Source organism: Sphingomonas sp. BL-S-25 (assembly GCF_055521555.1).
In genome coordinates this window covers 2,071,410-2,523,843 of sequence record NZ_CM145486.1, presented here as the reverse complement: position 1 = coordinate 2,523,843, position 452,434 = coordinate 2,071,410, and the positions used below count along the sequence as shown (strand labels likewise).

The 452,434-nt window shown below is 66.2% G+C and carries 413 protein-coding genes, 2 tRNA genes, 1 other RNA gene and 6 pseudogenes (2 of these 422 only partly in view); 169 read left to right on the top strand and 253 right to left on the bottom strand.

The window, feature by feature from the left end:
* The 3 genes from ACZ1H8_RS12130 to ACZ1H8_RS12120 all read right to left on the bottom strand — a co-directional run.
* Positions 1–345 carry the 5' portion of a nucleotidyltransferase domain-containing protein gene (locus ACZ1H8_RS12130; protein WP_465177441.1) on the bottom strand. It extends 579 nt beyond the left edge of the window, so the window shows 345 of its 924 coding nt (coding positions 1–345); its start codon is at positions 343–345; its stop codon lies off the left edge, out of view.
* 72 nt (positions 346–417) lie between these two features.
* A complete protein-coding gene (locus tag ACZ1H8_RS12125) occupies positions 418–627 on the bottom strand; it encodes a sigma factor-like helix-turn-helix DNA-binding protein (protein WP_465177440.1) in 210 nt (69 codons plus the stop codon).
* Positions 624–1,532, bottom strand: coding sequence for an ArdC family protein (locus ACZ1H8_RS12120; RefSeq protein ID WP_465177439.1), 909 nt, complete (start codon positions 1,530–1,532; stop codon positions 624–626). Before ACZ1H8_RS12120 ends, ACZ1H8_RS12125 begins: the two co-directional genes overlap by 4 nt.
* Before the next feature lie 795 nt (positions 1,533–2,327).
* Between ACZ1H8_RS12120 and ACZ1H8_RS12115 the strand changes: the two genes are divergently transcribed.
* Both ACZ1H8_RS12115 and ACZ1H8_RS12110 read left to right on the top strand, forming a co-directional pair.
* Positions 2,328–2,537: a helix-turn-helix transcriptional regulator gene (locus tag ACZ1H8_RS12115; protein WP_465177438.1), complete on the top strand. Its 210-nt coding sequence runs from the start codon at positions 2,328–2,330 to the stop codon at positions 2,535–2,537.
* A 242-nt stretch (positions 2,538–2,779) separates the two neighbouring features.
* Positions 2,780–4,783, top strand: a complete 2,004-nt coding sequence (locus ACZ1H8_RS12110) for a hypothetical protein (RefSeq protein WP_465177437.1) — start codon at positions 2,780–2,782, stop codon at positions 4,781–4,783.
* Positions 4,784–4,840: 57 nt separating this feature from the next.
* Here the strand turns inward: ACZ1H8_RS12110 and ACZ1H8_RS12105 are convergent.
* Positions 4,841–5,967 (bottom strand): IS3 family transposase gene (locus ACZ1H8_RS12105; RefSeq protein WP_465177436.1). Its coding sequence is split into 2 segments (ribosomal slippage): positions 4,841–5,718 and positions 5,718–5,967, totalling 1,128 coding nucleotides; the frame shifts between segments, so codons are not numbered across the junction.
* A gap of 101 nt (positions 5,968–6,068) precedes the next feature.
* Between ACZ1H8_RS12105 and ACZ1H8_RS12100 the strand changes: the two genes are divergently transcribed.
* On the top strand, positions 6,069–7,370 hold the full coding sequence (locus ACZ1H8_RS12100; protein WP_465177435.1) for a hypothetical protein: 1,302 nt from the start codon (positions 6,069–6,071) through the stop codon (positions 7,368–7,370).
* On the opposite strand, the pseudogene ACZ1H8_RS12095 reads toward ACZ1H8_RS12100, so the two are convergent.
* From ACZ1H8_RS12095 to ACZ1H8_RS12065, 7 genes and pseudogenes are all read right to left on the bottom strand, one after another.
* Positions 7,367–8,148 (bottom strand): annotated as a pseudogene (locus ACZ1H8_RS12095) (IS5 family transposase). The gene ACZ1H8_RS12100 and the pseudogene ACZ1H8_RS12095 sit on opposite strands and share 4 nt — an antisense overlap.
* A gap of 87 nt (positions 8,149–8,235) precedes the next feature.
* Positions 8,236–9,182 (bottom strand): IS630 family transposase gene (locus tag ACZ1H8_RS12090; protein ID WP_465177434.1). Its coding sequence is split into 2 segments (ribosomal slippage): positions 8,236–8,846 and positions 8,846–9,182, totalling 948 coding nucleotides; the frame shifts between segments, so codons are not numbered across the junction.
* 106 nt (positions 9,183–9,288) lie between these two features.
* Positions 9,289–10,175, bottom strand: a pseudogene (locus ACZ1H8_RS12085) (IS630 family transposase).
* Positions 10,176–10,348: 173 nt separating this feature from the next.
* A complete protein-coding gene (locus tag ACZ1H8_RS12080; RefSeq protein ID WP_465177433.1) occupies positions 10,349–10,759 on the bottom strand; it encodes a hypothetical protein in 411 nt (136 codons plus the stop codon).
* Positions 10,749–12,926 carry an RHS repeat domain-containing protein gene (locus ACZ1H8_RS12075; protein WP_465181391.1) on the bottom strand — a complete coding sequence of 726 codons (2,178 nt, stop codon included), beginning with the start codon at positions 12,924–12,926 and terminating at the stop codon, positions 10,749–10,751. The genes ACZ1H8_RS12080 and ACZ1H8_RS12075 overlap by 11 nt, the downstream gene beginning before the upstream one ends.
* Before the next feature lie 2,752 nt (positions 12,927–15,678).
* Positions 15,679–15,942, bottom strand: coding sequence for a hypothetical protein (locus ACZ1H8_RS12070; RefSeq protein WP_465177432.1), 264 nt, complete (start codon positions 15,940–15,942; stop codon positions 15,679–15,681).
* Positions 15,943–16,107: 165 nt separating this feature from the next.
* Positions 16,108–16,656 carry a hypothetical protein gene (locus tag ACZ1H8_RS12065; protein ID WP_465177431.1) on the bottom strand — a complete coding sequence of 183 codons (549 nt, stop codon included), beginning with the start codon at positions 16,654–16,656 and terminating at the stop codon, positions 16,108–16,110.
* 192 nt (positions 16,657–16,848) lie between these two features.
* Here ACZ1H8_RS12065 and ACZ1H8_RS12060 point away from each other — a divergent pair, with 192 nt between their 5' ends.
* Both ACZ1H8_RS12060 and ACZ1H8_RS12055 read left to right on the top strand, forming a co-directional pair.
* On the top strand, positions 16,849–17,469 hold the full coding sequence (locus tag ACZ1H8_RS12060) for an RHS repeat domain-containing protein (protein WP_465177430.1): 621 nt from the start codon (positions 16,849–16,851) through the stop codon (positions 17,467–17,469).
* Positions 17,470–17,558: 89 nt separating this feature from the next.
* Positions 17,559–17,942, top strand: coding sequence for a TrbC/VirB2 family protein (locus tag ACZ1H8_RS12055; RefSeq protein WP_465177429.1), 384 nt, complete (start codon positions 17,559–17,561; stop codon positions 17,940–17,942).
* Between the two features lie 24 nt (positions 17,943–17,966).
* Here ACZ1H8_RS12055 and virB11 read toward each other — a convergent pair whose 3' ends face one another.
* From virB11 to ACZ1H8_RS11960, 19 genes and pseudogenes are all read right to left on the bottom strand, one after another.
* Positions 17,967–18,962 (bottom strand): P-type DNA transfer ATPase VirB11, encoded by a 996-nt coding sequence (gene virB11 / locus ACZ1H8_RS12050; protein ID WP_465177428.1) that lies wholly within the window; start codon positions 18,960–18,962, stop codon positions 17,967–17,969.
* Positions 18,959–20,110: a TraB/TrbI/VirB10 family type IV secretion system protein gene (locus tag ACZ1H8_RS12045; protein ID WP_465177427.1), complete on the bottom strand. Its 1,152-nt coding sequence runs from the start codon at positions 20,108–20,110 to the stop codon at positions 18,959–18,961. The genes virB11 and ACZ1H8_RS12045 overlap by 4 nt, the downstream gene beginning before the upstream one ends.
* Positions 20,110–20,814 carry a TrbG/VirB9 family P-type conjugative transfer protein gene (locus ACZ1H8_RS12040; RefSeq protein ID WP_465177426.1) on the bottom strand — a complete coding sequence of 235 codons (705 nt, stop codon included), beginning with the start codon at positions 20,812–20,814 and terminating at the stop codon, positions 20,110–20,112. The genes ACZ1H8_RS12045 and ACZ1H8_RS12040 overlap by 1 nt, the downstream gene beginning before the upstream one ends.
* Positions 20,811–21,581, bottom strand: coding sequence for a VirB8 family type IV secretion system protein (locus ACZ1H8_RS12035; protein WP_465177425.1), 771 nt, complete (start codon positions 21,579–21,581; stop codon positions 20,811–20,813). Before ACZ1H8_RS12035 ends, ACZ1H8_RS12040 begins: the two co-directional genes overlap by 4 nt.
* A complete protein-coding gene (locus tag ACZ1H8_RS12030; RefSeq protein ID WP_465177424.1) occupies positions 21,578–22,816 on the bottom strand; it encodes a TrbL/VirB6 family protein in 1,239 nt (412 codons plus the stop codon). Before ACZ1H8_RS12030 ends, ACZ1H8_RS12035 begins: the two co-directional genes overlap by 4 nt.
* The gene (locus tag ACZ1H8_RS12025; protein ID WP_465181390.1) at positions 22,816–25,197 is read right to left on the bottom strand and encodes a VirB4 family type IV secretion/conjugal transfer ATPase; all 2,382 of its coding nucleotides are present in this window, start codon (positions 25,195–25,197) and stop codon (positions 22,816–22,818) included. Before ACZ1H8_RS12025 ends, ACZ1H8_RS12030 begins: the two co-directional genes overlap by 1 nt.
* A complete protein-coding gene (locus ACZ1H8_RS12020; RefSeq protein ID WP_465177423.1) occupies positions 25,176–25,460 on the bottom strand; it encodes a VirB3 family type IV secretion system protein in 285 nt (94 codons plus the stop codon). The genes ACZ1H8_RS12025 and ACZ1H8_RS12020 overlap by 22 nt, the downstream gene beginning before the upstream one ends.
* Positions 25,461–25,464: 4 nt before the next feature.
* On the bottom strand, positions 25,465–25,737 hold the full coding sequence (locus ACZ1H8_RS12015) for a TrbC/VirB2 family protein (RefSeq protein ID WP_465181389.1): 273 nt from the start codon (positions 25,735–25,737) through the stop codon (positions 25,465–25,467).
* A gap of 572 nt (positions 25,738–26,309) precedes the next feature.
* Positions 26,310–26,888, bottom strand: a complete 579-nt coding sequence (locus ACZ1H8_RS12010; protein WP_465177422.1) for a hypothetical protein — start codon at positions 26,886–26,888, stop codon at positions 26,310–26,312.
* Complete coding sequence (locus tag ACZ1H8_RS12005; RefSeq protein WP_465177421.1) at positions 26,878–29,493, bottom strand: RHS repeat domain-containing protein; 2,616 nt, start codon at positions 29,491–29,493, stop codon at positions 26,878–26,880. Before ACZ1H8_RS12005 ends, ACZ1H8_RS12010 begins: the two co-directional genes overlap by 11 nt.
* 24 nt (positions 29,494–29,517) lie before the next feature.
* Positions 29,518–31,764 carry a hypothetical protein gene (locus tag ACZ1H8_RS12000; RefSeq protein ID WP_465177420.1) on the bottom strand — a complete coding sequence of 749 codons (2,247 nt, stop codon included), beginning with the start codon at positions 31,762–31,764 and terminating at the stop codon, positions 29,518–29,520.
* Between the two features lie 128 nt (positions 31,765–31,892).
* Complete coding sequence (locus ACZ1H8_RS11995; RefSeq protein WP_465177419.1) at positions 31,893–32,456, bottom strand: tetratricopeptide repeat protein; 564 nt, start codon at positions 32,454–32,456, stop codon at positions 31,893–31,895.
* Positions 32,457–32,503: 47 nt separating this feature from the next.
* Entirely contained in the window at positions 32,504–34,978 is a 2,475-nt protein-coding gene (locus ACZ1H8_RS11990; RefSeq protein WP_465177418.1) for an RHS repeat domain-containing protein, read from the bottom strand.
* Positions 34,979–35,002: 24 nt separating this feature from the next.
* On the bottom strand, positions 35,003–37,012 hold the full coding sequence (locus ACZ1H8_RS11985) for a hypothetical protein (RefSeq protein WP_465177417.1): 2,010 nt from the start codon (positions 37,010–37,012) through the stop codon (positions 35,003–35,005).
* 68 nt (positions 37,013–37,080) lie between these two features.
* Positions 37,081–37,272, bottom strand: a complete 192-nt coding sequence (locus ACZ1H8_RS11980; RefSeq protein WP_465177416.1) for a hypothetical protein — start codon at positions 37,270–37,272, stop codon at positions 37,081–37,083.
* Positions 37,273–37,549: 277 nt separating this feature from the next.
* A pseudogene (locus tag ACZ1H8_RS11975) lies at positions 37,550–37,744 on the bottom strand (integrase); the annotation flags it as partial.
* A 24-nt stretch (positions 37,745–37,768) separates the two neighbouring features.
* Positions 37,769–38,894 (bottom strand): annotated as a pseudogene (locus ACZ1H8_RS11970) (IS3 family transposase).
* A gap of 58 nt (positions 38,895–38,952) precedes the next feature.
* Positions 38,953–39,561: a hypothetical protein gene (locus ACZ1H8_RS11965; RefSeq protein ID WP_465177415.1), complete on the bottom strand. Its 609-nt coding sequence runs from the start codon at positions 39,559–39,561 to the stop codon at positions 38,953–38,955.
* 5 nt (positions 39,562–39,566) lie between these two features.
* Positions 39,567–40,300, bottom strand: a pseudogene (locus ACZ1H8_RS11960) (IS5 family transposase).
* Positions 40,301–40,467: 167 nt separating this feature from the next.
* Here ACZ1H8_RS11960 and ACZ1H8_RS11955 point away from each other — a divergent pair.
* Complete coding sequence (locus tag ACZ1H8_RS11955; RefSeq protein WP_465177414.1) at positions 40,468–40,827, top strand: DUF2750 domain-containing protein; 360 nt, start codon at positions 40,468–40,470, stop codon at positions 40,825–40,827.
* 568 nt (positions 40,828–41,395) lie between these two features.
* Here ACZ1H8_RS11955 and ACZ1H8_RS11950 read toward each other — a convergent pair.
* Together ACZ1H8_RS11950 and ACZ1H8_RS11945 are read right to left on the bottom strand one after the other, a co-directional pair.
* Positions 41,396–42,613 carry a tyrosine-type recombinase/integrase gene (locus ACZ1H8_RS11950; protein WP_465177413.1) on the bottom strand — a complete coding sequence of 406 codons (1,218 nt, stop codon included), beginning with the start codon at positions 42,611–42,613 and terminating at the stop codon, positions 41,396–41,398.
* A gap of 151 nt (positions 42,614–42,764) precedes the next feature.
* Positions 42,765–42,840 (bottom strand) — tRNA-Thr (locus ACZ1H8_RS11945).
* 200 nt (positions 42,841–43,040) lie between these two features.
* Between ACZ1H8_RS11945 and ACZ1H8_RS11940 the strand changes: the two genes are divergently transcribed.
* The 6 genes from ACZ1H8_RS11940 (at position 43,041) to ACZ1H8_RS11915 (ending at position 51,605) form a co-directional block, all read left to right on the top strand.
* On the top strand, positions 43,041–43,628 hold the full coding sequence (locus tag ACZ1H8_RS11940) for a PAS domain-containing protein (RefSeq protein ID WP_465177412.1): 588 nt from the start codon (positions 43,041–43,043) through the stop codon (positions 43,626–43,628).
* Between the two features lie 152 nt (positions 43,629–43,780).
* The gene (locus tag ACZ1H8_RS11935; protein WP_465177411.1) at positions 43,781–48,409 is read left to right on the top strand and encodes an NAD-glutamate dehydrogenase domain-containing protein; all 4,629 of its coding nucleotides are present in this window, start codon (positions 43,781–43,783) and stop codon (positions 48,407–48,409) included.
* A 127-nt stretch (positions 48,410–48,536) separates the two neighbouring features.
* Complete coding sequence (locus tag ACZ1H8_RS11930) at positions 48,537–49,184, top strand: PepSY-associated TM helix domain-containing protein (protein ID WP_465177410.1); 648 nt, start codon at positions 48,537–48,539, stop codon at positions 49,182–49,184.
* Between the two features lie 23 nt (positions 49,185–49,207).
* Positions 49,208–49,735 carry a DUF2271 domain-containing protein gene (locus ACZ1H8_RS11925; protein WP_465177409.1) on the top strand — a complete coding sequence of 176 codons (528 nt, stop codon included), beginning with the start codon at positions 49,208–49,210 and terminating at the stop codon, positions 49,733–49,735.
* A gap of 14 nt (positions 49,736–49,749) precedes the next feature.
* Positions 49,750–50,631: a DUF4198 domain-containing protein gene (locus tag ACZ1H8_RS11920; RefSeq protein WP_465177408.1), complete on the top strand. Its 882-nt coding sequence runs from the start codon at positions 49,750–49,752 to the stop codon at positions 50,629–50,631.
* A 95-nt stretch (positions 50,632–50,726) separates the two neighbouring features.
* Positions 50,727–51,605 carry an FAD:protein FMN transferase gene (locus ACZ1H8_RS11915; protein WP_465181388.1) on the top strand — a complete coding sequence of 293 codons (879 nt, stop codon included), beginning with the start codon at positions 50,727–50,729 and terminating at the stop codon, positions 51,603–51,605.
* Between the two features lie 20 nt (positions 51,606–51,625).
* On the opposite strand, the gene ACZ1H8_RS11910 is transcribed toward ACZ1H8_RS11915, so the two are convergent.
* The 4 genes from ACZ1H8_RS11910 to cobT all read right to left on the bottom strand — a co-directional run bounded on the left by ACZ1H8_RS11910 (position 51,626) and on the right by cobT (position 57,136).
* Entirely contained in the window at positions 51,626–52,309 is a 684-nt protein-coding gene (locus tag ACZ1H8_RS11910; RefSeq protein WP_465177407.1) for a Fe2+-dependent dioxygenase, read from the bottom strand.
* A 92-nt stretch (positions 52,310–52,401) separates the two neighbouring features.
* Positions 52,402–54,897 (bottom strand): TonB-dependent receptor, encoded by a 2,496-nt coding sequence (locus tag ACZ1H8_RS11905; RefSeq protein ID WP_465181387.1) that lies wholly within the window; start codon positions 54,895–54,897, stop codon positions 52,402–52,404.
* A gap of 159 nt (positions 54,898–55,056) precedes the next feature.
* Positions 55,057–55,311 carry a ribbon-helix-helix domain-containing protein gene (locus ACZ1H8_RS11900; RefSeq protein WP_465177406.1) on the bottom strand — a complete coding sequence of 85 codons (255 nt, stop codon included), beginning with the start codon at positions 55,309–55,311 and terminating at the stop codon, positions 55,057–55,059.
* Entirely contained in the window at positions 55,304–57,136 is a 1,833-nt protein-coding gene (gene cobT / locus ACZ1H8_RS11895) for a cobaltochelatase subunit CobT (RefSeq protein ID WP_465177405.1), read from the bottom strand. The genes ACZ1H8_RS11900 and cobT overlap by 8 nt, the downstream gene beginning before the upstream one ends.
* 123 nt (positions 57,137–57,259) lie before the next feature.
* Here cobT and ACZ1H8_RS11890 point away from each other — a divergent pair, with 123 nt between their 5' ends.
* On the top strand, positions 57,260–57,691 hold the full coding sequence (locus ACZ1H8_RS11890; RefSeq protein ID WP_465177404.1) for a hypothetical protein: 432 nt from the start codon (positions 57,260–57,262) through the stop codon (positions 57,689–57,691).
* 21 nt (positions 57,692–57,712) lie between these two features.
* Here ACZ1H8_RS11890 and cobS read toward each other — a convergent pair whose 3' ends face one another.
* Both cobS and ACZ1H8_RS11880 read right to left on the bottom strand, forming a co-directional pair.
* The gene (gene cobS, locus ACZ1H8_RS11885; RefSeq protein ID WP_465177403.1) at positions 57,713–58,717 is read right to left on the bottom strand and encodes a cobaltochelatase subunit CobS; all 1,005 of its coding nucleotides are present in this window, start codon (positions 58,715–58,717) and stop codon (positions 57,713–57,715) included.
* A gap of 87 nt (positions 58,718–58,804) precedes the next feature.
* The gene (locus ACZ1H8_RS11880; RefSeq protein ID WP_465177402.1) at positions 58,805–59,500 is read right to left on the bottom strand and encodes a winged helix-turn-helix transcriptional regulator; all 696 of its coding nucleotides are present in this window, start codon (positions 59,498–59,500) and stop codon (positions 58,805–58,807) included.
* An 89-nt stretch (positions 59,501–59,589) separates the two neighbouring features.
* Here ACZ1H8_RS11880 and ACZ1H8_RS11875 point away from each other — a divergent pair, with 89 nt between their 5' ends.
* The 6 genes from ACZ1H8_RS11875 (at position 59,590) to ACZ1H8_RS11850 (ending at position 62,940) form a co-directional block, all read left to right on the top strand.
* Positions 59,590–60,024: a VOC family protein gene (locus ACZ1H8_RS11875; RefSeq protein WP_465177401.1), complete on the top strand. Its 435-nt coding sequence runs from the start codon at positions 59,590–59,592 to the stop codon at positions 60,022–60,024.
* Positions 60,025–60,039: 15 nt separating this feature from the next.
* Positions 60,040–60,270 carry a DUF4287 domain-containing protein gene (locus tag ACZ1H8_RS11870; RefSeq protein WP_465177400.1) on the top strand — a complete coding sequence of 77 codons (231 nt, stop codon included), beginning with the start codon at positions 60,040–60,042 and terminating at the stop codon, positions 60,268–60,270.
* Between the two features lie 25 nt (positions 60,271–60,295).
* The gene (locus ACZ1H8_RS11865; protein WP_465177399.1) at positions 60,296–60,790 is read left to right on the top strand and encodes a VOC family protein; all 495 of its coding nucleotides are present in this window, start codon (positions 60,296–60,298) and stop codon (positions 60,788–60,790) included.
* Positions 60,791–60,824: 34 nt separating this feature from the next.
* Entirely contained in the window at positions 60,825–61,541 is a 717-nt protein-coding gene (locus ACZ1H8_RS11860; RefSeq protein WP_465177398.1) for a DUF1428 domain-containing protein, read from the top strand.
* Positions 61,542–61,561: 20 nt separating this feature from the next.
* Positions 61,562–62,359 carry a VOC family protein gene (locus ACZ1H8_RS11855; protein WP_465177397.1) on the top strand — a complete coding sequence of 266 codons (798 nt, stop codon included), beginning with the start codon at positions 61,562–61,564 and terminating at the stop codon, positions 62,357–62,359.
* Positions 62,360–62,583: 224 nt separating this feature from the next.
* The gene (locus ACZ1H8_RS11850; RefSeq protein ID WP_465177396.1) at positions 62,584–62,940 is read left to right on the top strand and encodes an endonuclease domain-containing protein; all 357 of its coding nucleotides are present in this window, start codon (positions 62,584–62,586) and stop codon (positions 62,938–62,940) included.
* Between the two features lie 174 nt (positions 62,941–63,114).
* On the opposite strand, the gene ACZ1H8_RS11845 is transcribed toward ACZ1H8_RS11850, so the two are convergent.
* Entirely contained in the window at positions 63,115–63,726 is a 612-nt protein-coding gene (locus ACZ1H8_RS11845) for a J domain-containing protein (protein WP_465177395.1), read from the bottom strand.
* A 36-nt stretch (positions 63,727–63,762) separates the two neighbouring features.
* Between ACZ1H8_RS11845 and ACZ1H8_RS11840 the strand changes: the two genes are divergently transcribed.
* The 5 genes from ACZ1H8_RS11840 to ACZ1H8_RS11820 all read left to right on the top strand — a co-directional run bounded on the left by ACZ1H8_RS11840 (position 63,763) and on the right by ACZ1H8_RS11820 (position 67,143).
* On the top strand, positions 63,763–64,047 hold the full coding sequence (locus tag ACZ1H8_RS11840) for a BolA family protein (protein ID WP_110154145.1): 285 nt from the start codon (positions 63,763–63,765) through the stop codon (positions 64,045–64,047).
* Positions 64,048–64,049: 2 nt separating this feature from the next.
* Positions 64,050–64,748 carry a glutathione S-transferase gene (locus tag ACZ1H8_RS11835; RefSeq protein WP_465177394.1) on the top strand — a complete coding sequence of 233 codons (699 nt, stop codon included), beginning with the start codon at positions 64,050–64,052 and terminating at the stop codon, positions 64,746–64,748.
* The gene (locus ACZ1H8_RS11830; RefSeq protein ID WP_465177393.1) at positions 64,745–65,206 is read left to right on the top strand and encodes an NUDIX hydrolase; all 462 of its coding nucleotides are present in this window, start codon (positions 64,745–64,747) and stop codon (positions 65,204–65,206) included. Before ACZ1H8_RS11835 ends, ACZ1H8_RS11830 begins: the two co-directional genes overlap by 4 nt.
* On the top strand, positions 65,203–66,105 hold the full coding sequence (locus ACZ1H8_RS11825) for a pirin family protein (protein WP_465177392.1): 903 nt from the start codon (positions 65,203–65,205) through the stop codon (positions 66,103–66,105). The genes ACZ1H8_RS11830 and ACZ1H8_RS11825 overlap by 4 nt, the downstream gene beginning before the upstream one ends.
* 132 nt (positions 66,106–66,237) lie before the next feature.
* Positions 66,238–67,143, top strand: coding sequence for an alpha/beta fold hydrolase (locus ACZ1H8_RS11820; protein ID WP_465177391.1), 906 nt, complete (start codon positions 66,238–66,240; stop codon positions 67,141–67,143).
* Between the two features lie 18 nt (positions 67,144–67,161).
* On the opposite strand, the gene ACZ1H8_RS11815 is transcribed toward ACZ1H8_RS11820, so the two are convergent.
* The gene (locus ACZ1H8_RS11815; protein WP_465177390.1) at positions 67,162–68,217 is read right to left on the bottom strand and encodes a DUF2332 domain-containing protein; all 1,056 of its coding nucleotides are present in this window, start codon (positions 68,215–68,217) and stop codon (positions 67,162–67,164) included.
* A 62-nt stretch (positions 68,218–68,279) separates the two neighbouring features.
* On the opposite strand from ACZ1H8_RS11815, the gene hisG reads away from it, so the two are divergent.
* The 5 genes from hisG to ACZ1H8_RS11790 all read left to right on the top strand — a co-directional run bounded on the left by hisG (position 68,280) and on the right by ACZ1H8_RS11790 (position 73,920).
* The gene (gene hisG, locus ACZ1H8_RS11810; protein ID WP_465177389.1) at positions 68,280–68,930 is read left to right on the top strand and encodes an ATP phosphoribosyltransferase; all 651 of its coding nucleotides are present in this window, start codon (positions 68,280–68,282) and stop codon (positions 68,928–68,930) included.
* Entirely contained in the window at positions 68,927–70,207 is a 1,281-nt protein-coding gene (hisD, locus tag ACZ1H8_RS11805; protein WP_465177388.1) for a histidinol dehydrogenase, read from the top strand. Before hisG ends, hisD begins: the two co-directional genes overlap by 4 nt.
* Before the next feature lie 105 nt (positions 70,208–70,312).
* Complete coding sequence (gene nusB / locus ACZ1H8_RS11800) at positions 70,313–70,774, top strand: transcription antitermination factor NusB (protein ID WP_465177387.1); 462 nt, start codon at positions 70,313–70,315, stop codon at positions 70,772–70,774.
* Positions 70,771–71,655, top strand: a complete 885-nt coding sequence (gene thiL, locus ACZ1H8_RS11795; protein WP_465181386.1) for a thiamine-phosphate kinase — start codon at positions 70,771–70,773, stop codon at positions 71,653–71,655. Before nusB ends, thiL begins: the two co-directional genes overlap by 4 nt.
* A 105-nt stretch (positions 71,656–71,760) precedes the next feature.
* A complete protein-coding gene (locus ACZ1H8_RS11790; RefSeq protein WP_465177386.1) occupies positions 71,761–73,920 on the top strand; it encodes a sodium-translocating pyrophosphatase in 2,160 nt (719 codons plus the stop codon).
* Between the two features lie 63 nt (positions 73,921–73,983).
* Here the strand turns inward: ACZ1H8_RS11790 and ACZ1H8_RS11785 are convergent, their stop codons facing one another.
* From ACZ1H8_RS11785 to ACZ1H8_RS11760, 6 genes are all read right to left on the bottom strand, one after another.
* On the bottom strand, positions 73,984–74,304 hold the full coding sequence (locus ACZ1H8_RS11785) for a hypothetical protein (RefSeq protein WP_465177385.1): 321 nt from the start codon (positions 74,302–74,304) through the stop codon (positions 73,984–73,986).
* On the bottom strand, positions 74,304–74,567 hold the full coding sequence (locus ACZ1H8_RS11780) for a DksA/TraR family C4-type zinc finger protein (protein ID WP_465177384.1): 264 nt from the start codon (positions 74,565–74,567) through the stop codon (positions 74,304–74,306). Before ACZ1H8_RS11780 ends, ACZ1H8_RS11785 begins: the two co-directional genes overlap by 1 nt.
* A 51-nt stretch (positions 74,568–74,618) precedes the next feature.
* Positions 74,619–76,829, bottom strand: coding sequence for an aldehyde oxidoreductase molybdenum-binding subunit PaoC (gene paoC / locus ACZ1H8_RS11775; protein WP_465177383.1), 2,211 nt, complete (start codon positions 76,827–76,829; stop codon positions 74,619–74,621).
* Between the two features lie 3 nt (positions 76,830–76,832).
* The gene (locus ACZ1H8_RS11770) at positions 76,833–77,783 is read right to left on the bottom strand and encodes an FAD binding domain-containing protein (protein ID WP_465177382.1); all 951 of its coding nucleotides are present in this window, start codon (positions 77,781–77,783) and stop codon (positions 76,833–76,835) included.
* Complete coding sequence (paoA, locus tag ACZ1H8_RS11765) at positions 77,780–78,424, bottom strand: aldehyde dehydrogenase iron-sulfur subunit PaoA (RefSeq protein ID WP_465177381.1); 645 nt, start codon at positions 78,422–78,424, stop codon at positions 77,780–77,782. Before paoA ends, ACZ1H8_RS11770 begins: the two co-directional genes overlap by 4 nt.
* A 139-nt stretch (positions 78,425–78,563) precedes the next feature.
* Positions 78,564–79,553: an aldo/keto reductase gene (locus tag ACZ1H8_RS11760; RefSeq protein WP_465177380.1), complete on the bottom strand. Its 990-nt coding sequence runs from the start codon at positions 79,551–79,553 to the stop codon at positions 78,564–78,566.
* 90 nt (positions 79,554–79,643) lie between these two features.
* Here ACZ1H8_RS11760 and ACZ1H8_RS11755 point away from each other — a divergent pair, with 90 nt between their 5' ends.
* Together ACZ1H8_RS11755 and ACZ1H8_RS11750 are read left to right on the top strand one after the other, a co-directional pair.
* On the top strand, positions 79,644–80,537 hold the full coding sequence (locus ACZ1H8_RS11755) for a LysR family transcriptional regulator (RefSeq protein ID WP_465177379.1): 894 nt from the start codon (positions 79,644–79,646) through the stop codon (positions 80,535–80,537).
* 134 nt (positions 80,538–80,671) lie between these two features.
* On the top strand, positions 80,672–81,727 hold the full coding sequence (locus ACZ1H8_RS11750; protein WP_465177378.1) for an NAD(P)-dependent alcohol dehydrogenase: 1,056 nt from the start codon (positions 80,672–80,674) through the stop codon (positions 81,725–81,727).
* A gap of 519 nt (positions 81,728–82,246) precedes the next feature.
* On the opposite strand, the gene ACZ1H8_RS11745 is transcribed toward ACZ1H8_RS11750, so the two are convergent.
* Positions 82,247–85,162: a VIT domain-containing protein gene (locus ACZ1H8_RS11745; RefSeq protein ID WP_465177377.1), complete on the bottom strand. Its 2,916-nt coding sequence runs from the start codon at positions 85,160–85,162 to the stop codon at positions 82,247–82,249.
* Positions 85,163–85,305: 143 nt separating this feature from the next.
* Here ACZ1H8_RS11745 and infA point away from each other — a divergent pair, with 143 nt between their 5' ends.
* From infA to ACZ1H8_RS11705, 8 genes are all read left to right on the top strand, one after another.
* Positions 85,306–85,524, top strand: coding sequence for a translation initiation factor IF-1 (infA, locus tag ACZ1H8_RS11740; RefSeq protein ID WP_003049127.1), 219 nt, complete (start codon positions 85,306–85,308; stop codon positions 85,522–85,524).
* Between the two features lie 59 nt (positions 85,525–85,583).
* Positions 85,584–86,153 (top strand): Maf family protein, encoded by a 570-nt coding sequence (locus ACZ1H8_RS11735; protein ID WP_465177376.1) that lies wholly within the window; start codon positions 85,584–85,586, stop codon positions 86,151–86,153.
* The gene (locus ACZ1H8_RS11730) at positions 86,146–87,099 is read left to right on the top strand and encodes a ribonuclease (protein WP_465177375.1); all 954 of its coding nucleotides are present in this window, start codon (positions 86,146–86,148) and stop codon (positions 87,097–87,099) included. Before ACZ1H8_RS11735 ends, ACZ1H8_RS11730 begins: the two co-directional genes overlap by 8 nt.
* The gene (locus ACZ1H8_RS11725; protein ID WP_465177374.1) at positions 87,096–87,278 is read left to right on the top strand and encodes a DNA gyrase inhibitor YacG; all 183 of its coding nucleotides are present in this window, start codon (positions 87,096–87,098) and stop codon (positions 87,276–87,278) included. Before ACZ1H8_RS11730 ends, ACZ1H8_RS11725 begins: the two co-directional genes overlap by 4 nt.
* A gap of 31 nt (positions 87,279–87,309) precedes the next feature.
* Positions 87,310–87,385 (top strand) — tRNA-Phe (locus ACZ1H8_RS11720).
* Positions 87,386–87,501: 116 nt separating this feature from the next.
* Entirely contained in the window at positions 87,502–87,825 is a 324-nt protein-coding gene (locus ACZ1H8_RS11715) for a ribosomal protein L7/L12 (RefSeq protein ID WP_465177373.1), read from the top strand.
* A 252-nt stretch (positions 87,826–88,077) separates the two neighbouring features.
* Entirely contained in the window at positions 88,078–89,040 is a 963-nt protein-coding gene (locus tag ACZ1H8_RS11710; RefSeq protein WP_465177372.1) for a glycoside hydrolase family protein, read from the top strand.
* Complete coding sequence (locus tag ACZ1H8_RS11705; protein ID WP_465177371.1) at positions 89,037–89,555, top strand: hypothetical protein; 519 nt, start codon at positions 89,037–89,039, stop codon at positions 89,553–89,555. Before ACZ1H8_RS11710 ends, ACZ1H8_RS11705 begins: the two co-directional genes overlap by 4 nt.
* 38 nt (positions 89,556–89,593) lie before the next feature.
* Here the strand turns inward: ACZ1H8_RS11705 and ACZ1H8_RS11700 are convergent, their stop codons facing one another.
* The 15 genes from ACZ1H8_RS11700 to ACZ1H8_RS11630 all read right to left on the bottom strand — a co-directional run bounded on the left by ACZ1H8_RS11700 (position 89,594) and on the right by ACZ1H8_RS11630 (position 104,742).
* Positions 89,594–90,433 carry a peptidoglycan-binding domain-containing protein gene (locus ACZ1H8_RS11700; RefSeq protein ID WP_465177370.1) on the bottom strand — a complete coding sequence of 280 codons (840 nt, stop codon included), beginning with the start codon at positions 90,431–90,433 and terminating at the stop codon, positions 89,594–89,596.
* Between the two features lies 1 nt (position 90,434).
* Positions 90,435–90,722 (bottom strand): hypothetical protein, encoded by a 288-nt coding sequence (locus tag ACZ1H8_RS11695; RefSeq protein ID WP_465177369.1) that lies wholly within the window; start codon positions 90,720–90,722, stop codon positions 90,435–90,437.
* Positions 90,719–92,149: a methyltransferase domain-containing protein gene (locus tag ACZ1H8_RS11690; RefSeq protein ID WP_465177368.1), complete on the bottom strand. Its 1,431-nt coding sequence runs from the start codon at positions 92,147–92,149 to the stop codon at positions 90,719–90,721. Before ACZ1H8_RS11690 ends, ACZ1H8_RS11695 begins: the two co-directional genes overlap by 4 nt.
* A 42-nt stretch (positions 92,150–92,191) precedes the next feature.
* Positions 92,192–92,680, bottom strand: a complete 489-nt coding sequence (locus tag ACZ1H8_RS11685; RefSeq protein WP_465177367.1) for a hypothetical protein — start codon at positions 92,678–92,680, stop codon at positions 92,192–92,194.
* The gene (locus ACZ1H8_RS11680; protein ID WP_465177366.1) at positions 92,677–93,510 is read right to left on the bottom strand and encodes a M15 family metallopeptidase; all 834 of its coding nucleotides are present in this window, start codon (positions 93,508–93,510) and stop codon (positions 92,677–92,679) included. The genes ACZ1H8_RS11685 and ACZ1H8_RS11680 overlap by 4 nt, the downstream gene beginning before the upstream one ends.
* A gap of 159 nt (positions 93,511–93,669) precedes the next feature.
* The gene (gene tssH / locus ACZ1H8_RS11675; RefSeq protein ID WP_465177365.1) at positions 93,670–96,384 is read right to left on the bottom strand and encodes a type VI secretion system ATPase TssH; all 2,715 of its coding nucleotides are present in this window, start codon (positions 96,382–96,384) and stop codon (positions 93,670–93,672) included.
* On the bottom strand, positions 96,381–97,418 hold the full coding sequence (gene tssG, locus ACZ1H8_RS11670; protein WP_465177364.1) for a type VI secretion system baseplate subunit TssG: 1,038 nt from the start codon (positions 97,416–97,418) through the stop codon (positions 96,381–96,383). The genes tssH and tssG overlap by 4 nt, the downstream gene beginning before the upstream one ends.
* On the bottom strand, positions 97,382–99,244 hold the full coding sequence (tssF, locus tag ACZ1H8_RS11665) for a type VI secretion system baseplate subunit TssF (protein WP_465177363.1): 1,863 nt from the start codon (positions 99,242–99,244) through the stop codon (positions 97,382–97,384). The genes tssG and tssF overlap by 37 nt, the downstream gene beginning before the upstream one ends.
* A gap of 4 nt (positions 99,245–99,248) precedes the next feature.
* Complete coding sequence (gene tssE, locus ACZ1H8_RS11660) at positions 99,249–99,782, bottom strand: type VI secretion system baseplate subunit TssE (protein ID WP_465177362.1); 534 nt, start codon at positions 99,780–99,782, stop codon at positions 99,249–99,251.
* Between the two features lie 5 nt (positions 99,783–99,787).
* The gene (locus ACZ1H8_RS11655) at positions 99,788–100,573 is read right to left on the bottom strand and encodes a type VI secretion system accessory protein TagJ (protein ID WP_465177361.1); all 786 of its coding nucleotides are present in this window, start codon (positions 100,571–100,573) and stop codon (positions 99,788–99,790) included.
* A 21-nt stretch (positions 100,574–100,594) separates the two neighbouring features.
* Positions 100,595–101,089, bottom strand: coding sequence for an Hcp family type VI secretion system effector (locus tag ACZ1H8_RS11650; RefSeq protein ID WP_465177360.1), 495 nt, complete (start codon positions 101,087–101,089; stop codon positions 100,595–100,597).
* A 102-nt stretch (positions 101,090–101,191) separates the two neighbouring features.
* Positions 101,192–102,682, bottom strand: coding sequence for a type VI secretion system contractile sheath large subunit (gene tssC / locus ACZ1H8_RS11645; protein WP_465177359.1), 1,491 nt, complete (start codon positions 102,680–102,682; stop codon positions 101,192–101,194).
* Positions 102,683–102,698: 16 nt separating this feature from the next.
* The gene (gene tssB, locus ACZ1H8_RS11640) at positions 102,699–103,232 is read right to left on the bottom strand and encodes a type VI secretion system contractile sheath small subunit (protein ID WP_465177358.1); all 534 of its coding nucleotides are present in this window, start codon (positions 103,230–103,232) and stop codon (positions 102,699–102,701) included.
* 65 nt (positions 103,233–103,297) lie between these two features.
* Positions 103,298–104,269, bottom strand: a complete 972-nt coding sequence (locus ACZ1H8_RS11635) for a type VI secretion system protein TssA (protein ID WP_465177357.1) — start codon at positions 104,267–104,269, stop codon at positions 103,298–103,300.
* A gap of 65 nt (positions 104,270–104,334) precedes the next feature.
* Positions 104,335–104,742, bottom strand: a complete 408-nt coding sequence (locus tag ACZ1H8_RS11630) for an OmpA family protein (protein WP_465177356.1) — start codon at positions 104,740–104,742, stop codon at positions 104,335–104,337.
* A gap of 485 nt (positions 104,743–105,227) precedes the next feature.
* Here ACZ1H8_RS11630 and ACZ1H8_RS11625 point away from each other — a divergent pair, with 485 nt between their 5' ends.
* Both ACZ1H8_RS11625 and tagH read left to right on the top strand, forming a co-directional pair.
* On the top strand, positions 105,228–107,177 hold the full coding sequence (locus ACZ1H8_RS11625) for a type VI secretion system Vgr family protein (RefSeq protein ID WP_465177355.1): 1,950 nt from the start codon (positions 105,228–105,230) through the stop codon (positions 107,175–107,177).
* Between the two features lie 177 nt (positions 107,178–107,354).
* Positions 107,355–108,953, top strand: a complete 1,599-nt coding sequence (gene tagH, locus ACZ1H8_RS11620) for a type VI secretion system-associated FHA domain protein TagH (RefSeq protein WP_465177354.1) — start codon at positions 107,355–107,357, stop codon at positions 108,951–108,953.
* A 2-nt stretch (positions 108,954–108,955) separates the two neighbouring features.
* On the opposite strand, the gene ACZ1H8_RS11615 is transcribed toward tagH, so the two are convergent.
* Genes ACZ1H8_RS11615 through tssK form a run of 6 tightly spaced genes read right to left on the bottom strand, consistent with a single transcriptional unit; the run spans position 108,956 to position 118,332 of the window.
* On the bottom strand, positions 108,956–110,809 hold the full coding sequence (locus tag ACZ1H8_RS11615; RefSeq protein ID WP_110151840.1) for a serine/threonine-protein kinase: 1,854 nt from the start codon (positions 110,807–110,809) through the stop codon (positions 108,956–108,958).
* A complete protein-coding gene (locus ACZ1H8_RS11610) occupies positions 110,806–111,570 on the bottom strand; it encodes a PP2C family protein-serine/threonine phosphatase (protein ID WP_110151841.1) in 765 nt (254 codons plus the stop codon). Before ACZ1H8_RS11610 ends, ACZ1H8_RS11615 begins: the two co-directional genes overlap by 4 nt.
* Positions 111,567–112,109 (bottom strand): type VI secretion system-associated protein TagF, encoded by a 543-nt coding sequence (gene tagF / locus ACZ1H8_RS11605; protein ID WP_465177353.1) that lies wholly within the window; start codon positions 112,107–112,109, stop codon positions 111,567–111,569. The genes ACZ1H8_RS11610 and tagF overlap by 4 nt, the downstream gene beginning before the upstream one ends.
* Positions 112,091–115,555, bottom strand: coding sequence for a type VI secretion system membrane subunit TssM (tssM, locus tag ACZ1H8_RS11600; protein WP_465177352.1), 3,465 nt, complete (start codon positions 115,553–115,555; stop codon positions 112,091–112,093). Before tssM ends, tagF begins: the two co-directional genes overlap by 19 nt.
* Positions 115,556–115,567: 12 nt before the next feature.
* Complete coding sequence (icmH, locus tag ACZ1H8_RS11595; RefSeq protein ID WP_465177351.1) at positions 115,568–117,031, bottom strand: type IVB secretion system protein IcmH/DotU; 1,464 nt, start codon at positions 117,029–117,031, stop codon at positions 115,568–115,570.
* Complete coding sequence (tssK, locus tag ACZ1H8_RS11590; RefSeq protein ID WP_219997627.1) at positions 117,028–118,332, bottom strand: type VI secretion system baseplate subunit TssK; 1,305 nt, start codon at positions 118,330–118,332, stop codon at positions 117,028–117,030. Before tssK ends, icmH begins: the two co-directional genes overlap by 4 nt.
* A gap of 158 nt (positions 118,333–118,490) precedes the next feature.
* Here tssK and ACZ1H8_RS11585 point away from each other — a divergent pair, with 158 nt between their 5' ends.
* The gene (locus ACZ1H8_RS11585) at positions 118,491–119,882 is read left to right on the top strand and encodes a peptidoglycan DD-metalloendopeptidase family protein (RefSeq protein WP_465177350.1); all 1,392 of its coding nucleotides are present in this window, start codon (positions 118,491–118,493) and stop codon (positions 119,880–119,882) included.
* Here the strand turns inward: ACZ1H8_RS11585 and ACZ1H8_RS11580 are convergent.
* From ACZ1H8_RS11580 to ACZ1H8_RS11560, 5 genes are all read right to left on the bottom strand, one after another.
* The gene (locus ACZ1H8_RS11580) at positions 119,879–120,724 is read right to left on the bottom strand and encodes a CPBP family intramembrane glutamic endopeptidase (RefSeq protein WP_465177349.1); all 846 of its coding nucleotides are present in this window, start codon (positions 120,722–120,724) and stop codon (positions 119,879–119,881) included. The two genes, ACZ1H8_RS11585 and ACZ1H8_RS11580, sit on opposite strands and share 4 nt — an antisense overlap.
* Positions 120,725–120,745: 21 nt before the next feature.
* Positions 120,746–123,859: a CHAT domain-containing protein gene (locus ACZ1H8_RS11575; protein ID WP_465177348.1), complete on the bottom strand. Its 3,114-nt coding sequence runs from the start codon at positions 123,857–123,859 to the stop codon at positions 120,746–120,748.
* Positions 123,859–129,576, bottom strand: a complete 5,718-nt coding sequence (locus tag ACZ1H8_RS11570; RefSeq protein ID WP_465177347.1) for a two-partner secretion domain-containing protein — start codon at positions 129,574–129,576, stop codon at positions 123,859–123,861. The genes ACZ1H8_RS11575 and ACZ1H8_RS11570 overlap by 1 nt, the downstream gene beginning before the upstream one ends.
* 15 nt (positions 129,577–129,591) lie before the next feature.
* The gene (locus ACZ1H8_RS11565) at positions 129,592–131,289 is read right to left on the bottom strand and encodes a ShlB/FhaC/HecB family hemolysin secretion/activation protein (RefSeq protein ID WP_465177346.1); all 1,698 of its coding nucleotides are present in this window, start codon (positions 131,287–131,289) and stop codon (positions 129,592–129,594) included.
* Between the two features lie 434 nt (positions 131,290–131,723).
* Entirely contained in the window at positions 131,724–132,626 is a 903-nt protein-coding gene (locus tag ACZ1H8_RS11560) for a JmjC domain-containing protein (protein ID WP_465177345.1), read from the bottom strand.
* Positions 132,627–132,766: 140 nt separating this feature from the next.
* Between ACZ1H8_RS11560 and ACZ1H8_RS11555 the strand changes: the two genes are divergently transcribed.
* Entirely contained in the window at positions 132,767–133,078 is a 312-nt protein-coding gene (locus ACZ1H8_RS11555) for a hypothetical protein (RefSeq protein ID WP_465177344.1), read from the top strand.
* Positions 133,079–133,126: 48 nt separating this feature from the next.
* Here ACZ1H8_RS11555 and ACZ1H8_RS11550 read toward each other — a convergent pair whose 3' ends face one another.
* Entirely contained in the window at positions 133,127–133,561 is a 435-nt protein-coding gene (locus ACZ1H8_RS11550) for a hypothetical protein (protein WP_465177343.1), read from the bottom strand.
* 218 nt (positions 133,562–133,779) lie between these two features.
* Here ACZ1H8_RS11550 and ACZ1H8_RS11545 point away from each other — a divergent pair, with 218 nt between their 5' ends.
* The gene (locus ACZ1H8_RS11545; RefSeq protein WP_465177342.1) at positions 133,780–134,907 is read left to right on the top strand and encodes an extracellular catalytic domain type 1 short-chain-length polyhydroxyalkanoate depolymerase; all 1,128 of its coding nucleotides are present in this window, start codon (positions 133,780–133,782) and stop codon (positions 134,905–134,907) included.
* Between the two features lie 59 nt (positions 134,908–134,966).
* Here the strand turns inward: ACZ1H8_RS11545 and ACZ1H8_RS11540 are convergent, their stop codons facing one another.
* The 5 genes from ACZ1H8_RS11540 to ACZ1H8_RS11520 all read right to left on the bottom strand — a co-directional run bounded on the left by ACZ1H8_RS11540 (position 134,967) and on the right by ACZ1H8_RS11520 (position 137,975).
* Positions 134,967–136,178 (bottom strand): cytochrome P450, encoded by a 1,212-nt coding sequence (locus ACZ1H8_RS11540; RefSeq protein ID WP_465177341.1) that lies wholly within the window; start codon positions 136,176–136,178, stop codon positions 134,967–134,969.
* Between the two features lie 169 nt (positions 136,179–136,347).
* Positions 136,348–136,932, bottom strand: coding sequence for a TetR/AcrR family transcriptional regulator (locus ACZ1H8_RS11535; protein WP_465177340.1), 585 nt, complete (start codon positions 136,930–136,932; stop codon positions 136,348–136,350).
* Positions 136,933–137,242: 310 nt separating this feature from the next.
* Complete coding sequence (locus ACZ1H8_RS11530; protein WP_465177339.1) at positions 137,243–137,371, bottom strand: hypothetical protein; 129 nt, start codon at positions 137,369–137,371, stop codon at positions 137,243–137,245.
* On the bottom strand, positions 137,368–137,673 hold the full coding sequence (locus ACZ1H8_RS11525) for a hypothetical protein (protein WP_465177338.1): 306 nt from the start codon (positions 137,671–137,673) through the stop codon (positions 137,368–137,370). Before ACZ1H8_RS11525 ends, ACZ1H8_RS11530 begins: the two co-directional genes overlap by 4 nt.
* Positions 137,674–137,771: 98 nt before the next feature.
* Positions 137,772–137,975 carry a hypothetical protein gene (locus ACZ1H8_RS11520; RefSeq protein ID WP_465177337.1) on the bottom strand — a complete coding sequence of 68 codons (204 nt, stop codon included), beginning with the start codon at positions 137,973–137,975 and terminating at the stop codon, positions 137,772–137,774.
* 752 nt (positions 137,976–138,727) lie between these two features.
* Here ACZ1H8_RS11520 and ACZ1H8_RS11515 point away from each other — a divergent pair.
* Positions 138,728–139,099 carry a hypothetical protein gene (locus ACZ1H8_RS11515; protein WP_465177336.1) on the top strand — a complete coding sequence of 124 codons (372 nt, stop codon included), beginning with the start codon at positions 138,728–138,730 and terminating at the stop codon, positions 139,097–139,099.
* Here ACZ1H8_RS11515 and ACZ1H8_RS11510 read toward each other — a convergent pair.
* A pseudogene (locus ACZ1H8_RS11510) lies at positions 139,086–139,867 on the bottom strand (IS5 family transposase). The gene ACZ1H8_RS11515 and the pseudogene ACZ1H8_RS11510 overlap by 14 nt on opposite strands.
* Before the next feature lie 100 nt (positions 139,868–139,967).
* Between ACZ1H8_RS11510 and ACZ1H8_RS11505 the strand changes: the two are divergent.
* Positions 139,968–140,378, top strand: a complete 411-nt coding sequence (locus ACZ1H8_RS11505; protein ID WP_465177335.1) for a phytanoyl-CoA dioxygenase family protein — start codon at positions 139,968–139,970, stop codon at positions 140,376–140,378.
* Between the two features lie 250 nt (positions 140,379–140,628).
* Here ACZ1H8_RS11505 and ACZ1H8_RS11500 read toward each other — a convergent pair whose 3' ends face one another.
* Entirely contained in the window at positions 140,629–141,201 is a 573-nt protein-coding gene (locus ACZ1H8_RS11500; RefSeq protein WP_465177334.1) for a DUF3237 domain-containing protein, read from the bottom strand.
* A 169-nt stretch (positions 141,202–141,370) separates the two neighbouring features.
* On the opposite strand from ACZ1H8_RS11500, the gene ACZ1H8_RS11495 reads away from it, so the two are divergent.
* Positions 141,371–141,715, top strand: a complete 345-nt coding sequence (locus ACZ1H8_RS11495; protein ID WP_465177333.1) for a hypothetical protein — start codon at positions 141,371–141,373, stop codon at positions 141,713–141,715.
* A gap of 4 nt (positions 141,716–141,719) precedes the next feature.
* On the top strand, positions 141,720–142,133 hold the full coding sequence (locus tag ACZ1H8_RS11490) for a lysozyme inhibitor LprI family protein (RefSeq protein WP_465177332.1): 414 nt from the start codon (positions 141,720–141,722) through the stop codon (positions 142,131–142,133).
* A 59-nt stretch (positions 142,134–142,192) separates the two neighbouring features.
* Here ACZ1H8_RS11490 and ACZ1H8_RS11485 read toward each other — a convergent pair whose 3' ends face one another.
* The 3 genes from ACZ1H8_RS11485 to ACZ1H8_RS11475 are packed head-to-tail and all read right to left on the bottom strand — an operon-like array spanning position 142,193 to position 143,884.
* A complete protein-coding gene (locus ACZ1H8_RS11485) occupies positions 142,193–142,360 on the bottom strand; it encodes a hypothetical protein (protein ID WP_465177331.1) in 168 nt (55 codons plus the stop codon).
* Positions 142,361–142,369: 9 nt separating this feature from the next.
* Complete coding sequence (locus ACZ1H8_RS11480) at positions 142,370–143,383, bottom strand: FAD-dependent monooxygenase (RefSeq protein WP_465177330.1); 1,014 nt, start codon at positions 143,381–143,383, stop codon at positions 142,370–142,372.
* A 51-nt stretch (positions 143,384–143,434) separates the two neighbouring features.
* The gene (locus ACZ1H8_RS11475) at positions 143,435–143,884 is read right to left on the bottom strand and encodes a MarR family winged helix-turn-helix transcriptional regulator (RefSeq protein ID WP_465177329.1); all 450 of its coding nucleotides are present in this window, start codon (positions 143,882–143,884) and stop codon (positions 143,435–143,437) included.
* A 150-nt stretch (positions 143,885–144,034) separates the two neighbouring features.
* On the opposite strand from ACZ1H8_RS11475, the gene ACZ1H8_RS11470 reads away from it, so the two are divergent.
* On the top strand, positions 144,035–146,470 hold the full coding sequence (locus ACZ1H8_RS11470; RefSeq protein WP_465177328.1) for a protein kinase domain-containing protein: 2,436 nt from the start codon (positions 144,035–144,037) through the stop codon (positions 146,468–146,470).
* A 4-nt stretch (positions 146,471–146,474) separates the two neighbouring features.
* Here ACZ1H8_RS11470 and ACZ1H8_RS11465 read toward each other — a convergent pair whose 3' ends face one another.
* Positions 146,475–147,017: an ECF-type sigma factor gene (locus ACZ1H8_RS11465; RefSeq protein WP_465177327.1), complete on the bottom strand. Its 543-nt coding sequence runs from the start codon at positions 147,015–147,017 to the stop codon at positions 146,475–146,477.
* Positions 147,018–147,125: 108 nt separating this feature from the next.
* Positions 147,126–148,247: an NADH:flavin oxidoreductase/NADH oxidase gene (locus ACZ1H8_RS11460; protein ID WP_465177326.1), complete on the bottom strand. Its 1,122-nt coding sequence runs from the start codon at positions 148,245–148,247 to the stop codon at positions 147,126–147,128.
* A 161-nt stretch (positions 148,248–148,408) separates the two neighbouring features.
* Between ACZ1H8_RS11460 and ACZ1H8_RS11455 the strand changes: the two genes are divergently transcribed.
* Positions 148,409–149,545, top strand: coding sequence for a sterol desaturase family protein (locus ACZ1H8_RS11455; protein ID WP_465177325.1), 1,137 nt, complete (start codon positions 148,409–148,411; stop codon positions 149,543–149,545).
* A gap of 48 nt (positions 149,546–149,593) precedes the next feature.
* Here the strand turns inward: ACZ1H8_RS11455 and ACZ1H8_RS11450 are convergent, their stop codons facing one another.
* From ACZ1H8_RS11450 to ACZ1H8_RS11440, 3 genes are read right to left on the bottom strand one after another with little or no spacing between them, the layout of a single operon-like run.
* Complete coding sequence (locus ACZ1H8_RS11450; protein WP_465177324.1) at positions 149,594–150,523, bottom strand: electron transfer flavoprotein subunit alpha/FixB family protein; 930 nt, start codon at positions 150,521–150,523, stop codon at positions 149,594–149,596.
* A complete protein-coding gene (locus ACZ1H8_RS11445) occupies positions 150,520–151,272 on the bottom strand; it encodes an electron transfer flavoprotein subunit beta/FixA family protein (protein ID WP_465177323.1) in 753 nt (250 codons plus the stop codon). Before ACZ1H8_RS11445 ends, ACZ1H8_RS11450 begins: the two co-directional genes overlap by 4 nt.
* A 13-nt stretch (positions 151,273–151,285) precedes the next feature.
* Positions 151,286–151,918, bottom strand: a complete 633-nt coding sequence (locus tag ACZ1H8_RS11440; RefSeq protein ID WP_465177322.1) for a TetR/AcrR family transcriptional regulator — start codon at positions 151,916–151,918, stop codon at positions 151,286–151,288.
* Between the two features lie 27 nt (positions 151,919–151,945).
* On the opposite strand from ACZ1H8_RS11440, the gene ACZ1H8_RS11435 reads away from it, so the two are divergent.
* Positions 151,946–153,559 carry a tryptophan halogenase family protein gene (locus ACZ1H8_RS11435; protein ID WP_465177321.1) on the top strand — a complete coding sequence of 538 codons (1,614 nt, stop codon included), beginning with the start codon at positions 151,946–151,948 and terminating at the stop codon, positions 153,557–153,559.
* Positions 153,560–153,568: 9 nt separating this feature from the next.
* On the opposite strand, the gene ACZ1H8_RS11430 is transcribed toward ACZ1H8_RS11435, so the two are convergent.
* Entirely contained in the window at positions 153,569–154,270 is a 702-nt protein-coding gene (locus tag ACZ1H8_RS11430) for a FadR/GntR family transcriptional regulator (RefSeq protein WP_465177320.1), read from the bottom strand.
* A 36-nt stretch (positions 154,271–154,306) separates the two neighbouring features.
* Positions 154,307–155,248, bottom strand: coding sequence for a DUF4861 family protein (locus tag ACZ1H8_RS11425; protein WP_465177319.1), 942 nt, complete (start codon positions 155,246–155,248; stop codon positions 154,307–154,309).
* A 259-nt stretch (positions 155,249–155,507) separates the two neighbouring features.
* On the opposite strand from ACZ1H8_RS11425, the gene ACZ1H8_RS11420 reads away from it, so the two are divergent.
* The 4 genes from ACZ1H8_RS11420 (at position 155,508) to kduI (ending at position 162,833) form a co-directional block, all read left to right on the top strand.
* A complete protein-coding gene (locus tag ACZ1H8_RS11420; RefSeq protein WP_465177318.1) occupies positions 155,508–158,441 on the top strand; it encodes a TonB-dependent receptor in 2,934 nt (977 codons plus the stop codon).
* Between the two features lie 62 nt (positions 158,442–158,503).
* Entirely contained in the window at positions 158,504–160,777 is a 2,274-nt protein-coding gene (locus tag ACZ1H8_RS11415) for a GH92 family glycosyl hydrolase (RefSeq protein ID WP_465177317.1), read from the top strand.
* Positions 160,774–161,973, top strand: a complete 1,200-nt coding sequence (locus tag ACZ1H8_RS11410) for a glycoside hydrolase family 88/105 protein (RefSeq protein WP_465177316.1) — start codon at positions 160,774–160,776, stop codon at positions 161,971–161,973. The genes ACZ1H8_RS11415 and ACZ1H8_RS11410 overlap by 4 nt, the downstream gene beginning before the upstream one ends.
* A 17-nt stretch (positions 161,974–161,990) precedes the next feature.
* Positions 161,991–162,833 carry a 5-dehydro-4-deoxy-D-glucuronate isomerase gene (gene kduI / locus ACZ1H8_RS11405; RefSeq protein ID WP_465177315.1) on the top strand — a complete coding sequence of 281 codons (843 nt, stop codon included), beginning with the start codon at positions 161,991–161,993 and terminating at the stop codon, positions 162,831–162,833.
* A gap of 20 nt (positions 162,834–162,853) precedes the next feature.
* On the opposite strand, the gene ACZ1H8_RS11400 is transcribed toward kduI, so the two are convergent.
* From ACZ1H8_RS11400 to ACZ1H8_RS11370, 7 genes are all read right to left on the bottom strand, one after another.
* Positions 162,854–163,771 carry an STM4011 family radical SAM protein gene (locus ACZ1H8_RS11400; RefSeq protein ID WP_465177314.1) on the bottom strand — a complete coding sequence of 306 codons (918 nt, stop codon included), beginning with the start codon at positions 163,769–163,771 and terminating at the stop codon, positions 162,854–162,856.
* Complete coding sequence (locus ACZ1H8_RS11395; protein WP_465177313.1) at positions 163,768–165,102, bottom strand: STM4012 family radical SAM protein; 1,335 nt, start codon at positions 165,100–165,102, stop codon at positions 163,768–163,770. The genes ACZ1H8_RS11400 and ACZ1H8_RS11395 overlap by 4 nt, the downstream gene beginning before the upstream one ends.
* Positions 165,102–165,938, bottom strand: a complete 837-nt coding sequence (locus tag ACZ1H8_RS11390; protein WP_465177312.1) for an STM4013/SEN3800 family hydrolase — start codon at positions 165,936–165,938, stop codon at positions 165,102–165,104. The genes ACZ1H8_RS11395 and ACZ1H8_RS11390 overlap by 1 nt, the downstream gene beginning before the upstream one ends.
* A complete protein-coding gene (locus tag ACZ1H8_RS11385; protein WP_465177311.1) occupies positions 165,935–167,101 on the bottom strand; it encodes an STM4014 family protein in 1,167 nt (388 codons plus the stop codon). The genes ACZ1H8_RS11390 and ACZ1H8_RS11385 overlap by 4 nt, the downstream gene beginning before the upstream one ends.
* Positions 167,098–168,030 carry an STM4015 family protein gene (locus ACZ1H8_RS11380; protein ID WP_465177310.1) on the bottom strand — a complete coding sequence of 311 codons (933 nt, stop codon included), beginning with the start codon at positions 168,028–168,030 and terminating at the stop codon, positions 167,098–167,100. Before ACZ1H8_RS11380 ends, ACZ1H8_RS11385 begins: the two co-directional genes overlap by 4 nt.
* Positions 168,031–168,173: 143 nt before the next feature.
* A complete protein-coding gene (locus tag ACZ1H8_RS11375; RefSeq protein WP_465177309.1) occupies positions 168,174–169,379 on the bottom strand; it encodes an alginate export family protein in 1,206 nt (401 codons plus the stop codon).
* A gap of 64 nt (positions 169,380–169,443) precedes the next feature.
* Complete coding sequence (locus tag ACZ1H8_RS11370) at positions 169,444–170,829, bottom strand: cation:proton antiporter (protein ID WP_465177308.1); 1,386 nt, start codon at positions 170,827–170,829, stop codon at positions 169,444–169,446.
* Between the two features lie 207 nt (positions 170,830–171,036).
* On the opposite strand from ACZ1H8_RS11370, the gene ACZ1H8_RS11365 reads away from it, so the two are divergent.
* Positions 171,037–171,276: a type II toxin-antitoxin system Phd/YefM family antitoxin gene (locus ACZ1H8_RS11365; RefSeq protein ID WP_465177307.1), complete on the top strand. Its 240-nt coding sequence runs from the start codon at positions 171,037–171,039 to the stop codon at positions 171,274–171,276.
* 1 nt (position 171,277) lies between these two features.
* A complete protein-coding gene (locus ACZ1H8_RS11360; RefSeq protein WP_465177306.1) occupies positions 171,278–171,775 on the top strand; it encodes a PIN domain-containing protein in 498 nt (165 codons plus the stop codon).
* A 15-nt stretch (positions 171,776–171,790) separates the two neighbouring features.
* Here ACZ1H8_RS11360 and ACZ1H8_RS11355 read toward each other — a convergent pair whose 3' ends face one another.
* The 12 genes from ACZ1H8_RS11355 to ACZ1H8_RS11300 are packed head-to-tail and all read right to left on the bottom strand — an operon-like array spanning position 171,791 to position 180,975.
* Positions 171,791–172,255, bottom strand: a complete 465-nt coding sequence (locus tag ACZ1H8_RS11355) for a GreA/GreB family elongation factor (protein WP_465177305.1) — start codon at positions 172,253–172,255, stop codon at positions 171,791–171,793.
* On the bottom strand, positions 172,252–173,307 hold the full coding sequence (gene mgrA, locus ACZ1H8_RS11350) for an L-glyceraldehyde 3-phosphate reductase (RefSeq protein WP_465177304.1): 1,056 nt from the start codon (positions 173,305–173,307) through the stop codon (positions 172,252–172,254). The genes ACZ1H8_RS11355 and mgrA overlap by 4 nt, the downstream gene beginning before the upstream one ends.
* Before the next feature lie 48 nt (positions 173,308–173,355).
* A complete protein-coding gene (locus tag ACZ1H8_RS11345; protein ID WP_465177303.1) occupies positions 173,356–173,715 on the bottom strand; it encodes a HesB/IscA family protein in 360 nt (119 codons plus the stop codon).
* 37 nt (positions 173,716–173,752) lie between these two features.
* Complete coding sequence (locus ACZ1H8_RS11340; RefSeq protein ID WP_465177302.1) at positions 173,753–174,235, bottom strand: SUF system Fe-S cluster assembly protein; 483 nt, start codon at positions 174,233–174,235, stop codon at positions 173,753–173,755.
* Positions 174,232–175,443 (bottom strand): cysteine desulfurase, encoded by a 1,212-nt coding sequence (locus ACZ1H8_RS11335; RefSeq protein ID WP_465177301.1) that lies wholly within the window; start codon positions 175,441–175,443, stop codon positions 174,232–174,234. Before ACZ1H8_RS11335 ends, ACZ1H8_RS11340 begins: the two co-directional genes overlap by 4 nt.
* On the bottom strand, positions 175,440–176,525 hold the full coding sequence (locus ACZ1H8_RS11330) for a SufD family Fe-S cluster assembly protein (protein ID WP_465177300.1): 1,086 nt from the start codon (positions 176,523–176,525) through the stop codon (positions 175,440–175,442). The genes ACZ1H8_RS11335 and ACZ1H8_RS11330 overlap by 4 nt, the downstream gene beginning before the upstream one ends.
* Complete coding sequence (gene sufC / locus ACZ1H8_RS11325; RefSeq protein WP_465177299.1) at positions 176,522–177,265, bottom strand: Fe-S cluster assembly ATPase SufC; 744 nt, start codon at positions 177,263–177,265, stop codon at positions 176,522–176,524. The genes ACZ1H8_RS11330 and sufC overlap by 4 nt, the downstream gene beginning before the upstream one ends.
* On the bottom strand, positions 177,265–177,654 hold the full coding sequence (locus ACZ1H8_RS11320; RefSeq protein WP_465177298.1) for a hypothetical protein: 390 nt from the start codon (positions 177,652–177,654) through the stop codon (positions 177,265–177,267). The genes sufC and ACZ1H8_RS11320 overlap by 1 nt, the downstream gene beginning before the upstream one ends.
* On the bottom strand, positions 177,651–178,190 hold the full coding sequence (locus ACZ1H8_RS11315) for a hypothetical protein (RefSeq protein ID WP_465177297.1): 540 nt from the start codon (positions 178,188–178,190) through the stop codon (positions 177,651–177,653). Before ACZ1H8_RS11315 ends, ACZ1H8_RS11320 begins: the two co-directional genes overlap by 4 nt.
* Positions 178,187–179,650 (bottom strand): Fe-S cluster assembly protein SufB, encoded by a 1,464-nt coding sequence (gene sufB, locus ACZ1H8_RS11310; protein ID WP_465177296.1) that lies wholly within the window; start codon positions 179,648–179,650, stop codon positions 178,187–178,189. The genes ACZ1H8_RS11315 and sufB overlap by 4 nt, the downstream gene beginning before the upstream one ends.
* Positions 179,650–180,123: an SUF system Fe-S cluster assembly regulator gene (locus ACZ1H8_RS11305; RefSeq protein WP_465177295.1), complete on the bottom strand. Its 474-nt coding sequence runs from the start codon at positions 180,121–180,123 to the stop codon at positions 179,650–179,652. The genes sufB and ACZ1H8_RS11305 overlap by 1 nt, the downstream gene beginning before the upstream one ends.
* Positions 180,124–180,168: 45 nt before the next feature.
* Positions 180,169–180,975: a helix-turn-helix domain-containing protein gene (locus tag ACZ1H8_RS11300; protein ID WP_465177294.1), complete on the bottom strand. Its 807-nt coding sequence runs from the start codon at positions 180,973–180,975 to the stop codon at positions 180,169–180,171.
* Between the two features lie 357 nt (positions 180,976–181,332).
* Between ACZ1H8_RS11300 and ACZ1H8_RS11295 the strand changes: the two genes are divergently transcribed.
* Positions 181,333–182,325, top strand: coding sequence for a quinone-dependent dihydroorotate dehydrogenase (locus ACZ1H8_RS11295; RefSeq protein ID WP_465177293.1), 993 nt, complete (start codon positions 181,333–181,335; stop codon positions 182,323–182,325).
* Between the two features lie 6 nt (positions 182,326–182,331).
* Here the strand turns inward: ACZ1H8_RS11295 and ggt are convergent, their stop codons facing one another.
* Positions 182,332–184,077: a gamma-glutamyltransferase gene (gene ggt / locus ACZ1H8_RS11290; protein ID WP_465177292.1), complete on the bottom strand. Its 1,746-nt coding sequence runs from the start codon at positions 184,075–184,077 to the stop codon at positions 182,332–182,334.
* 179 nt (positions 184,078–184,256) lie between these two features.
* On the opposite strand from ggt, the gene ACZ1H8_RS11285 reads away from it, so the two are divergent.
* Positions 184,257–186,044, top strand: a complete 1,788-nt coding sequence (locus ACZ1H8_RS11285; protein ID WP_465177291.1) for an AMP-dependent synthetase/ligase — start codon at positions 184,257–184,259, stop codon at positions 186,042–186,044.
* Between the two features lie 38 nt (positions 186,045–186,082).
* Here the strand turns inward: ACZ1H8_RS11285 and ACZ1H8_RS11280 are convergent, their stop codons facing one another.
* Both ACZ1H8_RS11280 and ACZ1H8_RS11275 read right to left on the bottom strand, forming a co-directional pair.
* The gene (locus tag ACZ1H8_RS11280; protein ID WP_465177290.1) at positions 186,083–187,135 is read right to left on the bottom strand and encodes a glycoside hydrolase family 43 protein; all 1,053 of its coding nucleotides are present in this window, start codon (positions 187,133–187,135) and stop codon (positions 186,083–186,085) included.
* Positions 187,136–187,164: 29 nt separating this feature from the next.
* Positions 187,165–190,068, bottom strand: a complete 2,904-nt coding sequence (locus ACZ1H8_RS11275) for a M16 family metallopeptidase (RefSeq protein WP_465177289.1) — start codon at positions 190,066–190,068, stop codon at positions 187,165–187,167.
* 227 nt (positions 190,069–190,295) lie between these two features.
* Here ACZ1H8_RS11275 and ACZ1H8_RS11270 point away from each other — a divergent pair, with 227 nt between their 5' ends.
* The 3 genes from ACZ1H8_RS11270 (at position 190,296) to ACZ1H8_RS11260 (ending at position 192,163) form a co-directional block, all read left to right on the top strand.
* Positions 190,296–190,895, top strand: coding sequence for an aspartyl/asparaginyl beta-hydroxylase domain-containing protein (locus tag ACZ1H8_RS11270; RefSeq protein WP_465177288.1), 600 nt, complete (start codon positions 190,296–190,298; stop codon positions 190,893–190,895).
* A gap of 72 nt (positions 190,896–190,967) precedes the next feature.
* Positions 190,968–191,543 carry a NifU family protein gene (locus ACZ1H8_RS11265; RefSeq protein ID WP_465177287.1) on the top strand — a complete coding sequence of 192 codons (576 nt, stop codon included), beginning with the start codon at positions 190,968–190,970 and terminating at the stop codon, positions 191,541–191,543.
* 26 nt (positions 191,544–191,569) lie between these two features.
* A complete protein-coding gene (locus ACZ1H8_RS11260; RefSeq protein ID WP_465177286.1) occupies positions 191,570–192,163 on the top strand; it encodes a malonic semialdehyde reductase in 594 nt (197 codons plus the stop codon).
* 133 nt (positions 192,164–192,296) lie between these two features.
* Here ACZ1H8_RS11260 and ACZ1H8_RS11255 read toward each other — a convergent pair whose 3' ends face one another.
* The 13 genes from ACZ1H8_RS11255 to ACZ1H8_RS11195 form a co-directional block, all read right to left on the bottom strand.
* Entirely contained in the window at positions 192,297–193,688 is a 1,392-nt protein-coding gene (locus tag ACZ1H8_RS11255) for a PQQ-dependent sugar dehydrogenase (protein ID WP_465177285.1), read from the bottom strand.
* Between the two features lie 65 nt (positions 193,689–193,753).
* Positions 193,754–194,665, bottom strand: coding sequence for a hemolysin family protein (locus tag ACZ1H8_RS11250; RefSeq protein ID WP_465177284.1), 912 nt, complete (start codon positions 194,663–194,665; stop codon positions 193,754–193,756).
* Positions 194,666–194,674: 9 nt separating this feature from the next.
* Positions 194,675–195,181 carry an rRNA maturation RNase YbeY gene (ybeY, locus tag ACZ1H8_RS11245; RefSeq protein ID WP_465177283.1) on the bottom strand — a complete coding sequence of 169 codons (507 nt, stop codon included), beginning with the start codon at positions 195,179–195,181 and terminating at the stop codon, positions 194,675–194,677.
* A complete protein-coding gene (locus tag ACZ1H8_RS11240) occupies positions 195,174–196,175 on the bottom strand; it encodes a PhoH family protein (RefSeq protein ID WP_465177282.1) in 1,002 nt (333 codons plus the stop codon). The genes ybeY and ACZ1H8_RS11240 overlap by 8 nt, the downstream gene beginning before the upstream one ends.
* A 240-nt stretch (positions 196,176–196,415) precedes the next feature.
* The gene (gene miaB / locus ACZ1H8_RS11235; protein WP_465177281.1) at positions 196,416–197,735 is read right to left on the bottom strand and encodes a tRNA (N6-isopentenyl adenosine(37)-C2)-methylthiotransferase MiaB; all 1,320 of its coding nucleotides are present in this window, start codon (positions 197,733–197,735) and stop codon (positions 196,416–196,418) included.
* Positions 197,736–197,782: 47 nt separating this feature from the next.
* Positions 197,783–198,571: a lysophospholipid acyltransferase family protein gene (locus ACZ1H8_RS11230; protein ID WP_465181385.1), complete on the bottom strand. Its 789-nt coding sequence runs from the start codon at positions 198,569–198,571 to the stop codon at positions 197,783–197,785.
* 109 nt (positions 198,572–198,680) lie between these two features.
* The gene (locus ACZ1H8_RS11225; protein ID WP_346246096.1) at positions 198,681–199,103 is read right to left on the bottom strand and encodes a Fur family transcriptional regulator; all 423 of its coding nucleotides are present in this window, start codon (positions 199,101–199,103) and stop codon (positions 198,681–198,683) included.
* Between the two features lie 138 nt (positions 199,104–199,241).
* Positions 199,242–199,655 carry a Ros/MucR family transcriptional regulator gene (locus ACZ1H8_RS11220; RefSeq protein WP_465177280.1) on the bottom strand — a complete coding sequence of 138 codons (414 nt, stop codon included), beginning with the start codon at positions 199,653–199,655 and terminating at the stop codon, positions 199,242–199,244.
* A 111-nt stretch (positions 199,656–199,766) separates the two neighbouring features.
* The gene (locus ACZ1H8_RS11215; RefSeq protein ID WP_465177279.1) at positions 199,767–200,237 is read right to left on the bottom strand and encodes a GNAT family N-acetyltransferase; all 471 of its coding nucleotides are present in this window, start codon (positions 200,235–200,237) and stop codon (positions 199,767–199,769) included.
* Entirely contained in the window at positions 200,234–200,863 is a 630-nt protein-coding gene (gene tsaB, locus ACZ1H8_RS11210; RefSeq protein WP_465177278.1) for a tRNA (adenosine(37)-N6)-threonylcarbamoyltransferase complex dimerization subunit type 1 TsaB, read from the bottom strand. Before tsaB ends, ACZ1H8_RS11215 begins: the two co-directional genes overlap by 4 nt.
* 80 nt (positions 200,864–200,943) lie before the next feature.
* Positions 200,944–201,180 (bottom strand): hypothetical protein, encoded by a 237-nt coding sequence (locus tag ACZ1H8_RS11205; RefSeq protein WP_465177277.1) that lies wholly within the window; start codon positions 201,178–201,180, stop codon positions 200,944–200,946.
* 127 nt (positions 201,181–201,307) lie between these two features.
* Complete coding sequence (locus tag ACZ1H8_RS11200; RefSeq protein WP_465177276.1) at positions 201,308–201,610, bottom strand: polyhydroxyalkanoic acid system family protein; 303 nt, start codon at positions 201,608–201,610, stop codon at positions 201,308–201,310.
* A gap of 5 nt (positions 201,611–201,615) precedes the next feature.
* Positions 201,616–202,041 (bottom strand): VOC family protein, encoded by a 426-nt coding sequence (locus ACZ1H8_RS11195; protein ID WP_465177275.1) that lies wholly within the window; start codon positions 202,039–202,041, stop codon positions 201,616–201,618.
* A 58-nt stretch (positions 202,042–202,099) separates the two neighbouring features.
* Between ACZ1H8_RS11195 and lnt the strand changes: the two genes are divergently transcribed.
* The 4 genes from lnt to ACZ1H8_RS11175 all read left to right on the top strand — a co-directional run bounded on the left by lnt (position 202,100) and on the right by ACZ1H8_RS11175 (position 206,941).
* Positions 202,100–203,653, top strand: a complete 1,554-nt coding sequence (gene lnt / locus ACZ1H8_RS11190; protein WP_465177274.1) for an apolipoprotein N-acyltransferase — start codon at positions 202,100–202,102, stop codon at positions 203,651–203,653.
* An 80-nt stretch (positions 203,654–203,733) separates the two neighbouring features.
* Positions 203,734–204,948, top strand: coding sequence for a methionine adenosyltransferase (gene metK / locus ACZ1H8_RS11185; RefSeq protein WP_465177273.1), 1,215 nt, complete (start codon positions 203,734–203,736; stop codon positions 204,946–204,948).
* 147 nt (positions 204,949–205,095) lie between these two features.
* Positions 205,096–205,791: a tRNA (guanosine(46)-N7)-methyltransferase TrmB gene (gene trmB / locus ACZ1H8_RS11180; RefSeq protein ID WP_465177272.1), complete on the top strand. Its 696-nt coding sequence runs from the start codon at positions 205,096–205,098 to the stop codon at positions 205,789–205,791.
* A gap of 22 nt (positions 205,792–205,813) precedes the next feature.
* A complete protein-coding gene (locus ACZ1H8_RS11175; RefSeq protein WP_465177271.1) occupies positions 205,814–206,941 on the top strand; it encodes an AI-2E family transporter in 1,128 nt (375 codons plus the stop codon).
* Here the strand turns inward: ACZ1H8_RS11175 and ACZ1H8_RS11170 are convergent.
* Positions 206,925–207,680 carry a DUF72 domain-containing protein gene (locus ACZ1H8_RS11170; protein WP_465177270.1) on the bottom strand — a complete coding sequence of 252 codons (756 nt, stop codon included), beginning with the start codon at positions 207,678–207,680 and terminating at the stop codon, positions 206,925–206,927. The genes ACZ1H8_RS11175 and ACZ1H8_RS11170 overlap by 17 nt on opposite strands.
* 136 nt (positions 207,681–207,816) lie before the next feature.
* On the opposite strand from ACZ1H8_RS11170, the gene ACZ1H8_RS11165 reads away from it, so the two are divergent.
* A complete protein-coding gene (locus ACZ1H8_RS11165) occupies positions 207,817–209,934 on the top strand; it encodes a TonB-dependent receptor (protein ID WP_465177269.1) in 2,118 nt (705 codons plus the stop codon).
* A 67-nt stretch (positions 209,935–210,001) separates the two neighbouring features.
* Here the strand turns inward: ACZ1H8_RS11165 and galE are convergent, their stop codons facing one another.
* Positions 210,002–211,006, bottom strand: coding sequence for a UDP-glucose 4-epimerase GalE (gene galE, locus ACZ1H8_RS11160; protein WP_465181384.1), 1,005 nt, complete (start codon positions 211,004–211,006; stop codon positions 210,002–210,004).
* 66 nt (positions 211,007–211,072) lie between these two features.
* Between galE and msrA the strand changes: the two genes are divergently transcribed.
* On the top strand, positions 211,073–211,624 hold the full coding sequence (gene msrA, locus ACZ1H8_RS11155; protein ID WP_465177268.1) for a peptide-methionine (S)-S-oxide reductase MsrA: 552 nt from the start codon (positions 211,073–211,075) through the stop codon (positions 211,622–211,624).
* A 12-nt stretch (positions 211,625–211,636) separates the two neighbouring features.
* Here msrA and ACZ1H8_RS11150 read toward each other — a convergent pair whose 3' ends face one another.
* A complete protein-coding gene (locus ACZ1H8_RS11150) occupies positions 211,637–212,581 on the bottom strand; it encodes an L-threonylcarbamoyladenylate synthase (protein WP_465177267.1) in 945 nt (314 codons plus the stop codon).
* Between the two features lie 48 nt (positions 212,582–212,629).
* Here ACZ1H8_RS11150 and ACZ1H8_RS11145 point away from each other — a divergent pair, with 48 nt between their 5' ends.
* Positions 212,630–214,339, top strand: a complete 1,710-nt coding sequence (locus ACZ1H8_RS11145; protein ID WP_465177266.1) for an acyl-CoA dehydrogenase — start codon at positions 212,630–212,632, stop codon at positions 214,337–214,339.
* A gap of 17 nt (positions 214,340–214,356) precedes the next feature.
* On the opposite strand, the gene ACZ1H8_RS11140 is transcribed toward ACZ1H8_RS11145, so the two are convergent.
* The 4 genes from ACZ1H8_RS11140 to ACZ1H8_RS11125 form a co-directional block, all read right to left on the bottom strand.
* Complete coding sequence (locus ACZ1H8_RS11140; RefSeq protein WP_465177265.1) at positions 214,357–215,922, bottom strand: hypothetical protein; 1,566 nt, start codon at positions 215,920–215,922, stop codon at positions 214,357–214,359.
* A gap of 117 nt (positions 215,923–216,039) precedes the next feature.
* Positions 216,040–216,912 carry a signal peptidase I gene (lepB, locus tag ACZ1H8_RS11135; RefSeq protein WP_465177264.1) on the bottom strand — a complete coding sequence of 291 codons (873 nt, stop codon included), beginning with the start codon at positions 216,910–216,912 and terminating at the stop codon, positions 216,040–216,042.
* 4 nt (positions 216,913–216,916) lie between these two features.
* Entirely contained in the window at positions 216,917–217,273 is a 357-nt protein-coding gene (locus ACZ1H8_RS11130) for a GntR family transcriptional regulator (protein ID WP_346246114.1), read from the bottom strand.
* Between the two features lie 31 nt (positions 217,274–217,304).
* On the bottom strand, positions 217,305–217,889 hold the full coding sequence (locus ACZ1H8_RS11125; protein ID WP_465177263.1) for a nitroreductase family protein: 585 nt from the start codon (positions 217,887–217,889) through the stop codon (positions 217,305–217,307).
* Between the two features lie 135 nt (positions 217,890–218,024).
* Between ACZ1H8_RS11125 and ACZ1H8_RS11120 the strand changes: the two genes are divergently transcribed.
* Positions 218,025–219,827: a peptide MFS transporter gene (locus ACZ1H8_RS11120; RefSeq protein ID WP_465177262.1), complete on the top strand. Its 1,803-nt coding sequence runs from the start codon at positions 218,025–218,027 to the stop codon at positions 219,825–219,827.
* 425 nt (positions 219,828–220,252) lie between these two features.
* Here ACZ1H8_RS11120 and ACZ1H8_RS11115 read toward each other — a convergent pair whose 3' ends face one another.
* Together ACZ1H8_RS11115 and acs are read right to left on the bottom strand one after the other, a co-directional pair.
* Entirely contained in the window at positions 220,253–222,292 is a 2,040-nt protein-coding gene (locus ACZ1H8_RS11115) for a M13 family metallopeptidase (RefSeq protein WP_465177261.1), read from the bottom strand.
* 287 nt (positions 222,293–222,579) lie between these two features.
* The gene (gene acs / locus ACZ1H8_RS11110; protein ID WP_465177260.1) at positions 222,580–224,517 is read right to left on the bottom strand and encodes an acetate--CoA ligase; all 1,938 of its coding nucleotides are present in this window, start codon (positions 224,515–224,517) and stop codon (positions 222,580–222,582) included.
* A 179-nt stretch (positions 224,518–224,696) separates the two neighbouring features.
* On the opposite strand from acs, the gene ACZ1H8_RS11105 reads away from it, so the two are divergent.
* Genes ACZ1H8_RS11105 through ACZ1H8_RS11090 form a run of 4 tightly spaced genes read left to right on the top strand, consistent with a single transcriptional unit; the run spans position 224,697 to position 229,473 of the window.
* A complete protein-coding gene (locus tag ACZ1H8_RS11105; RefSeq protein WP_465177259.1) occupies positions 224,697–226,127 on the top strand; it encodes an efflux transporter outer membrane subunit in 1,431 nt (476 codons plus the stop codon).
* The gene (locus tag ACZ1H8_RS11100) at positions 226,120–227,556 is read left to right on the top strand and encodes an efflux RND transporter periplasmic adaptor subunit (RefSeq protein WP_465177258.1); all 1,437 of its coding nucleotides are present in this window, start codon (positions 226,120–226,122) and stop codon (positions 227,554–227,556) included. The genes ACZ1H8_RS11105 and ACZ1H8_RS11100 overlap by 8 nt, the downstream gene beginning before the upstream one ends.
* Positions 227,549–228,265 (top strand): ABC transporter ATP-binding protein, encoded by a 717-nt coding sequence (locus tag ACZ1H8_RS11095; RefSeq protein ID WP_465177257.1) that lies wholly within the window; start codon positions 227,549–227,551, stop codon positions 228,263–228,265. Before ACZ1H8_RS11100 ends, ACZ1H8_RS11095 begins: the two co-directional genes overlap by 8 nt.
* On the top strand, positions 228,265–229,473 hold the full coding sequence (locus ACZ1H8_RS11090; RefSeq protein WP_465177256.1) for an ABC transporter permease: 1,209 nt from the start codon (positions 228,265–228,267) through the stop codon (positions 229,471–229,473). The genes ACZ1H8_RS11095 and ACZ1H8_RS11090 overlap by 1 nt, the downstream gene beginning before the upstream one ends.
* A 1-nt stretch (position 229,474) precedes the next feature.
* On the opposite strand, the gene ACZ1H8_RS11085 is transcribed toward ACZ1H8_RS11090, so the two are convergent.
* Both ACZ1H8_RS11085 and ACZ1H8_RS11080 read right to left on the bottom strand, forming a co-directional pair.
* Positions 229,475–230,137 carry a nucleotidyltransferase family protein gene (locus ACZ1H8_RS11085; RefSeq protein ID WP_465177255.1) on the bottom strand — a complete coding sequence of 221 codons (663 nt, stop codon included), beginning with the start codon at positions 230,135–230,137 and terminating at the stop codon, positions 229,475–229,477.
* Positions 230,130–231,032 carry an XdhC family protein gene (locus ACZ1H8_RS11080; RefSeq protein ID WP_465177254.1) on the bottom strand — a complete coding sequence of 301 codons (903 nt, stop codon included), beginning with the start codon at positions 231,030–231,032 and terminating at the stop codon, positions 230,130–230,132. The genes ACZ1H8_RS11085 and ACZ1H8_RS11080 overlap by 8 nt, the downstream gene beginning before the upstream one ends.
* Positions 231,033–231,156: 124 nt before the next feature.
* On the opposite strand from ACZ1H8_RS11080, the gene ACZ1H8_RS11075 reads away from it, so the two are divergent.
* Together ACZ1H8_RS11075 and ACZ1H8_RS11070 are read left to right on the top strand one after the other, a co-directional pair.
* Positions 231,157–232,170 carry a glycerophosphodiester phosphodiesterase gene (locus tag ACZ1H8_RS11075; RefSeq protein WP_465177253.1) on the top strand — a complete coding sequence of 338 codons (1,014 nt, stop codon included), beginning with the start codon at positions 231,157–231,159 and terminating at the stop codon, positions 232,168–232,170.
* Positions 232,171–232,179: 9 nt separating this feature from the next.
* Positions 232,180–232,476, top strand: coding sequence for a hypothetical protein (locus ACZ1H8_RS11070; RefSeq protein ID WP_465177252.1), 297 nt, complete (start codon positions 232,180–232,182; stop codon positions 232,474–232,476).
* Here ACZ1H8_RS11070 and ACZ1H8_RS11065 read toward each other — a convergent pair.
* Positions 232,467–233,216 carry an esterase/lipase family protein gene (locus tag ACZ1H8_RS11065; protein WP_465177251.1) on the bottom strand — a complete coding sequence of 250 codons (750 nt, stop codon included), beginning with the start codon at positions 233,214–233,216 and terminating at the stop codon, positions 232,467–232,469. The genes ACZ1H8_RS11070 and ACZ1H8_RS11065 overlap by 10 nt on opposite strands.
* A 110-nt stretch (positions 233,217–233,326) precedes the next feature.
* Between ACZ1H8_RS11065 and phhA the strand changes: the two genes are divergently transcribed.
* Complete coding sequence (gene phhA, locus ACZ1H8_RS11060) at positions 233,327–234,193, top strand: phenylalanine 4-monooxygenase (protein WP_465177250.1); 867 nt, start codon at positions 233,327–233,329, stop codon at positions 234,191–234,193.
* A 108-nt stretch (positions 234,194–234,301) separates the two neighbouring features.
* Here the strand turns inward: phhA and ACZ1H8_RS11055 are convergent, their stop codons facing one another.
* The 5 genes from ACZ1H8_RS11055 to ACZ1H8_RS11035 are packed head-to-tail and all read right to left on the bottom strand — an operon-like array spanning position 234,302 to position 239,440.
* Entirely contained in the window at positions 234,302–235,279 is a 978-nt protein-coding gene (locus ACZ1H8_RS11055) for a 50S ribosomal protein L11 methyltransferase (RefSeq protein ID WP_465177249.1), read from the bottom strand.
* Positions 235,279–235,998 (bottom strand): hypothetical protein, encoded by a 720-nt coding sequence (locus ACZ1H8_RS11050; protein ID WP_465177248.1) that lies wholly within the window; start codon positions 235,996–235,998, stop codon positions 235,279–235,281. The genes ACZ1H8_RS11055 and ACZ1H8_RS11050 overlap by 1 nt, the downstream gene beginning before the upstream one ends.
* The gene (locus ACZ1H8_RS11045) at positions 235,988–236,692 is read right to left on the bottom strand and encodes an SDR family NAD(P)-dependent oxidoreductase (RefSeq protein ID WP_465177247.1); all 705 of its coding nucleotides are present in this window, start codon (positions 236,690–236,692) and stop codon (positions 235,988–235,990) included. Before ACZ1H8_RS11045 ends, ACZ1H8_RS11050 begins: the two co-directional genes overlap by 11 nt.
* Before the next feature lie 24 nt (positions 236,693–236,716).
* Positions 236,717–238,057 carry a methyl-accepting chemotaxis protein gene (locus ACZ1H8_RS11040; protein WP_465177246.1) on the bottom strand — a complete coding sequence of 447 codons (1,341 nt, stop codon included), beginning with the start codon at positions 238,055–238,057 and terminating at the stop codon, positions 236,717–236,719.
* 18 nt (positions 238,058–238,075) lie between these two features.
* Positions 238,076–239,440 carry a methyl-accepting chemotaxis protein gene (locus ACZ1H8_RS11035; RefSeq protein WP_465181383.1) on the bottom strand — a complete coding sequence of 455 codons (1,365 nt, stop codon included), beginning with the start codon at positions 239,438–239,440 and terminating at the stop codon, positions 238,076–238,078.
* Between the two features lie 179 nt (positions 239,441–239,619).
* Here ACZ1H8_RS11035 and sdhC point away from each other — a divergent pair, with 179 nt between their 5' ends.
* From sdhC to ACZ1H8_RS10990, 9 genes are all read left to right on the top strand, one after another.
* Entirely contained in the window at positions 239,620–240,039 is a 420-nt protein-coding gene (sdhC, locus tag ACZ1H8_RS11030) for a succinate dehydrogenase, cytochrome b556 subunit (protein WP_110152593.1), read from the top strand.
* The gene (sdhD, locus tag ACZ1H8_RS11025) at positions 240,036–240,422 is read left to right on the top strand and encodes a succinate dehydrogenase, hydrophobic membrane anchor protein (protein WP_110152592.1); all 387 of its coding nucleotides are present in this window, start codon (positions 240,036–240,038) and stop codon (positions 240,420–240,422) included. Before sdhC ends, sdhD begins: the two co-directional genes overlap by 4 nt.
* Positions 240,422–242,224 carry a succinate dehydrogenase flavoprotein subunit gene (sdhA, locus tag ACZ1H8_RS11020; RefSeq protein ID WP_465177245.1) on the top strand — a complete coding sequence of 601 codons (1,803 nt, stop codon included), beginning with the start codon at positions 240,422–240,424 and terminating at the stop codon, positions 242,222–242,224. Before sdhD ends, sdhA begins: the two co-directional genes overlap by 1 nt.
* A gap of 362 nt (positions 242,225–242,586) precedes the next feature.
* A complete protein-coding gene (locus ACZ1H8_RS11015) occupies positions 242,587–243,576 on the top strand; it encodes a C13 family peptidase (RefSeq protein WP_465177244.1) in 990 nt (329 codons plus the stop codon).
* Positions 243,577–243,722: 146 nt separating this feature from the next.
* Positions 243,723–244,241: a ClpP family protease gene (locus tag ACZ1H8_RS11010; protein WP_465181382.1), complete on the top strand. Its 519-nt coding sequence runs from the start codon at positions 243,723–243,725 to the stop codon at positions 244,239–244,241.
* A 108-nt stretch (positions 244,242–244,349) separates the two neighbouring features.
* A complete protein-coding gene (locus tag ACZ1H8_RS11005; protein ID WP_465177243.1) occupies positions 244,350–245,138 on the top strand; it encodes a succinate dehydrogenase iron-sulfur subunit in 789 nt (262 codons plus the stop codon).
* A gap of 43 nt (positions 245,139–245,181) precedes the next feature.
* Positions 245,182–245,637 carry a PaaI family thioesterase gene (locus ACZ1H8_RS11000; RefSeq protein WP_465177242.1) on the top strand — a complete coding sequence of 152 codons (456 nt, stop codon included), beginning with the start codon at positions 245,182–245,184 and terminating at the stop codon, positions 245,635–245,637.
* Complete coding sequence (zapE, locus tag ACZ1H8_RS10995) at positions 245,634–246,746, top strand: cell division protein ZapE (protein ID WP_465177241.1); 1,113 nt, start codon at positions 245,634–245,636, stop codon at positions 246,744–246,746. The genes ACZ1H8_RS11000 and zapE overlap by 4 nt, the downstream gene beginning before the upstream one ends.
* 90 nt (positions 246,747–246,836) lie before the next feature.
* On the top strand, positions 246,837–248,678 hold the full coding sequence (locus tag ACZ1H8_RS10990) for a glycoside hydrolase family 2 protein (protein ID WP_465177240.1): 1,842 nt from the start codon (positions 246,837–246,839) through the stop codon (positions 248,676–248,678).
* 3 nt (positions 248,679–248,681) lie between these two features.
* On the opposite strand, the gene ACZ1H8_RS10985 is transcribed toward ACZ1H8_RS10990, so the two are convergent.
* On the bottom strand, positions 248,682–249,224 hold the full coding sequence (locus tag ACZ1H8_RS10985; protein ID WP_465177239.1) for a winged helix-turn-helix transcriptional regulator: 543 nt from the start codon (positions 249,222–249,224) through the stop codon (positions 248,682–248,684).
* Between the two features lie 55 nt (positions 249,225–249,279).
* On the opposite strand from ACZ1H8_RS10985, the gene ACZ1H8_RS10980 reads away from it, so the two are divergent.
* The 8 genes from ACZ1H8_RS10980 to ACZ1H8_RS10945 all read left to right on the top strand — a co-directional run bounded on the left by ACZ1H8_RS10980 (position 249,280) and on the right by ACZ1H8_RS10945 (position 258,752).
* Positions 249,280–249,699, top strand: a complete 420-nt coding sequence (locus ACZ1H8_RS10980; RefSeq protein WP_465177238.1) for a VOC family protein — start codon at positions 249,280–249,282, stop codon at positions 249,697–249,699.
* Positions 249,700–249,919: 220 nt separating this feature from the next.
* Complete coding sequence (gene mdh / locus ACZ1H8_RS10975; protein WP_465177237.1) at positions 249,920–250,882, top strand: malate dehydrogenase; 963 nt, start codon at positions 249,920–249,922, stop codon at positions 250,880–250,882.
* Positions 250,882–251,436 carry a hypothetical protein gene (locus ACZ1H8_RS10970; RefSeq protein WP_465177236.1) on the top strand — a complete coding sequence of 185 codons (555 nt, stop codon included), beginning with the start codon at positions 250,882–250,884 and terminating at the stop codon, positions 251,434–251,436. The genes mdh and ACZ1H8_RS10970 overlap by 1 nt, the downstream gene beginning before the upstream one ends.
* Positions 251,437–251,473: 37 nt before the next feature.
* On the top strand, positions 251,474–252,364 hold the full coding sequence (gene sucD, locus ACZ1H8_RS10965) for a succinate--CoA ligase subunit alpha (RefSeq protein WP_110151169.1): 891 nt from the start codon (positions 251,474–251,476) through the stop codon (positions 252,362–252,364).
* 75 nt (positions 252,365–252,439) lie between these two features.
* Positions 252,440–255,370, top strand: a complete 2,931-nt coding sequence (locus ACZ1H8_RS10960) for a 2-oxoglutarate dehydrogenase E1 component (RefSeq protein WP_465181308.1) — start codon at positions 252,440–252,442, stop codon at positions 255,368–255,370.
* Between the two features lie 7 nt (positions 255,371–255,377).
* Complete coding sequence (gene odhB, locus ACZ1H8_RS10955; protein ID WP_465181307.1) at positions 255,378–256,613, top strand: 2-oxoglutarate dehydrogenase complex dihydrolipoyllysine-residue succinyltransferase; 1,236 nt, start codon at positions 255,378–255,380, stop codon at positions 256,611–256,613.
* 51 nt (positions 256,614–256,664) lie between these two features.
* Entirely contained in the window at positions 256,665–258,059 is a 1,395-nt protein-coding gene (gene lpdA / locus ACZ1H8_RS10950) for a dihydrolipoyl dehydrogenase (protein WP_465181306.1), read from the top strand.
* 213 nt (positions 258,060–258,272) lie between these two features.
* A complete protein-coding gene (locus ACZ1H8_RS10945; RefSeq protein ID WP_465181305.1) occupies positions 258,273–258,752 on the top strand; it encodes a DUF2314 domain-containing protein in 480 nt (159 codons plus the stop codon).
* Here the strand turns inward: ACZ1H8_RS10945 and ACZ1H8_RS10940 are convergent.
* Positions 258,740–259,393, bottom strand: coding sequence for a YoaK family protein (locus ACZ1H8_RS10940; protein WP_465181304.1), 654 nt, complete (start codon positions 259,391–259,393; stop codon positions 258,740–258,742). The two genes, ACZ1H8_RS10945 and ACZ1H8_RS10940, sit on opposite strands and share 13 nt — an antisense overlap.
* A 79-nt stretch (positions 259,394–259,472) precedes the next feature.
* On the opposite strand from ACZ1H8_RS10940, the gene ACZ1H8_RS10935 reads away from it, so the two are divergent.
* The gene (locus tag ACZ1H8_RS10935; protein ID WP_465181303.1) at positions 259,473–260,111 is read left to right on the top strand and encodes a trimeric intracellular cation channel family protein; all 639 of its coding nucleotides are present in this window, start codon (positions 259,473–259,475) and stop codon (positions 260,109–260,111) included.
* A gap of 46 nt (positions 260,112–260,157) precedes the next feature.
* On the opposite strand, the gene ACZ1H8_RS10930 is transcribed toward ACZ1H8_RS10935, so the two are convergent.
* Both ACZ1H8_RS10930 and sppA read right to left on the bottom strand, forming a co-directional pair.
* Entirely contained in the window at positions 260,158–260,715 is a 558-nt protein-coding gene (locus ACZ1H8_RS10930; protein ID WP_110151164.1) for a GNAT family N-acetyltransferase, read from the bottom strand.
* Positions 260,712–262,610 carry a signal peptide peptidase SppA gene (sppA, locus tag ACZ1H8_RS10925; protein WP_465181302.1) on the bottom strand — a complete coding sequence of 633 codons (1,899 nt, stop codon included), beginning with the start codon at positions 262,608–262,610 and terminating at the stop codon, positions 260,712–260,714. The genes ACZ1H8_RS10930 and sppA overlap by 4 nt, the downstream gene beginning before the upstream one ends.
* Before the next feature lie 268 nt (positions 262,611–262,878).
* On the opposite strand from sppA, the gene groES reads away from it, so the two are divergent.
* The 4 genes from groES (at position 262,879) to pepF (ending at position 268,320) form a co-directional block, all read left to right on the top strand.
* Positions 262,879–263,166 (top strand): co-chaperone GroES, encoded by a 288-nt coding sequence (gene groES, locus ACZ1H8_RS10920; protein WP_110151162.1) that lies wholly within the window; start codon positions 262,879–262,881, stop codon positions 263,164–263,166.
* A gap of 53 nt (positions 263,167–263,219) precedes the next feature.
* Positions 263,220–264,863 (top strand): chaperonin GroEL, encoded by a 1,644-nt coding sequence (gene groL / locus ACZ1H8_RS10915; protein WP_110151161.1) that lies wholly within the window; start codon positions 263,220–263,222, stop codon positions 264,861–264,863.
* A gap of 311 nt (positions 264,864–265,174) precedes the next feature.
* Positions 265,175–266,299 carry a T4 RnlA family RNA ligase gene (locus tag ACZ1H8_RS10910; RefSeq protein ID WP_465181301.1) on the top strand — a complete coding sequence of 375 codons (1,125 nt, stop codon included), beginning with the start codon at positions 265,175–265,177 and terminating at the stop codon, positions 266,297–266,299.
* Positions 266,300–266,451: 152 nt separating this feature from the next.
* Positions 266,452–268,320 (top strand): oligoendopeptidase F, encoded by a 1,869-nt coding sequence (gene pepF, locus ACZ1H8_RS10905; RefSeq protein WP_465181300.1) that lies wholly within the window; start codon positions 266,452–266,454, stop codon positions 268,318–268,320.
* Between the two features lie 43 nt (positions 268,321–268,363).
* On the opposite strand, the gene ACZ1H8_RS10900 is transcribed toward pepF, so the two are convergent.
* Entirely contained in the window at positions 268,364–268,960 is a 597-nt protein-coding gene (locus tag ACZ1H8_RS10900) for an aspartyl/asparaginyl beta-hydroxylase domain-containing protein (protein ID WP_465181299.1), read from the bottom strand.
* Positions 268,961–269,038: 78 nt separating this feature from the next.
* Between ACZ1H8_RS10900 and ACZ1H8_RS10895 the strand changes: the two genes are divergently transcribed.
* Positions 269,039–270,238, top strand: a complete 1,200-nt coding sequence (locus ACZ1H8_RS10895) for a sulfotransferase family protein (protein ID WP_465181298.1) — start codon at positions 269,039–269,041, stop codon at positions 270,236–270,238.
* Here the strand turns inward: ACZ1H8_RS10895 and ACZ1H8_RS10890 are convergent.
* Positions 270,213–271,274: a mannose-1-phosphate guanylyltransferase/mannose-6-phosphate isomerase gene (locus ACZ1H8_RS10890; RefSeq protein WP_465181297.1), complete on the bottom strand. Its 1,062-nt coding sequence runs from the start codon at positions 271,272–271,274 to the stop codon at positions 270,213–270,215. The two genes, ACZ1H8_RS10895 and ACZ1H8_RS10890, sit on opposite strands and share 26 nt — an antisense overlap.
* Positions 271,275–271,507: 233 nt before the next feature.
* Here ACZ1H8_RS10890 and prsK point away from each other — a divergent pair, with 233 nt between their 5' ends.
* Together prsK and prsR are read left to right on the top strand one after the other, a co-directional pair.
* Entirely contained in the window at positions 271,508–273,544 is a 2,037-nt protein-coding gene (gene prsK / locus ACZ1H8_RS10885; RefSeq protein WP_465181296.1) for an XrtA/PEP-CTERM system histidine kinase PrsK, read from the top strand.
* Positions 273,541–274,905, top strand: coding sequence for a PEP-CTERM-box response regulator transcription factor (gene prsR, locus ACZ1H8_RS10880; protein ID WP_465181295.1), 1,365 nt, complete (start codon positions 273,541–273,543; stop codon positions 274,903–274,905). The genes prsK and prsR overlap by 4 nt, the downstream gene beginning before the upstream one ends.
* A 12-nt stretch (positions 274,906–274,917) precedes the next feature.
* Here prsR and ACZ1H8_RS10875 read toward each other — a convergent pair whose 3' ends face one another.
* The 3 genes from ACZ1H8_RS10875 to ACZ1H8_RS10865 all read right to left on the bottom strand — a co-directional run bounded on the left by ACZ1H8_RS10875 (position 274,918) and on the right by ACZ1H8_RS10865 (position 277,428).
* Positions 274,918–276,234 carry a sensor histidine kinase gene (locus ACZ1H8_RS10875; protein WP_465181381.1) on the bottom strand — a complete coding sequence of 439 codons (1,317 nt, stop codon included), beginning with the start codon at positions 276,232–276,234 and terminating at the stop codon, positions 274,918–274,920.
* A gap of 171 nt (positions 276,235–276,405) precedes the next feature.
* Positions 276,406–277,077 (bottom strand): response regulator transcription factor, encoded by a 672-nt coding sequence (locus ACZ1H8_RS10870; protein ID WP_110151152.1) that lies wholly within the window; start codon positions 277,075–277,077, stop codon positions 276,406–276,408.
* Positions 277,078–277,110: 33 nt separating this feature from the next.
* Positions 277,111–277,428, bottom strand: coding sequence for a hypothetical protein (locus ACZ1H8_RS10865; protein WP_219994552.1), 318 nt, complete (start codon positions 277,426–277,428; stop codon positions 277,111–277,113).
* Between the two features lie 100 nt (positions 277,429–277,528).
* On the opposite strand from ACZ1H8_RS10865, the gene ACZ1H8_RS10860 reads away from it, so the two are divergent.
* Entirely contained in the window at positions 277,529–279,316 is a 1,788-nt protein-coding gene (locus ACZ1H8_RS10860) for an ABC-F family ATP-binding cassette domain-containing protein (RefSeq protein WP_465181294.1), read from the top strand.
* Positions 279,317–279,334: 18 nt separating this feature from the next.
* Here the strand turns inward: ACZ1H8_RS10860 and ACZ1H8_RS10855 are convergent, their stop codons facing one another.
* Together ACZ1H8_RS10855 and ACZ1H8_RS10850 are read right to left on the bottom strand one after the other, a co-directional pair.
* Positions 279,335–280,144, bottom strand: coding sequence for an ATP-binding protein (locus ACZ1H8_RS10855; RefSeq protein WP_465181293.1), 810 nt, complete (start codon positions 280,142–280,144; stop codon positions 279,335–279,337).
* Between the two features lie 28 nt (positions 280,145–280,172).
* A complete protein-coding gene (locus ACZ1H8_RS10850; RefSeq protein WP_465181292.1) occupies positions 280,173–281,162 on the bottom strand; it encodes an LLM class flavin-dependent oxidoreductase in 990 nt (329 codons plus the stop codon).
* Between the two features lie 164 nt (positions 281,163–281,326).
* On the opposite strand from ACZ1H8_RS10850, the gene ACZ1H8_RS10845 reads away from it, so the two are divergent.
* Both ACZ1H8_RS10845 and dapD read left to right on the top strand, forming a co-directional pair.
* Entirely contained in the window at positions 281,327–281,995 is a 669-nt protein-coding gene (locus ACZ1H8_RS10845; RefSeq protein ID WP_465181291.1) for a pyrimidine 5'-nucleotidase, read from the top strand.
* Positions 281,992–282,807, top strand: a complete 816-nt coding sequence (dapD, locus tag ACZ1H8_RS10840) for a 2,3,4,5-tetrahydropyridine-2,6-dicarboxylate N-succinyltransferase (protein ID WP_465181290.1) — start codon at positions 281,992–281,994, stop codon at positions 282,805–282,807. The genes ACZ1H8_RS10845 and dapD overlap by 4 nt, the downstream gene beginning before the upstream one ends.
* Before the next feature lie 47 nt (positions 282,808–282,854).
* On the opposite strand, the gene ACZ1H8_RS10835 is transcribed toward dapD, so the two are convergent.
* Entirely contained in the window at positions 282,855–283,568 is a 714-nt protein-coding gene (locus ACZ1H8_RS10835) for a hypothetical protein (RefSeq protein ID WP_465181289.1), read from the bottom strand.
* A gap of 216 nt (positions 283,569–283,784) precedes the next feature.
* Positions 283,785–284,123, bottom strand: a complete 339-nt coding sequence (locus tag ACZ1H8_RS10830; RefSeq protein WP_465181288.1) for a transposase — start codon at positions 284,121–284,123, stop codon at positions 283,785–283,787.
* A 76-nt stretch (positions 284,124–284,199) separates the two neighbouring features.
* Between ACZ1H8_RS10830 and ACZ1H8_RS10825 the strand changes: the two genes are divergently transcribed.
* From ACZ1H8_RS10825 to ACZ1H8_RS10815, 3 genes are all read left to right on the top strand, one after another.
* Complete coding sequence (locus tag ACZ1H8_RS10825; protein ID WP_465181051.1) at positions 284,200–285,399, top strand: IS256 family transposase; 1,200 nt, start codon at positions 284,200–284,202, stop codon at positions 285,397–285,399.
* A 284-nt stretch (positions 285,400–285,683) separates the two neighbouring features.
* Positions 285,684–286,448, top strand: coding sequence for a tryptophan 2,3-dioxygenase (locus ACZ1H8_RS10820; RefSeq protein WP_110151145.1), 765 nt, complete (start codon positions 285,684–285,686; stop codon positions 286,446–286,448).
* Positions 286,445–287,584: a kynureninase/PvdN C-terminal domain-containing protein gene (locus ACZ1H8_RS10815; protein WP_465181287.1), complete on the top strand. Its 1,140-nt coding sequence runs from the start codon at positions 286,445–286,447 to the stop codon at positions 287,582–287,584. The genes ACZ1H8_RS10820 and ACZ1H8_RS10815 overlap by 4 nt, the downstream gene beginning before the upstream one ends.
* A 6-nt stretch (positions 287,585–287,590) precedes the next feature.
* Here the strand turns inward: ACZ1H8_RS10815 and ACZ1H8_RS10810 are convergent, their stop codons facing one another.
* The gene (locus tag ACZ1H8_RS10810) at positions 287,591–288,022 is read right to left on the bottom strand and encodes a CoA-binding protein (RefSeq protein WP_465181286.1); all 432 of its coding nucleotides are present in this window, start codon (positions 288,020–288,022) and stop codon (positions 287,591–287,593) included.
* 2 nt (positions 288,023–288,024) lie between these two features.
* A complete protein-coding gene (locus ACZ1H8_RS10805; protein WP_465181285.1) occupies positions 288,025–288,990 on the bottom strand; it encodes an Mrp/NBP35 family ATP-binding protein in 966 nt (321 codons plus the stop codon).
* Between the two features lie 70 nt (positions 288,991–289,060).
* Here ACZ1H8_RS10805 and hflK point away from each other — a divergent pair, with 70 nt between their 5' ends.
* From hflK to ACZ1H8_RS10780, 5 genes are all read left to right on the top strand, one after another.
* The gene (hflK, locus tag ACZ1H8_RS10800; RefSeq protein WP_465181284.1) at positions 289,061–290,200 is read left to right on the top strand and encodes a protease modulator HflK; all 1,140 of its coding nucleotides are present in this window, start codon (positions 289,061–289,063) and stop codon (positions 290,198–290,200) included.
* Positions 290,197–291,054 (top strand): protease modulator HflC, encoded by an 858-nt coding sequence (hflC, locus tag ACZ1H8_RS10795; protein ID WP_465181283.1) that lies wholly within the window; start codon positions 290,197–290,199, stop codon positions 291,052–291,054. Before hflK ends, hflC begins: the two co-directional genes overlap by 4 nt.
* Before the next feature lie 95 nt (positions 291,055–291,149).
* The gene (locus ACZ1H8_RS10790) at positions 291,150–292,661 is read left to right on the top strand and encodes a Do family serine endopeptidase (RefSeq protein ID WP_110151140.1); all 1,512 of its coding nucleotides are present in this window, start codon (positions 291,150–291,152) and stop codon (positions 292,659–292,661) included.
* A gap of 184 nt (positions 292,662–292,845) precedes the next feature.
* Positions 292,846–294,507 carry a helicase HerA-like domain-containing protein gene (locus ACZ1H8_RS10785; RefSeq protein ID WP_465181282.1) on the top strand — a complete coding sequence of 554 codons (1,662 nt, stop codon included), beginning with the start codon at positions 292,846–292,848 and terminating at the stop codon, positions 294,505–294,507.
* A gap of 148 nt (positions 294,508–294,655) precedes the next feature.
* Complete coding sequence (locus tag ACZ1H8_RS10780) at positions 294,656–296,614, top strand: OPT family oligopeptide transporter (RefSeq protein ID WP_465181281.1); 1,959 nt, start codon at positions 294,656–294,658, stop codon at positions 296,612–296,614.
* A 40-nt stretch (positions 296,615–296,654) separates the two neighbouring features.
* Here ACZ1H8_RS10780 and ACZ1H8_RS10775 read toward each other — a convergent pair whose 3' ends face one another.
* The 3 genes from ACZ1H8_RS10775 to queF all read right to left on the bottom strand — a co-directional run bounded on the left by ACZ1H8_RS10775 (position 296,655) and on the right by queF (position 300,839).
* The gene (locus ACZ1H8_RS10775; RefSeq protein WP_465181280.1) at positions 296,655–297,938 is read right to left on the bottom strand and encodes a glycoside hydrolase family 130 protein; all 1,284 of its coding nucleotides are present in this window, start codon (positions 297,936–297,938) and stop codon (positions 296,655–296,657) included.
* A 45-nt stretch (positions 297,939–297,983) separates the two neighbouring features.
* Positions 297,984–300,254: a glycosyltransferase family 4 protein gene (locus ACZ1H8_RS10770; protein ID WP_465181279.1), complete on the bottom strand. Its 2,271-nt coding sequence runs from the start codon at positions 300,252–300,254 to the stop codon at positions 297,984–297,986.
* A gap of 138 nt (positions 300,255–300,392) precedes the next feature.
* A complete protein-coding gene (queF, locus tag ACZ1H8_RS10765) occupies positions 300,393–300,839 on the bottom strand; it encodes a preQ(1) synthase (RefSeq protein WP_465181278.1) in 447 nt (148 codons plus the stop codon).
* Between the two features lie 52 nt (positions 300,840–300,891).
* Here queF and ACZ1H8_RS10760 point away from each other — a divergent pair, with 52 nt between their 5' ends.
* The 4 genes from ACZ1H8_RS10760 to ACZ1H8_RS10745 are packed head-to-tail and all read left to right on the top strand — an operon-like array spanning position 300,892 to position 305,365.
* On the top strand, positions 300,892–301,719 hold the full coding sequence (locus ACZ1H8_RS10760; protein ID WP_465181277.1) for a sulfurtransferase: 828 nt from the start codon (positions 300,892–300,894) through the stop codon (positions 301,717–301,719).
* The gene (metC, locus tag ACZ1H8_RS10755; protein WP_465181276.1) at positions 301,716–302,900 is read left to right on the top strand and encodes a cystathionine beta-lyase; all 1,185 of its coding nucleotides are present in this window, start codon (positions 301,716–301,718) and stop codon (positions 302,898–302,900) included. Before ACZ1H8_RS10760 ends, metC begins: the two co-directional genes overlap by 4 nt.
* Positions 302,897–304,171: a mechanosensitive ion channel family protein gene (locus ACZ1H8_RS10750; protein WP_465181275.1), complete on the top strand. Its 1,275-nt coding sequence runs from the start codon at positions 302,897–302,899 to the stop codon at positions 304,169–304,171. The genes metC and ACZ1H8_RS10750 overlap by 4 nt, the downstream gene beginning before the upstream one ends.
* 54 nt (positions 304,172–304,225) lie before the next feature.
* Positions 304,226–305,365: a GNAT family N-acetyltransferase gene (locus ACZ1H8_RS10745; RefSeq protein ID WP_465181274.1), complete on the top strand. Its 1,140-nt coding sequence runs from the start codon at positions 304,226–304,228 to the stop codon at positions 305,363–305,365.
* Positions 305,366–305,377: 12 nt separating this feature from the next.
* Here ACZ1H8_RS10745 and ACZ1H8_RS10740 read toward each other — a convergent pair whose 3' ends face one another.
* Together ACZ1H8_RS10740 and ACZ1H8_RS10735 are read right to left on the bottom strand one after the other, a co-directional pair.
* Positions 305,378–307,072 (bottom strand): hypothetical protein, encoded by a 1,695-nt coding sequence (locus ACZ1H8_RS10740; RefSeq protein WP_465181273.1) that lies wholly within the window; start codon positions 307,070–307,072, stop codon positions 305,378–305,380.
* A gap of 9 nt (positions 307,073–307,081) precedes the next feature.
* On the bottom strand, positions 307,082–308,932 hold the full coding sequence (locus ACZ1H8_RS10735; RefSeq protein WP_465181272.1) for a hypothetical protein: 1,851 nt from the start codon (positions 308,930–308,932) through the stop codon (positions 307,082–307,084).
* A gap of 94 nt (positions 308,933–309,026) precedes the next feature.
* Between ACZ1H8_RS10735 and ACZ1H8_RS10730 the strand changes: the two genes are divergently transcribed.
* Positions 309,027–310,238: a glycosyltransferase family 2 protein gene (locus ACZ1H8_RS10730; protein WP_465181271.1), complete on the top strand. Its 1,212-nt coding sequence runs from the start codon at positions 309,027–309,029 to the stop codon at positions 310,236–310,238.
* Between the two features lie 33 nt (positions 310,239–310,271).
* On the opposite strand, the gene ACZ1H8_RS10725 is transcribed toward ACZ1H8_RS10730, so the two are convergent.
* Together ACZ1H8_RS10725 and ACZ1H8_RS10720 are read right to left on the bottom strand one after the other, a co-directional pair.
* Positions 310,272–311,489: an argininosuccinate synthase gene (locus ACZ1H8_RS10725; RefSeq protein ID WP_465181270.1), complete on the bottom strand. Its 1,218-nt coding sequence runs from the start codon at positions 311,487–311,489 to the stop codon at positions 310,272–310,274.
* 36 nt (positions 311,490–311,525) lie between these two features.
* Positions 311,526–312,878, bottom strand: a complete 1,353-nt coding sequence (locus ACZ1H8_RS10720; protein WP_465181269.1) for an MATE family efflux transporter — start codon at positions 312,876–312,878, stop codon at positions 311,526–311,528.
* Between ACZ1H8_RS10720 and ACZ1H8_RS10715 the strand changes: the two genes are divergently transcribed.
* Positions 312,859–313,386, top strand: a complete 528-nt coding sequence (locus tag ACZ1H8_RS10715; RefSeq protein ID WP_465181268.1) for a DUF1801 domain-containing protein — start codon at positions 312,859–312,861, stop codon at positions 313,384–313,386. The two genes, ACZ1H8_RS10720 and ACZ1H8_RS10715, sit on opposite strands and share 20 nt — an antisense overlap.
* On the opposite strand, the gene ACZ1H8_RS10710 is transcribed toward ACZ1H8_RS10715, so the two are convergent.
* From ACZ1H8_RS10710 to ACZ1H8_RS10680, 7 genes are all read right to left on the bottom strand, one after another.
* The gene (locus ACZ1H8_RS10710) at positions 313,374–314,630 is read right to left on the bottom strand and encodes a class I SAM-dependent methyltransferase (RefSeq protein WP_465181267.1); all 1,257 of its coding nucleotides are present in this window, start codon (positions 314,628–314,630) and stop codon (positions 313,374–313,376) included. The two genes, ACZ1H8_RS10715 and ACZ1H8_RS10710, sit on opposite strands and share 13 nt — an antisense overlap.
* 55 nt (positions 314,631–314,685) lie before the next feature.
* Positions 314,686–315,432, bottom strand: a complete 747-nt coding sequence (locus ACZ1H8_RS10705) for a molybdopterin-dependent oxidoreductase (RefSeq protein ID WP_465181266.1) — start codon at positions 315,430–315,432, stop codon at positions 314,686–314,688.
* Complete coding sequence (locus ACZ1H8_RS10700; RefSeq protein ID WP_465181265.1) at positions 315,429–316,160, bottom strand: cytochrome b/b6 domain-containing protein; 732 nt, start codon at positions 316,158–316,160, stop codon at positions 315,429–315,431. Before ACZ1H8_RS10700 ends, ACZ1H8_RS10705 begins: the two co-directional genes overlap by 4 nt.
* A 17-nt stretch (positions 316,161–316,177) precedes the next feature.
* Positions 316,178–316,942: a sulfite exporter TauE/SafE family protein gene (locus tag ACZ1H8_RS10695; RefSeq protein ID WP_465181264.1), complete on the bottom strand. Its 765-nt coding sequence runs from the start codon at positions 316,940–316,942 to the stop codon at positions 316,178–316,180.
* Between the two features lie 9 nt (positions 316,943–316,951).
* On the bottom strand, positions 316,952–317,851 hold the full coding sequence (locus tag ACZ1H8_RS10690) for a hypothetical protein (protein WP_465181263.1): 900 nt from the start codon (positions 317,849–317,851) through the stop codon (positions 316,952–316,954).
* Positions 317,848–319,032 carry a dual-specificity RNA methyltransferase RlmN gene (gene rlmN, locus ACZ1H8_RS10685; protein ID WP_465181262.1) on the bottom strand — a complete coding sequence of 395 codons (1,185 nt, stop codon included), beginning with the start codon at positions 319,030–319,032 and terminating at the stop codon, positions 317,848–317,850. Before rlmN ends, ACZ1H8_RS10690 begins: the two co-directional genes overlap by 4 nt.
* A 68-nt stretch (positions 319,033–319,100) precedes the next feature.
* Entirely contained in the window at positions 319,101–320,024 is a 924-nt protein-coding gene (locus ACZ1H8_RS10680) for an NAD(P)H-binding protein (protein ID WP_465181261.1), read from the bottom strand.
* Between the two features lie 88 nt (positions 320,025–320,112).
* Here ACZ1H8_RS10680 and ACZ1H8_RS10675 point away from each other — a divergent pair, with 88 nt between their 5' ends.
* A complete protein-coding gene (locus tag ACZ1H8_RS10675) occupies positions 320,113–321,012 on the top strand; it encodes a LysR family transcriptional regulator (protein WP_465181260.1) in 900 nt (299 codons plus the stop codon).
* Position 321,013: 1 nt separating this feature from the next.
* Here ACZ1H8_RS10675 and ACZ1H8_RS10670 read toward each other — a convergent pair whose 3' ends face one another.
* Together ACZ1H8_RS10670 and ACZ1H8_RS10665 are read right to left on the bottom strand one after the other, a co-directional pair.
* Entirely contained in the window at positions 321,014–321,496 is a 483-nt protein-coding gene (locus tag ACZ1H8_RS10670) for a hypothetical protein (RefSeq protein ID WP_465181259.1), read from the bottom strand.
* Positions 321,493–322,170 (bottom strand): histidine phosphatase family protein, encoded by a 678-nt coding sequence (locus tag ACZ1H8_RS10665; protein WP_465181258.1) that lies wholly within the window; start codon positions 322,168–322,170, stop codon positions 321,493–321,495. Before ACZ1H8_RS10665 ends, ACZ1H8_RS10670 begins: the two co-directional genes overlap by 4 nt.
* Positions 322,171–322,309: 139 nt before the next feature.
* Here ACZ1H8_RS10665 and ACZ1H8_RS10660 point away from each other — a divergent pair, with 139 nt between their 5' ends.
* Together ACZ1H8_RS10660 and dnaN are read left to right on the top strand one after the other, a co-directional pair.
* Positions 322,310–322,921 carry an outer membrane protein gene (locus ACZ1H8_RS10660; protein WP_465181257.1) on the top strand — a complete coding sequence of 204 codons (612 nt, stop codon included), beginning with the start codon at positions 322,310–322,312 and terminating at the stop codon, positions 322,919–322,921.
* A 181-nt stretch (positions 322,922–323,102) separates the two neighbouring features.
* The gene (dnaN, locus tag ACZ1H8_RS10655) at positions 323,103–324,215 is read left to right on the top strand and encodes a DNA polymerase III subunit beta (protein ID WP_110148888.1); all 1,113 of its coding nucleotides are present in this window, start codon (positions 323,103–323,105) and stop codon (positions 324,213–324,215) included.
* Here the strand turns inward: dnaN and ACZ1H8_RS10650 are convergent.
* From ACZ1H8_RS10650 to typA, 5 genes are all read right to left on the bottom strand, one after another.
* Entirely contained in the window at positions 324,212–324,826 is a 615-nt protein-coding gene (locus tag ACZ1H8_RS10650) for a hypothetical protein (RefSeq protein WP_465181256.1), read from the bottom strand. The genes dnaN and ACZ1H8_RS10650 overlap by 4 nt on opposite strands.
* Before the next feature lie 181 nt (positions 324,827–325,007).
* On the bottom strand, positions 325,008–327,521 hold the full coding sequence (gene gyrB / locus ACZ1H8_RS10645; RefSeq protein WP_465181255.1) for a DNA topoisomerase (ATP-hydrolyzing) subunit B: 2,514 nt from the start codon (positions 327,519–327,521) through the stop codon (positions 325,008–325,010).
* A 79-nt stretch (positions 327,522–327,600) separates the two neighbouring features.
* The gene (locus tag ACZ1H8_RS10640; RefSeq protein WP_465181254.1) at positions 327,601–327,969 is read right to left on the bottom strand and encodes a hypothetical protein; all 369 of its coding nucleotides are present in this window, start codon (positions 327,967–327,969) and stop codon (positions 327,601–327,603) included.
* Positions 327,970–328,866 (bottom strand): rhamnogalacturonan acetylesterase, encoded by an 897-nt coding sequence (locus ACZ1H8_RS10635; RefSeq protein ID WP_465181253.1) that lies wholly within the window; start codon positions 328,864–328,866, stop codon positions 327,970–327,972. It abuts the gene before it with no gap.
* A 96-nt stretch (positions 328,867–328,962) separates the two neighbouring features.
* A complete protein-coding gene (typA, locus tag ACZ1H8_RS10630) occupies positions 328,963–330,783 on the bottom strand; it encodes a translational GTPase TypA (RefSeq protein ID WP_110148885.1) in 1,821 nt (606 codons plus the stop codon).
* A 106-nt stretch (positions 330,784–330,889) separates the two neighbouring features.
* Between typA and ACZ1H8_RS10625 the strand changes: the two genes are divergently transcribed.
* The 4 genes from ACZ1H8_RS10625 (at position 330,890) to ACZ1H8_RS10610 (ending at position 333,874) form a co-directional block, all read left to right on the top strand.
* The gene (locus ACZ1H8_RS10625; RefSeq protein ID WP_465181252.1) at positions 330,890–331,462 is read left to right on the top strand and encodes an NADPH-dependent FMN reductase; all 573 of its coding nucleotides are present in this window, start codon (positions 330,890–330,892) and stop codon (positions 331,460–331,462) included.
* A gap of 34 nt (positions 331,463–331,496) precedes the next feature.
* A complete protein-coding gene (locus ACZ1H8_RS10620) occupies positions 331,497–331,838 on the top strand; it encodes a hypothetical protein (protein WP_465181251.1) in 342 nt (113 codons plus the stop codon).
* A gap of 113 nt (positions 331,839–331,951) precedes the next feature.
* Positions 331,952–333,157: a toxic anion resistance protein gene (locus tag ACZ1H8_RS10615; RefSeq protein ID WP_110148882.1), complete on the top strand. Its 1,206-nt coding sequence runs from the start codon at positions 331,952–331,954 to the stop codon at positions 333,155–333,157.
* A gap of 6 nt (positions 333,158–333,163) precedes the next feature.
* On the top strand, positions 333,164–333,874 hold the full coding sequence (locus tag ACZ1H8_RS10610; RefSeq protein ID WP_110148881.1) for an HAD family hydrolase: 711 nt from the start codon (positions 333,164–333,166) through the stop codon (positions 333,872–333,874).
* A gap of 22 nt (positions 333,875–333,896) precedes the next feature.
* Here the strand turns inward: ACZ1H8_RS10610 and ACZ1H8_RS10605 are convergent, their stop codons facing one another.
* Positions 333,897–334,355: an Rrf2 family transcriptional regulator gene (locus ACZ1H8_RS10605; protein WP_465181250.1), complete on the bottom strand. Its 459-nt coding sequence runs from the start codon at positions 334,353–334,355 to the stop codon at positions 333,897–333,899.
* Positions 334,356–334,489: 134 nt separating this feature from the next.
* Between ACZ1H8_RS10605 and ACZ1H8_RS10600 the strand changes: the two genes are divergently transcribed.
* Positions 334,490–335,287 (top strand): class I SAM-dependent methyltransferase, encoded by a 798-nt coding sequence (locus ACZ1H8_RS10600; RefSeq protein ID WP_465181249.1) that lies wholly within the window; start codon positions 334,490–334,492, stop codon positions 335,285–335,287.
* Here ACZ1H8_RS10600 and ACZ1H8_RS10595 read toward each other — a convergent pair.
* The 3 genes from ACZ1H8_RS10595 to ubiA are packed head-to-tail and all read right to left on the bottom strand — an operon-like array spanning position 335,284 to position 338,360.
* The gene (locus tag ACZ1H8_RS10595) at positions 335,284–336,003 is read right to left on the bottom strand and encodes a 3'(2'),5'-bisphosphate nucleotidase CysQ (protein WP_465181380.1); all 720 of its coding nucleotides are present in this window, start codon (positions 336,001–336,003) and stop codon (positions 335,284–335,286) included. The two genes, ACZ1H8_RS10600 and ACZ1H8_RS10595, sit on opposite strands and share 4 nt — an antisense overlap.
* 49 nt (positions 336,004–336,052) lie before the next feature.
* Positions 336,053–337,399, bottom strand: coding sequence for a TldD/PmbA family protein (locus tag ACZ1H8_RS10590; protein WP_465181248.1), 1,347 nt, complete (start codon positions 337,397–337,399; stop codon positions 336,053–336,055).
* A 31-nt stretch (positions 337,400–337,430) separates the two neighbouring features.
* Complete coding sequence (ubiA, locus tag ACZ1H8_RS10585; protein WP_465181247.1) at positions 337,431–338,360, bottom strand: 4-hydroxybenzoate octaprenyltransferase; 930 nt, start codon at positions 338,358–338,360, stop codon at positions 337,431–337,433.
* A 226-nt stretch (positions 338,361–338,586) separates the two neighbouring features.
* On the opposite strand from ubiA, the gene ACZ1H8_RS10580 reads away from it, so the two are divergent.
* The 6 genes from ACZ1H8_RS10580 (at position 338,587) to ACZ1H8_RS10555 (ending at position 344,798) form a co-directional block, all read left to right on the top strand.
* Positions 338,587–339,228 (top strand): EF-hand domain-containing protein, encoded by a 642-nt coding sequence (locus ACZ1H8_RS10580; protein WP_465181246.1) that lies wholly within the window; start codon positions 338,587–338,589, stop codon positions 339,226–339,228.
* 50 nt (positions 339,229–339,278) lie between these two features.
* Positions 339,279–340,022, top strand: a complete 744-nt coding sequence (locus tag ACZ1H8_RS10575; protein WP_465181245.1) for a 16S rRNA (uracil(1498)-N(3))-methyltransferase — start codon at positions 339,279–339,281, stop codon at positions 340,020–340,022.
* A 56-nt stretch (positions 340,023–340,078) separates the two neighbouring features.
* Positions 340,079–341,452: a glutamate--cysteine ligase gene (locus tag ACZ1H8_RS10570; protein ID WP_465181244.1), complete on the top strand. Its 1,374-nt coding sequence runs from the start codon at positions 340,079–340,081 to the stop codon at positions 341,450–341,452.
* 133 nt (positions 341,453–341,585) lie between these two features.
* Complete coding sequence (locus ACZ1H8_RS10565) at positions 341,586–343,493, top strand: M61 family metallopeptidase (RefSeq protein ID WP_465181243.1); 1,908 nt, start codon at positions 341,586–341,588, stop codon at positions 343,491–343,493.
* 34 nt (positions 343,494–343,527) lie between these two features.
* Positions 343,528–344,067 carry an inorganic diphosphatase gene (ppa, locus tag ACZ1H8_RS10560; RefSeq protein ID WP_110148872.1) on the top strand — a complete coding sequence of 180 codons (540 nt, stop codon included), beginning with the start codon at positions 343,528–343,530 and terminating at the stop codon, positions 344,065–344,067.
* Between the two features lie 80 nt (positions 344,068–344,147).
* Positions 344,148–344,798 carry a DUF1345 domain-containing protein gene (locus ACZ1H8_RS10555; protein WP_465181242.1) on the top strand — a complete coding sequence of 217 codons (651 nt, stop codon included), beginning with the start codon at positions 344,148–344,150 and terminating at the stop codon, positions 344,796–344,798.
* A 4-nt stretch (positions 344,799–344,802) separates the two neighbouring features.
* On the opposite strand, the gene ACZ1H8_RS10550 is transcribed toward ACZ1H8_RS10555, so the two are convergent.
* From ACZ1H8_RS10550 to ispG, 5 genes are read right to left on the bottom strand one after another with little or no spacing between them, the layout of a single operon-like run.
* Positions 344,803–345,159 carry a TfoX/Sxy family protein gene (locus tag ACZ1H8_RS10550; RefSeq protein ID WP_465181241.1) on the bottom strand — a complete coding sequence of 119 codons (357 nt, stop codon included), beginning with the start codon at positions 345,157–345,159 and terminating at the stop codon, positions 344,803–344,805.
* Positions 345,149–345,628: an N-acetyltransferase family protein gene (locus tag ACZ1H8_RS10545; RefSeq protein WP_465181240.1), complete on the bottom strand. Its 480-nt coding sequence runs from the start codon at positions 345,626–345,628 to the stop codon at positions 345,149–345,151. The genes ACZ1H8_RS10550 and ACZ1H8_RS10545 overlap by 11 nt, the downstream gene beginning before the upstream one ends.
* On the bottom strand, positions 345,625–346,524 hold the full coding sequence (locus tag ACZ1H8_RS10540; RefSeq protein WP_465181239.1) for a DMT family transporter: 900 nt from the start codon (positions 346,522–346,524) through the stop codon (positions 345,625–345,627). The genes ACZ1H8_RS10545 and ACZ1H8_RS10540 overlap by 4 nt, the downstream gene beginning before the upstream one ends.
* Positions 346,521–346,838, bottom strand: coding sequence for a hypothetical protein (locus ACZ1H8_RS10535; RefSeq protein WP_465181238.1), 318 nt, complete (start codon positions 346,836–346,838; stop codon positions 346,521–346,523). The genes ACZ1H8_RS10540 and ACZ1H8_RS10535 overlap by 4 nt, the downstream gene beginning before the upstream one ends.
* 41 nt (positions 346,839–346,879) lie before the next feature.
* On the bottom strand, positions 346,880–348,004 hold the full coding sequence (ispG, locus tag ACZ1H8_RS10530) for a flavodoxin-dependent (E)-4-hydroxy-3-methylbut-2-enyl-diphosphate synthase (protein WP_465181237.1): 1,125 nt from the start codon (positions 348,002–348,004) through the stop codon (positions 346,880–346,882).
* A 225-nt stretch (positions 348,005–348,229) separates the two neighbouring features.
* Here ispG and ACZ1H8_RS10525 point away from each other — a divergent pair, with 225 nt between their 5' ends.
* Both ACZ1H8_RS10525 and ACZ1H8_RS10520 read left to right on the top strand, forming a co-directional pair.
* Positions 348,230–349,168, top strand: a complete 939-nt coding sequence (locus ACZ1H8_RS10525) for an isoaspartyl peptidase/L-asparaginase family protein (RefSeq protein ID WP_465181236.1) — start codon at positions 348,230–348,232, stop codon at positions 349,166–349,168.
* Complete coding sequence (locus ACZ1H8_RS10520; protein WP_465181235.1) at positions 349,165–350,013, top strand: S1/P1 nuclease; 849 nt, start codon at positions 349,165–349,167, stop codon at positions 350,011–350,013. The genes ACZ1H8_RS10525 and ACZ1H8_RS10520 overlap by 4 nt, the downstream gene beginning before the upstream one ends.
* A gap of 58 nt (positions 350,014–350,071) precedes the next feature.
* Here the strand turns inward: ACZ1H8_RS10520 and ACZ1H8_RS10515 are convergent, their stop codons facing one another.
* The 9 genes from ACZ1H8_RS10515 to ACZ1H8_RS10475 all read right to left on the bottom strand — a co-directional run bounded on the left by ACZ1H8_RS10515 (position 350,072) and on the right by ACZ1H8_RS10475 (position 356,231).
* A complete protein-coding gene (locus ACZ1H8_RS10515) occupies positions 350,072–350,362 on the bottom strand; it encodes a hypothetical protein (protein ID WP_465181234.1) in 291 nt (96 codons plus the stop codon).
* A gap of 103 nt (positions 350,363–350,465) precedes the next feature.
* Positions 350,466–350,714, bottom strand: a complete 249-nt coding sequence (locus tag ACZ1H8_RS10510; RefSeq protein WP_465181233.1) for a type II toxin-antitoxin system antitoxin — start codon at positions 350,712–350,714, stop codon at positions 350,466–350,468.
* Between the two features lie 9 nt (positions 350,715–350,723).
* Positions 350,724–351,623, bottom strand: a complete 900-nt coding sequence (locus tag ACZ1H8_RS10505; RefSeq protein WP_465181232.1) for an SPFH domain-containing protein — start codon at positions 351,621–351,623, stop codon at positions 350,724–350,726.
* Positions 351,624–351,755: 132 nt separating this feature from the next.
* Positions 351,756–352,262, bottom strand: coding sequence for a peptidoglycan-associated lipoprotein Pal (gene pal, locus ACZ1H8_RS10500; RefSeq protein ID WP_465181231.1), 507 nt, complete (start codon positions 352,260–352,262; stop codon positions 351,756–351,758).
* 67 nt (positions 352,263–352,329) lie between these two features.
* Positions 352,330–353,730 carry a Tol-Pal system beta propeller repeat protein TolB gene (gene tolB / locus ACZ1H8_RS10495; RefSeq protein ID WP_465181230.1) on the bottom strand — a complete coding sequence of 467 codons (1,401 nt, stop codon included), beginning with the start codon at positions 353,728–353,730 and terminating at the stop codon, positions 352,330–352,332.
* 10 nt (positions 353,731–353,740) lie between these two features.
* On the bottom strand, positions 353,741–354,529 hold the full coding sequence (locus ACZ1H8_RS10490) for a cell envelope biogenesis protein TolA (RefSeq protein WP_465181229.1): 789 nt from the start codon (positions 354,527–354,529) through the stop codon (positions 353,741–353,743).
* Positions 354,530–354,635: 106 nt separating this feature from the next.
* Positions 354,636–355,079, bottom strand: coding sequence for an ExbD/TolR family protein (locus tag ACZ1H8_RS10485; RefSeq protein ID WP_465181228.1), 444 nt, complete (start codon positions 355,077–355,079; stop codon positions 354,636–354,638).
* Between the two features lie 5 nt (positions 355,080–355,084).
* Complete coding sequence (gene tolQ / locus ACZ1H8_RS10480) at positions 355,085–355,777, bottom strand: protein TolQ (protein ID WP_465181227.1); 693 nt, start codon at positions 355,775–355,777, stop codon at positions 355,085–355,087.
* A 7-nt stretch (positions 355,778–355,784) separates the two neighbouring features.
* Positions 355,785–356,231 (bottom strand): YbgC/FadM family acyl-CoA thioesterase, encoded by a 447-nt coding sequence (locus tag ACZ1H8_RS10475; RefSeq protein WP_465181226.1) that lies wholly within the window; start codon positions 356,229–356,231, stop codon positions 355,785–355,787.
* 84 nt (positions 356,232–356,315) lie between these two features.
* Between ACZ1H8_RS10475 and ACZ1H8_RS10470 the strand changes: the two genes are divergently transcribed.
* Positions 356,316–357,062 (top strand): ABC transporter ATP-binding protein, encoded by a 747-nt coding sequence (locus ACZ1H8_RS10470; protein WP_465181225.1) that lies wholly within the window; start codon positions 356,316–356,318, stop codon positions 357,060–357,062.
* A complete protein-coding gene (locus ACZ1H8_RS10465; RefSeq protein ID WP_465181224.1) occupies positions 357,059–358,528 on the top strand; it encodes a hypothetical protein in 1,470 nt (489 codons plus the stop codon). The genes ACZ1H8_RS10470 and ACZ1H8_RS10465 overlap by 4 nt, the downstream gene beginning before the upstream one ends.
* A gap of 13 nt (positions 358,529–358,541) precedes the next feature.
* On the opposite strand, the gene ruvB is transcribed toward ACZ1H8_RS10465, so the two are convergent.
* From ruvB to ACZ1H8_RS10425, 8 genes are all read right to left on the bottom strand, one after another.
* Entirely contained in the window at positions 358,542–359,564 is a 1,023-nt protein-coding gene (ruvB, locus tag ACZ1H8_RS10460; protein WP_110153601.1) for a Holliday junction branch migration DNA helicase RuvB, read from the bottom strand.
* Between the two features lie 115 nt (positions 359,565–359,679).
* Positions 359,680–360,279, bottom strand: coding sequence for a Holliday junction branch migration protein RuvA (gene ruvA, locus ACZ1H8_RS10455; RefSeq protein WP_465181223.1), 600 nt, complete (start codon positions 360,277–360,279; stop codon positions 359,680–359,682).
* Between the two features lie 92 nt (positions 360,280–360,371).
* A complete protein-coding gene (gene ruvC, locus ACZ1H8_RS10450; RefSeq protein WP_465181379.1) occupies positions 360,372–360,860 on the bottom strand; it encodes a crossover junction endodeoxyribonuclease RuvC in 489 nt (162 codons plus the stop codon).
* Complete coding sequence (locus ACZ1H8_RS10445) at positions 360,857–361,600, bottom strand: YebC/PmpR family DNA-binding transcriptional regulator (protein ID WP_465181222.1); 744 nt, start codon at positions 361,598–361,600, stop codon at positions 360,857–360,859. Before ACZ1H8_RS10445 ends, ruvC begins: the two co-directional genes overlap by 4 nt.
* Positions 361,601–361,625: 25 nt before the next feature.
* A complete protein-coding gene (locus ACZ1H8_RS10440) occupies positions 361,626–361,952 on the bottom strand; it encodes a heavy metal-binding domain-containing protein (protein ID WP_465181221.1) in 327 nt (108 codons plus the stop codon).
* 9 nt (positions 361,953–361,961) lie between these two features.
* Entirely contained in the window at positions 361,962–362,201 is a 240-nt protein-coding gene (locus tag ACZ1H8_RS10435) for a DUF2312 domain-containing protein (RefSeq protein ID WP_346246251.1), read from the bottom strand.
* A 66-nt stretch (positions 362,202–362,267) separates the two neighbouring features.
* Positions 362,268–363,605, bottom strand: a complete 1,338-nt coding sequence (locus ACZ1H8_RS10430) for a metal-dependent hydrolase family protein (protein ID WP_465181220.1) — start codon at positions 363,603–363,605, stop codon at positions 362,268–362,270.
* A gap of 34 nt (positions 363,606–363,639) precedes the next feature.
* Positions 363,640–364,011, bottom strand: a complete 372-nt coding sequence (locus tag ACZ1H8_RS10425) for a DUF1244 domain-containing protein (RefSeq protein ID WP_465181219.1) — start codon at positions 364,009–364,011, stop codon at positions 363,640–363,642.
* A gap of 73 nt (positions 364,012–364,084) precedes the next feature.
* Here ACZ1H8_RS10425 and pyk point away from each other — a divergent pair, with 73 nt between their 5' ends.
* Positions 364,085–365,548: a pyruvate kinase gene (pyk, locus tag ACZ1H8_RS10420; protein WP_465181218.1), complete on the top strand. Its 1,464-nt coding sequence runs from the start codon at positions 364,085–364,087 to the stop codon at positions 365,546–365,548.
* 57 nt (positions 365,549–365,605) lie between these two features.
* Here the strand turns inward: pyk and ACZ1H8_RS10415 are convergent, their stop codons facing one another.
* The gene (locus ACZ1H8_RS10415) at positions 365,606–366,217 is read right to left on the bottom strand and encodes an HAD family hydrolase (RefSeq protein WP_465181217.1); all 612 of its coding nucleotides are present in this window, start codon (positions 366,215–366,217) and stop codon (positions 365,606–365,608) included.
* A 5-nt stretch (positions 366,218–366,222) separates the two neighbouring features.
* Positions 366,223–366,348, bottom strand: coding sequence for a type B 50S ribosomal protein L36 (ykgO, locus tag ACZ1H8_RS10410; RefSeq protein ID WP_110153591.1), 126 nt, complete (start codon positions 366,346–366,348; stop codon positions 366,223–366,225).
* Positions 366,349–366,538: 190 nt separating this feature from the next.
* Here ykgO and ACZ1H8_RS10405 point away from each other — a divergent pair, with 190 nt between their 5' ends.
* From ACZ1H8_RS10405 to ACZ1H8_RS10385, 5 genes are all read left to right on the top strand, one after another.
* On the top strand, positions 366,539–367,150 hold the full coding sequence (locus ACZ1H8_RS10405; RefSeq protein WP_465181216.1) for a DUF4136 domain-containing protein: 612 nt from the start codon (positions 366,539–366,541) through the stop codon (positions 367,148–367,150).
* On the top strand, positions 367,147–368,268 hold the full coding sequence (locus ACZ1H8_RS10400; protein WP_465181215.1) for a M14 family metallopeptidase: 1,122 nt from the start codon (positions 367,147–367,149) through the stop codon (positions 368,266–368,268). Before ACZ1H8_RS10405 ends, ACZ1H8_RS10400 begins: the two co-directional genes overlap by 4 nt.
* 134 nt (positions 368,269–368,402) lie before the next feature.
* Positions 368,403–369,089, top strand: coding sequence for a 2,3-diphosphoglycerate-dependent phosphoglycerate mutase (gene gpmA, locus ACZ1H8_RS10395; protein ID WP_465181214.1), 687 nt, complete (start codon positions 368,403–368,405; stop codon positions 369,087–369,089).
* Between the two features lie 69 nt (positions 369,090–369,158).
* Positions 369,159–369,641: a 5-(carboxyamino)imidazole ribonucleotide mutase gene (gene purE, locus ACZ1H8_RS10390; RefSeq protein WP_465181213.1), complete on the top strand. Its 483-nt coding sequence runs from the start codon at positions 369,159–369,161 to the stop codon at positions 369,639–369,641.
* Positions 369,638–370,705, top strand: coding sequence for a 5-(carboxyamino)imidazole ribonucleotide synthase (locus ACZ1H8_RS10385; protein ID WP_465181212.1), 1,068 nt, complete (start codon positions 369,638–369,640; stop codon positions 370,703–370,705). Before purE ends, ACZ1H8_RS10385 begins: the two co-directional genes overlap by 4 nt.
* Positions 370,706–370,780: 75 nt before the next feature.
* Here the strand turns inward: ACZ1H8_RS10385 and ACZ1H8_RS10380 are convergent, their stop codons facing one another.
* Both ACZ1H8_RS10380 and ACZ1H8_RS10375 read right to left on the bottom strand, forming a co-directional pair.
* Positions 370,781–371,083: a hypothetical protein gene (locus ACZ1H8_RS10380; protein WP_110153586.1), complete on the bottom strand. Its 303-nt coding sequence runs from the start codon at positions 371,081–371,083 to the stop codon at positions 370,781–370,783.
* Between the two features lie 21 nt (positions 371,084–371,104).
* A complete protein-coding gene (locus ACZ1H8_RS10375; RefSeq protein ID WP_465181211.1) occupies positions 371,105–374,017 on the bottom strand; it encodes a M16 family metallopeptidase in 2,913 nt (970 codons plus the stop codon).
* Positions 374,018–374,173: 156 nt separating this feature from the next.
* Between ACZ1H8_RS10375 and ACZ1H8_RS10370 the strand changes: the two genes are divergently transcribed.
* Positions 374,174–375,811: a M20/M25/M40 family metallo-hydrolase gene (locus ACZ1H8_RS10370; protein ID WP_465181210.1), complete on the top strand. Its 1,638-nt coding sequence runs from the start codon at positions 374,174–374,176 to the stop codon at positions 375,809–375,811.
* A gap of 17 nt (positions 375,812–375,828) precedes the next feature.
* Here the strand turns inward: ACZ1H8_RS10370 and ACZ1H8_RS10365 are convergent, their stop codons facing one another.
* Both ACZ1H8_RS10365 and ACZ1H8_RS10360 read right to left on the bottom strand, forming a co-directional pair.
* Positions 375,829–378,015, bottom strand: coding sequence for a penicillin acylase family protein (locus ACZ1H8_RS10365; protein ID WP_465181209.1), 2,187 nt, complete (start codon positions 378,013–378,015; stop codon positions 375,829–375,831).
* Positions 378,016–378,060: 45 nt separating this feature from the next.
* A complete protein-coding gene (locus ACZ1H8_RS10360; RefSeq protein ID WP_110153583.1) occupies positions 378,061–378,546 on the bottom strand; it encodes a winged helix-turn-helix transcriptional regulator in 486 nt (161 codons plus the stop codon).
* 145 nt (positions 378,547–378,691) lie between these two features.
* On the opposite strand from ACZ1H8_RS10360, the gene ACZ1H8_RS10355 reads away from it, so the two are divergent.
* The 6 genes from ACZ1H8_RS10355 to ACZ1H8_RS10330 all read left to right on the top strand — a co-directional run bounded on the left by ACZ1H8_RS10355 (position 378,692) and on the right by ACZ1H8_RS10330 (position 386,501).
* Positions 378,692–379,009, top strand: coding sequence for a CC_3452 family protein (locus ACZ1H8_RS10355; RefSeq protein ID WP_465181208.1), 318 nt, complete (start codon positions 378,692–378,694; stop codon positions 379,007–379,009).
* A 139-nt stretch (positions 379,010–379,148) separates the two neighbouring features.
* On the top strand, positions 379,149–381,239 hold the full coding sequence (locus ACZ1H8_RS10350) for a RelA/SpoT family protein (protein WP_465181207.1): 2,091 nt from the start codon (positions 379,149–379,151) through the stop codon (positions 381,237–381,239).
* Between the two features lie 124 nt (positions 381,240–381,363).
* A complete protein-coding gene (locus tag ACZ1H8_RS10345) occupies positions 381,364–381,960 on the top strand; it encodes an OB-fold-containig protein (protein WP_465181206.1) in 597 nt (198 codons plus the stop codon).
* A 30-nt stretch (positions 381,961–381,990) separates the two neighbouring features.
* The gene (locus tag ACZ1H8_RS10340) at positions 381,991–383,697 is read left to right on the top strand and encodes a flotillin family protein (RefSeq protein WP_465181205.1); all 1,707 of its coding nucleotides are present in this window, start codon (positions 381,991–381,993) and stop codon (positions 383,695–383,697) included.
* A 59-nt stretch (positions 383,698–383,756) separates the two neighbouring features.
* Positions 383,757–386,204 (top strand): ATP-dependent helicase HrpB, encoded by a 2,448-nt coding sequence (gene hrpB / locus ACZ1H8_RS10335; RefSeq protein ID WP_465181204.1) that lies wholly within the window; start codon positions 383,757–383,759, stop codon positions 386,202–386,204.
* Between the two features lie 15 nt (positions 386,205–386,219).
* Entirely contained in the window at positions 386,220–386,501 is a 282-nt protein-coding gene (locus tag ACZ1H8_RS10330) for an ETC complex I subunit (RefSeq protein ID WP_465181378.1), read from the top strand.
* Positions 386,502–386,524: 23 nt separating this feature from the next.
* On the opposite strand, the gene ACZ1H8_RS10325 is transcribed toward ACZ1H8_RS10330, so the two are convergent.
* The 6 genes from ACZ1H8_RS10325 to ACZ1H8_RS10300 all read right to left on the bottom strand — a co-directional run bounded on the left by ACZ1H8_RS10325 (position 386,525) and on the right by ACZ1H8_RS10300 (position 390,214).
* Positions 386,525–387,052, bottom strand: a complete 528-nt coding sequence (locus ACZ1H8_RS10325) for an NUDIX hydrolase (RefSeq protein ID WP_465181377.1) — start codon at positions 387,050–387,052, stop codon at positions 386,525–386,527.
* Positions 387,046–387,711, bottom strand: coding sequence for a TPM domain-containing protein (locus ACZ1H8_RS10320; protein WP_465181203.1), 666 nt, complete (start codon positions 387,709–387,711; stop codon positions 387,046–387,048). The genes ACZ1H8_RS10325 and ACZ1H8_RS10320 overlap by 7 nt, the downstream gene beginning before the upstream one ends.
* Positions 387,711–388,595: a TPM domain-containing protein gene (locus ACZ1H8_RS10315; protein WP_465181202.1), complete on the bottom strand. Its 885-nt coding sequence runs from the start codon at positions 388,593–388,595 to the stop codon at positions 387,711–387,713. Before ACZ1H8_RS10315 ends, ACZ1H8_RS10320 begins: the two co-directional genes overlap by 1 nt.
* Positions 388,592–389,107 carry a TPM domain-containing protein gene (locus ACZ1H8_RS10310; protein WP_465181201.1) on the bottom strand — a complete coding sequence of 172 codons (516 nt, stop codon included), beginning with the start codon at positions 389,105–389,107 and terminating at the stop codon, positions 388,592–388,594. The genes ACZ1H8_RS10315 and ACZ1H8_RS10310 overlap by 4 nt, the downstream gene beginning before the upstream one ends.
* Positions 389,108–389,109: 2 nt before the next feature.
* Positions 389,110–389,700 carry a LemA family protein gene (locus ACZ1H8_RS10305; RefSeq protein ID WP_110154071.1) on the bottom strand — a complete coding sequence of 197 codons (591 nt, stop codon included), beginning with the start codon at positions 389,698–389,700 and terminating at the stop codon, positions 389,110–389,112.
* Between the two features lie 82 nt (positions 389,701–389,782).
* Positions 389,783–390,214, bottom strand: a complete 432-nt coding sequence (locus ACZ1H8_RS10300; protein ID WP_110154073.1) for an RrF2 family transcriptional regulator — start codon at positions 390,212–390,214, stop codon at positions 389,783–389,785.
* Between the two features lie 76 nt (positions 390,215–390,290).
* Between ACZ1H8_RS10300 and ssrA the strand changes: the two genes are divergently transcribed.
* Positions 390,291–390,631: a transfer-messenger RNA gene (gene ssrA / locus ACZ1H8_RS10295) on the top strand.
* A 65-nt stretch (positions 390,632–390,696) separates the two neighbouring features.
* On the opposite strand, the gene ACZ1H8_RS10290 is transcribed toward ssrA, so the two are convergent.
* The 7 genes from ACZ1H8_RS10290 to ACZ1H8_RS10260 form a co-directional block, all read right to left on the bottom strand.
* Positions 390,697–391,695 carry a sensor histidine kinase gene (locus ACZ1H8_RS10290; RefSeq protein WP_465181200.1) on the bottom strand — a complete coding sequence of 333 codons (999 nt, stop codon included), beginning with the start codon at positions 391,693–391,695 and terminating at the stop codon, positions 390,697–390,699.
* A gap of 143 nt (positions 391,696–391,838) precedes the next feature.
* Positions 391,839–394,181 carry a polyribonucleotide nucleotidyltransferase gene (gene pnp / locus ACZ1H8_RS10285; protein ID WP_465181199.1) on the bottom strand — a complete coding sequence of 781 codons (2,343 nt, stop codon included), beginning with the start codon at positions 394,179–394,181 and terminating at the stop codon, positions 391,839–391,841.
* A gap of 224 nt (positions 394,182–394,405) precedes the next feature.
* Positions 394,406–394,675 (bottom strand): 30S ribosomal protein S15, encoded by a 270-nt coding sequence (gene rpsO, locus ACZ1H8_RS10280; protein WP_110154068.1) that lies wholly within the window; start codon positions 394,673–394,675, stop codon positions 394,406–394,408.
* A gap of 16 nt (positions 394,676–394,691) precedes the next feature.
* Positions 394,692–395,588 (bottom strand): tRNA pseudouridine(55) synthase TruB, encoded by an 897-nt coding sequence (gene truB, locus ACZ1H8_RS10275; protein ID WP_465181198.1) that lies wholly within the window; start codon positions 395,586–395,588, stop codon positions 394,692–394,694.
* Positions 395,589–395,597: 9 nt separating this feature from the next.
* Complete coding sequence (locus tag ACZ1H8_RS10270) at positions 395,598–396,281, bottom strand: site-2 protease family protein (protein WP_465181197.1); 684 nt, start codon at positions 396,279–396,281, stop codon at positions 395,598–395,600.
* Positions 396,282–396,358: 77 nt separating this feature from the next.
* A complete protein-coding gene (locus ACZ1H8_RS10265; RefSeq protein WP_465181196.1) occupies positions 396,359–396,760 on the bottom strand; it encodes a DUF6491 family protein in 402 nt (133 codons plus the stop codon).
* A 41-nt stretch (positions 396,761–396,801) separates the two neighbouring features.
* A complete protein-coding gene (locus ACZ1H8_RS10260; protein ID WP_465181195.1) occupies positions 396,802–397,386 on the bottom strand; it encodes a thymidine kinase in 585 nt (194 codons plus the stop codon).
* A 106-nt stretch (positions 397,387–397,492) separates the two neighbouring features.
* Here ACZ1H8_RS10260 and ACZ1H8_RS10255 point away from each other — a divergent pair, with 106 nt between their 5' ends.
* The 8 genes from ACZ1H8_RS10255 (at position 397,493) to ACZ1H8_RS10220 (ending at position 409,095) form a co-directional block, all read left to right on the top strand.
* Positions 397,493–399,451: an alpha/beta hydrolase family protein gene (locus ACZ1H8_RS10255; protein WP_465181194.1), complete on the top strand. Its 1,959-nt coding sequence runs from the start codon at positions 397,493–397,495 to the stop codon at positions 399,449–399,451.
* A 116-nt stretch (positions 399,452–399,567) separates the two neighbouring features.
* Positions 399,568–401,451 carry an alpha/beta hydrolase family protein gene (locus tag ACZ1H8_RS10250; RefSeq protein WP_465181193.1) on the top strand — a complete coding sequence of 628 codons (1,884 nt, stop codon included), beginning with the start codon at positions 399,568–399,570 and terminating at the stop codon, positions 401,449–401,451.
* A 152-nt stretch (positions 401,452–401,603) separates the two neighbouring features.
* Positions 401,604–402,149, top strand: a complete 546-nt coding sequence (gene rimP / locus ACZ1H8_RS10245; RefSeq protein WP_465181192.1) for a ribosome maturation protein RimP — start codon at positions 401,604–401,606, stop codon at positions 402,147–402,149.
* 4 nt (positions 402,150–402,153) lie between these two features.
* On the top strand, positions 402,154–403,776 hold the full coding sequence (gene nusA / locus ACZ1H8_RS10240; RefSeq protein WP_465181191.1) for a transcription termination factor NusA: 1,623 nt from the start codon (positions 402,154–402,156) through the stop codon (positions 403,774–403,776).
* Positions 403,757–404,506, top strand: coding sequence for a DUF448 domain-containing protein (locus ACZ1H8_RS10235; RefSeq protein ID WP_465181190.1), 750 nt, complete (start codon positions 403,757–403,759; stop codon positions 404,504–404,506). Before nusA ends, ACZ1H8_RS10235 begins: the two co-directional genes overlap by 20 nt.
* Positions 404,507–404,514: 8 nt before the next feature.
* Positions 404,515–407,307, top strand: a complete 2,793-nt coding sequence (infB, locus tag ACZ1H8_RS10230) for a translation initiation factor IF-2 (RefSeq protein WP_465181189.1) — start codon at positions 404,515–404,517, stop codon at positions 407,305–407,307.
* Positions 407,308–407,443: 136 nt separating this feature from the next.
* Positions 407,444–407,857 (top strand): 30S ribosome-binding factor RbfA, encoded by a 414-nt coding sequence (gene rbfA / locus ACZ1H8_RS10225; RefSeq protein WP_465181188.1) that lies wholly within the window; start codon positions 407,444–407,446, stop codon positions 407,855–407,857.
* Between the two features lie 98 nt (positions 407,858–407,955).
* A complete protein-coding gene (locus ACZ1H8_RS10220) occupies positions 407,956–409,095 on the top strand; it encodes a PQQ-dependent sugar dehydrogenase (RefSeq protein WP_465181187.1) in 1,140 nt (379 codons plus the stop codon).
* Between the two features lie 35 nt (positions 409,096–409,130).
* Here the strand turns inward: ACZ1H8_RS10220 and ACZ1H8_RS10215 are convergent, their stop codons facing one another.
* Both ACZ1H8_RS10215 and ACZ1H8_RS10210 read right to left on the bottom strand, forming a co-directional pair.
* On the bottom strand, positions 409,131–409,511 hold the full coding sequence (locus tag ACZ1H8_RS10215) for a PaaI family thioesterase (RefSeq protein WP_465181186.1): 381 nt from the start codon (positions 409,509–409,511) through the stop codon (positions 409,131–409,133).
* Entirely contained in the window at positions 409,508–409,936 is a 429-nt protein-coding gene (locus ACZ1H8_RS10210; protein ID WP_465181185.1) for a PaaI family thioesterase, read from the bottom strand. Before ACZ1H8_RS10210 ends, ACZ1H8_RS10215 begins: the two co-directional genes overlap by 4 nt.
* A gap of 123 nt (positions 409,937–410,059) precedes the next feature.
* On the opposite strand from ACZ1H8_RS10210, the gene ACZ1H8_RS10205 reads away from it, so the two are divergent.
* Positions 410,060–410,839, top strand: a complete 780-nt coding sequence (locus ACZ1H8_RS10205) for a crotonase/enoyl-CoA hydratase family protein (protein ID WP_465181184.1) — start codon at positions 410,060–410,062, stop codon at positions 410,837–410,839.
* Here ACZ1H8_RS10205 and ACZ1H8_RS10200 read toward each other — a convergent pair.
* The 10 genes from ACZ1H8_RS10200 to ACZ1H8_RS10155 all read right to left on the bottom strand — a co-directional run bounded on the left by ACZ1H8_RS10200 (position 410,829) and on the right by ACZ1H8_RS10155 (position 418,847).
* Positions 410,829–411,356, bottom strand: coding sequence for an SRPBCC family protein (locus ACZ1H8_RS10200; protein ID WP_465181183.1), 528 nt, complete (start codon positions 411,354–411,356; stop codon positions 410,829–410,831). The two genes, ACZ1H8_RS10205 and ACZ1H8_RS10200, sit on opposite strands and share 11 nt — an antisense overlap.
* On the bottom strand, positions 411,353–411,823 hold the full coding sequence (locus ACZ1H8_RS10195; RefSeq protein WP_465181182.1) for an SRPBCC family protein: 471 nt from the start codon (positions 411,821–411,823) through the stop codon (positions 411,353–411,355). Before ACZ1H8_RS10195 ends, ACZ1H8_RS10200 begins: the two co-directional genes overlap by 4 nt.
* Positions 411,820–412,146 carry an ArsR/SmtB family transcription factor gene (locus ACZ1H8_RS10190; RefSeq protein ID WP_465181181.1) on the bottom strand — a complete coding sequence of 109 codons (327 nt, stop codon included), beginning with the start codon at positions 412,144–412,146 and terminating at the stop codon, positions 411,820–411,822. The genes ACZ1H8_RS10195 and ACZ1H8_RS10190 overlap by 4 nt, the downstream gene beginning before the upstream one ends.
* A 44-nt stretch (positions 412,147–412,190) precedes the next feature.
* Positions 412,191–412,502 carry a YciI-like protein gene (locus ACZ1H8_RS10185; protein ID WP_465181180.1) on the bottom strand — a complete coding sequence of 104 codons (312 nt, stop codon included), beginning with the start codon at positions 412,500–412,502 and terminating at the stop codon, positions 412,191–412,193.
* Positions 412,503–412,510: 8 nt separating this feature from the next.
* The gene (gene rarD, locus ACZ1H8_RS10180; RefSeq protein ID WP_465181179.1) at positions 412,511–413,416 is read right to left on the bottom strand and encodes an EamA family transporter RarD; all 906 of its coding nucleotides are present in this window, start codon (positions 413,414–413,416) and stop codon (positions 412,511–412,513) included.
* Positions 413,417–413,490: 74 nt separating this feature from the next.
* The gene (locus ACZ1H8_RS10175; protein ID WP_465181178.1) at positions 413,491–414,312 is read right to left on the bottom strand and encodes a protein phosphatase 2C domain-containing protein; all 822 of its coding nucleotides are present in this window, start codon (positions 414,310–414,312) and stop codon (positions 413,491–413,493) included.
* 68 nt (positions 414,313–414,380) lie between these two features.
* The gene (locus tag ACZ1H8_RS10170; RefSeq protein ID WP_465181177.1) at positions 414,381–415,670 is read right to left on the bottom strand and encodes a dihydrolipoamide acetyltransferase family protein; all 1,290 of its coding nucleotides are present in this window, start codon (positions 415,668–415,670) and stop codon (positions 414,381–414,383) included.
* Entirely contained in the window at positions 415,670–416,674 is a 1,005-nt protein-coding gene (locus ACZ1H8_RS10165) for an alpha-ketoacid dehydrogenase subunit beta (RefSeq protein ID WP_465181376.1), read from the bottom strand. Before ACZ1H8_RS10165 ends, ACZ1H8_RS10170 begins: the two co-directional genes overlap by 1 nt.
* A 35-nt stretch (positions 416,675–416,709) precedes the next feature.
* Positions 416,710–417,579 (bottom strand): serine aminopeptidase domain-containing protein, encoded by an 870-nt coding sequence (locus ACZ1H8_RS10160; protein WP_465181176.1) that lies wholly within the window; start codon positions 417,577–417,579, stop codon positions 416,710–416,712.
* Complete coding sequence (locus ACZ1H8_RS10155) at positions 417,576–418,847, bottom strand: thiamine pyrophosphate-dependent enzyme (protein ID WP_465181175.1); 1,272 nt, start codon at positions 418,845–418,847, stop codon at positions 417,576–417,578. Before ACZ1H8_RS10155 ends, ACZ1H8_RS10160 begins: the two co-directional genes overlap by 4 nt.
* A gap of 307 nt (positions 418,848–419,154) precedes the next feature.
* Here ACZ1H8_RS10155 and ACZ1H8_RS10150 point away from each other — a divergent pair, with 307 nt between their 5' ends.
* Positions 419,155–420,687: a M20/M25/M40 family metallo-hydrolase gene (locus tag ACZ1H8_RS10150; protein WP_465181174.1), complete on the top strand. Its 1,533-nt coding sequence runs from the start codon at positions 419,155–419,157 to the stop codon at positions 420,685–420,687.
* 48 nt (positions 420,688–420,735) lie between these two features.
* Here ACZ1H8_RS10150 and ACZ1H8_RS10145 read toward each other — a convergent pair whose 3' ends face one another.
* Positions 420,736–422,880, bottom strand: coding sequence for a M3 family metallopeptidase (locus ACZ1H8_RS10145; RefSeq protein ID WP_465181173.1), 2,145 nt, complete (start codon positions 422,878–422,880; stop codon positions 420,736–420,738).
* Between the two features lie 145 nt (positions 422,881–423,025).
* On the opposite strand from ACZ1H8_RS10145, the gene ACZ1H8_RS10140 reads away from it, so the two are divergent.
* From ACZ1H8_RS10140 to ACZ1H8_RS10130, 3 genes are read left to right on the top strand one after another with little or no spacing between them, the layout of a single operon-like run.
* On the top strand, positions 423,026–423,778 hold the full coding sequence (locus ACZ1H8_RS10140; protein ID WP_465181172.1) for an ImuA family protein: 753 nt from the start codon (positions 423,026–423,028) through the stop codon (positions 423,776–423,778).
* Positions 423,696–425,567 carry a Y-family DNA polymerase gene (locus ACZ1H8_RS10135; protein ID WP_465181171.1) on the top strand — a complete coding sequence of 624 codons (1,872 nt, stop codon included), beginning with the start codon at positions 423,696–423,698 and terminating at the stop codon, positions 425,565–425,567. The genes ACZ1H8_RS10140 and ACZ1H8_RS10135 overlap by 83 nt, the downstream gene beginning before the upstream one ends.
* Positions 425,564–428,953, top strand: a complete 3,390-nt coding sequence (locus ACZ1H8_RS10130) for an error-prone DNA polymerase (protein ID WP_465181170.1) — start codon at positions 425,564–425,566, stop codon at positions 428,951–428,953. The genes ACZ1H8_RS10135 and ACZ1H8_RS10130 overlap by 4 nt, the downstream gene beginning before the upstream one ends.
* 151 nt (positions 428,954–429,104) lie before the next feature.
* On the opposite strand, the gene ACZ1H8_RS10125 is transcribed toward ACZ1H8_RS10130, so the two are convergent.
* A complete protein-coding gene (locus ACZ1H8_RS10125; protein ID WP_465181169.1) occupies positions 429,105–430,112 on the bottom strand; it encodes a fumarylacetoacetate hydrolase family protein in 1,008 nt (335 codons plus the stop codon).
* A gap of 89 nt (positions 430,113–430,201) precedes the next feature.
* Between ACZ1H8_RS10125 and ACZ1H8_RS10120 the strand changes: the two genes are divergently transcribed.
* Together ACZ1H8_RS10120 and ACZ1H8_RS10115 are read left to right on the top strand one after the other, a co-directional pair.
* Complete coding sequence (locus ACZ1H8_RS10120; protein WP_465181168.1) at positions 430,202–433,564, top strand: PAS domain-containing protein; 3,363 nt, start codon at positions 430,202–430,204, stop codon at positions 433,562–433,564.
* Positions 433,565–433,603: 39 nt separating this feature from the next.
* Positions 433,604–434,893 carry an adenylosuccinate synthase gene (locus ACZ1H8_RS10115; protein ID WP_465181167.1) on the top strand — a complete coding sequence of 430 codons (1,290 nt, stop codon included), beginning with the start codon at positions 433,604–433,606 and terminating at the stop codon, positions 434,891–434,893.
* A 76-nt stretch (positions 434,894–434,969) separates the two neighbouring features.
* Here the strand turns inward: ACZ1H8_RS10115 and ACZ1H8_RS10110 are convergent, their stop codons facing one another.
* From ACZ1H8_RS10110 to argH, 15 genes are all read right to left on the bottom strand, one after another.
* Positions 434,970–435,194, bottom strand: a complete 225-nt coding sequence (locus ACZ1H8_RS10110) for a hypothetical protein (RefSeq protein WP_465181166.1) — start codon at positions 435,192–435,194, stop codon at positions 434,970–434,972.
* Between the two features lie 183 nt (positions 435,195–435,377).
* Entirely contained in the window at positions 435,378–436,448 is a 1,071-nt protein-coding gene (gene aroC / locus ACZ1H8_RS10105) for a chorismate synthase (protein WP_465181165.1), read from the bottom strand.
* The gene (locus ACZ1H8_RS10100) at positions 436,445–436,972 is read right to left on the bottom strand and encodes a GNAT family N-acetyltransferase (RefSeq protein WP_465181164.1); all 528 of its coding nucleotides are present in this window, start codon (positions 436,970–436,972) and stop codon (positions 436,445–436,447) included. The genes aroC and ACZ1H8_RS10100 overlap by 4 nt, the downstream gene beginning before the upstream one ends.
* The gene (gene fabI, locus ACZ1H8_RS10095; RefSeq protein ID WP_465181163.1) at positions 436,969–437,772 is read right to left on the bottom strand and encodes an enoyl-ACP reductase FabI; all 804 of its coding nucleotides are present in this window, start codon (positions 437,770–437,772) and stop codon (positions 436,969–436,971) included. The genes ACZ1H8_RS10100 and fabI overlap by 4 nt, the downstream gene beginning before the upstream one ends.
* Positions 437,769–438,665, bottom strand: a complete 897-nt coding sequence (locus tag ACZ1H8_RS10090; protein ID WP_465181162.1) for a YihY/virulence factor BrkB family protein — start codon at positions 438,663–438,665, stop codon at positions 437,769–437,771. The genes fabI and ACZ1H8_RS10090 overlap by 4 nt, the downstream gene beginning before the upstream one ends.
* A gap of 72 nt (positions 438,666–438,737) precedes the next feature.
* Positions 438,738–439,673, bottom strand: coding sequence for a DnaJ C-terminal domain-containing protein (locus ACZ1H8_RS10085; protein ID WP_465181161.1), 936 nt, complete (start codon positions 439,671–439,673; stop codon positions 438,738–438,740).
* 54 nt (positions 439,674–439,727) lie between these two features.
* Positions 439,728–440,618 (bottom strand): transglutaminase family protein, encoded by an 891-nt coding sequence (locus tag ACZ1H8_RS10080; RefSeq protein WP_465181160.1) that lies wholly within the window; start codon positions 440,616–440,618, stop codon positions 439,728–439,730.
* On the bottom strand, positions 440,618–443,101 hold the full coding sequence (locus tag ACZ1H8_RS10075; protein WP_465181159.1) for a circularly permuted type 2 ATP-grasp protein: 2,484 nt from the start codon (positions 443,099–443,101) through the stop codon (positions 440,618–440,620). The genes ACZ1H8_RS10080 and ACZ1H8_RS10075 overlap by 1 nt, the downstream gene beginning before the upstream one ends.
* Before the next feature lie 90 nt (positions 443,102–443,191).
* Positions 443,192–443,809, bottom strand: coding sequence for a YbhB/YbcL family Raf kinase inhibitor-like protein (locus ACZ1H8_RS10070; RefSeq protein WP_465181158.1), 618 nt, complete (start codon positions 443,807–443,809; stop codon positions 443,192–443,194).
* A 4-nt stretch (positions 443,810–443,813) separates the two neighbouring features.
* Entirely contained in the window at positions 443,814–444,485 is a 672-nt protein-coding gene (locus ACZ1H8_RS10065) for a glutathione S-transferase family protein (RefSeq protein ID WP_110153070.1), read from the bottom strand.
* A gap of 40 nt (positions 444,486–444,525) precedes the next feature.
* Positions 444,526–445,479, bottom strand: coding sequence for a CorA family divalent cation transporter (locus tag ACZ1H8_RS10060; protein ID WP_465181157.1), 954 nt, complete (start codon positions 445,477–445,479; stop codon positions 444,526–444,528).
* Positions 445,476–446,243, bottom strand: a complete 768-nt coding sequence (locus ACZ1H8_RS10055) for a precorrin-2 dehydrogenase/sirohydrochlorin ferrochelatase family protein (protein WP_465181156.1) — start codon at positions 446,241–446,243, stop codon at positions 445,476–445,478. Before ACZ1H8_RS10055 ends, ACZ1H8_RS10060 begins: the two co-directional genes overlap by 4 nt.
* A complete protein-coding gene (gene lysA, locus ACZ1H8_RS10050) occupies positions 446,243–447,499 on the bottom strand; it encodes a diaminopimelate decarboxylase (protein WP_110153073.1) in 1,257 nt (418 codons plus the stop codon). Before lysA ends, ACZ1H8_RS10055 begins: the two co-directional genes overlap by 1 nt.
* A 10-nt stretch (positions 447,500–447,509) precedes the next feature.
* Positions 447,510–447,746, bottom strand: coding sequence for a hypothetical protein (locus ACZ1H8_RS10045; RefSeq protein WP_465181155.1), 237 nt, complete (start codon positions 447,744–447,746; stop codon positions 447,510–447,512).
* On the bottom strand, positions 447,743–449,122 hold the full coding sequence (gene argH, locus ACZ1H8_RS10040) for an argininosuccinate lyase (protein WP_465181154.1): 1,380 nt from the start codon (positions 449,120–449,122) through the stop codon (positions 447,743–447,745). Before argH ends, ACZ1H8_RS10045 begins: the two co-directional genes overlap by 4 nt.
* A gap of 109 nt (positions 449,123–449,231) precedes the next feature.
* Between argH and ACZ1H8_RS10035 the strand changes: the two genes are divergently transcribed.
* The 3 genes from ACZ1H8_RS10035 to ACZ1H8_RS10025 form a co-directional block, all read left to right on the top strand.
* Complete coding sequence (locus ACZ1H8_RS10035) at positions 449,232–449,747, top strand: TlpA family protein disulfide reductase (protein WP_465181153.1); 516 nt, start codon at positions 449,232–449,234, stop codon at positions 449,745–449,747.
* Between the two features lie 249 nt (positions 449,748–449,996).
* A complete protein-coding gene (locus ACZ1H8_RS10030) occupies positions 449,997–452,105 on the top strand; it encodes a TonB-dependent receptor (protein WP_465181152.1) in 2,109 nt (702 codons plus the stop codon).
* Positions 452,106–452,198: 93 nt separating this feature from the next.
* A protein-coding gene (locus ACZ1H8_RS10025) for an SGNH/GDSL hydrolase family protein (RefSeq protein WP_465181151.1) crosses the window boundary here: on the top strand, positions 452,199–452,434 show its 5' portion. 1,012 nt of this gene lie beyond the right edge of the window; 236 of the gene's 1,248 nt are visible here — the first part of the coding sequence; its start codon is at positions 452,199–452,201; its stop codon lies off the right edge, out of view.

Below are 452,434 nucleotides of genomic sequence, written 5' to 3'. Positions count from 1 at the left end.
GACGATGAAGTTCACCGGCGTGCGTAGCGTCTTGGTGATCGCCAGTTCGCGATTAAGGCGCTCCTCGGCGTTAGCCCAGAACTCGACCCGGTCGGTGAGCCGCTCGTCATTGACGACGATCAGCAGGTCGAAGTCCGACTGATAGCCCTTGGCGGTGTGGGGCTCGTCGACCCAGCCGCCACGAGCATAGCTGCCATACAGGATGACCTTCAGAATGCGCGCCTGGCGCTTCCACTCGACCGTTGCGGTCGAGAGCACGTCGCCAAACTCCTCGAACAGGATCTGGACGACGCGTTCCAACTCGCGCTGCTTGGCAACCGGCAGATGATCGAGGCTGGTCCTCATGTGGATGATCCTAACGCTGAGACACTGCGCAGTACACCTCGCCCGGCTTCAGCGGGCGAGGTGTCTCGCTGGTCATGGGAATTGGCTTCGGTCAGCACGGTCGAGCGCAATCAGAACGCGAGCAATTGTCTGCTCGACAACCTCGACGCTGCAATCATGGAGCTCGGCTGCCTGGACATAGTCGAGATCGTCGAACCGCACCGATCCGAAGATCGCCCGCTCGCGCTCAGGCAGCGCGCGAAAAGCGCGGCGCATCCGGCGAACGCGTAGCCAGGCGATCATGACGCCGCCTCCCGGTCAGGCGCAAACGCCAGCAGATAGTCCGCTGCCTTGCTCGCCGCACTCGCGGCCCGGAAGATGGCCTTGTCATCACCCCGCAGCACCTCGAGCCAGCTGCCGATATAGTCCGCATGCCGAACGCTGGGCTGGATCGACAGGGAAGCGCAGCTGAAGGCGCTGGCCATCTCGGCAACCAGTTCCTCGCGGGCATAGTCGGCGCCTCCGAATGCCCCCGTCTGATCGCGGTCCAGCCTTGAGCCATGCCCGGTCCAGTGGCCAAGCTCGTGCAGCACGGTGCGATACCAGTTGATCCGAACCGGAAATGCCAGCTGAGGCGGCACCGCGACATAGTCGACACCCGGGCTGTAATAGGCATCGCCGCCCCCAATCCGCACATCCGCGCCACTAGCCTCGATCAGCGCATGCACCTTAGGCACGCAATCCATCGGCTCGACCGGCCCGGCCGTAACCTCCGGCGTCAGCTTATCCGGCAGCCCCTCGCACTGGTCGATGTTGAACACGGTGAAGCGCTTGAGAAACGCAAGCTGCCGCGCCTCGCGATCTTCGCTTTGCGCCCGCTCGGCCTCGTCCCTCGGCGTGAAGCGATCGGCATAGCAGATCGTCGTGCCCCGCTCGCCCTTGCGGACATTACCGCCGGCCGCCTGCGCCTGCTTGTAGGTCAGCCAACGCTGAGACGCGTACTGTCCGTCGATGACTGCTGCCCACAGGATCAGAACGTTGATCCCCGAATAGCGCCGCCCGGTTAACGCATTGGCAGGCATCGCGCACGGACACGCCGCCGCGTCCCATGGCCGCACCCAGGGCAAGCGCCCCTCTTCCAGCTCGGTAATCACCCGCGCGGTCACCTCGTCATAGAGGCTCGCTCTGTTCTCAGCTCTGGCAGTCATGCTCCTCACTCCTCAAAACCACCGCAACCGGCGCCGGAATGGCGGGAGGTGGGCGGCAGGAGCGGACCGGCAGTCTCGCCGGCAGAGGCGGGTTGCACCCCGGGGTCCGCATTGCGCCTGCGCAATGGGGTGGCTCGGAGGGCCGAAACGTGAGTGGAGGAGCTGCGCGCAGCGCAGCTTGCTGCCCGCCGCGGCGGGACTAAGGGAAGCGACGCCCACCTCACGACAGTTCGAGTGCCGGAGGCACGCACGCCGCCGCGCACCGCGCGGCGACCGCAGCAACCCCGCGCGCCAGCGCCAGGCTCGCAGCCGCGAGCCGCATCAAGGCAGCGCTCTCGCATCCGGACGGTCGTCGCCGCGGCGTGCGCTCGCAAGCCCGTGAGCCAGCCGTCGCGGCGCCCTCCAGCCGGATCGAGTGCGCTACGCGCCAGAACGAAAGGATCTGCGGCCCCTGACGGCTTCGCAGAAGGCCGTCAGCGTACGCTCAGCTGAATCCGCGTTCCGCTGCCGGCGCCAGCCAACCGCGTCAAGCGATCGCCACCCGAACGGGCCGAGACGCGCAGCGGCTCGGCGACGCGCCAGCGGCGTAGAGCGCGGTCACGCGAAGCGTGGGACGCCCTGACACGAGCCTGTCGTTTCGAACCGTCCCAGCCAATCTTCGCCAACGCTTATTTATGACGCCACGGCTCGAGATTCCCCCGGGGACACCAGAGAGAGCCTTCCCGCCAACAGCACTTCCGACCAGTCTTTCTCCGGAAGCGCCAACAACCCCCAGTTCGGGCGAGGAGACACCCAATGCATAGCGAGACCCCCGACCGCATCCTCCGGATCACGACCGTCCTCGCCCGGACCGGCCTCAGTCGCTCGACTCTTTACCGCAAGATGCAAGGCGGCACCTTCCCCCAGAATGTGCAGATCAGCACCCGTTGCGCGGGCTGGCGCGAGTCAGCCATCAACGAGTGGCTCGACAACCCGATGTCCTACGGAGCCGAAGCCCGGCGATAGCCCCTGGTGGAGCAGCTCGGGAACGGGTGCCAGGTAATCGCGCCATGTGCTCCAGAATGTAACCCGGGGCGGCAATGATCCAAGCCGGCCGTTCGCTCGCCAATCGGTCGCCATCAGGGCAAACCGAACGCCGTCTTCGTGCAAAACCGAGCCCTGTCGTCTATTTGCGCCCTAGCTCTGCGCCAACGCAGGGATCCAGCTTATCGCCAGCTCCCTGCGTGATGCATTCGCAGGAGCATTTCATGTCAGACACCCCGACTACATCCGAACTCAACCCGGCGACTGCCCCGGGCGACCCCATGCAGCTCGAGGCCGACATCCTCGGCCGGCCCATCGCGCCAATGGGCACCCTCCGTACGCGTCCGCCCGGGATCCGGATCCCGTACCACCTGCACAAGCTGCGCAATCGCATGACCGACCAAACCCGAATTCTCGTGCTGGGCGACAGCCTGGCGACCAATCAGGTCGGCCAGTTCGTGTTCCAGTCGGTACTGATGCAGCATTATCAGTCAGAGCCCGTCTACACCTTCTATCCGGGCGCGAACTTCGATTACGGAGGTTATGGCGCGCCGTCGCTGACGAGCGCGAGCTCCGTCGTCGGCCTTAGCCCTGCCCAGAGCACCGCCAGCTACCGGCAGAAGTTCGACTATAGCTACGCGTTCGATGGCTCGTTCATCGAGATCGCACCCGGGCAGCACGCCGTGATCAATTCTCAGATGCTCGGCGACTATGTGGCGCTGCCGATCATCACGGAACCCGGAGCAGGGTCGGTGAAGATCGAGCATAACAGCCTCGTGCCGGCAACCGCGGCAGGTCCCTGGAACAGCCCGACTGCCGGCGAAATCGACAGCGCTCATTCGCTCACCGGTTCCGAGCTCATTGTCAGTGCGGCCGGCGCGCGGGGCCTCACCACGGTGAAGCTCAAGTTCGGCGCGATCCTGATCCGGAACCTCAAGATCACCAACACCGGCAGCGCGACCGTTCGCATTCTCTGGCAAGGCAACCAGGTCCGTACGGCGGCATCGATCAGCTATTATCTGGTCGGCCAGTCGAGCAACGGCTGGTCGCTGACCACCGATGCATCGATACCAATCATGGCGGCCCTCATTCGCGATTATCAGCCGGACATCATCTGGACGGTCAGCGACGACCGGCTCGCGGACTACCAGGCCCTCCTTCCGCGCCTCGAAGCCGCGATCGCGCAATCCGGGATGGTTTATCCGCCAGCCGTCATTCTGGAGCGCAACCCCTTCTACCAGAACGGGCCGCTCAACGACCTGTCGATCGCGGAGGCGACCGACTATTGCTGGCAGTTCGCGCAGAGCCGGCTCGACTGGGACGTGCTCGACCACATGGCTGTCGTGGGCGGTCTCGCATCGGCGACGAAGGCTGGACTGAATGGCGACAATATTCACTGGAGCCGCCAGATTACCGAGATGAGCCTGGCCGAGTGGTCCTCAATCCGGGGATATCTCCCCAAGACGAGGGAAACCGGCGGCCCTGCGGATACAGCCGCGGTCTTCAACGGTCGATCGCGCCGGCCCCTGGCGGCGAACAATGTGGCGGCGCTGGGGCTGCAGCCTGGCGTCTATGACATGGGCCAGCAAAGCTGGAGCGGCCTGGTCACCGGATCGGGCGCGGCAGTGACCCGCTCGGCCGCAGGAGTGCTACCGCTGAGCACGGGCAGCACTGCTTCCTCGACCGTGGTTGCCTATGTGAACGACCCTGACAACCCGGTCTACAATGCAGGAGGGGCACCGACCGTTCGGCAACTCGCAGCGATTGGCGGGTTCAAGTTTCGTGCGCGCCTCCAGCAGAATGCCGCGTCGGGTACGCTTCATGTCCTGATGACGTCGGATCGTGCCTATGGAGCCGCCTATAAGGGCGATCTGACCGGCAACGGCTTCGGCTTCGTGATCCGCGGCAATGCGATCCATGGACAATGCCGGCGCCCCGGCGGCGTTCTCTTCGAGACGACCACATCTCTCGTGATGAACACCTCGAGCTGGTACGAATTCTGGGTCGTCCTTCGAAAGACGCGAGATGACCGGGCATTCGCCGACATCGTCGAATGGTATGTCGGCGGTTTCGACTTTGTCACCAAGCTCGGCGAGACCAACATCGAATATCAGGGGCCGGGCGCATCCTCGCTGCGCTTCGACTTGTCAAACAACCAGGCAGCTCAGAATTATCGGGTCAGTGTGACACCTCCCGTGGTCACTACGATGAGAACTCCACCGAACTGAATCGAGAATGGCGCCGCGGGAAGACAGCCTGTGACGTGCTCCCCAAAACTCCTCCAGTCATAACTGGAGTCCGGGGTTATCATCGTGCCCTTGCGGGCGGGGCTGCACAACCCGCCTGGCAGCATCGGCGGGCGTCAGCCCGCCTATTCCGCTATGCGGCCGCACATGGTTGTAGTCGTCGCGCCAGTTGCTCAGCACCGAGCGGGCATGGCTCAACGACGCGAACAGCGTCTCGTTCAGGCATTCGTCGCGCAAGCGACCATTAAAGCTCTCGACGTAGCCGTTCTGCTGCGGCTTGCCCGGGGCGATGTAATGCCACTCGATCTGCCGGTCCTGCGCCCAGCGCAGGATCGCCAGGCTGGTCAGCTCGGTCCCGTTGTCGCTCACGATCATCAGCGGCCTGCCGCGAGCCGCGATGATCGCATCGAGCTCACGGGCGACACGAGCGCCCGACAGCGACGTATCGACCACCAGCGCGAGGTTCTCGCGCGTGAAGTCGTCCACCACCGCAAGGATGCGGATACGCCGGCTGTACACCAGCGTATCGCTCACAAAGTCCAGGCTCCAGCGCTGGTTCGGCCCTTGCGGCAACGTCATCGGTGCCCTTGTTCCCATCGCTCGCTTGCGACCCCGTCGGCGACGCACACGCAGGTTCTCCTCGCGATACAGTCGCAGCAGCTTCTTATGGTTCATCACGATGCCCTCGCGGGCCAGCATGATCCCCAGCCGACGGTAACCGAACCGGCGACGCTCGAGCGCGATCTCGCGAAGACGCGACCGAAGGTCGCCATCATCACTACGCCGATGCGCATAGCGCATCGACGATCGATCCACGCTGAGAATGGCGCACGCCCGACGCTCGCTGATGCCGAAGGTCTGCCGGACATCCTCGACAGCCCTTCGGCGAGCGGCAGGCTTCACCAGTTTTTTGAGGCAACCTCCTTCAGTACCGCATTGTCGAGCATCGCATCGGCCAGCAGGCGCTTCAGCCGCGCATTCTCATCCTCCAGCACCTTCAGCTTGCGTGCCTGCGACACATCCATGCCACCATAGCTCGCCTTCCATTTGTAGAAGGTCGCGCTGCTCACGCCGTGCTTGCGGCACACGTCCGCCGTCGATGACCCAGCTTCCTGCTCACGCAGGATCGCTATGATCTGCTCCTCGCTAAACCTGCTGCGCTTCATCTCCGTCCTCCTCAATGAAGGACTCTAGCTCAAACTGGCGGAGTTTCCGGGGAGCACGTCACAAGGTCGCGCTTGAGGCATTTGCAGCAGGGAGCGCGGACATGGGCAGGGCTTTGGTATTTCTCTGGGCACTGCTAGCCCCGTTACTGCTCATCAGCGTCCAAGCTCGGGCACTCAACAATGATTACCCCGCACCGTTGACCGACGCCCAGGTCGCTTATTATTTGAGCCGGCCCGACGCGACGACGCACGCCAGGTACAATCTCACGGACAGTGCTGGCAACATCATGCATCACCCTTCGATCCTGCAGGTCTCGGGCCAGGCCTACAAATATGCGGCTGTCTATCATACGCCCTACCAGGTTTCAGGCGGCATTCGATACAAGGTGAACCTGGCCGGCTCGAATGACCTGGAGAACTGGACGTTTATCGGCCTCCTACTCGACAACGCGGACATGCCAAAGATCGTCCGGGTCTCGGGCTCCAGCTGGATCATGGTCGCTCACGAGCAATGGCTTGGAGCAACTGCCTATTCCTCGGGGCCCGCCCGCATCGGATACAAGCTTTTCTATAACGAAAGCGACCTCATCAATCGAACCGTGCGCGCGACCTGGACGGCGCCGTCGTTTGTCGACCCGCTGAATGGTACGCCCAGCATCTACGAGGCCCATCTCGAATATTGGAACGGATACTACAGCGTCAGTGGGCAGTTCGGATTTCACCTGTGGAACGGTACCCGCGATGTAAATGCGGTGACGACGATCCAGCGGCTTTTCGATCCGCGCAACATCACGGTGACATACCCGTCGGTAGCCGACGCATATAATAGCCTGCTGATGGCGCAGGGCGTTACCGGAAACATCGGCGACCGCGACACGCTGATAACGACGAGTGCACGGTTCAATATCCAGGAAGGGAATATTGGGCTCCCTGCCGCTAGTTGGGACAAGTGGCGTATCTGGCTGTACAAATTCGGTGACGGCAACGCCTACCCGACAGGCATCGGTACATTCTCGCTGATCTCGCCGCGGACTCATGCAGCTAACCTGCCAGGGAACACCGAAGGTAGCGTCTCTTTCGGCAACCCCACCGTCACGATCGTGGACTCGCCTTCCGGTTCGGGAAAGTCGATCGTGATCTCCTACTTTGTCTTCGGGGAAGGCGCGAAGCCTGGGGAAACAGGCAGCCTACTCTATTACTTCGACCTAGACGCTACCTTCGCTTCGCTCACGACTTCCAACGTTCCGCAAGCTGGAACAGCCTCGACGTGGTTAGAAACACCCGACCGGAGCTTCCGAAAGCATTACCTCCCGAATTGCGCATCTAAGGACGCGTTCGGCTTGCAAGCCAAGTTACTACTTTCCTGCATCTCAATTGACATGCTGGTACGAGCCGAACCCTAGGCGCTGTTGACAAAGTTAGGCAACCACCTGCGGATAGCGGCAAGATTGAGGAAACTGGCGAACGACAGCGCGGTTTTGTCGTAGCGGGTGGCGATGCGGCGTTGATGCTTGAGGTGGCCGAACATGCGCTCGATGCGGTTACGGTCTCGGTATCGACGGAAGTCGCAGGCGATGTGTTCGCGCCGGTTGGCCTTTGGCGGGATGATCGGCAGGATGCCGCGCATCAACAGGTTCGCCCGGACCGCATCGCCGTCATACCCTTTATCGGCCAGCAGCGCCTTGGGCTTGTCGACAGGCAACGCCATGAGGTCATCGACAGCGCTATAATCCGATGCCTCCCCGCCAGTCAGGATGAAGCCAAGAGGGCGTCCCTGATTGTCACAACGGGCGTGGACTTTGCACGTAAAGCCGCCGCGTGATCGACCAAAAGCCTCCTTATGAGTCCCCCTTTAGCGCCCGCTGCCGAAACATGGCCGCGAACCGTGGTGCTGTCGATCATGTGCTGCCAGTCGTCGGTCAGCCCGAACTCGACCAGCGTGGCCAGCATCGCATCCCAGACGCCTTGTTCCGCCCAACGCCGGAACCGCACATAGACCGAGTTCCACTTGCCGTAGCGCTCGTGCATGTCGCGCCAGGGGCAGCCAACCCGCAGTACATGCAGCATCCCGTTTAGAAATCGCCGATTGTCATGGGCAGGGCGCGCCTTTCGGCCTCGCTCGGACGGCAGCAGCCCTTCGAGCACCGACCATTCCTCGTCCGTCAGATCGCCACGCGCCATCGCCGCCCCCTGCAAAGAGCAGCCTTGAATCAGAGATAAGGTCGTTTGGGAATCCACTTTGTCAACACGACCTAGAGCTTTTTCCGATCATTCTGCATCGTACCCGGCATTAGCGAAGTAGTTTGCGCATTCTGCGGGCGAGTAGAGGTTGATGATGCGTCCGATGGCGTTCCAGAGGCCATGGATGGTTCGCTCTGCAGCTTTGCGCAGATGGGCCTTGAGCTTGGAGAATGCCTGTTCGATCGGATTGAAGTCGGGGCTGTAGGGCGGGAGGAAGAGGAGCGTCGCGCCGACCGCCTCGATGGCTTCGCGGACGGCAGGCGTCTTGTGGCTGGACAGATTGTCCATGATGACAATGTCGCCGGGCGCCAGGTCGGGCACGAGTAGCTGGCGCACATATGCGGTGAAGGCATCGCGGTTGATGGGCCCGTCGATTACCATCGGGGCGATCATGCCGGTGCGGCGCAATCCAGCGACGAAGGTGGTGATCTTCCAATGCCCGTGCGGCACGCCCGAGCGCAGCCGCTCGCCGCGGCGGCAGCGACCGTGCCGCCGTGCCATGTTAGTTGATGCCCAGGTCTCGTCGATGAAGATCAGCCGGTCGGGATCGAGATCGAGTTGGCCGTCGAACCATGTCTCGCGCTGCTTCAGGACGTCGGGTCGATTCTGCTCCGCGACATGGGCCGTCTTTTTTTGCGCGTGATCCGGTGACGGTCGAAGAACCGCCACAGCGTACCGATCCCGACCGGCGTGCCGCGTTCTGCCAGCAGCGCCTGCAACTCGACCAGCGTGATGTCATCCCTCGCCTCGATTGCATCCAGGATGAACGTCGCATGCACGTCGATCCTGAAGGAGCGGGGGTCGCCGCCCTGCGGCTTGGCCGCCGGCGTACCGTTCCTGACGAAAAGTTGCCGCCAGCGGATCGCGCTTGCCGCGCTCACCCCGAACCGCAAAGCCGCAGCCCGGCACGACATCCCGCCCTCGATCGCGGCGACGACCCGCTCGCGAAGATCCTGAGATAGTACTCGTGGCATCCACACCGGCCTCCTGATCCCGGCATACAGCCTGAATCACAAAATCACCGCCGAGGGAATCCTCACGATTCACAACGCCCGGAAACCGTTCTAGAGCGGTTTCCACTCATTCCGGTTCATATCCGCATGAGCTGAAGTAGTTGGCGCATTCGGCGGGCTGGAAGATGTCGACGAGCCTGCCGATCAACCCCCACAGCCCGCTGACGGTTCGTTCGCCCACCTTGCGCAGTATGGCCTTGAGGCGGGAGAAGGCCTTTTCAATGGGATTGAAGTCGGGGCTGTAGGACGGGAGGAAGCGCAGGGTTGCTCCGGCCGCTTCGATCCGCTCTTTCACGGCGGCCCGCTTGTGGCTGGAGAGGTTGTCCATGATGACGACGTCGCCGGTCCGCAACTCTGGCACCAGGACCTGCGCCACATAGGCTTCGAACCAATCGCCGTTGATCGGCCCGTCCAGCACCATAGGCGCGACCATGCCGGTCATGCGCAGGCCGGCGACCAGCGTTGTGGTCTTGCGATGGCCATGCGGGAAGCCCATCCGCAATCGCTCGCCCTTGGCGCAGCGCCCGTGGCTGCGGGTCATGTTTGTCGCGGTCCAAGTCTCGTCGATGAACACGAGGCGTTCGGGCTCGAGATCGATCTAGCCGTCGAACCACCGCTGGCATCGCCTCAGGACGTCGGGAAGGTCTTGTTCGATCGCGTGGCCAGTCTTTTTTTGCGCGTGATCCCGTGACGGTCGACGAACCGCCACAGCGTACCGATCCCGACCGGCGTGCCGCGTTCTGCCAGCAGCGCCTGCAACTCGACCAGCGTGATATCATCCCTCGCCTCGATTGCATCCAGGATGAAGGCCGCATGCGCGTCGATCCTGAAGGAGCGGCGGTCGCCGCCCTGCGGCTTGGCCGCCGGCGTACCGTTTCTGACGACAAGTTGCCGCCAGCGGATCGCGCTTGCCGCGCTCACCCCGAACCGCGACGCAGCAGCCCGGCACGACATCCCTCCCTCGATCGCGGAAACAACGCTCGCAAAGATCCTGAGGTAGCAATTGTGGGATCCACACCGACCTCCTGATCCCGGCATCCAGCCTGAATCACAATCGATGCCGCGGGCATCCTCACGATTCAAAACGCCCTGAAACCGCTCTAGCCAGCCCGCCCGGCAGAACGAACTTAAATAGGCGGACTAACATCGACCAATTTGAGCACATTACCTGAATAGCTGTACTTTTTACACTTTTCGTCTTCTTCGATCGCCCTGTAGAAAAAACCCGACTTGCGAGATTTCGAACCATAAATCACGTCAAGTCTAAAATCACAAACGTCGCCTGCCCTAGCAATCGAGAGCATACCTGGTGATCCGATGTGGCCAGGGTAATATCCTCGTAATACAATTAACTTGATTCCGTTGGTGCGTAAGCGAATTACCTCAAGATTTCCAAGACCATCCCGCCCAATCCGACCACCGCCAACCTGCAATAGTCCAAATGAAACTGCCAGCGCAACTATAGCACAGGCAGCTGCACCAACAGCGATCATGGATACCAATGACCAAACGGCCCTCCTGCTGATACTAGTTTCCATTTTCCTCCTTCTCTTCAACAGGCTCATAGATTACTACCCCATGAGGCGGCTTTGTTTCCGGGAACCGCACAAAAGTTCGCTTAACAATTCGCCAATTGAACGGTCTGCCCCCGTTTCGCTTATATATTCCGCCCGCGAGTGAATTCGGGCCATCTGTCCAGAGAGCAGTCGCGGGCGGATCGGATAGATCCTCGCCGGTCGCCCTCTTGAAGGCTTCATTCGCGAACCACGCGCAGTTATACCAATACTCCCACGCACTATCTCCGTCATTGGACATTTCAGACAGGAATTTCATCAATTCGGCCTCTTGCGAGTCCGATATCCACTTCCCGCGCCCGTAGTCGGCCTTGTACCAGCTGTCTTTGAATTCAGTATTTACTTGGAGGCCCCTTCGACCGTTTCCTGTACCCGCGTTAAAGGTTCCATACGAGGTGAAAGTCCATCCTGTTGATGTACGTTTTGCATATACAATCCACGCGTGACTGTTATTGACATTGCCTGTTCTTGAATAGACGATCAAATATCCGCGACTACCATCCGGATCTATTACGTTTATTGGATCATTCCCGGTGTAGGCGTACATATTTAGACCATCAGCGTAACCAGCGCGATCTGCCTGCACAAACCTACCCAGTGTAGGAGAGTAAAATCTCGATTTAGCTAAATATAATCCCAGCTCATTGAACCAAGGATGACCTGTATACTGAAATCTGCCTACGTTATCAGAAGACGGTATGCCAAATTCGTCGTACTTGTTACGAGCGACCACACTGCCGCTTTCGCTCGCTCGCGTTATAACGGAGCCACGCTCATCTGCGAGTAGGAATGTCCTAACGCCTGAGCTTAGACTTGATCCCGAGTACTCAACGATTGGCGCAATCTGCCCGTAACCATAGACATATCGCTTTACAAGAGAGTTGCTTGCATCAAATTCGCCAATAATCTGCTCACCGTCATATATAAACTTAGACGTAGACGATTGATTGAGTTCGATTAGCCTGTTCATCGCGTCGTACTTCAGGGACGAGTTTACCACTACACCGCTGACAGAATGAGTCATACTGGTGAGCAGGTCTTCGGAATCGTATAAGTAGTTATCTGAGATGAGCGGACCAGTTGTCGACGTATAATTCTGCAAATTACCACGACTATCATGAACAAATAAGCCCCCTGACGTTGAGCTTACTTGGTTTAAGCCATTATTTGCATATGAACGATTCGTTTGGACAGTAGGATGCCATCCATACGCATCGTTACTGCTGGATTGGTTTACTATTTGGCTTGCAGGATTATAATTGAAGCTTTTGCTAAGCTCGTCCGACCCATTCAACAATGTGTGGCGTAGTGAAGATAATCGACCGCCCCCCGCTAGATCAAAATTGGTCCCAATCCCATTCCCGCGCGAAATCTTCGTTAATCGTCCAGTATCATCGTAAGAATAACTCGCAAGCAAACCATTGTTAAATGTCGACGAATCCTCGCGGACTTGTGTTAGATTTCCAGCTACGTCATATTGATAATTGACTTTGAAGTTGTCCGGCCACCTTATAGACGTGCGGCGCCCAACGGAGTCGAACTCATAATTAACCGACCCCAAAGATCCTGTCTCGGAAATGATATTTCCAACTTGATCGTATTCTGTCGCCGTCGATAGCCCGCCTCTCGTGGAATTTACAATTCTGCCCTGTAGATCATACCCATATGACACATCTGAACCCGGCCCTGGCGTGTCTCGGAACACTAACCGATTCAAGGCGTCATACTGCTGGCTTATATACTTAGTATTGTCCAAGGCATACCCTCGAAGACGTCGCAATACGATATTGTTCCTACTATCATATTGCAGTTCTTCGTAATCTGTCGCGGAGCTCTGCCCGGCTCCCGCCGATGTCAATGGATAATACGTTCTGTATAGCCTGTCTAATCTATCATATGCATAAGTGGTAGTGTTGCCCCGGGCATCGGTAACGGACTGTACGGCTCCATTGTCCGTATATCTCCCACTCCATTCAACCGAAGCTACGCTCGTGCTATAACCGGTTGTCACGGACACCTTGCGTCCGACTTGATCATATGAAGCCACTGTAATTCTGTCAGGTCCGAACTCCCCCTCCGGACCGAGGTCACATGCGGACGTTGGATAGACAATATCAGGAGCGATATTCATTCGAACCGCAGAACATTGCATCCTGCCTTCATTATCATAGCTATATTGTTGCACACTCTCGGTATCCGTTCCCGAGAGATCCCTCACGAACTGCAGCCGTCCTGATTGGTAAAGTGCAATGCTCGAATATCTTGGGACGAATGCCTGCCAAGCAGCGTCAGTACTGTCTGCGACCGACCCGATCTCTACAGACAATCTCCGACCAACCGCATCATAGGATCGACGTTCGGCACGGCGCTTCCGTGGGCCTCCGCCGTCCGGATCCGGGGAAATAATTCCCACAAGACGGCGGCCCATATCGTAGCGATAGTGGGTTGAATCCTCGTTGCCCGGTAAGGCGCCATCCACCCTGGCGATATCGCCTGATGGCGTGTACGACATAGATAATGCCACATTTAAAGGCTGGTCGCCACGCCCCCTTGCGACACTAGTCTGGTTCCCGTTGGCATCGAATGTCGCGCTCATCCGCACTTCATCCGCACTCCCGACACATGCTGGCGCAGCATGCGTCGAGCAAAGCGAAATACCGGTCAAGCGCCATACACCTGAAACCATAGTATAACTGTATCTAATTTCCGGGCGAACCGCGCCCGCTTGCGAAGCTGGCTGTTTTATCGATGTGACAAGTCCGCTAATCTGATCGTAGGTATAATTGGTTACGGCTCCTGACGGGTCGATCTCCGTCGTCGGCTTGTTGCACGTCACGGGATTGGTGCAATTTGCCTCGTACGTAAATGCGTATCCGATCTCTCCTTGTGCAGTCCCAGTCTTTCCACCGTACCTAACGGCTGTTGCATTGCCACGTGAGTCTAGCGTATACGCCGTATAATTTCCCTCAGGCCGGGTTATTCGTTCAAGACGTCCAGATGAATCATATGAATAAGTCTCGGTCTTCCCCAGTGCGTTTGTGACAGTGTTTGGCCGTCCCGTCGCCGGATTTGAGACGACGGTAATCTGACCGCTAGGCCCGCCCGTTCGGACCATAGTGACGGCGGTCGCGTTGACTGTTCGAGCGTAGTTGAAAGTTATTCCGTCTTTAGTGACTGACGATACATTTGAAGGACTTCCGCTAACCATGAAACTTGGCGTTATCTCATCAGGGCGCCTGATGCTCGTTGACGTGACCCGCCACTGTTTGCCCGCCGTGTCAGTAATATCGGTCGTGTCTTCGGCTGGATAGACGTAGGCGACGGATGATTGAACCGTCGAGGCGCTTATCGAATCATTGTAAAATTTTGCGTTTTGCCTTTGATACCACCCCGTGCTCGGCGGCGCTGCGCCACTCCCCCCGCCCAATGTGGAATACCCAAACCCCACTCGGTAGCCGAAGTTCGTAATTATGCTTTTTAAACGCCAGGCGTAGGTTCGTGTCGTTTGACCAGCGTAGGGCACTCCAGGATAAGCATAGAGCTGGTAGTTCAAGTCGAACTTGCGCCCATCTGCATATGTAACGGATTGCGGTATCATGTCACATGTATTCTGATTAGGCGCAGCAGACCCACAGAAGTTATTATACCCTTGGTCTCCACCTGATCCATCTATAAATTGGATTCTCGTGCCATCGGACTTTGTATATACAAACGCCCCTGTCAGGCTCGATCCGTCCGATTTAGTTGGCTCGTATGCGCCGCTGCCCACTTTAACAAATATGTCGACCGATCTATTATACTGCCCGACCCTAACTGTTGTTATTGAACCGCTGACTGTCTTTGTTAAAAACAATCCATCCCACTGAAGGGGATAATTTCCGTTATTTTGACGTATAAGGGAAATTTTATTTTGTCCGGTCCCGATTGAGCCCTCTTCAAGACTGAATTCGATATCACCCCTAGCGAGATCCACCCCGTTCTCGTCTCGATTTCGGTACTCTTGAGCGGAGGCCTTACAGCACCACCCACACATCAAAATGGTAGTTGCCAGCATTAGAGCGCGTGATTTTTGAATTTTAGCGCTTGCGCATTGGTTGCTATCCGGCATCGATTCCCCCGTTTTGCCATCTCAACAGCTGAATGGAAGTCATTATGATATCGTTAGGCATTCTTGCGAATGCGCAGACTGTTTCGTGATACTTGCTTATAATCGGTAGCGGGGCACTTTCAACATAAAACAATAACCTGCAAGGTTAACATTATACTCTTCTTTCAAATGCGCCATGTTCGCACTTGCAGCACGCGCTGGCGCGGGCGCCTCCCGTAAGCCCAGCTATAAAACTACCGACTGACGGTCCCATCAGCCGAAACAGTGGGCGGATGAGCTTCAATATGTAGATTAACGCTTCGAAGTCCAAGCACCCGATTTGCTAGCGACATCCACGTTATCTCCGCCGTAGGCTCGTAGCGCGAAGCCACCGGCGCATTGATGCGATCTGGCCAGGGTCAGGGAATTTTCCGCCAACTTATCGCAGCGGATGGCGGCGCGGCGAAGATACTTAAGTCTGGAGAAGACGAGCTCGCTCAGATTCGCTCCAATCGAACCGCTAGCTGAAGCAAGGCTTCCAATTTCGCTTGGATTTGGGCGGGATGTTGGGCCTGGCGCGCTGCTCCCCGATCAGTATGCGGATACGACCAGCATTGAAAGCATTGTAAGCGAGCAGGATCATATTCGGACCGAGGTGGTTCAGCAGATCGTCCGAGACTAGCCCATCATATGCCTGCTCAGCGGTCAGGCTGAGCCGGATCGGGGAGGGCCTGCACATAGACTACCGCATGGATTTTGGTCGTGAGCCACCTCGGGAGCGACCGTAGCAATGATCTCAATCTCCCTTTTCGCCGCCGCGGATGCCGGCAGGTGTACGTCTCGCGCAAACAGCTTGTGCAACTTGAACCACGTGATGTCGTTCTTTGACTCCAATGGCATCCAGAACGAGGTACGCGTGCTTGTCGATCCTGGAGGAGCCGCGGTCGCCACCCTGCGGTTGACCGCTGTTGTGGCGCGCCGAAGCGCCAACTGAAGCCGGCGGATCGCGCTTGCCGCGCCCGCCCGAAAAGCTGCTGCAACCCCGCAGATATTCCACCATCAACCGCGGCAACTACCCCCCCCCCCCCCGATCTTGGTCGGTGCTCGTGCCGCCCAGGCCTAGTGGCACCGGCAAGGAACTTGGGTAGCAAAGCCGCAGCATAGTGATTTTTAATTATTATGCGCGTGAAAACGCCTCTATATTAAATACTTGATAAAAAAATCGTCAATGCCCGCCGGTGCCGGTTGACCAGACGATTTGCCCGGACATTTTCCTTACGAGTACATTGCCGTCATTCTCTATCGACAGAGTCGCACAGTAATTCTGCGCCGTATTCGATGACCATACCGAACCCCCAGGACGGTACAGCACCAGATTTCCATCACTCTGGAAGGCCGCCAAATTCGCGCCGGATCCAACCGTATTCGTTGACCATCCCATGGGCACCCAACCACTCCCGAGATTTCCATAGACGACTAGGTTGCCATCCGATTGCATCCGGAACATGAACTTTCCGTTTGCCGAATAGACCGATTGGTCGACTCCAATAGTGAGCTCGGTGCGCGTATGGACGTACTGAGTCCTGTTGCCTGCAGAATCATATGAGTATTTTGTCAAATCGCCCTTATCGGACTTGGCGTCACAAACTGAGCTTATCCGACCAAGTGCATCATACTCATAGTAAATGCCGGGGTTAGCACGCGTCGCAGAACTACTTAGCACCAGTGCGGATGGAACGGCGCATTTTAGCCACCAAGCCTTTTTAAACAGCATCCTCACCCCCATCGTGCCGCAAGAAAATTAAATACTATAAGAGATTGTCAGGAACGCAATACGCCAAGATCCGAACAAGCATCTTGCCTGGGATTTGGTGCACCGCCGGTCGACATAAGATGCGCCCGTACAACGAGACGCTTGCTTCACGTCCGCTTTACAGTCCATGACATACAAAGAAGGGGACGATGAATGCAACACCGTAGTAAGAATTTCGCTTGGGCGGCGACTCCGCTTGGCCTAATTGCGCTGACAGGTTTGGCCTCGAATTCAGCTACCGCGCAAACAGTCACGTCTTATCAGTATGATACCCTGGGGAGATTGACCACCGTCGAGTCGGGACAGGGCGAGAAGTCAACCTACGAGTACGATAAGGCCGGAAACCGGGCTAACCTCAAAGTACAAGTTCCGACCGCGATGTGGGAGGCTGAGACCCTTCCCCATCAGATTGGGGCGGCCGAATGGTCCGGATGGGGCGCCAGCGTCTATCACGGTCAAGGTGCGGTGACCTATGGTCCATACACCAACACTGTCGCAGCAGGTTCGAGGACGGCGGTGTGGCGCATGATGACGGATGATCACACCTATGCCGCAACGGACACGGTCGTCGTGCTCGATGTTGCAGATGCGACGACGGGTCAGGTCCTTGCCAGCCGAAGCCTCACCTGGCGTTCATTCTCCGCCTCTTTCGCTTACGAGATATTCGAGTTGCCGTTCATAGTGACGAGTGCCCAGGTCGGCCATCACCTCGAGTTTCGCACCCACTATAAGGCAAAAGCCTACATTAACGTCGATAAGGTCGGATATTACTAGAGTCAGTATGCTCATCTGCTGCCGCCTTGGTAATTTTGAGTGACGATTCATGCGCCAGAAGGGCATCCGCTTCGGGACCCATATCCACCATGGTGCGAGACCAAGTGATTAACTACGATCTCAGTAGCAGCCCGCATCCGGACAGCGTATTGCTCGGTGCAGCGAATTGGCTTCAAGGCACTCTACTGGGAACAGTAGCTCTGTCACTGGCCACCCTGGCCATTGCGTGGGTCGGCTTCCTGGCACTCGCCGGGCGAATGGAAATGCGTCGCGCAGCGACTGTCGTCTTGGGCTGTTTCATAATATTTGGCGCGCCAGTCATCGCTGGCGGCTTGCGGTCGATGCTGCTGGAAGCTCATTTGGACGGCGGACCTATGGTAGCGGCGCTACCCGAACCTTCCCCCCCGATCGTCGTGACGCGACGCGAGCCCCCCTCCGACCCTTATGCCGGCGCATCTCTGATCAGGGACTAAGGTTGTACCGCTGCGGCCGCAATTTCACTGGCGGCTCAGCGCGACTTCTTCGACGAAGCGCCTGCCGTCCCGCCGCGCGAGTTGCACGAAGACGTCCACGGTGCCGCGCACATAATGCCGCACATCGTCACGGCTGAGCTGGGTGCCAGCCTGAAGCACCAGAAGGGCGATCTGCTCGATTGCGCGGTCGCTTGAATCCGCGTGAACAGACGTCATCGATCCCGGGTGGCCGGTGTTGACCGCACGGAGGAAAGCGTAAGCTTCATCGCCGCGCAACTCTCCGAGGATGATCCTGTCAGGGCGCATCCGCAGCGAAGCGGCCAGAAGGTCGTTGGCACTCACCCGCGCCTCGCCCAACTCGCTTCGTGCCGCGAGAAGGCCCAGCGCGTTCGCATGATGCAGCCGCACCTCCGGCGTATCCTCGATGAAGATCAGCCGCTCATGGGGTGGGATTTCCTGGATCAGCGCGTTGAGGAACGTCGTCTTGCCTGTGGAAGTGCCGCCCGAGACGAGAATGTTCTTTCGGGCGCGGACTGCCAGCGACAGCATCCGGGCGACCTCGCCCCCCTCAAGCAGCTCGGCAAGGTCCACGTCGATCGACGATCGCTCCAGGACGCTGCCACGACGCGTGCTATCGAACGCACCAGCCGCAACATAATCGTCGAGCGTGAGATCCGAACTGATGTGCTTGCGGATCGCAAGCGCCATGCCGCCCCGCGTCGCGGGCGGCGCGATCATCTGGACACGCGAGCCATCTGGCAGGGTTGCGGAAAGCAAGGGGTGTTCTCGGCTTATGCCTTGGTGGGACAGCGCCGCGATCTGGCGTGCAAGGCGGCCGAGCGTTGCCTCGTCGACCTTGGGAACCTCGTGCCGCTCGATCGCCCCGCCGATCGTTTCCGCCCAGATCTCCCCCGGACGGTTCACATAAATATCGGTTACGTCGTCGCGATCGAGGATAAAGTCGAACGGCGCGAGGTAACTTCGCAGATAAACCCGGTCCTCGGCCGACGGTTCTGTCACCGGTTTGCACCGGCACCGGTGAAGTCCAGGTCACGCGCGACGAAGATGGTGATGCTCGTGCCCGGACGGACCGTCAGCGTCGGCGTATATTGCTGGTTCTGCCGGAGCGGCTGGGTCGTGTTCTGCACCGCCCCGGGGAGCGCAACGATCACCGGTGATCCCGCGGACCGCGAGGCGAGATTGACGCCTATGTCGAGGCTCGACTGCAGGATCGCACCGGCGAACCTGGCGAAGAAGTGATTGTTTACCCGAGCGGCGACGCCACCCCGCCCGACGGGATCGCTAGCCTGGGAGCCGATCGCGATCGTCACGCCGTCGGGGCGGATCAACCTCGTCCAGTTGATCAGGGCACGTTTCTGCCCCGGCTGGGTGTCGGACCGGTATTCGCCGATCAGGCGACTGCCGCGCGAGATCAGGACCCTGGAGCCGTCGAACCCGCGCACGTCACGCGTGACCATCGCACGGGCGAGGCCTGGTCGGGTCGAATCGAACCCCGTTTCGAGAACAGCCGGGATCAGCGTCCCCTGCGGCACGGTAGCGGCGCGGTTCGCAAGGACACCGGCCCGGACACGGGCACCCGCAACCGAGCCGGCAGCAGGCGCACCGGATTGCCCTTCGCTGGCGGCACCTTCCCCTGCCTTGTCCGGCGTCGTGGCGGCCCCACCCTGCTGGTTGCTGCCGGCGTCGTAGACAAGCGCCGAGCCGGTGCTGGCCCGTGCCGGTGGCGCCGGCGCTTCGATCGGTCCTGGCTGCTGCGGTGCTACAGGTTGGGGGACGTAGACGATCTGTGGCTGCGCAGGAGGCGGGGTCATTCGCGCGGGCGCTTGTTGGACGGGCGGCGCGACCTCGACGATCATCGGCTGGGGCTCAGGAGTTGGCGGTATGAAAAGTGCCGGCGGGGGCGCGGATACTGCCCCCACCGCCGCGCGGTCCGCGGAGCCCAATCGAACTGCGGGTGCCTGCAATGCGCGCCGGCGGGCATCGAGCGTCGTGAAGAGAATGACCGCGAGGATGGCCAGACCGATTGCGATCACAATCCCGGAAGGCCCGCCGCGAGGCACCGGCACCTGGGGTGCGACGCTCTGTTCACTGCCTGCGGGCGCAGTTGCCGTGCGGGGATCGCGGCCTGGAGGGCTGATGCTCGCCATCAGCGCGGCTCGATCCGCGTCGCGCGCGCGACCTGCCGGTCGAGGCGAAACACGAGCTGTGCTGCGACACTGTCGATGACATAGATGTCGTCACGCATATAGCCGTTGACCAAGGCTTCCTTGCCGTTCGCATCGATCGAATAGACCGCCGGAAGGGTCGTGCTCGGGGGCCATTCGATGAACGTCTTCGCGCCGTCATCGTCGATCCCGACAGGACGAAGCGCCCTCGCACCGGTCACCTTGTAGCGTCCGGGCGACGCAGCATCCGGGGAGCCAGCGGCCGCCGCTTCCTGAGCGTCCGTTCCGGTCGCGCCCGGATATCGAAATCGCACGGTATAGGCCATGTCCGGCTGCGGCCCGGGAAGCGGGCGAAGATCGAAGGCATAGACGCGCGTGTCGGTCATGACGGTCATATTCGTCGCAACGCCGCCCTGGACGGGCTTCAGGAACAGATAGTCGCCTCGCCGGTTCGGCGTCGCCTGCCAGGCACCGCTATCGCCCAGCGCGACGTTCTCGATCCGCTCATCCGGCGCGAACATGATCGTTACCTGATATCCGGGCGCTGCCTGGATCGTCACGACCTGCTGCTCGTGATAGTCGATCGCCTGCACGCGCGGGTCCCCGCCAGTGGCCTGAGGCATGATCTGGCACAGGCCCGGCGACGATGCGAGCAGTGCCACCGCGATCAGGCACGACCGGATCATCGCCGTACGCCCGGCTGATTGGGCGCCGGAGGAGCGCCAGTCGTTAACGGTGTCGGATTAATTACAGCCGGACTGGGCTCGGCGATCGGGAGCGCCTCCGGATTGCGCTGATAGCTCGCCACCAGGAAGCCGAGCGGGTTGACGAACCGATCCTCGACGCGCAGCGGCTCCCCCGAATAGCGATATTTGATCACCGCGACCCAAGGCTGGGCAGAATAGACCTGACCGCCCGCGTCGCGGCGAACCGTGTCGAAGCGGACCATGGCGGCACCGTTCGTCATCGGGGTCACGCTCTTGACCCGCGCCTCGACGATCGTCGTTCGCGGCAGCCGGACGAGCGGGCTGTCGGGATTCGAGGCCTGGACACCGGCGAGATACTGCCGGCGCGCCGCGCCTTCGGACCAAAGCGCGACCTTGCGGTAATTCTCCTGGATCGCGTTGATGTCGAAGCCCTCGCGGGCGATGACATATTGCACGAGGAAGCTTTGCGTCAGCGCGGTGTTGCCGGATATCTGCTGCGGGTCCAGCGGCTTGAGCGCCTGGACATATCCTGTCTGCCGGTCGACCAGCAACGTCACCGGCTCGACCGTCTTGAGCGGCGTCAGCGCGTAGAGTGCAAAGGCCTCGAGCAGCGCGATCAGGGCGAACACGCCCGCCACGATCCAGGCGACCCGGCGAGAGCCGCGCAGGGTCTCCTGCCGGTCCTGCCCCCAGCTTTCGGCGCGCTCGTAATAGGCGTCCAGCGCTTCGCGCGACTTCTTTTTCATGTTCTCATATCCCGCTTACCCGCGCTTCCGCTGACGCGGCCGCGAGTACGGCGCATGTTGGACTGGCCCAAGGGCACGGGCGATGTCGGAGGTAGATCCCGCGCCTGCCCACTGACGGTCTGGCGAATGACAGTTCTCGTGTCACCGCTGGCGTCCCGGCTCTCGCGGCGCTGACTGGCCGCTACCGCTTCAGCGACCGCGGCAGCACGCGACCGCTCTTCGGCCGGGACCTGAGGGCCGGCGAAGGCCGGCCGCGCAGCTTGTGACCCATCGCGCATCGATGCCGACAAACGCTCGCCCAACTGCAGCCAGCTATCCGGAATGCGGAAGCCCAGCGCGATGCGCGTGGTCGCGGCAAGCGTGCCCAGCATTGCCAGCGCAAACACCAGCGTCGTCACCAGCAACTCGGTTGGCGCGCCGACGATCGACAGGCGCATCGACCGGCGCGCAAGCAAATCCGTGATCCAGGGCTCGATCAGCGCAAGCTCGACGCCGAGGACGATCGTGACCGCGACTGCGCCCAGAGCCGCCGCCGCCAACCCGCGAACCCATCCCTCGAACAGACCGCGTGTGCCAGCGAACAACAGGAAGGCGATGAAAAACGGACCGATCGCGAGAAGCAGGCCCGCCGCAATGCGAACCGCAGCAAAGCCGCCGAGCACCGTTGTGAGGAAGATCACCCGTGCCCATCCCAGCGCAGTCGGCTCAAAATTGTCGGTCGTCCGTTCAGGCTCGACGATCATCTGCGGCTTGCCGTCTATGATCCGGGTGCGAGCAATTTGCGTGCGCTGCTCGATCCCCCCGACACCAGCCCGGGCGAGTTCGATCAACCCGATATCGACCCCCTGAAGTCGCGCGATCATGCCACCCCCCGCACCCGGCAGGCCGGCCGGGCCGCCGGCGCCACTCGAGAGCTCCGCCGGCCCGCGCAGCGCGACATCATAGACCAGGGTTCGATAGGCGGGCCAGCTGCTCACCAGAGCGAGGACGATGCCGATCTTGGCCAGCGCCATGACTCCGTCCCGCAACGCCGGGGTCTGGCCCGTTAGCATCCGGTAACCGTATAGCGCGATGAAGATCGTCAGCAGCGCGGTGACCAGCATCGACAGGGTCGACCCTGGTGCCGCAAGCGCCTGATAGCCGCCGGCGCCGAGGTTCTGCGCCTGGCAATCGACGAAGTTCAGGACGCCGGTGACGAAGCCGCTTTCATAGCTCAGGGGCTCGCAGGTCGCCATCACGCGACATCCAGCAGGCGCGGGATCCAGGCAGCCGGATCGTCACCCGTCTCACTGCGGATTTCGTCGAGCAGCCGAACGGTCCGCTCGCGTCCCGACAGGATCGTGAGGATCTCGCGCTCACCGGTCAGGTTCAGGCGGGCAACGACGCTGTCCGACCCATGCTTCACCAGGAAGCAATGGGCATTATCGGGCAGCGTCCGGATCAGCTCATATTCGTGCGGCGTCAGGCCGAAGCCGTCGACATAATCGGCGGCTCGCGCCTTCGGATTGGCCATGAAGATCTGGGTGGCGGCCTGTTCGATGATCGCGCTGGCGATCTTGCTCTCCAGCGCGTCCTGCGCGCTCTGCGTCGCGAAGCCGACGATGCCGTTGCGCTTGCGGATCGTCTTTTCCCAATCCTTGATCCGCCGGACGAACACCTCGTCGTCGAGCGCCTTCCAGCCCTCGTCCACCACGATGATCGCGGCGGTGCCGTCTAGCCGCTCTTCGACGCGGTGGAACAAATACATCATCGCCGGCGTGCGCAGTGCGGGATCGTCGAGGATCTGGGTCATGTCGAACCCGACCGCATCGGCCGACAGGTCGGTCAGATCCTGAGGGTTGTCGAACATCCAGGCGCGTTCGCCGTCACCCCACCAGGGACGCAGTCGCGCCCAGAGATCGGCGGAATGGGGCCGGTGACCGCCGCGAAACAATTCCGCCAAATGACGAAGTCGGCGGTGCGGCAGCGGCTGCTCGAAATTGGCGTCGATCGCGTCCTTGATGCGGGTGGTCTCATCGATATCGGCGCCACCTGCGAGCAGCGCGACCCAGTCGATCAGGAACTGGCGATTGACCGGCGTGTCGGGGAGTTGAAGCGGATTGAGCCCTGACTCCACGCCCGGCCGCAGCTGGTCATAGCGTCCGCCGATCGCGCGGATGAACAATTCCGCGCCGCGGTCCTTGTCGAAGAAGATGATCCGCGGGCTGAACTTGCGGCTCTGCGCCAGCAGGAAGTTCAGCACCACCGTTTTGCCCGACCCCGAGGGGCCGATAACGGTGAAATTCCCGAGATCGCCCTGGTGGAAGTTGAAATAATAGGGGCCAGCCGCAGTCGTCTCCAGCAGCGTGACGGCATCGCCCCAGTGATTGCCGGAGGCCTGTCCCAGCGGGAAGTTGTGTCCGCTCGCCAGACTCGCGAAGTTGCTGGTCGAAACCAGACCGCGGCGCGCGATGTAGCGAAAATTGCCCGGGAACTGCGCCCAGAAGGCAGGTTCGAGCCCGATTTCCTCACGCACTGCGAGGATGCCGAGATCAGCCAGCGCCGCCTGCACCTCGGCCACCCCCTCGTCCACGTGCGCCGGGCTGTCACCACGCACCGCGATCGTCATATGATGCTCGCCAAAGCCTGCGCGGCCGGCAGCGACCTCATCCTTCGCGCTCGCCAGGTCGCTGCGCAGCGACACTGCCTCGTCTTCCGCCGATTTCATCCGGCGCAGTGCCAGGTTCATCCGGGACAACGCCGCCTGGCGTTCGACGAAGCCGAAGCTTTGCGAGACGGTCAGCTCGAATGGCAATCGCAGCAATTCGTCGAGCATTCCCGGCGCGGTCTGACCGGGATAATCCTTGATCGACACCAGCCCCAGGAAGCTGCGCGGCGCGGCCCCGGTCGGGCCCAGCTCGACGGTCTCCTGCCCGAAGCTGACACGACGATAGGGAAGATAGCTGCCCAGGTCCTGCGCCGGCAGCAACACCGGTCGCATCTCGCCATTATACAGCGACGACAGGAATTCGAGCGGTTCGGAACACGGCCCCTGATCGGTATCGTACACGCTCAGTACCCTGGGATCATAGGCAGCCATCGCCGCCATCACCCCGTCGCGCGCAACGTCGAGCTGGCGGCGCTCATAGGCCCCCTGCCCTTCGCCCTCGCCCGACCCATTCGCCGGGCGACCAAGCAGGTCGCGGATCCGGTCGAGCACCCCGATCCGCCCCTGAAGCGGACGCCGCACCAGGGTGAGGAACAGATCGTTCACATAGAGCTGCTTGCCCGCCAGCCGCTTGCGCCAGGCTGCGTCGAGGTTGCGCGAGAAGGCGTCGGGATAGTCGGCCGCGATCTCCGCGTCGATCCGGCGGCGGACGATATGATGATAGAGCGCAAAGCGTGACGATCCGATCGCCTGCAACATCGCGTCGCGCAATCGCTTGCGATAATTGAGCTCGTCCGTATCGGCCGTCTCGAACAACAGGCCGCGCAGGTGGACGACCTGGATCAGCAGTCCGTCGCGCGTCTCGATCGTGCGATCGTCGACATGCCTGCCATAGGGCAGATGCTTGCCGGCGGGTGTCTCTCGTTCGGCGACCTTCGGATTGGGGCTCAGGCGGCGTAGGAGTTGCACTTCCACACCGAATAATTCTTCACCCGGGGACAGCGGCCCATCCGCGTCAGCCACAGGTCGAAGCAGCGCGGATCGCGCACGCACAACAGCACGCCGACGAGGTGGATGACCAGCGCGGCGAGCAAAACCCAGACCGACTTGAAGATCAGGAACAGCTCGGTCGCGACTACCGCGTTGGCAATGAAATAGCTGTAGGTGACGCCTGCGAACATCTGCGGCCGCGTGAGCGCTACGAAGAGCGTGTCGCGCTCGAGCCCGTTCATCGCCTCAATGCGCCATCTGCGCGGTCGATTGAATGCCACCGACGATCGAGGCAGCGCCAAAGAGAATGAAGCAGCCGAGGATCACGGTCGCGCCGTAACGCCAGTTGATCCGGCCGGTGAGCATCATGAAGCCGACGGCGGCGATGGCTATGACCGCCACGACGGTCGCGACGGTTCCCAGCAATGTACCCTGAAGCCATTGCACCGCCGACACAACGGCGCCGGAGCCCTGCGGGTCTGCCACCGTCGCGAGTGCCGGATGAGTCCCCGCAACCATGAAGGCGACGCTCGCGCTTCCAAACCACAAAACTGAACGCAATGACATGATTCCCTCTTCTCCCACCTCGCACCGTGCGTGGTTCGCGAGCAATTTGCAAGTCAGGAACAGCACCGCCCCGTTTACTGGTCAACAATGATATTGCGATCTATATACTACCAATATAACTACTGGCTTTTATTTAATATCACGCTGATTACGGCGGTCGCACCACCCTTCGCCAGTAGGATATTTGGCAATACCTAGTATACGCCTAGCCGCTGACAGCTTCGCTCGTATCGAGTCTTATACGGTTTAAAATTTTCTCAAGCGTGAAACTTGATACAGGTGCGCTCGCAATTGTCGACGGTTAACCATCTGGAGCGACATAAATTTGCCAAAACAGCAATTCACGCTATTAAGATGAGATTTACGGATATATCATTTGCCGTCATGCTGTTTGAATTGAATGAACTAGTATTCGCCATTCCCAAATAGCTTCGTTGTTTGCTCGATTAACAAGTTATCCCATAAGTTTTTGCACTAATCTTAATTATAGTGAGAAATAATTGCAGCATTCATCGGCTACGACCTCAAAATAATTTAGCAATCGGGCTTTCTTTGCACTGAACGCCGTCTACATCAGGAATGATTCCCATTTTACTACGCAAATTCAAATCAGTTCCCACGTATTCTCGGTTATGATTGAAACTCACTAAAGAAATAGAAGTTACACCGAAGCATCGACTATATATATAACTAAAGGGCACCAAGCGATAATCAGGACTAATGCCAGTCCTCCACTCCCCGGCAATAAGAGACGCTCGACATTTTTCATCGAAGCACTTTGTTATCTTAAATGAGGTGTCACCACATTTAAATTCTTTACCTTCTCTAGAATTTTCTGGGAAGCCTAATGCCATCAACCCATCGGAGAACATTGCACAACTTACACCGTCAACTTTTTTCGTTTGAAAAGAGTAACGATCCACCCCCACCTGATCCGAACGAATTGAAATATCGTCGGAGGCACTTGTTTTTTCTGTAAATATCCAAGCACTATCTCCTCGGCTATCTACATAGACAATGTCTCTAGATAATTCGTTTACAGCCGCCGGTCTGCACGACGCAGCCGCCATCATCACAACAATAATATGCCGTTTAGCAGTCACCGATCAGCTCACAGCTTGCTTTTGCGTACGGGTCTTGATGCCCTTTTTTGTAAGGCTCGATGCCAAGCAAAGACCGTCCCGGAGTCGCCAATCCGCCGCGATACTCCTGTCTACTTGCATGCATTGCTCCATCGTGAATTATGGTTGAAGTGGCAGCATCTCTCAAGCCGCTATCTTGCAAATGGGTTATTGGTGACCGTCCGCGGCCTAATGGGTCATAGCCCCCTGACGTATACGCCCTAGCATTTGGACCTCCAGCGGTATCGCCTGGCTTATATGAGAATGTTCTGCCAATTAGGTTCTGCGCAGCCTCGCGCCGCGTGATGCTAAAAGTGCCCAGCGGCTTGCCGTTATGACTGGTTCCCGACGGACCAACCGAAATCCGCTTATCTGGCAAACTCATAAGTCGATTCACGACCCGGGTATACTGGCGCTCGAAATTTGCAAGCTGTTGTCTCTGCGTTTTATTGAGCTTTTCGCGATCGACATTGTCAACCTTGCATGCGTAGCCTTCCCCCGAATTTTCGCAACTCGTCCCTGTTGGATCCGTTCCATTCAGCGGATCGTTCCCGACATAGGCGTAGAGGTTGATCTGATCCTTGTACCCGATGGGGTCGGTCTGGAGGAAGCGTCCGAGGGTCGGCGAGTAGATGCGGGCCTTGTAGTGGTACATGCCGAGCTCGGGGATCCAGGCCTGGCCGGTATACTGGAAGCGCCCCAGGTTCCCGCTCCTGGGGATGCCGTATTCGTCATAGGCGTTGATGTTGATGACGTTGGCCGAGACATCGCTGATCGCGACGATCGATCCCTGGTGATCGGCGTGGAGCCAGCGCGGCGTCGCCCCCTCGTACCAGACGATCGGATCGTCCTCGCCCACGCCGTGGACGTAGCGCCGCAGGATGGCGCCGCCGCTGCCGTTTCTCTCCACAGACAGCTGGTCGCCGTCATACTGGTAGACGATCGTGCCGGCAGAGCCGCCCGATGTCTGGATCAGGCGCCCCATCGGATCATAGGCAAGAGCCGCCGACATCCCGCCGCTCGCCGAAACGAGTCTGTTCTCGACGTCATAGACATAGCTGGTCGTGCCGTCGGAGGTCAGGTTGCCATTGGCATCATAGGCGAAGCTGGCAGGACCGGCGCTGGTATACTGGTTCAGGCCGTTCACCGCATAGTTGCGGGTGACCTCGCTATAGCCCGTAAAGGCGTAGCTGTCGTTCGACCGGGTCTGGCTAACGACCTGGCTCGCCGGATTATATCCGAAGGTGCGCGTGACATCGGACGCACTGCCGCCGAAATCGTTGGCAAGCGACGCCAGCCGGCCGACAGGGTCATAGCCATAGCTCGTCACGCCGCCTCGCGCGGCGCCGGCAAGGTCTCCGCCCGCATTGTAGCTGTAGGTCTTCAGGAGTGCCGCCGCCCCATCCCTGACCGCAACGAGCCGATCGAGGCCATCATATTCATAGTTGACGGCATTTCCGCTGATCGATGCCTGGGTGCGGTTGCCGTTCTTGTCATATTGGAACGTTGCCGGAGCCGACAGACCGCCCCAGCTGGTCGTCGTCGACGTCAGGCGCCCGAAACCATCATAGCCGTTGACGACCGAGTCAGAGCCCGTGTGGCTGTCGAACCGGGCGTAGAGCAGCAATCCGCGCAGGTCGTAGCCGGAATAGACGTCGCGCGTCGCACCGGCCGGCGCATTGGTGCAGGCATAGCCGGCAACGCAGGCATCCGGCACGGTCTTGACCGTATTGCGGTTGAGCGCGTCATACTGATAGCCGATGGTCCGCCCGTCGCGCCTCCTCAGGCTCGTGCGGTTCCCGTTGGCATCATAGCCATATTCCTCGTAATCGGTGGTCGAGACCTGGCCGGCAGTCGTCTTGGACGGAAAGCGCCAGTGCCACAGCCGGTCGTGCCCGTCATAGTCATACGCCGCCTTGTTGCCATTGGCGTCGATGACACTCGTCTGCTTGCCCGTGACGCTGTAGCTGTAGGTCGCATAATCGATCTGGAGCGTCTTGGGGAAACCGTTGGCGGTCGTTACGCCATAGGCCTTCTGCACCTTGATCAGCTGGCCGGCCGCGTCATAGCTGTTGCGCGTGATCCGATCGGGCCCCATCGGTCCGACATTCGCGCTGAGCTGGCAGGCATCGGCAGGCGGTGACGCGAACGTCGCGGGGTTCATGCGCTGCGCCGTGCACACCACCCGGCCGGCAAGATCATAGCTGTACTGCGTCAGCGTATAGGCGGTCGTGCCGGACGACTTCTTCTCGCTGGTCTTTCGGCCCATCGCATCATAGCCATAGTCGACGAACTCGAAGACGGTGAACCCGGCCCAGTTTTTGGGCAGGACGTCCTGTGACTGCCACTGCGCAAGCTCGCCCTTCTCCACCTTCGTCAGCCGTCCGGCGAGATCGTAGCTGTTGCGGACCGCTGCAAAGCGGATCGGCCCGGCGCCGTCAGGATCGGGAGCGATCGTGCCCACCACCCGACCTGCGACGTCGTACCGCGTGGCGTATGTATGCGGCGATGGCGAAGTCTGCGCCTGCGCCCCAGTAATAGCCAACAAGGCGATCGCCACCGCCGAACTGCCCGGAAACCAATTCATGATGCTACCCCCCCCTGGCCCCGATCACTGCGGGCACGACGTCAGATTGGCCTGCGGCTTGGTCTCGCTGATCCGGCGGCCCCACTCGTCATAACCGTAGCAGGTCCGCAGCGTTGTCCCGTCCGCCGTCACCGCCACCCCCTTGAGCAACAGGTTGCTGGGGGTCGACGCATTGCCCGCCTGGTATTCGTAGCTCGTCACCACCTCATCGGCAGCGCCGCCCGCGCACGCTCCGTTTACCGTCGCCGTCTTGCGACACGTCCGCTCCTGTGACAGCAGCCAAACCGGCGTCGCCGCCTGCACATATCCTCCGCCGGACTTCGTCCAGGCATAGAATTGCCCGTAGCTGAAGCGCTTCACCGGCTGGACATTCATCACGCTCCCATCAGCCTGCTGCACCGCCACCGCCGGCTTCGTCTCTGTAAGCACGCCACCATGCTCAGGCGCGTAGCTGTACGTCGTCACATTGCCATTGGCATCTTTGATCCATACCGGCTTCGTCGCAGCCTTCGGATTGGCACTGTCATAGGTTTGGTACGTTTGTATATCCGCCATTCCGGAACCGGGTTTGGCGACCTTCCTGGTCTGGATCACATTGCGCCTGGCGTCGCGATACAAGAACGTCTTCGACCCGTCAGGATCCGTGACTGAGACCTGCTCCCGGACAACGCACTTGAACTGATCATTGACCAGTTGGGCCATTAGATAGGGATCGCAATAATCGAAGCTGGTTTCCCTGCCCAGTTGATCAACGATCCGAACAGGCCCCGGGGTCACCTGGTATCGCTGATCATTAAAGTTGGGGGAGTAAGCACCGGTAGGATCAGGAACCGGAGGAAGCAGGGAGATCGGATACCGATAAAAACCGTACTCGACTCTTACCGTTCCGAACTGATCGCTGTACTCGCCACCCGCCATCGACGTGATCGCTCCACCCGTCTCTGCCGAGGGGTCATGGTATGAATAGCTTATTACAGCGCCATCAGCAAAATTTTGCTCAAGCACATAATCGACTCGACCGCCATCCAGGCTGTATCCTGCAAGTATCTCGTTCGTAAGCCATGGACTGGATTGACCAGGAAGAATAAATCCCATTCTAGTCATTTGAGTATTCTGACTTGGTGCATAAGTGAATCGCTCAACGCCGGCTGATTCGCTTCCTATCGATCGGGCCACGGATTCCAGAGCCGGCTCACCTAACAACGATCCATATCCGTAGACTGCTAATTGAGAAGCCATAGGGCAAAGCCCATCGCTTGGCACTTGAGTTCGCGATAAGTTGAAAATGCACGCCTTCGATACGGCGTTCCACGACGAATGACCATACTCGAATAACACGATATATCCGGTGTTGCTCACGACTGTCTTCAAGCGGGTACGATTTGCGCCAGATTGGGAATTCTCGTAGTTGAAATTAAGATATGATCCATCAGGATAACGAATACGGTCAACAAATGCACACCTATTATATTGCGAACACTCGAAGGCGCCCAGCGCCCGAAATACAACTTCAACCCCATCTGCCGTATAATATGTATAGATTGGCGCGGGTCCCGCTCGATTTCCTGCAACTGACAGGCGTGCAAGTGGACCACTTGATTTGTGATCCGATTCACTGGATCCGGAACTGAACGGAGATTCGAATGTCTCAGAAACCCCTCCGAATCGAACCGTCAGCCTGAAATCGGTACCTGCGTTGTGCGTGTAGTTCCCTTTGGCAATATCGACGCGGCTCTCCAATAGGAGAATGTCATAATTATGACTGAAATTGCCGAGCGGGCTTTTGTGACCCGGAATGCCCAGAAGGCTATTCCTGATCAGGCTGATTCTGGAGGTGGCAGCACCATCTCCCAACTCGAGATCCTTGACCGAATAGGCCATCTGCTGAGTGCGAAGATCAACATTTCCCGAAGACACCAATATCTTGTCAGGCGGCGGAGAAATATCGGTGATGTTGGAGGAGTCCTCCCCAGGACCCGGGAAGTTCTGCGCGTTCGCAGGAACGAACCAAATGACGCCACAAAATAGCGTAGCTAGCCAGGATCCACCCCCCACCGCCCACCCCTTGCGATAACTCGTGTAGGCGCTAATTTTCACCGCCCTGATCGTGAAAGTCAAACGATCGATGAGTATTTGAGGAAGGCCGATTTTCCTCGCACTGATCACAGCGGGGACGAAATCAGGTAACCCTGCAGCTTGGTCTCGCTGATCCGGCGACCCGAATCGCCATAGAAATAGTAGGTCCGCAGCGTTGCCGTCAGCTGTGATCACCGCCCCTTGAGCAACAGGTTGCGGGGATCCAACACTTAGTATGGCCAAGCTATAATTCCGGATCGAACAATTACAGACCGGACGAGTTAATGTATCATTTTTTGATTCTGGACTATGAAGAGAGCAATTTATGCTATGTTGTCTGAACTTGGATTCGACCAAGTTTGCTTAATAAATCGAAATGTAGTTGAAATAAATTTTAGAGATAGGTGAATTTTTTCAACTAAGCTTGTACTTTTGGCCCAATTTATTGATATAAGACGCCTCGTAGCAAATAAATGCCCCTGAGATGCGGCCTCTTCTAATAGCAAGACCCCCCTCCCATACTCTTCTTTGTATTCATCATATGATGTTAATATATTTCCCAAGTGAAATTTGCAGGCAACCGAGCCCTTGGAAGACCCTTCTCTAAATATTGAAACGGCATCTTGAATACTTCCTTGATTTATGACCAATCTTCCGAGCCTATTTATGGCATCCAATGAACCCATAATAGCAGCCTTTTCATAGAATGATTTAGCGACTTCTAATTTCTTCTCGCCCAGCACGCCGGACTCATGAATCCAACCTACTGCCATCAGCGCATGGACATCACCCCGCTCCGCCAACTGGGCCAATTTCGGATAAGCGAATTCATATTTGCCCTCAGCATAAGCGGAAAAGGCTCGCTCTTCGGCGGCATCCGAAGTCATATTAGCATATCCATCTAATTGATCTTACGAGTTGGGCTTAGCAGCAATCAATCCCTACGACGCAGCATGTCCTCGCTTATCGACGCGCGAGGGGTTTCCGGTACCGGCCGAGGCACCTCTGGCGGCAACTCTGGCACTGGCGGGGGACGGAACTCTGGCACTGGCGGGGGACGGAACTCTGGCACTGGCGGGGGACGGAACTCTGGCACTGGCGGGGGACGGAGCTCTGGCAACGGCGCCTGCGGGACCATTCCTTCCGCTTTCGGTTTCGGGGCCGGCTTCGCGGGTGGCTTTCCACCGGAATTTCCGCCAGGCCTTCCGCCGCCCGGCGCTGGCTTGGTCACTGAAGGCTTAGAAGGTGGGGCAGGCAGCGCTGGAGGATTTTTACCTTCGACCCAGCAAACAATCGCGAGTACGAGGTGTATACATCTCTGTACAAAGGTTTGTTGTTCGCCCGTCGGATCTTGCCGATTCAGCGGATCGTTCCCGACATAGGCGTAGAGGTTGATCTGATCCTTGTACCCGATGGGGTCGGTCTGGAGGAAGCGTCCGAGGGTCGGCGAGTAGATGCGGGCCTTGTAGTGGTACATGCCGAGCTCGGGGATCCAGGCCTGGCCGGTATACTGGAAGCGCCCCAGGTTCCCGCTCCTGGGGATGCCGTATTCGTCATAGGCGTTGATGTTGATGACGTTGGCCGAGACATCGCTGATCGCGACGATCGATCCCTGGTGATCGGCGTGGAGCCAGCGCGGCGTCGCCCCCTCGTACCAGACGATCGGATCGTCCTCGCCCACGCCGTGGACGTAGCGCCGCAGGATGGCGCCGCCGCTGCCGTTTCTCTCCACAGACAGCTGGTCGCCGTCATACTGGTAGACGATCGTGCCGGCAGAGCCGCCCGATGTCTGGATCAGGCGCCCCATCGGATCATAGGCAAGAGCCGCCGACATCCCGCCGCTCGCCGAAACGAGTCTGTTCTCGACGTCATAGACATAGCTGGTCGTGCCGTCGGAGGTCAGGTTGCCATTGGCATCATAGGCGAAGCTGGCAGGACCGGCGCTGGTATACTGGTTCAGGCCGTTCACCGCATAGTTGCGGGTGACCTCGCTATAGCCCGTAAAGGCGTAGCTGTCGTTCGACCGGGTCTGGCTAACGACCTGGCTCGCCGGATTATATCCGAAGGTGCGCGTGACATCGGACGCACTGCCGCCGAAATCGTTGGCAAGCGACGCCAGCCGGCCGACAGGGTCATAGCCATAGCTCGTCACGCCGCCTCGCGCGGCGCCGGCAAGGTCTCCGCCCGCATTGTAGCTGTAGGTCTTCAGGAGTGCCGCCGCCCCATCCCTGACCGCAACGAGCCGATCGAGGCCATCATATTCATAGTTGACGGCATTTCCGCTGATCGATGCCTGGGTGCGGTTGCCGTTCTTGTCATATTGGAACGTTGCCGGAGCCGACAGACCGCCCCAGCTGGTCGTCGTCGACGTCAGGCGCCCGAAACCATCATAGCCGTTGACGACCGAGTCAGAGCCCGTGTGGCTGTCGAACCGGGCGTAGAGCAGCAATCCGCGCAGGTCGTAGCCGGAATAGACGTCGCGCGTCGCACCGGCCGGCGCATTGGTGCAGGCATAGCCGGCAACGCAGGCATCCGGCACGGTCTTGACCGTATTGCGGTTGAGCGCGTCATACTGATAGCCGATGGTCCGCCCGTCGCGCCTCCTCAGGCTCGTGCGGTTCCCGTTGGCATCATAGCCATATTCCTCGTAATCGGTGGTCGAGACCTGGCCGGCAGTCGTCTTGGACGGAAAGCGCCAGTGCCACAGCCGGTCGTGCCCGTCATAGTCATACGCCGCCTTGTTGCCATTGGCGTCGATGACACTCGTCTGCTTGCCCGTGACGCTGTAGCTGTAGGTCGCATAATCGATCTGGAGCGTCTTGGGGAAACCGTTGGCGGTCGTTACGCCATAGGCCTTCTGCACCTTGATCAGCTGGCCGGCCGCGTCATAGCTGTTGCGCGTGATCCGATCGGGCCCCATCGGTCCGACATTCGCGCTGAGCTGGCAGGCATCGGCAGGCGGTGACGCGAACGTCGCGGGGTTCATGCGCTGCGCCGTGCACACCACCCGGCCGGCAAGATCATAGCTGTACTGCGTCAGCGTATAGGCGGTCGTGCCGGACGACTTCTTCTCGCTGGTCTTTCGGCCCATCGCATCATAGCCATAGTCGACGAACTCGAAGACGGTGAACCCGGCCCAGTTTTTGGGCAGGACGTCCTGTGACTGCCACTGCGCAAGCTCGCCCTTCTCCACCTTCGTCAGCCGTCCGGCGAGATCGTAGCTGTTGCGGACCGCTGCAAAGCGGATCGGCCCGGCGCCGTCAGGATCGGGAGCGATCGTGCCCACCACCCGACCTGCGACGTCGTACCGCGTGGCGTATGTATGCGGCGATGGCGAAGTCTGCGCCTGCGCCCCAGTAATAGCCAACAAGGCGATCGCCACCGCCGAACTGCCCGGAAACCAATTCATGATGCTACCCCCCCCTGGCCCCGATCACTGCGGGCACGACGTCAGATTGGCCTGCGGCTTGGTCTCGCTGATCCGGCGGCCCCACTCGTCATAACCGTAGCAGGTCCGCAGCGTTGTCCCGTCCGCCGTCACCGCCACCCCCTTGAGCAACAGGTTGCTGGGGGTCGACGCATTGCCCGCCTGGTATTCGTAGCTCGTCACCACCTCATCGGCAGCGCCGCCCGCGCACGCTCCGTTTACCGTCGCCGTCTTGCGGCACGTCCGCTCCTGCGACAGCAGCCAAACCGGCGTCGCCGCCTGCACATATCCTCCGCCGGACTTCGTCCAGGCATAGAATTGCCCATAGCTGAAGCGCTTCACCGGCTGGACATTCACAACGCTCCCATCAGCCTGCTGCACCGCCACCGCCGGCTTCACCTCCGTAAGCACCCCGCCATGCTCAGGCGCGTAGCTGTACGTCGTCACATTACCTCGGGCGTCGGTGACCGAAAGAGGCTTCGTCTGAAACTTGGGCTGGGACGTATTGTACGTCGCCGTCTGAACCTGGATCGGATCGCTGCTCCCCGGAGCAGGGTGCGTCGTCAGCTTCGTGACGTTTCGAGAAGAATCATACTCGAAAAGTATCTTCCGTCCAGACGGATCAATGACATGGACCGGATTGGGCAGCAGGAAGCATCGATCTAGATAGATAATGGGCAAGTTAGCCATCGCCACAGGATCACAATATTCGTATCTGGTAACACCGCCCAGCGGATCTACGACGCTGATAGGCCCAGATGTCGTTTGATAGGTAGTCCGGAACGTCATTTCCGGCATTGGCAGTTGGCAAGGTTTATTTGGACAGTTTACTAGCGCATTGATTCCAGTACCTGGCAGAATTTCGAAACCATACTCCACCGACGCCCCATTATTCTGGGCCGCGCTGTACCATCCCCCAACAATTTTCGGGATGTCTACATTTTCGGAATAGGGTGTGTACTGATACCCATAGACGTAAGTCTGGCCGCTGGAATAATCTTGGCGATCAACAACCTCATGGACCCCCTCTTCCTCGTCCGCCACATAGCTGATCGTGTTCACCAGCCAAGCAGCACTGTCACTTGGTCGCAGGTACCCCTCTCGATTGCCGCTATAGGTAAATTGCCACTGCCCGCCATCCGGGCGAGTCGCGGTCGACAATTTTGCAGTCCAGACATTGTTGGAAAGCGCATTGGCATAGGCGTAGGTCGCTGACGGAACGGCGCTGCCGCAGCTATTATCCGCAGGTGGCGTGTGCTTTGCCAGGTTAAACGCACACGCTTTGGTCACCCTGGTCCCGCTTCCCTCGAGGACGAGAGCGAAGCCCGTCGAACTGGTAACCCTGCGCAAGCGCGCCCGGTTGCCGGCAACGCCGCCATTATAGTCATAGTCGAACAGGAACCTCGTCCCATTCGGCTCGATCATCTCGGAAGCGTAGGCGCACCGACGGGCGTGAATGCCCCACATGCCAGCACCGCAATCGAAACTGCCCATCGGGCGGAATTTGATGATCGTGCCATCCGACGATTCGTAGGTCCAAATCGCATTGGCGTCAGCCTTGTTGGTCGCGCCGCTCAACGTGATCCTCTCTATCGGGCCACTCTGATTGGTAACCGTAGTCGGCGAGTTCTGGTAGGCGTCGAAAGTAAATGATCGACCGCTATGATGCACGTTCAAGCGGAAATCGCTTCCGTAGCGCTCGTTTGCCTGCAGGCCCCGCCGCATCTCGACAATGCGGATGTCCCAGTTGTGCGAGAAGTTCTCGAATGGGTTCGCATGATTTGCCGTGTAATCGGGATTGGTTCGGGTAAGCTCGATGCCTCCTTCGATTTTCTCCCCTGTCTTGATGTCAGTCTCGCTATATATGTAGCGTCCAGTGCGAAGATCAACGCCACCTTCGCCAATATGGTACTTGTCCGCAGGAAGATTTCCTGTGAGCGTAACGATCTCCTGCTGTGCGAATGCCGAGACCGGCAGCAGAATGAGTGGTAGACCTGTGAAAATGACGCGAAGCATGAGGCACTCCAAAAATGACTGGGACCACAAGCCCCTTTTAGTGAATTAAAGTGGGTCAACGCCGACAATCAGGGAGCGCTGATGACGTTTACCCATTCTCGATTGTTAGCCCTGTCGTAGGTGTAATTTGCCTGGGCCCCGTTGTTGATCGAGCCCGAATGGCGAACTTGAACCAATCGGCCGCGGGCGTCGTAACGGTAATTGATCATCTCGTTATAGGCAGCCGTGCCCGACCCCGGCGACGTGGACGCAAGGATCATGACACACGCAACTAGAACGCTTCCAGGCATGATGAATCGGCGAACAAATTGCATGAATCCCCCTGCTTGCCGCTGCGAATGCCCCGATGCAGCCAGCTAAATGGGACTATGCGTGAAACCTGCCGCGCTTTGCAATGGAAATTCCCAGAACGCACTCTTCTCAGGAGCGAGCAGCCGCGTTTACAGTGCTTATCTATGACGCGATGGGTACCTGTTCATTCAAAGCTCTATCCCAATGTGCCCGATCTGCGTTCCTTCTTGCCGCCTCCCAACAATTTCAAGCGCGCTTGCGGAACTTGCCCTTGATCACCTTTCCGCCAATCCGAAGGTGATCGAGATAATCGGACCACCACCGCGCCATGCGCACACGCTCTTCCCAATGCGCTCCGCGATGATAGGCAGCACGAACCCGGTCCCTCTCGCCATGCGAGAACGCGCGCTCGATCGCATCCGGATGCCAGAGACCTGACTGACGTGCTCCCCAAAACTCCTCCAGTCATAACTGGAGTCCGGGGTTATCATCGTGCCCTTGCGGGCGGGGCTGCACAACCCGCCTGGCAGCATCGGCGGGCGTCAGCCCGCCTATTCCGCTATGCGGCCGCACATGGTTGTAGTCGTCGCGCCAGTTGCTCAGCACCGAGCGGGCATGGCTCAACGACGCGAACAGCGTCTCGTTCAGGCATTCGTCGCGCAAGCGACCATTAAAGCTCTCGACGTAGCCGTTCTGCTGCGGCTTGCCCGGGGCGATGTAATGCCACTCGATCTGCCGGTCCTGCGCCCAGCGCAGGATCGCCAGGCTGGTCAGCTCGGTCCCGTTGTCGCTCACGATCATCAGCGGCCTGCCGCGAGCCGCGATGATCGCATCGAGCTCACGGGCGACACGAGCGCCCGACAGCGACGTGTCGACCACCAGCGCGAGATTCTCGCGCGTGAAGTCATCGACCACGGCAAGGATGCGGATACGCCGGCTGCAGACCAGCGTGTCGCTGACAAAGTCCAGGCTCCAGCGCTGGTTCGGCCCTTGCGGCAAGGTCATCGGTGCTCGCGTGCCCATCGCCCGCTTGCGACCACGCCGGCGACGCACCCGCAGGTTCTCTTCGCGATACAGTCGCAGCAGCTTCTTGTGGTTCATGACGAGACCCTCGCGCGCCAGCATGATCCCCAGCCGACGGTAACCGAACCGGCGACGCTCGAGCGCGATCTCGCGAAGACGCGACCGCAGGTCGCCATCATCACTACGCCGATGCGGATAGCGCATCGACGATCGATCCACGCTGAGGATGGCGCACGCCCGACGCTCGCTGATGCCGAAGGTCTGCCGCACATCCTCGACAGCCCTTCGGCGAGCGGCAGGCTTCACCAGTTTTTTGAGGCAACCTCCTTCAGTACCGCATTGTCGAGCATCGCATCGGCCAGCAATCGCTTCAGCCGGGCATTCTCATCCTCCAGCACTTCAGCTTGCGCGCCTGCGACACATCCATGCCGCCATAGGTCGCCTTCCATTTGTAGAACGTCGCGCTGCTCACGCCGTGCTTGCGACACACGTCCGCTGTCGATGACCCAGCTTCCTGCTCACGCAGGATCGCTATGATCTGCTCCTCGCTAAACCTGCTGCGCTTCATCTCCGTCCTCCTCAATGAAGGACTCTAGCTCAAACTGGCGGAGTTTCAGGGGAGCACGTCAGCACGTCAACAGGAACTTCGTCCCATTCGGCTCGATCATCTCGGAAGCGTAGGCGCACCGACGGGCATGAATGCCCCACATCCCAGCACCACAATCGAAACTGCCCATCGGACGGAATTTAATGATCGTGCCATCCGACGATTCGTAGGTCCAGATTGCATTGGCGTCAGCCTTGTTGGTCGCGCCGCTTAATGTGATCCTCTCTATCGGACCGCTCTGATTTGTAACCGTAGTCGGTGAGTTCTGGTAGGCGTCGAAAGTAAATGATCGACCGCTATGATGTACATTCAAGCGGAAATCGCTTCCGTAGCGCTCATTTGCCTGCAGGCCACGCCGCATCTCGACAATCCGGATATCCCAGTTATGCGAGAAGTTCTCGAACGGGTTCGCATGATTTGCCGTGTAATCGGGATTGGTTCGGTTTAGCTCGATGCCTCCTTCGATTTTCTCCCCTGTCTTGATGTCAGTCTCGCTATATATGTAGCGTCCAGTGCGGAGATCCACGCCACCTTCGCCAATATGATATTTGTCGGCAGGGAGATTACCGGTGAGCGTTACGATTTCCTGCTGCGCAAAGGCTGAGATTGGCAGCAGAACAATGGGCAAACCTGTTAGGCGGCGTGGACAAATTTGAGCCAGTATCTGGCGGTAGCGACGTGGACCATGCCGAGGAAGCTGTTGGCCAGTTGGTCATAGCGGGTGGCGATTGCTCGGTTGATCTTGAGGTGGCCGAACATGCGCTCGATGCGGTTGCGCTGCCTGTAGAGCGTCCGGTCATGCTCGATCTTCACGCGGCGGTTTGATCGGCCGGGGATGACGGCCTTGATCTTTCGGTCGGCGAGATCGGTTCGGATCGCGTCCGCATCGTAACCCTTGTCCGCCAACAAAGCGTCGGGCGCGCGCTCGGGCAGGTCGATCAAAGCGTCATAGGCTTTGCAGTCCGCCGCTTCGCCGCCCGTCAGATGGAAGGCAACTGGTCGTCCCAAGGCATCAGCCAAGCAGTGAAGCTTACTGGTGAACCCGCCCCGCGAGCGGCCAAGAGCGCGTCGATGAGTCCCCCTTTTCCGCCCGCTGCCGAGACGTGGGCACGGACTGTGGTGCTGTCGATGCTGTAGTGGCCGCTGTCCGCCATGATCTCGGCAAGCGTCACGGCAACGGTCTCCCAGACCCTGGCTTCGCTCCACCGCCGGAACCGGCGATAGATCGTGTTCCAACTGCCATATTTGGGAGGGACATCGCGCCACGGCGCACCGCACCGGAGCCGCCAGAGTATGCCGTTGATGATCGAGCGGTTCTGCTCGGGTGGTCTGCCTCGGCCACGGTTCTCAGGCTCGATCGGCAGCAAGTCCTTCAGAATGCGCCATTCTGGCTCGGTGAGATCGCCTCTGCTCAAGCTTACCTCCAAAAGGCAGCCTTGAATCAATCACTTCGCGACGCGTCAAGCTCATCAGACGAGCACATCTAAGTTCCGCTCACTTGCAGAGGTCGGAGTTTGCTGCTCATTCTTGAGCGATGAGCATTTCCTCGATCAACGCCGATGCCTTTGTTTCCGAGGTGCTTCGCGGCACGCAGGTCTGGGGAATCAAAGACAAGGGTGGCTTCCCTACGTCGACAAATGCGTCCGGTGAAACGGCTATGCCCTTTTGGTCGTCGGAGACGAGAGCAATGTCGGTCATCAAAACTGTCTCGGCATATCGCGACTTTGAACCGGTACCGATCGCTCTGTCACTGTTCGCCGAAAAATGGCTTCCAGGGCCGGCAAAGGATGGTCTCCAATGCGGGCTCAATTGGTCGGGCAAGACGGCGACGGGCTATGATTTGCCACCGGCCGACGTGCTAGCCCGGCTGAACGCGAGCCAGGCCCAACCCTAACTCAAAATTTGTCCACGCCGCCTAGAATGATCCGTATCATTAAACACTCCGGCGCATAACTGGGGTCTCAAGCCCCTCTTAGCGATTATCTTGGACTGCCAATCATAGGGCGCTGGTGACGTTTACCCATTCTCGATTGCCAGCCTTATAGCATGTGTACTTTGCGCGGACGCCGTCGTTGATCGGCCAAAATACGAGCTTGAACCAGTCGACTGCAAGCGTCGGGGGAGCAATTGATGGCCTCATTGTAAGCAGCCATGCTCCAATCTGGCGTCATAACCACGAGGATCATGACGCACGCGGCAAGCATGCTCCTAGGTATACAAATCGGTTAACAAAGCGCATAAACCCCCTGGCGCCCGCTGCAAATGCCCCGATGCAACTATCTGACTTGGACTATGCGTCAAACTGGTCGCGCTGCGCAATGGCAAATTTATAGAATGCACTCATCCCACCGCAGTAACGCCATTTACAGTGCTTTATCTGTGACTCGATGCAGACCTTCACTTCCGAAACTCCGCTCCAATATGCCCGATCCGCGCCCACCCCTCCTCGCCACTCGACAATTTCAAGCCTGCGTGCGGAACTTGCCCTTGATCACCTTCCCGCCAATTCGAAGGTGGTCGAGATAATCGGACCACCACTGCGCCATGCGTACACGCTCTTCCCAATGAGCTCCGCGATGATAGGCGGCACGAACCCGGTCCCGCTCGCCATGCGCCAAGGCGCGCTCGATCGCATCCGGGTGCCAAAGACCTGACTCGTTGAGTAGCGTGCTGGCCATCGCGCGAAACCCATGGCTCGTCATCTCGTCATGTTCGAAGCCAAGCCGCCGCAGCGCCACGTTGAGCGTATTGTCGGAGAGCGGCCGCTGCGTCGTATGAAGCGCTGGGAACAGGTACTCGCTTGCGCGAGCAAGCCCGCGCAGATCCTGCAACAGAAAAAGCACTTGCCGCGAAAGGGGCACCGCGTGCGGCTGCTTCATCTTCATCCGCTCCGCGGGAACCTGCCAGACCTTCTCGGCAAAGTCGATCTCGTTCCACTTCGCTTGTCGCAGCTCGCCAGGGCGCAGGAACACATGAGGCGCGATGCGGAGCGCGTAGAGGGTCTCGGGCCGTCCTTTATAGTCCTCGATGCTCCTGAGCAGCTCCCCGACCTTCTTCGGATCGACGATCGCGGCATGATGCTTCACCTTCGGGACCGTCAGGGCGCCGCGCAGGATGTCGGCTGGGTTTCGCTCGGTGCGCAACGTCGCAAAGCCATATCGAAACACCCGGCCAGCGAAGGACCGCAGCCTGATCGCCGTCTCATGGTGGCCGCGCCGCTCCACCCGCTTCAGCACGTCGAGCAGTTCATGAGGCGTTATCGCCGCAACCGGTCGTTTGGCGATCCCGCCCAATAGCTCAAGGAACCAACGCGCCTTCTTGATCGTCGCAGGCGAACGTCCTTCCCGCTCCATCTTCTCGATATACTCGACAGCGACGAGCTCGAAGGTTGTCTTTGCCGCCAGTTCGGCCGCCAATCGCTTTTGACGCTTTTCCTCGACCGGATCGAGCCCGTCATCCAACTCCGCCTTGGCTTCGTCACGCTTGCGGCGAGCCTGCTGGAGCGTGACGTCGGGAAAGCGGCCAAGCGACAACTTCCGCTCGATCCCGCAGCAGCGATAGCGAAATCGCCAGAGAAATGCCCCGGAGGGCTGAACCAGGAGATAGAGCCCATCCGAATCGAAGAGCTTATATGCACGCTCTTTCGGCTGAGCGGCTCGAATCTGTACCGCGTTAAGCATGGGGCCACGCCTCCTTGCATGTTCGTGGCCCCACGTTTTATGGCCCCTTTTGAGTGGGCCACGGCGGAACATAATGGGAAAATATGGGACCGCGCTGAGCCCATAATAGCTTATAAACGCGCGATTTTCTAGAGATGTTCTCTATACGTACTGGTGCCGCTTACAGGACTCGAACCTGTGACCCCCGCATTACGAATGCGATGCTCTACCAACTGAGCTAAAGCGGCCCGCCCGGCGCGAACGCGTCGGGGAGGCGGCGCGCTTACCAGCCTCTTTCGCCACTGACAAGCATTGCCGCGACCTTTGTCGCTTGGCGGGCGAGATTCCGGTGCACGGGCCGATGGCGCCGGGGTTTACGGGGCTTTTACCGCGCCCGGCGCACGAGTCCGCCATTGGAACGGCCCTGCCAGAGCGTGGAGCACGCGGAATGCATATGTCGTACGGAGCCGCCGGTCGGGGGCCGGTAGGCGACTCGGAAACAGGTCCGGACGGGGCGTATCCGCTTGGGATCGGCGGCGACGACCGCCGCATGTACCTGCGTGCCTATCGCTACTGGGTGTCCCTCCTGCGGGGGCGGGATCAGCCGTCGATCCTGGATCTCGACCCGCATGCAATCGCCAATTTCGGCCCGCATTCGATGCTGCTGGAGGTAATGCGGAGCCGAGGCGATCCGCGAATCCGTTATCTCGGCCGCACGCTCCGCGAGGGAATCGCGCCGGATCGAAGCGTGACCCGCGCCACGCGGCCCGTCCGCCGGTCGCTGCTGCCGCGACTGGCAGACCAATGCCGCCGGATCATCTCCAATCGACAGCCGATCGGCTTCGAGGGCGAGTTCGCCGGATTGCGCAGCGGCACGACGCTGTACCGCGGGGTCCTGCTGCCTTTCTCCGCAAGGGAGGATCGGGTCGATTATATTTATGGTGTGATCAACTGGATGGAGTTGGTCGATGCCGAAACGCAACGGCGGCTGGAAACGGAAATGGCCGCGGCGTGCCGGACAGGGTCCGCTGTGTAGCCCCGATCGCGCTCGAACAGGCCGTGCAAAAGCTCGCCATGTAGCGACCTTTAATTAGCCATGGCGGGAACCAAGCGCACGTTAATTGCGATTGTGAACGGCCAGCGCTGTCGGACTTGAGAAGGCCAGAGGGCAGGCGCATAGGAGCCCGCATGCCGAAGAATATAAGCGCGCTCAAGCAAGCGTTCGAAGCCCGGCTGCTCGATGGAGCACTCCCCGGCGAACTCGAGGGATTTGGAGAGGAAGAGCGGAAAGCTGCCGCGGCGTTCGTCGCCGAAGCCGCTGCCGAGCGGCCGCCCGGCACCGCGAAGGTCGTGCTCGAAAGCTATGAGGACGAGCGCCGCCGCATGCGGCTGACGGTCATCAACGATGACATGCCCTTCCTGGTCGATTCGATCTCGGGCGCGCTGGCCGCGCACGACATCGCGATCCACCGCATTCTTCACCCCGTGCTCAAGGTTACCCGAAACGAAGCCGGGCAGCTGACCGATATCGGCCCCGATGCGGCCGGCGCCCGCCCCGAATCGATGGTGTTCATCGAAACCGAGCGCGCCGACGCCAAGACCCGCCGCGCCGCCGCGACCGAGATCGAGCGGACGCTGGAGCAGGTTCGCGCCGCGGTCGAGGACTGGCGCGCGCTGCAGGCGGCGATCGGTGCCGACGCCGCGCACCTGCCGACGCCCGAGGGCGAGGCGCTGCTGCGCTGGTTCCAGGGCGGCGCGATGACGCTGCTGGCGCATGAGAAGTGGCGCACCGACGGCACCAGCAGCGACCAGCTGGGCATCATCCGCTATTCGCAGAGCGCGCCGATCCTGGCAGACGCATCGCGCAAGGCAGCCGTCGACTATTTCGCCAAGGGTGGCGAGGCACCGCTGCTGCTCAAGTCCAACTGCATCTCGACCGTGCACCGGCGCGCGCCGCTCGACATTGTCGTGCTGCCGATCCTGACCGGCGCTGAAGTGACCGGCCTGTCGATCCATGCCGGCCTGTGGACCAGCGCCGCCCTGTTCTCGCTACCCGAGGAAGTGCCGGTGCTGCGCGCACGGCTGAAGGCGCTGGAGGCCAAGTTCGGCTTCAACCCCAAGGGCCATACCGGAAAGGCGATGGCGCATGCGCTGACCGCGTTGCCGCACGACCTGACCACCGCCTTCGAGCCCGCCGCGCTGGAGCAGCTGGTGCTGACGGCGATGTCGATCGCCGACCGGCCGCGCGCGAAGCTGGTGCTGGTCGCCAGCCCGCTCAAGCGCCATTTGTTCGCCTTCGTCTGGCTGCCGCGCGACGAAGTGTCGACCGGCCGCCGCACCGCGATCGGCGAGATGCTAAGCGAGGCGGCGAACGCCAAGGTGATCAACTGGACGATCGCGCTGGAGGACGGCGTGGTCGCACTGCTGCGCTACACGCTCGACCTGCGCGGCGGCGGGCAGATGCCTGATTCGCATGCGCTCGATCAGCGGCTGAAGAAGATGGTGCGCGGCTGGGTGCCCGCGGTCGAGGCAGCGCTGCACGAGCAGGGCGATGGCGGCTCGACCCGTCTGGCGATCCGCTATGCCGCCGCCTTCCCCGCGGCCTATCGCGCCACCAGCGCGCCGGAAGAGGCCGCGCGCGACATTGCGCGCATTGCCGCACTGAAGTCGAACAGCGATCGCTCGGTGCGGATCTCGCCGGTCGAGGGCGAACCCAACGGCTTCCGCATCAAGCTCTATGCCCAGGGCGGCGCGCTCGCGCTGTCGGACGCGGTCCCGGTGTTCGAGAATTTCGGCTTCCGCGTGATCGAGGAGATCCCGACCGAGCTGAGCGGCGACCACGGCATCTTCATCCATGATTTCGAGGTTGCGCTTGCCGGCCCCGCACCCGTCCTGACGCGCGACCCGGCGCTGGTCCAGGGTGCGATCGCCGCGGTGCTGGAGGGCACGGCGGAGAATGACGCGTTCAACCGCCTGATCGTCGAGACCGGCATGCGGCCGGAATCGGTCGTGCTGCTGCGCGCCTGGTTCCGCTACCTGCGCCAGACCGGACTCAGCTATGGCATGGTCACCGTGGTCGACGCGCTGCGCCGCGCCCCTGCCGTTGCCGCTGCGCTGATCGAACGGTTCGACGCCGCGCACAATCCCGAGCGCGCCGGCAAGGACGAAGCCGCGATCGAGACGGCCGACGCTGCGATCGAGGCGGGCCTGGCCAATGTCTCGGCGATCGACGACGACCGCATCCTGCGCGCCTTGCGCGGCGTGATCCTCGCGACGCTGCGCACCAATGCTTATGCCCCGGCCGGCCGCGAGGCGCTGGCGTTCAAGCTGGACAGCGCGCGCGTACCCGGCCTGCCTCGCCCGCTGCCCTGGCGCGAAATCTGGGTGTACAGCCCTCGCGTCGAGGGCATCCACCTGCGTGCCGGCCCGGTCGCGCGCGGTGGCCTGCGCTGGTCCGATCGCCGCGACGATTTCCGCAGCGAGATCCTCGACCTGATGAAGGCGCAGCGCGTCAAGAACGCCGTCATCGTGCCGACCGGCGCCAAGGGCGGCTTCTATGCCAAGCAGCTCCCCTCGCCCGCGCTGGACCGCGACGCCTGGTTCGCGGAGGGGACCGAGAGCTATCGCATCTTCATCCGCACCTTGCTGTCGATCACCGACAATATCGTCCAGGGCGAGGTGGTGCATCCCGAGGGCGTGACGATTCTCGACGGCAACGACCCCTATTTCGTGGTCGCCGCCGACAAGGGGACCGCGACCTTCTCCGACGTCGCCAATGCGATCGCCGTCGACAAGGGCTTCTGGCTGGGCGACGCCTTTGCCTCGGGCGGCAGCCATGGCTATGACCACAAGGCGATGGGCATCACCGCCCGCGGCGGCTGGGTTTCGGTCCAGCGCCACTTCCTGGAAATGGGCATCGACGTCCAGTCGGAGCCGGTGCGCGTCGCCGGCTGCGGCGACATGTCGGGCGACGTGTTCGGCAATGGCATGCTGTTGTCGAAGGCGATCAAGCTGGTCGCCGCGTTCGACCATCGCCACATCTTCCTCGATCCCGATCCCAATCCCGACGCGAGCTGGGCGGAGCGCGCCCGCATGTTCGCGCTGCCGCGCTCCAGCTGGGCGGACTATAATCCGTCGCTGATCTCCGAAGGCGGCGGCGTCTATGCCCGGACCGAGAAGTCGATCCCGCTGTCGCCCCAGGTCCGCGAGATGCTGGGCGTCACGATCGAGTCGATCGATCCGGCGGGGCTGATCAACCTGATCCTGAAGGCGCCGGTCGACCTGATGTGGTTCGGCGGCATCGGCACCTATGTGAAGGCGGCGGCCGAGAGCCATCTCGACGCGCGTGATCCGTCGAACGATCGCCTCCGCGTCAATGCCGAGGAGATGCGGGCACGCGTCATCGGCGAGGGCGCCAATCTGGGCGTCACCCAGGCGGCGCGCATCGCCTTCGCCACCCGCGGCGGCCGGATCAATACCGACTTCATCGACAATTCGGCCGGCGTCGATTGCTCGGACAACGAGGTCAACATCAAGATCGCGCTGAACCGCGAGGTGATCGAGGGCCGGCTGGAGTTCGAGGATCGCAACAGCTTCCTGGCGGCGATGACCGACGACGTCTCGCATCTGGTGCTGGAGGATAACCGGCTGCAGACGCTGGCGCTGTCGTTCATGGAGAATGACGGCGCGGTCGCGCTGCCCTCCTATGTCCGCGTGATCGAGATCCTCGAGTCCGCCGGACGGCTGGACCGGACGGTCGAGGGGCTTGGCACCAATGACGACCTGCTGCGCCGCGCGCAGGAAGGCCGCGGGCTGACCCGTCCCGAACTCGCCGTGCTGCTGGCCAGCTGCAAGCTGGGCATCCAGGACGCGGTCGAGCATGGCGATCTGGGCAACGATCCCGAGCTCGCGCACTATCTGCACGATGCCTTCCCGTCGGCGATGCGCGAACGCTTTGGTACGGCGATCGACGAGCACCGGCTGCGCGCCGAGATCGTCGCGACGAAGCTGGCCAACCGCGTCGTCAACCGGCTGGGCGTGCTCCATCCGTTCGAGCTTGCCGAGGAAGAAGGCGCGTCGATGCGCGACATCGCGGCGATGTTCGTCGTCGCCGAAAAGCTGCTCGGCCTGCCCGACATCTGGGAAGCGATCGAGACGGCCGAAATCGGCGAGGGCGCACGCCTGGCACTGCTCGAGGAAGTCGCGGTCGCGGTGCGCGGCCAGATCGCCGACCTGCTGAGGGTCTGCCGCCCAGGCGCGAGCCCGGCCGAGGTCATCGCCAGGCTGAAGCCCGGGATCGAGAGCCTGGATCGCCAGACCAAGGCGCTGCTGCTCGACGAGGTCCGCGCCCAGTCGAACCGCATCTCCGCACGGCTGGAGGCGGCCGGCGCGCCGGGCGATCTGGTCGCCAAGGTCGTCCGCCTGTTCGAGCTGGACGGCGCGGTCGGCCTGGCCGATCTGGGCGAACGCCGCGGCATCGACGAGACGGTGCTGACCCGCGCCTTCACCGCGCTGGGCCAGGCGCTCGGCCTCGACTGGGCCCAGTCGACCGCCGCCCGGATCACCACCGGCGATGTATGGGAACGGCTGCTGATCGCCGGGCTCGCCCGCGACTTCCAGCAGCTTCGCCTGGAATTCCTGGCGCGCGTCGATGCCAAGGACCCGCAGGCGAGCGTCGACGACTGGCTGGAGGCGAATCAGGCGCGCGTCGCCCAGTTCGCGGCGCTGGTCGCGCGCGCGCGCCTTGCCCCCACGCCCAATGCGGCGATGCTGGCGCAGATCGCCGGACAAGCGCGCGTGCTGCTCGGCCGGGCCTGAAAGTCACGGCCCCCGGAGCCGGTGCTTCGGGGGCCAAAGACCTTCCGAAAATCACGCCTATCACGTTGCAATTGCGAATCGTTCGCGTTATCGCGCGGTCATCATTTCCCGAGATGACCGCCACCCGATGCATGCTCCCGCCCCACCGGCTCGACCCGCAAAGAAGCGCAGCCGGAAAGCCTTCTGGCTGAAGCAGCTTCACACCTGGCACTGGATCAGTTCGGCAATCAGCCTGATCGGCCTGCTGCTGTTCGCGATCACCGGCTTCACGCTCAATCATGCCGCCGACATCGAAGGGTCGCCGGTCACACAGGAAGCCAAGGCGCAACTGCCCAAGGCGCTGCTGCCGCGGATTGCGCCCGATGATGCGCCCGATGCGAAGAAACCGTTTCCGGACGAGGTCCGCAGCTGGCTCGAAGCGAACCTCAAAAGCCGCGCCTCGGGTGATGCCGACTGGTCCGCGGACGAGATCTACCTGGCCCTGCCCCGCCCCGGCGGCGACGGCTGGATCTCGGTCGACCGCGCCACCGGCGAGGTGACGACCGAAAACACCAGCCGCGGCTGGATCGCCTATCTCAACGACCTTCACAAGGGCCGCAACTCGGGCACCGCCTGGAAGTGGTTCATCGACATCTTCGTGCTGGCCTGCATGGTCTTCACGCTGACCGGGCTCGTCCTGCTGTGGATGCATTCGAAGCACCGCAAGAGCACTTGGCCGCTCGTCGGCGCGGGGCTCGTGATCCCGGCACTCATCGCCATTTTCCTGATCCACTGATCCTATCAAGGGGGACCGACATCATGGAGTATCGCCTGACCGGAATGACCGCCGTCGCGCTCGGCGCCGGCGCGCTGCTGCCCGGGAGCGCCGCGGCGCAGACGCTGGACCTGAACGTCGCGATCCCGCGGCTCAGCGTTGCCGAATATCACCGGCCCTATGTTGCCATCTGGCTCGAGAAAGAGGGCGGGCCGACCAAGACGATCGTCGTCTGGTATGATTTCGACATGAAGAATGGCGAGGGCACGAAATGGCTTCGCGACATCCGCATGTGGTGGCGCGCCTCGGGCCGGACGATGCAGTTTCCCGCCGACGGCGTCAGCAGCGCGACGCGGGCACCGGGATCGCACAAGCTGACCCTGGTGGGCGGGCGCGGCGGCATGCCGACGCTCAGCCCGGGCAAGTACACGCTGTCGATCGAGGCGGCGCGCGAGGTCGGCGGTCGCGAGATCCTGCGCCTCCCCTTCACCTGGAACGGCAGCACCGCCGTCTCCGCCAAGGCCGCCGGCAGTGCCGAGCTCGGCACCGTCTCGCTCACGCTCAAGCGCTGAAAGGTCCGATTCCCATGATGAAGCTGCGCACCTCGCTGATCGCCATTGCCGCCGTCGCAACGCTGGCGGTACCCGCCGCCTTCGCGCACCGCGCCTGGATGCTCCCGTCCTCGACCGTCGTGTCGGGTCAGGACAACTGGGTCACGGTCGATGCCGCCGCGTCGAACGACCTGTTCTTCTTCGACCATCGCCCCCTGTCGGCGATCCCGACCGTCACCCAGCCCGACGGCAGCGTCGGAGCGGTCGAGAACCATGCAGTCGGCCGCTTTCGCGCCACCTTCGACCTGCACCTCACGCAACAGGGCACCTACCGCGTCGCGATCATCAACGAAGGCGTGTTCGGCAGCTATCAGCTGGACGGCGAGACCAGGCAGTTGCCGCGCGGCACGACGACGGCGACATTGGCCCAGGCGATCCCCGCGGGCGCGACCAATGTCCGGACCTCGGAGAGCCTTGGCCGCAACGAGATCTTCATCACTCAGGGCGCGCCGACGACGACGATCTTCAAGCCGACCGGCAAGGGGATCGAGCTGGCCCCGGTCACCCATCCCAACGACCTGATCGCGGGCGAGGCGGCGACCTTCCAGTTCCTGCTCGACGGCAAGCCGGCAGCCGGGCTGACCGTCACCGTGATCCCGGGCGGCATTCGTTACCGCGACGCGCTGAAGCAGATCGATGCGAAGACCGACGCCCAGGGCAAGGTGACCGTGACCTGGCCCGAGGCCGGCATGTACTGGATGAGCGTCAGCCCGGCCGGTGCGCGGGGCGAAGGCGGTCCCGGCGGCCCCGGTGCGGGCGGCCAGGGCGCCGGAGCGCCCGCCGCGGGCGCCGCACCTGCCGGTCCGCCGGCGCGGCGGGTCAACTACATGACCACGCTCGAGGTGCTTGCTCCCTGACCGCGGCGCGCATCGTCCTCCCTCAGAACCTGTCGCCGGCGGCATTCCACCGCCGGCGCAGCGAGTCCGGCGTGTCGCAGCTTGGCGGCGAGACGATGGGTACAAGCTGGTCGGTGCGCATCGTCGATCCGGCACCGGAGGCAGTGGCCACGGTCGAGACGGTGCTGGATGGCGTCGTGCGGCAGATGAGCCACTGGGCTCCCGACTCCGATCTAAGCCGATTCAATCGCGCCGCGCCGGACCTCTGGCATCCGCTTCCGCCCGATCTGTCGGATGTGCTGGCGGCCGCACTTCAGGTCGCGCACGCCAGCGACGGCGCGTTCGATCCGGCGATGGGACGGATGGTCGACCTGTGGGGCTTCGGTCCGCCGGGTCCGCGCGACGACACGCCCTCGCTGGCCGAGATCCGCGCTGCGCAAGGCGGACGGGTCGAGCATGACGGCGCCGGGAAGATGGCGCGCCGCACCGCCACCGCCGCGCTCGACTTTTCGGGGATCGCCAAGGGTCATGCGGTGGACGCGGTCGCCCGGGCGCTGCGCGACGCAGGCAATGGCGATTTCCTGGTCGAGATCGGCGGCGAGCTGCTCGGCGAAGGCGTCAAGCCCGACGGCCAGCCCTGGTGGGTAGACCTCGCCCCGTTGCCTGGCATCGCTCCGGTTCGCATCGCGCTTCATGGCCTGTCCGTCGCCACCTCGGGCGCGGACCAGCGCAACTTCACCGTCGGCGGCCGTCGCTACTCGCACACGCTCGACCCGCGCACCGGCGGACCGATCGCCAATGGCGTGGTGCAGGTGAGCGTGATCCATCCGAACTGCATGCTGGCCGACGCCTGGGCAACCGCGCTGACCGTACTGGGTCCGGACGCAATGGCGGTGGCGAGACGCGAGAAGCTGGCGGTGCACCGGGTCTGGCGCGAAGGCGGTGTGCTGCGCGAGGAGATGTCGCCCGCGCTGGAGGCAATGCTGGCCGATTGATTTATCGGCAACCCCGGACCCTACGCGTCCGCCCAGCGCCGCAGCAAATTGTGATACACCCCGGTCAGCTCGATCACGCTGCGGTCGTCCCCGCCCAATTGCCCCGTCAGCCGCTGCACCGACTGGTCCAGGTCGAACAGGATGCGACGCGCGCTGTCGTCGCGGATCATTGATTGCAGCCAGAAGAAGCTCGCCACCCGCGTGCCGCGCGTCACCGGCGTCACATGGTGCAGGCTCGACGACGGATACAGCACCGCATGGCCCGCGGGCAGCTTCACCCGCTGAACTCCGAAATGATCCTCGACGATCAGCTCGCCGCCGTCATAGGCGGCTGGATCCTCCAGGAAGACGGTCATCGACAGGTCGCTGCGGATGCGGAACTCGGTCCCGCGCTGGATGCGGATCGCATTGTCGACATGCGTGCCGAAGGTCTGCCCCTCGCCATAGCGGTTGAACAGCGGTGGAAAGACCTTGAGCGGCAGCGCCGCGGCGAAGAACAAAGGCGAGGCGCCAAGCGCCTGCATCACGATGCCGCCCGCCTCGCGCGCGGCGGCGCTGGCTTCCGGCAGTTGCTCGTTCTGCTTCGCAAGCGCCGATTGATGGCCCGACGTCACATTGCCGTCGACCCATTCGGCCGCATCGATGATCGATCTCACCCGCGCCACTGCGGAAGCATCGAGCAGGTCGGGAATGGCGATCATCATCGGCGTCGGGTCCTCGAAACGGCAGCGGCAGCCGGAACGGTGTACCGTCCCGACTGCCGCAGGTCTTGTGCGGGATCAAATCCCGCCCGGCATCAGAAGCCGTGGTTGAGCGTCAGCACCGCCGCGCGGCTATCGCCGGGGGTCGCCCAGCCATTGTTGCGGATGCGGGTGTAATAGAGCTCGTCGGTGAAGTTCTTGATGTTCAGCGCCAGATTGAAATTCTCGTTCACCTTGTACGCGATATAGGCGCTGTGGATCAGATAGTCGTCCGAGCGATAGACCGGCGTCAGCGCGCTGCTGGGCGTAGTGGCGAGCGGCGTAGCCAGCGCCGGGAGGTTCAGCGCGAAATCGCCCTGATAGGTGACGCTGTATCCGATCGTCAGGCCGAACGGGAAGGCGTAGGTCGTGAACAGGCTGCCCGAGTGGCGCGGCGTGTTCTGCAGCTCGGCATTGGCCGCGGGGTCGCGCACCAGGCTGTTGTTGCCGCAGGGGTTGGTGATCGTCACCACCGGCGGCTGCCCGCTGCTGCTGGACACAGGTCCGGGATTCGCAAGGCAGCGATCCGACACCGACTGGAGCAGCTTCGGTTCGAGATAGGTGTAGTTGGCGGTGACCGACCAGTTCGGCGTGATCTTGCCGATCGCGCTCAGCGCGATGCCGTCGACGCGCGAATGGCCGTCGAGCACCTGATCGGGGATCGTTGGATCGTTCGACGGCACGCGGTAGGTATCCCGCTCGTTGCGGAACAGCGCCGCGGTCAGCAGCAGCCGGCCGTCCGCCACTTCCGCCTTGGCGCCGATTTCGTAATTCTTCGCGCCCTCGGGCTGCACGTTGCAGCTGGTGGCGACGCAGGCGCCGTTGACTGCGGTGATCGACGGCGTCTTCGAATTGCCGAACGCGGCATAGAGCGTCACTGCCTCGACCGGCTTGTACACCAGGCCCACCCGATAGGAGAACAGTTCGGCCTTGTTGTAGAAGGTCTGGCCGGGCGTCACCGCGCTCTGCGGGGTGGTCATCGTCGCGGCTGTTGCGGCGGCGTCGGTGCGGTAGTTGCCGCTGTTCGATTCCCAGCGGATGCCGCCGTTCAGCTCGAACTTGCCGAGCTTCATCGCATCGAACAGGTACAGCGCGTAGTTGGTGACCTCGCCGCGCTGGCGCCCGCTTTCGATGAAATTCTGCGGGCCGGTGTAGACGTTGCTGCCATAGGTGAAGCCGGCAGGTCCCGGCACCACCTCGTTGGGGTTGGCGATGTTGACCAGCGGGAAGGAATTATAGGCAGCGGTCCGGTTCGCATTGCGGTACAGATTCCCGGTGGAGAGGAGATATTTCTCCCACATCGCCGATCCGCCGACGACCAGCGTGTGCTCGATCGCCCCGGTATTGAACACGGCGCGCAGATCGAGCTGGTCGTACATCAGTTGATTCTGTGAATCGCGCACATTCCCGCGCGGGCCGCCGATCAGATAATAGCCCGTCGGCAGCGTAACGTTCGCGGCGCCGTTATAGGTGACGGCGCAAGCCGCGCCGGTGGGCGTACGGCCGTTCGCCAGGCAGAAGGTGCCCTGGGGCGGGCCGACAATGGTCAGCTGTTCGACATTCTGCCAGCGCGCCAGATTGCGGACCGACACCGTGTCGCTGATCTCATGCTCGAAGGTGACGGTCGCCTGATCGACCGTGATCTCCTGCGTGTCGACGTTGCGATAGCCGAAATAGTCGCTGCGATCGACGCCCGGCAGCGCGCCGTTGCTGACCGCGTTCTTGTAATAGGGCACGCCGTATTGCGGGATGTTGTCGTCTTCCTGATGGACATATTGGAAGATCAATCGGGTCGGGCTGTCGATACCGATGGTGACCGCCGGCGCGACGCCCCAGCGGCGATAATTCTCGACATCGCGACCCGGCACGTCGTTCTGATGCACCATCGCGTTCAGGCGGACGGCGATCAGATCGCTGACTCGCACATTGGCGTCCAGCGTGCCGCGATAATATTCGTCGGTCCCAACGCCGCCGCTGACCAGAACACGGGTTTCGGCCTTGGGACGCTTGGTCACGATGTTGATCGTGCCCCCGACCGAACCCGATCCGTTGCTGACCGAATTGGCGCCATTGACGATTTCGAGCTGTTCGAGGTTGAACGAGTCCGACCGGTTATAGGCCGCGCTGTCGCGCACGCCGTCCTGGGTGATGTCGCTGCCCGCCGAATAGCCGCGCAGGTTGATCGAGTCCGCCGGCGGGCTGCCGCCCTCCGCCGCGCCGAAGGTGATGCCCGGAACGGTCGACAACATGTCGCGGAGCGTCAGCAGATTCTGCTGCTCGATCGCCTCGCCCGAGATCACCGTCACCGTCTGCGGCGTGTCGCGGACGCTGCGGGTCGCCTTGGGGCTGGCTTGGCGCTTCTCATAGACATGGCCGCTGACGACGATCTGGTCGCGGTCCTGACGCGCGGCGTCCTGATCCTCGTCGCTGGCGCTTGCCGGGGGGTCTCCGACCGGCTGCGCCATGGCCGGAGCGGTGGCGATGAAACCGACACAGGCAAGCGCGAGGAACGACGCACCCTGGCGCGCCGCGGGACTGGACTTGATCAAGATTGCACCCCTTTCGAGTCGGGTTTTCCGATTTTCGTTGCGGGTGCAGCTATTGCGAGTCGTTCGCACTGTCAACGCTAATGCGAGTTGGTCGCAGCATTGTATCAAATTGTCGCCGCGATAAGCACTGCAAGGCTCCCCTTCTGGAGGAGAAGAGAAGATTCAATTGAACGCGGCGCGAGCCTCGGCCAGCAACCAGGTCCGGATCGCGCTGGCCAGATTGGGCGGGTCCTCCCCACCAATCCTTGCATGATCGATCGCGGCGACCAGCGCGCTGAGCGGCAGGTGTCGACCTTCCGCCGCGGCCTCCAAGGCCTCCCAGAACAAGGGCTCGAGGCTGATCGACGTCTGGTGCCCGGCGATCGTCACCGACCGCTTCACCGGGCCATGAAAACCGCCCGGAGGCGGATCAATCATTGCTGTCGAACAGGGCGGCCAGCTGTTCCATCATCGTGCCGGCAAGCTGCTCGGCATCCATGATCGTCACTGCCTTCTGGTAATAGCGGGTGACGTCGTGGCCGATGCCGATCGCAACCAGCTCGACCGGCGAGCGGCCCTCGATCCAGGCGATGACCTGGCGCAGATGACGCTCCAGATAGGAGCCCGAATTCACCGACAGGGTGGAATCGTCGACCGGCGCGCCGTCGGAAATGACCATCAGCACCTTGCGATCCTCGGGCCGCGCGATGATCCGGTTATGCGCCCATAGCAGCGCCTCGCCGTCGATATTTTCCTTCAGCAGCCCTTCGCGCATCATCAGGCCCAGCGACTTCTTCGCGCGGCGCCACGGCTCGTCGGCCTGTTTGTAGATGATGTGGCGGATGTCGTTCAGCCGGCCCGGCTGCGCCGGGCGGCCGTCGGCCAGCCACTTCTCGCGCGCCTGCCCGCCCTTCCATGCACGGGTGGTGAAGCCCAGGATCTCGGTCTTCACCCCGACGCGTTCCAGCGTCCGCGCCAGAATGTCGGCGCTGATCGCGGCGATCGAGATCGGCCGCCCGCGCATCGACCCCGAATTGTCGATCAGGATGGTGACGACCGTGTCCTTGAACTCGGTATCGCGCTCGACCTTGTAGCTGAGCGACAGCATCGGGTTGACCACGACGCGCGCCAGCCGCGCTGCGTCGAGGATCCCCTCGTCCTGGTCGAAGTCCCAGCTGCGATTCTGCTGCGCCATCAACCGGCGCTGCAGCCGGTTGGCCAGCTTCGTCACCACGCCCTGGAGATGAACCAGTTGCTGGTCGAGATACGAACGCAGCCGGTCGAGCTCCTCGGGGTCGCACAGGTCGGTCGCCGCGACTTCCTCGTCGAACTGGCGGGTATAGGGCTTGTATTCGAATTGCGGCGGCAGGTCGGACCAGGGACGGTTCGGGCGGTTGGGAACGATGCCGTCCTCACCCTCGTCGCCTTCCTGACCCTCGCCATCGTCCACGCTGTCGGACTGGTCTTCCTGACCCTGCTGATCGGATTCGTCGCCCTCGCGCTGTTCGCCGCGCGCCTCGACCTCGCCCTCGCCCTGCTGCGCTTCGGCCTCGCCCTGGTCGTCGCCGCTGTCGTCCTGCTCGTCGGTCCCCTCATCCTCGCCGCCGCTGTCGTCGGTTTCGTCGGGCAGCATCTCGCCCTCGGTCAGCTCCAGGTCCTGGAGCATCCGGCTGGCGAGCGAGGCGAAAGCCTGCTGGTCGTCGATCGCGAGTTGCAGCGCGTCGAGATCCTTGCCGGCGCGCTCCTCGATCCAGTCGCGCACCATCGCCAGGCCCAGCGCCGCGCTGGACGGCGCCTCCTGGCCGGTCAGCCGTTCGCGCACCATCAGCTGGATGGCGGTCGACAGCGGCACCTCGTCGCGGTTGCGCGCCCGGCTGATCGGGTCGGAGCGCAGCCGCAGGTCCAGCGCATGATCGAGATTCGCGGCGATGCCGGCATAGCCCTTCGATCCCAGCGCCTCGACCCGTGCGGTCTCGACCGCGTCGAACACGGCGCGTGCGACCGCCTCCTTGGGCGCGCCGCGATTGTGCAGCCCGGTGTCGTGCAGCCGCATGCGCAGCGCGAAGCTGTCGGCGAAGCCACGCGCCTCGGCCACCTGATCGGCCGGCAGCGCGCGCGAGGGCAGCGGCACCTTGATGCTCTTGCCGGATTGCAACGGCGTATCGGCGGTGAAGGCGAGTTCGACCTCGGCATTGTCGGACAGCGCGCGCGCCGTCCCGCCCAGCACGGAGCGCAGTCGTTCGATCGGAGAGTCGGCAGCCATGACGCGCAGATGGGGGACAGCCCCCGCCCGATGCAAGCCCAATCGGCCTTGTCACGGCCGCTGACGGGGTTGGCGAAGCGATGCGACCCGGCTTATGCAGCCGCTGGGCAATGGGGGATCGACATGAACTGGCGCGGACTGGCGGGACGAGCGCGGAGGTTTCTGGTGCTTCCCGGCTGGAGCCGGATGAGCGAGGCCGAATATCGCGCCAATCTCAACGGACTCAGCATCTTCTTCGGCGCGGTGCTCGGCTTCGTGATGGCCAGCGTCGAGACGCTGCCGCCGCGCGACTTCGCGATGACGCTGTTCTTCACTGCGACGATGGTGATCACGATCCTTTACGTGAACTCCAGCCATCACCGCTTCAGCTATGCGCTGATGGCGGCGGTGATCATCGCCGTCTATCCCTATGCGCTGGAGGTCGTGCTGACGCCGGGCGCGAAGCTTCCGCCGCAGCTCCAGCTGACGCTCGCGGTCTGGCTCGGCTTTTCGCTGCTGGTCGAGATCCTGCCGCGCGAACGCCCCGACACGAGCACCGCCCGGGCGGACGACTGACCCTCCCGCCGGCCGGCCGGATCAGCCCTTGCTGACGACGCTCTCGGGCAGGTCGGTGCCGAACACGCGCTGATAATATTCCGCCACCTGCGCGCGCTCCGCCTCATCGCACTTGTTCAGGAACGACAGGCGGAAGGCAAAGCCGACATCCTTGAAGATCAGCGCGTTCTGCGCCCAGGTGATCACCGTGCGCGGGCTCATCACGGTCGAGATGTCGCCGTTGATGAAGCCGCGGCGGGTCAGTTCGGCCACGCGGACCATGTTCTCGACCGTCGCCTTGCCGTTGGGCTGGTCATATTCGCCCGACTTGGCGAGCACGATCTGCGCCTCGACCGCGGCCGGCAGATAGTTGAGCGTCACGACCACGTTCCAGCGGTCCATCTGGCCCTGGTTGATCTGCTGCGTGCCGTGATACAGGCCGCTGGTGTCGCCCAGGCCGACCGTGTTGGCGGTCGCGAACAGGCGGAACCAGGGGTTCGGGCGGATCACCCGGTTCTGGTCGAGCAGCGTCAGCTTGCCCTCGGTCTCCAGCACGCGCTGGATCACGAACATCACGTCGGGCCGGCCGGCGTCATATTCGTCGAACACCAGGGCGGTCGGCGTCTGCAGCGCCCAGGGCAGCAGGCCTTCGCGAAACTCGGTGACCTGCTTGCCGTCCTTCAGCACGATCGCGTCGCGGCCGATCAGGTCGATGCGGCTGATATGCGCGTCGAGATTGATGCGGATGCACGGCCAGTTCAGGCGCGCTGCCACCTGCTCGATGTGCGACGACTTGCCGGTGCCGTGATAGCCCTGGATCATCACGCGGCGGTTGTGCGCAAAGCCCGCCAGGATCGCGAGCGTCGTGTCGCCGTCGAAGACATAGGCGGGGTCGAGATCCGGCACCCGCTCGTCGGCCTCGCTGAACGCCGGCACTTCCATGTCGATGTCGATGCCGAACAGGTCGCGCACGCTGACGGTCTTGTCGGGTGCCGACAGGATCGTGGTGTCGCGGCTGTCGGGCTGGGTGTTCGGGATATCGGCCATGGTCTTCTCAATTCCCGTCCGCGCGGACCGGCGGACTCGGACTGCGAGGTAGAGGCTTGGCCCCCGCATCGCAACGCCTAAGGCGACTCAGGCCCCGAACTTGTCCGGCAGGACGAACAGGGTGACGAAGCGTTCGGCCAGTGCTCGGTCGCCGCTCAGCGTCAGCGCGCCGACCGCCTCGGCATCGTCGATCGGACGACCACCATAGACGATCGAGGCCAGCGTCATCGGATCGGTCTCGAACACTACCTGTGCGGCATCGGGCTCGGCGCGGCGCACCGCGATCCCGCCGTTCGCGACATGCGCCAGGAACGGCTCGGGCCCGAACCGGAAGCCGACATGGGCGTCGAGCGCCCCCGCCCGCTCGGCCGAGATCATCGTGCGGAACGACATCATGATCGACGCCGCCGACAATGGCAGCGTGGGATCATGCAGCGGCGACCGCACTGCCCAGCGGCCCAGCGCCTTGATCGGCTCCTCGCTCTCATAGCCCCATTCGGTCAGCTCATAGATCTGTACCGACGCGGGCGGCGGTAGCTTGCGCCGGACCAGCACGCCCGATGACTCCAGCCCCTCCAGCCGCTGCGTCAGGATATTGGCGCTGATCCCGGTCAGCGCCGCCTTCAATTCGCTGAACCGCCGCCCGCCGAACATCAGTTCGCGCACGATCAGCATCGACCAGCGCTCGCCGACCAGTTCCATCGCCAGCGCCGTCCCGCACGCATCGTCATACCAGCGGCCGCGACCCGCCTTTTCCTCTTTGGTCACTTTTTTTAACTTCATGGTTGTTTTTTGTAACTCACAAGGGCATCAAAGTCAAACGCAGCGATTCGGGACCAACCCGGCCACGCGACGATCGAAGGAGATGCCAGATGCCGAAGATGATTTTCGTCAACCTGCCCACGGCCGATGTCGTGAAATCAACGGCCTTCTACGAAGCACTCGGCTTCACCAAGGATTTGCGGTTCAGCAACGAGCACGCCTCGGCGATGGTCTGGTCCGACACGATCACGCTGATGATCCTCCACCGCGACTTCTTCGCGACCTTCACGCCCAAGCCCGTCGCCGACGCCAATGCCGGGACCGAAGTGCTGCTGGCGCTGTCGTTCGACAGCCGCGAGGCGGTCGATGCGATCGTCGATGCCGCGGCGGCATCGGGCGGCAAGGCCGATATCCGCGCGGCACAGGACATGGGCTTCATGTACAGCCGCGCGTTCGAGGATCCCGACGGCCATATGTTCGAGCCGATGTTCATGGACATGGACGCGGCGATGGCGGCCTTTGCCGGCCAGCCCGAAGCGGCCTGAGGCGGAGGCGCGACCATGTCCTTCCATGCCTATCTCACCAATATCGAGGCGAAGACCGGCAAGGGCCCGGCACAGTTTCGCGACTGGGCATCGGCGCATGGCTGGATGGCCGGCGGGCTGCTGCGCCCCGAGGTGAAAGCCGGTATTCTCACCGACGCGCTGAAGCAGGAATTCGACCTCGGCCATGGCCACGCCATGGCGATCTATGCGCTGCTCAAGGGCATGAAACGGGAAGGCGACGCCTGACGCCGCCACCAGAACGGAGAGCGACATGACCCAGAAGATCACCCCCATGCTGTGGTTCGACATGGTGGCCGAGGAAGCGGCCACCTTCTACACCTCGCTGCTGCCAGACAGTCGGATCGACCGGGTCGTCCGCGCCCCGTCGGATAATCCCAGCAGCAAGGAGGGGGACGCACTGCTGGTCGAGTTCACCCTGGCCGGGCAGAAATTCTCGGGGCTGAACGGCGGTCCGAACTTCAAGCCCAATGAGGCCGTGTCCTTTCAGATCCTGACCGAGGATCAGGTCGAAACCGACCGGCTGTGGATCGCCATCCTCGATCATGGCGGCGCCGAAAGCGCGTGCGGCTGGATCAAGGATCGCTGGGGGTTCAACTGGCAGGTGACCCCGCGCCGCCTGATGGAATTGCTGGTCGATTCCGACCCGGATCGCGCCCGCCGCGCCAACCAGGCGATGATGACCATGCGGCGCATCGACATCGCGGCGATCGAGGCGGCAGCGGATGGAGCGCCCGCGACTAACTGACCCGATAGCCACATAAGACCAGGAGAGAGAGATCATGACCTTCGTCGAAGGATTCCTCACCCCCGTCCCGATCGCCAACAAGGATGAGTATCTCAAACATGCGCGGGAGGCGGTGCCGCTGTTCCGATCGCTGGGCGCGACCCGCTTCGTCGAAACCTGGGGCGACGACGTCCCCGACGGCAAGGTCAACGACCTGAAGCAGGCGGTGCAGGCGACGCCCGACGAGGCGGTTCTGTTCAGCTGGATCGAATATCCCGACCGCGAGACGCGCGACGCTGCCAACAAGCGGATGGGCGAGGACGCATCGATGATGAACATGGAGATGCCGTTCGATGCGAAGCGGATGATCTTCGCCGGCTTCCAGCCGATCCTCGACGAGGGCAGTGGCGCCACCCCCGGCTATGTCGACGGAATCGTCCTCGCGGTGCCCGAGGCTCGAAAGGACGATTATATCGCGCTCGCCCGCAAGACCGCCGCCCTGTTCCAGGAATTCGGCGCCATCCGCGTGGTCGAGACCTGGGGCGAGGACGTCCCCGACGGCAAGGTCACCGACTATAATCGCGCGGTGCTGCGCAAGGACGGCGAGCGCGTCGTCTACAGCTGGATCGAATGGCCCGACAAGGCGACCCGCGACGCCGGCTGGGGCAAGCTGATGTCGGACGAGCGGATGCAGCCCGAGGGCGACATGCCGTTCGACGGTCAGCGGATGATGTGGGGCGGCTTCGCCCCGATCATCGACGAGCGCAACTGAGCCGGACACCGGAGGACGATATGGGCAAGCAGCATGGCAGCTTCATCTGGTACGAGTTGCTCACCGCCGATGCGAAGGCCGCAAAGGCGTTCTACGACGCAGTGATCGGCTGGACGATCGATGCCGAAGCGCCGCCGGGCGGGATGGACTATCGCATGATCCACACCTCCGACGGCCATGCCGGCGGCGTGATGCAGCTCAACGCCGACATGATCGCCGGCGGGGCGAAGCCCGTCTGGCTCGGCTATATCGGTGTCGACGATGTCGATGCCAGCGTCGCCGCGATCACCGCGGCCGGCGGCCAGGTCCATCTGCCCCCGTTCGACGTGCCCGGCGCCGGCCGCATCGCGATGGTCGCCGACCCGCAAGGCGTGCCCTTCTACGTGATGCGCGGCAGCACCGAGGGTGCCGACAGCACCGCCTATCAGCGCCACGGGCTGCAGCATGTCAGCTGGAACGAATTGACCACCCCCGACGACGCTGGTGCGCTCGCCTTCTACGAAGCCCAGTTCGGCATCACCAAGGTCGGCGGCATGCCGATGGGCCCACTTGGCGAATACAGCTTCATCGCCAACACCGAGAGCGCGGGCGAAGCGATTGGCGCGATCATGCCCGTCACCCCGAACGGCCACTCCGGCTGGAACTTCTACTTCCGCGTCCCCGACATCGCCGTGGCGAAGGCCAAGGTCGAGGCAAATGGCGGCGCCATCCTGATGGGCCCCGATCAGGTGCCGGGCGGCGAATGGACCCTCCACTGCACCGACCCCGAGGGCGTCTTCTTCGGCCTGGTGGCGCCGGAGAATTCGGGAGCGGCCTGACTTTCTCCTCCCTCGCGAAGCGGGGGAGGGGGACCATGCGAAGCATGGTGGAGGGGGGGCCGGCTGTCTCCAGCGATGGCTTGGATATTGAGCGCACCGCATGCCCCCTCCACCACGACGCTGCGCGTCGCGGTCCCCCTCCCCCGGGCCTGCGGCCCGAGGGAGGAAAAGTGCTCTTGATCTTGGTGCCGCTCGGCTTGAGGTTCAGTCGCGGGAGGGGACGTATGAAACTCAAGGGCACGCGCCGCATCCGGGGCCTAGGCCGCACGCTGCGCAAGCGCATGACCCCACCTGAAATCCGCCTCTGGAAGGAACTGCGCAAATCCCCCGGCGGGTTCACCTTCCGGCGCCAGCACGAGGCCGGCGACTATGTACTCGACTTCTACTGCGCCCCGGCAAGGCTGGCGATCGAGGTGGACGGTGAAATCCACTCGCGCGGGGATCAGCCAGAGCGGGACGCGGCGCGGGATGCCTGGCTGGCCGCGAAGGGCGTGCAGGTAATCCGCGTCCCGGCGAAAGAACTGCTCCATCACCTGGAAGAAGTCATCGCCCACATCCTAGCTACCGCATCCGCCCGCTAATCTCCTCCCTCGGAACGTAGTTCCGGGGGAGGGGGACCGCGCCCGTAGGGCGTGGTGGAGGGGGCACCCCGGCCGCCTCCACCGATGGCGTGGATATGAAGCACCGCAAACCCCCTCTACCAGCCCGCGGCTGGTCCCCCTCCCCCGGAGCTTTGCTCCGAGGGAGGAAACGCGTCACGCAAACGCAGGCGAGCCCTTCAACTGCTGATACGCCTCGATCACCTGCTGCAGCCGCTGCTCGAAGCTGCGGTCGCCGCCATTGCGGTCGGGGTGATAGCGCCGCACCAGGTCCGAGTAACGCCGCCTCAACATCCCGCGATCGGCATCGACCTCCAGCTCCAGGACGCGCATCGCCTCGCGATCTCGGCCGGACAGCGGCTTTCCGTCCTTGCGCTCCTGCGGCATCCGGTCGCGAAAGCGCGCCTGGATCGCATCGAGCGGATCGGAGAAGTCGGCCCAGCGCGGCGGGCGGTCCGCGCCGCCGGCGGCGTTGAATGCGCGAGTCTCGCGCTCCCAACCTGAAAAGGGCCGCTGCGCTTCGTTGATCTCCTCGGTGCTCATGCCCTTGAAGAAATTATAGCCCGAGTTGAACGCACGCACATGGTCCAGGCACAGCCAGCGGAACGGCGCCGGGCCGTCGCGCCCCGACGTCGTACCTTCGACCAGGGGCGCGCGAAATTCCCCCGGCTCGCTGCAGCCGGGTTCGGCGCACAGCCGTCCTTCCGCCTCCACCCGGCCATGGAACCGGGTATTGGGCCGATCCTTTCTGGGGTGTCCCGACGCCACGCTTACTCCCTTGAACAAACCGCCTATATAGGCGCCATGTCCGATCCTGCTACCGGCCCGCTGGCCCCGATCATCACTGCCCGCCTCACCGACGCGCTCGCCCCGTCGCACCTCGAGGTGATCAACGACAGCCATCATCATTCGGGCCATCTCGGCGACGACGGCACCGGCGAGTCGCACTGGACGGTCGTCGTTGAAAGCGGGGCCTTTGCCGGCCAGTCGCGCGTTCAGCGCCAGCGGTTGGTGAACCGGGCGCTCGCCGACCTGCTCGAATCGCGCATCCATGCGCTTGCGATCAAGGCCCGCGCCCCGGGAGAATGACGATGGCGTACACGCTCTGGTATTGGGCGGAAATCCAGGGCCGGGGCGAATTCGTCCGCCTGGCGATGGAGGCGGCCCGGATCGACTATGTCGACGCTGCGCGCGAGCGCGGCAGCGACGCGCTGATCGCCGACATGAAGACGCGCACGACGCGCGCACCCTTCGCCCCGCCCTATCTCGACACCGGCGACCAGGTGATCGCGCAGGTCGCCAACATCCTCCAGTGGTTGGGCGGACATCACGATATCGCGCCACAGGATGAAGCCGGCCGCGCCTGGCTCAACGAGGTGCAGCTGACCGTCACCGATTTCGTGGCGGAGGTGCATCAGGTCCATCACCCGGTCGGCGTCGGCGCCTATTATGAGGATCAGAAGCTCGAGGCGGCACGGATCGCGACCGAATTTCGCGAAGAGCGCATGCCCAAATTCCTCGGCTGGTTCGAACGCGCGGTCGAGGGCGACTGGCTGCTCGGCGATCGCTGTAGCTATGGCGACACCTCGATCTTCCAGCTGGTCGAGGGGCTGCGCTACATGTTCCCGCGGCGGATGAAGACGCTGGAGCCCGACCATCCGAAGCTGATCGCGATCCGCGACCGGGTTGCCGAGCTGCCCGGCATCGCCGCCTATCTGCAAAGCGAGCGGCGCATCGCGTTCAACCAGGACGGCATCTTCCGCCATTATCCCGAACTCGACGCCGAATGAGCGAGCGCACGCCCCGCCCCGCCGCACGACTGCTGGTGACCGATCCGCAGGGGCGCGTCCTGCTGTTCCGCTTCACCCCCGATGATCGCCCGCCCTTCTGGTGCACCGTCGGCGGTGCGCTGGATCCGGGCGAAAGCTATGAGGCGGCGGCGCGGCGCGAACTGATCGAGGAAACGGGGATCGAGGCCGATCCCGGCCCGCAGATTGCCCGCCGCGTGGTCGAGTTCGTCACGATCGAAGGCGTGCCGGTGATTGCCGACGAACGCTATTTTCGCGTCCGGCTGGACCGTGCGGAGCAAGCGGAGATCGATATCGACATCAGCGGCCATACCCCGCTGGAACAACGCGTCATGCAACAGTGGCGCTGGTTCGACCGAGATGCCATTCTCGCACATGACGAGCCGATCTTTCCCGAGGACCTGCTGGTCCTGCTGGACATCATGGAGCCTGCCGCATGACCGAAGACGATCTTTTCATCCAGACGATCGAGCCGGTCACGCATGACCTGGGCGGGTTCAAGGTCCACCGCACTCTGCCCTCGCGCCCGCGCACCATGGTCGGACCGTTCATCTTCTTCGACCAGATGGGACCGGCGCATCTCGAGGTGGGCAATGGCGTCGACGTGCGCCCGCACCCGCACATCAACCTGGCGACGGTGACCTATCTCTATGCCGGCGCGCTCGACCATCGCGATTCGCTCGGCACCTACGCCACGATCGAGCCCGGCGCGGTCAATCTGATGACCGCCGGCCGCGGCATCGTCCATTCGGAACGCTCGCCATCGGGCGAGCGCGAAAAGGGCCCCGACCTGTCGGGCATCCAGACCTGGCTCGCGCTTCCCGAACGCTACGAGGAGATCGCGCCGGCGTTCGAGCATGTCGCCGCCGCGCGCCTGCCGGTGATCGACGCGCATGGCGCGAGGGCGCGGATCATCATGGGCAGCCTGTGGGGCGAATCGGCGCCGACCACCGTCTATGCCGGGACCATCTATGCCGACATCCAGCTGGAGCCCGGCGCGAGCATTCCGATCGATGCCGGCGCCGACGAGCGCGCGCTCTATCTCTCGATCGGCGAAGCCAGCGTTGATGGCATGCCGATGACACCCCAGACCCTCTATGTGCTGCGCCCCGGCACCGCGATGACGCTGCGATCGGAGACGGGCGGCCGCGTCGCCCTGTGCGGCGGCGAGGCGTTCAAGACGCCGCGCCATGTCTGGTGGAATTTCGTCTCGTCGAGCCGCGACCGGATCAACGAGGCGAAGCGCGACTGGAAGGAAGGCCGCTTCCCGACGGTCCCCGGCGACGACAAGGAATGGATCCCCATCCCCGAAGTCCCCAAGACCGTCAGCTACCCGTGACCTTTCTCCCCCTCCCGCATGCGGGAGGGGGCCGGGGGGTGGGCGCCCGCCCTCCCCGACCACCCAGCGGCGGTGACGACAGCGTCGCCCCGAAAAGAGCGCCGCAGAAGAGCGCAAAGACAGGAGAGACAGATGCCCGACGCCCTGACCCGTATCGCGCTGCCCACCGGAGTCGAGCTCGACGTCGCCACCGCTGGCGACCCGGCCCGGCCGGCGATGATCTTTCTCCATGGCTTTCCCGAATCGCACCGCACCTGGCGCCACCAGCTTGCCGATCTGTCGCGCGACCATTTCGTCGTCGCGCCCGACCAGCGCGGCTTCGCCCGCTCGTCCAAGCCCGAAGGCGTCGAGAATTACGCGCCGCAAATGGTCGTGTCCGACCTGCTGGCGCTGGCGGACCATCTCGATATCGGCAATTTCACCCTGGTCGGCCATGACTGGGGCGGCGCCATCGCCTGGATGGCGGCATTGCAGAATCCCGGCCGCGTCGAACGGCTGATCATCCTCAACGCGCCGCATCCGCTGATCTTCCAGCGCACCCTGTTCGACGATCCGGGCCAGCGCGCCGCCAGCCAGTATATGACCGCCTTCCGCAACCCGGAGATCGAGAAGCATATCGACCGGATCGGGCTGGAGACCTTCTTCGACACCAGCTTCGCCAAGCATGTCGACCCGGCACTGATCGCGCCCGAGAAATCCGCCTATCTCGACGAGTGGCGCCAGCCGGGCGCGATGACCGCGATGCTCAACTGGTACCGCGCCAGCGTGATCAAGGTGCCGGCCATGGACGAGGATCCCGAACGCCCGGCCTGGCTCGACGGCCCCTTCCCGCCGGTCACCCAGCCGACTTTGGTAATCTGGGGGATGAACGACGCCGCCCTGCTGCCCAGCCAGCTCGACGGCCTTGACGCGCAGGTGCCGAAGCTGACCGTGGTCAAGATCGATGCGGGTCACTTCGTGCCCTGGGAGAAGCCCGAAGCGGTCAACGATGCGATCCGGCAGTGGCTGACCGCCAATCCGGTTGCCGGCGAGGGATAAGCCCCGCCGCCCGCCCGTTCAGGCGAGCCAGTCGACCCACGCGCCGTGCGCATGCGACCGCGCGAGTATCTGCGGCTGCCCGTCGCCCGGCCAGTGGCGCACGACGAGTTCGTGCTGATAGGTGTCGCGGTTCGCCTCCAGCGCGATCCATGCCAGCGGACGGTCGGTATCCGACTTCGCCCCCGCCGACTCGATCGCGCGGGTGATCCGCTCCTGCCGCGCCTCGCCAAGATATTGCCAGACGACCGAATGCATCACGATGCGGGTGGTGCCTGCAGCCTGGGGCCCGGCCAGTTCGGCCTCGACGAACGCGTCGGCGTCCGCCTGGACCAGGTCGGGCGCCTTCGCCGCCGCCAGCCGGCCGGCAATCTCCAGCCGCGCGAAACGCTGGTGATGTTCGGGCCAGACATAGGCCTTCAGCCGCAGCAGCTGCGCCGGATCGCTCAAATCGACCGGAGCGACGTCGCAGCCGCGCAGACGGGCGATCTCCAGTCCCGAGGCCGGCGATGCGGGCGGCGGCGGCCCGCGCCATTCTGGCGCGAACGCCATCTCGGCATCGTCCGGCCCGATCGTCACCCCGCCCAGATCATAGCGATACCGGTCCATCATCAGGTTGATACCGGCGCTCGACCCGATCTCGATACAGTCGAACCGCGGTGGCAGGCCCTGCGCCGCCAGCCACAGCATCGCCGCGGCATAATTGCTGGACCGCCCCGCCTCGTTGGTCTGGGGCGGCCCGTCGAGCCATGGCATCAGCGCCGGCCCGTGCGCCGCGGTCGCCGCGCGCACCAGTGACTCGGCGTCCGCAATGCCCTCGGCCTCGCCGCGATAGAGCGGACCCAGCGCTGGCTCGGCGCCCGACAGGAACAGCGCATGCAGGCCGCCCGCCGCGCGCAGCGGCAGCGCATCCGACAGCGGATGGGGTCCGGGCCAGTCGCGAATGGCGTTGGTGAAGGGCGTGTCCTGATCGAGCGCCGCGGCGATGCTCTCGACCACCCGCGCGGTGATCGGGGCGTCGTTCTTGCGGCAATAGTCGATCTGGTTCTCGAACGCCGCCCGTACCGCTTCCGTCATGCGCACCTCCGGTTGCGCTGCGTGTTGCGCCTGCATCCCCCCACAAGTAAAGCCCGCCCACCATGCAAGAGCCGCTGATCCTCGCCGTACCCAAGGGCCGCATCCTCGAAGAATGCCTGCCCGTGCTCGCGCATGTCGGCATCATCCCCGAACCTGCTTTTGCCGACGAGGGTAGCCGCGCGCTGCGCTTTCGCACCAACACGCCGGGAATCGACCTGATCCGGGTGCGCGCGTTCGACGTCGCCACCTTCGTGGCGCATGGCGCGGCGCAGCTGGGCATCGTCGGGTCCGACGTCATCGCCGAGTTCGCATATTCCGAGCTCTATGCGCCGGTGGACCTCGACATCGGTCATTGCCGCCTGTCGGTTGCCGAGCCGGTCGATCTGGCAGCGAAGGACGATCCGCGCGGCTGGAGCCATGTCCGCATCGCCACCAAATATCCGCACGTCACCCAGGCGCATTTCGAGGCGCGCGGCGTGCAGGCCGAATGCGTCAAGCTGAACGGCGCGATGGAACTGGCACCGGTGCTGGGCCTGGCGCCGCGCATCGTCGACCTCGTCTCGTCGGGCCGCACGCTGAAGGAAAACGGCCTGGTCGAGGTCGAGGTGATCGCCCAGGTCACGAGCCGGCTGATCGTCAATCGCGCCGCGTTCAAGACGCGGGCCAGCGAAGTCGTGCCGCTGGTCGACGCCTTCCGGAAGGCAGTCGCATGATCCGCCTCGACGCCGCCGCCGCCGATTTCGCCGACGCCTTCACCGCGCTGGTCGATGCCCGGCGCGAAGCCGATGAGGATGTCGCGCGCGACGTGACCGCGATCGTTCGGCGTGTCCGCGACGAAGGTGATGCCGCTGTGCGCGACCTGACGCAGCGCTTCGACCGCCACAGCCTTGACTGGCGGATCGACCGCGCCGATTGCCTCGCCGCCTGGGAAGGCTTGTCGGACGAGCTGCGCGACGCGCTCGAACTCGCCGCCGAGCGGATCGCCGCCTATCACCTCAAGCAGAAGCCCGAGGATCGCGACGAGATCGACTCGGCCGGCATCCGCCTGGGCGCGCGCTGGCGACCGGTCGATGCCGCCGGCGTCTATGTCCCAGGCGGCCGCGCCGCCTATCCCAGCTCGGTGCTGATGAACGCCCTGCCCGCCAAGGCGGCCGGCGTCGGCCGGCTGGTGATGGTGACGCCGACCCCCGATGGCGAGATCAATCCGCTGGTCCTCGCCGCCGCGCACATTGCCGGCGTGGACGAAATCTGGCGGATCGGCGGCGCACAGGCGATCGCCGCGCTCGCCTATGGCACCGAGACGATCGCGCCGGTCGACGTCATCACCGGTCCCGGCAATGCCTGGGTCGCCGAGGCCAAGCGTCAGCTCTACGGCGTGGTCGGCATCGACATGGTCGCCGGTCCGTCGGAGATCGTCGTCGTCGCCGATGCGAAGAACGACCCCGAATGGATCGCCGCCGACCTGCTGAGCCAGGCCGAGCATGATCCGACCAGCCAGTCGATCCTGTTCACCGACGACGCAGCCTTTGCCGACCATGTTGCCGCGGCCGTCGATCGCCAGATCGCCGAACTGTCCACCGGCGCGACCGCGCGGACCAGCTGGGACGCCAATGGCGCGATCATCGTCGTCGCCGATCTGGTCGACGCACTCCCGCTGGTCGATCGCCTCGCGCCCGAGCATCTCGAGCTTGCCTGCGACAATGCCGAAGCGTTGTTCGACGCCGTGCGCCATGCCGGATCTGTGTTCATCGGTCGCCACACGCCCGAGGCGATCGGCGACTATGTCGCGGGTCCCAACCATGTCCTGCCGACCGGCCGCCGGGCGCGCTTCGCCTCGGGCCTGTCGGTGCTCGACTTCATGAAGCGCACCAGCTTCCTGGCACTCGACGAGGCCGGCCTCGCCGCGATCGGACCTGCGGCGGTCGCGCTCGCAGGGGCCGAGGGCCTGCCGGCGCATGCCAGATCCGTCTCCATCCGCCTGAATCAATAGCCCGTTCTGCGCCTGCCGATCGGTCGATGGCCCCCTTCGCCGGCACTGCCGCGCGGAGGCCGCGACTTCGACAAGCGGCCAGAAGGGAGTAAGGGAATTCGAATCATGCCTAGCCCGACCGCAAAATCCCGTTCCAAGGCGCGCTCCGCGTCGCGTCTCGCCGCCGTCCAGGCGCTCTATCAGCTCGAGATGGAGAAGCCCGTCCTGACGCAGCTGCTCCACGAATTCCACCAGCACCGGCTGGGCGCGACGATCGAGGATGTCGAATATGCCGAGGCCGATGTCGCCTTTTTCGACGACATCGTGAAGGGCGTCTTCGCCCGCCGCGAGGAGATTGACGGGCTGATCGCCGGCAAGCTGGCCGACGACTGGAGCTTCGACCGGCTCGACAAGCCGATGCGCCAGATCCTGCGCGCCGGTGCCTATGAACTGATCGCGCGCAAGGACGTACCGGTCGGCGCGGTGATCAACGAGTATCTGGACGTGACGGACGCCTTTTACGACCGCCGCGAAAAGGGCTTCGTCAACGGCCTGCTCGACGCGCTCGCCAAGGAAGTCCGCGCCTGAACGAGGCCGAATTCATCGCCGCGCTGCGCACCCTGCCGCTCCATGACGGCGCCGGTGCGCTGCGCGACGATACCGCCCGGCTGGGCGATCTGATCCTCACCACCGACACGATGGTCGAGGGCGTCCATTACCTCCCCACCGACCCGCCCGAGAGTGTCGGCTGGAAGCTGGCGGCGGTGAACCTGTCCGACCTGGCCGCCAAGGGCGCGACGCCGCAGGGCTGCCTGCTCAATCACGCGCTGTCGGGCGAGCCCGGCTGGGATGCCGCGTTCCTGCGTGGCCTCGGCGAAGCGCTGGCGCGCTACGCCATGCCGCTGCTGGGCGGCGACACGGTCGCGATGCCGAAGGGCGCGCCGCGCAGCTACAGCCTCACCGCGATCGGCCGTGCGGGCGCGCGGGTGCCGGTGCGCAGCGGCGCGCGCGCGGGCGACCGGCTCTGGGTCACCGGCACGATCGGCGACGCCGGCGCAGGCCTGGCATTGGCACGCGGCGATGCTGGGCCGGCGCGACTGCTGGCGCGGTATCGCCGGCCCGAGCCCCGCCTGACCGAGGGGTTGTTGCTGGCCCCTCTGGTCACCGCGATGATGGATGTGTCGGACGGCGTGCTGATCGACGCGCAGCGCATGGCCGAGGCAAGCGCGCTGGCGGTCGAGATCGATCTCGATCGTATCCCGCTCGCCCCCGACTATCCGGGATCGGCAATCGAGGCGGCGACCGCTGGCGACGATTACGAACTGCTGTTCGCGGCATCCGAAGACTTCTCCCCGCCTGTCCCGGCGACGTGCATCGGCCGGTTCGATCCGGGCGCGGGCCTGACCCTGACCTCGGCAGGAAGCCCCGTGATGCTGCCGGAATCGCTGGGCTTTTCCCACGCAAGCTGAGGCGCTTGCGCTCGGTCCACTCCCTTCTATACCTTGAAGGTCCAAGGGCGATCTCGCCGTCAACGAAGCGAGGGCCCGGCAGGACTAGGGGAAGGATCCAAGCGTATGACGATCGTCTATGCGGCCATTGCCTGCGGCGTGCTCGCCGTCTTGTACGGAATAATAACCAGCGGCCAGGTGCTCAGGGCACCCGCCGGCAACGAAAAGATGCAGGATATCGCGGCAGCCATCCAGGAGGGGGCGAAGGCCTATCTCGGCCGCCAGTATCTGACGATCGCCGTGGTCGGCGTGATCGTCGCAATCGTACTTGCGTCCACCTTGGGCTGGATCGCGACGGTCAGCTTCCTCGTCGGCGCCGTCCTGTCGGGGGTCGCGGGCTTTGTCGGCATGCACATCTCGGTCCGCGCCAATGTCCGCACCGCGGAGGCTGCGCGCGGCTCGCTCCAGGGTGGCCTCACCCTCGCGTTCCGCTCGGGCGCGATCACTGGCATGCTGGTCGCGGGCCTTGGCCTCCTCTCGATCGCCGGGCTCTTCTGGTATTTCGTCGCGGTCGCGGGCGAGGAAGCGAATTCGCGCGTCGTGATCGAGATGCTGACCGCGCTCGCGTTCGGCGCCTCGCTGATCTCGATCTTCGCGCGCCTGGGCGGCGGCATCTTCACCAAGGCAGCCGATGTCGGCGCCGACCTGGTCGGCAAGGTCGAGGCAGGCATCCCCGAGGACGATCCCCGCAACCCGGCGGTCATCGCCGATAACGTGGGCGACAATGTCGGCGACTGCGCCGGCATGGCGGCCGATCTGTTCGAGACCTATGTCGTCACCATCGGCCTGACCATGGTGTCGATCGCGCTGCTGATGCAGACCCTGGTCGGCAATGTGCTGATCGCGATGATGGCGCTGCCGCTGATCGTCGGCGGCGTGTGCATCATCACCTCGATCATCGGCACCTATATGGTCCGCCTGGGCAAGAACCAGTCGATCATGGGCGCGCTGTACAAGGGCTTCTGGACGACGGTGATCCTGTCGATCCCCGCCATCTATTTCGCGACCCAATGGGCGCTGGGCAGCGCCGGCGTCGGGATGAACGACGCGATCGGCTCGATCGGCGGCGAGACGCCGACCAATCTGACGATCACCGACATCACCGGCATGAAGTTGTTCTACTGCATGATGATCGGCCTGGCGGTCACCGGGCTGCTGGTGTGGATCACCGAATATTACACCGGCACCAATTATCGCCCGGTCAAGTCGATCGCCAGGGCCTCGGTCACCGGCCACGGCACCAACGTCATCCAGGGCCTGGCGATCAGCCTGGAATCGACCGCGCTGCCGACTTTGGTGATCGTCGTCGCGGTGATCGCCACCTATCAGATCGCGGGCATCATCGGCGTCGCCTTCGCGGCGACCGCGCTGCTGGCGCTGGCCGGCATGGTCGTCGCGCTCGACGCCTATGGCCCGGTCACCGACAATGCCGGCGGCATTGCCGAGATGGCGGGGCTCGAGGACGAAGTGCGGCACAAGACCGACGCGCTCGATGCGGTCGGCAACACCACCAAGGCGGTGACCAAGGGCTATGCGATCGGCTCCGCCGCGCTGGCGGCGCTGGTACTGTTCGGTGCCTATACCACCGATCTCGACCATTATTCGGTCGCGCTCGGCCTGACCGGTCCGGTCGATTTCTCGCTCAGCAATCCGTACGTCATCGTCGGACTGCTGCTCGGCGCATTGCTGCCCTATCTGTTCGGCGCGTTCGGCATGACTGCGGTCGGCCGTGCGGCGGGATCGGTCGTCGAGGATGTCCGCACTCAGTTCCGCGACAATCCCGGCATCATGGAAGGGACCAGCCGTCCCAATTACGGCCGCACCGTCGACATCGTGACCAAGGCGGCGATCAAGGAGATGATCATCCCCTCGCTGCTGCCGGTGCTCAGCCCGATCGCAGTCTATTTCATCATCGCCGAAGTGGGCGGCAAGTCGCAAGGCTTCGCCGCGCTGGGCGCGATGCTGCTGGGCGTGATCGTGTCGGGCCTGTTCGTCGCCATCTCGATGACCTCGGGCGGCGGGGCATGGGACAATGCCAAGAAATATATCGAGGACGGCAATCACGGCGGCAAGGGATCCGAGGCGCATAAGGCCGCGGTGACCGGCGATACCGTGGGGGATCCGTACAAAGACACCGCCGGTCCGGCAGTGAACCCGATGATCAAGATCACCAACATCGTCGCGCTTCTGCTGCTCGCCGCACTTGCGGGTGGCGGGGCGATCTGACCGACTTCGAGCCCCGCCCGGATCCACCCCGGGCGGGGCTTGTTTTACGATCGTATAACAGGCTTAATCGAGGCCGGCATACCAGTCGGCATAGACGGTCGTCCTTGCCATGTGCCGGTTGAGATCTGGCGCGCCGTCGTTCCACCAGACCGGCCCGCGCTCGCCCAGCGCCACCTTGGCGGCATCGACCGCGGCGTGCGCCGCATCCTCGGCATCGCGGTCGCCCGCCTTGCGGCTCGTCTGGACCGCGCGGCGGGCGCGCATGAGCTCGCTGACGAGTTCGGCCGCGCGGCTTTCGGAAAGCGCGGGATTCCGGCGGCGCCATAATCGGCCGCGAACGACGAAATATCGGCCGTCGGGCGTGACCGGATGCGCCTTCGCCATCAGCGAAGCTGACTGTCCTTGCTGCCGCGGCGGTTGATCAAGGAATGGGCGACGCCGGCGTCGCGTTCGCGCTGGCAGGCGATGCAGGTCCGGCTGCCCGGCTGCGCCTTGCGCCGCGCCTCGGCAATCTCGTCGCCGCAATCGTCGCAGAACCGCGCGCCCTCGCCCGCCGGCATCCGCGCCCGCGCGCCTCGAACCGCGTCCGCCACCGTGTCGTCGATCTGATCCTGCACCGCGCCATCGGGCGCCCAGCCATTCGCCATTATCACCTCCGTCGGGGATCAACCCGCCCGCAGGCCCGCCGTTCCCCCGGCTCAGGCGACCGCGGGCAGCTTGTCGATCAGCTTGTCGAGCGTAACCGGATAGTCGCGCACCCGCACGCCGCAGGCATTGTAGACCGCATTCGCCACCGCCGCGCCGACGCCGCAGATGCCGAGTTCGCCGACGCCCTTGGCCTTCATCGGCGAGGAATATTCGTCCGCCTCGTCGAGGAAGATCACGTCCTGATGCGGGATGTCGGCATGGACCGGCACTTCGTATCCGGCCAGATCGTGGTTGACGAAGAAGCCGAAGCGCTTGTCGACCGCCATGTCCTCCATCAACGCCGCGCCGACGCCCATCGTCATCGCCCCGATCACCTGGCTGCGCGCCGATTTGGGATTGAGGATCCGTCCCGCCGCACACACCGCCAGCATCCGACGCACGCGGATCTCGCCGGTATGGGCGTGCACCGCCGCCTCAACGAAGTGCGACCCGAAGGTCGACAGCTGATAGGTCTTGGTCAGGTCGCCATATTCGATGAAGTCCTCGGCCGAGAGCGGGCCGTCCTTCGCCGCATCGGCGAGCCGCACCGCGCGATTGCCCGCCCTGACCCGCCCGCCGGCAAATTCCGCGTCGCCAGCGTTGAAGCCGAGCTTTGCCGAGATTGCCTCGCGCAGCTTCACGCAGGCGGCGTAGACGCCCGCGGTCGAGTTCATCGCGCCGAACTGCCCGCCCGACCCGGCGGAAACCGGGAAGGCGGAATCGCCCAGGCGGACGGTGACCTTATCGACCGGCACGCCCAGCATCTCGGCCGCGGTCTGGGCGATGATCGTATAGCTGCCGGTGCCGATGTCGGTCATGTCGGTCTCGACCGTCACTGCGCCGCCGGTTTCCAGCCGGACGCGCGCGCCCGATTTCATCGTCGGGCTGTTGCGGAAGGCGGCGGCCATGCCCATGCCGACCCACCAGCTGCCCTCGCGCCGCTGCGCCGGTCTCGGATTGCGCCGGCTCCAGCCGAACGTCGCCGCGCCCTCCTCCAGGCATTTCACCAGCTGGCGCTCCGAAAAGCGCCGCTCAGGCTTTTCCGGATCGGTCTGGGTATCGTTGAGGATGCGCAGCGCGACCGGGTCCATGCCGAGCTTCTCGGCAAGCTCGTCCATCGCAATCTCGAGCGCCATCATCCCCGGCGCTTCGCCCGGCGCGCGCATCGAATTGCCCTCGGGCAGATCGAGCTCGGCCAGCCGCAGCGCGGTCATCCGGTTGGCACCGGCATAGAGCAGCCGGGTCTGGGCGGTCGCGCCCTCGGGACGGCCGCCGGACAGATTGCCCGACAGGCTCTCGTGCCCGATCGCGGTGAGCCGGCCATCGCGGCCGGCGCCCAGCCGGATGCGCTGGATCGTCGCGGGACGATGCACCGTGTTGTTCATCACCTGCGGCCGCGCCAGCGCCAGCTTCACCGGCCGTCCGGCAACGCGCGCCGCGACCGCGGCCAGCACCGCATCGGCGCGGATCCACAGCTTCGCGCCGAACCCGCCGCCGACATAGGGCGAGACGATCCGGATCTTGTCCGCCGGCATGTCGAGCGTCTTGGCCAGGTCGCGCACCGCCCAGGCGATCATCTGGTTCGAGGTCCACAAGGTCAGCCGGTCGCCGTCCCATGCGGCGATCGAGGCGTGCGGCTCCATCATCGCGTGGCTCTGATCGGGCGTCGAATAGGTCGCGTCGATCGTCACCGGTGCCCGGGCGAAGGCGCCGCCGAAGTCGCCGATCACATAGGGTTCAGACACCGGCCGGCCCGAGCTGCTCGTCATCGGCGCAGTCTCGCGCGTCCCGGCCAGGTCGAAACTGCCCTTGTCGCGGGCATAGTCGACCCGCACGAGCTGGGCGGCATGGCGTGCCTGCTCGAAGCTTTCGGCGACCACCACCGCGATCGCCTGATCGTAATGCTGGATTTCCGGCCCGCCGAGCAGCTTGGCGACATTGCTCTGCGACAGGCCGATCTTGCCGGCATTTTCCGAGGTGACGACCGCGATCACGCCGGGCGCGCGCCGCGCCTCGGCGATATCGAGCCGGCGGATCCTGCCTTTGGCGATGGCCGATCCGACCATATAGCCATAGGCCTGGTTCGGCACGACGTCGTGCCGTTCATAGGCATAGGGAGCGGTGCCGGTAGTCTTTCGCTTGCCGTCGATCCGGTCGATCGGCTTGCCGACCACGGCCATGCGGTCGATCGGATTGGCGCCTTCGGGCTTTTCGAACTTCATGGCTCAGCCCCTCGCTTCGGCGATGACCGCGGCGAGCGTGCGCTCGACCAGCGGAACCTTGAACGCATTGTCGCGCGTCGGCTTCGCGTCCGCCAGCAGCCCGGAGGCAACCGCCTTCGCGCCGCGCGGCAGTTCGACCTCGGCCGCCTCGACCCGCCAGGGACGAGGGGCGATCCCGCCGACCGCGACCCGCCCGCTGCCTTCGCGCTGGATGACCGCCGCGACGGAGACCAGCGCAAAGGCATAGGACGCGCGATCACGCACCTTGTGATAGACATGCCGCCCGCCGATCGGTGGCGGCAGCGTGACCGCGGTGATCAGCTCGCCGGGCTGAAGCACGGTATCGACCTGCGGCGTGTCGCCCGGCAAGCGGTGGAACTCGGCGATCGGAATGGTGCGCGTCGCACCGTCGCCCTTCACCGTCTCGACCCGCGCATCGAGCAGCCGCATCGCGACGGCCATGTCGCCGGGATAGGTGGCGATGCACGCTTCGCTCGATCCGATCACCGCAAGCTGGCGGCTATAGCCGCCGATCGCGGCGCAGCCCGAGCCCGGCTGGCGTTTGTTGCAGGGCTGGCGCGTGTCGTAGAAATAGGGACAGCGCGTCCGCTGGAGCAGATTGCCCGCGGTCGTCGCCTTGTTGCGCAACTGGCCACTGGCGCCGGCCAGCACCGCGCGCGAGAGGACCCCATAATCCTTGCGCACGCGCTTGTCGGCCGCGAGCGCTGTATTGCGCGCGAGTGCGCCGATGCGCAGTCCGCCCTCGCTGGTCGCCTCGATCGTGTCGAGGCCGGTGCCGTTGACGTCGATCAGATGGGTCGGCGTCTCGATCTCGAGCTTCATCAGGTCGAGCAGATTGGTGCCGCCTGCGATGAAGCGCGCCCCCTGGACGCGTGCGGCCGCGGCAGCGGCCTCCTGCGGCGTGGTCACGCGCTCATAGGTGAAGGGCCTCATTTGCGACCTCCGGCGACTTCGGTCATCGCATCGAGGATGTTGGAATAGGCGCCGCAGCGGCAGATATTGCCGCTCATCCGCTCGCGCATTTCGGCATTGGTCGCGCGCGGTTTCGCGTTCAGGTCCGCGGTCGCATGGCTGGGGATGCCCGCCTTGATCTCGCCCAGCACCGCGACCGCCGAGCAGATCTGGCCCGGCGTGCAATAGCCGCATTGATAGCCGTCATGCTTGACGAACGCCGCCTGCATCGGATGCAGCTTGTCGGGCGTACCCAGTCCCTCGATCGTGGTGATCCGGTCGCCCTCGTGCATCACCGCCAGGCTGAGGCAGGAATTGATCCGCTGCCCGTCGACGATCACCGTGCAGGCGCCGCATTGGCCATGGTCGCAGCCCTTCTTGCTGCCGGTCAGGTGGAGATGCTCGCGCAGCGCATCGAGCAGGGTCGTGCGCGTATCGACCTCGATCTGGCGCACCTTGCCATTGACCTCGAACGAGACCGGCATGCGCGTGGGTGCAGCCTGTTCCATGCCGGCATCCTCATCCGTTTGAGCCTGGGCACCCGGCACCGCCACAGCGGCTGCCGTCGCCGCGCTGCCGACCAGTACCCCGCGCCTCGACAGCGCCGGCGATCCGTTAGTCATTCCGCCTTGCTCCCTGTTCGGCCCGTCACAGGCAAGTTTGCCCCAGCTCGAGAGGCAGGACCAGCCCGTGCGGGCAGCATGCGGTCATATCCGATGTTCATCAAACCGCCGTGCGCCGTCTTGGTTCATTCCGGAGGCGTCAGCGTCCGGTCATGCGCTCCAGCGCCTCGGGATAGCGATCGCCCTGGACCTCGATCCGCGACGCAGCCTCGTCGATCCCGCGAAGGTCCGCATCGTCGAGGACCAGTTCGGTCGCGCCGATATTCTCGTCCAGCCGGTCGAGCCGGGTGGTGCCCGGGATCGGCACGATCCAGGGCTTGCGCGCCAGCAGCCAGGCAAGCGCAACCTGCGCCGGCGTCGCTCCTCTGCCGGCCGCGAGCCCGGCAATCAGGTCGACCAGCGCCTGGTTCGCCGCGCGTGCCTCGGCCGAGAAACGCGGCAGGCCCGCGCGGAAATCGCCCTTGGCGAATTCGGTGTCAGCACTCATCGCACCGGTCAGGAAGCCGCGGCCGAGCGGGCTGTACGGCACCAGCCCGATCCCGAGCTCCTCGATCAGCGGCAGGATCTCCGCCTCCAGCGACCGCCACCAGATCGAATATTCGCTCTGCAACGCGGTGACCGGGGTCACGCCGTGCGCGCGGCGGATCGTATCCGCGCCCGCCTCGGACAGGCCGAAATGACGCACCTTGCCCTCGCGGATCAGGTCGCCGACCGTGCCGGCGACATCCTCGATCGGCACGGCGGGATCGACGCGGTGCTGATAGAACAGGTCGATCACATCGGTGCGCAGCCGCTTCAGCGACGCCTCCGCCACGGCACGGATATGCTCGGGCCGGCTGTCGACGCCCGACCCGCGCGACGCATCGCCGATCGCGAAACCGAATTTGGTGGCGATCGTCACCCGGTCGCGCAGCGGCTGGAGCGCCTCGCCCAGCAGATCCTCATTGGTATAGGGGCCATAGACTTCGGCGGTGTCGAAGAAGCTCACGCCGCGCTCGACCGCGCCGCGCAGCACTGCGATCATCTCGCCGCGATCCTTGGGCGCGCCATAGGCATGGCTCATCCCCATGCACCCCAGCCCGATCGCCGAAACCTCCAGCCCGCTCTTTCCCAAACTGCGTGTGCGCATGCCTGTGTCTCCTTCGCGCTGGATATGGGCGCGGTGACAGTCGGCGATTAGGTTTATAGATGCGCATGTTGCGATGCTGGAGATTCATCAATGAAGCGCGAGGACCTGCTCGACCTGAACGCCTTCGCCGCGGTGGCCGAGGATCGCAGCTTCACCCGGGCGGCGGCAAAGCTGGGCACCTCGCAATCGGCGCTCAGCCATACGCTGCGCCGGCTGGAGGCGCGGCTGGGCGTGCGCCTGCTCACCCGTACCACGCGCCAGGTGATGCCGACCGAGGCGGGCGAGCGGTTGCTGGCGACGCTGCGACCCGCGCTCGACCGGATCAGCGACGAATTGTCGGCGCTGAGCGAGCTTCGCGACAAGCCGGCGGGCACGGTGCGGATCACCTGCGCGCAGCATGCGGCCGAGGCGATCCTGTGGCCGGCGATCGAGCGGTTGATGCCGCATTATCCGGACGTGTGTGTCGAGGTGAGCATCGACCTGGGCCTGATCGACATCGTCGCCGAGCGGTTCGACGCGGGCATCCGGCTGGGCGAGCATGTGGCGCGGGACATGATTGCGGTGCCGGTCAGCGGCGAGAAGCGGATGGCTGTCGTTGGCTCGCCCGACTATCTCGCGCGGCGGGGAAGGCCGCGGGCGCCGCAGGACGTCACCGCGCACAACTGCATCAACCTGCGCCTGCCGACGCTCGGCGGGCTTTACGCGTGGGAGTTCAGCAAGGGCGGCCGTGAGATCAAGGTGCGGGTCGACGGGCAGCTGGTGTTCAACAATGTCTCGATGATCCTGCGCGCGGCATGCGCCGGCTTCGGCCTGGCCTGCGTGGTCGAGGACCAGGTGCTGCCCTATATCGCCGACGGTCGGCTGGTCCGCGTACTGGAGGACTGGTGCGAACCCTTTGCCGGCTATTATCTCTACTACCCCAGCCGGCGACAGCCCTCCCCCGCCTTCGCGCTGCTGGTCGATGCGCTGCGCGTGCGCGGATAGTCGTCCAGTGATGAACCGGGTTCATCACTGCATGCCGCGCAGCCGCCCTAATCTCCGGCGACCTGGTCCCCATATTTCAATCGCAACCGTCGACAGGCGCGTTGCCTGAAATCAAACAGAATAAAGGGACATACATGGTCACTCAGGCCTATGGCGCCTATGCCGCCGACCGCATGCTGGAGCCGATCGAGATCGAGCGCCGCGAGCCGGGCCCGAACGACGTCCAGATCGACATCGCCTGGTGCGGCGTCTGTCACTCCGACCTCCACACCATCCGATCGGAATGGGCCGGCACCCGCTATCCCTGCGTCCCCGGCCACGAGATCGTCGGCACGGTCTCCGCAGTCGGCAGTGCGGTCACCAACTTCGCCCTCGGCGAGACGGTCGGCGTCGGCTGCATGGTCGACAGCTGCCAGCATTGCCATTCATGCGAGGAGGGACTCGAGCAGTTTTGCGAGAACGGCTTTACTCCGACCTATAATGGCCAGACCCCCGATGCGCCGGGCCACACGCTGGGCGGATATTCGCAGCGGATCGTCGTCAGCGACAAATTCGTGCTGAAGATCCGCCATTCCGAAGACCAGCTTGCCGCCGTCGCGCCGCTGCTGTGCGCGGGCATCACCACCTGGTCGCCGCTGCGCCACTGGAAGGCGGGGCCGGGCAAGAAGGTCGGCATCGTCGGGATCGGCGGCCTGGGCCATATGGGCGTCAAGCTGGCCCATGCCCTGGGCGCCGAGACGGTCGCCTTCACCACCTCCGAGGCCAAGCGCCAGGACGCACTCGACCTGGGCGCCGACCAGGTGATCGTGTCGCGCAACGCCGACGAGATGGCGGCGCATGCCAACAGCTTCGACCTGATCCTCAACACCGTCGCGGTCAGCCACGACCTGGACCCCTATACCGCGTTGCTCAAGCGCGACGGCGCGCTCGTGCTGGTCGGCGTGCCCGAGCACAAGCATCCCGCCCCCGACGTATCGGCGCTGATCTTCAAGCGCCGGTCGATCGCCGGATCGCTGATCGGCGGCATCGCCGAGACGCAGGAAATGCTCGATTTCTGCGCCGAGAAGGGGATCGTCGCCGAGATCGAGACCATCGCCGCCCAGGACATCGACCGCGCCTATGACCGGATGGTGAAGAGCGACGTGAAGTACCGCTTCGTCATCGACATCGCGACGATGGCGAACGGCTGAGTTCGCCAGTGGCGCGCCGGTTGAGCATCATGGCGTCATATGGCAAATTGCCGGCCGCAGATTTACTCATCTTTAGACAAGCGTTGGCCGGATAGCATTATGTCACTTATTGTTGCGATGGCCATTGCTGCTGCACAGCTTCCATCGGAGGAAGAGCTGGGCTCGGCATTGGCCACGTCCCAGGCATGCATCGATACAGATGGGTTCACCTTGTGTAACCCGCCACCGATTGGAGCGAAATTCGGCCAGTTCCTCTGCGTCGAATATGGATCTGACCTAGCCAAGAATGTTATCGTGCGTTGCGTCTACAAGGGCGCGCGACTGATGTTTCGGTCTAGCCGGGGGATTAATCTCGTTGACCATGGCGATGGCGCGATCGACGTGGCTCGCTATGGCAAGTATTGGCTTCCGTACAGGCCACAGACTTGAACGAATGCCCGCGTCCGGGCGCTTTCGAAAGGCGACAGTTGGGCACTTCCGGGCAAACCGCTCCCAGTAAGCTTCCACCCAGCTCGATGATCACCGCGGCCTTACGGTAATCGTCCCCACCTGCTTTTCCCCATCATCGTCGCCCATCAGTTCGATATCGACGCTTTGTTCGCTTTCGTCGGGGCGGCCGAAGTTGCGGATCAGGCGGACGGTGACCACCGACGCGCCGTTGGGATCGATCCGGTCACTGGCATAGGTGTCGACCTTCACGCCATATTTACCCGCCGGCGCGCGGCGCAGCAGATACTCCTCGGGTCCGTAGCCGGAGGTCATGTCGTTCGACAGCCGGCCGCCGATCGCGGTCCGCGGGTTGCTGTAGATCGCACGCTCGCCATTGGGCTCGTCGACCCAAAGGTCGAGGTCGGTGGCATTGGTGTCCCAGTCGGCGACGACGCGCAGATCGGCATCGAGGTGCTTGATCAGGCGAGGGTCCAGTGACGTGTCGCCACCCAGCGCGCGAAGTTTCGGGATCAGCGCATTCGCCTCGATCAGGGCGATCAGATCGATGCCTTCCCAGTCATCCTTCCACGGGGTCAGCGCGACCTCGCCGAGCAGCGCGACCGCGCGCGTCAGATCCGCCTTCGCAGTTTCCGGGCGCAGTTTTGCCCGGCGCGCGAGCGCAAGCGCGAGCAGGCGCTTGGGTTGCGGCCGCTCGGATTCGAGCATGGCGACACGCTCGCGCAACTCGATCGCGCGATCGATCGCGCCATAGCGTTCCAGGCGCGAGGCAACGATCGCCTGGGTCCGTTCATCTGCGCTGGGAAGGTCGAGCGCAGCCAGCACCATCTCGACCGCATCTGCGGTGCGTCCGCGCTTGGCCAGCCAAGCCGCGACATCGAAGTAGAAGGCGGGCACCCCGCCATGTTCGGCCTCGATCGCCGCGAGGCGGGTGTCGAATGCATCGGGCGCAGCGTCGAGCAGTTTGAGATAAGGGCGGTCGGGCTGCCAGGCGTCGATCGCGATATGGACGGCATTGTTGCGAGTGGAGACGATGACAATCTCCTGGTTGTCATCTGCCGACACCTGGTCCTGGCCTGAGCGCTCGTCGGCCATTGGCGGGGTTGGATCTGCCCCTGTGGGCATCGACGTTGGCGCGGACGTCGACGGCGGCGCGGGAACGGGCGCGGGCATCGGCTCGGCCAGCACACCCTCCCCGCGCTGCCCCGGTCGCCGCGACGGTTTCGCCCTGGGATCGAACCGCCGTTCCCACCATGCGACCTGTTCGGCCCACGACTCGATCACCGTTTCGAGGCGCTCGCTTCGCACCTGCGCCTTCTCGTCATCCGCCTCGCGGCGCTGCTCGTCATAGTCCTTGCGCAGCGTCGCAGGATAGCTGGCCGGGGGCGCGATATCGGCGTCGACATAATCATCAGGCGATTCGAGGACGAGAAACGACAGGCTGGGGCTCGCAATGCCATATCGCCGGCTTAGCGCAACATAGTCGGCGCGGCGCTCGGGGGCGCCCAAATCGGCCAGCGCACCTGACGCAAGCATCTCGCCCTCACCATCGAACAACGCCGGCGCGGTGCCGGCGGGCAGGTCGACCTGTAGCGCCTCGGCACCGACCCGAACCGCGACGGCGCCCCCTTCGGGTGCTCGCGCCAGCACCATCCAGCGCCCGGCCCGGCTGGGCAGTGCGAGCCACTCCAAAGGCCGGCCCGCCGCGTCGAGCACACCGGTCACGCCCGGCGTGTCGGCGGCCAGCGCCTTTTCAACGAGCGATGCATCGGCCCCCAACCGATGCGCCTCGCCGCCATGCCGGGCGGCCAGCCGGCGCAGCCAGGCGAGGTCGGCATCCGGAGCGGTGGTGACTGCATCAAGGCGGCATGCCGCATCGAGGCTCGCAGCGCGATCGATCGACGGCCGGCCGTTGCTGAACAACAGACAGCGGTCGACCGGCGCGCTTTCTCGGGTCAGCGCCGCCATGCTGCTCGCGCCGCGATAGCGCACCGCCTTCAGCGCGGCGATCGCGGCGTCGATGCTCGACACCGTACGACGCTCGGCGCCGCTGCTGTTGAAGACCACCAGCTCGATGCGCTTCGGCGCCCGCGCGATCAGGGTACGGCGCAGCAGGGCCAGTTCGTCATCGTGACGGCCGCGGGCGCGCAACCGCGAGCGATCCCAATAGATGCGGACACTGTCACTGCGCCCGGGCTGACCCGTGGGGAGCGCGCCGGACAGCTGGACATAGCGCTCACCGAGGGCATTTCGGCTCATGAGAGCGGGAGGCAGGGCGCCGCGGCCGATCGCGAGCATGCCCGACAGCGGCGCCCTGCCCTCGGCCCGTTCGCGCCAGCCGGCCGAATCGCGCGCCATCGGCCCGACCGACCGGCCGGGCCAGCTGATCGAGGGTGCCGGCCCGTCGCCTGCGACCGAAACGGAAATCGACCAGCCATCGCGCGGCGCGATATCCAGCGGGAGCAGCCAGGTCTCGTCCGATTGCGCAGCGCTTGCCAGCGGCGCGACGAAGCGCAGGCGGATCCGCCGCTCGCCGCGCGGCGGCACCGGGTAAACACGGGTGTGGAAGACGCCGTCATTGCCGACCGTCGCCAGTCCCGGATCGACCGCGCCACGTACCCGCTCTTCGTAAATTGCCTTGGCGCGCGGCCGATCGACCAGCACCCCGTCAATCATGGTGCCAGCGACATCGAGGGCATAGCCCGTGACGACCGCGCCCTCCGGCAGGGCGAAGCGGAAATCGCCCTCGAGTGCCTCCGTACCGGGGTTGGCGAAAACCGCGGTCACCTCGGTCTCGGCCAGAGCGCCGTGCACGATGACCGAGAAGTCGATCCGCCGCAGCGCGATCTTGCGCGCTGCCTGGTCGGTACGTACCCCGTCGGCAGTCGCGGTCAGGCTGGGGTTTGCGGTCTGTCCCGCGGCGATGCCGGGTACCAGCATGACGCCCGTCACGATCGCGAGCGCGGTCATTGTGCGCAAGATCATCATATCCACCCCCGTAAAGCCGCCGACATGATGCAGGATGACCACAGGGTGTGACCAGTGGCAAAGCCGCGCGGATCGCGCCTTTCCTTTTGCTTCGTGCAGGAGTAAGGGCACCCGACTTTCGGCGCCCACCCATGAGGTTATTTTTGGCCAAAGAAGAACTGCTTGAGATGCGCGGGCAGGTTGTGGAGCTTCTTCCCAACGCGATGTTCCGTGTCCGGCTCGAGAATGATCACGAGATCCTGGGCCACACCGCGGGCAAGATGCGCAAGAATCGCATCCGCGTGCTGGTCGGCGACGAAGTGCTCGTCGAGCTGACGCCGTACGACCTGACCAAGGGCCGCATCACCTACCGCTTCAAGTGATCCGCGCCGCGGGCCGCCCCGCCGCGCGTCCCGATCCGACGCGATAGCAGCCGCCCGCGATGCGCCTTGTCCTTGCCTCCACCTCCCCGCGCCGACTCGACCTGCTTCGCAGGATCGGGGTCGAGCCCGCGCGCATTGCCGCGCCCGATATCGACGAGAATCCGCTGAAGGCCGAACTGCCGCGCGACTATGTCCGGCGCATCGCCGAGGGCAAGGCGCAGGCGGTGCCGCGCGAGGCGGACGAGATCATATTGGCCGGCGACACGACGATCGCGGTGGGCCGCCGCATCCTGGGCAAGCCCGCGGACGAGGCCGATCTGCGCCGGATGCTGGGCCTGCTGTCGGGGCGCCGCCACCATTGCCTGTCCGCGGTCAGCGTGATCGGCACCGACGGGGTTCAGCGCACCCGGATTTCGGACACGGTCGTCACCTTCAAGCGGCTGAGCGATGCCGAGATCCATGGCTATGTCGCGACCGGCGAGGGCATGGGCAAGGCTGGCGGCTATGCCATCCAGGGCCGCGCCGAAGTGTTCGTGCGCTTCCTGTCGGGCAGCCATTCGGGCGTCGTCGGGCTGCCGGTGTTCGAGACGCGGGCACTGCTGGCCAGCGCCGGCTATCCGGTTGGCTGAGTGGCTGTACGAGGCCGGGATCGGTGAATCCCGAGCCGCGCTGGTCGAGCAGGGCCGGATCCTCAAGGCCCGGATCGAGCTGCCGGGGCTGCGCGCGGGCACGATCGCCGACGGCCGGCTGCGCGCCGACAATCGCGTCGAGCTGGACCAGGGCGGCGAGGTCCTGCTCGATCGCGCACCGCCGGGCGTGACGCAGGGCGGACGCTTGCGCGTCGCGATCGTGCGCGAGGTGATCCCCGAACCCGGCCGCGCCAAGCTGGCCAAGGCGATCGTCAGCGACCTGCCGCCCGCCCCCGGCCCAGACCTGGCGGCACAGATCGCGGCGTCGGGCCTGCCCGTGCGCCTGCCGCGCCCGCATGAGGCGGATGCGCTGGAGGCCGTCGGCTGGTCGGAGGTGCTGGAGGAAGCGCGCACCGGCGAGATCGCCTTTCCCGGCGGTGCGCTGCGCATGGCGGTGACGCCGGCGATGACGATCTTCGACGTCGACGGCAGCGGGCCGCTCGACGCGCTGTCATTGGCTGCCGCGCGCGCGGTGTGCGCGGCGATGGAGCGGCACGGGGTGACCGGATCGGTCGGCATCGACTTTCCGACGATGACCAACAAGGCCGCGCGCCAGGCGGTGGCCGATGCGATCGACGCGCATCTGCCCCAGCCGTTCGAGCGGACCGCGGTCAACGGCTTCGGCTTCCTCCAGATCATCCGCCAACGCACCCGCGCCTCGCTGCCCGAACTGCTGCTCGGCGATCCGGTGGGGGCCGATGCGCGCGCGGAACTGCGGCGGATGGAGCGGCTTTCACCGCCGCTGCCGGCTACCCATATGGTATCCGAAGCCGTGCGCCGGCGCATCGCCGCGCATCGCGACTGGACCCGCGACCTGGCCCGCCGAATCGGCGGCGACGTGGCGCTGGTCAGCGGCAGCGGCGAACGAGGAGCATCGAGACAGTGAAGCGTGACGACTGCCCGATCTGTGGCAAGCCGACCGATCCAGCGAACAAGCCCTTCTGCGGACGCGGGTGCAAGGACCGCGACCTGCTGCAATGGCTGGGCGAAGGCTATCGCATCCCGGGCGAGCGTGCCGAAAATCATGTGCGAAGCGGGCTGGACAGCGAAGCGGACGCCGACTAAGAGGCCCGCTCCCCGGCGGTTTCGCCGGTGTGCCCAAGTAGCTCAGTTGGTAGAGCATACGACTGAAAATCGTAGTGTCGGTGGTTCGATCCCGCCCTTGGGCACCATTTTTCTCCTTTCGTGATCGCGCAGATGTGTCTGGCCCGCGCGGCCTGGGCGGAGCGTCCCGTGCTTTCGCCTGACAGCTGCGGTATCAGCCAGCCTCCGTCGTTCAGGAGCCGCGATGTTCGTCCCCATTCCCGTCCTCGTCGCGATCGGAGTGATCCTGCTCGTGTTGCTGGCCCTGGCGCTGCGTCCGTCGCGCCGGCGCGACCCGCTCCTCGGCGCGCAGCCGCCCGCCTATCGGCCGGCGGCGCCGCATTATCAGCGGCCGGCAAGCGCGCCGGTCGGCGACGGCACAACAACGCTTTCGCCCGAGGTCGAGGCTGAGGTCGTTGCGCTGATCGCGGCAGGGCGCAAGATCGAGGCGATCAAGGTCGTGAAGGACGCGACCCGGATGGGGCTCAAGGATAGCAAGGATCTCGTAGAGGCGCTGGAGCGCCGTTAGCCGGGCGAGGCGCGCCGTTTATTCTTCGACGGCCACCATCTGAGCGGTCACGGTAATGACTTCATCTACCCTGCATTGAAGCGCGCGTTGTTGAACTGACGCGCGAGTCGACAGAGCGGGCGCCGGGCGCGGCGACATGCCGGTAACATGGATCATTTTCATGGTATCGACGTTCCGCCTGTGGCGCGATCCAGACCGTCGCTTCGCCGATGGACGGGCCGCGTCGTGTGATCGACGAAGGGAGTTGGCGTCATGGTCATGTTGCGCATCGGCAGTCGCGGGAACGAAGTGATGGCCCTGCAGCGGCTGCTGCAACGCTACGACCCCACGCTTCGCGCCGACGGCGTGTTCGGCCCGCGCACCGAGCGCGCGGTGCGGCTGAGCCAGCGTCGCAACGGACTGTATCCGCCCGACGGCATTGCCGGCCCGATGACGATGGGGGCGCTGACCGGAAGCAGCAGCGGCGCCTCGAGCGTCACGCCGACCCGGTCGGTGCCGATCCCCGCATCACGCTCGGCAGCCGTGCGCAGCGCCCAGACCGGCGGCGGATCCAGTGGTGCGACCGGTCCGCTGGGCGCCGCGGTCAACCGGTCGCGCACCCGGGCCCAGAGCGCGCCGATGCCGAGCGGCGTCGCAACCCCGGTCGGCGGCATGCACATGTCGCGGCTCGGCCGGCGGTTCATCTATGACCACGAAGCACAGGTCGGGGTCAGCCACCGGCTGCACCATCCCTCTTCGGGCAGCGGCGTCACGATCGGTCCGGGCTATGACATGAAGGACCGGACGCGCGCGGCGATCCAGCGCGACCTGGAAGCGGTACAGGTGCCGACAGCCGCGGCGCGTGCCGCGGCCGAGGGCGCGACGCTGACCGGCAGCGCCGCGACCGCGTTCGTTCGCAACAATCGCGACCTGCTGAACCTGACCCGCGCGCAGCAGGAGGCGCTGCTGGTCCATATCGTTCCGCATTACGAGGCGATGGTGAAGCGCGCGATCCGCGTGCCGCTGCACCAGCATGAATTCGATGCCCTGGTATCCTATGCCTATAATCCCGGCGGCGGATGGCGGAAGACGACCAACCTGATCAACGACGGTCAGCCGCACGATGCGATGGTCGAGATCAAGCGCCACGTCTATTCGAAGGGCGAAATGATCCGAAGCCTGGTCCGTCGGCGCGACGCCGAGGCACGCATGTTCATCTACGGAGAATATCAATGAGCCTTTCGCGCGCCTGGATTCTGGGACTTGGGCTGGCGGTCGCCGCCTGCGGGTCGCAGCCGGAGAGTATCGCCGCGACCAACAGCATCGGCAATGACGGCGGCGAATTGTCGACCGTCGCGGCCGAGGCCCCTGCCCCTGCGGCAGCGCCGGAATTAGCCGCCGCAAACGAGCAGTCGGCCGATGCGAAAAGCTATGATGCAAGCAACCAGACCGGCGCCGGCGTCCTCAACCAGATCTTCCTGAAGGCGGGCACGTTCGACGGCAAGCCAATCACGAAGTTCGAGCTGCGCGGCAAGTGCGAGACGGTGTTCACCACCGCCGACGGCACGAGCTCGATCGACTGGCGCAAGGTCGGCAATTTCGCCGGTCGCGACAATGGCGACCGCTGGGAGCTTCCGGTCGACAACCATGTGATCAGTGTGCCGGGCGGCGAGCAGCCCGAACCGCTGGGCAATGCATCGGCGCGCGTCGAGAGCGCGCTGTCGGTGATCGCGGACAGCTGCCAGGGCTGACGGCGCAAGCGTTCCGCTGACCGCGCGCGTGGCGTCGGTCAGCGGCCGTTGGCGGACCAGTGCGGCGGATCGCTGAGCAGTTTGTTGACGCCGAAGGTCGCGCCGACCGCGTGCAGGCTGGTATTGGTATTGCCCGAGCGCGGCTGATCGATGCGATGGGTGCGGCCATTGGCATCGACGATGTCGATCGGCTGGTCCCAGCTGATCGTCATGTCGATCGCGGTCCCCTCGATATGGTTCGAGGTCAGCGACGGCTTGAAGCGGATGCCGAACAAGTCAACCATCGCCTGCGCCGCGCGGCGCGAGGTGCGCAGGTCGCCATGGTCCCAGATGATGTCGACCTCCGGATTGGCGGGCACGTCGCGCGGCTGGATATCCGAATTGGCGATGCGCCAGGCATAATGCATGATCCAGGCGCGGTTTCGGTTGCGCAGCGTCGAGCTGATCCGGACCGACGCTCCCGCCCGGCGCAGCGCGGCAAGGAAGCTGTTCACCTGGGTCGCGAAGCCCGGAGCAAGATCGGCGACTCGCGCGCTATTGGGAAAGCGCGCCTCATTGGCGCGGAACCACGCCGCCCCGCTGAGCCGCGGCAGCGCCGCCTGGGCGCGCAGCCGGTCCTGCATGATCCGAGCCGGCGAGCTGTCGGACAGGGCGGTGATGGTCCGGCCACCGGCGTCGACCCGGCCATCGGCGCGCGCGCCCAGCACCATCGTCTGATAGCGCGAGATCGCGGCGATGGTCGCGTCGTCGATGACGCCGTCGGTTCGCACCTGGCCAAGCCCCATATCGCCAACGCGCAGGTTGAGCAGCCGCTGGACCTCCGCGACATCGGCGGGAGCATTGGCGCCGTTGCGCCCGACAGAGCCGGTGATCGGCATGCTATTCGATCCTCAGGTCATAGACATCGAGCGCCCGCTGGACGGCTGCGTTGCGCGCATGCTTGTGCTTAAGCCGCGCCAGCTCGCGGTCGCTGCCAGTGCACAAACGGGTCAGCTCGGCATCGATCTGGGCGCGGCGGGCGGGATCGGACGACTCCTCGCCGCGATAATGGTCGCACTCGTTTCGGCGGGTCATGAACGCGGTCACGTCCGGCGGGAGCGTCGATGCGACGGGCTGCACCGCCTGGGGCATGACCGCGAGGATGAGCGGGGCGAGCGACAGGATCATGCGACGATCAACCCTTCCTTCACCAGGGTCCGCAGCCCCCGGTCGAGTGCCTCGTCGCTGTCGAGCCCGACCTCGCGGCCGACCGGAATCAGCGCCGCGCGGTCGCGCGTACCGTCGAGATGCGCGAGCACGTGGCGCGGGCCTTCCTCGACGATCGTCATCAAGCGGTGATCGAGCGTGCAGATCGTCTCCATACCCTCGCTCAGCATAGCCCGGATGAGCGGGCTGGCGACCGGCCGGTCGCTGATATCGACCGCATGGAGCGAAGGAATGGTGGACAGGTCGACCAGCCCGGCATCGAACATTTCGAACAGCGCAATCGCGCGCGTCGGCGTGTCGACCAGGTCTCCGACCCGCAGCCGCGCCGGCCGCTCGTCTACCAGCCGGCCAAGCGCGTCGGCAAGCGGGGCGTCCTGAACCTCGAACGCACTGGTGTTGAGGCGGAACAGGCCCTCCTCGGTCCGCTGGCACCGGCTGGTTGCGTAGAGATCGAACAGGGCGGACACGTCGATGCGCCGCTTCGGCGTCACGCCGTCGCGCACCAGCAGCGTCTGGCGGAAGAAGCGGAAATCATGATGGTCGCGCGCCTGGAGCAGGCGGACCAGCTGCATCGTGGCGTCGGCCTGCGGCACGACACCGTCGGGCAGGAACGCGTCGCCCATCTGCTCGCGGTCGGCATCGCCCAGAAACTGGAGACCGACCCCGCGCGCGGCGGTGGCGACGTCGAGCAGCGACTGGGGATGGAAACAGGGCCCCAATTCGTCGTGGCACAGCACCGACCATGGCTTGTCGAGCGTCAGCCGCGCGGCGTCGCGCAGCGCCGCCTGGGGCGGGTTCTCGTGCCCCTCGGGCTCCGCCGCGAGAGCGGCAAGATAGTCGCGCGCCGCCTGGACCCGCGCCGCGCCTTCCAGATCGCCGAGTTGGAGCAGCAGCGCATCGCGCAGCGCAAGCCGCAGATAGCCGCCAGGCATCGCATTATAGCTGAGAAAGGCGACGCCGTCCGGCGAGAGCAGTCGCCCGATCAGCGCCATCGTCGCCTCGCGGACCGCATCGGGCACCCAGGCATAGATGCCATGCGCGATGATATAGTCGAACGGCCCGTCGAGCCGATCGCCCGCATCGAGAATGTCGAGCACGCGCAGTTCCGCGTTCTCGATACCGGCAAGCCGGCGCCAGCGCTCGCCCCGCTCGATCGCGGTCGATGCCAGGTCGAAACCGACGAACTGCGCATCGGGCCAGGCGGCGGCAAGCGCGAGAAGGTTCATCCCGTCGCCGCCGCCAATCTCGAGCACGCGCGCCGTCGCGATCGGTGGCGGTGTCAGCCCGGCCAGCCGGGCGATGACCGCCATCCGATCGGGTGCCGTCTGAGCGAAGATCGCACTGGGATAGGCGACCTCGTCATAGGCGGTATGCGTGGCCTCATTCATCCGAACCGTTCCACCCTGTTCCGACCATTCGGCCGGCGCGCATCACTCGATCTGCATGTCCAGCGTGCGCGCGACATCGGCATAGAGCCTGGCCGAGGCGCTGTTCTTCTGTGCCGCGAAGCGCGCGCTTACCGCCCGCGCCGCACGCGCCGCGGTCCGGAACGCGTCGAGCCGCTCATTGGGTTCGAGTTCCTTGCCGCCGATATCGCCATTGACGAAGCGTCCGACGCGGTACTGGCCGTCGAGATCGACCACACCGATCTTCGGCACGCCGGCCGCCATCTCGCCGTAAAAGGCCGGACCGCTTTTCGCGCCGTCGCGGCGGCGGAGCATGCCGATCCCCGATGCCTTGCCGCCGGGACAGGCACCGGTCCAGTAGGTCGGGCCAGCCGTCAGCGAGGCAGGCGCCACGAACCGGCATTTGCTACCCGGGTCCTGCGACCAGCTCTGACCGGCAGGCTCGCCCGCCAGCGACGGCGAGGCGAGCAGCGCGAGGGCGGCCGCGCCGCCCAGGACTCGATGGAGTTTCATGCCGACGGAAACCCCTGGATCAGCGAAGCGCTGCATTCGAAGTGCATGGCATCCTCGGTGTCGAAACCCGCGCCCCAATACCAGCCGCGTGCATTGAAATATGGAGCGATCAAGGTGAGCCCATGCTGAACCTTGTTGTTGCCGCGCGCGTCGAGCTGGCCGCTGATCGTGAGGTCGATCGCGGTGCCCCAGCTGTGGTTCGAGATCTTGGTCGATGAGTTGCGCTGCAGGCGGCACACCTTCATTCCCGCGCTGCCGAGCGCATTGTGCAAGGTGGGAAGCACGGCGTTGATGTCCGACATGACTTGGCGAAGGCTGTCGACCGCAGGCTTAAGCCCGGTCACCCGGAAGGGGCCCACCGATTCGGTGACCATCATCCGCTTCAGCTTCTCATTGGTGATCGGCAGGTCATTCTGGCTGTAATTCTGGCGCGGCGCGCCGAACTTGGCGAGCAGCAACTCGTTTCGTGCCGAGCGGAGATTGCGGTTGATCGTCGAGCGATCGGGCCGCGGGAGCAGCGTGGTGTAGGAGGTCGAGCTGCTGCGGGCGGGGGTTGGCGGCGCCGCGGGCATCGGTGCGGCCGCGACGGGTGGGCCGCCGACGCGCGTCGGGGTGCGGACTGGCGTCACTTGGCGCACCGGGGTCGGCATACCGCGTCCTCCGCCTTGGCCGGTCAGGTGCCGCCAGGTCGTCTGGTCCGGCTCGATCAACCCGTCGGGATTGCGCAGGAACGCGCGCTGATAGTTGATGATCGCCGAGATGGTTTTCGGGCCGCATCGCCCGTCGATCAGCCCGAGCCTCAGCCCGGCTCGAGTCAGAAGATTTTGCACGGTAATCGTGTCTTCTCGAATGTTCCTGCCGTTCAGGCCGACCGAACTCCTCAACGCCGCCGACATTGATACTCTCCCGTTACAATTACCAAGGACGAATCATAGTCACGATAGGTTTCGATTATGCTGCACTTTTCGCCCAAACTCTAGAACGCCCGGCTATACCTGCTCCTCGACGGGCGCCGATGCTTCCTCGACGACCGCAACATCGGGACGCGCGCCTTTCTGATCGAAGCTGTAATTGAAGCCGTCCGGACCGGCCGACACGCGGATCGCCTCGACTTCCTCGCCGCGGATCTGCCGCTCGAGCAGCGCGATCGACATTTCGGGCAGCATCGTGTTGGTCAGGATCGCGTCGATCATGCGTCCGCCCGATGCCACTTCGTTGCAGCGCGAGACGATCAGATCGGCGACCGAGTCGTCGTACACGAAGCGGATCTTGTGATTCTCCGCGATCCGCCGCTCGATCCGTTTGAGCTGAAGCCGAACGATACCGCCCAGCATGTCGGGGCTGAGCGGATAATAGGGCAGCACCAGCAGCCGCCCCAGCAGCGCCGGCGGGAACACCTTGAGCAGTTCGGGCCGCAGCGCGCCGGCCAGCGCCTCTGGCTCGGGCTTCATCTCCTCATCCTCCGACAGGCCCATCACCAGATCGGTACCGACATTCGAGGTCAGCAGGATGATCGTGTTCTTGAAGTCGATGAAGCGACCCTCGCTGTCGTTCATGAACCCCTTGTCGAACACCTGGAAGAACATCTCATGGACGTCCGGGTGCGCCTTCTCGACCTCGTCGAGCAGCACGACCGAATAGGGCCGGCGGCGAACCGCCTCGGTCAGGACGCCACCCTGCCCGTAGCCGACATAGCCGGCCGGCGCGCCTTTCAGCGTCGAGACGGTATGCGCCTCCTGAAACTCGCTCATGTTGATGACGATCAGTGAGTCATCACCCGAGAACAGCAATTCCGCCAGCGCATGTGCGGTCTCGGTCTTGCCGACGCCCGACGGGCCGCACAGCATGAAGACGCCGACCGGCTTGTTCGGATTGTCGAGCTTCGCGCGGCTGGTCTGGATACGCTTGGCGATCGCGTCCATCGCATGATCCTGGCCGACGACGCGCGCCTTGAGCTGGTCGGCGATGGTCAGCACGCTCTGGATCTCGTCCTTGACCATGCGACCGACGGGGATGCCGGTCCAGTCGCCAACAACCGAGGCGACCGCGTCCTGATCGACGACACCGAATACCATCGGCGTATCCTGCTGGACGTCGCGCAGTGCGGCAATCGCCGCCTCCAGCGCCTCGCGCAGCGGCGCTTCGTCGACCGCCTCGCCCTCGGCCGAGCGTGCGTCGCCCAGTGCGGTACGGGCGTTCGACACCTGCTCGAGCGCGGCCTTTTCACGCTCCCATTTGTCGTTGACTGCCTCCAGCCGCGCGCGCGCCTCGTCCAGCTCCTCGTCGATCCGGTCGAGCCGGTCGTCGCTGCGATACTGGCCGCTCGCCTCGCGCGCGACGACCTCGCGCTCGACCTCCAGCAGTTCGACCCTGCGACGACGATCCTCGACCGAAGCGGGGATCGCATGCTGCGACACCGCCACGCGCGCGCAGGCAGTGTCCAACAGGCTTACCGCCTTGTCGGGAAGCTGGCGCGCCGGCACGTAACGCTGCGACAGCTGCACTGCGGCGGCGACCGCCTCGTCGAGGACCACCACGTCGTGATGCCCCTCCATCAATGGCGCGACCGACCGGATCATGTCGATCGCCTTGGCGGTGTCCGGCTCGCCGACATCGATCGTCTGGAACCGGCGGGTGAGCGCCGGGTCCTTCTCGAAATACTGGCGATATTCGGCATGGGTCGTGGCGGCGATGGTGCGTAGCCGGCCCCGGGCCAGTGCCGGCTTCAGCAGATTGGCGGCATCGCCGGTCCCGGCCTGCCCGCCAGCGCCGATCAGCGTATGCGCCTCGTCGATGAACAGGATCACCGGCGACGCCGCGCCCTCGACCTCGTCGATCACCTGGCGCAGCCGCTTCTCGAACTCGCCCTTCACGCTGGCGCCGGCCTGCATCAGCCCGATGTCGAGCGCGCGCAGCGTCACACCCTCAAGCGCCGGCGGCACGTCACCATCGATGATCCGTCGGGCAAAGCCCTCGACTACTGCGGTCTTGCCGACGCCTGCCTCGCCGACCAGGATCGGATTGTTCTGACGCCGGCGCAGCAGGATATCGACCAGCTGGCGGATCTCGGCGTCGCGGCCGACGACCCGGTCGAGCGCGCCGGACCGCGCCTTCGCGGTCAGATCGACCGAGAATTTCTCCAGCGCTTCGCCCGCCCGCGCCTCGCCCCCGCCCGCACCGTCCGCCGCGCCGGCATCGACCGAGCCCGCGGGGGCCGCCTCGTTGCTTTCGGTCGATGCGTGAACGTGGCGCGCGAAGTCGCTGCCCAGCGTCTCGACCGCGACCTTGCGCCACTCGCCGCTCAGCGCGAACAGCGCGTTGCGCAGCGTCGGCGTCTTCAGCATGCCGTAGAGCAGATGGCCGGTGCGGACCTTGCCCGCGTTGAACTGCAGCGAGGCGTAGAGCCAGCCCTTCTCGATCGCTTCCTCGATCTGGGGCGAGAAGTCGGAGATGGCGGTCGCGCCGCGCGGCAGCGCATCGAGCGCAGCGACAACATCCTCGCTGAGCTTCGTATCGTCGAGGCCGAATGCGCTGCGGATCGAGGCGATGTCGTTGCTGGGGTTCTGCAGCAGGATATGCACCCAGTGGACTAGCTCGACATAGGGATTGCCGCGCATCTTGCAGAAGCTCGTCGCCGTCTCGATCGCCTTCAACGCGGTCGGGTTGAGGCGTCCGAACAGGGCGGTACGGCTGATCTCGGTCATTGCATCCCCTCAATGGCAGCAGCGTGCACCGGAACCGGCCGGCGCAGGTGAACGTCGGAACGAATGGTGTCGCCCGAACCCGGGCTCATCCAGCTGGTCCAGCCCAGCCGGGCGCGCCCGTCCAGCCTCGCGCCGGAAACATGGCGTTCGGCAATCTCGATGCGGACGTCCCATTCGAGATGGCTGGGCGAAAAGGCGTCCAGCGCCTCCGCGGCGATGGCGAAGCGGGGACCGCTGGGCAGAAGCTTGTCGAATTCGTCGCGCGACCGCGCCTTGATGACCACGCTGAACGCGTCCGACGCCATCCTCACCCGGCTGCCCAGCACGAGATCCTGGCCCAGGCCGGCGAAGCTGCGGCCCAGCTGGCTGCGGTCCTCGACCGGGATGTCGCGCCAGCGCGGCTGATATTCGATTACCTGGACCGGCTGGTTCAGCAGATGGGCCAGCGCATCCTCGATCCCGATCGCGCTGCGGCGCGAGGCGAACAGCGCGGCATAGTGGACACGCGCATGGGCGGAGAACAGCGCGCGATCCGAAACGCCTTCGGTGGCCCCCGACAGCATCGCCAGATAATGGGCGAACTTGTCGTCCTGGGGCCGGTCGGCCTGGACCACCGGCTGAGAGTCACCCCAGGCGCGGAAGAAGAATTGCAGCATCCGGTTCGCCAGCACGTCGAGCCACCCGCCGAAAGGCCGCTTCTTCGCATAGCGCCGCTCGAACGTCGCGAACTCGGTCAGATGGATCGGAAGCGCGCCATTGGGCCCGGTCAGGCCCAGCCAATAGCCGTTGAGCTGTGCCCGGTCGTTCCGGAACTCGACCGATTCAAGCGTCGGCGCGGGGAAGTGCATTGCCGGCACCTGCGCCAGATCGACTACGCTCTGGCTCGGCCGGCGAGCGCGGCCCACGCGCGGCAAGTGGTGCGCGCGCGCCTCCGCGCCGCGCACCGCCGCGAACATCCCGAAGCGCTTCGCCTGCGCCCCGACCTGCCGAAGGAAGGTCAGATATTGTGTCGACGGCCCATCCGCGGCGGCCATTGCGCCAGCTCTCCTTCGTTCGGGCTGTGGAAGCTGCATTCGGTGAATGCGTTGATGCTGGCGAACTCCGCCAGAAACCGTTCGAGGACCGCGCTGAACAGGAACATCCCGCCCTTGTTGAAGGCGGCGTCGTCCAGCTTGATGCGGATACGGTGTCCGCGCGCCAGCGCCATGCGGTCGAGCCTGGGTACCCGGCGCATCACCTTGTTCGAGCGGATCGCGAGCACGCCGTCGATCTGACGCCGAAGCACCGCATCGTCCTGCCGCCCATAGAGCGCCAGATGGTCGCGCAGCGCCGAGGGGTCGTCATGATCCTCGGGCGCAAGGGTGACATAATTGGGCGTCAGATGCGCGATCACCCGCCAGGCCGCATCGCCCAGCCCCAGCGGCGGGCGCGGGCGGGTCGGCGCGCGAAGCACCGACACTGCACGGGCGGGGACGCCGGTCACGGTGAAATGCTGGTCGCCGCGAAAGGTCAGCAATTCGGGCAGTTCGCGGTTGGTCACCAGCGCGCGCACCGACAATTCATGGACATCGTCCAGCCGCAGCGGATCGCCCGGCGAGGTCAGGCTGATCCAGGTTTCCGTGCCGACATATTCGCCGCGCCGCCGCAGACGCTGTTCGCGTGTCGACAGGCGTCGGGGCCGGAGTTGCGTCGAATAGAACAGCGCCTCGCGCCAGTCATAGAGCAGTGCGCCGAACGCATAGAGCGGGGCCACCGTCCGCGCATCGAGATTGTCGCGGGCATAGGCCTTGACGTCGAGCAGCCGGAAGACCTCGAAATCATGCCGCTTCGTCCGGTCGGGAACGACATGGAGTTCATGATCGTGCGGCCGGACCTGGACGCGGTCGAGCTGCTTTTCGAACAGGTTGATCGCTGGCGAGGCGAACAGCCGGAAATTGTTGGCGTCGACCGCGCGGGCAAGCGCCGGCGCCGACCGGCCGAACAGCAGGACGACGTCGCACGCCTTGGGCGACGCCTTGAAAGCCCGGTCGAGTTGCTTGAGCTTCGCGAACAGGAAGCGCTCGGGGCAGGCGAAATATTCGGACAGCAGCCGATAGCCGCGAAAGGCGCGCTGCTCGGCCGGCAGCAGCGCCTCGTCATCCTCGAACCCCATCTGCTCGGGCATCGGCAGCGACATCCAGCTGCCATTGACGGGCGCATCGGCCGATCGCGCGAGGACGGCCAGCGTTTCGCCGATCATCTGGCGATATAGTTCGTTCGGCACCGCCTCGGCACCGTGCAGGTATAGCGGCAGTTCCTTGGGCACCACCTGCGGCAGGTCGACGCCGGGGGTCGCGGCGAACCGCAGCCTGAGGCCCGCCTCGGCCCGCACCTGCGCCGCAGCGGCATAGGGCGCCACGGCGGCGCGGGTCGACAGATATTCCGCCTCGACGATCTTGAGCGGCCATAGCGTCACGTCGTGGCCGGTCTTGAAGAAAACCGGGGCATTGTCCTGATCGGTGGCGATCGCGGTCAACTGGGTTCCGCGGGGGACGCGGTGCCCCTTGATCAGGATCGGATCCCCCTCGGTCGGCTGGAACTCCGCGACGCAGATCGAGGGCATCGGCGCCAGATAATGCGGCTGGATCGCGTGAAGCAGGTGCGACGTGAATTCGGGATATTGATCGGCCAGCTTCAGCTGGACCCGGGCGCCCAGAAAGGCGACGCCTTCCAGCAGCCGCTCGACATAGGGATCGGGATCGGTCGGCGTCTTCAGCCCCAGCCGCCCCGCGACCGATTCATGTTCCTCGCCGAATTCGCGCGCGGACTCGCGCAGATAGGCAAGCTCGTCATTATAATAGCGCAGCAGGCGAGGATCCATCGCGCTACTCCCGCACGTCGACGGCGACGGTTTCGGGATCGACTTCGGTCCGGAACTTGACCGGCATCGCCTGAGCCGCCGCGGTGATATCGCCGCGGATCACGAAGGTGATCGTATTGGGCTTTTCCGGATTTTCCGCCGGCTCGACCGTCAGCGAGGATTCGGAGAGGCGCGGCTCGAACAGGCGGATCGCCTTGCGGATTTCCCGCGCGCGCTGGAGCACGGCGCGCCGGGTCAGCGTCTTGCCCGCCAGATCGGTCAGGCCATAGTTGATCACCGACGACTGGACGTGCGGATAGGGTTCGAGATCGTGCAGCGCCTCGATGTTCGTGGTGTTGAGCAGCCAGGCAAGCTCGCGCCGGATCGTCGAGCGCAGCGCCGCCTCGTTGAACCGATCGAGCTTGGGCACGGCGTAGTGGCGAAACTTCTCACGCGAGACTTCGGGCGCCTCGGAATGAATGTCGCGCAGTCCGGAAATCTCGATATCGGCGACCAGCTTGTCGAACAGGGTCGGCGTCAGCCGATGGCGCACCGCCATGGCGGTCAGCCGAAGCTCAGGTCGCGAAGCGTCAGCAGCCCGTGATCCTCGCCATTCGACAGGGTCCACAGCCGCTGTCCCGATCCGGCCTCGCCCCAGGGAGCCTCGGCCCATGAGGTTGCGCGGCCAAGCCGATCGGCGACGTCAGCTGCCGCTTCCGATCCCGGATAGCGTGCCGGAAGAAACGCCGCGACCGACTGGCCCGACTTGAAGAAAATCTGCACGGGGAACCAGATCAGGTCGCGCAGGTCACGCGGCCCCTCGCTGGTGATGCGCTCGACCGCCTCGAACGCCTGGAGCCCATATCGGCCGCCGATGATCGCCTCGAAACAGGGGCCGAAGCGGGAATCGGCATCGGCGATCCATTCGAACGCGTCGCCGTTGAACGTGCCGGGCGTGTCTCGGGCCGCCTCGAACGCGGCATCGCGCGCCTCGGCTCCGGCATTGGCATCGCCCTTGGCAAAATATTGAATCGCGTCGATGACGCCCTCGACCCAGTCTACCGCCTCATGCTGCCGCGCGCGCTCGCGCCCGGCGAACACCGCGGCGCGATCGGCCTCGGCATCGATCGCCTGCCCATAGGCTGCGGCGAGCATCTGCGCCTCGCCGGACAGTTGCGCCAGCGTCTGGAGCTGTCGCCGCGCCTTGTCCCATTCGCCCGCCGCGGACAGCAGCTGGAACAGGAACATGCGGGCCTGTTGGTTGGCCGGGTCCGTGCGGACGACCTCGACGAGCGCGGAACGCGCACCGTCGAGATCGCCCGAACGAAGCAGGCTGTCGGCATCTGCCATCGCTGCTGAACCGTCGTCGGATCAGGCAGCCACGTTCTGGCGGATGTCATAGCTGGCGGTGACCACGCCACCTTCCTTGCCGCCGCTCTTGCCCTGCGGCTGATAGTCGAAGGTCACCTTGGCGGTGTTGAACACGATCGTTTCCATGATCGAGTCGCCATGGCTCGCGCCCTGGTTGTCGACCGACGAGACGATCACGTCCTCGAGCTTGATCTTGTAGTAGGTCAGCGGATTCTGGTTATCGCCGGCCTTCTGCGAATAGATGATCACTTCCTTGATGTGCTTGCCCGAAGCGCACGCGCCGAACAGCTTCGGCGAGGATTTGTCGACTTCCTTCACGACCGAGATGTCGCGAATTTCGGCCTTACCCGAACCACCACCGGCGCCGCCGGTATGGAACGACCCGTGCTGGGCCGCCCCGAAGTTGAACGAGATAATATCGATTTCCTGCTCGTGGCCCTTCTTCTGGCTCTCACCGTCGATGCCATCGATTTTCAGGAACAGATCAACTGCCATCATCAACCTCCATAGTTACGCGGTACTTACGCACTTACGATTATCGGTATAGAATATGACATTGCGGAGACTATTCAGTCCGCAGGCGAAATGAAATCTGGATCAATTCGCCTTCGGAAGTCTAGACACCATGCTGAGCGCGATGTCCATGCCTTCCAGCTGGTAATGCGGCACAAACATGAACTTGCCCTGGTAATAACCGGGATTCTCCTCGTCCGGCGCCACCTCGACCTTGGCGTCCTTCAACGGAAGGCGAGCCTTGGTTTCTTCGCTGGAAGAATTGGGTGCACCGTCAACATATTGGAGAACCCAGTTATTCAGGTCGCGCTGCAACTGATCCGCCTCACGGCTTCCGCCAACCCAATCACGCACCATGCATTTGAGATAATGGGCGAAGCGGCAGCTCGCGAAGATGTACGGGAGGCGCGCCGACAGGTTGGCGTTGGCCGTCGCGTCGACATTCTCGTAATTCTTCGGGCGGTGCAGCGTCTGCGCACCGATGAACGTCGCCTGGTCGGTATTCTTGCGGTGGATCAGCGCGATCATGCCCGCGCTCGACAGCTCGGCCTCGCGGCGATCGGAGATCGCGATCTCGGTCGGGCACTTCTGGTCGACGCCACCCTCGTCCGTCGGGAAGGTCGCGGTCGGCAGGTCCTCGACGGTGCCGCCCGATTCCACGCCGCGGATGCGGGTGCACCAGCCATAGGTGTTGAATGCCTCGGTGATCCGCGTGCCCATCGCATAGGCCGCGTTCAGCCAGAGGTGATGATCATGCTCACCCCCGGTATCCTCCTCGAAATCGAACTCGTCGACCGGCTCGGTCTTCGCGCCATAGGCGGGACGGCCCAGGAAGCGCGGCATGGTCAGCGCCATGTAGCGGCTGTCCTCGGAATTCCGGAACGAACGCCATGCCATATATTCCTGCGCGTCGAACAGCTTGCCCAGGTCGCGCGGATTGGCGAGTTCGGTCCAGCTTTCCATGCCGAACAGCGGCGGCGCCGCGGCGGCGATGAACGGCGCGTGCGAGGCAGCGCCGATCTTGGCGAGGCCCTTCATGACTTCCAGGTTCGGAGCGGTGTGGTCGAAATAATAGTCGCAGACGAACGCGCCATAGGGCTGACCACCCAGCTGGCCGAATTCCGACTCGTACACCTTCTTGAACAGCGGGCTCTGGTCCCAGGCGGCATCGCGATACTGGCGGAACATCTTGCGACATTCCTCCTTCGAGATGTTCATCACCCGGACCTTCATGTCCTTACCGGTCGAGGTGTTCATCACCATATAGTGGAGACCGCGCCAGGCGGATTCGAGCTGCTGGAACTCGGGATGGTGGATGATCTGGTTGACCTGCTCGGTCAGCTTGCGGTCGATCGCCGCGCGCATCGCATCGACGGTGGTATAAACGTCGTCGCCGATGATCGCGGCATTCTGCAGCGCCTGCTGTGCCAGCGTCTGAACCGCTTCCTCGATCCGGTTCTTGCGGACATCGTCGGCGGGCTTGAATTCCTTCTGGAGGAGCGATGCGAAGTCGTCCGCCTGGGTCGTCTCGGCAAGAGGCTGTTCGGTCTGCCCCTGAAGTGCTTCCTGGCTCATGGTCCCTCCGTGGAATTCAAGCTTGCTCGGTCGGCTTTTCGGCCGCCGAAGCCTCGTCCTGCGGCTTGGCCGCGGACAGTGCGGAGAGCAGGTCCGGGTCCTTCAGCACCTTTTCGAGCAGGTCCTGCGCCCCTTCCTTGCCATCCATGTAGATCAGCAGGTCCTGAAGCTGCTGGCGCGCCTCGAGCAGCTTGGCGAGGGCGGGCACCTTCTTGACGATCTCGCCAGGCGAGAAATCGTTGATGTTGTTATAGGTGATATCGACGCCCAGCTTGCCTTCGCCGGTCAGGGTGTTCTGCACCGTAAAGGCGGTGCGCGGCGCGATCGCCTGCATGCGCTCGTCGAAATTATCCATGTCGAACTCGACGAAGTCGCGCTTCGTCAGATCCTTCTTCTCGACATGGCTCTTGCCCGACAGATCGGACAGAACACCCATCACGAACGGAAGCTCGATCTTCTGGCGCGCGCCATAGGTTTCGACTTCATATTCGATATGGACGCGCGGCGCCCTGTTTTCCTTGATGAAGCGCTGTCCGCTCTTAGCAACCATTGGATCCGCCTTTCGATGGCCATGCCGGCCTTGATACGAGAAACTTCAACGATGACTCTTTCGGTTCAGTAGGACGAACTTTCCTCTTCCGGTCGCGCCAGCAGGACGGATCCAGCTTCATTGACGCTTCCCGGCGCGATGTCGCGAAGGATGGCCATGAAATCCATGTTAATCCAACCCCGCACACGACGAAGCGCAACGGGTATCGGGCTAGTTGGCTCCCTGCGCGCATAATATTCTGCAATCGCATCGAGCGCGCGGCCGACATCTTCGCGGCTGTCGATCCGCCCGACCCCGCGCTGGACCTCTCCAGCCCCCGGCTCGCCACTCGCGTCGCCGGCCGCGTCAGCCGCCGCTTCGGGCTGCGCGATGTAGGGCGCGAGCGAGCGCTGGATGCTGTCGATCGCCTGATAGGTCGGCTTGAAGTCGGTACCGGTATCGGCGCCGGCATGCGCGGTCAGCGCCGCATCGGCGCGACCGATCGCCGCTTTCATCGCACCCAGCGCCGACAGCGAGTGGACCAGAGCCTCCTGCGGGGTTTCCGCCAGCGCATGACGGAACATGCCGAACCCGTCGGCGGAATCGCCATCACGCTCGAATCGCTCGAGATCCTCGGCAGTATAGTCGCCGAGCCGCGGATGCGAGATCAGGACGATGCGCTTCAGCGGCCCCAGAAAGGTACCAATCCGCGTCAGCGATTCGCAGGCACCCTTGCGGCCCTGAAAGCCATATTCCTCAAGCGAGGGGTGAAGCACGTCCCAATAGGTCTCAAGCAGCCCGGCCAGCATCTCGCAGCCGGCAACCACCGTATCGAGCTGACCCATCCGCGTACCGGCGCGCGCGAGATAGATGGCCAGCCAGACATCCTTGGTCCGCTGGCTCTGCGCCTCGATCAGCGAGACGATGCCGCGCCAGTCGACGGTGGCCGGATCGTCCTCGAACGCCTGCTCGATCTGGTGCCGCTCGGGGTGATCGAACAGATCCTCCCCGCCCGGCGCCTCGTCGGAAACAGGCGCAAGCAGCTGACCCACCTGCATCAACAAATCTTCGCTCCTGCTGGATACACGCGCAATTCCTTCACGCCACGACGAAGAGCTGGATTTCAGGAGATCAGTCGAGCCTCCACCCGGCGGTTGCGCGGGTCATAGGCATTGCGACCGGGAAGCGGCACGTTTGGCCCGAAGCCACGAATCTCGATCCGCGACCGTTCGACGCCCTGGCTCTCCAGGAACTGAGCGACCGCTTCCGCGCGGCGCCGCGACAGGTCCATGTTCAACGGCACACCGCCGCGGGCATCGGTATGCCCCTCGATCAGGAACCGCTTGTCGCGAAGCTCGGGACGCAGCAGCGACTGGGCAAAGATTCGCCCCTTGGCGACCCCGTCCGAGGTCAGCTGCGCGGAGTTGAGTTCGAACCCGATCATCAGGTCGGCGCGCGGCGCATCCGCCATGGCACGCGAGCCGCCGGCGGCGCCATAGCCCGACCGGGCTCGCGACCCGCGCGAAGCCACGGCACCGCGCGCCCCGGTTGAATAGCTGCGCGCTGCAGGACGCGGCGCCGGTCGTGCGGCAGCGGTGGCCGCCGGCTCAGCCTTGGCACGCGCCAGACGAAAACCCTTTGTCGCGGGGGCCGCACGGGTTGGCGTCACCTCTTCGGTTTGCGCAACACCATCACATTTGCCTGCGAAAGTGCAGAGATAGCCTTCAACACTGGGTTCGGGCTGGCTTTGGGCCGCCGCGGGAGTCACCAAAACAGCGCAGAAAACCGCCGCCGACGAAAGGATCGCTATACGCATACGCCCTCGTTTCCGATTCAATTCGACTCAACCAGAACGCTCCAGCCTTAAAATGGCTCCCTTCTCGCCACAAGGCTGAACAAACACAAATAAGGCGAGAAGCCTCATTCCTGCGCTTGAACCCGACGACGTGATAGGCGAAAAGCGCGTCAACTGTGAGGTCGGAGGCCGCGTTGTCAGGCACGTCGAGACTTTCGGAAATGTCTATCGATCTGGGCGATGAGAACGTCCTGCTCGAGCGAATCGATAGTCTGGAGTCGCTCAGCACTCCATTCAGCATCACCATCGATATCTTTGCCCCGCTGGAGATCGACCTTCAGCCGCATCTGGGAAAACCTTGCGGACTTAAGGTGCTGGAGGATGGCGAGCTGCTGCGCCATTTTCACGGGCTCGTCGTGTCGGGCGAATATATCGACGAGAGCCCCACCGGCCATCGCTATCGTCTCGTGCTCAAGCCCTGGAGCTTCTTCCTGGCGCAGAATCGCAACATGGCGATCTTCCAGGATCTGAACGCGAAGGACATCATCAATCAGGTGTTGCAGAACGCCGGAGTCTCCGACTTCGAGTTCAAATTGTCGGCAAGTCCGCGCCCGCGCAGCTACTGCGTGCAATATCAGGAAAGCGATTTCGCCTTCGTCTCGCGCCTGATGGAAGAGGAAGGAATGTATTATTTCTTCCAGCACAGCGCAGACAAGCATGTGATGGTGATTTGCGACTCCCCGGCATCGCACGTGTCGGGCAAGCCGCCCTCGCTGACATACTCGCCCACATCGGTCTCGGTCTTCTCGGCAGATTCGGTCGAGCGGGCCAGCGGCGGCAAGCACCATCTGCAGAGCTGGCATGAGCGCGTCAGCACCCAGGCGGGGTCGAAGGTCACGGTGCGCGACTGGGATTTTCGCGCACCCGATCGCTTCGTCGAGGCCAAGTTCGAGAGCGAGGGGCAGCACGAGCGCGACGACCGCGAAGTGTATATCTATCCCGGTCGCTTCTATCATGAATCGATCGGCACCGGAGAGATCGAGAAGCACGGGTCGGAGCGCAGCGAGACGCTGCTGAACGGCATGCGGTCGCAGCGACGGACCTTTCACGGCACCTCGCAGGCGGCTGGCCTCGAATGCGGGGCGAAGGTCGGGGTGACGCAGCATCCGGTCGGCCGGATGAACGGCGACTATATGATCACTTCGGCGCATCACAGCATCGTCGCCGAAAGCTATCGCAGCGGACCGCATAGCCGCGAGACCTCGTTCAATGTCGAGTTCGACGCGATCCCCGCCGAAACCCGCTTCCACCCGCCTCAGGTCACGCCGCGCCCGGTGGTGCAGGGCCTGGAGACGGCGGTCGTCTCCGGCCCCAGCGGCGAGGAAATCTACACGGACAAATATGGCCGGGTGAAAGTCCGCTTCCACTGGGATCGCGGCTCGACCCCGGGCGAGGCGGCGACCTGCTGGATCCGAGTGTCGCAGACGGGCGGCCTGGGCAACGTCATCCTGCCGCGCGTCGGGCATGAGGTGCTGGTCGATTTCCTGGGTGGCGATCCCGATCGTCCGGTCGTCGTCGGGCGTGTGTTCAACGCGAACCACATGCCGATCTACCCGCTGCCCGAGAACAAGACGCGGGCCTTGTGGCGGACCAAGCGTTACGGACCGCCGGGCGACTATGCCGGCGCCAAGTCACTCGACAGCGGTGCGCCCGGCGCCAACGAGATCCGCTTCGAGGACAAGGGCGGCGCCGAGGAAATCTATGTCCATGCCGAGCGCGACATGAACTCGCGCATCCGGTTGAACGAGAGCCACCATGTCGGGCTCGACCAGTCGGTGATGGTCGGAAACAACCGGACCGAGACCGTTCATAACGATGAATCGGTGACGATCGGCAACAACAAGGACCTGAAGGTCACCGGCCAGCGCCAGACGAAGATCGGCAAGGACGACATTCTCGACGTCGACCAGACGCTTCAGGTCACCGCCAAGACCAGTATCGTGCTGACCGTGGGCGAGTCTAAAATTCAGATGAAGCCCGACTCGATCCTGATCAAATCCCCCAACATCGTCATCACCGGGACTGAGACGATCACCGCCGGCTCTCCCGACACCTCGGTGGATGGTGCGACCACGCTGACGCTGACCGGCGGCCTGGTGAAGATCAACTAGGCGAACGAGGGCGGGGACGGTGTTCGGTCGATCACGCTTCCCCGCCGGGACCGGAAACCCTTTGGCCGGATCGACCGTTTGGCAGGGGGCATTTCGAACCGGTTCAGTCAGGTCCCGCATGCAACACGTTCTCTCCCGATCCCGGAATGGCAGCATGCGCGACCGTTCGGACGCGGCATGACCCTCACGCTCACGATCCTCAACGCAGGCTCGGGGCTCGACAATGGGCTGCCCGCAGAATTGGTGCTCAACCGGTCCGGCGCCCTGATCGGACGCTCCCCCAATTGCGACTGGTGCCTGCCCGACCCGCGCAATCATATCTCGTCGCGTCATTGCGAGATCCGATTCGAGGGCGATTCCTATCTGCTGAACGACATCAGCATGAATGGCACCTTCCTCAACGATCAGCCCGATCGTATGGCGCGGCCGCACCGGCTGGCGGACGGCGATGTGGTGACGATCGGCCAGTATCGGATTCGCGCTGGCCTGCGCCAGGATGGCGGCGTCGCGCAGGCCGCGCCACAAAATGGCGGCGCAGGCTCGCACTGGGACGGCTGGGGCCGCGCGCCCGCGGCGCCCCCATCCGCCCCCGCTTCCGGTTCCGGTTCCGCCGGCTGGGGTGCCCCGCCGGTCGCGCCGGCCAAGCGCGACAATGACAGCTGGGCGCCGGTCGGCGCGGGATCGCGCAGTGCCTCCGAATGGACGCCCGCTCCCGCCCCGGCGCCTGCCGCGGCGGCGTCGACCTGGGACACTCCGATGCCGCAGCAGCAATCGGCGTCGGGCTGGTCGAGCGCGGCTCCCGATCGCCCGCCCGCACCAGCGCCCAATGACATCTGGGGCCGCCTGGCAGAGGGCAATGTCGTCGACTGGTCGCGCGGCGGCTTTGGCCAGCCGATCGACGTCAACCCCGATCCGCTGGGGCTGCGCCAGCGCCCGACCGAGGAAAGCCTGGGCGTCGCCGCGCGCAGCTTCGCCGCGCCGTCCGCCCCGGCCCCGACCCCGATCGGTGCGACCGCCGCCGACAGCCATTTCGCAATGCCGCCGGTCGCGGGCCCCGACCCCGCCGCAGCGTCGGTCTGGCCATCGGAGACGCCCGCCCCTGCCGCCGCCCCAGCGGAATTTTTCCAGGCCGCGCCGCCCGTTCCGCAGGCCCCGCCACCGCCCCCTGCGGCGCCGCTGGTTCCGGACACCGCGCTGGTGGAAGCATTTCTGCGCGCGGCGGGCGTCGATCAGCGCGTCGCACAGCGCGATCCCGCCTTGGTCGAGCGTGCCGGACGGCTGTTCCACCGGCTGGTCGCCGGGCTGGTGCTGATGGTGGAAGCCCGGGCGCGGGCCAAGTCGCAGATGGGCGCCGAGTCGACCGCCTTCGAGATCGGCGGCAACAACCCGATCAAGTTCGCCCGCGCACCCGAAGACGCGATCGCAGCGTTGCTCGAGCCGCCCGCACCCGGCTTCATGGAGGCGGGCCAGGCGATCGAAAGCGCCTATTTCGACCTTCAGTCGCACCAGATCGCCACGCTGCGCGCGATGCAGGGGGCGCTGCGTGCAACGCTCGACCGCTTCTCGCCGACCGCGATTCGCCAGCGCGCGGAAAGTCGCGGCCTGCTCGCCCGCATCCTGCCCGCCGCGCGCGACGCCGCGCTGTGGCAGGCCTATGAAAAGGAGTTCGGCGGCGTCGCCGCCGGATCGGACGAGGCGTTCATGGACGTCTTCGCCAAGGAATTCCGCCGCGCCTATGACGAGCAGTCGCGCGCCGAAAAGCGCGGCGGCCGCTGACCCTATTCGCGGACCTCGTCGACGGTCTTGAACCACACCATCTGCGCCTGCCACCCCTTGGCCGCGGCTTCGGAAACGAACTTGTTGGTCCATTCGGGACCCCGCGCCCCGATTGCGGGCGCAATGAGCTTCGGATCGAACGGGCCCTTGCCGGTCAGCAGCAGCACGCCCGACCAACCGGGATGGTTGACGTCGAGCTGCATCTGATAGCTGTCGTCGCCGCGATCGGTCACGATGCGGCTCTGCTTGGCGATCGCCTTCAACTGGTCGCGCCCCAGCACGCCGGTACCGGGTCCGGCGAACTCGGGATCGATCACGCCTGATGGCTCGATCCCGATCAGCGCGAAGTCGATCTTGGGATTCTCGATGGCGAGCTGCAGCACGACATTTGCCGCCTTCTCGCCGGGATAGCCGGTCTGGGACGGATCATCGGGCTGGGTCCGCATCTCGAACACGCGCTGCGGCACCGACAATTGCCGTGAATCGGGCGCGCGGATCTGGCGATAGGTGTCGAGCGCCGCGCAGCCCGCCTGAGTGATCTGCGCCACCTCGCTGAAGTCGATGCTGGCGCCGCGGATGTTGCGCTGCGCGAGGACCTCCGAAATCTCGTTCTGCGCCGAGGATGGATTGCCTGCGACCCCGGTGAGCTTCACCGCCGGGCCCGCCTTGCTCTCGGTCACATCGACGATGCGCAGCCAGGTGCAACCCACCGAGGGGAGCGCGGCGTCGATCGCGCTGCGTGCCAGATCGGTCGGATCCTGCCCGGCCACCGGGGCCTTGCCCGGCTTGGTCTGCTCGACCGGGGTGCGCATCAGATAGAAGATGCCGGCTGTGACCACCGCCACTATGGCGGCGATCGCCAGGCCCCAGAACAGCCGTCGCCGCCCGGGTCGCGCGACGGGGAGATTCTCGGTCGCCTCCAGCCGCGCAAGCTCGGCCAGCACCTCGTCCATCGACCGCAGCCGCTCGGCAGGATCGGGCCGCAGCATCTTCGCCAGCAACGAGCGAAGCGGTTCCTCGACCGCCGACAGGTCGGGGCCGGCGCGGCGCTTGTCGACCGCGTCGACCAGCGACCCGCCCAGTTTCACATCACCGCCCTGCGCCAGCGCCAGCACGATCAGCGCCAGGCTGTAAACATCGGTCCATGGCCCGATCTCACGCCCGAAGTCGCCAAGCTGCTCGGGCGCGACATAGTTGAGCTTGCCGGCGAAGCCGTCGCCGACGATCGTCGCGGTGCCCGGATCCATCTCCTTCGCGATGCCGAAGTCGATGATCTTGGCGCGCAGCAGGTCGCCATCCTCCAGGATGACATTGTCGGGGGCGATGTCGCGGTGGATCGCGCCCAGCTTGTGCGCGGCATCCAGGCCAGAGGCGAGCCGGCGAAGGAACGCCGCCAACTCGCCCTGGCTCGGATGCATCTTGCCGAGGACGGTGGACAGGTTCACCCCGTCGATGAACTCGGTGACGATATAGAGGACGCCAAGCTGGGGCTCCTGCGCCAGCACGCGGTAATGGACGAGCGCGTCGTGACGCAGCCGGGTGAGCGTGCGGGCTTCCTTGCGGAACATCGAGATGACATTCTCGTCCGCGGCCAGCGCGGGCAGCATCACCTTGATCGCGACGCGTTCGTCGGCGTTGACGTTCACGCCCTCGAACACCTCGCCCATGCCGCCGCGGGCGATGAAGCGCTTCACCTCGAAAATATGATTGAGCACGTCGCCGACCTGGATGCCCTTGGCGTCGCTGCGCATCACCGGCCCGGGAAGGCCGGTCGCGGCGGGCTGGAACTCGGTCGCTGCGTCGCCGCCCGCCATGAAGATGGTTCTGGGTTCGTCGGGCTTGTCGTCGCCGTTCATTGCATCGCCGCTCCCGAACCGCTCAGCGTCAATGCCGTCGCCGCGCTGACCCCGACCAGGATCGCGGTGACATTGTCGGGCGCGCCGCGCTCCAGGGTGGTCGCGATCATCCGGTCGAGCGTCTCCTGGCTGGCACGGTCACTCAGCATCACCGCAAGATCATCGTCCGAAAGCCGCGCGGTCAAGCCGTCACTGCACAGCAGGAAGACGTCGCCCGGCTCGGCATCGTCGGCGATCACGTCGATTTCCAGCCCGGACTGCACCCCGACCGCGCGGGCGAGCACATGCCCCATCGGATGGCCGGCCGCTTCCTCGGGTGTGATCAGCCCATTGTCGACCATCGCCTGGACCTGGCTATGGTCGCGGGTCAGCTGGTGCAGCGTTCCGTCGCGCAGCACATAGCCGCGGCTGTCGCCGACCCAGAACAGCGCGAACCGGCCGTGGTTCAGATAGAGGACGACCACGGTCGACCCCATCCGCACGCCGCGCGACTGCGCCTCGGCAAAGATGGCGGCGTTGGCCTGGTGCACCGCATCGGCGATCGCGGTGCAGGCTTCGTCAAAGTCGTCGGGCACGACCAGCCGCTCGAGCGCCTCGATGATCCGCGCCGATGCCCATTCGCCATTTTCATGCCCGCCCATCCCGTCGGCCACCGCCCACAGGCAGCGCTCGGGGCGCAGGCACAGGCTGTCCTCATTATTCGTGCGCTTGCAGCCGACATGGGTGCCGCCGACGCTGTCGAGGCGAAGCGGTGCGATCATGCCTGTTCCTCCGATGCCAGCATCGCGCGGAACAGGTGCCGCGGACGCTCGCCCTGAAGTGTCGAGGGAGGAAAATCGATCCCGCCTTCGGTCCACCACCGGGCGCCGATTGGCGCAGCCTCGCCCCGGTCGGGCGCAATCGCCCCCGCCGCCCCGGTCAGTCGGTCGGCATCCCAGCCTTCATCGAATGCCTGGTACAGCAAGGCCTCGCATGCCGAGGCCGCTGCCTCGGCCGCCTCTTCCTCGATACCGGCGAGCGCCAGCCACAGCGGGAATCGTCGCCCCGCCCGATCGATCGACGGCGCCAGCGCCCCCGCGACCCAGGCGTCGCCATCGGGAAGCGCGAATCTCCAGGGCGGCGCATGATCGTACAGCGCATCGAACCGCTCCCCCAGTCGGTTGCGCGCATCGGCGATGCTGGCCGACAGCCACGCATCGAGCGCATCGCGTTCGGACATCGCCATGCCGCGCATGACGAAGTCGCCATGGCTCGGCAGCTTGCCGAACAGGCGGACCGCGCTCACAGCGCCGATGGGCACCGGAACGACCAGAGATCGCCGCGGCTGAACGGATTGCGCTGCGACGGCAGCCGCACCGCCAGCGTCACGCTGAGCGCGCCTTCGCCGAAGCGGGCGCGGATCGCCTGGGCGCCGGCATTTTCCTTGTCCGCCTTGCCCATCAGCCGGAACAGCGCCCAAGGACCCTCGGCCTCGAACCGGCGCAATTCCTTGCCGTCCGCCTGGAACAGAACGACCGATGCCTCGGGCAAGCCGCCCGACACCGACCAGAGCAGCGGACGAGGCGTGTTATTGGTCGCGTCGAACTTGTAACTCGATCCGCCGCTCGACACCTCGACCGAACTGACCCCGGGGCCGAAAGCAGCAACCGACACCTTGATCGGCAGGCCGCCGGCCAGCAGGTCGCGGATCTGCGCCGCCTTGGCCAGTTGCTCCGGCGTCGACGGGTCCAGCGTGGCGGCGACCGGATCGTCCGACTTCCAGCGCCACACCGGGCCGCTGGTGTCGATCAACGGCTTCAGCCGCTGCTGGACGAACGCATCGATCGTGCCGCCCATGCCGAACACCCGCAGCATATCAACCGCCGGCGCATCCGCGTCGGCCGCTCCGAAAAAAGGGAACCGCTCCTGGGCAACCTCCTGACAGGCAGGAAGCACGCTCTGGGCATAGGCTTCCGACACCGCGCCCTTGGCGGCGCTCAGCTGGGCTTCGGACCCGCCGCCGGTCGCGGCCTTCACGAAGCCCTGGAGCTGCGGCGGCGCCCCAGCCGCGGCTGCTTTCACCGAAGCCATGGCGGTCGCCATCTGTGCCTGGGTGGCGTCCGATCCGCCGCCCCCGCCGACCGAACGGGCTGCCATCACCGCCTGGCCCGCTTCCTTCAGCGCGGCGACGAACTCGTCGATCGGCGCGGTGCTTTTCCCGTCGCCGACATAGTCGTGGATCGGCTGGAAATAGCCCGAGATCTCGCTCCCGGCGTCCAGGCCCGCCGCGCGTCCGTCGGTGGCGTCGCGCGCATAGCGCCCGATCCGCGAGCGGTTGATCCGATCCTGAACCATGCGATTGCCGATCGCGCGCGCGCCGCCCTTGAAGCTGGTGTTCTTGCGCAGCTCCATCAGCACGCGCTTGAGCGGCGACGGGCTCTTGGTCACCGCGCCGAACGCCGCCGGATCGCGGAAATAATCGCCCGGCTTCATTGCCGCGATCACGCCCTCCCAGGCCGCGATATAATCCTTGGCATACAGCCCGGCGACGCCGGGGCGAATGTTGCTCATCTCCTCGCGGACGCCGCCGGTGTCGGCATCGCCGCCCATCACCCACAGGTCGCGCTTCAGATCCTCCTGAACCGTGGCGAGTCCCAGCGTGTAGCTTTTCTCGAACCCTTCGCGGGTGAAGAAATAGGGCACGCGGACCGACAGCACCTTGTCGCGATTGGCGAAGGCCAGCGCATCCCCCTGCGACAGGACATTCGCCGCCTCCCAGTCGGGGCCGGCGGTCGCCGCCTTCTGCTTCATCACCGCATAGGCGCGGTCGGCCAGCGACAGCGTGCCGATCGCGCCGCGGGCCGAGGCCACCAGCGCGCCGTCCAGCGGCGGCTTGCGATTGGCCCAGACGCTGGCGAGGTTGCGGTCCTCGAGCAGCGCCGCAAGATGCTGGGCCAGCCGTCCGCGTTCTGCCGCGCTGTCCGCGCCTGGGTAAACCTCGGTCGCCCAGTCGTTCGTCACCCAGCGCTGGACCAGCTTGGCATCCATCGGTCCCTGCTGCCCAAGCATCAGATAGACTTTCAGCGGGTCGTAGAGCGCCATCGCATCGCCACCATGGCCCCGCATATAATCCTCGAGCCGCAGCATCAGCCGCGGCAGCATGATCCGCCGCAATGCCTCGCGATAGCTTTCCTCCGCCTCCTGGCTGAGGCTGCTCTGATACAGGCCGAAGGTCCACATCAGCGGCGGTCCGCCCTGCTTGCGCGCGGTATAGCCGCGCGGCAGCGTGCGCAGCGTGTCGAGCGCGGGCAGTGCCGCGCGCAGGTCGCCGTCGCTGGCGCGGACCTGCTTCATGTCGATGCCGGCCTCGCGCAATTGCCCGCGCGCCACCTCGATCCGCGCGAGCAGGTCGGCCTGGAAGCTGCGGTTGTTGGCGAAGCTCACGCCCCACAGCGCGAACACCGCCAGCACCGCCAGCCCGATCGCCGCCAGCCCGCCGATCAGCCGCGTGCGCTGCCGCACCCGGGCGGCGCGATCCATCGAGACCAGTCCCGACTCGCCGAACATGACGTCGCCCAGCAGGCGATTGAGGAAATAGGCGCGACCCGACCCCGCCCGGCCGCCGGCACTTTCCACCGGCCGGTCATAGATATCGGCCATCCCGGCCAGAATGCGGTCTAGCGGTGCACCCTGCTGGACGCCGCTGGTGAAGTAGAAGCCGCGCAAGATGCCATTGGCCTCGTCGCCTGCGGTGAACGCGCCCTCGACGAACCGCACGAGGCGCGACCGCAGCGACTGGAACTGTGCCGGGAAACCCAGCAACAATGCACGGCGCAGCGGATCGACTTCCTCGAACAGCCGCTTGGCTTGGCGATCGGCCACCGCCTGCGCGCTGGCATCGAAGGCGCGGGCTGCCATTTCCGAGGTCGGCCGCCCCTCGCCATGGGTGAAGCTGTGCCCGAGCACCGCGCGACGCCCCTCGACGTCGAGATCCTCGAAATATTCGACGAAACCGGCCAGCAGATCGGCCTTGGTGAGCAGCAGATAGACCGGCGCGCTGATCTCCAGCGTCTTGCGCAGTTCGGTCAGCCGGCGACGCACCGCTGCGGCATTGGCATCGATCCGGGCGCAGTCGGAGGCGAGCAATTCGTCCACGCCGATCGCGATGATGACGCCGTTGACCGGCTGAAGCGGGCGATGCTTGCGCAGCAGCGACAGGAACGAGGCCCAGCCGCGCGAATCGACATGCTGATCCGAATCCTGCGTCGTGTAGCGACCGGCCGTATCGACCAGCACTGCTTCGTCGGCGAACCAGAAGTCCAGGTTGCGGGTACCGCCGACGCCGCGCACCGCGCTGTCGCCGAACGGGAAACGAAGTCCCGAATTGAGCAACGCGGTGGTCTTCCCTGCACCGGGCGGGCCGATGATGACGTACCAGGGTCGCGTATAGAGATAGTTGCGGCGCTTGCCCGACGCCGATTTCAGCTGCGCGACCGCGCTGCGCATCCGTTCGCCCAGCGCGCGGCTTTCCTCGTCGCCCGGATCCGGCGCGATCTCCGCCGCCAGCGCGTCCGCCGCCTTCTTCGCCTTGCGATAGCGCAGATAGGCGAACAGCCCCCAGATCGCCGCGACCACCAGCACGCAGGTGATTCGGATCCACAGCGGCCGCAGGAACGCGACGAACAGCGGCAGCCCCAGCGCCAGCAGCAGGGCCACCAGCAGCGCGCAGGTGATGGTGACGAACCACCAGTTTTTCAGCACACGCATCCCGGACCCCTGTCAGTAACGCCGTGGCACGATGATCTCGACGCGCCGGTTCTTCGACTTGCCGTCCGCCGTGCCGTTCGATGCGATCGGCACCGTCTCGCCCATGCCCTTGATCGTCACCCGGCCCGCATCGCTCAGCGTCGCGCGGATGATGTCGCCGACGGTCTTCGCCCGCGCCTCGGACAGCGCCATATTGTCGGGGAAGCTCAGCGACGCGACGCGGTCGCTATCGGCATGGCCCTCGATCAGCACGCCGCCTTTCTCGCGCTCGATCGCCTCGCCGATCCGCCGGAACAGCGCTTCGCGGCCGGGCTCCAGTTGATCCGATCCGGAGCGGAACAGCTGCCCGACGGTGGTGCGCACGCGCACGGTCTGGGCATCCTCCTCCACCGTCACCAGCCCTTCGCGAATCTCGGGCTCGAGGAATTTCTTGAGCGCCGATGCCTGCGCGCTGTCGCCGGTCGCCATCGCCGCACCCGGCCGCGACAGCGTCAGCCGGTCCTCGGGCGCGACGCCCGACAATGCGGTCGACGGCGCCTCCGCCCCCGACATCAGCACCAGCCGCAGCACGATATAGACCAGCAGCAGCAGGACCGCGGCCGCCGCCGCGCCCAGCGCCAGCAGGTTCCACATGCCCATCCGCCGCAAGGGGGCCGCCTCGCCGCGCCAATGCGGCGACAATTCGGTGCCGGAGAGGCCGCGGACATGGTCCAGCCCGCCCTGCAGCTGCGACATGATCTCGTGCAGCCGCCGCCGGCCGTCGGGCATCACCCGGAACCGCCCCTCGAACCCCGCCGCCAGGCAGGCGTGATACAGCTCGATGATGTCGCGATTGTCGGCCGGCGCGCGCAGCATGTCCTCGGTCAGCTGCCAGAACCGGTCGCCGCCGATATTCTCCTGAAAGAACTGGACGACCATCGATCGCCGCGCCCATTCGGCGCCGTCGGTCCCGACATTGGGCAGGTTCTGCGCGATGTCGTCGATCGTCGCGCACACGGCATATTTGGCGCGTTGCCGCACTTCCTCGCGGTAATGCGGCGCGATCGCCCGGTCGAAGGCAGCGATCAGCTGGGTCGCCTCGCGGTGGAATTGCGGCAACGGCGCGCGCACCCGCCCGGCGCGCATGCCGGCGGCCAGCGCCAGCACCGGCGCCGCCTCGGTCAGCATGATGTTGCGCACCTGCCGCTCGGTGGCGGGGCGCGGCACATCGTCCTCGGCGAGCCGCGAGGGATCGAAGCGCACACCCTGCTGCGCCGGGCCGACCCGCGACAGCGGCGGCGGCGCGTCATAGCCCTGGTTGCCGCCGGTCGCCGGCTGCGGCGATCCGCCGGGGATGCCGAAATCGGACGCGGGCGTCGGCGTGCCCCAACCGGCGCCACCCTGCGACTGGCCACCGCCGCCGCGGTCGCGCAGCCCCTGCAACGGCGAGGGGCGGAACACGGTGCGGTTCGCGCCGTCGTCGCCCTCGTTGCTCATCGCCCTGCCCTCTTCACGCACCAGAGTTCGAGCTGGAGCTGCGGCCAGTCGCCGGCGACATGCAGGCCCAGCGCCGGCGCGGAGGCGAAGTCGCGCCAGTCGGCGACGCCGCGATCCAGCTCGAAATAGACATAGCCCGGCAGCACGCGGATCTGCGGCGGCGGGGTCGGCGTGTGGCGGAGCGGTACGCCCTGCAGCGCGCTGTCGACGATCTGGCGCATCTTCTGGATCGCGCCGATCTTGGCGACCGACGGAAACAGGCCGCGGATCTCGTCGAGCGGCGCGGCGGCCGCGACCGCCAGATAGAAATAGCCATGCTGGTACAGGCCATGGTCGGTGATCTTCGACACATAGGCCCCGGGCCCGGCATTCTCGAGCGGCAGCTGCACTGCCGACCGGTCGAACACCGCGGCCAGCATCGACTGGAGCAGGTCGATCACCGGATCGAAACAGGTCTGCGGATTTTCGTGATCGTACAGCGGCAGCGGCGGCGGCTTGCGTTCGGGCCGGATCATCGTCGCAATCTCGCCCGCCATCCCGATCAGCGTCTCGTACAGCCGTTCGGGATGGACCATCGGCAGCCGGTCGCTGTGCTGCAGCACCGGCACCCAGCGGTTGAGCGACTGGAGCAGCAGGAAGCTGGCAAAGGTCTCCGCACCACCATCGGTCGCCTCGACCGCGCGCAGCGCCAGTTCCTCGGCGCGCTGCTCGGCGCGGCCCAGGATATCGCTTACCGCCCCGCGCAGCCGCGCCGCCGCATTCTTGTCCAGCGTCGGCGGGATATAGCGGTCGTCGAACATCAGCCGGCGATTATGCACCTCGCGCACCCGCGCGACGCCCAGAGTCACCCGGCCGTAAATCTGGTCGCGGGTGATGCCGAAGCGCAGGTTCGGCCGGCCATAGTCGATCGGCTCGGTCGTTCGGTCGTCGGAAAAGGCGTCGGCGGTCTCGCGCTCGTCGACCAGGAAACGGGCATCGGCCGCATTGCTCTCGACATCGCGAAATTCGGTCGCGCCGCTCTGCCGCGCGGGGACGGTGAGATAGAGGATCGAATCGCGCGCCTCGGCCGGCACGTCGAGCGGTTCGGGCGGCGGCATGTCGTCGGGGATCGAAAAGGGCGTGCCGTCGGGCAGTACGCCCGCCGCGCGCGTCACGCCGAACTTGCCGAGGCTTGCCAGATCCTCGTCGATGACGAGTTCGGTGAACCCCCAGGGCCAGGGACAGACGCTGTCAACCCGCGCCCGCACCAGAGCATCGATGAACCGGTCCTGCGCCTGGAAATGTTGGGGGCGCAGAAACATCCCTTCGCGCCAGGCCACTCGGTTGTTCCCGGCCATCAGCTTCCTACTCCTGAGACGCTAACCTGTTTAAGCACAGCTTCCGAATTCGATAAAGCAAGGTTACTGCGGGTCGGACGGCCGCGCAGCGGCTTTTTGTGCAAGTCTGAAGGCCACCGCGCATGAACGATCGTGACGAGACTTCGTTCGACCCGCGCACCTGGGTACCGGCACCCCCGGCCGTCCCGCAGCCGCCGCGCGCCGATCGCACCGTGGCGCCCGAGCGCACGCGGCCGCCCGCGTCGCCCGCCGCACCCGCCCGGCACGGTCCTGCCCGACGCAACCCGTTGCTGCTCGCGCTCGGCGCGGGCGCCTTGCTCTATCTGGCGGGTGCTGGCGTCGCCTATGTCGATCGCGACGCCACGCCTGCGCCGGTCGCCGCACTGCCGGAGGTCCAGCCGGCCGGCGATGCCAAGGGCTATACGAGCCGGCGCACTCTGGTTCTGGCCAGCGCTGACGAGCTTGAGGAGGCGCTGACCTCCGCGGGCATCGCCGCTGCCGAAGCCGGGGACGCCGCCGGTCAGGTACGCGCCGCACTGGGCAAGGGCGCGGGGGAGGTCCGGCTGACCTTCGACCTGCGCACCAGTGGCGATCAGGCGACACTGACCGCGCTCGAGGCGACCCGCGCCGACGGGGCGGGGCTGGTGCTTCAGCGCACAGAGGATGGCAGCTTCGACAGCCGCAAGCTCTCCGCCGAACTGAAGTCCCGCGTGACGGTCGTCCGCGGCGAGATCGACAGCAAGAGCTTCTACAGCTCGGCGGTCTCGGCCGGCGTGATCGACAGCCTGATCAGCGATTTCGCCAATGCCTTCAGCTTCGATTTCGACATGCAGCGCGAGGTCGCGCCGGGCGATATTTTCGAGGTCGCGTTCGAGCGCAGCTACAACCCGGCGGGCGAGCCGGTGGGTGTGCCGCGGCTGGTCTATGTCTCGCTGCAGACCGCGACCAAGTCGCGCGCGCTCTATCGCTTCGTGCCCCCCGGCGAGCGCGAGGCCGGTTGGTTCGACGGCAATGGCTACAGCACCGTACGTGCGCTGATGCGCACCCCGGTCGATTCGGCGCGCATCACCTCGCAATTCGGCATGCGGACGCACCCGATCCTCGGCTATCAAAAGATGCACCGCGGCACCGACTTCGCCGCGCCGACGGGCACGCCCATCTATGCCTCGGGCAGCGCGACGGTCGAGTTTGCCGGAATGAAGGGCGCCAACGGCAATTTCGTCCGGCTGCGCCACGACAATGGCTGGGAGACGCTGTACCTGCACATGAACCGCATCCTTCCCGGCGTGGAGGCCGGCGCGCATGTGTCGCAGGGACAGCAGATCGGCGAGATCGGCACGACCGGCCGCTCCACCGGTCCGCATCTCCATTATGAGGTCCATATCGATGGCCAGCCCGTCGATCCGCTCAGCATCGAGACAGGAACCGGCAAGTCGCTGACTGGATCCGCGCTGACCGCATTCCGCAAGGAACGCGACCGGATCGATGCGAAGCGGGCAGCCGGCGGAGTCTAGGCACGGGCGGACTCCGCCGTTCCCCGCGCGGCGATCAGCAGCGGCACCAGCACCACCAGCAACGCCATCGTCATGCCGATGCTGGCGTTCAGCCCCTCGCCCGATCCGCCCCAGCGCGCCGCGCCCGACAGGTCGAGGTCGAAGATCGATCCGAACGGCCCCACGCCCGGATTGGGATCCAGGCCGAAGACCAGCTGTTCGGTAGCGTTCCACGCGAAATGGGCCGCGATCGGCGCGACGATCCCGCCGGTTCTCGCCGCCAGCAGGCCGAACAGGATTCCACCCAGCAGCAGGTTGATCAGCGACACCGCCGACAGCGCCCCGCCCAGCAGGTGCAGCGCCGCGAACAGCACCGAGACGATACCGATCGCCGCCGGTGCGCCCCAGGCGCGGGCGATCACCGGCTGCAACCAGCCGCGAAAATACAGCTCCTCGCCCGTGACCTGCATCAGGACGACTAGTGCGCCGCCCAGGATCGGCAGCGTCGATGCCTGGCCGGCTCCGCTGTGGACCAGGCCGGCGATCGCGGAATAGCTGATCGCGATTCCGATGCCCGCCAGCCCGCTCGCCGCGCCGATCGCCAAGGCTCGCCCCGGCGCGCGACCCGGCGTCGCCGTGGCGATCCCGGACATCCGGCCCGCCAGCAGCGCGAGCAAACCCATGATCCCGAAGATCGCGACGACGAACAGTGCCTCGGCCGCCGCCTCGCTGGCCCCCTGTCCCAGGACCGGCAGCATATGGCGCTCGACCAGTCCCGGCCCCAGGCCGAGCAGGGCCGCCATCACGCCGCCGCCCAGGACGAGCGAGGCGCCGGCCGCGACGCCGGGATGGGTGCTGGGCATCGCGCCGGTTCCGACGACGGCTCAGCGTGCGGCCACGATCTGCGGACGCGCGGACGGCGTCAGCATCGGCTTGGTGCTGTCGCCGACGATGAAATAGGGCGCCCAGTAGAAGGGGTGCGAATATTTCGGCTCGCGCATCAGCGTGCGCTGCGCGGTCTGCAGCGACTGGCCGATCGTCTGCGTCCGCGCCGCGGCGTAGAACTCCCGCATCAGGTCGATCGATTCCTGCTCGGCCGATACGGGCCAATAGGTCGCCATCACCGATCGCGCATTCGCCGCCAGGAAGGCGCGAACCAGCCCTTCCAGCGTCGAGCCCGCTTCCTCCTGACCCGAAGCCCGCGCCAGCGCCTGGTCGCGAACGCCCGCGATCGTGTCGCAGGCCGACAGTACGACCAGATTGGCGTCGAGCCGAAGCTGCGCGATTTCGGAGAAGCTCAGCAAGCCGTCGGACTGGGCATCGCCGAAAGAGGTGACCAGTGCCGGCGGCGACTTGGCGCAACCCCACTGCCCCTCCTGCAGGCCGTGCGTTGCGAAGTGGAGGATCTGATACTGGGTCAGGTCGCCCCGCTGCTCGATCGCCGTGTCGGTGAAGTCGGCCGCGGTGATCAGCGGCGCCTGCGGATCGCCCAGCGCCTGCGCGGCGACCGTCAGCTCGCGCCGGTCGATCGGGGTGAAGGCGCGCGAGATCACCGCCAGCCGGCTATAGGGGACGGTGCAGCCGAAGCCGACATCGACCACCCGGTCGGTATTCGCCGCCGCGGGCGGGATATGCGCGCCGAAGCCGATGAACTCGCGCGGCGCATGCGACGGTGCCAGGTCGCGCGCGACCAGGAACGACCGCGGCGACAATGCCGTCGAGATGGTGCTGCGCGCTGCCAGGAACGCGGTCTGCGAGAAATCGAACGGATCCTCGCGCACGACCTTCGGATCGAATTCGGTCACCAATGCGCCGATCGGAATCGTCGTCAGCGGACCGGCCGGATCGACGATCAGCGACTTGCTCTGCATCATCGTGTCGCGCGCAGGTCCGGTGATGATGCGGAACAGCACGTGCGACCGTGCGACGTCATAGGGGACCAGCTGCCCGTCCTGCAGGCGCCCGTCGATCGATCCGCGCACCGCGGTCGAGACCTGATTGACCTGGTCGAGCTCGGCCGCGCTCTTGGCGACCGTGTAGATGAACGCCTGGCTCTGCGTGACGTAGATGCCGTACAGCCGATTGCTCAGCTGGAAGAGCTTGAGATAGCCCTCGCCCGGCTTCAGCGCCGCGCGGATATCGGCGATCGTCGCCGGGCTGTCGTCGACCGCGCGGTAGCGCGGATTGCGCGACAGCGCGGCGTTGATCGCCAGCAGCCGCGCCTCGGCACGGACCCTCTGCTGTTCCAGCGTGCGTTCGGACTCGCCGGGCGTTTCCTCATTGTCGGCCAGTGCATAGCGAAGCCGCGTCAGGTCGCGTTCGATCCCCGCCTTGTCCTGGATGAGCTGGGCAAGCGCGGGGTCGGCTGCGACCACCGTCTGCAACTGGTTCAGCTGCCGCGCCACGCCCGGCTGTCCGCCCGACTGGAGCGCGCGGAAGAACAGTTCATAGGTGTCGGCGCGCGGCGTGCGCGCCGCTTCGCCGACCAGCAGGTCGAGATAATTCTCAAGGCCGGTCGGCGTGATCGTACCGCTGGAATTGGCGGCGATCAGTGCATCGACCACACCCGCATAGTCGCGGCGGATCTGCTCCGCCGGCGCACCGCTGCGCGCCAGCACGCCGGCACGCTCCAGCCGCGCCTCGGCGATCGCCGGCTCGCTTGCGGTGCCCAGATTACCGACGGCGCTGCGCTGAAGATAGCGGATGCCCAGGTCGAACGCGGCAAGCGCGGTCGGCCAGTCCTTGCGCCGCTCGGCGATGCGGCCGCGCTGGCGCTCGATCCGCGCGCCCAGCCACAGCGACTGGGTCGGATCGATCCGCTCGCCCAGCAGCGCGCGATAGGCGCGGGTCGCGGCATCGAGCGCGGTGGTCGACCGCGCTTCGTCGCCCAGCGCGAGATAGGCGACGCTGCGCGCCCAATTGGCCTGTGCATCGAGCACGAGCTGCGACAGCTGGCGCGTATCGGGCACCGCGACCGCTTGGGCGACGCGGTCCGTCCCGCCCTGATTCAGCCGGCGCACGGTGGACACGTCCATCAGCGGCTCGGTCGCGCTGACATCGGCCGACACCAGGCGATTGAGCGCGGTGAGCGCGCCGCGGAAATCGCGGCGGTTGAGCAGGTCGAGCGCGATATAGGAATCGCGCTTGCGCTGCAGGAAGCTGGCCCGTTCGGGGCTCGACGCCGCGATCAGCGGTTCGGCCTGGGCAAAGCGCGCCTGCGAACTGTCCTCGAACCCGACATTGGAATCGGCCAGCCCCGCCTCGAGCAGCAATTCGGCGCGGGTCGAGGGATCGGCATCGGCCGACAGCCGGCTGATCGCGTCGTTCAGGATGCGCGACGCCTCGGCATGGCGGCCATTATGGTTGAGCGCGATGCCCTGGCGCAGCGCGCTGTTCTGATCGACCGAACCGGCAGTCTCCGCCGGCAGCGACGCCGGACCGGCGGGCAGCGCGGCAATGTCGATCGTCGGCTTGGGCTCGCGCTGCGGATCGCCGGTCGCCGAGGCGCGCCCGGTAAAGATCGCGACGCTTTCCTCCAGCGGGCCGATCAGCGAGGGATCGGCGCTCGCGATCACGCGGGTATCGCCCATCGGTACGTCGAGCCGGACCGTCTCCAGGCCCAGCGCCTTGTCGGTGCAGCGGCGCGCCTGGCCGGGGCGTCCGCGCACCGTCACCGCTGCAGGCTGACCACAGTCATACAGCGCGTCGATCCGGGAAAGCGTCTCGGGCTTTTCGGCGACGACGCGGACCGATCCCAGCGCGCGGCTGGCCGCCGCGTTGCGACAGGTGATGACATAGGCGCTGTCGAACATGTCGGTCGCGCCTGCATCCTTCCAGTTGCGGCTGGCGCTGCATGGCTCGCTTGCGGCGTTGCGGCCCAGGCTGACCGTGTCGATCAGCGTGCGCGGCCGGGTTTCGTTGGAACAGCCGGACAGGGCGGCCAGCATGGCCAGGCCCGTGCAGGAGAACAGTCCGGCAAAGAAAGTCCGTTCGCGCACTAGCGGTTCTCCTGGGCAGGGCGACAGCTCTGATCTTCGCTGGGAATACAGTCGGCCGGGCGATCGGCAGCGGTCGCCTCGCTGGCGAACAATGCCTCGTTGTTGCTGCCGATCACCGGATCGAAGGGGATTGTGAAATCGGGCTCGCCGCGCACCACGATCAGGCGGCCGGGATCGAACACGTTCAGCGTCGGCTGGGCGATGGTCGTGGTCAGGCACCCCGCCGCCGATCCGATGACACAGCCGTTGATCCGGGCATTGGCAAAATCGATGCCGTCCGCGGACACCACGCCCGAACCCAGGATCGCCGTCGACGTGCCGCCGATGCCGTTGATCGTCCCGAACAGCGCAAAGGCACTGGGTGCGCCGGTCCCAGGTCCGACCAGCGTCAGCGCGGGCCCGGCGGGATTGCCGCCCAGCACCACGCCGGTGTTCAGCCCGCGCGGACCGGTATTCTGGAACAGGGCGAATTCGCTGAACCGCACGGTCAGGCGCCCGGCGCTCAGCACCGTGTCGCGTCCCGGCACGAACGGCGACCCGCCGACCAGCGCGCTGTACAGCGCAGAGTTGGAGTCGGCGATCAGCGCCGCAGCCTCGGCCGCGGTCAGCCCGTCGCCCGCGAACAGCGTGTCGGTCAGCCCGCTATTGCCCAACCCGATCCGCGCGCCGCGCAGCTCGACATCGGCATCGCCGAACAACAGCCGCCCGCCGCCCTCTGCGGTCGCGACGATGCGGATCGTCTGCGCCAGATCGGTGTCCGAACCCTGGCTCCCGCCGATGCGGAAGGTGCGGCCCGCGCCGCTGCCCGACACCGTGCCGATCACCGACACGTCCCCGGTCGTCAGGATGTCGACCCGGTTTCGCCCGGTATTGGCGCCTAGGTTCAGCGTATCGATCGTCACCGTGCCGGTCCCGCCGTCGAACACCGCGGTATCGGCATTGATCCGCCCCATTTCCGCATCCGACAGGCTCAGCGTCTGGCCCGCGCCGCTGCCGGTGCCGCCCAGCTGGATCCCTGCCTGCGGCGTGCGAGCCGAGATGGTCACCGTCGGCGCGCGCAGTTCGCCGGTCAGGTCGATCTGTGCGGTGCGCACCGTCACGGCGGTGCTGCCCGCAATCGTCCCGAGCGTCGCCAGGGCGCCGCTGTCGAGCGTGATCGTGCTGCCACCGGCCTTGCGCACCGTCATCGCCCCGCTGCTGGTCAGCGCCAGCGCGCCGCCTGCGGTCAGGTCGGTCGCATCGATGATCCCGGCGGTTCCGGTGAGCGTTCCGGCAGTCACCGTGCCCAGCGTGGCGGTGCCCATCGTGTCGAACGTCAGCGCATTGGCGACCGCCAGCCGGTCGGCAGCGATCGTGCCGCCCTTCAGCGTCGCGCCCGCCGCGCTCAGGCTGTCGATGTCGATTGCGCCGTCGACGTCGATCGACGCGGCGCCCCCGACCGTGCCGTCGATGATCCGCGCCGATCCGCCGGTCACCGTCAGGCTGTTGCTGACTGCGAGCGTGTCGGCCGAGATCGGGTCACCCCTCAGCGTCGCACTCGCCGCGCTCAGCCTGTCGATGTCGATCGCGCCGTCCACGTCGATCGACGCCAGCCCCGTGACATTGCCGTCGATGATCCGTGCCGAGCCGCCAGTGACCGTCACGCTGTTGACCGTTGCCGTGCCCAGCCGCGTCTCGGCGCCGGCATCGAGCACCGCCGCTGCCGCATCCAGCCGGTCGATCGCCATGCCCGCACCGGTGCGAAGCTGAACGTCGCCGCCGGCGCTCAGCCGGGCGAGCGTCAACCCGTTGGTCACGGTCAGCCCGGCCGGACCGGTCACGATGATCGTCCCCCCCGCCACGCTGCCCGCGGTGCCGTTCAGCGACTGCGCGTTGGTCGTCCCGAACCGCGCTGGACCGTCGACATCGACCGCAAGCGCGCCGGCGGTCAGCTCGTCGATCGTCAGGTCGCCCCCCGCCACCAGCGAGGTCGCGCCGCTGCTCAACCGGTCGATCACCAGATTACCCGCCGCACTCAGCGTCGCCGCGCCCGTAACCTGGGCGTCGCCGACCTGCACGCTGCCGCCGACCACCGTCAGGCTGCTCCCGGTCACGGTACCGATGCTCGCCAGATCATCGGCCTGGACCCGAATCTCGCCCGTCGCCGTACCGTTGTCGATCGTGACCGACCCGTTCGACGATCCGAAACGCGCGGCTCCGGCCGAGGCGGTGAAGCGCTGGACGGCCACCGGTCCGCCCATCGCCACGTCCAGACCGCTGCCCGAGAGTTCGCCGATCGTCGCGCCGCCGGCTCCGCGCAGGGTAATTCCGCCGTTCGCGCTGGTCAGCCCCTCGGCCGTCAGTCCGCCATTGACGGTCAACGTGATCGCGCTGGTGGTCGTCACGTCGCCCAGCGTCAGGCTGCCGTTCAGTGGCCCGCCGCCCGCGATGCTGAGACTGCTCGCCGCGACATCGCCCAGCCGGAAATTGCCGTTCGCGCTGCCGTCGATCACGACCAGCGACTGGCGTGCCGGTCCGCCGCGCAACAGGCTGTCGCTGCCCAGATCCGCCGCACCGCGCAGGATCAGCGATTCGCCGCCGACCCCGTCGCTGTTCGAGGTCAGGACCAGCCCCGGCGCGCTGCCGATCGTGCCGCCCGTCGCGGTGATGTCGACCGCGCCAGTTGCGGACTGGGTGCCGCCCAGCACGACGCCGTTGCCCGACACCGTATAGGTCCCGGTGACCGCCACCGGCCCGGAAATTCGCGCCGATCCCGTCGCGGTGACATTGGCATTGCCGTTGGTGGTCGACAGCCCCGCGACGATCGCATTGCCGCCGGTCGCGCGGACGCTGACCGTCGTCGCACTCGCCAGGGCGCTCGTGTCGACGCTCCCGCCTTCGACCAGGATGCGGTTCGCGGTCACCACACCCAGCCGCGCCACGCCGCCGGCATCGACGGTCGCGGTTCCGCCTGCGGTGATCGCCGTGCGATTGGTGCCGCCGCCGGTCACGTCGCGCGATGCGGTCACCGTCAGGTTGGTGTCGCTGCCCAGGGTCGTCGCAATCACGTCGCGCGCGGAGGCAAGCGTTGCCGAGCTCACCGCATCAAGCCGGTTGGTGATGACGAGATCGCTGTTCGATCCCGTATTGCGCAGTGTCGCCGTGCCGGCCGCATCGACCGTGCCGAAGCGCAGCCCGCCCGATGACAGGGCGTTGAGCGGACCGCCGGAGGTGAGCGTACCGATATCGACCAGCCCGCCGTCCGATCCGATCGTCATCGCGCCGCTGGTGGTTGCCGACGTGCCGCGCAGGCGCCGCGTGCCGCTACCCCCACCGGTCGTATTGAGATTGGCGGTCGCCGCCTGGATGGTGGTGAAGTCGACCTGGCGACCCGACAGCGATGCCAGCGTCGCCGCGCTGATCGCCCCGGTGCTCAGCACCGGCGCCTGGAGCGCGACCGATCCCGCGGTCGAGGTCAGCGCGCCCGCATCGATCGAATCATTCGATCGCAGCAGCAGGTTGCCCGTCGTGGTCACGTTGCCGATGGTCAGGTCGGCGTTCAGGATCGCGCCGTTCGCGATCGAGAGCGACGCGGCCTCGACATTGCCGAGCGTGATGTCGTTCGCGACCCCGCTGTCGATGATCACGGCGGATTCGCGCGCCGGACCGCCGCGCAACAGGCTGTTGCCGCCCAGCGCCATACGGCCTTTCAGCGTCAGGCTCTCGGTCCCGACGCCGTCCGAATTGGCGGTCAGCGTCAGCGTTCCCGGATTGGTGATCTGGCCGGATGAGGCGGAGGTGATGGAAATCGCGCCGCCCGCGGACTGGACGCCGGACAGCGCCACATTGCGGCCGCGCACGCTGTAATCGCCCGACACGCTGACCGGGCCCGCCATGATCGCATCATCGTCCGCGGTGATCGACGCATTGCCTGCCTCGACGGTCAGCGCCCCGACCCGCGCATTGCCCGACTGGCTGACGAGCGACGCCTCGCTCACCGCCTGGACGCTGCTGACGTCGAAGGCACCCGCCTCCAGCACGACGCCGCCGCCGGTCGAGCGGAGCGTTCCGAGCAGCGCATCCGTGGTCACGTCCACATCGACCGTCCCCGACCCGGTCACGCTTGCCCGCGTGCCCGAATTCAGCCCGGCCAGGCTGCCCGCATCGATCGACACCGCGCCGCCGGTCGACGTGATCGTGTTGGCGCGCAGGCTGTTCGCCGTCAGTGCGATCGTTCCCGCGCCGGTCAGGCTGTCGAACGACAGGTTGCGCGCCTCGATCGTCGCGCCCTGACCCAGCTCGAACCGCGTTGCCGACACGTCGCCCGCGCCGCTTCCGCCGACACGGTCGAGCTTGCCTTCCAGCGCGCCGCCCGACAATCCGCCATCCAGCGTCCGAGCGCGGACGATGCCCAGCCGGATCGCATCCGCGCGGCTCGAGGTGAACAGGTTGAGGTCCGACGCCAGGCCGGCCCCGCCGCTCTCGAGGATCGTGGTCAGCCCGAAATCGATATCGTCATCGGCATCGATCGTCAGATTCTGTCCGCCGGTGCCGTCGGTGTCGGCGCGCAGCCGCAAATTGCCGATCCCCGACACATTGCCGTCGGTCGCGGTGATCGACACGGCACCCGCAGCGACCTGTTCCACCGTCGCGCCGGCCTTGCCCAGCGTGACCTCGGACCCGCGCACCGTGTATCGACCCGCGCTGGTCACCGCGCCCGAAACCGTCACGTCCGCGGTCCCGCCGATCGCGACGCCGCCGCTGCCAGTCGTGATCAGCGTGCCTCCGACGCTGACCTCGACCGGCCGATCCGCGAAAAACGGCGCCGAGTTGACGCTGACGGACGGGTCGACCGACGATCGTCCGCCGACAATGACGATGCCCTTGGTGCCGGCCACCGCGGTGACGTTTGCATCGATCTGCAGCAGCGAGTCGGTCAGCGAATTGCGCGTCGCCATCGCGAAATAGACGTTGCGTCCGCGGATCGTGCCGCCGACGATCTTCATCGCTTCCTCGATCGGGGTGCCGCGTTCGATCTGGATGGCAAGCGGGCTGCCGGTCGAGTAGGACAGGGTCACGTCGTCCGCCGCGACGAATGCGCTGTCCTGCGCCCCCGAGTCCACCGTGCCGTTAACTTGCACCTGCTTGCCGAGCAGGATCAAGCCGAGCCCGGTCCCGGTGGTCTTGATCGTCCCCCCGTTCAGCCGGACGCCCGCCGACCCGGTCAGGCCCGACGTGAAATGCAGGTCGCCCGACAGGAAGTCGGCGTTGCTGATCGCCAGCGTGCTTGCGACGAACGACCCGGTCGAGACATTGCCCGTCCCGCTGATCAGGATGCCATTCGGATTGACCAGGAATACGTCGATATTGGGGGTCGAGGTCAGCGCGCCCTTGATCTCGGTCGCCGAGCTGCCGATCACGCGGTTCAGCACCGCCGCCTGGGCGGTGGTCGGCGTCTTGAAATCGACCTTGCTGCCGTTCTCGATGCTGAACCGGTTCCAGTTGATGATCGTGTTCTGCGTCTGGAGGTTGATCTCCAGATTGGTCGCAGTTCCGGGCAACGACGCATTGCTGCCGTTGAAGGTCGCGGTGCCCGACACGACGGTCTGCCCCGACGGGGTGTTCTGCGCCCGGGCCATCGGCGCGGCGAGCACCATCGTGCCCGCCAGCGCGGTCGACCAGAGCAGGGATTCAAGCGTGGTGGATCGCGATGTCCGGGCGGGTCCAGCGTTCGTCACGTCCTCGACTCCTTACTACCGTACCGAGTCGCTAAACCTCAGCGACAGGGAAACCAGGACGCGGTCGGTCGGCCGCGCCTCATCGATGGTGAGCGCCCGGTCCATCGGCCGGGCATAGGTGACTTCCAGTAGTGCCTGCCCCGGCAGGCCGAGGCGCAGACCGCCGCCATAGCTGGAGAATTTCCGGTCGCGCTCGGTTGATCCGCGGTCCAGATTGTCGAGATACACGAAATCATAGAAGCCGAAGACCTGGGTGGTCAGCCAGTTGAACGCTGGCACGTCGAACTGCGCCTCGCCGCTGATCGCCGCCGCCCGGTCGCCGCTGTTCGCGCCAGGATCATAGCCACGGCCGATCGTCAGATTGCCGAGCGCGAATTCCTCGTAGTTGAGCAGCGAGTCGTTGGTCCACTGACCCTGTGCGCGCCCGACGATGCGGAAGTTGGACGTCAGGCCCACTATGCCTTCCAGGCTGGCCCGCGCCACGAAGGCGTCCGACCGGCCGTCGATCCGCGACTGGGTCCGCCCGCCGCTGAAGCCCGGCTGCGACGCGCCGAAAATGTCGAACCCCTTGCGCAGCTCCAGCGCGCCGCGCAGCGACCAGATGATGCTGCCGTCGCGGCGCAGCTCGCGCGTGTCGCCGCTGACGCTGGCATAGGCGATGCGCATCTTGTCGCCGGTCAGCGGCAGCTTGAGGTCGCCCGAATGGATATCGGTCAGCTGGTCGATATAGTCGAAGCCCGCGCCCAGGCTGATATTGCCGTTCAGCGACCGGACCAGCGGCTGGGTGAGGTCGAAGCCCAGGATCAGAGTATCGGTGCGATAGTCGAGCGCCCCCAGGTCGGGCCGCGACCAGGCATAGCTTGCCCGGATGCCCGCCGTTGTGCCGCTGGGGCCCAGTCCCATGATATGGCCGCCCTGCAGGATCCGCTGTTCCTTGAAGTCCGCGGTGCTGGAAAAGCCGAGATAGGTCAGGTCGCTCAGCCCGGTCAGGCCGTAATATTCGGCGCGGACATAGCCGGTCTCGCGCCCCAGGATGCGCGAGTTGTAGTTCTGGACATTGGCCAGCACGGTGAAGCGGCGATAGCTGATCGTCACCTCGCCGATCACATCGCCCTGCTGCCCGCCGGCCGGGCGCAGCGCCAGCTGTACGTCCAGCCCCGGCACGTCGCCCGCCAGCAGCAGCAGCCGCTCGATCACCCGTTCGTTCAGCGGATCCTGCGCCTGCAGCGTCGCCAGCCGCTCGCGCAGCAGCGCCTCATACGGCCCGGCATTGCCCCGCACCCGCGTCTCGACCATCCGCGCGGTCACGACGTGCAGCCGCAGCACGCCGTCGGCGATCTCCTGCGGCGGCACCTGCACCGATGCCACCCAGCCCTCGCGGCGCAGCGCCTCGTTGGTCTGGTCGCGCAGGTCGCACACGACGCGGATCGACTGGTCTCCGCTCGGCTGCTTCAGCTTGGCGATGATCGCCGCGATCTCGGGCGGCAGCGCGCTGCCATCGACCCGGGTGAACTCGACCCGCTGCAGGTTCAGCCGCAGTGGCGAATTGTCGAACGGACAGCTTTCGCGCTCGAACGCAGCGCGCGAATCGACCTGCACGGTCGAGGGCTGGCGTAGTTCCGGAGTCGGCGGCGTTACCTGTTCGGGCGACGGAAGACTCGGCGGCGGAACATTCTGAGCATAGGCGCTGCCGCACCAGGCAAGGGACGCCAATATAAATCCGGCGCATGACAAAACCCTGCCGTACCCACGCTGCTCACCCACCTTTCGATTCTCCCTTCGAAGGCATGCAAACGCCTGATCTGTGACGCCGCCATTACGAACCGGCGCCACCGAACAACGTCGACCCGGTCAGGGCTACTTCCCGTTTGTTACCTAAGTCAATCGACTGCGAGGCGAGTTGACCTTTGGCCTCACAACTGCTGACGTCTTGAAATCGGGGGAGAAACTCTGAAGCGGACCAGAACAGGCATTTGTCGCCGGTCACCCGGACGGCGACGAAAACTCGGCGCACCGCCTATTGTTCCGCAACCGAACCGGATCAGCCACATTTTTGCCGAGCTTTAATCGGGGGCACGGAATGGATCCGCGACACGCAGCGCCCGGACCCAGGGCAGCCGATGCGAATCGGCAAGCCGATTCGTGGATCAGTTCGAGAGAAGCGGTTTGTCCTTCTCGGTAGGCAGGCCGGCCGTCGGCACGCCTTCGCGCCCAGCTGCGAGCGCCGCGACCGCGCCCATCGGATCGCTCGCGCCGATCAGCGTCATCAGCCGCGCCTTCACGCGCTCGGCCTGTTGCGCGACCGCGTCTTCGCCGAGGAAACGCTGGAACGGCTCATTCAGCACCGGGTCGTCCCGGACCGATCGGACGAACTGCGCGAGCAGGTCGCGTCCCGACAAGTGATCGACCAGCAGCCCGAGATGCAGCGACATGCCCTGGGGTTCGCAGCGATGGCGCAGACCGGCGGGAACATACAGGATGTCCCCCGGCGCCATCACCAGCTCGTTCGTCACCGGATGATCGCGCTCGTCCGCCGGCCCGCGCGACCGCGCACTGTCGCGCGCCGCCTCGCCGTGGAAGCGCCAGCGCTTGCTGCCGGCCAGTTGCAGGACGATCAGGTCCTCGGGATCATAATGCAGCTTCAGTCCGGCCTGCCCGAACGAAGCGATCGCGCCGATCGTCACCCGGTCGCCCAGCCAGTCCTGCGCCGCGCAGGCAAGCGACCACAGCCGATCGCTATGCTGCTGAAGGTTCGTGACCACCAGCGTCGCGCCCTGCCGCGCCACCGCGCCAAGTGCCGCCGGCCGGATCCATCCCTTGTCCGCGATCCGCATCGCTTCCAGATCGACGCCGCGATCGCCAAGATACATCGCGATCTCGGACGCCGGCACCGCCCCGCGCGCGAGTACTGCGTCGAGATCTTCCATGGTCCAGACGCCGCCCGGCGCCGCCAGTACGGAAGGGAGATGCAGCGCGCGCCGCTCGGCCATCGCCACTCGCAGCCGCTCGTCGTCCAGCGCGGCGCGGATTTCAGACAGAGTGGACTGCATCGTCGGATCCGCGCTCCTGACCGCGAGCGCCCGATGCCGCCCGCGCCCGCCTTGTGCGGCCTCGCCGCCGCTACGTCCAGCACGTCGCGAGCGGAACCCCCCACAAGCCCACCGTGTTGGCGAAGGCGCAGACCAGCATCATGACCGACCGCAACACACCCGATCCCGCCAACTCCTTCGACGCGACCGACGGCTATTCCGGCCAGGATTACCATCTCAAACGCGAACAGGCCGAGGGACGCCGCCACCCCGCCGGCGAGGTCGATCCCAGGGCCGATCGCGCCCCCGCCCCGAACGACCCCAACGACCCGCCCGAGGCCGGCCGCCGCGCCTTCTTCGATCCCGCCACCGGCGAGGTCCATGGCAGCGGATCGGGCGCCGGCGGCGGCACCGAGGGAGAGGATCATGACAGCGATTCCGCCGGCGGCAGCGGCACCGGCCCAGCCACCTGAACCGGCCCCACCACCCCGTCTCTCATCGTCCCACTCCCTGCCTGCCCGTCACTTCGACCAGTCGACCGCCACCGTCCGCGCCGCGCTCATCACCACGGTGCAGTCCGTGCCCGTCAGCGTGCCGGGACACCCGCTGCGCCCCCATTGCTCGCGCGTCGGCGGCGTGCCGCGCCCCGGCGGCACCAGCGGCGACGCCGGCCGTCGCATCTCGATCAGGATCCGCGCGCCCGTCTTCACCCATGCCGAACAGCGCGTGACCGGCGCCTTCTGGTCACAGATCAGCGCCACGTCGGGTCCGGTGCGGATCGACACCCGCGCGCCGCCCGAATTGGCCGAGACGACCGTGAACAGCTGCCCCGCGCTCGAATCGGATCCGATCGTCGATTTGCCGTTCAGCACCACTACCTGCGCCGGGGCCGGCGACGCGGCGATCACGCCGCACAGGAGCACCACCATCCGCCGCATGCGCGCATCCTCACCCATATCCCGTCCCCTGCCTGCCTCTCGAAGGGGAAGACGGACCCCGCCCGCCAAAGCGGACACCCACCGCGGCCAATCGCGCCGGGTCACTCATTTTGGCCGGCACCGCCGCCGATTGCCGTTGCAATCGCGCCGAGGAAGCCTAGCTATGCTGCATTGCACAATAATTCTCATGGCAACTCCGGAAGCGCCGGCACCCATGAAGGATCAAGGGGTTAGCGATGCGTACTCTGTCCGACACCCTGTCCCGTCTGAAGGGTTTTGCGCCCGGAATCGACCCGCTGGATCCCGCCGCCGATCCCGGCAGCCTCACCCCGCTCGACCGCTTCGGATCCAACCCCGGCCAGCTTCGCGCCTGGATGCACGTCCCCGCCGACCTGCCGCCCGGCAGCCCGCTCGTCCTCGTCCTTCATGGCTGTACCCAGACCGCCGCCGGCTATGACCGCGGCTCGGGCTGGTCGCAGCTTGCCGACCGCTACGGCTTCGCCCTGCTCTATGCCGAGCAGCAGCGGGCGAACAATCCGAACCTCTGCTTCAACTGGTTCGCCCCCGCCGACATCCGCCGCGGCGGCGGAGAGGCGGAGTCGATCCACCAGATGGTCGCCACCGCCACCGAGCGCCACGCGATCGATCCCGCGCGCGTCTTCGTCACCGGCCTGTCCGCGGGCGGCGCCATGACGTCGGTGATGCTCGCCGCCTATCCGGAGCTCTTCGCCGGCGGCGCGATCATCGCCGGCCTGCCCTACGGCGTCGCCGGCACCGTGCCCGAGGCGTTCGACCGAATGCGCGGCCAGGGCTATGACCGCACCGCGCTCGCTGGCCTGGTCCGCGCCGCCTCGCCGCATCGCGGCCCCTGGCCCACCGTCGCGGTCTGGCATGGCACCGCCGATCGCACGGTGGAGGCGGTCAGCGCCGCGATGATCCTCCATCAATGGACCGAGCTGCACGGCATCGCCGCCCCCGACCGGGTCGACCGGATCGACGGCCACGCCCACCGCGCCTGGCACCACCCCGACGGCAGCCTGGCGGTCGAGGAATATGCCATCGCCGGCATGGGCCACGGCGTGCCGCTGGCCACCGGCACCGCGGAGGCCTGCGGCGTGCCCGGCCCCTATATGCTCGACATGGGCATCTCCTCGACGTGGCGCATCGCCGCCGGCTGGGGCCTCGTCCCCGCCGAGGCCGCCGCACCAGAGGCAGCGCCCGCGCCGGCCCCGAAGCCCGCCGGCCCAGCGCCGACCGCAGCGCCCGACGAAGCCCCCGAACTCGCCCCGATCGAGGGTGGCCGCCTCGATCCGCTGCGGGTGATCAACCATGCGCTGCGGGCGGCGGGGTTGTTGAAGGAGTAAGCGCACACCGCCTGCGGCACGGTATGTTGGCGCTGGAGGAATGACGCGCCTGCGTCGGACTATGCCACGATCGCGCGCATCGGCAGTGTCGAAAAACCCGCCGTCACATTGTTGAGGCTGCGGCTGGGCTCGCCGGCAAGCTCCAGCCGGCGGACCCGCCCGGCCAGCGCGGTGAAGATCGCGGTCAGTTCCATCCGGGCGAGCGCCTGCCCAAGACAGCCATGTGGGCCGTGGCCGAACCCGAGTTGCATTCGCTCCCGGCGATCGATCCTGAAGATATCGGGCGAGTCGAACGCCCGTTCATCCCGATTTGCGCTGGCGTATGACAGGATCACGCGCGCCTGTGCAGGGACAAGGCTGCCATCGGACAAGGTCGCGTCGACGCTGGTAACGCGCGCGAACCGCTGGATCGGCGGATCGATGCGCACGATCTCGTTCGCCGCCTGCACCGCCAGCGCCGGATTGGCACGAAGCTTTTCCCACTCCTCCGGATACTCGGCAAAAAGCGCCAGGCCGGAAGCGGCGGCGGCGATGGTGGTCTCGAATGCGGCGACGATGTAGCCGGCAAGCATCCCGATGGTGGTATCCCGCGTGATCTGCCCGGCTTGCGACGCCTGGATCAACTGGCTCGCGAACCCGCCGGGGATGACGCGATTTGCGTCGTAGATGTCAGCGATCAGCGTCATCATCTCCTCGAGCGTGGACAATCCCTCCTCGGTTCGCGCGTTCATCGGGCCGGCCGCGTTCCACGCCCCGTCGGCGATCGCCAGCAGCCGCGGCCGGACATCTTCCGGCCAGCCGATCAAGTCCATCACGATGTTGATGGGCAGATCGTGCGCGAAATCCCGAACGCCGTCGAACACGCCCGCCTCGGCAATCTTGAGCGCAAGGGCATCCGCCCGTGCTGCGATCGTCGCTTCCAGCGGTTTTAGCGCTGCGGGACCCAGCACCTCCGCCATCAACTTGCGGCGATATGTATGCACCGGCGGATCCTGGCAGATCAGCGCTTCGCTCCACGCTGCGTTGATAACGGGATTGAGGCCGATCCCCTGCTGTGAGGAAAAGCTGCGCCAGTCGGCCAGCGCCGCCCGCACATCCGCGAAGCGTCCGATGAACCACGCATCGACCGACGTCAGATACACCGCGCTGCCCAGGTCCCGTAATTCTCGATACCGCGTATAGGGATCCGCCAGCGCGTCGTCGCTATAGAGATCGATGTCGGAAGATGGCCCGCTCCACCTGTCGAGGACGCCATTGAGTTCCTTATCCATCACCCATCTCCCACCGGTACTGCAGCGGCGTTCCCGGAGACCAGGCCATGGTGTCCACTGGCCCGATCACCGCCGACGAGGCGTTTCGGCCTCTTGGTGCAGATTCGAATTTTACACTATGTCAGATTGTAAGATCGGGCAATCGAATCTTACGGGCTGTAAGATTCTCTTATTCGATGGCCGGCAGCGGTCGGACCGCAATCTCCCAGGCATCCGCCGCGCTGACGCCCATCGCCATCAGCGTTCCACACGCGATCCGCGCCGGATAATCCTCCTTGGTGTCCTCGCGCAGCATGGTAACCATCGCTGCAAATGCTGCGCCCATCAGCATGTCGCGGCCCAGTCTCGCATCCCCGATCGTCAGCCGGCCCGCGGCGATCCCTTCGCCGATCGTCGCCTCGGCCCGCCCGAACGTCTCGGCACCGAAGATGAAGCCGGTCGCGCTCAGGTTAACCATCGACCAGCCCCAATGCCTGTCCCGCCGAACGCGCTCCAGATAGAGGCGGGTCGCCGCGCACGCCCGCTCGCGGGGGTCGGGCAGCGTCGCGATGGCCTCCGACACCGCAGTCTGGAAACTGTGCGTCAACTCATAGGTCAACGCCTCCCGCAGTTCGGTCAGACCGGTGAAATGATCGTAGAATGTCGCGCGGGTGATCCCGGCGCGCGCCGCCACATCCTCGACGCGCGACCAAAGGCCATTTTCTTCGCCCATCAGTTCGAACGTCGCAGCGATAATCCGCGCGCGCGTTCGCATGCGGCGTTCGCGCCCGATCTCCTGCCGCCGGGCCAGATTCGAAGGGGACGCGTCCTTCTTCATGGTCTCACGCATCCCGATAGGCCGCTGTCATCGGCCGACAGGGCTCGCAACACTGGAACGCCCGGCCGGGGCCCTTGGTAGGCACGGTATCGGCAATGTCTCTCATGCCCGCGAAGCATCCACAATTCGACACGCACCGCAACGACCCTGAGGTTCGATTGCCGGCCGCCTCGATCCGGTCCCGGGCACGCCGCGACCCTTTGTGCCACGCAATTGCTGCCGCCTCGTCACGCAGCGACGGCATCAGCTACCAGTCGGCGCCCATCACCTTGCTCTTGATGCCGATCTTTCCGTCACGCCGTTCGAATGTGTAGGTGAGCTGGTCGATCCGCTCCTCCTGCGGCAGCGAGACGACATAGGTCATCGGCAAGGTCATCTTGATCCCGGAATGCCCCCCGCAAATCTCAGCGCATAATTCTCGTCGAGATCCTCAAGGATCAACTTGATCATGCAGTTCGACTCGGCCAGCGCGTCGCTCGCGCATGTCCTCCGGGTCGGAACGAACTCGACTTTCAGATATTCCGGCACGGTCTGGTTGGCCTGTTCCATGGGTGCCTTCCTGTCTGATCCGTTGCCGGCATCGTTGTTGGTGACGGATCCCGCGTCCGAGCAGCCGCTCAACAGGACCAGGCCAATCAGGGCTGTGCGCATTATGGGCGTCGAGCTCCGTTCAGACATGCGGTCCCCCTCCCGGCAGTGACGTGCGCAGGAGTTTAGCACGCTCGAATTCGCCCGTCGTTCGTGGAGAAAGCTTCTGCCTCGAACCGGAGCACGAGCTATCGTTCGGTGCCCATCACTTTGCTCTTGATGCCGATCATGTCGCCGCGCCGTTCGAACGTGTAGGTGAGCAGGTCGATCCGCTCCTCCTGCGGCAGCGAGACGACATAGGTCATCGGCAAGCCCTTCTTGATCCCCGAAATGCCGCCCGCATATCTCAGGTCATAATTCTCATCGAGATCCTCCAGGATCAGATGAATCATGCAGCTCGACTGGGCCAGCGCGTCGCTCGCGCATTTCTTCCGGGTCGGAATGAATTTTGCTTTCAGATACTCCGGCACGGTCTCATTGGCCTGTCCTACCGGCGCCTTCGTCTCTGATCGGTTGCCAGCATTCTGGTTGGTGACGGACCACGCATCCGAGCACCCGCTCAACAAAAACAGTCCAATCAGGGCAGCACGGGATACGGGTCTATAATTTCGTTCTGACGTGCGATCTACCTCCGCGGCCCGACGTGCGAACCATTTACCACCGTCGATTTCAGCCGTCGCAAAAATCTGGTGGATCCCAGGCGGTATGAAAAGCAGCGTCCATCTCGGCGCGAATGATCGGCCGCCAGTTTCTCTGCATGCTTTCGTTATGACGTTCGCGAGGTCTGCCCGCGGGAATCGACGTCGAGCAAACATCAGAAATTGGGCCGACAGCGGATTGGCGGATACAGGCGCCCGACTCAGGAAAGCTGCGATCCCGCGCCGGTCACATCCAACGGCAACTCGCGACCAGTTTCCGACGCTGGCCACTGCGCGGATTTGCGTCTGAATTGGATATCAGCTAATGTTAGAATGTCTAAAGCCTGGCGTTGCGCAGTTGCGCCCGCCACGTATCGCTTTATGAATGAACGTATGAAATTCATCGCTCTCAATCGCGCGTTCGCCTTCCCGCTGATCTGAGCGGGCCGGTTTCGGCTCCGTGGGCGGCTTTGCCGCCCGATGACCCACGCCTTGCGAGAGACTTCATGCGAAACCAATCAAATCCTGCGTTGAGCGCAGATGACATTTCCGCGTTCTTGCGCGACGGCTTCATCCGTATCGACGAGGCCTTCAGCGAAGAGACAGCGGCACAAGCGCGCGCAATCTTGTGGAAAGCCACCGGCTGCGACCCCGACGATCGTTCAACATGGACCCAGCCGGTCGTGCGACTGGGCCAATTCAATCAAGCCCCGTTCCGGGAGGCCGCAAATACGCCGAAACTGCGTGCGGCGTTTGATCGGCTTGTCGGTGCTGGCCGCTGGTGTCCTTGCGGAGGCCTTGGCACCTTTCCTGTGCGCTTTCCCTCTCAAGAGTCGGTCGGCGACGATGGCTGGCACATTGATGTTAGGCGCTGTTGACAAAGTTAGGCAACCACCTGCGGATAGCGGCAAGATTGAGGAAACTGGCGAACGACAGCGCGGTTTTGTCGTAGCGGGTGGCGATGCGGCGTTGATGCTTGAGGTGGCCGAACATGCGCTCGATGCGGTTACGGTCTCGGTATCGACGGAAGTCGCAGGCGATGTGTTCGCGCCGGTTGGCCTTTGGCGGGATGATCGGCAGGATGCCGCGCATCAACAGGTTCGCCCGGACCGCATCGCCGTCATACCCTTTATCGGCCAGCAGCGCCTTGGGCTTGTCGACAGGCAACGCCATGAGGTCATCGACAGCGCTATAATCCGATGCCTCCCCGCCAGTCAGGATGAAGCCAAGAGGGCGTCCCTGATTGTCACAACGGGCGTGGACTTTGCACGTAAAGCCGCCGCGTGATCGACCAAAAGCCTCCTTATGAGTCCCCCTTTAGCGCCCGCTGCCGAAACATGGCCGCGAACCGTGGTGCTGTCGATCATGTGCTGCCAGTCGTCGGTCAGCCCGAACTCGACCAGCGTGGCCAGCATCGCATCCCAGACGCCTTGTTCCGCCCAACGCCGGAACCGCACATAGACCGAGTTCCACTTGCCGTAGCGCTCGTGCATGTCGCGCCAGGGGCAGCCAACCCGCAGTACATGCAGCATCCCGTTTAGAAATCGCCGATTGTCATGGGCAGGGCGCGCCTTTCGGCCTCGCTCGGACGGCAGCAGCCCTTCGAGCACCGACCATTCCTCGTCCGTCAGATCGCCACGCGCCATCGCCGCCCCCTGCAAAGAGCAGCCTTGAATCAGAGATCAGGTCGTTTGGGAATCCACTTTGTCAACACGACCTAGCTTTGGGACCGAACACCCGGACTTCATGGAATGGCGCGCCAATGTCAGCAGCAAAGGGCGAGCCCTGCTCATGCTCTTCCTTTTTTCAGACGTTGGTGTCGATGATGCGCCGACGCGCATCCGCGTGGGTTCTCATGCCGATATCGCAAGGCAACTCGCTCCCGCAGGCGAAGCTGGCCTGACCCTTCGCGAGCTTGCCGCAGATGGTTTCGCCAACTCGGCGGAGAGGAGAGAGGAATTGGCCGTCGGCAATGCGGGCACGGTTTATTTATGCCATCCGCTTCTCGTGCACGCTGCGCAGCGGCATCGGGGAACCGCGCCGCGGTTCATGGCGCAACCGCCTTTGATACCGCGCGAGCCACTCGCTTTGCATCGGCGGGACGGAGGCTACTCGCCGGTCGAGCAGGCGATCGTGGATGCGATTTCCGACGCGTAGGACAATTTGAGCGGCCCGTCCGCTCGAGTGCCCGAGGTACAGACGGGCCGTATACCGTCCAACAGCGGCGCACGTGATAAGCACTTGGCATCGATCTCGAACGATGGCTCGCCGGACCGACCGCAATAGCCGAGTCTTGGCCGTTCGCGTCGGATGTGAAGGGACGGCAGCTTTCAGGATCCACTCACGGGATCGGGAAAGACCAGGATCGCGCGCAAAGCTGCCCCAGCGGCAACCGCCCCCCGAGCGCTCACTCCACCACGTAAAAATCAATCACCACATGATCCGGCATCCGGATCCCCCGCCCGACAAACGTCTTCGTCCGCAACCACGCATGCGCGCCCGGCGGCGGGTCGAACACCGGCGTTGCCCGGAAATAATAGGCCGCGGGATCGACCTTTTCGCCGCGCGCCAGGCGTTCGGTCACGTCGCTGCTCGCCACGCGCACGCCGACATTCTGCACGCCGATCACCGTGCCGTCCGCCGCCTTCAGGAAATATCGCGCCTCCAGCCGCGTCACGCCGCCGGGAAAGATCGTCTGCCAGTCGCCGCCGCCGGCCATCACCTCACCGGTCATGCGCGGCCCGGTGACCTTGCCGCCGGTGATCGGGATGAAGCGCTTGCGCCCGCCGTCGATCTCGCCCTGCTCGACCGGCGGCGCCACCTCGACCCGCGCGGAAAAGGCATAGGTCAGCGTGGGCGCCGGGGCGGACTGGGCCATCGCCACGGGCGCGCCGATCAGGATGGCCGCGGCGGCGCCGAACGCCAGGGACAGGCGGCGCAGGATACCGGGCCGCGCTGCCGTCGAACTTGCCTGTGTCATCGCCATGCCTCCCCTTTGTCATGCGACATATCCAAGTGCGCCGACGCCGATGCAAGCGCGTTCTGCCCGGGCCACCGGTGCCACCCCGCCCGCCATTGGTCGCATCCGCGCGGATAGAAACTGCGCGATAATCGTTTCGATGCCGGACTCACCACTGGCGGGAACTGACATGAAGAAAAATCCGGTACTGCTCCTCGTGATCGGGGCGGCGATGCTGATCGTCGGCATCTCTCTCCAGCTGAACGGCGGACCGCCCAAGGCCGATGCCGCGACCATCGCCCAGTGCGAGAACCGGGTGCGCGATCAGGGCGCCGACATGATCGCCAAATGTCAGGAAAGCGCCTTCGCCACCGCCATGACCGCAACCGATGCCCAGGCCGCGGCCCAGTCGATCAGCGCCGCGAACAACAGCGAGGTCGGCGGCAACATGCTGTCGCTGTTCCTGATCGGACTCAGCCTGCCGCTGCTGATCGTCGGCGGGATGGGCGTGGCCCAGCGTCGCCGGGGGTCGTGAGGCCGTGCTCACCCTCTCCCTGATCGCCGCGCTTGCCGCGGCATCGCCCGGCGCGGGTCAGAGGCCCGATCCGACCGCGGCGGCGCTGTCCGCCTGCCTGGCCAAGGAAAGCAACGCATCGACCGCTGGCCAGACCGCTTGCGAGGGCGAAGCGGCCAAGGCCTATGACCGGCGCCTCAACGCTGCCTATACCGCGCTGATGCGGCGCCTGCCCGCCGGGGCGGCGGCGCAGCTTCGCGCGGCGCAGCGCAGCTGGATCGCCTTCCGCGATGCCGAGCTGAAGAGCAGCAGCGCCTTTTACGAAACGCGACAGGGCACGATGTACGTCGCCATGCAGGCCGCCGACGCGACCGCGCTGGTCCGCGACCGCGCGATCGAGCTGGAGCGCAAGCTGAGCATCCTCGCGATCGACGACTGACGAGCCGGCGTGAGGGTCGCGGCACCGCTCGCCGCTCGCGCGCCCGACCCATGCGCATCTCATCCCTGCGGATAGCGCGACAGGTCGGGCTCCTTCTGGTCGCGCGCGAACAGCTTCGTCGCCAGATCGCGCAGCATCGGCCGGCTGGCGACGTTCAGCACGCCGTGGAGGAGGTGGATGCCCAGGCGGCTGTGCGGGTTCATCAGCCGCGGCGCGATCTTCGGCACGCCCTGCGCCTAGTCGACCATCGGCCGCATCGCCGCTTCATAGGCCGCCAGCGCCTCCGCCGGATCGGCCGTGCGTATCAGCTCGCCTGCCAGCACATAGGCGCCGGTCACCGCCAGCGTCGCGCCCACCCCGCCCAGCGGCGTGACGCACCAGGCCGCATCGCCCGTCAGCACGACCCGCCCCTTCGACCAGCGTTTCATCCGCACCTGGCGCAGCACGTCGAAATAGAAATCCTCCGTCCCCGCTATGCCCGCCAGCACGCGCGGCCCTACCCACCCGACATCGGCGAACCGCTCGCGCAGCCATGTTTTCTGCGCCTCGACGCTCAGTTCATGCTCACCCTCGGGCGGCTTCTGGATCTTCAGCATCGCCCGCGTCGTGCCGTGCCGGTCGGGGCGCAGCGACACGCTGCGACCGCCCGCCGCATGGTACCAGCGCCATTTGCGGTCATCGTCGGGCGCGCGCGGAATCGTGAAATAGGCGATCGTCATGTCCATCCAGCGCGGATCATTCTCGCCCGGGAACACGATCTCGCGGGTCGCCGATCCGACGCCCTCGGCGACGATCACCAGGTCGAACGCCTCGCGCCGCCCGCTCTCGAACACGACCTGCACCTGATCGCCCGCGTCGTGCAGTTCGGCGATCGCGTCGCCGAAGCGAATCCCGGCACGGTCGCGCGCCGCATCGTACAGCAACCGCGCCAGGTCGCCGCGCAGGATCTCCATCTCCGCAGTCGGCCCGTCGCCGGTCGTCTCGTCGGTCAGGAACTCGGCCGCTACCTCGCCCTCGTCATCGACCCAGGCGGTGCCGATCTCGCCGGTGCCGCGGTCCAGCGCCGACTGCTCCAGCCCCATCCGCTTCAGCACCTCGCGCCCGACCCCGCGCACATCGACATTCTGGCCGCCGTCGCGAAACTCGGGCGCGCGCTCGACCAGGGTGACGTCATGGCCGTGATGGCCCAGCCACCAGGCGGCGGTCGTGCCGGCAATGCTCGCGCCGGTGATCAAGATGCGTCGGGTCATGGGCATTCCTCCAGGACCCGAACAACATCACATCTGATATATTTGTTCCGCTCAGTCTTCCAGATTGGCGATCAGCCGCTGGAGCAGCTGCACCAGCTGCGCCGCCTCTGCCGCGCTCATCCCCGCCACGCCGCGCTCATTGGCATCGATCAGCGCCGCACCGCCGATCGCCGCGATCTCCGCACCGCGCTCGGTCAGCGACACCATCGCCGCGCGCCGGTCCTCGGCCAGCGCCTCGCGCGCGATCAGCCCCATCGCCTCAAGCTTGCCGAGCAAGGCGACCATCGCCGGCTGCTTCACCGCGGAATCGCGCACCAGGTCGCGCTGGAGCATCGGCCCCTTCCACGACAACAGCATGATCGGCCCGATCAGCGCCAGCGACACGCCATGCGGACGCAGCGCCGCATCGACCACGCGATTGAACACCCGCGCCGCATGGTTGGCGAGATAGCCGGGCGCGACCGCTGCGCCCGGATGGATGCTTTCGTCCTGTGCCTTCATGCCCGGACCCTGCGGCATCGCGGCCCGGCTTTCCAGTGGCCGCGTCGATCGCACCGGGCAGGATGACCCGTTCGGATCGGCGCAAACGCCTCTCCCCCCTGTCCGCATTGCGCGCTAATCTGCGTCTTCGGGAAGATGAGAAGGGGCATCATGACCGTAGATACCGCAGCACCCGGCCTGGCCGAGATCCTCGAGGCGTTCGACCGGATCGAGGCGCTGGACCCGTCCGCCCGTCCCGCCGCGCTGGCCGCGCTTTCGCCAGCCGTGGCCGAGCGCGTTGCGGCGATGCTGGCCGCCTCGACCCGGCGCGGCATCCTCGACGCACCCGCGCCCGCGCTGGAGGACAGCGAGATGCCGCTGCCGCGCGCCTCGCTCGCTGCCGGGGCGCGGGTCGGCGCATTCATCATCGACCGGCTGGTCGGGCGCGGCGGCATGGGCGAAGTCTATCTCGCGCGGCGCACCGACAGTTTCGAACAGCGCGTCGCGCTCAAGCTGCTGCGCGTCGATGCGGTGCCCAGCGAATCGCTGTTCGCGCGCGAGCGTCAGGTGCTGGCGCGGCTCGAACATCCCGGCATCGCCCGGCTGATCGACGGCGGGCTCGCGCCCGATGGCCGCCCCTGGATGGCGATGCAGTTCATCGAGGGGCGCCCGCTCGATCGCTGGATCCAGCAGGACCGCCCGCCGCTGGAGGCGCGGCTGCGCGTCTTTTCCGACATCTGCGACGCGGTCGCCTATGCCCATGCCAATCTGGTCGTCCACCGCGACCTGAAGCCGTCGAACATCCTGATCGACGGTGCCGGGCGGGTCCATCTGCTCGATTTCGGCATCGCCCGGCTGGTCGAGGAGGGGGCGGACGGCGCCCCGGTCGCGGCGACCACCAGCGCGGCGCTGATGACGCCCGATTATGCCGCGCCTGAACAGCTGGGCAACGGCGCGATCACGGTCGCCACCGACGTCCATGCGCTCGGCCTGATCCTCTACGAACTGCTCGCCGGCGCCACCCCCTGGGCCGGCGATGGCGGCACGCTGTCGATGCTGGTGCGCCGCGTCGCGCAGGAGGATCCCGCCCCGCCCAGCCGCACTGCCGCCGCGCATCCCGGCATCGCTATTCCCCCTGCCCGGCTGCGCGGCGATCTCGACGCGATCGCGCTCAAGGCGCTGCGCAAGGATCCCGCGCGCCGCTATGGCTCGGTCCCCGCGCTGGCCGAGGATGTCGCCCGCTATCAGGCGTCGCTTCCGGTCCGCGCGCGCGACGGGTCGAGCCGTTATCGCTTTGGCCGCTTCGTGCGCCGCAACCGCTGGAGCATCGCCGCGGTTACCGCGGTGCTCGCGGCGCTGATCGTCGGCGCGACCGGCATCGCCATCCAGGCGCACCGCACCGCGATCGAGCGCGACACCGCGCTGGCCGAGGCGCGCCGATCGGATTCGATCGTCCAGACGCTGACGCTGATGTTCGCCCAGTCCGGCTATTCGCGCGACCTGACGCTCAAGCAGACGCTCGACGAATCTGCGCTGCGCATGCTCGCCACGCTCGATCGCAGCGCGCGCTCCGGCTCCGCGGTCAACGCGCTCAGCGACCTCTACGTCAACATGCAGGATGCCAAGGGCAGCTATGATCTGCTCAAGAGCGCGCTGGCCCGCGGCATCGGCGGCGACAGCGAAGAGATGACCGCGCGGATGAAGGCGAACCTCGCCGACGCGGCGCTGTCCACCGGCGGCAAGGACGATGTCCCGGCGCTGCTCGCCTCGGCCGAAGCCGTCTTCGCCCGCGATCCGCGCCGCTATGGCAGCGACCTTCAGCAGATCATCCGCACCCGCGCCGCGATCGCCCGGCGAAAGGGCGATTACGATACCGCGATCCGCCTGCTGACCGACAATCTCGCCAATGGCGAGCGCGCGCTGGCCGCCAACGACAGCGCTCTGATGACGCTCTACAACAACCTGATCGTCTATCTGATCGAGGCGAACCGGCTGGACGAGACCGGGGCGGTGTTCGCCCGGGTCGACCGGCTGCTGGCGCGCACGGGCCAGCGCGACATGATCCAGGCGCTCGGCATCGACCAGCTGCGCAGCGTCATCCGCCTGCGCCAGGGCGACAGCGCCGGGGCCGAGCGGATCGCCACCAGCATCGTCGAGCGCCGCCGCCGCCTGTTCGGCGAGACGCCGGGCCTCGCCACCGACCTCTCGCAGCTTGCCAAGGCACAGCTCGCCAATGGCCGCTATGCCGAGGCGCGGGTGTCGCTGATGGAGGCGCGCCCGCTCGCGGTCCGCTTCCTCGGTGCTCAGTCGCTGCCGGTGCTCGGGCTCGACATGACGCTGGTGCAGGTGCTGGCCGAGCTCGGCGAGTTCGCCGAGGCCGACCAGCTGCTCGCCCAGGTGCGCGGCGCGATCTCCGCCCTGCCTCAGACGCCGCTGACCCCGCAATTCGCGCTGACCGAGGCGGTGCTGGCGATGAAGCAGGGCCGCAAGGCGGAGGCCGTGGCGGCGCTCGGGCGGGCGCGGAGCGGCTTTGCCGCACTGGGTCCGGCGGGTGCCTTCGGGCTGCAATCGGTGGCGAAGGTCGAGGCGCGGATCGCCGCGCTGTGAGGGTTCACGCCTCCAGCGCGGTCATCTCCGAATAGATCCACGCCCGCGCGCGCGTCCACCAGCGGCGCACCGTGCGGTCAGTCACCCCCAGCACTTCGGCCGTCTCGCGCTCGTCCAGCCCGATGAAGAAGCGGCAATCGACCACCTTGGCCAGCTGCGGGTCGTGCCGTGCCAGCTCGGCCAGCGCATCGCCAAGCCTTACCAGCTCCTCGTCGCCGTGCGGCTGCTCCGCCAAGGTCGCCAGCACGCCGGTCAGGCTCTCGCGCTGCCCCGCCCGCTTCGCGGTCAGCCGCGCGCGGGCGGCGTCGACCAGCACGTGGCGCATCGCGGTCGCGGCGCATCCCAGGAAGTGCGACTTGCTCTGCCAGTCGGCGCGGTTCTGAATCTTGAGATACACCTCGCCGACCAGCGCGGTCGGCTGCAGCGTCACCGGGCTGCCCGCGCGGCGATGCTCGCGTCGCGCGATCAGGTGGAGTTCGTCATAGAGCTGCCGGACCAGGTCCTCGGAGGATCCTATCGCATCCGGCCGGATCGGTTCGCTCGCCATCCCGGCCCCCGTTCATGCCGCCGCGAAACCTAGCATCCGCCCGGTGGGTCGCAAGCCGGAAATCTGCACAAAAGCGTAGGAAATTTCCTACGGTGCATTCCGCATCCCTCACCCAGACACGCTCTCCCGCTGCTCGAACAAGTGTCGATATTGTCGCGGCTGCGATCGCAAATATTGATCCGGCGCGACCACGCTCGCCCCCAGTTCCGCCGCCGCATGCCAGGGCCAGCGCGGGTCGTAGAGAATGCCCCGCGCCAGCGCGATCAGGTCCGCGTCCCCGTCTGCCAGGATCTGCTCCGCCTGCCCCGCCTCGGTGATCAGCCCCACCGCGACTACCGGCATCCCGGTCGCCGCCTTCACCGCCCGCGACATCGGCACCTGATAGCCCGGCCCCACCGGAATGTCCTGCCGCGGATCCAGCCCGCCGCTCGACACATGGATCGCGCTGCACCCGCGCGCCTCCAGCGCCTTGGCGAACTCGATCGTCTGCGCCTCGTCCCAGCCGCCCTCGACCCAGTCGCTGCCCGACACACGCACCGTCACCGGCCGGTCCGCAGGAAACGCGCCGCGCACCGCGTCGAAGATCTCGAGCGGAAACCGCATCCGGTTTTCCAGGCTCCCGCCATAATCGTCGCGGCGATGGTTGGAGAGCGGCGAGAGGAACTGGTGGAGCAGATAGCCGTGCGCGGCATGGATCTGCACCGCATCGATCTCCAGCCGCGCCGCGCGCATGGTCGCCTCGGCAAAGGCATCGCGCACCCGCGCCAGCCCCGCCTCGTCGAGCGCGACCGGCGGGTTCTCGCCCTCGCCATGCGCCAGCGCGGAGGGCGCGACCGTCTGCCAGCCATTGACCGCGTCGGGCGCGATCTGGCCACCGCCCTTCCAGGGGAGGTCGGTCGACGCCTTGCGCCCGGCATGGCCGAGCTGGATCGCGATCGGCATGTCCGACCAGCGCCGCACGCTCTCCAGCGTCCGCGCCAGCGCTGCCTCGGTCGCATCGTCCCACAGCCCGACATCGCCGTGGCTGATCCGCCCCTCGGGCACGACTGCGGTCGCCTCGATCGTCAGCAGCGCGGCACCCGACAGCGCCAGCGATCCGAGATGGATCAGGTGCCAGTCGGTCATCTGGCCATCGACCGCCGAATATTGGCACATCGGCGCGATCACGATCCGGTTGCGCAGGCCGAGACCGCCGATCGTGAGCGGCTCGAACAATTTCGGTGCGGGCATGGGGGCCTCATCGGGTCAGCGGGAAGGCAATCTCTAGCGCGATACGAACCGCCCCGCACTGCGTTCCGCGCCGCCGCCATGAACCACTCGTCGATTATCCCCTTGTCAGTCCCCGTCATTATCCGCACCGCTGCAGGCATTGCCCCGGGGGAGAGACGGACATGCGAGGTTGGTTCGAGGCGCTGGAGCGGGATCTGCAATCGCCGATCGCGGTACGGCGGTTCGGAAGCGGATGGTTCGCCGGCTTCTTCGCGCTGGTCCTCGCCATTGCCGGACTGTGCCTGGTCATGGCGCTGCGTTGGCCCGGCTGGTTCTCGATGCCCGAGCTGGCGCCGGTCTATGCCTGGGGCGGGCTGCGCGCGCTGGTGCACGGCCTGTTGATCGCCGCCTATGCGCTCGCATTGCTCAGCCTGTTGCTACGGCCGCGCAAGGCGATCGGCGCGGCGGCGCTGGTGATCGCGCTGTCCGCGACGTTGCTGGGCGGCGCGCAGGTCCAGCCGAGCGAGAGCCAGGCCTGGGGCATCTTCTTCGGGCTCGACTTCTTCGCGGTGAACATGATCGCCACCGGACTGATGTTCGCGCCGATCGAGCGACTATTCCCGCGCCACCGCGACCAGAGGCTGTTCCGCGCGGAATGGCGCGAGGACCTGTTCTATTATCTGGTCAGCTCGATGATGGTGCAGGTCATCACCTTCCTCGCGCTGGCGCCGTCGACCTTCATCATGGCGCAGACCGGCAGCCTGGCGGACATCCGCGCCGCGATCGCCAGCCAGCCCTGGCTGCTCCAGTTCCTGGAGGTCATGCTGCTGACCGACCTGGCGCAATATTGGTTCCACCGCGCCTTCCACCGGGTGCCATTCCTGTGGGGCTTCCACGCGGTGCACCATTCGGCCAAGTCGATGGACTGGCTGGCCGGCGCGCGCATGCATTTCTTCGAGATCATCCTGCTGCGCGGCGTGACGTCGCTACCGCTGCTGACCTTCGGCTTCGCGCCCTCGGTGATGCAGGCCTATATCGCCTTTGTGTACGTCTATTCGTCGATGGTGCACGCCAATCTGCGCGGCGATTTCGACCGGCTCGGCGCAGTGCTGGTGACGCCGCGCTTCCATCATTGGCACCATGCGATCGAGGCCGAGGGAGTGGACAAGAATTTCGCGATCCACTTCCCGTTCCTCGACCGGCTCTTCGGGACCTATCATTTCCCCAAGGGCCGCTGGCCGACCGGCTATGGCGTGCCGGAGGAAGTGCCCAAGGGGTATCGGGCGCAGTTCCTGTATCCATTCCGGCGGAAGCGGTAGGGTAATCTCCTCCCCGGGAGCCTGCGGCCCCGGGGAGGAAAGACGTTCTTACAGCTTCTCGGTGAGCTCCGGGACGATTTTGAACAGGTCGCCGACCAGGCCGACGTCGGCGACCTGGAAGATCGGGGCGTCCTCGTCCTTGTTGATGGCGATGATGACCTTGGAGTCCTTCATGCCGGCAAGGTGCTGGATCGCGCCGGAGATGCCGACCGCGATATAGACTTCGGGCGCGACGATCTTGCCGGTCTGGCCGACCTGATAGTCGTTCGGGACATAGCCGGCATCGACCGCGGCGCGGCTGGCGCCGACGGCAGCGCCCAGCTTGTCGGCCAGCGGCTCGATCAGCGCGTGGAACTGCTCGCCCGAGCCTAGCGCGCGGCCGCCCGAGACGATGATCTTGGCGCTGGTGAGTTCGGGACGCTCGGACTTGGCGATCTCGGCCGAGACGAAGCTCGACAGGCCGGCATCGCCGGTGCCGCCGACGGTCTCGACGCTCGCCGATCCGCCGCTGGCCTCCGCCTTGGCGAAGGCAGTGCCGCGCACCGTGATCACCTTCTTGGCGTCGCTCGACTGGACGGTGGCGATGGCATTGCCGGCATAGATCGGACGCGTGAAGCTGTCCGGGCCCTCGACCGAGAGGATGTCGGAGATCTGCATCACGTCGAGCAGCGCGGCGACGCGCGGCGCGATGTTCTTGCCGGTGGTGGTCGCCGGGAACACCGCCGCATCATGATCGGCCATCAGGTTGACGATCAGCGGCGCGACATTCTCAGCCAGCGCGTGCTCATAGGCGGGATCATCGGCCAGATGGACCTTGGTCACGCCCGCGATCTTCGCGGCCTCGTCGGCCACGCCCGCCGCGCCGCTGCCGGCGACCAGCAGATGGACTTCGCCCAGCTGGGCAGCGGCGGTCACCGCGGCGAGCGTCGCGTCCTTGACGGAGGCGTTGTCATGTTCGACCCAGACGAGCGTCTTCATTTCGCGACTCCCAGCACCTTGAGCTTGCCGATCAGTTCGTCGACATCGGCGACCTTCACGCCCGCCTGGCGCTTGGCCGGCTCCTCGACCTTCAGCGTCTTCAGCCGCGGCGATACGTCGATGCCGTAATCGGCAACCGTCTTCTTCGCCACCGGCTTGGACTTGGCCTTCATGATGTTGGGCAGGGTCGCATAGCGCGGCTCGTTGAGGCGAAGATCGGTCGTCACGATCGCCGGGGCCTTCAGGTCCACCGTCTCGAGCCCGCCATCGACCTCACGCGTCACCACGATCCGCTCGCCATTGACCTCGACCTTGTTGGCGAAGGTGCCCTGCGGCCAGCCCAGCAGGGCGGCCAGCATCTGGCCGGTCTGGTTGCTGTCGTCGTCGATCGCCTGCTTGCCCAGGATCACCAGGCCCGGCTGCTCCTCGTCGCACACCGCCTTCAGCAGCTTGGCGACACCCAGCGGCTCGACCTCGTCCTCGCTGGCGATCAGGATCGCCCGGTCGGCACCCATCGCACGCGCGGTCAGCAGCACGTCGGTCTCCGCCTTCGGCACGCCGATCGTCACCACCACCACCTCGGTCGCAGCGCCCTTTTCCTTCAGGCGAACCGCTTCCTCGATCGCAATCTCGTCGAACGGGTTCATGCTCATCTTCACGTTCGCCAGATCGACGCCCGTCCCGTCCGCCTTCACACGAGGCTTCACATTGTAATCAAGCACACGCTTGACCGGCACGATTATCTTCATCGCATCACCTTCGTCATTGGCGCGGCTCGATCCCCGCGCAGAGAATATCGACCAGCTGCGCCGCCATCTCGGACGGGGGCAGCGGACCATCGACCCGATACCAGCGCGCCAGCCAGTTGAGCGATCCGGCGAACGCCAGACCGGTCAGCCGGGCATCGGCGATCCGCGCCGACCCGTCCTCGGCCGCCAGCACGATCATCGCCAGCATCGCATCGTCAATCTCGCGCTTGAGCGCGCGAAACTTCAGACGCGCATCGGGCGACAGCAGTTCCTCGCCGGTACGAATGACGCAGCGGCCGAACTCGCCCATGATCACCTGGGCATAGAGGCGCAGGAACGAGCGCAGCCGGTCGAGACCGCTTCCCGGCTCGGTGCGAGCCTGATCGGCGGCGCGATGCAGCTTCTCGATGCCGCGGCGCACGCACTCGAACAGCACCTGCTCCTTGTTGCCGAGATGGTGGTAGATCACCGGCTTGGTCACACCCAGCGTCGCGGCGACATCGTCGAGCGACGTGGCGTGGAAGCCGCGTTCGTTGAACATCCGGACCGCCGCCAGCAACAGCGCATCACGCTTTTCCTCACGCTCGGCGGCATTGGTGCGGGTCGAGCGGAAAGGCGAGCTGGCAAGGGCAGATTCGCTGGCCATTGGTTACTGGCGAGTAGCATTATTCCGATGGGTAGGAAAGACGCTTTTGACGTGGGCAAGCCCGGCCCCGTCCCCTATGATTGCGCCATGCGGAACGGGCGATCGATCCTGGTGGTGGGCGGCGGCACGGCGGGATGGCTGACGGCCGCCTATCTGGCGCGCCACTTGGGGGTCGCGGACCGGGCCAGGGTTTCGATCACGTTGATCGAGTCTCCGGAGATCGGCATCGTCGGGGTCGGCGAAGGCACCTTCCCCACGATCCGCAGCACGCTGAAATATCTCGGCATCGACGAGACGCAGTTCATCCGCGCGACCTCGGCGACGTTCAAGCAGGGTATCCGCTTCGTCGACTGGGCGGAGACGCCGGCGAACGGGCGCCACAATCATTATTTCCACCCGTTCGAAGCGCCGTTCCAGAGCGACGAGACCAGCCTGATCCCCTATTGGCTGTTACAGAACGAGGCGACGCGACCGCCCTTCGCCGAGGCGGTGACGATCCAGAACCGGGTGGCCGAGGCACAGCGCGCGCCCAAACGTCCGCACGAAGGCGATTTCGACGGGCCGCTCAACTATGCCTATCATTTCGACGCGGTACGGCTGGCCGAGGTGCTGGCCGAGCGTGCGGTCGAGCTGGGCGTGTGCCATGTCGCCGACCGGATCGATCGGGTCGAGCGCGACGATCGCGGCGGCATCGCCCGGGTCGTCACCGAGCGCGAGGGGGCGTTCGAGGCCGACCTGTATATCGACTGCAGCGGCTTTCGCGCCGAGTTGATCGGGCAGACTTTGGGCGTGCCGTTCAAGCCGGTCGGCGATACGCTGTTCACCGACCGGGCGCTGGCGTGCAAGCTGCCCTATGACCGGCCCGACGCGCCGCTGGAAAGCTACACCGTCGCCACCGCGCATGAGGGCGGCTGGATCTGGGACATCGGGCTGGCGCGCGCGCGCGGGATCGGCTGCGTCTATTCCAGCGCCCATGTCAGCGACGCCCGGGCCAAGGAGATCCTGGCCGGCTATGTCGGGCCGCGGATCGCCGAGATGTCGCCGCGGCGGATCGCGTTCGAGGCAGGCTATCGCACCCGCCAGTGGGAGCGCAATTGCGTGGCGGTCGGGTTGGCGGCCGGGTTCATGGAGCCGCTCGAATCGACCGGGGTCGTCCTGATCGAGGCGGCGATCGCGATGATCGCCGAGCTGTTTCCGCTGAACGGCCCGGTCGATGCCCCGGCGCGGCGGTTCAACGAGCTGATGACCGCGCGTTATGACAATATCGTCAGCTTCCTGAAGCTGCATTATTGCCTCAGCCGGCGCGAGGAGCCGTTCTGGCGGCGCAACGCCGATCCGGCGACGATCCCGGAGCGGCTGCGCGACCTGCTCGACCAATGGCGCTATCGCCCGCCCGGCCGGTTCGACTTCACGCTCGACACCGAGAGCTTCGCCTATTTCAACTATCAGTACATCCTCTACGGCATGGGCTTCCAGACGGACCTGGGCCCGGTCCGCGAGGATTTTCCGCTGGTCGACGAAGCGCAGGCGATCTTCGCGCGGGTGCGCGCGTTCAGCGAGCGGGCGGCGCACGACCTGCCGCCGCACCGCGCGCTGATCGAACATATCAACGCCGGCGGCGGGCTGCGGCTGGCGGTCTAGCCGCCTGCTTCAGCGTGCGACCGTGCTGAGCCGCGAGTGCCGGTTGAGGCTTTCCTGCATATGCTGGCGAGCGCATTGCCGGGCGGTTGCCGGGTCCATGCGCACGATCGCGTCGAGGATCGCGTCGTGCTCGCGGTGGATCATCTCGGCATAGCGGCGATGCCCTTCCTCGCTTTCGTCTCGCAGATACAGGGTGCGCGGCGGGACCAGGCGGACGCCGAGGAAATCGATGATCCGGACATAATAATCATTTTGCGTCGCGCGGGCGATGGCCAGGTGAAATTCGGAATCGGCACGCGCCGCAGCTTCGGCATCGCCGCCCGTCTGCGCCATGCGCTCCAGCGCGTCGCGGATCGCGACGATGTCCGCCGTGGTCCGGCGCGACGCGGCGAGTGCCGCCATCTCGGCCTCGACCGCCAGTCGGATCTCAAGCAGCTTGATGACGTCGGCAAGCTCGACCAGTTCCTCGCGCGTGACCTGGAATGCGCGATAGGGCGCGCTCTCGGCGACATAGACGCCCGAGCCCTGGCGCGAGAGCGTCAGTCCCTGCGCCGACAGCCGGGCAAAGGCCTCGCGCACCACGGTGCGGCTGACCGACTCGGTCTCCGCAACCTCCTTTTGCGACGGCAGGCGCGAGCCCGGGGGCCAGGCGCCCGAGCGGATCTGGCGTTCGAGGCTTTCATAGAGACGGTCGGTAAGCGAGTCCGACATGGCGGCAATCTTTCTTCTGAAACGCTGAGCGGTGGATCAGTGCGCGGCGGGATCGAAATCGGGCGTCTGGCCCGACACATGCCGCACCCAGTCCGCCTCGGTCCGGAAATCCGGTCCGCCGCTCCACGCGGCGCCCATATAATAGACAAAGGGGTGATCCGCCTCGACACGGATCAGGACAAGATGATTATTGGCATCGTCGCGGATCGCCTCGATCCGTTTCGGATCGACCATCAGCGCGATGCCCATCGCCCCCTTGCCCGGCTCGTCCGGCCCCCACCACACCAGCCGCCCGCGCTCTCGGTCGACGGTCAGGTGCCCCGGCCGGTCGGACGTGGCCTTTCGGCTGATGCCGATGCCGACGATCATCGACCCCGGCTGGTCCGAATGCAGCGTCGAAACCATGCGCGTGAAATTGGTACCGAGCGGCAGCGAGAAGCGGCGCGTTTCCCACACCTTGCGCTCGGTCCCGACCGGCCAGGGCGCATAGTCGACCTCGAACCGCGCCTCGTCCGGGCCGTTCTTCAGGATGCGGTGACCGCGATAATTGCGCGAAACCCAGAGCTTGTTGTCCTGCCAGATGCCCAGGCCGCCGGCGCCGCGGAATTCGTTGACGTTGTAGAAGTCGAGCCCTTCGCCATGGTCGGCATGCTGGTCGCCGGTGCGCAGCTGACGGTCCATATAGGGCCAGCGATACCGCTTGCCCCAGGCATCGATGCCCGAGGTCGAGGGCGGCTCGACCGCCTCGAGCGCGGCGCCGTAGATGCGATGCGCCGTCCGGTCATTCTCCCAGAGCAGATCGTCATAGCGATAGTCGGCGATGGTCACCGTCGCGCGCGGGGTGCGATCGGGCGCCGGTTTCATCGGCGGCCGCGCGGTCTGTGCGGCCGCGGCATCCGGGGTCTGCGCATCCGCAGGTGTCGTCCATGCAAGCGCGACGATCACAGCGCAGCCAAGCGCGCCGGCAACCCTGTTCATATCCCCTCCTCAACCTTGCAGATCGCCTTATACGACAACTTATCGCACCTGTCATGCTTTGTGCAGAATGGCAATTTACCGATATTTCACAACCATATGACGCGCACTCCTCCTCCGTATAGCGCACTGGATATGGGCACATGTAAAAAGTTATACTACAACTTGTTGCCCTTTCATGAAGCATCGGCTAGGTGCCGGACAACGATCGGACGACTCGGCATGCAGGCCGGGCAGGTCGCAGGGAAAAGGGGAGGTTTGCATGAGGTTCGACGGGAAACCTGTGTCGGCGCTGCGGCGCGAATGGCGGGTCGGCGCATCGCTTCTGGGGCTGGCGCTGGCATTGCAGTCAGGTGCCGCGCTGGCGCAATCGGCCCCGGCCGAGGATCAGGCCGAGGCACAGCCGGAAGACCCGGCCTCCGAGATCGTCGTAACCGGTTTTCGCGGCAGCCTGAGCCGTGCGCTCGACATCAAGCGCAATCAGGCGGGCATCGTCGACACCATCCTGGCCGAGGATATCGGCAAGTTTCCCGACGCGAACCTGGCCGAATCGATGCAGCGCGTGCCCGGCGTCGCGCTGACCCGCGGCGATGGCGGCGAGGGCCGCGCGATCACGGTACGCGGCCTTGGCCCGATCTTCACCCGCACCCGCGTCAACGGCATGGAAGCCAATAGCGGCATTTCCGGGTCGGACGTCCAGGGTACCAGCGGTCGCAGCCGCGGGTTCGACTTCAACGTCTTCGCGTCCGAAATCTTCCAAAACCTGACGGTGCGGAAGACCTATTCCGCGGACACGTCGGAAGGCTCGCTGGGCGCCACCGTCGACCTGCGCTCGCCGCGCCCGCTCGACTATAAGCAGGACTTCGTCCTCGCTGCCTCGGCCAAGGTCATCTACAACGACCTCAACCAGGATGCGGGACCGCGCCTGGCCGGGCTGTTGTCGAAGCAGTTTGCCGACGGCACGTTCGGCGTGCTGGTCTCCGCCGCCTATACCCAGCGCAAGACGCGCGAAGAGGGCTATTCGCCCGCCGGCATCATGCCCGCGCTGGTCGATGGCGGCTTCTGCAGCCCGATCGGCATCACGCCGCAGAACCCGGCCAACGATCCGGCAAAGGGAACCGACGCCGCCAATTGCGCCACCGGCGTGCCGCGCACCGGATCGGTCGCCGCCTATCAAGCGGTGGTCGGCGGCGGCGGCTTCCATCCCCGCTTCCCGCGCTACATGCGGAGCGACCAGGATTATGAGCGGCTTGGCCTCACGGCGTCGGTCCAGTGGAAGCCGACCGAGCGCACCAACATCGCGATCGATGGCCTCTATGCCCGCTATGACATGGAGCGGTACGACGAGTTCATGGGCGCGCTCGCCACCGGGCGCGGCGTCGGCAACAACGGCAAGCCGCATGTCTCGATTGTCGATGCGGTCGTGTCGCCGGACAAGACGGTTCAGTACGCGCTGTACAATGGGATGGACGTGTCCTCCTGGTCGACGCGCGACCTGTACACCTCGACCTTCAAGCAGGTCGCGCTGACCGCCGAACATGAGTTCAGCGACTGGCTGAGCGTCGATGCCTATGCCGGGATCGGCCGGACCAACATGGACGAGCCGTACCGCGTCGACCTGCGGCTGGACCGGGTGAACAGCAACGGCTTTTCCTACGACTTCCGCGGCGGCGGCCGGATCCCGGTCATCAATTTCGGGTTCGACATCACCGATCCGAACAATTTCGTCTTCGGGCCGATGCTGCCCGACGGGACGGTGCGCGGCACCTATGGCGCGCGCAAGGTCTTCACCGAGTTCCAGAACGAGCAATATGCGCTGAACGCGCTGATCACGATCGACCCGGCGCTGCGTCTGCGCATCGGCGGCGAGGTGCGCGTCAACAACTTCACCAGCCGCGAACTGCAGCGCGCCGCGGCCATATCGAGCTTCACGCCGAGCCTCCCCGCCGGCGTCACGCTCGCCGACCTGACGACGCGCGTCGGCGGGTTCGGCAAGGGGCTGGGCGACGGTCTGCCCAACGCCTGGATCAAGGCCGACCATGCCAAGTTCAACGACCTGTTCGGACTGGACAGCAACACTGGCAACTACGCGTTCAGCGGGCCGGAGAACGGCACTGCGCTGGGCGGCAACTTCTCGGTCGACGAGACGGTGAAGGGCGCCTTCGCCCAGGCCGAGTTCGAAGTGGCGACGTTCATGCCGATCCGCGGCAATGTCGGCCTGCGCTATGTCACCACCGACCAGCGCTCGTTCGGCTATGTCACCCTGCCGGTGCCGGTGAACGGCAAGACCTTCTCCCCCGTCACTGTCGATCGCGACTATGACGACTGGCTGTGGTCCGTGAACCTCACCGGAGAGGTGACCCCCAATCTGCTGCTGCGCATTTCCGGCGCGAAGGTCATCGCGCGGCCGGACCTGGGCCAGTTGTCGCCCAGCGGCGGGTTCAATCCGACGATCCGGACCGTGTCAGTGGGCAACGCCCTGCTCGAGCCGATCCGCGCCAAGACGCTGGACCTGTCGGCCGAATGGTATTTCGCGCCGGGCAGCATCCTGTCGGTCGGCTATTTCTACAAGGACATCGACACCTATATCCAGACGCTGCAGCGGCTGATCCCCTTCACCGAAACCGGCCTGCCGCCCGAGCTGCTGCAGGGATCTCAGGCGACGCCGCAGGACCTGTTCACCGTCACCAACCTGGACAATACCAAGGGCGGGCCGATCCACGGGATCGAGGTGAACTACCAGCACCAGCTGCGCTTCCTGCCCGGCTTCCTGTCGAACACCGGCATCCTGCTGAACTACACGCACGTCACGTCGGACATCGAGTATATCCTGAACGCGACCACGGGCGCGACCCGGAAGGCACCGCTGGCCGGCATGTCGAAGGACCAGGTCAACGCGACGCTCTATTATGAGACGGACCGGTTCAGCATCCGCGGCTCGGCCGCCTATCGGTCGGACTTCATCCGCGCGGTGCCGTCGATCAATTCGCTGAGCGATGTCGATACGGTCGAGGGCACGGTCTATGTCGACATGTCCGCTTCCTGGTCGCTGACCGACAAGTTCAAGCTCACCTTCGAGGCGCAGAACCTGACCGACGAGCACCAGACGATCCTGGTCGACTCGGTGCGGCAGGACACGCTGTTCGACAGCCATGTCGGACGCACGTTCACCTTCGGCATCTCGTACCGCTATTGACCCCAACTGGCGGCCACCCGCACGAGTGGCCGCCATTTTTTTTCGCCCGCGGGGGAAAATCAATGAAACGCATTGCACGCTTCGGCGCGGTGGTGGCCGCAGTGTCACTGGTCTCCTCGGGCGCAGCGCAGGAGGCCCCGCCCGAGACTGATCCGGTGGCCGCGGTCAATGTCTTCGTTGGCGCGGACAATAACGGCAACACCGTGCCGGGCGCGGGCGTGCCGTTCGGCTTCGTCACCTTCAGCCCCGATACGGTGCGCGGATCGACCAACGGCTATGACGGGAAGTCGGCACTGACCGGCTTCAGTGTCACCCATGTCAGCGGCACCGGCGGCGACAGCAAATATGGCAATTTCCGCGTGACGCCGACGATCGGTCCGGTCGATCCGCGCAACCTGGTCTTCGCGCGCGCCGACGAGCGCGGCGCGCCCGGCTATTACGCCACGCGGATCGGCCAGGTCCGCAGCGAGCTGACCGCCAGCCGGATGGCGGGCATGGGGCAGTTCACCTTTCCGGCGACTGCCGACGCCAATCTGATCGTCGATGCGACATCGGCGATCCAGCTGATGGGCAAGGGGCCAAAGGCAACGACCGCCGAGGTCCGGGTGCTCGACCCGCGCACGCTGGGCGGGACGGCATCGTTCGTCGGCGGATGGAATGTCACGCCGCTGACGCTCTATTTCGCCGCGACTTTCGACCGTGATCCGATGCGGATCGGCGGGTGGAATGCGACGCGCGGCTCGCTGGACCTGCACCCAGCCGCGGGCGCTACCGGCGGCGACCAGCGGAGCAATCCATCCAACCGGCTGGGCGGCTTTGCCAGCTTCGACACGCGGTCCGATCCGGTCGTGCGGATGAAGATCGCGGTATCGTTCGTCAGCGTCGAGCAGGCGCGTGCCAACCTTGGCGAACTGCCCGGATGGGACTTCGACGCCAGCCGCCAGGCGGCGGCGAAACAGTGGCGCGATGCGCTGTCGCAGATCGAGGTCGCCGGCGGCAGCGAGGACGAGCGCCGCAATTTCTACAGCGCGCTGTACCGCAGCCATACCATGCCGCACGACGTGACCGGCGAGCGCGTCGGCGGTACCCCGGACGGGCGGCCGCATTATGAGGATTATTACACGCTGTGGGACACGTTCCGCACACTGCACCCGCTGCTCACCCTGATCCAGCCGAAGCGCCAGCGCGACATGATCGGATCGCTGCTCGACACCTATCAGCAGACCGGCTGGCTGCCCGATGCGCGCATCGCCGGGGCGAACGGCATGACCCAGGGCGGATCGAATAGCGACGTGCTGATCGCCGACGCGGTGGTGAAGAACCTGGGCGGGTTCGATCAGGCGCTTGCCTGGCAGGCGATCGTCAAGAATGGCGATGTCGATTCGGACGATCCGATCAACCAGGGCCGTGCGCTGAAGGATTATCTGCGGCTGGGCTACATGTCGCAGAACGAGACCCGATCGGCGTCGCGCACGCTGGAATATGCCTATAACGACTTCGCCATTGCCCAGGTGGCGGTCGCAATGGGGAAGCGCGACGAGGCGGCGAGGTTCGGCAAGCGCGCAGGCAACTGGCGCAACCTGTGGGACGACCGCCTGAGCTGCATCCGCCCGCGCCACGCCGATGGCAGCTGGATGCCCGATTTCGACTGCAACCATCTCTATCCCGACAACACGACCGCCTGGTGGGACGCGCCCTTTTACGAGGGGTCGAGCCGGCAATATTCGACCTATGTGCCGCATGATGTCGCAGGGCTGATCGGCAAGACCGGCGGTGCGCCAGGCTTCGTCGCCTGGCTCGATACGCTGTTCGAGACCGATGCGCATTCAGGCGGATATGATCATGGCAATGAGCCCGATTTCCTCGCCGCCTATCTCTATATCCATGCCGGGCGGCCGGACCGCACCGCGGAACGGGTGCGCGCGATCATGGCCAGGCAATATCGTCCGACGCATGACGGCCTGCCCGGCAATGACGACGCCGGGGCGATGTCGTCCTGGTATGTGTGGAGCGCGATGGGGCTGTTTCCCAATGCCGGCCAGCCTTTCTATTATATCGGGTCGCCGGTCTTCACCCGGGCGCGCATCGCGCTGGAGGGCGGGCGCAGTTTCGAGGTGCGGGCACCCGGCGCCTCGCCCGAGCGCCGCTATGTGACCGGCGCGCGGCTGAACGGGCGGGCAATCGACCGGGCGTGGATCACCCACCGCGAGCTGGCGGCGGGCGGCGTGCTCGAGCTGGACATGGCCGAACGGCCGAACGGCTGGGCGTCGCGCTTCGTTGCGCCGCCCAACCCCTTCCACCCCGACCCTGCGCAGCGCGCGACCGAGAGGAAATGATGAAACACCCCCTGACCGCCACCCTGCTGCTCGCGCTGGCGACGACCGCATTGGCGCCCGCCCCCATCGCCGCCGCGCAGACCGCGCCGGCCGCGAGCGGGATCCGCCTGAACGCGCCGGCGCCGTGGAACCGCAAGGCGATCCTGGCGATCGGCGAGAAGGTGGCCGATTATCACATTGCCGAGCTCGCGGGCGGCAGCGCCTATCCCAAGGTGAAGACCGGCAATCGCTATCCGCTCGACCCCAAGGGTTGGGAACAGGGGGCGTTCCTGATCGGGCTGGCGCAGTTCGCCGATTTCAGCCGCGAGCCGCGCTATCGCCAGATGCTGATCCAGCGCGGCGTGGCCAATGACTGGGCGCTGGGCGACCGGCTCTATCATGCCGACGACCATATGGTCGGGCAGACCTATTTCTGGGCCAGCCGCAACGGCATCGGCGAGCAGGCGATCGCGAAGATGCGCGCGACCTTCGACCGGATTCTCGCCAACCCCTCGACCGTCGACCTGAAATTCGAGCGGGCGGGTCCGAAATGCGTCGATCGCTGGTGCTGGTGCGACGCCCTCTTCATGGCGCCGCCGGCCTGGCTGGAGATGAGCAAGGTCACCGGCGACCGGCGCTACCGCGATTTCGCGATGCGCGAATTCTGGGCGACGACCGATTATCTGTTCGACCCCAGCGAGAATCTCTTCTTCCGCGATAGTTCGTTCTTCAACGAGCGCGATGCCAAGGGGCGCAAGCTGTTCTGGTCGCGCGGCAATGGCTGGGTGCTGGGCGGGCTGGCGCGGATGATCCCGCTGCTCGACAAGGGCGATCCCGACCGGGCGCGGCTGATCGAGCTGTATCGCAAGATGGCCGGCAAGCTGCTGAGCATCCAGAAGCCCGACGGATTCTGGGCGCCGTCCTTGCTGGCGGACCCGGCGGAGTCGCTGCCCGAATCGAGCGGGACGGCCTTTTACGTCTATGGCCTCGCCTGGGGCGTGAACGAAGGGCTGCTCGACCGCGCGACTTATCTGCCGGCGATCCGCAAGGGCTGGACCGCGCTCACCCGGACCGTCCATCCCGACGGGCGGCTCGGCTGGGTCCAGGCGATCGGCGACCGGCCGATGCTGGTGCGGTACGAGGATACGCATGACTATGCGGTCGGCGCGTTCCTGCTGGCCGCGACCCAGGTCGACCGGCTCGCGCCGGCACGCTGAGCGGGTCCGGGGGGAGCATGTTCGCGCGCACCTATTACGCCACGCATCCGGACATGATGGCGGGGGCGTCGAATGCGGACCTGCGCGATCGCTACCTGATCCAGGACCTTTTCCGCGAGGGTGGGTGTACCTTGGTCTACACCCATGCCGATCGGCTGATCATCGGCGGGGTGTGGGTCGGGTCGGAGCCGGTATCGCTCCCGCAGCAGACGGAACCACCCTCCGCCGCGGGACGCTCGCTGCTCGAGCGGCGGGAGTTGGGGATCTTCAACGTCGGCGTGGTCGAGGGACTGGTGACGGTGGACGGCACCGCCTTCGCGCTGGCGCCGAAACACTGCCTCTATGTCGGGATGGGCGAGCATGAGGTCGGCTTTTCGGGCAGCGGCGCGCGCTTCTATCTGGCGTCGAGCCCGGCGCATCGTGCCTGCCCCACGCGCCGGATCGGACTGGACGATGCGCAAGTCTTGGTGCGCGGGACCGGCGAGGAGGCGAATGCCCGGCGCATCCACCAGATGATCCTGCCCGGCACCTGCGACAGCGCGCAGCTGGCGATGGGGCTGACCATTCTCGAGCCGGGCAGCGTGTGGAACACGATGCCGCCGCATGTCCATGAACGGCGCAGCGAGATCTATTTCTATTTCGACCTGCCCGAGGCGGCGCGGGACCGGGTCGCCCATTTCATGGGCGAAGGCGAAGCGACGCGCAGCCTGATCCTGCGGGATGGCGAGGCGGTGATCAGCCCGCCCTGGTCGATCCATATGGGCGTCGGCACCCGCGCCTATGCCTTTATCTGGACGATGGCAGGCGAGAATCTCGACTATTCCGACATGAACGTGCTCGACTTGTGCCAGCTGAGGTGATGCGCCGGTCCTGAACGGGGTCAGGCGACACGCCGCGGCGTCGCCTGCTCGAACCGGGCGATCGTGCGGCGGGCGTCGTACCGGAGCGGCCGGCTCGCACGCCGCTCGACCATGCCGTCGCCGAACAGAGCGGGCAGATCGAGATCCTTCAGATGGCTGTAGCCGATATGGCAGTTGCAGGCGCTCTGCGGACAGGGCGCCGGGCGGAGCAGTGCCTCAAAGCCGGGATCGTAGATGTTGCCGATCGGCATCTCGACGAAGTGGCAGCGCCGCGCCGTGCCGTCGCCGCTGACCGAGATCACGCTGTCCCCCGCCGCACAGGCGCGGCCGCGACTGGGCCAGGCGCGATTGTTCAGTTCGAACAACGGGTCGATCGCGGCCAGCCGTTCGACCTCGGCATCGGAATAGCGACCCTGGAGCGATTCCTCGGCGTTGATCCAGAGATAGGCGTCGGACGGCAGGTCGGCGCGGAGCGCTTCGATCGCCTCGAAATGTTCGCGCAGGGCAACGACACCGACGCTGTAGCGAATCCCCATCGTCGCCAGCGCATGGATCTTCGCGATGAAGCGGCCGCGATCGGTCTCGCCGGGGTGATAGGTTGCCCAGAAGGCGGCGGCGCGCGGATCGCAGTCAGCGATCCAGTCGATCGAACCCGAAAGATTGGTCTGGATCGCCACGGTGTCGATATGGGGCACGTGCGACAGGCGGGTGATCGCGTCGCGATAATAGCGGCGGATCAGCGCCTCGCCCCAAGGGGTGAACAGGATCGAGGTCGACCGGCCGCGCGCGATCGCCCAGTCGGTGAACCGCTCCAGCGCCGCGCGATCGGCCGCGAGCGTGGCGCGACTGTCGCGACGCTTGGCAAAGGGACAATAGCCGCAGTCATAGTTGCAGCCCGACAGCGGACCGCGCCACAGGATGGTCAGCGCCTCGCTCACCGCACCGCTGCGCCCGTCATCCGCGCGCGCACCGCGTCCGAATAGAAGAGCGGCGGAATCGCATCGGCATGCTCCAGCCCGGCATCGGTCGGGCAAAGCCTGCCGTCCCGCTCGACCAGCAGTCCCATCTCGCCAAGCAAATCGAGCGCGGGAAAGGCCTCGGCCGGCGCGATGCCGTAGAGCTGCGCGAAACGCGCGCAGTCCAGCCCGTCGCGCCGGAGGATCGACTTGAGGACATAGCGGCGCATCGCCTCGTCCTGCGTCAGGGTGATGCCGTGATGCGCGAAGCGAAAGGCGTCGGCGGAGCTGGCGGCATAATCATCGATGATGTCGAGCACGCCGCGACGGGTGACGGCATAGCGCGTCGCATAATGCGCGGTCGCGGTATAGGAGCGCGCGCCGGTGCCGATGCCGAGCACTCCGTCCTCCTGGCAGCTGAATTCCTCTTCCGGATCGACCGCGGCAACCGGCCGATGGAAGGCGCGCATCGAGTTCTGGACATAGCCCTCGGCCAGCAACAGGTCGCGGCCGATGCGGTAGAGCGCGCGGCGATGCTCGTCCTCCACGCTGCCACGTCCGTCCAGTCCGGTGCGGGGGCGGACATAAAGCGGATAGAGGAAGATCTCTTCGGGCTGCCACGCCAGCGCGCGGCGCAGCGAATGGCACCAGCTGTCCGGCGTCTGGTTGGCCGCGCCATAGATCAGGTCGATGTTCAACCGGCCGAAGCGGTGGGCGCGGATCGTGTCGAGCGCGGCGGCCAGGCGGGCGGGATCCTGTGGCCGGCCCATGACCTTGGTCTCGGCCTCGATGAACGACTGCACGCCGATGCTGATCCGGTCGATGCCGCGATCCGACAGCAGCGCGATCGTCTCCGGCGTGGCGGTCTTGGGCGAGGTCTCGATCGCGGTCGGCAGCAGCCGCGAGTCGGCGTTCATCAGCCTTGCGGTCGTGTCGAGCAGGCGATCGAGCGCCGGGGCGCCGAGCAGCGTCGGCGTGCCGCCGCCGATCGCCATGCGTACCGGCCGCACCGGACCAATCTCATCGCGGACAACCTCCATCTGGCGGGTCAAGGCGGCCAGATAGCGGTCGACCCGATCCCCGTCGGGATTGGCGACAGTGAAGAGATTGCAGAAGCCGCAACGCATCTCGCAGAACGGGATGTGCAGATAGAGGAAGATCCGATCCTTGCGCTCGGTCGCCCAGAGTTGGCTCAGCGGGATCGGCGGATCGAAGGCGCGATAGGCGTTCTTGTGCGGATAGCCATAGGCATAGTCCTGGTAGAGCGGCCCGAGATCGGCCGGGCCGGCAGGCGTGCGAACGATGCTGGCCATCAGGCGCCTCGGTCCTGCTCTAGCAAAAGCTGCGCATAGGGCACGTCCCAGACGCTGGCATGGCCGATGCGATGCCCGTGATAGCCGTCCTCGCCAAAGGCGGTGCCATGATCCGAGGTCAGGATAGCAAGCAGCGGGGCGCGGCGGCGCAGCGCCGCGAACAGCGGCGGCAGGTGCCGGTCGATATCGGCCAGCGCGGCGCGTTGACTGTCGGGCGAGTCGATTTCCCCCTCCCCCCGGTAGAAATGGTGCGGCGGGTGGCAGGCGGCCAGGTTGACGAACAGGAACAGGCGGCGATCCGCGGGCTGCGACCCGATCTGCTCGACCGCGCGCGCGATCTGATTGGCGGCGGAATCACGGCAGGCGACGCCCAGGCTCTCGTCCCACCAGCTTTCGTCGAACAGGTCGGGCAGCACCGAGCCGAGCGGCGAGCGCTTGTTGAAGAAGCCGGTACCGCCGACGCAGATCGTGCGATAGCCCTGCCCGGACAGCCCGGTCACGATGTCCGGCGCATCGAACACCAGCGTGCCGTCGGCCGTGGTCTCGCTGCCCGGAAAGCGCGCCGCGAACAGGCGGCGATGCGCGTCGGGGTCCTGCTCGCGCGGAATCGCGGGTGTCGGCAGGAAGCCGGCGAAGAACGCCTGGTGCGCCGCGAAGGTGAAGCTGGCGGGCGAATGGCGATGCTCCCAACCGCCAGCAGGCAGCAGCGCGGCGAGGTTCGGCGTGTCGCCCCGCGCCAGCGCTTCGCGCGCCACGTCGAGCCGCAGCGTGTCGAAGGTCATCAGCAGCATGTCATGGCTGCCGAGACAGGCGGCGGCGTCGATCGCCACGCTCATGCCGCAGCCCTGTCCGGCGCGAGCCTGGCAGCGATCCGGTCGAACTGGGCTGCGTGCGGGCTACGCGCGCCGGGGGCGAAGTCCTTGACAAAATCGCCGAACACATTTGCCTCCAGCACCGCATGGCGGCGGCCGTCCGCCAGCACGGCGATGTCGAGCCCGATCACATGGCTATCGGCAAAGCGGCGCGCCGCCGACCGTGCCGATGCCAGCACCGATTGCCAGGCCGCGTCGCCGATCCGGCGAACCAGCGCGTCGATCGGCGCGCGGTCGCCGCCCAGATGCAGGTTGGTCATCGGATGGCGGCTGGTCCGCAGCACCGGACGGATCGAGCCGTCATCGAGCATCACCAGCCGAATATCGGCGACACGCCCGTCGATCCCGATCTTGGGCAGCCAGCGCTCGACATGCAGGCCGAGCGGAGCGAGCCGGTCGACGAGACGAGCAATCTCGCCCCGGTCGGTCATCCGCCTCAGATTGCGGCTGGCGAGAAGGCGTCCGCGCTTCCCTTCGACGGCAGTGGTCGTCGCGATCCAGCGGTCGCCCTGCCGGGCCAATGCGGTCATCCCGGCTGCCGCCGACCCGTGACGCAGCTTCACGAACACGCGCGAAAGGCCGGCAGCGTACATCGCTGCGACAAGGTCATCGAAACTCATGGGTGCCGACAGCGCGAGCGGCACGGGCACCTCCGCCTGCGCCAGCCGATCGAGCGCGGCGGATTTATCGAAGGCGCAGGCGACATCCGTTGCCGAGGTCGAAACCATCGCGCCGCAGCCGCGGCCAATTGCCTCGGCCATGGCCGTCGCCGCGACCAGGCCGAAGGCAAGCTGGGCGGGCGAACCGATTTCGCCGGCGACAAGCGCATCGACCCCGGCATCAGACAGCGTCTCGAACCCCGCCGCAGCCGCGGTTTCGCGACCCGCACGGTACAGCGCCGCGATCGGGCCCGGCTGCTGGTCCGGCGTGTCGATGCGCAGATAGCTGCCGGGCCGCAACATCCCCGCCAGCCGATCGGGATCGGTGAGAAATTGGTCCCAGGCGAGGCTCGCCGGCGCCGTGCCAAGGCATTCGACGCACGCCGCCACGAAGCTTTCGTGGCGAGGTCCTGCACCCGAGTCGAGCACGACGATACGGCCGGGCGCCCCGCCCGGCGCTGCCGTCATTCGGAGACCGCGATATAATATTGCAGCTCTCCGTCCCATTCCTCCGCGGTCTGCGGCTCGTCGGCGACGAGGTTCGGCGTCGCGGCGCGCAGTTCCTCGACGACGTCCGGGCTGACATAATGGTGCGAGATGTCGAGCGTCTCCAGCTTGCCCAGCCGGCCCGACGCGATCAGCGCCCGCGCACCCTTGTCAGTCAGCGTACCCATCGACAGGTCGAGCTTCTTGATCCGGTCGAGTATCGGCGCAGCGGCGACCGCCTCGGCTAGAGCATCGCTATATTCGGAGTTGCGCAGCGCCAGCGTCTCGATCTGCGGGAACAGCGCGCCGGCGAACAGGTCGGCAAAGTCGTCGACCGAGGTGTCGGCGCCATAATCGTCCGATCCCAGCCAGAGTTCAAAATGGCGGATCGGCGCCTTGGCGGCCAGCGCCTGGGTAACCACCGTCTTGGGCAGGCCGCCCGCCTCGATCACCAGCGTGTGGAGCTGGTCATGCTGGATGCTGCCGAGGCTGAGCGCATTACCGCCGCGCACCGCGAAATGGCCGAGCCGGGGAAAGGCCGCCCAGATCGCGGAATAGTCGCCCTGCTCGATCCAGGAAATCTCATTTTCTTCGGAAATGATGTCCCCGAAGAACAGGGCGGAGAGCTCGGGAAGCTGGCCGCGCGCGGCGATCAGCTTGTCGATCGCGGGTTGGGGGCCGACTTCATAGGTCTCGCCATTCTCGGCCCACAGGCCGAAGACCAGTGCCTGGGTCGCACCCGAATTGGGTTCGGCAAGCATCGAGTCGAGAAGCTCGCCCAGCGTGGCCTTGTCGTCATATTCGCAGCGCAGTCGCGGCGCGGTCTCGGCGAAGCGGGCGATATCGCCGGACTTGCGGAAATCGACCACCGGCTTTCCGGCAAAACGTTCCAGATTGCTGTGAACCGTCATCGCATTCTCCCGCTGAAATGGCCGACCGGAATGTCCGCCCGCGCCCGTTGACGCAAGACGCCGACACGACGTTCGACCCGCCTGTTGCACGGCACGTAGTTGCGGGGCGTTGGCGACGCCTTCGTGACAGGCGAGCGAGTAGTTCAATAGCTCCAGTCGAACTGGAGCCAGAATTTGTCGGTATCGGTCGCCCATCTGTCCGCCTGGTAATGGGCGAGGCGGGCCGAGACGGTTGCCTTGCCGCGCCGGGCGCTGATCAGCAGGTCGAGTTCGTCGCCATAGTGGCGCGCCATGCGGTCGCTGTCGAACCGGTGCAGGGTTGCGGTCAGGCTCAGCTGGTCGAAAGGCCCCGCCCCCTTCCAGCCATGACCAAGCGTCGCATAGGCATCGCGCAGGCCATCCGGCGGGGTCGTGGCGAACTTGCCGGCCCAGCCATTCCATTTGAACAGCGAGGACAATGGCGTCTGGACGCTGGTGAGCGCCGCACCCTTGTCCGCGCCCAGCACTTCATAGCCCGCCACGGCGTTGAACCCGCCGCCAGCCAGCGTCGCCTCGCCCAGCGCATAGCTTGCCGCATAGTCGTTGGGGTTGTGGTGCCAGTCGCTCTGCCGTGCCCAGCTGGCGGTATAGCCGAGCTTCATGTCCTTGCCGATCGGGGTCGAACCGGCGAAGCGCAGGCCATAGGTCTGGCTGGACAGGCGATAGCCCTGAAGCGCGGGCATGTCCTGATCGACCAGATAGGCGAAGGCGGTGAGCGTGCCGGGCTTCAGGGCGTAGCCGACAAGCGCGAAGACATTGTCGCCATCGACCGATGCCGGCCGTGCGCCGAACCCCTGGCGGCCGTTCGGCGTGCGCACGCTGCCGGCATAGGTGAGATCGAGCTGCAGCCCTTTCGGCTTGCCATATTGGACCCGCACCGCATCGAAGGTCTGCTCGCTCTGTCGCCAGGGCGCCGAGCCGACGAAGCGCTGGTCGGCCAGTTCGATCCGCTGGCGACCCAGCGTCATGGCCAGCCCGCCCTTGTCGGCATAGCGGAGCTGCGCGCGATTGAGTTCGAGATTGCCCGGATCGGCCACCACCGGATAGGCGGTTCGGCCATTGAGCCCGTCATTATAACGGTCGATCAGCGCGAGCACCGCCTCGCCCTCGACCAGCGCCGACCAGGGGCCGCGCGCGGCGGTGACGCCAAGCCGCGCGCGCAGGGTCAGGGCATCGGCCTCGCGCGGCAGCCCGTCCTGGTCGACATGTTCGTAGCGCAGGCGAAGATCGACATTGGGTTTGATCGAGACATGCTGAGCCCAGGCGGTGCCGCAGCTCAGCACCGCCGGCAGCACCGCCAGCATCTTCATGGTTGGTTTCCCGAAAAAAAGTCCGGCTCGCCGTTCGCGCGGCGAGCCGGTCCAGGGAGGAAGGTCAGGCGGCGCGGGCCAGCGGGCGGCGTTCGCTATCCTGCGGCAGCGCGTCGAGCTCGCCGCTCTCACGCGCTTTGCGGCCATAGACGAGCTCGAACACCGGGGTCGCCATCACCGTGGTGACGATCGCCATCAGCACCAGGATCGAGAACAAAGTCGGGCCGATGATTCCCTTTTGCAGGCCGATATTGATGATGATCAGTTCCATCAGGCCGCGCGAGTTCATCAGCGCGCCGATGCCGAGCGCGGTGCGATTATCCTCGCCCGACAGCCGGGCAGCGGCATAGCAGGCCCCGAACTTGGCCAGCACCGAGACGGCGAGGATGCCCAGCGCGATCAGCAGCAGCTCGACCGAGTTGACCATATCCATCCGTGTGTTGAGGCCCGAATAGGTGAAGAACATCGGCAGCAGCAGGACGACCGCCAGCGGCTCGACCTTGCGCTTCAGCTCCTCGACGAACAGGCCGCGCGGCATGCAGGCGCCAAGCAGGAAGCCGCCAAAGATCGCATGGATGCCGATCGCATCCATCACGAAGCAGGATGCGCAGAACAGCATCATGACGATGGCGAGCATCTGGGTGCTCATCTCGCCCTTTTCCTCGACCATGCGGCCGAGCGGCGCCAGCAGGCGGCGACCATAGAGCAGCATGAAGCCGGTGTAGAGCACCGCACCGCCGATCGCGATGACCGCCAGGCCCGGCCCGCCGCCGAAGGTCGCAAGCACGATCGCCAGCACGCACCAGGAGGTGGCATCATCGAACGCGCCGGCGGTCAGCGACAGCGTGCCGAGCGACGAATTGGCCAGGCCACGCTCGTTGATGATGCGGGCGAGCATCGGGAAGGCGGTCAGCGCGATGCAGGCGCCCAGGAACAAGGTCGCATTGCCCTGCGAGATACCCGGCGCGAACAGGCCCGGCACGCCCATCAGCATCGGCGCGACCAGCGCGGCAAGGAGGAAGGGAACGACGATGCCGGCCGCCGAAACGCTGGCGGCGCTCTTCGCCTTGGACTGGAAATGGTCGAGCCTCAGCGTCAGCCCGACCATGAACATGTAGAGGCCCACACCGAGCTGGGCCCCGACATAGAGGACATTGCGCGTTTCCTTGGGGAAGATCGCGAGCTGCAGATCGGGAAAGAGCAGGCCAAACAGCGACGGCCCCAGCACGACGCCGGCGATCATCTCCCCCACCACCTGGGGCTGCCCAAGGAATTTCTTGCCGAGCCAGCCGACGACCCGGCACACCAGGATGATCACCGCCAGCTGAAGGAAGAAGTGGATGCTGTAGTCCGACGGCGCGTAGCTCTTGACCGCATTCACTGCCGGACCATGGGGCGACAATACGTCCCCCAGCGCCCGAACGGCATCATTCCACAAGTCGCTCAGCATCGATCTCACCTCCCCCATCGCCTTGTCGCGGGACGATTTTCCGCGCCAGGCACCATGAGGGAGCGCAAAGCGGGGTGCCGACGCAATGCGGAAAATGCACCGGACCGGTCGATTTCCCGGTTCGCGGTCGATTGTGTTGCGTGGGCACAACAAGCTAGGTACGTACCTACATGACAGCGTGGTCAAACGATGGGGCAGGTGGCACCGATGAAGGTCGTGAGCAGCCGCGAATTCAATCAGGATGTCAGCCAGGCGAAGCGACTCGCCAAGCTTGAACCGGTGTTCGTGACCGATCGCGGACGCCCGACCCATGTGCTGATGAGCATCGAGACCTTCCGCCAGCTGACCAGCAAGAACGAGACGATCGTGGACCTGCTCGCCGCGCCCGACCCGATCGATCTCGATCCCGCAGCGCTGCGCACGGCCGAAGCCTGGGACCGGCGCTGAAATGTATCTGCTCGATACCCCGATCGTGCTTGAGTTGCGGGGCGCGAAGACCAGTGGTGCGGATGCGAAGCTGAGCGCCTGGGCCGGCGGAGTGCCGCGGCAGAGCCTGTTCCTGTCGGCACTCAGCCTGCTCGAACTGGAAACCGGGGCGACCCGGCTGGCAGCCGGCCGCGACAAGGCGGCCGCGGCCGCGCTGCGCGACTGGATCGAGGGGCCGGTGGCGCGCGCGTTCGAAGGCCGGGTTTTGGCTTTGGATGCCGCACTCATGCGGCGTGCCGCGCGGCTGGGCTATGCCGATATGCGCGATGCATTGCTCGCGGCGACGGCGCTGGAGCAGGGTCTGACATTGGTGACGCGCAAGACGGCGGCGTTCAAGACGGGCAAGGTGAAGCTGTTCAACCCTTCGGGCTATACGCCGGAACCGGACAGTCTCGACGACTGGCGGCAGGCGACCAAGGGGCCATCGCCCTGGCTGCGCGGGCTGTTCAACCGAAGCTGACAGAGGCCCTTGCCTTCAAGGAATCGGCGTCGTCTCCAGAATCTCGATAGCCTCGGCCTTGCCGTTGAAGTCGACCTTCTCGCCCACCTCCGCCCCGATCAACGCACGGGCGAGCGGGGCCTGGAAGGCGACGCGGTCGGCGGCAGGATCGGCTTCGTCATGGCCGACCACGTCGATCACCCGTTCCTTTCCCGCCAGCCGGATGCGGACGCGTGAGCCGATGCCGACGACATCGTCCTCGGGCGGAGCGACCACCTCGGCGGTGGCGGCGCGGGTATGCCAATAGCGCAGTTCGCGCTTCACAACCTTGCGCGCCTCCTCGTCCGGTTCGGCTGCGATCGCCGCCTCGAGTTCGGTGACCTTCGCCGCGATCAGCGCCGGTCCGCGCTCGGTGACCAGGTTCGGCCCCGCGGGCAGCGGCAGTTCGAACTTGGGCTCGAGATGCTCCTCGTCGCTTTCGCGGCGGAAGGCGACGCTCATGACGCCTCGCCCAGTTCCGAGGACACTTTCCACAGGTCGATCCCGCCCTCGGTCGCGAAGCGATCGATCGAGGCAAGCTCTTCAGCCGAGAAGTCCAGATTGTTCACCGCATCGAGCGAATCGTCGAGCTGCTCGACCGTGCGCGCGCCGATCAGCGCCGAGGTCACGCGCGGGTCGCGCAGCACCCAGGCGATCGCCATCTGCGCCAGCGTCTGGCCGCGCGCCTGGGCGATCCGGTCGAGCTCGCGGATGCGCGACAGATTGTCCTCGGTGAGCAACCGCTGGCCAAGCGAACCGCCCTTGGCGGCGCGGGCGTCGGCGGGGACACCGTTCAGATATTTCGAGCTGAGCATGCCCTGCGCCAGCGCGGAGAAGGCGATGCAGCCGGTGCCGAGGTCGTCCAGCGTGTCGAGCAGACTCTCCTCGATCCAGCGATTGAGCATCGAGTAGCTCGGCTGGTGGATCAGCAGCGGCACCTTGTGCTCGGCAAGGATCGCCGCGGCACGGCGAGTCAGTTCGGCGGAGTAGCTGGAGATGCCGACATACAGCGCCTTGCCCTGACGGTGGAGATGGGCCAGCGCGCCCATCGTTTCTTCCAGCGGCGTCTTCGGATCGACGCGGTGCGAATAGAAGATGTCGACATAATCGAGCCCCATCCGCTTCAGGCTCTGGTCGCACGACGCGATCAGATATTTGCGCGAGCCTCCGACATCGCCGTACGGCCCCGGCCACATGTCCCAGCCGGCCTTGGTCGAGATGACCAGTTCGTCGCGGTGGGTGGCGAAGTCGCTCGCCAGGACGCGGCCGAAATTTTCTTCCGCCGATCCGTAGGGCGGACCGTAATTGTTCGCGAGATCGAAATGGGTGACGCCGCGGTCGAAGGCTCGGCGCAGCATCGCACGACCGGTCTCGAACACGTCCGCGCCGCCGAAATTCTGCCACAGGCCAAGGCTGATCGCCGGCAGGTCGAGGCCCGATCGGCCGCAGCGGCGATAGGGCATGCGCCCGTCATAACGCTGGGCATCGGCGACATAGGGCTGGGGATAGGGCATGCGGCGCTCCTGAACGATCGGTCGGAGCGGCCGGATACGCCCGGCCGTTCAGACGGTAAAGCTCTCGCCGCAGCCGCAGGATCCCTTGGCATTGGGATTCTGGAAGACGAAGCCGGCAGTGAAATCGTCCTCGACCCAGTCCATCGTCGATCCGATCAGGTACAGCACCGACGCGCCGTCGACGAAGAAGGTGCCGCCCGGGGTCTCGATCCGTTCGTCGAACGGTTTGGCCTCGGTCACGTAATCGACCGAATAGGCCAGCCCCGAACAACCGCGGCGCGGGGTCGACAGCTTGACCCCGACCGTCCCGTCCGGCGCCTTGGCCATCAGGTCGGCGATCCGCTGCTCGGCGCGCCCGGTCAGGGTGAGCGCCGCAGGGCGGGCGCGAAGCTTGGTCTCGGTCATCATTCAACTCCTCCCCTCCCCAAATTCGGAAGGGAATTGATCACAGCATGCCAAGCTCGAGCTTGGCCTCGTCACTCATCTTCTGCGGGTCCCAGGGCGGATCCCAGACCAGGCTGACCTCGGCATGGCCGACGCCCGGCACCGATCCGACGCGCAGCTCGACCTCGCCCGGCATCGATTCGGCAACCGGACAATGCGGAGTGGTGAGCGTCATCGTCACCGCCGCATGGCCGTCCTCGGTCACCTCGACACCGTAGATCAGGCCGAGATCATAGATGTTCACCGGGATTTCCGGATCGTAGATTTCCTTCAGCGCATCGATGATCGCCTCGTACAGCGCGCCGCCCGGCTCACCGCCCGACAGCGGCTGGGGCTTTTGCGCCAGGAAGCCGTCGAGATAGTCGCGCTTGCGCTCGAACGTCTCGCGGACGCCCTCGCCGGTCGCGCCGTCCTCGACCCGCGCCTTGGGCGGCGCCGCGACGCTGTCGACCTGCTCGACCTCGAACTTCGATTGCTCGTTCACCCGAAAATCCTCGTCACCCGTTCGACGCCCTTCACCAGCGCCTCGATATCCCTGAGCCCGTTATAGACCGCGAAGCTGGCCCGCGCCGTGGCGGGCACGCCCAGTTGGTCCATCAGCGGCTGCGCGCAATGATGGCCCGCGCGGATCGCCACCTGGCCTTCGTCCAAGATGGTGGCGACATCGTGCGGATGCACCCCCTCCACCGCGAAGGAGACGATTCCCGCGCTGTCCTCGGGGCCGAACAACCGCACGCTGTTGATCGCCGCCAGCGCACTCCGCGCCTCGCGCACCAGCGCCAGCTCATGCGCATGGATTCGATCGAGCCCGATCCCGTCGACATAATCAATCGCGGCATGCAGGCCGAGCACGCCGACGATGTGCGGCGTCCCCGCTTCGAACCGCCCCGGCGGAGGTGCATAGGTCGTCTTCGCAAAGGTCACTCGGTCGATCATCGATCCGCCGCCCTGATAGGGCGGCATCGAATCGAGCAGGTCGTAGCGGCCCCACAGCACGCCGATGCCGGTCGGGCCGTAGAGCTTGTGCCCCGAGAAAACGTAGAAGTCGCAGCCCAGCGCGCCGACATCGACCGTCATTCGCGGCACCGCCTGGCAGCCGTCGAGCAGCAGCTTCGCGCCGACCGCGTGGGCGAGTTCGGCCGCGCGCCGCGCGTCGAGCGTCGAGCCGAGCACGTTCGAGACATGGGCCAGCGCCACCAGCTTGTGCCGATCGGTCAGCATCGCTTCCATTGCGTGGAGGTCGATCCGGTGATCCGGGGTCATCGGCACCACATCGATCTCGGCGCCGACACGCTCGGCGACCATCTGCCATGGCACGATGTTCGAATGATGCTCGAGCATCGACAGCAGGATGCGGTCGCCGGCCTTGAGGTGCGTCCCGGCCCAGCATTGCGCCACGACGTTGATCCCCTCGGTCGCGCCGCGGACGAACACGATCTCCTGCGACTTGCCGCCGATGAAACGCGCCACCCGCTCACGCGCCGCCTCGAACGCATAGGTCATGTCGGCCGAGCGCTGATAGACGCCGCGATGGACCGTGGCATAGGTCTCGGCATAGCCGCGATGGATCGCGTCGATCACCGGCCGCGGCTTCTGCGCGGTGGCGGCGGTGTCGAGATAGGCCCAGCCCTCGGGGATCGCCGGAAAGTCGGCGAGCAGGTCGAGCGGGCGGGTTTCGGTGGTGACGTTCACAGCGCAGCCTCCAGCCAGCGCTCGGCGTCCGCGGCGAAGGCGTCGCGCACCGCGTCCTGGCCGATACGGTCGATCGCGTCGGCGACGAAGGCGTGCGTCAGCAGCGCCTTGGCGCGCGGCTCGGGCAGACCGCGGCTCTGGAGGTAGAACATCGCGCGGGCATCGAGTTCGCCAACCGTGGCGCCGTGCGCGCATTTCACGTCGTCGGCGAAAATCTCCAGTTCGGGCTTCAGGTTGACCGTGGCGGTACGCTTCAACAACAGGCCGCGCAGCGACTGTTCGCCGTCGGTCTTCTGCGCGCCGCGCGCCACTTCGGCACGGGCCGCCAGGCTGACGACCGACTGGTCGGCGGCGACCGCGCGCCAGATCTGGCGGCTGGTACCGTCGAGCGCATCATGGCGCACCGCGACCGCGGCCTCCTGACGCTGGGCGCCACTGGTGAGCAAGGCGCCGCCCATCTCGGCAAAGCCGCCCTTGCCGACGACGTTCAGCGCGCCGTCGATCCGGCTGCCCATCCCGCCGGCGCCGAGGAAGATCGAAACGAGGCTGGCCGCCTCGCCGATTTCCGCCTCGTCGCGGATCGAGACGAAGCCGTCATCCTGCAGCAGCCGGACCGCGCGCATCAGCCGTGCGCCGCGGGCGAGCGTCATGCCGGCCAGTCGATTGGCCCAGCCGGACCCGGCATAGGTCTCGACTACCGACGCAACCGCATCCTCGCCGAGCATGATGCGTGCGGGGACATGGTTCGCCCCGCCGCTGCCGAGATGGACGATCTGGACGGTCGATACCGCTTCCTCGCGGTCGAGCGACAGCGCCCAGCCTTCACCCGCGGCGAGCCCGCCGAGCGGGTGCGTGGTCGAGGACTCGATCCGTGCGACCTGGACCTTGCCGGGCATGCTGTGCGCCGGCTCGAACGCGCCATCGACGAACACCAGGCGCGGCCCGTCAATGTCGAGGAACAGCGACGCGGGGTTGATTCCGGACACCCGGGGCGCGGAGCCGGCGGCGGCGCGCAGCGTCTCCATGTCGGCCCAGCGCCAGGCCTCCATGCGCGGAGTCGGAAGTTCGAGCGCAGGCGTCACGCGGCGATCGCTCCATAGCCTTCGGCTTCGAGTTCGTGCGCCAGTTCGGGACCGCCGGTCTTCACGATCCGGCCGTCGGCCAGCACATGGACGACGTCGGGCTTCACATAGTCGAGCAGCCGCTGATAATGGGTGATCAGCAGCACCGCCTTGTCGGGCGCGCGCATGATCCGGTTGATCCCCTCGCCCACCGCCTTCAGCGCATCGATGTCCAGGCCGGAATCGGTTTCGTCGAGGACCGCGAATTTCGGGCCGATGATGCCCATCTGGACCATCTCGTTGCGCTTCTTCTCGCCGCCCGAAAAGCCGACATTCACCGGGCGCTTGAGCATATCCATGCTCATGCCAAGCGCCTCGGCCTGGGCGCGGGCCAGCTTCAGGAACTCGCCGCCCGACAGCGGCGCTTCGTCACGGGCGCGGCGTTGCGAGTTGAGCGCCTCGCGCAGGAACTGGACGTTGGAGATGCCGGGGATCTCGACCGGATACTGGAAGCCCAGGAACATGCCGATCGCAGCGCGCTCGTGCGGCGCCAGTTCGAGCAGGTCCTGGCCGTCGAAGGTGACCGAGCCTTCGGTCACCTCATAGCCGGGACGTCCGCCCAGCACATAGCCGAGCGTCGACTTGCCCGCACCATTGGGTCCCATGATCGCATGGACCTGACCGGCATCGACCGACAGGGTCAGCCCCTTGAGGATCGGCTTGCCGTCGATTTCGGCGTGGAGATTTTCGATTTTCAGCATTAATCAGTTGTTCCGCAAAGAGATTTTCGGACTTCGACAGAAGTTGCGCACATGGCGACATCCCGAAGCGACTTGCGCTTCACCCGATAATATTGAGTCGAGGGGAAATCGGGGTGAATTGAGCGCGAGGCTTCGCCACCTTCAAATTCGTAGCGCGCGGTAAGCGCTTGTGCGGCTCGGTTGAGGTGCGCCTCACACTGATCGACGATACTCGATGCCTGCGCTGCGCTCACCGTCGCAGGATCCCTACCCGAGCGCGCGCGATCCGTGCATCCGACATACGCGCTAACGTCGTGATAGGTGTAGACCTCCGGCGCCGGCTCGCCGGTGCACCCCGCAATCGTTACCGTCAGCACCGACGCGGCAATGCCACGGTTGGCGGTCCTCATTTCCGATCCTCGCGACCAGGTTCGGATCCATTGGAAAAGCGGATCACCGGACCGTCGGTCGGCGCCTTGGGCACCGGACCCAGCTTGACGCGCTGGCGCTCGGTCTCGCGATCCTCGCCGCCGGTTTCGCTCGGGCCGATCGCGACCGGCGCGATCTGCGTCTTGGGCTGCAGCGGCTGGGTCACGTCGAACACGATCGATGCGGGGTCCTTGGCGGGCGGCGTCGGATCGAGCAGCGCCGGCTGGACCGCGGTCAGCTCGACACACTCGGTCACTTCGTCCCGGGTCTTCTCGAAACACACCGGCGTCGCCTTGCATGCGTCGGTGTCGCGCCGCTGGCTGCCGCTGGAGACCATGATCCGGCAATTATACAGCTTCCCGTCGCGACCCTTGTCGAACAGCATCGTCGTCCGGCCATAGGTGGCGCGCACGACGATCTCCTCGGCCTGATCCGCTTCCGGATCGGGCACGGCGGCAGCAGCCGCGGACGGCGGCGCGTCCTGCGCCGCAAGCAGCAGCAGGGCCCAGCCGATCACCCGACGCTTCCCTCCAGGCTGATGCCCAGCAGCTTCTGCGCCTCGACCGCAAATTCCATCGGCAGCTGCTGTAGCACTTCCTTGGCAAAGCCGTTGACGATCAGCGCGACCGCCGCTTCCTGGTCGAGCCCGCGCTGCATTGCGTAGAACAGCTGGTCCTCGCTGATCTTCGAAGTGCTCGCCTCATGCTCGATCTGCGCCGACGGGTTGCGGACCTCGATATAGGGCACGGTGTGTGCGCCGCATTGGTCGCCCAGCAACAGGCTGTCGCACTGGGTGAAGTTGCGGACATTCTCGGCGGTGGGGCCGACGCGGACCATGCCGCGATAGGTATTGTCGCTGCGCCCGGCCGAAATGCCCTTCGACACGATCGTCGACCGGCTGCCCTTGCCGAGATGGATCATCTTCGTGCCGGTATCGGCCTGCTGGCGGTTGTTGGTGACCGCGACCGAATAGAATTCGCCGACGCTGTTCTCGCCCGCCAGAACGCAGCTGGGATATTTCCAGGTGATCGCCGATCCGGTCTCGACCTGGGTCCAGCTGACCTTGGAATTCCTGCCTTGGCACAGCGCGCGCTTGGTGACGAAATTATAGATGCCGCCCTTGCCGTTCTCGTCGCCGGGATACCAGTTCTGGACGGTCGAATATTTGATCTCGGCATCGTCCAGCGCGACGAGTTCGACCACTGCGGCGTGCAGCTGGTTCTCGTCGCGCATCGGCGCGGTGCAGCCTTCGAGATAGGACACATAGGCGCCCTTGTCGGCGACGATCAGCGTGCGCTCGAACTGGCCGGTATTCTCGGCATTGATGCGGAAATAGGTGCTCAGCTCCATCGGGCAGCGCACGCCTTCGGGGACATAGACGAAGGTGCCGTCGCTGAAGACCGCGCAGTTGAGCGTGGCGAAATAATTGTCATGCTGCGGCACGACCTTGCCGAGCCACTTTTTCACCAGCTCGGGATATTCGCGGATCGCCTCGCTGATCGAACGAAAGATGACGCCCGCCTCTTCCAGCTCGTTGCGGAAGGTGGTCGCGACCGAGACGCTGTCGAACACCGCATCGACCGCGATCTTGCGCGCACCCTCGACGCCGGCCAGGACCTTCTGCTCCTCGATCGGAATGCCCAGCTTCTCATAGGTCCGCCGGATCTCGGGATCGAGCTCGTCGAGCGACGCGATCGTCGGCTTCTTCTTCGGCTCGGCGTAATAATAAGCGTCCTGATAATCGATCGGCGGGACGTTCAGCTTCGCCCAGTCGGGCGGCGTCATCGTCTGCCACAGGCGGAATGCCTTCAGCCGCCAGTCGAGCATCCATTCGGGCTCGTTCTTCTTGGCGGAGATGTAGCGGACCGTCTCTTCGCTCAGGCCCTTAGGCGCGAACTCCTGCTCGACGTCCGAGGCAAAGCCCCATTCATATTTCTTGTTCGCAGCCGCAAGCGCTTCGGCGTTCTTCGTCGCCATCACAGCGTCTCCGTATTCATCATCAGGGGTGCCGCTGGCATCGCGACCGCCGGGGCAGGATCGGACCGGCCCGAGGCCAGCATCGCCAGGCTGACGCTGGCGAGCGCACCCTTTACCGCGCCGTTCACGACGTTCCAGTGCGGCTTTACCCGGCAGCTCTCGTCGATGCAGCAGTCATGTTTCGCAGCATCGACACAGGCGGTCAACGCGATCGGGCCCTCGATCGCCTCGACGATGTCCGCCAGGCTGATCGCCGCGGGCGGCCGCGCCAGTCGGAAACCGCCGCCGGCGCCGCGCGCGCTCTCGATCAGGCCGGCCGACGACAGGCGACTGACCAGCTTCTGCACGGTAGGCAGCGGCAGGCCGGTCTCCTCCGCGAGCAGAGTCGCGTTCAGCCGCCCGCTCGCGCCGCAGTGGCGCGCCGCGGCGGACATCATCACGACCGCATAGTCTGCAAGGCTGGAAAGGCGCATCGGCTCCAATCGGACAATTTCGTTCCGATTGGCCATGTGGGCGTCTCAGCCCGCGACGTCAACCGATTCCGGGATCACATCGGGCAGGAAATGGAAGGTTTCATTATCGAGCGTGATCGCCAGCACCGGGTCGATCCGCTGGCGCAGCGAGGTCGGGGTATGCCCGGTGAAGTGCTTGATCTCCTTGATCATGTGCGGTTCGTCATAGAACAGGTCCGCCGTCTCGCCCGGATCGCCCTTCTGATAGATGCGCATCGCGGCGCGGATCGCACGGAACTTGCGCGCGAGATGCTTGGGCGGGCCGCCGAAATACTCGTTGCACAGTCGCGTTGCCTGACGCCTGCCCATCGGGACGGCCTGGTAGAACGCCTCGATCTCGGGATCGCCGCTCGCCGCCCATTCACGCACCGCGCGTGCGAGTTCCAGATGCGCCTTCGGCACCTTGCGGCGGCGGGCCAGCAGCAGCGGCTCTACCGCGGCGATCATCTCGTCGAGCGATGTCATCGCGCGTATTTGCTCGAGCAGTGCGTCGACTTCCGGGCCCAGAATCTCACGCCCGTCGAGCACCCGGTCGGCCACTTGGTCCGCCGGCAGGCCGATGATCGACTTCCATCCGATGGCGCGCAGCGAGATCCCGAAACAATGGAACGGCCCATCGACATGATAGGATGAGGCAGCGCTGCCCGGCCCGTTGACCATGACCGGCAGTGAGGGTTCCGAATGGCCGTCGGGAAAGGTCATCGTCCCGGTGCCCGCAAGGACAAAGCGGATCTGTCCCATATCGACGCGTTCCACGCCGTCGATGCTCAGCGCATCGTAGCGGAACAGGTAGAAGGATTCGACGAAGGGCATGAGCGCCCCTGTCGGCTGATGGAATTCGACCTCCGGCCGCGCCGCGCTCATGACGCGATCTGTCCGGCCGGGCGCGCTGCGACCCGCATGATGTCCCCTGTCTGCGGATATGCCCATCCGCAGGAATTTGGGTAGCGGGAAGCAACGGACATGAAAAGAGGCCCGGCCAGTTGCCTGGCCGGGCCTTAGAAGAAAGGATCCCCCGTTAGCGGGACCCTCGGGTCGCAAGCCGGCTGTACGCAACACTCCCCGGTACTGGCTTGGACAAATTGGACATTCGACCGCGGGTCGGAGATTCGAGCGGCTGGAAAGCGGGCTTTGACCTGGGCCGGCACGGATGCGAAAGGATCGGCCGCAATGGCCATCAACCCACACAAGATCCTGTTCGCGCTCGACCCCGAACGGGCGCATCGCGCCAGCATCGCCGCGCTTCGCGTTGCTGGTGCCCTGAATGTGAATTTAAAGTCCGAAACGGAGGAATCGCCGCAAGTGCGCTTTGCGGGGCTGAATTTTCCGAATCGAGTCGGACTCGCTGCCGGGATGGACAAGGATGCCGAAGCGATTTCCGGCCTGTTCGGTCTTGGCTTCGGCTTTGTCGAAGTCGGATCGCTGACCCCCAGGCCGCAGCCGGGCAATCCGAAGCCGCGCCTGTTCCGCCTGAGTGCCGACGAGGCGGTGATTAACCGGATGGGCTTCAACAATGGCGGGATCGACGCCGCGCTGGCGCGGATCGCAAAGCTCGGCCCGCGCCGCGGGGTGCTGGGCATCAATGTCGGCGCCAACAAGGATTCGGACGATCGCGTCGCCGATTATGCGCTGGGCGTCGGCAAGGCGGCACCGCTTGCTGACTATATCACGATCAACGTCAGCTCGCCCAATACGCCGGGACTGCGCGACCTGCAGTCGCGTCCCGCCCTCGACGAACTGCTGGCGGCGAGCGACGCGGCGCGCGTCCTGCCCAACGGCACGCGCCGGCCGCTGTTCCTGAAGGTTGCGCCCGACCTCGACCGGCGGGGCCTGGCAGGCGCGATCGCCGCGGCGATCGACAACCACATCGACGCGTTGATCGTGAGCAACACCACCATCTCCCGCCCCCCGCTCCGCTCGCCCCAGGCCGGCGAAGCCGGCGGCCTGTCGGGCGCGCCGCTGCGCGAGCTGGCGCGGGCGAAGCTGATCGAAGCACGCGACATCGCCGGGGATGCGCTCCCGCTGATCTCCGCCGGCGGGATCGACAGCGGCGATGAGGCAAAGCGCCGGATCGATGCCGGCGCCGGTCTTGTACAAGTGTATAGCGCGCTGGTGTTCAAAGGTCCTGGACTGGTCCGCGAGCTCGCCCGCGCGCTGGGCTGAGCGCGGTCAGCGCGCCGGCGCAGGCTCGGCGACCGCCCGCCCCTCGCGCCGCGGATCATAGCCGCCGTCGAACCGGCCATCGCGGATCATCACGCCCTGCAGCCCCGAATCCTCGCCCTGCCCCGGCACGACACGGATTCCCCGATCGAGCAGCGCCTGAAGCAACTCGGGCGAGAATCTGGTCACTTCGCCGTTGAAGGTCGCACCGCGCGCGATCAGGTTCGGCAGCGCGATGGCGTCCTGCATCGGCAGCTTCCAGTCGACCGCGCCGACCATCGTCTTGCCGACATAGGCCAGGATCGCATTGCCGCCGGCCGATCCGGCCGCGCCGACAAACCTGCCCTGATCGTCGACGAAGATCAGCGGCGTCATCGACGAACGAGGACGCTTGCCGGGCGCCGGGGCATTGGCGACCAGCCTCCCTTGCGCGTCGCGCGGCTGGAGCGAGAAGTCGGTCATCTGGTTGTTGAGAAAGAAGCCGTCGACCATCCGGCCCGATCCGAAGATCGATTCGACGGTCGTCGTCATCGACACGACATTGCCCTGCGCATCACCGACGATGAAGTGCGACGTTCCCATCGGCTCCATCGTGCGGTCGGCGGCAAGCTGCGGCGCGTCTGCGGGCGTGCCAGCCACCGGCGGCGCGCCGGCGCGGTCCCCGATCAGCTTCGCGCGCGACGCGACATAAGCAGGATCGAGCAGCCCCTTGACCGGAACCTGGGTGAAGGCGGGATCGCCGACATAGAGGTCGCGGTCGGCATACATCAGGCGGCTGGCCTCGGCGAACAGGAACCAGGCCTGGACATCCTGCGGCCCGCGATCGGCGATGTCGGTCCGTTCGAGGATCGCGAGCAGCTGAAGCAGGCCGACGCCGCTGGCGGGCGGCGGCGGCGTGCAGACGAGATAGACGCGGTAGCGGCCGCACAGCGGCTCGCGCTTGACCGGGCGATAGGCAGCGAGATCGGCGAGGGTCATCGATCCGCCATCGGGTCCGGCCTGGGTTCGCGCGACGATCCGCTGGGCCGTAGGCCCCTTGTAGAGCGCGTCGGGCCCCTGGGCCGCCAGTCGGCCGAGAAACTCGGCATAGGCCGGGTTTACCAGCCGGTCGCCGGTGGCCTTCCGGCTGCCATCCGCGTTGGTGAAATAGGCGCGGACATCGGGAGCGGCATTCTGGGGGAAGCGGCCACCGATCATCCGCGCGAGCCGGGGCGTAACGGTGAATCCGTCGCGGGCCGTCCGCTCGGCATCGCCGAACAGGTCGCGCCATGCGAGCGCCCCATGTTCGCGCTGGACCAACGCCAGCATGCCTACCGCGCCAGGGACGCCGGTCGCGCGGCCGCTGAGGACGGCCGTGCCGAACGGCATCGGCTTGCCGTCGGCGGCCAGGAACATCCCTTCGCTCGCGCCGGCAGGCGCCACTTCGCGGCCGTCGTAGATGGTGATCTTTCGCGACTTGCCGTCATACCAGGTCAGGAAGGCTCCGCCGCCGACACCCGAGCTTTGCGGCTCGACCAGCGAAAGCATCGCCTGGACCGCCACCGCGGCGTCGGCCGCGCTCCCGCCGCGGCGCAGGACGGCCATGCCGGCTTCGGTTGCCAGCGGGTTGGCGGCCGCAACGAAAATCTGCGGCTGCGCGACCTCGGCACGGACTGGCGCTGCCGCCGGCTGCGAGGGCCCCGCGGTCTGCACCGTCGCACAGGCACCGAGCGACAGGGCAATTGCAGCCGCGACGAGCCGGGAGAAGAATGTCATGCTAAGTGCTTCCTCGCGCTTGGAACTTGCGTGGCTGGCCGGTTCCTCTGCGGATAGCCACCCCGGTCGCCCGCGTCCACGCCTGCTGGCGCTTGTCTCCCATGCCCTCTAAGAATGGCTTCAGAACAGGCAACGCGATGCTGTGCTCATGCGTTGCCGGGGGGAGAGAAGGGGAAGGGATGAGCCGAAAGCTCGAGCATTTCGACAATCTGGTCCAGATGTTCTTCGTGCGCGCGAAGGAGAAGGGCGACGCCCCTTTCCTGTGGCACAAGAGCGGCGGGGCCTGGCATCCCACCAGCTGGGCGGAGGCGGCGCGGCAGGTGGCCGCTCTGGCGACCGGCCTGATTAAGATGGGGCTGAAGCCCGGCGACCGGGTGATGCTGGTGTCGGAGAACCGTCCCGAATTCTGCATCAGCGACCTGGCGATCATGGCCGCGGGCTGCGTCACCGTCCCCACCTATACGACCAATACCGAGCGCGATCACCAGCACATCATCGAGAATTCGGGCGCGTGCGCGATCATCGTGTCGACCACGAAGCTCGCCAAGCTGCTGCTGCCCGCCGCGCTGCGTGCGTCGAGCACGCGGATGGTGATCGGGATCGACGATGTCCGTGTCGGCCAGTCGGGCACGATCGACTTCCACGATTTCCGGTCGCTGATCGCGGAGAACCCGACCGACGTCGACAGCTTCGCCGCGGGCATCACCTTCCGCCGCGAGGACTTGGCCTGCATCATCTACACCAGCGGCACCGGCGGCGCGCCGCGCGGGGTGATGCAGCATCACGGCGCGATCCTGCACAATGTCTCGGGCTGCTGCACCGTGATCAGCGAGGATTTCGGCTGGGACGACGAAGTGTTCCTGTCGTTCCTGCCGCTCAGCCACGCCTATGAGCATAGCGGCGGCCAGTTCTTCCCGATCGCGCTGGGCGGGCAGATCTATTATTCGGAAGGGCTCGAAAAGCTCGCCTCGAATATCGAGGAAGTGCGCCCCACGATCATGGTCGTGGTCCCGCGCCTGTTCGAGGTGCTGCGCACCCGGATCACCAAGCAGGTCGAGAAACAGGGCCGTTTCTCGAGCTATCTGCTCGACCGGGCGGTCGCGATCGGCGGCAAGAAGGCCGCGGGTAGCCTGCCGATTGCCGACATGCCGATGAACCTGTTCCTCAAGGCGACGCTGAAGCCCAAGCTGGCGAAGAAGTTCGGCGGGCGGATCAAGGCGATGGTATCGGGCGGCGCGCCGCTCAACCCCGAGGTCGGCATCTTCTTCCAGAGCCTGGGGCTCACCTTCCTCCAGGGCTATGGCCAGACCGAAGCCGCGCCGGTCATCTCGTGCAACCGTCCCAAGGTCGGGCTGAAGATGGATACGGTCGGCCCGCCGCTGGAAGGCGTCGAGGTGAAGATCGCGCCCGATGGCGAGATCCTGGTGCGCGGCGAACTGGTCATGCACGGCTATTGGCGCAACGAGGAAGAAACGGCGCGCGTCCTGAAGGACGGATGGCTCCACACCGGCGATATCGGCCTGATCGACGACAAGGGCCGGATCAAGATCACCGACCGCAAGAAGGACATCATCGTCAACGACAAGGGCGACAATGTTGCCCCGCAGAAGATCGAGGGCATGCTGACGCTGCAGCCCGAGATCGTCCAGGCGATGATCTATGGCGACAAGAAGCCGTACATGACCGCGGTGCTGGTGCCCGATCCCGAATGGACCCAGGAATGGTGCGCGCGCACCGGCAACCAGTGCGACTTCCGCAAGCTTGCGCACGACGGCGATTATCGCGCGGCGCTCGGCGCAGCGGTCGAACGGGTGAACAAGGACCTGTCGGTGATCGAGCGGATCCGCAAGTTCATCCTGGCCGATGCGCCGTTCACGATCGAGAACGAGCAGCTCACGCCCAGCCTGAAGATCCGCCGGCATGTGCTGAAGCAGGCTTATGGCGAGCGGTTGAACGCGCTGTACTGAACCGCTACGCGCCCGTCCCGGCAAGGGCGGGCGCCAGCCTAGCTCAGCGGGTGCGCGCCGACGCCTGTTTCGGTCAGCCTGACCGGGCGGATCCGGCCATCGTCCTCGAAATAGAGCCGCTCCAGCGCCAGCACCCGCTGGTCGCCCTGGTCGGTGTCGAGCGGGCGGCGGTGATAGGCGATGATCCAGTCGTCGGTGCCGGGCAATTGCAGCAGCGAATGATGGCCCGCGCCACGCGCGACAGTGAAGTCCTGCTCAAGGATCGTGCCGATCCGCTCGAACGGACCGGTCGGCGACGCGGCGATCGCATAGGCGACGCGGTAGTCGGGCCCGGTCCACTCCCCTTCCGACCACATCAGGTAATAGCGGCCACCGCGCTTCACCATGAACGATCCCTCGACATAGCCCGCCGGGGTGATTTCCTTGAACAACGTCCCGTCGGGATGCCGCACGACGCTGCGCAGGTCGGCAGCCAGCCGCACGACGTTGCAATGCCCCCAACCGCCATAGAAGAGATAATGCTGCCCATCATCGTCGCGGAAGCAGAAGGGGTCGATCGGTTGGGCGCCATTGCGGATCTCGCCGATCAGCGGGGCGCCGAGCGCATCGACGAAGGGCCCCTCCGGCCGGTCCGCCACGGCCAGGCCAAGCCCGCCGAGCTGCGTGTCGGTCTTGATGTCATTGGCGCTGAAGAAGAGATAATAGCGGCCATTGAGTTCGATCGCCGAGGGCGCCCATAGCGCATAGCCGGCCCAGTCGACCCGAGACAGGTCGAGGATGCGCTCATGTCGCGTCCACCTGACCAGATCGGGCGACGAGAATGCGTCCATTCGCGTCTGGCGAAGAAAGGCGGGGCGGATGCCGTCGGCCGCGCGCATCGCCTGCTGCGCCGAGTTCAATCCGCTCGGCTCGGCCGCTGCGAGATCATCGGACAGCGTGGGATAGATCCAGTAGCGGCCGGCGAAGATGTGGATCTCCGGATCGGCATACCAGCCGGGCATCAGCGGATTTCGCGCCGATGCGGGAAGGGGAAGCAGCGCCGATCCGGCGATCGCGGCGCTGCCGAGCAGCACCGAGCGTCGGTCGATCATCACCTCCCCCTCCCCCTCGGCCTGCGCGCTCACTTGCGGCGCGCGGGAGCCTTCTTGGCCTTTTCCGGCAGCACGACCATTGACCAGTCCTTGGACGGGACCAGATATTTCACCGCAAGCGCCTGGATGTCGGCCGGGCTGATCTGCCGATAATCGATCCCGATCGTCTTCACCGCTTCGATCCGCGCGGGATCGCCGGCGCCGCCATTGGTCAGCATCATCCAGAACATGTTGCCGCTCGAACGGCGCAGCAGCGTCTGCCACAGCGGGTTCACCGCGCGATCGAGCTCGTCCTGGGTCACGGGCTTGGCGGCCAGGTCGGCTGCGATCTCACGCGACAGCTTGAAGAAGAAGTCGGTCTTGTCCGGCGGGATCATGCCGAGCGCCATGATCTTGCCGCCGTCGGGCATCCCCACCGGCCAGTCGCTGGCGACCATCGGCGAGTAGCTGACGCCTGCCTGGCTGCGCAGCTGATCGATCAGCCGATCGCGGAAGATCGCGGCGAGCACCTCGATCCGGCGTCCCTCGGAAATGCCGGCACTGCCGCCGCCGGTCGGCCAGGCGATGACCGCCGCAGCCTGGTCGGGCTGGCCGGTGTGGGTGCGCACCACCGGCTTGTCGACATGTGCCGGGAACTTGGCGCCACCCGACACCGCCGGGCTGGCCGAACGCGGCTTGAGCGCGCCGAAGGTCGCGGCAACGGCCTGGATCGTTTCCTCGGTCTTCAGGTCGCCGAAGATCGAGACTTCGATCGGGCCGGTTGCCAGCAACGGCTCCCAAAGCTGGCGGAAATTCTGCGGCGTCAGCGCGGCGATCTGCTCGCGCGACGGCGTCCCCCAGCGCGGGTCGCCCGAATGGAGGAGACCGTCGAGATCGCGGCTCAGTACCGCGTCGGGCGAGGAGGACAGGCCGGCATAGGTCGACAGCGTGCCCGTCTTGACCCGGTTGACCGGGTTCGGATCCCAGGCAGGCGCCGCCAGCTTCACCGCGAACAGCTTCAGCTGGTCGGACAGGTCGGTCATGTTCGTCTGCGCGTTGAGGACGAAGGCATCGTCATCGGTGTTGAACGAGAAACCGATCTGACGATTGCCGGTCAGCGCATCGAGCTCCTCCTGGCCATAGCTGCCGAGGCCGCTGGCGACGAGCGCGCCGCCCCCGGCCCAGGCCGGAGTCGGCCGGTTCGACGGCAGCGCCCGCAGGCCGCGGCCGAAGCGGACATTGACATAGACCTTGCCGGTCTCGGACGAATTCTCGCGCACCAGCAGCGTGACCCCATTGGAGAAGGTCACGCGCTCGATCTTCGGCTCGTCGAGCACGATCTGACGCGCTGTGACCGTGCCGGGCGCACCCAGCTTGGGCAGCGCGTCGAACTTGACGTGCGCCAGATCGGCACGCGGCTTGCCGGTACCGGTGACCTTGGCGCTCAGCACTGCATTCAGCTTCACTGCCGCCTGGGCGTCGGGCTTGTGCAGATTGACGATCGCTCGGGTCGCAGTCCCCTGGAACACGCGCTTCGACGCTTCCTGCACGGTCGCGGGCGTGAACATCTTCTGGTCCACCGCGCCCTTGAAGATGTCGTAGCTCGCCTGGGGCGTGGTCACCGTCTCGTTGATGTCGACCGCCTGGATCAGATCGTCAGCCAGCGACACGCCCGATTCGACGGGGGCGGTGCTGATCCGGTTCTTCATCGAGGATTCGATCTCGGCCAGTTCGCGGTCGATCTCGGCCTGGGTCGGCGCAGTCTCGATCGCATCGGCGATGATCTCGCGCACATCCTTCAGCGCGGCTTCCCAATTCTCGCCGACCGGCATCACCTGCACGCTTGTCACGTTGGCCGAACGCGCAATGTCATCCAGCCCGGCGCCGGCGGCCAGGAAGGTCGCCCCGGCGCGCGCGCGCGATTCGAGACGACGGTTCATGATGCGGATCGCGACCAGGTCGATCATCCGCTTCTGGTTGAAGATCACCGTGTCGGAGAACACCGTCCAGGGACGCGATACCGACAGCATCGCCATCTGCGGGATGGTCGGCTCTACGATGGTCGCGGTGGTCGGGCCGCTGGTGCTGGGCTTGCCGAAGTCCGGCGTCGCCGGGGCGGGGCCAGCGCCCTTCCAGTCGGAGAAATGCTTGACCACCATCTGCTCGAGCAAAGCGGGGTCGAGATCGCCGATCACGATCACCACCGCACGTTCGGGGCGGTACCAGCGGTCGTGGAACGCCTTCACCGTCTGCGCCGTCGCCGCATTGAGCGTCTCGGTCGTGCCGATCGGCTTGCGCTTGGCCAGCGGCTGGCCGGCGAACATCAGGTCGAACATCGCGTCCTGGAAACGCGTCTGCGCCCCCGGCTGCTCGCGCGCTTCGGCGAGCACGACGGGACGCTCCGCATTCAGCGTTTCGGGGGTGATGTTCGGGCCGGACATCATGCCGGCCAGGATCTTCATACTCTCGTCGAGCCCCGCCGGCGTCGCGCTCGGCAGATCCAGCTTGTAGACGGTCTGGGTGAAGGTCGTGCTGGCATTGCTGTCCGACCCGAAGGTCACGCCCAGCCGCTGCCAGATCCGCTTCGAATCGCCATCAGGAACGTGCACCGATCCGCGAAAGGAGAGATGCTCGAGCAAATGGGCGAAACCGCGCTCGCTGTCGGTCTCCATCAACGAGCCAGCATCGATCCGCACCCGCACGGCGACCTGGCCCGGCGGCACGCCGTTCTTGCGCACCGCATAGCGCACGCCGTTCGGCAGGCGGCCGAAATTCCAGGCATCGTCATGGACAAGATCGCTGTTCTTGTAGAGCCAGGGATCGTCCGCCGTCTGGATCGGGCGCTGGCCGCTGGCGGTCGGCGCGGGCGTCTGCTGGGCGATTGCGGGAACCGCGAAAGCAAAGACCGACAGGGCGAGGAGGGCGGAGCGCGCGCTGCGCAGGTACGGGAACATGCGCCCTTGTGTAAGCGCCGAATCCCCGCCCCGCAACTGCGCGAAAAAGGGCCGCATTCCCGGACAGTTGCGCCATGTTTTGGACCCATCACGGGGCTAGTTTTCACCTCAACGAGAGCGGATTCCGGGATGTCGCAGGGAGAGCGGCGCCGCGGAATCCGGTGGAGAATCACAGGAACAGGGGCACAGCGCGCGTGGGCGTCGGCAGCTTTCAGGACCGTGGGACAATGTGGCGCGATCGGGGCGGTGCGATCGCGCTGGCCCCGGACTCGTCCGCATTCCCCTTCCGTCACATGGTGGACCGGCTGCTCGCGGCATCGTCGCTGATTCCCAACGATCCGGTGCTCGACATGCGCGACTTCGCCTGGACTGCGATGTTGCGCGCCAATTGGCGGATGATCCGCGACGAGGCCGCCGCGAAATTGTCAGGGACCGGCAAGTCGCAACGTGTCGCCCTGTTCGAACATGGCGCGGCGGAGGGACTGGAAGACTGCCCGCAGACGGCTCGGGCGCTATCACAGATCCCGGGGCTGGTGAGCGCGCGCTATTCGACGCTCGCCTCGGGCATCCATGTTCCACGCCGCCGCGGCGCCACCAAGGGGCTGGTGACCTGTCACCTGGCGCTCCAGGTGCCGCGTGACGGCGATGTCCGCATGGCCCTGGCCGACCGCGTGCTGCGCTGGTCCGAAGGCGAGACTTTGGTGTTCGACGACAGCTATGAACATGAATTGTGGAACGAGGCGAGCGCCGGCCGCACCGTCCTGCACCTGCAATTCCGCCGGCCGCTGAAGCAGCCGGTGCGCTGGCTGGCCGAACGGCTCATCTGAAACCGGCCGGGGCAACGTAGGGTTTCCCCGACGTGCCTTGATCCGGACACGCGCAAGCGCCACATGGCGCCCATGCTGATCGAGACCGAACCGACGCCGAACCCGGCGACGTTGAAATTCCTGCCGGGCCGCACCGTCATGGAAGCGGGCACGCGGGATTTTGCGACTCCGGAAGAGGCCGAAGCCTCGCCGCTGGCCGAGGCGCTGTTCAACCTGGGCGACGTGACCGGCGTCTTCTTCGGGCGCGACTTCATCTCCGTCACCGCGGCGCCGGGCGTCGAATGGCCGGGGCTGAAGCCCGATGTGCTGGCGATCCTGCTCGATCATTTCTCGGCGAACATGCCGCTGTTCCGCGCCCCCTCTGCCGGCTTTGCGGTACCGCCTGCCGAGGATGACGGGCTGGACGACGATCCCGAGGATGCCGACATCGTCGCGCAGATTCGCGAGCTGATCGACACCCGCGTCCGCCCGGCGGTTGCGCACGATGGCGGCGACATCGTCTATCGCGGCTTCAAGCAGGGCAAGGTCTTCCTGCAGATGCAGGGCGCCTGTTCGGGCTGCCCATCATCGACCGCCACGCTGAAGAACGGGATCGAGCAGCTGTTGAAGCACTACGTCCCCGAAGTCACCGAAGTCCGCGCCGTCTGAGCGCGCAGCACAGCAGGACCGAAACCATGGGCAAGCCTCTCGACGCCGACGGCCTCGACACCATTTTCCGCACCGCACGTACCGCCAACGGCTATAATGGCGACCCGGTCAGCGAAGCCGATATCCGCGCGATCTACGAACTGGTTAAGATGGGGCCGACCTCCGCCAACCAGCAGGCGGCGCGGTTCGTCTGGCTGCTGTCGCAAGAAGAAAAGGATGCGCTCGCCAGCTATTCGAGCGGGACCAATTCGGCCAAGATCAGCGCCGCGCCGGCCGCGGTCGTGATCGGCATGGACCTGGCGTTCAACGAGCAGCTGCCCTGGCTCTTCCCGCACGCGCCGGACGCCAAGAACTGGTTCCCGACCGAAGAGGTCCGCTACACCCACGCCATGCGCAATTCGTCGCTGCAGGGTGCCTATTTCATCATCGCCGCCCGCGCGCTCGGTTTCGATGTCGGCCCCATGTCCGGCTTCGACCATGACAAGGTGGACGCGCATTTCTTCGCCGACCAGCCGACGGTGAAGACCAATTTCATAGCGACCTTCGGCCATGCCGATCCGTCGACGATCCATGATCGCCTGCCGCGGCCCGAATTCGATCAGTTCAACCGCGTGCGGTAACCGGCTCGTTCCGCCCCCCGGCGGACGCGCAACGGCCCGCTTGCCCGGCCTACCTCCCTACGGACAGCATCCAGGGGGCGGGTCAGGCAAGCGGGCCGTTGTGATTCTCTCGACTTCCCGGACGCGTGCGGGTTCAGCGCGCGGCGCTGACCCGCCACACGCGATTGCCGACATCGTCGGATACCAGCAGCGCGCCGGTCGCGTCGGTAATGACCGCCACCGGCCGCCCCTGCGCCTTGTTGTCAGGGGTGAGGAATCCGCTCAGCACGTCGATCGGCTTGGAATTGGGCAGCGGGAATCCCTTCGGCCCGAAGGGCACGAACACGACCTTGTAGCCCGCCAGCGGATCGCGGTTCCACGACCCGTGCAGGCCGATAAAGGCGCCGTTGGTAAACGGGCCGCCCAGCCGCGCATCCTCGGCAAAGGCGAGACCCAGCGGCGCGGTGTGTGGGCCGACCGAATAGTCGGGACGCTTGGTATATTCGCGCAGGTCCGGCCGGCCCGGGCTCACCCGCTTGTCGACATAGCCGCCCCAGTAATTCCACGGCCAGCCGAAGAAGCTGCCGACATCGACGCGCGACAGATAGTCGGGCGGCATGTCCGACCCCAGCATGTCGCGCTCGTTGACCACCGCCCACAGCGCGCCGCTATTCGGTTCGATCGCCATGCCATTGGCGTTGCGGATGCCCCAGGCGAAGATCTGCCCCGCCTTGCGATCGGGGAACACCTGATAGATCGTCGCACGGCTCGGCCGCGTGGCGGCGATCATCCGCTCGCGCGCGTTCGACGCGACATAGGCAGGTCCTTCGACGTCCAGGCCGTTTTCCGCGATGTTCGAGGCAGAACCGATGCTGACGAACAGGCTCTTGCCGTCCGGCGCAGCGATGACGTTGCGCGCCCAGTGATTGCCGCCGCCGGGCAGGTCGACGATCTTCTCGGCCTTGGCGGTGATCTTCGTATCGCCGGTCTTGTAGGGGAAGCGCACCAGCGCGTCGGTGTTCGCGACATAGAGCCAGTCACCGACCAGCACCATGCCGTGCGGTGAGTTCAGCCCGGACAGCAGCACCGACTTGGCGTCGGCGATGCCGTCGCCATTGGTGTCGCGCAGCAGGGTGATGCGATTGGCCGACGGGGTCGCCGCCCCCGCCTTCTTCATCAGCGATCCCATCACCATGCCGGTGATCCCGCTGACGTCGCGCGGGGGCGAGTTGCTTTCGGCGACCAGGATGTCGCCATTGGGCAGGCGGTACAGCCAGCGGGGATGATCGAAGCCGCTGGCATAGACCTCGACCTTCAGCCCCTGGGCGGCGACCGGTTTGGCGCCATTGGCCCAGCCCACCGCCTCGGCCACCTCCATCGTCGGAATCGTCTGCGGGCGCGCCGCGCTCAGCTTGGGCCGGACGCCACTGACATCCTGAACGCTGAGCCGCGCCACATCGGGACGGGTCACCCAATAGACGATGGCGAAGATCAGCGCGGCGAGCGCGATCAGGATGAGGATGATGTGACGGGCATAACGGCGCATGGCCGAGGAATAGGCCGCCCCCCGCGCATGTTCCACACAAAAGCGCAGCCCGGCGGCCCCCGCGACTACTCCTCGGGAACCGCCAGCTCTACCGGCGGGTGGAGCCTCAGCCGGGTCACCCGCCGCCCATCGGCATCGACGACTTCGAGCGTCCAGCCGCTGTCATGCGTCAGGCATTCGCCGGGCTCGGGCACATGGCCTGCCAGCACGAAGGCGAGGCCGCCCAGCGTGTCGATATCCTCGTCCACCTCGGCAAGGCGCGGATCGACCGTCTGCGCGACATCCTCCAGTTCGACCCGGGCATCGGCGTCCCAGCCGCCGCCGTCGAGCGGCACCAGCATCTGCACCGGCGCCTCGTCATGCTCGTCCTCGATCTCGCCGACGATCTCCTCGATCAGGTCCTCGATCGTGATCAGCCCCTCGGTGCCCGAATATTCGTCGAGCACGATCGCCAGATGGGTGCGGCTGCCGCGCATCTGCGCCAGCAGGTCGAGCGCCCCCATCGACTGGGGCACATAGAGCGGCTGGCGGATCAGTGCGGAGATCGACTCCGGCGGCGGCGCGCCGGTCGCCAGGATGTTGAACACGTCCTTGATGTGGACCATGCCGATGACGGTATCCAGCCGGCCGCGATAGACCGGCAGTCGGCTGTGGCCGGCTTCGGCGAACAGCGCGACCAGATCGGCGAACGAGGTATCCTCGGCAACGGCGATGATGTCGGCGCGCGGCACGCCGACATCGCCCGCGTCGCGCTCGCCGAAATGGAGCAGGTTGCGCAGCATCTGCCGCTCGATCGGGGCAAGGTCGCCGGCGGGCGCCCTGTTCGTGCCGCCTTCATGCTCGTCGATTGCGTCTTCCAGCTTGTCGCGCAGCGTCTCTTCCTGCGCTTCGCCGAACAACAAGGTGCGAAGGCCCCGCCATATGCCTCCGCCTTCGGAAACATCGTCGTTGCCGGTGCTACTTTGGCCCTCGGGCATGATGTGGTGTCAGTCCTCGCGTACGGGATAGGGATCGTGAAGGCCGAGTTCGCGGAGCGCGACTCGTTCCATTTCCTCCATGACCTCGGCTTCGTGATCCCCTTGGTGGTCATAACCTAGCAAATGCAAGGTGCCGTGGACAATCAGGTGCGCGGCATGATCTTCGGTCGAAATGCCGCGTTCCTCGGCTTCGGCCATGCACACGCCGTGCGCCAGCACGATGTCGCCGAGCAGAACCTCGCCATCGTCGCTGTTTTGCGTCACCGCTTCCAGCAGGTCGGGCTGGATCATCGGAAAGGACAGCACGTTGGTCGGCTTGTCCTTCTTGCGATAATTGCGGTTCAGTTCGTGCACTTCGTCATCGGACGTCAGCCGGACCGCCACCTCGATCACGACGGGCCAGTTCGCCCATTCGCCAAAGGCCGACTGGGCAAGCGCGGTCGAGGCGGCGCGGGTGGCGATCGCCTCCCAGTCCGCCTCTGGCCAGCCCTCGGCCTGGACCGCGACGTCAAGCATCGGGACCCTCATAGGCTTCGACGATACGGCCGACGATCGGGTGACGGACGACATCGGCCGCGCTGAAGCGGCTGACATTGATCCCCTCGACCCCCTCCAGCCGGCGGACGGCGTCGTTCAGGCCCGAGGCATTGGTGCCGCCGGGAAGGTCGGTCTGGTTGGGATCGCCGCAGATCACCATCCGGCTGTTCTGGCCGAAGCGGGTCAGGAACATCTTCATCTGTGCGGGCGTGGTATTCTGCGCCTCATCGAGAATGACGAAGGCGTCGGCCAGCGTGCGGCCGCGCATGAAGGCGATCGGCGCGATCTCGATCTCGCCGCTGGCGATGCGCCGCTCGACTTGTTCGGGCGGCATGCAATCGAACAGCGCGTCGTAGATCGGACGCAGATAGGGGTCGACCTTTTCCTTCATGTCGCCGGGCAGGAAGCCCAGTCGCTCGCCCGCCTCGACCGCGGGACGCGAGAGGATCAGCCGCTGCACGCTGCCGGTAATCAGCTGGGCGACCGCCTGAGCCACCGCGAGATAGGTCTTGCCGGTGCCCGCCGGCCCCAGCGCGAAGATCATGTCGTTGGAGACCAGCGCGCGCATATAATGCGTCTGTGCCAGGCTGCGCGGGACGATCGTCTTCTTGCGCGTCCGGATCATGATCGGTGGCGGCGACTGGCCGGTGTCGGCACTGATGATGCCGGTCAGCGTCGGCTCGCTCGACATGGCGATCACGGCGTCGATCAGCCCGGTATCGATGTCCTCGCCGCGAATCACCCGACTGTGCAGTTCCTGCAGCACCTCCCGCGCATGAGCGACCGATTCGGCCGATCCCTCGATCACGACGCGCTGGCCGCGGGCGTGGATATAGACGCCCAGCCGCTCCTCGAGCGCCAGGATGTTGCTGTCGAATTCGCCGAACAGTCGCGGCAGGAGCTGGGGCTTGTCGAACGTCACCTCGACCCGGCTGCGTTCCCCGGATTGCGCTTGGACAGGCTTGCGGCTCATGCGGCTCCTTGCTGGCTGGACTGGCGGTGCGGCCGGCACCCCCTTGTGCGGCAGATGTGACATGAGCGGGACTGCCGACACTGAAGGCCGTAACCTGACCGGAGGCTGTGGGTTCCATCGCGCATGTGCGGCATCGAGACTGGCAGAAGCGCCCGGGGCTGCACAGGGGAGAAATGCGCTGGCGTCGGAGAAGGCGTCCGCTGTGCGATCGATGTCACACCGGGGCCGATCGGCCGCGGTTCAGGCGGCCTCCCGTACCGTCTCGACGCCCGCCAGCGAGTTGGGCAGGCCCGCCTCGATCCGCACCTCGATCAGGTCGCCGATCCGCGCGTCGGTCACCAGATGGACCGATTGAAGCCAGGGCGACTTGCCCAGCATCTGGCTGGGCTGGCGACCGCTGCGCTCGATCAGGATCTGGCACGTCTTGCCAACCGTCGCCTGATTGAACGCCGCCTGGTGTCGCAGCACTGCCGCCTGGAGCCGCTGCAGCCGCTCGTCCATCACCTCGGCAGGCACCGTCCCGTCCATGTCGGCCGCCGGCGTGCCCGGGCGCGGGCTGTACTTGAAGCTGAACGCGGCGGCATAGCGCACCTCGTCGATCAGGCTCAGCGTATCCTCGAACTCGGCATCGCTCTCGCCGGGAAAGCCGACGATGAAGTCGCCCGACAGCGCGATATCGGGTCGGACCGCGCGGACGCGGTCGAGCAGGCGCAGATAGGAGTCGCGACTATGGCTGCGGTTCATCGCCTTCAGGACGCGGTCATTCCCCGCCTGCACCGGCAGGTGGAGATAGGGCATCAGGCTCTCGACATCGCCATGCGCGTCGATCAGCCCCTGGCTCATGTCGTTGGGATGGCTGGTGGTGTAGCGGATCCGCTTCAGCCCATCGATCCGGTCGAGCGTGCGGATCAACCCGTGCAGGCCGTGACCCGCCTCGTCGTCCCAGGCGTTGACGTTCTGGCCGAGCAGGGTGATCTCGCAGGCGCCCGCATCGACCAGCGCCTTCGCCTCGTCGACGATCGCCTGGAACGGACGGCTGACCTCGGCGCCGCGCGTATAGGGGACGACGCAATAGGTGCAGAATTTGTCGCAGCCTTCCTGCACCGTCAGGAATGCCGAAGCGCCGACCTTTCGCCGCGCCGGCAGGCTGCCGAACTTGGCGATCGCCGGCATGTCGGTATCGAGCGCCAGGCTGCCCGCCGCCGCCTGCGACACCAGTTCGGGCAGGTTGTGATAGGCCTGCGGACCGACGACGACATCGATCTTCGCGCGCCGCGCGATCTCGGCGCCTTCGGCCTGTGCGACACAGCCGGCGACCGCGATCATCGGCGCGGGCGCCGCCTCGCGATGCTTGAGCCGCCCGATCTCGGAATAGACCTTCTCGGTCGCGCGCTCGCGGATGTGGCACGTATTGAGCACCACCAGCTCGGCATCCTCGGCACCGGCCGCGACCATGCCCTCTGCGCCGAGCAGCTCGGCCATACGCTCCCCGTCATAGACGTTCATCTGGCAGCCGAACGACTTGACGTGGAAGGTCTTGGGAGATTTGGGGGCGTTCATGATCGCGCGGCTATAGTCGTCGCCGGCTCGTTCGTCACCCCGGCCTTCTACGAAGCGTCCGGCCCGGCGGATGCCTCAGGCTGTGCAGGCGCCAGCGCATAGGCGAAGGGCCGCAGCGGCTTGCCCAGCGCCTCGACCAGCGCAATCTCGATCCGGCGTCGGCTCTCGGCGGCGATCGCCTTGCGGCCCGGATAGTCTTGCGGGAGGAAGGGATCGAGAAACGAGACCTTCAGCTCGAAGCTGCCCTTGCGGCTGAGGATCCGCTTCGCATTGTTGATGCCGCTTTCAACCCCGATCCAGCCGATCTCCTCGGCGACCGCGCCGTAATCGAGCATCACCGGCTGGACCATCACGCCCGGCGGCGGGGGTTCGAGGACGCGCAGCATCGGCGTCTTGAACGGCAGCAGCGACTGACCGTCGGTCGTCGTCCCTTCCGGGAAAACGGTTACCGCCCAATTCTCCTCCAGCGCGTCGCGCAGCTGGTTGATCTGTTCGGCGACGCCCAACCGGTTCTCGCGCTTCACATAGACGGTGCGGTTCATCCCCGCGAGCCAGCCGACGATCGGCGAGGTGCCGATCTCGGCCTTGGCGACGAACGCCGTCCCGCTTGCACCGCCCAGCGCGAGAATGTCGATCCAGCTGAGATGATTGGAGATGTAGAAGACGTCGCGCTTCAACGGCACGCCGTTGCGCGTTACCCGCGCGCCGACGATCCGCGCCGACGTCCCGAGGAAGATGCGCGGCCAGGGCGAGGAAAGGCGGAACAACCGCCACAGATAGTGAAGCGGGACGAGCAGCAGGACGGCGCCGACGAGCATCGCCACGCGGCGCCACATACGGACCTGTTCCCGCAGCGTGAGCTGCGTCGGTACGCCGGCCGCAGCTTCGGCGCGCACCGTCGCCTTCGCGTCGCTCCGGTCGGGCGGCCCGTCCCCCAACGGGCCGTCAGTTCTTGCGTTCGAGGCTGACGCCGTAGAGCTCCATCCGATGATCGACCAGGCGGAAGCCCAGCCGTTCGGCGATCTGCTTCTGCAGCTGTTCCAGCTCGGGATCGACGAACTCGATCACCTTGCCGCTCTCGACATCGATCAGGTGATCGTGATGCGCTTCGGGCGCGGGCTCGTAGCGCGCGCGACCGTCACCGAAATCGTGGCGGTCGAGAATGCCCGCTTCCTCGAACAGGCGGACGGTGCGGTACACCGTTGCGATCGAGATGCCGGGATCGATCGCGGAGGCACGTTCATAGACCTTCTCGACATCGGGATGGTCGTCGGCGTCCGAAAGCACGCGGGCGATCACCTTGCGCTGTTCGGTGATGCGCAGGCCCTTTTCGTGGCAAAGCGCTTCGAGATCGATCTTTCGGGCCATGAGTCCTTCCGGCTTGGAACGTGCCGCCGATGTAGCGACTTGAGGCCGCCGGGGAAAGGGCAAGCCAGAATGCAAAAGCGCCGGCCCGGGCAATGTGCCGGGCCGGCGCCTCATGCTGTGTCGATCAGACGATGCGGATCAGCGCTTGCGGCGCTTGGTGCCCAGACCGATCTTCTTCGCCAGGCTACGGCGCTGCTCGGCATAGTTCGGTGCGACCATCGGATAGTCGGCGGGCAGGTTCCACTTGGCGCGGTACTGCTCCGGCGTCATCTGATAATGGGTCATCAGGTGGCGCTTGAGCATCTTCAGCTTCTTGCCGTCTTCGAGACAGACAATGTAGTCGGGCTTCACCGACGAACGAACCGAGACGGCGGGCTCCTGCTTAATCTCAGGTTCAGGTGCGACGGTTCCGAGACCGGACAGGGCACCGTGAACATTCTGAATAAGCACGGGAAGATCCGACACTGCAACACTGTTGTTGCTGACATGAGCCGCGACAATATCGGCGGTCAGCGTTACCAGCGTTTCCTGCATATCGTTCTGGTTTTCCATTTCGACTAATTTCCTTCGACCCGGGGTGTTGTTTTAAGTGCCACCTCAACGCGGCGCTATCGGACCAAAACGGACCGAACGCAAGTCCCGCGCGTGAACCGGTTGCGGAAATCAGGTTAATTTTCGCGAGTAGCTATGCGCGTCGTACGAATTGCCGTCGCGTCCGCGATAGTAATGATACCGCTCCCCCACCTTCGCGAAGCCTTCGCGTTGGTACAGCCGGACTGCGTCATTGCCCGATCGCACCTCCAGATGCAGATCTTCGATCCCGCGTGCTTTGGCCTCGGCGATGACCGAGCGCAGCAGGGCGGACCCCACCCCCCTGCCGCGCGCCGAACGTCGGGTGGCCAGCAGCAGCAGTTCGGCCTCGGGTCCCGCGGCGCGCGACAGGGCGAACCCGACATCCTGGTCGTCGAGGCTGGCGATCACCAGCCAGACGCCCGGCAGCGCCATCATTCCAAGGCACTGCGCAGCGGTCCAGGCCTCACCAAAGCGCGGGTCGAACGCATCCTGCATGATCGCGGCGACGGCCGAGACATCCTGGGCCCCGCCCTCGCGCAGCTCGACGAAGTTCACGCTCATGCCAGCCCCCGCTCGGCCAGCGTCTTCGCATCGGGCGCGCGGCCATAAATCGGCCGAGGCGAAAGATCGGCGAAATCGGGTGGAAGCAATGGCGCGTCAGCCGCGCGGGGCAGCATCTCGGTCAGATCGAGCGTCGGATCCAGCGCCTGCAGGAACCGCACGCCATTGCCGAAAGCCGGGCGCGCGCCGAACGCTTCAATCGCAGCTTCGGGCGTGAGCGACGCAAGGTCACATTGCGCAGCGAAAGGAGCACCGAAGGGCTGGACGAATACCTCGCCATGCCCACCCTCCAGCACGACGACAAGCTGCGAAAGGCCGGGACGCGCCGCGAACGCCTGGGCAGCGATCAGCGCGAGCGAGGAATAGCCCGACACCGTCGCGCCCCAGCCGATCGCCAGCCCATGCGCCGCGGCAAGCCCGACCCTGACACCGGTGAAGCTGCCCGGTCCGCAATCGACCAGGATGTGGTCGGCGCGCCCATCGCCCGGGAGCGAGGCGATCATCGGCACCAGCCGTTCGGCATGGCCGCGGCCCACCACCTCATGTTGCGACGCGATCACCACGCCATCCTCGACCAGCGCAGCCGAACAGGCGGCAGTTGCAGTTTCGATGACGAGTGTGCGCAAGTCCGGGCCTCGAAATAATCGGATGGAACGCGTCTAAGAGCCGCCCTTGGCGACTTTGGCAACCGCGCGCGATGCCCCGCCTATCGATCGAAGGCGGGCATCGCCTGATCCGAGGCCGGTACATAGCTGGCCGGGCGATACGCCGTGCGCGACTCTCCGAAGATTTCGGTCGCCGCGCGTTCGGCCAGATCGGGCTCGCGCATCGGCGCACTGGCAACGGCTTCGACCGGCCGGTAGCTCGGGATCGCGGTTCCCGCGACGGTGTAATTGCCCAGCACGAGCCCGCCCAGACTGCCAAGGGCGGCAACCGATGTCATCCCAACCGCCGCCAGAGCGAGGCGGCGACTGGAAAACATCCGGTGGACCCAGCGAGGCATGCGGCAGACAACCCGCCAGACAAGCGCCCGTTCCGTCGGCACCTGCCACGGACCCGGCTCATCCTGTTTACTTGAGCAGCTTGGGCGCGACTTGCAGTAACTTGTCGCGCACCTTGCCGGCAAACAGCATCAACATCGGCGGCAGGTCTACTTCGGCATGGACATGGGCGTCGAAGACCTCGACCTTGCTCGCGATGGTCTGCCCCATCGCATTCAGCGTGAAGTGGAGCGTGTCGCCGTCCCAGCGATGCTGCACCGTCCCGCCGCCCGGGACCATATCGGCGAGCTTGCCGACCCCGCCGGCCATGCGCGTCTTCGCAACCTCGCGGCCAAGCTTGTGCGGGATATCGACCTTGATCGGTTCGGGCATTCAACTCACTCCGTGGCGAACAGCTTCGCGTCGTCGGCAAACGCCTTGAACTCCAGCGCGTTGCCGCTGGGATCGCGAAAGAACATCGTTGCCTGTTCGCCGGGCAGTCCCTGGAAGCGGATATGCGGTGCGATGCCGAACGGGATCCCGGCCGCCTCGACCCGATCGGCAAGCGACTGCCAGTCCGACATCGTCAGCACGACGCCGAAATGCGGCACCGGCACGTCATGGCCATCGACCGAATTCTCGACCGCGACTGGATGGGCGCCGGGATCGAGATGCGCCACGATCTGGTGGCCGAACAGGTCGAAGTCGATCCAGTGATCGGACGAGCGCCCCTCGGGGCAACCCATCACGGCACCGTAGAAGTGGCGGGCGGCTGCCAGGTCATGGACCGGGAAGGCCAGATGGAAGGGGCGTAGCGACGACATGGCGAATGCCCCTAACCGATCTTCACCCCGAGGGGGAGGATCATGTAAGGCGGCGTCGATGTCTTCCCGCCCCCTCCTCATCGCCCTGGTCGCCGGCATGGCCTCCGCGACCGGCTTCGCGCCGCTCAACCTGTGGCCGCTCCTGATCCTGGGGCTGGCCGTGCTGCTGTGGCTGACGCACGAGGCGCCGACGCTGAAAGCGGTGCTGCTGCGCGGCTGGATCTTCGGAGTGGGTCATTTCACCGTCGGCAACAACTGGATCCAGCACGCCTTCGACTTTCAGGACAAGATGCCGCCGGTGCTCGGCTATTTCGCGGTCGTCGTCCTGTCGCTGTTCCTGGCGCTGTATCCCGCGATGGCGATGGGGCTCGCCTGGCGCTTCTCGCGCCAGGTCACGTCGCGCGCCGGGTGGCAGGGGGCCGACGCCGCTTTCGTCCTTGCTGCGGCCGCCGCATGGATCCTGACCGAGTGGCTGCGCAGCGTAATTTTCACCGGCTATCCCTGGAATCCGCTCGGTGTCGCCTGGCTGCCGCTCCATGCGATCGCCCAGGCTGGCGCGCTGGTCGGTACCTATGCGCTGTCCGGCGTGATGATCGTGGCGGCGGGCGTGCTCTATCTCGCCTTCGTGCGCGACTATCGCGCGGCGGGTGCTCTCGCCATCGCGATCGGCGCACTGGGGATCGCCGCACGGCTGATCGTCCCGGCCGTTCCCGCAGCGGATGCGACACGCCTGGTCCGCGTGGTCCAACCCAATATCGGGCAGGAAGCGGTCGGTGCGCCGGACTATAATGCACGCCTGCTCTCCCGGCTCGTCTGGGGCAGCGGCCGCGCCGGTGCGCGGCCCCGGCTGATCGTCTGGCCCGAGGGCATGGTCAACGACTGGGTCGAGGATGGCTATCCGCGCAACTGGTACCGGGTCGACCCGCGCGCCGTCCGTGCCCAGATCGCCAGCGGGCTCGGCCCGAACGATCGCGTGCTGATCGGCGGCACCGCGCTGTTCGTTGACCAGCAGGGCAATGCGACCGGTGTCGGCAACGGGATCTGGTCGGTCGACCCCGACGGCATGCTCGGCCCGCGCTACGACAAGGCGCATCTGACGCCCTATGGCGAGTATCTGCCGATGCGCACGCTGCTGGCGCCGCTGGGGCTGGCGCGACTGGTAATGGGCGATGTCGATTATGTCCCCGGCCCCGGCCCGCGCACCCTCCCGGTCCAGGGCTTTGGCAATATCGGGATGCAGATCTGCTACGAGATCATCTTCTCGGGCCAGGTCGTCGATCCCGCCAACCGCCCCGACATGCTGTTCAACCCCTCGAACGACGCCTGGTTCGGTACCTGGGGCCCGCCCCAGCATCTGGCGCAGGCGCGGATGCGCGCGATCGAGGAGGGCGTGCCGATCCTGCGCGCCACGCCGACCGGCATCTCCGCGATCATCGACGCGCATGGCAGGCTGGTCGATTTCGTCCCGCCGGGCCAGGAGGGCGCCGCCGAAGCACCGATGCCGCGCCCGCTGCCGCCGACCCCGTTCAGCCGCCTGGGCAACTGGATGGCGGCGATCGTCGCGGCGCTGTTCCTGATGATTGCGATTGCCATCCGGCGCGCCCGCCGCTAGGGCTCGATGCTGATATAAGGAAAGCTTTATATGGGCATGGCAACGGCCCGGGCTTTCCTCTCCCACCTAGAGGATATTCCATGCGTTCCAGCTATCTCTTTACGTCCGAATCGGTTTCCGAGGGTCACCCGGACAAGGTCGCCGACCAGATCAGCGATGCCATCGTCGACCTGTTCCTGACCAAGGATCCGGAGGCGCGCATCGCCTGCGAAACCATGACCACGACCCAGCTGGTCGTCCTCGCCGGCGAAATCCGCGGCAAGGGCATCATGGATGAGGCCGGCAACTGGGCCCCGGGCGTGCAGGAGGAGGTCGAGCAGACCGTCCGCGCGACCGTCAAGCGCATCGGCTATGAGCAGGACGGCTTCCACTGGGAGACGCTGCGCTTCGAGAACAACCTCCACCCGCAGTCGGCGCACATCGCGCAGGGCGTGGACGCATCGGGCAACAAGGACGAAGGCGCGGGCGACCAGGGCATCATGTTCGGTTTCGCCTGCGACGAGACCCCGGACCTGATGCCGGCGACGCTCGACTATAGCCACAAGATCCTGGAGCGCATGGCCGCCGACCGCCATTCGGGCGCCGCGCCGTTCCTCGAGCCCGACACCAAGAGCCAGGTCACGCTGCGCTTCGAGGACGGCAAGCCGGTCGCCGCGACGGCGATCGTCGTCTCGACCCAGCATGGCAAGGGCTATGATCAGGGCGACAACGAAGCCGAGCTGAAGGCCTATGTGAAGGGCGTCGTTGCCGACGTGCTCCCGGCCGAGCTGCTGTCGGATGCGACCGAATATCACATCAACCCGACCGGCTCGTTCGAGATCGGCGGCCCCGACGGCGACGCCGGCCTGACCGGCCGCAAGATCATCGTCGACACGTACGGCGGCGCAGCTCCGCATGGCGGCGGCGCCTTCTCGGGCAAGGATCCGACCAAGGTCGACCGCTCGGCGGCGTACATCACCCGCTATCTGGCGAAGAACATCGTCGCGGCCGGCCTCGCCAAGCGCTGCACGATCCAGCTCGCCTATGCGATCGGCGTCTCGAAGCCGCTGTCGCTCTATGTCGACACCCACGGCACCGGCACCGTCGGCGACGACCGGATCGAAGCCGCGATCCAGGGTATCGAGAAGCTGGGCGGCCTGACCCCCCGCGCGATCCGCACGCATCTGAGCCTGAACAAGCCGATCTACCAGCGCACCGCCGCCTATGGCCATTTCGGCCGCAAGGCAGAGGGCGACTTCTTCCCCTGGGAGAAGACCGACCTGGTCGACGACCTGAAGGCAGCGCTCGCCGCCTGATCGGCGATAAAGCCCAAACACCGAACCCCCGTCGCGGCCCGCCGCGGCGGGGGTTTCGCTTTTCTGGGCCGTTCTCTTGCGGGTTCAGACGGCCTCTCGCGGCACGCCAACCTTGCTTCCCCCGGCCAGCGCGCTAGTGCCGCGCGCATGACCGCACACAAGCCCGGCGACCCCACCACGCTGCGCCGCCTCTATGGCCGCAGCAAGGGCCACAAGCTCCGCGAGGGGCAGGCAGCCCTGGTCGAGGACGCGCTCCCCCGTTTCAGCGTGCCCGACCACGGGCCGCTCGACGCCGTCACGCTGTTCGGCAACGATCGTCCGCTCGAATTCGAGATCGGATTCGGATCGGGCGAGCATCTCGCCGGCCAGGCGCGGATGCGCCCCGATCACGGCTTTATTGGCTGCGAGCCGTTCCTCAATGGCGTGGTCGGCGCGCTGAACCATATCCGCGACGACGCGCTGACCAATGTCCGCCTGCACATGGGCGACGCGCTGGAGGTGCTCGAGCGGCTGCCCGATGCCAGCCTCGACCGGCTATACCTGCTCCATCCCGATCCCTGGCCCAAGGCACGCCATGCCAAGCGGCGCATGGTCAATCACGGCCCGGTCGACATGATCGCGCGCAAGCTGAAGCCGGGGGCGGAGTTCCGTCTCGGCACCGACGACCCGACCTATTGCCGCTGGTCGATGATGGTGATGAACGCGCGGCGCGATTTCGTGTGGCAGGCGGAACGACCCGCCGACTTCCTCGTTCGCCCCGACGACTGGCCCCAGACACGCTATGAATCCAAAGCGCGTCGCAAGGGTCACGAAGTGTGGTACTTTATCTACAAGCGGGTCTGACCGACACGCGGGGGGCAGATCCATGACGAATCCGATCACCGAACCGACAGGCGACCCGACGGCGGCCCCGCCGGTGGAACCGGTCGCTGCGCCCGCCGGGCCCGCAGGGGCCGAGTCCGGCTTCCGCCCGGCACGGATCGCCGCGGCGACGGTGACGATCATTGCAATCGTCGGGGTCGCGTGGCTGTTCGTGGAGCTCACCCGCTTCTTCATGCTGGTCTTTGCGTCGCTGATCCTGGCGGTGATCTTCAGCGCGCTGACGACGCGGGTCACCGCCGCGACCCGCATGCCGCGCGGGCTGGCGCTGGGTCTGTCAATCCTCGCGCTGATCGGCGTGTTCGCTGGCGCCTTCACCCTGTTCGGCACCCAGATGGCCGGCGAGTTCGACACGATCGTGAAGAGCATTCCCCCCGCGATCAGCCAGGTCGACGCGCTGCTCGCGCGGTTCGGCGTCAGCGAAGGGGTGCGCGAACTGCTCGACAAGGGCAGCAGCGATGTATCGCGGCTGATGTCGCAGGCCGGCGGCTATGTGCTGGCGGCGGGCAGCGGCGTCGCCGATTTCGTGCTGGTGTTCGTCGGCGCGATCTTCATCGCCAGCGATCCTGCCGTCTATCGCCGCGGACTGCTGCTGCTGATGCCGCGCAGGGTCGAGCCGGTGGTCGACCGGTCGCTCGACGACATGGCCCACGGGCTTCAGGGCTGGATGATGGGCCAGGCGGTCTCGTCGGTGCTGGTCGCCTTCCTCACCTGGGCCGGACTCGCGCTGCTGGGCGTACCCGCGGCCGGCGGCCTGGGCATCATCGCCGGCCTGCTCGACGTCATCCCGATGGTCGGCCCGATCATCGCGGCGATCCCGGCCGTGCTGCTTGCCTTCACCGTCTCGCCGGCGACCGCGCTGTGGACGATCGGCCTGTTCCTGATCATCCAGCAGCTGCAGGGCAATTTCCTGCAACCGATGATCCAGAAGCAGGCGGTCGACGTGCCGCCCGCAGTGCTGCTGTTCGCGGTGGTCGCCGCGGGGACCGTCTTCGGCTTCCTCGGCGTGCTGCTGGCGGCACCGATCACCGTGGTGGTCTATGTCGCGATCCAGCGCATCTATGTGAAAACGATCCTGGGCAAGGACATCCGCCTGGTCAGCGACCGCCGCTGACCGGTCCGGAACCAGCGACCTCAAGTCGCGCGGCGAGGTCGAGCGCGTTTCCGGTTGCCGCGGACGATGCGGTATTGTCGAAGATGCACCAGCACGTGGCCGGGGCGCTCGCGACAGCCTCGATCCGCTGCGCATAATGCGCCAGCGCCGCCGCGTCATAGGGCGAGCGATAGATGGCGGGCGAGCCATGCAGGCGCCAATAGGCCAGCCCCGGCCAACCGCCGGGTTCGGCCGCGGATAGTACGATTGCGGGGTCGGCGGCAACTCGCCCCACTTGGTGATGATCAAGCAGCGCGTCCGCCTCGTCGGTGAACCAGCTCGCATGGCGCGGCTCGCAGGCGATCAGCGCGGGGATCGCCATCGCGACGCTGGCGAAGAAGCGCTCGGCGATGGCCGGATCGAAGGCCAGGCTGGGCGGAAGCTGAACCAGCACGACCGCCAGCTTCGATCCCAGCGCCTCGATCTGTGAGGCGAAGTCGATGATCAGCGCCTCGGCATCGACCAACCGCGCCTCGTGCGTGATCGCCTTCAGCATCTTCACCGAGAAGCGAAACCCGTCGGGGACGCTGGCCGCCCAGCGGGCCCAGGTCGCCGGCCGGTGCGGCCGGTAGAAGGACGAGTTCACCTCGACGCCGCGAAAGATGCGCGCATAGCGTTCCAGAGCGGAACCGTCATCGGGGAATGACGCCGCCTCCTGGCGTGGAATGCTCCAGCCTGCCGTACCGATCGTCACGTCCATGCCCGCCAAACGCGGTCGGGGTTGCGCGGATGCATCAGTCATCGAGGACTTTTCTCGCCAGCCGACATTCAAGGTTGATACCTTATATCATCGCGTCTATCGCCCGCGCATCTTCCCGAACAAGAGTGCGTATTTGATGATCCGTAGCCTGTTGCTTGCCACCGCCGCCTTCATCGCCCTGCCCGCCCATGCCGAGGAACGCGTTGCCTCGAACGACCCGGCGGCGGACGCAACCGCGACGCCGGCCGACCAGCAGGCCCAGGACCATGCGCACGATCATGACCAGCCCGATTCGGAGATCGTCGTCACCGGCACCCGCGCGCGATCGGCCAACGACCTGCTCGGCGGCACCGCAGTGCTCGCCAATGAGGAACTGACCCGCAGCCTGCGTCCGACGATCGGCGAGACGCTGGCGTCGCAGCCCGGCGTGTCCGCGACCTCGTTCGGTCCGAATGCGTCGAAGCCCGTGCTGCGCGGCTTCACCGGCGATCGGGCGCCGGTACTGACCGACGGCATCGGCAGCATCGACGTGTCGAACACCTCGGCCGATCACGCGGCGGTAATCAATCCGCTGACCGCCGACCGGATCGAGATATTGCGCGGTCCGGCCGCACTGCTGTTCGCGCCGTCGTCGATCGGCGGCGTCGTCAACGTCCTCGACAGCCGGATCCCGCGCCACGTCGAGATGCCGCTGCATGCCGATGGCATCGCAACCTATGGCTCCGCCGCGAACGAGCGCGCCGTGTCGGGCGTGATCGATGTGCCCGTCACCGGCGGGCTGGTCGTCCACGCCGATGGCAGCTGGTCGAAGACGGACGACATGAAGACCGGCGACTATGTCCTGTCCCCCGCGCTGCGCGCCCAGGCGGCTGCCAGCGCCGATCCGGAGATCGCCGAGCTCGCCGACTTGCGCGGCACCGTTCCCAACACCGCGGCACGCACCTGGAACGTCGCCGGCGGCGCGGCGGTGATCAACGAGGGCGGTAATCTCGGCTTCGCCGTCAGCCATTATGACAGCCTGTACGGCGTCCCGATCCGCTATTCGCTCGATCCCTCCGTCGAGGCCGAGGCGGTGCAGCTTCAGGTCAAGCAGACTCGCGTCGACATTCGCGGCGAGGTGAACACCGGGGGCAGCATCTTCAGCAACCTGCGCCTGCGCCTGGGCGCGGCCGATTATCAGCACAGCGAGATCGAGAACACTGGAGAGGTCGGCACGACCTTCTTCAATCAGGGCTATGAAGGCCGGCTGGAACTGGTCCAGGTCGCGCGCGGCGGCTGGGACGGCCTGATCGGCGCGCAGTTCGCGACCAAGGCGATGCACATCGACGGCGAGGAGAAGTTCCTGCCGAAGACGCGCAGCAACCGCTATGGCCTGTTCACCCTGCAATCCTATGATGCCGGTGCGCTGAAGGCCGAGGCCGCGCTGCGGTATGAGCATTCGGCGGTCCGCGCCTTTGCCGATTCGGACCTGGGCAATCCCGATTCGGATCGTCGTTTCGACACGCTGTCGGCGTCGTTCGGCGCCAGCTACGAACTGGCGCCGCGCGTCCGTTTCGGCGTGAACGTGTCGCGCAGCGAACGCGCGCCCTCGGCCGAGGAGCTGTTCGCCAATGGGCCGCATGCCGGCACCCAGGCATTCGAGATCGGCAATCCCGATTTCGGCACCGAAAAGGCCTGGGGCGTCGAGGCGACGCTGAAAGGGTCGGGCGATGGCTGGAGCCTGGCGGCGAGTGCCTATCACAGCTGGTATGACGGCTTCATCTACGACGCGCCCACCGGCGAGATCGAGGACGACCTGCCGGTATTCCAGTATAATCAGGCCGATGCCCGCTATTATGGCTTCGAGATCGAGGCGTCGAAGCGGCTGGCCCGGGCCGGCGGCTTCTCGATCAACGCCGATGCGATGGCGGACATGGTCCATGCGACGATCGTGGGCGAAGGTCCCGCCCCGCGGATCCCGCCGCTGCGCATCATGGGTGGGCTGGAGGCCCAGTCCGATCAGCTCAATGCGCGGGTCGAGGTCGAGCACAGCTTCGAGCAGGATCGCCTGGCCGCATTCGAGACGCGGACCGACGGCTTCACCTTCGTCAATGCGTCGGTCGCGTGGAGCCCCTGGGGTCCGCGGCACACCAGCTTCACCCTGTCGGCGAACAACATCTTCGACGTCGAGGCGCGCCGCCACGCCAGCGTGCTGAAGGATTATGCCCCGCTCGCCGGCCGCGACATCCGCCTGACCGCACGACTGGCGCTCTGACGGCCTTCACTCCGGCTGGCACATCTCGTATCCAGTGCGGGATGTGCCGGCCACCGGTCCGGTTCGCTCAATCCTGTCCGCGGATCTCGGTCAGCTTGCGTTCCCAGGCGAGCGCATCCTTGACGATCCCGTCGAGATCGTCGCGCTGCGGCCGCCAGGGCAGCGTCGCGAGGATGCGGCTATTGTCGGCGACCAGCGTCCCCGAATCCCCCGGCCGGCGCGCGTCCAGGCGGCGCTCGATATGCAGGTTGGTCACCCGGTCCACCGCATCGAGCACCTCGAGCACCGAATAGCCGCGGCCATAGCCGGCATTCAGCGTATGGCTCTCGCCGGGACGATCGATCAGCAGGCTCAGCGCGTCGACATGCGCCGCCGCCAGGTCGCTGACATGGATATAGTCGCGCACTCCGGTACCGTCGGGCGTATCGTAATCGGTCCCGAACACCGTCACATGGTCGCGCTTGCCGATCGCCGCCTCGACCGCGATCTTGATCAGATGGGTCGCGCCCGCGGTCGACTGACCCGAGCGGCCCTGCGGATCGGCGCCGGCCACGTTGAAATAGCGCAGCGCGCAATAGTTGAAGTCATGCGCCGCCGCGACATCGCGCAGCATCATCTCGGTCATCAGCTTCGACGTGCCGTACGGGTTGATCGGCAGCTTGGGCATATCCTCTGCCACCGGCACGATCTCGGGCATGCCATAGGTCGCGGCGGTCGACGAGAAGATGAAATGCTTCACCCCCGACGCGACCGCGCTCTCGATCAGCGAGCGGCTGGCGACCGTGTTGTTGCGATAATATTTGAGCGGATCGCTCACCGATTCCGGCACGATGATCGAGCCGGCGAAATGCATGATCGCGACCACGCCGTGTTCGCGCAGCGTCGCGCGCATCAGCGCCTCGTCCTCGATCTCGCCCTGCACCAGCGTGGCCCGCGGATCGACCAGGAAGGTGAAGCCGGTCGACAGATTGTCGTACACCACGACATTCCATCCCGCATCGAGCAGTGCGAGCACCGCATGGCTACCGATATAGCCCGCACCGCCCGTGACCAGTACCGTACCGCGCTGCATCTTCCGCTCCACTGTTGCTCCTGCGCCGCCCAACCCTATCTAGGCGGCATTGGCAAGGAGTAGCGCATGGCAATCGAGACCGCGACGCTGGCAGGCGGATGTTTCTGGTGCACCGAGGCGGTGTTCGAAGACGTGATCGGCGTCCAGTCGGTCGAAAGCGGCTATATCGGCGGCAGCAAGGAAAACCCGACCTACAAGGAAGTCTGTTCGGGCAGCACCGGCCATGCCGAGGCGATCCGCGTCACCTTCGACACCGATCAGTTGAGCTATGGCGAACTGCTCGACATGTTCCTGGCGACGCATGACCCGACCCAGCTCAACCGCCAGGGCAACGATATCGGCACTCAGTATCGCTCGGCGATCTTTCCCCACTCGCCCGAGCAGGAAGCCGAGGCGAAGGCAGCGATCGCGCGCGCGCAGCCCGACTGGCCCGCACCGATCGTCACCACGATCGAGCCGCTCGGCACCTGGTGGCCGGCCGAAGATTATCACCAGCAATATTGGGAAGGCGAAGGTCAGAGCAATCCCTATTGCCTGGCGGTGATCCCGCCCAAGCTGCAGAAGCTGCGCAAGAGCTTCGCCGCGCGCAGCAAGCGCGCCGCCGAGGCACAGGCCTGATCCAGGCCTGCCTCAGCGCGGGCTGGCGGCGCGGCGCAAACGGTCGTTGATCGCGATGCCGATCCCCTGCCGGGGGATCGGCGCCACCGCGATCGATGGCGCCCCGCTGGCATCCGCACGGTGGAGCGCGTCGAACAGCTTCGCCGCCGCCTCCACCAGGTCGCCGCTCGCCGACAGCGTATCGTTGCCGGCGATCGCGCCGAACCCGATCAGCCACTCCCCGTCTCGCGCCCGGGTCGCCTCCAGCCGCACCGGACTGGCGGGGGCATAATGGCTTTCGAGCTGTCCCGGCGCGACCACCTCGCCCGGCCGCTTCGCCTCCGGCAGGTCGGCCGGCCGGTCCTCGTCGGGAAACAGCTCTTCGGCGGTCAGCGGACCCGGGCGCAGGATGTCGCGCTCGCGCACGATCGTCGATTCCAGCCCCGCGTGCGTCGGCCCGTCATCAATCACAAGTGGGATTCTGTCCGCCAGACTCGCCGCGACATGCGTCGCGCGGGTGGGGCTGATCGACCCGCTGGCATTGGCCGAAGGCGCGGCCAGCGGTCGCCCGGTGGCTGCGAGCAATGCCTGCATCGCCTGGTGGCGCGGCACGCGGATCGCGACCGTGTCGAGCCCCGCGGTCACCAGCGACGACAGGCCGGCATCGGCGCGCACCGGCAGGACCAGCGTCAGCGGCCCCGGCCAGAAGCGCAGCGCAAGGTCCCGTGAAACCTCGGAAAACTCCGCCAGCCGCTCCGCCGCGGCAAGGTCGGGCACATGGACGATGAGCGGGTTGAACGAGGGACGCCCCTTCGCCTCGTAGATCCCCGCAACCGCCCGCGACTCGGTCGCGTCGGCGGCCAGGCCATAGACGGTCTCGGTCGGCACCGCGACGCATTGGCCCTCGGCGATCAGCCGCGCGGCTTCCTCGATCGCCGCCGTGCCGTAGGGTAAGATTCGAGGATTTGTCGCGCTCACCGATCCGGGGCTATAGGCCCGGCAAGACGCCGACAAGAGAGAGGATGCATGACCTTCACGCCCGCCATCGCCGAGCAGCGCTTCGTCCTCGATCATATCGCCCGCATCGCCGAACTTTCGGACGAGGCGACGCCCGACCTGGTCGAGGCGGTTCTGGAAGGCGCCGGCCAGTTTGCGCAAGGGGAATGGGCGCCGCTCGAGCGGATCGGCGACACCGTCGGCGCGAAATGGACCGAGCAGGGCGTGGTCATGCCGGAGGGTTTCGCCGCCGCCTACAAGGCCTATGTCGAGGGCGGCTGGGGCACGATCGGCTCACCGGTCGCATTCGGCGGGCAGGGCCTCCCGGTCAGCCTGGCGACCGCGGTGATCGAGACGTTGGGCACCGCCAATATCGGCTTCGCGCTTGCCCCCATGCTGACCGTCGGCGCGATCGAATCGCTGGTCCATCATGGCAGCGACGCGCAGCAGCAGCTCTATCTGCCGAAACTGGCCACCGGCGAATGGACCGGGACAATGAACCTGACCGAGCCGCAGGCCGGGTCCGATGTCGGCGCGCTGCGCACCACGGCGACGCCGCGCGGCGACGGGACCTGGTCGATCAAGGGGACCAAGATCTTCATTTCGTTCGGCGACCACGACATGGCCGACAATATCGTCCACCTCGTGCTGGCCCGCACGCCGGGTGCGCCGGCGGGGACCAAGGGCATCTCGCTATTCCTCGTCCCGAAATACCGTCTCAATGCCGATGGCAGCCCGGGCGAGGCCAATGACGTTCGTGTGGTCTCGATCGAGCACAAGCTGGGCATCCACGCCTCGCCCACCTGCGTCCTGTCGTTCGGCGATCATGATGATTGTGTCGGCGAACTGATCGGCAAGGAAATGGGCGGGATCGTCGCGATGTTCACGATGATGAACAACGCCCGCCTGAACGTCGGCCTGCAGGGCGTCGAGGTCGCCGAGCGCGCGACCCAGCGTGCCGTCGCCTATGCCCGAGAACGCATTCAGTCGGCCCGCGCCGGCGCGCCCAGTCGCGATCCGATCGCGATCATCGAGCATCCGGATGTCCGCCGCATGCTGATGCGGATGAAGGCGCAAACGCAGGCTGCACGCGCGCTGCTCTATTACGCCTTTGGCCAGCTCGACCGCGCCCATGTCGGCGACGCCGCCGCCAAGGCCCGCGTCGAACTGCTAACCCCGCTCGCCAAGGCGCACGCCACCGATATCGGCAGCGAGGTCGCCAGCCTCGGCATCCAGGTCCATGGCGGCATGGGCTATATCGAGGAGACCGGAGCCGCCCAGCATTACCGCGACGCGCGCATCTTCGCGATCTACGAAGGCACCAACGGCATCCAGGCCGCCGACCTGGTCGGGCGCAAGCTGAGCATGGACAATGGCGCCACCCTGCTCGCGCTGATCGCCGACATGCGCGGCGCGGCGGAGGATGCGAACCTGATCCGCCTGATCGACGCCTGCGAGGAAGTGGCGCAGCATCTGCTGGCCGCATCGACCGACGACCGGCTGGCGGCGAGCTATCCGTTTCTCACCATGCTCTCGACCGCGGTATGCGGCTGGCTGATGGAAGAGTCGGGCCGCATCGCCGCCCGGTCCGACGGCGACCCCGCCTTCCTGGCGATGAAGCAGGCTGCCGCCCGCTTCCACGTCGAGCAGATCGTCCCCGAGGCGCTGGGCCTCAAGGCCGCGGCACTGGCGCCTGCCGATGCACTCTACGCCGTCGAGGCCGACGCCTTCGCCGCGTAGAGGCACCCTGGAGACGCCTAGGGCATCGAACTTGATGGCGGGCTCGGCACCCGGTCGCTGATCGCCCACATCGAATCGACCTGGAGCAGTCCGTAGAAGATCGGGTTGCGCTGGTCGTAAATGTCAAGCGCGCCCGGCCCGCCCTTCTGCAGATAGCTCGACTGGCGCTTGGGCGGCGTAGTCGTATTGGGAAATGCTGCCCGGTGATGGCAGTTCATGCAGTTGGTTTCGATCGGGTGATCGGCCGCCAGTTCGATATAGGGATTATAGGCGACCGGCCATGTGCTCCCTCCCGGCGCGGCGGGAATGCCATAGGTCGAGGTCATCAGATAATTCCGCCACGGCCCCGGTGCCTGAGAAACCGGAATGTTCGGACGATTGGCCGCATAGGGACCCTGATCCGCGCGGTCGTGCCACCATACCGACTGGAAGGTCCAGGCAGGCTGCTCCTTCGTCATGATGTGCATCGCGACCATCACCAACTGGTCGCCCTGCTCGAACATCCGGCCATAGGCCCACCAGGCCGAGGCATCGAGGATCGCGCGATCGCAGGCATGCATCGTCGCCAGATCCGGCGTCGAGCGATAGAAACGGTCGGTGCCCACGACCAGTGGCCGCTGATAGGTGTTCGGGCCCAGCGCTTCACCATCCATCGTGACGCCGTGCAGGAAGGTCACCGATGCAGGCCGAACCAATGCTTGAGGTGTGGTGGTCAGTGCCACCGCGCGAGGCCATTTCGACTGGATCTCGTAACCGGCATAGCGGTCATCGTCCGACGGCGGATGGTCCCAGACCGGCAGCGCAGTAAAGCCGCCGCGCGCGACCGGCCACATCATCGGCTTCAGGACGACCGATCCGCGCGGCATTGCCGGCATCTGTGCGGTGATCCCCGCCGGCGGTATCATCCGGGACAAAGTGCCGGTGCGATACAGATTCTGGCTGCGGATCCAGTCATAGGCCGTCTGATTGTAGGTGACGCCGGCGATCATGATGTCGCCGTTATTCTCATAGCTCGGGCCATCGACCAGCGATGCGACGCCGCTGGACGACGTGGCGATACAGCCGGTTCCGGCGTAGCGCCGCAGCACTGCGTCGGGCAGCGCATAGACCGGCGCCACCGGGAAGTTGATCGGCTCGGCGCCGTTCAGGAACTTGCGCGTTCGCATGGGCAGCGTCGCCGGCTGGGCGATCGGCCCGATGTTGAGCGCGGTGCCGTCGCCACCCACACCGCCACTTGGGCTCGGGCTGGGCGAGGGCCCACTGCCGGCAAAGGCCTGGGTCGAGGTGCACCAGCTGCGCCAGACGGGCTGCCCCGCCGCCTGGGTGTTCAGCGCCGCCCACAGATACCAGCCATGCTCGCGTGCCCGCGCCTCGTCTCGCCGGCTCACCCATCCTTCGACCACGGGCTGCGCTTGGGGATAATCGAACCCGGCAGGAATTGGCGCCGGATTGACGCAGATCTGCGCCTGCACAGCCTCGGGCACCGCAGCCTTGTTGGGGCTGACCGACAATATCGCGAACAGACCGACGACAGAGGTCGAAAGTATAATCGCCGAACGGCGAAGCGCTCTTGTGTTCGACATGATGACACCTCCGCAAATCAACCGGGGGTGATATTACGCCTTATCTTTGAAATACCGCAGGTACATCGTGACCGAACTGGTGCGAATGTCGATTTCGTCCAACCTCACGTCAGCACCTCAATCCTGCGTCGGCCGCAGACTTACGCCGGAGCGACCGCTGCGCAGGGTGGACACCCAGCTGATCGGGTTCAGCAGCGAGGCACTGCCATCATAGCTGTGGGTGATGAACTCGGCCCGCCCGCCCAGGCTTTCGACCGGCACCGGGCCGCCCAGCCCGCCGCGTGACAGCGGGAAGCGGCTGTCGGCCGACTCGTCGCGATTGTCGCCCATCAGGAACACATGGCCCGCCGGAACCGTCACCGGCGCATACATGTCCGCCACGCTGAAGAAGCCCCCGGGCAGGTCGCCGTCGCCCAGGTCGATCGTGTCGTAGCTGGCGCCACCCGGCAGCGTCTCGCGATAGGTCGGCAGGCGGCACACCGCGGTCCCGTCCGCCGCGACCGTCCGGAACGACTCCAGCCGGCCGTCGCACGGCAGGTTGGCATCGACCGGCAGGTCGAGCATGCGCTTCGGCCCGCGCGGTACCGGCTTGCCGTTCAGGTACAGGATGCTGTGACGTACCTCGACCGTGTCGCCGGGCAGGCCGATCACGCGCTTGATCAGATCGGCACCGTCGCTCAGCCGGGCGACGGTGACGATATCGCCGCGCTTCGGCATGCCGGGGAACAGCCGGCCCGGGATCGGCGTGGCGCCATGGATCGAGGGCGAGGCATAGGACCAGCCATAGGGATATTTGCTCACCACCAGCCGGTCGCCGGTGCGCAGCGTCGGCATCATCGAGCTGGAGGGGATGTAGAAGGGCTTGGCGGCGACGGTCTGGAAGGTGAACACCCCGACCACCAGCAGCACGACGAACCGGATCGTCGAGGCCCAGGAGTCGCCGGACGCCTTGTCCGGCGCAGTCGATGCGGGCTGCACCGCGTCGCTCATCGCCTCAGGCCAGTTCGCGGTCCAGCAGTTCCTCGACGCTCAGGCCGAGCAGCGCGATGTGATCGCGCACGCGCGGCCAGTAGCCGGTCAGGAACCGCTCGCGTTCGGCAACGCGCAACCGCTCGACCGCACCCGGCAGGATGAACATCCCCACGCCGCGGCGCACCTCGACATAATCCTCGTCCTGAAACGTCTGATAGGCCTTGGCCACGGTCAGCGGGTTGGCACCATGTTCGGCGGCCAGCGCGCGGACCGACGGCAGCTGGTCGCCGGCGCGATATTCGCCCCGCAGGATCGCCGCTGCGATCGTCGCGCGGAGCTTCAGATAAACCGGGCTATCGTCATGATCGAGCGCTGTCATGCCTCGATAATACACCGATTCGGATCGAGGTCTAGTCCCGCGGCGACCACACCCGTCCGATTTCGGACAGCACCGGTCGCGGCCGCTCCTCCAGCGGCCGCGAGGGCGTGCCGATGAACACGAACCCGGCGATCTTCTGCGGCGCCGCGCCGAACAGGTCGCGCACCGCATCCGAATAGGCGGCCCAGCCGGTCAGCCAGCCGCCTGCGAACCCCATGGCATGCGCGGCGTGGAGCAGGTTCATGCACGCCGCACCCGCCGACAGCTCCTGTTCCCATGCCGGCACCTTGTGCCCGACGACCGGCGCGGACAGCACCACGACCAGTGCGGGCGCCTGGGTCGCGAACTGATGCGCCGCCTCCACGTCGCGCGGGCCGCAGCCGTCCTTTTCCGCCATCAAGATCTCGCCGAGACTGGTCGCCAGTGTCTCGCGCGCCTCGGGCGGGACGATCACGAACCGCCAGGGAAACAGCTTGCCGTGATCGGGCGTCCGCCCGGCGATGGCGACCATCTCGTGCAGCTGGTCCAGAGTCGGCCCCGGCTCGGCCAGGTCGCGCGGCTTGCCCGAGCGGCGGGTGCGAAGCAGATCGAGCGGCGTGGTGCGGTCGTTGAACATGCCGCGACGTCTAGGCGGTGACCTGTGGCACGCCAATCCCCTAGCTTTACAGCCGGCGCTTTCCGTCTAGTCTCCGCCGCCATTCGCCGGCCACGAGCGCCGGGACAGAGCGTTTATCAAAGGGCAATTCACTGCATGGTCGACACGCCAACAGCCGACAATCCGGCGGAACCGGATATCAGCCACATCAATCCTGCAAAGGAGAATACCTGGTTCGGCCATCCACGCCAGCTGGCGCGACTGTTCACCACCGAAATGTGGGAACGCTTCGGCTATTACGGGATGCGCGCACTGCTGACGCTGTATCTCGCCAATTATTTCCTGTTCGACGATCGTACCACCAATGGCCTGTATGGCGGCTTCACCGCGCTGGTCTACCTCACCCCGCTGATCGGCGGCCTGCTCGCGGACCGCTATCTGGGCGCCAAGCGCTCGGTGAAGTTCGGCGCGATCATCATGTCGCTGGGCTATCTGACGCTCAGCATCGGTGCCGGCCTGGGCCAGGAAGCCAAGCCGTTCGCGACGATGGATGGCCAGCGCTATGAAGTGGTCGTCGACAAGGCGAGCGCCGACAAGCAGCAATATATCGTCGACGGCAATGGCAGCCGGCTGGCGATCAAGGGCCAGCAGGACGGCACGATCCAGCTGACAGCCCCGGACGGCACCGTATCGCGGACCCTGGAAAAGGGCGGCCTCGCTTTCAGCGCAGACCGGTCTTGGGTCTTCACGATGATCCTGCTGGCCGGTCTGTCGATGGTCACGATGGGCAATGGCTTCTTCAAGCCGAACATCTCCACCATGGTCGGCGAACTCTACGAACCCGGTGATCGACGCCGCGACAGCGGCTTCACCATCTTCTACATGGGCATCAACCTGGGCTCGCTCTTCTCCCAGCTGCTCTGCCCGTTCCTTCAGGAATATGTCGGCTGGTGGGCAGGCTTCGGCCTTGCCGCGATCGGCATGCTGGCGTCCTGGGCGCTGATCCAGTTCGATGGCGGTCGTCTGCGCGGCTATGGCGAGCCGCCGCGCGATGCGCCCAACCGCTCGATGGTCATCTATATCGGCGCGCTGGTTTCGATCCCGGTCATCCTGTTCCTGTTCAACAACCTGATGAACGCAGCCCCGCCCGCCGAGGGCGCTGGCTTCATCGGCTATCTCGCGTCGCTCCCGATCATGGGCAAGCTGCTGTTCGGCACCTTCCTGCTCGGCGTGCCGGCGATCCTGATCTGGTCGGCCCGCGTCGGCACGAAGGTCGAGATGCAGATGATGTTCGCTGCCATGGTGCTGATCGTGTTCAACGTCGTCTTCTGGACGCTGTTCGAACAGGCGGGGTCGTCGCTGACCCTGTTCGCCGATCGCAACACCGACCTGTCGGTATTCGGCCTTTTCACCATCTCCGCCGGGCAGACCCAGTTCTTCAACGCCTTCTTCATCGTGCTCTTCGCGCCGATCCTGTCGGTGCTGTGGACCGCACTGGCGCGGCGCGGGCTGGAGCCGAGCATCCCGATCAAGTTCGCGATCGCGCTTGCCGGGGTCGGCCTCGGCTTCCTGTTCCTGGTCTGGGGCTCGCAATTCGCCGGTCCCGATTTCAAGGTCGGGATCTGGTGGCTCGCCGGCCTGTACCTGATTCACTCGCTCGCCGAGCTGTGCATCTCGCCGGTCGGCCTCAGCATGATCACCAAGCTGTCGATCGCCAGGATCGTCGGCCTGATGATGGGCGTCTGGTTCCTCTCGATCAGCTGCGCACAATATGTCGCCGGCGTCGTCGCCCAGTTCGCCAGCGTCGAGACGGTGGGTGGCCAGGTGACGAACCTGCAGGTCAGCCTGAACAGCTATATCAGCGTGTTCTGGACGATCGGCTGGGCCGCGATCGTGTGCGGCGGCGTCCTGTTCCTGCTGAGCTGGCCGCTCAAGCACTGGATGAACGGTGTCAAGTAAGCGCCCTTACCGGCATGAAAAGGTGGTCCTGTCACACGGCAGGGCCGCCTTTTTCCATGATGGCTTGAAGGTTGGAAATCCGCGAAGACGCAGGGCTGCCCAGTCTCCGCCTCCGCACGAACCAATCTGCGCCTACACAAGTCTCTTAATTCGTCGCCCCGGCCGAAGTGCCGGGCCCCACACCTCCTCCCTCCCGGACGATCGGATAGGAGCCAACGCCGCCTGAAAGCGCGTTCCGACGCGACGTTGCGAGCCACCCTCGGCTCTGGGATGTGCCGCCCGGTGGATGCCGGCACTTCGGCCGGCATGACGGGATTAGCGGGCACGTCTCGGGCGACACCAGCCGATGGTACGCATCCACAAACGCAAAGCCCCGGCGCGGACCATTCCGCACCGGGGCTCTCGACCTCAAACCATCCGGCGACTTACCAGATGCGGACGCGCTGTTCCGGCGGCAGGTACAGCTTGTCGCCGGGCTTCACGTTGAACGCGGTGTACCAGGCGTCGACATTGCGGACGATGCCATTCACCCGGTACTTGGCCGGGCTGTGCGGGTCGGTCAGCAGCTGCTGGCGCTGTGCACCCTCGCGCGCCTTGGACTGCCAGGCCTGGGCATAGGAAAGGAAGAAGCGCTGGTCGCCGGTCAGGCCGTTGATGACCTTCGCCTTGCCGTGCTTCGCCTGATAGCGCTGATAGGCGCCATAGGCCGCCTCGACGCCGCCCAGATCGCCGATATTCTCGCCCATCGTCAGCGCGCCCTGGATCCTGGTGCCCGGGATCGGCTCATAGCTGTCGAACTGCGCGCCAAGCGCCGCGGTCTGCTTCTTGAAGGCAGCCTGCGACGTCTCGGTCCACCAATTCTCGAACTTGCCGGTCGGGCCGAACTGGCTGCCCTGGTCGTCGAACCCGTGGCCCATTTCATGGCCGATTATCGCGCCGATCGCGCCATAGTTCACCGCCGGATCCGCATTCGGATCGAAATAGGGCGGCTGCAGGATCGCGGCCGGGAAGGTGATCTGGTTGGCCAGCGGATTGTAATAGGCGTTCACTTCCTGCGGGTTCATCTCCCACAAGCTGCGGTCGACCGGCTTGGGGAAGCGCGACAGCTGAAGCTGATGCTGGAATTCGCCGGCACGCATCATGTTGCCGAGCAGGTCGTTCCGATCGACCTTCAGCGAACCATAATCGATATAGCTGTTCGGGTGGCCGATCCGCGGCTCGAACGCGGCGAGCTTCTTCAGCGCCGCCTGGCGGGTCGGCTCGTCCATCCACGACGCCTTGCTGATCCGGTCCTGGTAGGCGCCGCGCAGATTCTCGATCAGCTCGGTCATCTGGGTCTGGGCCGCCGGCGGGAAGTGCCGTGCGACATAGATCTCGCCCACTGCCTCGCCCATCGCGCCATTGATCAGCTGTACGCCGCGCTTCCAGCGCTCGCGCTGCGTCTTGGTGCCCGACAGCGTCTGCGAATAGAAGCCGAAGCGCGCCTGGTCGAACGCTTTGGGCAGATAGGCGGCATTGTCGCTGATGAAGTGGAAGGCGAGATAGTCCTTCCAGGTCTGCACCGGCGTGGCGGTGAAGATCTTGCCCGACGCGGTCAGCGCGGTGTTGTTTGCCATCAGCACGGTGCGCGACCCGTCGAGGCCCGCGGTCTTGAGCATCAGCGGCCAGTCGAAATCGGGCGCCTTTGCGGTCAGGCCGGCAACCGTCTGCGGATCGTTGAGCGCCTTGATGTCGCGGCTCTGTGCCGGGGTCCAATGAACCTTGGCGAGCGACGTCTCGAGCGCGAAGATCGCATCGGCCTTGGCCGAGGCGTCGGCGATGCCGCCCAGCTCGAGCATCTTCTGGATATAGGCGCGGTACGCCTTGCGGATGCCGTCATACTTCTCGCCCTCGAGAAGATAATAGTCGCTGGCCATGCCCAGCCCGCCCTGTCCGGCAATCGCGGTGTAGCGCGTCGGATCGGCGAGATCGGGGATGACCCCCAGGCCGACCGGCGAGCTGTAGCCGGTGGTGGCGAACAGGGTCTGCAGCGCAGTCTTGTCGTTGGCGGCGTCGATGCGCGCGAGATAGGGCTTCAGCGGCGCGGTGCCGCGCGCCTCGATCCCGGCCTCGTCCATCCAGCTGGCATAGAAATCGCCCAGCTGCTTGCCCTTGGCGCCGAACTGCGCCGGGTTCTTCGCCATGTCGTCCAGGATCTTGCGGACATTGACCTCGGCCTCTTCGACCAGGACCCAGCCATAGCCGGTCGACGCGCGATCGTCGGGAATCGCGGTGCGCTTGTCCCAGCCGCCGTTCACATAGGCCCAGAAATCGTCGCCCGGCTTCACGCTCTTGTCGATGGTGGTCAGGTCGACGCCGAACGCGCCGTAGCGCGGGTCGCCGGCAACGACGTTCGTCAGCGCAGGCGCCGCAACCGCCAGCAGCGCAGCGCCGACCGACAGCCGCACCAAGGTCTTGATCTTCATACGAGAATTGTCCCCACTCTGGTGTATTAGCCGAGCATATCGGGTTGGGTTGCGCCGAGCAACGGGATTCGCTCGCGATTTGCCCCGCCCCTCTCCTCCCCAGGAGCCTGCGGCTCCGGGGGAGGGGGACCGCGCCCGTAGGGCGTGGTGGAGGGGGCTGAAACAGCTGTGGTGCCCCCCTCCACCATTCGCTGCGCGAATGGTCCCCCTCCCCAAATGCACAGCATCCGGGGGAGGAAAGCAGCGGCGTCAATAGGCAGCTCGTACGCGTTACCAGCGCGCCTCGCTCACCCCACCCGGTTCCTCACCAGATCATCGACCACCGACGGATCGGCCAACGTCGACGTGTCGCCCAGGCTGCCGACGTCATTCTCCGCGATCTTGCGCAGGATGCGGCGCATGATCTTGCCCGACCGCGTCTTGGGAAGGCCGGGCGCGAATTGTAGCGCGTCGGGTGTGGCGATTGGGCCGATTTCCTTGCGCACCCAGTTGCGCAGTTCCTGGCGCAGATCCTCGTCGGCGACGCAATTCGCGTTCAGCGTGACATAGGCATAGATGCCCTGCCCCTTGATGTCGTGCGGCATGCCGACGACCGCCGCCTCGGCCACCTTGGGGTGCAGCACCAGCGCGCTTTCGACCTCGGCGGTGCCCATGCGGTGGCCCGACACGTTGATCACGTCGTCGACCCGGCCGGTGATCCAGTAATAGCCGTCCTCGTCGCGGCGGCAGCCGTCGCCGGTGAAATATTTGCCGGGATAGGTGGTAAAATAGGTCTGGAAGAAGCGCTCATGATCGCCCCAGACGGTCCGCATCTGTCCCGGCCAGCTGCGCGCGATACACAGATTGCCCTCGGTCGGGCCAGTCAGCACCTTGCCTTCGGCGTCGACGATCTGCGGGTCCACCCCGGGCAGCGGACGCGTCGCGCTGCCCGGCTTGAGCGGCGTCGCACCGGGCAGCGGCGAGATCAGCATGCCGCCGGTCTCGGTCTGCCACCAGGTATCGACGATCGGGCAGCGCCCCTCGCCCACCACGTCATGATACCAGCGCCATGCCTCGGGATTGATCGGCTCGCCGACGCTGCCCAGCAGGCGGAGCGAGGCGCGCGAGGTTGCCGAGACATAGGAGTCCCCCTCGCGCATCAGCGATCGCAGCGCGGTCGGTGCGGTATAGAGGATCTCGACCTTGTGCCGATCGACCACCTGCCAGATTCGGCTGGCATCGGGCCAGTTGGGCACGCCCTCGAACATCAGCGTCGTCGCGCCGTTCGCCAGCGGGCCGTAGACGATATAGCTGTGCCCGGTGACCCAGCCGATATCGGCCGCGCACCAGTAGATTTCGCCCGGGCGGTAATCGAACACCAGCTCATGGGTGTAGCTGGCCCAGAGCAGATAGCCGGCGCTGCTGTGCAGCACGCCCTTGGGCTTGCCGGTCGAGCCCGAGGTATAGAGGATGAACAGCGGATCCTCCGCCGCCATCGGCTCGGCCGGGCAGTCGGCGGTCACGCCCGCCGCCGCCTCGTGATACCACAGGTCGCGGCCCTCGGTCATTTCGACCGTACCGCCGGTCGCCTGCACGACGATGACCGTCTCGAGACCCGGCGCATGCGCGGCCGCCACGTCGACATTGGCTTTCAACGGCACCTTCTTGCCGCCGCGTCGCCCCTCGTCGGCAGTGATGACGATGCTGCTGTCGCAATCGACGATCCGCCCGGCCAGCGCCTCGGGCGAGAAGCCGCCGAACACCACCGAATGCACTGCGCCGATCCGCGCACAGGCCAGCACCGCGAAGGCCGCCTCGGGGATCATCGGCATATAGACGGTGACGCGGTCGCCCTTCCGGACGCCCTGCGCCTTCAGGACATTGGCGAAGCGGCACACCTCGGCATGAAGCTCGCGATAGGTGTATCGGCGCGGCTCCTCCGACGGTTCGTCGGGTTCCCAGATGATGGCGACCTGATCGCCTCTGGCCGTCAAATGCCGGTCGATACAGTTGGCCGCGACGTTCAGCCTGCCGTCGGCGAACCAGTTGATGTGGAAATCGGCCTCGTCGAACGACCAGTCGCCTGCCAGTTCGGGGCGCTTGACCCAGTCCAGCCGCTTGGCCTGTTCCAGCCAGAAGCTGCCGGGATCGGCCAGCGAGCGGCCGTGGAGCTGCTCATATCCGTCCTCCGTCACGCGCGCGCGTCGCGCCCATGCCTCGGGGACGGGATAGACGCTCTCACTCATGCTCTTGCCTCCAGATCGGACCGGTCGGGAATTGCGGCCCTTCTGATCAAGCGGAGCGGCTGGTGCAAGCCACGGTTTCCGTTACGGTATCGCTCCGATCCTCATTTGTCTGGGACTTGCGACAAATTGCGACATAGTTTTTCTGGCGTCCCCGCCGGGGCGCGGCCATCTTGCCAGCCATGATCAACCGTCCGATCGCCCTGCTTCTGATGAGCGCGCTGCCCCTGGCCGCGTGCAGCGTCGGCCCGGAGTACCGGCCGAAGGGCGCGGCCGAGTTGGGCGTTCCCGATCGCTATTCGGTTCCCACTCCGGCGGGCGCCGAGCGAGAGGATCTGACCCGCTGGTGGAACCGGTTCAACGATCCGCTGCTGGCGCGCTATGTCGAACAGGGGCGCACCGCCAATCTCGATGTCGCGCTGGCGACCACGCGCCTGCGCCAGGCACGCGAGTCGCTGATCCAGTCCCGCGCACAATTGCTGCCCCAGCTGAGCGGGTCGGCCGGCTATTCGCGCAATCTCAACATCGCCGGACAGAGCTTCAACGTCGGCGGTCAGAATGATAGTTTCTCTGCCGGCGCCGATGCCAGCTATCAGGTCGATCTGTTCGGCGGCATCCGACGCGGCGTGCAAGCGTCGCAGGCCGATCTCGAGGCGACCGGATACAGCCTCGCCAACGTCCTGATCTCGGTCCAGGCCGAGATCGCGCGCAACTATGTCCTCGCGCGCCTCGCCCAGCTCCAGCTTGCCAATGCGCGCGCCAGCCTGGCGATCCAGGACGACAATCTCGAAATCGCCGGCTTCCGCGTGCAGGCCGGACTCGTCTCGTCGCTCGATGCCGAACAGGCGCGGGCTTCGCGTGCCCAGACCGCGGCGACGATCCCGACGATCGAGGCCAGCTATAATGGCTTCGTCTCGCGCTTGGGCGTCCTTCTCGGCCAGGCGCCCGGCGCGCTGAAGGCGGAGATGGAGGCGGTCAAGCCGATTCCAAAAGGGCCGGAAAGCGTCGCCACCGGCATCCCGGCCGAGACGATCCGCCAGCGGCCCGACGTCCGCGCCGCCGAGCGTGGCCTCGCATCCGCCACCGCGCGCATCGGAGTCGCCCAGGCGCAGCTCTATCCGGCGCTGTCGATCGGCGGCAGCCTGAGCTCGGGCGGGGGCGCGCTCCAGAATCTGTTCGATGTCATCAGCGGGCGGCTGTTCGCTGGCCTGACCCAGGTCATCTTCGACGGCGGGCGTTTGCGCAGCCAGGTCCGCGCCAACGAGGCGGCGGCCGAAGGCGCTTTCGTCACCTATCGACAGACGATCCTGACCAGTCTCGAGGATGTCGAGAATGCGATTGTCGCGCTCGACTCCGCCAAGCAACGGGTCCAGCAACTCACCATCGCGCTCGATGCCGCGAACAACAGTGCCATTCTGGCGCGATCGCAATATCGCACCGGCCTGACCGACTTCACCACGCTCAACACCACCGAGGCACAGCTCCTGTCCGCCCGCAACGGGTTGGCTCAGGCTCAGGCCGACCAGTCGACCGCTTTGATCCAGCTCTATCTGGCGCTGGGCGGCGGCTGGGACGCGACCTCCATTCCCGAACTGGGCAACGATAATGGCTGATCAGACTCTCGACGAATTCCTGGGCCAGCCCAAGACCCCGGCGTGGCGCCGCTATATGAAGTGGATCGTCGCGGCAGTGGCGCTTCTGTTGCTGGTCCTCCTGATCAGCCGGATATTCGGCGGCAGCGACAAGGTTCAATATGCGACACAGGAAGTTCAGCGCGGCAATCTCGCTGTAACCGTCTCGGCCACCGGCAAGCTGGCGCCGACCAACCAGGTCGATGTCGGTTCCGAACTGTCGGGCCTGGTCACCGCCGTCTATGTCGAGGTCAACGACCGCGTCACCAAGGGCCAGGCGCTCGCGGTGATCGACACCGCCCGGCTCGACGACGCGATCGCGCAGAGCCGCGCTGCGCTGGGCGCAGCACAGGCCACGGTCCAGCAGAACGAGGCAACCGTCGAGCAGTCACGCGCCAATCTCGCCCGCCTGCGCGAGGTCAGCCGATTGTCGGGCGGCCGCGTTCCCGCCAAGGTCGAGATGGACCAGGCCGAGGCCGACCTGGCCCGTGCGATCGCCAATCTCCGCGCGGCGCAGGCCAATGTCGTGTCGCAGCGCGCGCAGTTGTCGTCCAACCAGACGCAGCGCGACCGCGCCGTCATCCGCTCGCCGGTCAACGGCGTCGTGCTCGCCCGCCAGATCGACGCCGGCCAGACGGTCGCCGCCTCGTTCAACACGCCGACATTGTTCGTCATCGCCGAGGATCTGACGAACATGGAGCTTCAGGTCGCGATCGACGAAGCCGATGTCGGTGCGGTCAAGGACGGCCAGCCGGCGACCTTCACCGTCGACGCCTTCCCGGGCCAGACCTTCCCGGCGCGGATCACCCGCGTCGACCTGGGATCGAACCTGTCGGCCCAGTCCTCCACCTCGAGCAGCAGCACCAGCAGCACCTCGACCCAGTCGCAGGTCGTGTCCTATGCCGCGATCCTGAGCGTCGCCAACCCGGACCAGAAGCTGCGTCCCGGCATGACCGCGACCGCCGAGATCACGACCAAGGCGCGCGACAATGTCCTGCTGGTGCCCAATGCCGCGCTGCGCTTCACCCCAGCCGCCGCCGACAGTTCGGCCGGCAAGGCGAACGACAAGGGCATTGCCGGCGCGCTGGTCCCGAGCCGCCCGCGCCGCGGCGGTGGCGGTGCCGAGAAGAGTGCGACCCGCGGCCGTGGTGCCCAGCAGCAGGTCTATGTGCTGGGCGATGACGGCACGCCGCAGCCGGTCGCCGTCACCACCGGCGAGACCGATGGCAGCGTGACCGAAGTTACCGGCGGCGACCTGAAGCCCGGCATGAAGGTGATCACCGGCCAGATGGCCAGCGGCGAGGCCAGCAAGAGCCGCCAGGGCGGCGGCCAGCGCCGTCAGGGTGGCGGTGGCGGCAGCAGCGGCGGTGCCGGCGGCGGGCGTCAGGGTGGAGCACCCAGCGGTGGCTGATCCCGACCTGCCGCTGATCCGGCTGCGCGGCGTCACCAAGAGCTATGGCGAAGGTGCGACTGCCTTTCAGGCACTGAAGGGAGTCGATCTCGACATCCAGGCAGGAGATTTCGTCGCGGTGATGGGCCCCTCGGGGTCGGGCAAGTCGACGACGATGAACATCCTGGGCTGTCTCGACGTGCCTTCGGGCGGCGAGTTCATGTTCAAGGGCATCCATGTCGAGAGCTTGGGCCGCGACCAGCGCGCGCTGCTTCGCCGCAAATATCTTGGCTTCGTGTTCCAGGGCTTCAACCTGCTCGCCCGCACCAGCGCGCTCGAGAATGTCGAGCTTCCGCTGCTGTATCGCGGCGACGCCAAGCAGGCGCGTCGCGAGGCAGCGATGGCTGCGCTCGACAAGGTCGGGCTCAAGAAATGGTGGGACCACACCCCTGCCGAATTGTCGGGCGGACAGCAGCAGCGCGTCGCCATCGCCCGCGCGATCGTCACCCATCCCGACGTGCTGCTGGCGGACGAGCCGACCGGCAACCTCGATTCCGAACGGTCGGTGGAGATCATGGAACTGCTCACCGACCTGAACCGGAGCAGCAACATCACCGTGCTGATGGTCACTCACGAGCCCGAGATGGCGGCATTCGCCCGCACCATCATCCACTTCAAGGACGGGCTGGTCGAACGGATCGAACAGGGCATGGCCGGAGCGCACGCCTGATGTTCGGCACCACCTTCGTCCTCGCGGTCCGCTCGATCTCGCGACACAAGCTGCGCTCGTTCCTGACGACGCTGGGCATCATCATCGGCGTCGCCGCGGTGGTCACGATGGTGACGCTGGGCAAGGCGACCACGGCCGCGGTCCAGCAGTCGATCTCGGCGCTGGGCACCAACATCCTCCAGATCCGCCCGGGCCAGGGCTTCGGCCGCGGCGGCGGCGGGCCGCGCCCGCCCGATTTCGAGCAGAGCGACGTCGACGCGATCGCCGAACAGATCGAGGGCGTCACCGCAGTCGCGCCCCAGGCGCAGACGACCGCCACCGTCATCTATGAAGGCGCCAACTGGTCGACCACGATCAACGGCACGACCAACGCCTTTTTCCAGGTCCAGCCCTGGCCGCTGGTCGAGGGCCGCTACTGGACGCTTCCCGAGGAGCAGGCCGGCAAGGGCGTGTGCATCATCGGCAGCACGATCCGCACCAACCTGTTCCGCGGCGGCCGGGCCGAGGGCCACCGGCTGCGCGTCAACGGCATCTCGTGCGACGTGATCGGCGTGCTGTCGACCCGCGGCCAGGCGGGGTTTGGCGGCGACCAGGACGATGTGATCATCATGCCGATCAAGCAGGTCCAGCGCCGCTTCACCGGCAACCAGGACATCCGCCTGATGCTGGTCGGGACCGATCCCGCCTATGATAGCGACCAGGTCCAGAATTCGATCAGCGACCTGCTGCGCGAGCGGCGGCGGATCACCGGTGGCAAGCAGGACGACTTCAACATCTTCGACACCGCGCAGATCAGCGCGACGCTGACCGGCACGACGACCTTGCTGACCCAGATCGTCACTGCGGTCGCGGCGATCAGCCTGATCGTCGGCGGGATCGGGATCATGAACATCATGCTGGTGTCGGTGACCGAACGCACGCGCGAGATCGGCATCCGCCTGGCGATCGGCGCGGTTGCCAGCGAGGTGCTGATGCAGTTCCTGGTCGAGGCGGTGGTGCTGTCGATGCTGGGCGGGGTGATCGGCCTGCTGATCGGCCAGCTGGCGATCGCCGGCCTCTCCTATGCCGGTGGCCTGCCCTTCCTCTTCGACCCGCAGATCAACCTGATCGCCTTCATGATCTCGGCCGCGATCGGCGTGGTGTTCGGCTATTTCCCCGCGCGGCGCGCCGCCGGGCTCAACCCGATCGACGCGCTGCGTCACGAATAGGTCAGTCGCTGGAGGGGCTGGCGCCCGCGGCGCCGGCCAGGCCGGCGGGGTCGATCGGAAAGCGCGGCTCGACATGATCGGTCTTCAACCCGAACGTCTCGCGCAGCTTGCGCAGGTCGTCCTGGGTGTCGATGTCGATCAGCTCCGCGGGGCTGGTCACGACATGCTTGCCGCCGCGGATCAGGTCTCGCGCGCCCTGGTCGCCCTCAAGCGCCAGCAGTTCCGGGAACCTGCCCTTGCCGACCAGCGCGGGCGGCATCGGCTTCACCCCGTCACTGGATGCGACGACCGCATCGTCGCCATTGAACGCGTCGAACAGGCGATAGACATGACCGGCGGTGACGCGCGGCATGTCGGCCAGCGCGATCAGCACTGCCTGCGCGCCGCGCTCCTGCGCCCGCTTGACGCCGTGGCAGACCGACCGTGCCTGGCCCAGCGTGGGGTCGGGGTTCAGCACCACCTCATAGCCCAGCGCGCCGAAGTCGAGGACCGTGTCGGACACGATCGCGATCCGCGTCATGAAGGGGATCGTCTCGAGCGCGGTGACGACGTGATAGGCCAGCGGCTTGTCGAGGAACGGCTCGGCCAGCTTATCGACCGCGCCGAAGCGGTGCGAGTGGCCGGCAGCGAGCAACACGAGTGCGACCTGTTGCGGATCAATCATGAAAGCGCCTCACCATCGATGCCGCGATCGACAGGGCGATCTCGGCGGGGCCGATCGCGCCGATCGAGAGGCCGGCAGGCCCTTCGATGCGCGCGAGATCATCGTAGGAAATTTCCTGCGCCGCCAGCCGCTCCAGCCGCGCCGCATGGCTGCGCCGCGATCCCAGCGCGGCGATATATCCGGTCGGACGCGCCAGCGCCGCGATCAGCGCGGGGTCGTCGATCTTGATGTCATGGCTGAGCGTCACCAGCGCGGTCGCGCGGTCGGGCTTCAGGGCGGTCACGGCCTCGTCGGGCCAGCGGTCGTCGAGTGTCACGCCGGGAAAACGCTCGGGCGTCAAAAATCTCCCTCGCGGATCGATCACCACCGTCGAAATGCCCAGTTCGCGCGCCAGTCCGGCCAGCGACTGGGCAATCTGCACCGCGCCCACGATCAGCAGCCGGCGCGGCGGGTCGTACCGGTTGACGAACCCGCCGCCCGCCCCGCTGCGCCCGGTCGCGAGGTCGGTCGCCACCTCATAGGGCTCGCCAGCGGCGCGCGAGGCGACGATCGCATCGAACAGCTCGGGCGGAAAGCCCTCGGGCCCGACCGGCTGGACCAGCACCTCGATCGTCCCGCCACAGGGCAGCCCGACTTCCCAGGCCGAGGCATCGGCGACGCCATAGGATTTAACCACCGCGGGTGCGCCCGCGATGACCTCGGCCGCGGTCGCCAGGATATCGCTTTCGACACAGCCGCCCGAGACCGATCCCTCGAACCGGCCATCCTCGTGGACCAGCATGTGGCTGCCGCGCGGCCGCGGTGCCGATCCCCAGGTCGAGACCACCGTCGCCAGCGCCATGCGTCCGCCCCGCCAGGCCGATGCCGCGGCCAGCACGCCGTCATTGTCCGCCACGCCTCGCTCCTGTCATATCGCGCCTCTATCCGGCTGCTACAGGGAGGTGCCCCGGATGGCGAGACGATTGCTGTTCCCGATCTTATTGATGATGGCTAGTTGTACGACCGTACAGGATGTGACGATGCCCCAATCTGCCCCCGCCGCCAAAGAGCCCGGCGTCCTGCTGATCGCCCATCGCGGCGCCAGCGGCGAGCGTCCGGAGCACACGCTGCTGTCCTATCAGCTGGCGATCGATCAGGGCGCCGACGTGATCGAGCCCGATCTGGTGCCGACCAAGGACGGGCATCTGGTCGCGCGGCACGAGAACAACATCGCCGAGACGACCGACGTCGCGGCGCATCCCGAATTCGCCGACCGCAAGACGACGAAGACGATCGACGGCGCGACCATGACCGGCTGGTTCACCGAGGATTTCACCCTGACCGAACTGCGGACGCTACGCGCGAAGGAACGGCTGCCGCAGCTGCGCCCGGGCAACACCGCCTATGACGGCCAGGCGGCCATCCCGACGCTGGAGGAGATCATCGCGCTAGCGAAGGCGGCGAGCGCAAAGACCGGGCGGACGATCGGAATCTATCCCGAGACCAAGCATCCCAGCTATTTCGCCTCGATCGGCTTGCCGCTGGAAAAGCGGCTGGTCGATACGCTCCGCGCCGCCGGCTGGGACAGCGCCGACGCGCCGGTGTTCATCCAGTCGTTCGAGGTTGACAATCTGAAGGCAATGCATGCGATGACCCGCATCCGCCTGATCCAGCTGGTGGCGGGAAGCGGCGCGCCCGCCGACCATGCCGCGCCCAGCTATGCCGCGATGATGACGCCCGAAGGGCTGAAGGCGATCGCCACCTATGCCTATGGCATCGGCCCCGAGCGGACGATGATCCTGCCCGCGTCGGGCAAGGCGACATCGCTGGTCGCCGACGCCCACGCCGCGGGGCTGCGCGTCCATCCCTGGACCTTCCGCGCCGAGAATTTCTTCCTGCTGCCGGCCTGGCGCCGCGGCACCGATCCGGCGGCACATGGCGACCTGGCTGCCGAGATCCGGACATTCATCGACCTTGGTGTCGACGGATTCTTCACCGATTTCCCCGCGATCGGCTATGAAGCCCGGGAGACGGCCCGGCCGGCCGCGCGGTGAGGAAATGAGATGCGCCTGATCCTGTTGCCCCTGATTGGCGTCGCGGCGCTGACGACCGGCGGCTGCGTCGCCAAGACCGCGTTCGACGTCGTCACGCTGCCGGTAAAGGCAGGCGCCAAGGCGGTCGACCTGGCAACCACGAGCCAGAGCGAGGCCGATCGCAATTACGGCAAGAAGATGCGCAAGGCCGAGGAACGCGAACGGCGCGAGCGGCGCGAGCATGAGAAGAAGTGCCGCCGCGATCCCGATTGCGGTCCCTATACCGGGTTCGTCGCCCATCCGGAGGGCGGCAACCGTTATCGCTGATCGGGCGCCCGCCCCGCAAGCACATCGGCGATGGCGAGCAACGTCTCCGGCTTGAGCTGGACGCCCATATGGCTGGAATGAATCTCGATCGCGCGGCAACTGTCGTCGCGGCAGATCAGCCCGTTGACCAGCCCGTCGCTGCGGCTCCACAGCGCCGTCGACGGCAGCGGCAGCGGCATCGCCGCCTCGGCCAGCCGCGCCTTGACGGCCTCGTCGCCAATCTTCTCGCCGGTCAGCAGCTCGAAGGCCTTCCAGACGTTGGTCGCGGTCGGCGAACCCGCATAGGGCGCACTGATCGTAATCACCTCGCGCACCAGGTCGGGACGGCGGTGCGCGACGATCCGCGCCATGATCCCGCCCAGCGACACGCCGATCATCGTCACCGTCTCGCCGGTTTGATCGCGGATCGCCTCGACCCGCTCGATCAGCCGCTCGGCCTCCGGGCCGACCGCGCGAACGCCGAAATTGCGACCGAGCTCCCAGCCGAATACGTGGTAGTCGAGCTTCTCGAGAAAGCCGTGCATCACGATGTTCGAGCGGTCCGAGTTGAACAGACCCGGCAACAGCATGATCGGGCGACCGTCGCCGCGGGGTGCCGCCTTCAGCTGCTGCTGCGCCAGGATCAGCTCGGCGACGTTCCATGCGGCGCGCGCCGGCTCGGCCATCGCCGCCAGCGGGTGCGGTGCCCGGATCGCTTCACTGCCTTCCATACCCATCGCTTCACTCCGATCGATCCGCATGCACCTGTCCGACCTAACCTGTGTCAGCGCTTGGCCGATCGATTGGTTGCAACCGTCATCCGTCGTGCACCCGGTTTCGCCCGATCATTCGGCCATGCTATGCCCTCTTCATGGCTCAAGAAACGCACGTACTGGACCGTCCGCCCGAGGGGGCATCCGCCGACTGGTCGATCCCGCAGAACTGGGAGGCCTACACGCCCGAGGAACATGCCACGTGGGACACGCTGTTCGCCCGCCAGGCGAAGCTGCTGCCCGGTCGCGCGTCGAACGCCTATCTGAAGGGACTTGAGGCGCTGCGCCTGTCCGAATCGGGCATTCCCAATTTCGAGGAACTGTCCGAGCGGCTGATGAAGCTGACCGGGTGGCAGGTGATCGCGGTGCCGGGTCTGGTGCCCGACGACGTGTTCTTCGATCATATGGCCAATCGCCGCTTCGTCGCCGGCAACTTCATCCGCCGGCCCGACCAGCTCGACTATATCCAGGAGCCCGACGTCTTTCACGACGTGTTCGGCCATGTGCCGATGCTGGCCGATCCGGTGTTCGCCGACTATCTCGAAGCCTATGGCCGCGGCGGCAACCGCGCGCTGGAGCTGGGCGCGCTCAAGCATCTCGGCCGCCTCTACTGGTACACGGTCGAGTTCGGCCTGATCGCCGAGCCCGAGGGGCTGCGCATCTATGGATCGGGCATCGTGTCGAGCAGCGCAGAGAGCATCTTCGCGCTCGACGATCCCAGCCCAAACCGCATCGGCTTCGACCTGAAGCGGGTGATGCGCACCGATTACCGGATCGACGACTTCCAGCAGAATTACTTCGTCATCCCCAGTTTCGACGAGCTGCTGCGCGCGACGGTCGAGACCGACTTCGCTCCGCTCTATCACGAGATCATGGCGCAGCCCGACATCCCGATCGCCGAGATCCTGCCGGGCGACACGGTGATCACCCGCGGCACCCAGGCCTATGCGAGGTCGAAGGGCTGAGAGACCGTTTGAGAATACGCCTGTCGGCGTATTGCGGCGCCTTGAAAATCGCTCTTCCGCGATTTTTCAAATGGTCTCTGAGCGCGTCCCGGCCGCGGTCGGGACGGCTTACCAGCTGCCGAAGCCCGGCGCTTCGCCGACCCCGCCCGGCCCCGGGCGGGTGACGCGATCGGCGCCGTAGCGGCTGCGCTTGACCAGCCGCAGCGCCGGCCAGGCGCCATTGTCGATCCGGCCGGCGAGCCGCAGCCCCTGTCGCCGATAGGCGCGCGCGACGGTTTCGGCTTGATCCTGCAACAGTCCGGCCAGAACCAGCGTCCCGCCTTCTGCCAGCGCCATGCTGACCGTCGGCGCCAGTTCGACCAGCGGCCCGGCCAGGATGTTGGCGATGATCAGGTCATAGGGCGCCCGGCCGATCAGCAGCGGATGCTGCATCCCCGGCGCGACCGCGAGCGCGAGCTGGCCGATGCCGTCGCCCAACGCGACGCCGTTGAGCCGGGCATTCTCCTGCGTCACCTCGATCGAGCGCGGGTCGATGTCCGATGCGGTCGCATAGGCGCCCGGCCACAAGTGCATCGCGGCAAAGGCAAGCAGCCCGGTGCCGGTACCGAGATCGAGCAGGTTGCGGACGCGCTTGCCCGCGACCTTGAGTTCGTCGATCGTCCGCAGGCAACCGGCGGTCGTCTCGTGCGTGCCGGTGCCGAAGGCCAGCCCGGCGTCTATCCGGAACGCGCGTGCGCCGGGCGGCACCGTGCCGCGATTGCTCTCGGTATGGACATAGAAGCGACCGGCATGGACCGGCTCGATCCCCGACTGGCTCATCGTCACCCAGTCCTCGTCGCGCAGCTTCTCCAGCGCGGGGCGAACGCCGGCGCTGCTGGGCACCAGATTCTGGACCGCGGTGATCGCCGCACTGTTCGGCTTGCCGTCGAAATAGGCTTCCAGCTGCCAGCTGGACGGATCGTCGGGAATCGTCTCGCTGGTCAGCAGCACCGGCGCGGGATCGATGTCGAGCAACTCGGCGCCCTCGAAGTCGATCGCCTCGGCCTCGTCGCGGGTGCAGGGGAAGGTCAGTTTCCAGCTTGCCATCAGTCGATCGCCACTTGTTGCTGCGCGACGATCTTCAGATCGGGGATCTCGATCGCGCGATAATGAAGTTTGCGGCCCTGACGCATCAGCATGCCCATGCGCGTCGCGCTCTGCATCCAGACGCGATCGACCCCGTCGATCCCGCGCAGGAGCATCGCCTGGCGCCCGGTGCCGAGATCGCCGATCAGGACGTCGCGGGACTTGCCGTCGACCGCCTCGACCTCGATCACATAATAGGCAAGCGGCGGCCCGGGGGTCTCGGCAGGTTTGACCTCATAGCCGTCCGCATTCGTGTCTCCGCCACGCCCCGCCACCGCACGCAGATAGGTGCGTCCGACGATCCTGCGCCTGTTGTCGGGCAGCAGCTTGCGGCTGACCCCGTTCGTCGAATCGAGCAGGATGACGTTGCGCTCGTCCGCCTCCTTGCCGCCGGACGAGTAGGAACCGCGGTCGTAGGTCCGGGCATCGAACCGAGCGACGACGAGCTCGTCGAACCTGGTCCCCGGCAGGGGGTTGGTCTGGCTGATGCTGAAGATGTCGGCGGCGTCGGTGCCGGCCTGGATCGGAGCGGGTTCCGGCCGCCTGCCGCGATCCCAGAATGAAACCGACAGGGCGAGGAAGATCACCGCCGCTGCCGCCAGCAATCCAACCGCGGCGAAGCCCCAGATCACGATCCGCGAAAAGGCGCCCGACCCGGTCGGTGACGGATTACCGGACATAGCTTGCACCGTTCACGTCGAGGACTGCGCCGGTCATCGAGGCCGGCGCCTCCAGCGCGCAGAATTTCGCCATGGTCGCCACCTCGTCGGGCATCGCCACCCGGCCCAGCGGGATGTCGGCGAGCAGCTTGTCGCCGCCGCGGCTTTCCAGATAATCCTCGGCCATCCCGGTCATGGTGAAGCCGGGACAGATGGCGAAGGCCAGGATCTCCTGCGCGGCATAGCCGCGGGCGATCGACTTGGTCATGCCGACCATGCCCGCCTTGGACGCGGCATAATGCCAGTGCGCCGGGCTGTCACCGCGATAGGCGGCCCGGCTGGCGATGTTGACGATCCGGCCACCGCGCGCGCCCGCCTGCCAATGCTTCACCGCGAACCGGCACAATTGCGCCGAGGCGCTGAGATTGACCTGCATCGTGCGGTCCCAGGCATCGGCCCAGGAATCGTCGTCCAGGTCGATCGGCGCCGCCTCGAAGATGCCGGCATTGTTGACCAGCACATCGATCCGCCCGCCCAGCTGATCGAGCGCCGCGTCCCACAGCGCGCGCGGCGCGGCGGGATCGGTGAAGTCGGCGGCGATGCCCGAGCGGGTGCCCTGGCCGACGACGCGCGCGCCGGCGGCGCTCAGCGCATCGAGGATCGCGGCACCGATGCCGCGGCTGGATCCGGTGACGAGAATATGGGGAGCGGTCATCCGCCCCCACTAGCCGCTGTCGGATCAGGCCGCCACAGAGGAAGAGAAATTCTCGGCCGCGTCGCGAAGCTGATGGAGCCGATCATCGACCTGGGTCACGTCGCGCTGCAACTCGTCGATCTCGCTGGTGACCGACCGGCTGTCCTCGCGGATCGCGCCGATCGTCGCGGACATCGAATCCGCCGCCAGCGCGGTCTCGTCGACCGCGGCGGTGATCGCGGTCACCGTCTGCGCCTGGACCTCCATCGCGCTGCGGATTCGGTCGGCGCTCGCCTGGACCTCGCTGACCGTCTCGCGGATAGAGGCATTGGTTTCGACGGTCGATTTCGTTGCCGACTGGATCGCCGCGATCTTGGCGGCGATATCGTCGGTCGCGCGCGCCGTCTGGCTGGCCAGGCTTTTCACTTCCTGCGCCACGACCGCAAAGCCACGCCCGGCATCGCCCGCGCGCGCCGCCTCGATCGTCGCGTTCAGCGCCAGCAGGTTCGTCTGGCCGGCAATGTCGCGGATCAGGCCCAGGATCGACTCGATCGACTTGGCGTGATCCGACAGCATTTCCGACATGCCGACTGCCGCGCCGGCCTGGGCCGAAGCGCGGGTCGCGATGCCGGCGGCTGCCTCGACCTCGACCCGGGCATCCTCGATCGCGCGGATCAGGCCGGCGGCAGTATGCGCCGCCTCGCGCATCACGACCGCGGACTGTTCGGCGGCGGCAGCGACCTCGCTGGTCTTGCCCAGCATGCCGCGCGCCGAGGTCGAGGCGCCCTGCGCCTGGATGCGGATGCGGTTGCCGAGTTCGGCCGCGCCGCCGATCGTACCCGCAATCGCCTCGCGGAAATGGGTGCTGCGCTCACGCCGCTCGGTCCGGGCGACGTCCTGTTCCAGTTCGGAGGTTCGTGCGAACAGCAGGTCGGATTCGGCCAGCGCCAGCCGCTGGACCGCATCGCCCAGCATCACGACCTTCGCGGCATCACCGGCGAAATGCTCGGCGATCGCCTCGACCGTTGCCTGATGCGAACAGGACAGCGCCGCAAGCTGGGCCGAAAGCGAGATCCCCGAATTATAGGCTTTCTCGGCATGTTTGCAGGCCATGCGCATCCATTCGGGATCGAGCGGCCGGCTGAACTTGGTGCGGGCATAGCGCGCGCTCTTGGCAATCTGGCGTTCGCGCCGTTCTTCGGTGAACGCCTCGCGCATATGGGCGAAGGCGGGATCGGAGAAATAGCGGTTCCAGAACACCGTCGCGAGATGCTCGTATTTCCCCTCCAGCGCGGTCGCCACCTCGGCCGTTCCCGCCGCCAGCTGGCCGTCCCAGTCATAGCGCGCCAACAGTTCCGCCGAGACGTCCTTCACGCTGCGATTCATCACCCTCTCCCTCCCATGCTATGCCGCGACCTTGGCGATGAAATCGCCGGCGCTGGTCTTGAGCGTCCCCAGTTGCCCGTCGAGCGCGGCAAAGCCCTGGCCGACCCGGTCGATCTCGCTTGCGACCGTTTCGGTATCCTCGCGGATCGCGCCGATCGTCGCCGACATCGAATCGGCGGCAAGCGCGGTTTCGTCGACCGCGGCGGTGATTGCGGTCACGGTCTGCGCCTGGACCTCCATCGCGCCGCGGATGCGGTTGGCGCTATCCTGAACCTCGCTGACCGTATCGCGGATCGAGGCGTTGGTCTCGACGGTCGAGCGGGTGGCCGACTGGATCGCCGCGATCTTGGCGGCGATGTCGTCGGTCGCGCGCGCCGTCTGGCTGGCGAGGCTCTTCACCTCCTGCGCGACCACCGCAAAGCCGCGTCCTGCATCGCCGGCCCGCGCCGCCTCGATCGTCGCGTTCAGCGCCAGCAAATTGGTCTGGCCGGCAATGTCGCGGATCAGGCCCAGGATCGACTCGATCGACTTGGCATGATCGGACAGCATCTCGGACATGCCGACAGCGGCGCCGGCCTGGCTGGAGGCGCGATTGGCGATCTCGGCGGCGGCCTCCACCTCGCTGCGCGCATCCTCGATCGCGCGGATCAGGCCCGCGGCGGTCTGCGCCGCCTCGCGCATCGCGACCGCGGACTGTTCGGCGGCGGCGGCCACTTCGCTCGCCTTGCCCAGCATCCCGCGGGCCGAGGCCGAGGTGTGGACCGCCTGGACGCGCAACTGATCGCCTTCGCGCGAGGCGCGCTCGACGGTCGATCCGATCGAGTCGCGGAAATCGGTCGCCAGCCGGTCGCGCGCCACCTGGGCGCTGTGCTCGCGATGCATGTTGTAGAGCTCGACCATGATGTCGCCCTCCAGCGCCGACAGCCGCATCAGCGTATCGATCAGCTTGGGCAGGCGGGGATCGTCCGCCCCGACCCGGCGCATCAGCGCGTCGAGTGCCGCCCGGTCGCTGGCATTGATCATCGACAGCAGCGCCAGCGGGGGAACCTCGGCGGCATAGGCCGCGGCGACGGATCGCTCGATCGACTCGATCCAGGCGCGCCCGGCGGTATCGAGGAAACGATCGCGCAGGAACACGATGCCGACATCGATCATCTTCTGAGTTTCCTGCGGCGCCCAGGCGCGCTGGTCTGCGAAGCAGCGCAGCCATTGCTGCCAATAGGCCTCGCTGACCTGGCGCATCTCGGGTTCGAGTAGCTCCCAGGCCTCGCGCGCCGAGGCCATGAGCGAATTGTCGAAGTCGAAGATCGCGAGTCGCGCGCGCACATCGATTCGGGCGGCCAGCGTTCCCGGTGCGGGCAGGGAGGCGGTGTTCGCGGGCATGGTCACTGACGGCGTCCTCTTGGTTGCGGCGGTTGCGCCGCGATCGTGCCGCCCCTTGTCGCGCGAAAGGTTTAAGGGTCGGTTAGCCATCGGCACTCGTCCGGTCGTGACAGCGATGCGACTTGCATCATCGGCGAGCCGGACTAAGGGATGCCCCATTGACTCTTGGGGAGCCTGACTTGGCCAACGTCCGCAACAAGGAGCGTCCGCTCTCGCCGCACCTCGGCATCTGGAAATGGGGGCCGGGCATGCTGGTCTCGATCGTCCACCGCGCCACCGGCAGCGGCATGGCGACGGTCGGCGCCGCATTGCTGGTCTGGTGGCTGGTCGCGCTGGCATCGGGCGAGAAGGCCTATGCCCGCTTCGTCGACGTCTTCACCAGGGACTCGGGCCACCTGAACGTCGCCGGCTATGTCATCGGCATCGGCCTGACCTTCGCGCTGTTCCAGCACATGGCCAGCGGCGTGCGCCACTTCTTCCTCGACGTGGGCGCCAATTTCGAACTCAAGTCGAACAAGACCAGCGCGATGCTGACCTTCCTGTTCTCGGTCGTCGCCACCATCGGGTTCTGGTTCGTCATCCTGGAGAAGATGTCATGACCAGCGGCACCGCCATCGGCCGCGTCCGCGGCCTGGGGTCCTCGCACGAGGGCACGCATCACTGGCTGCACCAGCGGATCACCGCCGGATCGAACCTGGCGCTGATGCTGTGGTTCATGGTCAGCATCGCGCTGCTGCCGGGCTACAGCCTCGAGATCGCGCGCGACTGGATCGCCTCGACCTGGACCGCGGTGCCGCTGATCCTGCTGATCATCTCCGTCGTCTATCACTTCCGCCTGGGCCTCCAGGTTGTGATCGAGGATTATCAGAAGGGCGAAAGCCGGGTGATCCTGATGGTGCTGCTGAACTATTTCTCGGTCGCGGTCGCCACGACCGCCATCTTCGCGATCCTCAAGATCGCCTTCACTGCCGGGGCCGCATAATGCCTGCTGCTTACAAGATCATCGATCACACCTATGACGCCGTCGTCGTCGGCGCCGGCGGTTCGGGCCTGCGCGCCACCATGGGCATCGCCGAGAGCGGCCTGAAGACCGCCTGCATCACCAAGGTGTTCCCGACGCGCAGCCACACTGTCGCGGCACAGGGCGGCATCGCCGCCAGCCTGGGCAATATGGGTCCGGATCACTGGACCTGGCACATGTTCGACACGGTCAAGGGGTCCGACTGGCTCGGCGACCAGGACGCGATCGAATATATGGTGCGCGAGGCGCCGGCCGCAGTCTACGAGCTGGAACATGCCGGCGTGCCGTTCAGCCGCACCGAAGAAGGCAAGATCTATCAGCGGCCGTTCGGCGGCCATATGCAGAATATGGGCGCCGGCCCGCCCGTGCAGCGCACCTGCGCCGCGGCCGACCGCACTGGCCACGCCATGCTTCACGCGCTGTATCAGCAGAGCCTGAAGTATGACGCCGACTTCTATGTCGAATATTTCGCGCTCGACCTGATCATGGAGAATGGCGCGTGCCGCGGCGTGATCGCGCTGTGCATGGAAGACGGGTCGATCCACCGGTTCCGCAGCCATGCGGTGGTGCTCGCCACCGGCGGCGGCGGCCGCGTCTATCAGTCGGCGACCTCGGCGCACACCTGCACCGGCGACGGCAACGGCATGGCGCTGCGCGCCGGCCTGGCGCTGCAGGACATGGAATTCGTCCAGTTCCACCCGACCGGCATCTACGGTGCCGGCGTGCTGATCACCGAGGGCGCGCGCGGCGAAGGCGGCTATCTGACCAATTCCGAGGGCGAGCGCTTCATGGAGCGCTATGCGCCCAGCGCGAAGGACCTGGCCAGCCGCGACGTCGTCGCCCGTTCGATGGCGATGGAAATCCGCGAAGGCCGCGGCGTGGGCAAGGAGAAGGACCATATCTTCCTTCACCTGAACCATATCGATCCCGCGGTTCTGGCCGAGCGGCTGCCCGGCATCACCGAGACCGGCAAGATCTTCGCGGGCGTCGACCTGACCCGCCAGCCTTTGCCGGTGGTGCCCACGGTCCATTACAATATGGGCGGCATCCCGACCAACTATCATGGCGAAGTCGTCTTCCCGAAGGACGGCGATCCGGATGCGGTGGTCCCCGGCCTGTTCGCGGTCGGCGAGGCTGCCTGCGTTTCGGTGCACGGTGCCAATCGCCTGGGCTCCAACTCGCTGATCGACCTGGTGGTGTTCGGCCGCGCGACCGGCCTGCGCCTGAAGGAAACGCTGAAGCCCAACACGCCGCACAACCCGCTGCCGGCGAAGTCGGAGGAGTTCGCGCTCACCCGGCTCGACCATTTCCGCAACGCCAAGGGCGGAACCTCGACCGCGGCGATCCGCGCCGACATGCAGAAGACGATGCAGCGCCACTGCGCCGTGTTCCGCGACAGCGCGCTGCTGAGCGAAGGCGTCGGCCATATGGAGCAGGTCTACCAGGGCTTCCAGGATGTCGGCGTCACCGACCGCTCGCTGATCTGGAATACCGATCTGGTCGAGACGCTGGAGCTCGACAATCTGATCGGCCAGGCGCTGGTCACGATCAGGGGCGCCGAGAACCGCAAGGAAAGCCGCGGCGCGCACATGCACGAGGACTTCCCGGAGCGCGACGACGCGAACTGGATGAAGCACACCATCGCCACCTTCGAAGGCTGGGGCGGCAAGGGCGGCAAGACCGAACTCGGCTTCCGCCCGGTCCACGACTACACGCTGACCGACGACGTCGCGTATATCGAGCCGAAGAAGCGGGTGTACTGAGACGAGAGATACGGCCCGGAAGCTGACGCTTCCGGGCCGTCTTGTTTGGGGTGATTTCCGCGAGCTCACTCCCCTGGGAGCAGGGCAATCGCATTTGGAATTCCGCGCGAATCTACAAGGAAATCCGTGTTCCGGCGAAGGTCGGAACCCAGTCGGGAAAGCCTTTCGGCTCTCGCAAAATCTCGTGTGCACCGCAGCCAGGCTTCGGCCTTCGCCGGAGCACAGGCTGCTCAAGACCAGACGCAATTGCCCTGCCCTGGAAGGAAGGGAATCCGTGAGGGATGCGCCTCGGGCGCCCCTACACTGCTTGACTTCCCCTCGCCGCCCGCGAGACTGTCGGCTCATCGTTGATGGGGGCGTGAATGCGTTTTGCCGGTTTCGCGTTGATCGTTGGACTGGCTGCCGCGGCCGTCGGCACCCCACTCGCCTCGGCCCAACCCTATCAGGCGCCCCAGCATGTTTCCGGCTGGCCCGGCATGGTCTCGGGTCAGACACCCGAGGAGAATGCCGCCAGCCTGGATCAGGGCCCCGAGTTGCAGCGCGGGCGCCCCGCGCGCTGGTCGCTGGCCGAGCATCGCCGGCTGGATCGGGCGCTCGCCGCGATCCAGCCGCAGCGCAAGGGGGTGGTCGACGTCTATGTCGTCGCGGTTGCGCTCGACAGCGATCCCGTCTTCGGACGCGAAACGCGCGAGGCGGGCAAGGTGCTCGAGCGGCGCTATGACGCCAGGGGGCGATCGATCGTGCTGGCGGGATCGACCGGCAAGGCGCCGAGCGAGCTTCCGGTCGGCAGCCTGAGCTCGCTGACGCTGGCGCTGGCGCGGATCGCCGAGGTGATGGACCCGGCCGAGGATGTGCTGGTGCTCTATTCGACCAGCCACGGTGCGAAGATCGGGCTTGCCTATCATGACGGTGACGAGGGGTTCGGAGTGCTGACCCCGCGGCGCTTTGCCGGAATGCTCGACGAGCTGGGGATCAAGCGGCGGGTGCTGATCCTGTCGGCCTGTTATTCGGGCATTTTCGTGCCGGCGCTGGCCAGCCCCGACACCGCATTGTTCACCGCCGCATCGGACAGCCGCCCGTCCTTCGGCTGCATGGCGGAGAATGACTGGACGTTCTTTGGCGACGCGATGATCAACCACGGACTGCGCAAGGCACAGTCGCTGGGCGCCGCCGCGAGCGAGGCGCACGGGCTGATCACCCGCTGGGAATCGAGCGCCAATCTGCAGCCGTCCGACCCTCAGATCAGCGTCGGCGCGAATGTCGACAACTGGCTGAAACCGCTCGAGGCGAAGATCCCCAAGGCGGCGACCGAGCCGGTCGGCAAGCCCGCGGTCGCGGCATTGACGCAATAGGGCGAGGGAACCGGGCGGGGTCCAGGTCGGTTGCGCCGGCCATGAGCCTTTCAACCGACACCCCCGCCTCCCCCGTGCTGGAACCGATCGCCGAGCATGACGGCAGCCGCGCGGCCCGCTACCCGCTGCTGGGCCAGCCGCATGTCATGCTGTCGGGCACCGTCGACCATGCAATGTACCAGAGCTTTCGCGACCAGCTGGCCGCGGCGCCCGACCAGGGCAGTTTGGTCGTGTCGATCTCGACCCTGGGCGGCGATCCCGAGGTCGCGCGGCTGATGGCCGACGATATTCGCCTGATCCGCGAATATGACGATCGCGAGATTCTGTTCCTGGGCAAGGTGGCGGTCTATTCGGCCGGTGCGACCTTCATGGCGGGTTTTCCCGCCGACAAGCGCTTCCTGACGCGCGGGACGCGGATCATGATCCATGAGCGACTCCTGACCAAGACGCTCGACATATCCGGCCCGCTGAAGACCTGCATCGCCGAGCTGAAGGCAAATCTTCACGAGATCGAGGAGTCGATGCGGATCGAGGAAGAAGGGTTCCGCGACCTGATCGCGGGCACCGGAATCGAACTGGACGAGGTCCGCCGGCGGGCGCCCGAAAACTGGTATATCGAGGCCGATGAAGCCCGCGCGCTGGGGCTGGTGCTCGACGTGATCTGACAGGCCTGGCTGCGGATTCTGCAGCTAAGGGTTGCGCTGCGGGTGCGAAAGGCATAGCCCGCCCGGGCGCACCCCAAGGCATTGGTGCGCACGCAAGGGACGAGTGGAATGGCCGAATTTCGCCTGCCGAAGAATAGTCGCATCGACAGCAAGCAGGGCACGACCCACAAGGCGCCGGCCGGCGCGAAGCGGGTGAAGAAGTTCAAGATCTACCGCTACGATCCCGAGAGCGGCCAGAAGCCCTATTATGATTCGTTCGAGATCGACCTGGACGATTGCGGTCCGATGGTCCTCGACGCGCTGCTCAAGATCAAGAACGAGGTCGACAGCACGCTGACCTTCCGCCGCTCGTGCCGCGAGGGCATTTGCGGCTCGTGCTCGATGAACATGGACGGCCGCAACGGCCTGGCCTGCACGACCGCGATCGAGGACATCAAGGGCGATATCCGCATCACGCCCTTGCCGCACATGGACGTGATCAAGGACCTGGTCCCCGACTTCACCCATTTCTATGCGCAATATTCGTCGATCAAGCCGTGGCTGCAGACGGTGTCGACCACCCCGTCGGGCAAGGAGCGGCTCCAGTCGCCGGAACAGCGCGCGAAGCTCGACGGGCTGTACGAGTGCATCCTGTGCGCCTGCTGCTCGACCTCGTGCCCCAGCTATTGGTGGAATTCGGACAAGTTCCTGGGCCCGGCGATCCTGCTCCAGGCCTATCGCTGGCTGGCCGACAGCCGCGACGAGATGACCGGCGAGCGACTCGATGCGCTGGAGGATCCGTTCCGCCTGTATCGCTGTCATACGATCATGAACTGCGCGAATGTGTGCCCCAAGGGCCTGTCGCCGGCTAAGGCGATCGCCGAGATCAAGATCATGGAAGCCGAGCGCACGCTGTAATGCGGGGGCGTACTGTCGGGATCGGGCCGGGCCGCCGCACGGCATGAAGGACGGCCTGTTCCTCTATGAGGACGATCCCGAGGCGCCCGGCTGGAAGCGATACGGCCTGCGCGAGAGCGGCCGGTTCAACGACTTTATCGGCCCGATGCGGATCCGCGTCGAGGATGGCGTCGCGCGCATCCGGATGCTGCCGCAGTCGCAGCATTCGAACATCAAGGACAATGTCCACGGCGGCGTGGTGCTGGGGTTCATCGACCTGGCGCTGTTCGCCGCCGCGCGCGCATTCGAGGTGCTGCACGGCCCGGCGGTGACGCTGGACCTGTCGACCCAGTTCATCGGCGGCAGCCGGATCGGCGACCCGCTGGAGGCGCGGGTCGAGCTACTGCGCGAGACGGGGCGGCTGATCTTCCTGCGCGGGCTGATCGTGCAGGACGCGCCCGAGGCGCTGGTCGCCAGCTTCAGCGGGACGATCCGCAAGCCTAGCGCCGGCGTGGCATGAGCCAGGTCCTCGAACGCTATCGCGCGCTGGTCGAGGCCGGCGAGCTGCGCACCGATCCCGAACAGGCGGCGGCGGCCGAGCGGCTGGACCAGCTGGCGCAGGCGCTGGAAGCCGTGCCGAGAAAGGGCAGCATCCTGTGGCGTGCGCTGGGTCGGCGTCCCGAGCCCCCGCGCGGCGTCTATCTGTGGGGCGGGGTCGGGCGCGGCAAGTCGATGCTGATGGACCTGCTGTTCGACAGCCTGGCGATCCGGCGCAAGCGCCGCGTCCATTTCCACGAGTTCATGCTCGAAGTGCATGAGCGGCTGGAGGTCGAGCGGCGCAAGGATACGCGCGATCCCGTCGTCGCCGTCGCCGAGGCGATGGTCGAGGACATCCGCCTGCTCGCCTTTGACGAGATGGTGGTGAACAACCCGCCCGATGCGATGATCCTGTCGCGGCTGTTCACCGAGATGATGCGCCACGGCGTGACGATGGTCGCGACCTCGAACCGTGCGCCGAAGGAGCTCTACAAGGACGGGCTCAACCGCCAGCTGTTCCTGCCGTTCATCGCACTGATCGAGTCGCAGATGGACGTGCTCGCGCTGAATGGCCCTGTCGATTATCGCCGCGACCGGCTGGGCAGCGTCGATACCTGGCTGGTGCCCAATGGCGCGGAGGCGACCAGGGCGCTGTCCGAGGCGTTCTTCCGCCTGACCGACTATCCGCCCGAGGATCGCGAGCATGTCCCCGGATGCGACATTGCGGTGCAAGGCGGGCGCGAGCTGCATGTGCCGAAATGCCTGAAGGGTGTCGCGGTCTTCTCGTTCAGGCGGCTGTGCGGCGAGGCGCGGGGCGCGGCCGATTATCTGGCGATCGCGCGGCGTTTCCACACAGTCATCCTGGTCGGCATCCCCAAGCTTGGCCCGGACAATCGCAACGAGGCGGCGCGCTTCGTCACGCTAGTCGATGCGCTGTATGAGAATAAGGTGAAGCTGCTCGCCGCCGCCGACGCACAGCCCGAGCATCTCTACGAGGAGGGCGACGGTCGGTTCGAGTTCGACCGGACGATCAGCCGGCTGATGGAAATGCGGTCGGACGAATATCTCGCCCAGGGGCATGGCGAGGCCTGACCTCCGCGCTTTTCGGGCGACAGCTGCGCTGGATCGGCTAGGTTCCTTGTGGGGCGCGGCGAGTCACGCCGCGGATTCAAGGGGATGAGGATGCGGCCGGCCCTGTGGTTCCTTGCGAGTCTCTGTGCCATGCTGCCCGGCATCGCTGCGGCCCAGACGGATCGCAGCATTGTGCTGACCGGCGCCGAATTGCGGCCGGCGCAGAGCCTGGACGGGGCCTGGCACTGGTCGATCGATCCCTATCGCGACGGGATTGCCGGCTTCCATGGCGGCCCGCCCAACCGCAGCACGCGGCGCTGGGGCGACCTGATCGTCGCGGACGAGGCGCAGCGTGACCCGTCCGCGCTGTTCGAGTTCGACATGCAGCGATCGCCGGTCACCCACCTGCCCGGCAGCTGGATCGGTCACGCCCCTGAGATGCGGCTCTATCAGGGGCTGGTCTGGTATCAGCGTGACTTCGACTTCACCCCGCCGCCTGCGGGCAAGCGCACCTATCTGCGCTTCGGGGCGGTCGATTACCGCGCCGATGTCTATCTGAACGGCAAGCCCGTCGGATCGCATCGCGGCGGCTTCACGCCCTTCGCCTTCGACGTGACCGACCTGCTGCGGCCGGGACGCAACCAGATCACGGTCGGCGCCGACTCGGCCCGCACCGACGACGATGTCCCGCCGCCGGTCACCGACTGGGAAACCTATGGCGGCATCACCCGTTCGGTCTCGCTGATCACCGTGCCCGAAACTCATATCGAGGATTATTGGGTGCGGCTGACCCGCGATGGACGGATCGCGGCGACGATGCAGGTCCGCGGTGGTCAGGCGCAGGTGCTGCGCGTTCGAATCCCCGCACTCGGCACGACGATCCCGGTTCGCTGTGACGCCCAGGCCTGTACCGGCAGCATCGCTGCGCCGCGCGGCCTGAGGCGCTGGTCGCCGGAGAGCCCGACGCTATACGACGTCGAGATCGAGGCGGATGGCGACACCGTCCATGAGCGGATCGGCTTCCGCACGATCGAGGTTCGCGGCACCGAGATCCTGCTGAACGGCAAGCCGATCTTCCTGCGCGGCATCTCGATGCACGAGGAAGAGCTGGGTGCCGATCCGGTGCGGGCGATGACGCCCGCCGCGTCGCGTGCGCTGCTGACCGAGATCAAGCATGGCCTGAACGGCAATTTCGTTCGTCTGGCCCATTATCCGCACAGCGAGGTGACGACGCGGATGGCGGACGAACTCGGCCTGCTCGTGTGGAGCGAGGTGCCGGTCTATTGGCGGGTCAACTGGAACAAGCCCGAGACGCTCGCCACTGCGCAGGCGATGATGACCGAATCGATCCGGCGCGACCGCAACCGCGCCTCGATCATCCTGTGGAGCGTCGCCAACGAAACCCCGGTGAGCGAGGCGCGCAACGCCTTCCTGCGCGCGCTGATCGGCACGGTGCGGGCGCAGGACGAGACGCGGCTGGTCACCGCCGCGCTGCTCAGCAAGCGCGAGGGCATGGTTTCGACGATCGACGATCCGCTGGCCGCCGATCTCGATGTGCTGGCGATCAACACCTATAATGGCTGGTATACGGACGACCCGCTCGCTAGCCTGCCGTCGCTCGAATGGCGATCCGACATCGGCAAGCCGATGATCTTCTCCGAATTCGGTGCCGATGCGCAGGCCGGCTATCACGACGCCGCCGCGAGCCCGCACAAGTTCAGCGAGGAATATCAGGCCGACTATTACCGCCAGACGCTGGCGATGGCGCGCCGCGTGCCGTTCCTGCGCGGCATGAGTCCGTGGATCCTGAAGGACTTCCGCTCGCCGCGCCGCCAGCATCCGGTCTATCAGCAAGGCTGGAACCGCAAGGGCCTGATCTCGCCGACCGGCGAGCGCAAACAGGCGTTCGAGGTGCTGGCACAGGAATATGCCCGGATCCGCGACTCGCGCTGACGCTCAGCCCAGGACTGCCCCCGCCAGATCCTGCCCCCGGCCGGTCAGCGCATAGAGCGGGAGCGGCGGAAAGCGATCCTCCAGCCGCCGCGCAACCAGATCCTGCTCGATCATCGTCTGGAGCGTCATCGAGAGCGCGCGCGGCGTGACGGGCGCCAGCCGCATCTGAAGCGTGCCGAAGCGCGTCCAGTCGTCCCCGATCCCCGCCACCACCGGCAGCCCCCAGCGCGGCAGGTCGCCAGGCGACAGCCCGAGTCGCTCGCGCGCAGCAAGGATCCGCTCGCATGCCCCACCGACCGCCCTGCCATTATCGGTCAGCACATATTCGGGACGAAGCGGGTGACCATGGCCGGTATTGGGCATGACCCAGCCGGCGTCGCGCAGATGCTGAAGGCAGCGGGTCAGGCTGTGGCTCGACAGGCCGAACCGCGCCGCGATCACCGCGAAGCGCGCGCCCGACCGTTCGCTGAGCAGCGCCATCACCGGCAGCGCCCAGCGATTCGCGGTCAGCAGCCTCAACGTGTCGGGATCGAACGCGGTTGACATCGGCTCCGTAATGATATCGACTATATAAACGGAACCATAGAGTCGGGAGCCTCGAATGACAAGCATCGCCCAACCCCAGCCGATCGCGCAGACCCCAGCACCGACAATTCCCTATGACGGCGGCCTTGCCTGCGCGCTGTCGGTCACCGATCTCGACGCGTCGCTGGCTTGGTACCGCGACGTGCTGGGCATGGAGTTGCTCTATCGCCGCGACGACATCGCCTGGTGCGAGTTCGCGACCAGCGTGGCGCGCGTGACGGTTGGCCTGTCGCAGACCGAGACCGCCGGCGGCCCCGGCGGCGCCACGCTCACCTTCGGCGTGACTGATATCGACGCAGCCAAGGCGGCGCTCGATGCAACGGGCGTGCGTCAGGATGGGGGGATCGACGAGGTGCCCGACATGGTCCGGCTGCTGACTTTCTACGATCCCGACGGCAACGCACTGATGTTCTATCAGGACCTCTCCGCGATATGATGCGTTAGACGCGGACACGTCCTGCAGGCGTGGCGGCCTTGACGGCCTCCGCACCCAGAGTTGATCAACCCACCCTATTGCACTTGCGAATTAATCGCAAAGATAATGACCCGCTCGGGACTCCTTTGGGTTGCGGCAAACGAGCAATGCGCCTAAGCGACGCTCGTTTTTCCGCGGTTTCGCGCCACAGTCGCGCGCATCACAGACCCAAGGAGTTACCATGGCCCGCAAGAAGATCGCCCTTATCGGCGCAGGCAATATCGGCGGCACGCTCGCCCATCTCGCCGCGCTCAAGGGCCTTGGCGATATCGTTCTGTTCGACGTGGTCGAGGGCGTGCCCCAGGGCAAGGCGCTGGACCTGAGCCAGTGCGGCCCGGTCGAGGGCTTCGATGCCAAGATCACCGGCTCGAACGACTATGCCGACATTGCGGGCGCAGACGTCATCATCGTCACCGCCGGTGTCGCCCGCAAGCCGGGCATGAGCCGCGACGACCTGCTGGGCATCAACCTGAAGGTCATGAAGGCCGTGGGCGAGGGCATCGCCGCCAACGCACCCGACGCCTTCGTCATCTGCATCACCAACCCGCTCGACGCGATGGTATGGGCGCTGCGCGAATTCTCGGGTCTGCCGCACCAGAAGGTCGTCGGCATGGCCGGCGTGCTCGACTCGGCACGCTTCAGCCACTTCCTCGCCGAGGAGTTCAAGGTATCGGTCAAGGACGTCACCAGCTTCGTGCTGGGCGGGCACGGTGACACGATGGTCCCGGTCATCGAATATTCGACCGTTTCGGGCATCCCGGTTCCCGACCTGATCGAGATGGGCTTCTCGACCCAGGAGCGCATCGACGAGATCGTCAAGCGCACCCGCGGCGGCGGCGGCGAGATCGTCGCGCTGCTGAAGACCGGTTCGGCCTTCTACGCGCCCGCCACCAGCGCGATCGCGATGGCCGAGAGCTATCTGTATGACCAGAAGCGCGTCCTTCCGGCGGCGGTCCACCTGACCGGCCAGTACGGCGTCGACGACCTCTATGTCGGCGTGCCGGTCATCATCGGCGCCGGCGGGGCCGAGAAGGTCGTCGAGATCAAGCTGAGCGACGAAGCCAAGGCGAACCTCACCGTGTCGGTCGATGCGGTCAAGGAACTGCTGGTCGCCTGCAAGGGCATCGACGGCTCGCTGGCCTGATGTCCGCGCTTGCCGCCTTGCTGCTGATCGGCAGCGCCTCGCCCGAGGCGCCGCTGCTCGACGCATTCAAGGCGGCATGCTCGCGAGTCGAGGACTTCGCCAGCGCCCAGGCGGACATCGCCAAGGCCGGATGGCAGCCGGTCGCCGAGGACGCCGAGCCGCGGCTCGCGGCTCTGCTGAAGCTTGGCCGCGAGGCGATCGGCGATATCGGCAAGATCAGCGGCAGCACCTACCGCGCCACCTTCGAGGGGCGTCCGGTCTATCTGGTGCTGTCGCGCTTCGAGGATTCGTCGGGCTTCTGGGGCAATGGCTGCCGCGCCTACGACTTCGCCGCCACCACGCCCTTCGCGGTCGATGCGCTCGATCGCTGGGCCGGCAAGGCGGCGACGCACAGCCAGGACCAGGCCGGCATCATGAAGCGCCAATGGGAGCCCGGCTGGCACGACGGCATGTCGATCGAGGCCGCCTATATTCCCGCCGACCATCCCGGCGTCGGCAAGACCGGCCTGCAGGGCCGCGTGCTCGTCGCCGAAGCGAATGGCGGATCCAAATGAACACCCAGTCTTTCACCTTCCTCTCGGAGGTTTCCGAATGAGCATTCTCGTCGACAAGAATACCAAGGTCATCACCCAGGGGATGACCGGCAAGACCGGCACCTTCCACACCAAGGCGGCGCTCGACTATGGCACGCAGATGGTCGGCGGCGTGACTCCCGGCAAGGGCGGCACGACGCATGAGGAACTGGGACTGCCCAATTTCGACACCGTCGCCGAGGCGGTCGAGAAGACCGGCGCGACCGCCAGCGTCATCTATGTTCCGCCCCCCTATGCCGCCGATTCGATCCTTGAGGCGATCGACGCCGAGGTTCCGCTGATCGTCGCGATCACCGAGGGCATTCCGGTGCTCGATATGGTCAAGGTGAAGCGTGCGCTGTCGGGCTCCAAGTCGCGCCTGATCGGCCCGAACTGCCCCGGTGTCCTGACCCCGGGCGAGTGCAAGATCGGGATCATGCCGGGCAGCATCTTCTCCAAGGGTTCGGTCGGCGTCGTGTCGCGTTCGGGTACCCTCACCTACGAGGCAGTGTTCCAGACGACCAATGCCGGCCTGGGCCAGACCACCGCGGTCGGCATCGGCGGCGACCCGGTCAACGGCACCAACTTCATCGACGTGCTCGAACTGTTCCTGGCGGACGAGGCGACCCAGTCGATCATCATGATCGGCGAGATCGGCGGTTCGGCCGAGGAAGAGGCCGCGCAGTTCCTGATCGACGAGGCCAAGCGCGGCCGCAAGAAGCCGATGGCGGGCTTCATCGCGGGCCGTACCGCGCCTCCGGGCCGCCGCATGGGCCATGCCGGCGCGATCGTGTCGGGCGGCCAGGGCGGCGCCGAGGACAAGATTGCGGCCATGGAAGCGGCCGGGATCAAGGTTGCAGCCAGCCCGTCCGAACTGGGCTCGACTTTGGTCGAGGTTCTGAAGGGCTGAATTCAGGCGTGCGCCACCCCATATCGGGGCGGCTGCACGCTGCCAGCGTGAGCGCTAACACTAGGTGGTGATACCATGGGCTATGAGGGCCTGGACTTCGACGAGATCGCCGGCGGCGTAAGCCCTGCCTTCGTCGAAACTCTGTACCGGAAGTACAAGGCGGATCCCGCATCCGTCGAAGCGGGCTGGCGCGGCTGGTTCGAAGGCCTGGAGAGCACTGCTTCCGGTCCCAGCTGGGCGAACCCGGCCTGGCCGCCCAAGGACACCGACGCGCTCACCGCGGCCCTCGATCCCACCCAGATGGAGCCGGCCCCGGCGAAGCCCAAGGGCGGCGTGGCCAAGCCGGCCCCCGCCCCGGCCGCTTCGGTCGAGGACATCGCCCGCGCCGCCGCAGATTCGATCCGCGCGATGCTGCTGATCCGCACCTACCGGGTGCGTGGCCATCTGGCCGCCAATCTCGATCCGCTGGGCCTCGCGCGCGCCGACCTGCCTGCCGACATGACGCCGGAATATCACGGCTTCTCGGGCGCCGATCTCGACCGCCCGGTCTATCTCGGCGGCACGATGGGTCTGGAAAAGGCCACCGTGCGCGAGCTGGTCGCGATCCTGCAGGCGAATTATTGCGGCAATGTCGGCCTCGAATACATGCACATCGCCGATGTGGAGGAGCGCCGCTTCCTCCAGGAGCGCATGGAGGGCAAGGACAAGGCGATCGAGTTCAGCGCCAACGGCAAGACGGCGATCCTGAACAAGGTCATCGAGGCCGAGCAGTGGGAGAAGTTCCTGGGCCGCAAATATGTCGGCACCAAGCGCTTCGGCCTGGACGGCGGCGAGGCGATGATCCCCGCGCTCGAGGCCATCATCAAATATGGCGGCCAGCAGGGCGTGCGCGAGATCGTGTATGGCATGGCACATCGCGGCCGGCTGAACGTGCTCGCCAATGTCATGGAGAAGCCCTTCCGGGTGATCTTCCACGAATTCTCGGGCGGCTCGGCCAACCCCGATGACGTCGGCGGCTCGGGCGACGTGAAATATCACCTCGGCACAAGCACCGACCGCGATTTCGACGGCATCAACGTCCACATGTCGCTCGTCGCCAACCCGTCGCACCTCGAGGCGGTGAACCCGGTCGTGCTCGGCAAGGTCCGCGCGCAGCAGACGTTCCGCGGCGACCTGGAGAAGCACCAGCAGGTGCTGCCGGTGCTGATCCACGGCGACGCGGCCTTTGCCGGCCAGGGCATCGTCTGGGAATGCCTCGGCTTCTCGGGCATCCGCGGCTACAATACCGGCGGCTGCGTCCACTTCATCATCAACAACCAGATCGGCTTCACGACCAGCCCGCAATTCGCGCGCTCGTCGCCCTATCCGTCGGACGTCGCCAAGGGCGTCCAGGCGCCGATCTTCCACGTCAATGGCGACGATCCCGAGGCGGTGACCTTCGCCTGCAAGATGGCGATCGAGTTCCGCCAGACCTTCGGCCGCGACATCGTGATCGACATGTGGTGCTATCGCCGCTTCGGCCACAATGAGGGCGACGAGCCCAGCTTCACCCAGCCGCTGATGTACGCCCGCATCAAGCAGCATCCGCCTGTCAGCGAAGTCTATGCCAAGCGCCTGACCGCCGAGGGCGTGATCGACGGCAATTTCGTCGACACCAAGGTCAAGGAATTCACCGAGCTGCTGGAAGGCGAGTTCGAGGCCGGCGCGACCTATCTGCCGAACAAGGCCGACTGGTTTGCCGGACGCTGGTCGGGCCTGTCGGCGCCCACCGACGGCGAAGGCGCGCGCCGCAATCTCGAGACCGGGATCGACAAGAAGCTGTTCGACAGCCTGGGTCGCACCCTGACCGAGGTTCCCGAGGACCTGACGATCCACAAGACGCTGTCGCGCGTGCTCGATGCCAAGCGCGAGATGTTCAAGTCGGGCAGCAATTTCGACTGGGCGACCGGCGAAGCGCTGGCCTTCGGCTCGCTACTGTCGGAAGGCTATGGCGTGCGCCTTTCGGGGCAGGATTCGGGCCGCGGCACGTTCAGCCAGCGCCACGCGGTCTGGGTCGATCAGAAGGACGAGCACAAGTACATCCCGCTGGGTGAGATCCCGCACGGCCGGTTCGAGGTGCTCGACAGTCCGCTGTCCGAATATGGCGTACTCGGCTTCGAATATGGCTATGCGCTGGCCGACCCCAAGTCGCTGGTGCTGTGGGAAGCGCAGTTCGGCGACTTCGTGAACGGCGCGCAGATCATGATCGACCAGTTCATCGCGTCGGGCGAAGCCAAGTGGCTGCGTGCCAACGGCCTGGTGATGCTGCTGCCGCACGGATATGAGGGCCAGGGCCCCGAGCACAGCTCGGCGCGTCCGGAGCGCTTCCTCCAGCTGTGCGCCCAGGACAATATCCAGGTGGTGAACATCACCACGCCGGCCAATTATTTCCACCTGCTGCGCCGGCAGATGCACCGCAACTTCCGCAAGCCGCTGATCCAGATGACGCCCAAGTCGCTGCTGCGGCACAAGATGGCGGTGTCCAAGGCCGAGGAATTCCAGGGCGACACCCATTTCCGTCGCATCCTGTCCGATCCCTCGGCGCCGGCGGATGCCGATGTGAAGCGGCTGGTCCTGTGCACCGGCAAGGTCGCCTATGACCTGATCGAGGCGCGCGACGCCGCGGGTGACCGGAGTACCGCGATCGTCCGGATCGAGCAGCTCTATCCCTTCCCCGGCGAACCGCTGACCGAGCGACTGAAGCGCATGGTCAATGTCGAGGAAGTGATCTGGGCGCAGGAAGAACCCCGCAACAACGGATACTGGTTCTTCGTCGAGCCGTTCATCGAGGAGTGCCTGAAGGACGCGGGCGTCAAGCCGCAGCGTGCCCGCTATGCCGGTCGCGCCGCCGCCGCCTCGCCCGCGACGGGCCTGATGAAGCGTCACCAGGCCGAGCAGGGCGCGCTGATCGCCGACGCGCTCGGCCACAGCGTTCGTGAAGAAATCCGCAGGACCCGGAAAGGCTGATCTGCACATGACCGAAGTGAAGGTGCCCACGCTGGGCGAATCGATCACCGAAGCAACCCTTGGTGAGTGGCTGAAGAAGCCCGGCGAGCCGGTGAAGGCCGATGAGCCGATCGCCAGCCTCGAGACTGACAAGGTCTCGGTCGAGGTGCCGAGCCCCGTCGCAGGCGTGATGGGCCAGCAGCTGTTCGCCGTGGGCGACACGGTGAATGTCGACGCGGTGATCGCGACGATCGAGGCAGGCGACGGCGCAGCCGCAGCCCCCGCCCCGACCCCGGCAGCGGCTCCCGCGCCGGCAGCAAGCCCGGCCCCGGCGGCAAGCCCCGCTCCGGCGCCCTCGGGCGATGTCGGTCCGGCCGCATTGTCCCCATCGGTGCGCCGCGCGGTGCTCGAGCATGGCGTCGACCCCTCGTCGATCCAGGGCACCGGTCGTGACGGCCGCATCACCAAGGACGATGTCGTCGCTGCAGCCAGCGCCAAGCCGGCAGCCCCGGCGGCTGCCCCGGCCCCGGCCGCAGCGCCCGCGCCGGCCGCGACCGGCGGCGACCGTGCCGAGGAGCGCGTCCGCATGACGCGCGTCCGCCAGACGATCGCCAAGCGGCTCAAGGACGCGCAGAACACCGCTGCGCTGCTGACCACCTTCAACGATGTCGACATGACCGCCGTCATCGAGGCGCGCACCAAGTACAAGGACCTGTTCGAGAAGAAGCACGGCGTCCGGCTGGGCTTCATGGGCTTCTTCGTGAAGGCTGCATGCCAGGCGCTGAAGGACATTCCGTCGGTCAATGCGCGCATCGACGGCGAAGAGATCGTCTATCACGACTATGCCGACATCTCGGTCGCGGTCTCCGCGCCGCAGGGCCTGGTCGTGCCGGTGATCCGCGATGCCGACCAGATGTCGGTGGCGCAGGTCGAGAAGACGATCGGCGACTTCGGCAAGCGCGCCAAGGACGGCTCGCTCAAGATGGACGAGATGAAGGGCGGTACCTTCACCATCTCGAATGGCGGCGTGTTCGGCTCGCTGATGTCGACCCCGATCATCAACCCGCCCCAGTCGGCCGTGCTCGGCCTGCACCGCATCGAGGATCGCCCGGTCGTCCGTGACGGCCAGGTCGTGGTCCGCCCGATGATGTATCTGGCGCTGAGCTACGACCATCGCCTGATCGACGGCCGCGAGGCAGTGACCTTCCTGGTCGCGCTGAAGAACGCGATCGAGGATCCGACCCGCCTGCTGATCGACCTGTAAGACACACGACCCTGGGCCCCCGCGCTGCGCGGGGGCACGACGGAGCAGAACATGGCTGAATACGACTTCGACGTCCTCGTGATCGGTGCCGGACCCGGCGGTTATGTCGCGGCGATCCGCGCGGCACAGCTGGGCCTGAAGACCGCCTGCGCCGAATCGCGCGAGACGCTGGGCGGCACTTGCCTCAATGTCGGGTGCATCCCGTCCAAGGCGCTGCTGAACGCGTCGGAGAAGTTCGACGAGGCCGTGTCCGGCGTGCTGGCCAAGCATGGCGTGAAGCTGTCGGGCGTCGAGCTCGACCTCAGCGCGATGATGGCGGACAAGGCCAAGGCCGTGTCGGGCCTGACCGGCGGCATCGAGTTCCTGTTCAAGAAGAACAAGGTCGAATGGCTGAAGGGCATGGCGACGTTCAAGGACGCGCACAGCGTCGAGATCGCCGGCAAGACCGTCACCGCCAAGAACATCGTCATTGCGACGGGCTCGTCGGTCACGCCGCTTCCGGGCGTCGAGATCGATCAGAAGGTGGTCGTCGATTCGACCGGCGCGATCGCGCTGGAGAAGGTGCCCGAGCATCTGGTCGTGATTGGCGGCGGCGTCATCGGCCTCGAGCTGGGCTCGGTTTGGAAGCGCCTGGGCGCGAAGGTCACGGTGGTCGAGTATCTCGACCAGCTGCTGCCCGGCATGGACGGCGACGTCCGCAAGGAAGCCGCAAAGATCTTCAAGAAGCAGGGCATGGAGATCAAGCTGTCGACCAAGGTCACCGGTGTGACCGTTCAGGGCGACAAGGCGAGCGTAACGGTCGAGCCCGCCACGGGTGGTGCTGCCGAAACGATCGAGGCGGATGTCGTGCTGGTGTCGATCGGCCGCCGGCCGAACACCGAAGGTCTCGGCCTCGACAAGATCGGGCTGGACGTGAACCAGCGCGGCCAGATCGAGACCGATCACGACTTCGCGACCAAGGTCGACGGCGTCTGGGCGATCGGCGACGTGATCCCGGGTCCGATGCTGGCGCACAAGGCCGAGGACGAGGGCATTGCGGTTGCCGAGAACATCGCCGGACTGACCGGCATCGTGAATCACGATGTCATCCCCAGCGTGGTCTATACCCATCCCGAGATCGCCGGCGTCGGCCTGACCGAGGAACAGGCCAAGGAGCGCGGCGAGATCAAGGTCGGCAAGTTCCCGATGGCCGGCAACAGCCGCGCCAAGGCGATCGACGACACCACCGGCTGGGTGAAGGTGATCGCCGACGCCAAGACCGATCGCGTGCTGGGTACCTGGATCATCACCTCGGTCGCCGGCACGATGATCGCCCAGGTGGCACAGGCGATGGAGTTCGGCGCGACCAGCGAGGACATCGCCTATACCTGCCATGCGCATCCGACGCACAGCGAGGCGATCAAGGAAGCCGCGATGGCGGTGACGGGCAAGCCGATCCACGTCTGATCGCCCGGAGTTCCGGAAAGCGAAAGCAAAGGGGCGGCCCGCCAGGGTCGCCCCTTTTTCATTTGTCGGGGCGGGGTGCGCGGTGAGCGCGGCAGGAAGCACGACGAGCCGAGCCGAACCGTCATCCCATGGACGCGACGATTCAGGTCCGCGAGGCTAACAGGGCGCAACGATTGTTGGATGCGCCGGACGGGCGCGTGAAGGAGAGTGACGATGCGTGTTTCCGCAGCGCTGACGGCGATCGGCCTCGCGCTTGCCCTGCCCCTGCCGGCGCTGGCGCAGACCGCGCCGGGAGAGCAGACTGCCACGGTGTCCAGGGCGGACCCGGAAATGGCCCGCGCCATCGCCCGCGCCCGCGCGGAGTTGCCCGTGTTCTTCGGCCATGCCTCGTCCCCCGGCCCGGGGGAGCGCTATTTCCTGGTGAAATATAACATCAACCCGACCGGCCGCGCCGAATTCATCTGGGCCGAGATCATCTCGCACAAGGGCGAGGCCATCGTCGCGCGGCTGATCAACACGCCGCGCGCGCCCGGATTTACCAAGGGGCAGCAGGTGACAATCCGCAAGTCGGACGTCATCGACTGGAGCTACATCCGGGACGGCGTGCTGCAGGGCAACTACACGACCCGCGTCGTCCTGCCGCACATGAAACCGGCCGAGGCGGCTGCCTTGCGCAAATCCTATGGCTGGTAGGTGCGGCGGCTGACCCTCGCGACGAGCAGGGTCAGCACCGCCGCAGCGCCGGCGGCGAACCACAAGGCCTGCAGTCCGTAGCTGAACTGTGCCCCCGCCCCCAGCACGACGCCGGCGACGAACCCGATCCACAGCAGCAGATAGGGCACCCAGTTCCAGCGATCGGCATCGCCCATCAGCGCGCCGGCCAGCGTCTGGCCCAGCCGGACCAGCGATCCGGTCATATAGGTCAGGCCGATCGCCACCTCGCCATCGCGCTGGATCGTGCCGTTCTCGGCCCCCATCGCCATCGCCAGCATCAGCACGACGATCGTCGCCGGGGCAAAGGGTGCAGCAGCGGCGGCCGCGACCAGCAGGATCGTCACCAGTCCCATCACCATCGGCCGATCGTGTCGTGGCCGGGCACGGCTGACGATGCTGGACAGGATCACGCCGCTGACGAAGCTGAACACCAGGGCGATCGAGATTGCGGCGACATCCCAGCCGCCCCGGCCCAGCCCCACGCCGAACCGCGTCGAATTGCCGCTCATGAACGAGGCGAAGAAACCGCCCAGGCTGGTAAAGGCGAGCGCGTCGACGAATCCAGCCAGCGCCGACAGGCAGACTGCGGTGGCGGCGAGCGTCGGTTCGGTACGGTGCATGACCCCCTTTTGCCGCAGCCGTCCGCCGCTCGCCAGAGGCGGTTTGACGTTGCGCCTCCACGGTGGAACAGATCGGCGCATGGATCCGCTCGAAGCCGCCTCGCGTATCGGCACGCTCCTGCCCTGGCTCGACCTGTTCGGGATCGCGGTGTTCGCCGCGACCGGCGCGATCGCGGCCGCGCGGCGGGGACAGACCTTCGTGACACTCGCCTTTTTCGCGCTGATCACCGGGATCGGCGGCGGGGCGATCCGCGACCTGCTGATCGACGCTCCGGTCTTCTGGGTCCATGACCGCCGGGTCGCGGGGCTGTGCCTTGTCGTCGCGCTGGCGGTCTGGTTCACGCCGCACCGCTGGTGGAGCGACGCCGCCTTCGACTGGATGGATGCCGCCGGGCTCGGCGCCTATGCCGCATTCGGCGCGGCCAAGGCGCTGACCTATGGCATCCCGCCGGTGCCGGCCGCGTTCATGGGCGTCATCACCGCCTGTTCGGGCGGCATCATCCGCGACATGCTGGCGGGCGAGCCCTCGATCCTGATGCGACCCGAACTTTATGTCACCGCCGCGGCGCTGGCGGCGGCGACCCATGTCGTGCTGACCTTGCTGGGTCTCGATCAGCTCGCGGCCGGCCTGATCGCCGCGGCCGCCGGCTTCGCGCTACGCGGCGCGGCGATCCACTGGAAACTGGCGCTCCCCGCCTATCGCCATCCAGCCGACTGAGACGCCTCGCAAGGACAATGCGAAGCGCTGCTCAGGCGAGGAATCCTCAACCCCGCACAACACCCGTTTCGGTGAACTTGCGCGGTTCGACAGGCGGACTCTTCGGTTCGTTCAGCTCGCACTGCCAGATGCCGACGTCGATCCACTGGCCCTGCTTGTAGCCGACCTCCCGGTAGACGCCGGCGCGGCGGAAACCGACCGCCTCGTGCAGCGAGATGGACGCACCGTTTGGCAGCGCCAGCGCGGCGATGGCGTGGACGAAGCCCTGCGCACGCAGCGTGTCGACCAGCGCCTCGTACAACAGGCGCCCCGCGCCCTGGCGCATCGCGGTGTCGGCGACGTAGATCGAGGTCTCGACGACATAGCGATAGGCCGGCCGCTCGCGGAAGCGGGTGGCATAGGCATAGCCGATCACGCCGCCCTCGTCCCCGCTGGTCGCGACCAGCCAGGGATAGAGGCCGTCGCTGGCCGCCATGCGCGTGCGCATCTGGCGCGCGTCGGGCGGATCGGTCTCGAAGCTCGCCGTGCCGGTCAGCACATGCGGGGCATAGATGGCGGCGATCGACGCGGCATCCTCGGGCACCGCAGCCCGGATGACGATCATCCGAACAGCTTCGCGACGAGCAGCTGGTAGAGCGACTGTTCGGCAGCACCCTGCGGCGCGACCGGGATCATGCCAGTGCATTCCAGGCAACGCGCCTGGACCTGTCCCGACATGGCCAGCCGCCGCGCATCGCCCAGCGCCATCGCGAAGCTGGCGCGCTGGCCCGCCGCGATCCGGGCAAACGCGTCGGGACCACCCGGCGAGTCGACCCAGTCGCTGTCGCTGTCGTCCTTTTGCGACAGGCCGGCGAGGAAGGCGCGCCACGGGTCCGGGTCCTTGGTGAAGAACACCGGATAATAGGCATTGCCCTGGATCTTCGCGAGCTTCGCCGCCTCGGCGATCGCGGCGTCGAGATTGCCGAAGCGATCGACCAGCTTGAGCTGATGCGCGACCCCGCCGACCCAGACGCGGCCCTGCGCGATCTCGTCGACGCGCTCGGGCGTCATCTTGCGCGACTGGGCGACCAGACCGACGAACCTGCCATAGCCCTGCTCGATCGCCGACTGGAGCACGCGGTCGGTGACCGGGTTGATGCCGCCCAGCACATCGGGCTGGCCCGACATCGGCGTGGTCTGGGTCCCGTCGCTGGTAACGCCGATCTTGGCGAGCGTATTCTCGAAGGTGGGCAGGATGCCGAAGATGCCGATCGAGCCGGTGATCGTGTTGGGTTCGGCGAAGATCACCTGGCCGGGCGTCGACACCCAATAACCGCCGCTGGCGGCAAGGCTGCCCATCGACACGACCACCGGAATGCCCTGGCCCTTGGCCTGGAGGATCGCCTGTCGGATCTGCTCGGACGCCATCACCGATCCGCCGGGGGAGTCGACCCGGACGACCAGTGCCTTGATCTTGTGCTTGTCGAGCCCCTCGAGCAGCAGCTTCGACACGGTGGCGCCGCCCGCGGTGCCCGGCCCTGCCTCGCCGTCGACGATCTCGCCGGCGATCGTGATCACGCCGATCTTGTCGCCGTTCGCCTTGACCGGGTTGGCCTGCATCCAGTCGGCGAAGCGGATGGCGTTGAAATTGCCGGCGGGCTTGCCGCTCTTCGCGCCGACGATCTCGGCGACGCGCTTGCCGAAGGCCAGCCGGTCGCCCTTGCGATCGACGATGCCCAGCGCGACGTTCGCCTCGGCGATGTCACCCTTGACCCGGGCGACCACCTCGTCGGGCTTGGTCAGATAATCGGCGAGCTGTGCCTTGGGGCGTGCCTTGGCGACCGCCGCCTTCCACTGGTCGAACAGATTGCCATAGAGCGCCTGATTGGCCTCGCGCGCCTCGGGCGACATGTCGGCACGCGTATAGGGCTCGACCGCCGACTTGAACTTGCCGACCTTGTAGACGTGGACGTTGACGCCCAGCTTGTCCATCAGGCCCTTGTAATAGCTCTGGTTTCCCCCCGGCCCCGCGAACAGCGTGCCGCCAAAGGGATGGACCCACACCTCGCTGGCATTGGCCGCGATCAGGTAGCTGCTGTCGGTATAGGCAGTCGCATAGGCGAGCACCGGCTTGCCGCTGGCCTTCACTCGGCCGACCGCGGCCGCCACTTCGGCGACTGCGGCGGGATAGCCGCCGACATAGCGGTCGAGGTCGAGCACCACTGCCTTGACCCGCGCATCCTTCACCGCCGCATCCAGCCCGCGGACGATGTCGCGCAGCGCATGTTCCTTCATCACGTCGGACGCGCTGCTGAACGCGGCGAGCGGATCGGGATCCTGCGGCTGTTCGGTAATCGTGCCGTCCAGCGTCACGAGCAGCGCGCCATCGCGGATCGCTGCCTGGTTGGGACGGACCGACAGCGCGGCGAACAGGAAAATGAAGAACAGCAGCATGAAGATCAGGACGAGGGCGTCCTTGATCCCGACCAGAATCTTCCAGGCACCCTTGACTAGCTTCACTCTGTCGCTCCTCGACACGGGGACTCCGTCCACCCTTGGTAGGAGAGTGCTCCATAAGAGTAAACGGGGTGTATTACGGTCGCACGACAGGCCATCGACGGATGCGGCAGCCTGTATTTTGCCGGTCGCAATTTTGTTCCGATCCGGCGAAAAATGGTTGCGCTCGGGCGTTGACGCGACAGGGGTGCGATCGCATATGAGCGCCAGTTAGCACTCGGACCCACTGAGTGCCAACGACTCGAAATTCACTTACTAGAAGGATCAGGCAATGAGCTTTCGTCCGTTGCACGACCGCGTTCTCGTTCGCCGCGTAGAGGCTGAAGAGAAGACTGCTGGCGGCATCATCATCCCCGACACCGCCAAGGAAAAGCCGCAGGAAGGCGAAGTCGTCGCCGCCGGCGCCGGCACCAAGGACGAGAAGGGCAATGTGACCCCGCTCGACGTCAAGGCCGGCGATCGCATCCTGTTCGGCAAGTGGTCGGGCACCGAGGTCAAGCTGAACGGCGAAGACCTGCTGATCATGAAGGAAAGCGACATTCTGGGGATCGTCGGCTGAGCCGACCCCGGACGCGAACTTCCCACCACCAATTCAACTGAAAGGGTAGCCCGATGGCAGCCAAGGACGTCAAATTCTCGCGCGACGCGCGCGAGCGCATTCTCAAGGGCGTGGACATCCTCGCCGACGCAGTGAAGGTCACGCTGGGCCCCAAGGGCCGCAACGTCGTCATCGACAAGTCGTTCGGTGCGCCGCGCATCACCAAGGACGGCGTCACCGTCGCCAAGGAAATCGAACTCAAGGACAAGTTCGAGAACATGGGCGCGCAGATGATCCGCGAAGTCGCGTCGAAGACGAACGACCTCGCCGGTGACGGCACGACCACCGCGACCGTTCTCGCCCAGGCGATCGTGCGCGAAGGCATGAAGTCGGTTGCGGCCGGCATGAACCCGATGGACCTGAAGCGCGGCATCGACCTCGCCGTCACCAAGGTGGTCGAGGACATCAAGGCCCGCTCGAAGCCCGTCTCGGGCTCGAACGAAGTCGCCCAGGTCGGCATCATCTCGGCCAATGGCGATCGTGAAGTCGGCGAGAAGATCGCCGAGGCGATGGACAAGGTCGGCAAGGAAGGCGTGATCACCGTCGAAGAGGCGAAGGGTCTCGATTTCGAGCTCGACGTCGTCGAGGGCATGCAGTTCGACCGCGGCTATTTGTCGCCCTATTTCATCACCAACCCGGAGAAGATGACGGTCGAGCTCGCCGATCCGTATATCCTGATCCACGAGAAGAAGCTGTCGAACCTGCAGGCGATGCTCCCGATCCTGGAAGCTGTCGTCCAGTCGGGCCGCCCGCTGCTGATCATCGCCGAGGACATCGAGGGCGAGGCTCTGGCCACGCTTGTCGTCAACAAGCTGCGCGGCGGCCTGAAGGTCGCAGCGGTCAAGGCACCGGGCTTCGGCGATCGCCGCAAGGCGATGCTCGAGGACATCGCGATCCTGACCAAGGGCGAAGTCATCTCGGAAGATCTGGGCATCAAGCTCGAGAGCGTCACGCTCGGCATGCTCGGCACCGCCAAGCGCGTCACCATCGACAAGGACAACACCACCATCGTCGACGGTGCGGGTGAAGCCGAGTCGATCAAGGGCCGCACCGACGCGATCCGTCAGCAGATCGAAGTCACCACCAGCGACTATGACCGCGAGAAGCTCCAGGAGCGTCTCGCCAAGCTGGCCGGCGGCGTTGCCGTGATCAAGGTGGGCGGCGCTTCGGAAGTCGAAGTGAAGGAGCGTAAGGACCGCGTCGACGACGCGCTGCACGCGACCCGCGCTGCGGTCGAAGAAGGCATCGTCCCCGGTGGCGGTACGGCTCTGCTGTACGCGACGAAGGCGATCGAAGGCCTCAAGGGCGCCAATGACGACCAGACCCGCGGCGTCGACATCATCCGCAAGGCGCTCTACGCGCCGGTCCGCCAGATCGCGCAGAATGCCGGTCATGACGGTGCGGTGATCTCGGGCAAGCTGCTCGACGGCAGCGACACGTCGCTGGGCTTCAACGCACAGACCGACACCTACGAGAACCTGGTCACCGCCGGCGTGATCGACCCGACCAAGGTCGTTCGTACCGCACTGCAGGACGCAGCCTCGGTCGCCGGCCTGCTCATCACCACCGAAGCGGCGGTGAGCGAGTTGCCGGAAGACAAGCCGGCCCCCGCCATGGGCGGCGGCGGCATGGGCGGCATGGGCGGCATGGACTTCTAAGTCCGCACCGCTCGACCGACCGGTCGAACTAACAAGAAGGGGCTGGAAGCATCGCTTCCGGCCCCTTTTTACTTGCACGCGCCCCATTAACCTTCTTCCTGGCTTTACTCGGCGCAACGCACGCGCCACGAGGCCAGCCGTGCAACAGGTCCATTCCTACGCCGTGAAAAATTGCTTCGCAGTCGCGGAGCGAGGACACGTGCGCACGATCTGAACGCACCTCTGCCGCGCTCCGTCTTCGATGACGGCACGGCAGTCCAGCTCCCAGCCGCATCGTCGACGGACCGGCTCCACCCAAATGGAGACCTTCGATGACCGACACTCCTCACTATGCCCGCACCATCGGTTTCGACCAGCTGGTCGCCGAGCTGCATGCCGCGCGTGCCGAACGCGCAGTCTATTCGCGGCGCGACGGCCCACTGCAGCTGTGGTGCTACACGTCCAAGGCGGTCTATGACCGGCTCTGGTCGCCGGCGACGCTCGCCGCGCGCGGGCTGATCCTCGACGTCGAGGAACGCCGCGTCGTCGCGACTGCCTTCCCCAAGTTCTTCAATCTGGGTGAGGCCGGCACACCGGTGCCCGACGGGCCGTGCGAGGCCTTCGAGAAGGTCGATGGCAGCCTGATCGTGATCTTCCATCACGACGGCCGCTGGCGAGCCGCGACGAAGGGCGCGCTCGATTCGAGCCAGGCGCTCTGGGCCGAGGCGCGGCTGCGGGACCAGGACCTCTCCGCGCTGGTTCCCGGTACCACCTATCTCGCCGAGGCGCTCTATGCCGAGAACCGCATCGTCGTGCGCTACGACGAGAGCGGACTCGTGCTGCTGGCCGCCTATGACGAGCAGGGGTTCGAGCTCGATTTCGATTCGATCGAGGCAACCGCGCAGGCGCTGGGCTGGCGCGCGGCGGGTCGCATCCGCTTCGCCGGGATCGACGATCTGATCGCGCGCGCGGGCATGCTGCCGGCAGATGCGGAGGGCTATGTCCTGCGCTTTGCCGGTGGTCAGCGGGTAAAGCTAAAGGGCGCCGAATATAGCCGGATCCACGCGATCCTGTCCCGCGTGACGCCGCTCGGCATCTGGGATGCGATGGTCGCGGGCGATTCGCTGGACGAGATGCGGCGCGTGATCCCGGAAGAGTTCTGGTGGGATTTCGACGAGATCGTCCGGCTGCTGCGGGGCGCGATACAGGCACGGATCGACCGGGTCGGCGAAGTCGCGGCCGAACTGGCTGGCCTGTCCGACAGGGAGGTCGGGCTCCGGCTGGCGACGCTGCCGAGGGAGGTTACCCGGTATTTGTTCACCTATCGCCGCAACCGCGACCTGACCGCCGATGGCAAGGCGTGGTCGATGCTGCTTCGCGACGTCCGGCCGGTCGGCAACGCCTTGCCGGGATACACCGCGTCCTACGCGCTCAGCCAGGCGACGGGAGACGAATGAGGGAGGGTCGGAAGCGGGAGCTTCCGGCCCTTTTTCGCAAGCGCGCCCCGACATGTTTCCACCATGTGTCTTAGCCCAACAAAGCACTTCCCATCACGCGCGATTCTGCGCAGATTGGTCGCATCGAGCGAGTTTTCCGGGGAAGCCAAGACATGACCGATCTATCGCGCCGCGAGGCGCTGACCGCTGCCGCGCTGGCAACGCTTGCCACCGCCGTACCCGCGAGCGCCGCCTGGGCGCAGGATGCCGGCAAGGCGGGCGCGCTGTGGGACCTGACCGAGATCTACCCGAATGAGGCCGCCTGGGATGCGGCGCGCAAGGGTGCGCTGGCGGCGCTGCCCGGCATCGCCAAATACAAGGGTCGGCTGGGCGAAAGCGCCGATGTGCTGGCCGAGGCGCTGGTGCTCCAGTCCGACCTGTCGAAGACCATCTCGCGCGTCTATGTCTATGTCAGCCTGAAGGGCGACGAGGATGTCCGCGTGTCGAGCTGGCAGGAGCGCCAGGCGCAGGCGATCGATCTCTACACCGCCTTCGGGGAGGCCACCGCCTGGTTCAGCCCCGAATTGCTGACGCTGGGCAAAGCGAAGGTCGACGGCTTCGTCACGGCCAATGCGACGCTGAAGCAGCGGTTCGATTTCTATCTCGCCAACATCGTCCGCCAGGCGGAGCACACATTGTCGGCGGAAGGCGAGGCATTGCTGGCCGGCGCAGGATCGCCGCTGTCGGCGCCGGGCGAGATCGCCGGACAGCTGCGTTCGTCCGACATTCCCTGGCCGACCGTCACCCTGTCGACCGGCAAGCAGGTCCGGCTCGACAGCCAGGGTTATGGCGCCAATCGCGACGCGCCCAACCGGGCCGACCGCAAGCTGGTGTTCGACAGTTTCTGGAAGGCGCATGGCCAGTTCCAGAATTCGTTCGGCGCCGCGTACAATGCCAAGGTGAAAGGCGACGTGTTCTATGCCAAGGCGCGCAAGTACAAGTCGTCGCTGGCCTCGGCCATTTCCGGCAACAACATCCCCGAGGCAGTGTACCGCACCCTGGTGGCCGAAGCGAACAACGGCCTGCCCCAGCTGCATCGCTATTTCGAGCTGCGCCGCAAGATGCTGAAGCTGCCCGATCTCGGCTATTGGGACATCTACCCGCCGCTGGTTGCGCTCGACCGCCCATTCACGCTGGACCAGATGCGCACGCTGACGCTCGAGGCGGTCAAACCGCTGGGCAAGGACTATCAGGACCAGATTGCCCGGGCGACCGCGGCGAAGTGGATGGACCCCTGGCCGCGCGAGGGCAAACGCCCCGGCGCCTATATGAACCCCGGCGCGTTCGATGTTCACCCCTATCTGCTGCTCAACCTGACCGAGAAATATGACGGGCTGAGCACCTATGCGCATGAATGGGGCCATGCGCTGCACTCGCTGCTGGCGAACAAGGCCCAGCCCTATGAGAAGGCGGATTATCCGATCTTCCTGGCCGAGATCGCCTCGACGCTGAACGAGGACCTGCTGGTCGCGTACATGCTGAAGAACGCCAGAACCAAGGAAGAGAAGCTGTTCTACCTTGGCCAGCAGATGGAGAATATCCGCGGCACCTTCTTCCGCCAGACGATGTTCGCCGAGTTCGAACTGAAGGCGCACGACCTGGCCGAGGCGGGCGAGGGCCTGTCGGGCGAGAAGTTCACCGCGGTCTATTTCGACCTGCTGAAGCGCTATCACGGCCCGAACGTGAAGCTGGAGGCGAGCTATGGCAATGAATGGGCCTATATCCCGCACTTCTACAACAGCTTCTATGTCTATCAGTACGCCACCTGCATCTCGGCCGCGGGCTATTTCTCGCGCGCGATCCTGAAGGGCGGTCCGAAGGAGCGGGACAATTACCTGTCGGTGCTGAAGGCGGGCGGATCGGACTATCCGACCGAGATCCTGAAGCGCGCCGGCCTCGATATGGCGACCCCGGCGCCGTACCAGGCGCTGATCGCCAACTTCAAGGACGTGCTCGACCAGGCCGAGGCGCTGATCGGATAAACCCGAGCGCGGCGGCGGCCCGTCGCCGCAGCTCTCGCGGCTGTCAGCCGGCGGTGAGCATGGCCTCGAGCCAATCGTTCATCTTCGCATCGATCACCAGATGGACGCGGTCGGTTTCGCCGCGATTGGCGACGCTGTGCGGGTCGAACAGGCGAAGGTACCAGGTCTCGCCGGGCAGCATGGTGACCGGCGTCCGGTTGACGAGAAATTCGACCTGCGGGTTGGTCGTCACCGGGATATGAATGCGAATCGTCCCGTGCTCGGCCGACAGGTCGTGGTCGTGATGCTCGAGGATGACCGATCCCGGCGTCAGCCGCATGAGCCGGACGCTGGTCAGCGGACAGTGGAACTGCGCCAGCACCTCGGCGAAATAGGGCGTCCGTGCCAGGAAGCGCGTATCGACGAACTCGGTCTCGCCCGGCGAGGAATAGATCATCATGATCGGATGCTTCGCGCTGGCCGCAGAGCGCAGCGGCAGCACGCTCCAGTCGCCATCGTAATTCTGCCGGACGAAATGGGCGATCCAGTCGTCGCCGTCGAACCGCGCCAGATCGGCGGCGAGACGATCGGCATCGAAATCGAGCGGGAGGCGGACGCGATCAGGGATACGCCACTCCTCGACATGCATGATCATTTCCATCGACTTCCCCCTGTTCCGGTGACGCTATCCGATGTCGGGACGATTGCAATGCGCGAGGCGGCGGGCGATGCAGGGACGATGAACAGCGAAGCCACATCGATCGCCCGTTTCCGAGACGCCATGCTTGCCGACGAGGCAGCGATGGCGCAGCTGGCCGAGCCTTTCGATCCCGCCGAGTTCGAAACCCGGGCGCTGGCCATGGCGGAAGCCAAGGGCATCGGACTGACCCTGGCGGAGCTGCGCGAGGAGACCCGGCCGGATCCGCTGGGGATTCGCGCGCTGATGCAGCCGCCGACCGCGATCGATCACTGGCCGCCACGCCCTTTCCTGCCGACGCGCGTTTCTCCGGACGCCGGTTTTGCCATCGACTGGACCCATTTCGGGGACGCGTCGCTCGACAGCCCATTCTACTCAGGATGCGTGCTCAAGCACGGATCGCTGCCGTTCAATCGCGCCTTTCGCGTGCGCACGAGCCTTGCGGGCCTGGTGGACGGGGCAGCGGATGCGGACAGTATCGCGCCGACCGGCTTCATCTTCCACATGTCGCGCTGCGGATCGACGCTGACCGCGCAGATGCTCGCGGCCAGCCCGGCCAATGTCGTGCTGTCCGAACCCTCGCCGCTCGATGCGATCGTCCAGATGCCGCAGTTCGTGCCCGACATCGCCCGCGATGCGCATGTCGCGGCGACCCGCGCGACGCTCAAGGCGCTCGGTCGCGACCGCGGCGGACAGGCGCACCGGCTGTTCCTCAAGACCGACAGCTGGCACATGTTCGCGCTCGACCTGCTGCTCGAGGCCTTCCCGGGCACGCCCTGGATCTTCCTGTACCGCGATCCGGTCGAGGTGCTGGTGTCGCAGGCGCGCATGCGCGGCGCCCAGACCGTTCCGGGGGTGATCGCCCCGCAGGTCTTCGGATTGGATCCGAAGCGGGTCGGGATCGCCGATGCCGACTATATCGCGCAGGTGCTGGCGCGCACCTGCCAATCGGCGATCGACCAGGTCGATCGCGGCGGGCTGATGGTCGATTATCGCACGCTGCCCGATGCCCTGTTCGATCGCATCCTGCCGCATTTCGGCGTGACGCTGGAACCGGACGAGCGCGCCGCGATGGAAGCGGCATCGAAGCGCGATGCCAAGGCGCCGCACGCAACGTTCAGCCAGGACAGCTCAGCGAAGCAGGCCGAGGCGACCGACGAGATCCGCGCCGCCGCCGAGAAGCATCTCGACGGCATTCATGCGCGACTTCTGGCGCTCAGTGCTTCTTCATCGCCTCGATAAGCTTCTTCACGTCCTGGCTGCGTCCGCGGGGAAGGACGAGGATGTCGTCACCGTGCGCGACCACGATCAGATCCTCGACGCCGACCAGCGCGACCCGCTTGCCCGCGCCAGCCCGGACGAGGCAGTTGGTGGTTTCGACCATCACCACATCGCCTGAGCAGACATTATTCTCGCCGTCGCACTGGCTGATGCCGTGCAGCGCGTCCCAGCTCCCGACATCGCTCCACCCCATCGCGACCGGCACCACCGCAACCCGGTCCGCCTTTTCCATCACCGCATAGTCGATCGAGTCGGACGGCGACGCGGCGAACAGGTCGGCGTCCGGATGGATGCGGCTGCCTTCGCGCCGCGCCGCCGCCATCGACGCACGCGCGGCCGTCAGGATGTCGGGCGCATGCTGCTCCAGCGCGGACAGGAAGGCGTCGGCGCGGAACAGGAAGATCCCGCCATTCCAGGCATGATCGCCCGAGGCCAGCATCGCCTCCGCCTTGTCCCGCGGCGGCTTCTCGACGAACCGATCGACGCGGTGGACGCCCGCGGCGATCGCGTCGCCGACCTTGATCCAGCCATAGCCGGTCTCGGGAGCGTCGGGGGTGATGCCGAACGTCACCAACCAGCCCTGTTCGACCAGCGGGAGCGCGGCGTGGATCGCGTCATGAAACGCCTCGACATCGGCAATGACATGATCCGAGGGCATCACCAGCAACGGATCGCCGCCATCGGCGGCGGCAAGCGCCGCCAGCGCGATGGCGGGCGCAGTGTTGCGACCCATCGGCTCGAGGATCAGCGCCTGGGCCGTCTCGCCGATTTCGCCGAGCTGGTCCTCGACCATGTCGGCATGCGCAGCATTTGCCACGACGATCGGCTTGCCGAACCGCTCGCGCCCGCCAGTGCGGCGGGCGGTAAGCTGGAGCATCGTTTCCTCGGCGGTCAGGGCCAGAAGCTGCTTGGGCCGTTCCGGACGCGATTCGGGCCAGAGACGCGTCCCCGATCCTCCCGACAGGATGACTGGGATGATCGGTGTCGAGTCCGGCATGCGTGATGGTCCTCAGCTTTTCGTAGGGTGATGATGGCGAATGCCCCCGGGGTCAAACTCGCTGGCCATGATTTCGTTTCCGATGCGATCCAAAATCACGACGTGTCGGATTTGTTTACACTTGGCCGTTAGGTTCGGCGTGCCATGACCCGCTCATCTATTTATCGTGTAAGCGATCTCCCGCCGCTGCGCCGCACCGCCCGGGGCGCGTCGTGCTCACGCGGGGCACACCGGTGACCGCCGGATTGATCTTATGGTCGCACGCGCTGGCCGCTTTTCTTTTCGGCTTGCTTGCGATCTGGTCCTGGCGGCGCGGCGGACGGGCGATTCCCGGGCGCCCGCTTGCCGTCGCGCTGGCGGCGACCGCGCTCTGGGCGTTGGCGGTGGCGGGCATCGGCGGCGCAGAAGCCGGTACCCGGATCGCCGAGTTGCTGCGCGATTTCAGCTGGCTTGGCTTCATGCTTGTACTGATGCGCCGCGACGGCAATCTGCGTCAGCCCGCGGCGCCAGGTGCGGCCTATAGCGCGATCGCGCTGATCTCGATCGTCGCGGTCGGGCTGCACATCATCGGCGCGACCGGTGCCACTCGTCCCGAACTGTCGAACGCTGCCTTGCTGCTGCGCATGCTGGCGGCGGTCGCGACCCTCGTGATGCTTCGTGCCCTGCACCAGGCGGTCGCACCGACCGCCAGTACCGGGCTGCGCTGGATCCTGACGGCGCTGGCAGGGCTGATCTTCATCGATCTCAACCTTTTCAGTGTCGCCTATCTGACTGCCGGCTGGCCGGAATCGATGGCCGCAATGCGCGGCCTGTGCATGATCATGGTCGCCGCGGCGATGGCGGCAGGGCTCCAGCGCAAGGACCGCTGGAGCGTCCAGGTATCGCGGACGATCGCCTATCAGTCGCTCTCGTTCGTGGCGGTCGCAGTCTATTTCGCAGTCCTTGCCCTCGCCACCAGCGCGATCGCGACCGTCGGTGGGTCGAGCGCCCGGATTCTGCAGACCGCCTTCGTCTTCGGATCGACGGCCGCCATATTGACGCTCGCCTCGTCCAGCTGGCTTCGAGCCTGGACCAAGGTCAAGCTGGCCAAGCACCTCTTCCGCCACCGCTATGATTATCGCGCCGAATGGATCCGCTTTACCGAGACGCTTGGCGCGCCCACCGGTACCGCCCCGCTCGACGAACGCAGCATCAAGGCGATCGCCGACCTGATCGACTCGCCGGGTGGCACGCTGCTGATTCCGGAAGGCGCCGGACTGGGCCATGGTGCGATCTGGAACTGGGACCGCGATACCACCGGCGCAGCGTCGGCGGCGCTGGTCCAGCATCTGGCGCATAGCGGCCGCATCCTCGAGCTGGACGCGCTGCGCCAGTCCGACAGCGTCGAGGCGGCGCTGGTGCCAGGCTGGATGTTCGAGCGTGCCGACGCCTGGATCCTGGTGCCGCTGCCGCATCAGCAGGCCCTTGCCGGCGCGATCCTGCTCTCCCGCCCACCGCTCGACCGGGCGCTGGACTGGGAGGATTTCGACCTGCTGAAGGTCGCAGGGCGCCAGGTCGGATCCTATCTGGCCGAACAGCGGGCGCAACAGGCGCTGGCCGATGCGCAACGATTCGAGGAGTTCAACCGGCGCTTCGCCTTCATCCTGCACGACATCAAGAATCTGGTAAGCCAGCTGACGCTGACCGCGCGCAACGCCGAGCGTCACGCGGACAAGCCCGAATTCCGCGCCGACATGGTCGAAACGCTACGCGATTCGGCAGAGAAGATGACCGGGTTGCTGGCCAGGCTGTCTCAGCACGGACCGCGCCGCGCCGAACCGCTTCGGCCGGTCGCGATCCTGCCGCTGGCCGAGCGCATCGCAGGCAACCGCCGGGCGCAGCACCCGGTCCTGGTATCAGGCGATGCGATCAGCGCGCTCGCCGATCCGACGGCGGTGGAGCAGGTGCTTGCCCATCTCGTCCAGAATGCGATCGACGCCAGCCGGTCGGGCGACCCGGTCGTGATCGCCCTGTCCGCCGAGCGCGGGCAGGCAATCATCGACGTCGTCGACCAAGGTATCGGCATGTCCCCGACCTTCGTACGCGACAAGCTGTTCCGGCCCTTCGTCTCGTCCAAATCCGGCGGTTTCGGGATCGGGGTCTTCGAGGCACGCCAACTCGTCGAGCAGATGGGCGGCCGGATCGACGTGACCAGCCGGGAGGGCGAAGGCAGCCGGTTCTGCATCACCCTGCCCGGCGCAACCGACACCTGCATGGAGCATGCGGCATGACAGAGACGACCCACCGGCCGCCGACCCTGCTGATCGTCGAGGACGATCTGGGCCTGCAGCGCCAGCTTCGCTGGGCCTATGACGGCTATGACATCGTGACCGCGGCGACCCGCGAAGAGGCGCTTGCGGCGATCCGCGCCGAGGAACCGTCGGTCGTCACACTCGATCTGGGGCTGCCACCCGATCCCGATGGCACCACAGAGGGCTTTGCGACGCTGGAGGCGATCCTCGCGCTTCAGCCCGATACCAAGGTGATCGTGGCATCGGGGCATGGCGCGCGCGAATCGATGCTGCGTGCGATCGAAATGGGCGCGTGGGATTTCTACCAGAAGCCGATCGACATCGATGCGCTGGGCCTGATCGTCGCCCGCGCCTTTCACGTCCATGCGCTGGAGGCGGAGAACCGGCGCCTCGCCCAACGGGTCGAAGGCAATGCGGTCCTGGGCGGGATGATCACCGCTGCGCCGGAAATGCTGAGGGTCACCCGCACGATCGAGCGGGTTGCCGCGACTGATGTGTCGGTCCTGTTGCTCGGCGCCAGCGGCACGGGCAAGGAGCTGCTGGCACGCGGGCTGCACGAGGCGAGCGGACGCAAGGGTGCATTCGTCGCGATCAACTGCGCCGCCATCCCCGAAACACTGCTCGAGTCCGAACTGTTCGGCCACGAGAAGGGCGCCTTCACCGGCGCGGTGAAGACGACCGAGGGCAAGATTGAGCTGGCGCAGGGCGGCACATTGTTCCTCGACGAGATCGGCGACGTGCCTCTCGCGCTTCAGGTCAAGCTTCTGCGCTTCCTTCAGGAACGGGTGATCGAGCGCATCGGCGGGCGAAAGCCGATCCCGGTCGATGTCCGAGTCGTTTGCGCCACGCATCAGGACATCGACGCGATGGTTGCTGAGGGCCGGTTTCGCGAGGACCTCTACTACCGGCTGGCCGAGATCGTGGTGCGCATTCCAGCGCTGGCCGAACGGCCCGGCGATGCCGCGCTCCTCGCCCGGCATTTCCTTCGCAAATATGCGACCTCGATGAACAGTGGCGTGCGCAGCTTCGCCCCCGACGCGCTGGCAGCGATCGACGCCTGGGGCTGGCCCGGAAATGTCCGCGAGCTGGAGAATCGCGTGAAGCGCGCGACGATCATGGCCGACGGCAAGTCGATCACCGCCGCCGACCTCGACCTGGCCGGGGCCGAGGACGAGGTGCTGCCGATCAACCTGAAGTCAGTGCGCGAAAGCGCGGATCGCAAGGCGATCCGCCAGGCACTGGCACGTGCCGAGGGGAATATCTCCGGCACCGCCCGACTGCTCGGGGTCAGCCGCCCGACCCTCTATGACCTGATGAAGGCCTATGACCTTCAACCCTGACAGAATCGACGCTCAGGCGGTGGGAGCGGCAGCCGGGAGGCGCAGGCGAACGAGAAGGCCGCCCAGGTCCTCGCTCTCCTCGAGGCTGACCGTGCCGTCATAGATTTCGGCGACGTCGCGCACGATCGCCAGGCCGAGGCCGGTGCCCGGCTTGCCCGAATCGAGCCGCACGCCGCGATCGAAGATGCGGATCCGGTCGGCCTCGGGAATGCCCATGCCGTCGTCTTCGACCAGGATCTCGGCGAAGCCGGCCTGCACGGCCGCCGTGACGAACACGCTGCCGCCGCCATATTTGGCTGCGTTCTCGACCAGGTTGCCAAGGATCTCGTCCAGGTCCTGACGCTCGATATGCGCGACAATGTCCTTCGCGCCGTCGATGTCGATTCGGACATTGGGGTAGAGCCGCGCGACCGCGCGCTCGACCGCCTCGATCGACGGCCAGACCTCGGCGCGGCTGTGCGCGCTGCCACGCCGACCGACCGCTCGAGCGCGGGCGAGATGATGGTCGATCTGGCGCCGCATCGTCCGCGCCTCGCGGATCACCGTTTCGGCCAGATCGTCCTGGCCGGCTGCGGCGGCGTTCATGATGACGCTGAGCGGGGTTTTCAACGCGTGCGCGAGGTTGCCGGCGTGGCGGCGCGCCTCTTCTGCCTGTCGGTCATTGTGCTCGACCAGCGCATTCAGCTCCTCGACCATCGGTGCGACCTCGGCCGGCATGCTGCCCTCGATCCGAGTGATCTGTCCGGCGCGCAGCCGCGATAGCTCAGCGCGAATCTTGCGAAGTGGGCTAAGCCCGAACCAGGTCTGAAGCGCGGCCATGAAGACGAGACCGAAGCCGAGTAGGAGGAAGCTGCGGATCAGCGTGCGCCTGACCTCGCCGATCTGCTCATCCAACGCGTCGCGCTTGTCGGTCACCTGGAATCGCCAGCGCACAGGCGAATTGGGCAGCTTCAGGTCGATTTCGGCGATACGCAGCTTTTGCTCGGGAAACTCGTCGCTGTCATAATAATGGATGTCGCGGTCGTTGTGGCTTGGATGAACCTTCAGCTTGCGGTCCCAGAGCGACCGCGAGGGAAAGGTCTCATATCCCTTGCCGCTGATCTGCCAATAGGATCCGGAATTGGGTTCGAGAAAGCTCTGGTCGGCGAGTTCGCGGTTCAGCCAGACCTCGCCGTTCGGACCGACTTCGGCCGAGACGATCATCGACTTGATCAGCAGTTCGAGCCGCGAATCGAAATTGCGCGTGACCGACGAGACCAACACCTTGTCGAGCGCATAGCCGCCGCCGACCAGCAGCAACAGGATCCAGCCCGCCGCGATGAAGATCATCCGGCGGCTGACCGATCCGGTCACCCTGACATAGGGGCGGGGCTGCGGCTCGTTATCGGCCACCGGAATTCAGACCTCCATTCGCCCCGGCGGACGCTCGGGACGGGTGAACGGGAGCCGGCAGACCGGCCGCCCCCCGAGGATACGCAAACCTTTGCGACGCGGAACCGGTCAGGCGACGCCCGCCGGCTCCTCGAGGCTGTAGCCGAGCCCGCGGATGGTGGTGATCACGTCGGGGCCCAGCTTCTTGCGGATGCGGGTGACGAAGACCTCGATCGTATTAGAATCGCGATCGAAATCCTGATCGTAGATATGCTCGATCAGCTCGGTCCGGCTGACGACCTTGCCCTTGTGATGCAGCAGATAGCTGAGCAGCTTGTACTCCTGCGCGGTAAGCTTGACCGGCTCGCCGCCCTTGGTGACCTTGCCCGAGCGGGTGTCGAGGCGAATGTCGCCGGCGATCAGTTCGGCCGAGGCATTGCCCGAGGCGCGGCGGATCAGCGCGCGCAGGCGGGCGATCAGCTCCTCGGTCTGGAACGGCTTGGCGACATAGTCGTCAGCGCCCGCGTCGAGCCCGGCGACCTTGTCGGACCAGCTGTCGCGCGCGGTCAGCACCAGCACCGGCATCGCCCTGCCCTCGCGCCGCCAGCGGTCGAGCACCGTCAGGCCGTCGATCTCGGGCAGGCCGAGATCGAGGATGACCGCGTCATAGGTCTCGGTCGAGCCGAGGAAATGACCTTCCTCGCCATCGGTGGCCAGGTCGACCGCATAGCCTGCGCCTTCCAGCGCATTCTTCAGCTGCTGGCCCAGATTCGGTTCGTCCTCGACGATCAGAAGTCGCATTGAATATCCTCGTCCTGCGATGCGTGGCTGCGCTTACCGGCCGCTCTGGCGGAGGATACGGCCACTGCGGCTGTCCACGTCCACCCAGATCACCGATCCATTGCGCAGGAATTTGAAGGTGTAAATGTCCGACGACGGGTCGAAGTCGAAACCCAGATACTGGGCCCCCTTCATCATCGGGATGACGCGCCGTTCCAGTTCGCGCACGGGCAGATTGTGCCCCGACTGGCGACGCTGGCGGGCCGCTTCCTGGCTGCCGTCCTGCCAGTCGCTGGCGTGCGATACGCCCACGCTGCCCAGCGCAAGCGCCGACAGACACGCACATAAAACAGGCTTGACCAGCATCGACATGGGGCATGGCATAGGGTTGCGGCATTGAATAGCCCCTGAACATCGGGGTCAGCCGCCTGTAACCTTGCCGTTGCGTCCCGGCGGCCCTAGGTGGCGCGGCATGGCTGCACCTGTGTTGAGTTATGAAGGCCTTGGCCTGGTCCAGGGTTCCGGCTGGCTGTTTCGCGGCCTCGACGTGCATATCGGCGCGCGCGACCGGCTGGCGCTGATCGGCCGCAACGGCGCCGGCAAGTCCACCCTGTTGCGGCTGATCGCCGACCAGATCGATTCCGACGAGGGCCGTCGCACGATCCAGCCGGGCACCCATGTGGTGATGCTGGAACAGGATCCCGACGTTTCGGGCTTTGCCACGCTGCTCGATTTCGTGCTGGCGGGCGACGATGCGCCGCAGCGGTACGAGGCGGAAGCGATCGCCGACCAGCTGGGCATCGACCTCTCGCGCGAAGCCTCGACCGCGTCGGGCGGCGAGCGCCGCCGCGCCGCGATCGCCCGCGCGCTGGCGCAGGATCCCGATGTCCTGCTGATGGACGAGCCGACCAACCATCTCGACATCGCCGCGATCGACTGGCTCGAATCCTGGCTGGGCCGCTACACCGGCGCCTTCATCGTCATCAGCCACGACCGTACCTTCCTCACGCGGCTGACGAATCAGACGCTGTGGCTCGACCGCGGGACGGTGCGCCGCGCGGAAATCGGCTTTGGCGGGTTCGAGGCATGGACCGATCAGGTCTATGCCGAGGAACAGCGCGCTGCGGAAAAGCTCGATGCCAAGCTGAAGATCGAGGAGCATTGGCTGCACCGCGGCGTTACCGGCCGCCGGCGCCGCAACATGGGGCGGCTGACCGCGCTGAAGGAAATGCGCGCCGAGCGCGCCGCGATGGAAGGGCCGCAGGGCGCGGCGAAGATCGCGCTGGGCGCCGACGACAACAAGACCAAGGTCGTCATCGATGCCAAGCACGTCACAAAGCGCTTCGGCGACCGGACGATCATCAAGGACCTGTCGCTGCGCATCACCCGGGGCGACCGGATCGGCCTGGTCGGCGCGAACGGCGCGGGCAAGACCACCCTGCTGAAGCTGCTGACCGGTGAGCTGGCACCCGATGAGGGCGAGGTCCGGCTCGCCAAGACGCTGGACGGCGTGATCATCGACCAGCAGCGCAGCCTGATGGATCCGGCGAAAACGGTACGCGACGTGCTGACCCAGGGCGGCGAGTGGATCGACGTGCTGGGAGTGAAGAAGCATCTCCACGGCTATCTGAAGGAGTTCCTGTTCGAGCCGACTTTGGCCGACGCGAAGATCGGCACGCTGTCGGGCGGCGAGCGGTCGCGCCTGCTGCTTGCGCGCGAGTTCGCGCGGCGATCGAACCTGCTGGTGCTCGACGAGCCGACCAACGATCTGGATCTCGAAACGCTCGATCTGCTGCAGGAAGTCATCGCCGATTATGACGGCACGGTGCTGATCGTCAGCCACGATCGCGACTTTCTCGACCGCACCGTCACGGTGACGCTCGGACTCGACGGGTCGGGTTCGGTCGATGTCGTGATCGGCGGCTATGCCGACTGGGAGGCGCGCCGCAAGCAGCCCACCGAGCCGAAAAAGCCTGTGGCGAAAGCCGCAGCTGCACCGGCGGCGGACGCCGCGCCAAAGAAGGTCACCAAGCTCAGCTACAAGGATCAGCGCGACTACGACCTGCTGCCGAAGCGGATCGAGGAGCTGGACGTGGAGATCGCCCGCGACGAGGCAGCGATGGCCGATCCGGCGCTTTACACGCGCGACCCGAAGAAGTTCGACGCGCTGATGAAGGCGGTCGCCTCGGCGCGCGACGAGAAGGATGCGGCGGAACTGCGCTGGCTGGAACTGGCGGAAATGGTCGAGGCGCTGGGCTGATAGCCGCCGGGCAGCGGCCTAGAGCCGCTTCCCCTCCCGCCCTGCCAGGTCGACGACATATTGCCATGCGACACGGCCTGAACGGCTGCCGCGCCGTGTCGCCCAATTGACCGCTTCGGCCGGATCGAAGCTCAGCCCATAGGCCTCGGCATAGCCGCGGACGATCTCGACATAGGTGTCCTGGTCGATGACGTGGAAGCCGAGCGACAGGCCGAACCGGTCGGCCAGCGCCAGGCTGTCGTCGATCGAGTCGCGCGGATTGATCGCGCTCGCCTGTTCGGCCAGGTCGCGCGGGATCAGGTGGCGGCGGTTGGAGGTGACGAGCAGCCGCGCATTGGCCGGCCGCGCCTCGGCCCCGCCCTCCAGCATCGATCGCAGCGCACGCGCGTCTCCGGCCGCATCGAAGCCGAGATCGTCGAGGAAGATCGCGAACGCCCGCGGCACCTTCGCGATCGCCGCGAACAATTCGGGCAATTGGTCGAGGTGTAGCGTCACCGCCTCGATCAGCGCGAGATTCCCGCCCTGCGCCTGGACCTCGGCGACCGCGCTCTTGACCAGCGCCGACTTGCCGGTGCCGCGCGCGCCCCACATCAGCACGTCCTGCGCGGCATGACCGCCGGCCAGGCGCGTGAGGTTCGCGACCAGCGCGTCGCGCTGCGCGTCCATGCCGTGCAGCATCGCCAGCGACAGCGGTTCGAACGCCCGCGCCGCGGTCAGCACATGCTCGCGCCAGACATAGGCCGGGTGGGCGAGCGGATCGGCCGCGGGCGGCGGCGGCGGAGCGAGGCGCTCCAGCGCCGCCGCGATACGATCGAGTGGGTCGGTCATCGCCCGCCGCTATAGGCAGGGAGGCGGTTCAAAGCGAGCGGATCGCCTCCGCGGTGATCGACAGGCTGCGCTTGCGCGCGTCATGGTCGTACATCGCGCTGGTGATCATCAACTCGTCGGCGCCGGTCCGGTCGACGAACGCAGCGATCTGCGCCTTGACCCGATCCGGCCCGCCGATCGCGCTGGCCGACAGAACCTGCGACAGCATCGCGGCGCCCTGCGGACCCAGCTGGTCGAGATAGCCGGGCACAGGCGGCGGCAGTTCGATGCCGGTGCCGGTCGTACGGATCGCGACGAAGGCCTGTTGCTGCGACGTCGCCAGCAGCTCCGCCTCCGCATCGCTGTCTGCGGCGAAGACGTTGAAGCCCAGCATCACGTGCGGCTTCTCCAGCGCCGCGGACGGGCGGAAGTTGCGGCGATACACGTCGATCGCCTCGTCGAGCAGGCCCGGGGCGAAGTGCGAGGCAAAGGCATAGGGCAGGCCCAGCGCGGCGGCGAGCTGCGCACCGAAAAGGCTGGAGCCGAGGATCCACAGCTTGACGTCGGCGCCCCCGCCGGGGACGGCGCGGATGCCGGTGCGCCCGTCATCGGCGAAATAGCTCTGCAGCTCCATGACGTCTTGCGGGAAGGCGTTCGCGTCACTGTCCAGCGTGCGACGGATCGCGCGGGCGACCTTCTGATCCGATCCCGGCGCGCGGCCCAGACCCAGGTCGATGCGACCGGGAAACAGCGCATCGAGCGTGCCGAACTGCTCGGCGATCACCAGCGGCGCATGATTGGGCAGCATGATGCCGCCGGCACCGATGCGGATCGTGCTGGTCGCCTGGCCGATATGGCCGATCACGACCGACGTCGCGGCGCTGGCGATGCCGGGCATGCCGTGATGTTCGGCGACCCAGTAGCGATTGAAGCCCAGCGCCTCGGCATGGCGCGCGAGATCGGCGGCATTGGCCAGGCTCTGGCTGGCGGATCCGCCCTGGAGGATGGGAACGAGATCGAGCAGGGAATAGGCAGTCATGGCCGGAAAATGGGGAGTTTGGTCTCGATTTGCTACCCAAGTTCATCCTTCAGCACGACAAGACGAAGCTTGTCGCCATGACGCGGTGGGCGCGACGCCCGACTGTCAGCCACTCAAGCGATCCTTCCTTGCGACGCTTGCCGCCTCCGCCTAAGCGCGCGGCCATGCGCCCCGAGCTGTCCCATGTCCGCAACTGGATCTTCGATCTCGACAACACGCTCTATCCGTCCAGCGCGAACCTGTTCGACCTGATCGATGCGCGGATCGGAGAGTATGTCGCCCGCCTGCTGCAGGTCGATGCGCAGGAGGCGCACCGGATCCAGAAGGCGTATTTCCATTCGCATGGTACCACGCTGGCCGGATTGATGGCCGAGCACGGCATCGATCCGCGGCACTATCTCGACGATGTCCACGACGTCGACATGGCGGTGCTTGAGCAGAATGAGATGCTGATCGCCGCGCTCGCCCGGCTGCCCGGCCGCAAGCTGATCTTTACCAATGGCGACGTGCTGTATGCCGGCCGGGTGCTCGGCCGTCTGGGCCTGGGCGAGACGTTCGAGGCGATCCACGATATCCATTCGACCGCCTATCGGCCCAAGCCCGATCCGCTTGCCTATGCCGGGCTGTGCGAGGCGTTCGACATCGATCCGCGCGAGAGCCTGTTCGTCGAGGACATGGCGCGCAACCTGAAACCGGCCAAGGCGATCGGCATGACCACCGTGTGGATCGACAACGGGTCCGAACAGGGCCCCGAGGCCGAACGCGACTTCATCGACTATACCATCACCGATCTCGGCCATTGGCTGCACGACATTCTGGAGGACAATTCGTGACCCTTGAATCGACCATCGATGCCGCCTGGGAGGCGCGCGCCGACCTGAGCATCGCAACGCAGGGCGAGGTGCGCGACGCGGTCGAACAGGCGCTCGCGCTGCTCGATTCGGGCGAGGCACGCGTGGCCGAGCCCGATGGCGAGGGCTGGCGCGTCAATCAATGGCTGAAGAAGGCGGTGCTCCTGTCCTTCCGCCTCAACGACAATGCGGTGATCGAAGGGCCGGGCGGCGCCAACTGGTTCGACAAGGTACCGAGCAAATTCTCCGGGTGGAACGAGGCGCGCTTCCGCGACGCCGGCTTCCGCGCGGTGCCGGGTAGCGTCGCGCGCCGCGGCGCCTTCATCGGCAAGGGCGCAGTATTGCTGCCCAGCTTCGTCAATATCGGCGCCTATGTCGGCGAGGGCACGATGGTCGACACCTGGGCGACGGTCGGCAGCTGCGCGCAGATCGGCAAGAACGTCCATCTGTCGGGCGGCGTCGGCATCGGCGGCGTGCTCGAGCCGCTCCAGGCGGATCCGGTGATCATCGGCGACGGCGCATTCATCGGCGCGCGCGCCGAAGTGGCCGAAGGCGTGCGCGTCGGCGAAGGCGCGGTCCTCTCGATGGGCGTCTATCTGGGCGCCTCAACCAAGATCATCGATCGCGCGACCGGCGAGGTCCATCGCGGCATCGTCCCGCCCTATTCGGTGGTCGTCCCCGGCAACATCGGCGGCGGCGACGGCAAGCCGGCGCTGTACTGCGCGGTGATCGTCAAGACGGTCGACGCCCAGACCCGCAGCAAGACCGGCATCAACGAACTGCTGCGCGATTGAGTCAATCGCACCGATCCGGGGCGGCATAGGCCGCCCCGGGGTCATGATCAGCGGAACGCTCCGGCCACACCGCGCGCGACGAAGCTTATGCTGCCTTCTCGACGCGTATGCACGTCATAGGCGATCATTACTTCCTTTTTTGCGGGGCCGAAAAAGGCTCCGGAGAAACGCCCATATGCGCCTTGGTCGGCATTGTCCCATTTGGCACTGGTCCATTCGCCTTCGAACGTGCCCGTCTCAGGGTTCAGCAACGCCTCTCCCGACATCTCACCCAGCCAACGTTCATATCTTGTGGCTATGAACGTTGGCATACCAAGTATCGTAATCTTAACACCAACCTTGCCAGTCGCTGGGTCCAAAGTAACATTAGGCGCGTTCCACATGTAGTATTTGAGCTCGAATGCGTTCGCCCCATAGATCTGCTCGGCATCGGCTTGGCTACTGCCCCTTTTGAACTCTAGTAAACCAGCCCCTGGAAGATCCGCAGAGGCAGTTTTAGCGCCATATACACACAGGACCCTTTTGCCGCCGATCGACAACGTATATCCTCGCGAATATTGCCCACCCGAATAATCCGAGTCGGTTGGCATGGCAGGGGCCGGCCGCTCATGAGGACTGAAAAATTCGAGAATATATTCTGTCCCGGAAACGCTATTCTGATAACGCTTGTTTGCGGCAATCCAGTCGGCGGGACCGAAGCTGCTGTCCAGCCCAGCGCCAGCGATCGACAGTGTCTGAGTGGCAGCGTCATAGGCGATCACCGGCCCACTCCCGTACGGGATCGTCTCCGGCGGCACCGACTTATTCGCGCCGAAGCGCGAACAGGCCGACTGGAAGTTCCAGTTACCCGTAAGATCGACCAGCTTGGTGTAGCTAAATGTGGGCGTCGGGATCGGCGTAGGCGTGGGTACGGGCGTCGGGGTCGGGGTCGGGGTCGGGGTGACTACCGTCCCGCCACCACTAGGTTGAATCGACAATCAGCACCAGAATGCGATGGCAGCGAGGTGGAGGCTGGCGAGGTAGTTCTGGGGGATGCGGTCGTATCGGGTGGCGATGCGACGCAGTTGCTTGAGCTTGCCGATGGTGCGCTCGATGCGGTTTCGCAGTTTGTATTTGGCGGGGTCGAAGGCGCGGGGCCTGGGCATGCAGGTGCGCTGGGGGATGATGGGAACGGCTTGGCTGGCTTCGATATGATCGAGGATGGCGTGGCTGTCATAGGCTCGGTCTGCGATGACGTGATGTGCGGGGAGGCCGGCAAGCAGCGGGATGGCCGAGCGGTCGTCGCTGGCATTGCCGCCGGTCAGAATGAAGCGCACCGGTCGGCCAAAAGTGTCGGGACTGTCAGGAATTCTGTGCGTGAGGCCATAAGATGGAATTGGAAGGACCATCGATATGGCGATCGACAAGGAAGTGCTGGACCAGCTGCTGGCTGGTCGGGATCCGCAGGAGCTGTTTGCGTCGGGGGGATTGCTTGACGAGTTGAAGAAGGCGCTGTCGGAGCGGATGCTGTCAGCGGAACTGGACGAGCATTTGGAAAGCGAAGGCGCCGAAGGCGCAATAAATCGGCGCAACGGCACGTCGCGCAAGACGATGCTGACGGGCACGTCGAAGGTGACATTGGACGTTCCACGCGATCGGTCTGGGACGTTCGATCCGAAGCTGATCGCCAAATATCAGCGCCGGTTCCCGGACTTCGACGACAAGATCATCTCGATGTATGCGCGTGGGATGACGGTGCGCGAGATCCGCGGGCATCTCGACGAGTTGTACGGGATCGACGTGTCGCCGGACCTGATCTCGACGATCACCGATGCGGTGCTGGAGACCGTCGCCGAATGGCAGGGTCGGCCGCTCGACGCCTGCTATCCGCTGGTCTTCTTCGACGCGATCCGGGTGAAGGTCCGCGACGAGGGCTTTGTCCGCAACAAGGCGGTGTACATCGCGCTCGGTATCCTGCCCGATGGCACCAAGGAGATCCTGGGCATCTGGATCGAGCAGACCGAAGGCGCCAAGTTCTGGCTGCGGGTGATGAACGAACTCAAGAATCGGGGCGTCGCCGATATCCTGATCGCGGTCGTCGATGGCCTGAAAGGCTTTCCCGAGGCAATCAATGCCGCGTTCCCGGAAACGATCGTCCAGACCTGCATCGTCCATCTGCTCAGAAACAGCATGAGCTTTGCGTCGTGGAAGGATCGCAAGCCGATCGCGCAGGCGCTGCGAAGCGTCTATCGCGCCGAGACGGCCGACGCCGGCCTGGCGGCTCTCGACGCGTTCGAGGCGGGCCATTGGGGCAAGCGGCACCCGGCGATCGCCCAGAGCTGGCGGCGGCACTGGAACCAGGTCATCCCGTTCTTCGCGTTCCCGCAGGGTGTCCGCCGGATCATCTACACGACGAACGCAATCGAGGCGCTGAACTCGAAGCTCCGACGGGCGGTGCGGACCCGCGGTCACTTCCCCGGTGACGATGCCGCGATGAAGCTGTTATACCTCGTCCTCAACAAGGCGGCCGACGAATGGAAGCGGCCGCCGCGCGAGTGGGCCGAGGCAAAAACCCAGTTCGCCGTGATCTTCGGCGAACGGTTCGTCATCTGATGACGGTAACCGGCCTCGCGCACAAAATATCGGACAGTCCCGGGAATCCTGAATGTCGATACAGCCTAGAACCACCACCCGAGCAGGCCGCGAGCGCAAGCGCGCTGATCAGCGCGCCGTAAAATTTTGACATCATTGTCCCCTTTGCCCTTGAATATTCTTGATCAGCGGCTTGCATGACCCGCTCAAGTCGAATGCACATTCGTTTAGCAAAGCGGACGATAAACCATCTCAAGCGGGAATATCGCGTGACGCCCCGGCATTCGCGGCGATAGAAGCGGGGCATGGCTTCCGACATGACCTATGGGCGCTATCTTGCGCTCGACGAGCTTCTTGCCGCGCAGCATCCGATTTCGGACCGGCATGACGAACTGCTGTTCATTATCATCCATCAAACCAAGGAATTGTGGCTGAAGCAGGCGATCGCCGAGATCCGCCTGGCGATCGACCTGATCCGCGCCGACAAGCCGGTCGAGGCCTATAAGGGCCTGGCGCGGGTCAGCCGGATCCAGGCGGTGATGACGCTGAGCTGGGACATTCTCGCGACGATGACCCCGAGCGATTACAGCCGCTTCCGCGAGGTGCTCGGCACGTCGTCGGGCTTCCAGTCTGACCAGTTCCGCGCAGTCGAGACGCTGCTGGGCGTTCGCGGCGGCGGGGTGCCGGGACCGTTGACCGACACGGTCGCGCAAAGCCCTAGCCTGTGGGACGAGGCCAATGCAGCGCTTGCCCGTGCGGGCTTCGACGTGCCGGTCGAGGCGCTGAAGCGCGACTGGGCGCGACCCTATGTCCCCAGCCGGGCGGTCGAGGATGCCTGGGCTGAGGTCTATCGCGACACCGAGCGCCATTGGGAACTCTATCAGCTGGCCGAGAAGCTGGTCGATATCGACGATGCGATGGCGACGTGGCGCCACAAGCATGTGCTGACGGTCAGCCGGGTGATCGGCATGAAGACCGGCACCGGCGGGACTGCGGGCGTTCCCTATCTCGAATCGACGCTGGTGAAGCGCGCCTTTCCGGAGCTTTGGTCGCTCCGTACCCAGCTGTGAGCGGGTACAAGCATCTGTTCCAGCGCGCGCTCGCCGCCGCGCCGGACCGGCTCCACTTCGCCGCGCACAGCCATCATCTGTGGCCCGATGCCTCGTTCCTCGGACAGATTGCCGCGTGGGAAGACGGCATCCGGCTGGCGGATCGCAAATGGGAACGGGTGATGGGCGAGATCTGGCCCGCCGCCCAGGCACAGGTTGCGGCCGAACTCGGCCTGCCCGATCCTGCTTCGGTGGTCTTCGCAGGAAACACGCACGACTTCCTGCTGCGCATCGTCTCGGCGGTTGGCCGCCATCCCGTCCGCATCCTGTCGACCGACAGCGAGTTTCACAGTTTCCGCCGACAGGCGACACGCTGGGTCGAAAGCGGTCGGATCGTGCTGGAAACGATCGCGGCAGGCGACGAGGCGCGCCTGATCGAGCGCGCCGCATCGGGCGAGCATGACCTGATCTTCGTCAGCCAGGTCTTTTTCGGCAGCGGCCGCCGCTTCGGCAGTCTCGATGCGCTTGCCGCACTGTCGCGGCCCGAGGGGCCGTGGGTCGTCATTGACGGCTATCACGGCTTCATGGCGGTCGAGACCGACCTGTCCCACATCGCCGACCGCGTCTTCTATCTCGCCGGCGGCTATAAATATGCGATGGCAGGCGAAGGCGTCGCGCTGATGCATGCCCCGCCGGACTTTGGCGCACGGCCCGAGATCACCGGCTGGTATGCCGAGTTCGACGATCTGTCGCTGCCGCCGGGTAGCGTCGGCTATGCGCCCGATGCGCGACGCTACATGGGCGCGACGTTCGATCCGTCGGGGCTCTACCGGTTCGTCGCGGTGCGCGACATGCTGGCGCAGGAGGGACTGTCGACCGCGGCGATCGGCGCGCATGTCGAGACGCTGAGAGCGCCGCTGCTCGAACGGATCGCCAGCACGGCGCTGCGCGATGCCGAACTGCTCAACCCGCCCGGGGCAAGCTCGCAGTTGCGTTTCCTTGCGTTTCGACACGATAAGGCCGCAGCGCTTCAGGCCGCCCTGATCGAGCAGGACATCGTCACCGATGTGCGCGGCGACGTGCTGCGCATCGGGTTCGGGCTGTACCAGACGAAGCGCGATGTCGAGGCGTTGCTGGCCGTCCTGTCGCGGCTGTGACGCCGATCAGTCCGCGATCGGTGCGAGCCCCAGCCGGGGAATCTCGATCGCGGGACAGCGGTCCATCACGACCTGGAGCCCAGCCGCCTCGGCACGCGCCGCAGCTTCCTCGTTAATGACGCCGAGTTGCAGCCAGACCGATTTTGCACCCGTGGCAATGGCCTCGTCGACCGCCTCGCCCGCCGCGATCGGGCGGCGAAAAATGTCGACCATGTCGATCGGCTCGCCGATCTGGCTGAGTTCGCGGAACACGAACTCGCCATGGATATGCTCGCCCGTGATCTGCGGATTGACCGGGATCACGCGGTAACCGTGCCGCTGGAGAAACGCCATCACGCCGTTGCTGGGCCGGTCGGGGCGGTCCGATGCGCCGACCAGGGCGATGGTGCGCACGCCTTCGAGCAGCGCCTTGATGTCCTCGTCCCGCGTCAGCGGCATGGTCAGCCTCCGTTCTGCCTCAGCCAGCCATCCACCTTGCCGGCAATCTGTGCGAACGAAGCGGCGCCCGGGCCGTTCCCGGCGGCGGGCGGCTCGCCCGCGTCGGACGCCTGACGGATTTCCAGTTCGAGCGGGATGCGACCGAGAAAGGCGATGCCGAGCTCGGCCGCCGCCGCCTCGGCGCCGCCGCGACCGAACGGGTCCGAGACCTCGCCGCAATGCGGGCAGGCATAGCCCGACATATTCTCGACCAGGCCGATGATCGGGACGCCCGCCTTGACGAACAGGTCGATCGCGCGGCGGGCATCGATCAGCGCCAGGTCCTGCGGCGTCGAGACGATCACCGCCCCGGCCGGCTTGTGCTTCTGGATCATCGTCAGCTGGACGTCGCCGGTGCCGGGCGGCAGATCGAGCACCAGCAGCTCCGACTGACCCCAGTCGCCATCGACCAGCTGGCCCAGCGCGCCGCCCGCCATCGGGCCGCGCCAGGCGATCGCCTGATCCGGCGCGACCAGCCCGCCCATCGACAGCAGCGGCACGCCGAACTTCGTCTCGACCGGAATCAGTGTCTTGTCGCGCGCCTTCGGTCGCACGCCCTCGACACCGAGCAGGCGCGGCTGCGACGGGCCATAGATGTCGGCATCGACCATGCCGACCTTGCGCCCCGCGCGCGACAGCGCGATCGCGAGGTTGGCGGAGACGGTCGACTTGCCCACGCCGCCCTTGCCGCTGGCGACCGCGACCATGCGCCGGGTGCGCCGTTCGCTGGTCTGCAGCACGCGAACCTCGTCGATGCCGGGCAGCGCGCCCGCGACGCGGCGGACATCGGCTTCCAGTTCCTCGCGCACCTCGTTGGACAGGCCGGTTACGTCCAGCACGATGCTGGCGCGCGCGCCTTCGACGCGCGCGGTCGCGCGGCCAGCGGTCAGCGGGGCAAGTTCGGCTTCGATCGTGCTTTTGTCCGTCATCGGGCGGGACATAGGGCGCGAATTCGCGCGCGCCACTGTAATTCTGCGTAAGCACCCCTATAAAGGCGGGATGGCGAAACGATCTCGCTGGCCCCTTCTGGCCGGCATCTTCATGAACGAGCGTCCGAAAAGCCCCTGGGGCGGCGGAAGCGGCGGCAACGGCAATGATGGCGAGGGAAGCGGCGGCGGCAGCGGTCCGCGCAACCCGTGGAATGTCCCGCCCGAGGGGCGTCGTCCCGGCAATCGCGGCAACGTCACCTCGCTCGAGGAACTGCTGAAGCGCGCCCGCAATGGCGGCGGTGGTGGCGGTGGCGGCAACCCGTTCAACGGCAACCTGCCCGGCTTCGGCCCGAAGGTGTGGGTGCTGATCGCGGGGCTGATCGTCCTGTTGTGGCTGGCCGTCACCTCCTTCCATTCGGTCAGCCAGCAGGAGCGGCTCGTCGTCCAGACGCTGGGCCGCTATTCGGGCACGCTCGAGCCCGGCTATCGCTGGACCCTCCCCTATCCGATCAGCACGGCCGAGACCGTCGACATCACCTATCGCACCGAGAGTTTCCCCGAGAATGCGGGCGAAAACCTCATGATCACCGGCGACCAGAATATCGTCGACCTGGCCTATTCGGTGCGCTGGGACGTGGTGAACCCGGCCGATTACGTGTTCCAGTTCCGTGATCCCCAGGCGACCGTGCGCGCGACCGCGGAGACGGCGATGCGCGCGGTCGTTGCGACCACCACGCTGAACGACACGATCGGCGCCGGCCGCACCCGGATCGAGGCGCGCGTGCAGCAGACGATGCAGCAGATCCTGGACGAATATGGCGCGGGCGTCCGCATCCAGAGCGTGGGCATCAACAACGCCTCCGCACCGGCCGCGGTCGACGAGGCGTTCAAGCAGGTCACCGCCGCCCAGCAGGGTGCGCAGGCCGCCAAGAACAACGCCAATGCCTATGCCCAGCAGGTGATCGCCGCCGCACAGGGTGAGGCCGCCGAGTTCGACAAGATCTACGAACAATATAAACTGGCCCCCGAGGTCACCCGCCGCCGCCTCTATTACGAGACGATGGAACAGGTGCTGTCCAAGACGGACAAGACCATCATCGAGGCACCGGGCGTGAACGCCTATCTGCCGCTGCCCAGCCTGGGCCGCCGGGTCGAGGAGCCGGCCGCCGCCGAGCCCAAGGCCCAAGCCAATCAGGGAGCCAGCCGATGAGCGCGCTGTTCCGTACCCCGCTGACGCTCGCCATCGGCGCCGTGCTGCTGATCGTGCTGGTGATGAGCTCGTTCGTGGTCGTTCCGGAGACGCGCCAGGCGATCATCCTGCGCCTCAACGAGCCCTATGGTGGGCCGATCAACGCCTATCAGCCTGGCGAGCAATATGGGAATACCGGTGCCGGCGTGATCTTCCGCATCCCGTTCATCGACCAGATCGTGTGGGTCGACAAACGCGTGCTGGACATCGAGCTCGACAATCAGCCGGTGCTGTCGACCGATCAGCTGCGGCTGGAGGTCGATGCCTTTGCCCGCTTCCGCGTGGTCGACCCGCTGCGCATGTTCAAGACGGTCCGTTCGGAGAGCGCGGCGCGCTCGTCGCTCGAGCGGCTGTTCGGGTCGGCGCTGCGCAACGAGCTGGGCAAGGTGCCGTTCGCGACCTTGCTGAGCCCGGAGCGCGGCGAGGTGATGGACAAGATCCAGGACGCGCTGCAGGTCCGCGCCGCCCAGATGGGTGTCGAGATCGTCGATGTGCGGATCAAGCATGCCGACCTGCCCGAGGGATCGCCACTGGACAGCGCCTATGAACGGATGCGGACCGCCCGCGGCCAGGAGGCGGCGACGATCCGCGCCCAGGGCAATCGTGACGCGCAGATCATTCGCGCCAATGCCGAAGCCGAACGCGCGCGCATCTATGCCCAGGCGTTCAACAAGGACCCGCAATTCTACGATTTCTATCGTGCGATGCAGTCCTATCGATCGACCTTCGTGGCCGATCAGCCCGGCAAGGGCAGCAGCTCGATCATCCTGTCTCCGCAAAACAGCTATCTCAGGGAATTTATGGGGCAACGATGAGCCTGCGGGATCGTTCATATTCAATCGCGGTTCAGCTTTCGGGCGACACAATTTCGCCCGAACGCTTCCGCTGATTTTCTAAGAGGAATGCCCCTTTGCGTTATGCCTACGCCCTAGCGACCGCCGTACTGCTCAGCGGCACCGCGGTTACCCTTGCCGTTCAGCAGCCCGCCGGCGCGCAGACCGCGCAGAACGAGCCCGGCGCGATCCAGACCGCATCCGCGCCGCGGCCCGGCGCGCCGATGAGCTTTGCCGACATGGTCGCGAAGCTGCAGCCGGCCGTGGTCAACATCTCGACCACGCAGCGCGTGCCGGTCAGCTCCAATCCGTTCGCGGGCACCCCGTTCGAGATGTTCGGCCCGCAACAGGCGCCGGGCGGCCGTCAGGCAACGCGTCCGGCGGAATCGCTGGGTTCGGGCTTCATCATCTCGGCCGACGGGTACATCGTCACGAACAATCACGTTATTTCCGCCGGTGCGCAGGGCGCGGTGGTCGAATCGATCAAGGTGACGCTGCCCGACAATCGCGAGTTCACCGCGAAGCTGATCGGCCGCGATGCGCAGTCGGACCTGGCGGTGCTCAAGATCGAGGGCACCAACCTGCCCTTCGTGAAGCTGGGCGATTCGCGCAGCGCGCGGGTGGGCGACTGGGTGGTCGCGATCGGCAACCCGTTCGGACTGGGCGGGTCGGTGACCGCCGGCATCATCTCGGCCGTGCACCGCGTCACCGGTCAGGGCGGCGCCTATGACCGGTTCATCCAGACCGATGCCTCGATCAATCGCGGCAATTCGGGCGGCCCGATGTTCGACCTGTCGGGCAATGTAATCGGCATCAATTCGCAGATCCTGTCGCCGACCGGCGGCAATGTCGGTATCGGCTTCGCCATTCCGACCGAGGAAGCGCGCCCGATCATCGAGACCCTGATGAAGGGCGATTCGGTCACCCGCGGCTATCTCGGCATTGCGATGCAGGACGTGACCGACGACATCGCCGACGCGCTGGGCGTGCCCAAGGGCCGCGGCACGCTGGTCGCGCGCGTCGAGCCGGGTCAGGCAGCGGAGAAGGCCGGTCTGCGCCAAGGCGACGTGATCGTGAAGGTCGGCGACCGCGACGTCACCCGCGACCAGACGCTCAGCTACCTGATCGCCAATGTGAAGCCGGGCACCCGCGTCCCGCTTAGCGTGGTGCGCGACGGCAAGACGATGTCGGTCACCGCCACGATCGGCACGCGCCCGCCCGAGGAGCAGCTGGCCGGCGGCAATTTCGATCCGAGCGACGAGAATTCGGCGCCGGCCAACCCGGACACGGCGGCTGCTTCGATCGGCGTCCAGGTCACCCCGCTTAACCCGCAGATCGCACGCACGCTCGGGCTCGACGCGACGACCAAGGGCGTGGTGATCGTTCAGGTCGATCCGCAGAGCGACGCCGGCCAGAAGGGTCTGGCTCGCGGCGACGTCATCGTCTCGGTCAATCGGGCGCCCGTCACCAGCGGCGCCGAGATCGCCGCGGCGATCAAGACCGCCAAGGCAGCGGGTCGCAACCAGATCCTGCTGTTCGTCCAGCGTCGCACGCTGGGCCGGTTCGTGGCGATCGATATCGGTTCGTGATCTCTCCGCCCTTTGTGGCGGACCGAACGACTAGAAAGGAAAAGGCCGGGGCGACGCTCCGGCCTTTTTCGTGTTCGGTGAAGCGCCGGCGCATGCTGCAGGCCGCCTGACCGGAACGACCGAACGCTCTCCCCAGCGCGATCAAAGGCGGCTATTGTCGCGTGACACTGGAGAGGCAGCGCGCATGACCGAGGACACGGGCATTTTCGTCGGGCTGGGCGGCGGACAGCGGATCACCTTGCCGTTGCGACGTGCGAACCGACACGGGCTGATCGCCGGCGCAACCGGCACCGGCAAGACGGTGACCATCCAGGGCATGATCGAAAGCCTGTCCGCGGCGGGCGTGCCGTGCTTCGTCGCCGATGTGAAGGGCGATCTTTCCGGCCTGGCGATGGCCGGTTCCGCTACCGGCAAGACACATGAGGCGTTCGCGGCCCGCGCCAGGGAGATTGGCGATGACAGCTGGAGCTATGCCGAAAGCCCGGTCCAGTTCTGGGACCTGTTCGGCCAGCAGGGGCATCCGGTCCGTACCACGATCGGCGAAATGGGGCCGTTGCTGCTGTCGCGGCTGATGGGGCTGAACGAGGTGCAGGAGGGCGTGCTGACCATCGCCTTCACCGTCGCCGACAAGGAGGGGCTCCTCCTCCTCGATCTCGACGACCTGCAGGCGATGCTGGTGCATTGCGCCGAGCGTGCCGACGAGTTGACCACCAGCTATGGCAATGTCTCCAAACAGTCGGTCGGCGCGATCCAGCGGTCGCTGCTGCAGCTGCGCAGCCAGGGCGGGGACGCATTCTTCGGCGAACCGGCATTGACGATGGGCGACTTCATCGCCCGCGACGACCAGGGACGCGGCATCGTCAACATCCTGGCCGCGGACAAGCTGATGGCCAGTCCGCGGCTCTACGCCACCTTCCTGCTCTGGCTGTTGAGCGAGCTGTTCGAGAGCCTTGCCGAGGTGGGCGACCCGGACAAGCCGGTGCTGTGCTTCTTCTTCGACGAAGCGCACCTGTTGTTCGACGATGCGCCCAAGGCACTGCTCGAAAAGGTCGAGCAGGTCGTCCGGCTGATCCGATCGAAAGGCGTCGGCGTCTATTTCATCACCCAGAACCCGATCGACGTGCCCGAAAGCATTGCTGGACAATTGGGCAACCGCGTCCAGCACGCACTGCGCGCCTTCACGCCGCGCGACCAGGCGGCGGTTAAGGCTGCGGCCGAGACGTTCCGCGCCAATCCCGGCGTCGATGTCACCAGCGCGATCACCGAATTGAAGGTCGGCGAGGCACTGGTCTCGCTGCTGCAGGACGATGGCGCGCCCGCCCCGGTCGAGCGGACGCTGATCAAGCCGCCCAGGTCGCGTGTCGGACCGGTGACCCCGGTCGAACGCGGCGTGCTTATCCAGACCGACGCGATCGGCGACAAATATGATGTCCCGGTGAACCGCGAGTCTGCGGAGGAATTGCTGAGCGCCAAGTCCAGCGAAGCCGCCGCCGCCGCGGCAGAGGCGAAGGCGCGCGACGAGGCCGAGAAGGCGGCGGCGGCCAAGGCGAAGGAAGATGCCCGGCTGGCCAAGGAAGCCGAGCGCGCCCGGCTGGCGGCGCAGCGCGACGCGGACCGCCAGATGCGCCTCGACGAAAGGGCCAAGCGTCAGGCCGAACGCGAGGCGGCGAATGACCCGTGGAACCGCGCGGTCACCTCGGCCACGCGGAGCGCCAGTTCCGCCGCCGGCCGCGCGGTTGCCGGCGAAGTGACCAAGGCGATCTTCGGCCGGAAGAGCGGCGGCGGTGCGAGCGTGGTCGGCGGGCTGGTGCGCGGCATATTGGGCGGCCTGTTCAAGGGGCGCTGACCCGTCGCCCTCCGGCGACGCTTGCCGATCGGCGGCTGCCCTGCCACGGTGGCCCGATGCAGGTGCTGCTGCAACTTTTCCCCGTTCGATCGCGGATTGCGCGCACGCCTGAAGTCCTGCCCCCGTCTTCCGCTTTCGGAGCGCTTTCATGGCTACCGCCTCAACCCGCCCGCTCGCCGAGCTTACCGTCCGCGGCATCCTGCTCGGCGGCTTCATCACAATCCTGTTCACCGCGGCTAACGTCTATCTGGGGCTGAAGGTCGGTCTGACCTTCGCGACCTCGATCCCCGCCGCGGTCATCTCGATGGCGATCCTGCGCTTCCTGCCCGGAGCGTCGATCCTCGAGAACAATATCGTCCAGACGATCGCGAGCGCGGCGGGAACGCTGGCGGCGATCATCTTCGTGCTGCCCGGCCTCATCATCATCGGCTGGTGGCAGGGCTTCCCCTATGTCACGACCGCGGCGATCACCGCGCTGGGCGGGATCCTAGGGGTGATGTTCTCGGTCCCGCTGCGTCGCGCCCTCGTGGTCGGCGGCGGTCTGCCCTATCCCGAGGGGCGCGCCGCGGCCGAGGTGCTGCGCGTCGGGTCGCAGTCGCGCGAAGGCGCCGAGGAAAGCTCGCGCGGCCTGTCGATCCTGGTGTGGAACGGGCTGGTCTCAACCGGCTTCGCTATCCTGACTCAGATGAAGCTGGCGGTCGCCGAGGCATCGACCTGGTTCCGCGCCGGCGCGGGTGCCACGGGAATCTCGGGCGGCCTGTCCTATGCCCTATTTGGCGTCGGACACTTGGTCGGCCTGTCGGTCGGCATGGCGCAGCTGACCGGGCTGGTCATCGGCTGGTGGATCCTGCTGCCGATCCTGACCGCCGCCAGCCCGATGCCCGGCGATGTCGAAACCTGGGCCAACACGGTGTTCCGCAGCGATGTCCGCTTCTTCGGCGCCGGCGTGATCGCCGTCGCCGCGATCTGGACGCTGATCAAGATCGCCGGACCGGTGGTGCGCGGTATCGGATCGGCGCTGGCCGCGAGCCGGGCGCGGCATGGCGGGGAAACGCTGGCACTGGAAGAACGCGACCTGCCGATCGGGATCGTCTTCGGCGGCGCGATCGCATTGCTCCTGCCGATTGCATGGCTGTTGTGGAGCGTGCTGGCCGGCGGGCCGTTGTCTGCCTCGGCCGGTCTGCTGATCGCCGGCTCGCTTGCCTTCGTCGTGGTGATCGGCCTGATGATCGCGGCGGTGTGCGGCTATATGGCCGGCCTGATCGGCGCGTCCAATTCGCCGGTCTCGGCGATCGGCATCCTGTCGGTGCTGGCGGCGTCGCTGATGCTGGTCGGGCTGTTCGGCCGCGACACCAGCCCCGACACGACCCAGGCGCTGATCGCCTATGCGCTGATCGTCACCGGCATCGTGTTCGGCGTCGCGACCATTTCCAACGACAATCTGCAGGATCTGAAGACGGGCCAGCTGGTGGGCGCGACGCCGTGGAAGCAGCAGGTCGCGCTGATCATCGGCGTCATCTTCGGCAGCCTGGTGATCCCGCCGGTGCTCGACCTGCTGAATACCGCCTTCGGTTTCGTCGGTGCGCCCAATGCCGGGCCCAACGCACTGTCGGCACCGCAGGCTGGTCTGATCTCGGCGCTCGCCAAGGGCGTGCTGGGCGGCGACCTGAACTGGCCGATGATCGGCTATGGCGCACTGGCCGGTGTCGGCTTCGTGGTGCTCGACGAGTTGCTGGGCAAGTTCCGCCTGCTGCGCCTGCCGCCGCTGGCGATCGGCATCGGCATCTACCTGCCGATGGCGGTCATCCTGCCGGTGACGATCGGCGCGGTCGTTGGGTCCTTCTACGACCGCTGGGCGAAGCGGACCGCCAATCCGGAGTTGGCGCATCGCTTCGGGGTGCTGACCGCGACCGGCATGATCGTCGGGGAAAGCCTGTGGGGTGTGGCCTTTGCCGGCATCGTCGCGGGCAGCGGCTCGGACAGCCCGCTTGCGCTGGTCGGCGAGGGGTTCGAGCCCATCGCGCTGATCGGCGGCACCGCGCTGTTCATCGCGCTGACCGCCTGGCTCTATCGCAACACGGTGCGGCAGTTCCGCCGCGCCGCGTGACGACCGGGTGGGCGGGACGGTTGGCGCCCCGCCCGCCGGATCACACCATCTGGTCGATCATCGACTGGACGGGCACGAAGGCGAACGCAACCGAGCTGTCGGCCACGCCATAGGGGATGAACAGCTTGTCGCCATGCTTGATGGCGCCGCATGTATAGACGACGTTCGGCACATAGCCTTCGCGGTCCTGATTGGCGGCGGCCAGGATCGGCTCCTTCGTCCGGCCGATCACCTTCGACGGATCGTCGAGATCGAGCAGCGCGGCGCCGATCGAATATTTGCGCATCGCGCCGACGCCGTGGGTCAGCACCAGCCAGCCCGCATCGGTCTCGATCGGCGGACCGCAATTGCCCATCTGCACCAGCTCCCAGGGATAGAGCGGCGTCATCAGCGTCTCGCCGCCTTCCCATTCGGTGAGGCTCTCGGAGCTGTGGAGGAAGATATTCTCGCCGTCCTGGCGGCCGAGCATCATGTAGCGCCCGCCGATCTTGCGCGGGAACAGCGCCATGCCCTTGTTACGCGCGGCCCCGCCGGTCATCGGCACCAGGTCGAAGGCACGCCAGTCGCGCGTGCGCAGCAGTTCCGACTGGATCTGCGACCCGTTATAGGCGGTGTAGGTGCCGATCCACTCCTGGCTGCCGTCATCATGGGTGAAGTGGCAGATACGCAGATCCTCCAGCCCGTTCGACTGCGCCTTGGTGATCGGGAAGATGACCGTGCCCGACAGGGTGGAATCGCGGTGGCGATGGACCGTCACCGGGCCCTCGGGCATCTCCTCCTCATTGCCATAGGTGTCGGCGGCCGTGGCGAAGGGCGGCTCGGGCGCCAGCTTCAGCTCGTTGCGATCGGTGATGATCCCCTCGCGGAATGCCACGGACGAGATATGCCCCTCGCCCACCGCGCGCAGGCTCATCAGGATGCGCAGGCTGCCCTTGGGCATGCCCGACTGATCATGATGCGGCACTGCGCTGGGGTTCATCAGCGCGGCGGCGGCATAGCTGTATTCGTGGCAGAAATAGGCACCGATCAGCTGGCGCTTCTCGTCGCCGATCTGGCTGCCGTCGAGGCCGAGCAGCTGCTCAATCTCGTCATAGCGGGTCATGAAGACGCGCCGCGTCTGCCAGTGGCGCGCCTCGAAATCCTTGAGCACCAGCGCCAGCTGGGTGCGCGCCTCGCCGGGCGACATCTCCAGCACCTCGCGCACCAGCCGCTCGGTGCGGCTGGGGCCCTTGCCACTCGACTGCCACGCGATGTGAAAGGGCCGCACCACCACACGTGACGGGTCCGCCTTCAGCCGAAGCGCGTGGTTAAACAATTCCAGCATTCGCACGCCTCTCGATCGGCCGTTCCCCGCGCCGGCACGCTCGATTCAAGCGACGACGCGCTCCGGTCCTGCCACGATCGTCCGCGCTTTTGAAAGCCCCGAAATGGCGCAACTTGCCAGTTGCAGCGCCAGAATCGACTCGGCGCCCTGATTGCGGTTCAGCCCGGTGGGGGTCAGACCGTCGAAACAGCCGCCGTCCTGGACAGTGGCGAGCGGCAGATCGAGGTCGTTGGCGCCCAGATACCAGCGATAGGCGCGGACAGCTTCCTCGACCCAGCGGGGATCGCGGGTGGCGTCATGCGCCGCCTCGCACGCCTCGATCGTCGCCTGTGCCTCCAACGGTTGCTGGTCGAACTGCATCGGCTGCTGATAGGGACGGTTGAAGCTCTCGCTGCCTACCGCGCGGAAGCGACCCTCGGGCGAGGTCTGGCGCGAGACGATCCATTCGAGCGTCTCGATGCCCACATCGACGAAGTCGCTGCGGCCCAATGCCCGGCCGGCGCGCAGGAGCGCCTCCGGCAGGCGGGCATTGTCATAGGCGAGGACGATCTCGAACCACTTCCATTCCGGACGCCGCGCAGTGTCGAGCAGCGCGATCAGCTCGTCGCCGAAGCGGGTCAGGATCTGACGCGACAGGGCGTGGCCCGGATGCGCCTCCAGCATCGCAGCGGCGCCGAGCATGGCGAAGGCGTGCGCCCGCGGGCTGCCCAGCTCCAGCGCGATCGATGCGGTCTGATCGAACATGGCGGAGGCCCAGTCACGATGCTTCTGCGCCCTGGCGTCACGCGCGGTCACGCCCAGCGACCAGATGGCACGGCCGTTCGAATCCTCGGACCCGACATCCTCGCACCAGCTGCGATCGAAGTTCATGAAGTTGCGGAAGCGGCGCAGATCCGCATTCCAGGCATGCTGGACGAAGCTGGCATAGATGCTGGTCCAGCGATCGCGCACCACCTCGTCGAGTTCCGGCATGCGGCACATCAGGATCAGCGCGCGCGCATTGTCGTCGATGCAATAGCCGTGACGACGATCCGGGATCGAATAGATCGAATGCTGGAGCATGCCGGTGCTGTCGCTCATCCGCTCGACCGCGGCGATGTCGGGGACCAGTACCGACAGTTCAGCCGTCGGCCCGCCGATGCGGTGGGGCTTTTTTCCCAGGATTTCCACGATCTGGGTCACTGCCGCCTCGGCCAGCACCGGCCAGAGCATCGTCCGTCCGCGGGCATAGGCGCGGGCCGACAGTTCGGCCTGGGCATTGCCGTCGGTCAGCAGCCGATCAATCTCGCGCGCGAACGCGGCCGAGTCGCCGAAATCGACAAGGACGCCGTGATCGTCGGACAGGATCTCGGTCGCATGGACATAGGGAGTAGAGATCACCGCCTTGCCGACACCAACCGCATAGGACAGTGTGCCGGAGGTGATCTGCGCCGGGTTGCTGTAGGGCGTGACATAGATGTCGGCCGCCTGGAGATAGTCGAGCAACTCCTCCTGCTCGACGAATGCATCGATGAACTGGAGATGCCCGGCAACGCCGCGTTCGGCGGCCAGCGCCTTCAGCCGGTCGCGATAGAGCTCGCCCTCGTGCGCGACCAGATTCGGATGGGTGGCACCCAGCACGACGTAGAGCGCCTTGGGATGATTGGCGACGACGGCGGGCAGCGCCTCGATCATCGCCTCGATCCCCTTGTTCGGCGCGAGCAGGCCGAAGGTCAGGATGACCTGGCGCCCTTCCCAGCAGAAGGCGGGCTTCAACGTAGCCGGATCCACCAGCGGTCGATCAGGAACCCCGTGCGGAATCATTGTGACCTTGGCATCCTCGACGCCGTGGACGCGCTTCAGAATGTCGCGGCCCTTCTCGGCCATGACGATGACACGTGACGCGCGGCGCAGCAGCGCTTCCATCACCCGGTACTCGTCGGCGCTCGGCTTTTCGAGGATGGTGTGCAGCGTCGCGATGACGGGAATGGAAATACGGTCGAGCAGCGCCAGCAGCAGGTCGCCGGCAGCACCGCCATAGATGCCATATTCATGCTGGACCCACAGCGCCTGCGCCCCGCTTGCCTCGATCTGGCGCGCGGCGTCGAGATAGGCGGTGCGGTCATTCTGCGCGATCGCACGCGTCACTTCGGGCGGATAATCGTAAAGCCCCGGATGGTCGTCCATCGCATAGACGTCGACCTTGAGATCCGGAAAGCGGTCCTTCAGCGCATTGTAGGTGTCAGTCGTATAGGTCGCGATGCCGCATTTGCGGGGCAGAAAATTCCCGATCAGCGCAATGTGTCGCAGTGCCTGAAAATCCTGCTGGGCCGCCATGGATAGTCCTTTCGCGAATGCACTTTCGTACAGGGCCTGTTCAGCCGTATCCGCCTCCCAACTCTCCATGTATCATATAGTTGCAGGATTGTTGCACTGCAAAAAAATGAATCGGATCAAAGGGCTGGATCGCGTCGGTCAGCCCCGGCCGCGATAGCCTGATACCCCCTGATCGGGCACCCACAGGCCGGCCGGCGGCTCGCCCGATTGCCAGAATACGTCGATCGGGATCCCGCCGCGCGGATACCAGTAACCACCGATTCGCAGCCACAGCGGCTTCATCTCCGTGAACAGCCGCTCCCCGATGCCGACGGTGCAGTCCTCATGAAATGCGCCATGATTGCGGAAGCTGCCCAGGAACAGCTTGAGCGACTTGGACTCGACGATCGTCTGGTCGGGCACATAGTCGATCACCAGATGCGCGAAGTCGGGCGCGCCGGTGATCGGGCACAGCGAGGTGAATTCGGGCACGGCGAAGCGCACCAGATAGCGCGTGCCGGGGCGCGGATTGGGGACATAGTCGAGCTGCGCCTCTTCGGGAGAGGCAGGAAGGGCGGACTGCTGGCCGAGATGCATGGGGGTCATGCCGGCCATGTAAGCATTTGATGCGCGCTTTGCATCCTTCTAGGAGCGATCCATGGATGCGCTGGTAACCACCGAATGGCTTGCCTCTCAGCTGGGCTCCCCCGATCTGCGGATCGCCGATGCCAGCTGGTTCCTGCCCGAACATGGCCGTGACGCGCGCGCCGATTACGCGGCGGGCCATATCCCCGGCGCGGTGTTCATGGACCTGGACGCGTTCGCGGCAAAGCGCAGCGCGCTGCCGTCGATGATGCCGTCCGCCGAGCAGCTTGCGGTACGCATGGGGGCGCTGGGCCTCGGCGACGGCACCCGCATCGTCCTGTATGACGACAGCCCGCTCCACACCGCGGCGCGCGCCTGGGTCATGCTGACCGCCTTCGGCACGCCCGATGTCGCGATCCTCGACGGCGGGCTTGCCAAATGGCGGGCCGAGGGACGGCCGATCGAACGGACCGCGCCGGATATCCGCCCGCGCCATTTCACCCCGCGCCATGCGCCGCAGGGCATCGTCTCGCTGGACGGAATGCGTGCCGAGACCGGTCAGATCGTCGATGCGCGCTCGCCGGCCCGGTTCGCGGGTCAGGAGCCCGAACCGCGCCCGGGCGTCGTGCCGGGTCACATTCCCGGATCACGCAACCTGCCCTATCGCGACTTTTTCCACGAGGATGGCAGCTGGAAGCGCGACGCGGCGCTGCGCGCGGTGTTCGAGAGCGAGGGGATCGAGGTCGAACGGCCGATCGTCGCAACCTGCGGATCGGGGATTACCGCTGCCGTCGTTGTGTTTGCCGCCCATCTGCTGGGCCATCAGGCGCGCCTGTACGATGGCAGCTGGGCGGAATGGGGCGGCGATCCGACGACGCCCAAGGCAACAGGAGCAGCATGAGCGAGCGCAAGGACGCCACCCGCGTCGTCACGGCGGGCCGGCGCGAGGAGTGGACCCGGGGAATCGTGAGCCCGCCGATTTGGCGTGCCTCGACCATCCTCTACGACTCGGTCGGAGACCTGCGGGCAGCGGGCGCGCGGGACACGCATCATCGCCTGTTCTATGGCCGGCGCGGAACCCCGACCCAATGGTCGCTGGCCGATGCGCTGACCGAACTGGAGCCGGGCGCGGAGGCGACCCTGCTCTATCCGTCGGGCGTCGCGGCGGTGTCGACCGCACTGCTGGCGGTACTGTCGCCGGGCGATCATCTGCTGCTGGCGGACAGCGTCTATGACCCGACGCGTAACTTCGCCAACGGCATGCTCAAGCGGTTCGGCGTCGAGACGAGCTATTACGACCCGATGATCGGCGCCGGCATCGCCGATCTGGTCCAGGACAATACCCGCGCAATCTTCATGGAAAGCCCGGGAAGCCTGACCTTCGAGGTTCAGGACCTGCCGGCGATCATCGGGGTGGCGAAGGCGCGGGGCATCGCGACGTTGCTCGACAATACCTGGGCCACGCCGCTGCTGCTGCCGGCGATTGCGATGGGGATCGACTATTCGATCCTGGCCTGCACCAAATATATCTCGGGCCATTCGGACATCATGCTGGGATCGGTGACGGCGGCGCAGGGCAAATACGCGGCTCTGCGCGATGCGACCTATCAGCTCGGCCAGACCGCCAGCCCCGACGATGCCTGGCTGGGCTCGCGCGGCCTGCGGACCATGGCGCTGCGGCTGAAACATCATGGCGAGGCTGCGCTGACGATCGCGCGCTGGCTGGCGGATCGGCCCGAAGTGGCGGCGGTGCTGCACCCCGCCCTCCCGGGCTGCCCCGGCCACGAACTGTTCGCCCGCGACTTCAAGGGCGCGGCGGGCCTGTTCGGCTTCGTGTTCGACGGTGGCAACGAGGCGGCCCGCGCCGCCTTTATCGACGCGCTCGAGCTGTTCGGCATTGGCTATAGCTGGGGCGGGTTCGAGAGCCTGGCGATTCCGGTCGACCCGCAGCGCTATCGCACCGCGACGCGCTGGGACGCCGCCGGGCCTCTGGTCCGCCTGCAGATCGGCCTCGAGGATCCGGACGACCTGATCGCCGATCTCGACCAAGCACTGACGCGCTTCCGCGAGGCAAACCGGTGAACCGGCTGGGCCATTGGTTCGCGTCGCTGGGGCTCGGCGCCCCGGGCAGCGACGAACTGGCCCAGAATGGGGTGGCGCTGGCGCTTGCCCTGCTCGCGTTGGTAGCGGGCTGGGCAGTCGGCCGCACCCTCGGCAACTGGCTGAACGCTTTATGGGCCGAACGCATCGGCGGTGAGGCCGACGGCCTCGGCGCGCGTCTCCATTCGATCTGCCGCCACGGCACCGCCGCGGTTTTGCTGGCGATCCTTTCGGTCGCCTGGCCCTGGACGCCGCTGTCGAAGCTGGGACTCGGCTTTGCGCTCGGCTCGGCGGTCGCGCTGCTCGTCGTGTCGGTGCTGCGCGGGCTGCACCTGCCGCGCTGGGCATCCTGGGGCATGGCAGGCATCGCCTTCACCTCGATCCTCAGCCGCGCGGTCGGCGGGCTGGCGACGATCCGCGGCACGCTGGACCGGGTGGCGCTGGAAGTGGGATCGACCCGCTTCAGCCTGTTGTCGCTGCTGACGATCCTCATCACCTTCGTCGCGCTGTTCGCCGCAGTCCGGCTGATCAATCGCGCGGTCGGCCAGGCGCTGACCCATTCCAAGGGGTTCGACCCCACGCAGCGGCTGCTGGCGCAGAAGCTGGCCGCGATCGGCGTCGTCATCCTCGCCTTCTTCATCGGCATCGACGTGCTGGGAATCGACCTGACCGCCTTCGCGCTGTTCAGCGGTGCGTTCGGCCTGGCGATCGGCTTCGGACTGCAGAAGACGATCGGCAATCTGATCGCGGGGATCATCCTGCTGATGGACCGGTCGATCAAGCCGGGCGACGTGATCGTGGTCGGAGAGAGCTTCGGCTGGGTGAACAAGATCGGCGTGCGCGCGGTCAGCGTCATCACCCGCGACGGCAAGGAGCATCTGATCCCCAACGAGATCCTGATGACTCAGGAGGTCGAGAACTGGTCCTATACCGACCGGAACGTCCGTGTCCGCATTCCCGTCCGCGTCGCCTATGACTGCGACCTGAAACTGGCGCAGGAACTGATGATGCGGGCCGCGGTCGAGAGCCCGCGCGTGCTGACGGATCCCCAACCCAATGTCTGGCTGACCGCGTTCGGCGAGAATGGGGTGGAGCATGACATCCTCGCCTGGATCAGCGACCCCGAAAGCGGCGTCGGCAATGTGAAGAGCGACGTGCTGAACCGGCTCTGGCTGTTGTTCAAGGAACACGGCATCGTCATTCCCTTCCCGCAGCGGGTGGTGACGGTGAAGGCGCCGGAGACCGTCGGCTAGGGCCGCCGCCACTCCCCCCTCCCATCGCCGCGGCCGCCATCCTATATCGGGCCTGTGCGCTCTTCCTCGATCACCGCCCGCATCGCCGATGGCGTCGTTTCGATTCCCGCGGCGGACTGGGACGCCTGCGCCGGGTCGGGCAACCCGTTCGTCAGCCATGACTTCCTGTCGCTGCTCGAACGGTCGGGATCGGCGACGGCAGAGACCGGCTGGCAGCCGCTGCCGATCATCATCGACGGTCCTGACGGCCGCCCCGCCGGAATCGCGCCCGCCTATGGCAAGAGCCACAGCCAGGGCGAATATGTGTTCGACCATGGCTGGGCCGACGCCTGGGAACGGGCGGGCGGACGCTATTATCCCAAGCTTCAGGTGGCGGTGCCGTTCACGCCGGTGCCGGGGCCGAGGCTGTTGCTGCGCGATGAAGCCGATGCGCCCGCGCTGATCGCCGCGATCGAGGCGGTGACCGACCAGAACCGGCTGTCCTCGGCGCATGTCACCTTTCTCCACGAGCGCGAGGTGCCCGCGTTCGAGGCGGCCGGCTGGCTGTTGCGCGAGGGGACGCAGTTTCACTGGCAGAATCAGGGCTATGCCGCGTTCGAGGACTTTCTCGGCGAGCTGGCCAGCCGCAAGCGCAAGGCGATCCGCAAGGAGCGCGCCGCCGCGCTGGACGGGCTGACCGTCCGCCATCTGACCGGCAGCGAGATCACCGAGGCGCATTGGGACGCCTTCTGGATATTCTATCAGGATACCGGCAGCCGCAAATGGGGCCGCCCCTATCTGACCCGCAGCTTCTTCTCGATGCTGGGCGAGGCGATGGGCGACAAGGTGCTGCTGATGCTGGCCGAGCGCGACGGGCGACCGATTGCGGGCGCGCTCAACCTGATCGGCGCCGACACGCTCTATGGCCGCTATTGGGGTGCAGTGGAGGACGTACCGTTCCTCCATTTCGAGCTGTGCTATTATCAGGCGATCGACGCGGCGATCGAGCGCGGCCTGGCCCGCGTGGAGGCGGGCGCGCAGGGCGAGCACAAGCTCGCCCGCGGCTATGTGCCGGTGCCGACCTGGTCGGCGCATTACCTGCCTGATCCGGGCTTTCGCGCGGCCGTCGCCGAATTCCTCGAGCGCGAGCGCGAGGCGGTGCGGCAGGAGCAGGACTATCTGGGCGAACTGACCCCGTTCAAGCGCGGGGGCTGAGCAGCCGGTCGCTTATTGCGGCGCCATCGAGTTGACGAGCTGCTCATATTCGGTCGGGACCGGCATCTGCCGCTCCCAGACCGGCATCGGCAACATGACCTCGGCCGGGTCGGGTCGCTCGACCCGGCGATCGACGCGGAACAGGGTGCTGCCCTCTCCCCCGCGCCATACGGGCGTCAGGCCGGCTTCCAGTTCCTTGTCGTAATGCGGCGGGCGGATCAGCCAGACATAGTCGAACGCGTCGCGCGGAAAGAGCACCAGCGCGCGCGCCACCGGGCGCCAATATTCGCGCGGACACTTCACGTCGGTGACCAGTTCGGACGGGTCATGGGTGAAGCTGCGCGCCAGCCGGTCGCGGTCCTGGAGATATTTGACCGTCATCAGCTGGCCGCCCGCCATCGACCATTGGTCGTTGGTGTAGGAGAGATTACGCTCCAGCGCGAGGCCGGGGACGTGTTGAAGGCGCGTCATCGTCCATTCATTGTAGCAGGTCTCGCCGACGAAGCTGAGCAGCCGCGAGCCGGTCGGCAGATGCTTCAGCGCCTCCAGTTCGCGGTCATAGGATGCGTCGTAGATGGCGAAGCTGGCGGTCGTCGCGGCAATGCGGGCGGTGTAGAAGCCGAACCCCAGGATCGCGACCACCGATGCGCCGACGATCGACATGCCCGGCTTGGGCCGGATCGCCAGGATCGCGACCGCGATCATGAACGGCACCAACCGCATATCGGCATAGGCCGAGCCGAACACGACGCGCGGCAACAGGATATAGACGGCGAGCAGGAAGAGGGCCGACAGCGTCAGGTTGCGCGAATATTGGATATTGGGGTCGCGCACCGCCTTGAACAGCAGCAGGAACAGCACGCCGACGCTGGCGATATCGAACAGCTGCCAGCGGTCGCGGAACACCTGGACCACCCAGCGCGACTTGGCCATCCAGTTGAACCAGTCGAAGGTCTGGCCCGACACGTTGCCGCCGCTGCGCCAGGCGAGCATCAGGATGACGGGCGGCGCCAGCACCAGGCACTGGATCCCCGCCTTGAACCAGGGGACGATCCAGGCGGTCACGAAATCCTGGCGCCAGCCGCCCTCGCGCCGCGGACGGATGTCATGCTGGCGGATCAGCTCGGCCGAAAAGGCGAGCAGGCCGAGCGTTCCCCAGCCGAAAGTGTGGGTGAGCCAGATCAGCGCCGAGATCGGCAGGAACAGGATCGCCCGCAGCTTGAGCTTGCCCAACCGGCCGAGCCGCAGCCACAGACCGAAGGCAAGCATCGCGAACGCCATCGACAGCGCGAAATTGACGAAGCCGAAATGAAACGGAAAGGCATAGGCCAGCGGCAGCGCGAACAGCGCGGTCGCAGGAATGCGGCCATGTACCTCGCGCGCGATCCACAGGAACCCCGCCACCGTCATCGGCGGGATCGCCAGCACGATCAGCTTCACGCCGAGTTCGAGGCCGAAGATCTTGGCAAAGGGGATGACCAGCAGGTCGACCCCCAGATTGCCCATCAGGCTCCACTTGAAGTCATACCATTCGGCGAGCCAGGGATGCTGGGTATATTCGAGCTGGACGCGGTAGCGCCCCATATGGCCCGGCAGGTCAACCAGCGGCGGGACGTCGGGCCAGATCAGCGGCACTGCTGCCAGTATCGTGCAGAATGCCACGAACCATCGTGTCTGCCACCAACGCAGCGCTTCGCCCCTGTCCATTGCGCCGCTTTAGGAGAGGGCAGGCAGGCGCGGCAAGCGGATGTTGGCCCGCGTGCGACGAGTTGCCGCCGCGGGCTCAGCCGGGGATCGGCTTTGACGGACACGGAAGAACCGGATTGCCCCGCCCGTGGCAATGGGTTCCAGCCAATCGGGTACCTGTCCGGCCTGAAGCGCCTCCGCAAGGCTGCCGGGGCGATAGGGGGCGAGGCCATCGTCACGAAAGGTGTCATCGCAGATCGCGACATAGGTGATGGCTTGCGCCCGTGCCTGTCGCTCGGCGCTTTCGGGGTGGGACAGGAAGAAGCGATACATCGCCAGATTGCCCGCGTTATAGCGATGATAGACCGCACCCGTGACATGATGCGGCGTCATCCCGAGCAGATAGGATCCAAGCTGAAGGGGCGCCATGATGGTCCCGGGTGGCTGCGCCGCGATACGCCGAAACGGTCCTGCGGCGGTGCATTGCTGCTCAACCCGTCTCGGGGCGACGACTGGCCCGGCGAAGGCGTCTTCGATCATACTTGCCGCGAGATTCCAGCTAATCCCCGCTCCCGTCACCCATAGCGCCACACGACGTATGGGCAGGGCCTCGTTCGCCAGCATCACCGCGAACGGGATGACCGCAACCCCCGCCAGGACGTAGGTGACGCGGATCGCGAGGACCGCGGCGATGGCCGATATTACCATGAAAATCGCGAAACCGCGCCAACGCGGGTCGCGAATGCAGGTCAGCGCCGCTGCGGTGCCCGCCAGCACCAGTCCGCCATGAGCTAAGCTGACGCCGATCGTGTCCTGTCCGACGAAGAGGCCGCGCGCCTCGCTGACGTTGCGCATCCAGACGTGCTGGAGGAAGGGGTCGAGTGCCGCATAGGGTCCCGCGAAGCAGACGGATGATAGCTGTGACGCGATCACTGCCACACCGACGCCCAAGATCGCGGCGACCGCTGACCGAGACCGCCAGCCCCACGCCTTCGGGCCGGAGAGGCCCATCAGCAGCCATGCGCCCGCCAAGGTGAGCGTCGCCCGTGATGACGCCGGGGTCAGCCCATCGCACCATTGTTCGGTCCAGATCTGGGGTCGGACAAAGAGGAGCAGTGCCAATGTCACCCCGCCCAAGGCAAGACCAAAGCCGGCCGCCCTGCGATCATCATTTGCACCCCCTAACAGCCAGGTGACGCCCATGGCCGCCATCGCTGCGACCACTTCGGGCGCAACCTCCAGTCCGATCGACAGACTGAGGGCCGCTACGATCCCGGCAATGACCCCACGCCGGAAGTCAGGCGGCGCGACGAGCGCATCGACCAGGGCCAGGGTCAGGACGATCTGAAGTCCGTGATGATCGATCCGGCCTGGCAGAAACAGGCTGATCGTCGGGAAGGCTATCGCACCGAGCAGCAGCGCCGGAAGCGCAGCCCGCCCGCCGCCCAAGCGGATCGCGATGCGCACCGCCAGCGCGAGGTACAAGGCGAACAGGATCGCCGGGTAGGTCACCGCCATCGCGATCTCCGCGCCTTCTGTCCCCAGGAGCGGGCGAAAGAGCAGGATAAGCGCCGCTGGCCCCATATCGGCAAGTCGCGACCAGTGCATCGACGCCCCAGCGGAAAGTCCCAGGCGATACTGGGTCAGGTCGTTAAACGCCTGCCCGTTCAGCCAGTCGCGCACCTGCGCCAGGCGAACCATGTCGTCATTGTCGGGAAGCCGGAGCAGGGCGAGATTGCTCCAGTCGTTGATTGTCCACGCGATCGTCAGGAGAGTCGCGATGACGACCGCAAGCGCGACATGCGACAGCCGGCTCCAGACTGCTGCGCGGGTGCCCGCGGGCGCGGCGGGCGCGATTTGGAAGGCGGCGAGCATCGCCATCCTATTTCCGCTGTCCGTTTAACATTCGGTTGAGCATTAACCAAAATTTGGCGGTCGACGTCGCACAGCATAGCAGCCCCATGGAGTTGCGCTCGTGAACACCGCCCTCGTGATCAAGCCGCGCTCCCCAGTCGCGCCGAGCGACGAATCTATGTGGGAAGGTATCGAGCTTTCGATCGTGTTGCCCTGCCTCAACGAGGCGGAGACGCTCGCCGTCTGTCTGAAAAAGGCCAAGGCGTTCCTGAGCGACCATGGCATTCGCGGCGAGGTGATCGTCGCCGACAACGGATCGACCGACGGATCGCTACAGATCGCCAATGCCATGGGTGCGCGCATCATTGCCGTGCCGACCCGTGGCTATGGCGCAGCGCTGATCGGCGGGATCGAGGCGGCGCGCGGCCGCTATGTCGCGATGGGTGATGCTGATGACAGCTATGATTTCGGCGGGCTGATGCCATTCGTCGAGGCGCTGCGCGGCGGGGCCGAGCTGGTGATGGGCAATCGGTTCCAGGGCGGGATCGCGCCCGGCGCGATGCCGGTGCTCCACAAATATCTGGGCAATCCGGTGCTCAGCTTCCTTGGCCGCACTTTTTTCGGCACGCCGATCGGCGATTTCCATTGCGGGCTGCGCGCGTTCGATCGGGACGCTATCCGCGAGCTCGGCCTGACCGCGCCGGGAATGGAATTCGCCAGCGAGATGGTGGTGAAGTCGGCGATCGGAAAGCTGGACATTCGCGAAGTGCCGACGACGCTGCAGCCCGACGGGCGCAGTCGCCCGCCGCATCTACGCACCTGGCGCGACGGGTGGCGCCACCTGCGCTTCCTGCTGATCTATGCGCCGAAATTCCTGTTCCTCTATCCCGGCCTGGCGCTGGCGCTGGCAGGCCTGGTCGGCGTGCTCGGGCTGGTCGGCGGAGACGTGCGGATCGGCGGCGTGGAACTGGGCGTGCACACGATGATCTTCGCCGCAATGGCGGTGCTGATGGGATCGCAGCTTGTCGGGTTGAGCGTCATGGCGCAGCGCTATGGCGCGGTCGCCGGCATGTGGCCCGAAACCGGGATGATGCGCCGGGTCCGCAACTGGTTCAGCGTCGAGCGCGCCTGCATCCTGGGCGGGCTGATGCTCACGGGCGGCATCGCCGGCGCGGTGACTGCGACCGCGATCTGGGCATCGAGTGGGTTCGGCAACCTGAACCCTGCCGAGCTGATGCGCCTGACGATCCCGTCAATGCTGCTCGGCTGTATCGGGCTTCAGACGGCGGTCACCGCTTTCTTCATCGGCTTGCTCGATCAGCCGGGACGCTGACCGGGCGGCGGACCACCCGGTCGCATCGGCCGTTCAGCCGCCGCGGCGGCCGAGCAGGCGCAGCCGCAGCGCGTTGAGCTTGATGAAGCCCGCCGCGTCGCGCTGGTCATAGGCGCCCTGGTCGTCCTCGAAGGTCACGACCTTTTCCGAATAGAGCGTGTAGGGCGACTTGCGGCCGGTCACGATCACATTGCCCTTGTAGAGCTTCAGGCGGACGGTGCCGGTAACCTTCTCCTGGCTATGGTCGATCGCCGCCTGCAGCATCTCCCGCTCGGGCGCGAACCAGAAGCCGTTATAGATCAGCTCGGCATAGCGCGGCGCCAGTTCGTCCTTCAGGTGCGCGGCGCCCCGGTCGAGCGTGATCTGCTCGATCCCGCGATGCGCCAGATGATAGATGGTGCCGCCCGGCGTCTCGTACATGCCGCGCGACTTCATGCCGACAAAGCGGTTCTCGACCAGGTCGAGGCGGCCGATGCCATGCTTGCGGCCAAGCTCGTTCAGCGCCGCCAGCAGCGTGGCCGGCGACATCGCCTCGCCGTTCAGCGCGACACCGTCCCCGCGCTCGAAATCGATCGTGATCGTCTCGGGCGCGTCGGGCGCGTCCTCGGGATTGACGGTGCGCGAATAGACATAGTCGGGGACCTCGTCCCACGGATCCTCGAGCACCTTGCCCTCGCTCGAGGTGTGCAGCAGGTTCGCATCGGTCGAGAAGGGCGCCTCGCCGCGCTTGTCCTTGGCGACCGGAATCTGGTGCTGCTCGGCGAACTCGATCAGCCGGGTGCGGCTGGTCAGGTCCCATTCGCGCCACGGCGCGATGACCTTGATGTCCGGGTTCAGCGCATAATAGCCCAGCTCGAAGCGGACCTGGTCGTTACCCTTGCCGGTGGCGCCGTGGCTGACCGCATCGGCGCCGACCATCCTGGCGATCTCGATCTGGCGCTTGGCGATCAGCGGGCGCGCGATCGACGTACCGAGCAGGTACAGCCCCTCGTACAGCGCGTTGGCGCGCATCATCGGGAAGACGAAGTCCTTGACGAACTCTTCCTTCAGATCGTCGATGAAGATGTGCTCGGGCTTCACGCCGGCCATCTCCGCCTTGCGACGCGCGGGCTCCAGCTCCTCGCCCTGGCCGAGGTCGGCGGTGAAGGTCACCACTTCGCACTGATAGGTCTGCTGCAGCCATTTCAGGATCACGCTGGTGTCCAGTCCACCCGAATAGGCGAGGACGACGCGATTGATCTTGTCCGTCATGGTGCGAGCAACTCCGTACGTGGAAACGCGGGCGCTCTAGGGTCCGGCGGGGTGTTGCGCAACCTCTCCGCGTTCCACCCGCCTGAGCAACGCCGGAAAATGCCAGCCAAGCGCCCCCGCGCGATAGACATAGGCGGCCAGCATCGCCAGCCATACGCCTTGGGCGCCCAGCGGCCGGAGCAGCAGGTCCGTCGCGATGTAGAGCGCGGTCGACACCAGGGCAGCGTTGCGCAATGCCCGCCCCTGAGTCGCACCGATGAAGATGCCGTCGAGCAGCCAGGGCACGACACCCAGAACCGGCAGGATCGCGACATAGGGGATCAGCGCCGCCGCGGCCCCCCGCACCTGCGGATCGTGCGTCATGAACGCGATATAGGGTCCGCCCGCCAGCGCGATGGCGAGGGTGAAGACCAGCCCCGCGCCGAGGCTGAACTCGCCGGTCAGCCGGATGGCCTTCAGGAACTGCGCCCGCGACGCGGCGCCAACCGCCATCCCCACGCGCGATTCGGCGGTGAAGGCGAACCCATCGAGGACGAACGCGGCGAAGGACACCAACTGCATCAGCACATGGTTCGCGGCCAGCGGCGCCGCGCCCAGCCGAGCACCGGCATTGGCGAACCAGGTGAACAGGATCAGCAGCGCGACGGTGCGGATCATGATGTCGGCATTGACCGCAAACATGCGCCGCATCGCCGCCAGGGCGAAGAAGCCGCGGATCCGCCCGCGCATTGCGACCAGAGCCGGCCGCCCCAGCACGCGCGCCGCGATCATGAGTCCGGTCGCCAGCGCGATCCACTCCGCGCAGGCAGTGCCATAGCCGACACCGCGCGCGCCCATGCCGAAATGCCACACGAACAGGATGTCGAGCCCGATGTTGGCGACGTTCATCACGATCTGCAGCACCAGCGCATCGCGCGACCGTCCCAGGCCGAACAGCCAGCCGATCAGCGCGTAAAAGCCGAGCGCCGCCGGCGCCCCAAGGAATCGCGCCTCGACGAACGCGGTCGCGGGGGCGTTGATCTCCGGGCTGCCGGCAAGCACCGCGAAGGCTGCGGGGATCAGCACCAGCTGCGCGGCGAACAGGCCGATGCCCAGCGCGAACCCCGCGGCCAGCCCGCGGACCAGCATCGCGCGAACCTCGTCCTCGTCGCGCGCGCCCGCCGCCTGTGCGGTCATGCCGGTGATCCCCATCCGCAGGAAGCCGAAGCTCCAGAAGATCAGGTTGATCACCGTGGCACCCAGCGCGACTCCGGCAAGTTCGGCGGCATTGCCGGTCCGCCCGATCACCGCGGTATCGACGAACCCGACCAGCGGCACCGATGCCTGGCCCAGCATGATCGGCCATGCCTGGGCGAAGATCGACCGGCGGGTGAGCGGCAGCGACGACATGGCGCGCGCTTACAGCCCGGCCGCCCGCTTCGCCAGCGGCCGGCATGGACATCGCTGCGCGAGCGGCGCAAAGCTGTCGCAGGAGACGCGGATGGCCGAGGCGAAGACCGTGCCGGGCGACGGGGATGTCGCCGCCTTCATCGACCGGGTCGAGGATCCGGTACGGCGCGAGGATGCGCACAGCCTGTGCAGGCTGATGGCCGAGATTTCGGGCAAGCCTGCCACGCTGTGGGGAGCTTCGATCATCGGCTTCGGCCAGTATCGTTATCGCTACGACAGCGGGCGCGAGGGCGACAGTTTCCGGATCGGCTTTTCACCGCGCAAGTCTGAACTCGTGCTGTACCTGACCGGCGCCACCGACGATACGGAGCTGCTGTCGCAGCTGGGAAAATACCGCACCGGCAAGTCATGCCTGTACGTCAAGCGGCTGGGCGAGGTGGACGCGGGGGTGCTCGATCAGCTCATCCGCCGCGCCCTCGACCGGGTGGACGCCGCCTATCCGTCCTGAAGCATGAAGTCGCTGCGGGCGGGCTCGCGCAGTTCGCGCTCCATCTCGACCATATAGTCGCGCGTCATTGGCAGCCCGCGACGCGAGCGCGCGAACTGCAGTTGGTAGTTGACCAGCCCGCCATTGAAGAAGGCGACCATCGATCCGGCCAGGTAGAAGGTCCACATCCGGTAGAAGCGCTCGTCGTACAGCGCCACGATCGCGTCGCGAGCGGCGACGGTGCGGTCGTACCAGTGGTTCAGCGTGTGACCGTAATGCTCGCGCAGGACCTCGACGTCGGTCATGAAGTAGCGCATGCCCTCATAGCCGCGCGCGATCTCCGACAGGGCCGGGATATAGCCGCCGGGGAAGATATACTTTGCGGTGAACGCATCGGTCACACCCGGCGCGCCGGCGCGGCCGATCGTGTGGAGCAGCATCACGCCGTCCTCGTTCAGCAGCTGGCGGCACTTGGCGAAGAAGGCGCGGTACATGGGCGGGCCGACATGCTCGAACATGCCGACCGACACGATCCGGTCGAAGGTACCGGTGACGTCGCGATAGTCGATCAGCTCGAACTTCACCTTGTCCGACACGCCCGCCTCTTCGGCACGACGGCGCGCAACCTTCAGCTGTTCCTCGGACAGGGTGACACCCAGCACCTCGGCACCGGTCTTTTCGTGAAGGTACAGCGCCATGCCGCCCCAGCCGCAGCCGATGTCCAGCACCCGCATGCCGGGCTTCAGCGCCAGCTTGGCGGCGATATGCGCCTTCTTGTCCGACTGGGCCTGTTCCAGGCTGTTCGATGGATCGGTGAAATAGGCGCAGCTATATTGCCGGTCGGCGTCGAGGAAGAGATCGTAGAGTCTGTCCGAAAGGTCGTAATGATGCGCGACATTGCGCTTCGACCGGCGGCGCATGTTGATCCGGTTCAGCCGGAATACCACCCCGGAGACAGCGCGACGCAAAAGGCTGGGATCCAGATTGCCCGTACCGTCTTCCCAACGGTTGTTCGAGGTGACCAGCCACAGCAGGTCGCGGATATCGCCCTGCTCGATCGAGAGGCTGCCATCGAGAAGGGCTTCCGCCGCGCCAAGCGACGGGTCGCGCAGGATTTTTCCTTCGACACCCTTGCCGATCCGGATCGTGACCGGAGCGATGCCGGGATCGGGCGCGCCGAACTCCATCGTGCGACCATTATGGTGAATGACGGTAAGCTGGCCCTTTTGAACGGCGCGGGCGAAAAACCGGTCTATAAGCGACATTTAATCGAGACGCTCCAGTACAGTATCAGCTCCCCCCCGGGTCGATGCCTGTTCATCAGATGCCCGCATACCACTCATATCCGCTGCGGTCTTCCCATAAACCGCCGCCGCCCCCGCCGATCCCCGCAAGGCTGGCGACCGCCTCGATCCGCATCACATATTTGGCATGCTTGTAGCCTAGCTGCCGCTCGACGCGCAGCCGCACCGGTGCGCCATGACCCACGGTCAGCGGCGCATCGTTCATCGCCCAGGCCAGGATCGTCTGGGGATGCCAGGCATCGACCAGGTCGATCGATTCATAATAGGGCGCCCCGCCGATCGCATCGGCGCAGTGAAAGACAATGAACCGCGCCGTCGGGCTGAGGCCCGCCAGATCAAGCAGCCTTGCCAGATGCGGCCCCTGCCACTTGCCGATCGCGCTCCACCCCTCGACACAGTCGTGGCGCGTGATCTGCGCGCGTTGCGGCATCGATCGAAGATCGGCGAGCGACAGCGACAGCGGGCGGGCGACCAGCCCCTCGACCTTCAGCCGCCAGTCGGCAAAGCGGCTCGCGACATGCGCGGCATAGTCGGGCGTTCCGGGATCGGCGGTGCCGTTGACCCGGAAGCGCGGGCTCATCTGGTCGGCACGATATTCGCGCGCGAGGCTGGTCCGGTCGAGGATCGAGCGCTGCAGGAAGCGGTGCGCATCGTCGCCGCGCGACAGCACCGACTGGACCGTCGGGTTGCGCACGGCCGCGTCGCATCCGGCCAGCAGCCCCCCGGCCCCAGTCACCAGCAAGGATCGGCGCGAGATCCTCATTCGGGCACCCGCCACCAGCCGGTCACCATCGATCGCACCTCGTTGATCGGTCCGGCGAGGATCACCAGCGTCAGGTGGATCACGACGAACAAGGTCAGAAGCGCCATCGCGATGAAATGCACCGACCGCGCCGACTGACGCCCGCCGAACAGGTCGGTCAGCCACGGCCAGGCAGCATCCATGCCCGGCGAGAGCGCGAGGCCGGACAGGATCAGCAGCGGCAGCAGGACGAAGATCACTCCGACATAGCTGAGCTTCTGGAACAGGTTATAGGCCCGCGGCCGGGCGGGGTCGTGGAACCGCAGATCCCAATGCGCCTTCAGGTCGGCGCGCATGTGCGCCATGGTCAACTCGCCGCGGCGGATGCGCAGGTCGCGCTGGATATGACGGTTGATCAGGCTCCAGATCATGTAGATCGCCAGCGCGAAGGCCAGCACCAGCGCGAAGAACAGATGCCAGTGACGCGCGATCGCTAGGCTGTAGGTCGAGGGCAAAGTCACGAACCAGGGAAAGCGCGGCAGCTCGAGCCAGGCGGCATCGAAATTCGCGCCATATTGCCCCCAATAGAGCCGGGGATGCGCGTTGAAGATCATCAGCCCGCTGGCGATCATGATGATCACGGTCACCGCGTTGATCCAGTGCCAGATGCGGGTGAAGGGCCCGTGCCGATAGACGCGCTGCGGACCGATCGGCGCATCGTCAGGTCGGGGCGGGGCAACAGGCTCCATCCCGCCCCTGTAGCGCATCAGGAATAGGCACGCACGAAGAAGACGAAGGTGGTTGCGCCGGTGACGAGCAGGGTCCAGACCCGGACCATCCCGTGCGGCAGCCGCTTGCCGATCCGCGCGCCGATCACCCCGCCCAGGATCGCGCCCAGCAGCATCGGGATGCAGAATGCCCATCGCACCATCCCGGTGGCCGCGAAGATGAAGGCGGCGGCCAGGTTCGAAACCGCCAGCATCAGCGTCCGGATCGCGAACAGCGAGCGCGGATGCGCGCCGGCGAGCAGGCCATAGGCGGCGGTGGTCATCAGCCCGACGCCGCCACCGAAATAGCCGCCATAGACGCCGAGCAGCCCTTGGGTGACCATCAACGTGCGACGGCCGATGACCACCCTGGCGCGCAGCCATTCGGACGCCCGGGGCCCCAAAGCCATGGCGACGAAGCCGGTGAGCAACAGCCAGGGAATGATGAAGTCGAAGGCCCGGCTGGGCGTCAGCACCAGCAGGATGCTGCCGATCAGCCCGGCGACGAAAGTGATCGCGACCAGCAGCCGCACCGGCAGCCCGCCCACCGGCTCCAACTCGTCGCGGAATTCCCAGGCGCTGGCAGCCGCGCCGGGCAGCAGCGCGACGTTGGACGTGGCATTGGCGATATTGGCGGGAAGCCCCAGTCCGATCAGCGCCGGCAATGTCGCGAAGGTGCCGCCACCGGCAAGCGCGTTCATCACGCCACCGACCAGCCCCGCGCCCGCCGCAAGCGACGCCCCCTCGATCCAGTCTGCCCCCATGCCCGATGCCTAGCCGAAGGGAAGCAGGTGGCGGAACGGAAACTCGGTGCGGCCCCAATGGGACACATAGACATGGGGCGCCGACAGCACGACGCTGAACTGGCATTGCGGGCGGATCGCCTGAAGCGCGCGATACTGCGCCTCGGTCAGCCGGGCGTTGCGCAGCCTGAAGCCCCAGGCCCGCTCCATCACCGGCGATCGAAACAGTCGTTCATAATCCTCGAACGGCGTCGAATCCCATTCGGGATCCTCGGTCGGCTCGGTCGACATCCAGGGCGCGCTCGAATCGGTGAAGTCGACAAAGCCCAGTCCCGGCAGGCGCGTTGCATCGGCCAGGTGAGCGATGAACCCGCGCGTGCGCCAGTCGCCCCCGGTGCGAATCGCGCGCAGCCGAGGCAGGTCGAGATCGAAGAAGCCGGGCTCGGGCGCCTGAGGCAGCGTCAGGGTGCGCAGCCCCGGCATCAGCGCGATCAGGCCGGGAAGTTGATCATCCTCGACGCAGCTCTGATTATGATCGCCCGGATCCGAAATCTCGATCTGCAACTCGGCGAGTCGAGAAAAGTCAGGCGCTGCGTCGATCAACGCGGCGAAGTCCCAGGTCTTCAGCCCATTGGCGCCCTGATCGGGTCCACCGATCCGAAGCTGCACGATCTGTCCGGCAATTCCGGGCTCCGCCAGCGCCGCGAGAAACGCATCCCAGCCCAGATAGTCCGATCCGCGATAATCGACGACCAGCGCGCCGCCGACATCGGCAACCGCCACGCGGGGACACATCAGATCCGGTTCGGACAGCCGCATCGAGTCGCCCGTTGCGGCACCCGCGTCGCGCTCGCTCTCGCTCGACTCGGCGTTCAGCTCGTCCTGGAGCTGACGGAACCGCAGGAGCACGTCCCCGATCGAGGCCGTCATCCCAGCGCGGCCTGCTTCTCCGCAGCAATCCGATCGAGTTCGGCCCGGCTCTTCCTTTCCGCCGCCGTCTTCAACTGGCCGCAGGCCGCGTCGATGTCCCGGCCACGCGGGGTGCGCGTCGGCGCCGAGATTCCGGCTTCGAACACGATGTTCGAGAAGGCGCGGATGCGCTCGGGCGTCGAACATTCATAGGCGGCGCCCGGCCAAGGGTTGAACGGGATCAGGTTCACCTTGGCCGGCAGATCATAGTGACGCAGCAGGCGGACCAGCTCGCGCGCATCGGCGTCGCTGTCATTCTTGTCCTTCAGCATCACATATTCGAAGGTGATGCGCCGGGCATTGTTGGCGCCGGGATAGTCTGCGCAGGCCTGAAGCAGTTCCTCGATGCCGTATTTGCGGTTCAGCGGCACGATCTCGTCGCGCACTTCCTTGGTGACCGCATGAAGCGACACGGCCAGGTTGACGCCGATCTCCTCGCCGGCACGCGCCATCATCGGCACCACGCCCGAGGTCGACAGGGTGATGCGCCGCTTCGACAGGGCAAGGCCGTCGCCGTCCATCACGAGCTTCAGCGCATCGCGGACATTGTCGAAGTTATAGAGCGGCTCGCCCATGCCCATCATGACGATGTTGGTCAGCATGCGCCCCTCGGGCTGACTCGGCCATTCGCCGAGCGAATCGCGCGCCAGCATGACCTGACCGACGATCTCGCCTGCAGTCAGGTTGCGCACCAGCCGCATCGTGCCGGTGTGGCAGAAGGTGCAATTGAGCGTGCAGCCCACCTGGCTCGACACGCACAACGTGCCGCGGTCCGCATCGGGGATGAAGACCATCTCGTAATCCTGTCCGTCGGGCGAACGGAGCAGCCACTTTCGGGTACCGTCGATCGACACCTGTGCCTCGACCACGTCGGGGCGGCCGATGACGAAGCGCGCTTCCAGCCAGGGATGCTGCGCCTTGGCGATGTCGGTCATCGCCGAGAATTCGGTCGCGCCGCGATTATACATCCAGTGCCACAGCTGCTTCGAGCGCAGCTTCGCCTGGCGCGGCTCCATGCCCGCCGCCTCCAGCGCGGCACGGATGTCGTCGCGCGGAAGTCCGATCAGGTCGACGCGGCCATCGGGGCGCAGGCTGGGCGCCCGCGGGACCGGCACGGGATCGATGTGCCCGGGGATGGGCATGGGGGCGGCCGAAACTGTCTGCATACAGGCGCACATAGGGGATCCGGCCGCACTTTTCCACCTCGTGCTTATCCGCAGCCCAGCGCGCTCAGCGTCGTGCCCATCGCCTGGTCGATCGGGGTGTGCGGCTCCTCGCCCAGAAACTCGATCAGCGAGCGGTTGTCGAGCCGCACCGGACGGCGCCAATAGTCCTTCATCTCGATCATCTCGCGCATCGTCGGGTTGAAAGGCGCGATCAGGGGCAGCAGACGCCAGGGCAGCCGGCGCACCGGAACCTGCCGCCCGATCGTCCGCCGGATCGCATCGGCCATGCCGGCGCCGTCCTCGTCCCAATAGCCCGCGAAATGATAGTGGGCGAAGCGCGGCAGATCCGCGTCGCGATCGATCAGCCGCGCGAAGGTTTCGCCGATATCGGGCAGATAGGCCCAGCCATGGCCGACCCTGGAAAAGCCCGGCGAAAGGATCGATGCGACCGGCTTGCCCGGACGTACCATGCCCTGCGACAGCCAGCTGTTTCCAAGCCGGGGCCCGAAATAATCGCCGGCGCGCAGGACGAGGCCGCGCACGCCCGATGCGTCGATCCGCGCCTCCATCGCCTTGCGGATTGCGCCCTTGCGGCTGCGCGGTGTCTGCGGGCTGTCGGGATATGCTACCGGAGTGGTCGCCGGATCGTAATTGTAGATCGTGCCCGGCAGGGCCAGCCGCGCATCGTTCGCGCGCGCTGCCGCGATGCTGTTTTCCAGCATCGGCATCACCAATGTCGCCCAGTTGCGATAGCCCGGCGGGTTCACTGCATGGACGATCGCGTCCACGCCCTGCGCCGCGTCCAGAACGTCGCTGCCGACCATCGCATCGCCGATCCGCCAGTCGATCCCGTCGCCGCTGCGCGGGATGCGGGTCAGCCCGCGCACCTGCCATCCGCGCGCAACCAGCGCCCGCGCCGTTTCGCCGCCAACCCCGCCACTCGCACCCAATATCAAAGCCGTCTTCATGATCGTCGCCTCCGTCTGAACTCCGATATGCGCGCTCCGTCGATGATCTAAAATTGACGATCCTTGATGATCCGCTCATACGAAATTGATGAGCCTGTCGGACGATTGGGAGCGCCAGCGCGCCTTTTTGGCGGTGTTGCGCGAGGGGAGCCTGTCGGGCGCGGCGCGGCTGATCGGCACGGCGCAGCCGACGGTGCGGCGGCGGATCGAGGAGCTCGAGTCGAGCCTGGGCACCGCCTTGTTCACGCGGTCCCCGATGGGCCTGCTGCCGACCGAACGCGCGCTGGCGCTGCGCGAGCATGCGGAGGCGATGGCGCTGGCTGCGGAGGCATTCGTCCGCTCAGCATCGGCGGGTGCTGCGGACGTCGCCGGCACGGTGCGGATCAGCGCCAGCGAGATCGTCGCGATCGAGGTGCTGCCGCCGATCCTCGCCGATCTGTGCCGCCGCCACCCGCAACTCGCGATCGAACTGAGCCCCAACAACCGCAACGAGGACCTGCTGCGGCGGGAGGCGGACATCGCGGTCCGGATGGTCCCGCCGCGCCAGGAGGCGCTGGTCGCCCGGCGCATCGGTGCCATCCCGCTGGGTCTGCATGCGCATCGCGATTATCTGGCGGCGCGCGGTACGCCCCGCTCGCTCGGCGATCTATCGCAACACGCGATTATCGGCGTGGAGAGCGACTCGCCGATCCTGCGTCAGCTCCAGCGCGACAGTCAGATGGTCGATCGCAGCGCCATGGCGTTCCGCAGCGACAGCGACCTCGCCCAGCTTGCCGTCATTCGCGCCGGCCTTGGCATCGGCATCTGCCAGGTGCCGATCGGTGCGCGCGATCCCAACCTCGTCCGCCTGCTGCCGGAGGCGCTGAACCTCGACCTGGAAACCTGGGTCGTGTGTCACGAGGACCAGCGCAATGTCGCCCGTGTTAGGGCGGCGTTCGATGCATTGGTTGCGGGGCTTCGACACTATATCGGCTGGGGTCGGGCCTGACCTAGCGGCGAAGGCATCCCAGCGCGGCTGCGTCGATCGCGGTCGCCGCCCCTTGAAGCGCATAGGTGTCGGCAAAGGCACCGCCATTGGTCCCCATCGTTTCGATGCTCATGCTGCGCCCCTGACGGATCGCGGCGACGATCGCCAGATCGGTCTGCGTGTCGGGTGCCCAGGCGTCGCGCTCACCCGCCATCAGCTCGAACCGGCGCTCGCCGACCGACAGCATGACGCGCGAACGCGGATTGCGCGTGCGGCTCAGCCGGATGTGGAGCTGTCCGCGAACGCCGTCGCCCGGCCAGGTCGCGATGCTGGCAAAGGGCTGCGATGCGGCAGCCGGCCCGACCGGCCGCGCGATCGCGAAGCAGCGCCGAGGCGACGCATCGCGAAATGCGCCCCAATTCTGGAAGATGCCGAGCGAGGTACGCGGCTGGGCCTGAGGGACACCCGTCGCCATCACCGCGCTCAGGATCAGCGCGCCGATCATACCGCCGCGTTGGCGAGCGCCCCCTGGCCCCAATGGACGACGCTTTCCCGACCGCCCTCGATCATCGCGACCGACCCTTGCGGAAGGTCGGGTGCGGCAGGGGCATCGAATTGCGGCAGCGCCGGCATGCCCGTCATCACCCCGCGCAGCACCCGGCTCGACATGCCGTGCATGATCACCAGCCGGTCGCCCGGATCGTCATCGGTATCCGCGAGCCAGGAAGACAGGCGGGTCGCGATCGAATCATACCATTCGCCGCCCGGCGCGGCGTGGCGGTAGAGCTTGTGCTCGGCGTCGAGAAAGCCGGCCAGTTGGTCGCCCAGCTCGTGATAATAAAGGCCGCTCCACTCCCCCATGCCGATCTCGACGAGCCTGTCGTCGCGGCGCGCCTGATGCCAGTCGAGTTCCAGATATTCGCAGATCACCGCAAGCGTCTGCAGCGCGCGACCCGCGGACGACACCCACAATGTCAGCTTCGGTCGAGGTCCGAGCAGGCCGAGCAACGCTTCGCCCATCGCTTCGGCCTGGCGGAATCCGGCGCGGGTCAGCGGCGTGTGCGGGTGATTTCCCTGCATTCGGCGTGCGGTATTATACACCGTCTCGCCGTGCCTAGCGATGAAATCGCGGCCTTTGCGAGGGGGTGTTGCGAGGGGATCGGGGGAGACGGTCGGCATAGCCGCCATTTCAAGTCCCTGTGGCCGGAAAGCAACGCTTTTCCTTGTTTATGCGGCGTTCATGAAACTCTCCGCGAGAATACCTAGTTATTGGTCCCGCCCAACGGAATTCGGGCGTGTTCAGTACCAAGGAGTTCATATGCGTATCGCTCTTATCACTGCCGCTCTGGCCGCCAGCACCGCGCTCGCCGCGCCGGCCTTCGCGCAGGACAACGCGCCGTTCACCGGCCCGCGCGTCGAGGGTGTCGTCGGTTGGGACCGCGTCGATGACGGCGCCAATTCCGGCACCGAGGCAAGCGACGGCGTCGTCTATGGTGGCGCTATCGGTTACGACTTCCAGACCGGCGGTGCCGTGATCGGCGTCGAAGGCGAAATCACCGGTTCGAGCAACAGCCAGCGCTACCGCGGCATCCTCGCCCCGAACGACGAGCTGCGCGTCGGCGCCGGCCGCGACCTGTATCTCGGCGCCCGCGTCGGCTTCCTCGCCGGCCCGAATGCGCTGATCTATGCGAAGGGCGGCTACACCAACGCCCGGCTGGAAACCCGCTACACCAATGGCAACACCACGACGACCATCGGCGAGAATGCGGATGGCTGGCGCCTGGGTGCCGGTGTCGAGTACGCCCTGGCCAACAACATCTATCTGAAGGGCGAGTATCGCTACTCGAACTACAGCCGCGTGGATAACAGCAACATCGACATCGACGTCGACCGTCACCAGGTCGTCGGCGGCGTGGGCATCCGCTTCTGAGCCGGTCGGCCGGCATCGGGCGGCCCTACCGTCCCGCTGTCGGCCGGAAGACTCGACGCAATGCACAATTTGCTGTGAATCGAAGGGTCGGAGCGCTTGCTCCGGCCCTTTTTCGCGTTAGAGATTGAGAACTGATCATTACCGCAGCTGGCGGAATGGGGCGTTGCCCCGGGGGAACGTGATGAAGGCGACGATCGAACGCGCAACTTTGCTCAAGGGGCTCAGCCACGTCCAGTCGGTGGTCGAGCGGCGCAATACGATCCCGATCCTGTCCAACGTGCTGATCGATGCTCAGCCCGGCGGCACGCTGCGCCTGATGGCGACCGACCTCGATCTGCAGATCGACGAGACGATCGCCGCCGCGATCGACCAGCCCGGCGCGACCACCATTTCCGCCCACACGCTGTTCGACATCGTGCGGAAGCTGCCCGAAGGCTCGCAGGTCGAACTGAGCGCCGCCGAGGGCCGGATCGTCGTGACCGCGGGCCGCGCGCGCTTCACCCTGTCAACGCTGCCGCGTGACGATTTCCCGGTGATCGCCGAGGGCGAGCTGCCAACGACGTTCGAGCTTCCGGCCGAAACGCTGAAGCAGATCATCGACAAGACGCGCTTCGCGATCTCGACCGAGGAGACGCGCTATTATCTGAACGGCATCTTCCTCCACGTCTCGGACGAAGCCACGCCGGTGCTGAAGGCAGCTGCGACCGACGGCCACCGCCTGGCCCGCGTTACCGTTGCCCGCCCCGATGGCGCCGAATCGATGCCTGACGTCATCATTCCGCGCAAATGCGTCGCCGAGCTCCGCAAGCTGCTCGACGAGGTTGACGGCTCGGTCGGCGTGTCGCTCAGCAACTCGAAGATCCGCTTCGACCTGGGCCAGGCGATCCTGACCTCGAAGCTGATCGACGGCACCTTTCCCGATTATTCGCGCGTCATCCCGACGGGCAACGACAAGATCCTGAAGATCGATCCGCGCAGCTTCATGGAAGGTGTCGACCGCGTGTCGACCATCGCCACCGAAAAGACCCGCGCGGTGAAGCTCGGCCTGGAACGCGACAAGATCATCCTGTCGGTCACCAGCCCCGAGAATGGCGCAGCGGCCGAGGAAGTGCCGGGCGACTATGCCGCCCAGCCGTTCGAGATCGGCTTCAACAGCCGCTATCTGATGGATATTCTCGGCCAGATCGAAGGCGACCTGGTCGAGGTTCACCTCGCCGACGCCGCAGCCCCGACGCTGATCCGTGAAAACGACAAGTCACCGGCGCTGTACGTGCTGATGCCGATGCGCGTCTAAGGGTGGTCTTGAGACTGTAGCCGGGTCGTGATCTCGCGCAGCAGCGCTGCGCGGCGCCACCAAGGGCGGTCGACAATCGCTCGCACCAGCGGAAGCGACGATTGAAAGCCTGAAACATCGTACGCGACCTGCCCCTGGCTGTTCAGCCAGGCTGTGGCGAGCGGCAACGCAAGGTCACGCCACCGCCAGGACATCAGACGAAGGGCGATCAAGTCGGCAAATGCCGACGGCAGGGGAAGCTGGGCCAGCAGTTCGGCGGCTTGGCGTCGCGGCTGGTCCGCGCGGCCGTCGATATAGGCCAGCAGCGGCATGAGCTCGGCCGGCTCGCCAGTTAGCCGAAACAATGTCTCGCACCGCACCATGTCCCGCTCGGGATGCAAAAACGGGCCCTGTCCTTCAGCAGCGCGGAGTCGAGCGATGGCATCTGCGTCCGCAACGTAGCGCAGACCTGCCAGATCGACCGTATCACCGGCCAGTCCTCGCTCCAGCAACAGTACGAGCGCCCATCGGCGTTCGTCCGCAGTCAGATCCTCGAACATCGCGCCGGAGTAGCCGTCCCCCTTGTCACGGCCACTCGCATGATATTGTTTCAGAAAGTCGGATACGCTCATCCCTGCTCAAAACCGCCTGCCCGGTCGGGTGTATCCGTCAGCCTGTCGTGAGCGGCCGATGCGCGGACGCAGCTCTGCACCTTGGATCCGCGTGAGCGCAAACTGGTCCGCGGGTAGCAAAGGCCCGTCCGATCCCCATGTCCAACCGGCGGCATCACCTCAGTGATGCCGCACTATTCGATCACACGTCGAGATTGGCCACGCTCAGCGCATTTTCCTGGATGAACTCGCGGCGCGGTTCGACCACGTCGCCCATCAGGCGCGTGAAGATCTCGTCGGCGACGTCGGCCTGGTCGATCGCCACGCGCAGCATCGAGCGATTCTGCGGGTCGAGCGTGGTTTCCCACAGCTGTTCCGCATTCATCTCGCCCAGCCCCTTGTAGCGCTGGATCGACAGGCCCTTGCGGCCTGAGGAAAGGATTGCGTCGAGCAGCTGTGACGGGCGCGAGACCAGTGCCTCGCCCTTGCCGATGGTGATCGCTTCCTCGCCGTCGTCCACACCCTCCGCCGACGCATCTGCCTCGGCCACCGCGCCCTTGGCTGAGACCAGCTTGGACGGGGTGAGATAGCTCTCGGCCTGTTCGGCAGCCAGCGCGTGCAGCTTGCGCGCCTCGGCGGAGACAAGGAACGGCGCCTCGACGATGTGGTGATCGGTCACGCCACGCCACAGCCGTTCGAAATGATAGCCGCCCTCCTCGCTGATCCGGGCGGACCAGCGTGCCTCGGTATCGGCGGCGTCGAGGCGGTTGACCACCGTCGCCAGCCGCTCGGCACGAGCCTCGCGGCTCGCCTCCGGATCGAAGGCACCGCCCAGCGCCAGCGCCTCGATGATCGTCGGATCGTAGCGGCGCGGGACATAGCGCATCAGCGTGCGCATGCGGCGGGCATGCTCGACCAGATTGCGCAGATCCTCGCCACTGCGAACGCCGCCCTGGGTTTCGAGCACGTTGGTGCCGATACCGGCGTCGACCAGATATTGGTCGAGCGCGCCATCGTCCTTCAGATACACCTCGGACCGGCCCTTGCTCGCCTTGTACAGCGGCGGCTGGGCGATGTAGAGATGCCCCGCCTGGATGATCTCCGGCATCTGCCGATAGAAGAAGGTCAGCAGCAGCGTGCGGATATGCGCGCCGTCCACGTCTGCGTCGGTCATGATGACGATCTTGTGGTAGCGCAGCTTTTCCAGCTTGAAGTCGTCGCGGCCGATGCCGGTGCCCATTGCCTGGATCAGCGTCCCGATCTCGCGCGACGACAGCATCCGGTCGAAGCGGGCGCGCTCGACGTTCAGGATCTTGCCGCGCAGCGGGAGGATCGCCTGATAATGACGGTCGCGCCCCTGCTTGGCCGATCCGCCGGCCGAATCACCCTCCACCAGGAACAGCTCGGACTTGGCCGGATCGCGCTCCTGACAGTCGGCAAGCTTGCCGGGCAGCGATGCGATGTCCATCACGCCCTTGCGCCGGGTCAGCTCACGCGCCTTGCGGGCAGCCTCGCGCGCCGCGGCGGCGTCGATCACCTTGCCGATGATGGCGCGGGCCGAGGCCGGGTTCTCCTCCAGCCATTCGGACATCTTGTCCGCCATCAGGCTTTCCAGCGGCTGGCGGACCTCTGACGAGACCAGCTTGTCCTTGGTCTGCGAGCTGAACTTCGGATCGGGCAGTTTGACCGAGACGATCGCGGTCAGACCCTCGCGCATGTCGTCGCCGGTCAGGCTGACCTTCTCCTTCTTCAACAAGCCCGACTTGTCGGCATAGCTGTTGAGCGTGCGGGTCAGCGCAGCGCGGAAGGCGGCGAGATGGGTGCCGCCGTCACGCTGCGGGATGTTGTTCGTGAAGCAGAGGACATTCTCGTAATAGCTGTCGTTCCACTCCAGCGCGACGTCGATGCCGATATCGTCGCGCTGGCCGCCGATCGCGATCGGATCGGTGAACAGCGGCTGCTTGTTGCGGTCGAGCCACTTCACGAACGCGGCGATGCCACCTTCGTAGAACAACTCGACTTCCCTGACCTCCTCGTGGCGGGCGTCGCGCAGGAACAGCCGCACGCCCGAGTTGAGGAAGGCAAGCTCGCGGTAGCGATGCTCGAGCTTCTCGAAATCATATTCGGTGATCTTGAACGTCTCGGGACTGGCCAGGAAGGTGACGCGCGTCCCCTTCTTGCCATTGGCGGGGCCGACGACCTTCAGCGGCGCCTCGGCATCACCGTGGCGGAAGCGCATATAATGCTCCTCGCCGTCGCGCCAGATGTTGAGGTCCAGCCACTCGCTGAGCGCGTTCACCACCGACACGCCCACGCCGTGCAGGCCGCCCGACACCTTGTAGGCGTTGTCGTCCGACGTGTTCTCGAACTTCCCGCCGGCGTGGAGCTGGGTCATGATGACCTCGGCTGCCGACACGCCTTCCTCGGCATGAATGCCGGTAGGGATACCGCGACCATTATCCTCGACCGACACCGATCCGTCGGCATTCAGCTGGATGATGATCCGGTCGCAATGCCCGGCCAGCGCCTCGTCGATCGCATTATCCGACACCTCGAACACCATGTGGTGCAGGCCCGACCCGTCATCGGTGTCGCCGATATACATGCCCGGCCGCTTGCGCACCGCGTCCAGGCCCTTGAGGACCTTGATGCTGTCGGCGCCATAGCTGTTCGAATTGGGGGTGTTTTCGGGCGTGCTGGGATCGGTATTTGCCATGTGGAGCATATAGGTACGACCGTCACGAAACGGAAGCAAAATGGTGCGTTGCGGGCCCCGAAACCGGCGGAAAACCGCGCTAGAACGACAAGGTGAAGTCGATCATCGCCCGCGGCGCCGACAGGGTGGGATTGCCGCTATTCTCCACCCGCAGCCTGAGCCGCGAATTGGGCGACAGCTGCACTGCCGCAGGGCCGAACGCGCGCTGATCCTGGGGCGGATCGATCGGCTTCAGCCGATCGGCGTCGGGCCGCTGTGCGCAGACCGTGATCGCGTCCGGATCGATGACGCAGCGCGGCGTGATCCGGGTGTCGAAACTGCGCGGGGCCGCCGCGCTCGCGCCATCATCGGCCGGTGGGCCGGGAACATCCTGGAGCGCAAGCAGAAGCAACATCGCGAGCATCGGCACCTCGGCTTCGACCGGGCCGGCATGGTGGCACGCCGCCACTCAGGGCACCAGCATCGATCGAAGTTTCGGAACCACAATGGCGAGATCAGCGGCAATCATCGCCGAGAAGAAGTCGGCACCCTCGGGCCCGAGATGGGTATAGTCGAACGCCAGCTTCGCATCGCCGAGCGGCTCGACGGCGGCGTTGTTCTGCCCCGCCGTCGATGCGGGCGCTGCCGTCGCGGACAATGGTGACGCCGCGGGAGCCGGACCAGGACTATTGGCTTTCGTCGTTCCGGTCAGCGCCGCAGCAGCAGCGTCGCGGCCGGGCGCGACCTGCGCGAAGCGGTTCGCCAGCACCGGCCCCATTGCCTGCACCGCCTCGGCGCTGCGCGCATTCAGATCGACCAGCGGCACGCCCAGCTCGCCCGCCACCTTGCGGATCGCAGCGGACCAGGACTCCAGGTCGCGCTCCAGCCTGCCGTCCACAAATTGCCGGCGGGTGAGCGGCGTCAGCAGCACCGGCACCGCGCCGACGGCGCGCGCCTCGCGGACATAGCGACGAAGATTGTCGGGGAATTCGGTCGCCAGGTCGGTCGAGCGCCCCGGCTTGCCCGGCTGGTCGTTATGGCCGAACTGGATGAGGACCCAGACCGTCTCGAACCCCGGCGCCCTCATCTCCGACAGCGCAAGGTCCCACGAGCCCTCGGCCCGGTAGCTGTACGTGCTGCGTCCGCCGCGGGCCATGTTTACGCAGTGGAGGAACGAGGTCACGTGCTTCGCGCAGAAACTGCCGCCCCAGCCGCTGAGCGACTGGGTGGTGGAGTCGCCCACCAGAATGATCTTGGATGCCTTGATCCGGGCAACCGGGGGCCGTTCGCCGACAGAAGAGGCGGGCTGAGCCCATGCCGGCATGGCCAGAATCAACCCCGCCGCGATCAAGAGCCTACGCATCATCACCCTCTCCAGCGCTTTTGCAAACGCTATTGGAAACCGGTGTCAGCGACAAGCAAAAGAAAGGGGGCACCCGGCCCCCTTCCCCCATTCTGAATGTCAGGCTGCGGCCTTGGCGCGGCTCTGGCGCTTGCGCTCGTGCGGATCGAGGAAGCGCTTGCGAAGGCGGATTTTCTTCGGCGTCACCTCGACCATCTCGTCGTCGTCGATATACGCGATCGCCTGCTCCAGCGTCATCTTCTTTGGCGGGGTCAGGCGGACGGCGTCATCCTTGCCGCCCGACGCGCGGAAGTTGGTCAGCTGCTTCGCCTTCATCGGATTGACCTCGAGGTCGTCCGTCTTGGCGTTCTCGCCGATGATCATGCCCTCATAGAGCGGCTCGCCATGGCCCACGAACAGGATGCCGCGCTCTTCGAGCGGACCGAGCGCGTAGGACTGGGCCTCGCCGGCGCCGTTCGAGATCAGCACGCCGTTCTTGCGGCCTTCGATCGTGCCCTTGTACGGGCCGTACTTTTCGAACAGCCGGTTCATGATGCCGGTACCGCGCGTGTCCGACAGGAACTCGCCATGATAGCCGATCATGCCGCGCGACGGGGCGCTGAAGGTGATGCGGGTCTTGCCGCCGCCCGAGGGACGCATGTCCGTCATCTCGGCCTTGCGCAGGTTCATCTTCTCGACGACCGCGCCCGAATGCTCCTCGTCCACGTCGATGATGACCGTCTCATACGGCTCTTCGCGGCCATTCTCCCCATCCCGGAACAGCACGCGCGGACGGCTGATGCCCAGCTCGAAGCCCTCGCGGCGCATCGTCTCGATCAGCACACCGAGCTGAAGCTCGCCGCGGCCGGCGACCTCGAAGCTGTCCTTGTCGGCAGCTTCGGTCACCTTGATCGCGACATTGCTCTCGGCTTCGCGGAACAGACGGTCGCGGATCATGCGCGACGTCACCTTGGTGCCTTCGCGACCCGCCATCGGCGAGTCGTTGACGGCGAAGCGCATCGACAGCGTCGGCGGATCGATCGGCTGCGCCTGGATCGGCACGCTGACCGAGGTGTCGGCGATCGTGTTCGACACGGTCGCGACGGTCAGGCCGGCGAGGCTGATGATGTCGCCTGCCTCGGCTTCGTCCACCGGAACACGGTCCAGACCGCGGAACGACAGGATCTTCGACGCACGGCCGGTCTCGATCACGTTGCCGTCCATGTCGAGCGCGTGGATCGCCTGGTTCACCTTGACCTTGCCCGAGGTGACGCGGCCGGTCAGCACGCGGCCCAGGAAGTTGTCGCGGTCGAGCAGCGTCACGAGGAAGGTGAAAGGCGCGTCCTTGTCCAGCGCCGGCGGCGGCACATGGTCGACGATCTTCTGGAACAGCGGACGCAGCGTGCCCTCGCGCAGCGTCGGATCCTCATTGGCATAGCCGTTGCGGCCCGAGGCATAGAGCACCGGGAAATCAAGCTGCTCGTCGGTCGCGTCGAGCGACACGAACAGGTCGAACACTTCGTCCAGCACTTCCTGGATTCGCTCGTCGGGACGGTCGACCTTGTTCACGACCACGATCGGACGCAGGCCCAGCGCCAGCGCCTTGCCCGTCACGAACTTGGTCTGCGGCATCGCGCCTTCGGAGCTGTCGACCAGCAGGACGACGCCGTCGACCATCGACAGGATGCGCTCCACCTCGCCACCGAAGTCGGCGTGGCCCGGCGTGTCGACGATGTTGATCCGCGTACCTTCCCACTCGATCGAGGTCGGCTTCGCCAGGATGGTGATCCCGCGCTCCTTTTCGAGATCGTTCGAGTCCATCGCGCGCTCTTCCACGCGCTGGTTGTCGCGGAACGTCCCGGACTGACGGAAAAGCTGGTCGACGAGCGTGGTCTTGCCATGATCGACGTGGGCGATGATCGCCACGTTGCGAAGGTTCATGTGTGTTTCCTGGAAAAGGTTGGCGCGCCCCTACAGGATTTTGTGCATTGCGGGAAGCCGGGTAATTATCCCAAGCGTTTCGTCCCGAAAAGGAGACCCGTGCCTCATGACCGACCCGCTCAAGATCCACGTCATCATCGGCTCGGTGCGCGAGGGGCGGATGGCCCTACCGGTCGGCAACTGGGTAGTCGAGCAGGCGGCGGGACGCGACGATATCGACTGCGAGCTGGTCGACCTGAAACGCTGGGACCTGCCCTTCTATCCGCATGCCAAGCCGCCCTCGTCGGGCGACTATTCCGACGAGAAACAGGCGGCCTGGGGCGCGAAGGTGGCAGAGGCAGACGGCTATATCCTGATCGCGCCCGAATATAATCACGGCATCCCGGCGGTGCTGAAGAACGCACTCGACACGGTGTACCGCGAATGGAATCGCAAGCCGGTCAGCTTCGTCGCCTATGGCGGCCTGGGCGGCGCGCGATCGGTCGAGCAGCTCACCATGGTCGCGCGCGAGCTTCAGATGGCGCCGCTCGAAAGTGCGCTTCACCTGATGGGCATATGGACCAAGCGCGACGGCGAGCGGCTGGCGGCGGATGAGGCAGACAATCGCCGCCTGGGCCGGCTGTTCGACGAACTCGGCTGGTGGGGCCGTGCGCTGGCGACCGCCCGGCGGGCGGACTGACCGCCACCAAGACGATGATGGAGGGACGAACGGGATGAAGCGGACGGCAATTCTGGCGACGGCGCTGCTGCTCGCGGCATGCGGCGGCAAGACCGTCAGCCACAGCATCTCGGCGGTGATCGAAGCCGACCCGGCAGCGGGCAACGCCCTGCTCACCTGCCGCGAATCGAGCAGCGGCAGCTGTCACGTCCTGTTCGTCACCGGCAAGCAGCTGGCGCGGGTGGAAGCCAAGGTCGGCGCAACCGCGACCGCCGGCGGACTGACCCCCGACACGCAATTCTGCCTTCAGGAAAACGCGCCGCAAAATGGCTGCCGGCTCCAGCCGCTGGTGAAGGGCGAGCAGATTGTGCGCAGCCAGGCGACCTATCGCGAATAGCGTCTGGGTCGGCGCGCCCTTGCGCCGATACCCATGTGTATTACATTACCGATACACTTGATGCTGCCGTGAAGGCCGTTAGAGGTAGGCGCGACAGTTCCAGGAGGTTTTGAATGGCGAGCACGACGCAGGTGGCCGAGGCGGATCTGGTACTCACGCCGCCCGAACCCGTTTCGGTGGTGAAGCCGGAAAAGGCAGCCGGCCTGGTGCCGGTCGACGAGGGCAAGAAGACCGAGCTGCAGAACCGGGTCGGACAGTTCATCGACGACCTGATCGCACAGGACGTGAATTCGCCCGAATTCGGGAAGCGCGTCGATGCGATCACCGCCATGGGTGCCAAGGAAATCCGCGAGGCAGCGAGCCAGTCGAACCGCTTCCTCGATCGGCCGGTCAACGCGATGGACAAGGAAACCGGCGTCGGCGCCGACCTGCTCCAGCTGCGCCGCACCGTCGAGGATCTCGACCCAAGCAAGAACGGCAAGCTGATCGGCGGCAAGGGTGGCTTCCTGTCGCGGCTGTTCGGCGGTGGCGGGCTGACCGACTATTTCCGCAAATACCAGTCGTCCCAAACGCACATCAACGGCATCCTCAAGGCGCTGTCCAACGGCAAGGACGAGCTGTTGATGGACAATGCCGCGATCGACACCGAACGCGCCAATCTCTGGGCGTCGATGGGTCGCCTCGAGCAGATGATCTATCTGTCGAAGGAGATGGACAGCCGGCTCGAGGACAAGGCCAACGAACTGGATCATACCGATCCCGCCAAGGCCAAGGCAATCCGCGAGACCGCCCTGTTCTATGTCCGCCAGCGCAGCCAGGACCTGCTGACCCAGATGGCGGTGACCGTCCAAGGCTATCTGGCGCTCGACCTGGTCAAGAAGAACAATGTCGAGCTGGTGAAGGGCGTCGATCGCGCCTCGACCACTACCGTGTCGGCACTGCGCACCGCGGTCACCGTCGCCCAGGCGCTGACTAACCAGAAGCTGGTGCTCGACCAGGTGACGGCGCTCAACACGACGACCGCCAACCTGATCGATTCGACCAGCAGCCTGCTGAAGAGCCAGTCGGCCGCGATCCATGAACAGGCGGCCAGCTCGACGATTCCCGTCGAGACGCTGCAGCGCGCATTCCAGAACATCTACGACACGATGGACGCGATCGACACGTTCAAGCTCAAGGCGCTCGACAGCATGAAGAGCACGGTCACCGTGCTCTCGAACGAGGTCGAGAAGTCGAAGGGCTATATCGCCCGCGCCGAGGGTGCGGCGAAGAACCAGGTTTCCGGCCCGGCCGAGACCTTCAAGCTGGAGGCGATGTAAGCCCGCATGCCGACCGACGTCGATCGCGAACTCGCCCGGGCCGAGGCCCTGCTCGACCGCACGCGGGACCGCTATGTCTCGCAGCGCAGCCGGCGGACCAAGGAAGTCGAGTTCGCGAAACGCGTCGGCCGGATCGCGGCCGCCGATGCGCTGATCCTGATCGGCGCGATCGTGCTGGGCTTCATGCTGCCGAATGGCATCGGGATGTTCGGGGCACTGGGCGTCGGGCTGTTGCTGATCCTGGCGACGATCTTCTTCGCCGTCTTCCCGGCGAGCGCGCCGCCGACCGCCGAGGCGCTTGCCCAGGTGCCGCTCAAGGCGCTGCCTGCCAATACCGAGCGCTGGCTGGAAACGCAGCGCCCGGCCCTGCCTGCGCCGATGCGCACGCTGGTCGATTCGATCGGGGTGAAGCTGGAGACGCTGGCGCCGCAACTGGCGACGCTCGACGAAGGCACCCCCGCCGCGGCCGAAGTGCGCAAGCTGATCGGCGAGCAACTGCCCGAACTGGTCAAGGGGTATGCCCGCGTCCCCGAACCGCTGCGCAAAGTCGAGCGCAACGGCCTCAGCCCTGACCAGCAGCTTGCCCAGGGCCTGCAGCTGATCGACAGCGAAATCTCTGAGATGACCACCCAGATCGCGCAGGGCGACCTGGACGCACTCGCCACTCGCGGCCGCTATCTCCAGATCCGCTACCGCGACGAAGACGGCCCGGCCTGAACCGGGGCATACCCGGCGTGCGCTAGTCCGACGCGATCGCCGTCAGATGCGTATCGCAGTTGCCGCAGCGTTGATCGAACGCCCGCGCCAGTTCGCCCAGGCTGACCGCCCCCAGGCGCGCGACCAGCAGCGCCTCGGCGTCGGCCAGCGCGTCCGCCACGGCTTCGTTGACGACCTGCTCGACCGCGCAGGACGGATCCGAATGCTCGTTGCCGATCGCGAAGATGCGGGGGCCGCCGACCGCGCGGTGCACGTCGAGTAACGTGACCTTGTCGAGGTCGCAGGCGATCGCCCAGCCGCCGCCATGCCCCTTTTCCGAACGAACATAGCCCGCGTCGCGCAGCCCGGCCATCGTCCGCCGCACCACTACCGCATTGGTCTGGAGCATCGCCGCGATCCGCTCCGAGGTCATCGGCCCGTCATGCCGCGCCATGTGGAGCAGCACGTGAAGCATGCGGGAGAGGCGGCTGTCGTTGCGCATGCCGCGGATATTCGCCGACGCACCCGACTTGGCAAGGCCGCGCGCACGTCAGCTCGGTTGAAGGCATCGTCAGTCTAGCCAATGGCGACCACTCATGATACTTATGATGTTACATCAATCATGAAAGGAATCCGATGGCCGCCAAGCCGACCGGGCGGATGCATGATCCCGACCATTGGGACCAGACCGCCGCGCATTACGAACAGACCGCCCACCCCTTCACCGTCCAGTTCGCCGATGACGCGCTTGCCATGCTGCCGGTCGGGCCGGGCAAACGGGTACTCGATATCGCGACCGGGACCGGCGCGCTCGCACGCGGTGCCGCGCGGCTGGGTGCCGAGGTGCTGGCGACCGATTTCTCGCCCGCCATGGTCGAACGGGCAATTGCGGGCGGGCCACCCAATCTTACCGGACGGCCGATGAACGGCGAGGCGCTGGACCTCGCCGACGCCACTTTCGACGCCGTATTCTCGATCTTCGGCGTCGTCCTGTTCGCCGACTGGCGCAGCGGGCTGCGCGAGATGGCACGCGTTACCCGGGCGGGCGGTCACGGCGTGATTGCGACCTGGCGAGAAGAGGGCGCGGCGACCTTCCTGCTGCTGCGCCGGATCCTGCGCGATCTCTACCCCGAGCGACCACCGGTTGCCGCGATGCCGGAAGGCGTCACGGTGCTGGGCGAACCCGAACTTCTCGTCGCCGAACTGCGCGCTGCTGGCTTTCGCGAGGTGCGCTTCGAGTTTCGCACGCACGACTATCGGCTCGAGCTTCCTGGGCTCGATGCTGCCGACAAGCTCTTCGGGATGAGCCCAGACTGGTTGGCGCTGGACGAGGCGCAGCAGGCAGCGGTGATCGCCGAGGTTCGCCGCCGTGCCGCAGGCGCGACCGTCTTGCCTATTGCCTCCACCGCGCTGATCGCGGTGGCGACGCGCTAGCGATCGATCGCCGATAGCGCGCGCTCGCGCAGCCGATCGACGGCGGCGCGGTGGATGCCGGGTACGCTGGCCAGCACGCCGAATGCCTCGGCCTTGGGCGAGTTGAAGCTCAGCGGCTCGCCCAGCGCGTCGCTGACCGCTGCGCCGCTTTCGCGCGCGATCAGGATCGCCGCGGCGATGTCCCATTCATTGCCCCAGCGCAGCGAGGCGACCAGGTCCGCCTCTCCGGCCGCGACCATCGCGATGCGCAGCGCGATCGAATTGGGCTTGGTCACCGCGATCAGGTCCGCATCGACGCGGGGAAGCTGGTCGGCTGGCACCCGCGATCCGGCCAGGACATCGCGCCGTGCCGCGGCAATCTTCGCACCGTTGCGGCGCGCGCCCAGCCCCATTTCGGCGACCCAATGCTCGTCGCGCGCGGGGGCGTCGAGCACGCCGATCACAGGATACCCCTTCTCGACCAGCGCGACCGCAACCGCCCAGCCGGTCCGGCCGCGGATATAGTCGCGCGTACCGTCGATCGGGTCGACCACCCAGACCCGCTCGCGCGCCAGGCGCTCGGCATTGTCGATCGTCTCTTCCGACAGCCAGCCGGCATCGGGCAGGAGCGCCATCAACCGGTCGCGCAGGAACGCGTCGACTTCCAGGTCGACTTCGCACACCGGGCTCCCCGGTACTTTCTCCCAACGCCTGAAGTCCGTGCGCCAGCGCGACATCGCCAGCCGACCGGCTTCGGCAGCGATGGACGCGACCCGGGCGCCCAGTTCAGTCACCGGCGATCGTCATCCCGTCGATCCGAACGGTCGGCGCGTTGATGCCGTAGCGATGCTCGAGGTCGTTGGCGGGCACCAGCGCGCGGAACATGTCGCGCAGATTGCCGGCGATGGTGATCTCCGACACCGGCCGGGTGATCTCCCCCTTCTCGATCAGGAAGCCGGCGGCACCGCGCGAATAATCGCCGGTGATGCCATTCACGCCCTGGCCGATCAGCTCGGTCACCAGGATGCCCCGATCGATCTCGCCGATCAGCGTCTCCGCCGGGATCAGCCCCGCCTGCATGTACAGGTTGCTGGGCGACGCGCCCGGCGCCCCGGCGATACCGCGCGAAGCGTGGCCGGTGGGGTCCATGCCCAGCTGACGCGCCGATGCGCTGTCGAGCAACCAGGTCTCGAGCATGCCATTGTCGATGATCGAGCGCGGCAGGACCGGCAAACCCTCTCCGTCGAACGGGCGCGAGCGCAGCCCCCTCGGGCGATGCGGATCGTCGCAGATCGTCACGCCCTTCGCGAATACCTGCTCGCCCAGCGCGTGAAGCAGGAAGCTGGTCTTGCGCGCGATCGACGATCCGGTGATCGCGCCGACCAGATGGCCGAGCAACCCGCCCGACACGCGGCGATCGAACACCACCGGCATCGCGCCGCTGGCGATCCGCGCGGGATTGACCCGCGCCACCGCGCGCTCGCCCGCGCGGCGACCGACGACCGCGGCCGCCTCCAATGCGTTCGCATGGCGCACCGAATGCCAGGCACTGTCGCGCTCCATCGCGCCGCCCTCGCCCGCCAGCACGCTGGCCGAGATCATGTAGCTGGTGAGCGAATAGGCACCGGCAAAGCCATGGCTGGTCGCCAGAGCGGTGACCGATCCGCTGGCCGACGCGCTGCCGCCCTCGCTGTTGGTGACGCCGGCTACCGCGCGGGCCGCGTCCTCGGCCTCCAGCGCAAGGTCGCGCAGTGCCTCGGGCCGGGCATCATGGCCGTCATCGAGATCGAGCAGAGGCGGGCGGCCATGGAGCAGGCGCGATTCGGGCGCCAGGCCTGCCCAGGGATCCTCGGGCGCCTCACGCGCCATCGCGATCACCCGCTCGACCAGCGCGTCTATCGAATCGGACGCCAGGTCGGAGGTCGAGACGCTGGCCGACCGGGTGCCGACAAACACCCTGAGCCCCAGTTCCTCGCTCTCGGACCGCTCGACATCCTCCAGCGCCCCCATGCGGACCGACACGCCCAGCTGGCGGTCGGCAATCAGCACGGAGTCGGCGGCATCGGCGCCGGCGCGGCGCGCCCGAGCGACGATGTCGGCTACGCGCTCACAGGCCTGTTCGTTGGTCAGCATCACCGGGACTTAGGTATGCGCAGGCGCAGGGTCAAACCGTCTGGCCCACGACAAAGCAGGCGGCGAACATCAGCAGCCCGGCATAGCGGTTCGCGCGGAACCGGCGAAGCGCGCCCGCGCCGTCCTGCGGCTGCAGGGTCACGACCTGCCAAGCCAGGTGACCGGCCACCGGAAGCAAGGCCGCCAGCGCCAGCGCCTCAGGCCGCAACTGCCAGATTGCGGCGCCCCAGAGGATCAGCGCGAGCAGGTAGAATCCGGCGACACCCGGGCGCACACCGCTGCCCAGCCGCCGCGCCGACGAGCGCACCCCGACCAGCGCATCGTCCTCGACATCCTGCAGCGCATAGATGGTGTCATAGCCGATCACCCAGAAGATCGACCCGGCATAGAGGAGCAAGCCCGGCGTCCAGCCCCAGTTGCCGATCCCCGCCTGCGCCCAGGCGACCGGCGCGGCCCAGGAAAAAACCATGCCAAGCCAGGCCTGCGGCCACCAGGTGATCCGCTTCATGAAAGGATAGGCCGCGACCAGCGCCAGGCTGCCCAGAGCGACAATCGCCGCGGTCAGGTTGAGCTGGACCAGCACGACCAGACCGATCAGGCAGAGGAAGACGAGCCAGGCCCAGGCCGCCTTCAGGCTTACCGCGCCGCTGGCCAGCGGTCGGCTGCGAGTCCGCGCGACCTGCCGGTCGAGGTCGCGATCGACGATGTCGTTATAGACGCAGCCCGCGCCCCGCATCGCGATGCTGCCCAGCAGGAACCATAGGATGAGGTCCCAACGCTCGATCGCCGCACCCGCCAGCGCGATCGCCCAGGCGCCGGGCCAGAACAACAGCCACCAGCCGATCGGCCGGTCGAACCGGGCGAGCAACGCGAACGGCCGCACCCGCGCGGGCAGCAGGCGCGTCAGCCCGCGATATTCGGTATCGGGTACGATCTCGGGCGCTGCGTCGGTCGGGGCCATGGCCCGTCCTTCGCCCGCGGCGACCGCAGGTCAAGCGCTGAAACGCGTCGCAACATTCGGGAACAATGCTGCGATCCGCCCGCGATAGTGGTCCCCCCATCGATCGCCTTCGGGGAAAACCATGCGTCACGTCGCCCTTCTGATGATTGCTCTCGCCGCCGCCGGTTGCTCGGCCCATAATGGCGGGCCGGACTTTCGCCACGGTCCGCCCATGGGAGGACCCGGCATGCCGCCGCGAGGCGCCGGCCCCGGCATGAGACCGGCTGGCGGCGGTCTGTTGTTCGTCAGCCCGATGGGCGAGCCCTTCCGCGCTCAGCCCGGCGACACCGCACCGCAGGAGCGCTGGTTCGTCGGCGCCGACAGCGATGGCGACAGGGCCATCACCCTCGCGGAATTCGTCGCGGATGCGCAGCGTTTCTTCAAGCTGCTCGATCGCAAGGGCGATGGCGAGATCGATCCGGAAGATATCGAGGCTTATGAGACCGTCCTGCTGCCCGAGATCCGCGTCGCGGGCGGCGGCATGGGTGCAGGCGGACAGCGGGGGCCGGGAGGACCCGGTGGCGGCCCCGATGGGGGCGGTCCCGGCGGCGGCGAAGGGCGAGGCGGCAGCCGAATCACGTCGCGCGGCCCGGTAACGGGCGGTGGGAAACAGGGCGCGGGCCGCTTCGGCTATCTCGACTATCCGCAACCCGTGATCGCCGCCGACCGCAATTTCAACCGCGGGATCGATCCCGAGGAGTTTACCTTCGCCGCCCGGCAACGCTTCGCGATGCTCGACCTCAATCGCGATGGAAAGCTGACGCGGGAAGAATTGCCAAGGCTGCGACCCGCCCGTGGGGATGGACGCCCGCGCCGGCGGCCCGAATGAGCCGGCCGGCAACGGGGTGACGCGGCAATCGCCGCGCGGTAAGCGGCGTCATGCCCGCTACTCCCGCCTGGCCGCCGCAATCCACCCCCCGCCTGTTCGTCGATCAGCCGCTGAAGCAGGGGACGCAGGTCCGCATCGACGGCGGTCAGGCGCATTATCTCGTGTCGGTGATGCGGATGAAGGCGGGCGACCCGGTCAAGCTGTTCGACGATCGCAGCGGCGAATGGCTGGCGACCGCGGCACAGGTCGGCAAGCGTGACCTGACCCTCGACCTCGTCGAGCGGCTGCGCGAGCGCGAGACGGTGCCCGACCTGTGGCTGTGCGCCGCGCCGATCAAGAAGGGGCGGATCGACTGGGTCGCCGAAAAGGCGTGCGAACTGGGCGTCGACCGGCTGATGCCGGTGCTCACCCGCCGCACGGTGGTCGACCGGCTCAACCTCGACCGGCTGCGCAGCCATATGATCGAGGCAGCCGAGCAATGCGGCCGCACCGCCCTGCCCCGGCTCGACGAACCGGTGAAGCTGACCGCGCTGCTGCGCAACTGGCCCGCCGACCGCGCGCTGTTCTTCGCCGACGAGACGGGCGGCCTGCCAGCGCTGGAAGCGATGCGCGCCCGGCGCGGCCCGGCGGCGATCCTGATCGGCCCCGAGGGCGGATTCGACGAGGCCGAGCGCGAGGCGATTCGCGCACTGCCCCAGGCGGTCGGCATTGCCCTCGGCCCGCGCATCCTGCGCGCCGAGACAGCCGCCGCGGCCGCCCTGAGTCTCTGGATGGGCGCCGCAGGCGACTGGTGACCGACCGGTACAGATTGTCTCTGGCGCGGTCATTCGGCCGCAGCTAAAGGCGCGACATGAGCACGAAGACCGTTTCAGACAGCAACGCGCCGGTCATCGAGCACCGCAGTCAGCTGATCGACTATTTTTCGGGCGGCGAAAAGCCGGTCGACCGGTGGCGGATCGGCACCGAGCATGAGAAATTCGTCTTCTCGACTGCCGATCATCATGCCCCCAGCTATGACGAGCCCGGCGGCATCCGCGACCTGCTGATGGCGCTGACCGAGTTCGGCTGGACCCCGATCGAGGAGGGCGGCAAGGTCATCGCGCTGGCCGGCCCCGACGGCACGGTCAGCCTCGAGCCCGCCGGCCAGCTCGAACTGTCGGGCGCGCCGCTCGACAATCTCCACCAGACCTGCGCCGAGGCGGGACGCCACCTCAAACAGGTCAAGGCGGTCGGCGACCGGCTCGGCCTCAGCTTCCTTGGTCTCGGCATGTGGCCGGACAAGACCCGCGCCGAGCTGCCGATCATGCCCAAGGGCCGCTATCGCATCATGCTCGACCATATGCCGCGCGTCGGCAGCCTGGGCCTCGACATGATGCTGCGCACCTGCACCATCCAGGTGAATCTCGATTATGCGTCCGAAGCGGACATGGCGAAGAAGTTCCGCGTCGGGCTGGCGCTCCAGCCGCTCGCCACCGCGCTATTCGCCAACTCCGCCTTTACCGAGGGCAAGCCCAACGGGCTGCTCAGCTTCCGTTCGCATATCTGGTCGGACACCGATCCTGCACGCACCGGCATGCTGCCCTTCGTGTTCGAGGACGGCTTCGGCTATGAGCGCTATGCCGACTATGCGCTCGATGTGCCGATGTACTTCGTCTACCGTGACGGAAAATATATCGATGCCGCCGGCCAGAGCTTCCGCGACTTCCTGAAGGGCGAGTTGCCCGCCTATCCCGGTCACAAGCCGACGATGGACGACTGGGCCGATCACCTCTCGACCGCCTTTCCCGAGGTCCGGCTCAAGACCTTCCTCGAGATGCGCGGCGCCGACGGCGGTCGCTGGGGCCGGATCTGCGCGCTGCCCGCCTTCTGGGTCGGCCTGCTCTACGACCAGGGTGCGCTCGACGCGGCCTGGGACCTGGTCAAGGACTGGGACATGAGCGAGCGCCAGGCGCTGCGCGATTCGGTGCCCGCGCTTGCTCTGGATGCCCCGGTGCCGGGCGGCCGCAAGCTGCGCGACATTGCGGGGCAGGTGCTCGACATCGCCCATGCCGGCCTGGCGGCGCGCGCGCGGCTGAACTCGTCGGGCGACAACGAGACCGGCTTCCTCGATCCGCTGCGCGAGATCGTGCGCACCGGCAAGGTACCGGCCCAGATCCTGCTCGACCGGTTCAACGGCGACTGGGCGGGCGACATCACGCGCGTCTATGACGAGGCACGCTTCTGAGCCCCGGGCCAGGTTTTTAGGAAGACCGAGCGGACTGCGGGCGGTGCGGAAATCCGCCAGCAACCTGTGCGGCTTTACTGGCGCGCATTCACCTGCCTATCTGCCTGACATCCCCAATTTCGAAAGGCCCCGGATGCGCCGCCTGACCCTCTTCGCCATGTTTCTTCTTGCTTCCGCGACTCCCGCGCTGGCCCAGAATTCAGCTCCGCAGCCGCTCCCGATCGTCGATACCATCCCCGCAGCACAGGACCGTGCCTATCCGGGAACGATGCTGATCGACATCGATGCCACCGACACGCAGCGTGGCATCTTTCGCGTGAAGCAGACAATCCCGGTGGCAAAGGCCGGCCATATGGTGCTGCTCTTCCCCGCCTGGCTGCCCGGCGCGCATTCCCCGCGCGGCGAGATCGACAAGCTGGCCGGGCTGAAGATCCGCGCCAATGGCAAGGTCGTGCCCTGGACGCGCGACACGGTCGACGTCTTCGCCTTCCATCTCGACGTGCCCGTGGGCGTACGGAAGCTCGACCTCGACTTCCAGTTCATCTCGGCGACTGCGGCGAACCAGGGCCGCATCGTCATGACGCCGACGATGCTCAACCTCCAGTTCAACTCGATGAGCCTCTACCCCGCAGGCTATTTCACCCGCCGCATCCCGGTGCAGGCGACGGTGAAATATCCGGCGGGCTGGACCGCAGCCTCGGGCCTGCCGGCCAAGGTCCAAGGGCAGGTCTATACCTATGAAAAGACCGATTACGACACGCTGGTCGATTCGCCGGTCTTCGCTGGCCGCTATTATCGCGAGTTCGCGCTGTCTCCGCGCGTCGACCTCAACGTCTTCGCCGACACGGCCGAGGAACTGAATGCCAAGGACTGGCAGATCGACCTGCACAAGAAGCTGGTCGAGCAGACGGTCAAGGCGTTCGGCACCGAACATTATGACCGCTACGAGTTTCTGCTCGCCATCTCCGACAAGATCGGCGGCATCGGGCTGGAGCATCATCGCAGTTCCGAAAACCAGGTCGAGCCGGGCTATTTCATCAAGTGGGAAGACGGGCTGACCGATCGCAACCTGCTGCCGCACGAGTATAGCCATAGCTGGATCGGCAAGTTCCGCCGCGGGGCCGATGCCTTCACCCCCGATTTCCGCACGCCGATGCGCAACAGCCTGCTGTGGGCCTATGAGGGGCAGGACCAGTTCTGGGGCTATGTGCTGGGCGCACGCTCGGGCCTGTTCACCAAGCAGGAGACGCTCGACGCACTGGCCGGCATCGCCGCCAGCCTCGACAATCGCCCGGCTCGCCAGTGGCGCAACCTGGTCGACACCACCAACGACCCGATCATCTCCGCGCGCCGGCCCAAGGGCTGGGTCAGCTGGCAGCGATCGGAGGACTATTACAATGAAGGCCTGCTGGTCTGGCTCGAGATCGATTCGATGCTGCGCGCCCGATCGAACGGCACCAAGTCGATCGATGATTTCGCCCGCGCCTTTCTCGGCCTGCGCGACGGCGACTGGGGCGTCGTCACCTATACGCTCGACGATGTCGCGCGCGGGCTGAACGATGTCGTTCCCTATGACTGGAAGGGCTTTCTGGTAAAGCGCCTGACCGAGACCGGCGACCGCGCCCCGCTGAACGGCCTGACCGGAAACGGGTACAAGCTGGTGTTCACCGACACCCCGACCCCGTGGTTCAAGGCAAGCGAGAAGTCGCGTGGCCAGACCGATCTCAGCTATGGCCTGGGCCTGGCGCTCGGCAAGTCGGGTTCGGTCGCCGGCGTCATCTGGGACAGCCCGGCATTCGATGTCGGGATGGTGGTCGGCGACGAAGTCGTTGCGGTTGCCGGCGAGGCCTATTCGGCCGACCTGATCAAGGCCGCGGTGCGCCAGGCGGCGACGTCGAAGGATCCGATCCGGCTGACCGTGAAGAGCGGCGATCGCTATCGCGACGTAGCCATCGACTATCATGGCGGACTTCGCTATCCGCGCCTCGAAAAGACGGCCGAGGGAGAGGCTGGTCTGGACAGGTTGCTCGCCCCGCGGTGACGCGGACGAGCATCGCCTCTAGCAAGGTAAGAAGATGCGCATCGACCTGATTCCTGTGGGCGACGATCCGCCCCACAGCCTGAATGTGATCATCGAAGTTCCGACCGGCGGCGAGCCGGTCAAATATGAGTTCGACAAGGCGTCGGGGGCATTGTTCGTCGATCGCATCCTGCACACGCCGATGCGGTATCCGGCGAACTACGGCTTCGTGCCACACACGCTGTCGCCCGACGGCGATCCGCTCGATGCGCTCGTCATCGCGCGCTCGCCCTTCGTGCCGGGCTGCGTCGTGCGCGCCCGTCCGATCGGCGTGCTGAAGCTCGAGGACGAGGCCGGCGGCGACGAGAAGCTGGTCTGCGTGCCGGTCGACACCACCTTCCCCTATTATGCGGATGTGGGCGAGCGTCAGGACCTGCCCTCGATCGTGCTCCAGCAGATCGAGCATTTCTTCAAACACTATAAGGACCTCGAGTCCGAAAAGTGGGTGCGGATCGGCCAGTGGGGCGACGCCGAAGAGGCTCGCCAGATCGTCCTGCAGGCGATCGAGGCTGCCAAGAACGCCAAGAACGCATAAGTTCGATCGGCCCGGCGGGTTGTGCTCGCCGGGCCGCTCATCCTCTGGCGGCCCGTGAAAAACAGGCCTAGCGTGGCGCCATGGCCACCCAGAGCGAACCGCGCGGCATCGGCAATCTGATCGCCCCGCCGCGCTTCCTGCTGTTCCTCCTCATCTTCGCGATCGGCTGCTGGCTGGCAATTCCGCCGCTGGGGCTGAGGCACGGCCTAATGGCCGGGTTCGACGCCGGCGCACTCGCCTTCCTGATCGCGTTCAGCCCGCTGCTCTCGCACGAATCGGACGCCATGCGCGCCTCGGCGCGGCGCAACGACGCCAACCGCGTCATGCTGTTGCTGATCACCGGCGCGGTCAGTGTCGTCATCCTCGTCGCGATCGCGTCGGAACTGATGCAGCGCCAGGCGCCGCATCCGGTCTCGCTGGTCATGATCGTCGGGACGCTGGCGATGAGCTGGCTGTTCTCCAACCTGATCTACGCGCTGCACTATGCGCACATCTTCTACACCAGCGACGACGGCAGCGATGAAGGCGGGCTGGAATTCCCCAAGACGCCCGAGCCCGATTACTGGGACTTCATCTATTTCGCCTATTGCCTGGGCATGACCTTCCAGACCAGCGACGTGTCGATCACCAGCGGGCGAATGCGCCGGGTGGTCACGCTCCACTGTCTGGCGGCATTCGTGTTCAACCTGGGGGTTATCGCCTTCACGATCAACGTGCTCGGCGGCTCCTGACGCCTCAGCCGCGCTTGCGCTTCGGCTTCTTCGCCGGCGCGCGTCGTCCCGCCTCGATCGCCAGCATCGCCCAGCGGCGCAGCGCATCGGCGTCGTCATAGACGTCCTCGGGTGCGCGCCGATAGTTCATCGTCGCGACCCGGTCCTTCATCTGCGCGGTGAAGCGCTCGCACCCTTCGGCATCCCAGAGCGCGTCGCTTTCGGCATCCGCCTTCAGCCACAACGAATCGAAGGCAACGATCGCGAACGCGACGCCATCGGCATAGAGCGCCGCGCCACCGAACATCCGGCGGTGTGTCACCGTGCCGATCGGCTCGACCGCCTCGGCAACCCAGTCGATCAGCCCGGTATCAACCGCCATCGGCCAGCCGGGCGATCGATTCGCCTTCCATCCGCCAGCGTTCCCAGCCATCGACCGAGGTCGCGCCGATCGAGCGATAGAACCCCTTGCCCAGCTCGTTCCAGTCCAGCACCGACCATTCGAGACGCGCGCCGCCGCGCTCGACCACCAGCGCCGCCAGCCGCGACAGCAAGGCCCGGCCCAGCCCCGATCCGCGCGCCTCGGGCTCGACGAACAGATCCTCGAGATAGATGCCCGGCTTGCCCTCGAAGGTCGAAAAGGTCTGAAAGAACAGCGCGAACCCCTTGGGCTCGCCATCGACTTCGCCGATGATCACCTCGGCTGCCGGCTGTGCACCGAACAGGTGGCGGCCCATCGTGTCGAGATCGAAACGCACGTCGTGGCTCAGCTTCTCATATTCGGCCAGCTTGCGGATGAAGTCCGCGACCAGGTTCAGGTCGTCCGGTCCCGCCGCGCGTATCTCGATCATTGCAGTCCCGCCTCCGCTTCCGGCGCGCCCGATTGCCGCCGCACCGCCATCAGGCATCCTGCGACGATCAGCAGCGTACCTGCAACCGTCGCCGCCGTCACCGGCTCGCCGAACCAGATCCAGCCCATCAGCGCCGCCCAGATGAAGGCGGTATATTCGACCGTCACCAGCACCTGGGCCTCGGCCCGGGCATAGGCCCAGGACAGCAGCAGCAGCGACACGACCGCCAGCACCGCGGCCGCCACGATCCCCGGCCAATGCTGCACGCCCGGCACCGTCAATAGCCAGGGCGAGGGGATGGCCAGCAACCCGACCACGAACAGATTCTGGAAAAAGGCGATCTCCATCGGCTTCGCAATCTGCGCCTGGTGCCGCGCGACGACCAGATTGACCGCATAGAAGATCGCCGAGGTCAGGATCGCGCCCATGCCGAGCAACGTCTCGTGGCTATGCGTCCCGCCGATCCGCCCGGCGACGACCACGCCGACCCCGGCCAGCCCCAGCAGCGAGCCCAGGACCGATCGCCCCCCCACCTTCTCCTTCAGTACCAGCGCCGCCAGCCCCAATGCGATCAGCGGCGCGATGAACGACAGCGCGATCGCCTCGGCCAGCGGCACGCGCACGATCCCCCAGAAGAACGCCATCGCCATCACCGCTACCAGGATGCTGCGCGCAAAATGCACCTTCATCGTCGCCCGGGACGGCAGTTTCGGCCGCGCCAGCGCATAGAGCACGCCCGTCAGCACCAACGCGGCGCCCAGCCGCCAGACGAGCATGTTGTATGCCCCGATCTGGATCGACCCGGCCTTCATCACCGCGTCCATCACCGCATAGAAGGCGATGCCGGCGCATGCCGCCAGAAAGGCGGGAACGACCTGCGACCGGGTGTCCGTCACTGGCTGCCGCGGCGCGCGGTGAGGAGGCGCGTCGCCCAGCGATCGCCGATTACCAGAAGGATGCCGCCCAACAGCATCGCGCCGGCGATTCCCGCCACGGGCGCGGCGATGTCTGGCCGCCCCGCCGCGATGCTGGCCAGCCGCAATACCACCAGCAGGATCGCGACGATGGCGATGCGGCGCAGCCATGCGGCGGCCAGACCCCAGCCGCCATGATCGCCGCGCATCGCGATCAGTGCATAGCGCCCGACCATCAGCGCCGACACCAGGGTCAGCGTGTCGCCCAGCGCGGCGATCGGTTCGGATGCGGCCATGGCCGCCGCCTAGCGCGGCGCCCGGCGAAAGACGAGGGGGCTTATTCGGCCGCCTGAGCGGCCGCTTCGTTTGCCGCCTCGATCTCGGCCGCCTTGGCCTCGACCAGCCGGACGATGTGGTTCACCATGTCGGCATCCTCGACATGATGATCGGTCACGCCCGACAGATAGACCATGTGCTTGCCATTGCCACCGCCGGTGATGCCGATATCGGTCTCGCGCGCCTCTCCGGGACCGTTGACGACGCAGCCCAACACCGACAGCGACATCGGCGTGCGGATATGCTGCAGCCGTTCCTCCAGCGTCTGGACGGTGCGGATCACGTCGAACCCCTGACGCGCGCAGCTGGGGCACGACACGACGCGGACGCCGCGGTTGCGGATGCCCAGCGCCTTCAGGATCTCGAACCCGACGCGAACCTCTTCCTCGGGCTCTGCCGACAGGCTGACGCGGATCGTGTCGCCGATGCCGAACCACAGCAGCGATCCGATGCCGATCGCGCTCTTCACCGTGCCGCCGACAAAGCCGCCCGCCTCGGTGATGCCCAGGTGCAGCGGGCAGTCGACCGCCTCGGCCAGCTGCTGATAGGCGGCGACGGCCAGGAACACGTCCGACGCCTTCACCGCGACCTTGAATTCGTGGAAGTCGCGGTCCTGCAGCAGCTTGATATGGTCGAGTGCCGACTCGACCAGCGCCTCGGGACACGGCTCGCCATATTTCTCGAGCAGGTCCTTCTCGAGGCTGCCTGCGTTCACGCCGATGCGGATCGCGCAGCCATTCGCCTTGGCGGCGTTCACCACTTCGTTCACCCGGTCGGCCGAGCCGATATTGCCGGGATTGATCCGCAGGCAGGCGGCGCCGGCATCGGCGGCTTCCAGCGCGCGCTTATAGTGGAAATGGATATCGGCGACGATGGGCACGCGCGACGCGCGCACGATCTGTTTCAGCGCGGCGGTCGATTCGACGTCGGGGCAGCTCACCCGGATGATATCGACCCCGGCATCCTCGCAGCGGCGGATCTGGTCGATCGTCGCGCGCACGTCCGACGTCAGCGTGTTGGTCATGGTCTGCACCGTCACGGGCGCATCGCCACCGACCGGCACGTTGCCGACCATGATCTGCCGCGATTGGCGGCGGTGAATGTCTCTCCAGGGGCGTACCGACATGCTCGCGCTATAGCCGTTCGGCCCCGGCAGGGAAACGGGCAAGCGACGCAGGGTCTGGACGCAGGATCGAGAGGCAGTGGAATGATCGCGCAGACCCGTTGCAGGCGGCGTGCTCCCTTCAGGATCGGCCCGCGGCTGGCAAGCGCGGATCGATCTGCTAAGGGCGCCGCTTCGGCCGCGGCGATACCCTGCCCGGTCCTCGTTGCGTGTTTCGGAGTAGCCTTGATGTCCGTCGACCCCACCCCTCGCTGGAGCCTCATGATCCATGGCGGCGCAGGGATTATCGAGCGCGACCGGCTGACGCCCGAACAGGCCGAGGCCGCCCATAACGGGCTCGACGCGGCGCTGAGCGCAGGCACCGCGATTCTCGAGGCCGGCGGCTCCGCGCTCGATGCGGTCCAGGCTGCGGTCGAGGCGCTGGAGGACGATCCTGCCTTCAACGCCGGTCGCGGCGCGGTCTTCACCTGGGCCGGGCGCAACGAGCTGGACGCCGCGATCATGGACGGACGCAGCCGCGCGGCCGGCGCCGTCGCCGGCAGCACGACGACGCGCCACCCCGTCGCGCTCGCTCGCGCGGTGATGGCGCACAGTCCGCACGTGCTGCTGAGCGGCGAGGGTACCGACGAATTCGCCCGCGACCACGATCTCGAACAGGTCGACAACAGCTTCTTCGCCACGACCGAGCGTCGTCGCCAGCTCGATGAGCTCAAGGCGCGCAAGTCGAACTGGTTCGATGTCGACCTGAAATACGGCACGGTGGGCGCGGTCGCCTGCGACGGCGAAGGCAATGTCGCCGCTGCCACCTCGACCGGCGGCCTGACCGGCAAGCGCTGGGGCCGGATCGGCGACTCGCCGCTGATCGGCGCGGGCACCTATGCCGACAATCGCGCCGCCGCGATCTCCGCGACCGGTGCCGGCGAATATTTCATCCGCGAAGGCGTCGCGCACGAGATCTGCGCCCGCGTCCGCTTCCTCGGAGAATCGCTCCAGCAGGCGGCCGATACGGTGATGGCGGAGACCAAGGCACTGGGCGGCACCGGCGGCGTGATCGTGGCAGGTCCGGACGGCGAAACCGCCTGGAGCTTCACCACCCCCGGCATGTATCGTGCCCGCGCAGCCTCGACCGGCGAGCGGGTCATCGCATTCTATGGAGACGACCTGTGAAGCGTATCTTCCTGTTCCTGGCGGCACTGGTCGCGACCGTCACCGCAGCGACTCCGGCCGGCGCCTATTGGGAATATGGTCATGAAACCGTGGCCGCCATCGCCTGGAAGAACATCACGCCCAGGACCCGCGCCGCGATCGATGCGCTGCTGAAGCGTCAGGGCCTGCTCGAGACCCCGACCTGTCCTGCCCGCTCGATCGAGCAGGCGAGCGTCTGGCCCGATTGCGTCAAGAAGCTGGGCGAGCGGTTCAACTATGCCTCGTCCTGGCATTATCAGAACGTCAACATCTGCAAGCCGTTCGACCTGAAGGCGCCATGCAAGGACGGCAATTGCGTGTCGGCCCAGATCACCCGCGACATGAAGCTGATCAAGGACCCGTCGGTCCCGGTGCGCGAGAAGCTGCAGGCGGTGATCTTCCTGGTCCACTTCGTCGGCGACCTGCACATGCCGCTCCATGCCGGCGACCGCGACGATCTGGGCGGCAACCGCGTCCGCGCCGCCTATGGCATCTATGCGCCGGAGCGGTTCAACCTCCACAGCCTGTGGGACGGCTGGCTCGCCGAGCGCGCCATCTCCACCCCGCCCTCGCTGGTCCGGGTCTATTCCGCCGAGGAGCGCGCGACGATCGGCGCCGGCAGCGTCGAGGACTGGAGCCGCGAAAGCTGGCAGATCGCGCACGACGTCGCCTATGCCAGCGCGCTGAAGGGCGATCCCTGCGGACCTGTGCCGGAACGCGTCCAGCTCGACGATGCGACGATCGAGAAGCTGGTCGAGCCCGCCCGGCTCCAGGTCGAGCGCGGCGGCATTCGCCTCGCGCGGCTGCTCGACGAGGCCTTCGCCTGAACCGTCGTCCGCGGCGCGGCATTTCCGACCGCCGCGACGCGGCCGACGAGAGCCTCTACTAGTCGCGCGATCTCCAGCGCCAGCGCCAGCCGCCCTCGGTCTTGGCAGCAGCCAGCGCGACGAATCCGACGGTCAGCGGCAGCAGCAGGATCCACAATAGCGGATCGAACTGCCGGCCCAGCTTGGCGACCGCCGCTGCGCCCGCCAGAAACGCGAAAGTCGCGGCCCAGCCCTGCCACGAGGCAGGACTGGCACCGATCCCCAGGCGCTTCGGCCTGAACCAATAGTCGGGCCTGCCACCCTCGGCGCCCGACCGGCGCCCGGAGCGTCCGCGGATATCGCCCGTCATGCGCGTCACATCCACAACATGCCGACGCCGATGCCGATAAAGGCGACCGACGCCGCGATCAGGAATTTCAGCCGCTCGGGGCTGGAATGGACCATCATGAACATCATTGCGTCTCCTCCTCGTTGAACGGATCGATCTCGTCTTCCCCGCCCGGCCGGGGCTTGGGCGGACGGCCGCGCTTCGCACGTACCGGGGCGGCCAGCTTGACGCCGCGCCGGTTGAGCGCCTCGCGCAGCAGGCATTCGACCTGCGCGTTGACGCTGCGCAGATCCGCCGCCGCCGACCGCTCGATCGCCGCATAGAGCGCGGGATCGAGGCGGAGCGGGAACGCCTTTTTCGGGGGTACGGTCACGCGGCCATCTTACTGATACAGCGACCCTGCATTGACGATCGGCTGGGTATCGCGCTCGCCGCACAGCACCACCATCAGGTTCGACACCATCGCCGCGCGCCGCTCGTCGTCGAGCTCGACGACGTTCTTAGCGCTGAGCTGGTCGAGCGCCATCTCGACCATGCCGACCGCACCTTCGACCAGGGTCTGGCGGGCCGCGACCACCGCCTGCGCCTGCTGACGCCGAAGCATCGCCCCGGCAATCTCTTGGGCATAGGCCAGATGGGTGAAGCCGCATTCGTCGACGGTGATCCCCGCCACCCGCAGCCGGGCGATCAACTCGGCGCGCAGCTCGCCGCCAACCTGGTCGTGATTGCCGCGCAGCGTCACTTCCTGATGCTCGAAATCGTCATAGGGATAGCGCGAGCCGATCGTGCGCACCGCCGCCTCGATCTGGACCACCACGAACGACTTGTAATCATCGACGTCGAACAGCGCCTGTGCGCTGTCGGTCACGCGCCACACTACCTGTGCCGCCATCTCGATCGGGTTGCCGCGCAGGTCGTTGACCTTGATCCGCTCGGAAATGATGTTGTTGGCGCGGACCGACAGCTTCTTCTTGGTCATCCACGGCCAGGTCCAGCGCAGGCCGGTCGTCCGGTCGGTGCCCTTATAGTCGCCGAACAGCGTGATTACCGTCGCCTGGTTGGGCTGCAGCAGATAGAAGCCGATCGACACGAAGGTGAATATCAGCACCGACGCGATCAACGCCCATGGCGCCCAGGACTGGGCCTCGAGCTGCGTCGCCGAGAAGACCAGCACCACGAGCGCCACCAGCATCAGCACGAGCATGCCATAGCCGCTCGCCGTCCGTGCTTGTGTCTCGCTACTCTGGCGCAGTGCGGGACCGCTGCCATGGGTATCGACCATTTCTTCCTCCCTATAATGTGATATCACTTTTATATCGCTTCAGATCGCGGTGCAAGCGGTATCGGCGGCAAAGCAAAAGCCGCCGGAGCACGGGGCTCCGACGGCTTTCGATACGCACCCGGACGGGCGGAATCAGTTCAGGACGATGGTCACCGCGCGGCGGTTGGCACGCCAGCTGGTCTCGTCCGAGCCCAGCGCGATCGGGCGTTCCTTGCCATAGCTGATCGTGGTGATGCGGCTCGGCGAGATGCCGCGCGAGGCGAGATAATTCTTGGCCGAATTGGCGCGGCGATCGCCCAACGCGAGGTTGTACTCGCGGGTGCCGCGTTCGTCGCAATGGCCCTCGATCGTGACGCGCGCATTCGGGTTGGCGGTCAGCCACTGCGCCTGGCTTTCCAGGATACGCTGCGCCTCGGGGTCGAGGTCGAACTGGTCGAACCCGAAATTGACCGTGTCGCTGATCACCTCGCGCTTGAACCGCTCGTTCAGCGGTCCGGCAATCTCGTCGCCGCTGCCGCCATTGTCGACGACGGGGCCCTGCTCGCTCGGCGCGACCGCGGTCGGCGGCACCTTCTTCGCGCAACCTGCGGTCGCGATCAGCGCGACGCCGAGCATCACGCCGGTCAGGGTCTTGGCCATGCTTCTTTCTCCTCTTCAGTCTCGATTACCCGCTGCCGGGCATGCGCGCACGCCCGGCCATAACGTTTCAGGGACGAATCGGTCCCCAGTTCGGATCGGAGCCATCCATCGGCGTCGGCGTGCGTCGCGCGAAGCCGCTGTTGACGTCGACCGACCACAGGTCGGGCCGGCCCGATCCCTGTGACGCGCGGAAGAACATCAGCACGCGGCCGTTCGGCGCCCAGCTCGGCGCCTCGTCGCCCCAGCTCTGGGTCAACAGCTTCTCACCGCCGCCCGACGGGTTCATTACGCCGATGCGGAAGGCGCCGCCGCCGGTGCGGGTAAAGGCGATCAGGTCGCCGCGCGGGCTCCATACCGGCGTCGCATAGCGTCCGCCGCCGAAGCTGATCCGCTTCTGGTCGGAACCGTCGGCATTCATGACATAGAGCTGCTGCGTGCCGCTGCGGTCGCTCTCGAACACGATCCGCCGGCCGTCGGGCGAATAGCTGCCGCCGGTGTCGATGCCCGGCGAGTTGGTCAGCCGAACCGGCTCGCCGCCCGCCGCAGCCACGCGGTACAGGTCGATATTCCCGGCGACCGACATCGAGAACAGCACCCATTTCCCATCGGGCGAGAAGCGCGGCGCGAAGTTCAGCGCGACGTTCGAGGCGACCATCCGCGAATTGCGGCTGCCCATGTCATAGATGTAGATCGCGGGCTTGCGGTTCTGATAGCTCATATAGACGATCGAGCGCTGGTCCGGCGAGAAGCGCGGGGTCAGCACGATCGTCTGGCCGTTGGTCAGGAACCGATGGTTGGCGCCGTCATAATCCATGATCGCCAGCTGCTTGATGCGCCGGTTCTTCGGCCCGCGCTCGGCGACATAGACGACCTGGCTGTCGAAATAGGGGCCGTCGCCGGTCAGCCGGGCATAGATCGCATCAGCGCATTTGTGCGCGGCACGGCGCCACTCGCCCGGCGATACGACAAAGCCCTCGCGGATCAGCTCGCGACGCGACGCGACGTCATAGACATAGCAACCGACCGTCAGCGTGCCATTGCCATTGGCGCGGACATAGCCCTGGACCAGCGCCTGCGAGGCATAGGCGCTCCAGCTGTCGAAATTGGGCTGATTCACTTCCGAGAAGGGAATCGGCCGCGCGGCGTTCGGGCCCACCGTCTTGAAGATACCGGTGTTGCGCAGATCCTCGTCGATGATCCGGGCGAGCTGGCGCCCCAGATCGTCGGTCGATCCCGCCGGGGTCGAGGCGACCTGGTTGGTCGGCATGACCGGAATGATGATCGGCAGCGCGCTTGCCTGACCGCCCTTCAGGTCGATGATCGGCCCGCCTTCATCGTCCGGCGCCGTCGGGGTGGGGGTCGGGGCAGGCAGCGGGGGTTGGGTTTGCGCGACGGCAGCCCCCGACCAGACGCCGCCCGCCAGAGCGAGGCTCGCCGCGCCGATCACCATGAGTTTGCGCATCATCATCTCCAGGAGTTCAGTTCGACAATTGGTAGCGGAAGTTCAGCGTCTTCCACCCATTCTTGACCTCATACAGGGCAGGCGGGAGCCCGCGAAACGGCGTGCATCCCCTAAAGATCGCCTGCACCGCATCATCGACCCGGGTGACGTAGCGCTCATTGGCATCTGTCACGCCTTCATGCCTAAGGATGCGTAGCGGGCCATCAAGCGACCCATCCGGCCTCAAGCGCAGTTGCACGATCGCCTTGATTGACTGCGCTTCGGGCGCCGGGATCCTCTGCCGGTCAGCGCAAGGCTGGACCTGGCGGATAACTGCGGAGATGAAATTTGCCTGGTCCTGCCCGGTCGCCGTTGCCTGCGATTTCTGGCCCGTGCCCTGGCTGGGCTGCGTCGCCGGGCCGGTGCCCAGCTTGCTGCCCCATTGCCGGAAATCGTCGCTCACCCGCGGGTTGCGGCTCGCCTGTTGGGCGGGCCGGGTCGAAGGCTTTGCCGCCGCCGTTCGCTCGGGGCGCGGGGGCTGCGGTTTCGTCGCCGGCTTCGGCTGCGGCTTGGCAGGCTCGGGCTTCGGCTGGGGTTTTGGTTGAGGCTGGGATTTCGGCTCGGGCTTCGGTTCCGGCTGGGGTTCGGGCTGCGGCTCCGGCTCGGGCGCAGCTTCCACGGGCGCGCTGTCGGGCGTGGCAGTCTCGTCGCCCTGTTGTGGCGCCGGAGGCTCGCTGCTCGGATCGGGCGCGGCGCTGACCAGCCCGACATCGTCCGACAGCGTCACCTCGATCGGCTGCTCGGTCGGCTCGGGCGGCGGCGTCACTTGGGTGAGTGCGAGATAGAGCAGGGCGGCGACGATCGCGCCATGCGCGACCGTCGAGAGCGCAAGACCGCCCAGTTCGGAACGACGGATCAGGTCGGCCTCCCGGTCACTTCTTGCCAGCGGGGTTGCTGACCAGCTGAACCCGGTTCAGCCCCACGCGATTGAGCTCGCCCAGCACCGACATGACCTTGCCATAGTTGATCGCCTGGTCGCCGCGCATCAGGATCAGCGGCGGGCGGCCATCGGCATCGCGACGATTGGCGGCGATATCGCTCAGCCGCGCGCCCAGCGCCGCCTCGGTCACCGGGTCCGAATCGATGAAGATCTGCCCTTGGGTATCGATCGACACCTGCACCGGCTTGCTGTCCTGCTCCAGCGGCTTGGCCTTGCTCTCGGGCAGGTTCACCGGAACGCCGGCGTTCATCAGCGGCGCCGTCACCATGAAGATGATCAGCAGCACCAGCATCACATCGACCAGCGGCGTGACGTTGATCTCCGCCATCGGGGAGCGCCGGCCGCGGCCGCGCTTCGAGGGAAGGTTCATTCCCATCGCGGTTACGCCTCCAGCTCGAGCCTGCGGCTGAGCGTCGCGTGGAAGCCGTCGGCGAAGCGGTTCAGCCGCTGCTCGACGCGATTGATGCGGTGGCTGAACGCATTGTAGGCGATGACCGCCGGGATCGCGGCGGCCAGGCCGATCGCGGTAGCGAACAGCGCCTCGGCGATGCCCGGCGCGACCACGGCGATCGACGAGCTTTCCGCGCCGGCGATGCCCATGAAGCTGTTCATGATGCCGACCACGGTACCGAACAGGCCGACGAACGGCGCGACCGATCCGACCGTCGCCAGGAAGTTCAGCCGGTCGGCCAGCCGGTCGATCTCGTTGGCGGTCGCCGCGCCCATCGCGGTCGCCAGGCGCTCGCGCGTCGCCTCGCGGTCGATCGACTTGCCCGCGGTCGAGCGTCGCCATTCGCTGACGCCGGCAGAGAAGATGCGCGCGATCGGCTGGTCGCGGACCGACACCCGGCGATGGAATTCGTCGATGTCGTCGGCTTCGCGATATTCGATCTCGAACGCGTCGATCGCCTTGCGGACGCTGCCGATGCGGGCGCTGAAGCTGAAGATGATCGCCCAGCTCCACAGGCTGGCGAGCACCAGCCCGGCCATCACGACCTGGACGACGATGCTCGCATTCAGAACCAGGTGCGTCAGCGACAGGCTGCTGCTCGGATCGGTGGGCGCAACACTCATGATCGGCTTAATTTCCCTTCCACACCAGCGGGGCGAATGCTGCCATCCACGCCGCCGGCTGCCTGCGCGGCCGACCCGATGGCAGCACGAAGGCGGCTTCCACGTCCGCCTCTGCCACTATGGTATCGTTCCGCATGACTCGTTGATGAATATCCACGGACGCCGCGCGCAAACGCATCACGCGGCTGATGATCGTCAGTTCGTCGCCCAGCCGCGCCGGCGCGCGATAGCGGATGGACAGGCCGGCAATGGCATAGGCTCCCTCCCCCGCTTCGAACGCGGCACGCTGGTCGATCCCCGCTGCCAAAAGCATGTCGGACCGCGCGCGTTCCATGTAGCGCAGATAATTTGCGTGATAGACCACGCCCGTCAGGTCGGTGTCCTCGAAATAGACCCGCAGGACCAGGCGATGCTCGTTGCCGGAAATCCGGCCCAGGGCGGTCAAAGCGTCCATCGCCCTGCCCTAACCCACCAGCTCCGGTCGGGGAACCCCGCGTGCCGTCTGGACGCGCGCAGCGACTGCGCTAGGCTGGCAGCGATGACCCAACCCGCCCTGCGCCTGTCGCACCTGTCCAAGACGTTCGACCACCCCGTCATTCGCGACCTGGACCTGACGGTCGAGGCCGGCCAGCTCTATGCGCTGCTCGGCCCCAATGGCGCGGGCAAGACGACCACGCTACGCATGGCGGTCGGCCTGACCCAGCCGGACCGTGGCGTAATCGAGATCTACGGCATCGATGCGCGGCGCGATCCGCTGGCGGCCAAGGCGATCACCGCCTGGCTGCCCGACGATCCGATGATCTATGACAAGCTGACACCGTCGGAATATCTCGGCTTCGTCGCCGGTCTGTGGCGCATCCCCGCGGACCGCGCCGCGCCGGAGGCCGAGCGGCTGCTGCGCTGGCTCGAATTGTGGGAAGTGCGCGACACACGCTGCGAAGGCTTTTCGCGCGGCATGAAGCAGAAGGTCGCGCTGGCCGGCGCGCTGATCCACGATCCGCGGCTGCTGATCCTCGACGAACCGCTGACGGGCCTCGACGCGGCCATGGCCCGGTCGGTCAAGGACGCGCTGCGCGCCGCGGTCGATCAGGGCAAGACCGTCATCGTCACCACCCATATCCTCGAGGTCGCCGAGCGGCTGGCCGACCGGATCGGGATCATCGCCGATGGCCGCCTGCTGGCCGAGGGCACGCTGGAGACACTGCGCGCCCAGGCCGGGTCGGACGACATGACGCTGGAGGATGCGTTCATCCGCCTGACCAGCAGCGCCGGCGCGGACGAATGATCGCCTGGGCGATGCGGCGCCTGGCGCCGGGTGGCTTCGCCTGGCTGACCCTGGCCGAGCTGCGCACTGCCTGGGCGTCGCGTCCGACCGGCTGGCAGCAGGGCCTGTCGATCGCGCTGATGATCTTCTGGATCCTTGTCGGACTCGCCGCCGGCCTCGCCCTGCGCGGGGTTCCGATCCCCGGCGGTCCGCTTTCGAACGCAATCTTCTTCGTCACCGGCGCGGCGATGCTCGCCTTCATGATCACCCAGGGCATGCTGGGCAGCCAGCGCACCCTGTACGAGGCGGGCGATCTCGACCTGCTCTTCTCGGCACCGATGCCGCCGCGCATCGTCGTCGCCGCCAAATTGTCGGGCATCGTCGCTGCGGTGCTGATGACCTATGCCGTGCTGATCCTGCCGATCCTGCTGCCCATCGCGCTGCTCGGCCACCCCGGACTGCTGGGCGCGGCGCTGCTGATCGTCGCGCTGGCGCTGGTCGGCGGATGCGTCGGCCTGGGCCTGACGCTGGCGCTGGCGCGTGTCTCGGGCCCGCGCGCGGCGCGCACCGTCGGCCAGATCGTAGCGGCGCTCGCCGGCGGCAGCGTGTTCGTCGCCACCCAATTCTATAGCGGCCCCGGCCGCGACATGGCGCGAGGTGCGGACCGCGACCCGCTGTCCTTCTTCGACCGGCTGGCGCAGATGGACTTTCTGCAGCACGGCCCCGCCACCCTGCCCGGCCGGGCGGCGCTGGGCGATCCGCTGGCGCTCGCATTGATCCTCGGCATCGGCATTGCCGTCTTCGCGCTTACCGCCTGGGCGATGCAGCGCTGGTTCCTCGTCGGGTATCAGGCCGGACGGATGCGGCTCGGCGGGCGCACACGCGCGGCACGGACGGCGATTGCCGGACATTTCCGCACGTCGCTGTTCGCCGCGACCTTTGCCAAGGAATGGCGGCTGCTCGCACGCGACCCGGCGCTGCTGTTTCAGGTGCTGATGCGCCTGATCTATCTGGCGCCGTTCTTCTTCATCGCCGGCAATGCTGGTGGCGAGATCGGGCTGCTCGCGCCCAGCCTTGCCTTCGCCAATGTGCTGGTCGCGGGCCAGCTCGTCGCCAGCCTGGCGTGGCTGACGGTTGCTGCAGAGGACACGCCCGATCTGATCGCGGTCGCACCGGTCGACAAGGCCGAGATCGAACAGAGCAAGCTGATGGCGGCCCTGGCGATGGCGGCACCGATCGGACTGATCCTGCCGGTAGTCGTCGCACTCCACACCCCGGTCGGCGGTGCGATCACGCTCGGCATGACCGCGCTGACCGGCTGGCTGGTGGGCTCGCTGGAGGTCGCCAACGCCAAGCCCGCGCCGCGTTCGACCTTTCAGAGGCGCGGCCAGGGCTCGTGGCTCTCGGCGCTGCTCGGCTTCCTCATCGCCGGCATCTTGGGTCTCATCACCGCTGGCGCCGTCTATTTCGCCACGCTGCTCGGCTGAGCGCCGCGCCGCTTCAGTCGAACAGCCCGTCCTGCGCACCTTGGGGCGGTTCGATGCCCAGATGCTTCCACGCAGCGCCGTTCAGGCAGCGGCCGCGCGCAGTGCGTGCCACCAGCCCGAGCTGGATCAGATAGGGCTCGATCACTTCCTCGATCGTGTCGCGCGGCTCGGACAGGCCGGCGGCGAGCGTCTCCACCCCGACCGGCCCGCCCTTGTAGATATCGGCGATCATGGTGAGGTAGCGCCGGTCCATCGCGTCCAGCCCGAGCGAATCGACCTCGAGCCGGGTCAGCGCCTGGTCGGCGACCCGGGCATGGACCACCGCCTCGCCCAGCACATTGGCAAAGTCGCGCACGCGGCGCAGCAACCGCCCGGCGATGCGCGGCGTCCCCCGCGAGCGCCGCGCAATCTCTTCCGCGCCATCGGGCGCGATCGCCAGCCCAAGCAGCCCGGCCGCTCGCGTCACCACCCGCTGCAATTCGTCGACGGTGTAGAAATTCAGCCGGATCGGGATGCCGAACCGGTCGCGCAGCGGCTGGGTCAGCAGCCCTTGGCGCGTCGTCGCGCCGACGAGGGTGAAGCGCGGCAGGTCGATCCGCACCGACCGCGCCGAGGGTCCCTCGCCGATCATCAGGTCGAGCGCGCGGTCCTCCATCGCCGGGTACAGGACTTCCTCGACCTGCGGCGCCAGCCGGTGGATCTCGTCGATGAACAGCACGTCGCCATCCTCGAGATTGGTCAGCAGCGCCGCCAGGTCGCCCGACTTGGCGATCACCGGGCCGGAGGTCGCGCGAAATCCAACGCCCATCTCTCGCGCCATGATCTGCGCGAGCGTGGTCTTGCCCAGGCCCGGCGGCCCGAAGAACAGCACATGGTCCAGCGCCTCGCCGCGCCCGCGCGCCGCATCGATGAACACGCGCAGATTCTCGCGCGCCGCCTTTTGCCCGACGAACTCGTCGAGCAGCTTGGGGCGCAGCGCCGCGTCGATATCGTCGCCGCGCCGCTCGGGCGCCAGGATGCGCTCGCCCTCGCTCATCGCGCGGCGGCTCCCGAGTTCGGGCGGATCATGCGGTCGGGTCCTGCGTCATTGCGCCGTTCCCTACCTGTTCGCCGCCACCGATGTCGAGGGGCCGGGCATGCCGGTCCGCGCGTCACTTGGCAGCCTTGCGCAGCGCCAGCCGGACCAGCGCGTCGAGCGTCGCGCCCGGCCCCAGCTCGTCGCTGGCCGCGCCGACCGCGTTCGACGCTTCGGCGGGCTTGAACCCCAAGTTGAGCAGCGCCGACACCGCATCCTTCGTCGCGCCGCCTGCCGGGGCGGCCGCGGTGATGCCGATCCCGCCCGCGGCCAGCCCGCCGGCCTTGTCCTTCAATTCATTGGCGATGCGCTGCGCCAGCTTCGGCCCGACGCCATTGGCGCGCGCGATCATCGCATGGTCGCCGCGCCCGATCGCCTTCTGGACATCCTCGGGCGGCAGGATCGACAGGATCGCCAGCGCGACCTTCGCGCCGACCCCCTGGACGCTGGTCAGCAACCGGAACCAGTCGCGCTCATCGGCGGTGGCGAAACCCATCAGCCGGATCGAATCCTCGCTGACCAGCATCTCGGTATGCACGGTCACCACATCGCCCGGCTGCCCCAGCGAGGTCAGCGTCCGCGCCGATGCCCCGAACAGATAGCCGACGCCGTTCACGTCGATCACTGCGGAATCGATACCGGTGGTGGCGAGCTTACCGTGAAGATGCGCGATCATGCGGAGGGGTTAGCCCCGTTTTGTTCCGGCGTCATCCCTTTGGCTTCGGGAGTGGCGGAAGAACCGAGCGCACTGCAACACCATCACCAACCCTAGAGCACCCCTCGCCGCGCACTCGCCACATGATGCGCGTGACAGATCGCTACCGCGAGCGCATCGGCGGCGTCCGCACCGTCGATCTTCGCCCCCGGCAGCAGCCGCGCGATCATCGCATGGACCTGCGCCTTGTCGGCATTGCCGACCCCGACCACCGCCTTCTTGACGACCGACGGGGCATATTCGCCGACATTGATGCCCGCCCGCGCCGCGGCGCAGATCACCACGCCCCGCGCCTGGCCCAGCTTCAGCGTCGATTGCGGGTTCGAATTGACGAAGACTTCCTCGACCGCGGCGCCGTCGGGCGCGCGATCGACGATCAGCGCCGCCAGCTGCGCGTCGAGATGCGCCAGCCGCCGTGGCAGCGGCTGGGCGCTGTCGGTCTTCAGCCGGCCATTGGCGATGTGGCTCAGCCGGTTGCCCTCGGCACGGATCAGGCCCCAGCCGGTCGTGCCGAGGCCCGGATCGAGACCGAGCAGGATCAGCCCAGCTTCTCCATGACCTCGTCCGAGACTTCGTAATTGCCCCAGACGGTCTGGACGTCGTCATCATCGTCCAGGGCGTCGATCAGCTTGAACAGCGTCGCGGCATCGCCCTCGGCGACCGAGACCATCGTCTGCGGGCGCCAGGCGAGCTTCGCGCCCTCGGCTTCGCCCAGCACCGGCTCGAGCGCCTTGGCGACTTCGTGCAGCGCGTCCTGCGCGGTCCAGATCTCGTGCCCGTCCTCGGACGAAGTCACGTCCTCGGCACCGGCCTCCAGCGCCGCCTCGAACACCGTGTCGGCATCGCCGGCGGTCGCGGGATAGTTGATCAGGCCCATCCGATCGAAGCCGTGGCTGACCGAACCCGACGCGCCCAGATTGCCGCCATTCTTGGCGACGGCGGTGCGGACATTGGTCGCGGTCCGGTTGCGATTGTCGGTCAGCGCCTCGATGATCAGGCTGACGCCGCCGGGGCCGAAGCCCTCATAGCGGATCTCTTCGTAATTCTCGCCGTCGCCCTTGCTCGCCTTGTCGATCGAGCGCTGGATATTGTCCTTGGGCATCGACTGCGCCTTGGCCGCATTGATCGCGGCGCGCAGGCGCGGGTTCATGTCCGGGTCGGGCAGACCCATCTTCGCCGCGACCGTGATTTCGCGGCTGAGCTTGGAGAACATGCTGGAGCGCTTCTTGTCCTGCGCGCCCTTGCGATGCATGATATTCTTGAATTTGGAATGGCCTGCCATGGGAAGTTCCTGATCCTGCTGTGGCTCAGACGCCGCTGATGGTGACGGCGGTGCCCGATGCCGATACCATCAGCATCGATCCGTTCTTGCCGATCACTTCATAATCGAAATCGATCCCGATCACGCCATTGGCGCCCAGATCGCGCGCCTCCGCCTCCAGCTCGTCCAGCGCGGTGCGGCGTGCGTCGCGCAGCGGCTTTTCATAGCTGCCCGAGCGCCCGCCGACGATATCGCGAATCCCCGCGAACAGGTCGCGGAAGATATTGGCGCCCAGGATTACCTCGGACGTGACGATGCCATGGTACCGCGTCACCTGGCGGCCATCGACATGGCTGGTCGTGATCAGGATCATTCAGTGTCCTCAGCTAAGGCCGAGCGCGTTCTTGTAGGTCTCGAGCAGCGCCTCGGCCTCGTCGCGGTGATGCTTTTCCATCTTCCGCAGGCGGACGATCGACCGCATCGTCTTCACGTCGAACCCGGTCGACTTGGCCTCGGCATAGACGTCCTTGATGTCGTCCGCGATGCCCTTCTTCTCTTCCTCCAGCCGCTCGATGCGCTCGATGAAAAGGCGCAGCTGCTCGGCCGAAATATTGTCGCTCATGAAATCCCGCTCTCGAATCTGTGTGGAAGGCTGCGCGTCTAGGCGATTGGCCCGACGCGCTCAACCTCAGTCCAGCGGGAAAACCTGGCGCTTGCCCCCGGCCTTGTGCACCACGCCGTGGCGCATCACGAAATCGACCCGCTCCAGCCGGCTGACTTCCTCCAGCGGGCTTTCGGTGACGGCGATGATGTCGGCCCATTTGCCGGGCTCGATCGATCCGATCTCGGCCTTGCGGTCCAGCGCGTCGGCGGCGTCGAGCGTCGCCGCGCGGATCGCCGCCATCGGCGTCATCCCCGCCCCGACCATCAGCGCGAATTCGCGGGCATTGTCGCCGTGGCGCGACACGCCGGTATCGGTGCCGAACGCGATCCTCACCCCCGCACGGATCGCACGGCGATGGCTGTCCTTTGCCGCCGCGGCAGCCGCCTCGGCCTTGGGGATGGTCGCGGGCGGCAGCTTGCCGGCACGAGCCGCCTCGACCGCGGTCTGCGGCGCCAGCATCGTCGGGACCAGCCAGGTGCCGCGCGTCTTCATCAGCGCGATCGTCGAATCGGTCAGGAAGGTGCCATGATCGACCGTATCGACGCCTGCCTCCACCGCGGCGCGTGTGCCTTCGTCGGCATGGCTGTGCACCGCGACGCGCCGCCCGAAGCTGTGCGCGGTGTCGACGACGGCCTTCATCTCGTCGTCGGTCATCTGCTTGCCCAGGCCGCCGGCCACGTTGGACAGGACGCCGCCGGTGCCGGCGAACTTGATCACCAGCGCTCCCAGCCCGATCTGGGCGCGCACCGCACGACGACAGTCGTCGGGGCCGTTGCAGGTGTTGATCTGATGCGCCGCGACCGCCTCGGCCCAGGGCTCGGCCAGCCCGTTCTGGCTGTCGCCATGACCGCCCGAGACCGAGATCATCCGGCCGGCATTGATCACGGTTGGCCCGGCGATCGCGCCGCGATCGATCCCGTCGCGCAGCGCGCGAATCGCGCGCGGTTCGCTGCCCAGGTCGCGCACGGTGGTGAACCCGGCTTCCAGGTCGCGGCGCGCATTCTGCGTGCCGATGATGAACGCGTCACCATCGTCGCGGGTCAGCGCTTCCATCCGCTCGCGCAGCGGATCGCCCTCCGACAACAGATGGACGTGCATGTCGATCAGCCCGGGCAGGACGAAGGCGCTCTTGAGGTCGACCAGCGTCGCCCCGCCCTCGGGCGCGACGAACCCGTCGCGAATCTCGACGATCCTGCCGTCACGCACGATGATCGTCGAATTGCCGCGCGGTTTCTGCCCCGGCCGGTCGAGCAGCGTGCCGGCATGGATATAGGTCAGCTTCGATGCAGCCGGCGGCGTGCCCTGCGCATAAACCGGCGCGGCCGTCATCAGTGCCGCAGCCGCGATCAACGATCGGATCATCCTCTGTCCCCCTATTTGCCCGTCCGCCTTGGACTCAGCGGTTCGGCTCCGTCATGGCGGGAGGATCGCTTGCCGGGAAGCTTTCGTCCAGCGCTTCGTCGAGCGCGTCCTCTTGCCTGTTCTTCGCGACTGACGCCTTCATCCGCTCGATCTGCTCGGGCGTCGCCTCTCCCTGGTGCAGCGCCTTCCACTGGTCATAGGGCATGCCGTAGACGATCTCGCGCGCCTCGGCCTTGCTCATCGTCGGGTCGACCGCCTCCAGCCAGTCGCCCAGGCAGTTGCGGCAAAAGCCCGCCAGCCCCATCAGGTCGATATTCTCCGCGTCGGACCGATGCCGCAAATGCCGCACCAGCCGCCGGAAAGCCTGGGCCGCAATCTTGTCGTCGAGCGTTTCGAGCGTCGCCATGCAAACCTCCTAGGTTGATCCCAGCGCAATAGAAGCTAGAGGCAGCCAGGCACAAGCCGAGGACCTGACAACGATGACACAAGCGATCCAACCGCGTTCCCGCAAGGTACGCGTGCTCGCAACGCTCGGTCCGGCAAGCTCGTCGCCCGAGATGATCGAACGGCTGTTCGACGCCGGCGCCGACGCATTCCGGATCAACATGAGCCATGGCGACCAGGCATCGAAGGTGCCGGTGATCCAGGCGATCCGCGCACTGGAAAAGAAGCTGGGCCGGCCCAGCACGATCCTGGCCGACCTCCAGGGGCCGAAGCTTCGCGTCGGCAAGTTCACCGAGGGCAAGGTGACTTTGGTCACCGGGCACCAGTTCGTGCTCGACCGCGATCCGACGCCGGGCGACTCGACCCGCGTCGAGCTGCCGCACCGCGAGATTTTCGAGGCGGCACAGGATGGCGCCCGCCTGTTGCTGGACGACGGCAAGATGGTGCTGCGCGTGATCAGCCACGGGCCCGACCAGATGACGACGATCGTCGAGGTGGGCGGCACCCTGTCCAACTCCAAGGGGCTGAACGTCCCCGACATGGTGCTGCCGATGGCGGCACTGACCGAGAAGGACCGCAGCGACCTGTCGTTCGCGGTCGAGCAGGAAGTCGACTGGATCGCGCTGAGCTTCGTTCAGCGGCCCGAGGATCTGATGGAAGCGCGCCGCCTGATCGGCGGCAAGACCGCTTTGCTCGCCAAGATCGAGAAGCCGTCGGCGATCGCCCGCCTCGACGAGATCGTCGAACAGTGCGACGGCGTGATGGTCGCCCGCGGCGACCTGGGCGTCGAACTGCCGCCGCAATCGGTGCCCCCGCTGCAGAAGCGCATCGTCGAGACCGCGCGCCGCATGGGCCGCCCGGTGATCGTCGCGACGCAGATGCTCGAATCGATGATCACCTCGCCCTCGCCCACTCGTGCCGAAGTGTCGGACGTGGCGACCGCGGTCTATGACGGCGCGGATGCGATCATGCTGTCGGCGGAAAGCGCCGCAGGCGAATGGCCGATCGAATCGGTGGCGATGATGAATTCGATCGCCGATGCGGTCGAGCGCGACCCGGCGCATGGCGACCGCGTCCACTTCACCGTAACCAAGCCCGATCCGACCACTGCCGACGCGCTGGCAGAGGCGGCGAAGAACATCGCCAGCACCGTCTCGGCCTCGGCGATTCTCTGCTTCACCACCTCGGGCTCGACCGCGCGCCGGATCGCGCGCGAGCGGCCGTCGGTGCCGATCGTGGTACTGACGCCGCGAATCGAGACCGCGCGCCGGCTCGGCCTGTTGTGGGGCGTCCATGCGGTCCACACCCGCGACGTCGAATCGTTCGAGGAGATGATCGCGAAGGCCAAGCGGATGGTGCTGCGCCACCGCATCGCCGCCGCGGGCGACCGGGTGGTGGTCTGCGCCGGCGTTCCCTTCGGCACGCCGGGCTCGACCAACGTGCTTCACGTCGTGAGCCTGACCGGCGACGAGCTGAAGAACTATAACGGCGGCGAATAAGCCGCCTCTGGCGGGCGGCGATGTCCATTTGGCATTGCCGCCCCGCCGGGCAGTGGATCAGAGCAGCCCGAGCCGCTGCAGTTCCGCGCGGAACGACGCCGCGTCGGTGAACAGGACGGCGTGGATGCCCGCCGCTGCAGCTGCCTCGACATTGGGCAGGCTGTCGTCGACGAAGACCGCATCGGGACCGGTCAGCCCGAATCGCTTCAGCGCCAGCGCGTAGATCGCCGGATCGGGCTTCACCAGCCGCTCGTCGCCAGACACGACGATGTCGCGGAACCGGTCGAACAGCGCCGCCTCACGGTCGCGGAACGGCGGCCAGAACTCGCCCGAGAAATTGGTGATGCCGAAGATCGGCACGCCCCGCGCATCGAGATCGGCGACGATCTCGGGCATGCCCTCGATCGGACCCGGCACCGTCTGGTTGAACTCCGGTCCCCACAAGGCGATCAGCTCGGCATGTTGCGGGTACAGCGCAATGAGCTCGGCGCTGGTCTCGGCAAAAGGCCGGCCGGCGTCGTGCTGGAAGTGCCACTCCTTGGTGACGACCTCGTTCAGAAACGCGTCGAGCGCCCGATCATCATCGATCAGGCGCTCGAAGAGACGTCGCGGTTCCCAGTGATAGAGGACGTTGCCGACATCGAAGATGACGGCAGACGGCGCTCCCACCCGGATCAGCCCTGGCGGGCCTTGAACCGACGGTTGGTCTTGTTGATGACGTAGATACGGCCGCGACGACGGATCACGCGGTTCTCGCGGTGACGATCCTTGAGCGACTTCAATGAATTCACGATCTTCATGACCGATTCGCTTCTCGATTGATTGGGAATGCCGGAAAGAGGGGCTCGCCTATAGTCGGGTGCCCCGGAAGTCAAGGTGCGTGGCTCCGCAAATCCGTTACGGAACCGACTCGGCATGACTCGTGTTGGAGCGCGATGGACGGTGGCGTCCGGTCGGCGGTCCGAATGGCCGCGTTCGAGAGGAATGATCATGCGCGTGAGGCTCGGCATCGCAACCCTTGGCACCGCAGTCCTGCTGTCGGGATGCATGGCGGGACCCAGCCTCGGCCCGGTCGAGGCGACGCGCTATCATCTGGGCCAGCCGATCGCGATGGCCAGCGTGGCGATCGAGCCGATGACGACCAACGCGGCCAGCGTCAGCCCCGAATTCATGACCTATGCCGATGCGGTTCGCACCGAATTATCGCGGCTGGGCTATTCGCCAGTGGCCGGCGCGCCGTCCGACTATATTGCGGCGGTATCGTTCCTGCGCACCTCGCGCGGCTATGTCCGCCGGCGTTCGCCGGTTTCCATCGGCATCGGCGGCGGCGGTTTCTCCGGCGGCGGTGGTGGCGGAGTCGGTCTGGGCGGGGGCGTGAGCGTGCCGGTCGGCGGCGGCCGGGCGGACGAGGTGGTCGCGACCGAGTTGCGCGTCCAGCTCAAGCGGCGCAGCGACAACACCGTCGTGTGGGAAGGCCGCGCCACGACAGAGACGCTGGGCAATGCCCCCACGACCCAGCCTGGTGCGACCGCGCAGCGGCTGGCCGGTGCCCTGTTCAAGGGCTTCCCCGGCGAAAGCGGCATCACTATCACGGTGAAATGAGCATCCAGATCAATGCCGCGTTCGACAGCGGCAACATCCGCCTGATCGGTATCGAGGGCGACCGCGTCGACCTCGAGATCGTCAAGGACCATCAGTCCGACTTCTATCAATGGTTCCACTTCCGCGTCGCCGGCGCGAAGGGGCGAACGCTGACCTTCCGCATCCTGAACGCGGCCGCCGCCGCCTATGCGTTCGGCTGGCCAGGCTACAAGGCGCGGTGGAGTGCCGACCGCGAGGCGTGGCGCGTAACCGAGACGGGAGATTATGCCGACGGCATCCTGACCTTCACCCAGAAGATCGACAGCGGCCTGGTCTGGTTCGCCTATTTCGCTCCCTATTCGATGGAGCGGCACCATGACCTGGTCAGCCGCATCGCGCTGCAGCCCGGCGTCAGCCACCGCGAACTCGGCCAGACGCTCGACGGTCAGCCGATCGACTATCTTTCGGTCGGCGAAGGCCCGAAGCAGGTATGGCTCTATGCCCGCCAGCATCCCGGCGAATCGATGGCCGAATGGTGGATGGAAGGCGCGCTGGAAAAGCTGACCGACGCCGGTGACGCGACGGCGCAGGCGCTGCGCGCCAAGGCGACCTTCCACCTGATCCCCAACATGAATCCGGACGGGTCGCGCCGCGGCCATCTGCGGACCAACGCCGCGGGCATCAACCTCAACCGCGAATGGCACACGCCGACCATGGAGCAGAGCCCCGAGGTCCTGCTGGTCCGCAACCGGATGGACGAGACCGGCGTCGACTTCGCGATGGACATTCACGGCGACGAGGCGATCCCGGCCAACTTCCTGGCCGGTTATGAGGGCATTCCCAGCTGGACCGACGCATTCGGCGAGAAATTCTACGAATTCGGCCGCCGCCTCGCCGCGGCCACGCCCGACTTCCAGCTGGAGCTCGGCTATGACAAGTCGGCCCCCGGCACCGCCAATCTCGCCATGTCGACCAACCAACTCGCCGAACGCTTCGGCGCGGTGTCGATGACGCTGGAAATGCCGTTCAAGGATCACCAGGCCAACGCCGATCCCGAATTCGCCTGGTCGCCGGCGCGCTGCAAGACGCTGGCCCATGCCTGCCTCGACACGCTGGCGGGGTTCATCCACGAGGTCTGATCCGGATCGCGACGTGCATGCGGCCGCCAGCCATCCGACCGGCGGCCGCTTCGCATGTCACAAGGATTCCTGTCGGCGCTGGCGGTTGCGCTCCGGCGCGGCCCGGCTAAGAGGACCGCGACAAGGAGATCCGCATGCCCACGCTCGTCCTGATCCGCCATGGCCAGTCGGCCTGGAACCTCGAAAATCGTTTCACCGGCTGGTGGGACGTCGACCTGACCGAGCAGGGCGTGAGCGAAGCCTGGGCCGCGGGCGAGATGCTGCGCGAGAAGGGGTTCGATTTCGACCTGACCTTCACCAGCTTCCAGTCGCGGGCGATCAAGACGCTTAACCTCGCGCTGGAGGCGATGGGCCGGCTGTGGCTGCCGACCGAGAAGAGCTGGAAGCTCAACGAGCGCCATTATGGCGGCCTTACCGGCCTCGACAAGGCGGAGACCGCAGCCAAGCATGGCGATGATCAGGTCAAGATCTGGCGCCGCAGCTTCGACATCCCGCCGCCCCTGCCCGAGGAAGGTTCGCCGTGGGATCTGGCCAAGGACCTGCGCTATCGCGGCGTGCCGATCCCGCAGACCGAGAGCCTGAAGAACACGATCGAGCGCGTGCTGCCCTATTGGGAAGAGCGGATTGCGCCCGAGCTGAAGTCCGGCAAGCGGGTGCTGATCTCCGCCCATGGCAATTCGCTGCGCGCGCTGGTCAAGCATCTCTCGGGCATCTCGGACGACGAGATCGCCAGCCTGGAGATTCCGACCGGCCAGCCGATCGTCTATGAGCTCGACGCCGATCTCAACGCCACCGACCGCTATTATCTGAGCGAGCGCTGAGCGCGGCGACGATGGTTGAAGGACATGCCGTCGCCTTCTAGGGACGGCGTTTCCGTCAGGGGAACAGGAATGACGAACCCGGTTGTCGGCATCATCATGGGCAGCACGTCCGATTGGGAGACGATGCGCCACGCCGCCGATCGCCTCGCCGAGCTGGGCGTGGCGCACGAGACCAGGGTCGTCTCGGCGCACCGCACGCCGCAGCGGCTCTATGATTATGCCGCCTCGGCCGCCGAGCGCGGGCTGAAGGTCATCATCGCCGGCGCGGGCGGTGCGGCGCACCTGCCCGGCATGGCCGCGTCGATGACGCACCTGCCGGTGCTGGGCGTTCCGGTCGAGTCCAAGGCGCTGAAGGGCATGGATAGCCTGCTCTCGATCGTCCAGATGCCGGCCGGCATCCCGGTCGGCACGCTGGCGATCGGCAAGGCTGGCGCCGCCAATGCCGGGCTGCTGGCCGCCGCGATCCTCGCGACCGGCGATGCCGAGCTGTCCGGGCGGCTCCAGGCGTGGCGCGCGAAGCAGACCGACGGCGTGGCGGTGGACCCCGAATGACCACGATCCCTCCCGGCGCGACGATCGGTATCCTGGGCGGCGGCCAGCTCGGCCGGATGCTGGGCGTCGCCGCGGCGCAGCTCGGCTATCGAATCCATGTCTTCGCCCCCGAGAGTGGGCCGGCGAACGATATCGCCTCGGCCTTTACCCGCGCGGGCTATCTCGAGCAGGACGAGCTGATCGCCTTTGCCCGGACTTGCGATGTCGTGACCTATGAGTTCGAGAATGTCCCGCTCGCCACGCTGGCGGCGATCGCGGACCGGGTTCCGATCCGCCCCGGCGTCAAGGCGCTGGAGATCGCGCAGGTCCGCACCAGCGAGAAGAATTTCGTCCGCGGGCTGGGCGGCCGCACCGCGCCATTCGCGGCGGTGAACAGCCTCGCCGAACTCGAGGCTGCGATCGCCGAGATCGGCACGCCGTCGATCCTGAAGACGGTGTCGATGGGCTATGACGGCAAGGGCCAGGTCCGCCTGACCACCGCCGACCAGGCAGCCGAGGCCTGGGAGGCGGTGAAGGGCGCGCCGTCGATCCTCGAGGGCTTTGTCGAGTTCAGCCACGAATTCTCGATCCTGATCGCGCGCGGCCCGGACGGCGAGGTTGCGACCTGGGCAGCGCCGTGGAACTTGCACAAGGACGGCATCCTCGACCTGTCGCGCGTTCCGGCACCGCGCGAGATCGCCGAGCAGGCTGAAGAGGCGTTCGAGCTGGCAAAAAAGGTTGCACACGCAACCGACTATGTCGGCGTATTGACGCTGGAGTTCTTCGCGACCGCCGACGGCCCGGTGTTCAACGAAATGGCGCCCCGGGTCCATAACAGCGGCCACTGGACGATCGAGGGCGCCGAGACGTCGCAGTTCGAGAACCATATCCGCGCGATCTGCGGCCTGCCCCTGGGCTCGACCGAATTGACCGCTAAGAAGGCGGAAATGGAGAATCTGATCGGCGCCGATGTCGATCGCTGGCCCGAATTCCTCGCCGAGCCCGGTGCGCATCTGCACCTGTACGGCAAGCGCGAATCGCGACCCGGGCGCAAGATGGGGCACGTCACCCGATTGCGGCGCTGACCGCCTCCCGCGCCGAATGAAAAAGGGCCCGCTTTCGCCAGGAAAGCGGGCCCTTTTCGTTAGATGTCCGCTGATTCAGCCGACGCGGGTTCCGGTCAGCGGGAAGGCGCCGAACGCTCCCGCGGTCACGGTGCCGGTCATCGAATCGCCATCGACGGTCGCCTCGGCATCGAGGGTCATCGGCATCGGCACGCTGATGTCGAGCTTCCAGGTCAGCGTGTCGCCATTGACCTTGCCGTCCTTGACCTCGGCATTGCCCATCGCACCCGAATAGGTGCCGTTGAAGGTGTCGCCGTTGCTGGTGATGTTCAACGTCGCCTTCTGGTCGCCCAGGGGCGACTTCACCAGCGTATCCCAGCTGCCATCCACATTCGCCATGTTCTTCTCTCCTTCAGATTCTCAATTGGCCGCCGGCTTGGCAGCAGGTGCGGGAGCCGACGCCGGGGCCGGCACGACCTCGATCGGGAGCCCGAGCGAGTCGAGCTGCGGCTTTACCACCGCCGCATCGCCGACCACGACCCAAACGAACTTGTCGGGATCCAGTGCCCCGCGCGCTGCGCTATCGAGATCGGCGATCTTCATCGCACGGTAGCGGGCGGCGATCGTGTCGTAATAATCGTCCGGCCGCTTGTACAAGTCGTTGCTCTGCATCGCGCCGAGCACAGCGGTCGAGGTTTCGAACGTGCCCGGAAGCTCGCGCGTCTCGCCGTTGATCGTCCGGTCGAACTCGACCTGGGTGATGCCCTTGCTGGTCAGGAACTCGCGCACGTCCTTGCGCAGCTCCTGGATCGACGCACCGGTCTTGTCCGCCTGAACGGGGGCCGAGATCACATAAGGCACGGCATGTTCGAGCCGGTTGAAACCGCCGCGCACGCCATAGGACCAGTGCTTGTCCTCGCGCAGGTTCATATTGATCCGCGACAGGAAGCCCGAACCCAGCACCTCGTTTGACGTCAGCACGTTGAGCAGGTCGCCGGTCGGCGGCAGCGCGGTGACCTGGCCGCCGACAATGATCGACTGGGGCGACTGGGGCCGGTCGAGCAGCACGATCTTCGGCGCCGCCTGGACCGGTGCCGCGTCGAACGCCTTCACGCCCGCCGTGCCGGTGCCGACCCATTTGCCGAAGCGCGACTCCAGCGCCGAGCGGACTTCGGCCAGCGGGCGGTCCGAGACGATGAAGATCTTGGCCTTGTCCGGACGGATCCACGCCTGGTGGAAGCCGGTCAGGTCGGCGCGGGTCAGCGTCTTGACCGCTGCGGGATCGCCGCTGCCCGCCGCCAGCTTGGCATAGGGCGAATTGCCGTAGAGCACCGCCGGAACCTTGCGCTGCGCCATGCCCTGCGGGCTGGCCAGTTCCTGCTGGATGCCGGCAAGCAGCTGGCCGCGCACCCGCTCGATCTCTGCCGGTGCGAAGGCCGGGCGCTGGACGACATCGGCCAGCAGGTCGAGCGAGCCGCCCAGATTCGGGCTGGGTGTGAACAACGAAACATAGGTGCGGTCGGCCGAGTTGCCGGTACCGATCCGAGCCCCCAGCCGCTCCTTCGCCTCGGCGATCTGGATCGAATCGAGGCTGGTGGTCCCTTCGTCCATTACCGACAGGGCAAGCGATTGCAGGCCGAGCTTGTCCGCCGGGTCGGCGACCTGGCCGGCATCGAAGCTCATCACGACCTGGGTGATCGGCACGGCGGTGCGCTGGGCATAGACCAGCTCGACGCCATTGGAGAGCTTCGCCCGCTCGATCTTCGGGAAGTCGAGATCGCCGATCGTGCCGACCTCAGGCATCTTCTCGGCGCGGGTGTTCATCGGCTCCTCGCTGCGCGCGACCGGGGCGGCCTGCGCGGCACCGGCGGCTGCGGGCGCTGCGGCAGCGGTCTTGGCGACCGGCGCCTTGGCTTCCTCATAGCCTTCGCGCGCGCCCGGCTCGATCGTCAGCGAGTAAGCGGGCTTGGCCAGCCAGCGCGTGCTGGCGTCGCGCACCTCCGCCGGGGTTACCGTTGCGAGGCGCTGAAGCTGCTTCTTGTAGAAGGCCGGATCGTTCGAATAGAGCGCGCCCGAGGCAAGCGTTACCGCCTTGCCCCCGAACCCGCCGACCGATTCCAGGCCCGAGAGGCGGCCCGAAATGCTGTTGGTCGCGACGCGGGTCACTTCGTCGGCGGTCGGACCATTCTTGAGCAGGTCCGCCATGATCTCGTCGGCGCGGCGGCCGGCAAGTGCCGGATCGACGCCCGGTGCGACATCGACCACCATCAGGAAGACGCCGCCCTGCGAGAAGGCCATCGAGCTGGTGCTGACGCTGACCGCCAGCTTCTCCTTGCGGACCAGCGCATTGTCGAGCCGCGACGAGGACAGCCCGCCCAGGACGCCGCCGAACACATCGAGCGGCACCGAGTCCGGATCGTTGAGGCCTGGCATCGGCCAGGCGCGATAGATGCGCGTGGTGGCGACGCGGTCCTTCATCACCTCGGCCTTGGGCGCGGTCAGCGATTGGACGGCGATCTTGGGCAGATGGCTCTCGGGACCCGCATTGATCCGGCCGAAATATTTCTCGACCAGCGGGCGGGCGGTCTTGGCGTCGATGTCGCCGGCCAGCACCAGCACCGAATTGTTCGGGCCATAATGGCTGCGGAACCAGTTCTTCACATCCTCGAGGCTGGCGGCGTCGAGGTCGGCCATCGAGCCGATCGGCGAATGGCTATAGGGCTGCTCGCCGGGGAAGACGCCCTTGAGCAGGCTGTAGAAGGCGAGGCCATAGGGCTGATTGTCGCCCTGACGCTTCTCGTTCTGGACGACGCCGCGCTGCTCGTCGAGCACGCCCTGGTCGATCGCGCCGAGCAGATAGCCCATCCGGTCGCTTTCCAGATACAATGCCCGCTCGAGTGCCGGCGCCGGGACTGTCTCGAAATAATTGGTGCGGTCGAAATGGGTGGTGCCATTGAAGTCGGTTGCGCCGACATCGCGCAGCGGCTTGAAGAAATCGCCCGGCGCATTTTCCGAGCCATTGAACATCAGATGTTCGAACAGATGGGCGAAACCGGTCTTGCCCTTGGGCTCGTGCTTCGAGCCGACATCATACCAGACCGAGACGGCCACGACCGGCGCCTTGCGGTCGGTATGGACGATCACCCGCAGGCCGTTCTGGAGCTTGAATTCCTCATAGGGGATGTCGATCGCCTTGGCGATTTCGGACACCGGAGCGGGCTTGGCGGCGGGGGCGGCGGGGCGCGACGCGGTCGCCTGCTGCGCGACCGCGGGCGAAGCGCCGACGGCAAGCGCGCAGGACGCGGCACCGCAATAGGTCAGGAAGGATTTCATGATGGAACCTCGTGTCACCGGATGGTGGATGAGCCGAGCATAACGCGCGACCAGTCGGCTGCAACCGAAACAGTATGCGGATGCGAGCGGCCCTTTATGTGGCGCGGGCATTGGATTAGCGTCTGGATATCACGCCTGACCGGGAACCCTCACCAGATGCGCATTCGTCCGTTTCTTGCCGCCGTTTCGCTCGGCCTCGCCTCGCCCGCGCTGGCGCAGGTCGCGCCCCCGGCCGGCGAACCGACCTTCTCGGCCGAAGCGGTCAAGGCGCACGTCACCTTCCTGGCCGACGATCTGCTGGAGGGACGCGATGCGGGCACCCGCGGCTATGACATTGCTGCGCGCTACGTCGCCACCCGCTTCGAAGCGTTGGGGTTGAGGCCGGCGGGGCCGAATGGCAGCTGGTACCAACAGGTGCCGCTTTCCGAATATTCGCTCGACCCGGCGGCGCCGGCATCGCTTACCGTCGGCACGAAGCGCTTTGCCAATGGCGAGGACGCGATCATCGGCGCCTCGCCGCGCTATGGCACGACCGCGCAGCGGCTGGAGGGCGGCGTGGTCTTCGCAGGCTATGGATTGGCCACCGATTATGCCGGGCTGGACGTGAGGGGGAAATTCGTCGCGGTCCTGCTCGGGCGGCCCGCCGGTCTGAAGGGTGCGGCAGCACAGGCGGCGGAAGCCGAGGACAAGGACAGGAATGCGGGCGCGCGCGGGGCGACCGGCGTGATCTACCTCCTGTCGCCATCGGACATGAACCGTATCTCGTGGAGCGAGATCGCCCACTATATGATGTCGCCGCAGATGCGCTGGCTAGGCCCCAATGGCGCGCCGGGCGGAGCCGACGCCGGAATCGCGATCAACAGCTACGTGAAGCCGACAGTGGCCACCGAACTGTTCGCCGGAGCGCCGCAAAGCGCCGAGCAGATCTTCGCGGCAGCCGCGGCGGGCCAGCGGCCCAAAGGGTTCGCGCTGCCGGCAAAGGTGGTCACAGAACGGACCAGCAAGGTGCGCACCATCCGCAGCCCCAACGTCATGGCGATCCTGCCGGGATCCGATCCGAAGCTGGCCGCGGAATATGTCGTGCTGTCGGCGCATCTCGACCATGAAGGCGTCGACCCGTCGCTGCCGGGCCCCGACAAGATCTATAATGGCGCGATGGACAATGCCGCGGGTGTCGCGACGATGCTGGAGGTCGCGCGCGCCTTTTCTGAAAGCGGCAAGCGGCCGAAGCGGTCGCTGCTGTTCGTCGCGCTGACCGCGGAGGAGAAGGGGCTGCTGGGCTCCGAATATCTCGCCCGCTATCCGGTCGTCGGGTCGGGCAAGGTCGTCGCGGACGTCAATCTGGACATGCCGGTCCTGCTCTATGACTTCACCGATGTCGTCGCATTCGGCGCCGAACATTCGACCCTGGGCCCGATCGTCGAGCGCGCCGGCGCCAAGATGGGGGTCAAGCTGTCGCCCGATCCGATGCCCGAGGAGAATCTGTTCGTCCGCTCGGACCATTACAGCTTCGTCCAGGCGGGGGTGCCGTCGGTGTTCCTGGTCACCGGCTGGGCCAATGGCGGGAAGGACGCGTTCAAGTCGTTCCTGTCGACCCATTATCACAAGGTCAGCGACCAGGTGACGCTGCCATTCAACTGGCAGGCAGGCGCCAAGTTCGCGAAGATCAACTATCTGATCGCGCGCGAGATCGCCGACGGCAAGGATGCGCCGCGCTGGTACGAGGGCAATGAATATGGCGACCGCTTCGCCCCCGGTCAGCCGCGGGCGAAGAAGCCGGCGGGCGCCAGGTAACCCCCGCCTGCGCGGGATCAGGGGCGGTAGCGCCGCTCGACATGTCCGCGCAGCTGCGCCGGATCGAACCGGACGGGCTTCAGCCGATGCTCGACGAACATCCGCGCCTGATCGGTATAATGGTTCGACTCCGGCCGGGTCGTCGCCGCGCCGAAGGGCTGGATCGAGCGTGAACTGACCCGCCCATCGCGGTCCCAGGTAACGAACATGATGAAGCTGTCGCCGTGACGGATCGCCAGCCGGCCATCGGGCAATTCGTCATAGCTGGTCGCGGCACGAAGCGCGTCGGGTCCGCCGTCCAGCGGCAGGTCGACCTTGCCCTGCCGCAGGCGGATGAACTCGCCCAGCGGCAGGTCGAGCCGGCCGAAATGACGCTGGAGATAGCCCGCCGCCTCCGCCAGCACGGTGCGTCGATCGGGCCTTGGCTGTCGCTCATAATGCCAGCGATTGGGCACGCGCAGGATCGAATAGGCCAGGCTGTCGGCCGGCCCCTTGCCGTCGTAATTCCAGTCCCAGCGCGCCAGCAGGTCGTGCGCCCGGCGCAGCAGCGGATCTCCCTTGGGGTCGACCGCCAGCAGGTCGCGATACCAGCGGCCGAGATAGCTGTCGCGCGCGACGCCGCTGTCATATTTGATCCGCTCCAGCTCCGCCTCGCCGATCGACGGAGTGGCACCCAGCAATTCGAGTGCACGGGTGCCGCGATTGGTCGTGTCGGTCTCGACACCGAGCAACGGCGGCTGCGCCGGGATTTCGAACCCCTGCCCCGCCGCCTGATAGGGCGAGTTGTTGGCGTTCATCAGGAAGCCCGAGCCGGGATTGATGTTGCGCGGGACGATCGACCAGGGAACCGTCCCCGGCGCATAGGCGCGCGACGTGTCGCCGGGGAGCAGCCCGGCATAGTCGAAGCCGGGCTTTCGGTTCGGGAAGGCGGCGTTGTAGAAATAGGCGATGTTGCCGGCGCGGTCGGCATAGATGAAATTGGTGCCGGGCACCCCCTGGATCGCCATCGCCCTTTGCCATTCGGCGAAGTCGCGCGCCCTGATCAGGCGATAATATTGCTCGACCATGCGCAACTGGTCGGCCCCGCCATAGCGGATCGCATAGGCGCCCGAGGCATTGCGCATCACCGGCCCCTGCACTGCCCGCTCGACACTGCGCGGCACCGGAAGGGTGAACGGGCCCCACAGCTTTACCGGCAGCCACACCGTACGCTTCTCGATCGGCCGCCATTGGCCATCATAGCGATAGGCGTCGCGCGCCGGGTTCAGCACCAGCCGGTATGCGTCGATCAGGTCGGGTCGGTTGACCGTGTTGGTCCAGCCCAGCGTGCGGTTGTGACCCAGCAGCGGATAGGGCGCACCGGGGAAGGTGGCGCCGGCGAAATCCCATCCCGTCTTCGAATGGACGACCAGTTCGTACCAGGCGGCACCGCCACGCCAGGGCTGGTGCGAGTTGGAGACGAGCCGCGTGGCGCCATCGGACGAGCGGCGGGGCGCGACGAGAAAGGCGTTCGACCCCGCCTGCCCCGGTTCGGCACCGAGCGGCGTGACGTTGGGCGCGTCGAGCGGCCCGGCGCGCTCGACCGGCAGCGGCTTGTCGCCCGAGATCGATCCCAGCACCGCGTCGAGCCCGAAGAAGAAGGGCGATCGCACGACGAAACCGGTGGCGATATCCTGTCCGTTGACCGGGAAGAGCCTGGCCAACCGGATCTCGTCCGGATGCTTCTCCGCATAACGGTTGAGTCCCGAGGCATAGCCGTCGAGCAGCGCGCGGACATCCGCCGGTTGGGCCGCATAGTCGCGGGCGACGGTCGCGCGTGCGTCGAGCAGGTGGACGACATAATCGGTCTTCGCACCGTCCGCGCCGCTGATCGCGCCCAGCCGCCCGCGGGTCATCGCCAGCACCTCCTGCAGGGTGACGAAATCATCCTCGGCATGGGCATAGGCGATGCCATAGGCGACATCGGGATCGGTCCCGCCGAAGATATGGGGAACGCCGAAATCGTCGCGTACGATCTCGACATCATAGGCGTGCGCCGGCGGCGGCGTCATGCGTTCGGCGAGCAGTGGTTCCCAGGTCGCAAGCGCGATGGCAGCGAGGATCAGGAGCAGCGCGAAAGCGATGAGGATCCGGCGAAGCCAGGTCCACCAAGCCGACCGGCGAGGGCGGGCGTCCTGCCGCGGCGCCGCGGCCGTGCCAGTCATTGTCATCGCTCCCCCGTCACGCGCTTCATTCAGCGAAGCGTCGCTTCACTCCGCGGCCTTTGCCTCCGCGTCCCAGACAACATCCTCGGGCAGTGCCCAGCACAGATCGGTCTTTTCAAGCTCGCGCCCGTCATGCGCCAGCACCTTCACGGCACGGATCGGCTTCATGTCGCGCTGGTCGACCAGGATCGGGCTGGCGGGGACACCGGTCTCCCATTGCTCGCCCCATTGCCGCAGTGCAACCATGGTCGGGAGCAGCGCATAGCCCTTGTCGGTCAGGCGATATTCGATCTTCCGGCGGTCATCCGGACAGGGCACCCGTTGAAGGATGCCATGGCCGACCAGACGTGCCAGACGGTTGGCCAGGATGTTGCGGGCGATGCCCAGCGTCGACTGATATTCCTCGAAATGACGCAGTCCATTGAAGGATGCGCGAAGGATCAGGAAAGACCAACGCTCCCCCATTGCCTCGAGAGCGGCGGGCAGGCTGCACTCGGCAGCCAGATCTTCGCGCAGTCCGGTAAACGCCATGATCGATCCTAACCCATTTCGATCCGGGACGGAAACGGCATAACTCGTTGCATTGCAGCAATAGTTTCTGCTTGCAACTTACATTTAGGTCAGTTAGCTATTGGGCCGCAACGCGGTTGCATCTGAAATTCCCCAGGAGGCATTCATGACCCGTTTCCTTGCCGTTGCGGCAGCCGCCGCAGCAACGCTGGCGCTCACCCCTGCAGCCGGCATCGCCCAGACGCCGGGCGGCGCCTATTACACCGCCACCGCCGAGGCGGCACCCGCCAAGTCGAGCGTCGTGACGCGCAGCACGATTTGGCGCTGCACCGACGCGACCTGCACCGCGCCCAAGGCGACAGCGCGCGATGCGATCATGTGCGAGCTGGTTGCGCGCGAAGTCGGCAAGCTGTCGTCCTTCGCCGTCAAGGGCGAGGCGTTCGACGCCGCGTCGCTGGAAAAGTGCAACGCCCGCGCCAAGTAAGCGCGACTGCGTTCGACTGCCCAACCGGGCCCGCCCTCCGCACCGGAGCGCGGGCCCGTGTTGCGTAAAGCGCACAGCATCACCGTAAAATGACACGAATTTATTGCAAAGCAGCGCACATGCACGCCATCTAGGGGCTGTGCTGCGTCAATATGAACTGGTCGATCGGGTCCTGAGCTACGATCCCGAGGCCGATGAGGCCCTGCTCAACCGCGCCTATGTGTTTTCGGTTAATGCCCATGGCACGCAGAAGCGCGCGTCGGGCGACCCCTATTTCAGCCATCCGATCGAGGTGGCCGGCATCCTGACCGACCTGCATCTCGACGACGAGACGATCGCGACCGCGATCCTGCACGACACGATCGAGGATACGGTCGCCACGCCGGAGGAGATCAAGCGGCTGTTCGGCGAGAATGTCGCGCGGATGGTCGACGGCGTGACCAAGCTGTCGAAGATCGAGGCGCAGAGCGAGAGCGAGCGCGCCGCCGAGAATCTGCGCAAGTTCCTGCTGGCGATGTCGGACGACATTCGCGTCCTGCTGGTGAAGCTGGCGGACCGGCTCCACAATATGCGCACGCTCCATTTCATCAAGAATGAGGAGAAGCGCCGCCGGATCGCCCGCGAGACGATGGACATCTATGCCCCGCTCGCCGAGCGGATCGGCATGTACGAGTTCATGAAGGAAATGCAGACGCTCGCCTTTCGCGAACTCGAACCCGAAGCCTATGAATCGATCACCAAGCGGCTCGACAGCTTCAAGGTCGAGGGCGAGGACCGGATCGCGAAGATCTCCTCCGGGTTGAAGCTGCTGCTGTCGCGCGGCGGGGTCGAGTCCGAGGTCACCGGCCGAGAGAAACATCCCTATTCCATCTGGAAGAAGATGTCCGAGCGCCATGTGAGCCTCGAACAGCTGAGCGACATCATGGCGTTCCGCGCGATCGTCGGGTCGGAGGAGGAATGCTATCGCACCCTGGGCATCATCCATCGCCGCTGGCCGATGGTCCCGGGGCGGTTCAAGGATTATATCTCGACGCCCAAGCGCAACGGCTATCGGTCGCTGCACACCACGATCATGCATGCCGGCGACACCAGGGTCGAGATCCAGATCCGCACCCAGGCGATGCACGCCCAGGCCGAATTCGGCCTGGCCGCCCACTGGGCGTACAAGCAGGACAATGTCCGGCCCGACACCCAGGTCAGCTGGATCCGCGACCTGGTCGAGATCCTGGAACATGCCGAGAGCGCGGAGGAGCTGCTCGAGCATACGCGCATGGCGATGTACCAGGACCGCATCTTCGCCTTCACCCCCCAGGGCGAGCTGATCCAGCTGCCCAAGGGATCGACGCCGATCGATTTCGCCTATGCGGTCCATTCCAATATCGGCGACCAGGCCGTCGGCGCGAAGGTGAACGGCCGCGTCGTGCCGCTGCGCACCGAGATCGAGCAGGGCGACCAGGTCCAGATCCTGCGGTCCAAGGCGCAGCAGCCCCAGGCCAACTGGCTGAACTTCGCCATCACCGGCAAGGCGCGCGCGGCGATCCGGCGTCACATCCGCCTGAAGGAGCGCGAGGAGACGATCGCGCTGGGCCACAAACTCTATGACGAGATCGTCTCGCGCCTCCCGATCCGGGCCGGCGAATCGGCGATGCGCGACGCGCTGAAGCGGTTGAAGCTGAGCGACGAGGCGGCGCTGATGGAAGCGATCGCGCGGCGCAAGCTGACCGACGCCCAGGTCATGGAAGCGATCATGCCGGGATCGACCGACGGGCTCGATACCGGCGAGCCGCCGCCCCAGGCGCATGCGATCGACATCAAGGGGCTGACTCCCGGCGTCGCCTTCACCCTGTCCGAGGATTGCGCACCGGTGCCCGGCGACCGGATCGTCGGCGTGCGCCGCGCGGGCCAGCCGATCGAGGTGCACCGGATCGATTGCCCCGGACTGGCGGATACCGACGATCAGGACTGGGTCGACCTGACCTGGGGCGACAAGGCCGAAGGCGGCGTCGCCGAGATCGCGGTCACGCTGAAGAACGAGCCAGGCGCGCTGGGTGCGGTCGCCACGCTGATTGGCCAGCAAAAGGCGAACATCCTGGGGCTGAAGATGGACAGCCGCGACACGACCTTCCACACGAACACGATCGACGTCGAGGTCCGCAACGCGGCGCATCTGATGAGACTGCTCGCCGCGCTGCGTGCCGCCGACTGCGTCAGTTCCGCCGAGCGGGTCTGACACGGACCACGGCGCGCGGCTCGATCTCGCCGGCAAATATGTCCTCTTCGGAGGATTCGGGACCGTTTTCGCTAGGGAACCGGCCAATCCCTCCCTAGACTAAATCCGAATCGGGGAGGATCACTTGGCTTTCGTATTGGCACCGGAGAACATCGCCTTCGTATCGGCGATTCTCCTGATGGTGCTGATCGGACTGGTCCAGTTGCTGGGCCTGGGCGGCGATGCCGATTTCGACCTGGATGCCGATACCGACCTGCTCGGCTGGCTCGGTTTCGGCAGAATTCCTTTCCTGATGCTGGTCACGCTGTTGCTGGCGTCGTTCGGGATCATCGGCCTGCTGGGCCAGCAACTGTCGACCGATCTTCTGGGACATCTGATCGACCCGTGGGTCGCGGCGCCCGCGGCGCTGGTCGCGGCGCTGCCCGTCACCGGGGTCACCGCCAACCTGCTGGCACGAGTCATGCCGCGCGACCACACGACCGCCATCTCGGTCGAGGAACTGGTCGGCAACGGCGCGACGATCGTCACCGGTCGCGCCCGTGCCGGATCGCCGGCGCGTGCGCGGGTGATCGACCATCACGGCCAGGTTCATTTCGTCATGGTCGAGCCCAATGAGGACGGCCAGGTGCTGGAGGAAGGCGAAGCCGTCCTTCTCGTCCGCCATGAGGGACCGGTGTTCCGGGCCGTCTCTCGCGGAGACCATTATCTGCCCCGGATCTGACCGTCACAACGACAATCGAGGAGAAGAGATTTGAACCTACCCGCCGTCCAGGAAGCCCCGTCCCTGATCCCCTATCTGGTGATCGGCGGAACGTCGCTGATCCTGCTGATCGTGCTGGGGCTGATCGTCGCGCGCCTGTACAAGCGCGCGTCGAAGGAGATCGGCTTCGTCCGCACCGGCCTGGGCGGGGAAAAGGTGGTGATGAACGGCGGCGCGCTGGTGCTGCCGATCTTCCACGAGACGATGCCGGTCAACATGAACACGGTCCGCCTGGCGGTGGAGCGCAAGAATGCCGACGCGCTGATCACGCTCGACCGGCTTCGCATCGACGTGAAGGCCGAATTCTATGTCCGGGTAAAGCCCGACGGTCCGTCGATCGCGATCGCCGCGCAGACCCTGGGCCTGCGCACGATGAACCCCGAAGCGCTGAAGGAGCTGGTCGAGGGCAAGTTCGTCGACGCGCTGCGATCGGTCGCGGCGGGGATGACGATGGCGCAGCTGCACGAGCAGCGCAGCGAGTTCGTCCAGAAGGTGCAGCAGGTGTCGTCGGTCGATCTGGCGATGAACGGGCTGGAGCTGGAATCGGTATCGCTGACCGGGCTGGACCAGACGTCGATCGAGCATTTCAACGCCAATAACGCGTTCGACGCCGAGGGCCTGACGAAGCTGACCGAGCAGATCGAGCTGCGCAAGAAGGCGCGCAACGACATCGAGCAGGATACGCGCGTCCAGATCGAGACCAAGAATCTGGAGGCGCAGCGCCAGTCCTTCCTGATCGGCCGCGACACCGAATTCGCGCGGCTGGAGCAGGAGCGCGAGGTCGAGATGCGTCGCGCCGGACAGGTGGCCGAAGTGGCGCGCGAACAGGCGCTGCGCCAGCAGGAAGCGGATCAGGCGCGGATCGAGGCGAAGAAGCTGGTCGATTCGCAGCAGATCGAAGCCGATCGCGCGGTGCAGCAGGCGCGGATCGCGCAGGACCAGGCGCTGGCGCTTGCCCGGCAGGAGCAGCAGATCGCGGTCCAGAACAAGAGCCGCGAGGAGAGCCAGGCACGCGCCGAGGCCGACAAGGCCCGTGCCGAGGCGGTGGTCGCCGAGGAACAGGTGGGCACCGCCCGCGAGGCCGAGATCGCCGAGCGTACCAAGCGAATCGAGCTGATCGACGCGTCGCGCGAAGCCGAGCGGGCGGCGATCGGCATCCGGGTCCAGGCCGAGGCCGAGAAGCAGGCCGCCGCCGACCGCGCCGAGGCGGCACGCGTTCAGGCCGAGGGTGAGGCCGAAGCGGCCAAGCTGCGTTCCGAGGCCGACCGGGTCCGCTTCGAGGTCGAGGCGGCGGGCCAGCGCGCGGTCAACGAGGCGGCGAACCTGCTGTCGTCCGACCAGGTCTCGCTCCAGACCAAGCTGGCGCTGCTCAAGGTGTTGCCCGACCTGGTGCGCGAATCCGCCAAGCCGCTGGAGGCGATCGACTCGATCAAGATTGTCCAGGTCGACGGCATCACCGGCCGCGGCGGCGACGGTTCCGCGGGCGCAGGTGCCGGCGGTGGGGGTGGAGACGAGAATCTGGCCAGCGCAGCGGTCGGGGCGGCGCTGCGCTACCGCGCGCAGGCACCCGTGATCGACGGGCTGATGCGCGAGTTGGGCTTCGACGGATCGACGATCGACTCGCTTGTGCAGGGTGCGGTGCCCCACACCAAGGCCGCGCCCAAGGCTGCAAGCAAGGCGGCGCCGGACGCCGGCTGACCGGAGCGCGTCACGGCAGGTGACGCGCGGGCGGGCGATGCGTAGAAGGCGCGTCGCCCATGACCCTGCCGATCCATGCCGTCCTGCCCGACCTGCTCGCCGCGCTTCGCGCGCGGTCGAGCGCCGTGCTGGTCGCGCCGCCGGGCGCGGGCAAGACGACCGCGGTTGCCCCTGCCCTGCTGGCCGAGCCCTGGGTCGAGGGGCGCGAGATCCTGTTGCTGTCGCCGCGGCGGCTGGCGGCGCGCGCCGCAGCCGAGCGGATGGCGAGCCTGGCCGGCGAGCCGGTCGGCAGAACCTTCGGCTATGCCACGCGGATGGACAGCAAACGCTCGTCCGACACGCGGGTGACGGTGGTCACCGGAGGCATTTTCGTGAACCGCATCCAGGCCGATCCCGAATTGTCGGGGGTCGCGGCGGTGCTGTTCGACGAAGTCCATGAGCGCAGCCTCGACAGTGATTTTGGACTCGCGCTGGCGCTGGATGCACAGGAAGCGTTGCGCCCCGACCTGAGGCTGGTGCCGATGTCGGCGACGCTGGACGGGGCGCGCTTCTCGGCGCTGATGGGCGAGGCGCCGGTGATCGAGAGCGAGGGGCGCAGCCACCCGCTGGAACTGCGCCATATCGGCCGGGCGGCGGAGGCACGGATCGAGGACTCGATGGCCGCCGCGATCCGCCAGGCACTGCGCGAGGCGGAGGGCGGGCTGCTCGCCTTCCTGCCCGGTGTCGCCGAGATCGAGCGGACCGCCGAGCGGCTGGGCGAGCTCGGACCCGACATCATACTGCATCGGCTGCACGGGTCGCTCGACCCCGCCGCCCAGCGCGCGGCGATCGCGCCCGAGCGGAGCGGTGCGCGCAAGCTGGTGCTCGCCACCTCGATCGCCGAAACAAGCCTGACGCTGGACGGCATCCGCATCGTGGTCGATTCGGGGCTGGCGCGGCGGCCGCGCTACGACCGCGCCGCGGGGATGACCCGGCTGGTCACCGAGCGCGCCAGCCAGGCAGCGGTGACGCAGCGGGCCGGTCGTGCCGGGCGGCAGGCGCCGGGCGTCGCCTATCGCTTGTGGGAAGCCGCGGCGACCGCCGGACTGCCGCGATTCGATCCGCCGGAGATTCTGGAGGCCGACCTGTCGGCGCTGACGCTGGACTGCGCGCTGTGGGGCGTCAGCGATCCGCGGACGCTGCGCTGGCTCGACCCGCCGCCCGATGCCGCGATCAGCGAGGCGCTGCGGCGGCTGGCGACGCTCGATGCGATCGACGGCGACGGGCGACCGACGGCGCATGGCAAGGCGATCGCGCGACTACCGCTGCCGCCGCGGCTGGGCCATATGCTGGTCCGCGCCGGGGAGATCGGGCTGGCGCGCACGGCCGCGCAGGTCGCGGTGCTGCTGGGCGAGCGCGGGCTGGGCGGAAACGATCCCGACCTCGACCACCGGCTGCGGCGCTGGCGCAGCGAGCGCGGGCCGCGCGCGGACAATGGCCGGCGTCTGGCGGAGCGCTGGGCAAAGCTGGTGCCGGCGAAGGGCGATGCGGAGGCGAGCCCGGGCGATGTCGCGACCTGTATCGCGCTGGCCTTTCCCGACCGGATCGCGAAGCGGCGCGACGCGAGCGGCGAGAGCTGGGCGTCGGCGGGCGGGCGCGGCTTCCGGCTGGATCCGACCGCGTCGCTGGCCCAGTCGGAATGGCTGGCGGTCGCGGAGACCCAGGGCATGGCGGCGGGTGCGCGCATCCTGTCGGCCGCGCCGATCGAGCAGGAAGCGGTCGAGGCGTTGTTCGCCGACCGGATCGAGACGCGGCGCAGCGTGCGCTTCGATCCGGCGACCAACCGGGTCGAGGCACTGCGCGAACGACGGCTGGGCGCGATCCGCCTCTCCTCCGGCCCCGACAGCGCGGCGGATCCGCGCGAGATCGAATCGGCGCTCCTCGAGGCGGTACGGCGGCATGGCCTCGCGCTGCTGCCCTGGTCGGGTACCGCGGCGTCGCTGCGCGCACGGGCCGGCTATGCGGGCATGGCCGAACTGGGCGACGAGGCGCTGATCGCCGAACTGGACAAGTGGCTACCGCCGGTACTGGCGGGCAAGCGGCGGCTGGATGCGATCGAGGCGGGGGCACTGACCCAGGCGCTGCAAAGCCGGCTGGGCTGGGACGGGCAGAAGACGCTCGACCGGATTGCGCCAGCACGGTTCGAGAGCCCGGCGGGTTCGAGCCACGAGATCGACTATGCCGCCGAGGGCGGGCCGAGGGTCGAGCTGCGCGTCCAGGCGCTGTTCGGGCTGGCGGCGCATCCGATGGTGGGCAGCACGCCGCTGGTTCTGAGCCTCACCTCGCCCGCCGGACGGCCGATCCAGACGACGCGCGACCTGCCGGGCTTCTGGACGGGCAGCTGGAGCGCGGTGGCGAAGGAGATGCGGGGCCGCTATCCGCGCCATCCCTGGCCCGACGATCCAGCCGCGGCGTCGGCGACGCTGCGCACCAAAAATGCGGATGCAAGAGCGGCCCGACAGCGCTAAGGGATTCGCGTCATGATCAAGACCGCACGCATCTATCAGAAGCCCAAGAACGCCATGCAGTCCGGCCGCGCGCGGACCGACAGCTGGATCCTCGAGTTCGAGCCGCGCGAGCAGCAGCGCGCCGATCCGCTCACCGGCTGGGCCGGATCGGGCGACACCGCGTCGCAGCTGCGCATGAGCTTTCCGACTTTGGACGCGGCACGGCACTATGCCGAGCGCGAGGGTATCGCCTATCACGTGATCCCGGCGCCCGAGCGCAAGCTGAAGCTGCAGGCCTACGCCGACAATTTCCGCTGAGGTCGGCGTCGCATCGGGCGACGTCAACCGATCAGGGTCGGGGCCAGCAGCAGCAACAGCTTGACGTCGATCGCCAGACCTTCGGCGCGCTTCTGCGCGACGAACGCCGGAACTTCGGCGCGCCTGACGCGGTGGACGACGATATCCTCGCCATCGACGCCCCCGCCCTCTCCGATCTTCGTCAGACCGCGCAGCCGGACCAGCGTGAAGCCTTCGGTCACCAGACCCGGCGAGGATTGATACTCGCCCAGATTCTGCAGGTCGGACGCGGTATAGCCGGTCTCTTCCTCCAGCTCGCGCACGGCTGCCAACTCGGGGGTGTCTTCGGCAAGATCGTCGCCGACCAGGCCGGCGGGAAGCTCGAGGCAGCGGCGGCCCAGCGGCACGCGATACTGGTCGACCAGCAGGACATGGTCGTCATCGTCGATCGCGACGATCACCACCGCGCGCGAGCCGCGGGTGCGCGAGACATATTCCCAGCGGCCTTGCTTGCGGACGGAGATCCACTTGCCCTGCCAGGCGGTTTCGACGGGTTCGATGTCGCTCACAATTCGATCAGCCTGTCCGGGAGTTCGTTGACGTCGTGCGCCTGGCGCGGAAACTGCTCTGCCAGAATCTCGCCGATGCGCGCAATCGCCTCGGCCATCCCGCCCGCGGGATCGTCGCGGCGCAGCCCGGCGACGAGCATCGCCATCGCCTCGCCCCAGCATTCGTCGGTGACCTTGCCGTGGATCGCCGCGTCGGCGACGATCTCGGCGCGGTGCTCGGCTAGGCTGACATAGAGCAGCACGCCGACACGGCCGCGCGTGCGATGCTCGGCGTTGGCGCGGAAGAACTGGACGGCGCGGCGACGTACGCGACGCAGCTTGGTCGGATGCGGCGTCAGCGCCATCCGCGCCGGCATCCAGGCGAGCCCGAAGCGCACCACGAGGAACAGGATCGTCTGGGCGATCACCAGCCAGAAGGCGGTTCGGCCGACCTCCGGCCCGCTGGTCCAGCCCAGCCAATGCTCGAGCGGCACCGGCCAGATCGCGACGAACGCCGCCGCCGCCAGTATCGCGCCCACCGCGTAGTGGAGCCCGACATCGTGATAGGAATCGGAGCGATCGGTGACGATCGTCACGATCTCGCCCGAGGTGCCCCGCTCCGCCGCGGCCACGGCTTCGGTCACCCGCAGATGATCGGCCTCGCCGAACCTGATCCGTGGCATCACCAGCTCCCCGATGCGCCGCCGCCGCCGAACGAGCCGCCGCCACCGGAGAAACCCCCGCCGCCACCGCCGCCCCAGGACGAACCGCCACCACTACTGCCGCCGCCCCAGCCGGAGCCGCCGCTCCACCCCGAGCCCGAGCTGCGGCCGCCGCTGCGCATCGCCGCGTCTAGCGCGGCCCAGAGTAGCACTTCGCCCACACCGCTCCCGCCGCCCCGGCCGCGATAGCGCCGACCGCGGCGCCTTCCGCCACTTAGGCCGCGCAGCAAAAGGAACAGGATGAACATTACCAGCACCGCGCCGACGATCGCACCGCCGACTTCATTGCCGCCGCTGCTGCCGCGCCGTTGCTGCGTCGCGCGCGCGGCGTCGAGCTTCTGCTTGGCACGCTGCTCGGCCGCCTCGAGCGGCAGCTTCATCTGCTCGCCGATCTCGGTCGCGCCGGCCATGATGCCGCCGGCCATGTCGCCGGCCTTGAAACGAGGTACGATCTGCTGGTCGACGATCAGCCCGGCCAGCCCATCGGTCATGATCGGCTCCAGTCCCTTGCCGACTTCGATCCGAACCTGGCGCTCGTTCGGCGCGACCAGCAGGATGATGCCGTTGTCGGCTTCTTTCTGCCCCAGCTTCCAGTGCTGGCCGAGCCGATAGCCATAGTCGTCGATCGCATAGCCTTGCAGATCGGGGATCGTCGCCACGACGAACTGTCGCCCGCTCGCCTGCTCAATACCCTCGGACAGCTGGGTGAGTTGCTGCTCCTGCGCAGGATCAAGCAGGTTGGCGGCGTCGATGACGCGGCCGGTCAAATCGGGGAAGGTCTGAGCCGAGGCTGCCGCAGGGACAAGGAAGAGAAAGAGCGTGAGAAACAGTCGGACGAGCTTCATCCCATGGTCTCCGAAAGCACAGCCGCGACGTGATCGATTCCCTTGACGATGCCCGCTTCGAACCGGTCGGCCTTCAGGTCCGGTCGCATGACCTGTTCGACGATCTGCCGTGCGCGCGCATCGGAGAGCAGCGTGCCCGATGGCCCGGCCGCGGATAGTCGAAGCTCTCGTTCCTTCGGCGCAAACAGGAGCAGGGCGCCGTTGGTGATTCCGGCGCGCACGCCGATCGCTTCCGACGCCTCCTCGGTAGAGCGCCCCTGAAGCGAAGCGACCGTCACGACCAGGATTCGCCGCTGCGTCCGCCGCTCCACATCGGACAGGCGCGTCTCCATCGCAGTGCGGGCAGATGGCGAAAGCACCTCGGCGTCGTCCAGCACATGCCTGACCGCGATCAGCGGCGAGGGTGACGGTGCGGGTGGCCGAACGAAGACCCGATCGGTCTCATTGGCCACAGGCTGCTTCTCCCCGCACGCGGACAGCAGCGCCAGCAGCGACAGGGCGGCAACGCGCATGATCAGGTGCCGAATTCCTTGCCGATATCGGGCGCGGTATCGGCGCCGGGCTTCGCCTGGAACGGGACCATCGGCTTGGCGCCGTAGAAGATTTTGGCACCGACCGCGTCCGGGAAGGTCCGAATGCGCGTGTTATAGGCCTGGACCGAGCCGTTATAGGCCTCGATCCGGATGTTGATCCTGTTCTCGGTTCCCGCGACCTCGTGCATCAGCATCTTGAAGGAGTCCTGGCTCTTCAGCTCGGGATAGGCTTCCGCCGTGGCGAGCAGTCGGCTGAGCGACCCCCCAAGCGCCTGCTGCGCCTGCTGATAGGCCTGAACCTTGGCAGGGTCGGTCAGGTCGCCGGGGGCAAGCTGGACCGAAGTCGCGCGCGAGCGCGCCTGGGTCACTTCGGTCAGGATCTTGCTTTCCGATCCGGCGGCGGCCTTCACCGTTGCGACCAGATTGGGGATCAGGTCGGCGCGACGCTGATAGGCGGCCTGGACGTCAGCCCATTTCGCCTTGGCATCCTCCTCCGCGGTCGGAACGCTGTTCAAACCACAGGCCGACAGCAGCATTGCCGTGGCCATGGCGATCGCGACACGAAACTTCATTGGGCTGCCCTCCGGAGATGTCACCGGTGTTGTATATGGCGCAACCACCGGGACATGAAAGAGGTTGCCTTCGCCCCGTCGATCAGGCCGCGGCGAGATCCACCGCGACCGCGTCGGCGAGGCTGGTGCCATCGAGAATGCGCGCCGTCTCGTCGCGGACGCGGGCCATCGCCGAACGGATCGCGCAGGCAGCCTCGTCCTTGCAGTCGAGGCAGGGGCGATAGGCGGTTCGGCTGACGCAGGGCACCAGCGCAAGCGGACCCTCGATCACGCGAATGATTTCGCCCAGCGAGATCAGATGGCCGGGACGCGCGAGCAGATAGCCGCCCATCTTGCCGCGATGGCTGTGCAGGAACCCCGCCTCGCGCAGGTCGGCGAGGATCAGTTCGAGGAACTTGCGCGGCACATTCGCCTCGGCAGCGATGCGGTTCATCGGCGTGGGTTTCCCGCCGGGCGGCTGAGTGGCCAGGAAAAGCATCGCGCGGAGGGCGTATCGGGAACGCTGCGTCAACATCGTGGCAAAGCCCATGCCAAGTCTTTGCGGCGCTGTGAAGGCCTGTACAGCCTTTTCCCGAACCCCTTGGCGCAAGCCTCTTTTCTTCGCCGCCCGAATGCCTATATCTGATGGTGCCGGCTTCGGCCGGCTATGGCGATAAACGACGGCGTGCAATAGGCGCAGCGGACCCGGGGGCAGTACCCGGCGGCTCCACCACCAACCGCCAGCGATGGCGGGTGATGACGGGGCCGAACCAGGATCGACGTGTGTTGAAAAGCGCTGACTTTCGCTCGGATTGGGCCACCGCAACGGCTCTATTCACAAGTGCCAACGATAACGAGGCGCTCGCGATTGCGGCCTAACCCAAGTCTTCACGGACTAGGTTAGACAGACAAAAGCGCGGTTGGACCGCACCGGGCAACAGAAGCGGATTCCAGCGGTACGGGGAGCACCGGGCAACAGAAGCTCCCCACTTCCCCATTCAGGCGATGATGCGACCCTCAAGCGGGCACGGTCAGCCGAGCCGTCGCGCCCGTGCCGGGGAGCAGTTCGAAGCGGCCGTTCAGTTGTTCGGCGAGCATCGTCGCGATGCCCAGACCGAGGCTGCCCGATGCAGCGACGTCGAACCCATCGGGCAAGCCATGGCCGTCGTCGCGGACGTCGATGCGGATCGTCGATCCGTCCTGAACCAGATCGATGTCGATGCGGCCGTCCTCGCGATCGGCAAAGCCATGTTCGATCGAGTTGGCGACCGCTTCGGCGACGATCAGCGCCACCGGGACCGCCGCGTCGGATTTCACCGCCAGGTCATGTTCCCCCGTGACGGTGATCACCACCGGCTTGCCGCTCGCATCGACGACGTCGGCGCACAGCGGCTCGAGCAGGGCCCGGAGGCCGCGCGTGGTTCCCTCGATATGATAGAGCTGGCGGCTGATCCGTCCGATCACCCCCAGGCGGCGCGCGCCCTCGTCCAGCGCGGTGCGCGCCTCGCCATCGGTCACGCGCCGTTTCTGGAGCATCAGCAGCGCGGCGGCGACCTGGAGATTGTTCGAAACGCGGTGCTGAAGCTCGCGGAACAGCAGTTCGCGCGTGTCCGCCAGCGCGCGATTGCGCTCGCGCTCGGCAGCGAGCCTATGGTTTGCCCGCTGCATCCAGTGGACCAGCAGGATGTCGGTCGCCACGACGAAGACGTAGAAGGCCAGCGCGAAACCTGAAGCGACGGTGAGTCTGAAACTGCCGAGCGGCGGAATGAAGAAATACCAGGCGAGCGCGCCGCAGATGACCGCGCTGGCCGAGCCGATCTGCACCCCGAACAGGAACGAGGTGATGATAACCACCGGGAAGAAGGTCACATAGGGGAAGCCGGAAGGCAACAGCGGATCGGCGAACCAGCGGACGGCGAAGGCAGTCCCGGCAAGGACGAGCATCACCGCGACGCCCAGAGCCGGCCGGCCCTGCGCCAGCGGCAGTCGTGCCAGCCAGTCGCTGCTCTTCGTCACGATGGTCTCCCCGGTGCTCCGCCCCACCATGGCGACTGCGGTGCCGATAGCAAGTAAAGCGGATCAAGGTCCGGCATTCGCGCACGGAAAAGGGGCCCGGAATTGCTTCCGGGCCCCCATCCTCTCCGAACTTTCGCCGGATCTCAGTCGTCGTTGCCGGTCAGGAACGCGGGCAGGCCGATATCCTCGCCACCCTCGTCCTTCGAGCCGCCTTCCGAACGCTCGCGGCGCGGACCGCGATCGCCACGGCCGCCACCGCCGCCTTCGCGACGCGGGCCACGGTCACGATCGCCGCCGCGGCCACCCTCGCGACGACGGTCGCCACGGTCACCACGGTCGCCGCGCGGTTCGCGGGGCTCACGGGCGGGACGGGTGTCCTCCAGCTCTTCGCCGGTTTCCTGATCGACGACGCGCATCGACAGGCGAACCTTGCCGCGCGGATCGATCTCGAGGACCTTGACCTTGACTTCCTGGCCTTCGCTCAGGGCGTCCGACACCTTCTCGACGCGCTCGTTCTTGATCTCCGAGACGTGGACGAGTCCGTCCTTGCCGCCCATGAAGTTCACGAAGGCACCGAAATCGACCAGGTTCACGACCTTGCCGGTGTAGATCTTGCCGACTTCCGCTTCCTCGACGATGCCCTTGATCCAGTTCATCGCGGCTTCGATCTGCGAATGGTCGGACGAGCTGATCTTGATCACGCCCTCGTCGTCGATGTCGACCTTGGCGCCGGTGGTCGCGACGATCTCGCGGATCACCTTGCCGCCCGTGCCAATGACGTCACGGATCTTGGTCTTGTCGATCGTCATGGTCTCGATGCGCGGCGCGTGCGCCGACAGCTCGGTGCGGGTCTCGCCCAGCGCCTTGGCCATCTCGCCCAGGATGTGCGCACGGCCGTCCTTGGCCTGTGCCAGCGCGACCTTCATGATCTCTTCGGTGATGCCGGCGATCTTGATGTCCATCTGCAGCGAGGTGATGCCCTCGCTGGTGCCGGCCACCTTGAAGTCCATGTCGCCGAGGTGATCCTCGTCGCCCAGAATGTCCGACAGGACCGCAAAGTCCTTGCCTTCCAGGATCAGGCCCATCGCGATGCCGGAGACCGGACGCTTGAGCGGAACGCCGGCGTCCATGAGGCTGAGCGAGCCGCCGCACACCGTCGCCATCGACGACGAGCCGTTCGACTCGGTGATGTCGCTGGTCAGGCGGATCGTGTAGGGGAATTCTTCCTTGGTCGGCAGCACCGGGTGCAGCGCGCGCCATGCCAGCTTGCCATGGCCGACTTCGCGACGGCCCGGCGCGCCGAAGCGGCCGACTTCACCGACCGAATAGGGCGGGAAGTTATAGTGCAGCATGAAGTGCTGGTAGCTGAGGCCGCCCAGACCGTCGATCATCTGCTCGGCATCGCGGGTACCCAGGGTACAGGTCGCGATCGTCTGCGTCTCGCCGCGGGTGAACAGCGCCGAGCCGTGCGCGCGCGGCAGGAAGTGAACCTCCGCCTCGATCGGACGGACGGTCTTGGTGTCGCGGCCGTCGATGCGGCGGCCTTCCTTGAGGATCGCACCGCGGACGATGTCGGCCTCGAGCTTCTTCACCAGCTTCAGCGTGCCCAGATATTGGGCCGGATCGCTTTCCTTGAGGTCGGCGAACGCCTCGCGTGCCTTGGTGCGCGCTTCGTTGATCGCATTCTGACGCTCGGACTTGTTGGTCAGCTTGTAGGCTGCGGCCAGATCGTCGCCGATCGCTGCCTTCAGCTTCGCCATGGTGGCGGACTTGTCCTCGACCGGGGCCAGCTCCCAGGGGTCCTTGGCAGCCTGCTCGGCCAGCTTGATGATCGCGCCGATCACCTTCTGCGACTCGCGATGCGCGAACATGACCGCGTTAAGCATGACCTCTTCCGAAAGCTCCTTGGCTTCGGATTCGACCATCATCACCGCGTCCTGCGTCGCCGCGACGACCAGGTCGAGATCGCCTTCGGCCACCTGCGCGTCGGTCGGGTTCAGCTGGAACTCGCCATCCTTGTAGCCGACGCGAGCCGCGCCGATCGGGCCCATGAAGGGGACGCCCGAAATGGTCAGCGCCGCCGAGGCAGCGACCATCGCGAGGATGTCGGGCTCGTTCTCGCCGTCATAGGAGAGGACCTGACAGATCGCGTTGATCTCGTTGTAGAAGCCTTCCGGGAACAGCGGGCGGATCGGACGGTCGATCAGGCGGGAAACCAGCGTTTCCTTTTCGGTGGCGCCGCGCTCACGCTTGAAGAAGCCGCCCGGGATCCGGCCGGCTGCCGAGAATTTTTCCTGATAATGGACGGTGAGCGGGAAGAAATCCTGCCCTTCCTTGACCGTCTTGGCGGCGGTGACCGCGCACAGCACGACGGTTTCGCCGAGCGTCGCGATGACCGCGCCGTCAGCCTGGCGGGCAACCTTGCCCGTTTCGAGCGTCAGCGTCTTGCCGCCCCACTCGATCGATACGGTTTTCTTGTCGAACATTTGATTTCCTTCACTCCCCGCGCCCTATGCGCGGGGGGCCAATCATGGACGCCTGCACGGTGTCCGATTTAGATGAGCCGAGAGTGGCTCGTTTGGGGTCGGCCGAATTGCCTTCCCCGCATCGCATTCCCGCCTGGGCGGAAACACGGTTGCCAGCGTGTCACGCTGGGGCCCGGCGGTTACGCCGGAATGACAAAAAGGCGACCCGAAGGTCGCCTTTCCGGTTACTTGCGAAGGCCCAGCTTCGCGATCAGTGCGCCATAGCGCTCCGCGTCCGACTTCTTGAGATAGTCGAGCAGCGAGCGGCGCTTGTTGACCAGCATCAGCAGGCCGCGGCGCGAATGGTTGTCCTTGGCGTGCGTCTTGAAGTGCTCGGTCAGGTTGGTGATCCGCTCGGTGAGGATCGCAACCTGGACTTCGGGGCTGCCGGTGTCGCCCTGTGCGCGGGCATGTTCGGTGATCAGCGCTTCCTTGCGCTCGGGAGTTATCGACATCGTCGTCCTTTCTTCATTACAGGTTGAACCCGCGAACGACCCGGACGAATCCGGCCTGAGCCTCCACCAGCGCGATCGGGGTTTCTCCCAGCAGCGCGAAATATTGGCCATCGTCAGCGTGCGTCCCGGCCAGAACCTGCCCCCTGCGGAGCAGCCCTGCCTGGTCGGGATCGAGGGGTAGAGCCGGGATGTCGTCCAGCCCCGCCCTCAGCGGCAGGAGGCAATGTTCAAGCGTGCGGCCCTTACCCGCATCCGCCAGAATGTCCAGCGAAATCGCGGAATCGAGCCCGAACGCCCCCGCCCTGATCCGCCGAAGCATCGTGACATGGCCGACGCTGCCGACGGCCAGCGCGATGTCGCGCGCCAGGCTGCGGATATAGGTGCCCTTCGACACATGTGCACGCAGCGTGACCGATTCGAGTGCACCGTCACCGCCCTCGACACCTTGGATCGACAGGGCGTGGATGGTGACCGCGCGGCTGGCCAGCACCACCGCCTCGCCGGCGCGGGCGAGGTCATAGGCACGCTCGCCGTCCACCTTGAGGGCGGAATAGGCGGGCGGCACCTGATCGATCGGACCGGTGAAGCGCGGCAGCACCGCCTCGACCGCACCGAGCGCCGGGCGGACATCGGAGGTCGCGGCCGGCACGCCCTCCGCATCCAGCGTGTCGGTCTGGACGCCGAAATCGAGCGTGAAGTCGTAGACCTTGTCGCTGTCGAGCATCCGCCCGGCCAGCTTCGTCGCCTCGCCCAGTGCGATCGGCAGCACGCCGGTCGCCAACGGATCGAGCGTGCCGCCATGCCCGACCTTGAACTTGCCGTACTTGCCGTCGCGCAGTGCGCGCTTCACTGCGCTCACCCCCTGGGTCGAGCCGAGCCCCAGCGGTTTGTCGAGAATGATCCAGCCATGCATCGCGGCGCCTTAGACGGTGATGCCGGCACCCCAAAGGAAGAATCGGGCGATGCCGAGGACGATTGGGCTGACCAGCTGGCGAACAATGTCGAGCTGCGGCGAAATCGTCGGCAGGACGACGAGAAGACCGATCAGCAGCAGGATGCCGTAGCGGCCGAATGCCGCATATCGCGCCGCCAGCGGGCGCGGCAGCAATCCTTCGACGACGTGCCCACCGTCGAAGGGCGGGATGGGCAACAGGTTGAAGACCGCCAGGAAGATGTTGATCAGAAGGAAATTGGCCAGATTGTCGATGACGAACCCCATCATTGCCGAGGGTTCGGAGCCGGGGTCCGCCGGGCCGATCAGCCCCAGCAAAACCGCTGCAACCGCTGCCAGGAAGAAGTTCATCAGCGGCCCGGCGATCGCGACGATCATCATGTCGACGCGCGGATTGCGCAGGCGCTGCGCATCGACCGGCACTGGCTTGGCCCAACCGAAGACCGGCGCCTTGGACAGGGCGAGAACCAGCGGCAGAACGATCGTCCCGATCGGATCGACATGCTTCACCGGATTGGGGCTCAGCCGTCCCAGCTCTGCCGCGGTCGGGTCGCCGAGCATATTGGCCACCCAGCCATGCGAAATCTCGTGAAGCACGATCGCGATGATGAGCGGGATCAACCAGATCGAAACCGAATAGACGAGGTCGTTCAAAAGGAAATCACTCCATCGGCACCATAGCGGTACCCATCATATAAAGTCATGGCGGCGCCGTCCCGCCGCCATTGCGCTTAGCCCTGCGTCGCCTGCTTTGCGGCCTTGTGACCGCGCGCCGGCGGCGCGTCGCTGCGGACCAGGCTGGTGATCATGCAGCGGTCGCGACCGACGACGATCGTATCGCCGCGCGACAGGCTGCTGGAACCGCCAAAGGTCTGGAAGCCGACGCGGATCGCGAAGGGCAGGTCGAAACATGGCCCGGCCAGGTCGGCATGATACCAGCTGCGGCGCTGATCCTGCAGATAGATGCCGTGGCCGTCATCGTCGGGCGTGAAGGTGCGGATCCCCATCGTCGTTGCGAAGGGAATCTCGGCCTCCTGCGCCTTGGCCGGCGGTGCCGACTGGGCAGCGGCAGCGGTGGCGACGGGCAATGCGGCAAGCAGTGCGGGGATGAGCAGGACGGACTTCAGTTTCATCGGGCATTTCCTGTGACCAAGAACAGCCCCCTTCCGCTCACTTAGATAGGCACGCCGGTGCGCTGCATGAAGTGCTTGCGACACATTGCGACATATCTCTCATTGCCGCCGATTTCCTTCTGCGCCCCCTCGCGCACGGCATGCCCCTCATCGTCGACGCGAAGGTTCATCGTCGCCTTGCGCCCGCACTCGCACACCGACTTGATCTCGACCAGCGCGTCGGCCAGCGCCAGCAGTTCGGCGCTGCCGGGGAACAGCCGCCCCTGAAAGTCGGTGCGCAGGCCGTAGCAGAGCACCGGAATACCGACCTCGTCGGCGAGATGGGCGAGCTGGCGGACCTGTTCCGAGGACAGGAACTGCGATTCGTCGACCAGGATGCAGGCGAGCGGTGCGCGGAAATGCTCATCCTCGGCCAGGACGCGCAGGTCGGTGCCGCCATCGAACGGGATCGCATCCGCCCTCAGACCCAGGCGGGAATCGATCACGCCATGCCCGCCGCGGTCATGCGCCGCGGCGGTGAACAGCAAGGTGCGCATGCCCCGCTCGCGATAGTTGAAATCGGCCTGGAGCAGGGTGGTCGATTTGCCCGCGTTCATCGAGGCGTAGTAAAAATAGAGTTTGGCCATTGCGTCGTCCTAGGCGCAGGCCGGATGCCCCACAATGGTTCGGATACGCCTTGCGGACCGCCGCCGCTTGCTCTCAATTGAAGCGGGGTATTCAAGGGGGAAATCGATGCGGTCCGGAGTTTTCGCAGCGGCGCTTGCCGTGCTCGTGCTGGCATGGCCGACGGGGGTGGCCGCGCAGGCGTCATCAGTCGAGCCGAAGCCGCAAGAGGCGCTGCCGGTCCCGACCGCGGCGGACTTCGGCGCGCTGCCGCTGACTTCGGGCCCGAGGCTCTCGCCTGACGGCCAATGGATCGCGATGCGCGCGCTGGTGGACGGCAAGACCCGGCTCGCACTCGTCGATCTCTCGACGCCCGATCACAAGGTGCGCACCAGCGGCCTGCCGGCCAAGCACCAGCTGGAATGGTATCGCTGGGCAGGAAGCAACCGCCTGCTGATCAGCATCAGCCGGATGGACGTGCTGATGGGCGAGGATGTGCGGGTCACGCGGCTGTTCTCGCTCGACCTGGCCGCGGGCAAGATGATTCCGATCGGGCCGAAGCTTCAGGGGGTCGATGGCGACGACCTGGTCCATGTCGACCGGAGCGGAGCCTTCGTGCTGCTGAGCACGCAGCCGACCATCTATGAATACCCCTCGGTCTATCGAATCGACCTGGCAACCGGGAAATCGAGCCAGATCGTCCACCCGCAGGAGCATGTCTGGGAGTGGATCGCGGATCGCGACGGGGTGGTGCGCGCCGGGCTGGGCGTGGACGAATCGGGCTGGTGGATGATCTACCGCTCGACCGGCAAGGAGAGTTTCCGGCGGACGATCCGGCGCGACGGACGCAGCGCGAGCCGCAAGGACGAGGTGATCGGCCAGTTCGAGCTGATGCCCGGCACCGATGAGGGGCTGGCGCTCGCATCGGGCAAGAGCGGGCGATTCGGCCTCTATCGCTACGACTTCCGCACCGATTCGCTGGGCGAGCGGCTGTACGAACATGCCGATGTCGATGTGGACAGCTATGACACCGGAGCCGAGGGCGCAGTGTCGAATGTTTCATTCACCAGCGAGCGCGACGAGGTGCTGTGGTTCGATCCCGTACTGAAGCGCCAGCAGGAGCGGATCGACCGGGCGATGCCGGGCCGGTTCAACCATATCGTCTCGGCCAGCGCCGACCGGATGCGGATCCTGGTCTATAGCGGCGCGGTCGACCATCCCGGCTCGTTTCTGCTGCTCGACCGCAAGACCAACCAGATGGAGGTCTTTTCCGAGGTGATCCCGGAGGTGCTCGGCAAGCGCCTCGCGAAGACCGCGCCTGTCCGGTACACCGCGCGCGACGGGCTGGAGATCCCCGGCTACCTCACCCTGCCGCCGGGCAAGGGCGACAAGCACCTGCCGCTGATCGTGATGCCACATGGTGGCCCGTTCGCACGCGACAGCCTGAGCTATGACGCCTGGGCGCAGTTCCTTGCCTCGCGTGGCTATGTCGTGCTGCAGCCCAATTTCCGCGGCTCGACCGGATTCGGACGCCAGTTCGTCGAGAAGGGCACCGGCCAGTGGGGCCGCGGGATGCAGGACGATCTCGACGACGGCGTGAAGTGGCTGGCGAGCCGCGGGACGATCGACCCCAAGCGCGTGTGCATCATGGGCGCCTCCTATGGCGGCTATGCCGCAATGTGGGCGGCGGTGCGCAATCCCGACATCTATCGCTGCGCGATCAGCTTTGCCGGCGTGTCCGACCTGCCCTCGCAGCTGCGCTACAGCCGCGAGTCCTTCGTCGCGGCCCGCTATTTCCGCGACTGGCGCGACCGGGTGCGCGGCGACAGGGATTTCGACCTTCAGGACATCTCCCCGCTGCGCCAGGCAAGCCGGATCTCGATCCCGCTGCTGATCGCGCATGGCACCGAGGATCATGTCGTGCCGATCTCGCAGTCACGGCGGATCCATCAGGCGCTGCTGAAGCTGGGCCGCGCGCATGACTATGTCGAATACAAGGACGAGCCGCACGGGTTCGAGAGCGCGGGCAACGGGACCGACTTCCTCGAACGGGTCGGTGCGTTTCTCGACAAGCACAATCCGTCCTGACTCCGGGCCTTCTGGCGGGGTCGGAATCGGAACGGTTGCGATACGCGTCACCCCGTGCTTGCCGGGACGGAGACCGCCGGTCATGCTGCGTTCATCATTCGGCGGGGGTCGATGTCATGAAGCGAGTGCTGATCGTCGCCGCCATTGCGCTGGGCATGTTGCATGCCGCATGCGCCGGTGCGACCGATCCGGTGACTCCGCCGATTGCGGTCCGGACCGCCCCCAGCGCGGCCGACCTGGTCGCGCCGTCGGTGATGAGCGACCCGCTGCTTTCCCCCGACGGCAGCCGCATCGCCGCCCGCGCGCTGGTCCGCGGCGTGCCGATGCTGGTGCTGGTCGATGTCCGCAGCGCCGCGCATCCCGCGACCCCGCTGCCGCTGGCGCCGGGCCAGCAGCTCGACAGCTTCAGCTGGGCGGGGAGCAATCATCTCGTGCTCGGGCTGAACGCCAAGGGGCGGTTTCACTATGTCGTGCGCGACCTTGGCGGTGGCGCGGACGTGGCGATCCGGCGCGACGGGCGCATCATCCATATCGATCGGGCCGGGCGCTTCCTGCTGCTGAGCGGCGGCAATCCGGACTCGCCCGCGGTGATCCGCGTCGACCTGTCGAGCGGCGAGGACGAGCGCATCGTTGCGCCGCAAAAGGGGGTTCGCACCTGGTATGCCGATGCCGACGGCGTGGTGCGCGCCGGGCTGGCCTGGGCCGGCGGACGGCCGGCGATGCTCTATCGCGCCGGCGAGGACCAGAAATTCATCCGCACGCCGGAAGCGCGGGGGGACACGCCCGAGATCGAACAGATCGTCCCGGTGCGCGGCACCAGCCAGGGCTATGCCATTGCCGGGACGCAGACGGGGCGGATCGGCCTGTATCATTATGACCTGAGTGCGAACCGGCTGGGCGCGCTGATCTATCAGCATGAGCGGGTCGACCTGGACGGACTGGAAACCGATCCCGGCGGGCGGCTGATCGGCGCGATCTTCACCGAGGATCGCGAGCAAGTCCGCTGGCTGGACCCGGCGATGCGCACGCTTCAGCAGAGGGTCGATTCGGCGCTTCCCGGTCGCGAGAACCGGATCCTGGCGCGAAGCGATCCCCGGCTGCTGGTGTGGAGCACTGCCGATGGCGATGCGGGGGCCTGGTATCTGTTCGACCGCGCGGCGGGCGGGGCAACGCTGCTGGCCCGGCCGCGCGCGACGCTGAACGAAACGCGGCTGGCGACGGTCCGCCCGATCCGCTTCGTCGCGCGCGACGGGCTGGACCTGGGCGGCTATCTTACCCTGCCCCAGGGCAAGCGCGACCATGCGCTGCCGCTGGTGGTAATGCCGCATGGCGGGCCGTTCGCGCGCGACACCGCCGATTATGACAGCTGGGTCCAGTTTCTCGCGGCGCGCGGCTATGCGGTGCTTCAGCCCAATTATCGCGGATCGACCGGGTTCGGTCGCGCCTTCGAGGCGCTGGGCGACGGGCAATGGGGCCGGGCGATGCAGGACGATATCGACGATAGCGTCGCATGGCTGGCGCATACCGGCACGATCGACCCGAAGCGCGTCTGCATCATGGGCGCGTCGTTCGGCGGTTATGCCGCGATGTGGGCGGCGATCCGCAATCCCGACCGCTATCGCTGCGCAATCAGCTATGCCGGGGTCTCCGACATTGCCGGGCAGCTCGCCTTCGACAAGCCGACCTTCGAGAGCGGGCGGTCGTTCCGCGGGTGGCAGCGCCGGATCCAGGGCGACGACACCGCCTTCCCGCTCGATTCGATCTCGCCGCTGAAGCAGGCGGCGCGGATCCGCATCCCGCTGCTGATCGCGCACGGCACCGCCGACGATACGGTGCCGTTCGACCAGTCGCTGAAGCTGCACCGTGCGCTGGAGCGGCTGGGACGGCCGCACGAGTTCGTGTCCTATCGCGGCGAATATCACTCGATCCGGCTGCCGGCGAACGAGGCCGACTTCCTCAACCGGGTCGGCGCGTTCCTGGCATTGCACAATCCCGCCTGAGCGCCGCGGCCGGTCCGCGCCGCTTTGGGACTTGCCCCACGGCCATGGGCGACGTATATCCCTGCTTGCTTTCTCGACATCGTCAAACATGCCGAGCCGGAACCGGAAGGTTCCCGGCAGCGAAGGCGCATAACTCGTTTGCAAGGACTCGCATGGCGGACATCGCCGCACTGACCGCATTGATCGAACCGGAGACGCAGGCGCTCGGGCTGGCGCTCGTGCGCGTCAAGATGTTCGGCGGACAGTCCGATCCGACGCTGCAGGTCATGGCCGAGCGGCCTGACACCCGCCAGCTGACGATCGACGATTGCGCCGAGCTGTCGCGCCGCATCTCCGAACGATTCGACGTGCTCGAGGCGGCGGGTCGCGATCCGATCGACCATGCCTATCGGCTCGAGGTCAGCTCGCCCGGGATCGACCGCCCGCTCACCCGCCTCCAGGACTTCGAGGACTGGAAGGGTCATGAGGCGCGGGTCAATCTGAACGAGCGCACCGAGGACGGCCGCAAGCAGCTGACCGGCATCCTGATGGGTGTCGACGGCGATTCGATTACCGTCGATGTCCGCAAGCATCGCGAAGTGACCGTGCCGTTCGCGCACGTCCTCGATGCCAAGCTGAGCATGACCGACGCACTGATTGCCGCAACCGCGCCCATCTCGACCGAAGGCGCGGACCAGATCATCGAAGTAGAAGGGTAAGAGGATGGCCACTGCCATTTCCGCGAACAAGGCCGAGCTGATCGCGATCGCCGATTCGGTCGCGAAGGAAAAGCTGATCGACCGCGCCATCGTCATCGAGGCGATGGAAGACGCGATCCAGCGCGCCGCCAAGAATCGCTACGGCATCGAGAACGACATCCGCGCGAAGCTCGACCCGCAGTCGGGCGACCTGCGCCTGTGGCGCGTCGTCGAGGTGGTCGAGGCGGTCGACGACTATTTCAAGCAGGTCGATCTGAAGGGCGCGCAGAAGCTTCAGAAGGACGCCAAGATCGGCGACTTCATCGTCGATCCGCTGCCCCCGATCGAGTTCGGTCGCATCCAGGCCCAGGCGTCGAAGCAGATCATCTTCCAGAAGGTTCGCGACGCCGAGCGCGAGCGCCAGTTCGAAGAGTTCAAGGACCGGGTGAACGAGATCATCACTGGCGTGGTGAAGCGCGTCGAGTTCGGCCACATCGTCGTCGACCTGGGCCGTGCCGAGGGCGTGATTCGTCGCGACCAGCAGATCCCGCGCGAAGTGGTTCGCGTCGGCGACCGCGTCCGTTCGATCATCCTGAACGTGCGCCGCGAGAATCGCGGGCCGCAGATCTTCCTGAGCCGGGCGCACCCCGAGTTCATGAAGAAGCTGTTCGCGCAGGAAGTGCCCGAGATCTATGACGGCATCATCGAGATCAAGGCAGCTGCCCGCGATCCCGGAAGCCGTGCCAAGATCGGCGTGATCAGCCATGATTCGGGTATCGACCCGGTCGGCGCCTGCGTCGGCATGAAGGGCAGCCGCGTGCAGGCCGTCGTGCAGGAGATGCAGGGCGAGAAGATCGACATCATCCCCTGGTCGCCCGACACCGCGACCTTCGTCGTCAATGCGCTGCAGCCGGCGAATGTCAGCCGCGTCGTGATCGACGAGGAAGACGACCGCATCGAGGTGGTGGTGCCCGACGACCAGCTGAGCTTGGCGATCGGCCGCCGCGGCCAGAATGTCCGCCTGGCCAGCCAGCTGACCGGCAAGGCGATCGACATCCTGACCGAGGCAGACGCGAGCGAGAAGCGCCAGCGCGAGTTCGTCCAGAATTCCGAGATGTTCCAGAACGAGCTGGACGTCGACGAGACGCTGGCCCAGCTTCTGGTCGCAGAGGGTTTCGGCAGCCTCGAGGAGGTCGCCTATGTCGAGCTCGACGAGCTGGCGACGATCGAGGGCTTCGACGAGGAGCTCGGCCAGGAACTGCAGAGCCGCGCGCAGGAAGCGCTGGACCGCCGCGAGGAAGCCAATCGCGAGGAGCGCCGCGCATTGGGCGTCGAGGACGATCTGGCGACCATGCCGTACCTGACCGAGGCGATGCTGGTCACGCTGGGCCAGGCGGGCATCAAGACGCTCGACGACCTGGCCGACCTGGCGACCGACGAGCTGGTCGAGAAGAAGCGCGTCGAGCCGCGCCGCCGCAACGAGGACGCCCCGAAGCGCCCCGAGCACAAGGGCGGCATCCTGGCGGAATATGGCCTGACCGACGAGCAGGGTAACGAGATCATCATGGCAGCCCGCGCGCACTGGTTCGCGGACGAAGAGCCGGCAGCTGCCGTTGGGGAGGACGCTGTTGCGGACTCCGAACGATGAGAACCCGTCGCTAGACAGCGCCGATGGTCCGATCCGGAAATGCATCATTTCCGGAGACCGTGACGCGCGCGAGCACCTGGTCCGCCTGGTGCTCGCGCCGGACGGAGAAGTGTGGCCCGACGTCCGCGCCAAGGCGCCCGGGCGCGGCGCCTGGATCGGCACGACCCGCAGCGAGCTCGAGGAAGCCCAGGCCAAGGGCAGGCTGAAGGGCGCGCTGGCGCGTGCCTTCAAGACCGGCGACTTCCGCATTCCCGCCGACCTTGGCGAACGGATCGAGGCTCAGCTTCAGCGCGCCGCGTTCGATCGCCTGGGGCTGGAGGCAAAGGCCGGCTTCGTCGTCACCGGCGGCGAAAAGCTCGACAAGGCGGCGCGGATGGGCAAGCTGCGCATGCTGCTGCACGCCGCCGATGCCGGCGCGGATGGCGCGTCGAAGCTGGCCCAGGCATGGCGCGTGGGCAGCGACAGCGAAGGCAGTGGCCTCAAGGGGTTAACATTGCCGGTCCCGCGCACCATATTGTCAATGGCACTTGGCCGCGAAAATGTGGTACATGCCGGCCTTATAGACGCCAAAGCGGCCAAACGGGTGAGCCACGCGCTCGACCGGTGGCTGCACTTTATCGGACCCGATCCTGCTTCACGCTCTTGCGAATCCGTTTCGCAGGGCACATCGGCGCTTCCGCCGGATGGATCGCGGACAGACGAACACGACGCATTGACTGAAGGACTTTGAGCAGGCGCATGAGCGACAACGAAAACGAAAAGCCGAAACTGGGCATGCGCCAGCCGCTGGGCCTCAAGCGCACGGTCGAAACGGGCAAGGTGAAGCAGAGCTTCAGCCATGGCCGCTCGAACACCGTGGTGGTCGAGGTCAAGCGTCGCCGCGTGCTCGGTCCGCAGGGCCAGCCGGTGCAGGACGAGGCGGCGCCCGCCGTCGCGGCACCCGAGCCCACCCCCACCCCGGCCCCCGCCGCTCCCGCGCCGGCACCCACCCCGCGTCCGGCGGCCGATAATCTGTCGCCGCAGGAGCGCCAGGCGAAGCTGCTGCGCGAGGCCGAGGAACAGCGCATGCAGGCGCTGGAGGAAGCGCGCCGCCGCGAAGAGCGTCAGCGCCAGGAAGCCATCGAGGCCGACGCCCGCCGCGCCGAGGAAAAGGCGCGCGCCGAAGCCGAGGCAGCAAAGGCAGCGGCTGAGCCGAAGCCCGAGCCCAAGGAGGAAGCACCGGCTCCCGTAGCCGCACCTGCGCCCGCTGCCACGCCCGCACCCGCGCCTGCCGCCACCCCAGCCCCTGCGGCACCGGTGGCAGCGACGCCTGCGCCGACCGCTGCGCCTGCGCCCACCCCCGCACCTGCACCGAAGCCTGCCCCCGCGCCAGCTCCGGCGCCCGAGCCGTTCACGCTCCAGCTCGACCCGAATCGGCCTGCGCCGCGTCGGTTCACGCCGGTGCCGCGTCCCGAGATCCCGAAGCCCGAGCCCAAGCCCGAGCCGCGTCAGGAAAGCGCCGCGCCCGCAGCGCGTACGCCTGGTTCGCCCGCGCCGGCACAGGCGCGCCCCCAGCCGGGTGGCGCAGGTGCGGCCGCGCCGCGCCGTCCCGAACCGGCTCGCCCCGCACGTACCGCCGGTCGTCCGGGCGACGATCGTCGCCAGTCGGGCAAGCTGACCGTCACCCGCGCCCTGGGCGGCGACGATGGTGCGCGTGCGCGCAGCCTCGCCGCGCTGAAGCGCGCTCGTGAGAAGGAAAAGCGGTCCTATGGCGGCCCGCGCGAGCCGCAGGCGAAGCAGGTCCGCGACGTGGTCGTCCCCGAGGCGATCACCGTCCAGGAGCTGGCGAACCGCATGGCCGAGAAGGGCGCGGACCTGGTCAAGGCGCTGTTCAAGATGGGCATGCCCGTCACGATCAACGCAACGATCGACCAGGACACCGCCGAACTGCTGGTCACCGAATTCGGCCACAACATTCAGCGCGTCAGCGATGCCGATATCGACCTGGTCGAGACCGAGGCGGACGCCGACGAGACGCTGAAGCCGCGTGCGCCGGTCGTGACCATCATGGGTCACGTCGACCATGGCAAGACGTCGCTGCTCGACGCGCTGCGCGGTACCGATGTGGTGCGCGGTGAAGCCGGTGGCATCACCCAGCATATCGGCGCCTATCAGGTCACGCTGAAGGACAAGTCAAAGATCACCTTCCTCGACACGCCGGGCCACGAGGCATTCACCGAAATGCGCGCGCGCGGTGCGAACGTCACCGACATCGTCGTGCTGGTGGTTGCCGCGGACGACGGGCTGATGCCGCAGACGATCGAGGCGATCAACCACACCAAGGCGGCCGGCGTGCCGATGATCGTGGCAATCAACAAGATCGACAAGCACGAGGCGAATCCGCAGCGGATCCGCGAGCGCCTGCTCGAGCACAATGTGCAGGTCGAGGAGATGGGCGGCGAGACGCAGGACGTCGAGGTCTCGGCGCTGAAGAAGATCGGCCTGGATACGCTGATCGAGAAGATCCAGCTTCAGGCGGAACTGCTCGAACTGCGCGCCAACCCCGATCGCGAGGCCGAAGGCACCGTGATCGAGGCGAAGCTGGACAAGGGTCGCGGCCCGGTCGCGACGATCCTCGTCAACCGCGGTACGCTGCGGGTCGGCGACGTGTTCGTCGTCGGCGCGGAGAGCGGCAAGGTCCGTGCGCTGGTCAACGACAAGGGCATGCAGCTCAAGGAAGCCGGTCCCTCGGTTCCGGTCGAGGTGCTGGGCCTGTCGGGCGTGCCGATGGCGGGCGATCCGCTGCAGGTCGTCGAGAACGAGGCACGCGCCCGCGAGGTCGCTGCCTATCGTGCCGGCGTCATCCAGCAGAAGCGCACGACCAACACGCCCGCGAGCCTGGAGAGCATGTTCTCCGCGCTCAAGGAGAAGCAGGCGATGGAGTATCCGCTCGTCGTCAAGGCGGATACCCAGGGCACGGTCGAGGCGATCATCGGCTCGCTGAACAAGATCTCGACCGACGACATCAAGGTCCGGATCCTGCACTCGGGCGTCGGCGGCATCACCGAGAGCGACGTGAACGTGGCTGCGGCCTCGGGCGCGCCGATCATCGGCTTCAACGTCCGTCCGAACGCCAAGGCGCGCGAGATCGCCGAGCGGAACAAGGTGGCGCTGAAATATTACGACGTCATCTATGACCTGACGGATGAGATCCGCGCCGGCATGGCCGGTCAGCTCGGTCCCGAAGCATTCGAGACCGTCGTCGGCCGCGCCGAGATCCGCGAAGTCTTCTCCGCGGGCAAGCATGGCAAGGCAGCCGGTCTGCTGGTTACCGAAGGCGTCATCCGCAAGGCGCTCAAGGCGCGCATCACCCGCGACGACGTCATCGTCTACACGGGCGAGATCGCGTCGCTGCGTCGCTTCAAGGACGATGTTGCCGAAGTCCGCGCCGGCCTCGAGTGCGGTGTGACCTTCAGCAACAACTTCATCGACATCAAGGCCGGGGATTATCTCGAGACCTTCGAGGTCGAGCTGCGCGAACGCACGCTGTGACACATGCCTTCTCCCCCTGCGGGAGAAGGACAGGACCCGGGCCGGCGGCTCGGGAGGAAATGAGGGTGACGGCCGGTCCGTCGCCCTCTTTCCACATCACCGGCCCGTTGCCGGCGGATGTGGGCAAGAGGTTCGAATGAAGCACGCCGAAACCCCCGAAAACCGATCGGTCCGCCTGCTGAAGGTGGGCGAACAGGTGCGTCACGTCCTGTCGGACATCCTTGCGCGCGGGGACGTGCACGACGACGTGCTGGCCAAGCATCTGGTGTCCGTCACCGAGGTGCGCATGTCGCCCGACCTGAAGCACGCGACCGTGTTCGTGAAGCCGTTGCTCGGCAAGGACGAGGCCGTCGTGCTGAAGGCGCTGCGCACCAACACCGCCTATCTGCAGAGCGAAGTGGCGCAGCGGGTGAACACCAAATATGCCGCCCGGCTGAAATTCCTGCTCGACGAGAGCTTCGACGAAGGCACGCGCATCGACAAGCTGCTGCGCGATCCCAAGGTCGCGCGCGACCTGGAAGAAGACGAGTCGCCCGCGGACGACGCCTGACCCGATTGGCGGAAGCATAGCCCTTACAATCATTTGACGCGGACCCCTGGCCCGGCACACACGTTGCGCATCCGACCCCCCGGATAGAGGAGACGATGATGCGCAAGGCAAAGGCCTTATTGTTGCCGACGATCGCGGTGCTCGCCGCCTGCAACCAGGGAAGTGATGCGGTCGCCCAGTCGAGCCCGTCGACCAGCGGCGCCGCCCCCTTCACCATTACCGAAATCGCCGATTTCGATTCGCCCTGGGCGATGACCTTCCTCCCCGACCGGCGGATGCTCGTCACCGAGAAGCGCGGCCAGCTGATCCTGGTCTCGGCCGACGGCAAGACCCGCTCGGTCGTCAGCGGAACGCCGACGGTATCCAGCGCGGGCCAGGGCGGGCTGATGGACGTCGTCCTTCATCCCAAATTCGCCCAGAACCGGCTGGTCTATTTCAGCTATTCCGAGGCCAATGGGCAGGGGCTGAAGGGTGTCGCGCTGGCGCGCGGCACGCTGAAGGACGGGGCGTCGCCAGCGCTGGAGAATGTTCAGGTCATCTTCCGCGCCGCCCCCTATGTCGAGGGTGACGGCCATTTCTCGGGCCGGATCGCATTCGCCCCCGACGGGCATCTGTTCTTCACCAATGGCGAGCGGCAGAAGTTCGACCCCGCACAGGATCCCAAGGCGACGCTCGGCAAGGTGCTGCGCCTGAACGACGACGGCACGCCCGCGGCGAACAATCCGCTGGCGGCGCAGGGCTTCCACCCCGCGGTCTGGTCCTATGGCCATCGCAACCTGCTGGGCCTCGCGTTCGATGCGCAGGGCAATCTGTGGGAACAGGAAATGGGTCCCAAGGGCGGCGACGAGGTCAATCTGATCCTGCCGGGCCGCAACTATGGCTATCCCAAGGTCTCGAACGGCAGCCATTATGACGGCCGCGACATCCCCGACCACAAGCCCGGCGACGGATTCGAGGCGCCCAAGGTCTGGTGGAACCCGGTGATCTCGCCCGGCGGCCTGATAGTCTATTCGGGCAAGCTGTGGCCGCAGTGGAAGGGCGACCTGTTCATCGGCGGCCTGTCGAGCAAGTCGCTGGTCCGGGTCGACGTCAACGGTACCGACGCAGCCAAGGGCGACCAGTGGGACATGGGCGCGCGCATCCGCGAGGTCGAGGAAGGTCCCGACGGATCGATCTACGTCCTGGAGGATGGCGGCGATTCGCAGGGCCGCATGCTGAAGCTGACCCCGAAGGGCTGAGCACACCAGGCGGGGCGGCAGGACCGCCCCGCTTTTCAGCGGATGATCAGATAGTTCATCCGTGCCGCGGCGATCGGCTTGGCAGGATCGTCCTGCCAGGCGGTCGCCTCGACATTGGCGACGCGGTTGCCGAGCCGGGTGACCGTGCCGCGCGCATGGGTCGGTTTTTCCCGGCCGCCGCGCATATAGTCGACGGTGACGTTGACCGGCTTGATCCGGCCGCCGCCTTCCGCCTCCAGCGCCTGATGCAGCGCGGCGATCGCTGCAACCTCCAGCAGCCCGCCGATCGCACCGCCATGAAGGAATCCGGGCCGGCCGACGACCTTGTCGGTGAACGGCAGGGTCAGCACCGGCGCGCCCTCCCCCGCCTCGATGGTGATGCCGAGCGCGTCGGCATAGGGCGGCAGCGCCCTCACTTGTACGACCCCGTGGTCATGAAGGTCCCCGCGACATGGGCAAGGGGATCGTCGGGATCGCCGTCATGGGCCTGTCCGCGGACGAAGGCGATCGACCGGGTGACGCGGTAGCATTCGCCGCGGCCGATGACGGTCCTGCCCGGCGTGGCGGGGCGAAGATAGTCGATCCGCAGGTCGAGCGTGGCGTGCGGGTGGAACATGCCGAGCTTCAGCCAGACGCCGATCGAGGTGGCCATGTCCATCATCGCCAGGATCGGCCCCGAGGCGAGCACGCCCGAGTCCGGATCGCCGACCAGATCCTCGCGCCAGGGCAGCTGGAGCTCCGCCCAGTCGGCGCCATAGCTGCCCAGCGTGATGCCGAGCATGCCGCCATGGCCGGCTACCCGGCTCGAGAAGAACCGTTCGGGATCGAAGACGAAGCTCATGGACGCGCGCTTAGCAACGGCCGGGCGCTGCGCCAAATCCCATCGGCAGGTCGCGGGCATGCCCCGGTGGGCAAGGCGCGCGATTTGACCTAGTCAGGGTGCAACGCATCACGGGAGAGGCAGATGAGCGAGCAGCGGGTGACGATCGCGGTCGAGGGTGGGGTGGCGGATGTGCGGCTGAGCCGGCCCGACAAGATGAACGCGCTCGACCCGGCGATGTTCGACGCGATCGTCGCGACGATCGCCGAACTGGATGCGATGCCGGGCCTTCGCGCGGTGGTGCTGTCGGGCGAGGGCCGTGCCTTTTGCGCGGGGCTGGACATGGCGAGCATGGCGTCCGGCGGATCGGGGATCGACATCATGACCCGCACCGCTGGGCCCGCCAACATCGTCCAGCAGGTCGCCTGGGGCTGGCGCGCGCTGAAGGTACCGGTGATCGCCGCGGTGCACGGCGTGGCGTTTGGCGGCGGGCTGCAGATCGCCAGCGGTGCCGATATCCGCATCGCTGCACCGGACACGAGGCTGTCGGCGATGGAGATGAAATGGGGGATCGTTCCCGACATGGCCGGCTTCGCCCTGTGGCGCGGGATAGTCCGCGGGGATGTGCTCCGCGAGCTGGTCTATACCGCGCGCGAGTTCGACGCGGCGGAGGGCGAGCGCTTCGGCTTCGTCACGCGACTGGCCAGCGATCCGCATGCCGAGGCGCTGACGCTGGCGCGCGCCATTGCCGGTCGCAACCCCGATGCGATCCGCGCCGCCAAGCGGCTGGCAGGCCATGAGGGCGATGCCGCATCGATCCTGATGGCGGAGAGCGTCGAGCAGAAGGCGTTGATGCGCAGCCCCAACCAGACCGAGGCGGTGATGGCGAACCTGCAGAAGCGCGCGCCGGTCTTTACCGACTGAGCGCCGCGGCGACCGCCGCCTCCGACTCGGCGTGCAGCGCCCAGAAGTCCCGCACCGGTGTTCCGGCCAGCAGTGATTGCAGCACCGCGAGGTGCGAGTGCCAGCCGCCGCCGAAATTGGCCATCGGCGCGGGGCCGCTGATGCCGCTGTGCACGAGGGTCAGCCGGGTGCGCCCTTCGCCGGCATCGGCCAATTCGAAGCTGGCCACACCCTCGGTCCCGCCGTCCCAGGTGAAGGCCAGGCGGCGCGGCGCCTCCACTTGCGTCACGGTCTCCCGTCCGATCGCGCCTTTGTGCGCGGCATATTCCGGCGGATAGGGAATGTCGTCGGCGGACAGCCGGTCGTGATCGAACACGAAAACCGCCTCCCCGGCCTCGCACAGCGCCATCTCGCCACCGGCGAACCACTGCGCGCGCAGATCGGGGTCGGTCAGATAGCGCCAGATCGTTTCCACCGGAGCATCGAGAATGCGCACCATCCGGATCGTGTCGGGGGTTAGGCGTTCCACATCGATCATCGCGCGTCTCCTGTCAGCGGTTCGAGACTATCGAGCATCATCGACCAACCCGCGCGGGTCCGGTCCGCCCACTCGGCCCAGGCCGGGTCCATGTCGTGGCGCAGGGTGAGCGTGCAGCCGCCGCCCTGGCGGGGCGCGATGTCGATCGTCACCCGCGACCAGTCGGCATCAGCCTTACCGTCCAAGCCCGCCGCGAAGAGAAAGACTAGCCGGTGCGGTCGTTCGATCACCTCGAACCGCAGGCGGTGGCGCGCGTCGCCAGAGTCCCGCCGCTCGACGATCAACGCCTGGCCGCCGACCCGCGCGTCGATCTCGACCTGGATCATCCGTCCGCCGGGCGTCGCGAACAGGAAGTGCGGCGCGAGCTGCGGATCGAGCCATGCGTCGAAGACGCGATCGGGGGGCGCCGCATAATCATGCGTGACGACCAGGCATAGAGGCGAACTGCCGGCGGTTGCGTCGCTCATTCCGCCTTCTCCCCGCCCAGCAGCGCGTCGAGTCGATCGAGCCGCGTCGTCCAGAACATCTCCCACTGGCGCAGCCAATGCTCGGCCTCGGCCAGCGGGGCGGGCTGGAGGCGGCACAACTGGGTCCGCCCCACCTTGCGCCGCGCGACGAGCCCCGCGTTTTCCAGGACCTTCACATGCTTGGACGCGCCGGCGAAGCTCATCGCGAAGGGCTGGGCCAGTTCGCCGATGCTCTTCTCGCCCGATGAGAGCGTCGCCAGCATCCCGCGCCTTGTGGGGTCGGCAAGAGCGTGAAAAGTCGCGTCGAGTCGTTGTTCAACCATATGGTTGAACATGACATGCCAGCCTGAATAGTCAACCGATCGGTTTAATTATTGTCCGGGTGGACCGGGCTGCTGGCCTGAGCGCCCACGACGGTCGTCCATCGCTTCACCCGCCAACCGATGACCAGGCCGGCCGTGACATAGGGATCGGCACGGGCAAATGCCTCTGCCGCCTCCGGCCCCTCCCCTTCGAACAGCAACAGCGCACCATCGGCGGGATCGGCGAGCGCGCCGCCGAGCACAAGCGCGCCCCGCTCGACGGCGTCCCATGCCAGCGCGAGATGCGCATCGCGGTGCTCGGCCCGACGGTCGAGATAGTCGGGCGCGAGATCGTAGATCAGGAGATAATGGGCCATGACGACTCCTATTCGGGCAGCACCGGTCGCACTGTCCGGCTGGCACGCCAACTGTCCCAGACATAGAGCGCGCACCCGCTCCAGATCAGGGCGAAGGTGACGATATTCTCCACGTGCAGCGCTTCGCCGAATACGAACACCGCCAGCATGAACTGGAGCGAGGGAGAGGTGTACTGAATCAGGCCGAGCGTCGAGAGCGGAAGCTTGCGCGCGGCGCCGGCGAACAGCAGCAGCGGAACGGCAGTGATCGGGCCGGCCAGCGCCAGCAGCAGGTCGAGCCCGGTCGATTGACCCCAGGCATTGCTGCCATCCTGCATCGACAGGAGGAGCAGTCCAGCGGCGAAAGGCGCGATCAACAGCGTCTCGACGGTGAGGCCGCCCAGCGCGTCCATCGCCATTACCTTGCGCAGGAGACCGTAGAGGGCGAAGGTGCCGGCAAGGGTCAGCGAGATCCAGATTGCCCCGCCCCCGCTGAACGCCATCACCGCGACCCCGGTCGCGGCGATCGCGATCGCAATGGCCTGCACCCGGCGCACCCGCTCGCCGAGCACGGCCACGCCGAGGGCGACGTTCACCAGCGGGTTCATGAAATAGCCCAGGCTCGCCTCGAGGACATGGTCGTTGACCACGGCCCAGATGTAGATGAGCCAGTTGGTCGCGATGATCGTCGCGCTGGCGAACAGCAACAGCAGGGTGCGCCCCCGCGCCGCGGCGATCAGCGCGCCTCCCCGCTTGAGTATCAGGACCAGCCCGACCAGCAGGATGAGCGACCATAGCACGCGGTGCGCGAGAATCTGTCCCGGGGAGACACCCTTCAATAGATGAAAATACAGCGGCAGGACGCCCCACAGGCCATAGGCGCCGAACGCCAGCAACAGGCCCGTGGAAGCGCGGGAGGGAGAAGCACCGGACATGCCCTGCCCATCGCCCGGCACGTCGGTGAGGGCAAGCAAGCAACGCTCGGCGACACCTAGCGATTTGCGGAAAGTCAGGCGATCCTCAGCCAGAGCGCGGTGGCGTCGTCAGACTGTTTGAACCTTGGATACCGCATGCACGCGGCATCGTCCGCCTCGATCCGGCGCAGGCGCATGGCGAGGCCGGCGAGGCCCTCGACCGGCAGCAGCGCCGCCAGCCCTTCCTCGTCCAGCGCGCCATAGCTGTCGATCGGAGCCGCGAAACCATCCGTCATCAGCAACAGCTCGTCGCCTGGCGCACAGGGAACGCGGACCGTCTCCAGATGCGCCATCATCTCCGGCTCGACCGAAAGGACGCGGATGCCTGGCCGGCCGCGCCGGGCACGCAGCGTCTCGAGGATCGGCGCGCTCCTCTTCGGCGCGCCCAGCCCGTGATGGGCCAGGCTGGAGGCGATGGCGATCTCCGCATCGCGCGTCTCGCGGACCGGGCCGAGGCGGATCACCTGGTCGCCCCGGATCAGCAAAGCGACGCAGTCGCCGAGCCACGCGGCCTCCAGCGAGTCGCCATCGAGCCGGACCGCAAGGAAAGAGGCGATCGGCAGCTCCCAGCGGCCCTCGGGCTCGCGCGTGCGTGCCGCCGCATAGGCAGTGGCGATCCGCTCGGCCACGCTGCGGCACAGCGTCGCGATCGGCGCGTCGTCCGCCGCGGTGAAGGCGGCCTGCGCCTGATCCGCCAGCCAGGCGGCGCCGCCGCGCGGGCCGACAAGCCCGGGCGGTCCGAGATCGGTGGCCCCCTCGATCACCCAGCCATGGGTATGGGCACTGCCGGCGCGGTCGTCATTGGGAACCGCCGCGTCACCGGCGAGGCTGAGCGACTGGATCAGGTCGAAATACATGGGGCCCGCCTAGCGCGCGGATATGACACGCGCCAGACAGGGCCCCTGAAGACAGGATGTGCGCCGGATCAGTCGGCGAACAGCAGAACCGGCGTCTCGAGCAGCTTCTTCACCGCCTGGACATAGCTTGCCGCGTCCCAGCCATCGACCACGCGGTGATCGCAGCTGATCGACAGGTTCATCAGCTTGGCGCGGACGATCTCGTCGCCATGGAACATCGGGCGCTCGACGATCTTGTTCGGGCCGATGATCGCGACCTCGGGCCGGTTGATCACCGGCGTGGTAGCAATGCCGCCGAGCGGGCCGAGCGAGGTGACGGTCAGCGTCGATCCCGAAAGCTCCTCCGACTTGGCCTTGCCGGTGCGCGCCGCCTCGGCCAGCCGCGTGATCTCGGTCGCGAGCTGCCAGACATTGCGGTCCTGCGCATCGCGGATCACCGGCACCATCAGCCCGGCATCCGTCTGCGTCGCCATGCCCAGATGGACGCGGCCATGGCGCGTGACCACGCCCGCCTCGTCGTCATAGCGGGCATTGAGCATCGGGAATTGCGGGATCGTCCGGCAGATCGCGACGATCAGGAAGGGCAGCATCGTCAGCTTCGGACGATTGCCGCGATTGGCGTTGAGATCGGCGCGCATCGCCTCGAGCGCGGTCACGTCGATCTCGTCGACATAGGTGAAGTGGGGGATCGCCCGCTTCGATGCCGCCATATTCTCGGCGATGCGGCGGCGCATGCCGATGACCTTCACCGGCACATCGTCGCGCGCACGGCTGGCATGCGGGGCATGATAGCCCTCGCCCGAGCCGTAGCGCAGATAGGCGTCGAGATCGGCATGGCGGACGCGGTCGCCATCGGTCTTCACCGAGGCGAGATCGATGCCCAGATCCTTGGCGCGCTGGCGCACCGCGGGCGATGCCAGCACCTGGCGGTCGCCATGGCCGTGCGCAGCCTCAGGCTCGGCCGGAGCGGCGGCGACGGGGCTCTCCACCTTCGGTTCGGGCGCGGTGGGAGCCTCGACCGGCGTCGCGATCTCGGCGACCGAGCTTTCCTCGACGCCGGGAGTCTCCGCCGCGATCTGTGTCTCGACCGGCTCGGGCACGGGTGCCTCGCCCTCGCCTTCGGTCTCGATCACAACCAGCGTCGATCCGATCGCGATCTGGTCGCCGACCTCGCCGGCCAGCGACAGGATGGTGCCGGCGACCGGAGATTCCATCTCCACCGTCGCCTTGTCGGTCATCATGTCGGCCAGGCGGCCATCCTCCTCGACCCGGTCACCGACCTTGACGTGCCATTCGACGATCTCGGCCTCGGCAATGCCTTCGCCAATGTCGGGCAGACGGAATTCGAAGCGCGCCATCAGTTCCCCATGACCTTCTTGAGTGCTTCCCCGATCCGGACCGGTCCGGGGAAATAGGCCCATTCCAGCGAGTGCGGATAGGGCGTGTCGAACCCGGTGACGCGCTCGATCGGCGCCTCCAGATGATAGAAGCAGCGTTCCTGCACCAGCGCGGCCAGCTCTGCGCCATAGCCGCCGGTCCGCGTCGCCTCGTGGATGATCACGCAGCGGCCGGTCTTCTTCACCGATGCCTCGATCGTGTCGATGTCGAGCGGAACGAGCGTGCGCAGGTCGATGATCTCGGCATCGATGCCGGTCTCCTCGACCGTGGTCGAGGCGACATGGACCATCGTGCCATAGGCGATGATCGTCACGTCGTTGCCCGGCCGCGCGATCGCCGCCTTGCCCAGGTCGATGCGATAATAGCCCTCGGGCACCTCGCCCCCTGGATGATTGGCCCAGGTCGTCGCCGGCTTGTCGTAATGGCCGTGGAACGGGCCGTTATAGATGCGCTTCGGCTCGAAGAAGATCGTCGGATCATTATCCTCGATCGCCGCGATCAACAGCCCCTTGGCATCATACGGCGTCGACGGGATCACCGTCTTCAGGCCGGAGACATGGGTGAAGATGCCCTCGGGGCTCTGGGAATGGGTCTGGCCGCCGAAGATGCCGCCGCCGAAGGGAGAGCGGACGGTTATCGGCGCGGTGAAGTCGCCGGCCGAGCGGTAGCGCAGCCGCGCGGCCTCCGACACCAGCTGGTCGAGTGCGGGGTAGATATAATCGGCGAACTGGATCTCTGGGACCGGGCGCAGGCCATAGGCGCCCATGCCCACCGCCACGCCGATGATGCCGCATTCGGTGATCGGCGTGTCGAAGACGCGGGTCTTGCCGTACTTGGCCTGCAGTCCGGCAGTCGCGCGGAACACGCCGCCGAAATAGCCGACATCCTCACCCATGACGACGACGCCGGCGTCACGCGCCATCATCACGTCCATGGCGGAGTTGATCGCCTGGATCATGTTCATGCGGACGGTTGCGCCCGCGGATTCGATCACGTCGCTCATGCCTTTGACTCGCGAATGACCCAGCGATCGCCCTCGGCGGGGCGCCAGGTCTGAAGGGAGGCCCGCGCCGCCGCGTTGCCAAGGCCGCACGCCTCGACGAACAGCCGTACCGGCGCAGCGACGCGCGCGAAGCGTGCCGCATCGTCGACCAGCACATGGTCGGCGCCATCGACGACCAGCGCATAACTGCCCGACGTCGTCGTCTCGGCAGGCAGCAGATGGTCGGCCGGAACGGTGGGATAGCCCATCGCGGCCGGAATGGTGTCGGCGGTCCCGGTGACCATCATCATCGGCACCGCGACGCCGGCATAGGCATCGGGGCCGATCAGGCCGGGGATCTTGCCGGGTGACGAGAAGGCGAGCACCGCCTTCACCGCCGGGTTGCGGAACGGACCCATGTTGCCCAGTGCGCCACCCTGGCACAGCGCCATCAGCGATCCGAAGCTGTGCCCCACGGCGACCAGCGGCAGCCCGGGATAGGCCTTGGCCGCATAGGCACCCGTCGCGCGGAGATCGGCCAGCCGCTCGGGAAAGCTCTGCTGCACGGTGAACTTGTCGCGCTCGGGATAGCGCATCGAATCGACGTGAAGCGGCGCGAGCACCGCGAAGCCGCTCGACACCAGCAGGTCGACCAGCCGGGCATAGCGCTCGGGCCAGGAACCATGACCGGTGGAGAACAGGACCACGCCCTTCGGCGCGGCCGGTGCCCAGATCGTCAGCTTGGTCGAGCGGCTCGGGGAGACCTGCAGGTCGACGACACGCGGCTCGACCTCGGCCGCATGCAGCAGGCCCGGCGGGAGCAACGCCAGCATTGCGAGCCCGTACGCGCCCTTCACCAAGGTGCGGCGATCGACGATCCGCGTCACAGGCCGGCCGCCTTCTGCTCGTCGAGCATCTGCTTCGCCTGTTCCTTCAGATGCCAGGGGGTTTCCTCGAACACCCCTTCGAACATCGTGTCGAATGGCTGGTGCATGCCGTGGCCGAGAATACCGTTCTTCTCGGCTTCCTTCTGCGCCGCCTTGACCATCTCGGCCAGTTCGAGGTCCTGCGCCGCGTGACGCGCCTCGTCCCATTCGCCCAGCGCGATCAGATGCTGCTTGAGCCGGACCACGGGATCGCCGAGTGGCCATGCGCTGGGTTCACCGGCCGAACGATAGGCGGTGGGATCGTCCGAGGTCGAATGGCCTTCGACGCGGTAGGTGAAATGCTCGATCAGCGTCGGGCCCTGGTTGGTCCGCGCCCGCTCGGCCGCCCATTGCGTCGCGGCATAGACTGCCAGAATATCGTTGCCGTCGACGCGCAGCCCGGCAATGCCATAGCCGATCGCGCGCGCCGCAAAGGTCGTCGCCTCGGCGCCGGCAAAGCCCGAGAAGGACGAGATCGCCCACTGGTTGTTGACGACATTGAAGATCACCGGCGCGCGGTAGACGGTCGCGAATGTCAGTGCGGAGTGGAAGTCGCCCTCGGCGGTCGAGCCTTCGCCGCACCAGGTCGCGGCGATGCGGCTGTCGCCCTTGGCCGCGCTTGCCATCGCCCAGCCGACCGCCTGCGGATACTGCGTGGTGAGGTTGCCCGAGATCGAGAAGAAGCCGGCTTCCTTGACCGAATACATGATCGGCAGCTGGCGGCCCTGCAGCCGGTCGCCCTTGTTCGAATAGATCTGGTTCATCATGTCGGCGAGGCTCCAGCCCCGCGTGATGAGAATCCCCTGCTGGCGGTAGGAGGGGAAGCACATGTCCTCATAATCGAGCGCGGTCGCTGCGCCCACCGCCACCGCCTCCTCGCCGCTCGACTTCATGTAGAAGCTGGTCTTGCCCTGCCGCTGGGCCCGGAACATCCGCTCGTCGAAGGCGCGCACCAGCGCCATGCTGCGCAGCATCTTGCGCAGCGTGTCCGGATCGAGCTTGGGATCCCAGGGACCGACCGCGCGACCTTCGTCATCGAGGACGCGGATCAGCGTATAGGACAGGTCATGGAACTGGTCGGGCTTCTCGGCCGTGTCGGGACGACGCTGGGCGCCGGCGGGTGGCACCTCGATCTCGCCGAAATCGACCGCGTCGCCGGGCCGGAACTTGGGCTCCGGTACGTGCAGCGACAGCGGGGGCAGGTTGGAACGATCACGTTCGACCGACATGGGCTCTCCGAAAACAATTCCGCCCCCGTTATACGAAGCGCCCGGGGACTCGTTTCGCTGGCTTGTTATAAAATTTCAAATCGTCGCGCAAGAAGGTCAGAGCTGCTGACTTAAATTTGGGGCCCTTTTGCTGTCTCTCCCCTCCCGCTTGCGGGAGGGGTCGGGGGAGGGCCTGTCCTCTCGCGCGGTGCCGAAAAGGGGTACAGGCCCTCCCCTAGCCCCTCCCGCAAGCGGGAGGGGAATGGCGTCGGTGGACAGCTCATCCCGCGCGCGAGATAGTCGGCATTCCGAGCAGGGGGAGCAGGGCATGCCGACGCGCGACATTGGTTTCTCGACCGATCGACGGTCGCTTCTTTCCGGGGCAGCGATCGGGGCAAGCGCGCTGATCCTACCCGGGCCGGCGCTGGCACAGTCGGGCGATCTTGCCGCGCTGGAGCGCGCGGTGATCGCCGGGCGCGACGAATCGATCGCGCGCATCCAGGACTGGATCCGCACGCCCGCCATCGCCGCCGAGAATCGCGACATGCAGAAGGGCGCCGACTATATGGCCGCGCTCGCCCGTGACGCAGGGTTCAGCGATGTCGAGATCGTCCCGACCGACGGGCACCCCGGCGTGTTCGGCAGGCTCGATTCGGGCGCGAAGCGGACGCTGGGCATCTACTTCATGTACGACGTGAAGCAATATGACCCCGCCGAATGGTCGTCCCCGCCGATCGAGGCACGCATCGTCGACAAGCCCGGTTTCGGCAAGGCGATCGTCGGCCGCGGCGCGGTCAATCAGAAGGGACCGCAGGCGACCTTCCTCGCGGCGCTCCACGCCTTCAAAAAGGCGGGCCGCAAGCTGCCGGTGAACCTGGTGCTGGTGGCGGAGGGCGAGGAGGAAATCGGGTCGCCGAATTTCCGCCAGATCGTGACGAAGCCGCATATCCTCGCAGCGCTCAAGCGCTGCGAAGGCATCTTCCTTCCGGCAAGCTGGCAGAACAGCCAGGGCGCGGTCGACGTCAATCTGGGCGCCAAGGGGATCATCGAGCTGGAGCTGATCGCCAGCGGCGAGAAATGGGGCCGCGGACCAAAGAAGGACGTGCATTCCAGCCTGAAGGCGATGGTCGATTCGCCGAGCTGGCGGCTGGTCCAGGCGCTGCAGACGCTGGTCACGCCCGACGGCAACACGCCTGCGATCGACGGCTGGTTCGAGAAGGTCCGCCCGCTGAGCGCGCGCGAAAAGGCACTGATCGCCGAAAATGCCGCGCATGACAGCGAAGCCGACATGAAGCAGGGCCTGGGCGTGCCCGCCTGGATCGACGACCTGCCCTTCGTCCAGGCGCTGGAGCGACTGGCATCGCAGCCGACCGTGAATATCGAGGGGCTGGTCGCCGGCTACACCGGTCCGGGCGGCAAGACGGTGTTGCCGGCGCGTGCGGTGGCCAAGATCGACATGCGGCTGGTGCCCAACCAGACGCGTGCCGATTGCGAGGCGAAGCTGCGCGCGCATCTCGACAAGCGCGGCTTCACCGATATCGAGGCGAAGGTCAGCGGTGGATATGACCCGACCGAGACCGCCGAGGACAGCCGGCTGATCCGCGCCGAGCTCGCCACCTATGCGCGACAGGGCGTGAAGGCGACGCTGAACCCGCGGCTCGCCGGGTCCTGGCCGGGTGCGGTGTTCACCAGCGCGCCGGTTTCGCTGCCCGCCGGCCATTTCGGCATCGGCCACGGCGCGGGCGCGCATGCGCCGGACGAATATCTGGTGATCGACTCGACCAATCCGAAGGTCGCCGGTCTGGAGAAGGCGACGATGGCCTATATCGATTTCCTGTACGAGCTCGCCGCGATCACCTGATGCGGCCCGCCGCCGCCGGGATGCATGCCCGGGGGCGGCGGGATCGGATCAGGTAACCGGGAATCCGCGCCGCTTGAACAAGGCGGTCACGTCCGGATCGCGACCGCGGAAGGCGCGATACGCGACCTTGCGGTCGGTTTCGTTGCCGGTGGACAACAGGGTCAGGCGGAAACGGTCGGCGGTCTTCTTGTCCCAGACATTGCCGGTCTCGACGAACGCTGCCCAGGTGTCGGCATCCATCGTCTCCGACCAGAGATAGGAATAATAGCCGGCCGAATAGGCATCGGACGAGAAGAGGTGATTGAACTGCGGCATGCGGTGCCGCATCGCGATCTCCCTGGGCATGCCAAGCGCGCCCAGCGCCTCCTTCTCGAACGCGGCGATGTCGCTCACCGGCGTCTCGCGATCGTGCAACTGCATGTCGAGGATCGCGCAGGCGAGATATTCGACCGTGTCGAAACCCTGGTTGAAGGTCGACGACTTCTCGATCTTGTCGACCAGTGCCTGCGGCATCGGCTCGCCCGTCTTGTAGTGGCGGGCATAATTGTCGAGCACGTCGCGGGTCAGCAGCCAGTTCTCGTTCACCTGGCTGGGATATTCGACGAAGTCGCGCGGCGTCCCCGCCAGCCCCGGATAGGTCACGTTCTGCAGCAGGCTGTGGATCGCGTGGCCGAATTCGTGGAACAGCGTGGTCGCATCGTCCAGGCTGATCAGCGTCGGCTCGCCATTGCCGCCCTTGGTGAAATTGTTGTTGTTGGACGCCAGCACGTTGCGGTGCCCGCCCAGTTCCTGCTGACCGCGATAGCGGGTCGCCCAGGCACCCGACCGCTTGCCCGGTCGCGCATAATTGTCGACGTAGAAGATACCGACATTCTTGCGCGTCACGCGGTTCGTAACCTCGAAGGTGCGAACCTCCGGATCGAACACCGGCACATCCTTCACTTCCTTGAAGTCCAGGTCGTACAGCCGGCCACAGGCGTAGAAGGCGCCCATCAGGATGTTGTTGAGCTCGAGATAGGGTTTGATCTCGCTCTCATCCAAGTCGTACTTCGCCTTGCGGACCTTCTCGGCGTAGAAGCGATAGTCCCAGGGCTCGATCGTGATGTTCGCGCCTTCCTTGTCGGCCAGCGCCTGCATGTCGGCGACTTCCTCGGCCACACGCGCGCGCGCTGCCGGCCAGACCGACATCATCAGCTTCATCGCATTGGCGGGGGTTTCCGCCATCGTGTCGTCCATGCGCAGATAGGCGTGGTTCTTGAAGCCGAGCAGCGCCGCGCGCTGCTGGCGCAGCTTCAGGATCTCGGCGATGATCGCCTTGGTATCGTTGGCGTCGCCATTGTCGCCGCGCATTACGAAGGCACGCCAGGTCTTTTCGCGCAGCGCCCGGTTGGTCGAATTCATCAGCAGCGGCTGGACCGACGAGCGGGTGTTCACCACCACCCATTTGCCGGGCAGCTTGCGCGCATCCGCCGCCGCCTTGAGCGACGCCTTGAAACTGTCGGGCAGGCCGGCAAGCTCGGCCTCGCTGTCGATGACGATCCAGGTCTCCTCGTCCGCCAGCACCTTGCGGCTGAACTCGGCATAGGCGGAGGCGAGTGCCTGGTTGATCTTCGTCACCTCGGCCCGCTGGGCATCGGACAGGAGCGCGCCGCGGCGGACGAAGCTGCGATAGCTGCGCTCGAGGAGGCGCGTCTGCTGGGCATCGAGACCCTGCGAAGCACGCGTGTCATAGGCGGCCTTCACCCGGGCGAAGAGCTTGGGATCGAGGTACAGCTCGTCATAGAAGGCGGCCATCTTCGGGCTCCACACCCGCGCAATGTCCTGAACCTCCTTGGTGGCGAGGTTGCTGGTATAGACGCCCCAGGCGGCCTGGACCCGGTCCATCGTTGCGCCGGCCAGTTCCATCGGCTCGATCACCGTCTTGAAGCTCGGTTTCGTCTTGGCATCGCGGATCGCCAGCATGTCGCGGCGCAGATCGGCCATCGCCGCCTCGAACGCCGGCGGGAACATCGCGGGGGTGAACCGGTCCCAGGGCGGGGTGCCGCCATAATTGCCCGGCCAGGGCTTCAGCAGGGGCGAGGGATCGATCGCGCTCCGGGTCTGGGCGATGGCCGAGATCGGGCCACCGAACTGCGACGCGATGAGCGTCGTGGCGGAGGCAAGCAGCGCCTGGCGCCGGGTCATACGGGACATGGTTGCTCCTGATACTGGGATAACAGCTACTTAGCTGGCGGGAGCTGAATGGCAACTGGCCGGAACGAAGCAGCTTGACTCGGGACATAACTGGAACAGAATACGAACATCGTGAATTATCGAGTCGCAACCGAGTCGTGGAACAATGGCCGACCCTGCCGTTCTGAAGCAATTGCGAGAGACGCTGCAAGGGCTGGAAACCAAGGGCTTCCGGCGTCGCCCGGTGCTGCCCATGAACATCGACGCGATCGACTCGCGGCTCGCCACTGGCGGCTTCCGCCTCGACGCGTTGCACGAGATCGCAGCGGGTACGCCCGATCTTGCCGATGACTGCGCGGCCACTCTCTTCATGGCGGGGATCGCCGCGCGCGCCTGGGGACCGGTGCTTTGGGTGGTGCGCCGTCACGACCTGTTCGCGCCTGGCCTCTCGCAATCGGGACTGTCGGCAAGCCGGCTGATCTATGCCGAGGCATCGGACGATGACGAGATGCTGGCGATCATGGAGGAAGGGCTGCGCCATCGCGGCCTGGGCGCGGTGATCGGCGAGGCCAAGCGCGCAGACATGACCGCGACCCGCCGGCTGCAGCTGGCCGCCGAGGGCGGTCGCACCATCGCGCTGCTGATGAAGCGGCATATTCGCGAGACATCCGACCCGCTGCGCTTGCCCTCGGCCGCGGTGACGCGGTGGCGGGTGACCTGTGCGCCGTCCACCCCCCTACCCGGCCAGGTGCAGGGTGTCGGACGCGCGCGGTGGATGCTCGATCTCGTCCGCCAGAAGGGCGGCGAGCCCTTTTCCCAGCTTGTGGAGGCCTGCGATGAAACGGGTCGCTGCGCTCTACCTGCCGCACTGGTCGATCGATCGGTTGCGGCGGGCCGAGCGAACCTCCGCGCCGCCTGAGGCACAGCGCATCCCCGCATCGCTCGATGCGATGCGCGACGCCGTCGCCGCCGAACAGGAACATGCCTGTTCGGTGCCGCGCGGTGGCGGCTGGCGTCCCGGCGCGCGCTGGGCGCGCGAGGATAACGGGGTCCATGCCCGCGTCGCCGCGCTTCCCGACACGCGCCAGCCGGCAAAGCACGAGATCGGTCGGCGCGACGAGGCCGCCGGCCACCCGTTTCGCGCCATGCCCCCTGACGAGGGCGGTTCACGCAGCGCGCTGCCGCCGGTCAGGCGGGCAGCAGGGCCGGGCGCTGCGCCGCTGGTCACCGCACTTCGGACCGAGAATCGCAACCTGATCGGCGCCGCCTGCCCGCTGGCCCTGTCGATCGGCCTGGCGCCCGGCATGGCGATCACCCAGGCACGGGTGCTGGTGCCGGGACTCGACATCCGTCCGGCCGATCCCGACGGCGACCGCCACGACCTGCACCGGCTGGCGATCGCGCTGGCGCGGCATTTCTCGCCGATCGTCGCCATCGCCGACGACGAGACGCTCGCGATCGAGATCGGCGGGACCGACCATCTGTTCGGCGGCGAGGCGATGATGGCGCGGCGTATCGTCCGCCTGCTTGCCCGGTTGGGCTTTGCCGCGCGGATCGCCATCGCCGATACGCTCGGGGCGGCGCACGCGCTGGCGCGCCGGGCCGATCCGGTGATCGTCTGCCCCATTGGCGGCCATGCCGAGGCGATCGCCGCCCTGCCCGTCCGGGCGCTGCGGATCGACGAGCGCGATATCGAACTGCTCAAGCGACTGGGCGTCGACCGGATCGGCGAGCTTGCCGCGATCCCGCGCGCGCCGCTGGTCAAACGGTTCGGCAAGCAGATCGCGATCCGCATCCATCAGGCACTGGGCACGCTGCCCGAGCCGCTTCACCCGGTGATTCCGCCGCAACCGATCCTCGCCACGCGCCGCTTTGCCGAGCCGATCGCCACGCCCGAGGCGATCGAGCATTGGCTGGGACTGCTGGTGCCGCGCATCGCCGCCGCGCTTGCCGAACGGGGCCTCGGTGCGCTGCGGATCGAACTGGTCGCCGATCGGGTCGACGGCGTGCCCCAGCATATCCGGATCGGCCTGGCCCGCCCGAACCGCGATCCTGTGCACCTGCTGCGGCTGTTGCTGCGGCGGATGGAAAGCATCGAGCCCGGTTTCGGCATCGATGCGATGGCACTGCATGTCCGGCGCGCCGACCTGCTCGGGCCCGAACCCGTGGTCGAACGGCTGGACGAGGAGGCGGTACCCGACCTGGCGCCTCTGGTGGATACGCTCGCGACGCGGATCGGTCTTCAACGCATGTGGCGGATGCGCGCGATCGAAAGCGATGTACCCGAACGCAGCATCGCGCGTGCGCCGGTGCTCGACCCGCCCGAGCGATCCGCCGCGCCGATGAAGCAGGACGATGTCCGCAGGCTCGATCGCAGCCCCGCGCTCGAGCCCTGGCATCCGCACTGGCCCAAGCCCGCCAGGCTGTTGCGCCGGCCCGAACGCGTCGATCATGTCATGGCCGAACTGCCCGACCATGCGCCGCGCCGCTTCACCTGGCGCGGCATCGCCCACCGGATCGTGCGCGCCGACGGCCCCGAACGCATCCATGGCGAATGGTGGAAGCGCGCCAGCGAGACGCACAGCGTGCGCGACTATTTCCGCGTCGAGGACGATCAGGGCCGCCGCTACTGGCTGTTCCGCAAGGGCGACGGCGAACGCACCGTGACCGGCGATCTCAGCTGGTATGTCCATGGGGTGTTCGGATGAGTTGGGTCGAGCTCCAGACGACGACCAACTATTCGTTCCTGCGCGGCGCCTCGCCGCCCGACCAGTTGTTCGCTACCGCTGCGCTGATGGGAATGGCGGCGCTGGGCGTCACCGATCGCAACTCGGTCGGCGGGCTTGTGCGCGCACTCGTCGCGTCCGAGGCGACCGGCACCCGGCTGATCGCGGGATGCCGGCTCGACCTGGTCGACGGCACCGGCATCCTGGTCTGGCCCGAGGATCTGGCCGCGTGGAGCCGGCTGACCCGGCTGCTCACCCTCGGCAAGTCGCGCGCCGACGCGCAGCGTGGCGAGAAGGGCCGCTGCTTCCTGCATTGGGAGGATGTCGCCGAACATTGCGACGGGCTGGTCGCGGCACTGGTTCCGGGACTGGCGGACAGCGGCGATGATCTCGCGCTCGGCTGGATGGCGGACCTGTTCGGGCGCAGCCATGGCCATCTGTGCCTGACGCATCATCGCCGCCCGGGCGACGAATTGCGCCTCCACCAGCTGAACCTGGCGGCCGAGCGGCACGGCCTCACCCCGCTCGCGACCGGCGACACGCTCTATCATCATCCCGACCGGCGGATGCTGCAGGACGTGGTCACTGCGATCCGCGAGAAATGCACGATCGACGAACTGGGCTTCCGCCGCGAGCGCAATGCCGATCGCCATCTGAAATCGCCGGCCGAGATGGCACGGCGGATGCGCGATTATCCGCAGGCGTTGCATGCCGCCGAGGCGATCGCCGAACGCTGCAGCGGCTTCAGCCTGCGCGACATGGAATACCAATATCCCGACGAGATCGTGATGAACGATCGCACGCCGCAACAGGCGCTGGAACGGCTGGCCTGGCAGGCGCTGGATGCGCAGCCGGACATGGCGGGCGACCCGGCCTATCGCGAGTTGCTCGCGAAGGAACTCGGCCTGGTCGCGAAGATGCGCTACGCGCCCTATTTCCTGACCGTGCTGGCGATCGTCGAATTCGCGCGCAGCCAGGACATTCTGTGCCAGGGGCGCGGTTCGGCCGCCAACTCGCTGATCTGCTTCCTGCTGGGCGTCACCTCGATCGATCCGGTCAAGCACCAGCTGCTGTTCGAGCGTTTCGTGTCGGAGGATCGCAACGAGCCCCCCGATATCGACATCGATTTCGAGCATGAGCGGCGCGAGGAAGTGATCCAGTGGATCTATCAGACCTATGGCCATGATCATGCCGCGCTGACCGCGGTGGTCAGCCGCTTCCGCTCGCGCGGTGCGTTGCGCGAGGTCGGCAAGGTGATGGGCCTGCCCGAGGATGTGACCGCCGCGCTGTCGAGCCAGGTGTGGGGCTGGTCGAACGAGATCGACGACAGGCATGCCGATGCGCTGAACCTGGACAAGACCGATCCGCGGCTGGCGCTGACGCTGCAGCTGGCGGGTGAGCTGATCGGCACCCCGCGTCATTTGTCGCAGCATCCCGGCGGCTTCGTCCTCACCCGCGACCGGCTCGACAGCCTGGTGCCGATCGAGCCCGCGGCGATGGTCGATCGGCGGGTGGTCGAATGGGAAAAGGACGATATCGAAGCGTTGGGGCTGATGAAGGTCGATATCCTCGGCCTGGGCATGCTCGGATGCATGCGGCGCTGCTTCGACCTGCTGGCCGAGCACAAGCAGCTGCGCATGACCCTCGCCTCACCGGTGCTGCAGGATGACGACGGCCATACCTTCGACATGATCTGCCGCGCCGATACGCTGGGCGTGTTCCAGATCGAGAGCCGGGCACAGATGTCGATGCTGCCGCGGATGCGGCCGGTCAATTTCTACGACATCGCGATCCAGGTCGCGATCGTCCGTCCCGGCCCGATCCAGGGGGACATGGTCCATCCCTATCTCAAGCGCCGCGAGCTGCTGCGGCAAAACCCGAAGCGAAAATTTGAGTACCCCTCACCTGCACTGGAACAAGTGCTCGAAAAGACGCTGGGCGTGCCGCTGTTCCAGGAACAGGCGATGCAGGTGGCGATCATCGGCGCCGGCTTCCCGGCCAGCGAGGCGGACCGGCTGCGCAAGGCGATGGCGACGTTCAAGTCGACCGGCGGCGTCGGCGAGTTCGGCCCGCGCCTGATCAGCGGCATGCTGGAACGCGGGATCAGCCAGGATTTCGCCGAGCGGCTGGTCAAGCAGATCGAGGGGTTCGGCAGCTATGGCTTCCCCGAGAGCCACGCCGCCAGCTTCGCCAAGATTGCCTATGCCTCGTCCTGGATGAAATGCCGGCATCCCGACATTTTCTGCGCCGCCCTGCTCAATTCGCAGCCCATGGGATTCTATGCCCCCGCGCAGATCGTGCGCGACGCACGCGAACACGGCGTCGAGGTCCGCCCGGTCTGCATCAATGCCAGCCTGTGGGATACGCTGGTCGATACGCCCGACCAGGCACCCCGTCCGCGCCCTCCCGCTGCCTTTACCGGCGACGCCGCGGACTGGGCGGCGCTTAGACCGCTGCGGTTGGGCATGAAGATCGTTCAGGGGCTGAGCGAGGTCGACGCGGACGCCATCCTGAAGGACCGCGAGGCGCGCGGCCCGTTCACCTCGATCGAGCAGCTGTGGCGAAGGACGAGGGTGAAGCCCGCGGCGCTGGAGCGGCTCGCCCGCGCCGATGCGTTTCAGGCGCTGGGGCTGAACCGCCGCCAGGCCTTATGGGCGATCAAGGCACTGCGCGACGATCCGCTGCCACTGCTCAGCGCCGCCGACGACCGCGCCGGGCTGATCCTGCCCGAGGCGAACGAGCCCGGCGTCGAGCTGACGCCGCTGACCGCGGGACGCGAAGTGGTCGAGGATTATCGCGCGACCCAGCTGACGCTGCGCGAGCATCCGCTGCATTTCCTGCGCGATCGACTGGCGGCACGGCGCATCGTCCCATGCGGCGCGCTGGCCCAGATGAAGGACGATGCGCGGGTCGAGGTCGCCGGGCTGATCCTGGTGCGCCAGCGGCCCGGCAGCGCCAAGGGCGTGGTGTTCGTCACGCTGGAGGACGAGAGCGGCATCGCCAATGCGGTGCTGTGGGCGGACCGGTTCGAGGCGCATCGCCGCACCGTCATGACGTCAACGATGCTGGCGATCCGCGGCCGGGTCCAGCGCGAGGGGATCGTGATCCATCTGGTCGCCGAGACGATCACCGACCTTACCCCCTGGCTGCGCGAACTGGGCGAGCTCGACCTGCCGCGCATGACCATGCCCGGCGACGGGGCGACGCATGGGGGCACGATCGACCCACGCGACCGCAAGGTCGGCTGGAAGACCACCGATCGCCGCATGCCCGGCTGGCCCCGCCAGCGCACCGCCGAATCCTGGCCGCCACGCAAAGACGCGCGCGACGAGGATCTCATCCCCATCAAATCGCATGATTTCCATTGAGAGCGCTATGGTGGACGATCGACCACACTGATTTCAGATCAAGCCGGATGAGCCGACCCGATTGTCGAAAGCGTCCCTGGCGAGGGAAGCCATATGACGCGGGCAACTCTGCCACTCGTCCCTCGCCAGTTCTCGTCCGGCTCTCAAGGTCTCAGCCGGCGGTCACCGTCTGCTCGATCACGCCGAAGATCGGGTGGTGCTTGTCATCCTCGGCCCAGATGCGGACAGTGTCGCCCGCCTTCAGGAAGGGGGTCTCGGCCTTGCCGCGCTGGATCGTCTCGACGGTGCGGACCTCCGCCAGACAGGAATAGCCGACGCCGCCCTCGCTGATCGGCTTGCCGGGTCCGCCGTCGCTGTCGCGGTTCGATACGGTGCCCGAGCCGATGATCGTGCCGGCGCCCAGTGCGCGGGTCTTGGCCGCATGGGCGATCAGCGTGCCGAAGTCGAAGGTCATGTCCTCGCCCGCCTCGGCCCGACCGAATGCCGCGCCGTTCAGGTCGACCATCAGCTTGCGGTGCAGCTTGCCGTCCTTCCACCAGTCGCCCAGCGCGTCGGGGGTGACGAACACCGGCGAGAAGCTGCTGGCCGGCTTCGACTGGAAGAAACCGAAGCCCTTGGCCAGTTCGCCCGGGATCAGGTTGCGCAGGCTGACATCGTTGGTCAGGCCGACCAGCCGGACCGCCGCCAGCGCCTCGTCGCGAGTGGCGCCCAGCGGCACGTCGCCGGTGACGACCACCACTTCCGCTTCCAGGTCGCAGCCCCAGGCCTCGTCCTTCAGCGGGATCGGATCGCGCGGCGCAAGGAAGCCGTCGGAGCCGCCCTGATACATCAGCGGATCCTGCCAGAAGCTCTCGGGCATCTCCGCCCCGCGCGCCTGCCGGACCAGCGCGACGTGATTCACATAGGCCGATCCATCGGCCCATTGATAGGCGCGCGGCAGCGGCGACGCCGCCTGGCGCTCGTGAAAGCGCATCATCGGGATCGCCTCATGCTCGAGGTCGGTGTGGAGATTGCGCAGATCGCCTTCCACCGCCTCCCAATCGTCGAGCGCCGCCTGCAGGGTCGGCGCGATGAGGCTGGCATCGGCATACCAGGCGAGATCGTTCGATACGACGACGAGCTTGCCGTCGCGACCCTGCTTCAGGCTGGCTAGTTTCATTTGATACTTTCTCCTCGGCCTCTCCATAACCAGCATCGCCGATATGTCGAGCAGTTGACAGCCCCGTCGCAGGTGGCAACGCTCAACCGATGACCTCCGTGCCCGCCTTTCTCGATCATGATGGTGAAATGGCGCGGCGCATCCGCGAAAAAGACTGGTCGGACCACCCGTTCGGCGTGCCCGAAACCTGGCCGGCGCCGCTTCGCTTCGCGATCGATCTGGCACTCGGATCGGCATTTCCGACGGCAATCTATTGGGGGCCGGATTTCCGGTTGCTGTATAATGACGCCTGGGCCCCGATCCCGGCCGAGCGCCATCCGCATGCGCTGGGCCGGTGCGGTATCGAGGTATGGCCCGAAATCTGGGACGTGGTCGGGCCCCAGATGCAGCAGGCCGTCGACCAGAATCGCGGCTTCACTGCCTATGACCAGCCGCTGCGGATGGAGCGCGCGGGAAAGATCGCCGAGACCTGGTGGAATTACAGTTTCACCCCCATCCGCGACGAGACGGGACGCGTTCTCGGCCTGCTGAACCAGGGCAACGAGACCACTCGCTCGGTCCTGGCGGAGCAGCGCCGCGTCGCGCAGATCGACCGGCTGCGCGAGATGTTCGAGCAGGCGCCGGGCGCGGTGGCCCTGCTTAGCGGTCCCGACCATGTGTTCGAAATGACCAATCCGGCCTATGCCTCGCTCATCGGCGGGCGTGACGTCATTGGCCGGCCCCTGCGCGACGCGCTGCCCGAGATCGTCGACCAGGGCTTCGTTGCTATCCTCGATCAGGTCCGCCGGAGCGGAGAAGCGTTTCGCGCGATCAACACCGCGGTTGCGCTTCAGCGCGCCGAGGGCGCAGCGCCCGAAACGCGCATTCTCGATTTCGTTTACCAGCCGATCAAGGACGCCGGCGGCGTCACGCGCTCGATCTTCGTTCAGGCGACCGACGTGACCGATCGCGCGCTGGCCGAACAGGCGCTGCGCCAAAGTCAGGAGCGGCTGCAATTGGCGCTCGATGCGCCGCTGGGCATCGGCACCTGGGACATCGACATTCCCAACGATCGGGTCAGCGGCGACGAGCGCTTTGCGCGCTTGTTCGGCGTTCCCGCAGACCGGCTTGCCGAGGGACGGGGGGCGATGGAGAATTTCTACGCCTTTCTCGACCCGGAAGACCGTCCGCGCGTTCGCGAGGCGATCCGGATGTCGATCGAGGAAGGCGCGCCCTATTCGATCGAATATCGCATCCGACGCGGCGACGGATCGCACCGCTGGATCAACGCCCAGGGCCGCTGCCGCTATGACGAGGATGGCCGCCCGACCCGGTTTTCGGGACTGAGCTTCGACGTCACCGAGCGGCGGGATGCCGAGGATGCGGCGCGCAACGCGGTCGACGATTTGCGCCGGGCGACCGAAAGCCAGGCCTTCGTCCACGATCTCGCCGGCCGTCAGCGACTGGCCGACACGCCCGAGGCGGTGATGAGCCTGACTGCGGAAGCGCTGGGCCGGCGGATCGGTGCCGACCGCGTCGGGTTCTACTGGGTGACGAGCGAGGAGCTGCTGCAGTTCGGGCCGAGTTGGAGCAGCGGGTTGCTCCCCATGCTCGAGGGATCGGTGCCAGCGGGCAGGTTTGCCGCCGCCCAGGCCGCCTATCACCGTGGCGAGACGCTCGTGATGCGCGATTCGGCCAGTGAATTTCCCGACAGTCCGATCTCGCAGACCTCGCCGTCCGGCGTTGGCGTTGCCCTCCTGCGCGGCGGCACTTGGGTCGCGACGCTCTATACGAACGCAGCCGAAGCTCGCGACTGGAGCGAGGAAGATATTCGCCTGATCGAGGCGGTGGCCGAAATCTCATGGGATGCGGTCGAGCGGGTGACCGCGACCCAGGCCCTGCGCGAAAGCGAGGCCAAGTTTCGCGCGATCGCCAACTCGATCGATCAGATGATCTGGTCGACCCGGCCCGACGGCTATCACGATTATTATAATGACCGCTGGTACGATTATACCGGCGTGCCGCATGGCAGCACCGATGGCGAGGGCTGGAATGGCATGTTCCACCCCGAGGATCAGGATCGCGCCTGGGGCGAATGGCGCCACTGCCTGGAGACGGGCGAACCCTATCATATCGAATATCGCCTGCGGCATCACAGCGGCGTCTATCGCTGGGTGCTTGGCCGCGCCCAGCCGGTGCGCGACGAGGCGGGCATCATCACCCGCTGGTTCGGCACCTGCACCGAGATCCAGGATATCGTCGACGCCCGCGACGTGCTGTCGCGCTCGCGCGAGGAACTGGAGCGGGCGGTCGAGGAGCGGACGCGCCAGTTGATGGCCGCCGAACAGCAATTGCGCCAGGCGCAGAAGATGGAGGCGGTGGGCCAGCTGACCGGTGGCATCGCCCATGACTTCAACAACATGCTGGCCGTGGTGATCGGTGCGCTCGACCTGATGGAGCGCCGGATCGCGCAGGGCCGGACCGATGTCGACCGCTATGTGACCGCCGCCCGCGACGGCGCCAGCAGGGCCGCGGCGCTGACCCAGCGGCTTCTCGCCTTCTCGCGCCAGCAGCCGCTGACGCCCGTCGCGGTCGATCCCAACCAGACGATCCGCGGCATGACCGAACTGCTGTCGCGCACGATCGGAGAGACGATCCGGATCGACACCCGCCTGCCCGCCAGCCTGCACCGCGCAATGGCGGACCCCAGCCAGCTCGAGAACACCATCCTCAACCTCTCGGTCAACGCACGCGATGCGATGCCGGACGGCGGGCAGCTGATCATCGAGACCGCGAACTGCACGATCGACGGGCCGGAGGCGGTCGCGTTCGACATTACCGCGGGCGACTATGTGATGATCGCGGTCGCCGATACCGGCACCGGCATGGACCCGGAGGTGATGGCGCGCGCCTTCGACCCCTTCTTCACCACCAAGGGCGTCGGCAAGGGCACCGGACTCGGCCTCAGCCAGGTGTTCGGCTTCGCGCGACAGTCGGGCGGGCATGTCCGGATCGATTCGGAAATGGGTCGCGGCACGATCGTGCGCGTCTATCTGCCCGTCCATGACGGCGACGTGCCCGACATGCCCCCGGCGCCGGCGCAGAGCGAACCGCCCCACGGATCGCTCGACGAGATCGTCCTGGTGGTGGAAGATGAAGCACGGGTGCGGACCTATTCGGTCGAGGCGCTGCGCGAGCTTGGCTACAGCGTGGTCGAGGCTGCCGACGGCCCTTCCGCCCTGAAACTGATCGAGGCGGGCCAGCCCGTCTCGCTGTTGTTCACCGATGTGGTGATGCCGGAAATGACCGGGCGCGAGCTTGCCACGCGCGCATCGAAATTGCTGCCCGGGCTGAAGCTGCTCTTCACCAGCGGCTATACCCGCGACACCGTCGGCAGCGACGAGGGAGTCCTCGCCAAGCCGTTCGCCCTGGATGAACTGGCCGTCCGGATCCGCGCGGCGCTGGACGACTGAGCGATCCCTCTTTAGGGGGCCCGCGAAAGGAATTCTCTTTTGGCCAATGTCGCGGTGATCGGCGCCCAGTGGGGCGATGAAGGCAAGGGCAAGATCGTCGACTGGCTCGCGGAGCGCGCCGATGTCGTCGTTCGGTTCCAGGGCGGGCACAATGCCGGCCATACGCTCGTTGTCGGGGACAAGATCTACAAGCTGTCGCTCCTCCCCTCGGGTATCGTGCGCGGCACGCCGTCGGTGATCGGCAATGGCGTGGTGCTCGACCCCTGGGCGCTGCGCGCCGAGATTGCCAAGCTGCGCGACCAGGGCGTCGACGTGACCCCCGATACGCTGAAGATCGCCGACACCTGCCCGCTGATCCTGCCGCTGCACGGCGAGCTGGACGGCATGCGCGAGGATGCCAGCGGGTCGGGCAAGATCGGCACCACCCGCCGCGGCATCGGCCCGGCCTATGAGGACAAGGTCGGGCGCCGCGCCATCCGCGTGTGCGACCTAGCGCATCTCGACGAGCTCGATCCCCAGCTCGACCGCCTGCTGGCGCATCACGACGCGCTGCGCGCCGGCTTCGGCGCGGCGCCGGTCGACCGCGCCGCGCTGGTCGAACAGCTGCGCGAGATCGCCGGCTTCGTGCTTCCCTTTGCCGAGCCGGTCTGGCGGATGCTGAACGACGCCCGCGCGCGCGGCAAGCGCATCCTGTTCGAAGGCGCCCAGGGCGTGCTGCTCGACATCGACCACGGCACCTATCCGTTCGTGACATCGTCCAACACGATCGCCGGCACCGCGGCGGGCGGTAGCGGCGTCGGGCCTGGGGCGGTCGGCTTCGTCCTCGGCATCACCAAGGCCTATACGACCCGCGTCGGATCGGGGCCTTTCCCGACCGAGCAGGATAACGAGATCGGCGAGACCTTGGGTACCAAGGGCCGCGAGTTCGGCGTGGTCACCGGGCGCAAGCGCCGGTGCGGCTGGTTCGATTCGGTGCTGGTGCGCCAGTCGGCCGCGGTCAGCGGCATCACCGGTATCGCCCTGACCAAGCTCGACATCCTCGACGGGTTCGAGGAGATCAAGATCTGCACCGGCTATCGGCTGCGCGGCGAGGTGCTGGACTATTATCCGTCCAACGCCGCCGATCAGGCGGCGGTCGAGCCGGTCTATGAAAGCATGCCGGGCTGGAGCGAGAGCACGGCAGGTGCGCGCAGCTGGGCGCAGCTGCCGGCCCAGGCGATCAAATATATCCGCCGGATCGAGGAGCTGATCCAGTGCCCGGTGGCACTGGTATCGACCAGCCCCGAGCGGGAGGACACGATCCTGGTCCGCGATCCGTTCGCCGACTGAGCGACCGGCACATGAAAACGGCCCGATACCGAAGTATCGGGCCGTATCAGACTGAACCAGGTTCAGTATGCCGGACTTAGCGACCCGGCGGGGTCGGGGCCGGAGCATCCGGGGTCGGCGTTGGAGTCGGGGTCGGGGTCGGCGCGGGTTCGGGTGCCGGTGCCGGTTCCGGAGCGGGCTCAGGGGCCGGCGCGGGGGCGGGAGCCGTCTGGTCCTGCGGCGCCGGCGGCGTGGTGTCCTGAGCATAGACCGCCGAAGCGCCCATCAGGGCAGCAGCACCGATGATCATCTTGATACGCATGTGATGTTTACTCCATGACGTGGTGTCACAGAAACAAGGTGTCGCGGCGCGAAATAGATCCGCGATCCGTCCCCCGACTCTACCAGCCCGCCGCAGTCCATCGGCGAAGCGTTGCAGACTTGAGAGCAATTGAGACAATAGTGCCGAATAACAGCGCGGTAATCGCCGGATTTTAGACGTTTCTTAGCCGCACTGACCGCGATGAAGCAGCTTCTGGTCCGCCAGGACCAGCGCCATCATTGCCTCGACCACCGGCGCCCCGCGGATCCCGACACATGGATCGTGACGACCCTTGGTGAAGATTTCGGTCGCCTCGCCGGCACGATCGATCGTCTCGACCGGCGTCAGGATCGAGCTGGTCGGCTTGAATGCGACGCGCACCAGGACCGGCTGACCGGTCGAGATACCGCCGGCGATCCCGCCAGCATGATTGGCCAGGAATTGCGGTTGGCCATCATTGCCCGGGCGCATCGCATCCGCGTTCTGCTCGCCCGTCAGCGTCGCAGCGGCGAAACCGTCGCCGATCTCGACACCCTTGACCGCGTTGATGCTCATGCACGCCGCGGCCAGCTCGCTGTCGAGCTTGGCATAGAGCGGCGCGCCCCAGCCGGCGGGCACCCCGGTCGCTTCGCAAGCGATGACCGCGCCGAGCGATGACCCCGACTTGCGCGCGCCATCGACCAGCGCCTCCCAACGCGCCGCAGCGGCAGCGTCGGGGCAGAAGAAGGGATTGCGGTCGATCTCGTCCGCATCGAAATTGGCCGGGTCGATCGCATCGCCGCCGATCGCCTCGACCCAGGCGCGGATCCGCACCTCGGGAATGACCAGCCGCGCGACACCGCCAGCGGCAACGCGGGCAGCCGTCTCGCGCGCCGAGCTGCGACCGCCGCCGCGATAGTCGCGGAAACCATATTTGGCGTCATAGGCATAGTCGGCATGGCCCGGCCGATAGGCCTTGGCGACTTCCGAATAATCCTTCGAGCGCTGATCGACATTGTCGATGTGCAGCGCGATCGGCGTGCCGGTCGTGCGGCCTTCGAACACGCCCGAGAGGATGCGGACCTGGTCGGGCTCCTGCCGCTGGGTCGTGAAGCGCGACTGGCCCGGCCGGCGCTTGTCGAGAAACGGCTGCAGATCCGCTTCGGACAGGTTCAGCCCAGGAGGGCATCCGTCGACCACCGCGCCCAGGGCGGGCCCGTGGCTTTCCCCCCAGCTGGTGAAGCGGAACAGGCGGCCGAAACTGTTGAAGCTCACAATTCCCCACTCAGTTGCGCGAAGGCAGGCGCATGAACCGCCTGTCCGCGAGTACCGCAGGGCATGGCACCACCCTGCAAGGGCAGCGCCATGAAATAGTCGCCGGCATAGGGCGAGGCAAATCCGCTTGCCCAGTCCACAGAAAAACCGAATCGCTCGTAATAGGCCGGCTCGCCCAGGACGAAGGCGAGCATCGCCCCGGCATCGCCCAGATGCTTCAGCCCCGCCGCGATCAGCGCCTCGCCCACGCCCTGGCTGCGATGCGAGGTTGCGACGGCGACCGGGGCGAGCGCGACGGCGGCGATCGCCTTGCCGTCGATCTCGACACTCATCCGGCTGAAGGCGACCATGCCCGCCAGTTCGCCCGTCTCGTCATCGTCGGCGACCAGCGTCAGCACCATGTCGCCATCGATGCATAATTGCTGGACGAGCTGCGCTTCCTGCGGCTGGGCGAAGCTCGAACGCAGCAGCGCGTCGATCGCCGCGACGTCGCCGCCGGTCGCCCCACGAATCGCGATGGTCACACCAGTGACATGTCCGGGGCATCCTCGGCCTTCATGCCGATCGCATTATAGCCGGCGTCGACATAATGGATTTCGCCGGTCACGCCCGAGGACAGACCGGACAGCAGATAGAGGCCCGCGCCGCCGACATCCTCGATCGTCACATTGCGCTTCAGCGGCGAGTTCAGCTCGTTCCACTTCAGGATATAGCGGAAATCGCCGATGCCCGACGCGGCCAGCGTCTTGATCGGACCGGCCGAGATGCAGTTGACCCGGATATTGTCGCGACCGAGATCGACCGCCAGATATTTGACCGACGTCTCGAGCGCCGACTTGGCGATGCCCATGACGTTATAGTGCGGGATGACCTTCTCGGCGCCGTAATAGCTCAGCGTCAGCAGGCTGCCGCCGTTCGGCATCATCGCCTGGGCGCGCTTCGCCACGGCAGTGAAGCTGTAGACCGAAATGTTCATGGTCATCAGGAAATTGTCGAGCGACGTGTCGTAGTAACGACCGCGCAACTCGTTCTTGTCGGCGAACCCGATCGCGTGGACGACGAAATCGATCGTCGGCCACCGCGCGGCCAGCGTCTCGAATGCCGCATCGAGCGCCGTCATGTCGGACACGTCGCAGTCGATCAGGAATTCGCTGCCCAGCTGTTCGGCCAGCGGGCGCACGCGCTTCTCCAACGCCTCGCCCTGATAGCTGAACGCGAGCTCCGCGCCCTGATCGGCAAGCTGCTTCGCGATACCCCAAGCCAATGAACGGTCATTGGCGAGCCCCATGATGAGGCCACGCTTGCCTTGCATCAGTCCGGTCACGACGGTGTATTCTCCTGCTTCGTCGGCGCCCCCTCTAGACCTTCCTCGGGTGTCTCCGCCAGTGCCGCGTTCAATTCCGCGCCGACGACGACGCCCAGGCCGATGATGAAGAAGAAAATCAGCGCGATCATAACGCCGGCCAGGCTGCCATAAGTAAGGTCATAGCCTCCCAGGTTCGAGAGCACCAAGGGAAGCAATGCCGTGGTCGACATCCACCAGACCGTCACGAACGCCGGCCCCGGCCATTTCGGGCATCCCGACTTGCGATATTGTCGGGGGGTCAGCGAATAGAACAGCATGTAGAGCGCGCCGAACAGCGCCAGCGCCGGAACCAGCCGGGTATAATTGACCATTCTCTGCGCATCGACCGCGAAGGGCAGCAGGCGATAGATGAACTGTTCGACGCCGGTCAGGATCACCTGAAAACTGAACGCAGCCATGGCGAGGATGACCGAGCCCACCACCACGCCGATCGCGCCGAGCCGATAGCGCCAGAAGGGTGTCGAAGATTGCGTGCCATAGGCCTGGCGCAGGATCCCCCGGACGGTCTCGATAAAGCCGCCGGTCGTCCAAAGGCCGACCAGCGCGCCGAACCATAGAAGATTGCCGGTCCGCGCCTCGAGCACGTCCTGCATCGGCTGGCGCAACACTTTCGCCACCTCGGGCGGTACGGTGTGGAGAAAGGCGTCAAGCGCATGCAGGCCCTCCCCCGTCTGGCCGATCAGCCGCGCGATCGCGGCGGCGACGATGAAGAAGGGGAACAGCGTGACCAGTGAGAGATAGGCAAGGTTGCCGGCATAGGTGAAGCCGTCATTATAGGTGCCGATCGCCACCCGCTTCATCACGACGAAGAAGCGTTCGCCGACCCCCAGCGACTTCAGCCCGCCCCGCACCGCGCTTCCGAACCCGTGTCGACGGGCTTCTGGCGATTCGGGCGAGATTCCAGGCGGCTGCTCCACCCTCCTCTAGACGCCCAGCTTCGCGCGAGGGTTCCCCTGGTCACGGCTCTGCCAGCTTTCGACAAACGCGCGCAGCTCGGCATCGTCCGCCGGCAGGTCGATCATCAGCGTGACCAGCAGGTCGCCGCGCCCTCCGCTCTTGCGGTGAAAGCCCTTGCCCTTCAGCCGCAGCGTCTTTCCCGACGTCGCGCCCTTGGGCATCTTCAGCATCACCGCGCCCTCGGTCGTCGGCACGCGCACCTGCTCGCCCAGCACCGCCTCGGACAGGGTCACGGGCAGGTCGAGGCGGACATCGTCGCCCAAGCGGGTGAAGAAGCGATGCGGCTGGACCTCGATCGTCACGATCGCATCGCCATCGCCACCCGGCCCTTCCTCACCCTTGCCCGACAGGCGCATCTGCGTGCCCGTCTCGACACCGGCGGGCAGCTTGAGGTCGATCGTCTTGCCGTCGCGCAGCGTCACGCGCTGCGTCGCCAGATTAACCGCATCCTCGAAGCTGACCGACAGGCGATAGGGCACATTGGCACCCTTGGGCGCGGGACGGCGGCCGAACCCGCCGAACCCACCGCCAAAACCGCCGCCGCCGCCGCCGCCGCGCCTGCCGAACAGTCCTTCGAAAATATCGCTGAACTCGCCGCCATCGCCGCCGAAATCGGTCGAGCGGAACCCGCCCTGCTGACCGCCGGGCCCACCGCCGCCAAACCCGAAGGGCGCGGCGGGGTTGCCGTCCGCGTCGATCTCGCCGCGGTCGAACCGCGCGCGCTTGTCCTTGTCGCTCAGCAGGTCATAGGCCTGGGTGACCTGGCTGAACCGCTCCGCCGCCTTGGGATTATCCTTGTTGCGGTCGGGATGGAGTTCCTTCGCCAGGTTGCGATATGCCTTCTTGATCTCGGCTTCGCTGGCATTGCGGGCAACGCCCAGAGTTGCGTACGGATCTGCCATTCTTGTCCCTCTGTCCGCCGCGTACATCGGCGCGGCGACGCCAAATCGCAACCCTCAGGCCGCCGGTTCCGTCAACGGTTCGACATCGACCGACACGTGCATGCGCTGTGCCCCCGCGCCAAGCACGATCCCGTCGATCGGCGCGATATCGGCATAGTCGCGGCCGATCGCGATCACGACATGATCCTCCGCCATCCAGATTCCGTTGGTCGGGTCCACCCCCACCCAGCCATGCTCCGGCCCGCACCACAGCAGCACCCAGGCATGGGTCGCGTCAGCCCCCACCAGCCGTGGCTGGCCCGGCGGCGGCAGGGTGCGCAGATAGCCCGAGGCATAGGCGGCGGGCAGCCCTATCGAGCGCAGGCCCGAAATCATGATCTGGGCAAAATCCTGGCACACGCCGCGGCGCTGGCGAAACGCTTCCGCAGGGGTAGTGTCGACCAGCGTGGCGGTCGGATCAAAGGCGAAATCGCGCTGGATCCGCCGCGCCAGCCCGATCGCAGCGTCCAGCGCGCCTCGCCGCGGATCGAGCTCCGCCGCACACCAGCGCGCAATCTCGGCATCGAGCGGGATCAGCGGCGAGGGGAACAGATAGCTGGCCGGCGAGGCTGGCGAGATGTCGCGGCTGGCCCGCGCCAGCGCGGCGATCGTCGCAAGATCCGGGTCGCTCGCTGACGGCACCGGGATCATGCGGTCGACGCGCATGCGCGCGACGCTCTCGATCGTCAGGCTCTTCGCTGGCGATTCGACCACCAGCCGGGTGACGTTGGCCAGCCCGGCCTCCGCCCGCGCCGGATAGGTGCGGCCACCGGGTTCGACCTTCAGGTCATAGGATTCGATCGTCTGTCCCGACCAGATGATCGGCCGCAGCCGCAGGTTGCAGCGCGCGAAGCCGACCGGCTGGGCATAGTCGAACCGGGTGACGTGATGGATGGCGTAGAGCATCAGGCCAGGGTCATCCCGGCGGCGCGCAGCGGCTCCGCGCCCTGCAGGAAATAGCGATACGCGATCGAGCGCGAGAGCAGCGCGAGCTTGGTGTCCAGATCCTGCAACATCGGTTCGCCGATGCTGGTCGCGCGCGCGGTCACGATGATCGCCGCCAGTTCGCGCGCGCCTTCCTGCTGCGGCTCGGCAAGCCCGTCATCCGAGAGCAGCGGCAGCTTGTTGAGATGCGCCGAGATCTTGCCGATCTGAAAGGCCACCGCGCGCGGATTGAAGCTGTCAAGCATCACGAGATCGAGGACCGGAACGCGGGCCAGCCCGGTCAGATAGCGCTGGCGATAGCTGATCTGGCTGTTGGCGAGATCGAGCAGGGTCGACAGGTCGTCCGCGGTCGCCTCCGCCCCGCCGAACGCGCGAATGCAACGGATCGTCGCCATGGCCCGCTCGACCCGCCTGCCCAGATCGTGGAAGCGCCATGCATCGGTGCGTGCCATATGCTCGGCCGACAGGCCGGCCAGCGCCGAATAGCGCCGCTGAAGCGTGCCCGCCCGGTCGAGCAGGGACCCCTTGGTCGGGAAGGGTGCATCGAGCAACTGGATCATGTCCGCCGACAGCCGGTCGCGCGAGATCGCGCCGAGATCGCGCGCCTGCGCGTTGATCGCGCGAATCGAATACCAGCCGCCCTCATCCTCCAGCGCGGTCCGTGCTAGCTGCTGCAGCTCGGTCCGGCGGAAACTGCCCGGCGCAGGCGCGGCACCGACCGACACGACCAGATTGACGAGACGTTCGACCGTCGCGGCTTCGAGTGCGGCGCCGGTATCGGCACTGATCGAATGGCCGAGCAGGACGCGCAGCACCGCCAGCAGCGCCTCGCCCCGCTCCAGATAGCGGCCCAGCCAGAAGAGATTGTCGGCGACCCGGCTGGGTAGGGTCCCGGGATTGCGGCGAAGCTGGGTCGAATCGCCCGACGGCAGGAGCGAGACGGGCGCGACCGGATCGGGCCCGTGGATGCAGACATCGGCCGACCACATGCCCTGCCCCATGACGGCAGCGCGAGGGTCGGGCTGCTCGCCGATCCGCGCGAAACCGCCCGGCAGGACCGTCCAGCTGCCATCGGCCGCCCGCGCCGCGAAGACGCGTACGGTGAAGGGCCTCGGCTCCAGCCCGTCGCCCGCCACCACCGGCATGGTCGACAGGCTCACGGCCTCCTGACCGACATAGTCCTGCGGACGTCTCGCGAGATCGGCAAGCAGTGCCGCGCGTTCCTCCGGGCCGAGCGCGTTACCGAGCTGCGCCCCTTGAGGCAGGCCGAGCGGACTGGGGCCGAAGGCAGGTGCGATGACCAGCTGGTCCAGCCGCGCCTCGACTTCCGCCCGGTCGGCGTCCCGGCCGCACCACCATGTCGAGACGCTGGGGAGGCGCAGCGTCTCCCCCAACATCGGCTGCGCCAGCGCCGGCAGGAAGGCAGCGAAGGCGGGCGCCTCGATCAGTCCCACACCCGGTGCGTTGGCGAGAACGACATTGCCCGCCGACATCGCGTCGATCAGCCCGGGCACACCGATCGCCGAATGCGAATCGAGCGCCAGCGGGTCGATCATCCGCGGATCGAGCCGTTGCCACAGCGCGTCGATCCGCTTGAGCCCGGCGATGGTGCGGACATAGAGCTGGTCGTCGCGCACGGCGAGATCGGCGCCCTCGACCAGCAGGAAACCAAGATAGCGCGCCAGATGCGCCTGTTCGGCATAGCTGGGATTGAGCCGGCCCGGCGTCAGCAGCGCGATGCGCGGGTCCGACCGGCGGCAGCGCTCGGCCAGCCCTTCACGGAACGCGGCGAAGAACGGCGCATGACGCTCGATGTTCAGCCGAACCTGAAGCCCGCCCAGCGTCCGCGCCATGGCAAGCCGGTTCTCCAGCGCATAGCCGGCGCCGGCCGGTGCGCGCAGATGATCGGCAAGCACGCGCCATTCGCCCTCAGGCGACCGACACAGGTCCATCGCGACGAACTGGAGGTGCGATCCGCCGGGCGGAACGAGATGCGCCAGCGGCCGGAGGAAGAACGGGCTGCCGGTCACCAGCGCGGCGGGCAGATGCCCGTCCTCGACCAGGTTCGCCGGGCCATAGAGATCGGCGAGCACCGCCTCCATCAGCCGCGCGCGCTGGGCGACACCATCGGCGATGGCGCGCCATTCCTCCGCGGCGATCAGCAGCGGGACGGGCGACAGCGGCCAAGCGCGCTCCTCGCCCTCGCCGGCGATGCGGAAGCCGGTACCGATCTCGGCTGCCTGTCGCTGGGCGCGCTCGCGCGCATGATCGAGCGCGTCGCCGCTCAGCGTCGCCAGTTCCTCGAACACCGCACGCCATGCCGGATCGGCCGCACCGCGCGCGCACAGCATGTCGGCGCTGCGCCCGCCCGCGCAATAGTCGGCGATCCACCGGTCGGCGATCACCCCGGCGTCGAACAATGTCGTTGCAGCGCGACTGGCCACAAGCGCTCCCCAAATCCGTCCATGCGGCATGGGGCAATCCATGCTGCCGCGCAACAAATGATATGCCCGGTACTTGTACGACCGTATAATTTACCGCAGGGCGGCGACCGCTCCGACCGGCCCGACGGGCGCCTCTTCGCTACGCGAATAGGTTCCGGTCAGCAGGCCTGCGGCGAGCACCCGCCCGGCCATCGCCTTCAGCACCGGACCGCGGCCCGGCGTGCCGCGGACATCGGGCCCTGGACCAAGGGCGAACAGCTGAAAGGCGTAATGATGGACTCCGTGCCCGGTCGGCGGGTCGGGCGCCAGCCAGCCTTCGCCGAAAAAGCTGTGCCGCCCGACATCGCTGCCGTCGGCGGCGCCGTCCCCATCGGCGCGGATCGCGCCTTCCTTCAATTCGCCCTCGATCGGCAGGCCCCAGACGATCGCGTGCACGGTCGGCGCGGGGGTGATCGCATCGGGATCCTCGACGATCAGCACCAGTCGCTCGGTCCCCTCCGGAACGCCGGTCCAGAACAAGGGCGGCGACACGCCGTCGCCATCGGCGGTGAAGCGTTCGGGCAGCCGGTCGCCATTGGCGAAGGCCATGCTGGCGAGCTTGAGCGACTCGAAACTGCCCAAACTGGCATGGGCGATCGCCAGCTTGTCCTGACCGGCGCGCAGCCGCTTCAGCGCCGCCCCAAGCCAGTGCGGGACGTGCTCGAGCACGCGCTTACAGGTCCAGTTTCTCGTAGTCGGCGGGCGGGGCGATCCCGTCCATCCGCTCGGTCAGCAGGTTGCGGAAGCTCGGCCGGCTCTTCATGCCGATATACCAGCGCTTGGCCTGCTCGTGGCTCTTCCAGTCGATCCCGCCGAGATAGTCCGCGACCGAGATCTGCGCTGCGGCGGCAAGATCGGCCAGGCTCATCATCGGGCCGGCGAGCCAGGTCCGGTGATCGAGCAGATAGTCGATATAGTCGAGATACTCGACCGCCGCCTTCATCGCCCCGCGCAGCGCCTGTCCGTCGGGCGCCTGGCGATAGACGATCCGCTTCAGCATCCGCTCGTTCAGCAGCGGCGCGGTGATGTCGCGGTAGAAATAGGTGTCGAACCAGATCACCAGCCGGCGGATCTCGGCCCGGTCGGGCGCAGTGCCGTTGAGCATCGGCGACTTGGTCACCGTCTCCTCGAAGAATTCGCAGATCACGCTGGAATCGATCAGCGTCACTCCGCGCTCGCTGTCGACCATCACCGGCACCTGGCCGGTCGGGTTCAGGTCGAGAAACTCGTCGCGCCGCAGCCAGGGGGACTCGCGCACAGGCTCATACCCGACGCCCTTCTCACCCAGGAGAAGGCGGACCTTGCGCGAGAAGGGGCAGAGGGGGAACTGGTAGAGTTGCCACATGCCCCTGCTTTAGGGTCAGCTTCGGGGCGCCGCAACGCGGCTATTTCGGAAACCAGTGGCGACCGACGAAATAGAGAGTGATCATCGCCGCGATCGCCACGCAGAAGCCGACCACGCCCCAGAATGCCCAGGGCGCATGGGCGAAGGGAATGCCCGCGACGTTCATGCCCAGCAGCCCGGTCACGAAGGTCAGCGGCAGGAAGATCAGCGCCACGACCGCGATGATCAGCGACCTTTGGTCGATCAGCTCGGCGCGCAGGTCGGTCAGCGTTTCATGCGTCAGCGCCGAGCGTTCGCGGATGCTCTCCAGCTCCTCCGCCATCCGCGCCGCGCGGTCGGCAGCGGCGCTCAGATGCAGCCGGTCGTCCTCGCGGAGCCAGTCGCCGGGCAGCGTCGCCAGCCGTTCGAGTGCCAGCCGCTGCGGCGACAGGAACCGGCGATAGCCGATCGCCTTGCTGCGCGTGTCGCTGACCAGCCGGCGCAGCTCCCATGCCGAATGCGAGGCGATCTGCGCCTCGCAATCGTCGAGGCTGTCGCCCAGATCCGCGACCACCGGATCGAGTTCGGCGGTGATTTGCTGCGCGATTTCCGAGATCAGGTCGCCGGGGTCGAGAACCTGGCCCGCCTCGACCTGCTTCTGCACCGGGTCGAGCGCACTCAGCGGCTTGCGCGTGACCGAAAAGACATGGCCCTGATGGGCGTAGATGCGGATCGAGGCGAGCGGATCGGACGCGGTCATCGCCTCGCTCGACAGGCCGCGAAGGTTGATCACCGCGCCGTCGCCCACGGCGTCGCAGCGCGGCCGGGTCTCGGCGGCAGTCAGCGCGTCGATCACGATCGCTGACAGGTTTGCCTCGCCGCCCAGCCAAGCCTTGGCATGATCGTCGGTGACGGTCAGATGAATCCACACCAGCTGCCCAGGCTGGCCCAGCGCTTCCTTGACCCCGATCGGCCGCGCCTCGCCATTCTGCACCACCCAGGCAAAACCGCTCATTCGCCAAACTCCACATCGACCGACAGGCCCGGCCCCGGATCGACGGGCAGCGCGTCGCAGGCGATGCGGACGGCATCGGCGCGGGCGCGGTCGAGGATCGCGGCCGGCACGCCGGCACGATGGAAGATGCGATCGGCGCGGGCAAGCGCCCGTGCGTCGCGGAGGGTCAGATCGTCGGGGTCGCTGCTGCGCAGCCGGATGTGGACCAGCCCCGCCTCACCACCAGCCACGGGCGCGGCGAGCCACAGCTCCACTGCCTGCGCGTCGTGCTCGGCGAGCGGATCGAGCAGTCCGCCCTCGCCCAGCGCCGCGCCGATCGCGCGCCGCCGGTCGCCGGCATCTGGCCAGCGGCTGCGGATCCGCCCGCGCGCCGTCGACAGCGCCCAGGCAAGCTTGCCGAGCTTCACCGGCAGGATCGTCTCGAGCCGCTGGCGCAGCGCGGCGGCCAGCCCGGCCGAAGCACCGCCGGTGCCGATCGCGACGATCACCGGGTCGCGATCGACGATCGCCGGCAGGGTGAAGTCGCACAATTCGGCACGATCCACCGCGTTGACCAGGATGCCGCGGGCGCGCAGCCGCTCGACCGCAGCTTCGGGCTCGTCGAGCGCGACGATAGCGATCGATGCGTCGGAATCTTCCCCGACCACCCGCGCACCGGCGCGCTCGAGCAGGCGGCGCTTGGCGTCGGCCGCCTCGCCTTCGCCCAGCAGGATCACCGGCCGCCCCGCCAGCTTCACGAACAGGGGCAGCGCGGTGAGTGCCATCAGAGCCAGTCCGGAACCTGTTCGGCACCCATGATCGTCTCGGCCGAGATCCGCCCGGCGACCACCGCATATCGGTCGCCCGACACCAGCACCTCCGGCACCAGCGCGCGGCTGTTATAGGTGCTGGCCATGGTCGCACCATAGGCGCCCGCCGAATGGAGCACGATCAGGTCGCCGCCCTTCACCGAATCGATCTCGCGATCCTTGGCGAAGACGTCGCTCGATTCGCAGACCGGGCCGCAGACATTGGCGAAGACCCGCTGGCCGCTGGGCGTCACCGAGGCGATGTCGTGATGCGCATCGTACAGCGCGACGCGGGCGAGGTCGTTCATTGCCGCATCGACCACGACCCAGGGATTGGTCACGCCGGGCTTGACCCACAGCACTTCGGTCAGGAGCATGCCGGCATTGGCCGAGATAACCCGGCCGGGTTCGAACATCAGCTCGACGTCCCAGTCCTTCGTCACGCGCGCGACCATCGCGCCGAACTCCTGCGCGGTCGGCGGCACGTCGCCATCCTGATAGCGGACGCCGAGACCGCCCCCCAGATCGACATGGGTGATCGTGTGGCCGCGCCCGCGCAGCTCTGCGACGAGCTCGCCGACGCGGACGAACGCCTTTTCGAGCGGGTCGAGGCTCTTGAGCTGGCTGCCGATATGAACTGCGACGCCGCGCAGGTTCAGCCCTTCCAGCGGCGCGAGCCGGTCGAAGATGTCGGGTGCCTGGTCGATCGGCAGACCGAACTTGTTCTCGGCCTTGCCGGTCGAGATCTTGGCATGGGTCCCGGCATCGACGTCCGGGTTCACGCGCAGCGTTGCCGGCGCGACCAGCCCCTTGGACCGCGCGATCTCCGCCAGGACGACGCCCTCTTCCTCAAGCTCGAGGTTGAACTGGCCGATGCCCTGGTCGAGCCCGGCGGCCAGCTCGGCGCGGGTCTTGCCGACGCCGGAGAAGACGATGTCCTTCGCCGCCATGCCGGCCGCGAGCGCACGCGCCATCTCACCGCCCGAGACGACATCGGCGCCATAGCCTTCATTGGCGAGCAGCCGCAGCACCGCCAGATTGGGATTGGCCTTGATCGCGAAGGCGAGATGGACCCGGCCTGCCTGGGCCACGCCATCGCGGAAGTCGCGGGCGCGGCGGCGGAACGCCTCGGCCGAATATACATAGACCGGCGTGCCGACTTCGGCGGCGATACGGGTCAGCGGAACCTGTTCGGCGTGGAGTGCGCCGTCGATATAGTCGAAATCGGACATGGAAACTCGATTATTGGGGCGGGAGGTCGAACTCGTCGCTGCGACGCTCCTGCGAACTCTGGATCAGATCGTCGCTGCGCGCGGGGCGCGTCTGCGACGGCGGTTTGAGCAGATCGTCTGCGGTGGGCTGGGCCTGCGCCGCCGCCGGTTTGACCGGCAGCGAGGCGCCTTTGGGCGGAGTCAGCATCTCGCGCGAGCCGCAACCGGCCAGCGCCAGCGCCAGTCCAGCAATCACCAGTCGCTTCATCGCTCTTCCTCCTCGCGCACCGCCCGCGCGGCTGCAATCGCCTCGCGCACCCGCACCGGCGCAGTGCCGCCGAAGCTGGTCCGGCTCGCTACCGATGCGTCGACGCTGAGCACGTCGTACACGCGTTCGTCGATCCTGTCGTCGATCGCCTTCAGCGCGCCAATATCGAGTTGGTCGAGGCGTATGCCCTGGCGCTCTGCCTCGGCAACCGCACGGCCGGTGATGTGATGCGCCTCGCGGAACGGGATCCCGCCCTCGCGCACCAGCCAGTCGGCCAGGTCGGTCGCGGTCGAGAAGCCGGCCTCGGCCGCGGCGCGCATCCGGTCGAGCCGGAAGGTCGCGCTTTGGACCATGCCGGTCATCGCCGCGATGCTGAGCCCCAGCAGGTCGTGCGCCTCGAACACCGGCGGCTTGTCGTCCTGCATGTCCTTCGAATAGGCCAGCGGCAGGCCCTTCATCGTCATCATCAGGCTGACCAGGCTGCCGGTGATCCGGCCTGAATGGCCGCGCACCAGCTCGGCCGCGTCGGGGTTGCGCTTCTGCGGCATGATCGAGCTGCCGGTCGACCATTGGTCGCTCAATGCGACGAAGCCGAAGGGCTGGCTGGCCCAGATCACGAACTCCTCGGCCAGGCGGCTGAGGTGCAGGCTGCACTGCGTCGCGCCGGTCAGATACTCGATCGCGAAGTCGCGGTCGGAGACCGAATCGAGCGAATTGCGCGTCGGACCGTCAAAGCCGAGCGCCGCGGCGGTCGCCTGGCGATCGATCGGAAAGCCGGTGCCGGCAAGCGCGGCCGAGCCGAGCGGGCACAGGTTGAGCCGCGCCCGTGCATCCTTCAGCCGGCTGCGATCGCGGCCGAACATCTCGACATAGGCCATCAGATGGTGGCCGAGCGTGACGGGCTGCGCGACCTGGAGATGGGTGAAACCCGGCATCACGCTGTCAGCATGTTCCTCCGCCCGGGCCAGCAGCGCATCGACCAGCGCGGCGAGCGCCGCGTCGGCCTGGTCGATCGCATCGCGGACCCACAGACGGAAGTCGGTCGCGACCTGATCGTTGCGCGAGCGCGCCGTGTGCAGCCTTCCCGCGCCAGGACCGATATCCTGCGCCAGCCGGCTCTCGGCCAGCATATGGATGTCCTCCAGTGCCAGATCGACCGGCACGCCATCGGCGGCGAACCGGTCGGCGACCCGGTGCAGTCCGGCGGAGATCGCCTGGGCATCCTCAGCAGGGATGATCCCCTGTTTGCCCAGCATCGCGACATGCGCCTGGCTGCCCGCCAGATCCTGCTGCCACATTCGCTTGTCGAAGGGGATCGAGGCGTTTATCTCGCGCATGACCGCGGACGGGCCTTCGGCGAAGCGCCCTCCCCACATGCTATTGGAGCTGTCCTTGCGCCCGCTAATCGCGCTTCTCCTGCTGACCAGTGTCGGAATCGGCGGTTGCGATAGGCAATCGAACGGCGCGCAGCAAGCAAACGAAAACTTGTCCGCCCCCGCACCCGCGGGCAATGGCGCCGCGAATGCGACGGCGGGCGGCGAAAGCGGCGCGCAGAGCGCCCGCACGCTCGACCGCAGCCACAAGGGCGAGGCAGCCCCCGATTATGCCTTTGAGGATCCGAAAGGCGCCAAGACCAGCCTCGCCGCATTTCGCGGAAAGCCGCTGCTGCTCAATCTCTGGGCAACCTGGTGCGCGCCCTGCGTGAAGGAAATGCCGACGCTCGACGCGCTTGCGGTCCAGCTGGGCGACACCAAGCAGGTGCTGGTGCTGAGCCAGGATATCGACGACGGCAGGAAGCGCGTCGGCGACTATTTCGCCAAGTCCGGTTTCAAGAAGCTTCAGCCCTATCTCGATGGCGACGCGGCATTCAGCCTTAACATGGGAGTGAACCTGCCCGCGACCATCCTGTACGATTCGCAGGGCAAGGAAGTCTGGCGGATGACCGGCAGCCTCGACTGGACCGGTGCCGAAGCCCGCGCGCTGATCGCCGAGGCCAAGTAACCACACCCTCCGACCGCTGCGCGCCGCCGGGTCCGGAGCGGGCGCGGCCTCCCCACGCGGCACCAATCGATTGCACGATCGCACTTGCAATTCGTTGAAGCTTGCCATAGCCAATGTGCAATCGATTGCGGTCAACGACAATCGAGGCTTCAGGAGGGGTTGAACATGACGTCGCGTCCGTCGTCCGAATCCACGCTCGCATCTCTCGCCAAACCGTCACATCGCCATCGCCGGACTTTCCGGTCGAGCATGCTGGCGCTGACCTTCGCGCTGCTTTCGGCAAGTCCCGCATTGGCGCAGTCGAGCGACACCGCGCCGCCAGCCGCGCCCGACGCCGCGGACGACAATGAAATCGTCGTCACCGCGCTGAAGACCGGCGAGCAGCAGCTCGACCGCGTGCCGCTGGCGATCCAGGCCTTTTCCGAGGAATCGCTGAAGGGGCGCGGCGTCCGCGACGCGGCGGACCTGATCCAGCTCATCCCCGGCGCGTCGCAGGCGCAGGAGATCGGTGCGGGCTATCGCATCTTTTCCTTCCGCGGATCGGGTGCCGGCGGACCGATCGGCGACGGCATGATCGGCTATTATCTCGACGACACGCCATTCGGCATTCCCAACAACCAGACCGCGCCGCCGCTGCAATATTTCGATATCGAGCGGGTCGAGGTGCTGCGCGGCCCGCAGGGCACGCTCTATGGCCAGGGGTCGATGGGCGGCGCGATCATCTATCGCACAAAGAACCCCGATCTGGAGAAGGTCACCGTCGCGGGCGACTTCGAGCTGTCGACCACGCGCGACGCCGGCAATCTCAACTACCGCGCGGCAGGCGCGGTCTCGGTCCCGATCATTCCCGACATGCTCGCGATCCGGCTGAGCGCCGGCTATGACTATCGTGCCGGTTATAACGACATCTACCAGGGCGCGCCGACCGGCACGCCGTACAAGACCGACGCCAATGACGTCGTCGCCAAGGATTTCCAGGCGGTCGTGTTGTTCAAGCCGACCGACCGCGCGACCCTGAGGCTGCGCGCATGGAAGTTCAGCACCGACCAGGATTATCTGAACGTCATGAATTCGGTCGATCCGCCCTATGCCGCCTATCAGGGCGACGTTCAGGGCTATGACCGGCGCAGCGCCGAATATTATTCGGGCACATTCACCTATGAATTCGACGGCCTCACCCTGACCAACGCCACCGCCTATCAGAAGTCGCTGCCCGGCGGCTTCGGGGTCGCGCTCAACCTCGGCCCGCCGCTGGGGATCGGCACCCTGGTCAATGGCGGCGATGCGAGCAGCTTCGTCAACGAGTTCCGCCTGTCGACCTCCGGGACCGGACCGTTCCACTGGGTGGGCGGCGCCTTCTACCAGAAGGCCAAGGGTCTCTACGACTTCAGCATCAACTTCCCGACCTTGGCGATCACGGGCAACACCATCACCCGCACCGAGAACGCGTCGGTCTTCTCCGAGATCAGCTACGAGCTGCTCGGCGGCAAGCTCGTGCCGCTCGTCGGCCTGCGCTATTTCAAGGACAATCGATCTTCGGATTCGGTGTCGAGCGGCGCGCCCGCGTCGAGCGAGGCCAAGCCCGATGCGCTGACCTGGCGCGCGAACCTGGCCTATTACCCCAGCACCGACTGGATGGTCTTCTTCAACGCCGGCACCGGCTTTCGCAGCGGTATCCTGCAATCAAAGGCTCAGGCCGATGCCGTCATCGCAGATGGCGTGCCCAGCGCATTGTCGCTGACGCCCGACAAGCTGCGCAACCTCGAATTCGGGGTGAAAGGATCGGCCGGCAATTTCCACATCGCGGCCAGCGTCTACGACATCAAATACACGAACCTGCAAAGCGCGTTCAACACGTCGATCGGCCTGGCGGCCTTCGCCAATCTGGGCGACGCGAAGACGCGCGGCCTCGACCTCGAGCTTGGCTGGGACACGCCGGTCAAGGGACTGACGCTGAGTGCGATCGCGAACTTCAACTCGTCCGAGTTCACCGATGTCGTCCCGGCCTTTGCCGGGGCCAATCCGCGCGTCGCCAATGGCCAGCGGCTGCTGAATACGCCCCCGTACAATGTGCGCTTCGATGCGAGCTTCGACCGGAACATCGGCGATATCGGGGTCTTCGCCAATGCCTCGGCGACGGCGGTGGGGCGCACACGCAACGGCGATGCGACGGTCAACGAGCTGAAACCCTATCAGCTCTACCGCGCCAGTGCTGGCATCCGCTTCGACCATTATGAGCTGCGCATCTTCGCGGAGAATCTGTCCGACGAGCGCGGACCGACCGCCGCGAACGGCCCCACCCTGCTCGCCGGGCCGCGGCCGCGCACGATCGGGCTGGGACTGCGCGTCAATTACTGAACACGGACGCGGCGCGCCGACGGGCGCACCGCGGGAAGGAAGACCATGTCCTGCACGAAGATGATCGCCCGGCTGGCCGCGGCATTGCTTGCCATGACGAGCCCCACAGCTTTCGCGCAGGATCACTGGGTCGGCAGCTGGGGCACCGCCCAGCAGCTTGCGCCAATGCCGGCCCCGCCGCCCATGCCGCCGCGGACGGAGGGCAGCAGCCGGCCGGCACCGCCACCGCCCTCCGGCCCGTCGCCGATCATCCCGACGCCCGACACGCTCGAGGATCAGACGGTGCGGATGATCGTCCGCCCGTCGATCGGAGGAAGCCAGCTGCGACT

Bases quoted from the DNA above. Each gene is read 5' to 3' on its own strand.
- ACZ1H8_RS12125 (WP_465177440.1), bottom strand. From the start codon at position 627: ATGATCGCCTGGCTACGCGTTCGCCGGATGCGCCGCGCTTTTCGCGCG.
- ACZ1H8_RS12120 (WP_465177439.1), bottom strand. From the start codon at position 1,532: ATGACTGCCAGAGCTGAGAACAGAGCGAGCCTCTATGACGAGGTGACC.
- ACZ1H8_RS12115 (WP_465177438.1), top strand. From the start codon at position 2,328: ATGCATAGCGAGACCCCCGACCGCATCCTCCGGATCACGACCGTCCTC.
- ACZ1H8_RS12110 (WP_465177437.1), top strand. From the start codon at position 2,780: ATGTCAGACACCCCGACTACATCCGAACTCAACCCGGCGACTGCCCCG.
- ACZ1H8_RS12100 (WP_465177435.1), top strand. From the start codon at position 6,069: ATGGGCAGGGCTTTGGTATTTCTCTGGGCACTGCTAGCCCCGTTACTG.
- ACZ1H8_RS12080 (WP_465177433.1), bottom strand. From the start codon at position 10,759: ATGGAAACTAGTATCAGCAGGAGGGCCGTTTGGTCATTGGTATCCATG.
- ACZ1H8_RS12075 (WP_465181391.1), bottom strand. From the start codon at position 12,926: ATGAATATCGCTCCTGATATTGTCTATCCAACGTCCGCATGTGACCTC.
- ACZ1H8_RS12070 (WP_465177432.1), bottom strand. From the start codon at position 15,942: ATGGTGGAATATCTGCGGGGTTGCAGCAGCTTTTCGGGCGGGCGCGGC.
- ACZ1H8_RS12065 (WP_465177431.1), bottom strand. From the start codon at position 16,656: ATGCTGTTTAAAAAGGCTTGGTGGCTAAAATGCGCCGTTCCATCCGCA.
- ACZ1H8_RS12060 (WP_465177430.1), top strand. From the start codon at position 16,849: ATGCAACACCGTAGTAAGAATTTCGCTTGGGCGGCGACTCCGCTTGGC.
- ACZ1H8_RS12055 (WP_465177429.1), top strand. From the start codon at position 17,559: ATGGTGCGAGACCAAGTGATTAACTACGATCTCAGTAGCAGCCCGCAT.
- ACZ1H8_RS12045 (WP_465177427.1), bottom strand. From the start codon at position 20,110: ATGGCGAGCATCAGCCCTCCAGGCCGCGATCCCCGCACGGCAACTGCG.
- ACZ1H8_RS12040 (WP_465177426.1), bottom strand. From the start codon at position 20,814: ATGATCCGGTCGTGCCTGATCGCGGTGGCACTGCTCGCATCGTCGCCG.
- ACZ1H8_RS12035 (WP_465177425.1), bottom strand. From the start codon at position 21,581: ATGAAAAAGAAGTCGCGCGAAGCGCTGGACGCCTATTACGAGCGCGCC.
- ACZ1H8_RS12030 (WP_465177424.1), bottom strand. From the start codon at position 22,816: ATGGCGACCTGCGAGCCCCTGAGCTATGAAAGCGGCTTCGTCACCGGC.
- ACZ1H8_RS12020 (WP_465177423.1), bottom strand. From the start codon at position 25,460: ATGAACGGGCTCGAGCGCGACACGCTCTTCGTAGCGCTCACGCGGCCG.
- ACZ1H8_RS12015 (WP_465181389.1), bottom strand. From the start codon at position 25,737: ATGGTTGCGGGGACTCATCCGGCACTCGCGACGGTGGCAGACCCGCAG.
- ACZ1H8_RS12005 (WP_465177421.1), bottom strand. From the start codon at position 29,493: ATGAATTGGTTTCCGGGCAGTTCGGCGGTGGCGATCGCCTTGTTGGCT.
- ACZ1H8_RS11995 (WP_465177419.1), bottom strand. From the start codon at position 32,456: ATGACTTCGGATGCCGCCGAAGAGCGAGCCTTTTCCGCTTATGCTGAG.
- ACZ1H8_RS11990 (WP_465177418.1), bottom strand. From the start codon at position 34,978: ATGAATTGGTTTCCGGGCAGTTCGGCGGTGGCGATCGCCTTGTTGGCT.
- ACZ1H8_RS11985 (WP_465177417.1), bottom strand. From the start codon at position 37,012: ATGCTTCGCGTCATTTTCACAGGTCTACCACTCATTCTGCTGCCGGTC.
- ACZ1H8_RS11980 (WP_465177416.1), bottom strand. From the start codon at position 37,272: ATGATCCTTGCGTCCACGTCGCCGGGGTCGGGCACGGCTGCCTATAAC.
- ACZ1H8_RS11955 (WP_465177414.1), top strand. From the start codon at position 40,468: ATGAGCATTTCCTCGATCAACGCCGATGCCTTTGTTTCCGAGGTGCTT.
- ACZ1H8_RS11950 (WP_465177413.1), bottom strand. From the start codon at position 42,613: ATGCTTAACGCGGTACAGATTCGAGCCGCTCAGCCGAAAGAGCGTGCA.
- ACZ1H8_RS11940 (WP_465177412.1), top strand. From the start codon at position 43,041: ATGCATATGTCGTACGGAGCCGCCGGTCGGGGGCCGGTAGGCGACTCG.
- ACZ1H8_RS11935 (WP_465177411.1), top strand. From the start codon at position 43,781: ATGCCGAAGAATATAAGCGCGCTCAAGCAAGCGTTCGAAGCCCGGCTG.
- ACZ1H8_RS11930 (WP_465177410.1), top strand. From the start codon at position 48,537: ATGCATGCTCCCGCCCCACCGGCTCGACCCGCAAAGAAGCGCAGCCGG.
- ACZ1H8_RS11925 (WP_465177409.1), top strand. From the start codon at position 49,208: ATGGAGTATCGCCTGACCGGAATGACCGCCGTCGCGCTCGGCGCCGGC.
- ACZ1H8_RS11920 (WP_465177408.1), top strand. From the start codon at position 49,750: ATGATGAAGCTGCGCACCTCGCTGATCGCCATTGCCGCCGTCGCAACG.
- ACZ1H8_RS11915 (WP_465181388.1), top strand. From the start codon at position 50,727: ATGGGTACAAGCTGGTCGGTGCGCATCGTCGATCCGGCACCGGAGGCA.
- ACZ1H8_RS11910 (WP_465177407.1), bottom strand. From the start codon at position 52,309: ATGATGATCGCCATTCCCGACCTGCTCGATGCTTCCGCAGTGGCGCGG.
- ACZ1H8_RS11900 (WP_465177406.1), bottom strand. From the start codon at position 55,311: ATGATTGATCCGCCTCCGGGCGGTTTTCATGGCCCGGTGAAGCGGTCG.
- cobT (WP_465177405.1), bottom strand. From the start codon at position 57,136: ATGGCTGCCGACTCTCCGATCGAACGACTGCGCTCCGTGCTGGGCGGG.
- ACZ1H8_RS11890 (WP_465177404.1), top strand. From the start codon at position 57,260: ATGAACTGGCGCGGACTGGCGGGACGAGCGCGGAGGTTTCTGGTGCTT.
- cobS (WP_465177403.1), bottom strand. From the start codon at position 58,717: ATGGCCGATATCCCGAACACCCAGCCCGACAGCCGCGACACCACGATC.
- ACZ1H8_RS11880 (WP_465177402.1), bottom strand. From the start codon at position 59,500: ATGAAGTTAAAAAAAGTGACCAAAGAGGAAAAGGCGGGTCGCGGCCGC.
- ACZ1H8_RS11875 (WP_465177401.1), top strand. From the start codon at position 59,590: ATGCCGAAGATGATTTTCGTCAACCTGCCCACGGCCGATGTCGTGAAA.
- ACZ1H8_RS11870 (WP_465177400.1), top strand. From the start codon at position 60,040: ATGTCCTTCCATGCCTATCTCACCAATATCGAGGCGAAGACCGGCAAG.
- ACZ1H8_RS11865 (WP_465177399.1), top strand. From the start codon at position 60,296: ATGACCCAGAAGATCACCCCCATGCTGTGGTTCGACATGGTGGCCGAG.
- ACZ1H8_RS11860 (WP_465177398.1), top strand. From the start codon at position 60,825: ATGACCTTCGTCGAAGGATTCCTCACCCCCGTCCCGATCGCCAACAAG.
- ACZ1H8_RS11855 (WP_465177397.1), top strand. From the start codon at position 61,562: ATGGGCAAGCAGCATGGCAGCTTCATCTGGTACGAGTTGCTCACCGCC.
- ACZ1H8_RS11850 (WP_465177396.1), top strand. From the start codon at position 62,584: ATGAAACTCAAGGGCACGCGCCGCATCCGGGGCCTAGGCCGCACGCTG.
- ACZ1H8_RS11840 (WP_110154145.1), top strand. From the start codon at position 63,763: ATGTCCGATCCTGCTACCGGCCCGCTGGCCCCGATCATCACTGCCCGC.
- ACZ1H8_RS11835 (WP_465177394.1), top strand. From the start codon at position 64,050: ATGGCGTACACGCTCTGGTATTGGGCGGAAATCCAGGGCCGGGGCGAA.
- ACZ1H8_RS11830 (WP_465177393.1), top strand. From the start codon at position 64,745: ATGAGCGAGCGCACGCCCCGCCCCGCCGCACGACTGCTGGTGACCGAT.
- ACZ1H8_RS11825 (WP_465177392.1), top strand. From the start codon at position 65,203: ATGACCGAAGACGATCTTTTCATCCAGACGATCGAGCCGGTCACGCAT.
- ACZ1H8_RS11820 (WP_465177391.1), top strand. From the start codon at position 66,238: ATGCCCGACGCCCTGACCCGTATCGCGCTGCCCACCGGAGTCGAGCTC.
- ACZ1H8_RS11815 (WP_465177390.1), bottom strand. From the start codon at position 68,217: ATGACGGAAGCGGTACGGGCGGCGTTCGAGAACCAGATCGACTATTGC.
- hisG (WP_465177389.1), top strand. From the start codon at position 68,280: ATGCAAGAGCCGCTGATCCTCGCCGTACCCAAGGGCCGCATCCTCGAA.
- hisD (WP_465177388.1), top strand. From the start codon at position 68,927: ATGATCCGCCTCGACGCCGCCGCCGCCGATTTCGCCGACGCCTTCACC.
- nusB (WP_465177387.1), top strand. From the start codon at position 70,313: ATGCCTAGCCCGACCGCAAAATCCCGTTCCAAGGCGCGCTCCGCGTCG.
- ACZ1H8_RS11790 (WP_465177386.1), top strand. From the start codon at position 71,761: ATGACGATCGTCTATGCGGCCATTGCCTGCGGCGTGCTCGCCGTCTTG.
- ACZ1H8_RS11785 (WP_465177385.1), bottom strand. From the start codon at position 74,304: ATGGCGAAGGCGCATCCGGTCACGCCCGACGGCCGATATTTCGTCGTT.
- ACZ1H8_RS11780 (WP_465177384.1), bottom strand. From the start codon at position 74,567: ATGGCGAATGGCTGGGCGCCCGATGGCGCGGTGCAGGATCAGATCGAC.
- paoC (WP_465177383.1), bottom strand. From the start codon at position 76,829: ATGAAGTTCGAAAAGCCCGAAGGCGCCAATCCGATCGACCGCATGGCC.
- ACZ1H8_RS11770 (WP_465177382.1), bottom strand. From the start codon at position 77,783: ATGAGGCCCTTCACCTATGAGCGCGTGACCACGCCGCAGGAGGCCGCT.
- paoA (WP_465177381.1), bottom strand. From the start codon at position 78,424: ATGACTAACGGATCGCCGGCGCTGTCGAGGCGCGGGGTACTGGTCGGC.
- ACZ1H8_RS11760 (WP_465177380.1), bottom strand. From the start codon at position 79,553: ATGCGCACACGCAGTTTGGGAAAGAGCGGGCTGGAGGTTTCGGCGATC.
- ACZ1H8_RS11755 (WP_465177379.1), top strand. From the start codon at position 79,644: ATGAAGCGCGAGGACCTGCTCGACCTGAACGCCTTCGCCGCGGTGGCC.
- ACZ1H8_RS11750 (WP_465177378.1), top strand. From the start codon at position 80,672: ATGGTCACTCAGGCCTATGGCGCCTATGCCGCCGACCGCATGCTGGAG.
- ACZ1H8_RS11745 (WP_465177377.1), bottom strand. From the start codon at position 85,162: ATGATGATCTTGCGCACAATGACCGCGCTCGCGATCGTGACGGGCGTC.
- ACZ1H8_RS11735 (WP_465177376.1), top strand. From the start codon at position 85,584: ATGCGCCTTGTCCTTGCCTCCACCTCCCCGCGCCGACTCGACCTGCTT.
- ACZ1H8_RS11715 (WP_465177373.1), top strand. From the start codon at position 87,502: ATGTTCGTCCCCATTCCCGTCCTCGTCGCGATCGGAGTGATCCTGCTC.
- ACZ1H8_RS11710 (WP_465177372.1), top strand. From the start codon at position 88,078: ATGGTCATGTTGCGCATCGGCAGTCGCGGGAACGAAGTGATGGCCCTG.
- ACZ1H8_RS11705 (WP_465177371.1), top strand. From the start codon at position 89,037: ATGAGCCTTTCGCGCGCCTGGATTCTGGGACTTGGGCTGGCGGTCGCC.
- ACZ1H8_RS11700 (WP_465177370.1), bottom strand. From the start codon at position 90,433: ATGCCGATCACCGGCTCTGTCGGGCGCAACGGCGCCAATGCTCCCGCC.
- ACZ1H8_RS11695 (WP_465177369.1), bottom strand. From the start codon at position 90,722: ATGATCCTGTCGCTCGCCCCGCTCATCCTCGCGGTCATGCCCCAGGCG.
- ACZ1H8_RS11690 (WP_465177368.1), bottom strand. From the start codon at position 92,149: ATGAATGAGGCCACGCATACCGCCTATGACGAGGTCGCCTATCCCAGT.
- ACZ1H8_RS11685 (WP_465177367.1), bottom strand. From the start codon at position 92,680: ATGAAACTCCATCGAGTCCTGGGCGGCGCGGCCGCCCTCGCGCTGCTC.
- tssH (WP_465177365.1), bottom strand. From the start codon at position 96,384: ATGACCGAGATCAGCCGTACCGCCCTGTTCGGACGCCTCAACCCGACC.
- tssG (WP_465177364.1), bottom strand. From the start codon at position 97,418: ATGGCCGCCGCGGATGGGCCGTCGACACAATATCTGACCTTCCTTCGG.
- tssF (WP_465177363.1), bottom strand. From the start codon at position 99,244: ATGGATCCTCGCCTGCTGCGCTATTATAATGACGAGCTTGCCTATCTG.
- tssE (WP_465177362.1), bottom strand. From the start codon at position 99,782: ATGGCGGTGCGCCATCGGCTGACGCCGACCCTGTTCGACAAGCTGGTC.
- ACZ1H8_RS11655 (WP_465177361.1), bottom strand. From the start codon at position 100,573: ATGGCAGATGCCGACAGCCTGCTTCGTTCGGGCGATCTCGACGGTGCG.
- ACZ1H8_RS11650 (WP_465177360.1), bottom strand. From the start codon at position 101,089: ATGGCAGTTGATCTGTTCCTGAAAATCGATGGCATCGACGGTGAGAGC.
- tssC (WP_465177359.1), bottom strand. From the start codon at position 102,682: ATGAGCCAGGAAGCACTTCAGGGGCAGACCGAACAGCCTCTTGCCGAG.
- tssB (WP_465177358.1), bottom strand. From the start codon at position 103,232: ATGGTTGCTAAGAGCGGACAGCGCTTCATCAAGGAAAACAGGGCGCCG.
- ACZ1H8_RS11635 (WP_465177357.1), bottom strand. From the start codon at position 104,269: ATGCAGGTGGGTCAGCTGCTTGCGCCTGTTTCCGACGAGGCGCCGGGC.
- ACZ1H8_RS11625 (WP_465177355.1), top strand. From the start codon at position 105,228: ATGTCTATCGATCTGGGCGATGAGAACGTCCTGCTCGAGCGAATCGAT.
- tagH (WP_465177354.1), top strand. From the start codon at position 107,355: ATGACCCTCACGCTCACGATCCTCAACGCAGGCTCGGGGCTCGACAAT.
- ACZ1H8_RS11615 (WP_110151840.1), bottom strand. From the start codon at position 110,809: ATGAACGGCGACGACAAGCCCGACGAACCCAGAACCATCTTCATGGCG.
- ACZ1H8_RS11610 (WP_110151841.1), bottom strand. From the start codon at position 111,570: ATGATCGCACCGCTTCGCCTCGACAGCGTCGGCGGCACCCATGTCGGC.
- tssM (WP_465177352.1), bottom strand. From the start codon at position 115,555: ATGCGTGTGCTGAAAAACTGGTGGTTCGTCACCATCACCTGCGCGCTG.
- icmH (WP_465177351.1), bottom strand. From the start codon at position 117,031: ATGAGCAACGAGGGCGACGACGGCGCGAACCGCACCGTGTTCCGCCCC.
- tssK (WP_219997627.1), bottom strand. From the start codon at position 118,332: ATGTTTCTGCGCCCCCAACATTTCCAGGCGCAGGACCGGTTCATCGAT.
- ACZ1H8_RS11585 (WP_465177350.1), top strand. From the start codon at position 118,491: ATGAACGATCGTGACGAGACTTCGTTCGACCCGCGCACCTGGGTACCG.
- ACZ1H8_RS11580 (WP_465177349.1), bottom strand. From the start codon at position 120,724: ATGCCCAGCACCCATCCCGGCGTCGCGGCCGGCGCCTCGCTCGTCCTG.
- ACZ1H8_RS11560 (WP_465177345.1), bottom strand. From the start codon at position 132,626: ATGCAGTCCACTCTGTCTGAAATCCGCGCCGCGCTGGACGACGAGCGG.
- ACZ1H8_RS11555 (WP_465177344.1), top strand. From the start codon at position 132,767: ATGACCGACCGCAACACACCCGATCCCGCCAACTCCTTCGACGCGACC.
- ACZ1H8_RS11550 (WP_465177343.1), bottom strand. From the start codon at position 133,561: ATGGGTGAGGATGCGCGCATGCGGCGGATGGTGGTGCTCCTGTGCGGC.
- ACZ1H8_RS11545 (WP_465177342.1), top strand. From the start codon at position 133,780: ATGCGTACTCTGTCCGACACCCTGTCCCGTCTGAAGGGTTTTGCGCCC.
- ACZ1H8_RS11540 (WP_465177341.1), bottom strand. From the start codon at position 136,178: ATGGATAAGGAACTCAATGGCGTCCTCGACAGGTGGAGCGGGCCATCT.
- ACZ1H8_RS11535 (WP_465177340.1), bottom strand. From the start codon at position 136,932: ATGCGAACGCGCGCGCGGATTATCGCTGCGACGTTCGAACTGATGGGC.
- ACZ1H8_RS11530 (WP_465177339.1), bottom strand. From the start codon at position 137,371: ATGACCTTGCCGATGACCTATGTCGTCTCGCTGCCGCAGGAGGAGCGG.
- ACZ1H8_RS11525 (WP_465177338.1), bottom strand. From the start codon at position 137,673: ATGTCTGAACGGAGCTCGACGCCCATAATGCGCACAGCCCTGATTGGC.
- ACZ1H8_RS11520 (WP_465177337.1), bottom strand. From the start codon at position 137,975: ATGATTCATCTGATCCTGGAGGATCTCGATGAGAATTATGACCTGAGA.
- ACZ1H8_RS11515 (WP_465177336.1), top strand. From the start codon at position 138,728: ATGCGAAACCAATCAAATCCTGCGTTGAGCGCAGATGACATTTCCGCG.
- ACZ1H8_RS11505 (WP_465177335.1), top strand. From the start codon at position 139,968: ATGGAATGGCGCGCCAATGTCAGCAGCAAAGGGCGAGCCCTGCTCATG.
- ACZ1H8_RS11500 (WP_465177334.1), bottom strand. From the start codon at position 141,201: ATGACACAGGCAAGTTCGACGGCAGCGCGGCCCGGTATCCTGCGCCGC.
- ACZ1H8_RS11495 (WP_465177333.1), top strand. From the start codon at position 141,371: ATGAAGAAAAATCCGGTACTGCTCCTCGTGATCGGGGCGGCGATGCTG.
- ACZ1H8_RS11480 (WP_465177330.1), bottom strand. From the start codon at position 143,383: ATGACCCGACGCATCTTGATCACCGGCGCGAGCATTGCCGGCACGACC.
- ACZ1H8_RS11475 (WP_465177329.1), bottom strand. From the start codon at position 143,884: ATGAAGGCACAGGACGAAAGCATCCATCCGGGCGCAGCGGTCGCGCCC.
- ACZ1H8_RS11470 (WP_465177328.1), top strand. From the start codon at position 144,035: ATGACCGTAGATACCGCAGCACCCGGCCTGGCCGAGATCCTCGAGGCG.
- ACZ1H8_RS11465 (WP_465177327.1), bottom strand. From the start codon at position 147,017: ATGGCGAGCGAACCGATCCGGCCGGATGCGATAGGATCCTCCGAGGAC.
- ACZ1H8_RS11460 (WP_465177326.1), bottom strand. From the start codon at position 148,247: ATGCCCGCACCGAAATTGTTCGAGCCGCTCACGATCGGCGGTCTCGGC.
- ACZ1H8_RS11455 (WP_465177325.1), top strand. From the start codon at position 148,409: ATGCGAGGTTGGTTCGAGGCGCTGGAGCGGGATCTGCAATCGCCGATC.
- ACZ1H8_RS11450 (WP_465177324.1), bottom strand. From the start codon at position 150,523: ATGAAGACGCTCGTCTGGGTCGAACATGACAACGCCTCCGTCAAGGAC.
- ACZ1H8_RS11445 (WP_465177323.1), bottom strand. From the start codon at position 151,272: ATGAAGATAATCGTGCCGGTCAAGCGTGTGCTTGATTACAATGTGAAG.
- ACZ1H8_RS11440 (WP_465177322.1), bottom strand. From the start codon at position 151,918: ATGGCCAGCGAATCTGCCCTTGCCAGCTCGCCTTTCCGCTCGACCCGC.
- ACZ1H8_RS11435 (WP_465177321.1), top strand. From the start codon at position 151,946: ATGGGTAGGAAAGACGCTTTTGACGTGGGCAAGCCCGGCCCCGTCCCC.
- ACZ1H8_RS11430 (WP_465177320.1), bottom strand. From the start codon at position 154,270: ATGTCGGACTCGCTTACCGACCGTCTCTATGAAAGCCTCGAACGCCAG.
- ACZ1H8_RS11425 (WP_465177319.1), bottom strand. From the start codon at position 155,248: ATGAACAGGGTTGCCGGCGCGCTTGGCTGCGCTGTGATCGTCGCGCTT.
- ACZ1H8_RS11420 (WP_465177318.1), top strand. From the start codon at position 155,508: ATGAGGTTCGACGGGAAACCTGTGTCGGCGCTGCGGCGCGAATGGCGG.
- ACZ1H8_RS11415 (WP_465177317.1), top strand. From the start codon at position 158,504: ATGAAACGCATTGCACGCTTCGGCGCGGTGGTGGCCGCAGTGTCACTG.
- ACZ1H8_RS11410 (WP_465177316.1), top strand. From the start codon at position 160,774: ATGATGAAACACCCCCTGACCGCCACCCTGCTGCTCGCGCTGGCGACG.
- kduI (WP_465177315.1), top strand. From the start codon at position 161,991: ATGTTCGCGCGCACCTATTACGCCACGCATCCGGACATGATGGCGGGG.
- ACZ1H8_RS11395 (WP_465177313.1), bottom strand. From the start codon at position 165,102: ATGGCCAGCATCGTTCGCACGCCTGCCGGCCCGGCCGATCTCGGGCCG.
- ACZ1H8_RS11390 (WP_465177312.1), bottom strand. From the start codon at position 165,938: ATGAGCGTGGCGATCGACGCCGCCGCCTGTCTCGGCAGCCATGACATG.
- ACZ1H8_RS11385 (WP_465177311.1), bottom strand. From the start codon at position 167,101: ATGACGGCAGCGCCGGGCGGGGCGCCCGGCCGTATCGTCGTGCTCGAC.
- ACZ1H8_RS11380 (WP_465177310.1), bottom strand. From the start codon at position 168,030: ATGACGGTTCACAGCAATCTGGAACGTTTTGCCGGAAAGCCGGTGGTC.
- ACZ1H8_RS11375 (WP_465177309.1), bottom strand. From the start codon at position 169,379: ATGAAGATGCTGGCGGTGCTGCCGGCGGTGCTGAGCTGCGGCACCGCC.
- ACZ1H8_RS11370 (WP_465177308.1), bottom strand. From the start codon at position 170,829: ATGCTGAGCGACTTGTGGAATGATGCCGTTCGGGCGCTGGGGGACGTA.
- ACZ1H8_RS11365 (WP_465177307.1), top strand. From the start codon at position 171,037: ATGAAGGTCGTGAGCAGCCGCGAATTCAATCAGGATGTCAGCCAGGCG.
- ACZ1H8_RS11360 (WP_465177306.1), top strand. From the start codon at position 171,278: ATGTATCTGCTCGATACCCCGATCGTGCTTGAGTTGCGGGGCGCGAAG.
- ACZ1H8_RS11355 (WP_465177305.1), bottom strand. From the start codon at position 172,255: ATGAGCGTCGCCTTCCGCCGCGAAAGCGACGAGGAGCATCTCGAGCCC.
- mgrA (WP_465177304.1), bottom strand. From the start codon at position 173,307: ATGCCCTATCCCCAGCCCTATGTCGCCGATGCCCAGCGTTATGACGGG.
- ACZ1H8_RS11345 (WP_465177303.1), bottom strand. From the start codon at position 173,715: ATGATGACCGAGACCAAGCTTCGCGCCCGCCCTGCGGCGCTCACCCTG.
- sufC (WP_465177299.1), bottom strand. From the start codon at position 177,265: ATGCTGAAAATCGAAAATCTCCACGCCGAAATCGACGGCAAGCCGATC.
- ACZ1H8_RS11320 (WP_465177298.1), bottom strand. From the start codon at position 177,654: ATGAGGACCGCCAACCGTGGCATTGCCGCGTCGGTGCTGACGGTAACG.
- sufB (WP_465177296.1), bottom strand. From the start codon at position 179,650: ATGGCGACGAAGAACGCCGAAGCGCTTGCGGCTGCGAACAAGAAATAT.
- ACZ1H8_RS11305 (WP_465177295.1), bottom strand. From the start codon at position 180,123: ATGCGCCTTTCCAGCCTTGCAGACTATGCGGTCGTGATGATGTCCGCC.
- ACZ1H8_RS11300 (WP_465177294.1), bottom strand. From the start codon at position 180,975: ATGCCCTTCGTCGAATCCTTCTACCTGTTCCGCTACGATGCGCTGAGC.
- ACZ1H8_RS11295 (WP_465177293.1), top strand. From the start codon at position 181,333: ATGGCCATCAACCCACACAAGATCCTGTTCGCGCTCGACCCCGAACGG.
- ggt (WP_465177292.1), bottom strand. From the start codon at position 184,077: ATGACATTCTTCTCCCGGCTCGTCGCGGCTGCAATTGCCCTGTCGCTC.
- ACZ1H8_RS11285 (WP_465177291.1), top strand. From the start codon at position 184,257: ATGAGCCGAAAGCTCGAGCATTTCGACAATCTGGTCCAGATGTTCTTC.
- ACZ1H8_RS11280 (WP_465177290.1), bottom strand. From the start codon at position 187,135: ATGATCGACCGACGCTCGGTGCTGCTCGGCAGCGCCGCGATCGCCGGA.
- ACZ1H8_RS11275 (WP_465177289.1), bottom strand. From the start codon at position 190,068: ATGTTCCCGTACCTGCGCAGCGCGCGCTCCGCCCTCCTCGCCCTGTCG.
- ACZ1H8_RS11270 (WP_465177288.1), top strand. From the start codon at position 190,296: ATGTGGCGCGATCGGGGCGGTGCGATCGCGCTGGCCCCGGACTCGTCC.
- ACZ1H8_RS11265 (WP_465177287.1), top strand. From the start codon at position 190,968: ATGCTGATCGAGACCGAACCGACGCCGAACCCGGCGACGTTGAAATTC.
- ACZ1H8_RS11260 (WP_465177286.1), top strand. From the start codon at position 191,570: ATGGGCAAGCCTCTCGACGCCGACGGCCTCGACACCATTTTCCGCACC.
- ACZ1H8_RS11255 (WP_465177285.1), bottom strand. From the start codon at position 193,688: ATGCGCCGTTATGCCCGTCACATCATCCTCATCCTGATCGCGCTCGCC.
- ACZ1H8_RS11250 (WP_465177284.1), bottom strand. From the start codon at position 194,665: ATGCCCGAGGGCCAAAGTAGCACCGGCAACGACGATGTTTCCGAAGGC.
- ybeY (WP_465177283.1), bottom strand. From the start codon at position 195,181: ATGCTTGACGTCGCGGTCCAGGCCGAGGGCTGGCCAGAGGCGGACTGG.
- ACZ1H8_RS11240 (WP_465177282.1), bottom strand. From the start codon at position 196,175: ATGAGCCGCAAGCCTGTCCAAGCGCAATCCGGGGAACGCAGCCGGGTC.
- miaB (WP_465177281.1), bottom strand. From the start codon at position 197,735: ATGAACGCCCCCAAATCTCCCAAGACCTTCCACGTCAAGTCGTTCGGC.
- ACZ1H8_RS11230 (WP_465181385.1), bottom strand. From the start codon at position 198,571: ATGTGGCGCCGCGTGGCGATGCTCGTCGGCGCCGTCCTGCTGCTCGTC.
- ACZ1H8_RS11225 (WP_346246096.1), bottom strand. From the start codon at position 199,103: ATGGCCCGAAAGATCGATCTCGAAGCGCTTTGCCACGAAAAGGGCCTG.
- ACZ1H8_RS11220 (WP_465177280.1), bottom strand. From the start codon at position 199,655: ATGGAAAACCAGAACGATATGCAGGAAACGCTGGTAACGCTGACCGCC.
- ACZ1H8_RS11215 (WP_465177279.1), bottom strand. From the start codon at position 200,237: ATGAGCGTGAACTTCGTCGAGCTGCGCGAGGGCGGGGCCCAGGATGTC.
- ACZ1H8_RS11205 (WP_465177277.1), bottom strand. From the start codon at position 201,180: ATGACATCGGTTGCCGCCCTTGGCAGTCTGGGCGGGCTCGTGCTGGGC.
- ACZ1H8_RS11200 (WP_465177276.1), bottom strand. From the start codon at position 201,610: ATGCCCGAACCGATCAAGGTCGATATCCCGCACAAGCTTGGCCGCGAG.
- ACZ1H8_RS11195 (WP_465177275.1), bottom strand. From the start codon at position 202,041: ATGTCGTCGCTACGCCCCTTCCATCTGGCCTTCCCGGTCCATGACCTG.
- lnt (WP_465177274.1), top strand. From the start codon at position 202,100: ATGTCTTCCCGCCCCCTCCTCATCGCCCTGGTCGCCGGCATGGCCTCC.
- metK (WP_465177273.1), top strand. From the start codon at position 203,734: ATGCGTTCCAGCTATCTCTTTACGTCCGAATCGGTTTCCGAGGGTCAC.
- trmB (WP_465177272.1), top strand. From the start codon at position 205,096: ATGACCGCACACAAGCCCGGCGACCCCACCACGCTGCGCCGCCTCTAT.
- ACZ1H8_RS11175 (WP_465177271.1), top strand. From the start codon at position 205,814: ATGACGAATCCGATCACCGAACCGACAGGCGACCCGACGGCGGCCCCG.
- ACZ1H8_RS11170 (WP_465177270.1), bottom strand. From the start codon at position 207,680: ATGGACGTGACGATCGGTACGGCAGGCTGGAGCATTCCACGCCAGGAG.
- ACZ1H8_RS11165 (WP_465177269.1), top strand. From the start codon at position 207,817: ATGATCCGTAGCCTGTTGCTTGCCACCGCCGCCTTCATCGCCCTGCCC.
- galE (WP_465181384.1), bottom strand. From the start codon at position 211,006: ATGCAGCGCGGTACGGTACTGGTCACGGGCGGTGCGGGCTATATCGGT.
- msrA (WP_465177268.1), top strand. From the start codon at position 211,073: ATGGCAATCGAGACCGCGACGCTGGCAGGCGGATGTTTCTGGTGCACC.
- ACZ1H8_RS11145 (WP_465177266.1), top strand. From the start codon at position 212,630: ATGACCTTCACGCCCGCCATCGCCGAGCAGCGCTTCGTCCTCGATCAT.
- ACZ1H8_RS11140 (WP_465177265.1), bottom strand. From the start codon at position 215,922: ATGTCGAACACAAGAGCGCTTCGCCGTTCGGCGATTATACTTTCGACC.
- lepB (WP_465177264.1), bottom strand. From the start codon at position 216,912: ATGAGCGACGCGGTGCAGCCCGCATCGACTGCGCCGGACAAGGCGTCC.
- ACZ1H8_RS11130 (WP_346246114.1), bottom strand. From the start codon at position 217,273: ATGACAGCGCTCGATCATGACGATAGCCCGGTTTATCTGAAGCTCCGC.
- ACZ1H8_RS11125 (WP_465177263.1), bottom strand. From the start codon at position 217,889: ATGTTCAACGACCGCACCACGCCGCTCGATCTGCTTCGCACCCGCCGC.
- ACZ1H8_RS11120 (WP_465177262.1), top strand. From the start codon at position 218,025: ATGGTCGACACGCCAACAGCCGACAATCCGGCGGAACCGGATATCAGC.
- ACZ1H8_RS11115 (WP_465177261.1), bottom strand. From the start codon at position 222,292: ATGAAGATCAAGACCTTGGTGCGGCTGTCGGTCGGCGCTGCGCTGCTG.
- acs (WP_465177260.1), bottom strand. From the start codon at position 224,517: ATGAGTGAGAGCGTCTATCCCGTCCCCGAGGCATGGGCGCGACGCGCG.
- ACZ1H8_RS11105 (WP_465177259.1), top strand. From the start codon at position 224,697: ATGATCAACCGTCCGATCGCCCTGCTTCTGATGAGCGCGCTGCCCCTG.
- ACZ1H8_RS11100 (WP_465177258.1), top strand. From the start codon at position 226,120: ATGGCTGATCAGACTCTCGACGAATTCCTGGGCCAGCCCAAGACCCCG.
- ACZ1H8_RS11090 (WP_465177256.1), top strand. From the start codon at position 228,265: ATGTTCGGCACCACCTTCGTCCTCGCGGTCCGCTCGATCTCGCGACAC.
- ACZ1H8_RS11085 (WP_465177255.1), bottom strand. From the start codon at position 230,137: ATGATTGATCCGCAACAGGTCGCACTCGTGTTGCTCGCTGCCGGCCAC.
- ACZ1H8_RS11075 (WP_465177253.1), top strand. From the start codon at position 231,157: ATGCCCCAATCTGCCCCCGCCGCCAAAGAGCCCGGCGTCCTGCTGATC.
- ACZ1H8_RS11070 (WP_465177252.1), top strand. From the start codon at position 232,180: ATGCGCCTGATCCTGTTGCCCCTGATTGGCGTCGCGGCGCTGACGACC.
- ACZ1H8_RS11065 (WP_465177251.1), bottom strand. From the start codon at position 233,216: ATGCGGATCGATCGGAGTGAAGCGATGGGTATGGAAGGCAGTGAAGCG.
- phhA (WP_465177250.1), top strand. From the start codon at position 233,327: ATGGCTCAAGAAACGCACGTACTGGACCGTCCGCCCGAGGGGGCATCC.
- ACZ1H8_RS11055 (WP_465177249.1), bottom strand. From the start codon at position 235,279: ATGGCAAGCTGGAAACTGACCTTCCCCTGCACCCGCGACGAGGCCGAG.
- ACZ1H8_RS11050 (WP_465177248.1), bottom strand. From the start codon at position 235,998: ATGTCCGGTAATCCGTCACCGACCGGGTCGGGCGCCTTTTCGCGGATC.
- ACZ1H8_RS11045 (WP_465177247.1), bottom strand. From the start codon at position 236,692: ATGACCGCTCCCCATATTCTCGTCACCGGATCCAGCCGCGGCATCGGT.
- ACZ1H8_RS11040 (WP_465177246.1), bottom strand. From the start codon at position 238,057: ATGAATCGCAGCGTGAAGGACGTCTCGGCGGAACTGTTGGCGCGCTAT.
- ACZ1H8_RS11035 (WP_465181383.1), bottom strand. From the start codon at position 239,440: ATGCCCGCGAACACCGCCTCCCTGCCCGCACCGGGAACGCTGGCCGCC.
- sdhD (WP_110152592.1), top strand. From the start codon at position 240,036: ATGACCAGCGGCACCGCCATCGGCCGCGTCCGCGGCCTGGGGTCCTCG.
- sdhA (WP_465177245.1), top strand. From the start codon at position 240,422: ATGCCTGCTGCTTACAAGATCATCGATCACACCTATGACGCCGTCGTC.
- ACZ1H8_RS11015 (WP_465177244.1), top strand. From the start codon at position 242,587: ATGCGTTTTGCCGGTTTCGCGTTGATCGTTGGACTGGCTGCCGCGGCC.
- ACZ1H8_RS11010 (WP_465181382.1), top strand. From the start codon at position 243,723: ATGCTGTCGGGCACCGTCGACCATGCAATGTACCAGAGCTTTCGCGAC.
- ACZ1H8_RS11005 (WP_465177243.1), top strand. From the start codon at position 244,350: ATGGCCGAATTTCGCCTGCCGAAGAATAGTCGCATCGACAGCAAGCAG.
- ACZ1H8_RS11000 (WP_465177242.1), top strand. From the start codon at position 245,182: ATGAAGGACGGCCTGTTCCTCTATGAGGACGATCCCGAGGCGCCCGGC.
- zapE (WP_465177241.1), top strand. From the start codon at position 245,634: ATGAGCCAGGTCCTCGAACGCTATCGCGCGCTGGTCGAGGCCGGCGAG.
- ACZ1H8_RS10990 (WP_465177240.1), top strand. From the start codon at position 246,837: ATGCGGCCGGCCCTGTGGTTCCTTGCGAGTCTCTGTGCCATGCTGCCC.
- ACZ1H8_RS10985 (WP_465177239.1), bottom strand. From the start codon at position 249,224: ATGTCAACCGCGTTCGATCCCGACACGTTGAGGCTGCTGACCGCGAAT.
- ACZ1H8_RS10980 (WP_465177238.1), top strand. From the start codon at position 249,280: ATGACAAGCATCGCCCAACCCCAGCCGATCGCGCAGACCCCAGCACCG.
- mdh (WP_465177237.1), top strand. From the start codon at position 249,920: ATGGCCCGCAAGAAGATCGCCCTTATCGGCGCAGGCAATATCGGCGGC.
- ACZ1H8_RS10970 (WP_465177236.1), top strand. From the start codon at position 250,882: ATGTCCGCGCTTGCCGCCTTGCTGCTGATCGGCAGCGCCTCGCCCGAG.
- sucD (WP_110151169.1), top strand. From the start codon at position 251,474: ATGAGCATTCTCGTCGACAAGAATACCAAGGTCATCACCCAGGGGATG.
- ACZ1H8_RS10960 (WP_465181308.1), top strand. From the start codon at position 252,440: ATGGGCTATGAGGGCCTGGACTTCGACGAGATCGCCGGCGGCGTAAGC.
- odhB (WP_465181307.1), top strand. From the start codon at position 255,378: ATGACCGAAGTGAAGGTGCCCACGCTGGGCGAATCGATCACCGAAGCA.
- lpdA (WP_465181306.1), top strand. From the start codon at position 256,665: ATGGCTGAATACGACTTCGACGTCCTCGTGATCGGTGCCGGACCCGGC.
- ACZ1H8_RS10945 (WP_465181305.1), top strand. From the start codon at position 258,273: ATGCGTGTTTCCGCAGCGCTGACGGCGATCGGCCTCGCGCTTGCCCTG.
- ACZ1H8_RS10940 (WP_465181304.1), bottom strand. From the start codon at position 259,393: ATGCACCGTACCGAACCGACGCTCGCCGCCACCGCAGTCTGCCTGTCG.
- ACZ1H8_RS10935 (WP_465181303.1), top strand. From the start codon at position 259,473: ATGGATCCGCTCGAAGCCGCCTCGCGTATCGGCACGCTCCTGCCCTGG.
- ACZ1H8_RS10930 (WP_110151164.1), bottom strand. From the start codon at position 260,715: ATGATCGTCATCCGGGCTGCGGTGCCCGAGGATGCCGCGTCGATCGCC.
- groES (WP_110151162.1), top strand. From the start codon at position 262,879: ATGAGCTTTCGTCCGTTGCACGACCGCGTTCTCGTTCGCCGCGTAGAG.
- groL (WP_110151161.1), top strand. From the start codon at position 263,220: ATGGCAGCCAAGGACGTCAAATTCTCGCGCGACGCGCGCGAGCGCATT.
- ACZ1H8_RS10910 (WP_465181301.1), top strand. From the start codon at position 265,175: ATGACCGACACTCCTCACTATGCCCGCACCATCGGTTTCGACCAGCTG.
- pepF (WP_465181300.1), top strand. From the start codon at position 266,452: ATGACCGATCTATCGCGCCGCGAGGCGCTGACCGCTGCCGCGCTGGCA.
- ACZ1H8_RS10900 (WP_465181299.1), bottom strand. From the start codon at position 268,960: ATGGAAATGATCATGCATGTCGAGGAGTGGCGTATCCCTGATCGCGTC.
- ACZ1H8_RS10895 (WP_465181298.1), top strand. From the start codon at position 269,039: ATGAACAGCGAAGCCACATCGATCGCCCGTTTCCGAGACGCCATGCTT.
- ACZ1H8_RS10890 (WP_465181297.1), bottom strand. From the start codon at position 271,274: ATGCCGGACTCGACACCGATCATCCCAGTCATCCTGTCGGGAGGATCG.
- prsR (WP_465181295.1), top strand. From the start codon at position 273,541: ATGACAGAGACGACCCACCGGCCGCCGACCCTGCTGATCGTCGAGGAC.
- ACZ1H8_RS10875 (WP_465181381.1), bottom strand. From the start codon at position 276,234: ATGATCTTCATCGCGGCGGGCTGGATCCTGTTGCTGCTGGTCGGCGGC.
- ACZ1H8_RS10870 (WP_110151152.1), bottom strand. From the start codon at position 277,077: ATGCGACTTCTGATCGTCGAGGACGAACCGAATCTGGGCCAGCAGCTG.
- ACZ1H8_RS10865 (WP_219994552.1), bottom strand. From the start codon at position 277,428: ATGTCGATGCTGGTCAAGCCTGTTTTATGTGCGTGTCTGTCGGCGCTT.
- ACZ1H8_RS10860 (WP_465181294.1), top strand. From the start codon at position 277,529: ATGGCTGCACCTGTGTTGAGTTATGAAGGCCTTGGCCTGGTCCAGGGT.
- ACZ1H8_RS10855 (WP_465181293.1), bottom strand. From the start codon at position 280,144: ATGACCGACCCACTCGATCGTATCGCGGCGGCGCTGGAGCGCCTCGCT.
- ACZ1H8_RS10850 (WP_465181292.1), bottom strand. From the start codon at position 281,162: ATGACTGCCTATTCCCTGCTCGATCTCGTTCCCATCCTCCAGGGCGGA.
- ACZ1H8_RS10845 (WP_465181291.1), top strand. From the start codon at position 281,327: ATGCGCCCCGAGCTGTCCCATGTCCGCAACTGGATCTTCGATCTCGAC.
- ACZ1H8_RS10825 (WP_465181051.1), top strand. From the start codon at position 284,200: ATGGCGATCGACAAGGAAGTGCTGGACCAGCTGCTGGCTGGTCGGGAT.
- ACZ1H8_RS10820 (WP_110151145.1), top strand. From the start codon at position 285,684: ATGGCTTCCGACATGACCTATGGGCGCTATCTTGCGCTCGACGAGCTT.
- ACZ1H8_RS10810 (WP_465181286.1), bottom strand. From the start codon at position 288,022: ATGCCGCTGACGCGGGACGAGGACATCAAGGCGCTGCTCGAAGGCGTG.
- ACZ1H8_RS10805 (WP_465181285.1), bottom strand. From the start codon at position 288,990: ATGACGGACAAAAGCACGATCGAAGCCGAACTTGCCCCGCTGACCGCT.
- hflK (WP_465181284.1), top strand. From the start codon at position 289,061: ATGGCGAAACGATCTCGCTGGCCCCTTCTGGCCGGCATCTTCATGAAC.
- hflC (WP_465181283.1), top strand. From the start codon at position 290,197: ATGAGCGCGCTGTTCCGTACCCCGCTGACGCTCGCCATCGGCGCCGTG.
- ACZ1H8_RS10785 (WP_465181282.1), top strand. From the start codon at position 292,846: ATGACCGAGGACACGGGCATTTTCGTCGGGCTGGGCGGCGGACAGCGG.
- ACZ1H8_RS10780 (WP_465181281.1), top strand. From the start codon at position 294,656: ATGGCTACCGCCTCAACCCGCCCGCTCGCCGAGCTTACCGTCCGCGGC.
- ACZ1H8_RS10775 (WP_465181280.1), bottom strand. From the start codon at position 297,938: ATGCTGGAATTGTTTAACCACGCGCTTCGGCTGAAGGCGGACCCGTCA.
- ACZ1H8_RS10770 (WP_465181279.1), bottom strand. From the start codon at position 300,254: ATGGCGGCCCAGCAGGATTTTCAGGCACTGCGACACATTGCGCTGATC.
- queF (WP_465181278.1), bottom strand. From the start codon at position 300,839: ATGACCCCCATGCATCTCGGCCAGCAGTCCGCCCTTCCTGCCTCTCCC.
- ACZ1H8_RS10760 (WP_465181277.1), top strand. From the start codon at position 300,892: ATGGATGCGCTGGTAACCACCGAATGGCTTGCCTCTCAGCTGGGCTCC.
- metC (WP_465181276.1), top strand. From the start codon at position 301,716: ATGAGCGAGCGCAAGGACGCCACCCGCGTCGTCACGGCGGGCCGGCGC.
- ACZ1H8_RS10740 (WP_465181273.1), bottom strand. From the start codon at position 307,072: ATGGACAGGGGCGAAGCGCTGCGTTGGTGGCAGACACGATGGTTCGTG.
- ACZ1H8_RS10735 (WP_465181272.1), bottom strand. From the start codon at position 308,932: ATGGCGATGCTCGCCGCCTTCCAAATCGCGCCCGCCGCGCCCGCGGGC.
- ACZ1H8_RS10725 (WP_465181270.1), bottom strand. From the start codon at position 311,489: ATGACGGACAAGATCAATCGCGTCGTCCTCGCCTATTCGGGTGGACTG.
- ACZ1H8_RS10720 (WP_465181269.1), bottom strand. From the start codon at position 312,878: ATGTCGTCGCTGCCGCTCACCCGCCGGTCGATCTTCGCCCAGGCATGG.
- ACZ1H8_RS10710 (WP_465181267.1), bottom strand. From the start codon at position 314,630: ATGTCGCTTATAGACCGGTTTTTCGCCCGCGCCGTTCAAAAGGGCCAG.
- ACZ1H8_RS10705 (WP_465181266.1), bottom strand. From the start codon at position 315,432: ATGAGGATCTCGCGCCGATCCTTGCTGGTGACTGGGGCCGGGGGGCTG.
- ACZ1H8_RS10700 (WP_465181265.1), bottom strand. From the start codon at position 316,160: ATGGAGCCTGTTGCCCCGCCCCGACCTGACGATGCGCCGATCGGTCCG.
- ACZ1H8_RS10695 (WP_465181264.1), bottom strand. From the start codon at position 316,942: ATGGGGGCAGACTGGATCGAGGGGGCGTCGCTTGCGGCGGGCGCGGGG.
- ACZ1H8_RS10690 (WP_465181263.1), bottom strand. From the start codon at position 317,851: ATGACGGCCTCGATCGGGGACGTGCTCCTGCGGTTCCGTCAGCTCCAG.
- rlmN (WP_465181262.1), bottom strand. From the start codon at position 319,032: ATGCCCATCCCCGGGCACATCGATCCCGTGCCGGTCCCGCGGGCGCCC.
- ACZ1H8_RS10680 (WP_465181261.1), bottom strand. From the start codon at position 320,024: ATGAAGACGGCTTTGATATTGGGTGCGAGTGGCGGGGTTGGCGGCGAA.
- ACZ1H8_RS10675 (WP_465181260.1), top strand. From the start codon at position 320,113: ATGAGCCTGTCGGACGATTGGGAGCGCCAGCGCGCCTTTTTGGCGGTG.
- ACZ1H8_RS10670 (WP_465181259.1), bottom strand. From the start codon at position 321,496: ATGATCGGCGCGCTGATCCTGAGCGCGGTGATGGCGACGGGTGTCCCT.
- ACZ1H8_RS10665 (WP_465181258.1), bottom strand. From the start codon at position 322,170: ATGCCGACCGTCTCCCCCGATCCCCTCGCAACACCCCCTCGCAAAGGC.
- ACZ1H8_RS10660 (WP_465181257.1), top strand. From the start codon at position 322,310: ATGCGTATCGCTCTTATCACTGCCGCTCTGGCCGCCAGCACCGCGCTC.
- dnaN (WP_110148888.1), top strand. From the start codon at position 323,103: ATGAAGGCGACGATCGAACGCGCAACTTTGCTCAAGGGGCTCAGCCAC.
- ACZ1H8_RS10650 (WP_465181256.1), bottom strand. From the start codon at position 324,826: ATGAGCGTATCCGACTTTCTGAAACAATATCATGCGAGTGGCCGTGAC.
- gyrB (WP_465181255.1), bottom strand. From the start codon at position 327,521: ATGGCAAATACCGATCCCAGCACGCCCGAAAACACCCCCAATTCGAAC.
- ACZ1H8_RS10635 (WP_465181253.1), bottom strand. From the start codon at position 328,866: ATGATGCGTAGGCTCTTGATCGCGGCGGGGTTGATTCTGGCCATGCCG.
- typA (WP_110148885.1), bottom strand. From the start codon at position 330,783: ATGAACCTTCGCAACGTGGCGATCATCGCCCACGTCGATCATGGCAAG.
- ACZ1H8_RS10625 (WP_465181252.1), top strand. From the start codon at position 330,890: ATGACCGACCCGCTCAAGATCCACGTCATCATCGGCTCGGTGCGCGAG.
- ACZ1H8_RS10620 (WP_465181251.1), top strand. From the start codon at position 331,497: ATGAAGCGGACGGCAATTCTGGCGACGGCGCTGCTGCTCGCGGCATGC.
- ACZ1H8_RS10615 (WP_110148882.1), top strand. From the start codon at position 331,952: ATGGCGAGCACGACGCAGGTGGCCGAGGCGGATCTGGTACTCACGCCG.
- ACZ1H8_RS10610 (WP_110148881.1), top strand. From the start codon at position 333,164: ATGCCGACCGACGTCGATCGCGAACTCGCCCGGGCCGAGGCCCTGCTC.
- ACZ1H8_RS10605 (WP_465181250.1), bottom strand. From the start codon at position 334,355: ATGCGCAACGACAGCCGCCTCTCCCGCATGCTTCACGTGCTGCTCCAC.
- ACZ1H8_RS10600 (WP_465181249.1), top strand. From the start codon at position 334,490: ATGGCCGCCAAGCCGACCGGGCGGATGCATGATCCCGACCATTGGGAC.
- ACZ1H8_RS10595 (WP_465181380.1), bottom strand. From the start codon at position 336,003: ATGTCGCGCTGGCGCACGGACTTCAGGCGTTGGGAGAAAGTACCGGGG.
- ACZ1H8_RS10590 (WP_465181248.1), bottom strand. From the start codon at position 337,399: ATGCTGACCAACGAACAGGCCTGTGAGCGCGTAGCCGACATCGTCGCT.
- ubiA (WP_465181247.1), bottom strand. From the start codon at position 338,360: ATGGCCCCGACCGACGCAGCGCCCGAGATCGTACCCGATACCGAATAT.
- ACZ1H8_RS10580 (WP_465181246.1), top strand. From the start codon at position 338,587: ATGCCGCCGCGAGGCGCCGGCCCCGGCATGAGACCGGCTGGCGGCGGT.
- ACZ1H8_RS10575 (WP_465181245.1), top strand. From the start codon at position 339,279: ATGCCCGCTACTCCCGCCTGGCCGCCGCAATCCACCCCCCGCCTGTTC.
- ACZ1H8_RS10570 (WP_465181244.1), top strand. From the start codon at position 340,079: ATGAGCACGAAGACCGTTTCAGACAGCAACGCGCCGGTCATCGAGCAC.
- ACZ1H8_RS10565 (WP_465181243.1), top strand. From the start codon at position 341,586: ATGCGCCGCCTGACCCTCTTCGCCATGTTTCTTCTTGCTTCCGCGACT.
- ppa (WP_110148872.1), top strand. From the start codon at position 343,528: ATGCGCATCGACCTGATTCCTGTGGGCGACGATCCGCCCCACAGCCTG.
- ACZ1H8_RS10555 (WP_465181242.1), top strand. From the start codon at position 344,148: ATGGCCACCCAGAGCGAACCGCGCGGCATCGGCAATCTGATCGCCCCG.
- ACZ1H8_RS10550 (WP_465181241.1), bottom strand. From the start codon at position 345,159: ATGGCGGTTGATACCGGGCTGATCGACTGGGTTGCCGAGGCGGTCGAG.
- ACZ1H8_RS10545 (WP_465181240.1), bottom strand. From the start codon at position 345,628: ATGATCGAGATACGCGCGGCGGGACCGGACGACCTGAACCTGGTCGCG.
- ACZ1H8_RS10535 (WP_465181238.1), bottom strand. From the start codon at position 346,838: ATGGCCGCATCCGAACCGATCGCCGCGCTGGGCGACACGCTGACCCTG.
- ispG (WP_465181237.1), bottom strand. From the start codon at position 348,004: ATGTCGGTACGCCCCTGGAGAGACATTCACCGCCGCCAATCGCGGCAG.
- ACZ1H8_RS10525 (WP_465181236.1), top strand. From the start codon at position 348,230: ATGTCCGTCGACCCCACCCCTCGCTGGAGCCTCATGATCCATGGCGGC.
- ACZ1H8_RS10515 (WP_465181234.1), bottom strand. From the start codon at position 350,362: ATGACGGGCGATATCCGCGGACGCTCCGGGCGCCGGTCGGGCGCCGAG.
- ACZ1H8_RS10505 (WP_465181232.1), bottom strand. From the start codon at position 351,623: ATGGTCGATACCCATGGCAGCGGTCCCGCACTGCGCCAGAGTAGCGAG.
- pal (WP_465181231.1), bottom strand. From the start codon at position 352,262: ATGGCCAAGACCCTGACCGGCGTGATGCTCGGCGTCGCGCTGATCGCG.
- tolB (WP_465181230.1), bottom strand. From the start codon at position 353,730: ATGATGATGCGCAAACTCATGGTGATCGGCGCGGCGAGCCTCGCTCTG.
- ACZ1H8_RS10485 (WP_465181228.1), bottom strand. From the start codon at position 355,079: ATGGGAATGAACCTTCCCTCGAAGCGCGGCCGCGGCCGGCGCTCCCCG.
- tolQ (WP_465181227.1), bottom strand. From the start codon at position 355,777: ATGAGTGTTGCGCCCACCGATCCGAGCAGCAGCCTGTCGCTGACGCAC.
- ACZ1H8_RS10475 (WP_465181226.1), bottom strand. From the start codon at position 356,231: ATGGACGCTTTGACCGCCCTGGGCCGGATTTCCGGCAACGAGCATCGC.
- ACZ1H8_RS10470 (WP_465181225.1), top strand. From the start codon at position 356,316: ATGACCCAACCCGCCCTGCGCCTGTCGCACCTGTCCAAGACGTTCGAC.
- ACZ1H8_RS10465 (WP_465181224.1), top strand. From the start codon at position 357,059: ATGATCGCCTGGGCGATGCGGCGCCTGGCGCCGGGTGGCTTCGCCTGG.
- ruvB (WP_110153601.1), bottom strand. From the start codon at position 359,564: ATGAGCGAGGGCGAGCGCATCCTGGCGCCCGAGCGGCGCGGCGACGAT.
- ruvA (WP_465181223.1), bottom strand. From the start codon at position 360,279: ATGATCGCGCATCTTCACGGTAAGCTCGCCACCACCGGTATCGATTCC.
- ACZ1H8_RS10445 (WP_465181222.1), bottom strand. From the start codon at position 361,600: ATGGCAGGCCATTCCAAATTCAAGAATATCATGCATCGCAAGGGCGCG.
- ACZ1H8_RS10440 (WP_465181221.1), bottom strand. From the start codon at position 361,952: ATGATCCTGATCACGACCAGCCATGTCGATGGCCGCCAGGTGACGCGG.
- ACZ1H8_RS10435 (WP_346246251.1), bottom strand. From the start codon at position 362,201: ATGAGCGACAATATTTCGGCCGAGCAGCTGCGCCTTTTCATCGAGCGC.
- ACZ1H8_RS10430 (WP_465181220.1), bottom strand. From the start codon at position 363,605: ATGATCCGATCGTTGATCGCGGCTGCGGCACTGATGACGGCCGCGCCG.
- ACZ1H8_RS10425 (WP_465181219.1), bottom strand. From the start codon at position 364,011: ATGGCGACGCTCGAAACGCTCGACGACAAGATTGCGGCCCAGGCTTTC.
- pyk (WP_465181218.1), top strand. From the start codon at position 364,085: ATGACACAAGCGATCCAACCGCGTTCCCGCAAGGTACGCGTGCTCGCA.
- ykgO (WP_110153591.1), bottom strand. From the start codon at position 366,348: ATGAAGATCGTGAATTCATTGAAGTCGCTCAAGGATCGTCACCGCGAG.
- ACZ1H8_RS10405 (WP_465181216.1), top strand. From the start codon at position 366,539: ATGCGCGTGAGGCTCGGCATCGCAACCCTTGGCACCGCAGTCCTGCTG.
- ACZ1H8_RS10400 (WP_465181215.1), top strand. From the start codon at position 367,147: ATGAGCATCCAGATCAATGCCGCGTTCGACAGCGGCAACATCCGCCTG.
- gpmA (WP_465181214.1), top strand. From the start codon at position 368,403: ATGCCCACGCTCGTCCTGATCCGCCATGGCCAGTCGGCCTGGAACCTC.
- purE (WP_465181213.1), top strand. From the start codon at position 369,159: ATGACGAACCCGGTTGTCGGCATCATCATGGGCAGCACGTCCGATTGG.
- ACZ1H8_RS10385 (WP_465181212.1), top strand. From the start codon at position 369,638: ATGACCACGATCCCTCCCGGCGCGACGATCGGTATCCTGGGCGGCGGC.
- ACZ1H8_RS10380 (WP_110153586.1), bottom strand. From the start codon at position 371,083: ATGGCGAATGTGGATGGCAGCTGGGATACGCTGGTGAAGTCGCCCCTG.
- ACZ1H8_RS10375 (WP_465181211.1), bottom strand. From the start codon at position 374,017: ATGAAATCCTTCCTGACCTATTGCGGTGCCGCGTCCTGCGCGCTTGCC.
- ACZ1H8_RS10370 (WP_465181210.1), top strand. From the start codon at position 374,174: ATGCGCATTCGTCCGTTTCTTGCCGCCGTTTCGCTCGGCCTCGCCTCG.
- ACZ1H8_RS10365 (WP_465181209.1), bottom strand. From the start codon at position 378,015: ATGACTGGCACGGCCGCGGCGCCGCGGCAGGACGCCCGCCCTCGCCGG.
- ACZ1H8_RS10360 (WP_110153583.1), bottom strand. From the start codon at position 378,546: ATGGCGTTTACCGGACTGCGCGAAGATCTGGCTGCCGAGTGCAGCCTG.
- ACZ1H8_RS10355 (WP_465181208.1), top strand. From the start codon at position 378,692: ATGACCCGTTTCCTTGCCGTTGCGGCAGCCGCCGCAGCAACGCTGGCG.
- hrpB (WP_465181204.1), top strand. From the start codon at position 383,757: ATGACCCTGCCGATCCATGCCGTCCTGCCCGACCTGCTCGCCGCGCTT.
- ACZ1H8_RS10320 (WP_465181203.1), bottom strand. From the start codon at position 387,711: ATGCCACGGATCAGGTTCGGCGAGGCCGATCATCTGCGGGTGACCGAA.
- ACZ1H8_RS10315 (WP_465181202.1), bottom strand. From the start codon at position 388,595: ATGAAGCTCGTCCGACTGTTTCTCACGCTCTTTCTCTTCCTTGTCCCT.
- ACZ1H8_RS10310 (WP_465181201.1), bottom strand. From the start codon at position 389,107: ATGCGCGTTGCCGCCCTGTCGCTGCTGGCGCTGCTGTCCGCGTGCGGG.
- ACZ1H8_RS10305 (WP_110154071.1), bottom strand. From the start codon at position 389,700: ATGAAGTTTCGTGTCGCGATCGCCATGGCCACGGCAATGCTGCTGTCG.
- ACZ1H8_RS10300 (WP_110154073.1), bottom strand. From the start codon at position 390,214: ATGTTGACGCAGCGTTCCCGATACGCCCTCCGCGCGATGCTTTTCCTG.
- pnp (WP_465181199.1), bottom strand. From the start codon at position 394,181: ATGTTCGACAAGAAAACCGTATCGATCGAGTGGGGCGGCAAGACGCTG.
- rpsO (WP_110154068.1), bottom strand. From the start codon at position 394,675: ATGTCGATAACTCCCGAGCGCAAGGAAGCGCTGATCACCGAACATGCC.
- truB (WP_465181198.1), bottom strand. From the start codon at position 395,588: ATGCATGGCTGGATCATTCTCGACAAACCGCTGGGGCTCGGCTCGACC.
- ACZ1H8_RS10265 (WP_465181196.1), bottom strand. From the start codon at position 396,760: ATGAAACTGAAGTCCGTCCTGCTCATCCCCGCACTGCTTGCCGCATTG.
- ACZ1H8_RS10260 (WP_465181195.1), bottom strand. From the start codon at position 397,386: ATGGCCAAACTCTATTTTTACTACGCCTCGATGAACGCGGGCAAATCG.
- ACZ1H8_RS10255 (WP_465181194.1), top strand. From the start codon at position 397,493: ATGCGGTCCGGAGTTTTCGCAGCGGCGCTTGCCGTGCTCGTGCTGGCA.
- ACZ1H8_RS10250 (WP_465181193.1), top strand. From the start codon at position 399,568: ATGAAGCGAGTGCTGATCGTCGCCGCCATTGCGCTGGGCATGTTGCAT.
- rimP (WP_465181192.1), top strand. From the start codon at position 401,604: ATGGCGGACATCGCCGCACTGACCGCATTGATCGAACCGGAGACGCAG.
- nusA (WP_465181191.1), top strand. From the start codon at position 402,154: ATGGCCACTGCCATTTCCGCGAACAAGGCCGAGCTGATCGCGATCGCC.
- infB (WP_465181189.1), top strand. From the start codon at position 404,515: ATGAGCGACAACGAAAACGAAAAGCCGAAACTGGGCATGCGCCAGCCG.
- rbfA (WP_465181188.1), top strand. From the start codon at position 407,444: ATGAAGCACGCCGAAACCCCCGAAAACCGATCGGTCCGCCTGCTGAAG.
- ACZ1H8_RS10220 (WP_465181187.1), top strand. From the start codon at position 407,956: ATGCGCAAGGCAAAGGCCTTATTGTTGCCGACGATCGCGGTGCTCGCC.
- ACZ1H8_RS10210 (WP_465181185.1), bottom strand. From the start codon at position 409,936: ATGAGCTTCGTCTTCGATCCCGAACGGTTCTTCTCGAGCCGGGTAGCC.
- ACZ1H8_RS10205 (WP_465181184.1), top strand. From the start codon at position 410,060: ATGAGCGAGCAGCGGGTGACGATCGCGGTCGAGGGTGGGGTGGCGGAT.
- ACZ1H8_RS10200 (WP_465181183.1), bottom strand. From the start codon at position 411,356: ATGATCGATGTGGAACGCCTAACCCCCGACACGATCCGGATGGTGCGC.
- ACZ1H8_RS10195 (WP_465181182.1), bottom strand. From the start codon at position 411,823: ATGAGCGACGCAACCGCCGGCAGTTCGCCTCTATGCCTGGTCGTCACG.
- ACZ1H8_RS10190 (WP_465181181.1), bottom strand. From the start codon at position 412,146: ATGGTTGAACAACGACTCGACGCGACTTTTCACGCTCTTGCCGACCCC.
- ACZ1H8_RS10185 (WP_465181180.1), bottom strand. From the start codon at position 412,502: ATGGCCCATTATCTCCTGATCTACGATCTCGCGCCCGACTATCTCGAC.
- rarD (WP_465181179.1), bottom strand. From the start codon at position 413,416: ATGTCCGGTGCTTCTCCCTCCCGCGCTTCCACGGGCCTGTTGCTGGCG.
- ACZ1H8_RS10175 (WP_465181178.1), bottom strand. From the start codon at position 414,312: ATGTATTTCGACCTGATCCAGTCGCTCAGCCTCGCCGGTGACGCGGCG.
- ACZ1H8_RS10170 (WP_465181177.1), bottom strand. From the start codon at position 415,670: ATGGCGCGCTTCGAATTCCGTCTGCCCGACATTGGCGAAGGCATTGCC.
- ACZ1H8_RS10165 (WP_465181376.1), bottom strand. From the start codon at position 416,674: ATGAACATGATCCAGGCGATCAACTCCGCCATGGACGTGATGATGGCG.
- ACZ1H8_RS10155 (WP_465181175.1), bottom strand. From the start codon at position 418,847: ATGTCGGTCGAACGTGATCGTTCCAACCTGCCCCCGCTGTCGCTGCAC.
- ACZ1H8_RS10150 (WP_465181174.1), top strand. From the start codon at position 419,155: ATGCCGACGCGCGACATTGGTTTCTCGACCGATCGACGGTCGCTTCTT.
- ACZ1H8_RS10145 (WP_465181173.1), bottom strand. From the start codon at position 422,880: ATGTCCCGTATGACCCGGCGCCAGGCGCTGCTTGCCTCCGCCACGACG.
- ACZ1H8_RS10140 (WP_465181172.1), top strand. From the start codon at position 423,026: ATGGCCGACCCTGCCGTTCTGAAGCAATTGCGAGAGACGCTGCAAGGG.
- ACZ1H8_RS10135 (WP_465181171.1), top strand. From the start codon at position 423,696: ATGAAACGGGTCGCTGCGCTCTACCTGCCGCACTGGTCGATCGATCGG.
- ACZ1H8_RS10130 (WP_465181170.1), top strand. From the start codon at position 425,564: ATGAGTTGGGTCGAGCTCCAGACGACGACCAACTATTCGTTCCTGCGC.
- ACZ1H8_RS10125 (WP_465181169.1), bottom strand. From the start codon at position 430,112: ATGAAACTAGCCAGCCTGAAGCAGGGTCGCGACGGCAAGCTCGTCGTC.
- ACZ1H8_RS10120 (WP_465181168.1), top strand. From the start codon at position 430,202: ATGACCTCCGTGCCCGCCTTTCTCGATCATGATGGTGAAATGGCGCGG.
- ACZ1H8_RS10110 (WP_465181166.1), bottom strand. From the start codon at position 435,194: ATGCGTATCAAGATGATCATCGGTGCTGCTGCCCTGATGGGCGCTTCG.
- ACZ1H8_RS10085 (WP_465181161.1), bottom strand. From the start codon at position 439,673: ATGGCAGATCCGTACGCAACTCTGGGCGTTGCCCGCAATGCCAGCGAA.
- ACZ1H8_RS10080 (WP_465181160.1), bottom strand. From the start codon at position 440,618: ATGCTCTACGCCATCCATCACGTCACCCGGTTCGACTATGCCCAGCCG.
- ACZ1H8_RS10065 (WP_110153070.1), bottom strand. From the start codon at position 444,485: ATGTGGCAACTCTACCAGTTCCCCCTCTGCCCCTTCTCGCGCAAGGTC.
- ACZ1H8_RS10060 (WP_465181157.1), bottom strand. From the start codon at position 445,479: ATGAGCGGTTTTGCCTGGGTGGTGCAGAATGGCGAGGCGCGGCCGATC.
- ACZ1H8_RS10055 (WP_465181156.1), bottom strand. From the start codon at position 446,243: ATGGCACTCACCGCGCTGCCCCTGTTCGTGAAGCTGGCGGGGCGGCCG.
- lysA (WP_110153073.1), bottom strand. From the start codon at position 447,499: ATGTCCGATTTCGACTATATCGACGGCGCACTCCACGCCGAACAGGTT.
- ACZ1H8_RS10045 (WP_465181155.1), bottom strand. From the start codon at position 447,746: ATGAAGCGACTGGTGATTGCTGGACTGGCGCTGGCGCTGGCCGGTTGC.
- argH (WP_465181154.1), bottom strand. From the start codon at position 449,122: ATGTGGGGAGGGCGCTTCGCCGAAGGCCCGTCCGCGGTCATGCGCGAG.
- ACZ1H8_RS10030 (WP_465181152.1), top strand. From the start codon at position 449,997: ATGCTGGCGCTGACCTTCGCGCTGCTTTCGGCAAGTCCCGCATTGGCG.